The organism is Nocardia sp. bgisy134 (assembly GCF_965341865.1).
Lineage (GTDB): Bacteria > Actinomycetota > Actinomycetes > Mycobacteriales > Mycobacteriaceae > Nocardia.
Window position 1 is genome coordinate 111612 of the sequence record NZ_CBDQZP010000003.1, and the last position, 422177, is coordinate 533788.

Genomic DNA, 422177 nt, shown 5'->3' on the forward strand with positions numbered 1-422177 from the left:
GCCGCGCTCATTGGCTGCTGCCTGCGCCTCGCTGATTCCGTACTTGCGGGCGATCTTCGCGACGACGGGACCGGACTCGTCCGCGGGCAGCGTCGGATCCAATTCGAACGAGCGGTGCACCACCTCGACCTCCGCACGCTGCGGAAACTCCGCCAACGCCTGCTCGAACCTGGCCTTGCCCAGGTAGCAGAACGGGCAGTTGATATCGGTCCAGATCTCGACCCGCACGGTCGTCCTCGCTTTCGTCTTCGCCCCGGTTGGTGGCAACGTCGCGGCAATCGAGGGTGTTCCCCGGCGGCCGAGTGCCGATGATCACGACACGGCTCGCCCGCCGCTACGCCTCGATTCGACATCGGTACCGACCTCGGTAGTGGCGGACTCGAAGCTGCGTCGACCCGACAGCGACAGCGACAGCACCTACCGCCGCCCGGGCGTAGGCGTCGAGCATCCCACGACAAAGCAACCCACCGGCCAGTCCGCGAACGGCGGCGGCAACGGCTTGCCGAGGCAGGTGATCGGATCGCAGCCCGGATAGGCGAAGGGCCCGAGTCCGAGCGCGGCGAGAGTGGCGTCGGGGTTGGTCATCATCGGGTCGGTGATGCTGACGTCGGGCAGCGGGACGAACGGCCCCGGGTCCGGCAGCGCCGGTTCGCGGAACGCGCCGACGAGGGGGCGCAGCACCTGGTACGCGAAGCCGACATCACCGGGCACGGTGAACCCGGTCCAGCTGACCAGCAGGTTCAGGCTCGGGACGATGTAGTTGTCCTGGCGCATCATGCCGCTCATCTTCAGCGCGTCGGCGGGTAGACCGTGAAATTCCGGACCGCAACCGGGACCGTTGACCACGAACAGGAAGCCGTAGCACTCGTTTCCGGGCGAGGATTCGGCGGCGTGCGTCAGGTACTCCGCGGAAATGACCTGAGCCTCTCCCCAGAGTCCTCGATTGGCCACCAGCAGACCGAGCTTCGCGAAATCGTCCGGCGCCATCACCAGATGCGCGTAGCCATAGGTGTTTCCGCTGCGATCACGCGCCCAGTAGTAGTGGTCGGCCCGGATACCCAACGGATCGAACAACTTTCGCTGCGCATAATCCTGAAAATCCTCGCCGACCGCCTGCTGCACCACATAGGCGATGAGATCCACGGCGCGCTGGCTGTACCGAAACGTCGTGCCTTGCGGATACTCGATCGGCATCGCCAAAGCCTGGGCGACCACATTGGGATCGAGCTGCCCCAACCCGGTCACCCCTTCGGACACCACCGCGACCTCGATACCGGAGGACTCGGTGAGCAGATTGCGCACGCGAATCGCCCGGTGCTCCGCGTCGCCGAGGCCGGTCGGCAGATAGTCGCCGATCGGATCGTCGAGCCCGAGCAACCCTTCGTCGACCGCGATACCGGCCACCAGCGAGACCACGCTCTTGGTCGCGCTCCACAGATTCCACGGCAATCCGCCGGTCCGCTCGTTCTGCGGCCCCGCGGCGATCAGGCAATTGTTGCGAAACACCTTGAAGTTCAGCCGGGTCGGCGACGCAGCCGCCGCGATCGCGTCGCGCAGCGCCGCCGAATCCACCCCGACCTCCTCGGGAGTCGCCGTCGGAAACTGCCGCCCCTGCCGCACTTCACAGTGCTTCAGCCCGCCGGGTTCCGCCACCGCAGTGCCACCCAAACCACCGGCTATCGTCCACAAACCAAATGTGATAACCAGCGCCACAACACTTTTCAGGGAAATCCGCATGGCCCGCCTTCCGTTTCCCGAGATTCGGTTGTGAAATCGGCGGACGCGACCCCCTGTTACGAAAAAACGCCCGTGACCAGCGCCCCGAATTCCTTGGGCGCAAATTTCACGGGCGGTCCTCGCCGCTTCGACGGCAGCCTGCTGGTATCGGATAGGTCGGGCCTTACTCGGGAAGCCCGAGCCCTTCGGCCAACATAGGCCACGAGCGATGAAAAGCGTCCTGCCAGTAACCCCACGAGTGGGTACCGGTGGGCTCGAAGTCGAACGTGGCGGGGATCTGCAGATGACTCAGCCGATCCTGCAGATTATGGGTGCACCAGTTCGTCGCGGCCTCGATGACGCCGCCGATGAGGAGTTGATTGGCCAAACCGTAGGGCGTCTTGTTCAGCGTGAACTGGCTGTCCATCGTGTCGTGCGGTCCCGGCAGGCCGCTGCCGGTCGAAATGAACAGTTGCGTTCCACGCAGACGTTCGGCGTTGACCACAGGGTCGTTTTCGACCCATGCCGGATCGTCGTCGGGGCCATACATGTTCACCGTGTCGCCCCCGCCGTAGGTCTCGACGACCAGCTTGACGAACCGCTGACCCGTCGGATCGGAGATCTGAGCGCAACCGCTGTAGCTGGCCACGGTCGTGAAGAGTCCCGGCTTCATCTCCACCATCTGCAATGCCGCGGTGGCGGTCATGGAGTTCGCGGCGATTGCGTTGACACCGTTCGGTGTTCTTCTTCATCGCGACCGAGAACACCTGCAGAGTGATATTGCGGCCCTCGATCGTTCCGGAGACGATCTTCGAGCCGTCCGACGAAACCAGTTCGGCGAGCAGTGTTTTGGAGTCGATGACCGGTTCGGCCGGAACGTCTTCCGCAACCGCGTTACCGGCACCGGGCGGAGTGGAAAAACGACAGAGATCACACGCTGCCGAAGCAGCAGGGTATGCTGGCATACCATGAAGCGTACTACCGTGAAGCTACCCGACGAACTCGACGAGCGCCTACGCCACGAGGCGCAGCGGCGAGGCATCACTGTCGCCGAGGTGACTCGCGAAGCGATCACGCAGTACCTGTCCATGCCGAGCGGCGGGCGGCGACAGTTCGGCGCCGCAAGCGCGGGGCACAGCGGGCATTCGGACGTGTCCAGCCGGATCGATGAGATCCTGAGCCAGGAGTGGGACCGATAAGCGCCCTCGTCATCGACGCCGGGCCGCTGTACGCCTACGTCGACGCAGACGATGCCCACCACCAAGCCTGCCTGGAACTCCTGCAGACTCACCGCGGACCACTCGTCATACCGACCCTGGTCATCACCGAGGCCGTCTACCTCATCGGCACCCGCCTCGGCACCGATGCCGAAGTGCGCTTCCTCGGCGACCTGGCCGAGGGCCTGTTCAGTATCGAGCCCGTGCATGCAGCAGACTGGCTTCGCATCGCCGAGCTTGTCGCCAAGTATCGCGACCTACCATTGGGGACCGCCGATGCTTCGGTGATCGCCACAGCCGAGCGGCGAAATCTGACGCAGATCGCCACCACGGATCGACGTCACTTCTCCATAGTTCGCCCTCTGCATACGAGCAATTTCACGCTGCTGCCGTAGGTCGCCGACATCACCGAGCTGTGTGGAACAGGCCTCGCAAATCGCGCTTATGGCAAGAAGTCATGTGCCTCCTCGGCAGAGAAGAGTCCGACGAACGGCATCTGTGGTACGACTTCGGACTCCAGCAGGAGGAAACCGTTGCGGCGGTTCGCATTCCCACGCGCTGTCGGTTCGAGCCCGGAGCCGCCGCAACTCAACCGCCGACATCGAGACATAGAGCCCGCAGTACATCACTCCGGCGCGCAATCGTTGGCGCGCCTGCTCCTCGCCGTTCGTCTCGTGCCCCCAGTCGGACTCGAACCGACACTGAATGGATTTTAAGTCCACTGCCTCTGCCAATTGGGCTATAGGGGCCGTTCGGTCAGCCTACCGACTCGTACGGCTGTACCGGAATTGTGGCGCGGCCGGTCTCGGGTTGTGGGATGGACGGGTTGTTCAGGATACGCCGTGCCCCGCTCGTGGGCAGGGCACGGCGAGCAGCGGCTATTCGGCGAGCGCCTTGCCGAGCAGCGAGTTCCTGCGGCTGTAGGCGAAGTAGACCACCATGCCGATGAGCATCCAGACGAGGAATCGCAACCAGGTCTCGACCGAGAGGTTGAGCATCAACCACAGGCAGGACAGGACGCCCAGGATCGGGATGAGCGGGACCAGCGGGACGCGGAAGCCGCGCGGCAGGTCGGGCCGGGTGCGGCGCAGCACGAGCACGCCGAGCGAGACCAGCACGAAGGCGAACAGGGTGCCGATGTTGACCATTTCCTCCAGGGTGCCGAAGTCGACGAAACCGGCGAGCAACGCGCAGCCCACGCCGACGATGACGGTGAGACGGACGGGCGTTCCTTTGGCGCCGGTGTGCGCGAGACGCTTGGGCAGCAGTCCGTCGCGCGCCATGGCGAACAGCACGCGGGTCTGCCCCAGGTACATCACCATGACCACGGTGGTGAGACCTGCTAGCGCGCCGATGGAGATGATGTTCTTTGCCCAGTCCGCGCCGTGCAGCGCGAAAGCCGTTGCGAGCGTGGCGTCGTCGCCGGACAGCTCGGTGTAGGAGACCATGCCGGTGAGCACGAGGGAGACGGCGACGTAGAGCACCGTGACGATCAGCAGCGAGCCGAGGATGCCGCGCGGCACGTTGCGCTGCGGGTCCTTGGTCTCCTCCGCGGTGGTGGCCACGACGTCGAATCCGATGAACGCGAAGAACACCAGGCTGGCCGCGGCGAGCAGGCCGTACCAGCCGAAGTTGCTGTTCCCGGCGCCGGTGAGGAAGGAGAACAGCGACTGGTGGATGCCCTGACCGCCCTCGCCCGCCTCGGAAGGCGGGATGTAGGGCGAGAGGTTCGACTTGTCGAAGTACGTCGCGCCGACGACGAGCACCACCGCGATCACGGCGAGCTTGATCGCGACCGCGATCGCCGACACCCGGGACGAGAGCTTGGTGCCGACGGCGAGCAGCACACCGAGCACCGTGATGAGCGTGACCGCGCCCCAGTCGAAGGTGACCGGCCCGAGGTCGACGACTGCGGCCCCGGTGCCCATCACCTGCCCGAGGTACTGCGACCAGCCCTTGGCCACCACCGACACGGCGAGCGCGAATTCGAGGATCAGGTCCCAGCCGATGATCCACGCGGCCAGCTCACCGAAGGTGGCGTAGGAGTAGGTGTAGGCGCTGCCCGCCACCGGCACGGTGGAGGCGAACTCCGCGTAGCACAGCGCGGTCAGGCCACAGGCGACGGCGGCGAACACGAAGGCCAGCGAAACCGACGGTCCGGCAACGTTTCCCGCGGTGCGGGCGGTGAGTGTGAAGATACCGGCGCCGACCACGACGGCGACGCCGAAGACGGTCAGATCCCAGGCGGTCAGATCTTTGCGTAGTTTCGAGTCGGGCTCGTCGGTATCGCGAATCGATTGCTCGACGGATTTGGTGCGGAACAAGCCATTTCGCCGAGAGGAGCTCGAAATCGCCACGTGTTCTCCTTAAACATGCTCAGGCAGGACGCCGGGATTGCCGGGTGCCGCCGGTTTGCTAGTGGACGCCGGCCATGTAGCGACTGATCCACGGTCCCAGTGCCGCGACGATCAGTCCCACCGCGATCGCCACGGCACCGGTGATGCCAAAGTAGGCGACTTCATGCCCAGGGGCGTAAAAACGAGCAAGAACGCCCGACATCGACGTACCAATACCGACGGAAAAGAAGTACAACGCCATCATTTGCGCTCGAAACGCTTCCGGGGCGAGCTGGGTGGTCACCGCCAGCCCGATCGGGGAGAGCAGCAGTTCCGAGACCGCGAACCCGGCCATGATCATCAGCACCGCCAGCGCGGGCACGGACTTGTCGTCGAATCCGGCGAGCGGCACGAACAGCAGGAACGCCGCGCCCATGCCGATGACGCCGAGCGCGAACTTGTGCGGCGTGCTCGGCGCGCGGTTGCCGAGCTTGGTCCACAGCAGCGCAAACAGCGGCGAGAGCGTGATGATCCAGACGGGCTCCACCGAGCCGATCCAGCTGGCGGGCGCGGTCCAACCGAAGATGCTCCAGTTCATCCGCTCGTCGGAGTACACGGCCAGCACGGTGAAGATCTGCTGGAACAGCGACCAGAACACCGCGTTGGCGAGGAACAACGGGATGAACGCCCGCACCCTGCTGCGTTCGATCGGCGCGACCTTCGCGCTGGTGAGCATGACCGCGAAATACCCGAGCGAGGCCAGGGCAATCACGACCGTCGTCGCCTCGGGCAGATTGTCCAGCGTGACCAACCGGGTCGCGAAAGCCACCGCGACCGCCGCCGCGGCGCCGAGCGCCACACCGGCCATCCGCCCGATCGCGCTGCGCGGCAACGGGTTCGGCACCTCGCGACCGGCGGTGCCGAGGTTGCGCCGGAAGATCACGTACTGGGTGAGGCCGAGCGCCATGCCGATGGCGGCGGCGCCGAAGCCGTAGTGGAAGCCCAGGCGAGTCTGGAGCAGGCCGGTGAGCAGCGGGCCCGTGAACGCGCCGATGTTGATGCCCAGGTAGAAGAGCGTGAAACCACCGTCGATGCGCGCGTCGTCCTTCGGATAGAGCGTGCCGAGCAGCGAGGAGGCGTTCGCCTTCAGCGCCCCGCTGCCGAGCGCCACCAAGACCAAGCCTGCCGCGACGCCTGCCAGTCCCGGCACCACGGCGAGGGCGATGTGCCCGGCCATGACCACCACGCCGCCGTAGAAAACGGTCCGCTCCATCCCGAGCAGCCGGTCGGCGATCCAACCGCCCAGCACGGTGGACAGGTACACCAAACCGCCGTAGGCCCCGACGATGCCGACCGCGGTGCTCTGCGGCAGACCGAGACCCCCGTCCGCCACCGAGTAGTACAGGTAGTACCCGAGGATCGTGACCATGCCGTAGAAGGAGAACCGCTCCCACAGCTCCACGCCGAACAGGTTGGCCAATCCGATCGGATGGCCGAACAGAGTCCGAGCCGGGATCGGCAGCTCGGATTCCACTACTTGGGACATGCCCAGCACCTTGTCACAAACCGCAACTGTGCAGCAACTCACCTCACCTTCGGCGTTGGGGCCGCGTTTACGCACGGCAGGGATAGCACGCACGCATTGTCGGGCGGCCCGAGCGGTTCGCACCTACGCTAAAGAGGCGGACGAGCGAGAACCCAGCAACGTGACAATCGGAGCCGGAAGGAAGTGAGGCGCATATGTTGGATGCCGAACTGACCGTGCCGGTCGACCCCGAACAGGCATTCGCGACCCTGGCCGACGGCTGGTTGTATTCCAGCTGGGTGGTCGGAGCATCGCACATCCGGCAAGTCGATCCCGGCTGGCCCGATGTGGGCACCCGAATCCACCACAGCGTCGGCCTGTGGCCGCTGAACGCGCGGGACGTGACCACCGTCCGCGATGTCGATCCGCCGCGGATGATCGAGCTGGAGGCCCGGCTGTGGCCGTTCGGCTCGGCCCGAATCATGCTGGAGCTCACCGAGATCCAGCCCCACACCACACACATCAGGATGACCGAGTACGCCAGGAGCGGGCCCGCGACGCTGCTGCCGAGTCAATTGCAGCGGGTGGCGCTGAAACCGCGCAACCACGAATCGCTGTCCCGTTTGGCCGCCCTCATCATGGGGCGCGCCGACGAGCGCTATCGACCCAAGGGCCCGACGTAGGGCAGCACCACCGCGCAGTCGGCGGGCCCGGCGTTGGCCGGGTCGAGGGCGTTCAGGACTTCGCGCACGGTCACCGGGTCGGCCGTGAGTTCGTAGTGTTCGGTGTAGTCCGTCGGGCACAGGTCCTGGAGGACGATGTTGCGCACGTTGGGGCCGTCGAGCAGGCCGGTGGTGTAGGGCGTCGCGATCTGGTCGTATCTGCTGACGATGGTCGTGAAGTCGATCTCGGGCGCGATCGCGGGGTCCGGGTTGATGATGCCGAGCATCGGCGATCCCGGCGACACCTGACAGGGGCCGCACCGCTCGGCGACCGCGTCGCGCACCCCGAGCGCGTCCAGCACCGAGGAGAACAGCGCGTCGGTGCCGCTGAGCGTCGATCCGTGCAGCGGCGCGGCCAGCGCGATGTAGTCGTCGACATTCGGCACGCCGCCGAGGTGGTTGAGGTAGTAGAACGGGATCGCGCCGCCCATCGAATGGCCGACGAGATCGACCTTCGCGACGCCGGTCGCGGCGCGTACCCGATCGATGAAGTCCGCGATCTGCCGCGCGCTCTCCGGTACGGGCGCGATGGCGCCGATCGGGCCGAGCGGGCCGGTGCCGTAGGTCGTGGAGAACACACAGTAGCCCGCGGCGGAGAGCACGGGCGAGAGAGTGTTCCAGGTGATGGTGTCGTTACTAAGGCCGTGCAGCAGCACCACCGGATTCGGGTGCGCCTCGGTCGGACGGCAGGACCAGTCGTTGGCGCCCGGCGGCGGTTGACTCGGACCGGTGAGCTGGGCGGCGAGCCCGGACAGATAGCTGTAGGTCGGCGATTCCTCGGCCGTGGCAGAACCGGCGGGCCAGCAGGCCGCCATGGCCACGGCGGTCGCCAGTGCCGCGATCCACCGTCGGGATATTCGCATGGTCGATCTCCTCGTGGGGTACCGTCGATCCGTCGTGACCGACCGGTCGGTCACACCGTAGCGGGTCGGTAGGATCTGCGAAAGAGGCAACAGGAAGGATCCCCCATGCCACGTCCGGCCGAGCCAGGTCGCACCGCCCTGCTGACCGCGGGGGCGCGCGTCGCCGAGGACAAGGGACTGCGGGGGCTATCGATCAACGCGGTGGTCGAGCTCGCCGGAATGGCGAAAGGCACCTTCTACCACCATTTTTCGGATCGGCGCAGTTACGTCGTCGCACTGCACCGCCGCTACCACGACGAGCTGGCGCAGACCGTCGCCGCCGCGATCGCCGACCTGCCGCCCGGGCCGGAGCGGCTGCGCGCGGGCGTTGCCGCCTATCTGGACGCGTGCCTTGCCACCCGGGGCACGAAAGCCTTTCTCGCCCAGTCGCGCACCGACACCGACCTGCTCGACGAGGTGCACGCCCGCAACCAGCTCGCCGCGGCGGCGATCGAGCCCGACCTCGGCGCCCTCGGCTGGCCGGACCCCGCGGCGATCGCCCACCTGCTGGTCGCGATGATCGCCGAGATCGCCCTCACCGAGTTGTACGGCGAAGGGCCGCGCGCCGACCTGCGGGCGGCCGCGCTGCTGATGATCGAGTCACCGCCCGCCTGATCGAGCGGCATCGCACGTCACCGATATCGCTTCCGCCGAACACCTTTCGCGCCGTGCGCGGGCGCTCAGGCGATGGACAGTGCGATGCCGTCCAGGATGTCGTGCTCGCTGACGATCAGTTCGGTGATGTTCGCGCGACGGGCGAGTTCGTAGGCGAGCACCTCGGTGATGACGGCGCCGCCGCCGATCACGTCGACCCGGCCGGGGTGCATCGGGCCGAGCGCGGCGCGTTCGTCGTGGTTCATTCCGATCAGCCGGTCGCAGACCTCGCGGACCTGGTCCAGCGTGAGCGCGGTCAGATGTACCCGGTCCGAGTCGTATTCGGGCAGGTCGAGGGCGACCGCGGCCAGCGTGGTCATGGTGCCCGCGACGCCGACCCAGGTGTGCGCGTTCTCGACGGGCACCTTGGCGAAGGCCTCGTCGAGTCGCTCGGCGGCGAATTCGCGGGCCGCGGCGACCTGATCGGCGGTGGGCGGGTCGCCGGGCAGGCAGCGCTCGGTGATGCGCACGCAGCCGATGTCGGCGGAGAACGCGGCGTGCACGCCGTCGCTGTCGCCGAAGACCAGCTCGGTGGAGCCGCCGCCGAGATCGACGACGACGAACGGACCTGCCGCGCTGGACAATTCGCCGATAGCGCCGGTGAACGAGAGGCGTGCCTCTTCGTCGCCGGTGATCACCTCGGCCTCCGCGCCCGGCACCACGGTGCCGAGTTCGGCGCGGGCCATGGCGAAGAAGTCCTCGCGGTTGGACGCGTCACGGGTCGCCGAGGTGGCGACCATCCGCACCCGCGAGACGCCGGCCTCGCGCATGAGCCCGGTGTACTCGGCGAGCGCGACCCTGGTGCGCTCGATCGCCTCGGGCGCCAGCGAGCCCGTGGCGTCGACGCCCTGGCCGAGCCGCACGATCCGCATCTCGCGGTGCACGTCGGCGAGGCGACCGTCCTCGAGCACGTCGGCGACCAATAGTCGGATGGAGTTCGTTCCGCAATCGACTGCGGCGACCCGGTCACTCATGCTGTGCTCCGTCCTTCGGCGGGTACTTCGGCCAATCGGCCGGGATGGCGGTGCCGCGCAGTCCGTGCTCGGCGGCCAGCGCCACGGCTTCGTCGCCGAACGGGTTGACGCCCGGCCCCTTGGCCAGACTGTGCGCGATGAGCACGTGCAGGCACTTCACCCGCTCGGGCATCCCGCCGCCGGTGAAATCGGTGCCGAGGGATTCGATGGCGTTCCGCTCGGCCAGGTAGCTCTCGTGCGCGGCGCGGTAGGCCGCGGCCAGTTCCGGATCGGCGGCGAGGCGCTCGGTCATCTCGCGCATCACGCCCGCCGACTCCTGCCTGCTCGCCTCGGCGGTCAGCCGGGGGTCGGTCAGGTAGTACAAGGTCGGGAAAGGGGTGCCGTCCGGCAGCCGCGGCGCGGTCTTGACCACCGCGGGCAGCCCGTCCGGGGTGCGGTAGGCGACGGCGAGCACGCCGCGCGGCGCACGGCCGAGCTGTTCGGCGATGATCTCGAGATCGCGGTCTGTCGGTGCGGTCACCTGGGTCCTTCCTGGTGCGGGACGGCGGGCGGCAAGCCCGCGGCCGGCGGCTCGAGGCCGGGCGTCGGCTGCGGTTCGGAGAGAGTGCGCCACAGATCCGTGTACCACGGGTCGGGCGCCTTGGATCGCGGCGGCGCGGCGGGGCGCGGCGGGGCTTCGATGCCCGGCACCTGCACGATGTAGGGCGTCTCCCCCGGCATCACCAGCCGCAACCGATCCCTGGCCTCCGACCGAATGTAGGCCGGATCCTGTTGCTGCGCACGGCGATCCCGCAACCTGGCCACATCGGCCTCCAGCTGCCTGCGCTCCTGCGCCAGCTGCGCGGCCTCGGCGCGCTGGCTGAAGTAGGTGCGCATCGGCACGGACAGCGTCAGCGCCAACGCGCACACCACGCCGGCCAGAATCACGGCCTTGCCGGTGGACAGGCCGAGAATGGTGCGCTCGTGCTTGTCCACGCCGCCCGCGCGCGGGGCTATCTTGCGCGGTTGCGCCTTCTCGGCGGTCTCGCTGCGTCTGCGCGTGCGTTTGGCCGCGGCGGGACGGGCAGCGGTCTCGGTGTCCGCGCCCGCCCTCGGGCGCGATCGAGCGGCACGCGACGTGCGGCGGTCCCCGCGTCCGGCCGGACTGGTCCCGCGCGCACGTCGCTCCGTCATCTCGTCCCCTGTATCTAATTTGCGGTGCTCTCGGGGCCCTTCGTGGTTACGCCGGCTGCCGCCTCCGGGCCCGTCGTTCGCACCGCGGCTATCAGCCCTCGAACGCGAAGCGCGGGAACGCCACGTCACCCGCGTAGCGGGCGGAGTCGCCCAGCGCGTCCTCGATGCGCAGCAGCTGGTTGTACTTGGCGACCCGCTCGCTGCGCGCGGGGGCGCCGGTCTTGATCTGGCCGCTGCCGACCGCGACGGCGAGGTCGGCGATGGTGGTGTCCTCGGTCTCGCCGGACCGGTGCGACATCATCGTCTTGTAGCCGTTGCGGTGCGCCAGCTCGACCGCGTCCAGGGTCTCGGTCAGGGTGCCGATCTGGTTGACCTTCACCAGCAGCGCGTTGGCCGCGCCCTTGGCGATGCCCTCTTCCAGACGCTCCGGGTTGGTGACGAACAGGTCGTCGCCGACCAGCTGGATCTTGTCGCCGATCTGGTCGGTCAGCGCGACCCAGCCGTCCCAGTCGTCCTCCGACAGCGGGTCCTCGATGGAGACCAGCGGGTAGGCGGTGAGCAGCTCGGCGTAGAACTGCGCCATCTCGGCGGCGGTGCGGTCGGAGCCCTCGAACTTGTAACCGGTACCCGCGGTGTAGAACTCGGTGGCCGCGACGTCCAGCGCCAGCGCCACGTCGGTGCCGAGCTTCAGGCCGGTCTTCGCGATCGCGACGCTGATCAGGTCGAGCGCCTCACGGGTGCCCGCCACGTCGGGGGCGAAGCCGCCCTCGTCACCGAGGCCGGTGGACAGGCCCTTGGACTTCAGCACCGACTTCAGCGCGTGGTAGACCTCCGCGCCCCAGCGCAGCGACTCCTTGAAGGTCGGCGCGCCGATCGGGGCGACCATGAACTCCTGGACGTCGACGCCGGTGTCGGCGTGCGCGCCACCGTTGAGGATGTTCATCATCGGCACGGGAAGCACATGCGCGTTCGGCCCGCCCAGGTAGCGGAACAGCTCCAGGCCCGAGGACTCGGCGGCGGCGCGGGCCACCGCGAGCGAGACGCCGAGCAGCGCGTTCGCGCCGAGGCGGGACTTGTCCGGGGTGCCGTCCAGATCCAGCAGCGTCTGGTCGACGGTGCGCTGCTCGACCGCGTCCAAGCCGATGACGGCCGGCGCGATCTCGTCGAGGACGCCCTCGACGGCCTTCTGCACGCCCTTGCCGAGGTAGCGGTCGCCGCCGTCACGCAGCTCGACGGCTTCGTGCTCACCGGTGGAGGCGCCGGAGGGCACCGCGGCGCGGGTCAGCGTGCCGTCGTCGAGGGCGATCTCGACCTCGACGGTGGGGTTTCCGCGCGAATCCAGGATCTCGCGAGCTCCGACCTGTTCGATGATGGCCACGAAAACGACACTCCTTCGGCTGCGGGCACGGTAGGTCTCACGGATGGGCCCGTGCGCTGCCGAGCCTAGCGTCCTCACCGCCTCCGAGGTAACCGGCACTCCGAGCGATGGCTCGCGCGACGCTCAGACGCGGCGGCCGACGCTGTAGGCGGCGGCGCGATCGCGGACGGTGAGCAGGTAGCGGGTGGACTGGTTGTAGGTCATCAGCGCCTGTTGCCAGCCGCGTTCGGAGGTGAGGTCGCCGCCGCTGGCGCACAGGTAGCGCGCCGCGGTGAGGGCGGCGTCGTCGATGTTCTGCGGGTCGATCACGCCGTCGCCGTTGGCGTCCACGCCCCAGCGCTTCCAGGTTTCCGGAATGAACTGCAACGGGCCGACGGCACGGTCGTATACCGAGTCGCCGTCGAGTCTTCCGCCGTCGGTGTCGCGGATCAGCGCGACGCCGGGCGCGCCGTCCAGCGGGATGCCGATGATCGGCGGAACGACGGTGCCGTGGTCGTCGACGCCGGAACCGCGGTGGGTGCCGTGCTTGCTCTCGACGCTGGCGATGCCTGCGAGCGTGGTCCATGCGATGCCGCAACCGGGCCGCGAACTGGCCATCACCGCGGCGGCGTAGCCGTACGCCTCCAGCGCGACCGGCGGGATGCCGAGCGTGCCTGCCTGCTCACCGGCCCAGCCGCGCAGTTGCAGCGCGGTGCGTCCCGGTCCGTCGACATCGATCAGCGGCAGCGGGGCGCCGGGGCCTGGCGGGATGCCTTCCGGGATGGGCGGCAGGTCGGGGCCGATGCCGCAACCGGCGAGCGCCAGGACCACCAAGGCGACGGCCATGATGCCGGTCTTCTTCGGGAGCACCATTCCATCATCCAGATCCGGCGGAGTCCTCCCCGGCGGTTGCGCGCCGCCGCGTGTCGGACGTCACTGTCGTCTAGACCAGCAGATCGTGGGTGGCCTGTTCGGCGGGATTCGCAAGAACCTCGGCGGTGCGACCGGATTCGACGATCCGGCCGTGATCCAGCACGACGAGTTCGGCGCAGTGCCCGGCGACCAGCGCCATGTCGTGCGTGATCACCAGCACTGCGGTGCCGCGTTCGGCGCGAATCCGGTCCAGCAGGGCCATGATCGAGGCCGCTGTCGCGTGATCGAGGGCCGAGGTGATCTCGTCGCAGATCAGGACCGAGGGCTCGGCTGCCAGGGCGCGGGCCAGCGCCACCCGCTGGCGTTGGCCGCCGGACAGTTCGTGCGGGTACCTGGCCGCCAGCGCTGTCGGCAGTTCCACGGCGTCGAGTAGCTCGGTGATCCGCTGCGGTGCCGCGCTTTTCGAGACCCGCGCGATACGGCGCAGTGGTCTGTCGAGAGCCTGAGCGACCGTTCGGCGCGGGTTGAGCGCCGACATCGGGTTCTGCGGAACGAGCTGAATCCCGTCGCCGCCGCGCCCGATCCGGCGTTTCCCGCCGAGTTCGATCGATGTGCCTGCGAGCGCCAGCGCGCCGCCCTCGGCCGCGCGGAGACCGGCGATCACCCTGGCGAGGGTGGTCTTGCCTGCCCCGGAGGCGCCGACGACGGCGAGCGCGGAGCCCGCGGTGAGCGCGAGGTCGATGTCGGTGAGGGCGCGATGCCTGCCGATGGTCGCGCTGATGCCGCTGGCGCGCAGGGCGATCTGGGGTTGTGGATTGTCGATGGCGGGGCTGACAGGGCGCTCGGATACCCGATGTTCGCCGTCCGCGGCGGCGCGGACGGCGTACCCGAAAGCGCCCCCACCGTGGTCGTCGCGGTCCGCAGCAGCGCCAACGTCGCGAGCCGAGGAGTCGGCGTGGTTCCCTTTCTCGGCAACATCCTCGCGCGGCGCACCGTCGGGTGACTGCGGTGTGCCCGTGGCCGACCCTCCGTCTGTGGGGCCCACGACGGCGCGTGCGGACCGCCCACCGTCGCCGGTGTCGTGGCCAGGAGCCTCGGGCGTGCGTTCGCCCGCCGACGGGAACACGGCAGCCGCGTTCGGGCCTGGTGCGGTGGAGGCCAGCGACGAGCGAGACGCTGCCGGATGCGTGCCGACCTCGATCACCTGATCGGCGATGGCGTGGATGGCGGCGGTGTCATGGCCGGACAGCAGGATGGTGGTCCCGCGGTTCGCGAGATCGACCAGCAGACTGCCGATTTCGGTGCGCAGCGCGCCGTGCAGACCGGCCAGCGGCTCGTCGAGCACCAGGACGTCGGTGCCACGGACCAAGGCTCTGGCCAAGGCGACCCGGCGTTGCTGACCACCCGAGAGTTCGCCGGGGCGGCGGCGCAGGTGCTCGACGGAGAGACCGACCGCGTGCACGGCTTCGAGGAGAGCGGGCTCGGAGCGGTCGCGTGCGACTTCGGCGAGCAGGGTCCGCACCCGCATGAGCGGGTTCAGTGCGGAGCCGGGGTCCTGGCCGACGTAGGTGATGTCCGTCCGCCGAAAACGCCGCAGCGCACCGGAATCCAGTGTGAACACCTCGTGTCCTGCCACCGTGACCGTGCCCGCCGCGCGAATCGCCCCGGACGGCAACTGTCCGAGCAGCGCTCGCATCACGGTCGTCTTCCCCGAACCCGACGGGCCGGTGAGCGCCGTGATCGTGCCCGGCGGCATCCGAAACGAGAGGGCCCCGACCAACTCTTGTCCGGTCGGTCCCCGGACGAGCAGTCCGTCCACGACCACGATGGGGTGCGGCTCTCGGATACCGGCACCCCGCGCCGGCCGCGCACCGTTGCTCGAGGCAGGGATGACAGGCGGTTCGACTCCACCGCGGGGTGTCATGGACAGCCGAGCCGCTACCGCAGCCGACGAATTCGCGTCAGTGCCGACGCCGCCCAGCACCGACGATTCGGCCGCCGACAGCGACGCCGCGGAACCCGCCTCGCAACCAACATCACCGGGATGGGCTGCGACCGCCGCGGATTCGGAGCTCGAACTCGTATCCCATGCCGGATGTGCGCCGTTGCCGTCGCCTCCATCGCCGGGTGCCGCGGTCAGCCGAGCCGACGCCGTGGTCAACCGAGCCGATGCTTCGGACGACGAATTCGCCACAGCACCAACGCTGCCCGGCATCGAGCTCGGTGCCGGGCCGGAGCCTGTATCAGGGCCGCCCTCGAGATCCGTGCCCGATCGAACGCTCACCGCGTACACCGGCGCCGATCCCCGTGTGCCCCGGCCGAATTCGGTGACCGCCAGGTTCACGCTGACCGCCACGATGGCGATGGCGAGGCTGGGAGCCAACACCGACCACGGGTTGAGTAACATGCCAGAGGCGTTGTCGCGGACCATGACCGCCCAGTTGCTTGCGCCGAGGGTGGTGGGCAGGTGCAGGAAGGACGCGGTGCTGACCAGGTAGACGGCGGCGACGAAACGCAGTCCGAGTTGGGCGGCGAGCACCTCGCGCAGGTTCGGCAGGACCTCGCGGAATACCAGGTGGGCCAGGGTTTCTCCGCTCGCTCGCGCAGCCTCGACGTAGCCGCTCGCCGCGACGCCCGCCGCGCCTGCGGCGAAAACCCGTGCGCAGTAGGGCACTCCGAACAGGACGGCCACCACGATCAGCCCGTACATGCCCGCGTCCGGCCAGGTCGTGAGAACGAGCAGGATGCCGAGCACCGCGGGAACAAGCATCGCGAAATCGGTCGCGGTTTCTATCATCGCGCCGACCCGGGGCCGCAGCGCCGCGATCGCGCCGAGCACGCTCGACACCGCGGTCACCAGCACCGCGATCACGGCGGCGAGCAGCAGCAGACCCCAACCGCCGTACAGCAGATGACTCAGCACGTCACGACCGAGCCGATCGGTGCCGAGCCAGGCGTCGGCGCTCGGGTCGGCGAACGGTATGCCCACCGCTTGCTCGGCGGGCCGCGGCGCGAGGGCCGGCCCCAGTGCCGCGGACACGATCACGGACAGCGCGGGCAGCAGAGTCAGCAGCCGTAATTGCCTCATCGCGACCCCTCTCTCCACGCAGAATCGCCGATCGCGAACGTCGCGCCGTCGGCGATCCGATCACTCGGCGGAAGCGGCGACTTCATCGTCGCCCCTGCAGCGACCATGCCCGAATGCCGTCCGCCACGGCGAGCATCAGCATGATGACCACCCCGGACAGCGCCACCACCGCCGCGACCACCGACGTGTCACGGTCGGCCACCGATCCGGCCAGCACCGCGCCGAGGCCCGGGTAGTTGAAGATGGTCTCGACCACCAGCGCACCCCCGAGCAGCATGCCGACGGTGGTGGCGAGGCTGGCCACGATGGTTGGCGCGGCGAACGGCACCAGATAGCGGGTCAGCACGTGCGGCGTCGAAAGTCCATCCAGCAGCGCGCTGTCCACATGCGGCGCGCGAGCCGCGTCGGCCAGCGCCGCCCGCACGACCCGGGTGTTCCAGCCGATCTGCGGAATGGCCAGCGCGAGGACGGGCAGCACGAGCATGTCCGCGCGCACCGGGAAACCGGAGCGACCGGTGATGGTGACCGCGGGCAACCAGCCCGTCGCCAGCGAGAACACCATGATCAGCAGCGTCGCCAGTACGAACTCGGGAATGGCCGCGGCGACGGTGCTGCCCGGTTGCAACACCCGCGCCGCCGCGCCGCGCGGACGCGTCGCCCACCAAGCGCCGAGCAGCACCGAGACCAGCACCGTCAGCGCGAGCGCGAGACCGCCGAGTAGCAACGTCGGCGGAAACTTGTCCGCGAGTAGCTCGTTGATCGACCTGCCGCGCGCGGTGCGGCCGAAATCGCCGGTCGCCACGCCCGAGATCCAGTCCACGAACCGCACGACGAGCGGGCGATCGAGTCCGAGCTCGCGTTCCTTCGCCGCCACCTGCTCCGGCGTGGCCTCGCGGCCGAGCACCGCACGGGCGGTGTTGCCCGGCAACAGATCCACGGCCACGAAGACCGCCGCCAGCAGCGCGATCAGCAGGGCGACGCGCCGGAGCAGGAGCCGGGCGAAGGTCGTCACGCCAACCAGGCCCGCTCGAGCTGCACCCGTCCGAAACCGCCGAGGGCCGGCAGGTCACGCACCGAGGCGGTGGCGATGTCGACGCCGTCTGCCATGCCCCACACCAGGTAACCGCCGCGCTCGTGCTGAATCGATTGCACACGGCGGCTTGCCTTTTCGACTTCAGCCGGATCGGAGGCGGCCAGAGCCGCGGCCGTTGCGGAATCGAATTCGGCGTCGTGGAAGGCGGTTTCGTTGCGGTTTGAGCCGCTCGCCATGAGTCTGCTCGCGTAGAACATCGTCGAATCGTTGGTGCCCCAGGAGACGGTGTAGAGCGGGGCCTGCAACCAGGTCCGGTCGTAGAAGGCGTTCGATTCCTGCTCGACGACGTCGAGCCGGATGCCGATGTCCGCGAGCTGAGTGGCGATCACCTTCGCCGACTCCACCTCACCGGGCGCCTCCGGCTTCGTCACCAGCGGGTAGCTGCGCCCCGTATCGAAACCCGCGTCGCGCAGCAGGGTTTTCGCGCGTTCGACATCACGGGTGCGCTGCGGAATGCTCGCGTCGTAGCGCGGGTCGGCGGTGCCGAGGATGTCGTTGGCGACGGTGCCGTAGCCCGAATGCACCTGATCCACAAGCGACTTGCGGTCAACGCCGAGCCGCACCGCGGCGCGCACCCTGGGATCGGCGAACGGCCCGTCGGCGGTGCGCATCGCCACGCCGAGCATCGTGTCGTTCGCGCGCCGCACCACCCGCAGGTCGCCGCGCCCCTCCGCGGTGCGCCCCGCGATCGCGCCGACATTGGACGCCAGATCGATCTGCCCGCTCAGCACCGCATTGCCCAGTGCCGTCACGCTTTCGAACATCGTGACCTCGATGGCGTCGAGCAACGGCAGTCGCGGATCCGATCCCGCGCCGTACCAGTTGTCGTTGCGCACCAGCCTGGCATTGCCGCCCTGATAGGACTCGAGCCGAAACGGTCCGGTGCCGATGGCCGAGGCGAAGTCCGTAGTGTCTTTTCTCACAGTGAACGTCATCAGCCGAACCAGCAGCGGCAGTTGGGTATTCGGCTCCGGGACGGTGAGCACGACGCGGTTCGCACCGTCGGCGGCGATGTCCTCGGCCGCGGCGGGCATCTTCGACGCGCCGCCCACCGAGCGCAGTCTGCGCAGCGACCACACCACATCGTCGGCGGTCACCGGGGCGCCGTCGTGGAAGGTGGCGCCCTCGGCGATCGTGAACGTCCAGCGCCGCTGCGTCGGATCCGACTCCCACGAACTCGCAATGCGCGCAGCGGTATTCGGCTCCACGCCCGGTACCGTCAGCGCGTCGTAGACCAGCGACGTGACGAGGAAATCGCTCTCGTTGGTCAGGTTCGCGTGCGGGTCGCGCTCGATGCGCGCCGCGGTGCCGAGCGCGCCGACCCGCAGGGTGCCGCCGCGTCGCGCGGGGCCGCCGGGATCGGCGCCGTCGGTACACGCGGCCGCGACCAGAATCGCGCCGACTCCGACGCTCGAACGCAGAAGCTGCCGTCGGTTGAACCCCATCGGTGCCGCCTTCCCTCATCGTTCGCTGCGGGCCCGAGACCCGACACTACAAGGCTAGGACAGGCTAGCCTAAATATGCTGTCTACCTGTGCGAATCCGCCGAACGGCGAATCCACGCGGCCCCACCGGGAGTCGTTGCCGACGAATGCACACCGCCCGGTCCGAACGAGACTTAGGCTTTTGATGCGTCTCAGCTCTTTTTCGCGACTCGCTTAGGTAAGCCTTGCTTAACCGCGCCCGAGGCACTAGCTTCGCAGATCGAATCGTCCCCACCCGCTTTTCGACCCGATGCGAAGAAGGGAATCTCCGGTGAAAAGCGTTCTCCCCGAACGTAAGACGCTTCACCCGCAGGACATCGAACGACGCGAGCTGCCCCCGGACGCCGGGCGAGCGGTGCGTGAGCTCGCGCGCGAGATTTGTACCACAGTCCATCGCAGCCCCCGTGGCGCCGCTCCCGTGACGATGACGCTGACCGACCCGGCGCTCATCGCGTCGATCGAGGAACGCGCTCGCGAACTCCCCGAGGAGGTGCGGCTGGCCATGCGCCCGCCCGCGGGACCCACGGGCGCGACCATCGTGAGCAGGCTGCCGTTGACCGACGACGAGTTCGGGCCGACGCCGCCGAGCTGGCGCGAAGCCGCCCGCTGGAGCGGCGATCCCCAGCGCGGCAACTCTTTTCAGCTCGATGTCGTCATGCTGCTGCTTGCGCGCTGCGCGGGTGAGCCGTTCGGCTGGTACGGCCAACAGGATGGGCGCTTGGTGAACAACATCGTGCCGACGCCGGGCCACGAACACGAGCAGTCGGGAGCGAGCAGCAAGACGTTGCTCAGCCCGCACACCGAAGACGCCTTCCACCCGGACCGCGCGAACCTGCTGATGCTGGCCTGCCTGCGCAATCCGGATCTGGTGGGCACCACGGTGTCCTCGGTCCGGCAGGTCGAGCTGACCGAGGACGAGCACCGGCTGCTGAGCACGCCGACATTGCCGATCCTGCCCGACGTCTCCTACGGCGACGGCCACGAGCGCTTCACCCCGCCCCCGCTGCCGACGATCTGGGACGCGGCCGAATCACCCTCCGGCGCAATGAATCCGACCCTGCGCTACGACCCCGCCTACACGCCCCTCGAGCTAGCCGACGACGAGTTTCGACGCGCCTACGCCCGGCTCGCCACGGAACTGGAGCGGGTGTGCCACACCGCCGCGCTGGCGCCCGGCGAGTTGTTGCTGGTCGACAATGACGTCGCCGTGCACGGTCGGGTACCGTTCACCGCGCGTTACGACGGCACCGATCGCTGGCTCAAGCGGGTCAACATCCGCCTGCCCGAACGTCGGCGCCGAACCGCTGAGGCCGACGAGAATGGTTACGGGCAGCGAACAGTCGCCCCGTTCCGAATGGGAACTGGCCGAGCGGATGCAGAGCGGGACACAACACCAGATGAACGAGGAACCGTTGAACACTCGTGATCGGAGCACGCCGCTGCGCGTGCTGAGCCGTAGCGACCTCGCCGACGTCCCCATCACGCCGGGCGACGTGGTGCGTGCGGTCGAAGACGCGTATCTGGCGTTCGCGGCGGGAGATTCGGACAATCCGCGCAAGCTGAGCGTCGCCAATCCGGACGGCTGGTCGGTGGCCTACGCCATGCTCGGCCGCGACGGCAGACGTCGCGTCGTCGCCATGAAGACCTCGTACAAGTTCGATCCGGGGCACGATCGCAGCACCAAGCGCTACTACACGACCATCACGCTCTACGACGACGCCACGGGCGCGCCCATCGCCATGATGGATTGCGCACGGGTCGGCGCGCTGCGCACGCCGGCCGTGTCCGCGCTGCTCGTGCGCGAGACGATGCGCCGCGGCGCGGAGAGCGTGCTGCTGATCGGCACCGGCACCCAGGGCCGTCACGCGCTGCCGCACTTGCTCGCCGCGAATCCGCAGTTGCGCAAGCTGATGGTGTACGGCACCCACCCCGACGGCCTCGCCGCGGTGCACCAGCACCTGGCCGAGCACCATCCGCAGGCCCTGCTGGAGACCGTCGCCGACCCGCGCGCCGCCGCGGCCGCCGCCGACGTGGTGCTGGCGACCGCGGGCCCGGGCACCGAAGTCGCCTTGGAGGCAGAGGATCTCGCGCCCGGCTCGACCGCGGTGCTGGTCGGCTACGGCCTCGCGCCGTCGACGCTGGTACAGGCCGACCGGGTGGTGGCGACGAGCGCCGAACAGATGCAGCTCACCGGCACCGACATGGTCGGCCCGGACGGCACGCTGCGCACCGTCGACGCCGAACTGCCGCAGATCCTCAACCGCAGGGCCGTGGCACGTCGCTCGGACGACGAGAAGATCTTCGTCTACAACAGCGGCCTGGTGCTCACCGACGTCGCCGTCGCGCACGCGCTCGCCGAACGCGCCATCGCCGAGGGCCGCGGCACGGAGGTGCCCCTGTGGGATTAGAGGCCGCCGTCGAGCCCGAACCGGAGCTCGTCGATCCGGAAGCCATGGTGCTGTTCGACATCGCCGCGCCCCGGAAGTCGAGAGCCGGTGCACGCGCGAGCCGAACAGGGCGCGAACGTCCCGCATCCGAACCCGCGGCCGCCGCCTCGTCGGCGCGCGAGACCGGGACACCGCTCGACACCGGCGCGGAGACGTTCGAGCCGAGCACGTCGTCGTTCGATACCGAACCGATGGCGTTCGCTGCGAATACAGTTGCCCACCAGACGAACCGGATACAGCTCGACGCCGAACTGCCGACGCTCGACCCAGCGTCGCTCGAGCCCGGCGCGACGCCATCGGCTCCCGCCGCATCGTCGCACCCAGCGGCGATGCCCTCATCCGAAGATGTTGGCGCGCTGGCGACTTCCGACGCCGTCGAACCGGCCGCGGAAGGCAGCCCATGGGTGGACCTCCCCGAGGACTCCGAGCCGGCGGCGTTCGAGGCCGACCACGCCGTTCTACAGCGCGTCGCCCTGGCGACGGAGGGCAGACCGTGGGCGGAGCTCCCAGGGGAAACCGAGGCGGAGGCGCCCGAGGCCGTCCACGTGCTTCTTCAGGACGTCGAACCGGTCCCTGCCTCGGAGCCGGACATCGACGCGACCGATGGGTACGTCACGAACCAGAACGACGTGGACGACTACTCCGAATCCGGCTGGGACGAGATCGATTCCGACGAGGTCCTCCTCGAGATGCTCGTCGAGGAAGTCGCCGAACTGCTCGTCGAAGAAATCGCCGACGACCCGGCGGGCCTGACCGCCGGGATCACCGCCCCCGCCATGCCCGCGCACACCGACGAGTGGGAGCGGAGGGTGCTGGCCGACCCGCAGCTGCTCGCCGATATCGCGTTCGCGATCGGCGGGCCGTTCCACCTGATGTATCCCGCTCGGGTGGCGCAGAACATCCGCGGATTCCGCGACGTGTTCCTGCGGGCAGGGGTCGACGGGGTCGTCTACTACGGCAAGAAGGCGAACAAGGCGGCGTGTGTGGCGCGGGCCTGCGCGGAGAACGGTGCGGGCATCGACGTCTCCAGCGTCGGCGAGCTGACGGCCGCGCTCGCCGCCGGGGTGCGCGGCGGTGAACTGATGGTCACCGGTCCGGCGAAATCCGACGACCTGCTGTGGCTCGCCGTGCGCCACAGTGCGTTGATCGCGGTGGACAGCCTCGACGAGCTCGACCGCCTCGGCACGATCGCCTCCGCGGCCACCCCGGCCAGGGCGCTGCTGCGGGTGTTGCCCGCGGGCTCGGCCAGCCGGTTCGGGATGACCGACGACGAGCTCGACCGGGCGCTGTCGGTGATCGCCGCGTCCGGACCGCGCGGACTGGAGCCGGTTCAGTTGGAGGGCTTCAGCTTTCACCTCCCCGGCTACGACGCGATCGCCCGCGCCGAGCAAGCCGCCGACCTGATCGCCCGCTGCACGGCGGCGCGCGAGCTCGGGCATCCGGCCTGCACCATCTCGATCGGCGGCGGATTCGGCGTCGACTACGTCCCCGAAGGCGCGTGGCGCGAGTTCACCGAGGGCGTCGACCGTTCCTGGTTCCACGCCGGGAAATCGTTCGACTCCTACTACCCGTACCACTTCCCGGTTCCTGGACCGGCCATGCTGTCGGAGATCCTCGCCCACCGCGAACTGGCAAGGCGCCTGCGCGACAACGACATCCGCTTGGCCGTCGAACCGGGCCGCGCCCTGCTCGATCGCGCGGGCAGCACCGTCTTCCGCGTACAGGGCAGCAAGAGCAGGTACGCGGACGGACAGCCGTACCGACTGCTCACCGTCGACGGCACCAGCCTCAGCCTGTCCGAGCAGTGGTTCGACAGCGAGTACCTGCCCGACCCGGTGCTGTGGCCCGTGCGCGAATCGACGCAGCCTTTGCCGGAACCGACGCCGACCAGCGTCGGCGCGGCCAGTTGTCTGGAATCCGACATGCTCAGCTGGCGGCGCGTCCCGCTGCCGAGGCGGGCCGAGCCGGGTGATCTGCTCGTCTACCCGAACACCGCCGGATACCAGATGGATTCGAACGAATCGGCCTTCCACGAATTGCCGATACCACCGAAGGTCGTGCTCTTCGGCGGGCACGGAGATCGACTGCGCTGGACGCTCGACGCCGGGTAATCAACCACGACGACCACAACTCAGCATCGCCCCCGCTTGCGACCAGCAGCGCGGGGCAGGCGACACCCCGAGCCGGGATCGCCCATGGATAGGAGACTCGTATGCCTGTCGTCACACGCGTGACGGACCTGATCGGTCGCACCCCGCTCTTCGAACTGGCCACCACCGCGACCGGAACCCGGCTGCTGCTGAAGCTCGAGCAGTTCAATCCGACGGGCGCGGCCAAGATCCGGATGGCGCGCGAGATGGTGCTCGACGCCGAGCGGCGCGGTTTGCTGCCGAGTGGCGGGCATATCATCGAATCCACGTCCGGTAACACCGGGCTCGGCCTCGCGGTGGTTGCCGCCGAACGCGGGTACCGCTTCACCGCCGTGGTCGACCACCACGCATGTAAGGACAAGCTGCGCGCGATGCGAGCGATGGGTGCGGAGTTGGTGTACGTGGCCGACGAGGGCGACGACAACCTGGCCACCTCGGCGCGAGAAGACCTCGCCGAGGCGATGGCCGCGGCGCAGGACGACGCCTACTTCACCGAACAGCACAACAACGACGCCAACGCGGTCGGCTACTACGCGGTGGCCGAGGAATTGCTGGAGGACGTCGATCGGGTCGACATCCTGCTCTCGTCGGTCGGCACCGGCGGTTCGCTGTTCGGCACGGCGACCCGGCTGCGTCAGCTGGGCTGCCCGCCCTACGTGATCGGTGTGGAGCCGGTCGGTTCCATCGCCTTCGGCGGGCCCGGCGGTCCGTACTGGCAATCCGGCACCGGCACACCGCCGGGCGCCACCATCGGCACCGCCGTCGACTACTCGCTGCTCGACGAGGGAGTGAAGGTGTCCGACGTGGCGGCCTTCGCCACCGCCCGCGCCGTCGCGGCGAAGCTCGGCTTGATGCTCGGGGGCTCGGCGGGCGGCTCGGTGTACGCGGGGCTGACCCGGCTCGAGGAGTTCCCCGCGGGTTCGACCGTGGTCACCATCGTCTGCGACGGCGGCGAGAAGTACCTGGACACCGTCTTCGACGACGACTGGATGAACGACCGCGACCTGCTCGACGGCGACACGGAGCGCGAGGTGCTCGGTCTGCTCGACCGCTACTCGCCCGCCCGCCGAAAGCAGCTGGTGGAGGCGCGGTGAACCTGGGCGAGTTCCGCGCCGACGGACGTCGGCTCGCCGCATTGGCGACGCCGATCGCGCTGACCCAGCTGGCTCAGATCGCGGTGTCCACGACCAATATCGCGCTGATGGGCACGCTCGGCGTGCGACAGGTCGCGGCGGGCGGCCTGGCCATCGTGCTGTTCAACCAGATCCGCACCATGTGCGTCGGGTTGATCACCGGCACCGGCAACCAGATCGCCTCGGCGGTCAGCGCCGCGGGCAAGCGGGGTGATTCCGCCGACCGCGAGGTGCGCGAGGTGGTGCGGTCGAGTTTCCTCATCGCGACGATCTCCGGCCTGCTCGGTGGCGCGGTGCTGATCGGACTCGGCTGGTCGTTGCAGTGGCTCGGCCAGGACGCCGGCGTGCTCGCCGACGCGCGCCCGCTCATGGTCGCGCTGGCTCCCGGGCTGCTGCCCTGCCTGTGGTTCCAAGTGCTGCGGCAGTACACCGTCGGCATGCAGCGTCCACAGGCTTTGCTGCTGGTGACGCTCGGCTCGGTCGCGCTGAATCTCGCGCTGGCCCTGGCGTTCATCCACGGCTGGGCCGGGCTCCCAGCGCTCGGCCTCACCGGCATCGGCGTGGCCACCTCGCTGGTCTTCTTGATCACCTTCGGCGTGTTCTGGGCGATGGTGCGACACGATCCGCGACTGGGTCCCCACCTGTCGATCCGGCCGTGGCCGGTGCACCGGTCGATGGTCGTCTCCGAACTGAAGCTCGGCACCCCGATCGCGCTCACCTACGGGTCGGAAGCGGGCATGTTCTCGGTGCTGGCGCTCGTCATGGGCAGCTTCGGTCCCGCCGCGCTGGCCGCGCACAACGTCGTCTACCAGATCATCTACATCGTGTTCCAGGTGGCGATCGGGCTGTCGCACGGCGCGTCCATCCTGGTCAGTCACGCGACCGCTCGCGATGAATACCAGCACGCCAAGGCCCTTGCCTGGCTGGCGCTGCGCTACGCGGCGATCGTCGCCGCGATCACCGGCGCGGTGTACGTGCTCGCGCCGAACGCGGTGCTGCGGCCGTTCCTGGAGCCCGGCGACACCGCGACCATCGAGATCGCACGCACCCTGCTGCTGATCGGCATCGTGCTGCAATTCTTCGATGCCGCGCAGAACATCGGCACTGGGCTGCTGCGCGGGCTGAAGGAGACCAACGCGGGCTTCCGGCTGTCGTTGATCGGCTATTGGCTCGTCGGCCTGCCCACCGCCCTGCTGCTGGCTTATCCGCTCCACCTCGGCGCCGCGGGCGTCTGGTGGGGACTGACGGCAGGGCTGGCCACCACCGCGGTCCTGATGGTGCGGCGCTACTTCGGTTTGCTCGACGGCATGGCGCACGCGTACCCGCGGCGCCTGCCCGAGACGTTGTCGAGCCCCGGCTGATCGCCGGGGCCGACCGATTCAGATGTTGACGCCGTAATCGCGGGCGATGCCCGCGAGACCGGACGCGTAGCCCTGCCCGATGGCGCGGAACTTCCACTCGCCGCTGTGCCGGTACAGCTCACCGAACACCATGGCGGTCTCGGTGGACGCGTCCTCGGTGAGGTCGTAACGGGCCAGTTCGGCGCCGGTGTTGGCGTCGACGACGCGGATGAACGCGTTGCGGATCTGGCCGAACGACTGCCCGCGGGCGTCGGCGTCGTGAATGGACACGGGGAAGAAGATGTTGGTGATCGTCGGCGGCGTCGCCGCGAGATCGACGTTGATCACCTCGTCGTCGCCCTCGCCCTCACCGGTGAGGTTGTCACCGGTGTGCTCGATGGTGCCCTCCGGCGAACGCAGATTGTTGTAGAACACGAAGTGCTGATCGGAGAGCACCTTCAGGTTCGGGCCGGTGGCCAGTGCGCTCGCGTCGAGGTCGTAATCCGCACCGGTGGTGGTGCGCACGTCCCAGCCGAGTCCCACCGCGACCTTGGTCAGGTTCGGCGCCTGCTTGGACAGCGAAACGTTTCCGCCCTTGGCGAGTGTGACGCTCATGATCCCTTCCCGTACGGCGCGCGGGCGCCGCCTTTCTCGTTGTACCGGTTCAGTTCTGGTCGTCGGACCAGCCGCGCAGGGTCGCCACGCGGCCCTGCAACGCGTGCAATTCGCTCGCATCGAGCACGTCGCGCTGAATGCCCTTGTCCACCGCGAACGCGGACTGGCGGTGGTCGTCGATCACCGCGACGTCGATCTGCACCGCGGCGTAATCCTCGGCGTCGGGCATCTGTTCGGCGATCACTTTGGCGGTGCCACGCGCGCACAGCGCGACGTTGCCGCCGCCGAGAATCAGCAGCGCGATCTCGGGACGTTCCCGCAGCCGGGCCAGCGAACCTCGGTCGAACTTCAGGCTGATCAGGATGCGCCGATCACCGGCGCGCACCGGCCAGGACACCGGAATCGCATGCGGCGCTGGGTCTGTGGTCACCAGCACGGCGATCGTGTCCTGCGGCCATTCCGGTAGCACGTCCAGTTCGGGATGATCGGTCGAGTGGTCGCGATGTTGCGCGGGGCTCGCTCCGGCTGCCATCTTCGTCACCTCATGCATCGTCGCGCGCGACGGGCTGTGCCGCGCTGATAGCAGTCTAAGGTGCTGGGACACTTGCGCGCTGGCGCTGTGCCACTTGTCTGCTGGCACTGTGGAACTTGTCCGTTACGTCCGCACGGCTCGTCGACCACCGAGCTCGGCGGGTTGCCAGGCCGGAGGGTTCGTTCAGGCCGAAGCGAATTCGGGAATCGGCAGCGACCGCGCCCATTCGCGCGCCATGTCGCGCACCCGGACCTCGGCGGACGCATCGTGGCGCGCGTGCTCGCCGACCTGGACCGCACCGCGCGCGGTCAGCTTCTCGGCCGCGATCTCGCCGCCGCGGTTGAACGTGTCGCCGTAGACGGAATCGCCGAGCCCGAACACCGCGAATCGCAGTCCGGTGAGATCGGGCGCGCGGGCGTCGAGTGCGTCGAAGAAGAACTCGGCGCCGGTCGGCAGGTCGCCGTCGCCGTAGGTCGAGCAGACGACGACGTGAAAGTCCGCGACGTCCAGATCATCGACATCGAAGTCGGTCATGTCGTAGACCGAGACATCGTGCACGCCGGCCAGGGAGTCCGCGACGCAGTCGGCCGCGATTTCCGAAGTACCCATCTCCGACCCGAACAGAATGACTACGCGCACCGCGCCCGCTCCTTCCCGTCGCCGCTTCGGCATGCACCGAAGTTTTCCCTTTACTTTGGCGAGGCTACCCTAATTTTTCGAGCGAAGGTTGTGACGTTCCCCGTGTCCGGGACACTTGCGCGGCTTCCGATTGACGGACGGTCGCCGCGGATGCATCATTCAGTAACGACCCTGTTCAACAGGGGTTCTCCGATCAGCCGGCCGATGTCTGTCCGGCCGTGCGTGCTGCTCCCGGCCACGCCCGGTTCACCTTCGCCGTGGGTCCGGTCAGCACTTCCCCAATGACGCTTCTCGCGTCCGTGCCGTGAGTGAGGTGAGAACGATGGTGTACCGATCGTCAGGACTTCCGCGGATCACCGCGTTCCTGCACTACGGCAGCACACCCCATTTCTGAATCCGCACCGCATCGGGCGGGTCCCGCGGCGGCGCCTCCGGCGTCTCCGGGACCGGCTGATTCCCGGTGCGGTGCACGCGCGGGCGATAGCCGGAACGACGAAATGGGAGGCGAACATGGACATGGGGGCAGTGAATCCTGGGGGCTGGGAGACGGGCACGGCCCGGATGGGATACGACACCGCCGCGATCGCGGCGGGCAATCTGGCGGTCTCGGCGGCGATGATCGACGACCTCGGCTACCTGCGCGGCCAGCTCGCCGCGGCGGAGGTGCCGTTTCTCCTGGTCAGAGACAGCGGGCACCGCTTGATCCTGGCCGCCGACGCCGCGCACCGCGCGATGGTGCGACGCGTGACGGACGGCGCGCTCGCCGCGGGCTTCGCCGTCGCGGAAGCCGGGGATCACATCCTCCGGTTGGGCCGCGACGCCGATCCCGCGCACCACGTCGAGCTGGAGCTGTGGGAGTACCACGGCGACACCGTCGAATGTCCGCGCCCGAACGCGCTGACCCGCGCGGTCTTCGATCTGGCCGACGTGGAATTCACCCAGGTCGGACTGTTCGACCGCAGCTGGCCGACCCTGACCGACATGTTCGCGCCGCACGTCACCGATGTCGATTTCGACATCGACATCGTCTTCTCCTGGGTGGACGGCACGGATCCGGAATTCCGCGCGCGGCGCGCGGGCCTGATGGCGCAGGTCGTCGTCGGAGAGGGCGACGACGCGGACGCGAGAATCCGCCAGATCGACGAACTCAGGTACGCCCTGCGCTCGGTGCACAAGAACGCGCCGTGGATCCGCCGCATCTTCGTCGCCACCGATTCCGCGGTCCCCGAGTGGCTCGACGAGCACCCGAAGGTCACGGTGGTGCGGGCGGGCGACCACTTCAGCGACCCGGCGGCGCTGCCCACCTTCAACTCGCACGCGGTGGAATCGCAGTTGCAGCACATCGAGGGGCTCAGCGAGCACTTCCTGTATTCCAACGACGACATGTTCTTCGCCAGGCCGGTGCGTCCCTCGATGTTCTTCACCCCCGGCGGCATCAGCCGGTTCATCGAGGCGGACACACGCATCGGGCCGGGCCGGAACAACGAGCGCCGCAGCGGATTCGAGAACGCGGCGCGGGTCAACCGGGCGCTGCTCGCCGATCACTTCGGGCACGTCATCACCCGGCACTTGGAGCACACGCCCACGCCGCTGCGGCGCAGCGTGCTGCTGGAGATGGAGGCGGAGTTCGGCGGCGACTTCGCCCGCACCATGGCGAGCCGATTCCGTTCGGCCACCGACATTTCCGTCACCAACTCGCTGTACCACTACTACGCGCTGCTCACCGGGTGCGCGGTGCCGCAGGAGACCGGGCGAATGCGCTACGTCGACACCACGAGTCGCGCCGGGCTCACGCTGCTCGACGAGCTGTCCGCGCGGCGGGACGTCGACTTCTTCTGCCTGAACGACGGCAGCTTCCCGGAGGTGCCGGAATCCGAACGGGTGCAGCGAGTTTCGGATTTCCTCACGGACTGGTTCCCGGACCCGGCGCCGTGGGAGCGGTTCAGCGAACCGCCTCGTCGTCCGCTTCCGGAGTCGGCTCCCGGCGCTGCATGACGTGCGGGATACGACCGGCGGGCGGGATGACGATGCCCGCCTCGGCAAGCTTCGCCGCCGCCTCCTCCGGGGTGGCCGGCTCGCCGACGGTCGCGCCCGCATCGATGGGTACCACCGAATGCACCACCGTGTCCGGGTAGATGTGCACGAAGTTGAAGGCCTGCGCACCGTCGCGGCCGCGCAGGCCGCCCGTCGCGGTGGCCAGATCCTGGGTGTAGCAGGTGGACGAGGCGACCGAGACCGGGATGCCTGCGAACGTCGCGTAGGTGGAGAAGTGCACGTGGCCAGCGAGGATCGCGCGCACGTCGGTGCCGTCCAGCACGTCGGCGAGTTTGCGCTGGTCACGCAGCTCGACGGTGACGGCCAGATCCACCACGCACGGCACCGGCGGGTGGTGCATGGCCAGGATGGTGCCGAACGGCGCGGGCTCGGCCAGCACGCCGCGCAGCCAGGCCAGCTGCTCATCGGAGATCTCGCCGTGGTGATGGCCGGGCACCGAGGTGTCGAGGGCGATGATGCGCAGTCCGTCGATCATGTGCACGCGGTCGAACGGCTTGGTCGACGGCGGCTCGTCGAGCAGGGTGTCACGCAGGACACCGCGATCGTCGTGGTTGCCCATCACCCACACCACCGGCGCTCCGATGTGCCGCGCGAACGGCTCGACCAGCGCGCGCAGCTTCTCGTACGCCTCGGACTCGCCGCGGTCGGCGAGGTCGCCGGTGAACACCAGCGCCGTCGGGCGGATGCGACTGGCCGCGGCGTGCCCGAGCAGCTTGCGTAACCGCTGCTCGGCGTCGACATCCCCGTACAACTCGCCGTCACCGGCGATGAGGTGGGTGTCACTGAAATGGAACAACACGTGATCCGGTCGCGGATGCTCCGCGACTCTGCTGATGCGCACCGGACCGAACGTCCCTCCCGGCGGGTGGCCCGCCCTAGGCTTCGGGTTCCAGCCAGAATAGCGAACCCCTACTGACAGTTTTCCCGCCGTGCTGTGACGACAAGCTTGCGGGAAGATGAGGGTTCGGTGTACGCGAAGGCTGTTCGAGCGGCTGCCGGAGGAGCTGCGGACCAGTGGTGTGCACCGGTATTCCAGCTGGATTTCGACTGGTTTCGACCCGTGCTCGGGTGGGTGCGATCGGTGCCCGAGGTGGTGCGTCCGACGTGGGACGATGCGACCCGCGCCGAGCGGTACGTCCACCGCGAAGGCGATTCATCCGACGCCGAGCGATGCTGCACCGAACGGCGCATTCCGCGCGATGCGACCCGCACCGCGCGACACGTCCGACACGACGCGATGCGTCCCAACGGGCAGAGTACGTCCCGCGCGGAGCGATGCATCCGACGCGGGGCGATCCGTCCAGCACGGCGCGCAGTACGTTCCGCATCTAGCGATGCGACCCCCACCGAGCGGTGCCCACGCTCGTCGGCCTGCCTCCGCTTCTGCGGGCGCACTGGGTGAGCACTGCCGAGGGCGCGAGCACGGCATCGACCGGAGGCTCTCAGCTTCGAGGGCGTTGAAGGCGGCGGGCGGTCCGAGACTTATTCGGGACTCGGCGACCCGCACGCCGGAGCCCCGAGCACTCGCCGGGATCGGCGGTCGGACCGCTGGAAGGTCGCGGGGTTCGGGGCGCTCACGGTGGAGTGCGCGGACCGCCGCCGCCCAGGTCAGCGGCCGCCGAGTGAGTCGGCGGCGAGCAAAGCGTCGTGGAGCAGCGCGGCGTCCACCGCGAACGGTTCGTTGTGGATCGTCTCGCCGGGGGCGGTGGCGCGAGTCGCTATGGCGGACAACGTTTCCTGGTCCGCGTCGGCGAGTCCGAGGTCGGCCAGCGAGGTCGGCAGGCCGACGCGGTCGCAGAAGTCGAGAACGGTGCCGATCTCGTCGTCGGACGCGCCTTCGAGCACCAGTTGGGTGAGCACGCCGAAGGCGACCTTCTCGCCGTGCAGGTACGGGCGGGTCTGCGGCACCGCGGTGAGGCCGTTGTGCACCGCGTGCGCGGCCGCTAGGCCGGAGGATTCGAATCCGAGCCCGGACAGCAGGGTGTTGGCCTCGACGATGCGTTCGAGCGCGGGGGTGACGGTCTGGGTGTGGACCGCCGCCAGCGCCTGCGGACCGTCGGACAGCAAAGTGCGGTAACACAATTCGGCGAGTGCTCCGGCGCTGCGGGTGGACGCGCCGCCGCGCATGTTGCGCACGTGCCCGGCGAGGCAGGTGCGCGCCTCGAACCAGGTGGCGAGCGCGTCGCCCATGCCCGACGTGAGCAGCCGCGCGGGGGCTTGCGCGATGGCCGAGGTGTCCACCAGCACCAGCGCGGGATTGCGGCGCACCAGCTGGTACGCCTCGAATTCGCCTTCCTCCGTGTAGATCACCGAGAGCGCACTGCACGGCGCATCGCTGGACGCGGTGGTCGGACAGCTGATCATCGGCAGCCCGAGATCGTCGGCCACCGCGCGCGCCGAGTCGATCACCTTCCCGCCGCCCGCGCCGAGCACCGCGGCGCTCCCGCTCGCCCGCACGGCCTCGGTGATCCGCGCGAGTTCGGCCCTGCTGCACTCCCCGCCCGACGGATGCACCGAATAGTCGATACTCGACGCCCCGAACGACCGCTCCCACATCTTGGCGAGCAGCCGCCGCGCACTCTTCCCCGCCACGATCAACACCGGCCCGGCGATCCCCAGCCGGCGCAGTTCCTGCCCCAACGCCGCCGTAGCATCGCGCCCCTGCACATAGTGCCCCGGCGAGGAGAACACACTCAGCATCATCCGGCACCTCCCGACTCGAGGGGCGCCGATTCCCCAGCGCACCCGCTGTCCGCCATCGACTCGCCATCAACGCTACGCGCCTGCCCCCGCGCCGCACCGTGGATTCACACCCCTGCCTGGAGATGCCAGGCATAGAAGGAACCTGATGGCCCTTGGACCGGATGCGGGCTCAGAACCCGGTGGTGTCCAGACTCAGATCGAACGGCGCGGGCAACGCGATGGCGGTGCCGAACGAGTAGGGGCCGTGCACGTCGCCGTAGCCGAGATCGTGCGGGTCGGAGAAGAGCGTGCACTCCTTGCGCTGTCGGTCGACCAGCAGATACAGCGGTGCGCCGTACTGGGCGTAGCGCTTGCGCTTGATGATCCGATCGGTGTCCGCGTTCGAATCCGATGTCACCTCGACCACCAGCAGCGTCTGCTTGGGCAAGAGAGCGCCTGCCCCTTCGGCTAGCGCCGTCGGAATAACGGCCAGGTCCGGCATATACCAGTTCACCGAGCCGGGCAGATCCAGATTTCCAGAGCCCATGAGGCAGTCGAGTTCATCTACACGGGCATCGAGCTGCCGACGAATCTGGGCGACGACCTTCTCGTGATCCCACATCGGTGACACCAGTACGATCCGCCCCTCGATGACCTGAGCCCACCGGTGGTCGATGAGCTGCACCGCGTACTTCAGGGCCGCCTCGTGGTTCACTTCGCCATACGCGATCGGCTGCGCCATGGCACTCCACCACCCTTCGCCTCGGCCCGGTCACAACTGCCTGCCAAGCTAAGAATAACCACTGCATCGGACAGGCTCGGCGACGACGCTACCCATCGGATTCGCGCGACCCGCCGGGTTCCAGCGATTCGCGCGTTCGTCAGCGTGGCCAGTAGTGGCGCCAATCCGCAGGGTCGAGTGGGTCGCGGGAGCCGCGGGCGGACTCGGCGGCGTCTTCGGCCGCGCGGATGGCGGCGGCGAAGGACAGGGTGGCCTTGCGGAGGCGTTCTTCGGCGCTGTCGGGGCCGCCGAGGTGGACGACGCGCAGGTCGGGCGGGATCAGGTCGTCGGGGAGGCCTGCTTTGGTGCTGCGGGCGATGATCTTCTCGGCGAGGGCGAGGGCGGGCTGAGCCATGGCGATGCCATCGAGGCAGGAGCGCCGGGACTTCTCGGCGGACTTGCGTTCTTCCCAGGCCCGCTCCTGTGCGGCGATCTTCTCCTCGACGGTGGCGTCGGGGGCGATACCGGAGTCGATCAGGTGCGGGCTGCGGTTGACGAGCTTGGCGACCAGCGCGGCGGCGACGTCGTCGACGGTGAATTCGCCTGCGGCTTCCGCGATTCGGGAGTGGAAGAGCACCTGGAGCAGCAGATCGCCGAGTTCTTCCTTGATGGTCTCGGCATCCGCGTGCTGAATGGCGTCGAGGAGTTCGTAGGTCTCCTCGAGCAGGTAGGGGCGCAGGGAGTCGTGGGTCTGGGTGACCTCCCAGCCACCGAAGTTCCAGAGCCGGTCCATGACCTCGACGGCCCCCGCCAACCCCGCGGCCACCAGTGCTACGTCGCCCGCGGACCGCGACGAATCTCGGCTCTCCGCTGCGCCGTTGCCCGACGCGGAGGGCCCGGGGCCCACCCCGGCGGCGCCGTCCGGAGTACTCATCGAGCCGCCGTCGCCTCGGTGTCCACCGTGAGATCCACTGCCCCCTGCGCCTTTCCGTCCAGCGCGAGCAGCAGGTCGGCGACGAACTGCAACAGCTGCACATCGCGGACCCGATCGGCGCCGACGCTGTCCTCGACCCTGGGCAGCGGCAGTTGCACGACGCCGCTGGCCGCCTTGTAGCCCGCGCTGGGGTAGAGCCGCTTCAACCGCAACTGCTTGGAGTCGGGCAGATTCAGCAGCGGCGAGACCTTCAAAGTCGTTCCGGTGACGGCGATCTCGGTGACGCCGTACTCCCGCGCCACCAGCCGCAGCTTCGCCACCGACACCAGGCGACCCACCTCGACAGGCAGCGGACCGTAGCGGTCGACCAGTTCCTCTATCACCGCGGCGAGGGCCGGATCATCCTGGGCGGCGGCGAGTTTGCGGTACGCCTCCAGGCGGAGCCGATCGCTGGCGATGTAATCGGGCGGGATGTGCGCGTCGACCGGGAGGTCTATGCGGACCTCCTTGACCTCTTCGGTGGTGATCGGCTTGCCGTCCGCCGCGGCGCGATACGCCTCGACGGCCTCGCCGACCAGGCGCACGTACAGGTCGAAGCCGACGCCGGCGACGTGACCGGACTGCTCGGCGCCGAGCACGTTGCCCGCGCCGCGGATCTCCAAGTCCTTCATGGCCACCGCCATGCCCGCACCGAGGTCGGAGTTCTGCGCGATGGTGGCGAGCCGGTCGTAGGCGGTCTCGGTGAGCGGCTTCTCCGGCGGATACAGGAAGTAGGCGTAGCCGCGCTCCCGGCTGCGCCCGACCCGGCCGCGCAGCTGGTGCAGCTGCGAAAGGCCGAGCGCGTCGGCGCGTTCCACGAGCAGGGTGTTGGCATTCGAGATGTCCAGGCCGGTCTCGATGATGGTGGTGCACACCAGCACATCGAACTCGCGCTGCCAGAAGCCCTGCACGGTCTGCTCGAGCATGTCCTCGTTCATCTGGCCGTGCGCGACCACCACCCGCGCCTCCGGCACCAGATCGCGAATCCGCTTGGCCGCCTTGTCGATCGAAGACACCCGGTTGTGCACGTAGAACACCTGGCCGTCGCGCAGCAGCTCGCGGCGGATGGCGGCGGTGACCTGCTTGTCGTTGTACCCGCCGACGTAGGTGAGCACCGGGTGCCGTTCCTCCGGCGGAGTGAGGATGGTCGACATCTCGCGGATGCCCGCCAGGCTCATCTCCAGGGTGCGCGGGATCGGGGTCGCCGACATCGTCAGCACGTCGACGTGCGTGCGCAGCGCCTTGATGTGCTCCTTGTGCTCGACACCGAAGCGCTGCTCCTCGTCGACGATCACCAGGCCGAGGTCCTTCCACCGCACGCCCGTCTGGAGCAGGCGGTGGGTGCCGACCACGATGTCGACCGCGCCGTCGGCCATGCCCTCCAGCACCGCCCGCGATTCGGCGGGATCGGTGAACCGGGACAGACCCTTCACGGTGACCGGGAACCCGGCGACGCGCTCGGTGAACGTCTGCAAATGCTGCTGGGCCAGCAGCGTCGTCGGCACCAGCACGACCACCTGCTTGCCGTCCTGCACCGCCTTGAACGCCGCGCGCACCGCGATCTCGGTCTTGCCGTAGCCGACGTCGCCGCAGACCACGCGGTCCATCGGGACCGGCTTCTCCATATCCGACTTGACCTCGGCGATGGCGGTCATCTGATCGACCGTCTCGGTGAACGCGAACGCGTCCTCCATCTCCTGCTGCCACGGCGTGTCCGCGCCGAACGCGTGCCCCGGTGCCGCCTGCCTGGCTGCGTAGAGCTGCACCAGCTCGCCCGCGATCTCGCGAACGGCCTTGCGCGCCTTGCGTTTCGTGTTCGCCCAGTCGGAGCCGCCCAGCTTGGACAGGCTCGGCATCTCGCCGCCGACATAGCGCGAGAGCTGGTCGAGCGACTCCATCGGCACGAACAACCGGTCGCCGGGCTGGCCACGCTTGCTCGGCGCGTACTCGATGACCAGGTATTCGCGCCGCGCGCCGCCCACGGTGCGCTCGATCATCTCCACGAACCGGCCGATGCCGTGCTGGTCGTGCACCACCATGTCGCCCGCGTTGAGGGCGAGCGGGTCCACCTGATTGCGCCGCTTGGCGGGTAGCCGCTTGCCCTCGGCGGGCGCGGTGACCCGGTTACCGGTCAGATCGGACTCGGCGACCACGACCAGCCCGGCGTCCTCGAACACCAAGCCGTCGTGCAGGGAACCGCACAGCACGCCGACGACGCCCGCGGTCGGCTCCGCGCCCGCGTCCAATGCCGCCGCCGCCACGTCCGCGTCGGCCAACCGCTCCAGCACGCGCTGCGCGGTACCGTGACCGGCCACGACCACCACCGCGCGCCCGCCGGTGGCCACATGCGCGCGTAGCGAGGCGAAGATCGTCGCCACCAATTCGTCGGAGCCACGGGCCGCGGGACCCGCCAGTACCGGAAGCACGACCTCCGCGGGATCGCCCGACTCCAGCGGGCTCAGGCTCCACCACGGCAGGCCGTTCCGGTCGGCACTCTCGTGGATCTCCGGAAGCGCGCGGTAGGAGGAAGCCGCCAGATCGAGCCCGTTCCCGCCGAGCGGCGCGGCGCCGCCGAACGAGGCCGCGGTCCAGGACGCCTCCAGGAACTCCTCCCCGGTGCGCACCAGGTCGGCGGCGCGGGTGCGGATCTTCTCCGGATCGCACAGCAGCACGTGCGTGCCCTCGGCCAGCTGCTCGGTCAGCAACCGCAGCTCACCGGGCTGCAGCACCGGAAGCAGCGCCTCCATGCCGTCCACCGGGATGCCCTCGGCCAGCTTCTCCAGCATCTCGACCAGCGCCGCGTCGGCGGCGTTCGCCTCGGCCACCTCCGCCGCCCGCGCCCGCACCTCGGGGGTGAGCAGCAGCTCCCGGCACGGCGGCGCGACCACCACGTCGACCGGGAGATCGCCGAGCGAGCGCTGGTCGGCGACCGCGAAGGGCCGCAGCTCGGTCACCTCGTCGCCCCAGAACTCGACGCGCACCGGATGGTCGGCCGTCGGCGGGAACAGGTCGAGGATGCCACCGCGCACCGCGAACTCGCCGCGCTTACCCACCATGTCCACCCGGGTGTAAGCGAATTCGACCAGGCGAAGGAGCAATTCGTCGAAATCGAACTCCGCGCCGACCCGCAGCACGATCGGCTCGATGTCGCCGAGCCCGGCCGCCATCGGTTGCATCAGCGAACGCACCGTGGTCACCACCACGCGCAACGGCTCGGGGAACACCGGGTCCGCCCGCCCGTCGCCCGACCACCGCCCCTCATCGAATCGCTCCGCGATGCCGTAGTCCAGGGCGAGCCTGCGCAACACCTCCAGCCTGCGCCCGACCGTGTCCGCGCCCGGCGACAGCCGCTCGTGCGGCAGGGTCTCCCACGACGGGAACTGCGCGACCGTCTCGCCGAGAATCTCCTGCAACTCGACCGTCAGATCGTCGGCCTCCCGGCCCGTCGCCGTCACCACCACCAGCGGCCGCTTGGCCGCCACCGTCGCGGCCACGAACGGGCGCACCGCCGAAGGCGCCACCAACTCGACCGACGACTTCCCGATCAGCTCGGCGACCGTCCGCAGCGCGGCATCCGCTCCGGCCGCCGCGACCAGTCCTTCGAGTGGTGGACGGTGGGTGGACATCGACAACTCCTGAGCTCAAGCGGGTGTTTCGAGCGAACTGAGTCTATTGGCGCGCTGGCGCGCGCGTGTTCGCGGGGCTGTGTTTTCGGCGCGCTGGCGCGCGCGGGGTTCGCGGCCCTTCTTGTCTCGCATCCGAGCGGTCGAGACTCGCGACTACGTCGCATGCGCTTCGACCGCTCGGAAGCGAGACGGCCGCGAACGGGCTCGTAAGACTCGCCCTCGGGGTGGTTGAGAGGGAGAGGAGCGCGCGTTCCGGTCGAAGCGGAAGCTGCGCTCGAGCAGACTTCGGTGTGAACGACCACCGCTGGAGTCGGTGGTTGTGAACCGACTCGGAGCGGGCATCGAGACCGGCGATCGCGGCTTGTCGAGCGCGACGAGCTTCGCGCCGGTAGGGACCCGCTGGTCTGCGCGCGGCGCGGTGGACGGTTCTCCTCATCACACCCGTTGGCACACGCGATCATTGAATTCCCGGCGCGCCTAACGCATTGCGCACCTGCGCTTCCGGCGTTACGGCACGTAGCGGCGCAGGCGGCGGGCGGCGAATTCGCGGAAGTACGAAAGCTTTTCCGGCGGCACGATGGACGGGAGCAGGAAGTACCAAGCCCGCTCCATGCGGGTGGCCATCTGGTCCATCGACTCGGTGCCGACCGCGACGATGTGCACGCCCGCGGTGACCTCTTGCAGTAGCAGGCCGACGACCTCGGGATCGAGGTCGGATTCCAGATCGCCTTGGGCGATGGCACGTTCGGCCAGAAGGCGATACGTGTCACCCCAGGTCTTGGCGATGTTGTCGCCCTGGGCGCCGCGGTAGTCGCCGATCTGGTGGGTGAGCTTGAGCATCGCGCCGACCATCGGATCGTTCATCGACAGGTCGGCCACCACGTACGTGATGCCGATACACGCTTCCAGCGCAGGCACTCTGGGATCGAAGAAGCCCTGGCACGAACTGATCAGTCGCTCGTTGCCCTGATCGACGACGGCGCGCGCCAGTTCTTCCTTCGAACCGAAGTGAAAGTACAAGGCGCCCTTGGTCACGTTGGACTGCGCGATGATCTCGCTCAGGCTCGCATTCGCATATCCCAAGCGCAGAAAGACATCGGCAGCGCCCGCAAGGACGGAATCGCGGGTGATCTCCGCGCGCGCTTGCCTAGCCATCAGATCCGCCTGTCATCCCTAAAACCAGCCATCCTGAAGTAGACCGACATCCCGAAGTAAGACCGACATACCGCCCGAACAGCACCCAGAGGATGGGTGAACCGTACCACCAGGTGGGCGCACGACAGTCAATTCGAGCATTCGGCCGAGCCTCCATCGCAATTCGCTGGTTAACAATCGGTCAGTCCGGCGCGCCCGCGGGCCATTCCGAGCTCAGCTGCGGATCGGCCTCCAGGTGGCTCAGACCGTTCCAACAGAGATTCACCAAATGCGCTGCCACAACCTCTTTGGATGGCTCGCGCACGTCCAGCCACCACGTCGCGGCCGTGGAGACCATACCCACCAAACCCTGTGCGTACAGCGTAGCCAGGCTGGTGTCGAGCTGCCGCCGCTCGAAATCGCCCGCCAAGATGTGCGCGACCTGGTTCACGGCCTCGTTGAGCAGGCTGGAGAAGCGGCCGTCGTCGGTGGTCGCGACCTGGTCGCGCACCAGAATCCGGAAGCCGTCGGTGCGTTCCTCGATATAGGTGAGCAGCGCGAGCGCGACCTGCTCCAGCCGCACCCGCGAACGATTCTGGGTGAGCGAGGAGGTGATCATGTCCAACAGCATCGACATCTCGCGATCGACGACCACCGCGTAGAGGCCCTCTTTGCCGCCGAAGTGTTCGTACACCACGGGTTTGGAGACCTGGGCGCGCTGCGCGATCTCCTCGATCGAGGTCGCGTCGTAACCGCGTTCGGCGAACAGCGCCCTGCCGATCTCGATCAACTGCTGGCGCCGTTGAGTTCCCGTCATCCGCGGACGAGACACGCTGTTCCGCCTCTCCGTGTCAGGTCGCCGGTCGTGAGCGGCTCGCCGGTTCCGCGCCTGGCCACCGAGCTGGCCGTGCCGGGTTCCTGGCGTTCCGGGCGAATTGTCCATATGTTTGCGAAATCAGTCGTTTGCCTGGGGCGTCTGCGGGGTACCACGCCCTCGCGCAAAACCTTACCGCGCGACGCCAACTGTTCCAGACAGCGAGTGCCCCCGAAGTCGTCGGCCGCCCGGCGACCCGCGCCACGCGCGCAGAGGGTGGGTATCGGTTCGACGTGAGCCGGGTCTTCGTGCGAGGATTCAACCCGTGCCGAGGCACAGCGGCGGTTCATCTGGTCCGCCGGTGTGGCGATCCGCCGTAGTGTAATGGCAGCACCTCTGATTTTGGTTCAGATAGTTCAGGTTCGAGTCCTGGCGGCGGAGCACACCGGCACGGTGACTATCGTTGGCCCCGCACATCGCTGACCAAGCAGGTTACAGCCAGCACGATGACAGGCAGCCGAGGGAGATCCATGCCACAGCAGACCGCCGTCGTCGTTCTCGCCGCCGGAGCCGGGACGCGAATGCGGTCGAAGACCCCCAAAGTTCTGCATTCGCTGGCCGGCCGAAGCATGCTCGCGCACGCGCTGCATGCGGCGAACGAGATCGACCCCGCGCACCTCATCACGGTGGTGGGCCACGACAGAGAACAAGTCGGCGCCGCGGTCGCCGCGGTGGCCGCCGAACTCGGCCGCGACATCACCTCCGCCCTGCAGGAGGAGCAGCTCGGCACCGGCCACGCCGTCCAGTGCGCGCTGCGCTCGCTGCCCGACGACTTCACCGGTGACCTGCTCGTCACCTCCGCTGACGTGCCGCTGCTGGACGGGCACACGCTGTCCGCGCTGCTCGACGAGCACCGCAGCTACCCGGAACGTCCCGGCGTCACCGTGCTGACGTTCGTGCCCGAGGACCCGAACGGCTACGGCCGGATCATCCGCGACGCGGACGGTCAGGTCGTCGAGATCGTCGAGCACGCCGACGCCACCCCCGAGCAGGCCGCGATCCACGAGGTCAACTCCGGCGTGTACGCGTTCGACGCCGCGGTGCTGCGCACCATGATCGGCAGGCTGTCCACCGCCAACGCCCAGCACGAGCTGTACCTCACCGACGTGCTGCGGCTGGCCCGCGAGGCCGGGCACCCGGTGCACGGCGCCCGCCTGGTGGACGCGGCCAAGGTCACCGGAGTCAACGACCGGGTGCAGCTCTCGATGGCCGCGCGCACGCTGAACCGCTACATCCTGGAACGCCACATGCGGGCGGGCGTCACCATTCTGGATCCGGCTACCACCTGGGTGGACGCGAGCGTGCGGATCGGCAGGGACGCCGTGCTCCGCCCCGGCGTCCAATTGCTCGGCGCGACGGTGATCGGCGAGGACGCCGAGATCGGACCCGACAGCACGCTCACCGACGTGGTGGTCGGCGACGGCGCGACAGTGGTGCGCACGCACGGCGAGCAGTCCACCGTCGGGCCGGGCGCGGCCATCGGACCGTTCAGCTACCTGCGGCCGGGCACCGTGGTCGGCGACTCCGGCAAGCTCGGCGCCTTCGTGGAGACCAAGAACGCCACCATCGGCGCGCACTCCAAGGTGCCGCACCTCACCTACGTCGGGGACGCGACGATCGGCGAGCACAGCAACATCGGCGCTTCCAGCGTCTTCGTCAACTACGACGGCGTGCGCAAGCATCACACCGTGGTCGGTTCGCACGTGCGCACCGGCAGCGACACCATGTTCGTCGCGCCGGTGACCGTGGGTGACGGCGCTTATACGGCGGCGGGTACTGTACTGCGCAGAAACGTTCCACCGGGTGCGCTCGCGGTATCGGGTGGAGCACAGCGCAATATTGAGAACTGGGTGCAGCGGTACCGGCCGGGGACCGCGGCGGCGATCGCGGCGGCGGCAGCCATCGCGGCCGACGAGATGTCGGGTCAGGCAATCGAGCAAAAGGATGGCAAACAGCAGTGACCGCGTCATGGATCGATAACCAGAAGAACCTGATGCTCTTCGCGGGACGCTCCCATCCTGAGCTGGCCGAGCAGGTCGCCAAGGAACTCGACGTCCACGTCACGCCCCAGATCGCCCGCGATTTCGCCAACGGCGAGACCTTCGTTCGCTTCGAGGAATCCGTCCGCGGTTCGGACGCCTTCGTGCTGCAGAGCTTCCCGGCGCCGGTGAACCAGTGGCTGATGGAACAGCTCATCATGATCGACGCGCTCAAGCGCGGTTCGGCCAAGCGGATCACCGCGGTGCTGCCGTTCTACCCGTACGCGCGCCAGGACAAGAAGCACCGCGGCCGCGAGCCGATCTCGGCCCGCCTGGTCGCCGACATGCTGAAGACCGCGGGCGCGGACCGCATCATCACCGTCGACCTGCACACCGACCAGATCCAGGGCTTCTTCGACGGCCCGGTCGACCACATGCACGCGCTGTTCCAGCTCTCCGAGCACGTGCGCGCCAACTACAGCCTGGACAACATCACCGTGGTCTCGCCCGACGCGGGCCGCGTGAAGGTCGCCGAGAAGTGGGCCGACGCCCTCGGCGGCGCGCCGGTGGCGTTCATCCACAAGACCCGCGACCCGCTGGTCCCCAACCAGGTGAAGTCGCACCGTCCGGTCGGTGACGTGGACGGCCGCACCTGCATCCTGATCGACGACATGATCGACACCGGTGGCACCATCGCCGAGGCCGTGCGCGTGCTGCGCGAGGCGGGCGCGGGCGACGTCGTCATCGCGGCGACGCACGGCGTGCTCTCCTCCCCCGCCGCCGAGCGCCTCACCGCGTGCGGTGCGCGCGAGGTCGTGGTGACCAACACCCTGCCGATCACCGAAGACAAGAAGTTCCCGCAGCTGACGGTGCTGTCCATTGCGCCGCTGCTGGCCCGCACCATCCGCGAGGTCTTCGAGAACGGTTCGGTCACCGGCCTGTTCAACGGCAACGCGTGACGATCTTCTAGCCAACCGACGACGGCCCGGGCTTTGCGCCCGGGCCGTCGTCGTCTCGTCGGCAGGGTGAACGCGCTGGAGATGGTCGGCCGAACGTGATACCCATGTGGGGCAATCGAATACCTAGAGGGGGGCACCGTGACCACGCCGCAGGAACCGCGACCCGGCATCGACTTCGGTAAGGCAGGGGCGCAGGACGACGCCCGTTCGGCGGAGACCCAGGTGTATCAGCCGGGCACGGCGCCGGAGACCCAGGTCTACCAGCCGGGGCAGGGATACGGTGCGGGCACCGCCCCGGAAACGCAGGTGTACCAGCCGGGGCAGGGATACGGTTCCAGCACCGCGCCGGAAACCCAGGTGTACCAACCCGGTTCGGCGAGCGCACCTGAGGTGCCGGCCTATCAGCCGCCGGAACCGCCCGCCTATCAGCCGCCCGCGCCTCCGCAGTATCCGGCCGGTGGCGTCTACGGTTATCCCCCCGTCGACGGCCTTCCCACGGGCACCCCGCCCACGGGCTATCCGCAGCAGCCGAGCCCGTACGACGCACCACCCGCCTACCCCGCCGCTCCCGCGTATCCCCCGGCGCCCGCTTACCCTGCCCCGCCCGCCTATCCGGCCGCACCGGGTTATCCGGCGGCTCCGGCGTACCCGGCCGCTCCGCAGTCCGGCGGCTACGCGCCATATGGGCCTTACGCGCCGACTCAGACGCAGACGCTGTCGATCATCAGCTTCGTCTGCCTCGGCCTGAGTCTGATCGGAACCGCGCTCTGCTTCTTCCCCATCCTGCTCACCGGACCCGCGGGCATCATTCTCGGCTTCGTCGGTCACTCGAAGGGTGAATCGCTCGGCAAATGGGCGGCCATCGCGAACGCCGTCGTGCTGGTGCTGGCGATCCTGCTGGTCGTGTTCGTGATCGGAATCGCGAGCGTCTCGTCCTGACGCGCGCTCGCCGCTCCGCGAATTCCTGGCGTCGAGTTGGCCCCGCCCCGGGACCGGCGGGACGATACTGGGACCCATGAACCGCGACCCGCTGGACATGGGAGACGACGAACAGGAAGACGAGATCCGCGCATACGAGCGCTATATCGAGAACCCGCCCGAGAACCTCACCATCCGCGACCGGGAGAGCGAGGACGACGGCAGGCTCGGCATCGGTGAGGACCTCGACCAGCGCTGGACCAGCCGCCGTCAGCGCGCCGAAGACGCGGCCGAATCCACGCTGCCCGCCGAGGAGGCGGCGATGGGGATCATCGAGGATTCCGATTTGGAGAATTCCGATCTGGAGGATTCCGATTCCTGAGTCACTGCTCGGCCGTGCGCGCGGGGCAGAGGACGGACTACACCCGCCCGTCAGGCGTACCTGCGCCTTTCGGTGATAGAACTCGATCACGTGGTACCCGGGGGTTGGCGAGGCGAACACGACCAGGAGGCCGCTGATGACCACACCGAAGAATCCCGACGAGTCGTCCGAGACACCGCCGACCGGCAGCGCACCGCAGTCGGGGCAGGAATCCGCGACCCCGCCCTCGCTGTCGAAGAAGGCGGAGGAACCCCAGCCGACGGGCACCGAATGGGCGACGCCCGCATCGTCCGAGCAGTTCCCCGGCGAGACGACCCAGCCGTCGAAGCGGTCCCCGGGCGGCGGGGAGTCCTCGTCGTCCGGTAGCGCGGCGGAACCGCCCGTGACGGGCGCGGCACCGCAGTCGACCGGGCCGGAGGGCTGGAATCAGCCGGGAGCGGGTCAGCCCGAGTACCCGTCCGGCGGACAGCCCGGCTATCCCTCAGGCGAACAGCCTCCCTATCCCGGTTCCGGCCAGTACCCCGGCGCCGGTCAGTCCGGCTATCCACCCGGCGGCCAAGCCGATTACCCCGCGGCGCAGCCCCAGCCCCCGTACGGGCAGCAGCCCCCGTACGGCGGCGGCTACCCGCAGGGCGGCTACCCTTCCTACCCGCAGCAGGGCCAGCCCTACGACACCGGGCAGCCGCGCAAACCCGGCACCCAGACCATGTCGATCATCGGCTTCGTCTGCGCCGCGCTGGCGCTGTTCCTGTGCCCGATCCTGTTCGGCCCGGCCGGGATCGTGTTCGGCATCCTCGGCCACAACAAGGGCGAGCCGCTGGGCCGCTGGGCCGCCATCGCCTCCGGTGTCGCGCTGGTCGCCGGACTCATCCTGAGCTTCGTCGTGCTGAACACCGAGATGGTCCCCGACCAGAATTGAGTCGGTGTCCCGTCGTAAGTTCTCGGCTATGAGTGGTTTCGGTGGGTTTCCGTTGGTCGGGCTGGATTTCTACGAGGACCTGGAGGCCGACAACTCCAAGACGTTCTGGAACGCGCACAAGGCCGTGTACGAGGAGTCGGTGCGCGCGCCGATGGTCGCGCTCACCGCGGAGCTGGAAGCCGATTTCGGATCCGCGAAGATCTTCCGCCCCTACCGCGACGTGCGCTTCGCCAAGGACAAGTCCCCGTACAAGACCGCGCAGGGCGCGGTGGTCGGCACCGCGCCGGGCGTCGGCTGGTACGTGCAGATCAGCGCCGCCGGGCTCTTCGTCGGCGGCGGTTTCTACTCCGGGTCGCCCGCGCAGGTCGCGCAGTTGCGCACGTCGATCGACGACGACGTGCGCGGCCCCGAGCTCGAGAAGATCCTCGCCAAGCTGACCAAGGCGGGCTTCACCATCGGTGGGGAGAAGCTCAAGACCAAGCCCAAGGGCTACGACGCGGACCACCCGCGCCTCGATCTGCTGCGCCACAAGTCCCTGACCAGCAGCCGCCAGTTCGGCGCCCCCGAATGGCTGGAGACGCCACGCGCGGCGACGGAAGTGCGCAAGGCCTGGGAGACGATGCGGCCGTTCATCGATCGGCTGACCGCGATCGTCGGCCCGGCGAACGCGTAGGGGTCAGATCCGCGCCGCGAGCACCAAGGCGAAGCGGTCGTCGGGATCGGTCCACACCCGCTCGGTGCGGAAACCCGCGGCCGCGAGTTCGGCGTCGAGTCCGTCGACCCGGAACTTCGCGGAGATCTCCGTGCGCAGCTGCTCGCCGCGCGCGAAGTGCACCGTGAGGTCGAGGTCGGCGACGGTGACGGTCATGTCCTCGGTCGCCGCCAGCCGCATCTCGATCCACTCGCGCTCGGCGTCCCACAGCGCGACGTGCGTGAACTTCTCGGGCTCGAAGTCCGCGCGCAGCCGCTGGTTGAGCACGTGCAGGACGTTCCGATTGAACTCGGCGGTGACCCCGGCGGCATCGTCGTAGGCGGGTACGAGCACCTCGGGTTCGATGACCAGCCCGGCGCCGAGCAGCAGCTGCTCACCCGGCTCGAGCACCTCCCGTATGCCCGCGAGGAATTCGGCGCGCTCGTCGGGGACCAGATTGCCGATGGTGCCGCCGAGGAAGGCGATCATGCGGCGACCGCCGCCAGGCAGGTTGTGCAGCGTGTCGGTGAAATCGCTGACCACGCCGTGTACGGCCAGCCTGGGGAACTCCGCGGCGACCTGTTCGGCCGCCGCCCGCAGCGCCGCTGACGAGACATCCTGCGGCACATAGGTCTTCAACGGTCCCTCGGCGCTCAACGCGGAGAGCAACAGGCGGGTCTTGGCCGCCGAGCCCGCGCCCAGTTCGACGAGGACCTCGGCTTGCGCTGTCCGCGCGATGTCGTCGACGACCCGTTCCAGCAGCGCGCGTTCGGTGCGCGTCGGATAGTACTCGGGCAGCTCGGTGATGCGTTCGAACAGTTCGCTGCCGCGGGCGTCGTAGAACCATTTGGGCGGCAGCCACTTCGGATCGGCGGTCAGTCCGCTTCTGGCGTCGGATCGCAGTGCTGCGGTCAGATCGTCGTCGGATAGGTAGACATCCAGCGTCGGTGCGGTCATTGTGTAGGCCTTTCGGTATCGCTGGTTCGGGGGTCGGAAGGCGCGGGCCGGATGGGAAGGGCTTTCGCGGCTTCGCGATCGGTCAGACGGAGTCGTCGGGCGGGGTCAGTTCTTCGATCGAGAGCACGCCGGGCCTGGCGTACACCAGTTTCCGGTCGGGGATCGGCTGCCAGCGCGGGTCGTCGTCGTACGGTTCGGAGGAAAGGATCGCCACGTCGTCGGTGACCAGCGCGGACAGCGCGTGGTGCACCGTGGTGGCCCACACCTGCTCGCCGTCGCCGATCAGCAGGTTGAGCCGGGCCGTCGGCATATGCCGCAGCACGGCGGCGACCAGCAGGCGCAGCGCGGTCGCCGGAGAACTCGCGTAGCCGCCGGATTCCGCGGAGCGCAACAGGTCTCGCAGCAGCACCCACAGCGCCGCGGCATCGGTGATCGATTCGACCTCGAGCAGCCGCGCCGTTTCGAACAGGCGGGTCGCACCGGCGCGGGTCGCGGCCACGTCCAGATCCGACATGACCGCGGTCAGCACCCGCCGCCATTCCGGGACCGCGCCGTTGTGGCTGAACGCCCAGCGTCCGTCGGTGAATGGCGCGCACGCGGCCCGTTCGATGGGCATACCCACCGTGGCCGATCTGATCGAACCGAGCACCGCGCCCGACACCAATTGGGGCAGTACCTCTTCCACGGCCGGATCGGTCCAGATGGGGTCGGCGTTGCGGTAGCGGCTCGCCTCCGGCGCGCCCCCCGCGCCGTCGCGCCACCACGCGACACCGAAGCCGTCGGCGTTGATGGCGCCGCCTTCGCGCATGTCCTTCGGCGCCCACGCCTGGGTGCGCAGGGAATGCGTACCGCGAGTGAGCAATTCGCCCACGGACGTCGGCGGGCCGACATAGCCCAGGTGACGGCACATCAGATCTCGTCCCGGCCCAGGTCGCGCGCGAGGCGGAAGCCGGAGAAGATCTGGCGGCGGATCGGGTGATCCCAGTTGCGGAAGGTGCCGCGGCAGGCCACCGGGTCGGTGCCGAACGAACCGCCGCGCAGCACGCGGTAGTCACCGCCGAAGAACACCTCGGAATACTCCCGGTACGGGAACGCGCGGAAGCCGGGGTAGGGCTCGAAGCCCGAAGAGGTCCACTCCCAGACATCGCCGATCAGCTGGTGCACGCCCGCGGGCGAGGCGCCCGCCGGGTACGCGCCGACCTCGGCCGGTTCGAGATGGCGTTGTCCGAGATTGGCTGTGGCGGAGTCGGGTTCGGCGTCGCCCCAGGGGTAGCGGCGGGTGGCGCCGGTGTCCGGGTCGTACCGCGCGGCCTTCTCCCACTCGGCCTCGGTGGGCAGCCGCTTGCCCGCCCACTGGGCGTATGCCTCGGCCTCGAACCAGCAGACGTGCAGCACCGGCTGGTGCGGCCGCAGCGGGGCCATCACGCCGAAAACCCTTCGCCACCAGTGCCCGGCCGGATCGCGATCCCAGAACTGGGGCGCGACCAGTCCGGCCTCGACGCGGTGCGCCCAGCCGCGCTCGGACCACAGCTCGGGGCGCTCGTAGCCGCCGTCCTCGACGAAAGCCAGGTACTGCTCGTTGGTGACCGGCGCGGCGTCGATCGCGAAGGCGGGCAGCCGCACCGGGTGCGCGGGGCGTTCGTTGTCCAGCGCCCACGGATCGGTGGAGGTGCCCATGGTGAACTCGCCCGCCGGAATGATCACCTCGCCCGAGACCCGGACGGCCGCCGCCGGAGCGCTCGGCGCGGTGAGCACCGCGGGCCCCGTCCGCAGCTGATGGGTGGCCAGCATGGTCTCGTCGTGCTGCTGCTCGTGCTGGGCGATCATGCCGAACGCGAAACCGCCGTCCACCAACTGGTTTCCACGCAACGCGCTGGTGTCGAGCACGTCGAGCACCTTGTCGCGGACGGTGCCGACGTAGCCGCGGGCCTCGGTCGGATTCAGCAGCGGCAGTTCGGGGCGATTGACCCGCTTGTGTTTGAAGGCGTCGTAGAGCTCGTCGATATCGGCGCGGACGGGGTCGCGCCCGCCCACGTCGCGCACCAGCCACAGCTCTTCCTGGTTGCCGATGTGCGCGAGATCCCAGACCAGCGGACTCATCAGCCGGGAATGCTGGGCGACGAGTTCGGCCTCGTCGACGACGTCGGTCAGGCCGAGGGTCCTGGCGCGTGCGGTGGTGAGCACCTCGGCGATCCGGTCGCGGAGTCGCTCGGTGCCCGAATGGTCGGTGGGGGCAGAAGAAGTGGTCACGGTAACGCTCTCCGGGCGGTAGTGCGGCAGGACGGACCGGACACGCCGCGGCCTCGTCGAATGATGCTGTGCGCGTGGTCGTTACACGCTGCTGGTTGATTCACGACGCGGCCTCCACCCGAGCATCGGTCGGAGTGCGGCCGCGACGACATCGTTGCGAGGCGTCGTCGAGTTCACGAGCCGCCGACCGCGTGCGGGCGTGCGCGGCGGCGAGGGCGAGCAGGTCGACGGCCACCTTCCCGATCTCGGCGTCGGCCAGACCGTAGCGGGCCGCCTGCAACCACCGGCCCGCAACGGGCGCGGCCAGCGCCGTCGCCTCGGCGACCACCGCGGGTGCGGACAGCAGCGCGTCGATGGCGTGAACCGGCACCGTCCAGGTGTCGCCCGGCTGCGCGTCCAGGTAGCGGACCTCCAGGTGCCCCGAGGCGCGGACCGGCGGGAACAAGGTGGTCAGGTGGTAGTCGAGGTCGGCGATGTCGGGGCGGCGGCCGATCTCGTCGTCCAGCGCGCCGGACAGCCAGTCGCCGAAGGTCGCGCCCGGTGGGGCCGCCCATCCGAGACCGTCGCCGTTCGCGGCCGCGTCGGGTCTGCGCACGCACAACAGCGGCACGTCGAGCGCCCAGCGGCCGTAGGCGGCCACGGGGTCGGACCACTCCTGCACCGGCGGGCGGGTCCTGGCGTTGTCGAGGCGGAGCCAGGCGCGCATCCGCTGCGAGGCCCAGGCACCGTCGGGTGCGCCGTGGAGCGAAGGGGAACAGGCGAAGGCGGCGACAAGGGCCGGGCCCATGGCATACAGCGCGGTCCACCGGGCGGTGACCTCGGCGCGGTCGGCGCCCGCGTCGACGCTGACCTGGGCGGCCGCGGTGTTGCACATCATCAGCTTGCCGAAGGGGCCGATGCCGCCGAATGACTGCTCCATGGCGCGGTAGCGGGGCAATTGCAACACCCGCTTCGGGCGGCGGTCCGCGTCGGCGGCGAGCGAAAGGATTCGGATGCACTGGGTTTCGAGCAACTCGCGCAGGTAGCGGGCATCGTCGACAAGGCGCTCGCACAGTTCGGCGGCGGCGGCATACGGTGCGCTGGAGAGTTCGATCTGACCGCCGGGTTCGAGAGTGACCCGGCTTCCCCCCGGCAGCGGTAGCGCGGGCGAATCGGGGGTGATGGACCGCGGAGCGTACGGTCCGAGGGCGGCTGCGAAGGCAGACAGCTGCGGGCGTGGCCCTGCCGCGGGCCCGGACGCCGAACACTCACCCTGCACGGTGAGCCATTCGAGCTCGGCGCCGATCAGCGTCGGTGGCCCCAACTTGAAGCAGACGCCGCCCACATAGGCCTCGGCGGCCGCACGCGTGGACAGATCGCCGGGCTCGATGGCTTGCCTGGCTGATTCCGGATGTTCGAGCATGGCCGCCATGCCAACCTCCACCTGAGTTCGTGCGCGGGCCGGACATCCGTCCGAGCGCCATGATCGTGGTTCGTGTCGCTGTCGTCCGCGCTCGAACACTCATCCGAACGCGCTCTCATCGTGGTTCCGTTCCAACCAGGGTAGCCACGGATACCGACAAAAATCCGTCCAGCAACCGAACAGATGGTCCTACCTGGGGCACTGCGCGAGCGCCTGCGCCGGGACTTCCGTACCGATAAGGTCGTCGACATGCTGGACGAGACACGGGTACGCGAGGACACGCCGGGCTGCCGGTCCGATTCCGGGCTGGTTTTCCTCGACAGCGCGGGCTCCTCGCTCCCGCCCAGGATCGTCCTGGACACCGTCGTCGACCACCTGCGCAGGGAGGCCGAGATCGGTGGCTACCGCGCCGCCAACGAACGCCTCGACGACCTCGCCGCGGTCAAGACCGCGATCGGCGGACTGATCAACGCCGATCCCGGCGCCATCGCCCTCAGTGACAGCGCGACGCGGTCCTGGGCCGACTTCTTCTACTCCGTCCCGCTCGGGCCCGGTGACCGCGTGCTGATCTCCGGATCGGACTACGCCAGCAACGCCATCGCGGCCATTCAGCGGGCCCGCGCGACCGGCGCGACGGTCGAGCGGATCCCGGACGACGGCAGTGGGCAGCTCGACCTGGACGCCATGGCCGAGCTGGTCGACGAACGCGTCAGACTGGTGTCGCTGCTGCACGCGCCGACCAACGGCGGACTGGTGAACCCGGCCGCCGAGGCGACCAGAATCGCCCACTCGGTGGGCGCGCTCGTGCTGCTCGACGCCTGCCAGTCGGCGGGACAGATCCCGATCGACGTGGTCGAACTCGGCGTCGACGCGCTCTCGGTCACCGGGCGCAAGTGGCTCCGCGGGCCGCGCGGCACCGGATTCCTCTATGTGCGACCGGAATTGGCCGCTTCGATGGAGCCGCAGCGGCTCGACTTGCACAGCGCGGAGTGGACCGGTCTCGACGAGTACCGGCTCGCGCCGGACGCCAGTCGCTTCGAATTCTGGGAATGCGATGTGGCGGCCCGGCTCGGGCTCGGCGCGGCCGTTCGATACCTGCTCGACCTCGGGCCGGAGGACGTCTACGCCGCGATCGGCGCGCGGGCGGAGTACCTGCGCAAGGCGCTGCCCGAGATCGGCGGAGTCACCGTGCGCGACAACGGCGTCCGGCACAGCGGCATCGTCTCGTTCACGGTGGACGGGCGCGCCGCCACCGAGGTGCGCGACCGGCTCGCCGCCCAGAACATCACGGTCACGGTCAGTTTCGCCAGTTCCACACTGCTGGACATGACGGCGCGGGGTCTGGACTCGGTGGTCCGCGCGTCCCCGCACTGCTTCGTCTCCTTCGAGGAACTGGACCGATTCGTGGCCGCCGTCGCCGCGCTCTGATGTCGCAGCGCGAACTCGTCGTGCTCGGCACCGCAAGCCAGGTGCCGACCAAGCAGCGCAACCACAACGGCTATCTGCTGCGTTGGGGCGCCGAGGGTGTGCTGTTCGATCCCGGCGAGGGCACCCAGCGTCAGATGGCGTTCGCGGGGCTGGCGGCGGGCGACATCACGCGGATCGCGGTGACGCACTTCCACGGTGACCACTGCCTCGGATTGCCCGGCATCGTGCAGCGGATCAACTTGGATCGGGTCGCCCATCCGGTGGACGTGTACTACCCGGCTTCCGGCGAGGCGTATTTCGAGCGGCTGTGCAATGCCACGGCGTTCTACCGGACGGTCGAGCTGCGGGCGCGGCCGATCGCCGGGCCCGGTGCGTTGCCCGCGCCGGACGCGCCTTTCGGTATCGAGGCAGTGCCGCTGTCGCATCCGGTCGAGGCGTTCGGCTATCGACTGACCGAGCCCGCCGGGCATCGGATGCTGCCGGACCTGCTGCGCGCCCGCGGTGTTCGCGGACCCGACATCGGCCGCCTGCAACGCGAAGGCGTTCTCGAAATCGACGGCGGCGCCGTCACTCTGGCCGAGGTCAGCGAGCCGAGACCGGGGCAGAGTTTCGCCTTCGTCATGGACACCCGCCTGTGCCAAGGCGTGTACGAATTGTCTTCCGGCGTAGACGTTCTGGTCATCGAAGCGACCTTCCTCGACGCCGACGCCCACCTCGCCGAGGAATACGGCCACCTCACCGCAGGCCAAGCGGCGCGCGTCGCCGCCGAAGCAGGCGCCCACACCCTCGTCCTCACCCACTTCTCCCAGCGCTACCGCACCCTCGACGGCCACCGCGCCGAAGCGGAGAAGTACTTCACCGGCGACCTGGTCATCGCCGAAGACCTGACGCGAATCCCGTTCCCCCCGCGCCGCTAATCGCGGAACAGATCGTCCGCGTCCTCGACCACCGCCGCGCGCCGCAGCCATGCCGACAGCTGTTCGGTCTCGGCACAAGCCGAGATGCGATCGCGGACATCGTCCGGCACCGGGATCGCCCGCACGTTCAGCACGACGAACACCGAGTCTCTGATCGCATCCCGCTTGCCCTGTCGTATGCCCGCCTTCTCGCCGTCGGCGAAGTATCGCCGAGCGAACTCGCTCTCATATACGTATGGGCGCCCGCCGATACGCATCATCAGCGTCTCCCCACACCGTCGTCACACATGGAAGAGCAATGACCTTGTAAACCAGCGGAGCCAAAGTGCACCGGCGCCCGCTCCAATGGCTCGGCGCTACTCCGCGAACAGCTCCTCAGCCGTCGCAACCGTTACCGCACTGCGCACCCACTGGGTCAGCCGCTCGATGTCGGTACACGCCGTGATGCGATCGCGGGCCTCGTCGGATACCGGAATGCCACGCGCCTCCAGCACCGTGAGCAGGGCACGGACTTCGCCCTCCGCTTCCCCCTTCTGCTGCCCATCCGCGAAATACCGGCGGGCGAAGTCACTCTGATATTCGTAATTGCGGAGCGTGGAGGTCATCAGCGTCTCCCAAACGGATCGGGCGGCTCTGGGCAGCCTCTCGAGGATGAAGTCATAGTACAGCTTGGACCGGTCTGCCTCGAAAGTCGCGAGTGCCGCCACGGCGGCCGCGAACACCTTCGCGTTGTCCGGGTGCGTGTGGTGCGACGCAGCCGACAGCACCGCGAGTTCCGGCAGCGTATTGGCGGTTTCCAGGTCGGTGACCACCGGGACGGCGGACGGATCGAGTACCAGCGGCACCAGCCGGGCATACGGGTGGCCATACCCGAAATCGATCGGCTTCGCCGCCCAACGCGCGGTCCGCTTGTCAGGGCACAGCACCAGCAGCACCGTCGGGCACTTCCACCGCGCTCGCAGTGCGGCGACGTAAACCGGCCACGACCACCGCTTGTCCGGATCAGGACGTAGCTGGACCTCGACCACCACCGCCAGCACCGGCCCTGCCGCGGCATGCAGCACCGCCACCGAATCCGCGTGGTACTCGGTCGGCGCCAGAATCGGCAGGTCACCGGACAGGTTCTCGATTTTGTCGAACTCGGGCAGCTGCCAGCCGAGCGCTGCCAGCAACGGCGGGATCAAGTCCGGTCGGCTCCGGAACATGTCGATGATCAGCTCATGCTGGTGCGATGGCATGCGCGGCACAGTACCGGCGCGCACCGACGGAACCGATCGCCGTCGGCGTGCCGCTCCGCGACGCGCCGTACCAGCGGAAAGTTGTTCAGCTGAGGTGTAATTCGAGGATTTCGTCGACCAGTGTCGAGTCGTCTGCGCTGGGCGCGACGAGGGTGAGGCTGCGGTTCGCGCGGAGGGTGGCCAGGCCGTGTAGTGCGGTCCAGAGGAGGAGGGCGCGGTCGGGGGTGGCGGGGCAGGTCCGGCGGACGAGATCGGCGAAGCGGTCGAAGAGCGGGAGGGTGGTGGCGCGCAGGTTCGCGCCGGAACCTTCGAGGAGGTCGTGCCGGAACATGAGGGTGAACATCTGCGGGCGGGCGGCCGCGAAGCCGACGTAGTCGACGGCCATGCGGCGCAACCGCTCTCGCGCCGGAGCGTCCACGGCGTCGGACGTGGTGAAGCGCTCGGCGAGGTCGGCGAAGCCCCGCGCCGCGATGGCCGCCAGCAGCGCCTTGTGGGTCGGGAAGTGGCGGCGGGGCGCGCCGTGCGAGACGCCCGCCGCGCGGGTGATGGCGCGCAGCCCGAGCCGGTCCGCACCTTCCTGTTCCAGCAGATCGACGCCGACGGCGATCAGTCGTTCGCTCAGCGGTTCGTTCCCTGCCACGCGAAACATTGTGCCCCTTCGGTGAGGCGCCCGCGCCCAGTGGGGTAGACAATGTCTACGCGCGCCGTGTAGACATTGTCTACGTTTTCGCCGATGGAGAGGTTCCCGTGTGGTATCACCTGTTCAAGCACGTCCTGCTCGGTCCGCTGCTGCGGATCCTCGGCCGGCCGGAGGTGGTCGGCCTCGAGCACGTGCCGCGTAGCGGGCCGGTGATCATCGCCGCCAACCATCTGGCGGTGATCGACTCGCTGTACCTGGCGCTGGTGCTGCCCCGCCGGGTCACCTTCCTGGCCAAGCAGGAGTACTTCACGGGCACGGGGTGGAAGGGCCGGTTCAATCGCTGGTTCTACACCGTCTCCGGCCAGGTGCCCGTCGACCGGACCGGCGGCACCGCCGCGGCGGACGCGCTCGCGGCCGCGACCAGGATCCTGGAAGAGGACGGCATCTGGGCCATTCATCCGGAGGGCACCCGCTCACCGGACGGACGCGTCTACCGCGGCCGGACCGGGGCGCTGCGGGTGGCCATCGCGACCGGCGCACCGGTGGTGCCGGTCGTGCTGTCCGGCACCGACCGGGTCAATCCGCCCGGCAGCCGCATGTGGCGATTCGCCAAGGTGCGCATTCACTTCGGCGCGCCACGCCATTACCCGCCCGCCGGGGCGCGCACGGACGCGCGGACCAAAACCGACGCGCTGATGCGCGAGCTGGCACGGCGATCGGGCCGCCAATACGTAGACACCTACGCCGCCACCTTCTCGTCCCGCGGCACGAGCACGCAGAGGCATAGGCGTCGCCCGTATGGGCACAACTGAGGGAGAACCGCAGCTACAGCCCGCGCAGGAACCGCGCACATATCGGATGCGGTGAGGGGTTAACGTCGCGGCTTTCCCGCGGGATAGTGGGAAGAGGCCGGGTGCTCGGTCCATCGTGTGACGAGGAGTCCGACAGTGAGCAGGTTCACCGACGAGATGTACGCGACGGCGCGGTCGACCAGCCGTGGGCTGGTGACCGGGGAGCCGGACGCGCCGCTGCGACAGTCCTGGGGCGAGATCCACCGGACGGCGCGCCGCATGGCGGGCGGACTCGCGGCCGCGGGGATCGACCACGGCCACGCGGTCGGCGTGCTCGCCGGCATGCCGGTCGACATCGCGCCCGCCTGCCAAGCGATCTGGATGCGCGGCGCGTCCATCACGATGCTGCACCAACCGACCCCGCGCACCGACCTTGCGGTGTGGGCCCGCGACACCGAAACCGTGCTCGGCATGATCGAGGCGCACGCGGTGGTCCTCGGCGCGCCGTTCGAGGCGGCGGAACCGCTGCTGCGCGAACGCGGCATCACCGTGGTGCGGATCGACCAGCTGGCGGAGGGCCCCGACACCGATCCCGTGCCGACCACCGAATCCGATGTCGCCCTGCTGCAATTGACCTCCGGCTCCACCGGATCGCCGAAGGCGGTGCAGATCACGCACGGCAACTTCTACGTCAACGCCTACGCGATGTTCGACCGGGTGAAATTCCAGCTCGACCACGACGTGATGATCAGCTGGCTCCCGCTCTTCCACGACATGGGCATGGTCGGATTCCTCAGCGTCCCGATGCAATTCGGCGCCACGGTGGTGTGCGTGACGCCACTGGACTTCCTGACACGGCCGGTGCTGTGGGCCCAGCTGATCGACAAGTACCGCGGAACCGTCACGGCGGCCCCGAATTTCGCCTACTCCCTGCTGGCCCGCAGGCTGAAGCAGGCCGAGGACGGCACGCTCGACCTGAGCAGCGTCCGCTACATGTGGAACGGCGCCGAACCGGTGGACCCCGACACCATGGAGGCACTCGCCGAGGCCGGAAAACGCTTCGGGCTCAATCCGATGGCGCTCACCCCGGTGTACGGGATGGCCGAGACGACGCTGGCCGTGTCCGTCCCCGACGCGGGCCACGGACAGGTGCTCGACATCATCGACGCCGATCTGCTGGAGGCGCTCGGCAAGGCGGTGCCGGTGCCGGATCAGCACATCGGCCACGCCAACGTGCGCCGCCTGCCGACGCTCGGCTACCTGGTCGACCAGTTGGAGGGCCGCGTCGTCGACTCCGAACGCCAACCACTGCCGACCCGTTCCGTCGGCGTCATCGAATTGCGCGGGCCCGCAGTGACTTCCGGCTATGTGACGGTCGACGGATTCCGCCCGGCCCAGGACGAGGACGGCTGGCTCGACACCGGCGACATCGGCTACTTCACCGACGAGGGCCTGGTGGTGGTCTGCGGCCGCATCAAGGACGTGATCATCATGGGCGGGCGCAACATCTTCCCGACCGATATCGAGCGGGCCGCCATGCGCGTGTCCGGCGTGCGGCCCGGCAACGCGGTCGCGGTCCGGCTGGACGCGGGACAGAAGCGCGAAAGCTTCGCCGTGGTGGTGGAATCGAACGACCATCAGAACCACGACGAGGTCAAGCGCATCGAGCGCGAGATCGTGCACGCCGTCTTCTCCGAGGTCGGCGTCCGTCCCCGCACGGTGGCCGTGCTCGGCCCCGGCGCACTGCCGAAGACCTCGTCGGGCAAGCTGCGCCGCTCCGCCACCGCCGTCCACCTGCACTGACGCGCACCGATGAATTCCGCGGGGTCGCGTCGTCCAGACAGGTGAGCGCGCGGGGTAGCCACCCGCGCACCGGACGACCCCCGACCCCGAGGAGACATCGTGTCCGAGCCCACCATCGAACTCGATCAGCGCTTCAGCAGCCCGGAGGCCACGCCCCGGCCGTGGGCGGAGGTGGACGGCGTGCTGGCCGCCGCGCGGATGTTCTGGATCGCCACCGTGCGCCGCACCGGCGCGCCGCACGTCACCCCGCTGCATGCGGTGTGGCACGACGGTGGCCTGTACTTCTGCACGGGCGCGACGGAGCAGAAAGCGAAAAACCTTGCGGCCGAACCGCGCTGCACGCTGACCACCGGCACCGACGACGCGGACAGCGGCCTGGACGTGGTGCTGGAGGGCAGGGCGGCGCGGGTCACCGACGAGTCGACGCTGCTGCGGCTCGCACAGCTCTGGAAGGAGCGACTGGACTGGGATTTCGGCGTCCGCGACGGTGGTTTCGACAACGGCGAGGGCACTACCGCGCTGGTCTTCGGAGTCGCCCCGGACAAGGTCCTGGCGTTCGGGAAGGGCGAGTCGTTCAGCCAGACCCGCTACCGGTTCCCGGCCTGAGCACCGATTCTCGCCCGCGTCCAGTGCCGTCGACGGCTCGGTGCGTTCGATCGGTCAGTGCAGTTGATTCTGCGCGGTTTCCAGCCCGACGCGCAGCAGCAGTTCCACGGCGTCGGCGGCCTGCTCGACGATCACCGGAACTTCCTTGCGCTCCGGCGTCGAGAACGGCTTGAGCACGAAATCGGCCGGGTCCTGCCTGCCGGGCGGACGACCGATGCCGATCCGAGTGCGCACGTACTCCTTGGTGGTCAGCGCGCTGGAGATGGACCGGAGCCCGTTGTGGCCGCCTTCCCCGCCGCCGCGCTTGAGCTTGACCGCGCCGAAGGGCAGATCGAGTTCGTCGTGCACGACGATCACCTCGGTGGGCGGCACGGAGAAGAACCTGGCGAGCGCGGCCACCGACCTGCCGGAGAGATTCATGTAGGACCGCGGCTTGGCGATCAGGACCTGGCGGCCGTCGAGGCGGGCCTGCAACAGGTCGGCGCCGGACTTCTTGTGCACGGCAAAACGGCCGCCGACGCGCTCGGCGAGCACGTCGGCGACCAGAAAACCGACATTGTGCCGGGTGCGCTCGTACTCCGGACCTGGGTTACCAAGTCCGACGACGAGCGCGGGCCCGGTCGTTGATTCGGTCATCGACGAACCGGTTCCGGCGTCCTTATTCGGCGCTCTCGGCCTCAGCCTCGGCGGCCTCCGGCTCGGCGGCCGGCGCGGCGATGACGTTGACGACCAGGGTCTCGGCATCGGCGGCCAGGGCGACGCCGGACGGCAGCTGCAGCTCGCCCGCGGTGATCTGGGTGCCCGCCTCGACGCCCTCGACGGAGACCTCGATGGCCTCGGGGAGGTTCAGCGCCTCGGCCTCGATGGAGATGGTGGTGGCTTCCTGGGTGACCAGGGTGCCCCCGGCGGCGTCACCGGTGACGGTGACGGGGACATCGGCAGTGACCTTCTCGCCACGCTTCACGATGAGCAGGTCGGCGTGCTCGATGTAGCGGCGAATCGGGTGCACCACAACGGATTTGGTCAGCGCCAGCTGCTGCTTGCCGTCGATGACGAGGTTCAGCACCGCGTTGGTGCCGTGCTCGCGCAGGATGGCGGCGAAGGCCTGGGCGTTGAGAGCGAGGTGCTGCGGGTCGGCCTGGTGGCCGTACAGCACGGCGGGGACGTTGCCGTCGCGACGGGTGCGACGCGCGGCTCCCTTGCCGAACTCGGTGCGTACGGCGGCTTCGAGAAGGTTGACGTCGGACATGACTGGATCTACTCCTACGGCTCTTCCGGGCTTGTCTAAGGTGCCCGCCAGGGAGGGTGGCGCCCTGGGCTGGGTTCTGGTCTACTCGTCGGGGCGAAGACCGAACGAGGACGGCCGGAAGCCGAGCCGCGTCGATCACGGTGTCGCAAAAACGTCTGCGGACACCCTCGCCGAGACAACCCGAACACCATACCCCAGCCCTTACGCGGCATATGAATCGGGTGGTCAGACGCGGTTCGGCGGTGCGCAACCCCGGTCGCGTAATCTGGACAGGTTGTTCGTTCGCTCGCCTGTGAAAGGTTGCTCACGTTGACCGCCCCTGAGGACGTCGTCGCGCCGACCCCGCGCGGACTGCCCGCCGAGGTCGCCCGGCGCCGCACCTTCGCAGTGATCTCGCACCCGGACGCAGGCAAGTCGACGCTCACCGAGGCGCTGGCGCTGCACGCCAGGATGATCTCCGAGGCGGGCGCGATCCACGGCAAGGCGGGCCGCAAGTCGACAGTCTCCGACTGGATGGAGATGGAGAAGGCCCGCGGCATCTCGGTCAGCTCCACCGCACTGCAGTTCAACTACCGCGCCGCGGGCTCCGAGGTCGACAACGTCATCAACCTGGTCGACACCCCCGGTCACTCCGATTTCTCCGAGGACACCTACCGGGTGCTCACCGCGGTGGACGCGGCCGTGATGCTCATCGACGCCGCGAAGGGCTTGGAGCCGCAGACGCTGAAGCTTTTCCAAGTCTGCCGCCACCGCGGCATCCCCGTGATCACCGTGATCAACAAGTGGGACCGCCCTGGCCGCGCGCCGCTGGAGCTGCTCGACGAGATCGAGGAGCGAATCGGCCTCACCCCGACGCCGCTGTTCCTTCCGGTCGGCATCGCGGGCGACTTCCGCGGTCTGCTGCGCCGAGGCACGGACGGCGAGGCGCTCGAATACATCCACTTCACCCGCACCGCGGGCGGCGCGACGATCGCGCCGGAGGAATCGATCACCCCCCAGTCCGCCGAGGTGCGCGAGGGCGAGGCGTGGATCACCGCCGTCGAGGAGAGCGAACTGCTCTCGGCCACCGGGCAGGACCACGACCAGGAGCTGTTTCTCGCGGGACAGACCTCGCCGGTCATCTATGCCTCCGCGATGCTGAACTTCGGTGTGCGCCAGCTGCTGGAGACGCTGGTGGCGCTGGCTCCCGCGCCCGGCGCGCGCAAGGCCGTCGACGGCACGCCGCGCAACACCACCGATCCGTTCAGCGCGGTGGTGTTCAAGGTGCAGGCGGGCATGGACACCGCGCATCGCGACCGGCTGGCCTTCATGCGGATCGTGTCCGGCGAGTTCGAGCGCGGCATGGTGGTGACGCACGCGCAGACCGGGCGACCGTTCGCGACCAAGTACGCGCTGACCGTGTTCGGCCGGGAACGCGCCACCGTCGACACCGCCTACCCGGGCGATGTGGTCGGCCTGGTGAACGCGACCGCGCTGGCGCCCGGCCACACGCTGTTCGTGGACAAGAAGGTGGAGTACCCGCCGATCCCGTCCTTCGCGCCGGAGCACTTCGCGGTGCTGCGCGCGCGGACCGCGGGCAAGTACAAGCAGTTCCGCAAGGCCATCGACCAGCTCGATTCCGAGGGCGTGGTGCAGGTGCTGCGCAACGACGTCCGCGGCGACGCCTCCCCCGTGCTCGCGGCCGTCGGCCCGATGCAGTTCGAGGTGGTCACCGCGCGCATGATGGCCGAGTTCAACGTCGAGACCACCATGGAACACCTCGGCTACTCGCTGGCCAGGCGCACCGACGCCGCGTCGGCGGAGGAACTCGGCCGCCAGCGCGGCGTCGAGGTGTTCACCCGCAGCGACGGCGCGCTGCTCGCGCTGTTCAGCGACAAGTGGCGGTTGCAGTACATCGAGAAGGAACACCCGAAGCTGACGCTCGAACCGCTGGTCGCCGCCGCCGACAACTGACGGCGACGGCGTCACGGCCTGAAGTCGAACCGCCCGGGCCCGGCTTCCTCATCAGGGCGTCGTATCAATCCTGGTGTAGCGCAGGGAGTTCCGCCTCGGCTGCGGCCGGATCGGCGGTCGGTAGCGGGAACGAGTGGTGTTCGTGAACGACCACCCAGCGGCCGTCGTCCTTGCGCAGCCCGATGGTCAGCCGCAATCGGTTGTCCGGATCGGCCAGGAACTCCTCGGGCGTCCCGCAGCGCAGCAGCGCGTGCGCGAACGCGACGTCTTCGCCCGCGGTGACATCGAGCGCGACGATCTCGAACACCGCGCCCGCGGCCAGCCAGGCGAAGAACGGCGGCCAGGTCTCCCGGTAGGCGTCGATGCCGCGGACGCCGTCGTTTGGCGGCGGCACGTCGTACATCACGATGCCAGCCGCGTGGTCAGCGAGTACCGCGTCGAGATCTGCCGCGCGCACGGCGGCGGCCCATCGTTCGATCAGCTCGCGGATCTGCGCTTCGTCGGTCATGGTGGCATTCCCTTCGGTGCGGCCGCCGGTCGCGGCGGCGTGCGGGTCCGTCCCGTCGGCCGTATAACCCGCGCCGCGCGCCGAACTCATCGGTGCTGCGGATATTTTCGGGCGGGTAGCTGTCAGGCGGGCAGTTCCGCGGGCAGGCCGAAGGCCGGGAAGAGTCCGGGATCCAGGAACGAGACCACCTCGGCGATGCGCCCGTCGCGCATCGCGACCACGTCCAACGCCATCGCGGCGAAGACTTCGCGCTCCTCGTCCCAGAGGTAGGTGCCGAAGGCGGGCTGACCGTTGGCCGAGGCGAGCAGGAAGCGCCAGCGATAGCGCAGCGGACCGTCGAGCAGGAACTCGCGGATGGCGGACCGACCGGCGTACCACTCGGGCAGCGGCGGCATCGAGTACTTCGCGTCCGCGCTGAGCAAGGCGACGATCGCCGACACGTCGCCCGCCTCCCACGCGTCCGCGTACTGCCTCGCCAGATCGCGGATCTCGGCGTCGGCCATGCTGCGCGACGCGCGCTGGGATCGCGCGGGCAGCCGCGACTCGACCCCGGCGCGCCCGCGCTGCAACGCGCTGTTGGCCGAGGCCACGCTGATCTCCAGCAGTTCCGCGGTCTCGCGGGCCGAGAAACCGAGCACGTCACGCAGCACCAACGCGGCGCGCTGCAATCCGGGCAGATATTGCAGCGCGGCGACGAACGCCAGCTCCACCGCCTCGCGCGCCTCGTATCCGGCCTCCGGAGCCGTGCCGCGCACCTCGGCGTCGGGATAGGGCTCCAGCCAGGCAATATCGGTCAGCGGCGCGCCGGGGCTCAGGTCCACCGGCAGTTCGCGGCGGCGGCGGGTCTCGAGCAGGGTCAGGCAGCGGTTGGTCGCGATCCGGTAGAGCCAGGGCCGCAGTCCGGCGCGATCGGTCAGTTTGTCGAGGTTGCGCCAGGCTCGCACCAGCGATTCCTGCACCGCGTCGTCGGCATCGTGCACCGAACCCAGCATCCGATAGCAGTGCACATGCAGTTCCGCGCGCAGCGGGGCGACCATGCGTTCGAACTCCGGTTCGGTCACCCGCGCCGGCTCCACGGTCATTCGGCCTCGGGCTCCTGGTGCACCGGCGCGGCTCCCGGTTCGCGCTCGACCGGCGCGATGCCGTCCTCCCTGGCGATCAGACCCCAGCGGCTGGAGGTCAAGCGCAGGCTCGGCAGGTCGCTGAGCGAGAGCACCACCTCGTAGGTGCGCTCGTATCCGGTGTGTGCGATCCGCCACTGGCCGTCCTCGCAGCGCGCGTAGCGGTCGGTGTAGAAGGCCGCGCCGCGCAGCAGCATGTTGTGCGCCGGGATGAGCACGGTGTCGGCAAGATACCAAGTGCCCGTTGCCGTGTCGCCTTCCACGTCGATCTCGGGGTGATCGCAGCGGTGCTCGGTGATGACGTGCGGACCGAGCGTGTTGCGCATGAAGGCGAGGAAGGCGTCACGCGATTCGAACTGCAGGTACTCGCTGTAGGTCGCGGTGGCCTCGGGAATCATAGTGTCGGCGAATTCTTCCCAGGACTTGGTGTCCAGTGCGCGCAGGTAGCGGAACTTGAGGCGGCTGATGGCCGCGACGTCGTCCATACCCGGCCGGTCGGCGGGCGGCTGGACGACAGCTCGGGGATCCCGGATGTCGGCTTCCTCCGACTGGGCAGCGGCCTCCGGCTGAGCAGCTTCCTCCGGCGCAGCGCCGTTGCGCGGTTCGGAGCCCGCGCGTTCGGCGGTCTCTTCCGCACGCTCGGCGGTATCCTCGGCCGCTTCCACGGTCGAGTCGCCGCGCCCCTGCTCGCCGCTTCCCTGATCCATACCTCAACAATCCCATCCGAAGCCGCCGAGCTTCACGGTTTGGGAGATCTGTATCAGATTGCTATCAACGCCGGACCGGAGCCCGGGAAGATCAACTACCGATGGTAAAGCAGGTGCGGCAGAAATCCTCGCCGAATTCGGTCAGCCGCAGACTCTTGCGCACGATCTTCGGCGCGCGCCCCGCCTTCTTCAGCGCGGCCTCCACCACCGGCTGCACCTCGAGCACCATGTAGCGGCTGAGGACCACCGGATCCTCGGAGGTCAGCGTGAGGCCGAGCCGGTTGAGGTTGATCAGGTAGGACCGGGCGCGGTCCGGGTACCGCACGCCCGCCTGCTCCGGCACCGAGGTCAGGTCGCCCTGGACGAGTTCGGATCCGATGCCGAGCGGACGGTTGGTCCGCACGTCCACCGCGGGCTGCGGACCGTTCAGCGACATGAAGCGCAGGATGCGCGCCTCGTCGGGGGCGATCTCGTCGAGGATGCGGTCGTAGGCCGGGTGCACGTCCTCGGTGAAGTAGACGTCGGCCGACCGCGCCAGCAGCGCGTCGCCGCGTCGGCGCAGCTCCTCGGTGGTGGCCGAGCGCAGGTACGAGCCCATCGCGATGGCCTGCTGGGCCGCGCCGGTGGGAGTCGGTACGTAACTGACGATTTCGCGCACCGAGCCCTCGGTCACGCCGAGCGCACTGCGCGCGATCGAGCGCAGCGCGTTGCCGGTCCGCTCGGCGATCTCCGCCGAGGATTCGCCGTCCAGCGCGGCCTGAGCGATCTCCTTGGTCACCTCGTACGAGGTGTTCACCGCCCACTGCCCGCCGCGCACGGCTGTACCCGCGGCCAGCCCCGCGGCCCGGAACACCCCGCGGATCAGCCTCGCCTCGTTGCTGATCTGCCGTTGTTCGACATCCGAGCTGCGCTCTACCGCGCGGGAACCGGCCCGGGTCACGTCCTGTCCGGTCCTGTCGTCTGCCACGTGCTACTCCGAAGTGTCGCCAAGTGAACGAATCCGCCCACAGATTATTGCCCGACCGTCTTCCAGGCACAGCGAACCCCAACTGTTCGCGCGTCCCGGCCGACCCACCCGTCGGACCCGATCGCCAGCACCCCAGCATGTTTCATTCGCGAATAAGGATGTGGCGGACGTCATTCTCTCGTCCCGACCGAGACAATGCGGCATTCGAGACAGATACTGTGACTGATGTCTCAGACACTACTCTCTGGTCTGTCTCTGCGGGTTGTGGACGAAGCGCCGCAACTCACAATAGGGTCCAGCTGCCGACAGGGTGCTAGTTTGGGGTGCCGGTGAGGCGGCGATCACCGGTTTTTCGGCAGGAGGGTGTCGTTGTTAGAGAGTGTTTTCGGAGTTCACCCCACGATCCTCCTCGAGCTTTTGACCATTCCGCTTTTCACAGGAGTGATCGGCTACATCACCAACTGGACCGGCGTGCTCATGCTGTTCCAGCCCATCGCCTTTCACGGCGTCCGGGTGCCCGGCCTGCGGGCGCTCTATCCTTTCCTGCCCAAGCGAATCCAGGTGCTGCCGCTGCTCAGTTACGACGGCAGAATGGGCTGGCAGGGCATCGTTCCCTCACGTGCCGACAAAATGGCCAGCATCGCCGTCGACAAAGGACTCGCCAAGCTCGGTAGCGTCTCCGACTTCTATCGCGAACTGGAACCCGACAAGCTGGCCGAGCATCTGGCCAGCATCGCCGACGCGCAGATCACCGACATCGTCGAAGAAATCCTGCGCCGTGAGCACCCGCAGCTCTGGTACAACCTGCCCGGTCAGGTGCGCGAGATGGTGCACGCGCGGGTGCGCCAGCAGCTGCCCGAGATCCTGCGCGAGCTGACCGAGGAACTCGGCGCCAACATCGATCAGCTGATCGACGTCAAGCAAATGGTGATCCGCTACTTCCAGGCGCGACCGCAGCTGCTCAACACGCTGTTCCAGGTGCTCGGCGCCAAAGAGCTGCGGTTCATGCAGAACTTCGGTTTCTACTTCGGCGCGCCGATGGGTGCGCTGCTCGTGCTCATCCTGCACGTCACCGGATGGTCGACGTGGGTGGTGCTGCCGATCGGCGGTGTGATCATCGGGTGGGTGGTCAACTGGATCGGCATCAACATGATCTTCGCCCCGGCCTACCCGAAGTGGTGGTGCCCGTGGCGGCAGGGTCTGCTGATCAAGCGCCAGTCCGAGATCACCGACGGCTACGCCGAACTGGTGTCGAGTCAGGTGATGACGGTCGCCAACATCGGCGACGAACTGCTCAACGGTCCGCGCTCGGATCGCACCATGCAGATGCTGGAGGACACCCTCCGCCCGGCCGCCGACCGCGCGCTCGGTCCGGCGCGGCCCGCGGTGAAATTCATGCTCGGCAGCCGCGAATACGACTCGCTGCAGGCGACGCTGACCACCGAGGCGATGTCCATCGCGCCGATCGCGTTCGCCGATCCGGACTTCAATGTCCAGCAGGGCAAGCAGATCAACGATTACATCGCCAAACAGATGTCCGCCCTACAGCCGCCCGACTTCGTGGAAATGCTGCGCTCGGCCATCAAACAGGATGAATGGTTGCTTTTCGTCCATGGCGGCGCGCTGGGCCTCTTCGCCGGATACGCTCACATTCTGATCTTCGGAATGGGAGTGGCGACGACATGGCTATGACGGGCTCGGGCGAGAACAACGCGGGATCGGACGCCGACGCGGTCGGCGACGATATCCAGGCCGCCGAGCATTCCGCACCCGTCGCGCCGTCGACGGAGCTCGCCCGGTGGCCGCTCTCCGATATCGAACCGGCGGCGAAGCCGCCCGCCAAACGCCGCGTGCCGTCGCCGCGCGAGACTGTACGCGCCGCGAGCGGGGTGGCCAAGGTCGCCTTCACGGCCGCCTCCGAAGTCACCGCGTGGACCGTCGACACCGCGCTCGGCGTCACCGGGACCGTGGTGAAGGGCAGCATCGCGGGCGTGCCGCCGCGCGAAGTGCTCGCCGAGGCCGAAGCCGAGGTCCGCGACGCCGTGCGCCGGGCGCTCGGTCTGCCCGCCGCGACGCCCGAGCGCACCGATCCGGCCGTGCCCACCCTGCGCGAACAGGGCGCCGCGCTGCTGCGCCTCTCGGCGAGCACACACGCCGAGGCGTCCGAAATCCACCCCGCCTTCGCCGGAATGCTCGCGGAGCTGACACCCGACGAGGCGCGCATCCTGCGCTTCCTGCACGTGGACGGCCCACAGCCCTCGATCGACATCCGCGTCGGACGGCCGAGGGCGCTCGGCGCGGAGCGCTACCTGTCCGGGCTCACGCTGATCGGCGAACAGGCCGGGCTGCGCTTCCCGAACCGGGTGCCCCAGTACCTCACCAACCTGCGCAGACTCGGGCTGATCGAGTTCGCCAAGGAACCGGTCGACAATCCGAACCGCTACCAGCTGCTGGAAGCGCAGTCGCCGGTGCGAGAGCTGTTGAAGCGCTCCGGATTCGGCACCAAGGTGCACTACCGCAGCATCGTGCTCACGACCTTCGGCGCGGACTTCGTGCAGACGTGCCTACCGGTGGTGACCGAAGGCCGCGCCGAGTCCAGCTGAGCGGACCCCGCCGTGCCTTCGCGCGCGAGCTGGGTTGCCACACACCACACGCACGCTTCACGCAGGCGTGGCTTGTGTGAAGCGTGCGGACGGTATGCGGGACCACGTCGACGGGCTGCGAACGGGTGGCCCGCCACGGGTCCTCAGACGCCGTCGGCGAGTTCGAGCCAGCGTTCTTCGGCGGTTTCCTTCTCGGCGAGTACCTGTTTGAGTTCGGCGCCGAGGGTGACGAGCTTGTCCGGTTCGGTGGCGGCGTCGGCGAGGGCGGCGTGCAGGCGCTCTTCGCGTTCGGACAGCTTGTCGATGGCGCGCTCCAGCCGGGTGAGTTCCTTGCGGGCCGCCCGGTAGGCCGCGGAATCGGTGGCCGTCGCGGCGGGCTTGTCGGCAGAGGCGCGGGCGGGCGCGGGTGCGCCCTGCGCGGCCCGCTTGTTCAGGTATTCCTCGATGCCGCCGGGCAGGTTGGTGAGTTTCCCGTCGCCGAACAGCGCCCAATTGGAGTCGCAGATGCGCTCGATCAGGTAGCGATCGTGGCTGATGACCACCAGGGTGCCCGCCCAGTTGTCGAGCAGATCCTCCAGCTGCTGCAGGGTGTCGATGTCCAGGTCGTTGGTCGGCTCGTCGAGCAGCAGCACGTTGGGCTCGGCCATCAGGATGCGAGTGAGCTGCAGCCTGCGCCGCTCACCGCCGGACAGATCGCCGACCGGCGTGCGCTGGCGGGCCGGGGTGAAACCGAGCCGCTCGGCCAGCTGACCTGCCGAGATCTCCTTGTCTCCCAGCATTATTCGCTGCGCGACCTGCTGCACCGCCTCGAGCACGCGCATATCGGTCGGCAGATCGTCGAGTTCCTGTCGCAGCCAGCCGATCTGCACGGTCTGGCCCTGGATGCGCTTGCCCGCGGCGGGCGCGGCGTCACCGGCCAGCGCGCGCAGCAGGGTGGTCTTGCCCGAGCCGTTGACGCCGACCAGGCCGACTCGCTCTCCCGGCGCGAGCCGCCAGGTCAGGTCGCGCACGAGCTCGCGGCCGTCCGGCGTGGCGAGTGTGGTGTCCTCGAGCTCGATGACGACCCGCCCCAGGCGCTTTCGGGCGAACGCGGCCAGCGAGACGCTGTCGCGCGGCGGCGGCACGTCGGCGATCAGCGCCTCGGCGGCCTCCACCCGGTAGCGCGGTTTGGAGGTGCGCGCCTGCGGACCGCGCCGCAGCCAGGCCAGCTCCTTGCGGGCCAGATTGCGCCGCCGCGCCTCGCTCGCGTCGGCCTGCCTCGCTCGTTCGGCGCGCGCGAAGATCCAGTCGCCGTAACCGCCTTCGTAGCTTTCGACCTTGCCGCCGACGACCTCCCAGGTGTTGGTGGCGACGGTGTCGAGGAACCAGCGGTCGTGGGTGACGACCACCAGGGCGGAGCGGCGGCTCAGCAGGTGCGCGGCCAGCCACTGCACGCCCTCGACATCGAGGTGGTTGGTCGGCTCGTCCAGCACGAGCAGGTCGAGCTCGCGCACCAGCGCGGCGGCCAGCGCGACGCGGCGGCGCTCACCGCCGGACAGGTTGGCGACCGGGGTTTCCATGCCGAGGCCCTGGATGCCGATGCCGTCGAGGACGGTCCGGATCCGCGGGTTCGCGGCCCATTCGTGTTCGGCGACGCCGTCGGTCATCTGATCGTCCGCGAGGCCGGCCAGCACCACCTCACCGACGGTGGCGCCCTCGGGCAGCGTGCCGCGCTGCGTGACCACGGCAATCCGCAGCCCGCCTAGCCTGCTCACCCGGCCGCTGTCCGGTTCCTCGATGCCGGTGAGCACCTCGAGCAGTGTGGTCTTGCCGCCGCCGTTGAGGCCGACCACGCCGATGCGTTCCCCCGCGTGCACGCCGAGCGAGACGTTGTCCAGGAGGGGCTTGATCCCGAAGCTCTTGGAGACCTGCTCCAGGTTGATCAGGTTGGACATGAACGCTGCTAGCCCGCCTCTCCGGGTGATTTGCCGACCGTACGAGCCTACTCACCCGGCCACGGGCGCCCGCGCGCGGTCGATGCGCGGCGGGATCAGCGCTTGGCCGACGTGTCCGTGTCGATGATCCGCGCGCCCGGCACCGGCCCGCTCGCGGTGCGGATGCTGCGGGCGACGCCCGCGCCCGCGAGTTCCGCGGCCACCGCGACGGCGGCGTCCTCGCTCTCGCAGAGGAAGGCGCAGGTGGGCCCGGAGCCGGAGACCAGGCCCGCGAGCGCGCCCGCGCCGACGCCGGCGCGCAGCGTGCGCCGCAGCTCCGGCTTCAGCGAGACCGCGGCCGCCTGGAGGTCGTTGCCGAGCAGCGGAGCGAGCTGGTCCGGATCGCCGGAGGCCAGCGCCTGCATCAGCTGCTGGGGTTCGCCGAGCCGCGGTGGTTCGCCCAGTTCGCGCAGCCGGTCCAGCTCGGCGAAGACCGACGGCGTCGACAGCCCGCCCTTGGCCAGCGCGAGCACCCAGTGAAAGGTGTTGCGGGACAAGACGGGAAGCAGGCGTTCGCCGCGGCCGGTGCCGAGCGCGGTACCGCCGTGCAGCGCGAACGGGACGTCGCTGCCGAGTTCGGCGGCGACCGAGGCCAATTCGTCGCGGGAAAGGCCGATGTCCCAGAGCTCGTTCAGGCCGACCAGCGCGGCGGCCGCGTCGGCGCTGCCGCCCGCCATGCCGCCCGCGACCGGAATGCCTTTGCTGATGGTGATTTCCACCAGCGGGGCCCTGCCCGCGAGGTGCGCGAGGCGCACAGCGGCCTTCCACACCAGATTGTTGCGGTCGGTGGGCACCTCGGCCGCGCCCTCGCCGGTCACCCGGACGGTCAGCGCCGACGAGGGCGCGAGTTCGAGATCGTCGCTGAGCGAGAGCGCCTGGAACACCGTGGTCAGGTCGTGGTACCCGTCCGCGCGCAGGTCGCCGACGCCGAGGTGGAGATTCACCTTCGACGGCGCGCGCACGGTGACGGGGCTGGGCACTACTGACAGCACGGTGTTCAAGCCTAGTGGGTGGGTCCGACAACTGCCGGGCTCGATATCCGTCATTCACCCGCCGTGATCCGTTTGGTCACAACAGCGCACCGCCGGTCGCGTCGATCCACTGACCGGTCACCCAGCGGGCGTCCGCGGAAGCGAGGAAGCCGACGATATCGGCGACCTCGGCGGGCTGCGCCACCCGGCGCAGCGGCGAGAACGCCGCGACCGCCGCCTCGGCCTCGGGATTGCGCAGCCACCCCGCGTTCATGTCGGTGTCGATCACGCCGGGGGCGACCGCGTTCACCGTGATGCCGCGGGCCCCGACCTCTTTGGCAAGCACCGCGGTGAACGAGTCGATAGCCGCCTTCGTCATCGTGTACGCGATCAGCTCGGGCATGCCGAGCCCGTGGGTCAGTCCGGTGGAGACGTTGACGACGCGCCCGCCGTCGCGGAGCCGGTCCAGCCCGAGTTTGGTCACGAAGAACGGCGCCTTGGTGTTGATCGCGAAGACCCGGTCGAAGGCCGCCTCGTCGGTGCCGCCGATCGGCTCGCGGATGCCGTCGGTGCCCGCGTTGTTCACCAGGATGTCCAGGCCGTCGGCGTGTGCGTCGAAGGCCGCCCACAGCGCGGCCGCGTCGCCTGGCACGCCGAGTTCGGCGCGGAGCGCGAAGGCGGCGCCGCCCGCCGCTTCGATCGCGGCGACGGTGTCCTTCGCGGCCTGCTCGTTTCCGTTGTAGTGCACGGCGACTCGCGCGCCGTCGCGTCCCAGTCGTTCCGCGACGGCGCGCCCGATGCCGCGGCTGCCGCCGGTCACCAGTGCCGTCTTACCCGTCAGTGCGCCCATGACCGGGCTCCTTTCTCTAGCGATCACTACAGAAGGGGACAGTAGCAGATTATCTAGTGATCGCTATAAAATCGGGGTCATGAGCACAGCGACCAGGGGCCGACCTCGTTCCTTCGACCGAGAAGCGGCGCTGGACAAGGCGCTGCGCCTGTTCTGGGAACGCGGCTACGAGGCCACCTCGATCGGAGACCTGACCAAGGAACTCGGCATCGGCCCACCGAGCCTGTACGCGGCGTTCGGCGACAAAGCGAAGCTCTTCGCCGAGGCCGTGGCGAACTACGGCGACAACTACGGCGGCTTCACCGCCCGCGCCATCGCCGAGGAGCCGACGGCGACCGCGATGACCCGCCGGATCCTGCGCGAGGCGGCCGCCGAATACACCGCACCCGGCAGGCCCGCGGGATGCCTGGTGATCAGCGCGGCCGTCAACACCACGAACGCGGAGGTCGCCGAATTCCTTCGCGGACTACGCAATCGCAACGTCGCCACGTTCGCCGCGCGCATTCAGGCCGACATCGACACGGGCGAGCTGCCCGCCGACACCGACGCCGCGACCCTGGCGCGCTTCGTGGCGACGGTCCTGCAAGGGATGTCGCAGGCGGCGCGGGACGGAGCGAGCCGGGACGAGCTGGAGCGGGTGGCCGAGCTGGCGATGCTGGCGTGGCCTGCCGACTGAACGAGCCGGGCCGAATCACTTGCGGACACATACCCACAGGGGGTATGTTCTCCTTCGTCGGAGATACCCCGGCACCGTATGATTGCAGCGAGCGAAGGAGTTGGAGATGGCCACCACCACTTACACCGTCAAGGGAATGACCTGCGGGCACTGCGCCGGCTCGGTCAAGACGGAGATCGGCAAGATCGATGGCGTCACCAGCGTCGACGTCGACCTCGCGACCGGGGCCGTGCGCGTGGCCAGCGCCGCGCCGCTGGCCGATGCCGACGTGGCCGCCGCGGTCGACGAGGCGGGGTACGAGGTCGCCGTCTGATGCGGGATCGGCTGCGGTTCGCCGCGTTCGGTGGCGGGCTCGTCGTGTTGCTCGGCGCCGCGCTCGGAATCGGCGTCCTGGTGGGCGATCCGTCCGACCGGGGCGTCGAGCACAGCGGCGTCGTCCTCGACGGGTCGTACCGGTCGACCGGGTTGTCGGACTCCGAATCCGGCTACACCCTCGCCGACCTGAGCGCCCCCGCGTCGCCGAACCGCGCCGGTCCCCTGCACTTCCGCATCACCGGTCCCGACGGCGCGCCGGTCACCCGGTTCGCCGTCCGGCACGAGAAGCCACTGCATCTCGTGGTCGCCCGGTCGGACGGCGCCGAGTTTCGGCACGCGCATCCGACGATGGCGGCCGACGGCACCTGGTCGGTCGAATGGACTTGGGCCACACCGGGGACGTACCGGGTGTTCGCCGACTTCGCGCCGGAGCTGGGCGACGGGGCCGGGCTTGTGCTGAGCCGCACCGTCACGGTCACCGGGGACGCGGCCGCGCGGCCGCTGCCGCCCGCCGCCGAGACCGCTTCGGTGGACGGCTACCAGGTCCGGTTGCAGCGCGACTCGGGCGACCTGCGGTTCACCGTGACCCGCGACGGCAGGCCCGTCACCGATCTCGAGCCGTACCTCGGCGCCTACGCGCACCTGGTCGGCCTGCACGCGCCGTCCCTCGCCTACCTGCACGCGCATCCGCAGGGCGAGGTCGGCCGGACGAGCCCCGGCCCGGAGGCGGCGTTCCACGTCGAGCCGCCCGTGCCTGGCCCCTATCGGCTGTATTTCGAATTCGCGCACGGTGGTTCGGTGCACACCGCCGAATTCACCCTCGAATTCGCGCCGCTCTCCACAGCGCCATCCACATCCGGCGCCGGACATCATCCGGGTGGCGAACACCGATGACCGCGACCGCGGGCCATGCCGCTCTCGAACTCGAGATCGGCGGCATGACCTGCGCGTCCTGCGCCGCGCGCATCGAAAAGAAACTGAGCAGGCTCGACGGCGTCACAGCCACCGTGAATTTCGCGACAGCGAAGGCAAAAATTCGCTATCCACAGTCTGTTTCAGCGGAACAGCTGATCACCACGATCGAAAACGCGGGCTACACCGCGCACCTGCCCGAGCCGCCCTCGACCGAAGCCGACGAGTCCCACGACGCGGCACTCGCCACACTGCGCCACCGCCTGCTCGTCAGCCTGGCGCTGGCCGTTCCGGTGATCGCCATGGCGATGATCCCCGCGCTGCAATTCGAGAACTGGCAATGGCTTTCGCTGACCCTGGCCGCGCCCGTGGTGTGCTGGGGCGGGTACGAATTCCATCGCGCCGCCCTGATCAACGCCAGGCACGGCACCGCGACGATGGACACGCTGATCTCGGTCGGCACCCTCGCCGCGTTCGGCTGGTCGGTGTACGCGCTGTTCTTCGGGCACGCCGGGATGGCCGGTATGAAGCACTCGTTCAGCCTCGGCATCGCCCGCGCCGACGCCGCGTCCAATGTGTACTTCGAGGTGGCCGCAGGCGTGATCGTGTTCATCCTGGCCGGTCGCTACGCCGAGACGCGGGCCAAGGACCGCGCCGGTTCCGCGTTGCGCGCCCTGATCGAACTCGGCGCCAAGGAGGTCTCGGTGCTGCGCGGCGACACCGAGGTGCTCGTGCCCATCGATGCACTGCGCGTCGGCGACCGGTTCCTGGTACGGCCCGGCGCGAAGATCGCCACCGATGGCGTTGTGGTGGAGGGCGATTCGGCCGTCGATCAGAGCCTGCTGACCGGAGAGTCGCTGCCGGTGGACGTCGGCCCCGGCGACACGGTGATCGGCGCGACCGTGAACACCGGCGGCCTGCTCACCGTGCGCGCCACCCGGGTGGGCTCCGATACCCAGCTGGCCCAGATGGCGGCGCTGGTCGAGGAGGCGCAGAACGGAAAGGCGCCGGTGCAGCGGCTCGCCGACCGCGTGGCGGGGGTGTTCGTACCGATCGTCTTCGTGATCGCGGGCCTGACGCTGGTCTATTGGCTGATCACCGGCGCGCCGACGGCGGTGGCGTGCGGCGCCGCGGTCGCGGTGCTGATCATCGCGTGCCCGTGTGCGCTCGGCCTGGCAACGCCCACCGCGCTGCTCGTCGGCACCGGGCGCGGGGCGCAACTGGGAATCCTGATCAAGGGCCCGCAGGTGCTGGAGTCGACGCGGCGCATCGACACGGTGGTGCTGGACAAGACCGGGACGGTCACGACCGGGCGGATGGCGTTGGTCGAGGTGATCACGGACGAGCGCGCCGACGAACCGCACGCGCCCGTCAGTGAAGTGCGAACATCCGCCGACGAATTGCTCGCTACGGCGGCGGCAGTGGAGCACGGCTCCGAGCATCCCGTTGCCCGCGCGGTGGTCGCGGGCGCGCGTGAACGCGGGTTACGGCTGGCACCGGTGCAGCGGTTCACGAGTCATGGCGGTATGGGCGTGTGCGGGGTGGTCGACGGGTGGGACGTGGTGATCGGCCGCACGGAACTGCTGGCCGAACGCGGCATCGTCCTCCCCGAGCGCCTTGCCGCGGCGAAGGAGAACGCCGAACGCGAGGGCGCGACCGCGATCGCCGTCGCGTGGGACGGCATGGCGCGCGGTGTCCTGGTGCTGGCCGACGCGATGAAACCGACGAGCGCCGAGGCGGTCGCCGACCTGCGCGCCCTCGGGCTGACGCCGGTGCTGCTCACCGGTGACAATGCGACGACTGCCCGTTCGGTCGCCGCCCGGGTCGACATCGACGAGGTCATCGCCGAGGTGCTGCCCGACGACAAACTGCGCGTGGTCCGCGAATTCCAGGACCGAGGCCGAGTGGTCGCCATGGTCGGCGACGGCGTGAACGACGCCCCCGCACTGGCCGCCGCCGACCTGGGCTTGGCCATGGGCGGCGGCACGGACGTCGCGGCGGAAGCGGGCGATATCGTGCTGGTGCGCGACGATCTACGCGCCGTCGCCACCGCGATCCGCCTGTCCCGCGCCACCTTGCGCACCATCCAGGGCAACCTGTTCTGGGCCTTCGGCTACAACGTCGCGGCCATCCCGCTGGCCGCCGCGGGCCTGCTGAACCCGATGCTCGCCGGGGCGGCGATGGCCCTGTCCAGCGTCTTCGTCGTCACGAACAGCCTGCGGCTGCGCCGTTTCCGCTGACCGCCTCGGGACGCGCTCCGCCTATCGCCCGAAGCAGCGCATTCCACGACCCGCCGGTCGTGTGCGGCTGCGAAGGCGATCGCTCCTTCTGCGCGGCGAGCCGGACGATGGCCGCGGTAACCAGCGTTTCCCGCGCCCCTCTAAGCCACACCCCGCCGTAGTGCCGCGGGAAGCGGTCGCTACTTTTGCGCGGCCAGCCTGACGAAGGCGGCAGTATCCAGGGTTTCTCCGCGCGCGGTCGGATCGATTCCGGCGGCGACCAATCGACGTTCGGCCTCGGCGGGCGATCCGGCCCAACCGGACAGCGCCGCGCGCAAGGTCTTCCTGCGTTGCGCGAACGCCGCGTCGACCACCTCGAAGACGCGGCGGCGGTGCTCGTCGTCCATCGGCCAGGGCGGCTCGGCGAAGCGCTGCACGCGCACCAGGCCCGATTCCACTCGCGGCACGGGCCAGAACACCTGGGTGCCGACCGCGCCCGCGCGGCTCACCTTGCCGAAGAACCCGGCCTTCACGCTGGGCACCCCGTAGATCCGGCTGCCCGGTTCGGCCGCGAGGCGGTCGGCCACCTCGGCCTGCACCATCACCAGAGAGGTTGTGATGCTGGGCAATTCGGCGAGCAGGTGCAGCAGCACCGGCACCGCGACGTTGTACGGCAGGTTCGCCACCAGTGCGGTCGGGGCGGCGGGCAGGTCGGCGGCGGCGACCCGCAGCGCGTCGGCGTGCACCACCCGCAGCCGGTCGGCCAGTTCGGGAGCCCGGTCGGCGACCGTGACCGGCAGATGCTCGGCAAGCACCGGATCGATCTCGACCGCGATCACCGAATCCACCACGTCCAGCAGCGCGAGCGTCAGCGAGCCGAGTCCGGGCCCCACCTCGAGCACGGTGTCGGCGCGCCCGACTCCCGCCGCCGCGACGATCCGCCGCACGGTATTCGCGTCGTGCACGAAGTTCTGCCCCAGCTGTTTGGTCGGCCGCACCCCGAACTGCTCGGCGAGCACCCGCACCTCGGCGGGCCCCAGCAGCGCAGCACTCCCCCTCGCGGAAACATCGGCATCGGACACCCGAAGAACCTACCAACCCGACGCCCTACCCCCGCCCACCCGGCAGCACTACGCAGGTCCACCACCTGCCTCGCCGCGACCACAGGGTCTGTGGAGACCAACAGCGCGAGGGGCGGAAGCGCGGGTTGGCGTGGGCTGGGTGTACGCGGCCGGAACCGAATCGCCCCGTGCGAACCGGCAGCGCCAGGCTCAGCGCTCGGCGGGCGTCTCGCGGATGCGGGCGAGGAAGGCTTCGACGGCGGTCCACATGGCGGGATTCAGCTGGGTGTGTTGACCCGTACCGAAGACGGTCTCGGAGTCGACGTCGTTGGCGGCGAACTGAGCGATCAGGGCCGCGTGCAGCGGGGAGGGCACCACGGTGTCGGTCGCGTTGACCAGCAACAGGATCGGGGCGTCGTAGCCGCGCACCGGAACGGTCAGGTAGTCGGTGTACGCGGCGCGGATCGGCTCGGAGGACAGCGGCCTGGCCAGCAGCTGGCCGATGCCGAGACCCGCGACGCGCTCGATGATCCGGTCCAGGCACAGGCCACCGACCTCGTCGAGCACGGTTCGGCCCAGCGGCGTCAGGTACTGGTCGACGTGCACCTCGGGCCGCGCCGCCCGCACGCCGGCCAGGATGCTGACGAAGAAGCTCATCGGCGCCGCGGTGTCCGACATCGTCGGGATCACCGGGCCCGCCAGCGGAAGCACCTTCTCCACGTCGGACTCCGGGTCGACCGCGATGGTGCCGCGGAAATCGAGGTCCGGCGCGTAGGTCGCCTGAAGCTGCGCGGTACCGAGCGCGGCCTGCCCGCCCTGCGAGGCGCCGAACACCGCCCAGGTGCGCGACAACTCCGGGTGCGCTGCGCGGGCGGCCTGCACCAGATCGATGGTGGCGGTCGCCTCGGTGCGCAGTTCGAGGTACGGGTGCGGCCCGGTGTCGAAGCGCCCGAGACCGAGGTAATCGGGCGCTACGACAGCGAAGCCCTGCGAAACCAGACGTCGAAGCAGCTGGTCCTGCCTGCCCTGCATGGCGGGGAACGGCGCGCGCTCGGGTTGCGACATACCGCCGCAGCCGGGTCCGAGCCCGCTACTGCCGTGGTCGTAGGCGAGGATCGGCCAGCCGTCGGGCGGCGGTGTGCCCTCGGGCAGGAACAGCGCGCCGCTCGCGCGGTGCGGGGCGCCGTCGGATCCGGTCATCCAGTAGTCGACCACCGAGCCGCCGGACATGCCGTGCCAGCCGTCGGGTTGCGCGGTCACCGAGATCACCGAGCCCGGCGTCGCCGCCGCGGCGGGCGCGCTCGTTCCGGACAGCACGGCTCCGACGGCGAGCGCGGCGGCGAGCGCCGAACGCCGCGCGGTGTGTAGCAATCCCATCGCGGATTTCCCTCTCGCCCTGACCGCACCGTCACGAATCCGGCCGAGTGTACAACCGAGTCGGGGGATGGCGAGGCGGGATCGACCGCGAAAACGACTGCGGCGCCGCCCCACCCGGGGACGGCGCCCCGCGACGACGCGTGGGTCAGCTCAGGCCGAGCCTGCTGGTGCAGGCGGGCCAGGCGCCCCAGCCCTGGCGAGCCCTGGTCACCTCGGCGATGGCGATCTGCTCCTCGCGGGTCGCCATGTCGGCGCGCGGGGCGTAGCGCAGGCCGCCCTGCCGTTCCCAGGTGCTCTGGTCGAACTGGATGCCGCCGAAGTAGCCGTTGCCGGTGTTGATGGCCCAGTTGCCGTTGGACTCGCAGCGGGCCAGCGCGTCCCAGATCTGGCCGTCGCGCACCGCGGGCACCTCGGTGCCCGGCTTGGTGCCCTTGCGCACGGTCTTGGGCTGGGCGGGAACGGAGACCTTCGACTCGACCGCCTTGCGATCGACTTCCTGACCGTTGACCATCGTCACCGCGAAAGTCACGTCGTGCACGCCGGGCACGCCGGGGTTCTCCACGATGGTGCGGCTCATGTTCATGGTCTCGTCTTCGATGACGGTCTCCGCGGGATCGAGCGGCAACGTCTCGGTGTGGCGCTCGATGCGCTTGCGGGTCACCACGATTCGCAGGCCGTCGGCCAGCGGGGTGCTCGGCGCGGGCTCGACGGTGTCCTGCTCGATGAGCGGAATGCCCGCGACGGCGAGGAATTCACCCACGGTCGGCGCCGCGAGCCGCACGTCGACCGGCGCGCCGATGCCGTCGAGCAGCGACACCGAGCGCGGGCTCGCGATCCGCAGCGTCGCGCCGTCCAGCGGCAGCCGCTCGTCGCGTGCGGGCCAGACGTAGCTGTCGCCGGGGAGCTTCAGCTGAGCGAGCGCCTCGCCCGCGGTGAGGCCGGTGGTCCACACCGTCTCGGACTTGCCGTCCACGGTCAGCGCCACCGCGCGCGCCCGGTTCAGCACGATCGTCGCGCCGTCCGTCACGGCGGAGCCGCGGCCGGGACGGACCTGGTCGCGATCGGTCAGGTCGAATCCGGCCGCCCGCAGCACGCCGTCGACGTTGCGGGACATGGTCGTCAGGATCGACTGCTGGCCGTCCACGACGATCGTCACCGTCTTGCGGTTCACGATCGCCATCGAGGCGCCGACGATGAGCGTCAGCAACAGCGCCGCGACGGCCGCGTACAGCAGCGGCGAGCGGGACTGGTTGATCCTCGTCAAAGGCGACATGGTCACAGTACGATAACGAAGAGACTGGCCCCAAACAACCGTTTCTTCGCCGCCTGGGCCGTCGCAGATCACGAAACGATATCGACACCGCAGGTAGATAACAGCCTTCGTGACCCGGAGTGACGTGGGCCACAGGCAGGGTTTCCAGTCCCCTTACCCGGGTACGCGCAGGCCCGCGTCCTCAGATGCCGTAGACGCGCCGGGCGTTCGCCGTGGTGATCTCGGCCAGTTCGCGCGGATCCTGCTCGCGCAGTTCGGCGAGCGCGCGCACCGTGTACGGCAGGCAGTACGACTCGTTCGGCGCGCCGCGGAACGGGTGCGGCGTCAGATACGGCGCGTCGGTCTCCACCAGAATCTGCTCGTCCGGCACCACCTTGGCGGCCTCGCGCAACTCGTGGGCGTTCTTGAAGCTGACCGTGCCGGAGAAGCTCAGCACGTATCCCTCCGCGACGCAGGACAGCGCCATGTTGGCGTCCGAGGAGAAGCAGTGGAAGATCACCGTCGACGGCGCGCCCTCGTCCAGCAGGACGGTCAGCAGATCGTGGTCGGCCTCGCGGTTGTGGATCATCAGCGGCTTGCGCACCCGCTTGGCCAACTCGATGTGCCAGCGGAAACCCTCGACCTGGGTCTCGATATCGGCGCAGCCGTCGAGCTTGCCCGGCCAGTAGTAGTCGAGGCCGGTCTCGCCGATCGCGACGACCCTCGGGTCCACCGCCAGCCGCTCCAGCTCCGCCTTCGCGGCGTCGTCCAATGCGTTGGCCCTGGTGGGGTGCAACGCGACAGCGGCGTAGACGCGCGCATCCCAGTGCGCGGCCCGCACGGCCCACTGCGCGGCGGCCAGATCGTCGGCGACCGTGACCACCTTGCCGACGCCGACCGACGCGGCGCGGTCCACGATGGCGGCGGTCGACTCGGGGTCGGTGGCGCCGCAGGCGTCCAGATGGGTGTGCGCGTCCACCAGCGGCGCAAGCGGCTCGGGCAGATCCGGCGCGGGGCGACGTCCTCCGTTCACGACTCCGCCTCGCCTGCGCTCGACCGACCCGGGCGGCCGCCGGGTCCTGCGGGGATATTCACGTGAGCGACGGAAAGCACGCGCATTACAGTAGACACACCATGAGCGCAGCTGAACGCCCCGCCTTCTACATCACAACGGCCATCGCCTACCCGAACGGTGCGCCGCACATCGGGCATGCCTACGAGTACATCTCGGCGGACGCCATCGCCCGGTTCAAGCGACTCGACGGCTACGACGTGTTCTTCATGACCGGCACCGACGAGCACGGTCAGAAGATGCAGCAGGCCGCCACCGCCGAGGGCATCCCGGTGGAAGAGCTCGCCGCGCGCAACTCCGATGTCTTCGAGCAACTCGACAAGACGCTCGACGTCTCCTACGACCGGTTCATCCGGACCACCGACGCCGACCACCAGGTGGCCAGCATCGCGATCTGGGAGCGGATGCTCGCCAACGGCGACATCTACCTGGACAACTACTCGGGCTGGTACTCGGTGCGTGACGAGGCGTTCTACACCGAGGCGGAGACCACGCTGCTCGACGACGGCAGCCGCGTCTCCACCGACACCAACACGCCGGTGGAGTGGACCGAGGAGTCCAACTTCTTCTTCCGGCTGTCGAAGTACCAGGACCGGCTGCTCGCGCTCTACGAGGAGCACCCCGAATTCATCGCGCCCGCAACGCGTCGCAACGAGATCGTCAGCTACGTGAAAGAGGGCCTGAAGGACCTGTCCATCTCGCGCACCACCTTCGACTGGGGTGTGCCGGTGCCCGAGCACCCCGACCACGTGATGTACGTCTGGGTGGACGCGCTCACCAACTACATCACCGGCGTCGGCTTCCCGGACACGGAATCGGCTGCGTTCCAGAAGTTCTGGCCCGCCGACGTGCACATCATCGGCAAGGACATCACCCGCTTCCACACGGTGTACTGGCCCGCCTTCCTGATGTCGGCAGGCGTGGAGTTGCCGAAACGCGTTTTCGTGCACGGCTTCCTGTACAACAAGGGCGAGAAGATGTCGAAGTCGGTCGGCAACGTTGTCGACCCGCTCGAGCTCGTCGACGAATACGGCGTCGACGCGGTGCGCTTCTTCCTGCTGCGCGAGATCTCCTACGGGCAGGACGGCAGCTACAGCCACGACGCCATCGTCGGCCGGATCAACAGCGACCTGGCCAACGAGTTCGGCAACCTGGTGCAGCGCAGCCTGACGATGGTGAACAAGAACTGCGACGCCGCCGTGCCGGCGCCGGGCGAGTTCACCGCGGAGGATCGCGCGCTGCTCGACCGCGCGAACGGTCTGCTGGAACGCTGCCGCGCCGAATACGACGCCCAGCAGATGCATCTCGCGCTCGAGGCGATCTGGCTGACCCTCGGCGAGACCAACAAGTACTTCTCGGCCCAGGCGCCGTGGGCGCTGCGCAAGTCGGGCACCGAGGAAGATCTCGCCCGCATGGCGACGGTGCTGTACGTGACGCTCGAGGTGGTCCGCATCGTCGCGATCCTGGTGCAGCCGGTGCTGCCAGGGTCCGCCGCCAAGATCCTCGACCTGCTCGCCCAGCAGGGCCGCACCTTCGCCGACCTCGCGACGCCGCTCACACCGGGCGTCCCGCTGCCCGCTCCGGAGCCGGTGTACCCGCGCTACTTGGAGAAGAAGGACTGACCTACCAGCGTCGGCACGGCGCTCGGTGACCGACCTGCGTCGACACGGCGCTGGCTGACCGACCTGCGTCGACACGGTGCCAGCTGACCGACCTGCGCCGACACGGTGCCAGCTGACCGACCTGCGTCGGTACGGTGCTAGCTGACGTCCCGCGTCGGCACGGTGATCCGCGAATGAATCACCGTGCCACGCATGGATTTCCGCGTCACTTCCAGCGTTCGAGCAGCCGGTTGGCCTCGGCCGCGAGCGCGAACTGGAGGTAGGGACCGAAGCTGATCCGCGCCACGCCCTGCGCGGCGAGTTCCGCGCGGTCCGACTTGTCCGGCAGACCGATCGCGTTGACCGGCAGCGGCAGTTCCGAGGTCAGCCTGCGCATGTCCGCGTCGGAATGCCGCCCGACCGGATACAGCACGTCGGCGCCCGCGGAGGCGGCCAGCGTCAGCCGGGCGATGGCCCGGTCCATGCGGTCGGCTTCGTCGCCGACCTGCCGGAGGAACAGATCGGTGCGGGCGTTGACCACGACGTGCACCCCTGCCGCGTTGGCGAACTCGCGCAGACCGTGCACGAAGTCGGCGTGCTCTTGATCGCCGCGCAGCCGCCCGCCCTCGCTGTGCACGGTGTCCTCGATGTTCAGGCCGACCGCGCCCGCGTCGAGCAGGCCCTCGATCAGCTGAGCGGGCTCGTGGCCGTATCCGGCTTCGATGTCGACGGAGATCGGCACGTCCACCGCCTCGGTGATCTGGCGGACCCGAGTCAGCAGTTCGGCGAAGGTCATGCCCTCGTTGTCGCTGCGCCCGATCGAGTCGGCGACCGGGTGACTACCCAGGGTGAGCGCCGAAAAGCCTGCGGCGACAGCTAGATTCGCCGACCATGCGTCCCACACGGTGGGCAGCACGACCGGATTGCCCGGACGGTGCAGCGCGAGCAGTTCCTTGGCCTTGCTTTCCAAAGTGGTCATACACCGATCATGGACCCCGCCCCGGCCCGCCGCAGCGTGACACACCCCATTCCAGCGGCGGCCCGGTCACGCGGCACACGGAGAATCGGCAAGCTGCCGCTGCGTCCGGCGCGGGCGCAGTACCCTGCTTGGGCCGAGTCGGGCTAGCGAGATGGGATCCGAAGTGCGAGGAGTGGGGCGAGGAAGCGTCGGCCGCAAGACGGTGCGCGGCGCGAAGGTCTTGGTGACGGGCGCGGCCAGCGGCATCGGCAAGGCGACCGCGATCGCCGCGGCGGGGCAGGGCGGCGAACTGGTGCTCACCGACATCAACACCGAGGGCTTGGCGGCGACCGTCGAGGAGATCCGCGGCACGGGCGGGACGGTGCTGGACTCGCAGGCCTTCGACATCACCGACTACGACGCCGTGGCCGCCTTCGCCGCGGACGTGCACGATCGGCACGGCCCCATGGACGTGGTCATGAACGTCGCGGGCACCTCCGCGTGGGGCACCGTGGAGAACCTCGAGCACCGGCACTGGCGGCGCATGGTCGACATCAACCTGATGGGGCCGATCCACGTCATCGAGAGCTTCGTGCCGACCATGGTGCGCGCGGGCCGCGGCGGCGCCTTGGTGAACGTGTCCTCGGCGGCGGGGCTGCTCGCGCTGCCGTGGCACGCCGCCTACAGCGCGGGCAAGTACGGCCTGCGCGGCGTCTCCGAGGTGCTGCGCTTCGACCTGGAACGCCACGGCATCTCGGTGCACCTGGTGGCGCCGGGCGCGGTGAACACCCCGCTCGTGCACAGCTTCGAGCTGGTCGGGGTGGACAAGGACGATCCCAAGGTGCGCAGGCTGACCAAGGCGTTCACCAAGCACGCGGTGCCGCCCGAGCGGGTGGCCGCCGCGATCCTGCGCGGCGTCGAACGCAACCGGTTCCTGATCTACAGCTCGTTCGACATCCGCTTCGGCTACTGGTGGGCGCGCAAATTCGCCCTCCCGTACGAGTTCGTCATCCGCCGGGCCAGCGCCCAGTTCAGCACGCTGCCGGTTTCGACGGGCAGTTGAGATGCGTGTCGAGCACCCTGGCGCCGGGACCGTCGTCGCCGAGCCGGTCGCGCTCGTTGACGAGCTTGCAGCTGCCGAGTGAGAGGCAGCCGCAGCCGATACAGCCGGTGAGGTTGTCGCGCAGGCGGATCAGCTGACTGATGCGATCGTCGAGATCCTCCCGCCACGCCGTGGAGAGGGTCTCCCAGTCGCGCCGGGTCGGAGTGCGGCTCTCGGGCAGTTTGTCCAGCGCCTCCCGTATTTCGCTGAGCGGTATGCCGACCCGCTGCGAGATGCGAATGAACGCGACCCGGCGCAACGTCTCGCGGGTGTATCTGCGCTGATTCCCGGACGTGCGGCGGCTGGTGATCAGCCCCTCGCGCTCGTAGAAATGCAACGCGGAGACGGCTACTCCGCTACGCTCGGACAGCTGCCCGGGGGTCAGTTCCTTTGCTCGCCAATCGGCTGTCGACATCACACTCCTCCATTCACCTGAACAATACTTCAGGTTAGGATGTCCTGGGGACGAATTCGGACACCTCACGGCATTGGGGTGCCGATTTCCGTACCGCTGCGCCGATCGCGAACTACGGTCGGAGGATGGGAGCAGACGCTGTGCCCGTCGACCACGAAAAGGACAGGCGCGGGGGCGGGCCCGACCGCGCCGGCGAACCGCGTTACGGAGTGACTTCCGAGGTAGGAGCCCTACGTACGGTCTTGTTGCATCGGCCCGGCGCCGAACTGCGCAGGCTCACCCCGCGCAACAACGATCAATTGCTGTTCGACGGCATCCCCTGGGTGGAGCGAGCCCAGCAGGAGCACGACACCTTCGCGGACGTGTTGCTCAGCCGTGGCGTCGAGGTGCTGTTGCTCTCGGATCTGCTCGCCGAAACCATCGCGGCCAGCGGCGCGGCGCGGATCCAGGGCATCTCCGCCGCGGTCGACGCCCGCAGGCTCGGCCACGCCTTGGCCGACGAGCTGGCCGCCTATCTGCGCGGTGTGCCCGCCGCGGAACTGGCCGAGATCCTGATGGCGGGCATGACCTTCGACGAGCTGCCGTTCGGCCCCGACGCCGCTTCCCTGGTGCGGCGGATGCACCACGGCGCCGACTTCGTCATCGACCCGCTGCCCAACCTGTTGTTCACCAGGGACTCCTCGTTCTGGGTCGGCCCGCGCGTCGCGATCACCTCGCTCGCCCTGCCCGCCAGGATGCGGGAGACCTCGCTGACCGATCTCATCTACGCCTTCCACCCGCGCTTCCTCGGGGTGCGGCGGGCCTACGAATCGCACACCGCGCCGATCGAAGGCGGCGACGTGCTGCTGCTCGCGCCGGGCGTCGTCGCCGTCGGCGTCGGCGAGCGGACCTCGCCCGCCGGTGCGGAAGCATTGGCGCGCAGCCTGTTCGACGACGGTCTCGCGCACACGGTGCTGGTCCTCCCGATCGCGCAGACGCGCGCGACCATGCACCTGGACACGGTGTGCACCATGGTCGACACCGACGCCGTGGTGATGTACCCGGCGGTCCGAGACGAACTGCGCGCGTTCACGATTCACCGCGAGGACGACTACGCCGTCCGCGAGGGCGGCGGCGGGGTGACGATGCGCGGACCCGATCCGTTCCTGCCCGCCGCGGCCGAGGCGATGGGCATCGGCAAGCTCCGGGTGATCGACACCGGACTCGACGGCGTGACCGCCGAGCGCGAGCAGTGGGACGACGGCAACAACACCCTCGCCGTGGCCCCCGGCGTCGTGATCGCCTACGAACGCAACGAGATGACCAACGCGCGGCTGCTGGACGCGGGCATCGAGGTGTTGCCGATCCCCGGCTCGGAACTGGGCTCGGGACGCGGCGGCCCGCGATGCCTGTCGTGCCCGCTGGCCCGAGACGACGTGTGAGCCGCCTATGTTCACCGTCACGATCAGCCACGATTCGCCCGTCCCGCCGTACGAGCAGCTGCGGCTGGCGGTCATCGCGCAGGTGCGTTCCGGCGAGCTGACCGCGGGTACGAAGATTCCCACCGTGCGCGCCCTGGCCGCCCAGCTCGGCCTGGCGCCCAATACGGTCGCGCGCGCCTATCGCGAACTGGAGGCCGACGGCGTGCTGGAGACCAGGGGTAGGCAGGGGTCGTTCATCGCGTCCTCCGGCGACCCCACCCGCGACGCGGCCGGACGCGCCGCGACCGCGTACGTGTCGGCCATCAGGCGGCTCGGCCTGGACGACGAAACCGCCCTGCGCTACGTGAAATCCGCGCTGGAGACCCGATACTGATCGACGCCGGACGGGGTCCGCCGCGCGGGCGGGCCTCCGTCTAGCGCCAGCTCGGCAACCAGAGGTGGTCGTGCCAGTTGCCCGGCGTGATCGGCAGCGCGGTCAGGATCGGCCACAGCCAGATGAAGTTCGCGATCACCAGACCGAGATAGAGGCAGACGGCGAGCAGGCCGAGACCGTGCCGCTCGCTGGGGACGGCGGGCAGGAAGGTGCCCGACGGACTACGCGGTATCGGCACCAGGCGAGCCGGGCCCATGACGTCACCCAGCGCCAGCGCCAAGCCGATCATCAGGAACGGGGCGAGCGGCACGGCGTAGAAGTAGTACATCTGCCGGTCCAGGGTCAGGAACCAGGGCAGCAGCGCCGCGCCGTAGCCGGTGAGCACCGCGGCGTAGCGCCAGTCGCGCCGGACCACGCTGCGCCACAGCATCCAGGCGAGCGCCGGGAAGGCGACCCACCAGATCGCCGGGGTGCCGATCAGCATCACCGCCTTGACGCACTGCGCCTGCGCACAGCCGGTGACATTGGTGTCTGCGTAGTAGTACAGCATCGGCCGCAGACCCATCGGCCAGGTCCACGGCTTGGACTCCCACGGATGGTGGTTGCCCGCGGAATTGGTCAGGCCCTCGTGGAAGTGCAGCGACTCGCCGCTGTAGAACCACAGCGAGCGCAGCGCGTCGGGCAGGAACGACCACGGACCTCCCGACCCCACCTGATTGCCGACCGAGTACCGGTACACGCCGGTCTCGCTGGCGAACCAGGCCCAGTAGGTGGCCAGATACACCCCGAGCGGGATCAGCACGAGCGCGTAGAGCGCGGGGCCGGCATCGCGCAGCGCCGTGCCGAGCCAGGGCTTGCGCACCCCGTACGCGCGCCGCGCGGCGACGTCGAAGCAGACGCTCAGGATGCCGAACGCCACGATGAAATAGATGCCGGACCACTTGGTGCCGCACGCCAGCCCGAGCAGCACGCCTGCGCCGAAACGCCACCAGCGCACGCCGAGCCGCGGACCCCACGGTGTCGCACCGATACGTCCTTCGACGTCGACGCGCGCCATTCTGGCCCGCATCTCGTCGCGGTCCACCACCAGGCAGCCGAAGGCCGCTGTGACGAACAGCGCCATGAAGATGTCGAGCATGCCGATGCGGGAGGAGACGAAAAGGAGCCCGTCCGCGATCGCCAGGATGCCCGCGATCGCGCCGATCAGGGTCGACCTGGCCAGCCTGCGCGCGATCCTGACCACCAGCAGCACCAGCACGGTGCCCGCGAGCGCCGCGGTGAACCGCCAGCCCCAGCCGTTGTAGCCGAACAGGAACTCGCCGATGGCGATCATCTGCTTGCCGACCGGCGGATGCACCACCAGGCCGTAGCCGGGGTTGTCCTCCACCCCGCCGCCGGTGAGCATCTGCCAGGCCTGCGGAGCGTAGTGCTTCTCGTCGAAGACCGGCGTTCCCGCGTCGGTCGGATAGTTCAGCATGGTGAACCGAGTCACCGCCGCGAACGCGGTCAGGACAGCCGTGACCAGCCACCCCCGCAGCGTGTCGAGGGGGCCGAAATCGGGCGACGGCCGGAGCGGCGCTGGACTCGACCAGGTGGGCACTGCCCCGGGTACGGTCGCGCGGGAGGTCACCTGGGTCACGCCCCGATCGTATTAGGACCGGGGTACCCCGAAACTGATCGGTACGTACAACTCACACCCGCGCGTCGGGCTCCGGCCACGCGCAAACCGACGACGGATCACGTCCGACCGGCGTGCACCGGCGGTACCTGCGCCTCCGCCTCAGCCACGGACGGGTCAGCGACGAACTCCGCCCGGCAAGCACCCACCGGGCGAACGTCCACTTCGGCGGGTTGTCGACGAACTGCGTCCAGCAGCGCACCAGGCGTACCTCCGCCTTCGCTACCGCCGTGCGTGTGTCAGCGACGAACTCCGGCCAACTGCGCCCACTCGGTGTGCCTCCGTGCGCTCCAACCGCGCCCACCGGGCGTACCTCGGCCTCGCTCCGACGCGGGTCATCGATGAACTGTGTCCAGCTGCGCCCACTACTCGTACCGCCGCCTTCGCTTCGACCATCGCGGGTCAGCGACGAACTGGGTCCTGATGCGCCCACTAGGCTTCTGGTGTCCGGTGGTTGCCGGGTGTCGAGCGAGACGGGAGTGCGGTGGCAGACCAGTCGACAGCGGGGGACGGCGCGGCCCGGGGATCGGTGGGCGGGCGGCTGGTGCTGGCGGCGACGCCGATGGGCGATATCGGCGACGCGTCCCAGCGTCTGCGCGACGCCCTCGGGTCCGCCGACGTGGTCGCCGCCGAGGACACCCGGCGCACCCGCGCGCTGGCCAAGGCGCTGGGCGTCGAGATCACCGGCCGCGTGGTGAGCTTCTACGACCACGTCGAAACCGCCCGCGTTCCCGCGCTGCTCGGCGAGATCGAGGCAGGGCGCACGGTGCTGCTGGTCACCGACGCGGGCATGCCCTCGGTGAGCGACCCCGGCTATCGGATGGTCGCGGCCTGCGTCGAACGCGACCTGCCCGTCACCTGCCTGCCGGGCCCGTCGGCCGTCACCACCGCGCTCGCCCTGTCCGCGCTGCCCGTGGAGCGCTTCTGTTTCGACGGCTTCCCGCCGCGCAAGTCGGGCCCGCGCAAGGAATGGCTGCGCACGTTGCGCGAGGAACCGCGCGCCTGCGTCTTCTTCGAGGCGCCGCACCGGCTCGCCGAATGCCTCACCGACGCCGTCGAGGTGCTCGGACCCGACCGCCGCGCCGCCGTCTGCCGCGAACTCACCAAGACCTACGAGCAGGTCGTGCGCGGCACCCTGGCCGAACTCGCCGACTGGGCCGCCGACAGCGCCCGTGGCGAGATCACCGTCGTCCTGGAGGGCGCCCAGCCCAAGGCCACCGACCCCGCCGACCTCGTCGCCGAGGTCGAGACCCTCACCGCCCAAGGCCTGCGTCTGAAGGACGCCTGCGCCCACATCGCCACCGCCAACAACGTCTCCCGCCGCGCCCTCTACGACGCCGTCCTCGCCGCCCGTGACTAGCTCGCAGAGCCTCCGCACCCCTCGCAGCGGCTGCACCGCCTGCGAGGCGCACCCACCCTCTGCGACGGACCCGTGGCCCGGTACACGTGGCTGACGCACAGCCTGCGTAGGGCGCCACATAGCCACGGGCTGCACGCCCTGCGAGACATACCCACCCTCTGCGAGGGCCTCTTGATGCCAGTGCATCTGGCCTGCCACACAGCATTCGTACGTCCCGCATAGGAACCGGGCGTGTGCAGAGTGCCGAACCCGTGTGGGAGGCCCTGGTTCGGCGCGGCGGTCAGCGGGCGAGGACGGCGAGCATGCCTTCGACGGCGCGGGGCCAGGTGAATTGTTCGGCGCGGGTCCGGGCGGCGCGGCGGCGGGCGACGGCGGGAAGGGCGAGGACGTCGGTGACCGCCTCGGCGAACGCGATGGGGTGGTCGGCGGCGATGGCGCCGCAGTCGGCGGTGACGATGTCGGCCAGCGCCGAGGAGCGGCTCGCGACCACCGGCGTGCCCGCGGCCAGCGCCTCCAACGCGGCGAGGCCGAAGGTCTCGTGCGGGCCCGGCGCCAGCGAGACATCCGCGGTGGCAAGCAGTTTGGCGACCATCGCGCGGTCGGTGATGAAACCGGTGAAGTGCACCGCGGGCTGGCCGTTCGAGAGCGGCGGCAGCGCGCGGGCGCGCCGTTCCAGCGCGTCGCGGCGGGGGCCGTCGCCCGCGACGACGAGACGCGCCTCGGTCCCCGCCTTGCGCAGCTGCGCCACCGCCTCGATGCTGCGGTCGACGCGCTTCTCGACCGAGAGCCGCCCGCAGTGCACCAGCAGCGGATGCCCGGCCGCGAGATCGGCGCGCAGCCTGCGGTCGCGCCTGCGCGGGCTGAACAGGTCCAGATCCACTCCGAGCGGGACGAGCTCGACGTTCGGCGCGCCGATGCGCAGGAACTCGGCGCGCGCGAATTCCGTTGTGCAGACCACGATGTCGTATTCGGCCGCGGTGCGGCGGTTGGCGATGTCGGCGCAGCGGCGGGCCAGTCTGCCCGGCAGGACCTGACCGAGCAGCCGGTCGAGCCGTTCGTGCGAGATCATCACGCCTGCCATGTCGCGCTTGCGCGCCCAGCGGCCGAAACCGCGCAACGTCAGCCGGTCCGACACCTCGAGCACGTCGGGCCGCAGGCCGGTGAGCACGTCGGCGACCCGGCGCGGATCGGCGGCGCGGTAGCCGCCCGTCCAGGGAATGGCCAAGGCGGGCAAGGTGATCCGCAGCGCGCCACCGGGCAGCACCTCCTCGGCGCGGCGCGGTCCCGGCACGATCAGCACCACCTCGTGCCCCGCGGCCACATAGCCCGCGCCCAGATGGTGCAGTGCGGTGCGCAGCCCACCCGACCGCGGACCGTAGAAGTTCGCCAGCTGCACGATGCGCACCCGCCGATCGTCGCAGCGCAACCGGATACGGTAGGCATCGTCACGCTCGAGGAGCGGTGAACATCTAGAAAAGAGAACCCGTCAATGCTTGGCGACGCCGCGGGCGGCCCGGGGCAGGTCCAGATCCAGCGGAATCCGGCCGAGCGCCAGGTGCGACTCGACCTGGTCCGACGGCATCGGCCTCGCGATCAGAAAACCCTGTGCCCGGTAGCAACCGAGGCCGACCAGGGTTCGCGCGGCCACCGCCGTCTCCACACCCTCGCCCACCACGCCGAGTCCGAACGAACCGGCGAGGCCGATAATGGATTTCACGATGGCCAGGTCGTCGGTGCTCGCGCCGAGCCGCTGCACGAAGCCTCGGTCTATCTTCACCGCGTCGACCGGCAGCGCCTTCAGGTGCGAGAGCGAGCTGTAGCCCGTGCCGAAATCGTCGATGGCGATCTGCACGCCCATCCGCTTGAGCCCGCGCAACGTCACCTGGGTGCGCGCCAGATCCTGGACGACCACGTGTTCGGTGATCTCCAGGCAGACCGAACTGCCGTCGATGCCGAACAGCCGCAGGATGTCCTCGATGCGCTCCACGAAATCCAGGCTCACCAGCTGCACCGGCGAGACGTTGATGCGCATCACCACGTTGGCGGCCAACCCCCTGCGGCGCCATTCGGCGAACTGCGCGCAGGCCGAGCGGATCACCCACCGGCCGAGCTCGCCCGCCAGATTCGTCGCCTCGGCGACGGTGACGAACGCGCCGGGCGGCAGCAGTCCCCTGGTCGGATGCATCCAGCGCACCAGCGCCTCGAGCGCGACGATCCGTCCGGTGCGCAGATCCACCTCGGGCTGATAGTGCAACAGCAGCGAGCCGTCGGAGACCGCGCCGCGCAGGTTCAGCTCCACGTCGTCCTGTAGCTCGAACTGGGCGCGCATGGCGTCGGTGAACACCGCGACGCCGTTGCCGCCGCCCGATTTGGCGGACAGCAGCGCGTGGTCGGCGCGGCGCAGCACGTCGGCCACCGTGGTCTCGCCGGGAATGCCCACCGCCACACCGACGCTCGCGCCGCGGCTTACCGATTCGCCGCCGACGGTGACGCGGCGGCCGATGAGCTGCTGGATCCTGGTCGCCTCCAGCTCAGCGGTGACGGCGTCCATGGGCTTGGCGGGCACGATGACGAATTCGTCGCCGCCGAGGCGGGCGATCATGTCGTTGGCGTCCAGATTCTCGCGCAGCCGCGAGGAGAGCGTGCGGATGAAGTTGTCGCCCGCGGTGTGTCCGAGAAAGTCGTTGAGCGCCTTCAACCGGTCGAGGTCGAGGAAGAACGCGGCGACCGGGCCCGGGTTGCCGGGGCGTAATCGGTCCTCCATGTGCTCGAGCAACGCGCGCCGGTTCGCCAGACCCGTCAGATCGTCGTGCAGCGCGATGTAGCGCAGCCGCTCCTCGGCCACCACGCGCGCCTGCACCTGGGCGAACAACGCGGCGATCGCCTTGAGCACGTTGAGTTCCCTGGTGCTCCAATCCCGGTCGCCCTGTTTGATGAAGCCGAGCACGCCGGTGGATTCGCCGCGCGAGATGAGCGGCACGCAGGCCATCGCCACCTGCGGAATTCCGGAGGAGCGCCGAATCGTCTCCTGGTAGTCGGCGGACTTGACGTCGGGGCGCACGATGATCGGCTCGGTGGCGAACTCGAGCTCGCGGAACACCGAGTCGGCGTTCTCGAACTGCACCACCTTCAGCGGATCGGGGTCGGGAATGTCGCCGCGGTGCGGCCACTCCGCGACGAGCACGGTGGCGCGCCGTTCCCGGTCGGTATGGCGCAGGTAGCTGAAGTCGACGTCGAAATGCTCGACCAGTCTGGCCAGCACGCGTTCGCTCGCCGCCACCATGGTCGTGGCGTCGACGCCCATCAACTCGGCGGCGACTTGCGTCACCAGTGAGTCGAGCGTTCGCCGAGGCACCTTGTCTCCGATCGTGCTAGCTGCGGTCGCCCGCACCCGGCACTGGAAGCCGCCTGCTGCGGACCGTGGCTGCTGCCGCGTAGCTCAGGCGAAGCACCAATGCCATGATCTCATGTCCAGGCACTCCCAGCAGGTCCAGGAAACGGCCCTGAAGTGACGTTAGTGTATCCGCGAAATCCGGGGAAATCGCGATCAGCTCGTCGGGGTGCCGCGCGTAAAGGAACACCGGGGACACCGGTTGCACGGCCAGACCGCGTCGTCCGGCCTCCAGCCAGACCCGCTGCAAAGCCCCGCCCGCCGTGGCGTAATCGGCCAGACTCGCACCGTACGGCCCCGGTCGGCACGGCAGCGTCACCGCGACGAGGGCCGAGCTCGACAGCACCCGATCGCGGCTGTACTCGCCGAGCGCGGCGCCGCCGGACCACTCGTGCAATCTGGCCATCACATCGGCGCGTCCGCCGATCCGCAGCTTGGCCTGTTCGTCCGGCGCGAGTTCCATGCCGCGCACGTCGATGCCAGTGCGTAGATCCTCGCCGGGCCAGCGCAGTTCGCCGTACATCTCCTGATGCAGGCGCGGTGTGAGGTGGCGGATGCGATCGGATTCGCCGATCAGCACCGCCGCTTCGGACAGCTCGGGACGACTGATGATCGCGCGCACCGCGCCGCCCTCCGCCGCGGCGGCCGCAGCGAGACCGGCCAGCACGGCGTCGCCGAGCGGCGCGCCGGTGCCGAGCTTGCGATTGGTGTCGCGCGCCAGCGCCGCCGGGTAATCGCGGGCCAGCAGCGGGTCGGAGCCCGCACCGAATTCCAGCAGCGCGGTCAGCGCCGTGCTGTCGTCCTCGATCAGGTGGTGGTCGCCGAGGATGCCGTGCGCCGCGGCCGCCGCGCGGGCGTTGTGCAGTGCGGCGCCGATCGCGACCGCGCTGCCGCGATAGCCGATGTCCAGCGCCGAGGACCGGTTGCGCGCCAGATCGATGCGCATCGCGTGGTGGTCGAGCCGCAGCTGCCAGGGCTGGGTGTTGCCGCCCGACGGCGCGCGCTGCGCGCATTCGAGCACGTTCACCCGCGCAGGCCCGGACGGCTCCGCTGTCGGGTCGGGCTCCCGCTCGCAGACCACGTCCTCGGGCTCCGGCTCGGCGAGTCCGTCGAGGCCGCGTTCCAGATCGATCCTGGTGCGCCCGGAGGAGAGCTTGTAGCCGAGGCCGATGCGGCGCACCGCTGTGGCGACGATCGCCGCGCCCAGTTGCACGTCGCCTGCCAGCTGCGGCCAGGTGGTGACGGTCTCGTCGATCTCGACCAGGCTCGCGGCCATCCGCGCCGACAGTTCCCTCGGATCCAGGATCCGCATCACGTGCGGCGCCTTCTCCTTGGTGGACAACCCGCGGAGGTCGGCGGCGGTGGTCGGGCCGAGCAGGCCGTGGAAGGGCGGGCGCTCCGGTTCCAGGTCGTAGCGCTCGACGTCGAAGAGACCGCGGTCGCTGGTGTCCATCAGCAGTGGCAGCCGGTGCCTGCGCGCGCCCTGGCGGACGGCGAACTTCACGTCCAGCGAGTCGCATTCCTCGACGACGATCGACAGCCCGTACAGGAACTCGTCCACCGTGTGCTCGTCGACTCCCGCGGTGTACACCTCGACCGGCAGATACGGATCGAGCTCGGCGATCCGGCGGGCCGTCACGATCGACTTGTTCACGCCGATGTCGAAGACGTTGCCCGGCACCCGATTCAGGTTCGACAGCTCGATGTCGTCGAAGTCGGCCAGCCGCAGCAGCCCGCAGGAGCCCTCCATGGCGAGGGTGTGCGCGATGGCGTGACCGACGCTCTGCCCGACCACCCCGACGGCCAGCCCCGCGAGCCGCCGCTGTTCGGCGCGGGTCACCTTGTTGCGGTTGCGGTCGAGCCGGATCGCACGGTAGGTCCGCTCGCCGGGCAACCCGGTCAGCGTGCGCCGCCACGGGTAGTAGACCCAACGGTCTGTCTCCGGTCCGCCCAGGTCGCCGGGCGGATTGTTCAGCTTGCCGAGCTCGGCGCGCAGCACGTCGCGCAGGTCGACGATGCGGATCATCGGTGACTTTCGCAGTTGTGCGAGGACGGACGCTTCGTCCGGCACGGTCTCGTCGAGGATCAGCGGCCGATAGTCCGCACCGGGACCAGGGTCACCGTTCATGCTTGCGCCAGTCCCCCTATCCGGGCGTCGCCCGCGGTGGCCAGGCGACGCGCCCGGGTGAACCAGGCGCCGAGCGCCGCCCGTTCGAGGGCGAGCAGCGAGCCCTGCAATTTGGTGGCGCTGGTCCGGCACGCGTGGCTGTCCCACCAGAGCGGGACGGTGCGATACCGATCGTCCGGATACGGCACGGCGGGCACACCGACGGCGATCCGGCCGCCGCTGGATTCGTACAGGCGGGCGGTGTGCGCCGCGGCGGTGACGAAACCGAACCGCGCGCCGAGCAGCCAGGCCGCGTGCACCACGCAGCGGGAGAGCGCGGCGCCGAGTTGAGCGCGGTGCGCGACGCCCTCGCGAGTCACCCAGACCGCCTTGACCTCGACTATGCCCTGGTGAATCCGCTCGGCGATCATCGCGCGAAGGTCGGCCTCGCCGGGGCGTCCGGCCCATGCGCCGAGCCCGTGCACTTCGTCCTCGAGGAGATACGGACCCTGGGCGCGCAGACCGGCGACAACCTCGCCCGCTGGATCGACTGCCGCGAAGAACAGCGAGGTCGAGCGCCCGTCGGAGACTTTCTCGTATTCCAATGCAGGTTCGACTTCATAGTGCCGGTAAACCCGCAGCGCACCGCGCAGATAGCGCCGCCACAGATCCGGATGCGCGCCCGGTGGAGCCACGTGGATGACATAACCGGAATGCATGTCGCGAAACCGCAACACCTCGGCATCGCGCGCTCCGAAAGCGCCGACTGCGACTGTTTCGACAGCCATGGTGTTCCTACTCCGTTGCTACCGCGCCCGCGCGCGATCTTCGAGCCGGGGTGACAGACTCCCCCGCCGCCGAGCGCTCCGGGAGAGTTTGCCTAGGGCAGTATCCGTCATCCGGCAGGAATTGACCAGGCGTCTGGTTAATATCCCGAAAACTGATCGTGGTCCCCGAAATACTCGCAGGTCAAAGGCTGCAAGGTATTCCTAAGTTAGAAGATAGAGACCAGTCGGTTCACGCGTAGTTAACCTGCAGCTATCAGACAAGGATAGAGATGAACAACTCGACCGCCTCGGGCCCGCGCCACACCTCGATCTCCTCCCGATAGGCGCGGGTGATTTCGGCGGACGCGGTCGCGTCGTCCACTTGGGCCCATACGTCCTCTACCGGATCGTGATAGTCCCCGTTCGGTTCGAAACGAGCGTAGACGCCCTTCGGTACCCGTACGAGTAAATCGCCGACCGGCACCTCGGCGGGATCCGGATACTCGAAGCAGACCATCGCGTTGTAGTTTCCGGCCGGATCCGGCACATACACGGTGTACATGGGCTGGTCCGCGGCGCCGCGATCGCGTAATCGGTCCTTCAGGAACTCGATCAGATCGCTGTTGCTGACCTTGAAACTGGGTCGCACCCGCGGCACCACCAGTCCGCCGTAGAGCGCCTCGTTGCGGACGAGGATCGCATACGTCATCGGGGATCGACCGCCAGGTAGAGATCGATCTTGTACGCGTGCGGGTAACACTCGAAATCGCCGGTATAGGTCCGCTTGATCTGATTGTGTTCCTCGGCGTAAGCGATCTGCGTCCAGAGATCGGTCATCACCTGCGGAAAATTACCGACCGAAGAGAACTTCGCGTAACTGCCGCGCGGCAGACGGGCAACGAGATGGCCACGAGTCACCTCGGCGAAGGATCCGCACTGATATCCGACGATCTGGGTGTTGTACGTGCCCAGCTCCCCGGTGTAATCGGTGTAGGCGCTGGCCAGCGGCCCGCCGAGCTCCTGATGCAGCACGGCCGCCCACGCGGCCTCCAAGTCGTGGTCACGCAGTTTTCCGAGGGCACGCTTCGGGCTGCGCACCGGCAATCCGGCAACCCACGTCTCATCCCGCTCGATGATTTCAAACTGCATGGAAAGACTCTTTCGAGGTGCATCCGGGGGTCCGCCCGCATCCGGTCGGCTAGAAACGCCATGCTATCAACATGATCCGGGTGGGACCGATCACATGTCCTACCGGCGGCCCGGCCGGATGGGGCCGCTGAACTGGACAGATGTCCTGCAAGACGGGGGTTCACCGGGCGCGATACGACGACGTCATCCACCTCGACAACGCCTTGGAACACCCGCGGGCCCGCCACGACGACAACCCGGCAGCGAACCGATAGCAACGATCGAGCGACCCCGAGAGACGCGCGGCAATGCCGTGCCGCGCGCCTCGCCGACGCCCGACCGAACCGCACCCGGTTTCCCTACTCGGGCACGGGATCCGAGGCGACCGGCCGGATCAGGCAGATCAGGAATCGCGGCAGGCCGCGCGGCAGCCTTGCGGCGTACAGCTCGACAGGTTGCCAGTCCCGGCGCAACGTCAGCAGCCGCACCGCCACCCTGGTTCGCTCGCTGCGCCGCTCGGCCAGCTCGCGCAGTGCGCCGAGGTAGCCGTCCACGTCGTCGGGATGCACGAGATGGGTGGTGGCCAAGGTGAATTCGCGCCCGTCGTCCGGATCGAGGCCGCGCGAGGCCGGGTGGTGCCGCCAGGCGATGTCGCCGAGTGGCGGGGTCAGCCACTCGATGATCTGCATGGTGTCGGCGTCGATCAGCGCGGTGGTGCCGCCGAGCAGCGCGATGGCCGCGTCGTCGCGATAGGTCGCGGGCACCAGTCCGGGCGCGCGGTCGGCCGCCACTTCGAGCAACAGGCCGCGCAGCGCGCCCTCGGCGTGATAGCGCAGGAAACCGAACACCCTGGCGGTGCGATCGTCCGGGGTGCGCACCTGCATGGGCCCGCGCCAGGCGACGCCGGGCCGGGGATCCAGCGCCGCGGTCATCAGCCGATCCCGGTCCTCACATTCGATGACCCGCGACAGGAACCACGCGCCGTGCAGCAGCGGATGCCCCTCGGGCAGCACCGGCCCGCCGCCCCCGCCGTGATTGCGCAACATCCACTGGCGGCTGTCCCACACGAAGGCGTCGACCGCGGGCGGGTCGGGCGGATCGATGCGCGACGCGCCGGCCCACAGCCGCACGGCGAGCGGCACGCCGTCCGGTCCCGGCACCGGAATCGCCAGTACCCGATGCGCTTCGCCGCGCAGCAGCACCGCGCGTTCGGACCGCTGCGCACTCTCGATTGCCTGTGCGATGACCGTTCCGGCCGCCGTCGCCAGTCCCGCGGGCCGTATCGCTCGATGCAGCGAGCGCTCCCGCGCCATCCCCTCCTTCGGCACGTGCCGAATCACCTTGTCCGGCTCCGCCGTATCCACGAGAAACCACATACGTCCTCCCCCTCACGTACTTCGGTGGCGTGTACTCCTAGCTGTTTCGCTCTCACCAACGGGCCGGATCCCCACGGCCCATCGCCCGGACACCGACTCTAACTGTCACCCGCGCGACCGCAGGCATCCCGCGGCGCGCCGCGCCGAGCACGCCGCGCGGCTCAGCCCCACTCGGCGAATCGGCCGATGGCGACGAAGAGCGCGAGGAGCAGCAGCACCAGGTTGATCGGCAGGTTCTTGGTCTCGCCGCGGTGCGAGTGCACCACCATCGCACAGCCCTGGAGAACGGCGAGCCCGAGCGCGGCCAGCGGCGTCAGCACCTCGGCGATGCCGGTGGCGCGGGGCAGAATCAGGCCGGCGGCACCGAGCACCTCGACGGTCCCGATCAGGCGCACCATGCCGGGCGAAAAGTCCTTGGCCCAGCTCATATTCGGATTCGCGGTGAGCTTCTCGTACGGCTGCGCGAGCTTGGCCACTCCCGCGGCGAGATACACCACCGCCAGCAGCCCGGCGACTATCCACAGTGCGATATTCATGGCCCGTCCCTCGTTTGGAATGAAAATCCGTCACGTGGAGCCAAGTGCTTCCCAGAGCGTACTCGCCGAAGCGATTGTGTCGCGGAACACTCCTGCGCTACAGTCGCGATCTGAGACCGGCCAGTTCCACAGCTTGCTCGGTCGGTTGACTCGAGCACGCTAGGGGGACCTCGATGACGAGGACGAACGGCCCGCGCCGCGCGGCCGCCGCGCTGCTGATCGCCGCCGCGACGCTGGTGGCTTCGCAGGCCACCGGCCGGGCCGGGGACGCACCCACCGTGCAGGAGATCTACAACAAGCCGGGCCCGCATCCCGTAGCCACCGCCGTACGGACCGATCCGTGCCAGGAGTCGATCGCGGGCATGGTCGCCCACATCGCCGTGCACCTGTTCGGCAACGCCGCGGATCCCACCTGCACCCAAGCCTTTCCGTACGGATTGCAGTCGCCGATCGGCGTGAACACCTACTACCCCGCCGACATCGCCGAGCTCCCGAGCGCGCCGCTGCTGGTGTTCACACCGGGCATCAACGCCAACCCCGGCATGTACGACGCGCTCGCCAAGCGCTTCGCCGAACAGGGCTTCGTGGTGGTGATCCCGTACGACTTCTTCAACTCGCTGGCCTACGTACCCGCCCTCGGCGTCGCGGTGGCCGTGCTCGCGAACCGCGATCCGAACTCGCCGCTCTTCGGCCGGATCGATCTGGGCCGCACCGTATTCGGTGGCCACTCGGCGGGCGGCCAAGCCGCACTGCAAGCAGCCACCGTCTTCCCCGCCGCCGCGCCGTCGATCGATCCCGCGCTGCGCGTGGCCGGGGTGCTCGCCATCGAACCGGGGCCGCTCGCGCTCGGCGCGGCGATCACCGTGCCGACGCTGTTCCTCACCGGCTACAACGATTTCGTCGTTCCGGACTTCGCGTGGGTGCGCTGGTGGCAGTACGACCTGATGGCCGCGGCTCCCGCCTGGATCGCGAATGCCCGTGGCGTCACCCACTTCTCACCCGTGGACGGCATCGAGCACTACCGCTCGGCGGGCGCGGCCATCGCCTGGCTGCGGCATCTGGCACTCGGCGACGCCGAGGCGGCGAGCTGGTTCACCGGACCGAACTGGCGCCTGCCCGCCGACCAGACCTACTTCAGCGTCCACCGCAACGCCCGTGCCCACGCTCTGAACTGACACCCGAACATCGCACCACAGAGGGACATTCACCATGCTCTTCCGTCGCAACGCCTTGGTGGCTGGACTCGGCGCCACCGTGCTCGTCACGGCGGCGCTGCTCTCGCCCGCCGCCACGGCCGCGCCCCAGGCGGTCTGCGCCGAGCCCACGGCGGGTCAGGCTCCGGAACGACAGGACGCCGCCGACGTCGGGATGGACCCAGCCGCGGTGGCCGACGCGGTGGAACTGGGCGCGCGGACCGGGTCATACGCGGTGCAGATCTACCGGCACGGCTGCCTGGTCGCCGACCACACTCCGACGGGCAACATCCCGATGCCGCTGGCCAGCGGCAGCAAGGGCGTCGCGTCGGTGGCCGTCGGGCGCGCCGTGACCATGGGCTACTTCGGTCTCGACGACCCGCTCGGCACGTTCTTCCCACAGGCCGACGCCGCGCACGCGGACATCACGGTGCGCCAGGTGCTCAACCAGACCACCGGCATCCACTTCAGCTGGCCCGCCGACATCGCCGGTCTGTCCACCGACTCGGTGCGGCAAACACTCGCCGCTCCGGTCGATTACGAGCCGGGCAGCACCTTCCAGTACGCCCAGAACGGTCTCGCCCTGCTGCCGAAGATCATCGAGATCACCACGGGGGCCGATTTCCAGGACTTCGTGCAGCGAGAAGTCATGGGCCCGCTCGGCATCGACCGCGACAACTGGATCTGGCTGCGCGACCGCAGCGGAAACACCGCCGTCAACGGTGGCCTCGCGATGCGGCCCGCCGACCTGGCCCGGATCGGCAGGCTGCTGCTGCAAGAAGGCCGCTGGGAAGACCGGTCGCTCATCGATCCGGACTACATCCGCCAAGCCGCGACGCCGACGGAAGCCAACGGCGGCTACGGATTCCTGTGGTGGCTCAATGCCGGTGACACCTATCGCGGCGTGAACGTGCCTGTCGCCCAGCTGTATTCGCATCCGGTGTTCGTCGGCTCGCCGCGCGACACCTACGCCTTCTCCGGGGCGCTCGGCCAGTTCCTCACCGTGGTGCCGAGCCGCGACCTGGTGATCGTCCGCCTCGGCGTGCCCTCCCGGTTCGAGCCGGGCAACCCGACCGGCGTGCTCACCGGAACCAGCAACCCCGACAACAAGGAACTGTTCCGCAGGGTGAGCGCCGCGGTCGTCGATGGGCCCGACCTGGCCTACGAAGATCCCTACGCCGTCCAGGACCCGAACCAGCCGCTGGTGCGCACCCCCGAGGATCTCGGCAAACTCGTGGACCCGCTCACCGTCGCCGCCGTCCTGCTCGGCGTCGGGCCGTACGCGTCGACGGAATGCAATGTGCTGTGGTGCAACGGAAAACCGGTACCCGAGGACGTGTTCCGGCTGATTCTCGACATCGCCGGGCAGATCTCCGGCGCGGTCGCCGCCCTCGGGAACGCGCCACGCTGAGCACGGCGGTCCCATGTCGGCTCGCGACATCGAAGGACAGGGCCGCTCGACGATCGCCCGCGAATAATCGGTGGCCCCCGCCGCGAGCGCGGCGCTACAGTTCCCTCCGCGCCGAACCGGACTCGGCCGAACAGGTAGCCGCGAAGGAGGACGATGTATGACCCGGCTCGCGCCGAGGGCGCCTCGAGGCGTGGCTCGGAAGCCCGACCACGCCGATAAAGCCGACAGCAACTGACCTTTCGAGGCGCACTCGGCCTGCTCCCGCTGCTCTTCACACAGCCAAGGAGTAAGGAGAATCCGGGTGTCCGACCCCAACACCTCGACCCATCGCGGTCCGAGCCCCGCGCTACGGACCGGCACCTTCACCTGCGTGCGCTGCGGCCTCGTGGTGGCCACGCTCGCGCCGGACGACAGCCGACGCAACCATTGCCCGAGCTGTCTCGCGTCGCAGCACACCGTCGATCACGTCGACGGCGGCGCGTCCGACTGCCTGGGCCGGATGGCCCCGCTCTCGATCGCGGTGCAACGCAACGGTTCCTGGGCGGTGGTGCACCGCTGCACACGCTGCCAGGAGCTGTCGCTGTACCCGGTGTCCGGCGACGACAATCAGCTGATCCTGATGCGGCTGGCCGTGCGTCCGCTCGCCGAACCGCCCTTCCCGCTCGAAGTCTTCGGCGATATGTAGGCGGCTGCGAGATGCCGCGAAGAAAGTCGAAAACCACTCGCGCGCAACGCCGCAAGGACGTGCTGCACGGGCCGGGCGGCGAATCCGGCGACGTCTTCCGCTGCGTCGGCTGCCGCATGGCGGTGTCCGTCGTCGCACCGGGCACGGCGCATCGCAATCACTGCCCGCACTGCCTGTCCAGCCGCCACGTCGACGGCCGGATCCCCGGCGACCGGGCGTCGTCGTGCGGCGGGCGGATGACCGCGGTCAGCCTCACGGTGCGTGACGACGGCGAATGGCTGCTCGTGCACCAGTGCGCGGCCTGCGGCGCGTTGAAGGCGAACCGCATCGCGGGCGACGACAACGCGCTGGCCCTGATGCGCATCGCGGTGCGGCCGTTGGCCGATCCGCGATGGGGCAAGCGCGCGCTGCTGGCGCTGTGACAGCCGGGGCCGGACGGACCGGCCCCGGCTCACCACCAGCCGAGAATCGGCGCCAGCTGGCGACCCAGCTCGGGAGCCAGCGATCGCGAGTAGCTGGCGGTGAGGTGGTGCTCGTCGTGATAGACGAGGATGTTGCCCTCGATGACCGGACAGACCTCCGGCGTGCACACGGCGTCGGTCAGGTCCAGCGGGAACACATTCGGGAACGACGCGGCGGGCTCGGCGGCGGGATTCACCTCGTCGAGCGCCTCGACCCTGGGCATGCCGCAGGCCACGCCGTCGGCGTTCTGGGCCAGGCAGTCGATGGCCCGGTAGCGGATGCCGTCGCGGCGCAGCCACGGCGTGTCGCGGACGGCGAGCACGTTGAGTCCGTGTTCGGCCAGCCGGGACCAGACCTCGAGGTAATCCGTCGGGGTCTCGTCACCGGTGCGGTCGCGCGGGCGGGTCCCGGTGGTGAACACCCACTGCGGCCGGTCGACGCCGAGACGGTCGATCACCTCGGCCGACCAGTCGCGGCAGTCGGGAATCGCCTCGCCCTTGTACATCGGCTCGGCCGCCACCGTCAGCGGGCAGCCCATCTTCAGGTAGACCGTGATGCGAAAGCCGTGTTCGCGGGCGAGCACGTCCAGCGCGGGCACCCAGTGCTCGGCGTGCGAGCTGCCGACCACCGCGATGGTGTGTTCGGCGTCGGCATCGCCATAGGTGCAAGTGATCACGTCGCGGGTGTCCCAGTCCGCGATGCACTTTTCTCTCGAGGGGTAGGCGGCGTCGGCGGGCGCCTCGAAGACCGTCGGCCGCATCTTGGCCCGCGGAACCGCCGCGCCCGCCGCCAGCGCCTCGGCGCCGGGGTAGCGCACCGGATCCAGGTACGCGACCGGCTGCGGCGGCAGGATTCTGCTCACCACCTGTGCCCCGACCGCCACCGCGAGCACGGTCGCGCCGACGGCCGCGACGATCCGGCCCGCGCGGCGGCGATAGCCGGATCGGCTCGCGCCCGCGCCTGCCCGCAGCGGCTCCTCGACGAACCGGTGGGTCAGGTACGCCAGCGCGAACGAGATCGCGAGCACCGCGAGCCCGGCCTCGATGCCCGCCGTCGGGGTGCCGCGCTCGGCGAGCACGAAGATCAGGATCGGCCAGTGCCACAGGTACAGCGCGTAGGCGAGTTCGCCGAGCCGGACCATCGGCGCCGCCGCGAGCAGCCGATTGGGCAGCGGCTGTGCACCGGTCGGCAGGCCCGCGCCCGACAGGATCAGCGCCACGGCCGCGCCCACCGGAATCAAGGCCGCTGGACCGGGAAACTCGTTGGCGCCGTCGGTCAGCCAGCCGCAGCTCAGCACGACGATCGCGCCGATCACCGCGAACAGCACGCGAAACAGCCGCGGCACCATCAGTTTCGGCGCAAGCACCGCGAGCAGCGCGCCTGCCAGCAGCTCCCACCCCCGCGCCAGGCTGTCGTAGTAGTTCCAGCCCTGGTGCAGTTGCACGCCCCGCGCGGCGTACAGGAACGAGACCACCGCGAGCGCGCCGAGCACGACCGCCACGGTCGGCCGCAGCGCGGACGCGCGGCCGAACCGGCGAACTACGGCCACCAGCAACGCGATTCCGACCAGCGCGACCAGATAGAACTGCCCCTGCACCGACATCGACCACAGGTGTTGCAACGGGCTCACCGACGGGTCGGCGGCCAGGTAGTCCGACCAGGACAGCGCCAGATACCAGTTCTGGTAGTACAGCAGTGAAGCCAGCGTCTGCGCGGCCGCCTCCGTCCACTGCGTGTACGGGCGGATCAGCACCGTCGCGACCGCGACGACGGCCAGCACGAACACCAGCGCGGGCAACAGCCGCCTGCCGAGCCGTCGGGCCGTGGCGGCGAGCGCGACCGTGCCGGTCGACTCCGCGCGCCGCAACAGCGAGCCGGTGAAGAAGAAGCCCGACAGGACCAGGAACACGTCCACGCCCCCGGAAACCCGGCCGAGCCAGATATGGAACACCACGACCAGCGCGATCGCGATGCCGCGTAGGCCGTCGAGGTCGTGCCGGTAGCGCTCGGGCCGTGCGCTGGACTGCGGACGGACTTCGTCCGACTGCGCCCGCTCTCCGTACCTCCGGCCCGGCTCCGGCCATACGCCCGGCTGCTGACGGACTTCGTCCACCTGCGCCCCCTCTGCGTACCCCCGGCCCGGCTCCGGCCATACGCCCGGCTGCTGACGGACTTCGTCCACCTGCGCCCCCTCTGCGTACCCCCGGCCCGGCTCCGGCCATACGCCCGGCTGCTGACGGACGTTGTCCGGCTGCTCCGCTCGCGTGTACCACCGCTTCGGCTTCGCGGGGGCGGTGACCACACCGGCGCTCCGGCTTTCGGCGACGCCGGACTCTGGTGACTCCTCCTCCGGCGTCCTCATCGCACCATCGACCGACGCGGGACCCGCGCGCACCGACCCTTGGTGTCCGCGCGGTGGACAGACGGTGAACATGACATGACACCCCTCCTATCACGTGCGGAGAAGCAAAATCCAACCGGACATGACCGCCGAAGAAACGGACAAAAGTCACCAATCGGTTCTTGCTTCGTTCATCCGGTGCTAATACGCTCCGCCCCTTGTGAGCACAATCGCGGCGGCCGTATCGCGCCGGGCAGGACTGAAATGGGGGGCGGTTACCTCGCTCGGAGTGATCGCCGGATATCTGGCGGTGCTGCTGGCCGATCCGCGTCACTACTACACGGACGATACCGAGGCGCAGTACGCCCCGATGTGGGTGGCGCTCGGAAACCAGTTACGAGAGGGTCGACTACCGGTCCTCATCCCGCACGAATGGATGGCGGGCAACTACACGCTGGAGGAGGCCGGGCTCTACAACCCGCCCCAGCTGCTGGTCTTCTTGATCGCGCCCTCGATGGACGACCTCGCCCTCTACGCGACCCTGGTGAAGCTCGTCTTCTCGATCATCGCCGGCCTCGGCGTGTTCCGGATCTGCCTCGCCTACGGCGCCCGCGGACCGTGGGCCGCGGTCGCGGGCGTGGCGTTCCCGCTCAGCGGCTGGTTCCTGTTCTTCGACGAGGCGAGCTGGTTCACCCCGCACGTCGCGACCGCGTGGATGGTGCACGCCTGGGCCTCCGGTGTGAACTACGCGCGCGGGCGCAGCGGCCCGATCCCGGTGTTCGTCTTCCTCTACCTCACGCTCACTGTCCAATACGCCTTCCCCGCAGTGGAATCCGCGCTGGTGATCGCCGCGGTAGCAGCGGGCGAGATCGTCTACCAGCAGCGCTGGGCCCCGGCCCTGCGGCTGACGCTCGCCGCGGGCTTCGCGGCGCTGACCGCGGCGATCGCGAACCTGTCGGGAATCCTTTCCTCGCAGGTCACCTGGCGCGGCAGCGCGGAGATCCACAACGATCCCTTCCTGACCGTGCCCTGGTCGGAATCGCTCAACGCCAGCCTGCCGAGCACCACACCGGCGTTCACCGCGTGGTGGGGTCACGTGCAGCCGCTGCCGATGGTCTACATCGCGTGGTTCCTCATCCCCGCGCTCGCCTTCATCGACTGGAAGGCGGCGCGCCGCTCCGCGCGGGAGTTCAGCGGCATCGCGTTCTTCGCGACCGCCGTGCTGATGTGGACCGCGGGCCCCGGCGCGATCGGCCCGCTGCGCTGGCCCGCGCGCGTGCTGCCGATGGTGGCCATCGCGCTGCTGGTGCTGGTCTGCGTATTGCTCAGCCATTACGGCACTTTCGCGTCGTCGAAGCGGCGCGCGGTGGCCGCCGGAGTGCTGATCGGATTGCTGTTCATCCGATCGTTCTCGGCCGCACCCCAGCTGGTGCTGCGCCATCTGCTCGCGGTCGTCGTGGTGGCCGGTCTCGGCGCCGCGGTGGTGTGGCTGGCGCGCACGCGCGGCATCGTCCCGGCCTGCGCGCTGACCATCGCCGCCATGTTCCCGATCGCGTTCGCGCAGGTGGCGAGCGCACCGATGACGCCGCTGTCCTACAACTTCCCGGAACGGCGCTCCGAGATGCGGGCCGCCTTCCCCGATTTCGGCGGTCTCACACTGCAACTCGCCGACCGGGCGATTATCGCCCCCGAGGACCGCGACATCGCGCGGGCATACGGATCGCTGGCCATCGGCAACTACGCCAAGGCGCTCGAACTCGACTACGTGAACGCCTATACACCCATCGGCCACACCGGAATCGCCGGACTGCTCTGCATGGCCTGGGACGGCAGCACCTGCCCGGACGCGTTCCGCCGCGTCTTCGCCGACGAGCCGTCCACCGGCATACCGGTCGTCGATCTGATGAAGGTGGACCGGGTGGTGCTGCACCGCGCCCAGTACCCCGACGCGCGCGACCACCCGGCCCCGCCCGGTTGGCAGTGGGCGGATTACCGCGGACACGAACGCTTCATCTGGGTGCTGGAACGCCAAGGCGGTCCGGCCTCGACGCGCGACGGTGCCATCGCGCACACCTCCGGCGTCACCGCCACTTCGACCGGTTCCTACGACGACATCACCACCCGCGCGAAGGTCAGCTCCGCCACCGGCGGACGCGTGGTGTTCTCGCGCCTCACCTGGCCCGGACACCGCGTCACCCTGAACGGCCACGAACTTCCCACGCTCGCCGTAGCCGGCACGTTCCTCGCGGTCGACATCCCGCCCGGCACCCACAGCGCCGAACTGGTCGTCGACTGGCGTCCGCCGGGCTGGCAGATCGGGATCGGGACGACCATCGCCGGACTGGTGGGAATCGGCGTGCTCCAGTGGGCCTACCTGCGCGAGCGTCGTCGGCCGGAGGTCACACCGCCCGACGTCGAGGCGGCGCTCGCCGACGTGAAGGAGTGATCGATCGGGCGGCCTTTCCCGCAAAACCGACCGAGCGGAACGCACAGTGTGAAATTGGTTTCATCCGACTGAGAAGCGGCTCCGAATCAGATTCGTAGGAATCTCCGCCCTTCCAGATGAGGACGAACGCATGGCCACACACAAGTCGGTAGTCCCGTTCCACTCCTTCTCGCTGCGCACGGCGACACTGGTCGTCGGCGCACTCTCCGCGGCCGTGGTCACGGCCACACCCGCGGTGGCCGAGGCGCCCCCGCCGGGTGTGTCGGCGCCCGCCGGTGCCGTCACCGACCCGCTCCCGCTCGGGGCGAACGTCTTCGGCGCGCCGATCCAGCTCCCGATCCCTCTGCCGGTCGTCCCCGCGGTCGCTCCGGCGCCCGTCGCGGATCCGGCCGAACCCGCACCGGAGGCGGCTGCCGAAGGCGCACCCGACGCGGTCGTGCCCGCCGCCAACGTCGTGCCGACGCCGACGAACGTGCTCCGCGTCGGCAACGTCGAAGTCGGCAGGCCCGACTTCATCCCCCCCGAGATCGCCGCCATGATCAACGACGCCACGATGGGTGCGCAGAACAACCTGTCCGGCGCGATCCAAGGTTCCGGCGTCGATCGCGCGCGGTCCGACCTGATCGCGGCCGACGTCCTCGGCACCGCGGCACAGGGCGCGGTCGTCGGCGCTGTCGCCGCCGCCCCGATCGCGGCCATCGCCGCAGTGATGGGCGGAGCCGTCGGCCTCGTCGTCGCGCTCCCCTTCGCGCCCGCCGGGTTCATCTTCATGCCCATCATCGCCTCGACCCTGGCGATCAGCATGGTGACGCTCCCGTTCGCGGCCGCCGGAGCGGGCATCGGCGCGATCGTCGGCGCGGTGGAAGGCTCGATGGCTCCGCTGCCCGTTGCGCCGCCCCAGGGCGAGGTTCCCGCCTTGTAGCGTCGATTTCGTTAGCACACAACTCATTACGCACGGGGCGGGCCCGACGCACGTCGGACCCGCCCCGCGAGAACGCGTCGGCCTGGACGAGATCCGAAGCACCAGAATGCAGTCGAGAACCGCCTCCGGTCCCCGGCCGCACAGCCACGGCCCGAGTCAGGCCCGGCGATCCACCGTCGCCCACGCGGCCGCCGCGACCACGCCCGACACCACCGCCACCGACGGCCACGCGCCGATCTTCTTGGCCAGCGGGTGCGAGGCTCCCAGCGCGCCCACCGACAGCCCCGTCAACGCCGCGGCCCCACCCGTGCCGACCGCCTTGCGCCACCGAGGCAGCGCGGCCGCGGTCGCCGCCGCGAACACCACGCCGCCGAGTTCCCGCTTCTTCGTCGCCTGCGCCAGCGCGAAACCTCCGCCGAGTCCACCGGCCGCCAGCAGCGCCGTGGGAATCCGAGCCATCTCCAATTACCTCCTCGTAGTGATCACTTCCCCAAGCCATAGTGCCAACGCGCGCCGAGGAGGGTTTCCGCGCGCGACCGCGGCGGATGATCTCCGCAGGTCACAAGGGCTCGGGAGGCGGGTTCAGGCAGAGCCGGGCCGGACGATCATCAGCACGACGACCACCGTCCAGAGCAGGTTGTAGACGCCCGAGAGCATCCCGAGGGCACGCAGCCGCCCGCCGTCGTCGGGTTCGGCGAGCGCGTCGCGCTGCATGGGATGGATCTGAACCGCGAGCAACCCGCCCGCGACAGCGGTGAGCACCATGGCCAGCGTGATCCAGATTTCGCCCATCCTGCCCTGCACCGCGGCGAGCACGATGCCCGCGACCGGCACGACGATCCCGAGTGCCGCGTAGGTACCGGTGACGCGGTGCAGCACCCGCGCCACCGCGACGCTGCGTTCGGCTCGATTCCGCGTTGTCGCACCCGCCGTGACCGGCGCGTACCGAGGGAACAGACTCGCCGCCACGGCCGAGCCGCCGACGAACACGATGGCCGCCACCACATGCACCGATAGCAGGAAATGCTTCAACGATCGACTCCTTCGTCCTTCAGTTGGACTGAAGCCTAATCGGAGAGCTTCAGGCAGACTGAAGGACGTGCGCCGAATCACCCCCGCGGAACGCGAGAAGTCATCGCGAGGGGATTCCGTTCGCGAAGGCGGCGAGGATGGCCGCGCCGATCTGGTGTCGAATCGGATCGGCTTCTGCGCCGAACAGTCGCTCGTCGACCTCGGCGAGGACCCCCTCGGCCTTGCGCAGCAGACGAGAACCCTTGGGCGTCAATTCGATCGTCGACGCGGACCCGGCCCGCGCCGTGCGGTCGCGCACCAGCCCGGCGGCGACGAGCGTCTTCACCGCGGTGTGCACGCTCTGGACGCTGATGCCCGACATACGCGCCAGATCGCTGAACGACGCACCCGGCACACCGGAGATGTGACCGAGCAGCCCGAGCCTGCCGATGGTGAGATCCAGCGGGGCGAGGGCGGCGCCGAGTTCGGTTTCCACCGTGCGCGCGAGCGTCAGCACAATGACGGAGGCGCTGATCGCGGGCGGTCCGGGCCGGGCGTTCTCGGAGGTCACGACTTCAGTCTCGCGCACAGCAACCCCGGAGCGCGGCACGGGTGGAGAACCAGCAAAGCTTCAGCCATGTTGAAGGAAGGCGAGCGCGCCGCTACGCTGTCGCCTCATGAGCGAAAGTACTACAGCGAGTAGTAATTCCGAGTCACCGACCGGCCGCGTCACCCGCCGCGCCCTGTTCGGCGCGAGCCTCGCCACCGCAGGAGCGGCCACAGTCGGCGCCGTCGCGGGCCGCGCGACAGCGCCGGACCCCGCACCTCCCTCCGCAATCGAACCCTTCCACGGACCGAGGCAAGCCGGTATCGCCACTCCCGCCCAGTCGCACGCGCTGTTCCTTTCGGTCGACGTCGCGCGACCGGATCGCGCCACGCTCCGCGACCTGCTCTCCGGATGGACCGCGACGGCCGCGGCCTTGACCGCCGGTGAGCCGGTCCCGGAACGCCCCGGCACCGCACCGGGTTTCAGCGCGCACACCGATTTCGCCACCGACCTCGACCCCGCCCGCCTGACGCTCACCTTCGGGCTCGGCCCTTCGCTCTTCGACGAACGCTTCGGCCTCGCCGCCCAACGCCCTCGCCACCTGCACACACTGCCCGAATTCCCCGGCGACGCACTGAATCCCGCGTGGAGCGGCGGCGACGTGCTGGTGCAGATCTGCGCCGACGACGCCCAGATCGTCAGCCACGCCTTCCGCGCACTCCGGGCGCGCATGCCCGGCCTCGGCCGCCTGCGCTGGACCCAACACGGCTTCCTCACCCGCCCCGCCGACGGCGGAACGCCGCGAAACATGTTCGGCCACAAAGATGGAACGGCCAACCCGCGATCCGGAACGGAGACGTTCGAGCGTGCCGTGTGGATCGACTCCCCCGACGAACCCGCATGGCTGCGCGGCGGCACATACCTGGTCTTCCGCAAGATCCGCATGAAAACGGCCGACTGGGACCAACTTCCGTTGGCCGAACAGGACGCCATCATCGGCCGCCGTCGCAGCGACGGAGCGCCCCTGCACGGAAGCCGCGAATTCGACCCCGTCGACCTCGAAGCACGCACCGCCACCGGCGAACTCGCCATCCCGGCCGCCGCGCACGTCCGTCTCGTCCACGACATCCCCATGCTCCGCCGCGGCTACAACTACGACTACGGCACCCTCGTCGCCAACGCGGGCGGCGCCACCGAGGAACCACACCCCCACGCACCCGGCACCCCGGAACACACCCACGGCGGCCACAACCAGCTCGACGCGGGCCTGCTCTTCGCGGCCTACATGAACAACCCTCCCGCGCAGTTCATCGCGGCCCAGCGGGCCCTCGCCGCGAGCGACCGCCTGAACCCGCTCATCCAGCACACCGGCAGCGCCTTCTTCGCAATCCCTCCGGGCATCCCGCACGGCGGGTCTATCGCAGACGATTTGTTGAGATGAGAGCCTCGGAGTACGGGTGAGTCGCCCCTGGTCGGAGCGCGGCAGCTTCAGCTCGGCAAATGTGACGTGTATCGTTAGCAACCTGACAACGCGATTGTGATGGGAGTCACGCTCCCCAGTGCCTGCCCTCAGCCGGTGCGCGCCGCATCGCGTCGGGGGACATCGGAGCCGCAACAACGGAGCCATCATGAGTTCACCGAATCGGTTCGACCAGCTCCAACACCGGGTCGCGGACATCGCGCCGGTCTTCCGCAAGCCACTCGACTCACCGTACGACATATCGAACGAGCTGTTCGAGGCCCTGCGCCACGTGCTGCACGACGTGGGCGGCCAACCGGACGTCCCGATCGAGTACAAGGAAAAAGTCGAAGAACCGTGGGAGATGAGCACCTACGTCACCTGCGAATGCCTCGGCTGGCGTGGAGTGTGGAACTCCGAGGAACGCAGGCGGGCCGAGAACGACCTCGGCGCGACCCTCTACTTCGGGCTGCCCTACTACGCGCGCTGGGCGACGGTCGCCGCGAAGGTCCTCATCAACAAGGGCTTGATCACCCCCGACGAACTGTCGGCCAAGTTGGACGAGGTGCGCGCCCGGCTGAAGGAGCGAGCATGACCCGCAAGTACCGCATCGGCGACCGCGTGACGGTCCGCGACGCCACCTCGATGTTCCACACCCGCACCCAGAGCTACACCCGCGGCCGCACCGGCGTCGTCGTCGAATACCGGCCGGAATGGATCATCCCGGAAGACGAGGCGTGGGGGCGCGACGACGGCCGCGTCGAGCCGTTCTACGTGGTGCGGTTCCGCCAGAAAGATCTGTGGCCCAAATACACCGGCTTCGACGCCGACACCCTGGAGACGGAGGTCTCCGAGCGCTGGCTCGAGCCCGCAGAGGAGGAAGGTTCGCAGTGAGTCATACCCACGACCACGGGGCGCACGCGCCGATCCAGGCGAGCGAGGAGATCAGCGAGTTCGAGGTGCTGGAAACGGCGATTCGCGAACTCGCCATCGAGAAGGGCCTCTTCTCGCAGGAAGACCATCGGCGATTCTCCGAATGGGCCGAGGCGGTCGGACCGCACGGCGGATCGAAACTGGTCGCGAAGGCGTGGCTGGACCCGGACTTCAAGGCGCGACTGCTCGCCGACGGCACCGAGACCTGCAAAGAGATCGGCATCGACTGGCGCGACCCCACCGGTTCCGGCACGCCGAGCGACTACACCTACTTCTACGTCCTGGAGAACACCCCCGAAGTGCACAACGTCATCGTGTGCACCCTGTGCTCGTGCTACCCGCGCCCCGTGCTCGGCATGTCTCCCGACTGGTACCGAACCCCCAATTACCGTCGCCGCCTTGTCCGTTGGCCGCGCGAGGTACTCGCCGAATTCGGCCTGCACTTCCCGCCCGAGGTCGAGGTCCGAGTCCACGACTCGAACCAGAAATCCCGCTTCATGGTCATGCCGATGCGTCCCGAGGGCACCGAGGGCTGGACCGAGGAACAGCTCGCGGCCATCGTCACCCGCGACACGATGATCGGCGTCGCGCTGCCCCAGGTCGACTGGACCGCCCAGAAACCACCGAACCACGTCGAGGACGCCATGCGAGGGGAGGCGCACCCATGACGAGCGCACCCTACAACGTCCTGCTGGACACCCTCTCCCCCGGATCCTCTCGCGAGTCCAGCCTCCCCGAACTCGACCGCAAGCCCGACCCGTGGGAGTCGAGCATGCAGGCGACCTGCGAATGCCTCTCCTGGCGTGGAGCTTTCGACAACCTCGAACGCAGGCACGCCGAAGACGCGCTCGGCGAAACGATCTACCACGATTTCCCCGTGCGCGCCCGGTCTGCCGTGATCACGGCCCACACGTTGATGGACCGCGGAGTCATCAGCCCCGAAGAACTCAGGGCCCGAATGGATGTCATCCGCGAGCGATTCCACCAGGAGTAGCGCGAGGTTTGTCCACAAGGAAACGGCTCATGCTCTCCTGAGCGTGAGCCGCCTACGGATTGCGGTAGGGCTACCAGACTTCAGCGGTGCCGGAACAGGTGACCGTTTGGGGGACGAATCCGCTGTTGACGACCGTGAAGTCGGTGCGGATCGTGCCTGCGCCCGTGTACGGACTGAAGTACAGGGTGCTGCCATTGCCGATCACGAACCCGACAGAGCCGCCTTGCGTTTCCGAACCCGAAGCGCCGGTCGACAGGTTGGTCCAGTTGAGCGTGACCTGCGTTCCGTACCCACCCCAGACGCTCCCACCCGCGTGGATCGTGAAGTAGGCACGCCCCGGCGAGTTGTACTGCCCCACAACGACCTGACCGGAGTACGGGAAGTCGACGATGTTGGGACTGATGCCCCTGCACGTGGTGACGATCCCGCCTTCGGCGGCGGACGCCGTTCCAGCCCCCGACAACGCGGCCGCCGTCAACGCGGCAGCAGCCACCGCCACCCGCGCGAGCTTCCCCAACTTTCCAGACCTCTTTTGCGACAACATATCCCGGTCATCGGTTGATGGGACGACCGACGTTACAGACATGCGCCGCCGCGGGATTCAGGTGGAGGAGGAACTCTGGTCATCGATACCGGCTGACCTCGGCGGGTGATCTCGGCTACGACGCCGTAAGACCTTCGGACTGCATGTTGTGGAGCGGATCACCGGAACCCTTTCCGAGTGGTAGCTCGCCGTACCCCTTGGTAGGTTTCGGCTTGTTCGCGCAGCGTGGCGCGTCACGCTCAGTCTTCGACTCGCGGAACCTTCCACCGATCCACAGTTTGTGCGCCTCTTCCCTCGTGGAAGTAGGCGGGAATCGTCATACCCACCTGCAGCCGGTTTCGCGGTCGTTCTCGACGACGAAACCGGCGGCGGCACTGATGGAGCTTTCATGACACGCACCATCGCGCCGGCTTTGGAACGTGCGCGAGATATACCCGACGCCGTAGTGCGGAGTCGTGGTTTGTTGACGGGATACTTCGCCGGACTCGGCGTTGTGATGGCCATCTGGGGAACCAGGATTCCGGCCATCCAGGAGTCCGCCGGGCTGGACACCGCGGGGCTGGCCGCGGTCCTGCTCGCCGCCGCGGTCGGCATGGTCGCCGGCCTTCAGATAGGTGGTCGGCTCGCCGAACCCGCCCGACTTTCCCAGCTGTTGACCTGCGGCGCACTAGGTCTCGGGGTAAGCCTCGCATTGCTCGGCGCCTGCCGAAATCCGATCGCGCTCGCCGCTGCGGCGCTGCTTTTCGGCGCCACGCACGGCGTGCTGGACGTCGCGGCGAACGGCGCGGCGGTTCGGTGCCAGCAGGCATACGGTCGCCCGATCATGTCGGGCCTCCATGCGGCCTACAGTCTCGGCGCGCTGGGTGGAGCAGTGCTCGCCGCTGTCACCGCACATGATTCGCACACGTACGTCTTCGGCGTCACCGCGGGGGTGGCGATCGTGGCCACGGTCGCGGTGGCACCGGCTACCCGCTGCATCGGATCGCCTGCCGCGGACCTCGATTCGGTGGAGACCGTGGCGCGGGAACGTTTGCCCGCGCTGTCCCGATCCCGGCTCTGGCTGTTGGGCTTGCTGGCCGCCGCGTGCCTGCTGGGCGAAGGCGCTGCGGCCGATTGGTCGGCAGTCCATCTCAGCGGGTTGAACGCGTCCCCCGCGATCAGTGCCGCGGCGTACGCCGGATACAGCGCGGCCATGGCAGGCGGCCGTCTCGTCGGTGACCGACTCATCGCATCCTTCGGCGCGCCGAAAGTAGTTCGGACGGGCGCGATTCTGGCCTCCATCGGACTCATCGCGGGCCTGTCGGTGACCGACGTGCCGTTCGCGTTGGCAGGCTGGGCCGCTTTCGGTCTCGGCCTGTCCGTCACGATTCCCTCCCTGTTCACCGCGGCCGGAGCAGGTGGTCCTCGCGCGGTCGCCGCCGTGGCCGTGACCGGCTACCTCGGTCTCCTCGCGGGCCCGGCGCTCATCGGCGCCCTGGCCACCGCGACCACCTTGCCCGCCGCCCTCATGCTGCCCGCCCTGCTCGCCGCAGGCGTGGCTGTCCTGTCCTCTCGAGCCCTGGAGAACCGGTGGTAACCGCACTATCTCACCAGCCCGCGGAACTCGACGCGGTCATCTTCGACTACAACGGCGTCATCGGCCTGCAGCCCACCATTCCCATGTGGAGCAGGCTCGCCGAGCTCGCCGGATGGCACGCAGACCAGCTCGGACTCTTCCAGAACGCTTTCTGGAGCGCCCGCGAACCCTACGATTCCGGCGATTTCGACGACACGGACTTCTGGACCGCAGTGCTCGGCCATCGCCCGGACCCGGAATTCCTCACCCAGTTGCGTGCCGTCGACACCGCGATGTGGACTCAGACCGACGACCGCGTCATCGCGCTCCTCCACCAAGCCCGGCGGGCGGATATCCCGATGGTGTTGCTCTCCAACGCACCCCATCCGGTCGGTGACGCTCTCGACGCCTCCGAATGGCGCACCCTGATGACCGACGCCCTCTACTCGGCCCGGCTGGGCATGAACAAACCCCACCCCGACACCTACCGAAACGCACTCGCCGCGACCGGAGTTCGCGATCCCGGCCGCGTCCTGTTCATCGACGACCGTGCCGACAACTGCCGAGCCGCCGCGAGCCTGGGCCTGCGCACTCTCCACTACACCGGCTCCCCCGGCGATATCGAAACTCACCTCCGCCTCGCCACCGTCGCCGCGTAGGTCCTCCGGGGTCGGCGCAACACCGCCGCCGACCGGTGGTGAACACGAGGCCGACCAGACGCTCGGCTGGGATATCCCAGCCGAGCGTTTTGCATGGGCGACCGTCGATGCCCTGGATGTGATGAGCCCGATGGGCGCGGCATGGGTGTGTGGGCCCACAAGCGAAGTTCCGGCGCGCGTCACCGAGGACGGCGTGGATATAGAGATCCGGGGACCGCGACGCTGAAGAGATGAGCCCATGAGCGGAGTTCCGGCGCACAATGCCGAAGAGGGCGGGGGTTGCGAGTCCCCGGGCGGGAACGCGCTCGGGGAGGGTGCACCTGGGAGGGGGTCCGGGGGCGAAGCCCGCCGGGTGGGGCGTGGGGGCTTCGCCCCCACAAAACACGCGGAACCAACCAAAAAGGCGAGCGCTCTCCGCGAGCACTCGCCTCTATTGGTGGAGCTAAGGGGAATCGAACCCCTGACCTTCTCGATGCGAGAACTCATGACTACGGCTGACAACTGTTAGCTACCGACCAAACGGCGGTAGCACGCCCTACCAGGCAATTCAGCGACTTTCGACTACTTATCACGACCGAACACACATTCGAACCACGGGCACGCTAGTTGGATTTGTTGGGACTTAGTTGGATGCGTTTGCAGCTTCTCATCGGCGTGTCGAATGTGCGACACACCGCGAATGTTCAGCGTGAGCTATCGATCGGCAACAGTCCGAGTGGCAAGCCCCGAAGGGGCGCGGCAGCATTCCAAAGCTCACACGGCTCGGAACAGAACAACAATTCCGAGTTGACCGAGGCCGGTGAGTCGCCGAGCGCTGGGCCAGGTCCGCGCCCCTGGGGCCGCCCGCGCCCGGGCGCCAGCCCACAGTGGGGCCAAGGCCGAAACCCCAGGCGGACAAACAAGATGGAGAGAGCAGGCAGCAAGGCGTGAAGAATTCCCGCACACCTGTCGGGGGGTCGTGGAACACTCGTCCGGGTGACCACACCTCACACGACAGAGCAAGACCTGAATGTGCCGGATCGCTTCGAGGGGCTGCGAGAGGCGGGGACTGAAGCTCTTAAGATCATCATTGTTCCGGTCCAGTCAGCGCCTCGCAGCGGCGAGGATAGGCGAGTTCACACGGGCGCGGAGATCCGGCCCGCAGCTGAGACTCCGGTTACGTAGGTGCTTCAGAACCTTGAGAACTCAACATTTAAGAGTCGAATTACCGTAGGTCAGAACACCTTTCGCTATCCGGGAGGATCGCAAGGCGCTAGCATGATTGGTCGAGGTCAACGGCGGTCATATATTGTCCGTTGAGTCGCTATCCACGATAGGGGGTTCGTCCATGTCCACGACGGCCGGTGACGGCGGTTCAGAGCTCTGGGTAGTCCCGACCGAGGTTTCCGACGCGGGGAAGTTCGTTCAAGCAGTGTCAGAGACGTTGGTGAGCGGTTTGCATTCGGTGGATGCGGACGTGGATCGGCTATTGGAGTCATGGCAGGGCGGGCGGGCGCAGTCGTATCGCGAGGGGTGGGATGAGACTAAGCAGGGGGCACTGAAAGTGCTTGCGTCACTGGCGACGATGGCGAAAACGTTGGGTGTGACCAGCGCTGCCTATGTCGAAACTGATTCGAATAACGCGCTGCGGACCAGTTCGTTGGATCTTCCCTGATCGCCGGAACATGGTGACGCTACGCGTGATTCGTGAATTATCGAGAGGGCAAGCCGATGGACGGCTATAGGGTTAATCTTGATGAGCTGGAACAGATTACGGCCCGGATGCAGGGATTCTCGGGATTCCTCACCGAATCGTTACAGGGTCTGCAGCAGCGCATGGCCGCGCTGCATCAGACATGGTCGGGGGAAGCCGCTACCGCGCAGAGCGAAGCGTTTACCCAGTGGATGACCGCTGCCGGTGAGGTCGCTGAGGGGATTGCGGCAATGCGTGATGCCTCCGCGGATGCGCGTACAAGCTATATCGATGCGGTGGAAACGAACTTGCGGACGTTGGGGTTACGGTAAAAATTCGTGGCACCGAGCGATAAAGAAGTTGTAGTTACTCCGAAAACGTTCTACGACGCTGGCACTGATTGCATTAATGCCGCAGGCGCGTTTGATGCTTTTTTCACCCTTGCGATGGGAGGCCTGATCGAATGCGAGACGATGGGTGGCAGCTTCGCTGCGGCCAAAGATTGGTCTCGATCATACGATGACCGGGCCAGTGAATTAACCAACCTCGCTGCTGATTTAGTTACCGCGTTGGCGAATTACAGTGACATTGTCACCAACCTGGGTTATGTTCACGCCCTGGCCGACAACAACCCAAATAACGATGACCCTCCGAAAGCGCTCCCGTTACTCAAAGGTGTCGCGAAGACTTCACCCCCTTCAGCGGGTGGTCCTGGGCAAGGATTGGTCGACAAACTTGCAATCGGGTTGATTGAACAGCTCGGGGTTTCGGTCCCAGATGGCAATACCGATCGGCTCGACCTGGCACGCAGAATATGGGAAACGATGGCCACCGACGAGGTGATCGTTACCAATATCGCCAAGCTGCAAAAGTTACCCGGCACGTTCGACGGCCAGAAGTCCGACGATATCACCGCAGTTCTGGAGGACTTGAAGCAACTCCACAACGCTGCCGTTGATTTGCAACATGCGTGCGGTGAACTCGCCAGTTCGTGCGGTGACCACCGTGCCGCATTGATAGACCTTCGGGATAGGATCACCAAGGCGCTAGAAGATGCCGCGAAGGATGCCGGCGTAACGATCGTATGTGAAGTGGGAGCCGTCGGGCTGACTTTGCTAGGCAGACCGGACGCTGCTGCAGCATTGACCGGTGACAGGGCCAAGAAGCTGGCTGAAGGTATCGGCGGGATCGTCATCGAATGGACCAATACGAAGGGTATTGCGTCGGGCGTCAAGAAGACCCGAGACCTCGGACCTGCACGTACCAATCTTCAACGTATCAAAGAGCTCAAGAGGAAGACCAGCGCAGCGAACCCGACCAACGGCCTTGGCTCCCAATGGAGTAAGGTTACGGGGCCTGTTCCGAGCAGTATCTCTATCACCGAGCTCAGGAAGATTCATATCCTCGACGGAGACGGGAGCGACGACGTTAACAGCGGAGGGCATGCGCCTGGGACAGGCATACCAGGTAAGACCGAATTCCCGGACAATAAGACTTGGACGGACGACCACATTATCAATAGCATTCAAGATGTTGCTAAGAATCCCGATCAGGTTCCTGTTCTTCAGAAGCACGGAACTTGGTTGGTCACTGGTACGCGGGATGGTGTTGTCATAGAGGTCGTCGTCGACACGTCGGGCAACATCATCACGGGCTATCCGGTCAGTGGTCCGGGCGTGTATAAGAACGACGCAAATGGCAACCCGATCAAATAGAACTTAGGTGACACTGATGGATTCTGATGATAGGCCCAGCACTCGGCGCAAAAGGCGACAGTTCACTCCGGAGCAGAAGGCTAAATTAGCCAAGCTGAACAACGATTCCCGGGAACTTCTAGAACGGTTCTCGGACCGCCTTCGGCCCGAAGCGCTAGCTCAGTACCGGACTTTCAGTGAGGTCGGCGAGTGGACGTTGTTGATCGATAACCTTTGCGCCACTCTGGTGAAAGATCAAATTTTGGTCAGCGCGGCCGAGCGTGATGCCTTAGCTGATCTCCTGCCATTGTTTGGAAACCCTAAAGAAAATTCCTCCATGTTTTATATAGAGAGTTATGAGCGGGTGCTTGCGGAGTTGAATGTGGGCCACGAATAGAGCTGGATGGCGAAAGCCGCTGATTCGAGGGTGAGCAGGTGGGCGCGACCGGGCAGGATGAGGTCATGGACGCGGACAAGGCCAAGCAACTGCACGAGACCTGGGAAGCGATGAAGCGCAAGCTCGACGAGACAATGGACACCCACGGCCAGGAGCTCACCGAGGCGCTGCACCGGCTTGACGGCGACGACAAGCTGGTCAATGACCTTCGGATGAGATGGGCCGAGTCCACGGTGCGGATGCACAGCCTCGCCGACCACGTGGTCTTCGCCGGCCTGCCCCCGCTCCATTTTGGGTCCAGCGCCTCGAATCCATGCGCGTTGAAGTCGTGAATCACTTGCCGCACATAAGCTTCCGAGACCTGCATCAACTTCGCGATCGCCCCGACCGGTTGATGCTGGGCCGAGGCCATCACCACCACCGCCCGCCGCATCCGCACCGGCACCTTGCTACGCCGGGCGATCTGGGCCAGCTTGCGACCCTCCTCCGGAGTCACCGCTCTGCCGAACACATCCGGCTTGCGAGCCACCGGCATCACCTCCACCGGCAGCATCGCCGGTCAAGGCCTCCGGTTCAACCCGCCACCCCGGCGACTACCGCATCAACCTTCCCGGACAAGGCACTAGTGTGTCGCGCCTGAAATGCGTTGAAGATATTTAGCGAGTGATTCGAGGATCTCCTCCGCGGTCTTGCGCCAGACGAATGGTTTCGGGTCGGCGTTCCACTGCTCGATCCAGGCTGTGATGTCTTTGTCCAGTGCCGCCACGCTTTTGTGGACTCCGCGCCGCAGGAGTTGGTCGGTGAGGAACCCGAACCAGCGCTCGACCTGGTTGAGCCAGGACGAGCCGGTCGGGGTGAAATGCATGTGGAATCGAGGATGGCGGGCCAGCCAGGCGTTGATCGTCGGTGTCTTGTGGGTAGACAAGTTGTCGCAGACCAGGTGCACGTCCAGTTCCGCGGGCACGGCCTTGTCGATCGCGATGAGGAATTTCTTGAACTCGGTCGCGCGGCGGCGGGAGTACAGCTTGGAGATCACGGCTCCGTCGGCGATGTCGAACGCCGCGAACAGGCTGGTCACGCCGTGGCGGACGTAGTCGTGGGAGTATCGCTCGGGCATGCCGGGCATCATCGGCAGCACCGGTTGGGAGCGGTCCAGTGCCTGGATCCCCGACTTCTCGTCCACGCACAACATGACCGCCTTCTCCGGCGGATTGTGATACAGCCCGACCACATCGACGACCTTGTCCACGAACAACGGATCGGTCGAGAGTTTGAAGCCGTCGGCCACATGCGGTTTCAGCTCGAACTTGCCCCAGATCCGTCCAATCATCGATGGCGACAAGCCACTTCGTTTGGCCATCGAGGTCCGCGACCAATGCGTCGCGCCCACCGGCTTCTGTTCCAGGGTCATCGTGAGGACTTCTTCGACCTTGTCCAGCAGGATCGACGGGGGTCGTCCCGGACGCGGCTCGTCGGACAACCCCTCGAGACGTTTCTGCGCGAAACGCCTCCGCCACTTACCCACCGTCTGGGCCGTGATACCCAACTCGGCTGCCACATCCTGATTGGATTTCCCTGCCGCGCAACCCAAGACGATCCGGCAGCGCTCCGTGAGCGCCTGCGACGACTTGGATCGACGCGCTGCGGTTCCCCTGAAGTAGTGGACATCTGAGATAGCGGGACCGATGGTCCCTGGAAGGATGTTCGCTATGCCTCGTCCGCGTCGATCGTATTCGCCTGAATATCGGGTGGAAGCGGCGCATCGAGTGATCGATTCCGGCCGACCGGTGCGGGAGATCGCCCGTGAGCTGGACGTGCACGAGAACCTGCTGCACAAGTGGGTGCGCGAAGAACGCCGCCGTATGGCCGCGGCTGGCCTGAGCGGTGGTCGGGCTCCGGATGGCGGTGGTGGCCAGCCACTTTCGGCCGATGAGCGTGCGGAATTGGTGCGGCTGCGGGCCAAGGTCGCCGAGCAGGCCAAGGACATCGTGTTCCTGGAAAAAGGTGTGCCACGAACACGGGAGGCCGCATGAGGTAGGTCAGGTGGTCGATCGTGGTGCTGTGCGAATGATGAAGGGGTAGTGGCCCTTCGGAGCCGCCCGTCGGGTGGGAGGCTTCAAACCGCCTCATGCTGCGTTGGCTGAAGACCGTCGTGGTGAACGATGAGGAAAAGGCGCTCCGTCGAGGGCGTCAGGTGGGGATCAGGAAGACGAACGCGAGTGAATCGCTGACGACGTGTCGAAATGGAAACAGGTGGCATCGAAACCGGGGCGTATTTTTGGCGCCGGGATGAGTCTGGCGGGTGTCCCGATTTCTGGCCAGGCGGTGTCCGGCATGGAGGCGACGTGAGCCTGGTCTGCGGCTTTCGCATGGAACGTGGGAAGGCATGTCCCGATACGGATGTCGCTTCGGCGGGGTCGGGAGGGAGCGCGCCGGGCAGCGGAAACTGTGAGGCGTTGAGTACCGATGCGGGAGATGCCGGCGGACCGGCTCGTAGTAGTGGTGAAGCGCCTGTAATGGGTGTGGAGCGAAGGGGCCGGACCATTCGGGTTGGTGAAGCAGTCGACCGGCGCAGGCCGGGAGGAGCTGGATGAGTCAATCAAGGTCGTCGATGAAGCCGTTCGAGATTTCGAAATGGGCTGTGCAAGAAGCGTTTGACAGAGTGCGGGCCAACAAGGGAGCTGCCGGGGTCGACGGGCAGTCGGTCGAGGAGTTCGAGGCCGACCTGAGGAACAACCTCTATAAGGTGTGGAATCGGATGTCGTCGGGGACGTATTTTCCTCCGCCCGTGCGGGCGGTGGAGATCCCGAAAACCGGTGGCGGAGTTCGTGTTCTGGGCGTGCCGACGGTCGCGGACAGGGTCGCGCAAACGGTGGTGGCCATGGAGTTGGAAAAGCGGGTGGAGCCGATGTTCCATCCGGACTCCTATGGGTATAGACCGAATCGTTCGGCGCTGGACGCGGTCGGAGTATGCCGAGGGCGGTGCTGGGGGTCCGGTGGCTGGGTCTTGGACCTGGACATCCGGAAGTTCTTCGACACCGTGGATCACGAATTGATGGTCAAGGCGGTCCGGGCCAACACCGACCAGGACTGGGTGGTGTTGTATGTGCGGCGGTGGCTTTCGGCCCCGCTGCAACGCCCGGACGGGGCACTGGAAACACGAGATCGTGGGACCCCGCAGGGTTCGGCGGTGTCGCCGGTTCTGGCGAACCTGTTCCTGCATTACGCGTTCGACGCGTGGATGGCCCGGAGGTTTCCGGGCATCATGTTCGAACGGTATGTGGACGACGTCGTCGTGCACTGTGCCAGCGAGAAGCAGGCGCTGATGTTGAAGGCCGCGATCGGGGAACGTCTCACCGAGGTCGGGCTGGAGCTGCATCCGGAGAAGACGAAAGTCGTGTACTGCAAGGACTATGAGCGCAGCGGCTCGTATGAGCACACATCGTTCACGTTCCTGGGGTATGAATTCCGGGCGCGGACGGCGCGGGACAGGCACGGACGGTTGTTCAACGCGTTCCTGCCCGCAATCAGCCGCGACGCGGAGAAACGGATCAACCGCGAGGTCCGCAGTTGGCACGTGCATCGGCATACGGATTGGACGCTGGGCCGGTTGGCCCGATGGATCAATCCGATCGTGCGGGGCTGGTTGCAGTATTACGGCCGGTTCTACCGGTCGAAACTGTATGCGCTGTGCAAACGCATCAACACCTACCTGGTGCGGTGGGCTCGCAAGAAGTATCGGCGGTTGCACGGGTTCAAGAAGGTCAACGCCTGGTGGAAAGCATTGGGGGACAGGTATCCCCGGTTGTTCGCCCACTGGGCGTATACCCGTGGGTTCATGGCGACTGGATGGTAAGAGCCGTGTAACGGGAGACTGTCAAGCACGGTTCTGTGAGGGCCTGGGGGTGAGATTCCCCCGGGCTACTCGACCCTCGGCGTACTTTGCGGCACGGCATCCAAAGTGAGCAGGTTCGAGCTCATGGCGGCAGAGTGCGCCGGTCTCGACGTGACTCGGATGGCCGAACTGCTCGGCGTCTCGACCTCAGGCTACTACCGGTTCCTGCAGGTCCGTGCCAGCGCGGAGCCGTCGGCACGGCTGCAGCGCCGCCGGGATCTGGAGGTGAAAATCCTTGCCCACCACCGTGCCTCCGACGGCACCTACGGATCGCCCCGGATCACCACCGACCTGCTCGCCGAAGGCGAACGGGTATCGAAGAACACCGTGGCCGCGATCATGGCCGAACTCGGGATCGAGGGCATCAGCCCACGCTCGTTCAAGACCACCACCATCGCCGATCCAGCAGCATCGTTCCCGCCGGATCTGGTCGGGCGTCGCTTCGACCGTGGCCGCCCCGACCTGGTCTGGTCCTCGGATATCACCTACCTGAGCTGCGGTGAGGGCGAGATGTTCCTATGCGCGATCCGCGACGAACATTCCCGGCGCGTACTGGGTTGGGCAGTCGCCGACCATATGCGCGCCGAGTTGGTCGTGCACGCCGTGGACCGGGCCGTGTTCGTCCGTGGTGGCCGCTGCCGCGGCACGATTCTGCACTCGGACAGGGGCAGCCAATACACCGCTGCCGTCACCGCCGAAGCCTGCGCCCGCCACGGCTTGCTCCGCTCGGCAGGAGCCACCGGGATTTGCTGGGACAACGCTGGCGCGGAATCGCTGTGGTCGACATTCAAGCACGAATGCTACTACCGGCACGCCTACGCCACCAAGGCGGAACTGGTTGCTGCAGTTGACAATTGGATGCACTTCTACAATCATCGGCGGCGACACTCGGCGATCGGAATGCGCTCACCAATCGACTACGAGCAGTCCCTCAAAACTACCCCCGAAGCAAGCTAACCCTGTCCACTTTTTCGGGGGAACCCCACGCCCACCGCTGCAACGTCTCACGCTCATCGCCGGTCAACACGATCTCGGCCACCGGACGCCCACCGCGATCACGATCACCCAGCCCCGCCAGACCCTCAGCAGCGAACTGCCCACGCCATCTCGCCGCCGACCCCGTCGAGACACCGACAAGCCGCGCGGCACCCGCATCCGACATACCCTCAGCACAGGCCAGCACGATCCGAGCCCGTTGCGCCTCACGCCGATCCGGCGATTCCGCCATGCGCGCAAGCTCAACACGCTCAGGATCGGACACAACGATCTCAACAGCGGAAGGCCCACGATGCGACACACAAACAGGCTAACAACTTAGAGTGTGCATTTCAGGCGCGACACACTAGACGGCCTAACTGCATCCCGTTGGATAGGCGCATGACCCTCCTCCTGGTGCTGGGCCAGGGTGCGCCGACCGAAGCGGAGCGGAGGGAGGGGCGACCCTGGGCGGCGCGCGTAGCGCGCCGCTCTTGACTCTGTAGAGAGAAATTCGGCAAGTTCTGATCTGTTGGGTTACCGGTTATCTCTTCCTTCTTTTTCCTACTGATTCCCGGGGGTTCCCAACTTCTCTCACTCGCTCCCAACAGAGCCTTCAAGCTTGCGGCACAACACATTCCGCGAATCAGACCATTGGTTGCCATGCCTGTCGCGACGCGCCGGAACGGCCCAGCCCTGGGACCCAGGGAACCAGTGAGGTGGTGGCCGAATCCGGCGCGGTTGGTCGTCGCTCAGTCGCTTGGCCTAGAGGTCAGGTGCGCCGGGGTTGCGGCCGTGTATGCGTTCGTGGCGTGCGCGTTCGTCGCGTTCGCGGGCTTCGCGTTCGTTGCGCTCGCGTCGAGCGCGGTCGGCAGGTGTGATGGTTGGTGCGGTCGCGGTCGGGCATTGGTTGGGGGGCCGCTGAGGTTGAGCACGTGGGTGACTTCCGGAGTCAGCCCGAGGGCGCCAGGGCCTGCTATGCGCTTCCCTCTGGTTCCCGTCCCAGCCCTCGTTGGCGTTGGCGTTCCTGTTCGCGCTGCCGCTCCTTGGCGATGTCGTAGTGCAACCGCGCCTGACTCACCTCGTGCCCCGGCACAGGCCGTGGCGTCTCCCCCGGCTGCGGCCTCCCCAGCTCCAGGATCTGCGCCACCTCGCGCGGCAGGGGGCTACGTTCGACGCGATCGCGGACCTGCTCACGCTGACGCTCGATCTCTTCACGCCGCTGCTGAGCCTTCGCCGCATCTTGCGCAGCAGCGCCAAGCGCGTCGATATCGCGCACCATGTCCAGCCGCGGAGTCTCACGCCCCTGCTTGAGAATGGGCTCCATCGCCTCTATCTGCTTCGCGCCAAGTCCAGCCTTCTCCAGCGCCTCGCGCGCTTGGGCAGCCTCCATAGCCCGCACGGCTTCGAGCTGCTGAGTAATGCCCTCGTGCGACTTCTTCAGATCCTGCGCGGGAACGAGCTGCCCCTGCTCCCGCGCTTCGGCCAATCGCCGGTTCTGATCGGCAACGGCACGTGAGAGCCGTTCCTTGGCTGCCTGGAGCCGCGTTGCGCGCTCCCGCTCTTTCCGCTGCCGCGCCTCCTCGCTGCGCCGGGAACGGTCCCGCTGCTGTTCCTCGGTGCGAACCAGGGATACGGTGGGCGACTCACGCTGCTTGACCAGCGACACGGCGGGTGCTTGCCGCTGTCGGGCCGCGTGCTCGCGCGCCTTGTCACGGACCCCGTCCAATTCGAGCTGCTTACCAGGCTCCCTTTGCAGTCCCAAGGCCCAGATTTGGCGAGCGACCGACCGGGGGATGACTTGGTGTTCGAAACGGTTCGGGAAGTCCCGAGCCATTTCGTTTATCAACTGCTGCGCCTCTCGCGCTATAGGCTCGCCTTCGACTGTGCGTATCGTGTGGTGATCTATGATGCCGTTTTCGAGGAGTATTCGGTCATTGCGTAGTTCTTTGAGGTCGTTGGGGGCCTCGCACTCCGCCTGATTTGTCTTCGACGCTTCGGATTCGCCCATCTTTTACTTGCGCTTTGTCGAAACGACGTTTCTCTTCTCGCCCTGGAACGGGTACCGAAACCTGCTTCGTGTAGCCATTTTCGCGATCGCGGAAAAATACCTCGGCGCCATTCTCGAATATTCTTCCACGGTCGTTCGGGCCGAATCCGATTCGGTCATTATCGTAGTCGTCTGGCATGAGTGACCCAGCCCCCGAACATGTGCGATCACATCAGTTACGGCAAGCCGCGGGTCAGCTGCCACGCTTCCTCGGGAGGAAACGGCATTCCTCCTGGTATTCACCCATCATGTCGACCATCACAGTGAACATGCGCCCGTCCCGTTCCAGCCGATTTTCGAACATCAAGTCGAACAATTGCCACACTGTGTGATCCGTCGACCCCTCGAAACCGTAAATAAGTGCAGGATTCACGTCGTCGTACAGAGAGCGCTCCCGGCCGACGGGGCTGTCGTACCATTCGGCTCCGGCGTACTTGGCGAAACACTCGCCGAGGAAACACGCAAACGCATCGGCCATATCCGGGTTCGCTTTCACCGCGTCCCAGTCGGGGAACAACTCCGCCACAGCATCGTCCGCCGATTGCTGCTCCGTGATGATCTGCGGCGAGTCGCTATAGCTCCACAGCTCGTCCGGGATGCTCCGAATGCCTGCGTAGGACATGAACTTTCGTGCTTGAGCTTCCCGGCGAGATGGATCGACCCATTTCGCCCACGCAGATTCTTCGATGTTCACACCGAGATCCATGCTCAGCTGCTCGTCGCCCATGCCCATGCTCTCCTTTGGTCGGTCGCCGTTCTCGGGTGGAACCCATCCGGCTTGGTCCCACTGTGTACGTCGGGGGCTTCCGGCCTCGATCCACGCTATTTGTATCTTGTCGGCGCGCACCCACACCGACAGCCACTCGGTCCCGCTGCGTTCCTCGGCGGCGGCTTCGAGGAAGGTCCGGACGTGGATGTCGAGGTTGGTGAACGGGAATCGCACCACCGGGCAGAAGCCCATCCCGGTCTCGTCGTGATGGGGGCAGTTGATCCAGGTTCCATCGAAGCTGCGTCGGAACACCTCACCGAGGAAAACCTCGAAGCGTTCGGCCACCGCACGATTCTCCGGCGCGCGTACCGCCGCGCGGTCCGGGAACTGCTCTAACGCAGCCTCTTCGGCGAGAACCAACGCCGCTGCCGAATGCATGTAGCCGGAAAGGTCGCCGGAAAAGAAGCGAAGTGTTCGGCTCAGGAAGCGATCCAACTGGTCATCGACGCTGTCCAGCCACGCCACCCAACGCGGGTCCCGCTGATCCTTGACGAACTGCTGGAAGTCCTCCTCGTCGAACTCGCCGGACACCGCGGCCATGACCACCCCTCTCCGTCCGAACATGCCAGCGCCGCAAACTCCAGGCTCCACGAAGCGCCGTACACAGGGTAGGGGCGGCAACCCTGCGACGGGGCGCAACACGAGCCGACCACCCCGGCCCTTGGCACTGTCGTAGGCGAGTTTCATGGTGTGTGGGCTTCCAGCCGGGGGAATGGTCCGTGCGGGTGTCACCAGGGCACAGGCCAGAGCGACCGCGTTTTGGATGCTGGTACTGGGGAAGTGCTCGACGCTGGGAGCGACGATGACGGTTGCGGCGTGCTGGTGTGCAGTCCACACGATCAACGTGGTCGGCATGTAGGTGTCGGCGTCGATGATCACCGTGTGCGCCAGCCGGTACCCGCGCGCGTGGCTCAGGTCGATGATCACTCGTTCGTCTCGTAACCAGGAGTCGCTGACGCTGCGGTTGAGCAGGCCGATGGCATTGATGGGCACGCGAGTCACGTCCTCGATTTCGGGGCTTCCAGCGGCCGGGCTGGCGGTGTGTGGATGGTGAGGCGCTGATAGGCGGCGCGACCGTCGTCGGTCAGCTCATAGACCGGTTCGGAGCGGCCCTCGCCTGTTGGACGGTGGACCTCGGTGCGGACGTGGCCCTTGGTGACCAGCCATTGCAGAGTCAGTGTGATCGGGCCGATGCGGGGCCCGCCCGCCAGCTCTCGAGCCGAACACGCCCGACCTGCTTGGGCCAGTGCGGTCAGTGCGGTGGCTTGGGCGCGGCTGAAGTCTTCCCGGCTCCGTTGCAGATATGTTGTTTCACTGCGCATTTCGTGTTCGTTGGATGCCTGTTGGCTGGCGCGGTTGGTCCCAGGCGTTACCTCTCCAGGTACAGGCGCTCGTTCGGAAGGCGCGGGAACTCGCGCTTGTCCAGGTCAACGGTCACCGCGTCGACGTAGTGGCGGGCCTGGTGCTCCTGAACGAAGATCAACGCAGCCGTCAGGCAGGCAACGAAGTCCATCCGCTGCCCGTGCAGGAACACACTCAGGTGCACATCGGGTTCGGTGGGCGATGGCGACCCGTCCGGGGTCGGCGCGGTGGTGCTCATAGCGCGGGCTGTCGGATCGGGGCCAGGCAGGCGTGCACCGCGTACAGCACCGCACGCCCGGAGGGACGGAACACCGAATGCGCGGCGGTGATCCACACCCGATGCTCCGAACCTTGATCAGCCGGTGACGGTAGCGCGACGTGATCGCCGTTGCCCAAGACCGTGATTCGGCGAAGACGGAACAACGCTGCCTCGGCAGCGATCATCGTGGCCGGAATGTCCGAGCGCACGAGGAAAGTCCATGTGTGGGAGCGCGGATGGGTCACGATCGGCCCACCACCTTGTTTGTGACGCTCGAGGTGGACCTTGACCATCTGCCCCAACTCCGCAGGCATCGCTACCGCCCACACCATGCCCGCGGTGAAACCGATACGGCCGGTGTCCGGTTGGAGCACAGCGGGCAGATGGCACACGCTGCGGTAGTAGCCCACCCGCGAACGCGGCGTATCGGCCACCGGGGCAGGCGAGTCGGTACGCGGCGCAGTCGGCGGGGCAACCGACTCATCCCAACCCAACTCCTCGGACAAACCCATTGATGCAACCCCTCCCTGCTGGGCCAACGCGTGCTGAGTAGCACCCGCCGCCGGGGATGAAGGAGAACCCCCATCCACCCGACGGCGGGGCTGAAAAAGACGCTAGATGTGCACGTTTTGGGTTTGGAGCCGTTCGGCGTCTACAAGCGTCTACAGCGGATCAATGCCCGTTAGGCTGGTCTTGTGGACGAGAGCGGGGAATCGGACGCCATCACCGGTATCCGGCTTCGCGCTGCACGAGAGGCGGCGGGGCTCAGCCTGTCCGCACTGGCGGCGCGCACGCACTACAGCAAGGCGCTGCTCGGGTTGCTGGAGACCGGGCAGCGTCAGGTCAGGCCGGAGCACGTGACCGCCTACGCCGATGCCCTGGGTATCGGCTCGGCGCTGTTCGTTGAATCGGCTGACGGTGAGCGGGCAGCAACGGAATGGATTCAGCGGGTCGCGGCATCGGACCTGGGCGGGGACACCTTGGACCGCTTGGAGTTGGCGGTGGACGACCTAGCGGCGGGATACCCGACAACTCCGCCGGACGAACTGCTCATGCGCATCCGTCAACATCTCGGCTACGCCGGACGCCTGATGGACAGCCGGAAAACGCTGGCGCAGCACCGCCGGTTGCTGGTCTCGGTCGGCTGGCTGTCGCTATTGGCCAGCACGTGCCATATCGACCTGGGCGAAACCTCCGCCGCAGCGGCGCGGGGACACCTGGCGTGGAAGCTGGCGGACGAAGCGGGACACCGCGAGATCGCGGCATGGTGCCTGGAAACGCGGGCGTGGCAGCAATTGACCGACGGCAAGTTCGCAGCGGCGGCAGAACTGTCGCGTGCCGCGTATTCCCTTGCCCCGGAGGACAGTTCGGCATTCATCCAAGCCACCGCCCAGGAGGGTCGCGCGCTGGCACGGCTCGGGGACAGCAAGGGCACGTACGGGGCGCTGCGTCGTGTGGCCCGGCTGGTGGCCGGACTGAGCACGCCCAACCGGCCGGAGCACCATTTCCGATACGACCCAGCGAAATCGGACGCCTATGTGGCCACCACGCTGGCCTGGCTCGGTGATCCGGCAGCCGAGTCCTACGCCCGGCACGTTCTCGCTGATCTGGCAGGCGCTGAGTCGGTGCGCCCGCGCCGGATCGCTACGGCGAACCTGGACCTGGGCCTGGCTCTGGTCGCAGCCGACAAGCCGGACGAAGCGGCACATGTCGCGCTGGCAGCCGTGGAGTCCGGGCGCCTGGTGCCGTCGAACTACTGGCGCGTGTCCGAAGTGGTCTCGGAGATAGAGGGCCGAGGCGCACCGGACGCGGCCATCGTGCGCGAAGCTTTCCGCGACACCTACCCCGTGCAGCCCTAGAAGAAAGCCCTCGTTTTAGTAAATTGAGAGCTTTCCTTTCTCGCATGTCAAGCGTGAGACCCATTTTAGGCGAGCTATTGCAATCCGCTATCAAAAAATGTGTCGTAGGTCCAGCGGATATTTCGTGGTTTTTCTTGACCGTGTGGCACCTGGCGGGATGATGGAGACAGCGAGAAGTACTCGACGGGCCGGGTAGGAGAGAAAGGATGTGCGCGCCTGTGTCTGTCTCTCGGGTGTGGGTTGGTCGATGCAGCCGTATGGCGCTCCCGGCCCGCACTGGTGTAGGTGGTTCCGTATCGCTGAGTGAGTCGCGGTACGTGGTCGCGGGTAAGGCCGCAAACTCCCTGGTCAAGCGTGGCCCAGGTCTGCCGCCATGGATGGTTCCACAGCTGGTGGGTGGAACGGTCTGGCTGACCCCCACAAATTGTGTGGGTTGGGTGGCGGCACGCTGGACGTTTTCCGTGTCAAGATGGAGAAAATTGGAAGGAGATTGATTCATCGAATGATAACTACGGCTGCTAGCCGTCACTGATTCGCGGCTGTCCCCCCGCGCTAACGAGGGGACAGCCTGAACGAAACCAACTCCGATAGGCATGCGGGCTGCAACCCTGCCGTTCGGAGTCCCTCTTTCATTCGTGTGCAGAAACGAGGTCTCTGCCATGTCCAGAGTAGTCCATGCACCCAATTGGGGTGACTTCTCGGAGCGTGAAATTCACCGGGTCCCGTTGCGCGTGGCTGGTGTCGGAGTTGGCGTGGTGCGGGCGTGGCGGGGTGTGGTCGGGGGGCGTGATCCGCCTGTTCGCGCTGGTGGTGTCCGTGGGTCCGGTGCGTGGTGCCGTGCCCGAACTCCCCCGCCCTGGTGCGGGATTCATCTAACAACAACCAGATACGTCACAGATTGGATGGTGGCCGCCATGGCCGAGGACAACCTAATCGACACTCGCAAGAACCTTCGATTCGCTGTGGAGTTCGCGGACTTCTTCCGGGACGGGCTGTACCAGATGGGGCCTGTGAATCCTGATCTGGTGTACACCGGTGATCCGAACAGGCCCGGTCCGCAGAAGCGCGACGAGCTGACCGGGGCTCTGGTGTGGAAAGCCACCGTGAGCGATCCGGCCGTGCGCAAGGCGCGGCGTGCGAGCTATGAGGTTCTGCTGCTGTCGGAGACCGAACCGGTACCCACAACCGCGGAGATCGGCCCGAACCTGCGGCCGATCGAACTGGTGGGCGTCACCGTCCAACCGCGCATCGCTGGCCAGGGCGAATACAAGTACCTGGACTACACGGTGCGCGCGACGGGCTACGCGACTGCGCCGGGTGGCGGTAACCGGTCGGCGAGTGGAGCGGGCGCGGGTAAGACCCCGGCCTGATTCTGACTCGCGGTCCTGAATTCGGCGGGTCGGCTCGGACGCAACCGGGCCGACCCGCCCCCGCGCGGCCGTCATATCGGACTGTGCGGCAACAACATTCGCAACAAGATAGTTGGAGTTGATAGACGTGGTTCGTTCCGCGGAGTACGAAAAGCCACAACCCCGCCCGCCCACGATCATGGATGATCTGGGGCAAGGGCTGATGCTGCTGCTGGAAGCGATGGTGATGGGGTTGGCCCACCTGTTGTGGTGGGCGCTGCTGTTCCCGATGATCTCGCTACCGATCGCAGCCGCAGGCGTGGGGTGGTGGTTGCTGGGCTGGCCGATCGGTGCCAGCGCGGCGGCGCTGTCACTGGCTGGGTGGGGGATGTGGTGGGCGTGGTGGCCGGGCTCGTGGCGGCGCTGGGTGTGGAGGCGGATGCGCACGCGGTATCTGTCGTGGAAGCGCTATAAGCGGCGGTGGAAGACGCTGACCGCGATACACGGGCTGACCAAGATCCTCGACAACGGTGTTCAAACCCCGGTCCTGGTCAAGGTCGGTATCGGTGACACCGCTGATGAGTTGTTGGTCAAGCTGGTGGGTGGTCAGACGGTGCAGATGTGGGCCAAGCAGTCCGATGCGTTGCGCCACGCCTTCGGCGCGGTCGGGGTGCGGGTCCGTCACGCGGAATCGGGGTTCGTGCGGCTACAGGTGATCCACACCGACCGGCTTACCGAACCGATTCCACTGCCTCGGATGGAGGCGAAAACCGTTGACCTGGAAGCACTCACCATCGGCATGACCGAACTCGGGGAACCCTGGAAGATACGGCTACTCGGTAACCAACTGCTCGTCGCGGGAAAGATGGGCTCGGGCAAGGGATCGGTGATCTGGTCGCTGATCGCGGCCCTGGGTCCCGCGATCCGGGACGGGCGGGTAGTGCTGTGGGTCATCGACCCCAAGGGGGGAATGGAGATGGGCGCAGCCCGAGAGTGGTTCGCGCGCTTCGCCTACGACAACGGCCCGCAGGCGCTCGCGCTGTTGCGTGATGCGGCGGCACTGGTGCAACAGCGGGGCCAGATCTACATGACCAAAGCCGAACGCAAGATCACACCCACCGTGGCCGAACCACTCGTTGTGGTGATCATCGATGAGGCCGCGAGCCTGACCGCCTACTACTCCGATCGCAAGATCAGAGACGAGATTCTGCGGCACATGGGTACCGTGCTCACCCAATCACGCGCGGTGGCGGTGCCGATGGTCGGCAGTCTCCAGGACCCGTCGAAGGACGTGCTCGAGCTTCGCCAGCTCTACCCGTACCGGGTGGGTTTGCGCATGAGTGAGCCGACACAGCCGAACATGCTGTTCGGACCGAGTGGGCGCGATCGGGGGGCGCTGTGCGATGAAATCCCCGAAAGCACTCCCGGTGTGGCCTACGTCGAGCACGAAACCTCGGTGGAGATCACCAGGGTTCGCGCCTACTGGGTCACCGATGACGACATCGAATGGATCATGCGCACCTACCCGCCCTTACCGCGCCACCCTGACGGCACACCACGGCTCGACACCGACACCGACCACTCGTAGCTCCGTAACCAGGGAAACGATCACCGCGAAGAACGCACGATAGCCTAGTATTGCCGCGCCAGGTGACCAGCAACATCACTGCGAGCGGCACATATGCAGCGCGGATAGCGCATTCACAGTCTTTCCGATTCAGCGCGGGTAGCGCTCGTGACCGTCGTACCGGCGGCGGCACCTCATCTTTGAAACCTGCTCCGGTAGTTCGCATTTCACGTTTCACGCGGCACCGGTCCGACCGCGCTTGCTCGGCGTTGTCGGCCTGGTGCCGCGTGTGGGACTACGAGACAGGTGATCTCATGACAACCACTGTCTTCGACGACGCGCCACGAGTAACGGATGAGGATGGGAATCCATCCGGGCGCGGTCCGTCGTTCCTCGACATCGCGATAGCAGCGGCCGACCGGCACGGGGTGTGTGTGCGGCCGATCGTGCTCGAACAAACCGACGCCGTGACCGGACGGGTTACCTACGTTCCGGTGCCGTGTGGGGCCACGCGGGAATCCCAGTGCGGGCCGTGCGCGCGTAAGGCCAAAGCACTTCGGCAAGCTCAATGCCGGGAAGGCTGGCACCTGACAAGCGAGCCCACCAAGCCGCGCCCGCGGCCCACCTTCGACCAAGAGGGCCTGATCGGTTACCGCGCCGATCTGCTCGCCCTGCTGGGCGAAGCACGCGAACAGCAGCACGCCGCCGACATCGCCGAGCTGGAGGCCGAAATCGTCTGGGCCGATAGGCAACTGACCGCGCTGGGGATGCGGGGGAATCCGCCGGCATCGGCCGGTGAGGATGTAGCCGGCCGAGATAGCGAGGAGAGTTCGGCAACCGAGAAACGGCGTCGCTCGACACGTCGACGGCAGGACGCGCCGGACCTGCCCCGCAATCCGGTCTCCGATCGCACCATCGGACGCGAGTTCGGCGGTCACTACTCCTCGATGTTCGTCACCCTCACCATGCCCAGCTACGGCAAGGTTCACAGCGACGGCAGCGCCCGCAACCCGCAGAGCTACGACTACCAGCGCGCGGCATGGGATGCGATCACCTGCGCCCGGTTGTTCTCCCGCTGGATTCAGAACCTTCGGCGCGTGGTCGGCTGGAACGTCCAGTACTTCGCCGTGGTTGAACCCCAGAAGCGCGGCGCACCGCACATCCACATGGCATTGCGCGGGGCCATCTCCCGCGCGGTGATCCGCCAAGTCAACGAAGCCACCTACCACCAAGTGTGGTGGCCGCAACTGGGCGAGATGCACTATCCCAGTGCGGTCGTGCCGGTGTGGGACCCGCGCCGCGAAACCTTCATCGACCCCAATAGCAAAGCGGCACTGACCACCTGGGAAGACGCCCTAGACGGAATCGAACCGACCGACGAACCCGCGCACAAAGCGGCGTTCGGGCCACGCATCGACATCCAAGGCATCGCCGCAGGCACCAAAGCCGCCAGCGAGGCAATCGGCTACCTGTGCAAGTACCTCACCAAATCGGTCACCGAGGTCCTCCACGCCCGCACCGCACGCCAGCACGACCACTACGACCGACTACACGCCGCACTGTGCCGCACCCCCTGTAGTCCGCGGTGCGCTATCTGGCTGCTCTACGGCATCACCCCCAAGGGCGCCACCGCCAAAACCGTGCCAGGAGTATGCAAGGCACGCGCACATCGGCGCGAAACCCTCGCCCTGCCAGGCAACCGGGTGCTGACCTCCGAGCAATGGACAGGCAAGACCCTCGGAGACCACAAAGCCGACCGGATGGAATTCGTCCGAAACCGCCTGGCCGCCGTCGGCATCGAGAAACCCGCCACCGATCCGCGCCGCTACACCTGGGCCACCATCGCCCCCGGCGCACGCATCCCGTCACGGGCGAAGCTGCTCATGACCGCCATCGCCGAACGCATCACCTGGCGAGCCGAATACGACCGGGCCATGCTCGCTGCCGATCCACCACCACCGGACGAGGACGGTTGTTCGGCAACACCGACGTGTGCCACACCCCCAGTTCAGCAAATATATAGCAACGATAATGGTGTTGACCGGACAGGAGCTCCCGATGTCTGCTGAGCACGAGCACACCGTGCCGTTTCGCCGGTGGGCAACCACCAAAGATGCTGCCGCACACATCTGCGTGAACCCGGAAGTGCTTCGGCGCTGGAACCGCAATCGCGACAAGTACCCGTGGCTACCGAGACCCAAGCGGGTCGGGAAGGATTTCCGTTGGGATCTGAACGCGCTGGACGCGGCCCTGGAGGGTCGCGAGGAACCGTGAGCCAGCCAGCAAGGGGGCGGGCGTGAAACGAGGCAGACCCGCCCGTCCCATCGGTGTCCCTGGCGCCCCGATGCTGACCGAATTGTCTCCAGGCCGCTGGGAGGCAAGGATTTTGGTTCGCGATGCCTCCGGCAAGAGGCGAGATCTGAAACGGGTCTCGCCTATCAAGCTCGACGCACGCGGCCGAAAGATCCCCGATCGCAATGGATCACGCGCACTGGATGCGGTCATGGCTGCGGCCACGAGTATCCGTGTGGACTTGGGCGGGGAGTTGTCGGAGTCCACGAGTGTTCGGCAACTGTGGGGGCTGTATCGGGCACATCTGGTCGAACAGGGCCGCGCGGGTAACACGATGGACCGCTACGACGTGGTCGCGGAGTTGTTCAACACCGCGTTCGGTGAGCGGCGGCTTCTCGAGGTCACCACGTCAGCTGTGGAGGCGTTCCTCAAACAGGTAGGCGAAGCCAAGGGACCGTCCTCGATGCGCACGGCCCGAAACGTGCTGTCGGGGATGTTCCGTTACGCCGTGCGCAAAGATGCCCTGACCGTGAACCCGGTCCGGGAATCGCAGATGGCCAAGAACATCGAGGCCAAGGGCCGCACCGGTGGCGCCCGCGATCTCACCATCGATGAGTTGCGCTTCATCCTCACCGCTGTACGAACCTCGCAGGTGCCGTGCCCGCGCAAGCTGTCCAGGGCCGAGCGCAACCGGGGCACACCGGTCAAGGCGTACACCCCGCCAACGGTCGCCGACTACTGCGACACCGCCGACCTGGCCGACCTGGTGACCCTGCTCGCGGCAACCGGACTGCGGCGCAGTCAGATACTCGGCCTGTTGTGGTCGGACATCGACCTCGAGGCACGCACCCTGCGCACCACCGGCAAGGTCGTCCGCGTGAAAGGCGACGGCTTGGTCCGCCTCGAGGTGGAGGACGACCCGAAGAACCGGCGCAACACCATCGCCCTACCCGACTTCGCCGTTCAGATGTTGAAGCGGCGTCGAGCGGCACTCGCGGCCCGGAAACTGGCATCACCTCCCGACTCGGACGCACCAACGCTCGATCTGGTGTTCCCCTCGGCGGTGTGGACGCTGCGCGATCCGCAGAACGTCGGCCACGAATGGCAGCGCGTTCGTGACGCCCTCGGCATGGCCGACGACATCACCGCACACAGCTTCCGTCATGCGGTGGCGACGATCCTCGATGACGCCGGACTGTCGGCGCGAGTCACCGCTGACGTGCTCGGCCACGCCGACCCGGCGATGACACAACGGCACTACATGGCACGCGGGCGAACCCACCATGCCGCCGCCGAAGCACTCGAACGCGCGGTCACCGGGGCAGGGACATAGTTGGGACTTAGTTGGAAGATGCGAAAGGGCGGGTTCCCGAGTCTGACTCGAAACCCGCCCTTACCTGCGAGAACTGTGGAGCTAAGGGGAATCGAACCCCTGACCTTCTCGATGCGAACGAGACGCGCTACCAACTGCGCTATAGCCCCGTGCGATCCCCGGGGGAACCGCGCTGTGCAACTGTAGCAGGCGATGCGGCGGGATACCGAATCGCCTGCCTGAGCTGCGGTTATTCGCCGACGGCGCGGCGCATGTCGGTGCCGGTGCGGCCGCGCAGGGCGCGGGCGGTGGCGGGATCGAAGGTTTCGAGATGTTCGAACATGGGGTCTTCGTCGTCGGCGTCCAGCAGGACGGAGCGGCGGCGCAGGGCGCGGGCGGTGTCGCGATCCATGCCGCGGCGGGCCGCGGTGTCGTCGGCGTGCCGCGGGTCGTCGTGGGCGTCCTCGTGATCGCGGGTGAGGCGGGCGGCGCGGCGGCGGCGGATCTCCTCTTCCATCCGGACCTGCTTGCGTAGGTACGCCAGGTAGGTGCCGAGGCCGAGGACGGACGCCGCGCAGGCCCACCACACCAGCGGGCTCACGACGATCGCGAGCGCCCCGCAGAGGATGCTCGACAGCAGCAGGCCGAGCACGGCGCGCTGCCGGAAGGTGTAGCGGGCGGCGCGCGCTATCGCGTCGGCTTCCGGGTCGAAACCACCGCGGCCGCGCCGGGTGGGAACGAATTCCGGTTCGGCCGAATCGGTTTCGAAGTCGAGGTCCGGGACGCGCGCGGGTGCGGCGGAACGGGCGGGCGGAATACGTGCCGTGGTCGGTTCGTGGTGCGCCGCGGCCTCTTCATCGTCTTCGGCCACGTCGTCATCATCGGCCGCCGCGTCCGTGTCCGCAGGCGATCGGGCCGTCTCGGTGTCGTTCTCGTCCGAATCGAGATCCGAATCGGGATCCGCCGCACGGTCGGCCTCGCTCGTCACGTCGTCGTCCGGCTCGGCCGAATCCGCTTCGGCGGGTTCGTCATCGGCGGCGCCGGAGTGTTCGGCGGACGCGTCCTGCCCCGCCTCGAGCGCCGGGAAGTCGTCCCGCGCGTCGGTGTCCTCGTCGACCTCGGTGACTTGCTCGTCGGCCGGTGCGCTCATCCGGTCCTCCGCATCATCGCTATAGAAACGCTTTCTCTGCACTCGGGTCGGCCGATAGTCCGGGTCGCTGTCGTGCCCGGCCGCCGGCCCCTTCTTCATGCGTCGCTTGGAGCCGCCGCGGTGCAACACGCGGGTCGCCAGTGCCGCATCGGTGGTCTGCCGGATCCTGGGGTGCCGGTCGGCCAGGATCGGGAACAGGACGAAGACCCAGAGCACGACGAGCCCGATCCACAGAATCGAGTTCGGCATCAGGTCATCACCTCCGTCCCCACCTGTTCGTCCGTTCGGCCCGCGCCTGGATGACGCACCGCGCCGTGCGTTCGCTACCGCTCCCGCTCTCGGACGCGATCCATCGTCCGGAGACGCCTCTCAGGCTCCCTGCCGGTACCGCAAGACGCGGCATCGACGTCCGTAGGTTAATTCGGCGCGCCGCGCGAATACGGCAGGCGCGCCGTGCACATCCGCCACACCTGTCACAAGCTCCCCCGTCGGTCCGCGTTTCGCGCGGGAGTTGACGTGTCACGACGGTATCGTTCCGTCCGTCTATCGATTGCAGGATTTCTTTCCGGGTATTCCGAGAAGCAAATGTCTTGCAAACGAATTGCGGCCTTCAGGGCAGTATGACCCGCCCGTCACGCACCAGCCGATCGAGCACGGTCCCGTTGATTTCCTCGACCGTGAGGCCGACGAGCAGATGGTCCCGCCACGCGCCGTCCACGTCCAGATAGCGGCGAAGCAGGCCTTCCTCTCGGAACCCGACATTGCGCAGCACGGCCTGGCTGGCCAGGTTTTCCGGGCGCACGGTCGCTTCGACGCGGTGCAGCCCGACCGGCCCGAAGCAGTGGTCGAGTCCGAGCGCGAGCGCTGCGGTGGCCACGCCTTGCCCGCTGAGATCCTTGGCCACCCAGTAGCCGATCCACGCCGAGCGCAGCGCTCCGCGCACGATGTTGCCGACGGTCAACTGGCCGCTGAAGGTGCCGTCGACCTCGATGACGAGCGGAATCATCGCGCCGCGCCGGGCCTCGGCCTTCAGGCTCGACCACAGCGAGGGCCAGTTCGACGCGTGATTGCGTGCGTCCCAGGCCCCGCGGCCGGTCGGCTCCCACGGCTCCAGGTGCTCGCGGTCGCGCAGCCGGATGCGGCTCCATGCCGCCGCGTCACGCAACCGCACCGGCCGCAGCGTGACCTGTCCCGCCGCGACGCGCACCGGACCGAGATGCGCGGGCCACCCCGGATGCTGGGTGACCCGGAAGACGTTCATCGACTCCACGCTTCAGCCGCGCTGGGAGAGAAAAGCGACCTGCACCTCGTCGCCGGTCCTGACCTCGGTGTCCTCCGGATCGATGATGATCAGGCTGTTCGCCTCGGCCATGGTGGCCAGCAGATGCGAGGAGCCCGCGCCGCCGCCGAGCGGCTGCACGAGATAGTCCCCGGTGGATTCGTCGCGCATGAGCTGCGCTCGCAAGAAGCCTTTACGGCCGATCATCGAATTGATCGGGGTGATGGTCCTGGCCCGGATGATCCGTCGCATCGGATGCCTGCGGCCGAGCGCGATCCGGATCAGCGGACGCACCATCACCTCGAACACCACCAGTGCGCCAACGGGATTGGACGGCAGCAGGAAGGTCGGCACCTCGTCGCGCCCGAGCCTGCCGAAACCCTGCACCGAGCCGGGATGCATGGCCACCCTGGCGATCTCGAGTTCGCCGAGCCCCTCCAGCGCCTCGCGCACCTGCTCGGAGGCCCAGCCGCCGACCGCGCCCGCGATCACGACGACTTCCGAACGCACCAGCTGGCCTTCGATCACGTCGCGCAGCCGCCGCGGATCGGCGCTGATGATGCCGACGCGGTTCACGTCGGCGCCCGCATCGCGCGCGGCGGCGGCCAGCGCGTAGGAGTTGACGTCGTAGACCTGGCCCGGCCCCGGCGTGCGATCGATGTCGATGAGCTCGCCGCCGACCGAGATCACCGAGAGCCGGGGACGCGGATGCACGAGGACCTTGTCCTGGCCGACCGCGGCGAGCAGGCCCACCTGCGCGGGGCCGATGATGGTGCCCGCGCGCACCGCGACATCGCCTGGCTGCACGTCGTCGCCGATGCGCCGCACGTAATCGCCCGAGCGAACCGATTCGTAGACCTTGATCCTGGCCCGGCCGCCGTCGGTGAAATCCAGCGGAAGCACGGCATCGGCGAGCGTCGGCAGCGGAGCGCCGGTGTCGACCCGCACCGTCTGGCGCGGCTGCAACCGGATCGGCTGCCGGGAACCCGCGACCACCTCGCCGACCACCGGCAGCGTCAGGTCGACGAGTTCGCCGTCCTCGTCGCGGATATCGGACCCGGCGGCGGACACGTCGACGCTGCGCACCGCGTAACCGTCGATGGCCGCCTGATCGAATCCGGGCAGCGGCCGCTCGGTGATCACGTCCTCGGCGCACAGCAGGCCCTGGGCCTCGGAGATCGCGACACGGACCGGCCGGGGCGCGACCGCCGCCGCGGTCACCTTGATCTGCTGATCCTCAACCGAGCGCATCCAGCCCTTCCTGATCTTCTCCGCACCTCGAACCGATTCCGCCGCACGCGCTTCGGACGCAACCGCGTTCGGTGAACCATCATTCGTACCCGACGGTCCACTGTCGACGAAAGCCGAACATTCGCTCAGTCGTCCGTCGTCAGCTGCGGATCCCAGTCCGGACCGAGCCGGTGCTGCAGCCACTCGCGCAGGGCGGGGCCGTATTCCTCTCGTTCCAAAGCGAAATCGACCGCAGCACGAAGATAACCGCCCGGGTTGCCCAAATCGTGGCGCGACCCACGGTGCACGACGACGTGTACGGGGTGTCCCTCCTCGATCAGCAGCGCGATGGCGTCGGTGAGTTGAAGCTCACCTCCGGCGCCCGGCTCGATCCGCCGCAGGGCGTCGAAGATGGCCCGGTCCAACAGGTATCGGCCCGCGGCCGCGAAGGTGGACGGCGCGTCGGCCAGCGCGGGCTTCTCCACCATTCCGTTGACCCGCAGCACGTTCGGGTTGGTCGCGTCGGGCACCGGCGCGACGTCGAAGACGCCGTACGCGCTGACCTCTTCCTTCGGCACGTCGATGGCGCACAGCACGGTGCCGCCGCGCTTGCGCCGCACCCGGCTCATCACGTCGAGCACGCCGCACGGCAGCACCAGGTCGTCGGGAAGCAGGACCGCGATCGCGTCCTCGTCGTCGTCCAGCACCTGCTCGGCCTGCGCGACCGCGTGACCGAGACCGAGCGGCTCCTCCTGCACCACCGAGGTGACATCCAGCAGGGCAGGAGCCTTGCGCACCTTCTCGAGCAAGTGGAATTTGCCACGCTCGGCGAGGGTGCTCTCCAGCACCAGGTCCTCGACGAAGTGCGCGACGACGCCGTCCTTGCCCGGTGAGGTCACGATCACGAGCCGGTCCGCGCCGGACTCCGCCGCCTCGCTCGCCACCAGTTCGATGCCAGGAGTGTCCACCACCGGCAGCAACTCTTTGGGCACCGTCTTGGTCGCGGGCAGGAAACGGGTCCCGAGCCCGGCCGCTGGCACGACTGCCGTGCGGAAACACGACATCAGTGCACCATCCGCGGACTGTCCTGCCATTGCTGTCATACGCATACCCTATCCATCCATCACACCGCCGACCGTCGTCGCGGCGGCCCGGCACTCGGTGAGCTTATGGTGATCCCCATGGAGATGCCCGGCGAGCGGGACAAACATGCATGGCGTGGCGAAATTCTCGCCCGACGGGCCGCGGTGTCCGCCGACGAACGCGCGAGCGAGGCGCTGGCCCTGGCCGAGGAAGTCGGCAAACTCGAGGTTTCCGGATGGGTGTGCGCCTACGTCCCGGTGCGCGGCGAACCCGGTTCGACCGCCCAGCTGGAGGCCCTTCGGGAGGCGGGTGCGCGCGTGCTGCTGCCGCTCACCGGCGGCGCGGAACCGCTGAACTGGGCCGAGTACACCGGCCGGGACGACCTGCGTAAGGCCCGGTACGGGCTGCTGGAGCCGAGCGGCCCCGCGCTGGGCGCCGACGCCGTCGCGCTGGCCGAGCTGATCCTGATTCCGGCGCTCGCGGTGGACCGGCGCGGCGTCCGGCTCGGGCGCGGGGCCGGGCACTACGACCGCACCCTCGGCGCGGCCCGGCCGGACGCCCGGCTGGTCGCGGTGGTGCGCGACGACGAATTCGTGGAACGGCTGCCCGAAGAACCGCACGACCTGCGGATGGGCTGGGTCCTCACGCCGCGCGGCGGATTACGGCAACTCGGCGGCGATCCGGTCGCGGAATGATCGACCGATTGGCGGCGTTGGCACTGTCAACTGTAGAGTGCCAGTTGACGAACCCTGCGGAGGATCCTGTGCCAACTTATTCATACGCGTGCACCGAGTGCGACAACCGGTTCGACATCGTGCAGTCCTTCACCGACGACGCACTGACGGTCTGCGAGAACTGCTCGGGGAAGCTGCGCAAGCTGTTCAACTCGGTCGGCATCGTGTTCAAGGGCAGTGGTTTCTACCGCACCGACAGCCGCGGCGGCGCGTCCACCGCGAGCGAGCCCGCGAAGTCCGACAGCAGCTCCAGCTCGGCAGGCTCCGACTCCAGCTCTTCCAGCAGCACGAGCTCGACCGCCAGCACGGCCGTCGCCAGCTGATTCCGCGGTAGTCCGAATCCCGGGTTGTCCACAGCCTCCGGTTGATCCACAACCCACCCTTTTCGCGCGCCGCGCGGTGTGATTCTGGCCATAGGATCCGGCCATGACTCGCGCACTCGCCGATCTCGGTCGCGGTAGCCCACTGCGCTTCGCGCTGTCGAACCGCCCGCCCTGGGCCGACGGCCTGCTCGCCCGCCGGGTGCTCGCCGCGGCGCTGACACTGCTGGCGGTCGTCCTGTTCGCACGCGGGAATCCCGGCGCGGTGCGGGCGGAGGTCGTCGTCGCCGGGCGTGATCTGCCGCCGGGCGCGGTGCTCGAGCCCGGTGATCTGAAGACCGTTCCGCGCGAAACGGGCACCCTGCCGGTCGGCGTGGTGCGCGATCCCGCGACGCTGCACGGCGCGACGACGACCGGCGCGATGCGAGCAGGCGAGTTGTTCACCGACCTGCGGGTGATCGGGCCCCGGCTGGCCGAGGTGGCCGTCGGCGCGCGCGATGCGCGCATAGTCCCGGTCCGGCTGGCCGACAGCGCCGTCGCGGAGATCCTGCGCGCCGGCGACCGCGTCGACGTGATCGGCGGCGAGGAGCAACAAGGGCCCGGCGCGCACCCGGCCCGCACCCTGGCGAGCGACGCCGCCGTCGTCCTGGTTTCCCAGCCTGGCGAGCGGCGCGACGCGACCGACAGGGTGGTGCTGGTCGCGATGGATTCCGAGCGCGCCGCGGTGGTGGCCGCGGCCTCCCTGCACACCGCGCTCACGGTGGTCTTCCATTGACAGACCGCCCCCCGCGCGGATTTATTCGCGACGCGAATATGTTCGCCGAACATTAACCGAATGGGTCGACTAGCATCCCCGATACCCGGCACGCAGATTCCGCCGAGTGTGACCGTAGCTGCCTTCCGAAGAGGAGAGATCGGCAATGCTCAAGGGATTCAAGGATTTCATGCTCCGTGGAAACGTCGTCGACCTGGCAGTTGCGGTGATAATCGGCACCGCGTTCGTCGCGATCGTCACCGCGTTCACCAACGGAATCATCAATCCGCTGCTCGCCGTTTTCGGCGGAAGCGACGAAATCGGCCTCGGTTTCTACCTGGTTGCCGACAAACCGGCGACATTCGTTCAGGTCGGCCCGATCATCACCGCGATCATCAATTTCGCCATCATCGCCGCTGTGTTGTATTTCGTGCTGGTGCTGCCCGCGGCGCAGATGAAGAAGCGATTCGGCGGCGACGTGGAAGAACCGCTGAGCGATACCGAGATTCTGGTTCAGATCCGCGATCTGCTGGCCGAGGGACGCGAGAGCGCCGGTGGACGGCACGAATACTGAACCGGGCGGAAGCGAGCCCTCGAGCAGCCGCCCCGGATACCCGCTCCCGTCGGGTCGTCCGGGTTGTCCCCTCCGAACGACACATCCAGCCTAGTCGCGCCCTAATGGACGCATGTCCAGTATCGGCATCGAATCGCCGCTACGGACGACAACGGGCCCGTCGCCGAAGCGACGGGCCCGTTCGTTCGGGTCATCGGGCGCACGACCCGACAGTCGGCGCGGCCCGATGGAGTCCGCCCGCACACCGACGATGATCGGAGCGCGGGCGGAGAGGCACATCAGCCGAGGCTGAACGGCTGGCCCCACAGCGTCACCCAGGTGACGACGTTGTCGGTCTCGACCTCGACGCTGACGAAGGCGCGGGCCTGCGCGTAACCACCGCAGCCCGACAGGCCGATGGTGGAGTCCGCCCAGGTGACCGAGCCGTTGCTGCCCTTGAACTTGTTGCGCTTCTTGTGCGCCTCGTTGCCGAAGTCGTCGGCCTCCTCGATGTCGAGGATGTAGAACGAGGTCGCCTGGCCCGGGCCGAGCGACAGGTTGCCGCCGCTGGTCGCGCCGATGCTCGGGCTCTCACCCTGCCAGTCGCTGCCGGCCTCGACGCCGCCCTCGGCGCCGCCGCCCGCGATGTTCACCTGGCAGCCGACGGTGTAGCCCGGGAAGATCTTGCCGCCGGCTTCCGAGCCGGTGCCGGACACCTCGACCTGAGCCGAACCGGAGACCCACGCGTTGCGGTGCACCGGGGTGGAGCCGAGGGACGGGCTGATGGTGGCGGACTCGCCGACCAAGCGGACCGTCACGACGGTGCCGTCGGACAGGTGCTTGACGATCTGGCCGCCCGGCAGCGGAACGAAGGTGTCGGCGTTGGCAGCGCCGGTGGAGAACAGGCCCATGGCGATGGTGGCGGCGGCACCGACACCGGCCACACGCGCCACGTTCTTACGGTTGATCATTTCGTTGTACCCCTCGAGGGTTGAATTCGCTTCAGCGAGAAGATTGTTCGTTGTTCGATCGGCGGCCTCGAACCGGCGACGATCGCTCGTGCGATCGATCGCGGTCCGCGCTCGCCGCGGTGGACTCGACAGACGTCAGCCGATGCTGAACGGCATCCCGTAGAGGGTGGTCTTCGAGTAGTGGTCACCGATGATCTCGACCACGGTGTAGGCGCGCGCCTGGGCGTAGCCCGCGCAGCCCTGGATCTCGATCTCGGCATCCTGGTACTCGACCGAGTACACGCCCGGCTTCAGGATGTCCTTGTAGTCGATCTGAACGAACTTCACTTCGCCAGGGCCGAGGTTCAGGCCGATGGAGCCGCCCAGGCTGAAGCCGTCGAGGTTGACGCCGCCCGACACGCCCGCGGAGATGGCGTCGTCGGCGATACTGACCTGGCAGCCGACGATGTAGCCGGTGCTCAGCTGGGAAGCGCCGTGGGTCGAGGAGTTGTTGGTGCCGGCGCCACCCGCGGGGCCGTTGTTCGGGCCGACCGTACCCTCGGGGGTCACGGTGACATCGGCGGTGGCGTTGCCCGAGACCCAGACGACGCGACCGGCGCCGTTGGCGGCAAGGGACGGCGAAATCAGGGCGTGCTCACCCGTGCGGGTCAGGGTCACGCCAGGACCCACCTTCTGACCGTCCGGCAACGGCACGAAGGTGTCGGCATTGGCAGCACCGGTCGACAGCAGGCCCATGGCAACGGCCGCGGCGGCGCCGACGCCCGCGACGCGGGCACCGCGACGCAGACCGTTGGTGCGGTTCTCGCTCATACTTCCCCTCATCAGGTTCAAACAGTCAACCTCGACCATCGAGGCTGGACAGTGGTCCATACTCAGGCCCAGCTCAGTTTGTCGCCCCTTTGTTGCCGATATGTAACCGGCTGTTATTTCGGCGCAACGCCCTCACTGGCAAATGGAACCGAGCCGGGTTCCGCCGGATCGACAACATACGTGCCGTATCCGGGCCTGCGGGGGACCTACGTTTGGGTGGCTCGAGGCGAAGATTAAACGGTCGGTAACTGCCTGGCAACGTAAAGAATTGTAAAGAACAATGTGATGTAGATCACTGGTGCTGACATGCCAATATCGCTTGACGTGCATAAATGCAGGCGGGAATGTCGCGCATTCGCCTGAACTGATCGACACGAGTCGCAACGACGCCAACCGCTACTTACGGGACAGGGCCGTATGAATAGCGCAGATCACAGTCCGTAATAGAAAACGGTGAGGAGATAACGCAGGAATATAGTCCTGAAGTACGGACTAAAATAGTAGAAAAGGCGCTCAGCCGTGATGCGGCGGAACCTGGGAGCGCAACCAGTCGTCGGCAGTACCACGGTCGGCCGGATCGTCACCGCGTTCGTCGCGGGTGGTGTCCGGGAGGGTGTCGCCGAAGATCCGCGCCAGACGCGCGGCGTCCCTCGCCCGGCGCGCGGCGGAGCGAGGGACGTCGGAGGAGTCGGCGGCCGGAATTATTCGGCCAATCCGGACAGTTCGCCGATCACTTTGCTGGCGAGCGGCGAGAGGGTTGCCATGCCGTCGCGGATGGCGGCGCGGGTGCCAGGCAGGTTGACCACCAGGGTGCTGCCCGACACGCCCGCCAGCCCGCGCGAGAGCCCGGCGTCCAGCGAGCCGGCGACCCGGCCGGAAGAGCGCAGCGCCTCGCTGATTCCGGGCAGTTCCCGGTCCAGCACCTGGGAGGTCGCCTCCGGCGTCACGTCGCGCGGCGACATCCCGGTACCGCCCACCGAGATGACCAGGTCGACGCCGCCGATCACGGCCGTGTTCAGCGCGTTGCGGATCTCCACCTCATCGGCCGACACCGACACCGACGCGTCGACGAGGAAACCCGCCTCGGTGAGCAGCTCGGTGACCAGCGGGCCGAGCGAGTCCACACCTCCATGCGCCGTTCGATCGTCGACGACCACCACCAGTGCACGCCCCGCCACAGGAGCATCGATTTCCATGGTGCTCACCGTAGCGCCTGTACCGAGCAACCCGGCGGCGGCGCTGGACAATTCCGCGTCACTCAGCCGCCTCATCGGCCACCGTCCGCGGGCACGCCGGTGAGAGTGACCTCGACCGTCTTGGGATTGTTGCCCTGTTCGTCGGTGTAGGTGACCTTCACCTTGTCTCCCGGTTGGTGCGAACGAACGGCGGCGATGAGGGCTTCGCCGGAGTCGATGGACCGGTCGTCCAGCTTGGTGATGACGACGCCCGCCGGGATGCCCGCCTTGGCGGCCGGGCCGTCCGGTGTCGCTTCCAGCACCAGTGCGGCGCTGTCCTGCGGCCGCAGCTTGATGCCGATCTGGGCGTAGGTGGCGTGGCCGCTCTTGATCAGCTGGTCGGCCACGCGGCGGGCCTGGTCCACCGGGATGGCGAAGCCGAGGCCGATCGAACCGCTCTGCTGGCCGCCCATCTCGCCGACGCCGAGGCTGGCGATCGCGGTGTTGATGCCGATCAGCTTGCCGCTGCCGTCCACCAGCGCGCCGCCCGAATTGCCGGGGTTGATGGCGGCGTCGGTCTGGATCGCGTCGATCACCGGCTGCGGGGCGTTGGGGTTCTGGCCGCCCTCGCCGCTGGTCGACACCGGCCGGTTCAGCGCCGAGACGATGCCGGTGGTGACGGTGCCCGCCAGGCCGAGCGGCGAGCCGATGGCGACCACCGGCTGGCCGACCTGGAGATTCGACGAGGTGCCCAGTTCGATCGGGGTCAGGTCGTTCTTGCCCTGCACCTTGATCACCGCGAGATCCGACACCGGGTCGGCGCCGACCAGCGTGGCGGGCGCGCTGCTCCCGTCGGAGAACATGACCTCCATCTTGGCGCCCGCGCCACCGCCGGAGGCCACGTGATTATTGGTCAGGATCAGGCCGTCGGAGGAGAGCACGACGCCGGAGCCCTCGCCCTGGGCGCGGTTGCTCGCCACCTTGATCATGACGACGCTCGGCAGCACCTTCTGCGCCACCGCCTGGGTCGAGCCCGCCGGCGCGTTGGACGCGTTGCTGACATTGGGCTTCGGCGCGTCCAGCGCATTGGTCACCGATGCCCTGCCGTCGTCGGATCGGGTGACCAGTGCGCCGACCGCACCGCCGACGCCGCCGCTGACCAGTGCGAGCGCCACCGCGCCTGCGACGAGACCGGTGCGGAACGGACGTCGCGGCGGCTGCGGCGGCTGCGCGCCGAAGGCCGCGCCTGGCACGGCGTGCGGGGGCGGCGGCGGGCCGCCGGGAGCCCCGAATCCGTGACCCGATTCGGGGCCGGGGAACGGCTGCGTCCGATGGTGATCACCGGGATGCTGCTGCGACTGATAGTGGGGCGTCTGGTGCGCCGCGCCGGGTGCGGCCCATGCCGCGTGCTCGGCCGCGCCCGCGGCAGGGAACTGCTCGGTCGGCCGGGGTCCGGAGGCATCCGCCTTCCCCAGCTCCACGTTGCGGTCCTGGAAATCCTCCGTCATGGTTTCTCGTTTCTCCTCACGTCTGCCGACCAGCGTGCCGACGACGGCTTAGAGCCGACTGAGACCGTGCTTTCAGTTCTCCGAGATCTCCTGAGCGGTCGCGGGGCCATCGCCCTCGCCATCGCCCTCGCCCGGTAACACGATACGGATCTGCGCGCCCCCGCGGTCGGACGTGTCGATCGTGATGGTGCCGCCGTGCTTGGTCACCACCTGCTTGACGATGGCCAGGCCGAGCCCCGATCCCGGCATCGATCGGGACGCGGTGGTCCGGTAGAACCGCTCGAACACCAGCTCCCGTTCGTCCGACGGGATGCCGGGGCCCGCGTCGTCCACCGCGAGTTCCAGCAGACCCCGTCCGGTCTCGCGCATGGTGACCAGCACCTGGGCGCCTGCGGGGCTCCACTTGGCGGCGTTGTCGAGCACGTTCAGCACCGCCCGCTCCAGTCCGGCCTCGTGGCCGTAGACGAACCACGGCCGCAGCTCGGCGACGAACTCGATGGACCCGCGCCTGCGCCGGGCGCGCTCCAATGCCCGCTCGGTCACCTCGCCGAGATCGATCCGCTCGTAGACCGTCTCGGGGGCGTCCTCGCGCGCCAGGTCGACCAGATCACCGACGAGGGTGGACAGTTCCTCGATCTGAGCCATCACGTCCTCGCGCAGCTCCGCCATGTCCTCCTCGGGAATCCGTGGCGCGCCCGGCCTGCTGGAGGCGATGAGCAACTCCATGTTGGTGCGCAACGAGGTCAGCGGCGTGCGCAGCTCGTGCCCGGCGTCTGCGACCAGACGCCGCTGGCGGTCGCGTGATTCGGCCAGCGCCCGCAGCATGGTGTTGAAACTGTCGGTGAGCCGAGCCAATTCGTCGTCACCGGTGACCGGGATGGGCGTGAGGTCGTCGGTGCGTGCGACGCGTTCGGTCGCGGCCGTCAGCCTGGCGATGGGTCTGAGCCCGGTGCGGCCCACCGCCGTGCCCGCCGCCGCGGCGAGCACCACGCCGCAGCCGCCGACCACGAACAGCAGCCAGGCGAGCCGGTCGAGCACCTCGCGGGTCGGCTCGAGTCGCTGCGAGATGACCAGCGTCGCACCGGAGTTCGTGCGCACCGCGAGCACGCGTTGATTGCTCACCGTGCGCAGCGAGGAGGTCAGCGTGCCGTCGGCGACGGCGAACTCCTGCTCCCCCACCGGCGGAATCGTCTGCTGCGGCGGCATATATGGCTTGTGGTCGGCGAAGATCAACGCGACGCCGACATCGTTGGAGAACAGGCCGGCCAGGATGATCGACTGGAAGCCCATGCTCTCGAAGTTGTTGTCGATCATCGTCGAGGCACGCGCCCGCAATTGCGCGTCGACGTCCGCGTAGAGCGCGCGCGCCACCATCGCGTAGGCGGCGATGGACGTGAACGCGACCGCGATGGCCACCACCGAGGCGGCCAGCAGGGTGACACGCCAGCGCAGCGACACCGAGCGGGTCAGCGGCATCGGCGGCCGCATCTCGTTCGGGTCGGGCGGGCGGTGGCCCAGGGTGGCGATGACGGGTCGCCGGGGAACGCTTCGAGCCATTGTCGCGCGACCTACGGCGGAGTTTCGCGCAGCACGTAACCGACGCCGCGCACGGTGTGGATGAGCCGCGGCTCGCCCTCGGCCTCGGTCTTGCGGCGCAGGTAGCCGATGTAGACCTCGAGCGCGTTGCCCGAGGTCGGGAAGTCGTAGCCCCACACCTCTTCGAGGATGCGGCTGCGGGTGAGCACGCGGCGCGGGTTGGCCATCAGCATTTCCAGCAGCGAGAACTCGGTGCGGGTCAGGCTGATCGAGCGGGCGCCGCGGGCGACCTCGCGGGTCACCGGATCCAGGGACAGGTCCGCGAAGAGCATCGCTTCGGAGGTGTCGCCTTGTTCGGGCGCGCGGCGCCGCAGCAGCGCGCGCAACCGGGCGAGCAATTCCTCGAGAGCGAATGGCTTCGGCAGATAATCGTCGGCTCCGGCATCGAGTCCGGCAACCCTTTCGGAAACCGAATCGCGGGCCGTCAAAACCAGAATCGGAAGATCATCACCGGTGCTGCGCAGCCGTCGGCAAACTTCGAGCCCGTCCAATCTCGGCATCATCACGTCCAGCACGAGTGCGTCCGGACGTTGGACGGTGGCTTTCTCCAGGGCGTCCACACCATCCACCGCGAGATCGACCGAGTAGCCGTTGAAGGTCAGCGACCGACGCAGCGATTCCCGGACGGCGCGATCGTCGTCGACTACCAGAATGCGCATGCCACCAGTTTGACCGCATCGACTGAGAGCCAACTGAGAGGGGATGCCCGACACGCCGCGAACAGCGCTGGAGGGACGACACGCCAGAGCACCACCGATGACCTGGGGCTTTCATCGGCGCGCGCGGATTCCGGTCGTCGCGAGTCTCACTTCAGTACCGAAACTTGTTCTGCTCAGCCATATTAGAGGAATATCAAGTCGAGTGCCCCAGATTGCCGTTACACAGCCAGCACGGTATGTTCCCAGCGGTAAAAACAAGACCTCGAGTTGGTTCATCAGCGGGTTGGTCCCATACTTATGTGAAACAGCCACTAGCCATCCGGGGAAACCGCGCGGAGTGGAGGCGACGGAAGCGGATGGATGCAGCACCGCGTTCCCGGCAATTCAGGCTGTCGAACTGGTCCGTCACCCGCAAGGTCGGGATCGTGCTACTGCTGCCGGTGGTGCTCGCCTCGACGTTCGCGGTTTTGCGAATCAACGACGAGTTGAACACGATCGGCGACCTCGACGCGGCGACCGACCAGGCCAGGATCATCCGGCCGATGCTCGGTTTCGCCTCGGCCACCGAACAACTCGCCGTCACCACGGCGACCACGTGGGAGGACCACACCACCGACGCCGACCTGGACCGCATCGCGGGCCGGTTCGACCAGGCGGCCGCGGATCTCCAGACCTCGCTACGTTCGACGGGCGCGCCGGCCGACGTCGTCAACGAGCTCGACGCGGCGCTCACCGCGGGCCGCGCGATGCGCAACGGCCTGCGCAACAGCTCGCCGGTGGCGATCGGCCAGCAGGCCGACGAGGTCGCAGCCCGCATCGGCAACGCGATCGCGCGTTCGACGTCGCTGGAAGAGATCACCATTCAGCGGTACTTCCTGCAGCTCGGTGTGACCACCAACGCGCGCAGGCTGCACACCCAGCAGTACCTGCTGATCGGTTCGCCCGGCGCGGACCGCAACCCGGCCGTACGCCCCACCGTCTTGATCACCGCGGGTGGTGAGCTGGTGTTGCTGAGCCAGTTCGCCCAGCTGCAGCCGTCTTCGGCGCTCAACGCCAGCGTGCTGATCGACGCGGTGAACGTCCGGCTCGGCGCCTTCAGCCAGAACCTGGGCGACCCAGCGGGCAGCCAGCCGGTCATCGATTCGCTGCGCACCAGTGCCACCGCCTACGACCAGACCACCCTGAACCTGGTCGACACCATCGACGCGCGACTGGCCGACCGGACCGCCGAAGTCCGCGGCATCGTGTTGCGCGATATCGCGATCGTGGTCGCGACACTGCTGGCCGGTCTCGCCCTCGCGCTCGCGGTCGCCCGCTCGCTCGTCGTCCCGATTCGCCGCCTGCGGCACGGCGCACTCCAGGTCGCGCACGTCGACCTGCCCAACGAGCTCGAGGTCGTGCGTTCCGGCAACGCCACGCCGGAGCCGACCCGCGTCGACGTGCACACCACCGAGGAGATCGGCCAGCTGGCCCGCGCCGTCGACGACATCCACAACGCCGCGCTCCATCTCGCCGCCGAGCAGGCGCGTCTGCGCCTCCAGATCGGCAGCATGTTCGAGACCCTCTCGCGCCGCAGCCAGTCGCTCGTCGAGCAGCAGCTGACGCTGATCGAGGAGCTCGAGCACGACGAGGACGACTCCGAGCGCCTGCAGAGCCTGTTCCGCCTCGACCACCTCGCCACCCGCATGCGCCGCAACGGCGACAACCTGCTGGTGCTCGCGGGCACCGCGCTGCGCCGCGGCCACCTGCCGCCGGTGCCGCTGTCGGACATGCTGTGGAGCGCGGTCTCCCAGGTCGAGGACTACCAGCGCGTCGAGATCGGCAGCGCGCCCGACGGCATCGTGCCCGGTGAGCCCGCCGTCGACGTCGAGCACCTGCTGGCCGAGCTCATCGACAACGCGCTGCGCTACTCGCCGCCCACCACCCCGGTGGCGGTCTCGGTTGCGCGCGCGGTGGACGGCGGCTACCTGATCGAGATCATCGACCGCGGTCTCGGCATGTCGGCCGAGGACCTGCAGACGGTCAACGAGCACCTCGCCTCCGGTGGTGAGGTCACCGTCGAAACCGCACGCCGCATGGGTCTTTTCGTGGTCGGCCGACTCGCCAAGCGGCACAACATCACGGTCAACCTGCGCCGCACCTCGGCGATGGCACAGCAGCCCGGTATCACGGCGAGCGTGCACCTGCCGGGCACCCTGGTCTCGCCGGTGCCGATCAGCGACAAGGCTCCGCAGCTCACCGCGCCGATGCCGCAGGAGAGTTCGCCCGAACCCACCGTGGCGCCGCCGCGGATGCTGGTGCCGGTGCCGAGCCTGGCGCTGCCCGAGCACACCTCGTCGTTCGAGATGAGCGGCACCGGCCTGCCGCAGCGCCGCCCGGCGATCCGGGTGGCCACTCCGGCCGATCGCGCGACGCCGGTGATCGATGCCGAGACCACCGATCCGGGTCGCGGCGGCCCGCTGCCGATGCGGATGCGCAACGAGAACGGCGCGCCCCGCTCCGTGGAGCCGCTCGCGCTGCCCGCGCCCGCACCGGTGCCCGCGCCCGCGCCCGAGGAACCCGTGCACGTCGATGTGTGGGCCGAGACGGCCACCTACGAGGTGCCCGAGCCCGCGGCGCTCGCGAACGCCGCGCAGGCCACGGTCACCGGGCTGCGACCGGTGAACCCGGAGTCCCCGACGCCCATCTACCAGCGCATGGTCTCGGAGTGGTTGGTCGAACCCGCTTCGGCCAATGCCGAGGACGACGGCAACAGTTGGACTTCCCCCGCCGACGTCGGCTGGGCCGCCGCCGCGGAGGCGAGCAACCCGACCAACTCCGGCCGCACCTCCGGCGGCCTGCCCATCCGGCAGCCGGGAGCGCAGCTGGTCCCGGGCGGTCTGGCGCCGGCCAACGAATCCAACACGCGGAATCCTGACGAGATCCGCAATAGCTTGACCAGGCATCTCAGCGGGGTCCGCAGCGGGCGGGCCGACGCCCAGTACAACGACGGAGGGCTTGCATGACCGACAAACCAGGCAACACCACAGACGAGAATCTGAACTGGCTGGTCACCCGCTTCACGCGGGACGTGCCGGGTGTCACCCACGCGGTGCTGGTGTCGGCCGACGGCCTGCTGCAGGCGACCAGCCCGCACCTGCCCTCGGACCGCGCCGAGCAGCTGGCGGCGGTCACCGCGGGTCTGGCGAGCCTGTCCGCAGGCGCCGCGCAGTTGTTCAACGGCGGCAAGGTGATGCAGTCGATCGTCGACATGCAGCGCGGCTACCTGCTTGTGATGACCGTCGGCAACGGATCGCACTTGGCTGTGCTCGCCAACAAGACGCACGACATCGGCCGGATCGGTTATGAGATGGCGCTGCTCGTCGATCGTGTCGGTTCGGTGGTCCAGGCCACCGCCCGGACGGCCGTATAGAGCGTGCGATGTCTACCCCATCCGGCGGGGGGCCGGGCACACCACCCACCCGCGTTCGTCCCTATGCCCTGACCTCGGGGCGTACCGAACCCGCGGTCGACCTTCCCCTGGAGGCGGTCATCGAGACCATCTCCTACACTGCCCATTTCGAATGGCCGGTCGGCGATATCCGCACCGATATCGTGCGGCTCGGCACCGCACGCCTCTCGGTGGCCGAGATATCGGCCCAGCTACAACGGCCGCTCGGACTGGTCCGGGTCGTGATCGGCGATCTCGTCGTCGCCGGGACGCTACGCGTGCATTGGACCCTGAGCGACCAGGCGAGCTACGACGAGCGCCGGTCTTTGATGGAGAGGACTTTGCGTGGACTCCGCGCCCTATAACTCCCAGCCGTACGGTTCGGCACCCATGGACAATCGCACCGCGTCGACGAAAATCGTTGTCGCAGGGGGTTTCGGCGCTGGCAAGACCACCTTCGTCGGCGCGGTGTCGGAGATCGTCCCGCTGCGCACCGAGGCGATGGTGACCGGCTTCTCCGACGGCATCGACGACCTTGCCGCCACGCCGGGCAAGGAGACCACCACGGTCGCCATGGATTTCGGCCGCATCGTGCTGCCGGGGAACCTGACGCTGTACCTGTTCGGCACGCCGGGCCAGCGCCGGTTCTGGTTCATGTGGGACGACTTGATTCGCGGCGCGATCGGCGCGGTGGTGCTCGTCGACACCCGCCGCATCGAGGACAGCTTCGCGGCCGTCGACTTCTTCGAGGCGCGCGGCCTGCCATTCCTGGTGGCGGTCAACCGTTTTCCGGATGCCCCGCGGTTCCCGGTGGGCGAGCTGCGCGAGGCGCTCTCGGTGCGGTCCGGGGTTCCGATCGTCGACATCGACGCGCGCAACGCCATGGAAGTGCGCCAATCCCTCGCCGCGGTCACCGAATACGCGATCCAGCGGCTCGCCGCACAGCAGCACGAGCAGCCCGTCGGACAGGTGTAAGGGTCGCTGTTTTGTCCTACTTCTCCATGGGTTATTGGGTGCTGGGCCTGTCGATCCTGGTGGCCATGGCGGGCGCGCTGATCGGAATGATCTGCATCCGTCAGTCGACCAAATCGGTGACGTCCAAGTTCCGCATGGTCTGGCTGGCCTCGGCCGCGGTCTCGATCGGCGGAATCGGTACCTGGCTGGCGATTTTCGTGACGATGCTCGGTGTCACGCCCTCGGGCGACACCATGATCCGCTACGACGTCGCCCGGCTCACGGGAGCGGCGGTGCTCGCCGTGCTCGCGGTCTTCGGCGGGCTGGTGCTCGCCGGGCGGACGCTGCAGCTGCCCCGCCTGCTCGGCGGCGGTCTGCTGATGGGCCTCGGCACGAGCCTGATGCTGGCCCTGGGGATGAGCGCCGTGCAGGTGCGCGGCGAGCTCGAGTTCGGGCTGTGGCAGGTGCTCGCGGCGGGCGCGCTCGGCATCGTGATCTCGCTCGCCACACTGTGGTTCGTGCTCCGCTCGTGGCCGACGTCCGCGGTGATCGGCGCCTCCGCGCTGTTCGGGTGCGCTGTCGTCGGGATGCACTATCTGCGGATGGCCGGCCTGGAGGTGCGGATCGACCCGCGCGCCGCCCTTCCGGCCGGTGAGGACTTGTTCTCCTTCCTGGTTCCGATGTTCGTCATCGGCATGCTGTCGCTGGCCGTGCCGATCACCGCTGTGCTGGTCGCTCCGGACCGGCGGACGCCTGCCGCGCTGCCGTCTCGGCAGCCCGAGCTGATGCACTGAACCCCGGCCAACCGCGCCGCCGACGTCTTACAGTGGGACACATGCGGTTCGGCCTGGACTATTCCGGTGGACGTCCGGGGGGCGCCGCCATCCGGGCGGCCGGTTTCGACTTCGTGGTGCGCTATCTGACGCCGGGCGGCCCGAGCCTGCCCGGCAAGCTGCTGACGCCCGCCGAGGCCGATGATCTTCGGGCGCACGGTATTTCCATCGTCTCCAACTGGGAGACCACCGCGGCGCGCATGCTGGACGGCTACAACGCGGGCCTCGTGGACGCGCGGGCGGGCCTCGCGCAAGTGCTGCGCTGTGGCGGCCGTTCCGACCGGCCCATCTACTTCTCGGCGGATTTCGACGCCACCCCGCAGGACCAGGTGTCGATCAACGCGTATCTGGACGGGGCGGCGACAGTGCTCGGCGGCGCGAATGTCGGGATCTACGGCGGGTATTGGTCGGTGAGCCGGGCGCTGGACGCCGGCAGCGCGATGTGGGTCTGGCAGACGGACGCGTGGTCGGGCGGCAACGTGGAGACCCGGCGCAACATTCACCAGACACTGCGTCAGGTCCGGGTCAACGACGTGCTCTGCGATGTGAACGTGGCCGAGACAGTGGATTTCGGCCAATGGGATTTCGTACAGGAGGAACCGGACATGACGCCGGAGCAGGATGCGGTGCTGCGCGACATCCAGACCCAGTTGCGCGGCCCCGGCCTCGCCGGGTGGCCGCAGCTGGGCACCGACGCCGACGGCAAGCACCTGACGCTGGTCGACGGGCTCGCCGCGGCGCTGAGCCGCATCGAGGAGATGCAACGCCGTATCGACGAGCTGCAGGGCGACAACGCGGCGCTGCACACCCAGGTCGGCGAATTGCGCACGGAGATCAGTGAACTGGAGGCCACGACCGCCGATCTGGTGGAGGAGGTGCGGCGGCTGGACGAGCATCGCTGGCCGTGGCCGTTCTCCTTGATCGAGGGCCCGGCGGAATTGATCGGCGCGCAGCTGGCGCGACTGGAGTCGCTGCTGCCGGATTTGCCTGGATTGCCGGGACATTCGGACGCGGAGCCGGTCGCACGAAACGGCAAACTCTAGCTCGCCGAACATCCTCGGCGAGAACGGTTTACGAGAGGGAATGGCCGAAATTGGCGATGAGCGGGTTCTTCCAAGAACCGGAAGAACCCGCCCTCTCGGATGAGGGTACCGGTGTGTGAGCACGAAATCATCACTGCACGGAGACTTTTAATACCCCGAAAAACCAACTCCAAGTATGTATTCCACGGCTCAGTTACCTTGTCGCACGCGATAATTCGGAAATAACGCCATGTGATGCACGCCACATTGGTAGCCAGACGGTTGCCGCCGCATAACGATCGCGACACCACCGGGTTCTGCCGCGACTCCGGCGAACGGGCGGCGCGTTCCGCACCCGCCGGAGCGTGGTGCTGGCTATGGTCGCCAGGCACGACGCGGTCGGGCCTGCGTTCGATCGCGGCACATCAGGTTCGACTCGAAGGAGTTCGCATGACCGTCAATGTGGTGCTCGACAAGTCGCTCGACAAGGCCTACGAGAACAAGTCGCTCGCGGAGATCATGTCCGCTCCGCCCTCGGCCCTGGCCGGCCTCACCCCGGAGCACGACAAGGTGCTCGAGGCGCTGAAGATCAAGACCATCGCCGACCTCGGCACCAACAAGTACTTCCGGTTGGCCGCGGCGCTCGCCGACCTGGCGGGCAAGGAAGGCTGAGTTCGCCTCGGCGGCAACACGACAACGCGTCGGGCCCGGCGGATCACACCGCAGGGCCCGACGCGTTTGTCTCGCTCGCCGTCGGCGACGGCGCACGTTCAGAGCCGATCCAGGTCGACCAGTCCGCGGCGCACGGCCTGCACCAGCCTGCGCGGCACCTGATGGACCACGCCGCCGACGGTCACCGGCACCAGAGCCGGTGGTGTCGCCTTCCACTGGGCGCGACGGCTGCGGGTGTTGGACCGCGACATCCTCCGCTTGGGCACCGCCATCTCAGGCCTCCCGTCCGGCGCGCACGCGCCTGCCGTACTTGCGCTCGAACTTCTCGACCCGGCCCTGGGTGTCCAGCACGCGGTGCGCGCCGGTCCAGAACGGGTGCGAGTCGGCGGTCACGTCGACCACAAGCAGCGGGTACGCCTTGCCGTCCGCCCACTCGACGGTCCGCGCGCTGGTGGCGGTGGACCTGGTGAGGAACCGCTTGCCGGTGCTCGAGTCCTCGAACACCACCGGGTGATAGTCCGGGTGAATACCTGTCTTCACTTTCCTTCTCCTCTCCGACTCTCGGTCTGCGCGATCTCGTCGACCAGCCCGTCCTCGCACGGGTCGGCATGCCAGTCGCCGAAGGGGTCGTCCCACAGCGCGACCCGCTCGGGCGCCCGCTCGACCAGCCGCAGCTCGTCGTCCTCGACCAGCGCCCAGTGCAGCGCTTGGCGGATCTCGGCGGGATCGGCGTCGTGCGCGAGGATCACCAGCGAGACGTCCCGGTCACCGAAGCGGTCGTCCCAGCGCAACGCCGCGAGCGCCCGCCGGTCCGGATCCGCCCGCGCCACGTCGTCCTCGCCCATCGCGGCCAGCCAGCGGCCCGCGCCGCCGACGCGCAGCCCGCCGCCCGCGGACTCCAGCCACACCACCTCGTCGGGCTGGGTGGCCAGCCAGATCCTGCCGCGCGCCGTCACCACGCCCTCGAAAAGCACGTCGAGGGCGTCGTGCAACCTGCCGGGGTGAAAGGGCCTGCTCGCCGCGAACTCGATGAGGGTGACGCCGTGCTCGGCCACCAGCGGCGGCTGCCCGCGCAGCAGCGGCGCGTGCGCGTCCAAGGTCCGCCCACGGCGCGCCCCTGCCGGGATTCGCCCGAGCAAGGCGGCGACGTCCGCGGCGGCGAGGACGTCCAGGTCGTCGATCCAGGCGACGGGCGCGTCCGGAACCAGGCGGGTCAGCACGGCGGCGAGCCTGGCCTGTTCCATGGCGTCGAGCGCGGGGCCGATGGCCACCACCGCGTCGGCGAAGTCGACCTGGCCGACGGCAAGCTGCGCGACGGTGCGGTCGTCGTCCGCGGCGGCGAGGCCACGCTCGGCGAGGGTCTCGTCACCGGTGGCGTCGGCCAGCCACTGCGTGCTGTCCAGGCAGGCCAGCACCGCCTCGACGCGCACGTCCCGCCCGGCGGGTCCGTCCACCCGGCCGACGACCCCGGTCACCACGACATCGTCGATGGCGCGGCACACCGCCTCGGCCTCGAAGGCCGGATCGAGCGCGAGCACGATGCGCCGCACCGATTCTCGCGCGGCCAGCGTGCACAGCAGCGGAAGCAGATCGGCGCGCAGCGTGCAGGAGACGCAGCCGTGCGCCAGTTCGAGCACGGTGGTCCTGGTGTCCGTCGCGGTGCCGACCGTGCGGCGCACGATGCCCTCGCGCAGCTCGCTCAGCTCGTGGCGCACGACCACGACGCCGTCCCCGCCGAGCAGCGCGGCGGCGACACGGTCCACGCCCGCCGCGGCGCGTCCCGGCAGGCCGGCGACCAGCACCACCGGCGTCCGGCCGTCTGGCCCGGGTGGGAGCAGGGCGGGATCAGGCACTACCACCGAAACCCCTTTCGATAACGATTTTCATTTGCCGTTGCCCAACGCTACAGTGTCGAGCAGCCGTTGTCGAAAATGATTGTCAACTTCCCCGATCTGCCCCGCCGGCTCCGCCGGCCGCCATCCCCGAATGGAGGAAGCCCCATGTCGGCCCACTGCCAGATCACCGGGCGCAAGCCCGGATTCGGCAAGTCCGTGTCGCACTCACACAAGCGGACCAGCCGCCGCTGGAACCCCAACATCCAGCGCAAGACCTACTACCTGCCCAGCGAGGACCGCCGCATCACGCTGAACGTCTCGACCAAGGGCATCAAGACCATCGACCGGGACGGGATCGAGGCGGTCGTCGCTCGCATCCGGGCGCGCGGCGAGAAGATCTGAGGAGCTGCCATGGCCTCGAAATCCACCGACATCCGGCCGATCGTCAAGCTGAAGTCCACGGCGGGCACCGGCTACACCTACGTCACCCGCAAGAACCGGCGCAACGATCCGGACCGCATGGTGCTGAAGAAGTACGACCCGGTGGTGCGCAAGCACGTCGACTTCCGCGAGGAGCGCTGACGTGGCGAAGAAGTCGAAGATCGCCCGCAACGAGCAGCGCAAAGCCGTCGTCGCCCGGTACGCCGCCCGCCGCGCCGAGCTGAAGGAACTCGTCCGCGGACCGGCCACATCGGAGGCCGACCGGGCCGCCGCGCAGGCGGCACTGCAGCGACTGCCCCGCGATGCCAGTCCGGTACGATTACGCAACCGGGACGCTGCGGACGGACGTCCGCGCGGCCACCTCCGGAAGTTCGGTCTCTCCCGTGTGCGTGTGCGCGAGATGGCCCACCGGGGAGAGCTTCCCGGTGTGCACAAATCGAGCTGGTAAGAACCACCGATCCCGTAGAAGGAATCCCTGATATGGCAGTCAAGCGAGCACCGTCGAAGAAGGTCCGCGCGGAACAGGCCCGCCGCCCCAAGAAGAACCCGCTGATCGCCGCGGGGATCGAAACGGTGGACTACAAGGACGTGAACCTGCTGCGCACGTTCATCTCCGATCGCGGCAAGATCCGCAGCAGGCGTGTCACCGGGCTCACCCCGCAGCAGCAGCGCCAGGTCGCCGTCGCGGTGAAGAACGCCCGCGAGATGGCCCTGCTGCCGTTCACCAGCCGGTAGCGCGAGCCCTTCCAGCCTCGACGGCGGGGGCTCGGGTGTGTGACGCACCCGGGCCCCCGCCGTTGTCGTATCCGCCGGTCGTGGTCCGACGAGCCCCCCGAGGCCACACGACGGACAATCCACAGTTATCGATCGAGCGAACCGGCATCAACGGGCCTCAACTCGCACGCCGATCACTTCATCGAGGGTAAATCACTCGATTACCAATAAGTAGTTAATTAATGGCAAGCGCTCGGCAACGGGCCGGGCGATGGCCGGTAATCGAGCCATGTCAATAGTCTATGAAAAAACGTGACCTTCGTCACAGGTGCCTGTTATACAGGCGTTATAGCAATGTGATCTCACTCGCGAAATCTGGCCGAGTGATACATTCATTCATACAGAATTGACGCGTTCACCTCTCGGGGGTGGGAAGTATGACGGCATTACCTGCCGGAGTTTTAATGATCGGATCATACCGGCCCGATCGAATTGTTTCCAATTCCGACCTGGCCCCAGAATTGGGTGTCGACGAAGAGTGGATATCTTCGCGGACCGGAATTACCGAACGTAGATTCGCGGGGGATCACGAAACAGTAATTTCGATGGCCGCATCGGCCGCTCAAAAAGCGCTCGACGCCGCCGCAATGTCCGCTAGCCAGATCGACGTCGTGATGCTCGCGACCTCGACCCATCTCAACCAGACTCCGGCCGCCGCGGCCATCGTCGCCGCCGAACTCGGCTGTGCCGGACCCGCCGCCTTCGACATTTCGGCGGGCTGCTCCGGCTACGCGCACGGCATCGGCCAGGCCGCCGCGCTCGTCAATGCGGGCCAGGCCGACAACATTTTGGTCATCGGCTCCGAAAAGCTCAGCCACGTCATCGATCCCAGCAATCGGTCGGTGGCTCCCATCTTCGGCGACGGCGCGGGCGCCGCGATCGTCGGCCGCACCGAATCCGGGCACATCAGGCGCACCGTGTGGGGCAGCGACGGCACCCAGTCCCGCCTGATCAGGCAGGAACCGAGCTGGGAGGAGTTGCGCGCCGCACCGACCACGACGGCCACGCCCTTCCTGCACATGGAAGGCACCGAAGTATTCCGCTGGGCGACCGGCGCGGTGCCCAAGATAGTTTCCGACATCGCACACGCCGGTGGCATCACGCTCGCCGACGTCGAGGTATTCATCCCGCATCAGGCGAATTTGCGAATCATCGACGGGGTTGTTCGCAAACTCGGCTGGCAGGACGAATCGGTAGTGATCGCAGACGACATCCGACGGGCCGGAAACACTTCCGCCGCCGCTCTTCCGTTGGCGATCGATGACCTGGTGTCTTCGGGCCGGGCAAAGCCGGGACAACTTGCTCTGCAGGTTTCTTTCGGCGCCGGCCTGTCGTATGCGGGACAGGTTTTCGACCTGCCCCAGGTTGCCTGAAACCGAATTTCGCGATCGCTCTTCGAAAGTTGCTCTGCCATGACCGTTTCTTTTTCCAGCTACGACGAGCCCCTCGGACCCCGGTCCGATCGATACTTCGGTGAGGGTTACAAAAAGGTCAGCCCGGAACTGACCGATCTCCAGATCCGCCGATCCACCCAGCTCGGCGCCAAGCACTCCGGTACCGCGCGGCTGAGCTACCCGGCCGCATGGTCGACCAAGAAGCACCGCGAGCTCGTGCCGCACGTCAGCAGCGTCGACACGGTCATGCTAGCCGCATCCCTATGCGACGCCGCGATCACCCACGCTCGCGATCTCAGCCCCGCCGAATCCTCACGGATGTGGGTGCGCCAGGCCGCCGTGCGCGCGGGCGCAGCACCGCACGAGGACCTCGAGCGCATCCCGGTCGAAGCGGAGGTCACCACCACCACCGCCGCGGACGACGCCGACGAGATCGAGACCGCCTTCAAATTCCGGGTCGGCAATCTGACCGGCACGCTGACCATGGTGCATCCGGCCGGTTCCGGCACGCTCGACGTGCCGGGCGTCGACCACATCGCGCAGCTCAGCGACATCTACGGACCGGCGCCGCACTTCTACCTGAACGGCGTGAAGGACCATACCCTGACCGCGACGGACCTGACCGTCGACGAGTCCGCCTCCCGTATCACCGGCAGGCAGCGGGTGAACACCGGCGTCGAGGGCGGTTACGTCGGCGCCGAATCGGTCTACTGGAACTCGGTCTCGCCGATCGACGCCATCGTCGGCGCGGCGCAGCTCTCCCAGATCCTGCTCTACGAGATGGACGGACTGGACCGGAGCAGCAGCAACACCCTGTGGATGCGCAAGCTCGAGTTCGTCACCGAGGGGCCGCGCCGCTCCGCCGCCGAACCCTTCGACGGCACCGTGGAGATCCGCCGCACCTCGACCATCGACCGCGGCGGCCAGCGCTGGCGCAGCGCGGATCTACTGATCAAGGAGTTCCAGGGCGTCACCGGGTTCTGCCTGCTGGCCCACCAGCTGCCCGACTAGGCATGCCCTGGTCACGGAACGTCGTCGAGCCCGCAGTCCTGGCCGAGCGCGCATTGCGCGAGCGCGGCCAGCGCGGGGTCGTCGGCGTGTTCGGTGGCGTTCATCGCCAGCAGCGCGTTGAGCAGCATGCCGTTGGCGATGAATTCCCGTGCCCGCTCGGGACCGCAACCCGTGCGCTCGACCAGCAGGGTGTACAACGCGGAGACGAAACGCCGTGCGGCGGCGGCGATCTGCGGATGACCGGCGGCCGCGCTGAACCCCTGCAACAGAACCACCAGCACGTCCCGATCCTCGACCAGCCGGGTATACACCCCGCCCAGCCGATCCCAGACCTCGGGCGAGGCGGCCACCTCCGGATCCTCCAGTTCGGCGGTGAACGCGGTGAGCAGGGCGGTGACGGCCCGGTCGAAGACCTCCTGGAACAGGTCGGCCTTGGTGCCGAACATGCGCACCACGTACGGCTGCGACACCCCGGCCTCCAGCGCGACGACGTCGGTGCTCGTGCCCGCGTAGCCACCCCGCGAGAACGCCCGCCCCGCGGCCTCGAGAATCATCTCGCGGCGCTCGGCCGCGCTCAGTCTGGGCCTCATGTTGACAAGTTATCACTTGATTACTAGATTTTCGATGAACCCGGTGAAACCGCATTCCGCGTTCGCGTATTCCGCTTGCCCACAAGGGGATACGCGAGAGTGCGGGCACCCGCAATACAAGGACGCCCGATGAAGGATGCACCCGCGCTACGACTGGCCGTGACCGGCGCACCGCGAACGGGTAAGACCACCGTTTGTACCGCACTCGCGCTGGCCACCGGCCTGGACTACGCGGCCATCTCCACCCACCTGGCCACCCCGGGGGCCGACCGCAGGCTGGCGCCGACGGTCGACGCCGCGGTGCGCGGCTTCGAACAGCGCGTGGATTCCGAAGCTCGGCTCACCTCGGGTTTCGTCTCCGACGGTTCGGTGCTCCAGGAATGGGTGGCGGCCGAGGCGCTGCGGCGGACCCGCAGGCTCCGGCATTGGCTGTGGAACCCGCGCGACCTGCCCTATCGCATCTTCGAGAAGCGGTACCTGCTGGCGCACGGCGGGATCGTGACGCGGCGGGCCAACGTCACCTACGACGGGTTCGTCCATCTCAAGATGGACCGCAAATCGGCCACCGAAGGCGATGACCGATACCGCACCACCATCGATCGACTCCTGCTCGACACCCTGTATGAAGGGACCGTCCCGTATCTGGTGATCGGGGGGTCCATCGAAGAAATCGTCACCCGGGTGGCCGGCATGTATCAGCTACCGCAGCTGATGCCGGTGCCCGACGCGGTCTCCGCAGCGTTGCAAGCCGCGTAAACAACAGCCGTCGCCGCATACCACCTGGAGGGGAATACCCATGGCATCCGCAGGCGCCTTGACCAAGACACCACAGCGATCGGACAGTGCGATCTGGACCCTGGTCGTCGTCGCACTGGCCACGTTCATGCTGATGCTCGACCTCACCGTCGTCAACGTCGCGCTACCCGACATCAGGGCGGCCTTCGATTCCAGCTTCTCCGCGCTGCAGTGGATCCTCGACGCCTACGCCCTCGGCCTCGCCGCGGTGCTGCTCGCGGCGGGCTCGCTGGCCGACCGCATCGGCCGCAAGAAGGTCTTCGACGCGGGCCTGGTGATCTTCGTGCTGTCGTCGCTGGCGTGCGGACTCGCGCCGAACGATTTCGTGCTGATCGTCGCCCGCCTCGTGCAGGGTCTCGGCGGTGCGATCCTCTTCGCGGTCGGCCCGGCGCTGCTCGGCCACGAGTTCCGCGGTAAGGACCGCGGCATGGCCTTCGGCGTGTTCGGCGGCGTCGCGGGTCTGGCGATCGCGTTCGGCCCGCTGATCGGCGGCGGGCTCACCGAAACCGCGGGCTGGCGCTGGATCTTCCTGATCAACGTGCCGGTGACCATCGCCGCACTCGCCGTCGGCTACCTGAAGATGCGCGAATCCCGCAGCGACACCCCGCCGCCCGTGGACTGGCCGGGCATGGTGACCTTCTCCGCCGGCCTGTTCTTCCTGGTGCTCGGCTTCATGCGTGGCGAGCAGGACGGCTGGACCAGCGCCCGGATCATCGGCTGCTTCGTGCTCGCGCTGGTGCTGCTCGTCGTCTTCACCTGGCTGCAGATCTCCCGGCCGACCCACGCGATGTTCGACCTCACCCTGTTCCGCAACCGCACCTTCAACGGTCTGTCCGTGGTGACCGCGCTGTGCGCGCTCTCGGTGATGCCCGGTCTGTTCCTGCTCATCTCTTACGTGCAGAACCTGCTCGGCTACTCGGCCTTCGCCAGCGGCGTCCGCTTCCTGCCGCTGACGCTGCTGCTGTTCGTCGCCGCCGCGATCGCGGGCAGCATGGTCGCCAAGCTGCCGCCCGCGATCCTGGTCGGCGCCTCGCAGCTGCTCATCGCCGCAGGTCTGTTCGCGGTGCTGCTCGTCGAGCCCGGCTCCTCGTGGACCGCGCTGATCCCCGGCATGGTGCTGATCGGCCTCGGCATGGGCGTGTTCAACCCGCCGCGCGCCGCGTTCTCCATCGCGGTGACGACCCCGGACAAGGCGGGCATGGCCTCGGGTGTGAACGAGACCTTCCAGCAGGCCGGTCTGGCGATCGGCATCGCCGCGGTCGGCGCGTTCTTCCAGAACCGGGTCGGTAGCGCCTTCACCGAGTCCGAGACCGCGCGCACGGTCTTCGCCGACAAGGCCGCCGAGGCGGGCGACGCGGTGGCGGCGGGCGGCCCCGCCCTCGTCGCGGCCCAAGTGCCCGAGTCGGTCGCCGAATCGGTCCGCGCCGCAGCGGAATCCGCGTTCGTCAGCGGCTTGGAGAACGCCATGGTGCTCGCCGCCGTACTCGCGGCGATCTCCGGCGCGATCGCCTTCTTCACGCTGCGCAGCCGCGATCTGGACGAGGCCGCGCTGGCCACCCCCGGCGTGCCCACCGAAGGCGCCACCGAGCCCGCGCCGGTGGCCTGACCGTGCTGGCGACCAGGCCGCGCTTCGCGTTCACCGATGTAGACCACACCTTGCTGCGCATCAGCACGCTGCAGCACTTCGCGCTGTACTTCTTCGAAGGCACGGGGCGTGCGGAGGTGCTGGCCATGCATCAGACGCGGATGCAACGCCTGGCCGCGACCGGAGCGGACCGGGAAACGCTGAACCGGAGCTACTACCTGCTCTGGGCCGACGTCCCGGTCCGCGAGGTCGAGGATGCCGCGCGCGCCTGGCACGAGCGGGTGCGGGCCGACGGGCTCTACCGCGAGCCCGTGGTGCGCCGCCTGCGCGAACTGCGCAAGCAAGGCGTGGAGACGGTGCTGGTGTCCGGCTCCTTCCACGCCTGTCTGCGACCCATCGAGCGGGAACTGGACTGCGCGGGCGTGCTGTGCACCGAGCTGGAAGAACGCTACGGCGTGTACACCGGGGCGGTGCGCAAGTCCCTCATCGGCGCGGCCAAGCGCGCCGAGGTCGAGGCGTTCGCGGCCAGATATCCCGAGCACGATCTGGCGGGCGATTTCGGCTTCGGCGACCATCTCAGCGACGTTCCCGTGCTGGAAACGGTCGGCCACCCGGCCGTCGTCCCGGTCGACCCCGCGCTGGAGCGGGTCGCCGCCGCACGGGGCTGGGAAGTGCTGCGTGACGACCACTGAGCGTGTCGTCCACCGATCGATCGGAGAAGGACCGTGTACCTAGTAGGCGGACAGCGCCGCGACAGCCTGAAGTTGGCCATCTCCGGCACCTACGGCGTCGGCAAGAGCACGACGACCGAGACGCTCTCGATCGCCACCGGCATTCCGCGCACGCACGCGCTCACCTCCCGTGAGCTCCTGATCGATCTGGCTCCCGGCAAGACGGTGATGGAGCTGAACTCCATCGAGCTGCTGCAACTCGGGCTGCGCCGTTTCGAGGAACGGGTGCACAACGAATCCGGCGAGGGCTCCTTCATTTCCGACGGTTCCGTGGTGCACGAATGGGTGTACGGCACCGCTCGGATGGCGGTCGGCATCAATCCCGGCGCCGGGCTGCTGCTGCGCACCGTGAAGGCCGCCGCCGGCATCGGGCGCAAGGCGCCGCTGCGGGAGTACACCGACATCATCGGCGACGTCGTCAAGGAAAGGGCCGCCCGGCTCTACGACGCCTATGTGCATCTGCCGGTAGAGTTTCCGATGAAGACCGACGGCCACCGCCCGGTGTCCGAACCGTTCCGCAAGCTCTCCGACGACACCCTGCTGCAGGTGGTCAAGGACGTCGGGCTGCCCTACGAAGTGGTGGGCGGGACCGTGCACGAGCGGGTCTCCCGGATCATCGAGCTGTTCGACCTGGAGACCGTGATGCCGGTCGACGAGGCGATCGCCGAGGCCCAACGCCGGGTGACGAACGCGACCGCGGTGCTGGAGGAGGACGACCGCTTCAAGGAAGCCCAGCGCAAGAAGTCGCTGTGGCGCAAGGTCTCCTACGCCATGCGGTACTGACCGCGAGCGAAAGACAAAGGCGCGCAAGCGCCCTCAGACCATTCACGCGAAAGACGTGGGCCCCCGAGAGCTAGTCCCGGGGGCCCACGTCGTTTTCGACCGTGTACGCGGTGTGCCGCTTACGGGATGGTCAGCACCTGGCCGGGGTTGATCGCATCCGGGTTCGGGATGCCGCTGGCGTCGGCGATCTCCTGGTAGCGGTTGCCGTCGCCGTAGAAGCGCTCGGCGATGGCCCACAGCGTGTCGCCCGGCTCCACGGTGTAGGTGCGCAGCTCCGGCGCGGGCGGCGGGGGCACCTCCTCGGCGACCGCGGCCACCGCGGGTTGTTCCTGCTCCTGCTCCGGCTCCGGTGCGGGCAGCGGGGTGTCGGTGTCGGTGCCCGACGCCCACAGCGCGCTGCCGTCGGCGCCGTACAGCACCACGTTGCGATCGGCCTGCACGACCAGCCGGTCCGCGTCCTGGTCGTTGGTCTCGGTCGACCAGGCGGCGCCCTCGCCCTTGTAGAGCACGAAGTTGCCGTCGTGCTGTAGAACCGCTCGCTCCACGCCCTGGTCGTGAGTCTGGGTGGCCCACACGACATTTCCATCCGGTTCGGACAGCACCAGATTGCCGTCCGATTGCAGGGTCAGGGTGTACGCACCGCCGGTCAGGGACTGGCCGAGTCCCAGTTCTTCGCCTACGCGCAGCGTGTCGCCCACGTTGTTCCTTTCGAAGATCACTGTGCAGAGCTTTCGACAGCGGTGCGCGCCGAAAGCCACTGGCGCGCACCGACGCCGAATCTACAGTCCGCCCGATGCGGGCACACGGATTACGCGCAGGGTTGGCGGAATGTTCACTGTGTGACCTCCGGGACATCGTCCCCTAGGGTGGTCGGCATGAATCGCCGACGCATCTCCCTCGCCGCCGCACTGCTGCTCGGTCTCGCCGTCGCGGGCTGCGGCGGCTCGGATGACGATGGCGCACAACAGAACACCTCCCCCGGCGCGACCACGTCCGCGCCCAGCACGCCGAGCGAGGTCGCGCAGGCGCAAGGCCAGCCGTTCACGCCCGATCCGACGATCGTCGGCGCGCACCCGATCCCGTTCCTGTCGTGGGCCCGCGTCGCCGACGACAGGATCGCCGTCAACTTCCAGACCGGTGCGCCGGAGTGTTACGGCGTGGACGCGGTGACCACCGAGACCGACACGACGGTCACGGTGGAATTGCGCGGCGGCACCCGCCCCGACGCGGTCGGGAAGATGTGCGTGATGATCGCGGTGTTCGGCACGATGGAGATCCCGCTGACGGCGCCGCTGGGCGACCGGGCGGTGCTCAGCGCCGCCTGACGCGGGCTCAGCGCGTGGCGAAGGTGTACTTCATGGCCTGGTCCAGGGTGCCGTGCGTGAACTCGAAACCGTTGCCCACCAGCACCTTCGGCACCATCCTGTGCCCATGCAGCATCTCGGCGCCGCCCTCGCCGCCGATCAGCTTCAGCACCGCGCCCGGCAGCGTCAGCCGGGACCGCCGGTTCAGCGCCGTGGCGAAAGCGGTGGTGAACTCGGCATTGGTGACGGTCTCCGGTGCGGAGAGGTTGACCGGGCCCGAGACCGAGAAGGTCAGCAGCCAGTCCACCGCGGCGAGCCAGTCGTGCAGGGTGATCCACGGCAGGTACTGGCGGCCGGTGCCGAACTTGCCGCCCAGCCCGAGGCGGAACAGCGGGCGCAGCCGCTCGACCAGCATGGAGTCCGTGGAGAGCACGTTCGCGGTGCGCAGCTTCACCACCCGGACGCCCGCGGTGGAGGCGGCTTCGGTGGCGGCCTCCCAATCCCGGCACATGGTGCCGAGGAAGTCGGGTCCGTTCGGCGCGAACTCGTCGACGTCCCGATCACCGCTGTCGCCGTACCAACCCGCGGCCGAGGCGTTGAGCAGGACGGGGACGCCGGTCTCGGCCACCGCGCGCGAGAGCACCTCGGTCGGCACGATGCGACTGTCGCGGATCTCCTCCTTGTAGGCGGGCGACCAGCGCTTGCCCGCGACGGTGGCCCCGCACAGGTTGATCACCGCGCCCGCGCCCGCGACGATGCCGCTGTCGAAGTTCGAACCGTAAGGGTCCCAGCGGATTTCGTCCGGTTTCAGAGCTTCCCTGCGCACCAGGCGGACCACCTCGTGGCCGTCGTCGTTCAGCTTGGAGACCAGATACTTGCCGAGGAACCCCGATGTCCCGGCGACCACGATACGCATGCGTACATTCTGCACCATGGAAATACTATTCCGGGGATTCCATACCGGATAATGAGATCCAGACGTCCAGTTTGTTACCGAAAAGCCTTGTGGCTCCGGCACATCGATTGCTTCACAGTCCGTCTGAACACGAAAAACGCGGAGAGCGGTACCCCTTTCGGGATCGTTCTCCGCGTTCGTCCGGCTCAGTGCGCGAAGTGGCGAGAACCGGTGAGGTACAACGTCACTCCGGCTTCGCGGGCCAGATCGATGGTCTCCTGGTCGCGGACCGAACCGCCCGGCTGCACGATGGCGCGGATACCGGCCTGGATCAGCTGCTGCGGACCGTCCGGGAACGGGAAGAACGCGTCGGAGGCGGCCACCGAGCCCTTGGCCCGGTCCCCCGCCCGCTGCACCGCGAGCTGCACCGCGTCCACCCGGTTGACCTGCCCCATGCCCACGCCGACCGACGCGCCCTCGTGCGCGAGCAGGATGGCGTTGGACTTCACCGCGCGGCAAGCGCGCCAAGCGAATTCGAGATCGGCCAGGGTCTGCTCGTCCGCGGCCTCGCCGGCGGCGAGGGTCCAATTGGCCGAGTCGTCGCCCTCGGCGTCGAGGATGTCGCGCTGCTGCAACAGCGCGCCGCCGCTGATCGGGCGCAGCTCGACGCCCGCGCGCTGCGGCGGCTCGGCGACCAGGATGCGCACGTTCTTCTTGCGCTGCAACACCTCCACCGCGCCGTCGGCGTAGGACGGGGCCACGATGACCTCGGTGAAGATGTCGGCGACCTGCTCGGCCATCTCCACGGTGACCTCGCGGTTGGCCGCGATCACGCCGCCGAACGCGCTCACCGGATCGCAGGCGTGCGCCTTGCGGTGCGCCTCGGCGATGTCGGCGCCGACCGCGATGCCGCACGGGTTGGCGTGCTTGATGATCGCGACCGCGGGCGCCGCGTGGTCGTAGGCGGCGCGCCAGGCCGCGTCGGCGTCGGTGTAGTTGTTGTACGACATCTCCTTGCCGTGCAACTGCTCCGCCTGCGCGAGACCGACCGAACCGTCGTTGTTGGTGTACAACGCCGCGGCCTGATGCGGGTTCTCGCCGTAGCGAAGCACCGCGGCGCGCTCCCAGGAGCCGCCGATCCAGCCGGGGAACGGCGAGCTCGCCTGCTCCTCGGCCACGCCGGGAGCCAGCACACCGGTCATCCAGCTGGCCACCGCGACGTCATAGCTCGCGGTGTGCTGGAAGGCCTTGGCGGCCAACGCGGTCCGCTCGGCGAGGGTGAAGCCGCCGGACTTCACCGCGGCGAGCACGTCGTCGTAGTCGCCGCTGTCGACGACCACCGCGACCGAGGGGTGGTTCTTCGCGGCCGCGCGCACCATGGACGGACCGCCGATATCGATCTGCTCGACGCACTCGTCCGGGCTCGCGCCGCTGGCCACGGTCTGGGTGAACGGGTAGAGGTTCACCACGACCAGCTGGAACGCCTCGACGCCGAGTTCCACCAGCTGGTCGACGTGCTCCTGCTTGCGCGAATCGGCGAGGATGCCCGCGTGCACCCGGGGGTGCAGGGTCTTGACCCGGCCGTCCAGCGTCTCCGGGAACCCGGTCAGGTCCTCGACCTTGGTCACCGGGATGCCCGCGTCGGCGATCTTGCCCGCGGTCGATCCGGTGGAGACGAGCTCGATGCCCGCCGCGTGCAGACCGGTCGCGAGCTCGATGAGACCCGTCTTGTCGTAGACGCTCACCAGCGCCCTGCTGATCGCCTTGCGCTCGGCCGGAACCACGGTCGTTTCGCTACGCTCACTCACTGGCGCACCCGCTCATCTGGAATTACTGCCTTTCGTCCGTCGGAGACAATGCCTCGCGTCGCGACGGCGGCGACGACCTCCGCCAGCAACCGTCGCTCGACAATCTTGATCCGCTCGTGCAGGGTGTCCTCGTCGTCGTCGGGCAGCACCAGCACCGGCTCCTGCGCGAGGATCGGTCCGGTGTCGACGCCCGAGTCGACCAGGTGCACCGTCGAGCCGGTGACCCGCACCCCGTACGCGAGCGCGTCGCGCACGCCGTGCGCGCCCGGGAAGGACGGCAGCAGCGCGGGGTGGGTGTTGATGATCCGCCCGCCGAAGCGGTTCATGAACGCGGGGCCCAGGATCTTCATGAAACCGGCCGAGACCACCAGGTCCGGCGCGTAGGCGGCCACCGCGTCGGTCAGCGCGGCGTCCCAGGCCAGGCGATCCCGAAAGTCCTTCAGCGCCACCCGGAAGTGCGGGACGCCCGCGGTGTCGGCGTGATCGGTGGCGGCGCAGACACGGTCGACGCCCACCGCGACGATCTTGGCCGGATAGTCGGCGGCTCCCGCCGCGTCGAGGAGCGCACGCAGCAGCGACCCGGTGCCCGAGGCGAGCACGACTACGGTGGCGGGCGCCGCGGCGGGCACCCACTGGGCGTGCGGAGACGTCAGCGCTCTACTCCTGCGTATCGGTCGGACGGCGGCCGGATCGGGGCGCCGCCGGAGTAAAGCCTAGTCGGTGGCCTGCGCGCGACTTTCCACCGGTGGCGGGCGCGCCGGGGCGGCCGGGATGCTAATACGCGCCTTCCACCGACGGGATCTCGCGGCAGCGCCCGCTAACGCCTGCCGTCGGCGCGGGGGTCGAAGTCCGAATCGGTCTCGACGACTTCCGCGTCGACGATGTCGGGAACCGCCTGGCGCGGGGCGGTGGCGCGGGTGGGCGGTTCATCGATGAGTTCGGCGTCGAGCGCGTCCGGGTCGTCGTCGTAGTACGAGTCGTGGTCGTAGTACCCGTCGTCGTAGGACCCGTCGTCGCGATAGTCGTCGTCGTAGTCGTCGTCTTCGCGGTAGTCGTCATCCGCGTAGTCGCGGTAGCCGTCGGACTCGTAGTCGTCGTCGTAGTAGTCCGCGTCGGGGTCGTAGTCCCCGTCGTCATCGTCGTAGTAGTCCGAAACGGGAAGCGTCGCGCCGACCGGAGCGATGAAGTACCGGGCGCAGACCAGGCCGACATAGCCCGCCCCGGCCAGCCACGCGAAGCTCACCAGGGCGAAGATGGGCAGTTCCAGGCCGACCCGCCCGAAGGTGCCCAATTCCCCGCCCGCGAGCGCGCCGAACAGGACGAGCAGCAGGGTCGCCGCACCGGCGGAGGTCAGCGTCGCCCACGGGGCGGTGAGGCGGTCGCCCGAGGTGCGTCCGGCGTCGACGCCGCCGAGCACGCCGACCGCGGCGGGGATCACCAGCAGCGCCGCCCACCAGACCGACGCGGGACCGGTCGGCACCGCCGCCATCACCGGCACCGCCGGGACCGGCCCGCCGACCACGCCGAACAGACCGATCGACGCCACGCCGAAATTCGCGCCCGCGCCCATCAGCACGCCCACCGCGCCGAGCGCCACGTTGGGCAGGTAGGCCAGCGAGAGCAGCGTCAGACCGATGAATCCCCAGGCATTCCCGGCGGTGCGGTAGGTGTCGCCGATATCGGACCAATGGGCGAGGAACGACACCAGCGTGACCGCGGCGGCGCAGCCGAGCAGCCGCAGCACGGTACGGCCCGCGCCGTAGACTCCCGCGATCACCCATTCCGGCGCCCGAAGCAGGTCGAACATCCGGCGTCGCATCCGCAGCGCGATACCCGCGCCCGCCGCGCCGAGATGCAGGAAGACGACCCAGCCGAAGGCGGCGAGGGTGTCCGGCGGTTGCAGCGCGACAACAGCGGAGGCGTCTTCGGCCACCGCCAGACAGACGGCGGTGAGCAGCAGCGGTCCGCCCAGCGCCGCGCCGACGACCCAGCCGATCTCGGTGCGCGAACTGTTCGGCGTCACCGCCCGATAGCACTCCCGGCCCGCCGCGCCGAGCAGCAGCGCGGTCGGCAGCAGCGGGAACAGGCCGAGCGTGGTCTTTCCGATCACCAACGGAACCTGGTGCAGCGCAAGCCAGCTCGCCGCGACGGCGCCCGTGGCGCCCGCCATCGCGCTGCGCGCGGCGAACAAGGTGACCAGCACGAGCACCACGATCGCGCTCAGCGCGAAGGCAGCGGGGCGGGCCGCGACCAGCAGCAGCACCCTGGCACGTTCCGGGGTCAGGGACAGGAACCCGGACTCGTCGGCCTCGGGCGGATGACCGCTACGCATCGGGGATTCCGATGTGTCGGAGCCCCAGCCGGTCCAGCGGGCGAGCGAGTTCCTCGGTGAGTTCATGCCTTCGCCTCGCTGACACTCGGCTCCGGCAAGCGCGAAACGCGCCGGCACATGATTCGCTCACTGCGTTCCCTCATGGCACTTCAGCGTGACACCTCTCCCGAGGTGAGCGGGTCAGGCGCGCCGCGAGCACCCACCCGGACGGGTAGGTGCTCGCGAAACCTGCGTCGATTACTTGTTGTTGTCGTCCGACGGACGGAAGGCCTGGGTGGCGTCGCTGGCCGGGTCGGAGGTCTTCTCGCCGCCGAACGGCTGGCCCTGCTGGCTCTGGCCGTAGCCGGGAGCCCCGTACTGCTGCTGGCCGGGCTGAGCGCCGCCGAAGTGCTGCGTCGCGCCCTCGTCCGGACGCGGCTGCTGCTGCGCGGGCGCGGCGCCGTACGGCGAACCCTGCTGCGGCGCACCGTAACCCGGCTGCTGGCCGTAGGACGGCTGGCCGTAGGTCTGCCCCGGCTGCTGACCGTAGGCAGGCTGGCTCGGCTGGCTCTGGCCATACGGCTGCTGCTGCTGGTACTGCGGGCCGGTGCCGTAGCCCGCTTGCCCGTAGGACTGGCCAGGCTGCTGACCGTACACGGGCTGGCTCGGCTGGCTCTGCTGACCGTACTGACCGCCCTGGCCGAACTGCTGCTGGCCGTAGCCGCCCTGGGCCTGACCGCCGAAACCGCCCTGCGCGGGCGCGGGCTTCGGGGCCGGGGGCTTGATGACGCCCGCCTCGAACAGCACCGCGGCGATCGCGACACCGGTCTGCACCAGCGCGAGGAAGATCAGCACCCACGCGCCGAACTCGGTCGCCAGCGGATCCGGCAGCGAGATGGTCTGGAACAGCAGGGTGAGGAACCCCGCGGCCGACGCGGCGGCGGCCGCGCCCTTCCAATTCTGCTTCGGCAGCACCGAGACTCCCGCGAGCAGACCGCCGAGTAGCAACAGCCCCAGCGCGGCGGTCGCGCCGAACGGCGTGAAGGCGTTGTAGCTGTCGCCGGTGATGGTGGCACCGGAGCGCTCGACCTCCTCCACCGAGAACGGCAGGAATCCGAGCAAGAAGTTGATCACGCCGAGCGCGGCGACACCGACCACCAGGAAGAACGGCAGGCCCTTGGCATCGGAACCGGAAGCGCTCGCACCTGTGCTGGCACCACTGCCCGTCTGGCCGAGGCTGGGTGCGGAGGGCGTCGCGGGTGTGTTGTACCCAGAGCCCCCGGTCGGGTATGACATGTCGTCGTCTCCTACGTCGAGTCGTTGTTCGCCTGGATCACTCTTGACGCTACTGCACCAGACCGTTCGGGTCACCCTCGAGCAGCAGGCCGAACGGCCTTGCCACCGCACGACGAAGGCCGCCCTCCCTGCGAAAAGGCGGCCCTCGTAACGATTTCGGACTGGATCAGGCGCTGATGCTCGCCTGCTCCAGGATCTCGCGAGCCAGCGCGGCGGTCTCGGACGGCGTCTTGCCGACCTTCACGCCCGCAGCCTCCAGCGCGTCCTTCTTCGCCTGGGCGGTGCCCGCCGAACCGGAGACGATGGCGCCCGCGTGACCCATGGTCTTGCCCTCGGGGGCGGTGAAGCCCGCGACGTAGCCGACCACCGGCTTGGTGACGTTGGCCTTGATGTAGGCCGCGGCCCGCTCCTCGGCGTCGCCGCCGATCTCGCCGATCATGACGATGAGCTTGGTCTCCGGGTCCTTCTCGAACGCCTCGATGGCGTCGATGTGGGTGGTGCCGATGACCGGGTCGCCGCCGATGCCGATGGCGGTGGAGAAGCCGAAATCACGCAGCTCGTACATCATCTGGTAGGTCAGCGTGCCGGACTTGGAGACCAGGCCGACCGGGCCCTTGCCGGTGATGTTGGCCGGGGTGATGCCGACCAGCGACTCGCCGGGGGTGATGATGCCGGGGCAGTTCGGGCCGATGATCCGGGTCTTGTTGCCCTTCTCCACGTTGTAGGCCCACGCGTAGGCGGTGTCCTGCACCGGGATGCCCTCGGTGATGACCACCAGCAGCGGGATCTCCGCGTCGATGGCCTCGATGATGGCGTCCTTCGAGAACTTCGGCGGCACGAACGCGATGGACACGTCGGCGCCGGTCGCCTTCATGGCTTCTTCGACGGTGCCGAAGACCGGCAGCTCGATCGCGTTGCCGTCCTTGTCGGTGTGCGCGACGGTGGTGCCCGCCTTGCGCGCGTTGACACCGCCGACGACCTGGGTGCCCGCCTTGAGCATCAGTGCGGTGTGCTTGGTGCCCTCGCCGCCGGTGATGCCCTGGACGATGACCTTCGAGTCCTTGTTCAGGAAGATAGACATTTCCGGTTTCCTTACTTGGCCGCTGCCAGTTCGGCGGCCTTGTCGGCGCCTTCGTCCATTGTCTGCGCAAGCGTGATCAGCGGGTGCGCGGCGTCGACCAGGATCTTGCGACCCTCGTCGACCTTGTTTCCGTCGAGACGGACGACGAGCGGCTTGTTCGCCTCGGGGCCGAGGATCTCCAGCGCCTTCACAATGCCGTTGGCGACCGCGTCACAGGCGGTGATGCCGCCGAAGACGTTGACGAACACGCTCTTGACCTGCTGGTCGCCCAGGATGACGTCGAGCCCGGCCGCCATCACCTCGGCCGAGGCGCCGCCACCGATGTCGAGGAAGTTGGCCGGCTTGACGCCGCCGTGGTTCTCGCCCGCGTAGGCGACGACATCGAGGGTCGACATGACCAGACCGGCGCCGTTGCCGATGATGCCGACCTCGCCGTCCAGCTTGACGTAGTTGAGGTCGTTCTCCTTGGCCTTCAGCTCCAGCGGGTCGGTCGCGTCCTTGTCCGCGAACGCCTCGTGTCCGGGCTGGCGGAACTCGGCGTTCTCGTCCAGGGTGACCTTGCCGTCCAGGGCGAGGATCTCGTCCTGCGGGGTGCGCACCAGCGGGTTGACCTCGACCAGGGTGGCGTCCTCGTTGACGAACACCTCCCACAGCTTCTGAATGGTCACCGCCGCGGCGTCCAGCACGTCGGCGGGCAGGTGGCCCTGCTCGGCGATCGAACGCGCGAACGCGAGGTCGACACCCTTCACGGCGTCGACGGGGACCTTGGCGAGGCGCTCGGGCTTGGTCGCGGCGACCTCTTCGATCTCCATGCCGCCTTCCACCGAGCACATGGCCAGGTAGGTGCGGTTGGAACGATCCAGCAGGAAGGAGATGTAGTACTCCTCCGCGATGTCCTTGGCCTCGGCGACAAGGATCTTCTTGGTGATGTGGCCCTTGATGTCCAGGCCGATGATGTTCTGCGCGTGCGTGAACGCGTCCTCCGGGGTACCGGCGTACTTGACGCCGCCCGCCTTACCGCGGCCACCGGCCTTGACCTGGGCCTTGATCATCACCGGCTTGCCGATTTCCTCCGCGATGGCGCGGGCGTCCTCGGCCGTGTCCGTGACGCGGCCCTCGGACGAAGGCACTCCGTGCTTAACGAAGAGCTCCTTCGCCTGATATTCGAAGAGATCCATGTACTCACCGTCTCGTCTGCGTTGTGATGACAACGTCTTTGTTGGCGGCCCGACGTCGGAAGCGGGTCGGGTCGGACTCTAACCAGTCACATGGAGTGCCAATCGGCCACGTTCATCCTAAGTGGCGCAGGTCACGGGCGGCGCCGCGGGCCGGAAAAACCCCTGGCCAACGCTACTGGCGAGTAGTTTGTTGTCGGTTTGCCAGGTAGAGCCACCCAAGCCGGGATCCGACGGCGATCTACTACGAATCGTCGTCGCTCAACCTCACTCGAGTGCCCCGAAAACAGTGAGTTATTCCGTGCTGTTACGGTGATCAATCTCACATGCTTGGACAGATCGTCCGCAACGCTTGCGGACCCCGCAATCGTTTCGTTACCGTAAATGCGGTCGATGTCACAACTATGTCACGACTCCGTTGTTCCAAAGATTCAGGAGGACGGCAAGCCTTGATGCAGCACAACGCTCCGCGGACGGTGAGTCAGCCTGCGGACGAGCTTTCGACGTCGACCCTCTGCCGATCTCTCGGCACCGTCATCATCTCCCGCTCCACGATGTGGCACCGCCGATGAACCATCGCTCCACCCTCGTTCCCGATCATCGCGCTCGCTCGGGACATCGTTATCGCGACGACGAATTCGCCCACGACGATCACGACAGACGCGCCTTCCCGTCGTCCAACAACCATTACGCCGCCGCCGCGGGTAGTGCCGCGACCGGATACGCCGCGAGCGACGCGTACAGCGACGAGAGCGCCTACGGTTCCGAGAACGCCTACGGCGCCGAGAACACGTCCGCCTGGTCCGCGAACACCGAATGGACCGAGCAGGATTCGTGGTCCGACGGCGGCGCGTGGTCCGGGAACGACTCCTGGTCGCCGGACGCGGACGAGGCGTGGACGCCGCCCGCCGACAACGCGTGGACGCCCGACAACGGGTGGACCCAGCAGCCCGGCGCGGAATGGGCGCAGGAAACGGACGACTCCTGGGGAGCCGAGTCGAACAACGGCTGGTCGGCGGAGACCGACGGCACCTGGACGTCCGACGAGGACGACTGGGGCTCGGACAACTGGTTCGCCGAAGCCACCGAAGACAAGGTCGCGCCGACCGTCATCCCGGCGAGAGGCGCGAACAGACGTGGCGGTGGCGCACACCGGATGCCCGCGCCGCCCGCCGCGCTGAAGGGCCGCGCCGCGGTCGTCGCCGTCGCCGCGGGCGCGGTCGTCGCCGCGGGACAGGCCGCGATGGCCTCGCCCGAGCAGCCTTCGCAGAGCATCGACTACGAGGCCGCCGGACAGATCCACGAGATCGCCGCCCAATCGGTCAGCCTGGCCGACCCGAATTCCGCGCCCGGCTCGCCGCAGGTGCTGAACGTCTCCACCCCGGCGAACCTCGGTCAGTTCAACGACATCCTGGAGAAGGGCCGCAAGTACGCGGAGGATCTCGCCGCCGCGGAGGCCGCGAAGCTGCGCCCGCTGTTCGCGCGGTTCGCCGCGGGCAACTTCACCTCCGGCTTCGGCGCCCGCTGGGGCGTCCAGCACCTCGGCATCGACGTCGCGGGCCCGATCGGCACCCCCATCTACGCGGTCGCCGACGGCACCGTCATCGAGGCCGGTCCGGCCGCCGGATTCGGCATGTGGGTGCGCGTGCGGCACGACGACGGCACCGTCACCATCTACGGCCACGTCGATACCACAACGGTCTCGCAGGGCGAACGGGTGCTGGCGGGCGACCAGATCGCCACCATGGGCAACCGCGGTTTCTCCACCGGTCCGCACGTGCACTTCGAGGTCTGGCTCAACGGCGTCGACAAGGTCGACCCGCTGCCCTGGCTCGCGACCCGCGGTATCGGCCTCGGCCCCCAGCGGGACTGACCCGGCGCGACCGGCACGCGTGAGCAACGGCACGCTTCCCGCGCCGTCGTCCGCGTTCTAGCGTCAGGGTATGGCTCGTACAACGAGGTACACCCAATTCATCGCGCTGCCACCGGAACTCGTGTGGCAGGTAGTGAGCGATCCCGCTCGGTGGCCCGAGTGGAACCCGGCTGTCGTCTCGGTCCGGCTGCACGGCCCCGTCGAGGTCGGCTCGACCGGCGACTATCTACCGCGCGGACGTTTCGTGGGCGCGATGCACGGCCGTACGGCGCCGCCGTTCGCGATCACCGTCCTGCGCCCGCAGCGCGAACTGACCATCGAGCAGCCGGAACCGGCGGGGCGGATGCGGCTGACCTGGCGCCTCACTCCCGTCGCAGGCGGCACGAACCTCACCCAGGAACTGACCTTCTCCGGACCTTCGGCCACGGCGGCGCGCACCGTGGTCGCCCGTCTGCTGGAACAGGATTCGCGCGTCTGCTTCGCGCGACTGGCCCGACTGGCCGGTCTCGCTCCGGAACCAGACGCACTGACGGTCGTGATCGCGGGCGGCACCGGCGCGCTCGGCAGGCAGCTCGCCGCCGACCTCGTCTGCCGCGGACAGCGAGTCACCATCCTGACCCGTCGCCGCGATCCCGCGCTACCGTTCGAGCAAGTCGAATGGGACGGTATGTCCGTGGGTAAATGGGTTGCGGCACTTGATAATCCAGGACACACTGCGATCGTCAACCTGGCGGGCAAGCTGGTGGATTGCCGCCCGACCGAACGTAATGTCGCCGAATTGCGCAGCAGCCGAGTCGATCCCACGAGCGCCTTGGTCGCCGCCGCGGCCGCCCTGCCCGCACCGGTCGATTACTGGGTGCAGGCCAGCACCACGGCGATCTGGTCCGACGCGGGCGAGATCCGTTGCACCGAAACGACTCCGCTGCCCGTCGGTCTGCCGCAGATGACCGGCGTGGCCGAACCATGGGAACGCGCCTTCGAAGGCGCGAACACCAAGCGCCACACCATCCTGCGCACATCCATCGTGCTCGACCCGCACGCACCCGCGCTGCGGCGGCTCTGCCAGCTGACCAGCGCCGGCCTCGGCGGGCGAGTCGGGCACGGAGACCAGTGGTTCAGCTGGATCCACATCGAAGACTGGTTGGGCATCGTCCGCGCGGCACTCGGGCTGGACCCCGAAGTCATCCTGCCGGATGGAATCCTGGTGGCCGCCACCGACTTCCCGGTGCGCAACCGCGACCTGATGGCCTCGCTCCGCCACCACCTCCACCGCCCGCCCGCACCCCCGACTCCGGCACCGGTACTGAAGCTCGGCGCGGTCTTTCTGCGGACGGATGCGGCGCTGGGGTTGACCGGGCGGCACGCTACGTCGGCGGTGCTCGATGAGGCGGGGTTCCGGTTTCGGTATCCGCGATTGGATGACGCGTTGAGGGATCTACTGCCGCATCGAGGTACCGCCGACCTGGAATCCGGCAACACCTAAGGCGCGGCGGCGATCGCCAACCCCACGAGCGCCACCACCTTCGCGACTTCCAGCCCGATGTACCAGTAGTGCGCGTGCGAGCGGGGCAGTTCCTCGCCCGCGAGCACTCGGTCGGAGCGGCGGGTGAGGGGTGGGCGGACGACGAGGATCTGGGCGGCCAGGATCGCCACGGCGATGCCGAGCCACACCCAGGTCGCCGTCTTCGGCCCGAGCACCACGCAGGAAAGCACCAGCGCCACCGCCAGTGCCGTTTCCGCGATGTTCAACGCGCGGAACACGATTCGCCCGATTCCGAGCCCTAAGGCCAGCGTCACCCCTGGCGCGCGGAATTTCAGCGGCGCTTCGAGGAACGAGATGGCCAGCACCATGCCGAGCCACAGCATGGGCAGGAACCACACCAGATGTTGCGCGACGATCTCCACCCGCCGGACGCTACCGGGTTCCCGCGGCGTCCTGCAGGGCCGAACGGCACCTGGCGATAGGCCGACCCGCAGGTGTCAGAGCTTCACCAAGGTCCGGCTGTACTGCGGGATGAGACGGATCTTGCCCGCGGTGCCGAAGTCGATCGTCACCGTCGCCAGCGGGCCGAAGCCTTCGGCGGCGATCACGCGGCCGAGGCCGTACTTGTCGTCGCTGACTCGGTCGCCCACCGCCAGCACGAGATTGGTGTTGTTGCGTGCGGCGCCGCCGGGAGCGGGGCGGCGCGGACCCCGATCGGGGCGCACGCCGGGACGCTCGGACCAGCCGTCGCCGCGCGTCCAGTCCCGTTCCAGCCCGTCGTCGTCGCCGCGCCGCCGGATACCTCTGGACGCCGAGGAACTCGCGGGTTCCAGTCGCCGCCAGTCCATCAGATGGCCTGGGATCTCCTGGAGGAAGCGCGACTCCGGGTTGGACACCGGCTGCCCCCAGCCGGAACGAACCACCGCGCGAGTCACGTAGAGCCGACGCCGGGCCCTGGTGATGCCGACGTACGCGAGGCGGCGTTCCTCGGCCAGCTCGGTGGGATCGCCGAGCGCGCGCATGTGCGGGAACTGGCCGTCCTCCCAGCCGGTCACGAAGACCACCGGGAACTCCAGGCCCTTGGCGGTGTGCAGCGTCATCATGGTGACCACGCCGGAGCCCTCGTCCGGAATCTGGTCGGTGTCGGCGACCAGCGAGACGCGTTCCAGGAACGCCGCGAGCGAGCCCGGGTCCGGTTCGCCGTCGCCGAGCTCGGGCACCAGGCCCTCCTCGCGCGCCGCGACGGCGTTGTTGTACGCCTCGGAGCTGAACTCGCGCGCCACGCTGACCAGTTCGTTCAGGTTGTCCAGCCGGGCGCCGTCCTGCGGGTCGTCGGACGCCTCCAGTTCGGCGCGGTACCCGGTGCGATCGAGCACGGCCTCCACCACATTGCCCACGTCGGGGAAGTCGGCGTCGGCCTGCACGCCCGCCGCCCTGATCTCCTCGAGCAGCTCGAGGAATCCGGAGATCGCCCGCTGCGCACGGGTGTTCAGCAGCGCGACCTTGCCGTCGGCGGCATCGCGCAGCGCCGCGGCGAAACCGATCTCGCGCTGTTCGGCGTGCACGGCCACGCACGCCTCGGCGCGGTCGCCGATGCCGCGGCGCGGGGTGTTGAGGATACGGCGCAGGCTCACCGCGTCGTCGGGGTTCTCCAGCACGCGCAGGTAGGCGACAATATCGCGCACTTCTTTGCGCTCGTAGAACCGGACGCCGCCGACCACCTTGTACGGCAGGCCCATCCGGATGAAGATCTCTTCCAGCGCACGGGAGTTGTTGTTGGTGCGATAGAACACCGCGACATCGCCGTAGTTGGCCTCGCCCTGATCGACGAGCCGGTCGATCTCGCGGGCCACGAACGAGGCCTCGTCGTGCTCGTTGTCGGCCACATAACCGACAATCAGATCGCCCTCGCCGGAATCGGTCCACAGCCGCTTCTCGCGCCTGCCCTCGTTGCGCGAGATGACCGCGTTCGCCGCCGACAGGATGTGCTGAGTGGAACGGTAGTTCTGCTCGAGCAGAATGGTCTCCGCGTCGGGGAAATCGCGCTCGAATTCCTCGATGTTGCGAATGGTCGCGCCGCGAAACGCGTAGATGGACTGGTCGGCGTCGCCGACGACGCACAGTTCGCTGGGCGGCGCTCCCGCGTCGTCCTCGTCGCCCTGTTCCGCCTGTGCGGTGTGATGGCCGACGAGTTCCCGCACCAGCACGTACTGCGCGTGGTTGGTGTCCTGGTACTCGTCGACGAGTACGTGCCGGAACCGACGGCGGTAGTACTCCGCGACCTGCGGATGGTTCTGCAGCAGCGCGACCGTCTCGCCGATCAGGTCGTCGAAGTCCAGCGCGTTGGCCGCGCGCAGCCGCCGCTGGTATTCGGTGTACACCCGGGCCACCAAGCCGGGCAGTTCGGTGTCGTCCGATTCGGCGTCCGCGGTGGCCCGCTCCGGCCCGATCAACTCGTTCTTCAGATTCGAGATCGCGGTCGCCAGAAGTCGCGCGGAGTATTTCTTCGTATCGATGTCGAAGTCGCGGCTGATCATCGTCAGCAATCGCCGCGAATCATCGGCGTCGTAGATCGAGAAATTGGAATTCAAGCCGGGCAGCAGGGCCGCCTGCATACGCAGGATCCGCACACAACTGGAGTGGAAAGTGGAAACCCACATGTTGTTCGCGCGCGGTCCGACCAGCCCGATCACCCGCTCCCGCATCTCGGCGGCAGCCTTGTTGGTGAACGTGATCGCCAGGATCTGGCCCGGCGTGACGCCGCGCGCGGCGAGCAGATAGGCGATGCGGCGGGTCAGCACGGCGGTCTTTCCCGAGCCCGCGCCCGCGACGATGAGCAGGGGTGAACCGCTGTGCACGACCGCGGCCCGCTGCTGCGGATTGAGCCCGTCGAGCAGTCGCTCGGTCTCCTCCGCGCGCTGGCGATCCCGCTCGGCCCGACGCTCGGCTTGCTCGTCGGCGCGACGCTGCGCTTGCTCGGCCAGCGACACTGGAGCCTGTTCGCCGAGAGAACGTGCGCCTTGTTCGGCCGACGACCGTGGGGCTCGTTCCGCCGAAGAGGGCGGCGGCTCTTGTCCGGCCGAAGATCGCGGCGCGTCGGACTGCTCCGCTGCCGCGGCCGCATCGGCCGCTAGCTGCGGAGTTGGGTTCACGTCCTGATGCCGATTCCGACCGGCCTGCGTCTGGGGAGCCACCGTGATGTCCATTGCCCATCCACGCTACCGGCGGCCACCGACACAAGCGAAGCCCCCGGGTGCGCTCCCGGCCGCGCAACGGCCACCGGCTAACATTCAGTGAACACCTCCCGGCGCGAGACCACGCAAAACTGCCCGACTCGTTCTCAGCAGATTCACAAAATCAGACGTTTTGCATTGGTTCGGCCGCGTGGCAGACTGGCCCCATGGTCAGCGTTACCGCGATGTGTCCGATTCGGTTATCCTCCGGAAATCGGTCTCGCGGAGCCTTGTAGCCGACCACACGCTTCTGGGGGGACTATAGAAGCCCACCAGGTCTGTTTCACGGTGAAAGAACGGGAAGGTAACGCGCCGCGCGCACCCGCCGATCCACGTTCTGACACGAGGAGATGAATGATGAGCACCCCTGCCACGACCACCGGGTCCGACGCGGCGCTGCCGCAGACCGAGGCGGAGATCGACAAGCTCCGCAAGGAGATCGACCAGCTCGATGCCGAGATCCTCGCCGCCATCAAGCGACGCAGCGAGATCTCCCGGTTGATCGGACGGACTCGGATGGCCTCCGGTGGCCCGCGACTGGTGCACAGCCGCGAAATGAAGGTGCTGGAGCGCTTCAGCGAACTCGGCCAGGAGGGCCATACCCTCGCCATGCTGCTGCTGCGTCTCGGACGTGGCCGCCTCGGCCACTGACCCCTCGTTCTCCTGCCGCCTCGAGCGGCACGCGAGCCTTGCGGTGATCGCAAGACCACCGCCTCCACAGGCCGCCCCGGGTGTCCGAACCCCGGGGCGGTCCTTGCGTTTTCAGGTCACCTCGGCGCGCCGGTCAGGTCAGCGCGATGTACTTCGTCGACAGATACTCCTCGATGCCCTCGATGCCGCCTTCGCGGCCGAACCCGGAGGCCTTCACGCCGCCGAACGGCGCGGCCGGATCGGAGATGACGCCGCGGTTGACGCCCACCATGCCCGACTCCAAGCCCTCGGCCACCCGCAGCGCGCGGTCCAGCGTCCGCGTGTACACGTAGGCGACCAAGCCGAACTCGGTGTCGTTGGCGGCGGCGAGGCCCTCCTCCTCGGTCTCGAAACCGACGATCGGCGCGACCGGGCCGAACACCTCCTCGCGCAGGATCCTGGCCTGCGGCGGCACGTCGCTGAGAACGGTGGCCGGGTAGAACCAGCCGGGACCGCCGGGCGCCTTGCCGCCGAGGCGAACCCGCGCGCCCGCCGCGACCGCGTCGTCGACGAGTTCGCTGACGGTGGTGAGCTGGTCCTCGTTGATCAGCGGGCCGAGAGTCGTCTCGGGGTCGGTGCCGGGGCCCATGGTGACCGAGTTCGTCATCGCCTCGGCGAATTTGGCGGTGAACTCGTCGAGCACTCCGTTCTGCACGTGGAACCGGTTGGCCGCGGTGCACGCCTCGCCGCCGTTGCGCAGTTTGGCCAGCATCGCGCCCTGCACCGCCGCGTCGATATCGGCGTCGTCGAACACCACGAACGGCGCGTTGCCGCCGAGTTCCATCGAGGTGCGCAGCAGACCGTGCGCGGACTGCTGCACGAGTTTCTTGCCGACCTCGGTGGACCCGGTGAAGGTGAGTTTGCGCAGTCGCGGGTCTTCCAGCAGCGGCCCGGTCACCGCGCTGGAACGGCTGGTCGTGATGACCGAGAGCACCCCGTCGGGCAGTCCGGCCTCGCGACACAGCTGGGCGAGCAGCAGCATCGTCAGAGGCGTCTCCGAGGCGGGCTTGACGATCATGGTGCAGCCGGCGGCCAGCGCGGGACCGATCTTGCGGGTGCCCATGGCCAGCGGGAAGTTCCACGGCGTGATGGCAAGGCACGGACCCACCGGCTGCTTGTGCACCATGATCCGGCCGGTGCCGGAGGGCGCGTGCAGGTAGCGCCCGTGCACGCGCACCGCCTCCTCGCTGAACCAGCGGAAGAACTCGGCGCCGTAGCGCACCTCGTTGCGGCTCTCCGGCAATGCCTTGCCCATTTCCAGAGTCATCAGCAGCGCGAATTCCTCGGCTCGCGCGGTGATCTGCTCGAACACCGCGCGCAGGATCTCGCCCCGCTCTCTGGCCGAGGTCGCGGCCCATTCGGCCTGCACGGCGGCCGCGGCGTCGAGCGCGCGCACCGCGTCCTGCGGGCTCGCGTCGGCGACCTCGATCAGCACCTCCCCGGTCGCGGGATTGTGCACCGGAAAGGTGGCGCCGCCCTCGGCGTCGACGGGCCCACCGATCCACAGCTGCGTCGGTACGGATTGGAGTAGTTCGCGTTCGGACACCATGTCGCCAGCCTAGGCCGCGGCCCGGCCCGCCATGCCGGACTCGAACCGGAAATCGACGCGACCCGAGATTGCCCGCCTCAGCCGTGCGTCGGTGCCGCACGGTGAGTACGCTCGGCGGACGTGAGCAGCGACATCACCGCATCGGCGGCATGGCGGAAACTGCACGATCACTACAGCGCCGTGGCCGAGCGACACCTACGAGAGATCTTCGCGGACGACCCCGACCGCGGTCGTGAGCTGACCGTCCAGGTGGGCGACCTGCACATCGATTACAGCAAGCACCGGGTCACCCGGGAAACCGTGCAGCTACTCGTCGAATTGGCGTTCGAGGCGGGGGTGGCCGAGCGGCGCGACGCCATGTTCGCCGGCGCGCACATCAACACCTCCGAGGACCGCGCGGTCGGCCACGTGGCCCTGCGCCTGCCCGCGGGCGAGTCGATGATCATCGACGGCGCCGACGCGGGCGCCGAGGTGCACGAAGTGCTGCGCCGAATGGGTGAGTTCACCGACGAGCTGCGCTCGGGCCGGTGGCGCGGCGCCACCGGCGAGCGGATCGCCACCGTGGTGAACATCGGCATCGGCGGCTCGGACCTGGGCCCGGTGATGGTGCACCAGGCGCTGCGCCACTACGCCGACGCGGGCATCGGCGCCCGCTTCGTCTCGAACGTCGACCCCGCCGATCTGGTCGCCGAGCTCACCGGCCTCGATCCGGCGACCACGCTGTTCATCGTTGCGTCCAAGACGTTCTCGACGCTCGAGACCCTGACCAACGCCACCGCCGCGCGCCGCTGGCTGGTGGCCGCGCTCGGCGAGGACGCGGTCGCCAAACATTTCGTCGCGGTCTCCACCAACGCCGAGCGGGTCGCCGAATTCGGCATCGACACCGCGAACATGTTCGGCTTCTGGGACTGGGTCGGCGGCCGCTATTCGGTGGACTCGGCCATCGGGCTTTCGGTGATGGCCACCATCGGCAAGGAGCGCTTCGCGGAATTCCTGGCCGGAATGCACGCCGTGGACGTGCATTTCGCGTCCGCGCCGCTGGAGGCGAACGCGCCGGTGCTGCTCGGCCTGCTCGGCGTGTGGTACTCGAATTTCTTCGGCGCGGAATCGCGCGCGGTGCTGCCGTATTCGAACGACCTGGCGCGTTTCCCCGCCTATTTGCAGCAGCTCACGATGGAGTCGAACGGGAAGTCGGTGCACGCCGACGGTACCCCGGTCACCACCTCCACGGGCGAGATCTTCTGGGGCGAGCCGGGCACCAACGGCCAGCACGCCTTCTATCAACTGCTGCACCAGGGCACCCGGCTGATTCCCGCCGACTTCATCGGATTCGCCCGTCCCACCAGCGATCTGGCGACCCGCGACGGCACCGGCAGCATGCACGACATCCTGATGAGCAACCTGTTCGCCCAGACCAAGGTGCTCGCCTTCGGCAAGACGGCCGAGGAGATCGCAGCCGAGGGCGCCGACCCGAAGGTGGTGCCGCACAAGGTGATGCCGGGCAACCGCCCGAGCACGACCATCCTCGCGCCGCAGCTGACGCCCTCGGTGGTCGGCCAGCTCATCGCGCTCTACGAGCACCAGGTTTTCGTGGAGGGCAGCATCTGGGGGATCGATAGCTTCGACCAGTGGGGCGTCGAGCTCGGCAAACAACAGGCGCTGGCGCTCGCTCCGCTGCTCACCGCCGCTGAAGACCCCGCACCGCAGGACGATTCGTCCACCGACGCGCTCATCCGCTGGTATCGCGCCAACCGCTGACCGGAGACGTTCAGCGCCCGTCCGGCAGGGGATCTTCGCCCTCACCGGAGGCCGGGCGGCCACCGGGTTCGGCCTCCGTGCCATCCGAGGCCGTGGCATCCGGAGTGCGCATCGCGGCCGCCTCCAGCCGCCGAGAGATACCGGTGGAGACGATGGCCAGCAAGCTGCCGATGACGACCAAGTCGAAGACGATTTGCACCATGGTGGCGATGCGCGCGGCCTGTCCGACGGCATGGACGTCGCCGTAGCCGACAGTGCCCAGCGTGACGACGGTGTAGTACAGCGCGTCCGTGCGGGTCGACAATCCCTCGAACTGCCCGGGGTAGTGCACCCCGAGCCGGTAGTAGAACAGCGCGAAGAACATCGCCACCACGCAGAGCAGCAGCAGAATGCCGTCCACTCGGCCGCCCGTCATGTTCGGCGCGCGCAGGTAGCGTTCGATGCGACGCACCGTCAGCCAGATGAGCCCGCCGACGCCCGCGAGGAACGCCGCGAAGCCGAGGATTCTGCCCGGCATGTCGACGTCCATGTCCCAGTCGATCGGGACACCGTAGTAGAACAGGAGCGCGCACAGCAGCGCGGCGGCGTTCCGCAGTACGTGCACGCTCCCCGAAACCCGCTGCGACTCCGTCATGGGTCAATGATCGGCGCGGGCCTGTGGTTGCGGCGTCACACGCGCCGGGTGATGCGAGATTCGCGGTGGAGCCGCGATCAGCCGACGACGAAGTACCGTCCGTCGAGCTCGCGCAGCACGAGGTCGGCGCGCTCTCGCGTCGCGCCGACGAGGTCCGCGTTGCGCAGGTCGCTCTCGTGCACCTTCGTCCTGGCGGCCTCGGCGCTGCGTCCGCCCCGCAGGTGCCGGTCGAGCAGCCGGTCCGCCAGCACGCCGCGGTCGGCGTCGAGATACCAGCATTCGTCGAGTTCCGCGCGGACGGCCGACCAGCCGTGCCCGGCGGAGTCGTCGAGCAGCAGGTAGTTGCCCTCGGCGACGGCGATCGACTGGTCGGTGAAGACGACGCCCGCCGGTGTCGGCTCGTCCGTGACGCGATCGAACGTCGGCCACGGCACCGGCGTGCCGCGCGGGGTGTCGCGCAGGCGGCGCAGGTTCGCGACGAACCCCGCGACGTCGAAGGTGTCCGGTTCGCCCTTGCGCGCCTGGCTACGCGCCGCGCGGAGCCGTTCGTTGGACAGGTGATAACCGTCCATCGGCGCGATCTCGGCCGCCGCGGCCGGGAACGCGTCGCGAAGCAGTACCGAGAGCGTGGATTTCCCCGCTCCGGGTGGTCCCGCGATGCCGAGCAGATACCGCCGCTCCGGACGTTCGGCCGCGCGACCCAGCACCCTGCGCACCAACCGGTGCAGCGGAATCTCGACCTCGCTCACCGCGGAGACACTACCGAGCGCCGATCATGCGACGAAGGCGCGTTCGATGATGGCGCCGGTGTCGACGCCGGTCGGCAAAGTCCCGAAGGCGATGCCCCAGTCGTCGCCGAGCCGGGTGTCGCAGAAGGCGTCGGCCACCGCGGGGTGACCGTGCCGAACCAGCTGCGCGCCCTGGAGGACCAGCGCCATCAGCTCCACGACGCGCCGGGCGCGGTACTCGATGTCGCTGAGATCGGCCAGTTCCTTGCCGACCTTGGCGATGGCGTCGTCCAGGCGCGGGTTCGCGCCCTTGGCCAGCGTCACCTCGTTGAAGAAAGCCTCGACGGTCTCCGGCTGACGGCCCATGGCGCGCAGCGCGTCCAGCGCGGCCACATTGCCCGAACCCTCCCAGATCGACATCAGCGGCGCCTCGCGGTAGAGCCGCGGCATTCCCGACTCCTCGGCGTATCCGTTGCCGCCCAAGCACTCCAGCGCCTCGGCGGCGTGCGACGGAGCCCGCTTGCACACCCAGTACTTGGTGACCGCGAGCGCGATCCGGCGCAGCGCGGCCTCGGCGGGATCACCGCTCGCCCGGTCCGTGGCGCCCGCGAGCCGCATCATCACGGTGGTCGCCGCGTCGGATTCGATCACCAGGTCGGCGAGCACGTTGCGCATGGCGGGCTGGTCGATCAGCTCGGCGCCGAACGCCGCTCGATGCCTGGCGTGGTGCACGGCGTAGACGGTGCTCGCCCGCATGTTGGTGGCGGAGCCGATCACGCAGTCCAGCCGGGTCATGTTCACCATCTCGATGATGGTCTTGACGCCAGCGCCTTCCGCCCCGACCAGCCAGCCGGTGGCGTTCTCGTACTCGATCTCCGAGGAGGCGTTGGACTTGTTGCCCAGCTTGTCCTTGAGCCGTTGGATGCGAATGGGATTGCGGGCGCCGTCCGGCAGCACCCGCGGCAACAGGAAGCAGGACAGGCCTCCCGGCGCCTGGGCCAGCGTCAGGAACATGTCCGACATCGGCGCGGAGGTGAACCACTTGTGCCCGACGACGCGGTAGCTGCCGTCCGGCTGCGGGGTCGCGGTGGTGGTGTTGGCCCGCACGTCGGAGCCGCCCTGCTTCTCCGTCATCGACATGCCCGCGATCAGCCCGGCCTTGGTGGACGGTTCGCGGAGCCCGAAATCGTAGGTGCGCGAGGCGAGCAGCGGCTCGTATCGGGCGGCCAGCTCGGGGTTGTGGCGCAGCGCGGGCACGACCGCGTAGGTCATGGAGATGGGACACATGTGGCCCGCCTCGGCCACGCCCCAGGTGTAGAACTTGGCGGCGCGGGCGGTGTGCGCGCCGGGCCGGTCGTCGGTCCACGCCGAGCCGTGCAGACCGTGCTCGACCGCCACCCGCATCAGATCGTGCCAGTGCGGGTGGAACTCGACCTCGTCGACGCGGTTGCCGTAGCGGTCGTGGGTGCGCAGCACCGGCGGGTACTCGTTGGCCAGCCTGCCCCACTCCTGCGCCGCGAAACCGCCCGCGAGCCTGCCGAGTTCGTGGACCTCGTCCTCGGCCCAGCCCGCGCCCTCGCGGTGCAGGCCCTCCAGCAGCGCCGGGTTACGCCCGGCGTCGAAGGGCACGATGTTCGGGACCTGGTTGAAGACCTCATGAGTCTGCATCGGACACTCCTGTTTTCTCGGCGCTCGCCCCCGGCCGCACGCCGAGCGCGCGGATCGCGAAGGCGACGAGTTGGGGGACGACGGATTCGGCGTGCGGCGCGGCGGCGAGCGGGCCGACCAGCACTTCACCGATGGCGCCGACCAGTGCGGCGGCGCTGGTGCGCGGGTCCTGCGCGGGCAGTTCGCCGTGCGCGACGCCGTCGGCCACCGCGGATTCGAACGCCTCGGCGAAGGCGCGGCGGAAGTGCAAGCGCTCGGCGTCGACCACGGTGTCCACCGGCTCGACGAGCAGCACGTAGGCGAGCTTGGGGTTCTTCATGGCGCGTCCGGCGAAGGTCTCCACGGCCGCGGTCACCCGTTCCACCGCGGTGCCCTTCTCGGCCGCCGCGGTGACGGCGGCGACCTCCCTGGCGACGACGGTGCGGAAAACCGCGGTCACCAGATTCGCCTTGCCGTCGAAGTGCTTGTACACGGTTCCGGTGGCCACTCCGGCACGGTTCGCGACCGCGGCCATCGACAGGCCGGCGAACCCGGCCTCGGAGAGGACCTTGGTCGCGGCCTGCACGATCAGCTGCTCCTGGGCGTCCAGGCGGGCCTGGACGGCAGGGGTCCTGCGGTACGCCACGGAAGAAGTGAATCACGAATTCACTTCTTCACACAAGGGCCGGGCCGTCGTATGGTCGAGAGCGTGAGCCAGCTAGGCAGCACCCCTCTCCGCGCGGGGAGGGACGGCGATACGGAGGGGCGACAGTGAGCGTTCGCGTCGAGAAGAACGGGCCCGTGACGACGGTGATCCTGCACCGGCCGCAGGCGCGCAACGCGGTCGACGGGCCGACCGCACAGGCGCTTGCCGACGCCTTCCGCGAGTTCGACGCCGACCCTACGGCGGCGGTCGCGGTGCTCTGGGGCGAGGGCGGGACCTTCTGCGCGGGCGCCGACCTGAAGGCGCTCGGGACGGAGCGGTCCAACCGCGCCGAGGAGGACGGCGACGGCCCGATGGGCCCGACCAGGATGACGCTGTCCAAGCCGGTGATCGCCGCGATCTCCGGTTACGCGGTGGCGGGCGGACTCGAGCTGGCGCTCTGGTGCGATCTGCGAGTCGCCGAGCAGGACAGCACCTTCGGCGTCTTCTGCCGGCGCTGGGGCGTGCCGCTGATCGACGGCGGCACGATACGGCTGCCGCGGATCATCGGCATGGGCCGCGCCATGGATCTGTCGCTGACCGGCCGAGCTGTCAGCGCGCCCGAGGCGTTGCAGATCGGGTTGGTGAACCGGGTCGTGCCCACCGGACAGGCGCGCGCCGCCGCCGAGGACCTGGCGGCCGAACTCGCCAGGCTGCCGCAGACCTGTCTGCGCTCGGACCGGATGTCGATGCTCGAGCAGGACGGCATGGACGAGGCCACGGCCCTGCGCAACGAATTCCGGCACGGACTCACCGCCCTGGCCGACGGCGCGCTCGCGGGCGCCCAACGGTTCGCCGCGGGCGCGGGGCGGCACGGAGCGTCCGGCTGAGGATGGACCGCCTCGGCGTCGTCGACGAGATCTTCCTGCGCACCCACCGCGGGCTCGGCACACCCATCGCCCTCCAAGGGCTGTGGCGCACCGTCGACCGTGTCGAACCCGCACTGCTGCATCGCATCCACGGCGCGCTGCGGCCAGGCCCCTTGGGCCGCAGGGTGATCCGTTCCCGCGTGCCCGGCGCGCGTCGCGCCTGGCAGCCGAACGTCCGGGCTCACCCTCTCGACTTCATGGAAAGCACGCTCCCCCTCGACGAATTACTGCCGTGGGCGGACACCCTGGGCGCGGGCCTCGACCCGGAATTCGGCCCGGCGTGGCGGCTCGCCGCCCGCTGGCTCGCCGACGGCGGATCGGTTGTGGCGCTGACCTGTTCGCATGCGCTGGCCGATGCGCGCGGACTGGTGCACGCGGTGGATGCCGCGCTGCGCGAGGTGGTCGACGGAGCGGCTGCCGCTCATGCCGTGTCGGCCGATGCGGGGCGTCCCGAGGCCGAAGTCGAAGCGGGTGACGCACGGTCGCGCTGCGCTCGGGAGTCCGAGTGGGCGGACGCGTTTCGTCAATGGTCGACCGTGGTGGGTGGCACGATCCGTGCTCTGCGCCATGGCATTCCGGAACGGCCCGCACCCGAGGAACCCGTGCGCGCGGGCGCGGACGAACTGCGCGTGCACGGTGCGGTCGTACAGTTCCGCGCCGACGAATGGGACCGGGTGGCCGGAGAACAGGGCGGCACCGCGAACAGTCTGTTCATCCACCTGGTCGCGACACTGTTGTGGGACATCGGCTTTCCCCTTCCTGCCATCGCGGCGAGCCTCCCCGTCGACACCCGCGACGAGCCGCGCGTGGACAACGACCTCGCGATGACCGAGATCGTCGTCGATCGCGCCGACACCCCCGCGACGCTGCGCAAGAAGGCCCGCGCCGCGTACGAGCACCGGATGTCCAGCCCCGGCGGCATGCCCGAGCAACTGCTCCAGGTGATCCCCGACCGCTGGGCCCACGCCCTCGCCAAGGGCGCGGGCGAGCGAGACATCTTGTGCTCCAACATCGGAACTCTCCCCGACTCGCTGCGCACCATCGGCGGCCACCCCTGCGTCGGCGTTGCCGCCCGCGCCATCCACCCCGGCCTCACCGCCGCCCGTCTTCCGCGCACCCGCTTGTCCGGCTACCTGTGCCGCAGCGGTGACGGCTACATCCTGTCCCTGATCGGACTCGACCCCGGCATCGAATCCGGCTCGGCCCTGGCCGAACTCGCCGTCCATGCCGCCTCCCGCCTCGGGCTCGACGGCCACCCGTGGTGATCTGCCCGAGGCCGCGCATCACCCCACGGGCAGCCCGTCCAACAACGCACGCAGACTCCAGGCGAACTGCTCGGAACCTATCCATTGCGCCATGAGGTCGCGACTCTCGTGGGTGTGCGGCCAGCGCTCGGCGGGAATCTCCGCCAGAGCGGCGCGGCGTTGCGCGATGCGCTCGGATTCGGGCGGCAGCGGCGGGCGGCCGTCGGTCTCGGCGACCTCCATCGCGATCGCACCGATCACCTGGACCATGACGGCGTAGGCGGCGCGCGCTCGGTGGTCCGGGGACAGGCCGCCCCTGGCGAGGCAGGCCAGCAGGGCTTCGCCTACGTCGCGGGCGGCGGGGCCGTCCATGGGCGCGGTCATCATCAGCGCCGCGACCGCCGGGTGTTCCAGCACGCGACGGCGCAGCTCGACGGCGAATTCGACAATGGCCGAACGCCATTCGACGTCGGCATCGGCGAGCACCGTCAACGGCACCGAGCCGAGCACCCGCTCGATCACCGCGCGCTCGAGGTCGGCGCGGCTGGCGACGTAGGTGTAGACGGCGTTCGGGTTCACCCCGAGCCGCCCCGCGACCGCCCGGATCGAGACCGCCGCCGCGCCTCCCTCGTCGAGCAGCAGCAATGCGGTGTCCACCACCTGCGCCTCGGTGAAGGAGCGGCGCTCGGGACGGATTCTGCGTTCCCCCTGGGGCATTGACTTCGCTGCGGACACGCGCTTGACTGTACCGCGTACAGCTAGCTGTACTCCGTACAGCCAGAATGGAGTGAAACCGTGTCCACCAGGCCCTGGCCGACCATTGCCCTGCTCGTCGCCGCCCCCGTCGCCCTGAATGTCGCTTTCCTCGGACTGGGCGCCGTCTTCGACTACCCCGATGTGTTGCAACAGCCCGCCCCCGACGTGCTCGAACTGTTCCGGGCGAACCGATTCGCGGTGATCACCTGGTTCGCCGTCCTCGCCGCGGCGGCACTCGCGCTCGCCCCGCTCGCGATCCGAATCGGCCGACTCGACAACTCGCCGATCATGCGCCGCGCCGTCCACCTCGGGGTCGCGGCCGCCGCAGTCCAGGCGATCGGGCTCTTGCGCTGGCCCCTGCTCGTCCCGGTATTGGCCGACCGCGCCGCCGCGGAAGGGCCCGGCTCCTCCGCGGTGCGCACCTTCGAACTGCTCGGCTCGATCCTGGGCACCGCGCTCGGCGAAACCCTCGGCTATCTGCTGACCGCCGCGTGGATCACCCTGGTCTGCCTCGCTTTACGGCAGACCTTCCCGCTCTGGTTCACGACGCTCGGCTACGCCTGCGCCGCCTCGATCGCGCTGGGCGTCCTCATCCCGCTCGACCTGCCCTACGTGGACACCGCCAACTTCCTCGGCTACATCCTGTGGAGCGCGTGGCTACTCCTCTTCGCGGCGCTGCTCACCGCCCGCCCGCAACCCGCCGAAGCCCCCGCCTGAATCCAGGCCCCGCGCACAGCTCGAATTCCTCACCGCGCCAATGAAACCCCCAACGCACTCCGCTCCAGCACATCGGCGGGAACCCCGATCCCGTCCGCCAGGTCCGGCGAATCGATCGGCGCGTCCCACACCTGACGCAGCGGCAGCACGCCCGCCCAGGTCGGGCTGTCGGCATCGGTCGGATCGTCCAGCGGCCCGCCCGCGCGGACCTTGACCGACGCCTCGGTCAGGTCGAGCGCCAGCACCATGGTGGCGGCGAGTTCCTTCTTGTTCGGCGGGCGCACGCGGTGCCACGCACCGGGGGCGGCGTGCTCGACGATCACCCGCAGGGCCAGCGTGCGCGCGTCGGGGTCGGTCAGTTCGACCGCCCGGCCGTGCACGACCGCCGAGCGGTAGTTCATCGAGAAGTGCATGGCGGAGCGGGCGTAGACGACGCCGTCGACGTGCGTGACCGCGACGGAGATGTCACCGGCCAGAGCCGCGCGCATGCTGCCCGAACCGGTCGATCCGTGCAGGTAGAGGGTGTCGCCGTCGCGACCGTACGCGGTCGGCAGCACCACGGGGCTGCCGCCGAGGACGACGCCGACGTGACAGATCAGACCGGCGTCGAGCACGGCGTCCAGTTCGGCGCGGTCGCTGCGGCCGCGTTCTTTCGACCGCGTCAGCGTGCTGCGCGGGGTCGGGGACAAGGGCGGGCGGGCGCTGGTCGAGTGCGTCATGAGACAAGCGTCCGGCACGAAGTGGCATTCTTGAATAGCCAATTCATTCCGATTCTCGCAGTCCAATCCGAGGTGCCCGGTGCTCGACGACCTACCTCTCGCGCTCGATCGAGACGCGCCCGAACCGCTGTCGGTGCAGGTGGCCGATGGCCTGCGCGCCGCGGCCACCTCGGGCCTGCTGCGCACCGCGGACCGGCTGCCGTCCTCGCGGGCGCTGGCGCGGCGACTCGGCGTCAGCCGGACCGTGATCGCCGCGGCCTACGACCAGCTGCACGCCGAAGGCTGGCTCGAGGGCAAACGAGGATCGGGCACCTACCTCACCACCGCGCCCGCCGCCGCCCCCGTGCCACACCACGTCGCCGTCGACCCGGATCTCGCAGGCCTCGGCTACGACCTCGTCCCCGGCGCGCCCTGCATCGAGGCCATGGACCGACCGGCGTGGCGTCGCGCCTGGCGGGCCGCCTCCGACCAACCACCGGTCATCCGCAAGGACCGCGCGGGCGAACCGGAATATCGCGTGGCCGTCGCCGAACACCTGCTACGCCACCGGGGTCTGAGCGCGGGCAGCGACACCGTCGTGCTCGTCACGGCCGGAACCAGTTCCGCGGTGGGCGAACTCGCCGCCGCCCTGCTGCGGCCCGGCGATACCGTCGCCATAGAGGATCCCGGCTACCAGAGGGCGGCGGGAGCCTTTCTGGCTGCGGGCATCCGAGTACTTCCGGTGCCCGTCGATGCCGAGGGGCTGCGCGTCGACGACCTGCCTCCGAACGTCGAGGCGGTGTATTGCACACCGGCGCATCAGTTTCCGCTCGGCGCGCGAATGCCCGCAGCTCGTCGCGTGCAGCTCGTCGAATTCGCCCGGCGCAGAGGCATATTCGTGATCGAAGACGACTACGACGGCGAATTGCGCTACGACACCGCCCCGCTGCCGCTGCTCGCCGCGATGGCGCCCGATGTGATCGTGCACCTCGGCACGACAAGCAAGATCCTCTCGCCGGTGCTCGGCGTCGGGTGGCTGGTCGCGGCGCCGTGGATCGCCGCGGCGGTGCTCGCGCATCGCGATCGCACCGGCACCTCGCCGAGCCCGGCGGGCCAGCGCGTCCTCGCCGAACTCGCCGCGCACGGCGACCTGGCCAGGCACCTGCGCAGGCTGCGGCGCGCGCTCCCGCCCCGCCGGGAACTGGTCGTCACGGAGTTGCGCCGCCGCGGGTTGACTGTGGTCGGCGACGACGCGGGCTCGCACGTCGTGGTGCCGCTGCCGACGGCGGAGGCCGAACAGCGCGCGGTCGACGCGGCCGCCGCGCGCGGCGTCGTCCTGGACGGGCTGGCCCGGCATCACCTCTTCTCCCAGCACGACACGGGATCGCCGCCGCCGAGCAGCTTCGGCATCGCGCTCGGTTACGCGGCACCGAGCTCGCGCGACCTGCACGCGGCCGTCCCGATCGCCGCCGAGTGCCTCGCGGAAGTGGCCGCCGGGCAACCGTCACGACCCTCGACTTCGCCGACCCGGTCGTAGCATGGTCGGTGACCGCACCCGGTCGCTGCACGCCCTGCCGTATACCTCCGAGTATCGAAGTGGTGACTCATGACCGAACAGGACATCCTGGAACGCATCAAGCAACTGGTCGACGACGAGCACAGGCTGCGCTCGAAGGCGACCTCCGGCGAGGTGGACCCGGTGACCGAACGGCAGCGGCTGGCCGAGCTGGAAGTGATGCTCGACCAGTGCTGGGATCTGCTTCGGCAGCGCAGGGCCAGGATCTACGCGGGCGCCTCCCCCGACGACGCGCAGGTCAGCCCGCCGCGCCAGGTCGAGGGCTACCTGCAGTGAGCTCCGATCCGGCCGCCGAGTACGACGTCATCGTGATCGGCGGCGGACCCGCAGGGGAGAACGCCGCCGCCTACGCCATCGCGGGCAGCGACCGCACCGCCGCGATCGTCGAGCGCGAATTGCTCGGCGGCGAATGCTCGTACTGGGCCTGTATGCCGAGCAAAGCGCTGCTGCGCCCCGGACATCTGCTCGCCGCCGCCCGCGCCCTCCCCGGCATCGACGCGAAGGGCTTGGACGTCGAGGCCGTGCTCGCCCGCCGCGACCGGATCGTGCACGACCACGACGACAGCGGCCAAGCCGAGTGGGCCGAGCAGAGCGGCATCGAAGTGATCCGCGGTTCAGGGCGACTCGCCGGAGAACGTCTGGTCGAGGTCGACGGCCGTACGCTGCGGGCCAGGCACGCGGTGGTGCTCGCGACCGGAACCCGGGCTCGTGTCCCCGACGTACCCGGCCTGCGCGACGCTCTCCCGTGGACCTCCCGCGACGCGACCAACCTGCACGAGGTCCCGCAGCGCGCGGTCGTCGTCGGCGGCGGTGTGGTGGCCTGCGAATCGGCGACCTGGCTCGCCACGCTCGGCGCCGAGGTGACCATGCTGGTGCGCGGCAAGGCGCTGCTCGGCAACGCCGAGCCGTTCGCGCGAGAGCGGGTCGCGAGCGCGCTCGCCGATTCGGGCGTGCGGGTGCTGTTCGAGACCGAACCGGAGAGCGTCACGCGCGCGGAGCCGAAGGACACCGGCGAGGGCCGGATCCACGGCGGCGCCGTCACCGTGCGGACGCGCGGCGGGCACACCGAATCGATCGAGGCCGACGAGATCGTCGTCGCGGCCGGGCGCGGACCCGCGACCGCCGAACTCGGGCTCGCCGCCGTCGGATTGGCGGACGACTACGTGGAGGTCGACGATCACCTGTCCGCGCGCGAAGTCCCCGGCGACTGGCTGTACGCGGTGGGCGACGTGAATCACGGTCCCGCACTGACGCATATGGGCAAGTACCAGGCCAGGATCTGCGGCGACGTGATCGCCGCGCGCGCCGAGGGCCGCCCGCTCACCGGAGCGCGCTATGCCGCGACCGCCGACCACGAGCAGGTCCCGCAGGTGGTCTTCACCAGCCCCGAGGTGGCCTCGGTCGGCCTCACCGAGGCGGCGGCCCGCCGCGCGGGCTACGACGTCGACACCGTGGAGATCGATATCGCGGTCGCCGGTTCGTCGCTCGCCCGCGAGAACTATTCCGGCCGAGCCAAGATCGTCATCGACACCGCCGCCGACACCCTGCTCGGGGCGACCTTCGTCGCACCGGAGATCGGCGAGCTGCTGCACGCCGCCACCATCGCGGTGGTCGGCAAGGTCCCGCTCGACACCCTGTGGCACGCCGTGCCCGCCTATCCGACGGTCAGCGAGATCTGGTTACGCCTGTTGGAGGCCCGCCGCGCATAGCTACCATCGATCAATGGTGGCAACGATCGACATCGAGACCGCGGACGGCGTTGTCCGCGGTCACCGCGGTCGCCGTGTTGTGCGCTGGCGCTCACTGCCGTACGCCGCGCCGCCGGTGGGAGACCTGCGATTTCGCGCTCCACAGCCGGTGCGGCCGTGGACCGGGGTGCGCACCGCCACCGAGTTCGGCTTCGCGTCCATGCAACACAGGGCGGGCGCCCGCATCGGCCCGAGGGCCTATCAGCCGACCAGCGAAGACTCGCTGACACTGAATGTCACCGCGCCCGCCACGCCGTCCGTCGGCCTTCGACCGGTGCTGGTGTTCATCCACGGCGGCGGCTACCTGATCGGCACCTCGGCGCTGGCGCTGTATTCGGGTGCGCGGCTCGCGCTGCGCGGCGACGCGGTGGTGGTGTCGCTGAACTATCGGCTCGGCGCCTTCGGTTACGTCGACTTCAGCGCCTTCGGCACGCCGCAGCGACCCTTCGACGCCAACCTCGGCCTGCGCGATCAGGTCGCCGCGCTGGAATGGGTGCGGCGCAATATCGCCGAGTTCGGCGGTGACCCGGACAACGTCACGATCTTCGGCGAATCCGCGGGCGCACACGCCGTGCTCGCCCTGCTCGCCACCCCCGCCGCCAGCGGACTGTTCCACCGCGGCATCGCTCAGAGTCCGCCCGCCGATTGGGCATTGAGCGCCGAGGACGCCGCGGCCTTCGCCCGACGCTGCCTCGATACCCTCGGCGCCGATCCCGCCGACGCGGCCCGCGCGCTGATCGAGGCGCCCGCCAACGACATTCGCCGGGCCGTCGACCGCACGAGCAACGTGGTGCTGAGCGAGCGTCCTGGCCTGTTCCCCATCTGCCCGGTGGTGGACGGCGACTACCTGCCGCGATCCCCGGTCGACGCGATCTCCGCGGGCGCGGCGCACCGAGTGCCGCTCGTCATCGGCACCAATCGCGACGAGGGCGCGCTGTTCGCGCGGTTCGCCGACAAACTGCCCACCAATCCGAGGCGCTTGCACGCCATGTTCGCCCGCGCCGGTGGGGAGTTCGAGGCCAGGGTCACGGCGGCCTATCCGGGTTACCCGCAGCCTCGGGCCGCGGTGCGCATGGGGGGTGACTACGTCTTCTGGCGTCCGTCCGTCACGGTGATGGAAGGGCACAGCCGTCACGCGCCGACCTATGCCTACCGCTACGACTTCGCCCCGCGCGCATTGCGACTCGCTGGTGTCGGCGCGACCCACGCCAGCGAGCTGATCCCGGTCTTCGGCGCCGCCGACAGCCCGATCGGGCGTGCCTTCACCGCGGCGGGCGGCCGCCGCGGCCTGCTCGCGGTGACCGAGCAGTTCCAGGACAACTGGCTGTCCTTCGCCCGCACCGGCGCGCCGCTGCCGTCCTGGCCCGCCTATACCGAGGACGCCAGAACCACGCTGGTCATCGACGACCCGACCCGGCTCGAGCACGACCCGGACCGCGCGAAACGACTGGCCTGGCACGGTATTCGCGTGCCGACCCTGACCTGACGGCCGGGCTCACTTCAACAGTCGCGACATCCGGCGGTCGGCGAGCACCTTGCCGCCGGTCTGGCAGGTCGGGCAGTACTGGAAGGACCGTTCGGCGTAGGAGACCTCGCGGACGGTGTCGCCGCAGACCGGGCAGGGCAGCCCGGTGCGCGCGTGAACCCGCATGCCCGAACGCTTCTCGCCCTTGAGCCGCGCCGCGTCCTGGCCGACCGAGCGCTGGACCGCGTCGGTGAGCACGGTGCGCATCGCCTCGTACAGCTGCGCGATCTTCTCCGCGGGGAGCGTCTTCGTGTTCGCGAACGGCGAGACCTTGGCCGTGTGCAGGATCTCGTCGGAGTAGGCGTTGCCGACGCCCGCCAGCAGCGACTGGTCGACGATCGCCGTCTTGATCCGCTGCGAGGCGCCGTGCAGGATCTCGGCGAACTGCGGCTCGGTGACGTCGAGCGCGTCCAGTCCGAGCCGTGCGATGCCGGGCACCATCTTCGGATCCTCGACGATGTACACCGCGAGCCGCTTCTTGGTGCCCGCCTCGGTCAAGTCGAACGCGGGTGTGGCGCCCTCGGGCGTGAAGAAATGCACCCGCAGCGCGAGCGGGCTCTTGCCGCCCGGTTTCGGCGGTGTGGGGCTCGGCTCGTCGATCCAGCGCAGCCAGCCGCCGCGGGACAGATGGGTGATCAGCCAGAGTCCCGAGCAGTCCATGCCGAGGAACTTGCCCCAGCGGTCGGCGCCGGTGACGTCCCGCCCGGACAGCGCCGTCACCGGCGGATCGAACGTCTTGACCGCGCTGAGCGCGGCGACGTCGACACGCCCCACCACCGCGCCGACCGCGTGTTCCCGGAGGAACTGCGCCAACGCCTCCACTTCCGGTAGCTCGGGCACGCGTCCCAGGCTACCCGGGGCCACCGACAGTCGCGGCGGACGAAAAGATCAGTCGCGGCGCAACAGATAGATGTCCATGATCCAGCCCTTCGCGGCCCGCAGCTGGTCCCGCCGCCGCAGGATCTCGTCCTGCACCTCGCGCAGCGGACCCTCGACGAGCGTCTCGTCGGGCATGCCGAGATAGGCGCCCCACCAGATGTGCACGTCGTCACCCGGCACCTCGGTGAAGGAGCACTCGCCGTCCAGCATGACCAGCGTCGAGCCGGGGCCGAGCCCGTCCTCGCGCAGCCGCCGGCCGGTGGTGACGTGCACCGGCTCGCCGATCCGGTGCAGCACCACGCGATGCCGCGCGGCCAGCGCCTGCGCGCTGGTCACCCCGGGGATCACCTCGTAATCGAAGGTGGTCCGCCCGCTGTCGAGCACCAGCTCCACCATGCGCAGGGTGCTGTCGTAGAGCGAAGGATCGCCCCACACCAGGATCCCGCCGACGCCTTCCTCGGCCGCGAAAGCCTCCGCGAGCAGCGTGGCCCTGCGCTCGTGCCAGTCCGCGACGACACCGCGATAGTCGGCGGGATCGCGGTCGCGCGGCGGGTCGGCGATCTCGACGACCCGGTAGGGCCGCTCGACGTGCTCCGCCAGGATCGTGGTCCGCACGTCGAACAGCTCCTGCTTCTCGACGCCTTTGGCGATCACGAAGAACGTGTCGACCTGCCGCATGGCTTTGATCGCCTGCACCGTCACCTGGTCGGGGTCGCCCGCACCGATGCCGATCACGAAGAGCTTGCGCATGTGCCTGAGCTTGCCAGCATCCCGCCGCCGCGCGGCAATCACACCGCCCGCGCGGCGGCAATCCGGGCGCAGGTCCGCGCACGCACGGACAGTAAGCTTGCGACTCGTGGCGACGGATACGCAGTACGAGGATTTGCTCCGGCTGGTGCTCGAGGCCGGGACGGCGAAGGCGGATCGCACCGGCACGGGTACCCGCAGCGTGTTCGGCCACCAGCTGCGCTACGACCTCGCGGCGGGCTTCCCGCTGATCACCACCAAGAAGGTGCACCTCAAGTCGATCGTGTACGAACTGCTGTGGTTCCTGCGCGGCGAGTCCAACGTCGGCTGGCTGCGCGAGCACGGCGTCACGATCTGGGACGAGTGGGCGGACCAGCAGGGCGAACTAGGCCCCGTCTACGGCGTGCAGTGGCGTTCCTGGCCGACCCCCGACGGCGCGCACATCGACCAGATCACCCAGGTGCTCGACACCTTGCGCACCGATCCCGATTCGCGGCGCATCATCGTCTCCGCGTGGAACGTCGCCGAGCTGAACAAGATGGCGCTGGCCCCGTGCCACGCGTTCTTCCAGTTCTACGTGGCCGACGGCAAACTGTCCTGCCAGCTGTACCAGCGCAGCGCGGACCTGTTCCTCGGCGTGCCGTTCAACATCGCCAGCTACGCGCTGCTCACCCACATGGTGGCGCAGCAGGCCGGGCTGGGGCTCGGCGACTTCATCTGGACCGGCGGCGACTGCCACATCTACGACAACCACGTCGAGCAGGTCACCGAGCAACTCGGCCGCGCGCCCTACCCGTTCCCCGAGCTGCGCCTTCGCCGGGCGCCGAGCCTGTTCGACTACACCTACGAGGACGTTGAAGTGGTTGGCTACCAGCACCATCCGGCGATCAAGGCGCCGGTGGCGGTATGATCGCGGCCGTGCGCACTCGCACCATCGGCCTGATCTGGGCCCAGACCCCCGACGGCGTGATCGGCTTCGAGAACACCATCCCCTGGCGCGTTCCCGAGGACATGGCCAACTTCCGCACCGTGACCTGGGGCCATCCGGTGATCATGGGCAGGCGCACCTGGGATTCGCTGCCGCCCAAGTTCCGCCCGCTGGCCGGGCGCCGCAACATCGTGGTCACCAGGCAGGCGAACTGGTCGGCGGCGGGCGCCGAACGCGCCGGTTCGCTGTCCGAGGCGCTGCAACTGAGCGCACCGGATCCGGTGTGGATCGCGGGCGGCGGCGAAATCTACCGCGCCGCCATGGATTTCGCGACCGAGCTGGTGGTGACCGAGGTGGAGATCAGCGTCCAGGGCGACGCGCACGCCCCCACCATCGGTCCGGAGTGGCACGCCGACGAACCCGAGGAATGGCGCACGTCCGCCACCGGGCTGCGCTTCCGCATCCGCCGGTATCTGCGCCGCGCCGACGTCTGAGGGCGCTCGCGGGCAACACGCCGCTGACGGGGCAGGCCCGGCAAACCCGGCACGCGGGCGGCCCCGTTCGGGCATACTCCTGGATATGCGGCGGTGCGGACCATCGTCCGTCCGAGCGCACCGAGCCGGTGACACCAGCCCTGCACCGGCGGATGTGACGCGAAAGGCAGTCCATGGACAAGAAATCCCTGACCGCGGTCGCTCGCCAGCAATTGAAATTGGCCGCAACTGCCACCAGCGGGCGAAGCTCACAGACCATCTACGGCGGCCACGCCCACACGCTGCGCCAGACCGTCGTCGGCCTCACGGCGGGCCAGAGCCTGGCCGAACACGACAACACGGGCGATGCCACCCTGCTGGTGCTCACCGGCACCCTGACCTTGATCAGCGGCGCGAACGAATGGAAGGGCTCGGCGGGTGACCTGCTCGTCATCCCCAAGGCGCGGCACAGCGTGAAAGCGGTCGACGACGTGGCGTTTCTGCTGACCGTCGCGAAGTAGACCGGAGCCGTTCAGCCCGGGTTTCGCCGGGCGTGGCCGGGTGCGCCGACCGACCGGCTGTGGCCGCACCATTACTCTGTTGATCATGGGTGAGCCGCAGCCGATCCTCGAACCGCTCACACCGGCCGCGATCTTCCTCGTCGCCACCATCGACGAGGGCGGAGAAGCGGCGGTGCGCGATCTGCTCGCCGACCTGCCCGGTTTGCGCCGTTCGGTCGGCTTCCGCCTGCCGGGGGCCGGGTTGAGCTGTGTCGCGTCGATCGGCTCGGACGCGTGGGACCGCTTGTTCGCGGGGCCGCGGCCCGCCGAGCTGCATCCGCTGCGCGAGTTCGTCGGCGCGCACCATCGGGCGCCGTCCACGCCGGGCGATCTGCTGTTCCACATCAGGTCCGAGGTGCACGACGCCTGTTTCGAGCTGGCGATGGTGATCGGCGACCGGCTCGCGGGCGCCGCGACCATCGTCGACGAGACCGTCGGCTTCCGTTATTTCGAGCAGCGCGACCTGCTCGGTTTCGTGGACGGCACCGAGAATCCCGAGGGCTCGTCCGCGGTGAGCGCCGCCCTGATCGGCGACGAGGACCCCGAATTCGCCGGTGGCAGTTACGTCATCGTGCAGAAGTACCTGCATCCGCTCGACGAGTGGCGCGCGCTCACGGTCGAGGAGCAGGAGAAGATCATCGGCCGCACCAAGCTGGACGATTTCGAGCTCTCCGACGAGGACAAGCCCGCCGATTCGCACGTCGCGGTGAACACCCTGGTCGACGCGGACGGCAACGAACGCCAGATCGTGCGCGCCAACATGCCGTTCGGCAGCGTGCGCGAGGGCCAGTTCGGCACCTACTACATCGCTTACGCGGCCACCCCGAGCGTCACCGAGACCATGCTCTCGCGGATGTTCGAGGGCACCGAAGAGGCTGCCTACGACCGCATCCTGGACTTCTCGGTCGCGGTCACCGGCACGCTGTTCTGCACGCCGCCACTGGATTTCTTCGACGACCTGCCGCCCGCGCCGGACGCGGCGGCCGCCGAAGAGACGGGCGGGGAATCTCTGCCGCGCAATGACGTTGATATGCCCGACGTCGATATGTCCGCCGTGGCGGGCGACGGCTCACTCGGTATCGGCACGTTGAAAAGGAGCACGCTGTGAACAACCTCCATCGCGAACTCGCGCCGATCACCTCCGAGGCATGGACGGCGATCGAAGAAGAAGCCACCCGCACCTTCAAGCGGCACATCGCGGGCCGCAGGGTGGTCGACGTGTCCGGCCCGCACGGCGCCTCCTACTCCGCCGTCGGGCTCGGCCGCACCACCCCGATCGACGCGCCGGACGAGGGCGTGCAGGCGCGCCAGCGCGTGGTCGCGCCGCTGGTCGAGTTGCGCGTGCCGTTCACGCTCTCGCGCGAAGAACTCGACAACGTCGAGCGCGGCGCCAAGGACACCGATCTGGATCCGGTGAAGGAGGCCGCGCGGCGCATCGCGTTCGCCGAGGACCGCGCCATCTTCGAGGGCTATCGGGGCGCGAACATCACCGGTATCCGGGCGAGCTCGTCGAACGAGCCGATCCAGGTGCCCACCGATCCGCGCCTGGTCCCGGAGGCCGTCGCGCAATCGCTGAGCGCGCTGCGCCTGGCCGGCGTCGACGGACCGTACTCGGTGCTGCTCAGCGCCGACCTCTACACCGCGGTGAGCGAGACCTCCGACCACGGTCATCCGATCCGCACTCACATCGAGCGCCTCATCCCGGAGGGCGAGATCATCTGGGCGCCCGCCATCGACGGCGCGTTCGTGCTGACCACCCGCGGCGGCGATTTCGATCTGAGCCTCGGCCAGGACCTCTCGATCGGTTACCTCTCGCACGACGCCGACTCGGTGCGGCTCTACTTCCAGCAGAGCTTGCAGTTCCTGGTCTACACCGCGGAGGCGGCGGTCGCACTACACGCCTGATGGCTGCGCGCCTCCCGCTCCGGCCGCCGAACGAGCAGGTACGGTGAGCCCGTAAGTCCCCGGGAGGCGAGACAGAATGACGATGGTGCGCGCGGGCGTGGTCCCGACTCGACGAGCCATGCTGTACGGCGTGCTCGGCATCGCGGTGACCGTTCTGGTGTGCGCCGCGATCGTCACCGGTTTCGGGCTGAATCGGGTGTTCACCGGCCTGCTCGCGGGCGGCGTCGGCGGCATCGCGTTGCTGGTGGCGCTCTTCGGGCGGGACGCGATCGTGCTCACCGAGGGCGCCATCTATCGCCGCACGCCGTGGGCGGAGTCCAGCATCGCATGGGACAGGGTGATCGCGGGCCGATTCGCGCTCGACGACCGGGCGCGCTGGTCGCTGGCGCTCGATCTGGCGGGCGGCGACGAGCAGCACGGCGAACTGGTGCTGCTGTCCATCCCGCCGGTGATCCGTCCCGTGTCGGGCGCGTACGACCTGCGCAAACGCGATCAGGTGAATCAGATACGGGAGATGCTGCGCCACAAGCAGGTTCCGGTGACGGTCTTGCCGGAGATCGCCGGTGCGCTGAGTACGCACTGGAACGTCGCACCGCCGACGCGCTGAACCCACCGGCGAACGAACCGGTCGCGCCGTTCTTCCGCCATGGCGGCGAACACGGATGACGAGCACCACCCGCGTCGTATACGTTGACTGCTGTGTCGATGATGAAGGGCGCCAACGTTGCGGTGCCGATGTCCGCGGTCCGCATCGAGCTGGGGTGGCAATCGGGCCCGGGAATTCCGGACGCGGACGCTTCGGCTTTGCTGCTGGTCGGCGGAAAGGTCCGCTCCGACAACGACTTCGTTTTCTACAACCAGCCGCAGCACCCGTCGGGCGCCGTCCGGTACGAGGGTAAGCAGCAGGGGCCGACGGTGCTCGACGTGCTGTCGGTGCAGCTGGCGCAGGTCGAACCGCAGATCGACACCATCGTCGTCGCGGCCTCCGCCGACGGTGGCACCTTCGGCCAGTTCCGCGGCCTGTACGTGCGGGTGCTCGACGCCACGAACGGCGCCGAGGTGGCCCGCTTCGACAGCACCGACGCCACCACCGAGACCGCGTTCGTGCTCGGCGAGCTGTACCGCCGCCAAGGCGCGTGGAAGTTCCGCGCGGTCGGCCAGGGTTACGCCTCCGGATTGGCCGGGCTGGCGACCGATTTCGGCATCAGCGTCGATGACGCTCCGGCGCCCGCGGCGCAGCAGCCGACGCCGCCGCCCGCGCCGACCCAGCAGTTCACGCCGCCGCCGACCCAGCAGTACGCGCCGCCTCCCCCGCCGCAGCAGCAGCCGTACGCGCCGCCTCAACAGCAATACGCACCGCCGCCTCAGCAGCAGCAATACGCACCGCCGCCATCGCAATTCGCACAGCAGCAGTACGCTCCCCCGCCTCCGCAGCAGCAGTATGCGCCGACCCCTCCGCAGCAGCAGCAATACGCTCCTCCGCCGCCTCCGCAAGGCGGCGGCGCGCCGGTGAACATGAGCAAGATCTCGCTCACCAAGGAAGCACCCTCGGTCTCGCTCACCAAGCAGGGCGCCACTCGCGGCACCATGCGGATCAACCTGAACTGGACCAGCCAATCCCACCGCGGCGGCGGCCTCTTCGGCAGGCGTCGCGGCGGAGGCGGCTTGGATCTGGATCTCAGCTGCTTCTTCGAGCTGGCCGACGGCCGGATCGGTTCGGTGCGCGCGCTGGACCGCTCGTTCGGCGCCCTCGATCGCCCGCCGTTCATTCAGCTGGACCAGGACGACCGCACCGGCAGCAGCGCCACCGGTGAGAACTTGGACATCAACCTGGATTTCACCGCCCAGTTCCGCCGCATCCTGGTCTTCACCTCGATCTACGAGGGCGCCAACGATTTCCGCGGCGTCCACGCCACCGCGACGCTCTACCCGCTGAACTGCCCGCCGATCGAGATGATGCTCGACGGCTGCGCGGACGACTCGCGCGACGCGGTGCTCGCGCACATCGAGAACATCAACGGCGAGCTGGTCGTCCGCCGCGAGGGCACCTTCGTCCGCCCGCCCGCGGGCAGGCCCGGCGCGGGCGTCATGGAGATCGCGCGGATGTACAACTGGGACTTCGGTTTCAAGGCCGGTCGCGGCAAGGGCTGACCCACCGCGGCCTAGTCCGCGGCGAGCCGCTCCAGCAGCAGAGCCGCGTCGGAGCGCGCCTCCTCCAGATCACCGGCCCAGCCGAGCATGCGCAGCGCGGCGTCGGGGATGGTCTGTTCGGCGTAGGCGGGCGCGCGGCCCTCGTCGGACCGGATGCTGATCACCGTCTCGACGAGCCGGAACGGCAGCACCTCCGCGCCGGGAATCCCCGCCGCGCCCGCGCCTTCGATGACGGACTCGGCCAATGTCTCATAGTGCCCGCGCAATTCGTCGCGGCGAAGGCGGAACGCCGCGAAGCGCTCGGTGCGCAGCTCGGGAAGCAGGTACAGCGCACCGAGATTCCAGCGCGCCGCGCAGAGCTGCCGCACGTCGAACCAGGCCAGCGCGTACAGGCGGGTGGGCGCGGGGTCCGCGTCGGCGCGCAGGCGTTCGGCGAGTTCGAGTGGGGCGGCGATGGTTTCGGTGAGCAGCGCGTCGAGGATGTCGTCCTTGGCGGCGAAATGGTGGTACAGGGAGGCCTGGCGGATGCCGACGGCGTCGGCCACCGCCCTGGTCGAGGTGTTGGCGTAGCCGTTGGTGGTGAACAGTTCGCCCGCCGCGTCCAGGATTTCCGCGCGCGGCGTGTGACCGCGGCGAGGTCGCTGTTCCACACGGGGACGGCCGGGACCGAGGTTTGCCACCTGCCCATTCTGGCACCGCGACCGACGGCGACGGTCGGCGCCATCGGCAGCCGTCATCCGACGGAGAGGTTTCTGTCACTTGATAGAAACTCAGGCAACGCAGAAGTTACCGGCGTTGCCGCAAGCGATACACGGCGGACATCGAAACCGCGATCGCGAGCGCAAAACTGTCATGCGATAGGTATTGGCCGCACGCCGAAGGACACCGCCCATGGCCACAACAGTCGCTCCGACTCCGCCCTCCGACGCCAACGTCGACAGCGCCGACCTCGCCAGTTTCGGCTATCGGCCCGTTCTCCACCGCAAGCTGGGCCGCTACGCCTCGTTCGCGGCAGGCTTCTCGTTCGTCTCGATCCTCACCACGATCTTCCAGTTCTTCGGCTTCGGCTACTCGTTCGGCGGCGCCGCCTTCTTCTGGACCTGGCCGATCGTCTTCGCCGGGCAGTTCCTCGTCGCGCTGAATTTCGCCGAACTGGCCGCCCGCTACCCACTTTCCGGCTGTATCTACCAGTGGTCGCGGCGGCTCGGCGGCGAGCTCGTGGGCTGGTTCGCCGGCTGGATGATGGTCGTCGCGCAGATCGTCACCGCGGCCGCGGCCGCCATCGCGCTCCAGGTGGTGCTGCCGACGATCTGGAGCGGATTCCAGATCGTCGGCGAGGACACCGCGCTCACCTCCGCATCCGGCGCGACCAACGCGGTGCTGCTCGGCAGCATCCTGCTCGTCGTCACCACCACGATCAACGTCATCGGCATCGACCTGATGGCGAAGATCAACTCCATCGGCGTCACCATCGAGATCGTCGGCGTCGCGGCGATCATCGGCCTGTTCTTCGTGAACAGCGAACGCGGCCCGGGCGTCGTGCTGCACACCGACCAGGCCGCGCCAGGACCGTACTGGGCCGCGTTCCTCGTCTCCGGGCTGATGGCCGCCTACGTGATGGTCGGATTCGATTCCGCCGGTGAGCTTTCCGAGGAGACCAAGAACCCGCGCCGGGTCGCGCCGCGCACCATTCTCACCGCGCTGTCGGTCTCCGCGCTGGGCGGCGGGCTCCTGCTGCTCGGCGCGCTGATGGCGGCGCCGAGCCTGGACGACGGCGCGCTGGCCACCGAGGGCCTCGCCTACGTCCTGACCTCGAAGCTGGACAGCCCGGCGGGCAAGGTGCTGCTCGGCTGTGTCGCCGTCGCGATCATGGTGTGCACACTGGCGATTCAGACCGCGGGCTCACGGCTCATGTTCTCGATGGCCCGCGACGGCAAGCTGCCCTTCGCCAGGCAGCTCGCCGCGGTGCACCCCCGCTACGGCACACCGGTGCCGCCCGCGGTGGTGATAGGCCTGCTCGGAATCATGCTGCTGGTGGTCAATCTCGGCAACGCCGCGATCTTCGCCACCCTCGCCAGCGTCTGCATCGTCTCGCTGTACCTGGCCTACTTGCTGGTCACCGTGCCGCTGCTGATCCGGCGGCTGCGGGGCTGGGGTCACACGGACGAGGTCGCCGACGAATCGCTGTTCACGCTGGGCCGCTTCGGGATTCCGGTCAACGCGCTGGCGGTCGTGTGGGGCGTCGTCATGGTGATCAACCTGGCCTGGCCGCGCGCCGAGGTGTACACGCCCAACGGCGGAGGCTGGTGGATGCTTTGGGCCGCACCGCTTTTCGTGCTCGCCGTGGCCACCGTCGGCGCGATCGTGCACCGGGTCGTCGTCGCCGCACCGCGCACCGCGTCGACCGGAGAGCCCGCCGGGCAACCGGCCTGACCACGTTCGTTCCGTGCGCGGCGGTCCGGCGACCGACCGCCGCGCACGGGTTCCCTTCGAAAGGACTCCGATGACCGAGCCAAGCAACCCCGAGCACGCGGGCACCGCCTCCACCGGGGGCGCCCGCTCACACGCTCGCGCCCAGGCCGCGGCCGCGACCCTCGCCCGGCCTGACCTGCCCTCCGAGGTGCCTGCCGGGAAGATCACCTGGTCGCAGCGCATTCCGGCGGGCGGCTACGCCAATGTCGTCCTCGGCCGCGGCACCCGCGTCCGGCTGACCGACCCCGCCGGGTCCGCGTGCGCCCACGTGCTGCTGCTGCGCGCCGACGCACCGTGGGAGCGGCTGAACGTCGCCGACACCGTGAAAGTGCCGTGGCAGGCGTACCTTTCGACAGGGCATCCGCTGCTCACCGATCAGGGCCGGGTGCTGGGCACCGTGCTGGCCGACAGCTCGGGTCACCACGACACCCTGTGCGGGCCCACGCCCGAGGCCCGCGACCTGCTGCGCCTCGCGGGCGCCAAACAGGGTCTCGCGCCGCGCGATATCGCCCCGAGCCTCTCGTTCTTCCGCGGCGTGCGTGTAGCGCCCGACGGCGCGCTGAGCGCGACGGGCAGCGCGCCCGCGGGCTCCTCGGTGGACCTGCTCGTCCACCTCCCCGCGGTGCTGCTGGTTGCCAACGCGGCGCACCCGCTCGACGAGCGCGCGACCACCGACCTCGACATCGTCGCCTGGTCCGCACCCAAAGACCTGACCGCGAACCACAACGGCGACCCGGAATACCTACGGGCCGTGCAGAACACCGAAGCGGCCTGGACGGCCATGACCCTGGAGATGACGGCATGACCCCGACCCTGTCCCGGACCGTCGTGCTCGACGAGACCGTGCGCGCCCGCGCGCCGTGGTCGGCGATCGTCCGCGCGGGCGAGCGACTGGAGATCATCGACCTGCACGGCAACCAGGCGGTGGACTGCCTGCTCTACTCCGCCGCCGACACCGCCGACCGCTACAGCGCCCAGGCCACCGTCGCCGCCCAGCGCAACATCTTCCTGACCACGGGCAGTGTGCTGCTGACCGAGGCGGGCACCGCGCTGATGACGGTGGTCGCCGACGAGGTGGGCAACCACGACACCATCGCGGGCGCCTGCTCGCAGGAGTCCAACACCCTTCGCTACGGACACCACACCCGTCACCAGCACGCCTGCGTGGAGAACTTCCTCGTCGAGGCGATGAAATGGGGCCTCGGCAAACGGGATCTGGTGTCGAACATCAACTGGTTCATGAACGTCCCGGTGGAACCCGACGGCACCCTCGGCATCGTGGACGGGTTGTCCGCGCCGGGCAAGAAGGTCACGCTGCGCGCCGAGATCGACACCTTGGTGCTGGTGTCCAACTGCCCGCAGATCAACAACCCGTGCAACGGTTTCGACCCCACACCCGTGCGCATGGTGATCACGCGATGACGGTCGTCGAGATTCCCGCCCCCGCGCCGGAACCCGAGATCGCCGAGGCGCCGGCCGCGTCCGTCGAAGTGGTGCGGCCCGGAATGCTCGTCACCGTGCAGGATTGGCCGGGCCGCGTCGGCTACTGGCACGTCGGTGTTCCGCCGTCCGGACCGATGGACGACCTGTCCTTCCGGCTCGGCAACCGGGTGCTCGGCAACGCCGAGGGCGCGGCGGGACTGGAATGCACGCTCGGCGGGCCCGCGCTCCGGTTCGCCACCGCGACATGGGTGTGCGTGACCGGCGCACCGGCGGATGTGACAGTGGACGGCGTGCCCGTCGAGCAGTGGCGGACGGTCCTGGTGCCCGCGGGCGCCGTACTGGAGATCGGCGCGATTCGCGGACCTGGCATGCGCACCTACGTGCTGTTGGCCGGCGGTATCGAGCTACCCGAATATCTCGGCAGCACCGCCACTTTCACTCTCGGCCGGTTCGGCGGCAGCGCGGGCGGGGCGCTGCGCGCCGGGGAGATCCTGCCGTTGGGCGCAGCGCGCGCACCCCTCGCGACCGCCGTGCCCGCCGACGACCGCCCGGTGCTGTCGCAACGCTGGGAACTGGCCGTCACCGAGGGACCGCACGGCGCACCGGAGTTCTTCACCCGCGCCGACTTCGACACCGTCATCGGCACCGATTACGAGGTGCACTTCAACTCCGACCGCACCGGTGTGCGGTTGATCGGTCCCAAGCCGGAGTGGGCGCGCACCGACGGCGGGGAAGCGGGCCTGCACCCGTCCAACATCCACGACACTCCGTATTCCGTTGGTGCGCTTGACTTCACCGGTGACACCCCGATCCTGCTCGGTCCCGACGGTCCGAGCCTCGGCGGCTTCGTCTGCCCGGTCACGGTGGTCGCGGCCGAGCGGTGGAAGCTGGGCCAGCTCAGCCCCGGCGACAAGGTGCGCTTCGTGCCGGTGCGCCGTGAGCACGCCGCCTCGCTGCGCGATCTCGGTCCTGGCCGTCGCGCCTCGTGGCCTTCGGTGCTTTCGCCGGGCGGCGACGGCGACGACGGTGTGCTGCGCCGCGCCGAGGTGGACGCGGAGACCGCGGTGACGTATCGCCGGGCCGGTGACGACGGCGTGCTCGTCGAATACGGTGCGATGACCTTGGATCTCGGCTTGCGTGCCCGCGTGCACGCGTTGCACCAGCACCTGCTGGCGGCGAACCCGCGCGGAGTGCTGGAGCTGACGCCGGGTGTGCGGTCCCTGCAGATCCGCGTCGATCCGCACGTCCTGTCCGTGCCCACGCTGCTGGGGCTGCTCGCCGAGGCCGAGCGGGAGCTGCCCGCGGGCACTGATCTCGTGGTGCCGAGCCGCACCGTGCACCTGCCGCTCTCCTGGGACGACCCCGCCACCAGGGAGGCGATCACCCGCTACATGCACGGCGTGCGCGCCGACGCGCCCTGGTGCCCGTGGAACATCGAGTTCATCCGCCGCATGAACGGTCTTGCCACGGTGCAGGACGTCTACGACACCGTCTTCGATGCGCAGTACCTGGTGCTCGGACTCGGCGACGTCTATCTCGGCGCCCCGGTGGCCACCCCGATCGATCCGCGCCACCGCCTGGTGACCACCAAATACAACCCCGCCCGCACCTGGACGCCGGAGAACGCGGTCGGCATCGGCGGCGCGTATCTGTGCATCTACGGCATGGAAGGGCCGGGCGGTTACCAGTTCGTCGGACGCACCACCCAGGTGTGGAACCACGCCGCCACCGAAATGCCTTGGCTGCTGCGCTATTTCGACCGCATCAGCTGGTATCCAGTGAGCGCGGAGGAATTGCTCGACATGCGAGCCGATTTCGCCGCGGGCAAGGTGGAGGTGCGCGCCGAGGAGGGCGAGTTCCGGCTCGCCGACTACCGTGCGTTCCTCGCCGACAATGCCGCCGACATCGACCGCTTCCGCGCGACGCAGGCGAAAGCCTTTGCCGCCGAGCGTGACTCGTGGCGGCGTGCGGGCGAGCTCGGCGTGGACTGAGCGGCGCGCCTCACCAGCCGAGCAGTTCGGCCAGGTCGATCCACTCGTCGCCCCAGCACTGTTCGATCGCGCGGCGCTGCGATTCGGGCTGCTCGGGTGACCAGCCGCAGCGCCGCCAGAAGGCCTCTCGATGTTCCTGCGTCATCCGCAACGGCTCAGTCATGGCGATCGCTCCTGCTCACCGCGGTCCTGCCCATCGATTGTGCGCCACAGTGGACACCGCCGGACGCGGTTCGCCGATAGCCGCGCACGGCCGCGGTGAAGGCGGGTATACGCCTGTTCCGGCGGCGACATGCCGGAACCGGGGTAGCGGAAACATTTTTCGGCGAGTTCAGCGCAGGTCGCGGAAGAACGCCCGCACGTCGTCGGTGAGCAGCTCCGGCTCCTCCAGCGCGGCGAAATGTCCACCGCGATCCACGTCGGTCCAGCGGGTGATGGTGTTCTCCCGCTCGTCGTAGCGATGGATGGCGACGTCGTGGGCGAACACCAGAACACCCGTCGGCACACCGGAGTTCACCTTGGTCGCGCCCCACGGCGCGTCCTGCGCGTAACCGACGTAGGCCGCGGAGCCCGCCGTTCCGGTGAGCCAGTACAGCATCGCGTTGGTCAGCAGGCGGTCCCGGTCGATGATCTTGTCCGGTTCCACCGCGCGCGGATGCGTCCACTCGCGGAATTTGTCCATGATCCAAGCCAATTGGCCGACCGGCGAATCCGTGAGCCCGTACGCGAGGGTCTGGGGGCGGGTGGACTGGATCGCGATGTAGCCGAACTCCTCGTTCATGAACGCCTCGATCCGGCGGATACGGTCCCGCTCCACGTCGGAAAGCTCGGCGAGCTCCTGCTCCGAGAGCGGGAGCGCGGGGAACGCGCCCGTGCCGCCGTTGGTGTGCACGCCGACCACCCGGTCCGGCGCCACCCGCGCGACCTCGGGACTGACCGCCGCGCCGATATCGCCGCCCTGCACGCCGTAGCGGTCGTAGCCGAGCCTGCGCATCAACTCCGCCCAAGCCCGCCCGACGCGCTCGACGGTCCAGCCGGATTCGCGCACCGGGCCGGAGAATCCGAACCCGGGCAGCGCGGGGATGACCACGTGGAACGCGTCGGCGGGATCGCCGCCGTACGCCTTCGGATCGGTCAACGGGCCGATCAGATCGAGGAATTCGACCACCGATCCGGGCCAGCCGTGCGTGAGCAGCAGCGGGAGCGCGTCCTGCTCGGGCGAGCGGACGTGCAGGAAGTGGATCGTCTGTCCGTCGATCTCGGTGCGGAATTGCGGATGCGCGTTGAGTTCGCGCTCGGCGGCGCGCCAGTCGTAGCCGGTGCGCCAGTGCTCGACCAGCGAGCGCAGCCACGCGGTGGGCACGCCGGTGTCCCAGTCGTCGCCCGGCAGCGGCTCGGGCCAGCGCACCGCGTCGAGCCGTCGGTGCAGGTCGTCGAGCTGCTGCTGCGGGATGTCGATGCGGAATTCGGTGATCTCGAAGGTCATGAGAACGACGATAGGAGCCACCTAGGACAGCTTCGGCCCTAGGTTTCGGGCAGACTTGCTCGCATGTTGGAAACCTCCGCCCGGCTGCTGCGCCTGCTGTCGCTGCTGCAAACCCCGCGCGACTGGACCGGGGCAGACCTGGCCGCCCGCCTCGAGGTCGACGTGCGCACCGTCCGCCGCGACATCGACAAGCTGCGGGCTCTCGGCTATCCGGTGCAGGCGACCGCGGGCGTGGCGGGATACCGGCTCGGCGCGGGCGCGAAGCTGCCGCCACTGCTGCTCGACGACGACGAGGCGGTGGCCGTCGCGGTCGGCCTGCGCACCGCCGCGGGCGGCACCATCGCCGGTATCGAGGACAGTTCGCTGCGCGCGCTCACCAAGCTCGAGCAGGTGCTCCCCTCCCGGTTGCGACATCGCGTGCAGCTACTGCACTCGGTGACGGTCACCGTCCCCGCCGCGGGCGCGACGGTCGATCCCGACGTGCTCACCGCCGTCGCCGCCGCCATCCGCGACCAGCACCGGCTGCGCTTCGACTACCGAAACCATGAGGGCGCGAGCTCTTTACGCACCGCCGAACCGCACCGGCTGGCGCACACCGGCCGCCGCTGGTACCTCATCGGCTGGGACGTCGATCGCGACGACTGGCGCACCTACCGGGTCGACCGGATGCACCCGCGCATCCCCACCGGGCCGCGGTTCACGCCGCGCGAGGCGCCCGAAATCGATCTGTCGGGCTACATCTCGCGAGGCGTGACGACCGCGCCCTACCGCTACGCCGCCCGCATCACCCTGGGCGTGCCTGCGGCGGTGGCTGCGGACCGCATCGCGCCGACGGTCGGCGTCATCGAGCCGATCGATGCCGAAAGCTGCCTGCTGCGAACGGGTTCCAACTCGCTCGATGAACTCGCCGTGTACGTGGCGCTGTTCGACTTCCCCTTTCGGGTGCACGAGCCGCCCGAGCTCGTCGAGCGCGTCCGCACGCTGGCCGAGCGCTTCGCGGACGCGGTCTCCTGATCCGCCGCACCGGGTTCAGGGGTGAACCGGGACGCCGACCTGCGCCGCGCCTACCGCACGCGCGACGCTGTCGATGCTCGCGCGCGACGTCATCGAGCTGTTCAACGGGCCGCTCGCATCCGAGCGTGCACGGCCGACGATTGCGGCCTGCTCTTCATCGACACCTCCCGCCCCGGCCACCGCCGCTGGTACTCGATGGAGCGCTGCGAACCTCACGAAGCTTCGCCGGCACCGGGCCTGCTGACGACGAGCACCGTCTTGCCCTGAGCATGCCCCTCGGCGACATGGGAGATCGCGGCCACGGCGTCGCGCAACGGATATTCGCGCTCGATCACCGGGCGTAGCTTGCCGCTCTCGACGAGTTCGGTGAGGAATTCCAGATCGGCTCGCCGCGGCTTCATCAGCAGCGGGCGCATGGTCTGCCGGATGAAAAGGTCGGCTACGACCACCCGGCCGATCCAGAGCACCGGACCGATCCAGTCGCCGCCCGGCGAGCCCGCCGAGGACACGAAGACGCCTTCGGGCGCGAGCACCTTGCGGCAGTCGGCGAGGCCGCGGTTGCCGACCAGGTCGAGCAGCACGTCGTAGCGTTCGCCCGACTGCACAAAATCCGTAGTCGTGTAGTCGATCACACGATCAGCGCCGAGGCCGCGCACGAACTCGACGTGACGCGTGCTGCACACCGCTGTCACCCGCGCGCCGAGCGCCTTGGCGATTTGCACGGCGAAGCCACCGACCCCGCCGGAGGCGCCGTTGATCAACACCGACTGTCCGGCGCGCACACCGCCGACATCGCGCAGACCCTGGAGCGCTGTCATGCCCGAATCCGGCACGGCGGCAGCCTGTTCGAAGGAGAGACCGGCGGGTATCGGCGCGAGGGTGGCGGCGTCGACACAAACGTATTCGGCGAACGCTCCGAAATCCGTTGCACCGTATACCCGATCCCCGATCCGGAACGAGGTGACCGCCGATCCGACGGTCACCACCTCACCCGCGAGATCGTGGCCGATCACCGGATGCTTGGGCTTGCGCACCCCGAAGCCCATCAGCCGGATGAGATACGGCTTGCCGGTGAGCAGGTGCACGTCGCCCGAGGCTACGGCGGCCGCCCTGACCCGGACCGAAACCTCGTGCGGGGCGGGCTCCGGGCGCGGTACCTCCTCGACGCGCAAGACGTCACTCGACCCGTAGCGCGGCGCGACAATCGCGGTCATCACGTCCCGACCGGTCACTGTGCGCGGGCTCGACGATTCCGACATGGCGGTTACCACCTCTACTTACACCGTAAGTGCTACAGCTCGAACGCTACGCTTACGGTGTAAGTCCGTCAAGGGAGAGCGATCGATGACCAAGCCCGCCGAGCGCGCCCGGCTCACCCGCGAGCGTGTCCTGCGCGCCGCCGTCCGCCTCGCCGACGAGCAGGGACTCCACGCGCTGTCCATGCGCAAGCTGGCCCAGACCCTCGGCGTGGAGGCGATGTCGCTGTACAACCACGTCGCGAACAAGGACGACCTGCTCGACGGGATCGCGGATCTGGTGGTCGCCGAGATGGCGGCGCCCGAGATCGGCGGGGACTGGAAGGCGGCGCTGCGCACCCGCGCCGTGTCCGCGCACGAGGCGCTGCGCCGCCACCCCTGGGCGACCGGACTGATCGGCTCGCGGGTGAACGTCGGCCCGGCGATGCTGCGCTACATCGACGCCACGCTCGGCTGCCTGCGCGCCGCCGGTTTCACCTACCAACAGGCGGACCGGGCCTGGAACGCGATGGACGCGCACATCTACGGGTTCACCCTGCGGGAGTCGACCTTTCCGCTGGAGCCTTCCGAATACGTCGCGGCGGCAACCTATTTCCTGCCGCGCATTCCGGAATCGACGCACCCGCACATGAACGCGCTCACCAGGCTGGTCATCGACGGCGTGCACGACGGCATCGCGGAGTTCGAATTCGGCCTCGAGCTCGTCCTCGACGGACTCGAGCGCCTACGGGAGGCGGCCGAGTAAGCCGTCAATCGGTGCGCGCGGTGGCGTCCGGGTTCGTGGCATCGCGGACGATCCGCAGCGCGGTGGTCAGCGCTTCGAGTTGTTCCGGCGCGAGCAGACCGGTGAACCAGCGCTGAATCGCGTCGAGATAGTCCGGCAGCACCTGTTCGAGGCGGCGCACACCGGCGTCGGTCAGCACCGCGCGAGCGCTGCGACGGTCGGCCGGGTCCAGCACGCGCTCGACCAGTCCCGCCGCGGACAGCCGGTCGACCAGCCGGGTGACGCCGCTGGTCGACAGCGAGGTCTGCGTCGCGAGGTCGGTCATGCGTAGTCGCCGTTCGGGGGAACGGCTCAGGCGAAGCAAAGCGTTGAGGTCCAAGCCGGAGAGGCCACTCGACTTCCAGGTCGGCTCCAGCTTGGCGAGCAGGCCGTCGTGCGCCTCGTAGAGCAGGCCCATCGCGGTCAGGCGCGGATCGTCGAAGAGGTCGGGCTCGTCCATGACCCGGACTCTACCGGATGTATTTGACGCGCGGATAGTTGACGGGAGGAATACATTGGAGTAGATATATGACAACGCAATATTCCTCGCGTCAACAACTTGGGAGTTCTCATGTCATCGCAAGCCACCGGATGGGTCGCAGGCTTCCGCTCGGCCGTGATCAGCCCGTACGAGCGGATCAAGCTCACCGATTCGCACGAATTCACCGATCAGACCCTGCGCCAGGTGCTGCATATGGCGGGCGGCGGCGAGCAGATCCGCGTTCGCCTGACCAACCGCTACGGACGGACCCCTCTCGTCATCGGGGCCGCCCGGATCGCGCTGCGCAAGACCGCCGACGAGATCGTCCAAGAGACCGACCGCGAAGTGCGGTTCGCCGGAGCGGCGCGGGTGACCGTGCCCGCGGGCGGCGAAGTGCTCAGCGATCCGATCGACCTCGCGGTGGACGCGGGCGACGATCTGCTGTTCAGCCTCTACCTGCCGGAGCCGACCGGGCCCGCGACGTTCTCGCACATGCCCACCGAAATCGCCTACGCCGCGAGTGGCGATCACACCGGCGCGACCGGCATGCCCGACGCGCAAGAGATTCCCTGCCGCTTCTTCGTGAGCGGCGTCGACGTCCTCGCGCCCGCCGGGACCGACATCGCGGTCGCCTTCGGGGATTCGTGGTTCGAGGGCGTCGGCAGCACGCTCGGCGCCAACCGCCGCTCGGTCGACGTGCTCAACGAGCGCACGCGACGCGGCTGGGTGGTGAACCAGGGCATCGGCGGAAACCGGCTGCTCACCGAGGAGATCGGCGAACGCGGCCTGGACCGGTTCGCCCGCGACGCCCGCGACGTCCCCGGCGTGCGCCACGTGCTGATCCATTTCGGCATCAACGACCTGATCCTCGGCGGCATGGGCGGCCAAGCGCCCGCCACCGCAACGGAACTCATCGAGGGATTCACCGAACTGGCTCGCCGCGCGCACGCCGCCGGGCTGACCATCCACGCGGCCACCATCGGTCCTTACGCGGGCTGCATCTACCCTGGCCTCCCTGTCGCCGAGACCCTGGCCACTCGGCACGCCGTGAACGAATGGATCCGGGGCACGGACGTTTTCGACTCGGTCTTCGACGTGGACCGCGCCGTCGCCGATCCGCAGCGGCCGGACTACATCCGGCCCGAGTTCGACAGCGGTGACGGCATGCACCTCAACGACGCGGGCGCGCGAGCGATGGGCGAGTCCGTCGACCTGGCGAAGATCTTCGGGTAGCCGGATCGCGCACGGCCGCAGCCGGTTTCAGCTCGGCGATAGTCCGCGTAGCACGATCTCGACGCCGCCGCGGAATTCGTCGTCGACCGACATCGTCCGCGCCCGGCTCGCCGTCTGCACCAGCAGCGGGAAGTCGTCGGTGGCCAGCGCCGCGATGGTCGCGGTGCCCGGCCCCGCGATCGAGGCGTAGTGCTCGTTCTGCAGGAAGCCGAGCAGGAAGCCGACCACCGTGCGCTGCGCGATCACCCGCTCCCGGCCTGCGAAGCCCGCGTCGGTGAGCACGGTCAGCATGGCCTCCATCCAGTGCAGCGACGCGGCGGAGGACTGGCGGTGCCGCAAGATCAGCGGCACCACGGCGGGATGGGCCGCGACGGCGGCCCGCATCCGCGTCAGCAGGACCACGGCCCTGGCTCGCCAGTCCTCCCCCTCCGGGGGCACGGTCTCCATGGCTCCGAGCACCCGATCGACCACCAGCACCTCGAGCTGATCCCGGTCTGCGACATAGCGATACAGGCCCATGGTGGCGACGCGCAGTTCCTTCGCGACGGCCCGCATGGTCAGTCCTTCGAGCCCGTCGCGGTCGATGACGGCGAGGGCGGCGTTCCCGAGATCGTCGGTGGTCAGCGAACGAGGACGTGGCATGGGTTGACAGCGTACAAGGTACGCGCATACTGGTCGTAGGCGTACGTCGTACACTTACGAAGGAGAGACCATGTCACTGCCGACTTCCGTCGCCGCGCGCACCTTGCGGACCATCACCGGCGTCGAGGTACCGATCCCGGACCCCGATTGCCTCGTTCACCTGCAATTCCGTCGTTTCGCGGGCTGCCCGGTATGCAACCTGCACCTGCGTTCGATCGTCACTCGCCGCGCCGAGATCGCCGCGGCGAACATCCGCGAGGTGATCGTCTTCCACTCGCACGCGGAGGAACTGCGCAAGTACACCGACGATCTGCCGCTCGACGTCATCGCCGACCCGGACCGCATCCTCTACCGCGAGTTCGGCGTCGAGACCTCACCGCGCGCCCTGCTCGACCCGCGCGGCTGGCCCGCCATCGCCCGCGCTGTCGCGCACGACCTGCGCGCCATGCTGCGCCGCGACCGTCCCGCTCCCCCGAGCCGGCCCGACGGCGGCCCGCTCGGCCTGCCCGCGGATTTCCTCATCGCCCCCGACGGCCGAGTGCTGGCCGCCAAGCACGGGACGCACGTCTACGACCAGTGGTCGGTCGACGAACTGCTGGCGCTCGTGCCCGCCGAGCAGCTCCGGTGACGGCGATCGCCGAGCCGCAGGCTGCCTCGCGCACGGCCGGAGCCGCGCAGCCACGTGTCGTCAGGGCGGGCGCGCTGCTGAGCGCCGGACGGCTCGCAAGCGCGTTCGGTTACGGCGCCATCGACTACGCATTCGAGAAGGGGACACACTCGTGATGACCATCGAGCTGTTCGTGACCGCGGGCGTCCTCGACGCCGAGCGCAAACACGCACTCGCCGAACGCATCCTGTACGCACTGACCACCGAGGACGACGCGCCGGACACGGTGCTCGACAAGGCGCGCGAACTGACCCACGTGCTCGTCCGGGAGCCGGACGTGTGGGCGACGGGCGGACCCGCCGCACCGCGCTACCTCGTACGTCTCACCGTCCCCGGTTCGTGGAGCAACAACCCGCGATTCGCCGACCACGTCGTGCCGATGATCACCGAGGCGATCGCGGCGACCGAGCCCGATCCGGAACGCCTCACCCGCGAACCGCACTGCGTGATCCAGATCGTCGGCCTCCGCGAACGCGGTCTCGCCGCTCTCGGCCGCCCCCTCACCGGCACCGAGATCACCGAGCTGATGACCGAGGACTACCGCAACTCCGGCGAAACCCGGGAAGCCCCCGAGGGTTTCGCCATCGACCCGATCTGCGGCATGACCGTCGAATTGGCCACCGCGGAGCTGACTCTCACCCACAACGGCACCTACTACGCCTTCTGCGCCCCCACCTGCCGCAAACTCTTCACCGAGGAACACGCGATCCCCGCCTGACCAGACCGGTGGCCCCGAAATTCTTTGGCGCGCGCCACTTTTCGTAACGCCGGAGCTAGTCCGACCGATTGGTCAAATATGGATGACGGCGAGCCGTCATCCATAACCATAGAATTGGACAAAGGATTCATCATGTCGTTCACCAAGCTGCTCGGCGCAGGCGTCGCGGCACTGGCCTTCGGAGCAGTCCTCACAGCGGGTCCTGCTGCGGCCGAACCGATTACCGCCACACCGGTGATCGCGCCCGGCGAGCCCGCACCGTCGTCGGGTAGTGCACTGATCAGCGGCTTCGATGGGCTGCTTCGCCTCCTGCGGTGCGGCTCCGCCTACAGCTGCAACTAGGAGTCCTGTCGACGGCACGGGCGGGGTTGGCTTCCGCCCGTGCCACGGGGAACTCATAACTCGGCGCCCCAGCCGGTCCCGCTCGATCCAGGAGGTGCGCTGAGCGCACCACCCCATCCCTGCTGCCCCCAACACCCCGAAAAGGCCGCCGCCGATCCACGGCAGCGGCCTTCGTGAGGTGTCAAGGCAGTAACGAGACCGGATCGAGGGTGAACTCGAAAGGAGCTCGCAAAGTAACCTTCTCCCCGGCTGCGACCCGATACGTCGGCTCGTAACTGCGGTCGCCGCCGAGGGAATGGACGAACGCCACCGGCAACGACTCGCCCGGCAGTTGTCCCTTGAAGGCATTGAGCTCGAAGCGCCAGTAGTTCGGAATCCCCGCCTCGGCGTAGAGAACCGGCTTCACCATGCGGTCCTGCAATGTGGTCGAGTTGGAGACCACTTCGACGGCAAGCTGAACCTGCCCGACAGGAATCCCGCGACCGTCCCAGTCGATCGGGCCGGTGACCACGATCAGATCTGGAATGGGCTCGTCGTCTCCGGTCAGGACACCGACGCCCCGCATCACCTCGTACTCATGGGGCCGGACGGCCTCCAGCGCGCTCTCCAGCCGCTCGAGCACCCGCTGATGCCGCGGTGTCGGAACGGCGTTCACGACGAGCTGACCGTTGAGCACCTCGTAGCGCAATCCGTCATCGGGCATGCGATCGAGGTCGGCAGCCGTCCAATGGTCCGAGCTGGGAACCGGCATCGTCATCGAATCGCCTCCAACCCCACCGGCATTCGCCAACCGCGCCGGTTGGACTCAGCACGAGCGTAGCTCAGTCGGCACGGTCGATCTGGGGTCTTCCGTGCCGACTGAGCGAGCACATCACTCCGCGACGATGATTCGGATCTCTTCGTCGGCGGCGTCGGTCGGTTCGCCGGGGGCGACGAACCAGTGGGTGACTTCGCCGTCGGCCAGGTCGTCGGCGATGTCGTCGGCCGCGGGGAGCACGGAGAGTGCGCCCGCGGTGGACGTCGCCACGAACTCCCAGAGGGCGGCGCGGCCCGCGGCGGCGGTGGTGAACGTGGTCGACTCGTAGTCGATCGCATTCTCGTCGCGGATCCGCTCGGCCAGATCGAGCGCCTCGGTCTGGTTCAGCGCGACCGGCGCGCCGTCGACCAGCTCCACGAAGGCCGGGTGCTCTTCGCCGAGCGAGCGCACCCGGTCCGCGTAGGACACCGGGTGTCCGGCGGCGGCGGCCAGTTCGGTCTGCACCTGCGGATCGCTCGGCACCAGCCAGCGCACCGCGCCCTCCGCCGCAGGCTCCGCGCCGATCCCGAAACCCGCTCCGGCCGCGGCGATCTCGTCCGCGCTCAGGCCCGAGGCGAACAAGCAGGCGGCGCCCGCCTTCTGCACGGCCCAGGCCGCGACCACGGCGTCGACACCGCGCGGCAGCGCCATCGCGACGACGTCGCCGGGACCGGCGCCCCGCGCGATCAGCACCCGAGCCAGCTGCGAGGAACGCCGATCCAGCACGTGGTAGGCGATCTCGTCGCCGTCCACGAGCAGTGCGGGCGCCTGCGGATCCGCCTCGACCACATCGGCGAGCACGGTGGCCACGGTCCGCGTGCCGACCCGGTTCGCCGACTCCGGCACCGCGGCCGCCGTCGCCACACCGGATTCGGCGAGCAGCTGGGCGCGTTCGGCGCTGTCCAGGATGTCGATGTCGCCGACGAGCCCGGACGGGTCGCCGAGCAGCGAGTCGAGCACCCGCACCAACCGGGTGGACAGCGTCTGCACCTCCTCGGCCGTGAACCGGCTGAGCAGGTACTCGAGGCTGATCTCCAGGATCGACTCGGCCGCCACCTTCAGCGTCAGCGGGTAGTGCGTCGTGTTGCTGACGTCCACCCCGGTCACCGACATGCCGTCGATCGAGCTCGCCGCCTCGATCGCCTCGCGATCGATCGGGTAGGACTCGAACACGAACAGCGTGTCGAACTGCGACCCGGCCCCTGCGGCCCGCTGGATGTCGGCCAGGCCGACGTAGTGGTGATCCAGCAGATCGGCCTGCTCGCGCTGCAACTGCCGCAGCTGATCCTCGATGGTGGCGCGATCATCGATGCGCACCCGGACGGGCAGCGTATTGATGAACAGGCCGACCATCGATTCGACGCCGGGCAGCTCAGCGGGCCTGCCCGACACCGTCGCGCCGAAGGATACGTCCGAGCGTCCGGTGAGCCTGCCGAGCAGGATGCCCCAGGCGGCCGACACCAGGGTGTTCACCGTGATGCCGAGTTCCGCGCAGTGCTTGGTGAGCCTGCGGGTGTGGTCGGCGTCGAGGTGGGTGACCAGCTTGCCGGTCTGGTACTCCTCGGCCGAACGCGGTTGCGGGGCAAGCTCGGTCGGCTCGTCGAGTCCCTCGAACGCGCCGGCCCAGGTGCGCAGCGAGGCGTTCAGGTCGCGGCCCGCGAGCCACTCCAGGAACGTCCGGTAGGACGCGACCTCCGGCAGCGCGGAGGCGTCGCCGCGCACCGCGTAGAGCACCAGCAGGTCCTGCATCAGCAGCGGCATCGACCAGCCGTCCAGCAGCACGTGGTGGGTGCTGATGACCAGGTGCCAGTGGTCGGCGGCGGTGCGGTACAGGCCGTAGCGCACCAGCGGCGGCACGGCCATGTCGAACCGCTGCGCCAGATCCTCGGCCAGCCGCCTGCGCAGCTCGGCCTCCCGCTCGGCCTCGGGCAGATCGGTGAGATCCACCTCGCGCCACGGCACCTCGACCCCGTCCATCGCGATCTGCACGGACTGCCCCTGGGCGTCGGTGACGAACGCGGTGCGCAGGTTCGGGTAACGATCGAGCAGCGCCTGCGCCGAGGCGTGCAGCCGCTCGGCGTCCACCTCGCCGGTCAGCTCCACCACGGCCTGCATGTTGTAGACGTCCACGGTGGCCGTGGTCATCAGCGCGTGGAAGAGCAGACCGGACTGCAGCGGCGTGAGCGGCCAGACCTCGGTGAGGCCCGGGTAGGTCCGCTCCCACAGCTCGATGTCGGTCTGGCCGACTCGTACCAGCGGCATATCGGACGGCGTGTGGCCGCCCGCCTCGGGCCTGCGGACGCGGGTGGCCAGCGCGGTCAGCGCGGACACCCAGATCTCGGCCAGTTCGCCGACGCGCTCGGCCGTGAGCAGGCCGCTCGGGAAGGCGAACGACGCCACCAGCTCCGGTCCGCTCGCACCGTCGAGCACCACCGCGTCGATGTCGAGCGCCGCGGCCGCGGGCCGGGCGGGATCGGCGACGGTGACGATCTCGGCGGGCAACGCGCCCAGGTAGCGGAAGCCGACCTGCGCGGTGTCGGCGAGCCCGAGCAGACCGTGACCACGCCCGTGGTCGGGCACGGCGAGCAGCTGCTCCTTGACCGTCTTCACGATGCGGTCCACCGCGACTCCGCCCGCGAAGGCGTCGCCGAGGTCGGCGCCGTCCAGGTCGATCCGCACCGGGTGGGTGAGGTCGAACCAGCCGAGCGTGCGGTCCAGGTGCGCGGTGCCCGCGGCGTACGCGGCGCGCCCGTCACCCGCGAGACGGACCAGCGCGGCGGTGCCTTGCTGATCGCCACGCCAGCGCACCAGCGCCATGGCCAATGCCGCGAGCAGGCCGTCGGCGGCCGCGCCGTGGAAGCGGGCGGGCGCGGTATTCAGCACCGCGTCGGTCACCTCGGCGGGCACGGCGATCCGCACCCGGTCCACGGTGGCCGCGGTGTCGATGGCGGGATCGAACGCCCGCGCGCCGAGCAGCGGCTCGTCCGTCGCCGAGATCTCCTGCCAGAACGGCAGTTCCGCCTCGTGCGCGGCGGCCTCGCCTGCGGCCATGCTGTGCGCCCAGCGCCGCAGGGTGGTGCCGGTGGCGGGCAGCTCGAGCGGCGCGTCGACGCCGAGCTGCTCGGCCGCCGTGATCAGCTCCGTGAGGAGGACCCGCCAGGACGGCGCGTCCACCGCGAAACGGTGTGTCACGACCAGCAATTCGTCGGGACGGTTGTCCGCGAAGGTGAACAGCACGAATTGCGCCATCACGCCTTCGGCGGGGTCGAGCCGGTCGACCGCCGCGGCACGCTCGGCCGCGAGCAGATCGGCGAACTCGGCACTCTTCTCGACCCGTACCTCGCTCAGCAGCGGCTCCACCTCGACCCGCTGCACGGCCTCGAACACCCAGCCTTCGCCCTCCGCGCGCAGTGTCGTGCGCAGCGCGTCGTGCCGGTCGAACAGGGCCTCGAGCGCGTCGATCAGTGTGTACCAGTCGAGCGCGGAGGGCAGCGGAAGCAGCGCGGACTGCGCGAACCGCCGGAACGGCGCACCGCCTGCGAGGGCGGCGGCCACCGCGGGCGGCAGCGGCATCTCGCCGACACCGCCGCCGGGCAGTTCGGCGGGCTGTTCCCGCTCGGCCTGCGTGGCGGTCGCGATGGCCGCCAGCGCGGCCACGCTGCGCTGGTCGAACACGTCGCGGACGCTGAACTCGACGCCGAGCGCCTTGGCACGCGACACCAGCTGGATCGACAGGATGCTGTTGCCGCCGAGCGCGAAGAAGTCGTCGTCGGCGCCGATGTGCTCGACGTCGAGGACGTCGCTGAACACGCCCGCCACGAGCTGCTCGGCCGGGGTCACCGGCGCGCGGAACGCCGCCTTCTCGAACGTCGGCTGCGGCAGCGCGTTGCGGTCCAGCTTGCCGTTCGCGTTGAGCGGCAAGGCTTCCAGCGCCATGAAGGCGCTGGGCACCATGTAGGACGGCAGCTCCGCGGCCAGCGCGGATTGCAGCTTGCGCTTGTCCAGTTCGCCGGTCTCGGGGTCGATTCCGGCCGCCGACGGCACGACGTAGGCGACGAGCCGATCGCCGAGGCCGGGATCGTTGTGCGCGAGCACCGCCGCCGCCGCGATCGCGTCCTGCCGCAGGAGTGCGGCCTCGATCTCGCCGAGCTCGATGCGGAAGCCGCGGATCTTCACCTGGAAGTCGGTGCGGCCCCGGTACTCGAGCTCACCGCCCGCGCGCCCACCCGTCGCCCGGCCACCGCCCCCCATCGAATCGCTTCGCGATGCAGGAGCCCATGCGACCAGGTCACCGGTGCGGTACATCCGCGCGCCGTGCTCGCCGAAGGGGTTGGCGACGAACCGTTCCGCGGACAGGTCGGGGCGGGCGAAGTAGCCGCGCGCCAACTGCGCACCGGCCAGGTACAACTCGCCGGAGACACCGACCGGCACCGGGCGCAGGCGCGAATCCAGCACGTAGACCTGGCTGTTCCACTCCGGCGCGCCGATCGAGACCGAGAACTCGTCGGCCGCGGTGACGGCGTGGTTGGTGATCGACACCGCCGCCTCGGTCGGGCCGTACAGGTTGAACAGACCGGCCGCGTTGGCGCGCCGGAACTTCTGCGCGGTCGCCGCGGGCAGCGCCTCGCCGATGGCGAGGATGCGTCGCAGCGAATTCGGCATGCGCCCTTCGGATTCGGTGAGCAGCGCGTCCAGCATCGACGGAACCACGTGCAACGTCGTCACACCCGTCGAACGCATGAGCTCGTTCAGGTACGCCGGATCGCGGTGCCCGTCGGCGGTGGCGATCACCAGGCGACCGCCACTGACCGCGGCCGACCAGAACTCCCACACCGACAGGTCGAACGTCGCCGCCGTCTTCAACAGCACCACGTTCTCACTGTCGAGACCGAACTCGTCCGACTTCCACAACAACTGGTTCACGATCGCACCGTGCGGCACCGCCACACCCTTGGGCTGACCCGTCGAACCCGACGTGAAGATCACATACGCCGTATTCGCCGCAGCCAGCACACCATTGCGCTCGTCGTCCGCGACGGGGGCATCCGAGTGAGCGGACAGATCCAGCTCGTCGATCGCGACAGTTTCCGCCGCGGCGGTCTCGAACGCGTCCCTGGCCGTGGTCAGCACGCACACCGGCGCGGCCGTGCCGAGGATGTAGTCGACGCGATCCACCGGCTGATCCGGATCGATCGGCACGTACGCCGCACCGGCCTTGGCCACCGCGTACATCGCGATCACCAGATCCGCCGAACGACGAATCGCCAACGCCACCCGATCCTCCGGACGCACACCACACCCGATCAGGTACCGCGCCAACCGGTTCACCCGAGCATCCAGCTCGGCGTAGGTCAGCTGCGTCCGCTCGCCGGAAGCCGCGTCGGCGACCAGCGCGACGGTGCCGGGCGCGGCCTCGGCCACGGCGGCGTCGAGCAGCGACACCAGCGTGGCGTCGGTGTCCACCGCGTGCGCGGTGTCGTTCCAGGTGCGGAGGATCCGTTCGCTCTCCGCGTCGGCCAGCAGGTCGATCTCGCCCACCGGCACCGTCACGTCGGCGATCACCGCGTCCAGCACCCGAACGAACCGGTCCGCGAAGCCCTGCACCGTGGCCTCGTCGAACAGGTCGGTGGCGTAACCGAATTCGGTGATGATCTCGGCCGGGGTGCCGTCGTCGGCGTACCGGTCGTAGAGCGTCACGTGCAGGTCGGTCTTGGCCAGCTGCGAGTTGAAGTTGACCGCGCTCACCTGGAGCCCGGGCAGCGTCAACGTGGTCTCGGCCAGGTTCTGGAAGGACAGGCCGATCTGGAACAGCGGGTTGCGCGCGGTGGAGCGCTCCGGGTTGAGCACCTCGACGAGGCGCTCGAACGGAACGTCCGCGTTGGCGAACGCCTCCAGGTCGCGTTCGCGCACGTCGGCGAGCAGGTCGGCGAAACGGTCGCCAGGCTGCACCGTGGTGCGGAACACCAGCGTGTTGACGAACATGCCGATCAGATCGTCGAGTTCGCGCTCGCCGCGACCCGCGATCGGCGTGCCGACCGCGATGTCGTCGGTGCCGGACAGCCGCGCGAGCAGCACCGCGAGCGCCGCGTGCACGACCATGAACAGCGAGGCGTTGTTGGCGCGCGCCAGCTCCGCCAGCTCGGTGTGCCGCTGCGGCGAGAGCTCGAAGCGCAGCGCCTTGCCGTGGAACGACTGCGCGGGCGGGCGCGGCCGGTCCGCGGGCAGCTCCAGCTGATCGGGCAGCCCGGCGAGCGCGGACTTCCAGTAGGCGACCTGGCGTGCGGCCACCGACTCCGGATCGTCCTCGGAGCCGAGCACCGCGCGCTGCCACAGCGCGTAGTCGGCGTACTGCACCGGCAGCGGCGTCCACTGCGGTGCGTCGCCGCCGACCCTGGCCACGTAGGCGGCCATCAGGTCGCGGGCCAGCGGACCCATCGACGCGCCGTCCGCCGACACGTGGTGCACGACGAACGCGATCACGTGCTCCTGCTCGGAGATGCGGAACAGCGCGACGGCCAGCGGCACCTCGGTGGTGACGTCGAAGGTGGTCATGGCGAACGCGATGACCCGCTCGATCAGCTCCGACTCGTCGATCTGGACCGGATCCAGCTGCGGCAGGTTCACCGGCAGGATCACCTGGTGCGGACCGTCCGCCGAGCTCGGGTAGACGGTGCGCAGCACCTCGTGGCGGGCGAACACGTCGCCGATCGCCTGTTCCAGCGTGCGCACGTCGAGCGCGCCGGAGAGCCGGACGGCCAGCGGGATGTTGTCCACCGCAGAGGTGGCCGTGTCGAACTGGTTGAGGAACCAGTACCGCGCCTGCGCGGGCGAGAGCGGAATACGCTCCGGCCGCTCCGCCGCGGTGAGTTCCGGACGCGACCGGCCGGACCCGGCGATGCGCTCGACCCTGGCCGCCAGCGCGGCCACGGTGGACGCCTCGAACAGGTCACGCACCGTGAGCTGGGTGTCCAGCGCCGCGCCGAGGCGCGCGGTCACCTGGGTGGCGACCAGCGAGTTGCCGCCCAGCTCGAAGAAGTCGTCGTCCAGGCCGACGCGGGCAACGCCGAGCACGTCGCCGAAGGTGCCCGCCACGATCTCCTCGATCGGCGTCGAGGGCGCGCGGAACGCCTTGACCTCGAACACCGGCGCGGGCAGCGCCTTGCGATCCAGCTTGCCGGAGGCGTTGAGCGGGAACTCGTCGAGCAGCACGAATGCCGAAGGCACCATGTACCCGGGCAGCTCGCCGCCCAGTTCGGTCCGCACGGACTCGACGTCGATGACCTGACCGGCGGTCGCGATCACGTAGCCGACCAGCTGGTCGCCGAGGCGCTCGTCCGAGCGCACGACGACGACGGCCTGGGCGATCGAATCCAGCGCGGTGAGCGCGGCCTCGATCTCGCCGAGCTCGATGCGCAGACCGCGCAGCTTCACCTGGAAGTCGGTGCGGCCCAGGTACTCCAGCTCGCCCTTCTTGGTCCAGGTGACCAGGTCGCCGGTGCGGTACATGCGCTCGCCCGCGGCGAACGGGTTGGCCACGAACCGATCCGAGGTCAGATCCGGCCGAGCGACGTAGCCGCGCGCCAGCTGGATACCCGCCAGGTACAGCTCACCCGCGACGCCGACCGGCACCGGGTGCAGGCGCGAATCCAGCACGTACACGCGGGTGTTGAACACCGGGGCGCCGATCGGCACCGACACCGTGTCGTCCTCGGTGACCTCGTGATAGGTCACGTCGACCGCGGCCTCGGTCGGGCCGTACAGGTTGTGCAGACGGGCGCCGGTCAGCTCCTGCAAGCGCTGGGCCGTCACCGCGGGCAGTGCCTCACCGGAGGCGAAGACGTTGCGCAGGCTGGTGCATTCGTCCGCGCGTTCCTCGGCGACGAACACCGACATCATCGACGGCACGAAGTGCGCCGTGGTGACCCACTCGCGCTTGATCACCTCGACCAGGTAGCCGGGGTCGCGGTGGCCGTCCGGCTTGGCGACCACCAGGCGCGCGCCGATCTGCAAGGGCCAGAAGAACTCCCACACCGACACGTCGAACGTCGCCGGGGTCTTCTGCAACACCACGTCGGTGCCGTCCAACCGGTACTCGGACTGCATCCACACCAGGCGGTTGACGATCGCCTCGTGCGAGACCGCCACACCCTTCGGGCGACCGGTCGAACCCGACGTGAAGATCACGTACGCGGTGTTCGACGGCCGCAGCGGGGCGCGGCGCTCCGCGTCCTGCACCGGGGCGTCGTCGTAGGCCGACAGGTCGAGCGTGTCGATCTCGAGCGCGGTGACCGCGCCCGCGTCGAAGCCGTCCCGCGAGGTGGTGAGCACGCACACCGGGTCGGCAAGGTCCAGCACGTAGCGGGTGCGGTCGGCCGGGTGATCCGGATCCAGCGGCACATACGCGCCGCCCGCGATGCTCACCGCGTACATGCCGATCACCAGCTCCAGCGAGCGGCGCATGCCGAGCGCGACGAGCGAGTCGGGCCCGACGCCCGAGGCGATCAGGAGCCGCGCCAAACGGTGTGCGCGCGAGGCGAACTCGGCGTAGGACAGACTCGTCCCCTCGAAGGTCAGCGCCGTCGCGTCCGGCGTCAGCGCCGCCTGCGCCTCGAACATCGACACCAGGGTCGCATTCAGGTCGACCCGGCGCGCCGTGGCGTTCCAGGTCTGCACCACGGTGGTGCGCTCGCCCGCGTCGAGCAGGTCGACGTCGCCGATCTGCACCGCGGGATCGGTGACCACCGCGTCCAGCATGCGGACCAGGCGCTGGGCGAAGGAGGCCACGGTGGCGCCGTCGAACATGTCGGTGGCGTAAGCGATCTCGGCCTTCATGCCCTCGGCGGCGGTGCCGGTGAAGTTCAGGTGCAGATCGAACTTCGCGGTCACCACGTCCAGCGGCACGCCCGAGACCTCGAGGCCGGGCAGCTCGAAGGTGGTCTCGCCGGTGTTCTGGAACGAGAGCATCACCTGGAACAGCGGGTGCCGCGCCTGCGAACGCGCCGGGTTCAGCAGCTCGACGAGCCGCTCGAAGGGCAGGTCGGCGTGCCCGAACGCGGCGAGGTCGGCTTCCCTCGTCCTGGTGAGCAGTTCGGCGAACGGCTGGGCCGGGTCGACGGCGCTGCGCAGCACCAGGGTGTTGACGAACATGCCGATGGCGTCGTCCAGCACGGCCTCACCGCGGCCTGCGACCACGGTGCCGATGGCGATGTCGTCGCTGCCGGACAGGCGCGAGAGCAGCGCGGCGAACGCCGCGTGCACGACCATGAACAGGCTCGCGCCGTGTTCGCGCGCCAGTGCCTCGCCCGCCTGCGCGAGCTCGGCAGAGATCTCGAACTCGTAGACCCCGCCGTGGTTCGACGCGACGGCGGGACGCTTGCGATCCGACGGCAGGTCGAGCTGGTCGGGCAGGCCCGCGAGGTTCTGCGACCAGTACGCGACCTGCGCCGCGATCAGCGAGTCCGCGTCGTCCTCGGAGCCGAGCGTCTCGCGCTGCCACAGCGCGTAGTCGGCGTACTGCACCGGCAGCGGCGCCCAGCCTGGCGCCTCGCCGCGCGAGCGCGCCGCGTAGGCGATCATCACGTCCCGGGCCAGCGGGCCGATCGACCAGCCGTCACCGGAGACGTGGTGCACCACGAATACCAGCACGTGGGCGTCCGGCTGGGAGCCGTCCATCGAACCGGCGATGCGGAACAGCGCGGCGCGCACCGGCACCGCGGCGGTGACGTCGAATGCGGTGAGCGCCAGCTCGCCGATGCGCTCCTGAATCTCGGTCTCCGACACCACGATCGGGGTCAGGTCCAGGTTCTCCTGGCCCGCGGGCAGCACGACCTGCACGCCCTGGCCGTCGGCGGTCTCCGGGTACACGGTGCGCAGCACCTCGTGCCGGTCGACCACGTCGGCGACTGCCCTGCGCAGCGCGTCGGTGTCGAGCGCGCCGGTGAGCCGTACCGCGAGCGGGATGTTGTTGACCGCGGTCTGGTTGTCGAAGCGGTTGAGGAACCACATCCGCTGCTGCGCCAGCGACAGCGGAATCCGTTCCGGCCGCGGCCCGGCGACCAGTTCGCGGCGCCGTCCGCTGCCCGCCTTGGCCGCGGTGCGCGCGGCGAGCGCGGCCACCGTCGGCGCCTCGAACAGCTCGCGCACCGCGAGGTCGGCGTCGACCGCCTCGTTGATGCGCGCGACCACCCGGGTAGCCAGCAGCGAGTTGCCGCCGAGCGCGAAGAAGTCGTCGTCGAGACCGACCTCGTCGACGCCGAGCAGATCGGCGAAGACCGTGGCGACGGCCTGCTCGATCGGGGTGCTCGGCGCGCGGAAGGCCGCGGTGCTGACGAACTCCGGCTCCGGCAGCGCGCGCCGGTCCAGCTTGCCGTTCGGGGTGAGCGGCAGCGTGTCCAGCACCACGAGGGCGTCCGGAACCATGTACGCGGTCAGGAATTCGGCGACCGCGTCGCGCAGCACGGCCGGATCGATCGCGACGCCGGTCTCCGGCACCACGTAGCCGACCAGGCGATCGCCCGCGTGCCCGTCGGCGCGGACCAGCACCACGGCCTGGCGCACGCCGTCGCAGCGCACCAGCGCCGACTCGATCTCGCCGAGCTCGATGCGGAAGCCGCGCAGCTGCACCTGCTGGTCGCTGCGGCCCGCGTACTCCAGGTTGGCCGCGTCGCCGTCGCCGAACCAGCGGCCGACATCGCCGGAGCGGTACATCCGGGAACCGGGCTCCCCGAAGGGGTTCGCGACGAAGCGGCTCGCGGCGAGGCCTGGCCTGCCGAGGTAGCCGCGCGCCAGCTGCGCACCGGTCACGTAGATCTCGCCCGCGACGCCGACCGGCGCGGGCGCCAGCCGGTTGTCGAGCACGAAGGCGCTCAGCCCCGGCAACGCGCGGCCGATGACGCTGGCCGGGTTGTCGATGTCCTGCGCGTCCAGGGCCAGGAACGACACGTGCACCGTGGTCTCGGTGATGCCGTACATGTTGACCAGGCGCGGCGCGTCCGCGGGATGGCGCTCGTACCAGCGGCGCAGCTGGCGCAGATCGAGCGCTTCACCGCCGAAGATCACGTGGCGCAGCGCGAATTCGCCGTCGTCGTCGGCGGCGCTCGCCGCCCGATCGGCCTCCACCAGCTGGTAGAACGCCGACGGCGTCTGGTTCAGCACGGTGACCCTGTCGCGAACGAGCAACTCGCGGAACAGTTCCGGCGAACGCGAGGTGAGGTAGTCGACCACGACCACCGAACCGCCGTAGGCCAGCGCGCACCACAGTTCCCAGACCGAGAAGTCGAAGGCGAACGAGTGGAACAGCGTCCACACGTCGGACTCGTCGAAGCCGAACAGCGGCTGGGTGTTCGCGAACAGCTCCACCGCGTTGCGGTGCGAGACGCCGACGCCCTTGGGCACACCGGTGGAACCGGAGGTGTAGATGACGTAGGCGAGGTTGTCCTGGCGCAGCGGCCGGACGCGGTCGGCATCGGTCACCGGCGCGTCGGACTGCTCCGCGGTCTGCTCCAGCAGCAGCAGCGGAATCTCGCCCGCCGGAACGGCGTCCGCGTCCGCCGCGGTGGTCAGCACGCACACCGGAGCGGCGTCGGCGAGGGTGAACTCGAGCCGCTGGACCGGATAGGTGGTGTCGATCGGCACGTAGGCCGCGCCGGTCAGCAGCACCGCGTACAGCGCGATCGGCAGTTCCTCGGTACGCGAAACCGCGACCGCCACCTTCGATTCCGCTCCGACGCCGAGCTCGATGAGCGCACGCGCGATCCGGTTGGCCGCGCGCTGGAACTCGCCGAAGGAGACCGTGGTCTCACCGAAACGCACCGCGGGGGCGTCCGGTCGACGCTGCGCCTGCGCGCCGATGAGGTCGACCAGCGTGACCGCGGGCGCGTCGACGCCCTCGGTGTTCCATTCGCGCAGTACCAGTTCGCGCTCGCCGGGGGCGAGCAGGTCGATGTCGCCGACCACCACGCTCGCGTCGGCCGAGACCGCGCCGAGGACGCGCAGCAGGCGATCCGCGAACGCGCGCACCGTGCCTGCCTCGAAAAGGTCCGTGGCGAAGCTGAATTCGGCGGACATGCCCTGCGGGCCGCTGTCCGCGCCGAGCTTCTCCTCCAGCGTCAGCTGCAGGTCGAACTTGGCCAGCGGCACCGTCATGTCCACGCCGGACACCGTCAGACCGGGCAGCTCCAGCACGGTCGGCGCGGTGTTCTGGAAGGTCAGGCCGACCTGGAACAGCGGGTGCCTGCCCGGCGAACGCACCGGGTCGAGCACCTCCACGAGGCGCTCGAACGGCACGTCGGCGTGGCCGAAGGCGTCTACGTCCACCCGCCGCACGGTGCGCAGCAGTTCCTCGAACGCGACACCGGGCTCGATCTCGGTGCGCAGCACGAGCGTGTTGACGAACATGCCGATCAGGTCATCGAGCGCGCGCTCGCCACGGCCCGCGATCGGCGTGCCGATGGCGATGTCCGAGGTGCCGGACAGGCGCGAGAGCAGCACCGCGAGCGCGGCGTGCACGACCATGAACAGCGTCGAATTGTGCTGCTGCGCCAGCGCGCGCAGCGCCGCGTGCACCTCGGGGTCCACGGTGAAGGCCACCGTGTCGCCGCGGTTGGACGCGGTCGCGGGCCGCGGGCGATCGGCGGGCAGGTCCAGTTGCTCGACCAGCCCGGCCAATTCGTTCTGCCAGAACTCGACCTGACCGGCGACCAGCGAGTCCGGATCGTCCTCGGCGCCGAGCACCGCGCGCTGCCACAGCGCGTAGTCGGCGTACTGCACCTCGAGCGGACGCCACGCGGGCTCCTCGCCGTCCACGCGGGCGCTGTAGGCGATCATCACGTCCCTGGTCAGCGGCCCCATGGAGAAGCCGTCGGCCGAGATGTGGTGCACCACCAGCGCGAGCACGTGCTCGGTGGGGCTGATCTCGAACAGGCTCGCCCGGAACGGCACCTCGGCGGTGACGTCGAACGCCGTCAGCACGACCTCGGAAAGCCGCTGCGGCAGTTCGTCTTCGGTGATATCGATGGGCGAGAGATCCGGGATCACCTGCCCGGTCGGGACGATCTGCTGGTAGCCGACGCCGCCGATCTCCGGGTAGTAGGTGCGCAGCGACTCGTGCCGTGCCAGCACGTCGGCCACCGCGACCTGCAGCGCCTGCCGGTCGAGCAGACCCGAGAGCCGCACCGCGGCCGGGATGTTGTCGGCCGCGGCCGCCGCGCTGTGCTCGGCCGCGTTGCCGCCCATGTTGAAGCGGTTGAGGAACCACATGCGCTGCTGCGCCAGCGAGAGCGGCACCCGCTCGGGCCGCCGCTGCGGGACGAGCGCCGACCTGGCGCCCGCGCCCGCCTTCGACTCGGTGCGCGCCGCGAGGGCCGCCACGGTGGAGGCCTCGAACAGCTCGCGGACGCCGAGATCGGTCTCCAGCGCCGCGGACAGCCGCGCCGCCACCTGGGTGGCGGTGAGCGAGTTGCCGCCGAGCGCGAAGAAGTCGTCGTCCAGGCCGACCCGGTCCAGGCCGAGCACGTCGGCGAAGGTACGGGCGACGATCTCCTCGACCGGCGTGGTGGGCGCGCGGAACACCGCGGCCTCGAACACCGGCGCGGGCAGCGCCTTGCGATCCAGCTTGCCGGAGGCGTTGAGCGGGAACTCGTCGAGCACCACGACCAGCGCGGGCACCATGTAGGCGGGCAGCTGCCTGCCGAGGTCCTCGCGCACCACGTCGCCGTCGACGCGCGCGTTCGGCGCGGCGACGACGTAGGCCACCAGCTGATCACCGGTGCGCTGATCGCCGCGCACCACGACCACCGACTGCGCGATCTCGTCCAGCGCGGTGAGCGCCGACTCGATCTCGCCCAGTTCGATGCGCAGGCCGCGCAGCTTCACCTGGAAGTCGGTGCGGCCCAGGTACTCCAGCTCGCCGTCGGCGGTCCACGCCACCAAGTCGCCGGCGCGGTACATGCGCTGTCCATCGGCGAACGGGTTGGCCACGAAGCGATCGGCGGTCAGATCCGGCCGCGCCACGTAGCCGCGCGCCAGCTGAGTGCCCGCCAGGTACAGCTCACCCGCGACGCCCACCGGAGCGGGCCGCAGCCGCGAATCGAGCACGTACACCTGGGTGTTGAACACCGGGGCGCCGATCGGCACGGTGTCGGTGTCGGCCTCGGTCACCCGGTGATAGGTGACGTCGACCGCGGCCTCGGTCGGGCCGTACAGGTTGTGCAGTTCCGCGCCGGTCAGCTCGCGCAGGCGGTGCGCGGGCTTGGGCGGCAGCGCCTCGCCGGAGGCGAACACCATGCGCAGCGCGTCGCAGCGGGCCGCGGCCGCGGCGGCCGCGGCGGGAGCGACGGGCCCGGAGGAGGCAGCCTGCGTAACCACGGAGGGACCCGCGTACGACGCCATCGAACTCACGAACACCGCGAGCATGGACGGCACGAAGTGGGTGACCGTGATCCGTTCGGTCGCGATGACCTCGGCCAGGTACGCGGGATCGCGGTGGCCGTCCGGCTTGGCGACGACCAGACGCGCGCCGATCTGCAAGGGCCAGAAGAACTCCCACACCGACACGTCGAACGTGGCGGGCGTCTTCTGCAACACCGCGTCGGACTCGGTGAGGCCGTACTCGGACTGCATCCACACCAGGCGGTTCACGATCGCCGCGTGCGAGACCGCCACGCCCTTCGGGCGACCGGTCGAACCCGACGTGAAGATCACGTACGCGGTGTTCGACGGACGCAGCGGGGCGCGCCGCTCGGCGTCGGTCACCGGCGCCTCGGACACACCGGACAGGTCGAGCAGATCGATGCGCACCTGCGCGGTGTCGATCTCCAGGTCGCTGCCCGAGGTCAGCACACACACCGGATCGGCCGTGGCGAGAATGTATTCCGTGCGCTCGGCCGGGTGATCCGGATCCAGCGGCACGTACGCACCGCCCGCGACGGTGACGGCGTACATGCCGACCACCAGGTCGATCGAGCGCCGCATGCCGAGGGCCACCGAGGACTCCGGGCCGACGCCGCGTTCGATGAGCCAGCGCGCCAGGCGATACACCCGTCCCGCGAACTCGTCGTAGGACAGAGTTGTCCCCTCGAAGGTCAGCGCGGTCGCCGCGGCCGTCTTCGCCAGCTGCGCCTCGAACTTCGACACCAGCGTCGCCGTCGCGTCGACCTCGTGCGCGGTCTCGTTCCAGCCGGACACCACGAGCTCACGCTCCGCGGTGTCGAGCAGCTCGATGTCGCCGACGGCCACACCGGGATCGGCGGTGACGGCGGCGAGCACCCGGACCAGGCGGTCGGCGATGCGGCGCACGGTCGGCTCGTCGAACAGGTCGCGCAGGTAGCCGGCGCGGATGCGCAGACGCGAATCCAGCTGGGCGATCAGCGTCAGCGGGTAGTGCGTGGCGTCGGCGGCCTCCAGGTCGGCCACCGCCATGCCGTCGATGTCGGCGGCTTGGGCACGGATGCCCTCGGCGTCCACCGGGTACGACTCGAACACCACGAGGGTGTCGAACAGCGCGCCGACGCCCGCGGCGGACTGGATGTCGGCCAGCCCGATGTAGTGGTGGTCGAGCAGGTCGGCCTGCTCACCCTGGGTGCGGACCAGCAGGTCGCGAGCGGACTCCGCGGGATCGAAGCGCACCCGCACCGGCACGGTGTTGATGAACAGACCCACCATGGATTCCACGCCGGACAGCTGCGCCGGACGGCCGGAGACGGTGGTGCCGAACAGCACGTCCTCGGCGCCGGTCACGCGGCCGACCAGGATGCCCCAGGCCACCTGGAGCACCGTGTTCGGGGTGACGCCGAGCGAGCTCGCCAGCGCGGTGAGCCGCGCGGTCGCCGCCTCGTCGAGGTCGAACAGGTACTCGCCGGAGAGCGCGGTGATCTCGCGACCCGCGTCGGGGCGCGCGAGCAGCGTCGGCTCGCTCACCCCGCGCAGCGCCGTCGACCACGCGGCCAGCGAGGCCGAATGATCCTGGCGCGCGGTCCAATCCAGGAAGTGGCGGTAGGAGCGCACGGCAGGCAGCGCGGTGGTGTCGGCGTGCACCGCGTAGAGCACGATCAGGTCGCGCATGAGCAGCGGCATCGACCAGCCGTCGAGCAGGATGTGGTGGTTGGACACCACGAACTGCCAGCGGTGGTCCTCCACCTGGATCAGCGTGAAGCGGATCAGCGGCGGCGCGTCCAGGTCGAACCGGCGCATGCGGTCGGCCTCGATCAGGTCGGCGGCCGAACCGGTCGCCGTCCGATCGTGCTCGGCCCACGCGACCCGCACGCTGTCGAGCACCACCTGGACGGGGTTGCCGTCGTTGTCGCTGACGAACGCGGTGCGCAGGTTCTCGTAGCGGTCCACCAGCGCCTGCGCGGCGGCCCGCAGCCGGGCCGCGTCGACCCGGCCGGTGAGGGTGAGCACCGCCTGCGCGGTGTAGACGTCCACCGAGCTCGCGGCGAGGCGAGCGTGGAAGAGCAGACCCGCCTGCAGCGCGGACAGCGGCCACACGTCGGCCAGCGCGGGGAAGCGCCGCTCCCAGACCTCGATGTCGCGCTGGCTCGCGCGCACCAGGGCGAAGTCGGACGGCGTGTGCCCGCCCGCTCCGGTCGAATTCGCGTGCCTGGCGACCGCTTCCAGCGCGGAGGTCCACAGCTCGGCGAACTCGCGCACCTCGGCGGCGGCGAGCAGGGTGGCGGGGAAGCCGATGTTCGCGGTCAGCTTGTCGCCCACCACGATCGCGTTGACGTCGAGCGGGGCCATGGCCGGCATGTCGGCGTCATAGGCGCCGCCGAGCGCGCCGAGTTCCGGCGCCGGGGTCCAGCCGAAGCCGCGCAGCGCCTCGGGCACATCGGTGTCGGAGACGCGGCCCAGGTAGTTGAAGCTCACCTGGCCCGGCAGCTGCGCGGGCAGCTCGGCGGCGGTGCGCGGGTTGAGGTAGCGCAGCAGGCCGTAGCCGATGCCCTTGTCCGGCACCGCGAGCAGCTGCTCCTTGACCGCCTTCACGGCCTTGGACAGCTCGGGGCCGCCTGCGAGGGCGCCGTCCACGTCTACGCCGGTGAGGTCGAGCCGCACCGGGAAGATGGCGGTGAACCAGCCGACCGTCCGGGAGAGGTCGGCGCCGGGGACGACGTCTTCCTCGCGGCCGTGGCCTTCCAGGCGGATCAGCAGCGCGTCGTCGGTGCGCGCGCCTGCCCGGATCGACCGCCACTTCGCGGTCGCCAGCGCGAGCGCGGTGAGCAGGCCGTCGTTCACGCCGCCGTGGAACAGCGCGGGCACCGTGGTGAGCAGCGCCCTGGTGACCTCGGCGGAGATTTCGACCTGAACCTTCTCGATCGCGCCGGAGACGTCCACCGCGGGGTCCATCGGACGCTCGGTCAGCAGCGGATCGGGCGTGTCGGTCACCGCGCGCCAGTAGTCGAGTTCGGCCACCCGGGCCGGGCTCTCGGCCTCGCGCTCCAGCGCGTTCGCCCAGGCCCGCATCGAGGTCGCCGGAGCCACCAGCGCGGGCTGCTGCCCGGCGGTCAGCTGGCCCCATGCCGCGACGAAGTCGGGCACCAGGATGCGCCAGGAGACGCCGTCCACCACCAGGTGGTGGGCGACCACGATCAGACGGCCCATCCGGCCGCCGCCGGCGGGGTCCAGCCACACGAACCGCACCACCACACCGGCCGCGGGGTCAAGCCGGTCCAGCGCGGAATCCAGTGCGGCGGAGGCGATGTCGAGCAGCTCGTCGTCGGTGGCCGCAGCCGGGAACTCGACCCGCTCGATCAACGCGTCCACATCGACGGCGCCGGGCTCGGCGGTACGCACCACCCAGTCGTCGCCGTCGCGGTAGAGCCGCGAACGCAACATGTCGTGCCGGTCGATCACCGCGCCGACGGTCGTCGCGATGCCGGCGCGGTCGATGCCGAGCGGCAGCTCCAGCGCCAGGGTCTGGTTGAACCGGCCGAAGGAGCCGTCACGCTCGGCCATGAATCGCACCACCGGGGTGAGCGGCATGGAACCGACACCGCCGCCGGGCAATTCGGCCAGCGCGGCGACGGCGGGGGCCGCCGCGTCGGCGGTCTCGGCCACCGCGGCCAGGCCCGCGACGGTCTTCTGCTCGAACACGTGCCGCGGCGTGAACACCACGCCGCGCGCCCTGGCGCGCGAGACGAGCTGAATCGAGACTATGCTGTCGCCGCCGAGCGCGAAGAAGGAGTCGTCGACGCCGACCCGCTGCACGCCGAGCACCTCGGCGAACACCTCGGCGATGATCTGCTCGACCGGCGTGCGGGCGGCGCGGAACACGACCTCGGTCGCGAACACCGGCTCCGGCAGCGCCTTACGGTCCAGCTTGCCGTTCGGGTTGAGCGGCATGGCGTCGAGCTCCACGATGGCCGACGGCACCATGTACGACGGAAGGTGCGCGGCCAAACGGGTGCGCAGATCGCCGAGATCGACGGCGGTGCCGTTGGCGGGCACCACATAGCCGACGAGCTGATCGCCGGTGCGCGCGTCCGAGCGGACCAGCACGACCGCCTGGAAAACCGAATCGAATGCGGTCAGGGCGGTTTCGATCTCACCGAGCTCGATACGCAGGCCGCGCAACTTCACCTGGAAGTCGGTGCGGCCGATGTAGACGATCGCACCATCGGCATCCCGGGCCACCAGGTCACCCGTGCGGTACATGCGCTCCCCTGTACCGAATGGGTTGGCCACAAAGCGGTCCGCGGTCAAATCCGTACGACCGAAGTAACCACGCGCCAGCTGAGCGCCCGCAAGATAGAGCTCACCCGCAACACCCGGTGCGACCGGATGCAGGCGCGAATCAAGTACGTACGCCTGGGCATTCCACACCGGCAGACCGATCGGCACCGCGCCCACGACCGCGGACGCGACCGGGCCGTGGGTGGCGTGCACAGTGAATTCAGTGGGGCCGTACAGGTTATACAGCTCCGCCTCGGACACCTTGCGGATCGCTCGAACCGCATCCGAGGTGAACGCCTCACCGGCGATGAACAGCAGGCGCAACGAACCCAGTTCGGCGCTGAGACCCGCGGTATCGACGTAACCCGCGAACACGGTCAGCATGGACGGCACGAACGAGGTCATGGTGACCCGCTCCGCCGCGATCACATCCGCCAGATACTGCGGATCACGATGGCCATCCGGGCTGGCGACCACCATGCGGCCACCGGTGGACAGCGGACCGAACAACTCCCACACCGACACATCGAATGTCGCGGGGGTCTTGAACAGCACCACATCTTCGGCATCGATGCCATATTCACCGGTGATCCAGCGAATCTGATTCACCACCGCCGAATGCGGCACCGCCACCCCCTTAGGGCGACCGGTGGAACCAGAGGTGAAGATGACATACGCCGGGTTCGACGGACGCAACGGCGCGATCCGCTCAGCAGCCGAGACCGGCTCGGCGGAGTAGCCGGACAAATCCAGCTCGTCGATCGACAGCGTTGGCAGCTCCACACCATCGAAGCCATCGCGCGCGGTCGTCAGCACACAGACCGGTGCCGCCGACTCGAGGACATAGTTTACCCGCTCGGCAGGCTGATCCAGATCCAGCGGCACATAACCACCACCGGCCTCATGCACCGCGTACGCGGCGATAACGAAGTCGACCGAACGCCGCAAACCAAGCGCGACAAGGCTTTCTGGACCGACACCGGCCTCGATCAGCCTGCGCGCCAACCGATGCACGCGAGCACCGAACTCCGCATAGGTCAGCGAACTACCGTCGGCCGAATCGACAATCGCCACCGAATCAGGCGTAGCCTGCGATTGCGCCGCGAACAGCTCGACCAGCGTTGCCGCCGAACCGATCCCCCGCGCGGTGTCATTCCAGCCGCGCAGTGCCCGCTCGACCTCGACCTCGTCCAGCAGCGCGATATCACCGACAGCGCGATCGGGCGTCGCGACAACGGCCGCGAGCAGCCGCTCGAAACGCTGCGCGAGCAGCGCCACCGACTCGGCGTCGAACAACTCGGTGGCGTAGGTGAGCGCCAGCGTCATGCCGGTGGAACCGGTTTCCGACAGCGTGAACTGCAGGTCGAAACGAGCGACGTTCTCCTCGAGGTCCAGTGCGGACACCGAGAGGCCCGGCAGTTCCAGCGCAGTGCGATCCAGGTTCTGGAATGCGAGCATCACCTGGAACAGCGGGTTGCGCGCCTGCGACCGCTCCGGCGCGAGCAGTTCCACCAGGCGCTCGAACGGCACATCGGCATTGCCGAAGGCGTCCAGATCGGTCGCCCGCACCCGGTCCAGCAGGTCGGTGAAGGACTCGCCGTTGTCGATGCCGGTGCGCAGCACCAGGGTGTTGACGAACATGCCGACTAGGTCGTCGAGCGCCTGCTCGCCACGGCCAGCTATCGGCGTGCCGACCGCGATGTCGTCGCCGCCGGACAGTCGCGCCAGCAGCACGGCCAGCGCGCTGTGCATGACCATGAACAGCGAAGCGCCGCTGCCGCGGGCGATCTCGTCGAGCGCGGCGATCAGCTCGCCGGGCAGCTGGTGGTGCAGCGTCGCGCCGCGGTGCGAGGCGATCGCGGGGCGCGGGTGGTCGGTCGGCAGCGCCAGTTCGTCCGGCACGCCGTCCAGTGCGCGCCGCCAGTAGGCCACCTGACGCGCGAGCAGCGAGTCGGCGTCGTCTTCGGCACCGAGGACCTCGCGCTGCCAGACCGCGAAGTCGGCGTACTGCACCGCGAGCGGCGACCAGCCGGGCGCGCTGTCCTGGGTGCGCGCCGTGTAGGCCAGCATGACGTCGCGGGTCAGCGGACCCATGGAGAAGCCGTCGGCGGCGATGTGGTGCACGACCACGACGAGCACGTGCTCGTCCGGTCCCGCGGCGTACAGCCTGGTGCGCAGCGGAACCTGTTCGGCCACATCGAATCCCGCGGTGACGAACTCGGTCACCGCGGCGATCAGCTCGGCGGGCGGCACCGCGACCGGATGCAGATCGAGCGCGATCTCCTCGGCGGGAACGATGACCTGCACCGGCGTGCCGCCGTGCTCGGGGTAGCGGGTGCGCAGCGATTCGTGCCTGCGCACCACGTCGGCCACCGCGAGCCGCAGCGCCTCGATGTCGAGCGCGCCGGACATCCGGATCGCGATCGGCAGGTTGTAGGCGGCCGAGGAGGTGTCGTACTTGTTCAGGAACCACATGCGCTGCTGCGCGTAGGACAGCGGCACCAGTTCGCTCGCGGCACGCTTGCGCGCCACCAGCGGGGAGCGGCCGTCGCCGCCGGTGTGCGATTCCACCCGCGCGGCAAGGGCTTCCACGGTGGACGCCTCGAACAGCGTGCGCACCGGCACCGAGGTACCGAGCGCCGCGCCGATCCTGGACACCACCCTGGTGGCGATCAGCGAGTTTCCGCCGAGGTCGAAGAAGTCGTCGTCGACGCCGACGCGGGGCAGGTCGAGCACCTCGGCGAACACCGCGGCCACCGTCTCCTGCACCGGCGTCACCGGGGCGCGGAACGCCCTGGCCTGGGCGGCAGGCGCGGGCAGCGCGCGACGGTCCAGCTTGCCGTTGACGGTCAGCGGGATCCATTCCAGGCGCACCAACGCCGAGGGCACCATGTAGGAGGGCAGCCGCTCGGCCGCACCGGAACGCACCACGTCCAGGTCGGGAACCACCTCGGGTTCGGCGACGACGTAGGCCACGATCCGCTGATCGCCCGGCTGGTCCTCGCGCACGATGACCGCGGCCTGGGCGATGCCCGGCTGAGCGAGCACCGCGGCTTCGATCTCGCCGAGCTCGATACGGAAACCACGCACCTTGACCTGATCGTCGGCGCGGCCCAGGTACTCCAGCTCACCGAAGCGGTTCCAGCGCGCCAGGTCGCCGGAGCGGTACAGGCGCGAGCCCGAACCATCCGGGGTCGCCAGCGGGTTGGCCACGAAACGCGCGGCCGTCAGGTCGGGACGGCCGAGGTAGCCACGCGCCAACTGCGGTCCCGCGACATACATTTCGCCCGCGACACCGACCGGCACGGGGCGCAGCCGGTTGTCGAGCACGTATACGTTCAGGCCCGCGATCGCGCGACCCACGATGCTGCCGGAGGCCGCCTCGATCGTCGCCGCGTCCAGGGCACGGAAGGACACGTGCACCGTGGTCTCGGTGATGCCGTACATGTTCACCAGCACCGGAGCGCCAGCCGAGGAGCTTGCGGAGCGGCCATCCAACGGAGCGCCGTGGCGGGCAACCCAATCCGAGAGGCGACGCAGCTCGAGTGCCTCACCACCGAATACGACGTACCGCAGCGACAGCGGCGCGGCGTCCGCGGCAGCATTGCGGTCGGCTTCGGCCAGTTGGTAGAACGCCGACGGGGTCTGGTTCAGCACCGTCACGCGCTCGTCGCGCAGCAGTTCCAGGAACTGCTCCGGGGAACGCGAGGTGAAGTAGTCCACCACCACGACCGTCCCGCCGAACAGCAGCGGACCCCACAACTCCCACACCGAGAAGTCGAACGCATACGAGTGGAACAACGTCCACACATCATCGGGACCGAAACCGAAATCACGATCGGTATTCGCGAACAACCGCACCACATTCCGATGCGCGACCGCCACACCCTTCGGACGACCCGTCGAACCCGACGTGTAGATCACGTAGGCGACATGGTCCGGGGTCAGCGCGGCGCGGCGATCGGCGTCGGTGATGGGCGCGTCGTCGGCGTCGACCACATTGCCGGTCTCCACCGCGAACCCGTCGAGCACCACCGAGGGCAGGCCCGCCGGGATCTCGACCTCGACCGTGGAGTCCAGGACCACGCTGGTCGGACGCGAATCCGACAGCACATACGCGATCCGGTCCGCCGGATAGGTCGGATCCACCGGCACATAACCCGCGCCGGTCTTCACCACCGCCAGCAGCGCCACCACCAGATCCAACGAGCGCGGCAGGATCACCGCGACCAGCGACTCCGGCCCAGCGCCATCGGCGATCAACCTGCGCGCCAACACATTCGCGCGCCGATCCAGCTCCGCGTAACTCAGCGAGTCCGCACCGAAACGCGCCGCGATCCGATGCGGATGCGCGGTGACCATCTCATCGAACAGCTCGACCAGCGTCACCCCGACCTCGGCGAACCGGCCCACACCGGCGTCCGCGCCCGCCGACACCCAGCGCTGCGAGACATCCAGCCGCTCGGCCTCACCCAGCAGATCGATATCGCCGACGACCGCCGCCGGATCCTCGGCCACCGCGCGCAGAATCCGCACCAACCGATCGGCGAACGAGGACACCGTCTCCGGGTCGAACAGCTCGCTCGCGTAGTTCCACGACAACGCCAGCCCACCGTCACGGGCCTCGCCCACGGTCAGCTGCACATCGAACTTCGACGTCCCCGCGTCGAACTCGACGACATCCAGATCCAACCCGGGCAACGCGACAGTGCCCATGTCGGCGGCCGAGGCCGCCTCGAAGGTCAATCCCACCTGGAACAGCGGATGATGCGCCTGCGAACGCGCCGGACTCAGTACATCCACCAAACGCTCGAACGGCACATCCGCGTTCGCGAACGCCGCCAGGTCCGTGCGCCGGACCTGCTCGAGCAGATCGCTGAACTTACCGCCCAGATCGACCTCGTTGCGCAACACCAGCGTGTTGACGAACATGCCCACCAGATCGTCGAGCGCACGCTCGCCACGACCCGCGATCGGCGTGCCGATCGCGATATCGGTGCTGTTGGACAACCGCGCCGCCCACGTCGCCAACGCCGCGTGCACGACCATGAACACCGTCACGCCGTGCGCGCGCGCCACCTCCCCGAGCGCGCGATGCAGCTGCGAGTCCACCGAGAACGCGTGCAGCCCACCAACGTTCGACGCGACCTCCGGACGCGGCCGATCCGCGGGCAACTCGATCTGATCCGGCAGATCCCGCAACTGCTCGGACCAGTAGCCGATCTGCTTGGCCGCCACCGACTCCGCATCGTCCTCGGAGCCGAGCACCGCACGCTGCCACAGCGCGTAGTCGGCGTACTGCACGTCGAGCGGCGCCCAGCCGGGGGCTTCCCCGCCGGCGCGCTCGGTGTAGGCCACCACCACGTCGCGCAGCAGCGGACGCAGCGAGAAGCCGTCGGCACTGATGTGGTGCATGACGAGCACCACGACGTGACTGCGTTCGTCGACCGTCAGCAGGTCGGCCCGGAACGGGATCTCGCTGGTCACGTCGAAGTGCACGCTCGCCAGTTCGACGATGCGCGAAGGCAGTTCGGTGCTCGGCACCCACTCCGTCGTCAGATCGAAGCGCACCTCGTCGGCGGACAGGACGCGCTGGTAGCCCTCGCCCTCCACCTCCGGGTAGACGGTGCGCAGCGCCTCGTGGCGCGCGATCACGTCGCGGATCGCGGCCTGCAACGCGACCGCGTCGAGCGTGCCGGTCAACCGGATGGCGACCGGGATGTTGTTCACCGCGGTGCGGTTGTCGAAGCGGTTGAGGAACCACATCCGCTGCTGCGCAAGCGAGAGCGGCACCAGCTCGGGTCGCGGCTGCGCGACCAGCGGCGCCTTGCCGCCCGAGCCCGTGGCCGACTCCACCTTGGCGGCCAGCGCGGCGACCGTGGAGGCCTCGAACAGGGTGCGCAGCGGGATCTGGGTGTCCAGCGCCTCGCCGAGCCTGGCCGCCACCTGGGTGGCGACCAGCGAGTTGCCGCCGAGAGCGAAGAAGTCGTCGTCCAGGCCGACCCGCTCGATGCCGAGCACGTCGGCGAACGCGCTGGCCACGATCTGCTGCACCGGGGTGACCGGCGCCTGGAAGACCTTCGCCTCGAACGTCGGCTCCGGCAGCGCCTTGCGGTCCAGCTTGCCCGAGGTGTTCAGCGGGAACGCGTCGAGCACCACGAAGGCCGCGGGCACCATGTAGGCGGGCAGCTGCGTGGCGAGCGCGGACTTGACCCGCTCGATATCGATGGCCGTGCCCGGCCGCGCGATGAGGTAGGCCACCAGCTGATCGCCGGTGCGCTCGTCGGTGCGCACCACGACCACCGACTGCGAGACCTCGTCCAGCCCGGTCAGCGCACCCTCGATCTCGCCGAGCTCGATGCGCAGACCACGCAGCTTCACCTGGAAGTCGGTGCGGCCCAGGTACTCCAGCTCACCGGCGGGCGTCCAGGCCACCAGGTCGCCGGTGCGGTACATGCGCACGCCGTGGCCGAACGGGTCGGCGATGAAGCGTTCGGTGGTCAGATCCGGACGGGTGACGTAGCCGTAGGCCAGCTGCGCGCCCGCCAGGTACAACTCGCCCGGAACGCCGACGGGCACCGGCCGCAGACGCGAATCCAGCACGTACACCTGGGTGTTGAACACCGGCGCGCCGATCGGCACGGTGACAGTGTCGGCGTCGGTGACCTCGTGGAAGGTCACCTCGACGCCCGCTTCGGTGGGGCCGTACAGGTTGTGCAGGCGCGCGCCGGTCAGCTCGCGCAGGCGCTGCGCGGTGACCGCGGGCAGGCCTTCACCGGAGGCGAAAACGTTGCGCAGGCCGGTGCATTCGGCCGCGCGCGGCTCCACGACGAACAGCGACATCATCGACGGCACGAAGTGCGCCGTGGTGATCTGCTCGTCGATGATGAGCTGAGCCAGGTAGGCCGGGTCGCGGTGGCCGTCCGGCTTGGCGATCACCAGGCGGGCGCCGACCTGCAAGGGCCAGAAGAACTCCCACACCGACACGTCGAACGTCGCGGGGGTCTTCTGCAAGACCACGTCGTCGGCGGCGAGGCCGTACTGCGCGTGGCCCCACACCAGGCGGTTGATGATCGCGGCGTGCGAGACCGCCACGCCCTTCGGGCGGCCGGTGGAACCCGACGTGAAGATCACGTACGCGGTGTTACCGGTGCGCAGCGGCCGGTGCCGGTCCGCGTCGGTGAGCGGCTCGTCGGAGTACCCGGACAGGTCGAGCTCGTCGATGCGCACCTGGCGTGCCAGCGCTACGTCGAGATCCGCGCCGGAGGTCAGCACGCAGACTGGGCCCGCGGTGTCGAGGATGTGCTCGATGCGCTCGGCCGGGTTGTCCGGGTCGAGCGGCACGTACGCGCCACCAGCGGCGGAGACCGCGTACATGCCGACCAGCAGGTCCAGCGAGCGGCGCATGCCGAGGGCCACATACGATTCCGGGCCGACGCCGTTCTGCTTGAGCCAGCGCGCCAGGCGGTGCACCCGGCTCGCGAACTCGGCGTAGGACAGACTCGTCCCCTCGAAGGTGAGCGCGATCGCGTCCGGGGTGCGCGCGACCTGCGCCTCGAACAGCGCGACCAGCGTCGCGGCGTCGTCGTCGCCGACGGGCGAGGCGAGGGCCGCGTCCACCGCGAATTCGGTGTCGTTCCACTGCTTCAGCACCAGCGCGCGCTCGGCGGCGTCGAGCAGCTCGATGTCACCGATCACGGTCGACGGCGCCGCGGCGATCCCGCGCAGCACGCGCAGGAACCTGGCGCCGAAAGCGCCCGCGAAGGCGGCGTCGAAAAGGTCGGTGGCGTAGACGAGTTCGGCGTCCATCTCGGACGCGCCGTCCGGCACCTCGCTCAGCGTGAGCTGCATGTCGAACTTGGCCGTCGGCTGATCGATGCCGAGTTCGGACACCGTCAGACCGGGCAGCTCCAGCGACGTGCGGCCCATGTTCTGGAACGAGAGCATCACCTGGAACAGCGGGTGCCGCGCCTGCGAGCGGGCCGGGTTGAGCACCTCGACCAGCCGCTCGAACGGCACGTCCGCGTGCGCGAAGGCTTGCAGGTCGCGTTCCCGGACCTGGGCGAGCAGATCGGTGAACGACGCGGCGGTGTCGATCTGGGTGCGCAGCACCAGGGTGTTGACGAACATGCCGACGAGGTCGTCGAGCGCCTGCTCGCCACGGCCCGCCACCGGGATGCCGATGGCGATGTCGTCGGCGCCGGACAGGCGCGACAGCAGCGTCGCGAAGGCGCTGTGCACCACCATGAACAGCGTGGTGCCGTTCGCGTGCGCGACGCGGTTCAGCTCGTCGATCAGCTCGCCCGGCACCCGGAAGCGGTGTGTGCCCGCCTGGTAGGAGGCCACGGTCGGGCGCGGCTTGCCGGGCAGGCGCAGCTCGTCGGGCAGATCGGCCAGCGCCTCGCGCCAGTAGTCGAGCTGCTCGGAGATGAGCGAGGTGGGATCGTCCTCGTCGCCGAGGGTTTCGCGCTGCCAGAGCGCGAAATCGATGTACTGGACGGCCAGCGGCGGCCAGCCGGGCTCGGAGTTCGAAGTACGCGCCACGTAGGCGGTCATCAGGTCGCGCACCAGCGGCCGCATGGAGAAGCCGTCGGCGGCGATGTGGTGCACCACCACCGCGAGCACGTAGTCGCGCTCGCCCACTTCGTAGATGCGCAGTCGCACCGGCGGTTCGGCGGTGACATCGAAGCCGCGGTTCACGAATTCGTAGAGCGCGCCGTACGTTTCGGTCTCGTCGACCTCGACGACGTCCAGTTCCGGAATGGCGTGAATGGACGGCAGCACCCGCTGGTACGGGACGCCTTCCTGCGACGGGTACACGGTGCGCAGCGACTCGTGCCGCGCGATCACGTCGCTGAGCGCACCGCGCAGCGCGCTCAGATCCAGCAGACCCCGCAGCCGGACGGCGGCCGGGATGTTGTAGGTGCCCGCCGCCGCGCCCGGCTCGGTGCCGAGGTCGAAGCGGTTGAGGAACCACATGCGCTGCTGAGCGAGCGACAGCGGCGGATACTCCGGCCGGGTGCGGGCGCTCAGCGCCTGGCGCACACCGGTACCCGCGTGCGATTCGACGCGGGCGGCCAGCGCGCCGACGGTGGGCGCCTCGAAGAGCGTGCGCACGCCGACCTCGGCGTCCAGCGCCTTGCTCAGCCGCGCCGCGACCTGAGTGGCGACCAGCGAGTTGCCGCCGAGCTCGAAGAAGTCGTCGTCGACGCCGACACGGGTGACGCCGAGCAGATCGGCGAAGATGTCCGCGACGATCTCCTCGATCGGCGTGGACGGCGCGCGGAAGCTCTTGGCCTCGAAGACCGGCGAGGGCAGCGCCTTGCGGTCCAGCTTGCCGGAGGCGTTGACCGGGAAGGCGTCCAGCACGACCAGCGCCGCGGGCACCATGTACCCGGGCAGGGACGCGGCGAGGCCCGCCTTCACCATCGTCGGATCGACTAGGGAATCCGCTTCGGCGACAACGTAACCCACCAGCTGATCGCCCGCGTGCGCGTCCGAGCGCACCACGACCACCGACTGTGCGACACCGGGCTGCGCGAGCAGCGCCGCCTCGATCTCGCCCAGCTCGATGCGCAGACCACGCAACTTCACCTGGAAGTCGGTGCGGCCCAAGTACTCCAGCTCACCGTGCTTGGTCCAGGTGACCAAGTCACCGGTCCGGTACATCCGCGAACCGGCCACACCGTAGGGGTTGGCGACGAAACGATCCGAGGTCAGATCGCTGCGACCCAGGTAGCCCAGCGCCAGCTGATCGCCCGCCAGGTACAGCTCGCCCGCGACACCCGGCGCGACCGGGTGCAGGCGCGCGTCCAGCACGAACACCCTGGTGTTCCACACCGGACGGCCGATCGGCACCGATACCTCGTCGGTGTCGACGACCTCGTGGTAGGTGACGTCGACCGCGGCCTCGGTCGGGCCGTAGAGGTTGTGCAGACGCGCACCGGTCAGCTCACGCAACCGCTGCGCGGTCGGCGCGGGCAATGCCTCGCCCGAGGCGAACACCTGGCGCAGGCGCGAGTCGGGCAGGGCGGCGGTGTCGCCGTTCTCCTCGCCCGGTGTCGCGTTGCCCAGCGTCGAGACGAACACCGACAGCATCGACGGCACGAAATGCGCCGTGGTGATGCCTTGTTCGGCGATGATCTGCGCGAGGTACACCGGATCGCGGTGGCCGTCCGGCTTCGCGACGACCAGCCGGGCGCCGGTCTGCAAGGGCCAGAAGAACTCCCACACCGACACGTCGAACGTGGCGGGCGTCTTCTGCAACACGGCGTCGTCGGCGCCGATCGGGTACTCGTGCTGCATCCACAGCAGGCGGTTCACGATCGCGGCATGGCTGACCGCCACACCCTTCGGCCGACCGGTCGAACCGGAGGTGAAGATGACGTAGGCGGTGTTCCCCGGCCGCAGCGGGCGCGACCGTTCGGCGTCGGCGATCGGCGCGCCGCTGGTCTGCGCGGAGCTCGGCAGGTCCTCGACGTACAGCACGGTGACCGCGTCGTCGGTGACGAACCCGTCGCGGCGGGTGGTCAGCAGCAGACTGGGCCGCGCGGTGTCGAGGATGTGGCCGATGCGGTCGGCGGGCTGATCGGGATCGAGCGGCACGTAGGCGGCGCCCGTCTGGAGCACCGCGTACATCGCGACGACCAGCTCCGTCGAACGCCGCATGGCAAGCGCCACCAGCGATTCCGGGCCGACGCCGGAGGCGATCAGCTCCCTGGCGATGCGGTTGGCGCGCTCGTGGAGCTCGCGGTAGGTGAGCTGTTCGTCCTCGTAGGCCAGCGCCATGGCGTCCGGGCTCGCCGCCGCCTGCGTGTCGAACAGCGAGATCAGCGTCTCCGCGGGCACCGCGTGGGCGGTGTCGTTCCAGTCGACCAGGACCTGCGCGTGCTCTTCGGGCGCGAGCAGATCGATGTCGCCGATCGGCACGTTCGGATCGGCGATGACGGCCGCGAGGACGCGATCGAGGCGGCGCGCGAAACCGGCCACCGTCGACTCGTCGAAAAGGTCGAGAGCATAGGAGAACTCGGCCGCCATGCCCGCGGCCTCGCCCTGCTCGTCCTGGGTCTCCTGCAGGGTCAGCTGCAGGTCGAACTTGGCCAGGCGGGCGTCGTAGTCCACGCCGTGCACCGAAAGGCCGGGCAGCTGCAGGGTGGCCTGCTTGGTGTTCTGGAAGGCCAGCATCACCTGGAACAGCGGGTGGCGCGCCTGCGAGCGGGCCGGGTTGAGCACCTCGACGAGCCGCTCGAACGGCACGTCGGAGTGGGCGAACGCCTGCAGGTCGGTGTCCCTGGCGTGGTCGAGCAGCTCGGCGAAGGTGCCCGCGCCGTCCACCTCGGTGCGCAGCACCAGGGTGTTGACGAACATGCCGATCAGGTCGTCCAGCGCGGCCTCACCGCGGCCTGCGACCGGCGTGCCGATGGCGATGTCGGAGGTGCCGCTGGCCCGCGCCAGCAGCACGGCGAGGGCGCTGTGCATGACCATGAACAGCGAGGCGTTGTAGCGGCGGCCCAATTCGACCAGGGCGCGCTGGGTTTCGCCGGAGATCACGAACGCGTAGGTGCCGCCCTGGTAGGAGGCGACCGCGGGACGCGGGTAATCGGACGGCAGCACCAGCTCGTCGGGCAGGTCGGCGAGCTCGCGAGTCCAGTAGCTGATCTGGCTGGAGATCAGCGAGCGCGGGTCGTCCTCCGAGCCGAGGATCTCACGCTGCCAGAGCGCGTAATCGGCGTACTGGACCGGCAATTCGGCCCAGGTCGGCGCCTCCCAGGTGGTGCGCGCCGCGTACGCGACGATGACGTCGCGCGAGAGCGGACCCATCGACCAGCCGTCGGCGGAGATGTGGTGCACCACCATGCCGAGTACGTACTCGGTCTCGCTGATCTCGAAAAGCCGTGCGTGCAGCGGCACTTCGTTGGTCACGTCGAAGGCCATGGTGGCCAGATCGATGAGGTGGTCGAGCAGGGTCTCCTCGGTCACCCGGTACGGCGTGAGGTCGGGCACGATCTGGGCCGCGTCGAGAACCACCTGCACCGGGCCGCCGTCGGTCTCCGGGAAGACGGTGCGCAGCGACTCGTGCCTGTCGATGACGTCGATGACCGCGACCTGGAGGGCGGCGACGTCGAGTTCGCCGGAGAGCCGGATCGCGACCGGGATGTTGTTGACCGCCGAGGAGGTGTCGAAGCGGTTGAGGAACCACATGCGCTGCTGCGCCAGCGACAGCGGCACCTCGTCGGGGCGCTCGCGCGCGACCAGCGCCTTGCGCGCGCCGTCACCCGCCTGCGATTCCACGCGGGCGGCGAGCGCGGCGACGGTCGGCGCCTCGAAGAGCATGCGCACCGGAACGCGGGTGTCGAGCGCGATGCCGACGCGCGAGGCGACCTGGGTGGCGATGAGGGAGTTGCCGCCGAGGTCGAAGAAGTCGTCGTCGACGCCGACCCTGGGCAGGTCGAGCACGTCGGCGAAGACCTGGGCGACGATCTCCTCGATCGGGGTGGTCGGAGCGCGGAATTCGCGCACCTCGAAGACCGGTGCGGGCAGGGCGCGGCGGTCCAGCTTGCCGTTGACGGTCAGCGGGATCGCGTCCAGCGCCATGAAAGCCGAGGGCACCATGTAGGCGGGGAGCCGGTCGGAGGCGGCGTGGCGGACCTCGTCGAGGTCGAGCTCGGCGCCGGGTTCGGCGACGACGTAGGCGACGATCCGCTGGCCGCCCGGCTGGTCCTCGCGCACGATGACCGCGGCCTGGGCGATGCCGGGCTGTTCGAGGACGGCGGCTTCGATCTCGCCGAGCTCGATGCGGAAACCGCGCACCTTGACCTGATCGTCGGCGCGGCCGAGATATTCGAGTTCGCCGAAGCGGTTCCAGCGCGCGAGGTCGCCGGAGCGGTACAGGCGCGAGCCCGCGGTGGCGGCGTCGGCGAGCGGGTTGGCCACGAAGCGGGTCGTGGTGAGGTCGGGGCGGCCGAGGTAGCCGCGCGCCAACTGCGGTCCGGCGACGTACATTTCGCCGACGACGCCGACCGGGACCGGCTGGAGCCGGTTGTCCAGGACGTAGACGCCGAGCCCGGAGATGGCGCGACCGACAATGCTGCCGGAGGCCGCCTCGATGGTTTCCGCGTCCAGCGCACGGAAGGACACGTGCACCGTGGTCTCGGTGATGCCGTACATGTTCACCAGCACCGGCGAAGAATCACCGTGGCGGGCAACCCAATCCGAGAGGCGACGCAGCTCGAGCGCCTCACCACCGAACACCACGTACCGCAGCGACAGCGGCGGGCCGACCGGTCCCGCGGCGCGGTCGGCCTCGGCGAGCTGATAGAACGCCGACGGAGTCTGGTTGAGGACGGTCACCCGCTCCTCGCGCAGCAGCTCGAGGAACTGCTCGGGCGAGCGGGAAGTGAAGTAGTCGACGACCACCACGGTCCCGCCGAACAGCAGCGGACCCCACAACTCCCACACCGAGAAGTCGAACGCATACGAGTGGAACAACGTCCACACATCATCGGGACCGAAACCGAAATCACGATCGGTATTCGCGAACAGGCGCACCACATTCCGATGCGCGACCGCCACACCCTTCGGACGACCCGTCGAACCCGACGTGTAGATCACGTAGGCGACGTTGCCGGGGTTCAGCGGCGCGGAGCGGTCCGCGTCGGCGATCGGGGTGTCCGCGAAATCGGTGACGCCGGAGGCGAATTCGTCCAGCACCACGGTGGGCAATTCGTCCGGAACGGCCACGTCGACGGAGGAATCGATGACGACGCTGGTCGGACGCGAATCCGACAGCACGTACGCGATCCGGTCCGCCGGGTAGGTCGGGTCCACCGGCACGTAGCCCGCGCCGGTCTTCACCACCGCGAGCAGCGCGACGACCAGCTCGATCGAGCGCGGCAGGATCACCGCGACCAGCGACTCGGGCCCAGCGCCATCGGCGATCAGCCTGCGCGCCAGCACATTCGCGCGCCGATCGAGCTCGGCGTAGGTCAGCGACTCCGCGCCGAAGCGCGCGGCGACGTGATCCGGGTAGGCGGCGACAGCCTGATCGAACAGCGCGACCAGGGTGACGTCGGGATCGGCGAAGCGGCCCGTGCCGCCGTCGGCGCCGGAGAACACCCAGTCGCGCGAGACGGCGAGCCGCTCGTCCTCGGCGAGCACGTCGATCTCGCCGACCACGACCGCGGGATCGTCGACCACGCTGCGCAGGATGCGCACGAAGCGTTCGGCGAACGAGGTCACCGTCTCGGCGTCGAACATGTCGGTGGCGAACTGCACCGCCGCGGTCATGCCGCCGGGCTCGCCGTTGCCGCCGCGTTCCTCGGTGATGGTCCACTGCAGGTCGAACTTGGCGATGTCGACTTCGAGCTCGGTGGCGGTCACCGACAGACCGGGTAGCTCGAGCGCGCCGTGCGCCATCTCCTGGAAGGAGAGCATCACCTGGAACAGCGGGTGCCTGGCCTGCGAACGGGTCGGGTTGAGCACCTCGACGAGTCGCTCGAAAGGCACGTCGGCGTAGGCGAACGCCGCGAGGTCGGTTTCCCTTGTGCGCGTGAGGAAGTCGGTGAACTGGCTGCCGCTGTCCACGTCGGAGCGCAGCACAAGGGTGTTGACGAACATGCCGATCAGGTCGTCGAGCGCCTGCTCGCCACGGCCCGCGATCGGGGTGCCGATCGCGATGTCGCTGGTACCCGACAGGCGACCGAGCAGCACCGCGAGCGAGGCGTGCACGACCATGAAGAGGCTGACGCCCTGCGCGCGGGCCAAACTCGTGAGGGCGGTGTGCAATTCGGCGTCGATGTCGAAACGCACCGTGCTGCCGCGGAAGCTCTGCACCGGCGGACGCGGCCGATCGGTGGGCAGGTCCAGCTGGTCGGGCAGCCCGCCGAGCTGGCGTCGCCAGTAGGCGATCTGGCGGGCGGCCATCGAGCCGGGATCGGACTCGGAGCCGAGCAGTTCGCGCTGCCAGATGCTGTAGTCCTGGTACTGCACCGGCAGTGGCGCCCACGCGGGGGCCTCGCCGGCGGCACGCGCCAGATACGCGCTGGCCACATCGCGCGAGAGCGGACCGAAGGAGAAACCGTCGGCCGCGATGTGATGGACCACGAACGCGACAGCGTGATCGGGCGTTCCGTTGGTCGACCCGCCGGTCACCTGATAGATCCGCACCCGGATCGGCAACTCACGCGCCACATCGAAGCCCAGGCTGGCGAACTCGGTGAGCACACGCGCCAACTCGGACTCGTCGATCGCCTGCACCGAGATCGCCAAATTGATCTCGTCGTCCGGAACGACCTGCTGGTACCCGCCGTCACCGGATTCCGGGAACACCGTGCGCAGCGACTCCTGGCGCGCCATCACATCGTTGAGCGCGGCCTTCAGCGCCGACACGTCGACATGCCCACGCAACCGCACCACGAACGGCAGGTTGTAGGTCGGCGCGGCAGGATCGAACTGGTTGATGAACCACATCCGCTGCTGCGCCAACGACAACGGCACCCGCGCGGGCAGCTGCTGAGCCACCAACGGCGGACGCGATACCTCACCCGGACCCGCGGCCTCCGCGCGCGCGGCGATACCCGCCACCGTCGGAGTCTCGAACAGCGCCCGCACACCGATCTGCGTACCGAACGCCGCACCGATCCGCGACACCACCTGCGTCGCGACCAGCGAGTTACCGCCCAGATCGAAGAAGTTGTCGTCGATACCGATCTGCTGCCTGCTCAGCACATCGGCGAAGATCCCCGCCACGATCTGCTCGGCCTGCGTCCGCGGCGCCCGATACCCGGCATCCGCGGCGAACACCGGCTCAGGCAACGCCTTACGATCCAACTTGCCGGAAGTATTGAGCGGGAACGCGTCCAACACCATCACCGACGCGGGCACCATGTAGCTCGGCAGCTGCTCGGCCGCGAAACGCGTCAACTCCACCGGATCGATCGATAGACCCGGCCCCGGCACCACATACGCCACCAACTGCTGACCGGTCGCGGTGTCGACCACCAACACCGCCGACTGACTCACCGCCGGATGAGCCAGCGTCACCGTCTCGATCTCACCCAGCTCGATCCGCTGACCACGGAACTTCACCTGGAAGTCGGTACGACCGATGTACTCCAACGTCCCCGCGGGACTCCACCGCACCAGGTCACCGGTGCGGTACATGCGCTCGCCGTTCGTACCGAACGGGTTGGCGACGAACCGATCCGAGGTCAGGTCGGGGCGGCCGCGGTAACCGCGGGCCAGCTGGCGTCCGCCCAGGTACAGCTCGCCTGGTGCGCCGATCGCGGCCGGACGCAGCCGCGAATCCAGCACGTAGACCTCGACGTTCCACTCCGGGATGCCGATCGGCACCGTCACCGTGTCGGCGGCGGTGGCCTCCCAGTAGGTCACCGAGACCGCGGCCTCGGTGGGGCCGTACAGGTTGTGCAGACCGGCGGAGGTGATCGCGCGGAAGCCCGCGGCCGTCTCCGGCGGCAGCGCCTCACCGATCACGAACACCGCGCGCAGCGTCGCGCACTGCTCCGCGGTGGCGTGCGCGACGAACACCGTCAGCATCGAGGGCACGAAGTCGGTGACCGTCACGCCGTGCCGCTCGATCATCTGCGCCACGTACAGCGGATCGCGATGCCCGTCGGGCGCGGCGACGACCAGCTTCGCGCCGACCATCAACGGCAGGAAGTAGCCCCACAGCGACACGTCGAACGTGGTCGCGGTCTTCTGCAGATACACGTCGTCCGCGGTCAGCCGGTACTCGTCGAGCATCCACAGCTGCTGGTTGACGATCGCGTGATGGGTGACCGCCACACCCTTGGGCCGACCCGTCGAACCCGAGGTGTAGATGACGTAAGCGGTGTTGGCCGGACGCAGCGGCGCCAGCCGATCCACATCGGTCACCGGCGCGTCGGAGAACTCCGACACATCGAGGGTGTCGATCTCCACCCGCCGCACCGACTCCGGCAACTCCAGCTCGTCGTGCGACACCGTCAGCACGCACACCGGATCGGCCGACTCCAGAATGTAGGCCGTGCGATCGGCCGGATGATCCGGATCGATCGGCACATACGCGCCACCGGCCTTGAGCACCGCATGCATGCCGACGACCAGCTCCAGCGAACGCCGCATACCCAGCGCCACCAGCGACTCCGGGCCGACACCGTCGGCGATCAGGAACCGCGCCAAACGGTTCACCCGCGCACCGAACTCGGCGTAGGTCAGCGTCTGGCCCTCGAAATCGAGGGCGACGGCGTCCGGCGTCAGCGGAATCTGCGCATCCAGCAACGCCGCCAACGTCGTGTCGGGAACGTCCTGCTCGGCGTCGTTCCACTCCACCAGCGTGGTCTCGCGCTCCGCGGCGGTGGTCACCGGCAGATCCCAGACCCGCGTCTCGGCGCCTGCGGCCAGGAACCGATCGAAGAACTCCAGGAACCGGCCGTGATGGGCGCGCGCCTCGTCGGCGGTGTAGAGGTTCGGGTTGGTCTCGAAGTCGATGTGCGACCGGGTGCCCGCGGCGAACTGGTAGAAGTTGACGCCCAGGTCCTCGATGCTGCCGGTGGACAGCACGTTCAGCTGGCCCGCCATCGGGCCGAGGTTCATCTCGCTGGCGAACAGCATGATGTTCACCCACGGGCCGAAGAACTCCGTGGTCACCATGCCGTCGCCCGCCGCGTCGCGGCGGATGTCCTCGTGCCGGTAGCGCTGGTGGCGCAGCGCGCCGGACACCTCGACCTGCACCGACTTCAGCAGCTCGGTGACGGTCGTGTCGTGCCCGACCCGCAACCGCAACGGCACGATGTTGGAGACCACGCCACCGGAGCGGCGCATGGTCGCGGTGGTGCGCGCGGTCACCGGGAGGCTGAGGATCACGTCCTCGGTGCCGGTGAGCTGCGCGAGGTAGGTCGCGAAACCGGCGATGAGCAGGCCGGCGGGCGAGTTGTCGTGCCGGGCGACGGCCTCGGCGAGCAGCGCGTCCTGCTCGGCCGACAGCGCGGCGCTGGAGATCCCGTTGACCGGGGCGGGCGGCGCGGAGCGACCGGCCAGGCTGGAGCCTTCCTCCAGACCCGCGACCCGCTCGGCCCAGTGCTCCTTGTCCGACTGGAAGCGGGCGCTGTCGCGGTAGGCGAACTCCGACTCGAGCAGCGACTTCAGATCGGCGGCCTTCGCCGGGCCCGGCTCGACGCCGTTCACCGCGGCCGTGTAGCGCTCCGCGATCCTGGTGAGGAAGGTCATCGCGCCGAAGCCGTCCAGCGCGATGTGGTGCGCCCGCGAGTACCAGAACCAGCGGGAATCCTCGAGCCGCAGGGCCGCGGCACGGATCAGGCGATCACCGACGATGTTCAGCGGACGGCTGTACTCGGCGCGCATCCACTCGGCGGCGGCGGCCTCCGGGTCCACGGCGTCGCGCAGGTCGATGTACTCCAGGGTGGAGTCCTGCGCGGGGTCGACGGTCTGGAACGGCTGACCATCGCGCTCGACGATCTTCAGGAAGCCCGAGCCGAGCTCCAGCGCGGCCTCGCGGCTGGCACGTTCCAGCGCGGCGACGTCGAGGTCACCGCGCAGGTCGACGTACTGCGCGATATTGATCGGCACCTGCGGATCGACGTGCTGGGCATACCAGATGCCCAGCTGAGCGGGCGACAGCGGGAAGAATTCGCCACCAGCTTCGCCGTTCCCGCCGAAATCCAGCCGGTCCAACCGTAACCTCGCTTCCGGAACACCACGCAAGCGCTCCCCGACGACACCCGGACAGGACGCTCACCTTTCACAGCGTGGCGCCTGCGTTCCCGGGTTCAGTTCTCATATCAATCAGGCAAAAATGTTCACTGGCACTATCTGTCCAGATGGCCGATCTTGTTACATGGGCCCGACCGCGCCCACTACCCACCGACCGGCAGAGCCGGGATGTTTCTCGCTGATCACCGGAACAATCTACCCGCGCCTACCCCGAGCGACCAACCAAGATCCATAGCACCGGAACATCACCCCTGGCAGGGCCTTCGGGCCGGGTTTGCTGGATCCGCTGTAGCGGTTCTCACAGCGACGCTGCTCACGGTGCGAACCTCGGACGGATTCGTCCAGGGCCCTTCCCAGCACGAGACCCGATCGGCGGGAGGCTCGTTCCGCGCCGCGGCCTGGACACGCCGTGGCGCACAGTCCGCTTCGCCTTCTCTACCAGCATCGTCGAGGCCCGCGCCGGGTTTTCGCCATTTCAGAGGGAACCGTTGACGATCGGGGAGCGTCTGGTGGGTTGTCGGTATGTTCTTGGGCCAAGACGGTTCGGGTGGAGTAGCGGAGGGGTCGATCGTGGGTATCGAGATTCCGGAGCCGTTGCAGTGGGCTGCGAAATATTTTGTGGGGGCTGGGGATTGGCCTGAGGGTGATGAGACGGCGATGCGTCGGGTGGAGGCGGCGTGGACGGGTTCGGCAGAGACGTTGCGCGGGTTGGACTCCGAGGCGACGTATGTGGTAAAGGCCGCGATCTCGGCGTTGGATGGTGAGACGGGCAGGCGTCGACCCAGCATTGGGAGAAGCTGGGTGGGGGTGCGGGGGCTTTCGATGGGCTGGTCAAGCATGGGGAGACGTTGGCTGATCAGATCGGGGATGGTGCGGCTGATATCGAGCACACCAAGTTGGTGATCATCGCGTCGTTGGTGATCTTCGCGGTGGAGATGGCGGCGGCGTTGGCGTCGATGGCGACGGGGGTGGGTGCGCCTGCGGGGGCGGCGACGCAGGTGGCGACGCAGGTGGCGATCAGAATCAGCGGAACCAGGATCAAGGGCATCCGGGGCGGACACAGCCGTCGGGGCGCACAACGAGAATGGGCAGCAGACCCAGCCTGCGGGGAGTCAGCAGTCGCAACCGTCGGGTCAGGCTGGTCAGCCGTCGGGGCAACAGTCGCAGTCGTCGGAGCAGCCCACTCAGCCGTCTGGCCAGCAGAACCAGTCGCCGGATCAGCCCACCCAGCCGTCCGGTCAGCAGCACCAGCCGCCAGGGCAGCAGACGCAACCTTCTGACCAACCCACCGGCCAGCAGTCGCAGCCCTCCAATCCCCCGGGTGAGAACTCGCAATCCCCGACGGGCGGCCAGTCCACGCAGCCCGGCCAGGGCGCGCAGCAAGACCCGCCTTTGAACACCGAGCCAACGCCTGCCCAGCGCAACGACTCGCAGCCGACCACCCCGAACCCGACTAGTTCGACGGCCGATAACTCGAGCACCCCGACCGGCAACCGGCCAGGGCAACACACCGGACCCGACGAGCAGCGAACTACCAACCGCCGACCGAGGTGCCGGACAGCGACGAGTTCGACGCCGAAGTGCTGTCCTACTTCTGACCGCTGTCCTTCCGCGCAGAGGTTTCACACGCTTCACAAGGGCGACAGCGCTGTGACGCGTACGGCAGATGTGTGTCCACCCCGCGCCACCCTGGATGCCTCTTCCGACTTCGCTGATCAGCGACGCCCCGGTTCGTCCGCCTGCACCGAGTGACGGTCGCGGCCCGGGTCGTAGAGGTGGGAGCCGGCGCACGACAGGGCGGGGGTCAGGGCGCGGCCGACGAGGATGACGGCAGCTTGCCGCAAATCGGCGGCTTCGACCTGGTCGGCGATGTCGGTGAGGGTGCCGCGCAGGATCAGCTGGTCGGGTTGGCTGGCCCGGTAGACGACCGCGACGGGGCAGTCGGCTCCGTAATCGGCGACGAGTTCGGCGGCCAGGGTCCGGATGCGGGTGATGGCCAGGTGCAGGACGAGGGTCGCGCCGGTGTGGGCGAAGTTGGCCAGCGCCTCGGATTCCGGCATGGCGGTAGAGCGGGCCTGGGTGCGGGTGAGCACGACCGACTGCACGAGTTCGGGGACGGTGAGTTCCGTGCCGAGGAGCGCGGCCGCGGCGGCGTAGGCGGGGACGCCGGGGGTGACGTCCCAGGGGATGCCGTGGGCGTCGAGGCGGCGGGTCTGTTCGGTGAGGGCCGAGTAGAGGGATGGGTCGCCGGAGCAGAGGCGGGCCACGTCGCGGCCGGATTCGTGGGCGCGGACGAGGTGGGCGGTGATCTGGTCGATGTCGAGCCGCTGCGTGTCGATCAGTTCGGTGTCGGGCGCGCAGTGGGACAGCACCTCGAGGTCGAGATAGGTGCCCGCGTAGAGGCACACCAGGGAGGTGCGCAGGAGGGTGACCGCTCGCACGGTCAGCAGGTCCGCGGCGCCCGGCCCGGCCCCGATGAAGTGCACGGTCATGCGGGTGAGTCTAGGGCGCGCCGCCACGTCCACCGCAGCCGTGCGCGGGCTGCGGTCGATCAGGCCGTGGCGTCGAACTGGGCGATCACTTTCGTGGGACGCAGCCGCACCACGAGTTCGCCGGGAACGCCGTTGCGCTTGCCGAACTCCTCGGCTCGGTCTTCACCCATGTAGCGGCCGCCGAGGGCCGTGGCGGTGCGCAACAGTTCGTCCGGATCCTCCGACATCGTCACGACACCTTGGATCTGGACCGAGGCATACGGCGGCCCCTCCAGATCGACGCACAGGGCGACCCGGCCGTCACGAACGAACGCCTTGCCCTTGGCGGTCTCCCTACCGGTGTTGAACACGATCTCGTCGCCTTCGACGAGGAACCACACCGGCGTGACGACCGGACGCCCATCGGACGCCACGAAGGCGACCTTGCCCGTCCGCGTGCCATGGCTGAGAAATTCGCGCACCGTGGGATCCGACAATGAGGCCATGCCCACACCCTAGGCGCTGACCCCGACAGGTTCGCCGAAGGAAACGCGTGTTCACCGGACGCGCCCAGCGGCCACCCAACGAGGTGAGACATCTGTGTGAATTGTCGATGCTTCACCCCACCCTCGCGCTCTTCGCGAAATGCTCTCCGGCGCAACGAGAGTCCCACGGATAGTGCGGACCGAAACCTGTCGGTGGGCGGCTATAGCCTCTGCGCATGCCCACCGTCCTGCACGAAGCTTGGACAGCCTCATGACGACCGGCACATACGAGTACAAGAGCGAGTTCGCCCGGCGGTACTACGCGCGCGGTGAGGAACGCGGAGAGGCCAGAGGAGAGGCTCGGGCGCTGCTGACAATGCTGCGTGCGCGGCACATACGGGTGCCGGACGAGGCCGAAGCCCGGATCCGCGAGTGCACCGACGCCGACTTGCTGAACAGCTGGGTCGAGCGCGCCGCGACGGCGAAAAGCTTGGGCGAGGTTCTGGACCGATAACGCGGCGCCGGGTAGATCGTCACCCGAAGCCGCGGTGCTGTCATGGCGGCTCGACAATTCATGGAGAACCCCTCCCTACCCGTCCTCCCCCAACAACATCCCCTTCTGCTCGCGAACCCGCTCCTGAATCGCGTCCACCACCGCCGCCACCTCCGGCCTGCGCAGCGTCTCCGTTCGTGTCACGAGCCAGTACGCCAGCTGCACCGAAACCTCCTCCCGCAGAACTCGCACCAGGTCGTCGTGCCGGTCGGCCATGAAGCACGGCAGCAGGCCGAGGCCCGCGGCGGCTCGCGTCGCTTCGACGTGCACGAAAACGTTGGTGGAGGAGACGGATTCGCGCATCGCGGGGGCGAAGCTGGAGGCCAGGTCGAGGTCGTCGACCTGGAGCATGGAGTCGATGAAGTAGACGAGCGGGTATCGGGCGAGTTCCTCGATGCCGCCGGGTATCCCGTTCTCGCGCAAGTACTGTCGTGATGCATACAGACCCAGCCGATAGTCGGCGAGTCGAATCGCCTTGGCCCGGTGCACTTGTGGCTCGCCGACGACGACTTCGATGTCCAATCCCGAGCGCTGCTGCGACGCGCGGCGGGTGGCGGTCACGATCTCGACGGCGATCTTCGGATGCCTGCGCTGCACCTGCGCCACGGCGGGCGCGGCGAGATAGGCGCTGAAACCGTCGGTGGCCGAGATCCGCACGACGCCCTCGAGCGTGCGATTGCCCGCCGGGTCCGCGGTGAGCGACTTGACCGCCGATTCGACGGCTTCGGCCGCCGCCAGCGCGTCGCGTCCGAGATCGGTGAGTTCCCACCCGCCGGTCACCCGGGTCAGCACGCGCCCGCCGAGCGTTTCCTCCAGCGCGGCGATGCGGCGCGAGATGGTGGTGTGGTTGATGCCGAGCTCGTCGGCGGCGGACACGAAACGACCGGACCGGCCCACCGCGAGCAGCACCAGGAGGTCATCGGCGCTGGGACGGCGGCCGAATCCGGGAGAAACCGGACTCATATCTGCATCTTCGCAGATTGGTCCTGCACATCTGGCCATTGCGGCCGATACAGATCTGCACGAATACTCGTTCTCGGCACAATATGTGGGCCGCATCACAGATGAGGGGTGATGCGGTCCCGGTCATGAAGGAGAGTGCGATGAGCGTGCGCGATACCCTGCGGGCGACCGACAGCGATCCCGGCCCGACACCGGCCGGACTACGGCGGGTGGTCGCCGCGTCGATGGCGGGCACGGTCGTCGAGTGGTACGAGTTCTTCCTCTACGGCACCGCCGCCACGCTGGTCTTCAGCAAGGTGTTCTTCGCCAAGGGCACCAGCGATCTGGACGCGATTCTCGCCGCCTTCATCACCTACGCGGTCGGTTTCGCCGCGCGACCGCTCGGCGGCATCGTCTTCGGCCACTTCGGCGATCGCTACGGCCGCAAGACGCTGTTGCAGTTCAGCCTGCTGCTGGTCGGCAGCGCGACGTTCCTGATGGGCTGCCTGCCGACCTACGGGCAGATCGGCTACTGGGCGCCCGCGCTGCTGGTCACGTTGCGCTTCGTCCAGGGCTTCGCGGTGGGCGGCGAATGGGGCGGCGCGGTGCTGCTCGTCGCCGAACACAGCCCCGACCGCAGCCGCGGCTTCTGGGCGAGCTGGCCGCAGGCGGGTGTGCCCGCGGGCAATCTGCTCGCCACCGTCGTGCTGCTCGCGCTGACCTCGACGCTGTCGGACGCGGCGTTCCTGTCCTGGGGCTGGCGGGTCGCGTTCTGGTTGTCGGCGGTGGTGGTGCTGGTCGGCTATTACATTCGCACCAAGGTCACCGACGCGCCGATCTTCTTGGCGGCCCAGCGTGAAGCCGAGCAGATCAAAGCGACCTCGTTCAGCGTGGTGGAAGTGCTGAAGCGTTATCCCCGAGGCGTTTTCACCGCGATGGGTCTGCGCTTCGGCGAGAACATCATGTACTACCTGGTGGTCACGTTCTCCATCACCTACCTGAAGGTGCACGTCGGCGCGGACACGAAAACCATCCTGTGGTGGTTGCTCGCGGCGCACGCGGTGCACTTCGTGGCCATCCCGCTGGCCGGGAACCTGTCCGACCGATTCGGCAGGCGGCCGGTGTATTTCGCGGGCGCACTCACCGCGGGCAGCTGGGGTTTCTTCGCTTTCCCGATGATGGACAGCGGAAACCACGCGGTCATCATGTCGGCCATCATCATCGGACTGGTCTTCCACGCGCTGATGTACGCGGCACAGCCCGCGATCATGGCGGAGATGTTCCCCACCCGGATGCGGTATTCCGGTGTATCGCTGGGTTATCAGGTCACCTCCATCGTGGCCGGTTCGCTCGCGCCGATCATCGCCGTCCGGCTGCTGGACAGCTTCGGCTCCTCGGTCCCGATCGCCTGGTACCTGGCGGGGGCCGCGGCGGTCACCGCGGTGGCCGTGCTCTTCGCGAGGGAGACAAAAGGTCTCGACCTGCAGGCCGTCGACCGGGCCGACGCCGAGGTGAACGCTCGATGACCGACCTGTTCGGACGGCGCGCCCTGGTTACCGGCGGCGCGAGCGGCATCGGCGCAGCCTGCGCGCGGGAGCTCGCGGCGCGCGGCGCCGAGGTCACCGTGGCCGACATCGATGGCGACGGCGCGCTGAAACTGGCGAACGAGATCGGCGGGGAGGCCTGGGCCGTAGACCTTCTCGACGTCACAGCCTTGGAAGGCCTGCGGCTGGAGGTGGATGTGCTGGTGAACAACGCGGGCGTGCAGCGCATTCACCCGATCGAGGACTTCCCGCCCGCGCAGTTCCGCGACATCCTCGCCCTGATGGTCGAGGCGCCGTTCCTGCTCATCCGCGCGGTGCTGCCGCACATGTACCGCAACGGGTTCGGGCGCGTCGTCAACATCTCGTCGGTGCACGGGCTGCGCGCCTCGCCGTACAAGGCCGCGTACGTGACGGCCAAGCACGCGCTGGAAGGGCTGTCCAAGGTGACCGCGCTGGAGGGCGGCGCGCACGGCGTGACCAGCAACTGCGTCGACCCCGGCTATGTCCGGACCCCGCTGGTGGACAGGCAGATCGCCGATCAGGCCAGGACGCACGGCATCCCGGAACAGCAGGTGATCGAGAAGATCATGCTCACCGAGAGCGCCGTCAAGCGTCTCGTCGAACCCGACGAGGTCGCCGCCCTGGTCGGCTGGCTGACCGGCCCGCACGCGGGCATGGTCACCGGCGCCTCCTACACGATGGACGGGGGCTGGAGCGCTCGATGAGCGTGCGGCGGCCGATCAGCGCGCGATCAGGTGGTCCGGGCCAGCGCGGCCAGCGCCATCTCGCGCAGGATCGGCCTCGCCTTGTTCGCGGTCGCGGGGGGCGCGCTGTGCGGGGTCGAGTTGAGCAGGCCGAACGCGGCGTGCGCCTGCACCCGCGCCCCCTCCTCGGGCAGCCGGGGATGCAGTTTGCGCAGCACCTCCACCCAGACCTCGACGTACTGGCGCTGGGTGCGCCGCAGCTCGCGCCGCGGTCCGGCGGGCACGTTGTCCAGGTCCCGGTCCTGGATGCGGATGAGCTCGGGCTCGCCGAACGCGAAGTCCAGGTGGAAGTCGACCAGCCCTTCCAGCGCCGCCTCGGCGGAGTTCGCGCCGACCACGACGGCCCGGCCGCCCGCGAGCAGCCGCTGACTGACCCCGACCAACAGCTCGACGAGCAGCGCCTCCTTGTTGGGAAAGTGCCGGTAGACCGCGGGCCCGCTGATGCCGACGGCCGCGCCGAGGTCGTCGAGCCGCACGCCGAGGAAGCCCCGATCCGCGATGAGCCGGGCTCCTGCCTCCAGCAATTGCTTGCGCCGCTCCGCCTTCAGCTGCTCGCGGCGGGTGAGTGTCACAGCTTCCGCGCCGGTCACACCCGCTCCTTTCACCCGATCTGGACAACTCGGTTAATCGATATTAACCTGAATCTCAGTTATCGGCGACTAACTGGACGGCGGACGTGATGACGGTTACCCAAGAGGTCGGCAACCGCGCGGCGCACGAGGCGCTCACCAGCGACCTGCGCGCACGATTGGCGGCGGCCGCGCTCGGCGGGCCCGCCAAGGCGCGGGAGCGGCATATCGCGCGAGGCAAACTGCTACCCCGGGAGCGGGTGGACCAGCTGCTCGATCCCGGCAGCCCGTTCCTCGAGCTCTCCCCGCTCGCGGCGAACGGGATGTACGGCGACGAGTGCCCGGGCGCGGGCGTGATCGGCGGGATCGGGCGGGTGTCGGGACGCGAGTGCGTGATCGTGGCCAACGACGCCACGGTCAAGGGCGGCACCTACTACCCCCTCTCGGTGAAGAAGCATCTGCGCGCGCAGGAGGTGGCGCTGCAGAACCGGCTGCCCTGCCTGTACCTGGTCGATTCGGGCGGCGCGTTCCTGCCGCGCCAGGACGAGGTGTTCCCCGACCGAGAGCACTTCGGCCGCATCTTCTACAACCAGGCCACCATGAGCGCCAAGGGCATCCCGCAGATCGCGGCCGTGCTCGGCTCGTGCACCGCGGGCGGCGCGTACGTGCCCGCGATGAGCGACGAGGCGGTGATCGTGCGAAACCAGGGCACGATCTTCCTCGGCGGCCCGCCGCTGGTGAAGGCCGCCACCGGCGAGGTGGTCACGGCCGAGGAACTCGGCGGCGGTGAGCTGCACTCGCGCACGTCGGGCGTCACCGACCACCTGGCCGAGGACGACCAGGACGCGCTGCGCATCGTGCGCCGCATCGTGTCCACCTTCGGCCCGCGGCAGGAAAGCCCATGGGAGGTAACGGCTTCCAGGCCGCCCGCGCTAGCGGAGTCCGAGCTGTACGACGTGGTGCCCGTCGACCTGCGCACGCCCTACGACGTGCGCGAGGTCATCCACCGCATCGTGGACGGCGGCGAGCACGGCGAGAGCGGATTCCACGAGTTCAAGGCCGAGTACGGCAAGACGCTGGTCACCGGCTTCGCGCGGATCCACGGCCATCCGGTGGGCATCGTCGCCAACAACGGCGTGCTGTTCGCCGAATCCGCCATGAAGGGCGCGCATTTCATCGAGCTGTGCGACAAGCGCAAGATCCCGCTGCTGTTCCTGCAGAACATCACCGGCTTCATGGTCGGGCGCGACTACGAGGCGGGCGGCATCGCCAAGCACGGCGCGAAGATGGTGACCGCGGTGGCGTGTGCGCGGGTACCGAAGCTCACCGTCGTCATCGGCGGCTCCTACGGCGCGGGCAATTACTCGATGTGCGGGCGCGCGTATTCTCCTCGCTTCCTGTGGATGTGGCCGAACGCACGTATCTCGGTGATGGGCGGCGAACAGGCCGCCTCGGTGCTGGCCACCGTCCGCGGCGATCAGCTGGACAGCAGCGGGCAGCCCTGGTCGGAGGACGACCAGGAGGCGTTCAAGGCGCCGATCCGCGAGCAGTACGAGCACCAGGGCAACCCGTACTACTCGACGGCCCGCCTCTGGGACGACGGCGTCATCGATCCCCTCGACACCAGAACTGTCCTCGGCCTTGCCCTTTCGGTATGCGCCCAGGCGCCGCTCGAACCCGTCTCCTACGGCGTCTTCCGGATGTGATCGCGATGCTGAACAAGTCCCACCCCGTCGATTTCGACACCGTACTCGTCGCCAACCGCGGCGAGATCGCGGTGCGTGTCATCCGTACCTTGCGCGCCATGGGCATTCGCTCCGTCGCTGTCTACAGCGACGCCGACGCCGGGGCCAGGCACGTCATCGAGGCGGACACCGCCGTGCGCCTCGGCCCCGCGCCCGCCCGCGAAAGTTACCTGGACATAGGCAAAGTCGTGGCGGCCGCCGTGCGCACCGGCGCGCAGGCCGTGCACCCCGGTTACGGATTCCTCTCCGAGAACGCCGCTTTCGCCGCGGCACTGGCCGACGCGGGCATCGTCTTCCTCGGCCCGCCCGCCCGCGCCATCGAGATCATGGGCGACAAGATCGCCGCCAAGAACACCGTCGCGGCCTTCGACGTGCCGGTGGTGCCCGGCATCGCCAAGCCGGGCCTGACCGACGACGAGCTGATCGCCGCGGCCGCCGAGATCGGCTACCCGGTGCTGGTCAAGCCGTCGGCGGGCGGCGGAGGCAAGGGCATGCGCATGGTCGAGGACCCGGCGCTGCTGCCCGATGCGCTGGTCAGCGCGCGGCGCGAAGCGGGCGCCGCGTTCGGCGACGACACCCTGTTCCTGGAGCGGTTCGTCACCCGGCCCCGCCATATCGAGGTGCAGATCCTCGCCGACCAGTACGGCAACGTGCTGCACCTGGGCGAGCGCGAATGCAGCTTGCAGCGCAGGCACCAGAAGGTCATCGAGGAGGCACCCTCGCCGCTGCTGGACGCGGCCACCAGGGAGCGCATCGGGGCCGCGGCGTGCAATACCGCGCGCAGCGTGAACTACGTCGGCGCGGGCACGGTCGAATTCATCGTCTCCGCCGACCGGCCGGACGAGTTCTTCTTCATGGAGATGAACACCCGCCTCCAGGTGGAGCATCCGGTCACCGAACTGGTGACCGGTGTGGATCTGGTGGAATGCCAGGTCCGGGTCGCGGCGGGCCAGAAGATCGGCGCCCGCCAGGAGGAGATCCGGCTCACCGGGCACGCCGTCGAGGCGCGCGTCTACGCCGAGGACCCCGGCCGCGGGTTCCTGCCCACCGGCGGCGCGGTGCTGGACCTGGTGGAACCGGAAAGGCCTGGTGTGCGGGTGGATTCGGGACTGCGCGTGGGCACCGTGGTCGGCAGCGACTACGACCCGATGCTGTCCAAGGTCATCGCGCACGGCCCCGACCGCGCCGCGGCGCTCGCCGCGCTCGACCGGGCGCTGGCCGACACCGTGCTGCTCGGGGTGACCAGCAATATCGAATTCCTGCGCTTCCTGCTTGCCGACCCGGACGTGGCCGCGGGACGACTCGACACCGGTCTGCTCGACCGCAGGGTCGGCGACTTCCATCCCCAACCGGTACGCGACGAGGAATTCGTGGTCGCGGCGGCCTACCACTGGCTGCGCCGCTGGCCCGCCGAGCCGTCCGACCCGTGGGACATCCCGTCGGGCTGGCGAATCGGCGTTCCCGCGCCGACCCCGATCCGGCTGGCCGGCGGCGACCGCACCGAGCACGTCTACCTCGGCGGCCGCCCCGACGCGGCGCAGGTCCGCGTCGGCGAGGGCGAATCCCTCACGCTGAAAGCGACTTTCGCCGCGCGTACCGCGGAAAGCGGTGTGCTCACGCTGACCGTCGACGACGTGCGTCGCGACTACCGGGTGGCCGAACACGACGGACAGCTCTGGGTGGCAGGGCCCGTGGGCGTCGCGGTGCTCCGCGAGGTCGCCGAGGTGAACGTGCGCGGCGGCGGCGAACACGTCGGCGACGCCGAGATACGCAGCCCCATGCCGGGTTCGGTGATCGCCGTCCCGGTGGCATCCGGCGCGACGGTGGCGGCGGGCGCGCCCGTCGTCGTGGTGGAGGCCATGAAGATGGAGCACACGCTCACCGCGCCGGTGGCGGGCACCGTCGAAGTGCTGGTCGCACCGGGCGCCCAGGTACGCCTCGACCAGCCCCTCGCCCGCATCGTGGCCGCGGACGAAACGAATACCTCCGAACGAGAAGGAACCCTCGTATGACCGACTTTCTGTCCACCGGCACGCTGCCAGAGGACTACCGCGACCTGGCGCTGACGGTCCGCGATTTCGCCAAGCAGGTGGTGGCCCCGGTGGCCGCCGAGCACGACGCGAACCACACTTTCCCGTACGAGGTCGTCGCGGGCATGGCCGATATGGGCCTGTTCGGCCTGCCCTTCCCCGAGGAGTACGGCGGCATGGGCGGCGACTACTTCGCGCTGTGCCTCGCGCTCGAGGAACTCGGCAAGGTCGACCAGAGCGTGGCCATCACCCTGGAGGCGGGCGTCTCGCTCGGCGCCATGCCGGTCTACCGCTTCGGCGACGACAAGCAGAAGCAGGAGTGGCTGCCGCAGCTGACCAGCGGCCGCGCGCTGGCCGCCTTCGGCCTCACCGAACCGGACGCGGGCAGCGACGCGGGCGGCACCACCACCAAGGCCGTGCTGGACGACGGCACGTGGATCATCAACGGCCGCAAGCAGTTCATCACCAACTCCGGCACCGACATCACCAAGCTGGTCACGGTGACCGCGGTGACCGGAACGACCGGCGGCACGAAGGAGATCTCCACCATCCTGGTGCCGACCGACACCCCCGGCTTCGTCGCGGAGCCCGCCTACAACAAGGTCGGCTGGAACGCCTCGGACACCCACCCGCTGAGCCTCACCGACGTGCGCGTCCCGGCGGAGAACCTGCTCGGCGAGCGCGGCCGCGGCTACGCCAACTTCCTGCGCATCCTGGACGAGGGACGCATCGCGATCGCCGCGCTGTCGGTGGGCGCGGCCCAGGGCTGCGTCGACGAGAGCGTGCGCTACGCCAAGGAGCGGCTCGCCTTCGGCCAGCCCATCGGCCGCAACCAGGCCATCACCTTCAAGATCGCCCGCATGGAAGCGCGTGCGCACGCCGCGCGCACCGCCTACTACGACGCCGCCGCGCTGATGCTCGCTGGCAAGTCCTTCAAGAAGCAGGCGTCCATCGCCAAGCTGGTGGCCAGCGAGGCCGCGATGGACAACGCCCGCGACGCCACCCAGATCTTCGGCGGCAACGGCTTCATGAACGAATACGCTGTGGCCAGGCATTACCGCGACAGCAAGATCCTGGAAATCGGCGAGGGCACGACGGAGGTGCAGCTGATGCTGATCGGACGGGAGCTGGGCCTGTGAACGAGCGCAGCGAGCGAACCATCGACAAACGTCGAATCGTCCAGCGCGGCTTGTGGTTCGAGGAGTTCGAGACCGACGTCGTCTACGAGCACCGGCCCGGTCGCACCATCACCGAGGCCGACAACGTCCTGTTCACCACGCTGACCATGAACACCCAGGCGCTGCACCTGGACGCGGCCTTCAGCGACGCGCTGCCGCCGTTCAACAAGCGGCTGGTGAACTCGATGTTCACGCTGTCCACGCTGGTCGGGCTCTCGGTGGCGCAGCTGACGCAGGGCACCATCGTCGCGAACCTCGGCTTCTCCGAGATCGCCTTCCCGAAGCCGCTGTTCCACGGCGACACCATGTATGCCGAGACCGTGATCGTCGACAAGCGCGAGTCCAAGTCGCGGCCGGGCGAGGGCATCGTGACCTTCGCCCACACCGCCCGCAACCAGCACGGCGAGGTGGTGGCGACGGCCACTCGCAAGACGCTGGTCCGCAAGGCGCCGGAGCAGGCATGACGTGGCAGATGGCGGGGCCGGGCTGGTTGTTCTGCCCCGCCGACCGACCAGAGCGCTACGAGAAGGCGGCCGCGGCCGCCGATGTGGTGATCCTCGACCTGGAGGACGCTGTGGCGGCGGCGGACAAGGCCGCGGCCCGGACAGCCCTGCTGGCCACCCCGCTCGATCCCGAGACCACCGTGGTGCGGGTCAACGCGGCGGACACCGAGGAGCACGCGCTCGATCTCGCCGCACTGGCCGAGACCGGATACCGCCGCGTCATGCTGCCGAAAACCGAATCCGCCGAACAGATCACGGCGCTGGCGGACTACGAGGTGATCGCGCTGGTGGAATCGCCGCTCGGCGCGCTGGCGATCGAGCGAGCGGTCTCGGCGCGCAACGCGATCGGCGTCATGTGGGGCGCGGAGGACCTGATCGCGGGTCTGGGCGGCACCGCGAGCAGGCACGCCGACGGCAGCTATCGCGATGTGGCGCGGCACGTCCGCTCCAGCGCGTTGCTGGCCGCCAAGGCGTACGGCAAATTCGCCCTCGACTCGGTGTATCTGAACTTCCGCGATCTCGACGGCCTGCGCGGCGAGACCGACGACGCGGTGGCTGTCGGCTTCGACGCGAAGGTCGCGATCCACCCGAGTCAGGTGCCGGTGATCCGCGCGGCCTACGCACCCGCAGACGACGAAATCGCTTGGGCAAGGCGGGTACTCGACGAGGTGCCGAAGCACCGCGGTGTCTTCGCCTTCGAAGGCCGGATGGTCGACGCCCCCGTGCTCCGGCACGCCGAACAGATCGTGCGACGCGCGCACGCCTGACAACTGATCCATGAGCCAGGAGGTATTGCGGTGCAACCACAGTGGGTGCCCACCGAGCGGGACATCGCCGACGCCAAGGTGACCGATTTCGCACGGTTCGTCGCCGCGCGCACCGGCGTCGCGACGTCGGACTATCACTCGCTGTGGCAGTGGTCGGTGGACGACCTGGCCGGTTTCTGGCGGGCGGTGTGGGAGTACTTCGAGCTCGGCGACATCGACGGCGAGGTGCTGGCGAGCACGGAGATGCCCGGAGCCCGATGGTTTCCGGGCACTCGGCTCAACTATGTCGATCAGATCGTGCGCCAGGCCCGCACCGACCGGCCCGCCATCCTGGCCGTCGGCGAGGACACGCCTACCCGCGAAGTGTCCTGGGTCGAGTTGATCGACGCCACCGCCGCGTTCGCGCGTACCCTGCGCGAACTGGGCGTGCGGCCCGGTGATCGGGTGGTCGGCTACCTGCCGAACATCCCCGAGGCGGTGATCGCGTTCCTGGCGACCGCGAGCCTGGGTGCGGTCTGGAGCGCGTGCGGGCAGGACTACTCGCCGAAGGCCGCCCTCGACCGCCTCGGCCAGCTCGAACCGACCGTGCTCGTGACCGCCGACGGCTACCGATTCGGCGGCAAGGCGCACGACAAGCGCGCCGACATCGCCGCGCTACAAGAGGGTTTCGGCACCCTGCGCGCGACGGTCGCCGTCTCCCGGCTCGGCCTCGAGGTCCCCGGCGCCGTGCCGTGGGCCGAGGCGGTCGACACCGACAATGTCGCGGCGATCATCGAGACCGAGACGGTCGACTTCGATCACCCGCTGTGGATCGTCTTCTCCTCCGGCACCACCGGCCTGCCGAAAGGCATCGTGCACGGCCACGGCGGCGTGCTGCTGGAGCACCTGAAAGCGATTGCGCTGCAATCCGATATCGGGGAAGACGACACATTCTTCTGGTACACCAGCCCGAGCTGGATGATGTGGAACTTCCAGATCGCGGGCCTGCTGATCGGCGCCACGATCGTCTGCTACGACGGCAGCCCGACCTATCCCGCGCCGGACGCGCTGTGGCGGATCGCCGCCGAGACGCGGGCGACCGTGCTCGGCACCAGTCCCGGTTACGTGCTGGCGTGCATCAAGGCGGGCGTCGTCCCGCGCGACGAGCACGATCTCGCGGCGCTGCGCACGGTCGGCATCACCGGATCGGCGCTGCCGCCCTCCTCCGCACTGTGGTTGCGCGACAACGTCGGCGAGCACGTACCGGTCAATTCGATCAGCGGCGGCACCGACGTGGTCTCGGCCTTCATCGGCGGCGTTCGCACGGTGCCGGTCTGGCCCGGCGAGCTGTCGGCGCCCTACCTCGGCGTAGCGCTCGACTCGTTCGACACGGAGGGCAAGCCGGTGCGCGGCAAGGTCGGCGAACTCGTGATCACCGCGCCCATGCCGTCCATGCCGGTGAGTTTCTGGCGCGACCCGGACGGAACGCGTTACCACGACGCCTATTTCGACATGTTCCCCGGCGTCTGGCGGCACGGCGACTGGATCACCGTCACCGACCACGGCAGCATCGTCGTGCACGGCCGTTCGGATTCCACCTTGAACCGGCACGGCATCCGGATGGGCAGCGCCGACATCTACCAGTCCGTCGAGCGGCTGACGGAGATCACCGAGGCGCTGGTGATCGGCGCGGAACAGCCCGACGGCGGCTACTGGATGCCGCTGTTCGTGGTCCTCGCGCCGGGCGCGGAGCTGACCGACGAACTGCGCGAACGCATCAATTCGACCATTCGCACCGAGGTCTCGCCGCGGCACGTGCCTGACGAAATCCTGGTCGCGCCGGGCATCCCGCACACCCGCACCGGCAAGAAGCTCGAGGTGCCGATCAAGAAGCTGTTCCAGGGCGCCGAGGCCGCACGCGTGGTGGAGCGCAGCGCCGTCGACGACCCCGACCTGCTGGACTGGTACGCGAAGATCCGGCCTGCCGAGCGCTGAGGGATACCGCCGGTTCGCTCCGGCCAGGCGCGGGCTCCGATGTGCGGGCGACCGCGGCCGTCAGGCTCGGATCCGTCGAATGGCGCTGCGCCACAACGCCTCCTGCGCACCGGTGAGGGTGCGCAGCAGAGTTCCGCTGTGGCGCAACTGCCCGAGCAGCCGCACCTGGCCGGCCAGCGCCGTACGACGCACCTTGGCATCGACCTTGTCGGGGTGGCCCGCGTCGAAGGGCGGCCGCGGATCGTATTCGATGCCGAGCTGAATGACCTCGGCGCGTTCCCTGCCGAAGATCTCACCGACCAGCCACAGCGCGAGGTCGATGCCCGCCGAGACGCCCGCGGCCGTGGCGATGCGGTCGCCGATCACGAACCGCTCGCCGGGCTTCGGCACCGCTCCGAGCAGACCGAGGGGGCGCTGTGCCGCCCAATGCGTCGTGGCGGGTCTACCGTCCAGCAGACCCGCCGCGGCGAGCACTAGCGCACCCGTGCACACCGAGGTGGTCCATTCGCTGGTCCGGTGCACGGCGCGTACCCAGTCCAGTACCTTCTTGTCCGCCGCGACGGCGGTCGCGGCCGGGCCGCCGGGCACGACGACCAGCCGAGGAGCGGGCGTCTCGTCGAAGGTGTGGGTCACGCCGAGCGCGAGCGCACCGCTGTCCGTGACGACCGGACCGACCTCGTGACCGACGAAGCGGATCTCCGCGCCCGGTGCGAAGCGCAGCACCTCGTACGGGCCGATGGCGTCGAGCGCCGTCATGCCCGGGTACAACACCACCGCGATTTGAAATGCCGACACGGCAACCCCCACTTCTCTCGATGATCCGTCTGCGCGACGGCCCCGGCGCAACGGTAACACCACCGCCTCGAGTCGCGCACATTTAGTGACTATCGATTCTTGACTCAATTTTGACGCTTACCTGGCCTACTGCTCCTGTATGTTTATATCTGTTCGGTGAGCGATTCACGCCGACTGCTGGTGCCCTCGGTGCGGATGATTCGGTCGCCGAGCTCCGAACGGCACGGCGCGGCGCATCCCGCCTCGTCGTCACGCCGAGCCGAACGGCGGACCGTGTGGTCCCGGAGCGGACCAAGCCTCGGGACCACACGGAAACGACCGCCACGACGAGCCCTCGGCGCGGACCCGGCCCGTTCGACGTACCGCGACCTGGGCAAATCACAGTGCGAGCGGAGTCGTTACGATGTCCGGCATGAGTGTCGACAATCGCCGTACGGCGCGAAAGGCAGTCAGCGGCGACTCGGCACCACGGGAGATCAAGCGCAGGCCCAAGAATCGGCGAGCCCAGATCGCCGCGGCGTCCGCCGCCGCCTTCGGCGCGCTCGGCTACCACGGCGTGAGCATGGAGGACATCGCCTCCGGACTCGGGATCAGCTCGGCCGCGCTGTACCGGCACTATCCGAGCAAGTACGCGCTGTTCCGGGAGGAGTTGCTGCGGGTGGGCCGCGCGATGACGGAGTCGGTCGAGCTGCCCGACGACACCGCCGAGCTCACCCCAGAGCAGCGGCTGCACCGGGTGCTCGACGCACTGATCGGCGCGACCATCGAGAACCGTCCGAGCGTCACGCTGGTGCGCTGGGAGGGCCGCTACCTGGAGCCGGAGGATCAGCGGATCCTGGCCGAGCAGCAGGCCACCGTGCTCGACGCACTCGGCACCGAATTGCGCGGACTGCGCCCCGAACTGGACGACAACGACGTCCGGGTGCTGCGCGCCGCGCTGCTCAGCGCCATCACCAGCATCGCCGACCACCACGCCGCGCTGCCCGCGAAATCCCTTGCCCGGCTGCTCGACTCGGCTTGCTCGGCGTTGGCGCGCGCGGAGCTGCCGCCCGCGGCTGCGACCGCGGAACCCGCGACGCCGATCGAGATCCCGGAGTCGTTCAAGCACGAGCTGTTGCTGCACAAGGCGGTCGAGCTCTTCCACGAGCGTGGCTATCCCAACGTGAGCGTCGAGGAGATCGCCAGCGCCGCAGGGCTTTCCGCCGCGTCGGCGGTCTACCGCTTCTATCGCGGCAAGAGCGATCTGCTGGCCGCAGCGTTCCGCAGGGCCGCCGACCGCGTCTCGGCGGCGATCGGTCCGGCCGTCGCCACCTCCGACGGACCGGAAGCCGCGCTCACCGCGCTGATCGAAAACTACGTCGCCGGCTCGTTCGCCGAGCGCGCCCTCACGTTCGTGTATTTCACCGAGTTCCAGCATGTTCCGGCCGAGGAGCGCTCGGTACTGCGCAATATCCAAAGACTGAGCGTCGAGGAATGGGCCAAGCTGCTGCGCGAGGTGCGACCCGAGCTCTCGCCCGCCGAGGCGCGCTTCCTCATCCACGCGGCCTTCGCGCTCGTCATCGATCTCGGCCGCTCGTTCGGCAGCGAACCGCTCGCGGCGCAGGATCGGGTCCGGCTGCTGATGCGGATCGTGTTGTTCGGCCGCCCCGCTCAGGTCTAGGAGCACTCCCCCGGGATGCCGCGTGGGTCTCGCTCGCACCGTTGATGTTACCGAATATTCTGATCCCCATCGTTATGATCGTCCGGCATAACACATGTGTTACCACTAGTTTGTGATCTTTCATTCAGTTTGATTCCGGCATCAGAAAGGCGGCTTTACCGAGCATCCGTTTGGGTTAGCATCGCCGCATGGATGCGCACAAAGGCCGCGCCCCGCGTGAGAGCGCGAGCGGTGAGAACGCCGCGCCAAAGGTGATCCGACGACGGCCGCGAAACCGGCGAGCGCAGATCGCGGCGACCTCCGCCGAAGCCTTCGGCGCACTGGGGTACCACGGCGTCAGCATGGAGGAGATCGCATCCCGGCTCGACATCAGCTCCACCGCGCTGTACCGCCACTACCCGAGCAAATACGCGTTGTTCCGCGAGGAGGCATTGCGACTGAGCGCGCTCTGCGCCGAAGCCGTGCAGCTGCCCGACGACCTGGCCGACGCCCCGGCGAGCCTGCGGCTCGAGCACATTCTCGACACGCTCATCGAGAAGTCCATCGCCAACCGCCGCGGCGCGGCTCTGCTGCGGTGGCAGAGCCGCTACCTCGAGCAGGAGGACTACCGGGTCCTGATCGAGCAGCTGATCGAGGCGTACCGGGTGGTCGGCGGGTTGCTCGCGGAGGCGCGGCCCGAGCAGGTGGGCGCGGACAGCATCGTCCTGGCCACTGCCGCGCTCAGCGTCATCGGCAGCATCTCCGATCACCACGTGTCGATTCCGGTGCGTTCGCTGACCAGGCTGCTGCGCACGGCGTGCCTGGATGTCGTGCGTTCCGACCTGCCGCCGGTCGGCGAGGCGCCGGTCGCCGACGGCGCCACCGAGGTGCCGCTGCGCTTCAAGCACGAGCTGTTGCTGCGGCGCGCCATCGAACTGTTCCACGAACGCGGCTATCCCAACGTGAGCGTCGAGGACATCGCCAATGCCGCGGAACTGCCCGCGTCCTCGGCCGTCTACCGCTTCTACCGGAGCAAGGGCGACATCCTGGCCGCCGCGTTCCGCCGTGCGGCGGACCGGGTTTCGGCCGCCATCGGCCCCGCGATCGCCGCCTCCGCGGGTGACCCCGAGCGCGCCCTGACCCGGCTGATCGAGCTGTACGTCGCCGGTTCCTTCGCCGAGCGGGAACTGACCTTCGTCTACTACGCCGAGATCAGCAACGTGCCGCAGGAGGACCGCACCGTGCTGCGGAACATCCAGCGGCTCAACGTCGAAGAGTGGGCCAAGCTCGTCGTCGGGGTGCGCCCGGAACTGTCCGCCGCCGAGTCGCGGGTGCTGGTGCACGCCGCCTTCGCACTCGTCGTCGACCTCGGCCAGTGGCTGGGCCCCGACAACCCGATCTGCTCGCAGGCGCGGGTGATCCACCTGATGCAGGTCATCCTGTTCGGGCGGCCCGCCGCGACGACTCGGTGATCAGAGACGAAAGACGAAGCGCTACTGCTGCGGCGAGGGGACCAGCGGTGAATTCACCTTGTTCACCAGCCACTTGCCGTCCACCTTCGCCATCCGCATCACCATGGACAGCTGACCCGGCGCGGGCTTGCCCTGGGTGCCGACACTGGTGATGGTCTGGCCGATCACCACGATCGCCTCCGCGGAGGTCTCGTCACCGCTCTTCACCGCGCACTGCACGTCGTTGGTCTTGGAAACCACCTCACCCTGGGTCAGCACCTCTTTCAGCTCGCGGCTGGTGTCGTCGAACTGCTTCTTCCAGTCGCCCGTCGCGCCGTCGAGCACCGCGGCGAAATAGGCGTCGAGGTTCTTGGCGTCGTAGTTCGCGAGCACCGGCGCGTACGCGCAGGCGGCCGCCTTGGCCTCCTCATGGGCTTCCAGCAGCGCCTCGTTGTTCCGGTTCTGTACGAAGAACCAGCCGGTCGAAGCGACCGCGGCGCCCAGCAGCACGGCCACCGCGGCACGTGCCGCAACGACGCCATTGGCGCCGCCTGGAATGCGCAGACGATCGCGCCAACTTGTCTCCGCCGCAGCTGGTTTCGCGTCCACCGTGGCGCCTGCGGCGGTGGAATCCGCCGCTTTCACCTCGCCGTCCGCCACAGCTGGTTTCGCATCGGTGGACACCACTGCCTTCACCTCGCCCTCCGACGCAGCCGGTTTCGCGGCGGCGACGGCGGACACATCCGAGGACGCAGCCGGTTTCGCATCGCTCTGCGCCGCAGCAGCTTTCACATCCGCAGCCGTCTCATCGGCTGCCTTCGCCGTGTTGTCCCCCGCGACGGACGCGGCGCCGCTATCGACATCGTTGTCACTCATGGCATTTCCTTCCTATCGCCCGGGAACGGGACGGGACAATTCGTTGCCGGTCACGCCAGGCGGCGGGCCGGACCCGTTGTCGGGCACATTGGGCCGCGGCGCGTTCGCCGAACCGCGCACCTGGAGTGCCGGGTTGTTCGTGACGCAGTAGTTGTAGAGCCGCACCCTGGTGTCGGTGGTGGCCAGCGTCGGGACGACGGGGATGGTCTCGTAGTCGCAGGTCGGCCGCGGCCACGGGTCTACGAGGGTGTGGAAGGCGCCGTCGTGCGCGGGGATGCCGATCGCCTCGGTGCCTTCGCGCAGCGCGGGGAACAGCGCCGCGATGGCGGGCTGGCGCAGCTTCGCTGATTTGGTGATGGCCACGAAGTTCGTCACCAGATTGGTCACGGGGTCCTCGGTCTCGGTGACGAAGCCGCCCAGCGTCGCCAGCTGACCCGGTGCGAGGTCGAGGAAGCGCCTGACCTCCTGATCGGCGGCGGTCAGCTGCTCGAACAGCGCGCCCGCGCCGGTGGTCAGTGTCGTCAGATCGGGCTGGGCGTGCGAGGTGGTCTCCGCGATGATCTCGAGGTTCTCGATCAACTGCCTGGTCTGCGGCAGCAGATCGGTGAGGCCCGCCATGGCCCTGCTGATGCCGGAGATCATGTTGCGCAACCGATCCGGGCCGCCCGCGAGCGCCTTGTCCAGCTCGTCGATGATGACGGTGAGCCGCTGCGGGTTCATGCCGCCGATCATGCCGCTCACGTTCGCGAGCACGGACTGCACCGAGACCGGGGCCTTGGTCTGGGACATCGCCACCACATCGCCATCGGCGAGGTACGGGCCGGTGTCGGAGTCGGGCCGGAAATCCAAGTATTGCTCCCCCGCCGCGGACAGGCGACCGACGGCGACGGTACCGCCCACGGGAATGCGTGCTGCGGAATGGATTTCGGCGACGGCCGCGATCCCGATGTCGGCGACCCTCACCTCGCGCACCCGCCCGACCCTGGTGCCGCGGAAGGTGACGTCGTTGTTGGCCAGCAATCCGCCCGAGGTCTGCAATTCCACGGTGACGAGGTAGGTGTTCGGCAGCGGGTTGAAGCGCAGCACCTGCGCGCCCAGATACGCCGAGCCGAGGATCAGCACGAGCACGAGGCCGATGTTGGCGACCGCGATCCGCTTGCGGACCAGGTAATTCCAGAGTGGGATGTTCATCGGCCGCCCTCCGTGCGCGGCGGGCTGGTCAGCCTGCCGATCACCTTCTCGATGACCTGCGCGAGGCTGCCGATGAAGGCGGGCACGTCACCGACCTCCGGCCAACGGCTGCCCCGCGGATCGGTCAGCGCGCCCACGCTCAGGTAGGAAACCGTCGCCGCGACCGACAGATTCGGACCGTCGAAGGAGGCCATGATCGACGGGTACAGCTGATCGAAGCGCTCCAACGCTTGGCCGAGTTCGTCGCCCATCTGGGTGAATCCGGACATCAGGCGCTGGATGCTGTCGAACAGGCTCACGAACTCGGGGCCGGTGGTCTCGGTGAAATCGCCGAGCGCGGACATGGTCACCGACACCTTGCCGATCAATGCCGAGATGTCCCTGTTGTTCTCGGCGAACAGGCCGAGCAGCGCGGGGAAGGTGTCGGCGGCCTCGCCGAGTTCGGCTTTGCGCGCGGCCAATTCGCCGGTGAGCACGTTGACGCCGGACAGCACGCTGTCGATGTCCGCGGTCCTGCGGTTGAGCGCCTCGATGGCGCTGCTCAATTCGGTCAGCAGATGCGCGAGCTGCGGTGCTCGCCCGGCGAACATCGCATTCATCTCGGAGGTGATCTTGGCGGCCTGATTGAGGCCGCCGCCGTTGAGCAGCATGGAGATCGAGACCATCAACTGCTCCACCGAGGCGCCCGCCGAGGTGTGCTCGGCGCCGATGGTGTCACCTGGCCGCAGCATCTGCGCGCCGTCCTGCGCGGCGGGCAGCGTCATGGCGACGAAGATGTCGCCGAGCGGGGTGGCCTGCCGCAGCTCCGCGGTGGTACCGCGCGGCAGCCGGATGTCCTCGCGGATCTCCATTTCCACGTCGGCGATGAAGTTCGTTGTGCTGATGCCGGTGACAACGCCGATGTCGGTGCCGCCGATCTTCACGTGCGCGCGATCGGGCAGATTGAGCGCGTCGCGGAACGCGGCGTGGATCTTGTAGCCGGGTGCGCCGATGCCCGGCTGGGGCAGCGGGACGTTGTCCACGGTCACCGCGCATCCGGTCGCCGTGCCGATGCTCGCGGCCACCAGCCCGGCCGCGAGGGTGCGTCGCAGCACCGCCTTCGTCCTCATTTCGCGATCCCCAGCAGTGCGGCGGTGAGACCGAAATCCGGTCCCATGTCCTGAATCTTCCCGGTCCGGCAACCGTCGAGCCGCAGCTGAATCCGCTCGCAGAACAGCGCGAGCGCCTCGCCGTCCAGCACGATCTTGTCCAGCAGGCCGTGCAGTCGTACGGCGCCGTGCTCGCGGCTCATCGAGTTGGTGATGTTCTGGAAGAACAGCGGTGTGACGTCGACGATTTCGGTCAGCTGACGCGCGTTGGCGCGCATCTGCTCGGTGATCGCCACGAAGCGGGTCAGCGCGCCCGCCAGCTGATCCCGATTCTGTCCGACCACCGTCGCGGTGTTGTTCACGAAATCGTTGAGCTGGGTGAGCACCGCGTGCAGGCCGGGCGACTGCTCGCCCATCAGCTGCACCAATTCGGTGAGCCTGCCGCTGAAGTCGCGCACCGTCTGGTCGTTGGACGCGATCACCTGGGTGATCTCGTTCAGCTTGATGATGGTGTTGGCGATCTGGTCCCCGTTGGCGAAGGTCACCTCGAAGGCCGAGGAGAGCGCGTCCAGCGTCTCCCGCAGCCGGTCGCCGTTGCCGTCGAGCAGCGGGAACAGTACCCGGCTTGCCATCGGCCCGTTCTCGCTGTCGCCCTTCAACGCCGCGCCCAGCTGGTCGAAATTCTCCAGGATCCGGTCCAATTCGACCGGCGTCCTGGTGCGGGCGAGCGGGATGTGCGCACCGTCGGCGAGCGTCGGTCCGTCACCGGTGTAGGCGGGGGCCAGCTCCACGTGCCGATTCGTGATCAGCTGCGGCGAGACCAGCGCCGCGATGGCGTCGGCGGGCACCTTCACGCTCTTGTCGATGGACATGGTGACCTCGACGTAGCTGCCGCGCGCGGTGACCGTGTCGACCCGGCCGACCGGAACGCCGAGGACGGCCACCTCGTTGCCCGCGTAGAGCCCGGCGACGTTCTCGAAATCGGCGCTGATCCGCAGATGTTCGCCGAGATACTGGTCGGGCAGCGAACTCACGCTCTCGGGCAGCAGCGAACAGCCGCTGCCCACGGCCGCGGCGACGCACACCGAGACCAGTTTCAAGACCGCACGAATCCTCATCAGTTGCACCCCGGTACCGCTTGTGCGAAACAAAGCCAGTTGTCCGGGAAGATCCACGGCGCCCAGACCTCGCCGTACGGCCCGTTGCCGAGCGCGTTGTTGAACTGCCGCATGGCGACCGGCATGATCTCGTACAGCCGGTCCAGGTTCTCCCGGTTCTTCTCCAGACCCTCGGTCATGGTGTTCAGGTTCTGGATGAGCGGGCCGAGCTGGTCGTTGTTCTCGACGCCCATCTCCTGCAACAGGGCCGACAGCGCCGCGACGTTGTCGAGCAGTTGCCGCAGCAGGTCCTGCCGCAACGCCACCGCGTTGCCGATCGCCTCGCCGCGGGTGAGCAGCAGCAGCACGCTGTTCTGGTTGTCCGCGACCAGCTGCGACACCTGATCCATGCTCTTCAGCAGCGTGTCGACCTCGTCGCGACGATCGTTGATCACCTTGGCCAGCGCGCCGATGCTGTCCAGCGCGGCGACGGTCAGCTGCGGCGAGTCGCCCATCTGCTGGTCGAGCACGTCCAGCGCCTGGCGCAGCTTGCCTGGGTCGATGCGCTCGATCCGTTCGAAGGACGACTTGTACTGCGGGTCCTGGATCACCTTGCCGAGGTTGTACGGCACCGAAGTGTTCGACAGCCGGATGACATTGTCCGGCAGGCCCTTTCCATCCCCGGGTGTGAGCTCGACGTGCAGCCTGCCCAGGATCGTCGACATCTTGATGGCTGCCCGCGCGTTCGGCCCGAGCCGCAGGTCGCGGCGCACCCGCAGATCCACCACCACCTTGTCGCCCGCCAGCCGGACCGCGCGGACCTGGCCGACCTCGATGCCGGAGACGTCGACAGTCGCCCCCGGCCGCAGCCCCGCCGCCTGGGCGAACTCGGCCTTGATCGTCTTGTCCGCCAGCCGCGCCTCGGACACCACGCTCGAACCGACCAGCAGCAACGCCACGAAGCCCGCCGCGATCACGCCGAGCCAGAGGTAGCGGTTCTTCGAATACCTCGGCAACCGAATCCGCGTCATCACCGGCACACCTCCGACTGAGAATTACCGCCGACCTGCGAGAACAGCCCCGGCGGGAGCAGCACGCCCCACAGCGAGACGTCCAACCGGCAGATGTAGGCGTTGCCGTACGTGCCGTAGCTGGTGAAGCGAGCCAGCGCGTTGAGCAAGTTGGGGAACTGCACTGCGGCCTTGTCCAGCGCGGCGCCGTTGAGCAGCAGCATGGCGATGCCGGTGGTCGCGTCGTCCTGCGCCCTGGCCAGGTCGGGCTGCACCTGAGCGATCAGCGAGACCAGCGAATCGGTGGACTCGGCCACCAGATCGACGGACTGCTTCAGCGACTCGCCTTCCGCGTAGAGCGCCTCGACCAGGGCCCTCGACTGGACGATGAGGGTCTCCAATTCGCTCGAGCGGTGCGCCAATCCGCTGATCACGCTGCTCAGGTTGGTGATCACGTCGCCGAGGATGCGGTCGCGCTGGCCGAAGGTGCCTGCCAGATCGGCGGCCTGGGTGATCAGCGTGCTCAGCGAGACGCCGTCGCCCTGCAACGCCTGAATCAGCGTCTCCGACAGCGAGTTCACCTGATCGGGCTGCAACACGCTGAACAGCGGCTCGAAACCGGAGAGCAGCGCCGAGACGTCGAAGGACGGCTCGGTGTTCGCCAACGAGATGTGACCGCCCGGACGCAGCGGGTCGCCCTCCTCCTTGCCCGGTACGAGCGCGATATAGCGCTGGCCGATGAGATTCTGATATCGCACAAGGGCTTTGGTCGTTGTGGTCAGCCGCTGCCTGTCCTGGATGCGGAAATCGATGACGGCCTTGTAGTCGTCGTCGAAATCGATCCGATCGACCCGGCCGACCCGCACGCCCGCCATGCGGACGTCGTCGCCGACCCGCACGCCCATCACGTCGGAGAAAGTCGCGGAGTAGGTGTGCGTGTCGCCGGGCACCGAGCGCTGCAAGGTCGACCAGATCGTGTAGGTCAGCGCGATGGCAAGCACCGCGAAAAGACTGAAGCCCGCGAGGGCCTTTCCGGATTTCATCTCAGTTGCCCCCTTCCGCCGGTGCGGTGTCGTACACGGTCACCGTCCCGCCTGCCAGCAGCGGCGTCAGCAGCAGGAGCTGCGCGGCGGTCGGTTGCCCACCGACGATCGCGGCGACACCGGCGTGCCCGCGTCCGCCTGCGATCGGACGCGCCGCCGGGGTGGCCACACCGGGGGCGGTGATTCCTGGAATGGCGGGCAGGCCCGGGATCGCGGGCAAACCCGGAATGCCCGGGATGGCGGGCGCCGCTTGGAGTCCCGGCAGCGTGAGCGTCGGCTGGGGACCGGCGGCATCCAACCAGCGCGGTTGCAGCCGATCCGGAAACTCCTGGTCCGGTGCGACTTCCGGCACCGTCGGGCCACCGCAGCGAGGACCGGTGAGCGAACCGTAGGCCGGGCAGTCCTCGGCCGTGTACTGCTGGAAGGGCGTGAAGGTGACGTCCATCTTCCACACCATCTGGCGGCTCGGCCCGAAGTGGAACACCGTGGCCAGCCTCTCCAGCGACGCGTTGAGGTTGCGCGCGGTGTCCGGGATGGCCTGCGTGTCCTGCGCCAGGCTGCCGAACAGCTGGTCTAGTCCGGGGACGAGGTCCTTTGCCGCATCGGGGTTTCGAGCGAACAGCGAGTTGACGGAGTCGATGGTGTTGCTCGCGTTGGCGAGCAGCGCGACGAGGTTGTCGCGGCGCTCGGTGAAGGTGCGGGCCGCCGTCACCGACTCGGCCAGCACGCCGACCAGATCCGGTGCCGACTTGCTCAGTTCCGTGGTCGCCCGGCCGAGATCACCGAGCAGTTCACCGACACCGGGGACGGTGCGCATCTGGGTGACCCAGAGGTCGAGCCGCTCGATCGTCGAACCCGGCACGCGCGCACTGGGATCGAGCGCCGCCGCAAGCGTCGCCAGCACCCGGCCGAGCTTTTCGGGCTGGATGTTGTCGAGCACGTCGCGCAGCACGGTCAGAGTGGTCTGCAACTGCATGGTCGAGGTGCTGGTGTCCTCCGGAATCACCGCTCCGGCGACGAGTTTCGCGCCCGCCGAGCCGTTGTCCACCAGCTCGATCGCGGTGACGCCGAACAGATTGTTCGGCACCACCCTCGCCGTGACGGCCGCCGGAATCGTCGGCGCGACGGCGGGCTTCAGGTGAATCTCGGCGCGCTGCCGTTCTCCCTTGGCGACCACCTCGACACCCGCGACGGTGCCGACCACCATGCCGCGGAACTTCACGTCGGCACGTTCGGGCAGACCGTCGCCGGTGCTGGTCAGCTCGGCGGTCACCCGGACCTTGTCTTCGAAATAGCCGTTGTAGCGCAGCATCAGCAGGCCGAGCAGCAGCGCGGTGGCCGTCACCATCGCCAGGCCGGCCAGGGAGAGCTGACGCGCGGTCGGCCCGCGGCCACTGGGATCGAGAAGCATGCCCGCCCCTATCCCGAGATCCGGAAACCGGGGTCGATGCCCCAGATAGCCAGCGTCAGAACCAGATTCGCGAAGACCATCACGACGATCACCATCTTGATGGCCTGTCCGGCAGCGACGCCGACACCCTCCGGCCCGCCCGAGGCGACATAGCCGTAGTAGCACTGGATGAACGTCGCGAGCAGCACGAAGACCACGACCTTGAGCAGCGAGAAGAAGACATCGGTTCCGATGAGGAATTGGAAGAAGTAGTGGTCGTAGGTGCCCGCGGAGGTGCCGCCGAGGAAGAGCACCGAGAGCTTGGTGGCCAGGTACGCCGTGGCCAGACCCACCGTGTACAGCGGGATGATGGTCAGCGTCGCGGCGATCATCCTGGTGCTCACCAGGTACGGAAGAGGGCGGATGGCAATGGATTCCAGCGCGTCGATCTCCTCGGAGATCCGCATGGAACCCAATTGCGCGGTGAACCGGCACCCGGCCTGGATGGCGAACGCCAGCGTCGCCAGGATCGGCGCCAGCTCGCGCGTGGTGGCGAAGCCGGAGATCGCACCGGTCAGCGGGCCCATGGTGAGCAGGTTCAGCGCGGTGAACGACTCCATGCCGACGGTGATGCCGCCGAACGCGCAGAGGATGATCACCACGCCGACGGTGCCGCCGCCGACGACCAGCGAGCCGTTGCCCCATCCGACGTCCGCCGTCAGTCGCAGCACTTCCTTGCGATAGTGCTTGAGCACGAAGGGAATCGCGGCCAGCGCCTCGAAGAACGTGATGGCCTGGTGGCCGAGCCGCTGATTCGCCCGATAGGGCACGGCGGCGACGGTACCGACCGCCCGGAATGGTCTCAGGGCGGGCGGGGTGTACTTCGTGCCCACCTCAGATCACCTTCGTCGGGAACAGCGTGTTGTACAGCTGGGTGAGAATGATGTTGGTGGCGAAGAGCATCAGCGCCGAGGTGACGACCGCCGAGTTCACCGCGTTCGCCACGCCGCCGGGGCCGCCCTTGGCGTGCAGCCCGATGTCACAGGCGATGATCGCGGTGAGCGCGCCGAAGATGGCCGCCTTCACCAGCGCGACGATGAGGTCGTTGGCCACCGCGAAGGACGCGAACGAGCCGATGAACGAACCCGGAGTCCCGGACTGGGCGTAGACGTTGAACATGTAGGCCGTCGCGAAGCCGACGAACACGATGAACCCGCACAGCAGCATGCTCACCAGGACCGCGGCCACCAGGCGTGGCGCGACAAGGCGGCGCACCGGATTCACGCCCATCACCATCATGGCGTCGATCTCCTCGCGGATGGTGCGCGAGCCCAGGTCTGCGCAGATCGCCGAGCCGACCGCGCCCGCGATCATCAGCGAGGTGACCAGCGGCGCACCCTGGCGGATGATGCCGAGTCCGGCGACCGCGCCGATGAACGTCGTCGCGCCGACCTGGTTGACCAGCGCGCCCACCTGAAGGGAGACCACGACGGCGATCGGAATCGCGACCAGCACGGTCGGCGCCGCGGAGACGCTCGACATGAACGCGCACTGCCTGATGAATTCGTGATACGGGAAACGCCGGGCGGCGATCGCCCGGAACAGTTCGATCACCGCGTCGCGGCCCAGCATCACTTGCCTGCCAAGGGTTTCCAGCGATCGCTGCGGATGACGCCGCCACAGACCCTTCAGATCGTCGACGGCTCGCTCCAGGTCGGTGCGCTCCGGAGGCTGCTCCGGCTCGATCCGACCCGGAGGTCGTTCGATGGTTGTCACGCTGCCCGAGTCCTTTCTCGGCCTTCTTCTCGCTCACTTCGCCGACCGGTAACGGTGACCCCCTCGAGGGCGCGGAGCGTGTGAAGTGTCGCACAGCCCGGGCGCGCGACACAAGTCACATGTGAATAGGAATTCTCGACACAACTGGATCGATGTGTCTCATAGTGAAGGCTGGCCCGAATCATTGAACGAGCAGTCGACCTGCAAATATATCGAGCTAATCAGCGCATCATCGCGCCTATATCAGACACTTACAACTCGAACAAGTTTCCACGAAGTCACATATTTCCCGGGCACCTGTCCGCGCACCGACCGGTCAGGCCGGTTCGCTGAGGAAGTGCTGCAACGCCACCAATCCGTAGCCGAGCGCTGCGACGCCGGCCACGACGGCGCTCAGCACGGCGAGCCACAGCCCGTAACGCAGGATCGGATTGACTTTCATTCGCCCACCGAGGATCTTGACGCCGATCACCACGATGTCGATGAGCCACACCAGGATCATCATCAGGTCATGCACACATTCGAGAAGGTGAGCACCGGCCAGCACACGATCGACCCGAGGAACGAGATGACCACGTCGATGCCGTGCATATCGCGTAGATGACTCGTATGGGTCAGCGTCCAGACGACTCCCACGAGCCCGTAGGGGATTCCGAGAATGATCAGAGTTCCGAGGAACTCGGAGACCTTCATCTCGTAGCTGAATAGTCGATCCAGCTTCTTGAGCATGTACGTCGCATCCTTTCCTGCACCGGCCGAACCCGCTGACGGCACCCGCGCAGAGCGAAGGAGATCGCGACGTCGCGGGGGCGCCCAACCGTGTACATCCGGTCCGGCATGACCCGTATGTTACGCACGATTCACAGGATTGCGGAAGCATTTTGGACAGATTCCCAGGAACTTGCTCTGGGAGTAGTCCCATGAAGCACCGATTGACGGACCGGTGCTGCGCGAATAAGTTATCGAGCGTTCTCATGAGCGACGGCGATGGCCTCGCCCGGCAGACAGGGGAGGCGCAGGTGCTCGACACAAGCAACGTACTGCGGCGCCACCTCGGCGATCGACGCTTCGCCCTGACGCTGCCGCGCGCCGTCGCACTCCAGGTGCTGCACCCGGCGATCGCCGCCGCGCTCCGCGACCACGCGCCGAACCGGCTCTGGGAGCACAAGCGGCGCACCGTGGGCGGGATGATCAACATCGCCTACAGCGACCGAGATCTGCGCTCGGTCATCCGCTTCGGACACGAGCACGTCAAGGGCGCCGATGCCCTCGGCCGTCGCTATCACGCCCTCCATCCCGAGCTCTTCTTCTTCCAGCACGCCACCTACGTCGACACCCTCATAACGAGCATCGACACCTTCTCCGGCGGGCTGACGCCCGCGCGGCGCGAGCAGCTCTACGCGGAGTGCCACGCATGGTATGGCCGCTACGGCATCTCGGACCGGCACGCGCCGGCCACCTGGACCGAGTTCACCCGGTATTTCGCCGACGCGTGCGCGGCCCTGCCGCCGCCGGGAGCCGACACGCTGGCGCTGCGCGATCAGGTGCTGCGCCCCGACGCGTGGACGCCGCGCAGGCTGCCCGGCTTCGCCGTTCGCGCGCTGCTGCACGAGCGCGCCAGAGAACTACTCGACGCGCCGCTTCGCCCCGGCGACGCGGCCGCCTTCGCGGTCTACGCCCGCGCGGTCCGGATCGGCTCCGCGCTGCGCCCGCCGCGGCTGCGGTATGCCCGTCAGGCTCGCAATCCCCTCTAGAACACCGCCACACTTTTCTAGATGGATACCGAAGGAAACAGGGGAAAACCAGGACATCAGCTGCACTTGCCATGCAGAATTATCGGTAACATAATCGACGGAGGGGCGATCTCGCCCCGGAGCAGGAGACGTTCGATGACGAGCAACCCGGTCGCGGTGACGACTCTCGGTTCCTCGTTTCCCCCTGCCCGGCCGCCCGCGCACAGCGCGCCACGGTGGCAGCGGATCTCGCCGCAGGCGAGCGCGGGCGCACCGGCTCCGCATCGACCTCCGGGAGGTCGAACGATGAAAGCACTCAACAGGATTCTCAGCGTGGAGATGACAGTTTTCGAGTTCCTCGGCTGGCTGTTCCTCGCCGGATTCCTGTTCGGCGCCGGGCAATTCACGGTGGCGCTGCTCGCGCGCCTGGCCCGGCCCCTCAGGAAGACAACGGAAGGACTCCCATGACCGCGGTCGCCCAGCCCTCCTACGAGAACGAACCGGCGCCACTGACCAAGGAGCAGACGCGCATCCCCATCAGCTCCGCGCACCGCCCGATCACCAAGCGGCCGATCAAACTGTCCGACGCCCTGGACTTCTGGTCCTTCGCGGGCGCCGCGGCCAACGTCGCGATGCAAATGGCCAGGCCCGGTGTCGGTTACGGCGTCGCGGAGAGCAAGGTGGAAAGCGGCGCGCTCATGAAGCACCCGTGGAAGCGGGCCCGCACCACCACCCAGTATCTGGCGGTGGCCATCCTCGGCACCGACGAGGAGCGCATGGCCTACCGCGAGGCGGTGAACGCGGTGCACCGCCACGTGCGGTCCGAGCCGGGCGCCGCGGTGAAGTACAACGCCTTCGACCGCAATCTCCAATTGTGGGTCGCCGCATGCCTGTACATCGGTTTCGAGGACACCTACCAGCTGCTGCAAGGCAGGATGAACGACGAGCAGGCCGAGGCCTTCTACGCCTCGTCCTCGACGCTCGGCACCACGTTGCAGGTCACCGAGGACATGTGGCCCAAGACGCGCGCCGAGTTCGACGTCTACTGGAACGAGGCGTGCCACCAAGCCGTCCTCGACGACTACGTGCGCTCCTACATCGACGATCTACTGAACCTGCGCATGATCCACTGGTATCTGCGGCTGCCGTTCCGGAACTTGTTGAAGTTCTTGACGATCGGCTTCCTCGCGCCGTATTTCCGCGACCAGATGCGGCTGGAGTGGACCGCGGCCGATCAGCGCCGCTTCGAGCACCTGTTCGTATTCGTCGGGTTCGTCAACCGGTTCATTCCCCGGTTCCTGCGGCACGGCGGCAGCCTCGCGCTGATGGCCGACCTGCGCCGCAGGATCCGCACAGAGAAGAACCTCGTCTGAGGTGCCGGTTGCGCACCGTCGACATCGAGCGGACCATTCCGGCGCCGGTCGCCGACGTCTTCGAATGGCTCACCGACGCAACGAATTACCGCCGGATCTCGCTGGTCCGGCGGGTCACCCTGGTGCGCCCCGGCGATGTGCACTGCCACGGCCGCGGCGCTGTCCGGGTGGTCGTCACGCCGCTGCTGCGATTGACCGAGGAGATCGTCGAGTACCGCCCGCCGACGCTGATGCGGTACCGGATCACCAGGTCCACGCCTCCGCTGCGGCACGACGAGGGGTTCATGGCATTCCGTTCGGTGCCCGAAGGCACCCGGGTGCGGTGGTTTTCGCGGTTCGAGGTGGCTTCGCCGATCCTGGCCGGGCTGTGCACGCTCGCCATGGTTCCTGTGGTGGCCGGTGGGTTCCAGAAGACGCTGAACTGCGCGGAGCGCGAGCTGCTCGGACTCCGTTGAGCCAGTGTCACGGGCACAGCGCGTGTTCCAGCATGCCGATCAGGTCGGGTTCGGTCTCGGGCGCCTTCGTCATCGCGACGGTGACCGCGCGGCCGTCGACGGTCGCGCCGGACAGCGTGTAATAGCCGTGAATTGCGCCGTTGTGCCCGACGTACTCCGCGCCGCACGACAGTCGCATCGAGCCGAGCCCTAGGCCGTAGACCATTCCGGACTCCGGATCGATGGGCACCCCGGCGCGAATCTGCTCGAGCTCGGCGGCGGCCAGCACCCGACCCGCCAGCAGCGCGCCGTAGAAGTGATTCAGATCCGCGCCCGAGGACACCAGTGCGCCCGCCGCCCACGGGATGGACGGTTCGATGCGCGAGACGTCCGTGACGACACCGTCCGAAGTGGCGTAGCCCGCCGGGTGCGGCCCGCGGATATCGCGTTCGCCGGGGGCGGGCAGGTAGGTGTCGGCGATCGGCTCGTCGAGACGGACCTTCCCCTCCGCGACCAGTTGCAGCACCAGCGCGCTGGTGAACGACTTGGTGACACTGCCGACACGGGTGCGCTGCGGAGGTTGCGCGGGAATCGGCGCGGAGGTTCGGAGGTCGGCCACTCCAGCGGTGCGGACCTCGGTCGCACCGTTCTCGGTGACCGTGGCGATCGCCCCCGTGACGCCCGCCCCGACCGCCCTATCGATGTCCTCCTGCACGGCATGCAGCCGAGCATCCGAGACACCCTGCGACCCGGTCTCGGTGTCGTTCGCGCAGCCCGCGGCGAGCAGGGCCACCGCGGAAACGGCCGCGAGGATCGGTGTCAGGCGCATACCTCGACGGTAGGCAGGGAGGGGTTCCCGCACATCCGGGACGACCCCGATATTCCCCCGAGCCGGGGGCGGTTTTCGTGCCCGACTGCCGACTCCGCGGGTGTATGAAGTGACCCATCGCCCGGTGGGCCTTCCGCATGTGCGACGGCGGAGGCTCCCCGACCAACCCCGGCTATCGCACTCGCTGGAGAGCGAACGGACCCAACGACACTGTTACGTGCCTTCATCCCAGCGGAGGGCCGAGGGGTTCCAGGTCCCGATCGCCATGGTGCCGTCCAGGATTGGGTTCATGCACTGCCCGAGGAAGTCCAGCGCGGCATCCAGGTGGTGCAGTTCCGCCGGGAGTCGGCTGATCTTCACCGCGATGTCGCGGTAGGAAGCCTTCCAACGCGGGCCGGGCGAATGGATCGCGGTGGGCAGTTCCAGCGCGGGCCGGTGCTGTCGTTGGTGTTGCAGGGCGAGCTGGATCGAAGTGGCGTCGAAGCTGGAGGTGCCGATGATCAGCAGCAGGTCGGCCAGATCGCGCCATCTCGTCGAGGGCTGACGCTCTTCGCCGTGGTACTCGTACATGGCGGCGAGTTTGTCGGCGATCTGGTCGACCAGCGGGTAGCAGGCGAATTCCGGCGGCGGCAGGACGTCGGGGATCTCGATGGTCGGCGTCGGAGCGATCCGGTCGATCCGACCGATGAGCTGCTTGCCCGCGGTCAGATCGATGGGGAAGTGCTGGAGCTCTGTCGTGCCGAGGCGAGGCGTTGCCTGGAGTTGCCACACCGAGGTGCCGCCCTCGTTCACGTTCTGCTTCTTGACCTTCAGGTCGAAGGTCAGCCGGTCCAGCGGACTGGGTGCGACTACGAGGTCGCGGAGTTCGCCGAATGCCTGGTCCAGATCGGCTTTCAGGTGCAATAAGTCGACGTCCTGACTGTGACGGGCGCCTGGAATACGAACCAGCAGCGATGTTCCGCCTTTGAGGATCCAGGGCGCGGCGGGATCGGCGAACACTCTGGCCAGCATCCGCTGCATGTAGAACTCGCGCCGCAACTCCTCGGTGGGACGCTTGATACTGCGTGCCCGCTCACTGATCCGCTGATTGATCGCGGCTTGAAACCCCCGGTCGCTCGGGTACTTCCGTGTCACCGTCATCCCCGCCCCCGCCCTCGTCGTTGTTGCGCTCGGCTCGAACCGACCGAGCAATCGTCTCCAGTAGCGCACGGACGACGGACTCGTTGTCCGCTGTCCACCTGTTGTGCGCGACGACATTACCGAGGGCGGCCGACATACGGCTCGCGTCGACCGCAGAGCCGCGTAGGGCGGTGAGCAACGCCTCGGCGAGGGCGGGATCATCGAGCCGACGCTCGAGCTCATTCAGAGCGAACTTGAACGGTCGACGCTCGAAGAACTTGGATTGCATGGCAATTGGCCGATTTGTCTCGGGGTTGACAAGCACCCAGTCCACGCCGCGGTCGCTTCGCGTCAGGGCCTTGGCTGATTCGGGGACGCCCGCTTGACCGATGAAGTTGTGGACGAGCTCGTCCCCAGCGCCGATCGGCATGCCGTAGTAGTGGGCGTACGGGCGCAGCGCGGCGGCGAGTTCGTCACGGGTGGTGTCTTCGGTGAGGATGGCGTCGCGGACGATCGAGGCCAGATGCCCGCCGTCGGTTCGTGCTGCGGCGAGATCCACGGTGGTGCGCAATGGTCGGGTCACCGGTAGGCCGGCCACCAAGTGCCAGTCTTCGTACCCCAGTTCCCGGACATGGAACTTCACATCCGGGCTGCGGGTACTCCGCCGCTTCGGCACGGTGAATTCGTGAAAGTCGGCGTCGATGTCGCCGAGGTCCTGCAAGCGTGCCGCCGAACGGTGGGACACCACCCCTACAGGCACCGCATCGGCCAAGCGGTCGGCGGCCAGCCGCTTGGGTTCCAGTGCCAGCCACTCAGCCCGAATGGGGTCCTGCGGAGCCTCTGGCGCGCCGGTCAGCCGATACACCCCTTGCCGGAGCCGGGTGATCAGTTCCGCATCAGCGAGACGCTTGAGCTGCTGAGCACTGAAGCCCAGGTCACCAGCCTGCATGGAGGTGAACAGACCCCACTGCGACCCAGCTAGGTCAGCCAGATCTAGGAGTCGTTCCTCCCTGCTCATACATCGAAAATAGCATACGACTCGGCGCTTCTATACATCTGTGACTATAAATGACAACTGCTATGATATTTTTGACGATAGTGGCAATAGTATCGACAGATCCGCTATGCTCCGCTCGCCAGGTCGATCGCGGTGTCGATGCGACACCGCGCCGCGCAGCAGCCCGGCAAATAGGTGTCGATCGGCTAGTCGCGACGGACCAACGACCGCGGTTGGAGTTGAACCATCACCCACTGGTCGATCAGCACTCGCAGCTCGGCGCGGCGCGCATCGATGTGAACGCACACGGATAGGTCGATGATTCGCGTGCGATGAGGTTCTGCCAGCGCATGCGCCCAGTGCAAGACAAGATGATCACCCGGTCGATGTCCGGTCGCACCGCGAAACGCCGTGGACAGTTCCCGCCACAGTGGAAGCGTTGGCCGGTCGCCCTACCCGGCAGCTCGAACGCAGTTCCCCGACACGGTCATTCGCCGAGGACCGTCGAGACGCGTGCCAGCGCAGCCAGATACTGCTTGCAGCGCGGCCCGTGGTCCGCGTGTCTGGCCAGCAGTGCCGTCCAGTCATTGTCGCGAATAGCGTCGGCTGGCGATGTCGACGCCGGGCGCAGCAGCGGGAACGGGCGTCTGAACGTGGCGCTCTTGTGACTGCCGTGCTCCCTCGATCCTCCGGGCATCGCACCGCGAGTGTACGGGCGAGGCTCGAAGCTCGGAGTGCGGTAGCGTTTCGGGCGGTCGGATGGCTGTGAGGGGAGTGGAGCAGATTGGTCTCGTGGCGGGATACCGCGTCGGAGGCGGCTCAGGGCGATCTCGACGGGCTGCTGGATACGGCGTTGACCATGGCGGAGCAGCGGCTGTCGGAGCGGGGCGAGTTCTATCCGTTTGCCCTGGTGGTGAACCGTTCGGGTGGGACCGAGATCGTCGCGGCAGGGACCGGGTCTGCTCAGCACGCACAGGAGCTCAACGTGAGGGCGGTGGTTGGGATGCGTGCGGAGATCCGTGCGGCGGCACTGGTTGTGGACGTGCGATTGCCCGAGTCCGGCGGAGACGGGATCGACGTGCACCTCGAACACGCTGAAGGAACCGCATTGAGCGTGTTGGAGCCCTATCGGGTCGAGCACGGTGAGGTGATTGCTGGAGGATTGGAAGCGTTCTCGGCTCAGCGGCGCATCTGGCAGTAGGGGTTGGACGCAGGGCCCGTCAGCTCTCGTCGTAGCGCACGATGCGTTCAGCAGAACGCTTGTGCCACTTGTTCTTCGAGTTCAGGAATGGCTCTACACGGTCGCGGACTCCTTGGGCGCGTAGCTTCGACAGTACTTCCAGGGCGTGACCCTGCACCGCCTCGTCGTCGAGTTGGGACAGCGCGACCGCCACCGCGTCGGGGTGGCGGGACTTGGCCAGCCAGGAGACGACCATCTGGCGGTCGTCGCCGAACTCTCGATTCGTCGCAATGGCTGCGAGTTGGTCGAAGTAGTCCACGCCAGCGGGAATGTCGTACAGCGCGTGACCCGCTGCCCATCGCTCCCGCGAGCCGATCGACTTGGCAGTATCGAACTGCGAGATCAATGCCGGAACCGCGGCGGTCTTGCGCGCGTACTTGTGTCCCAGTGCTCTCGCCAAGCTCAACCGCGCAAGCGCCCGTCCCTCGGTTTCTGGTCCGGGCCAGCGTTTTTCCAGCTCGATAAGCCACTGTGAAAGCAGAGCAATGACCTTCGGCGACGCATTGGGCATATCTGCGATCTCGGAGATTGTTCTCCCGTATCCGCCAGCAAGCTGGTATTCCTCGAGCAGCTTGGTCGCGGCAGCGTCGTCGGTGGCGGTCACTCGAAGTCCATCTTCACGTGTTTGATCTTGCCCTGTTTGATCAAGTCCTCGATCTCCGGCGCTAGTTGAGTGTTGATGTCGGTGACCAGCACGAACTCGTAGCCGTTGGCTTGAGTGTAGGCGACGAAGTCCTTGATCTGATCGGTGTATTCCTGGCGTTGGACGTTCTTGACCTCGGTCAACCGCTTGTTCGCGTCATCGAGGTCGTCAGGGATGCGGTGTTTCGCAGTCTTGGTTGCGGACGGGACCGACTTCTTGGTTTTGGTGGGATCGATGCCAGCGCGGGCCTCGGCTTTCGCCCCTTTGAGCCTGTTCTCCCGTGCTCTGTCAGAGTGAGTCGGTTCGGGTGGTCGCTTCAATTGACGGTCGAGAACCGGTTTGAACTTGGTGTTCACGCTGCTGACCACTGTGGCCGACACCGAGGCGAACACGGTTTGGGACAGCTTGCGCGATTCGGTCAGCCCATCGAGGATCTGCTGGATTCTGGTGCGGCTGTAGTCGAGCTCGATCTCGGCGGCCTTCCGGATCGCTGGTTCGATCGGCTTGCCGATGGTGGCGGCGTTGATGGTGTTGATCGCTTGCGTGACCGTCTGCAACGCCATCTCGCGCTCGATACCTCCCTGCGCCGCAGCAAGCAGATCGGCGTAGCCACTGGTGGCGCCACTCTGCTGCCGCAACGCATCAGCGAGTAGATCGATCGCGTCCAGAACGGTCTTGTTCGTCTGATCGATATCGGGAATCTCCGGCGCCGTCGAGCCGAGCAGCTTCTTCATCTTCGCGCGGATCTCGGCATCCAGCGCACTGTAGACGCTGGCGGTGTTCAGCCAGCTCGCGGCCACCTGCTGCAGTTTGACGGTGTCGCCGTTGATCCACACGACCGAACCCATGACCAGCGGCCAGCCGAACGGCTCTTCGCGGTTACCGCCTGCGGGGTTCTTCAAAGGCTTGGCTGTGAACGATTGCCCGCCCGGGTCGGCGTCCGGCAGCGCGCCGCCGGGTTTGTTGTACTCCTCAGCGTTCTCGGACTGATCGTGGTTCACCCCGCTCTGCCGAATCAGCGCGGCCATCCGCACCAGCACATCGGTGGCCATGCTCGCGGTGACCACCGCTTCGATGCCGGACCTGAAATAGTCTGCGCCCCATTCTTTGCCGCCGGGATCTCCCCCACTCATGTTCTCGACACGTATCTCGGCGTCCATCTTGCGCAGCGCCGCGGAGGCTGCGGTGCTGGCCCGGCTGTACTCGCCGGCCAGCTCGTAGAACAGTTCAGGATCGACATCCAGTTCCGACACGCCGGCTCAGCCCCGCCACATCTCCAGGTTCGCGGCGATCGCAGCACTGTAACGGCCGTGTGCGGCCTGTGCCGCCCGGCGCATGTCCTGAATGCCATCGTGGATGTCCTTGGCGGCGTCCATCATCCGCTGGTGGGCTTCTTGCTGCGCGGTGGCCGCCTCACCCTCCCACACGCCCTGTAGCTGGGCGACGGCGCTGTCGAAGGCGGTGATCTGCTCGTCGAAAAACCCTTCGAAGCCCTTCATCCGGGCGATCACCGAGTCGAGCAGCTCCAGATTCACGCTATGACGCATTGGGCAGATCCAGCGATGAGGCCACCGATTCGATGGCGGTCACATTTGCCTGCTGCTGGGCCAGATACGCCTCGGCGCTGGCGTTCAACGCCACGGTTGTGTCGCCTATGGCATCGAGCAGGTCGGCCAACCCTTGACGGACTTCGTCGTAGCCTTCCGCAAACAGGTCACGTTGGCGACCTTTCCACGTAGCGGTCAGCGATTCCACGTCGGCATCGAGGGATCTGAATCCGGACGTCAGACTGTCCAACAGATTCTTCACGGCCTTCGCGGCTTGCACTAGTTCCGGCGGCGTTACGGTGAATAGCTCACCGCCCGAGGGCGATTCGCTCACGGTTCCTCCCCTGCCACTCACGATCGCAACACGTGTCGAGCACGATGTTGTCATGCTCCCACGGGTCGATCGTGGTGTCGATGTGCCAGAGCATCAAAGGCTTCGACGCCGACGGCCCAAGCGCAGGCTCGGTGATGTCGGCCCTGTATTCGGCGGCGAGCCTTCGGAGCACGCGGGCGCGGACCGGAATTCTGTGGATACTTCGCAGAAATCGCCGGAAACTATGTCGAATAACCGTCGGCGCGCGTGTCGGGAACGATACGCCCCTCCGCGACCAGGGTGCGGAAGGCGGCTCCTTTGCGGGCGCAAGCATCTGCGCGGCAACCGCGGTGTTGCTGCATTGCGCGGTGGGCTTCGGCGACCGTGAAAGGGGCTGGGGGAGCGCGGTGTCCGTCGGTGGCTCGGGTGTCTCCGACGTAGGTTCCGATGATGCCGATGAGGGAGAGAACCAGACCGCATCCGGTCAGCATGGACAGTGTGGAGTACATCGGATCATGTGTCCGCGGTGCGCCGGAAGCAGTAGGCGGAGGCGGCTAGGTATTGGCGGCATCCGCTGCCGTGCCCGGCGTGCACCGACAGGATGAATCGGGCGCGATCGTAGTCCAGGACCTGCGGTTCCTGTGTGCAGTCACGGCTTTGGACCAGCCACAGCTCACGCTGGTCGAAGTGCGGGACGTTCATCGTTCACCTCCGCGAAGTTCAGTGCACCCGGCGCCGGGAGCGCCGGCGGAACCGAGCTCGAGGCGGCTGGATCGAGGCCGCGTCGGGACCGTGCGCCGGGTTCCGGAGAGCGGACGCTCCCAAAGGTCTGGGCACAACCTTGGCGCCGGGTGCGAAATACAGAGTGCGCGTTGCGATTGGGTACATAACAGCCCGGAATGCAGTAAATGCGAGTAATTTCCGAGTGAATCGGCCTGATGCGAGGAAGCGGGTCATATGGTTGAGGTCGACTGGACGGGCGAAGACGTACTTGCCCTTCGCTCGGCGATGAAGCGGAGTCGTTACGAGTTCGCACGTTTGGTGGGCGTCACCCCGCGCACCGTGGTCTTGTGGGAGAACGGCCGGACAACCCGGATGCACGCCGCAAGCCGTCGGCTACTCGATCGAGTGCTGTCCGAGGCCGATTCAGTCGTCGTCACGCGATTCGAGCGGGCGATCACGGCGGGCCGCGACGCGGGCCGCGCAACCGACGATGCGAGCGCGGCGCTCGATCGGACAATCAAGCTCGGTAGGGAAACAGCGCGGGGCGGAACCGAGGTTCGGTCCGCGCCGATCGGGCTCGACAAGGAAGTCGAGGATGACGACGTGAGAAGGCGGGAACTGCTGGCCTGCATCGGCGCAGGTCTGGCGGGCCATGCGGTCGACCTTTTGGCAAGTGAACCGGAGAAGATGCTCGCGGCCCTGGACGCCGGGTCGATCAGCGAGCGCAGGCTGGGCGTCCTGGAGCAATCCACCTCCGTACTCGGCAAGCAGGTCGTCCGGGTGCCGCCGCACGAGCTGCTGCAGAGCACTCTCGACCAGTTCCGCACGGTCCGTGCGTGTCTCGGCGAGCGCCAGGCCACCCACCATCAGATCAGGCTGGTGCGCACCGCAGGCCGGCTGGCCAATGTGGTCGGCGAGATCTTGTTCAACGAAGGTCATTTCGGCCAGGCCCGCCTCTGGTACACCACCGCGATCCACGCGGCACAGGACATCGGCGATCGCTACTCGGAGGACATCGCCCTCGCCGGTCTGGCCTACCTGCCCACCTACAGCGACAAGCCGAGGGAAGTGCTGCGCCTGCTCGACCCGCGTCTCGCGGAAGATCCGGCGACCGGCGCGGCCGCCGCCTGGCTCTGGGGCATGGCGGCACGGGCGCACGCCGATCTCGGCGACGAAAGCCAATTCGCCCACTGCATAGACAAATCCGCGCGTGCGCTGGGCAGCGTCGGTACCGAAGAGCTGCCGATCGGCATCTTCTCGTTCCGGCCGGAGAAGCTCGCCTTCTACCGCGCCATCGGATACGCCAGGCTCGGCAAGCCCGACGAGACGGCCGCCGCGGCGGCGCAGGCCATCGCACTGTACGACCCGAACGAGACCATGGAACCCGCGCTGGTGCGTTTCGAACACGCGACCGCGCTGCTGGCTTCCGGCGAGGTGGACGAGGCCTGCGCGGTCGCCACCGCCGCCATCACCGACGCGCACACCTATGTCGGCCTGACGGTCACCAAGCGCGCCAGACGATTCGACTCGACGCTGCGACACGGGAGCGGCCGCGCGGTGTCCGAGTGGCGGCAGCAGGCCAGGACGGTGATCGACTCGCAACGCGTGGACGTCTAGTCACGGGGCGGTTGTTGTCGGTCCCCTCTGTTCGCCACAGCCCATCCACACCTGATCAACGCCCACGACGAATACGTCTGGCGCTTCGCGATCGCCCTCGCACCGGTGGTCGACGACGCCGACACACTGTATCCACGGCTCCTCGACCATTGCGTTCACGAGCTGGCGGCCGCGCGGGACGCGCTGGCAAAGGGCGGCATGCACGCCGCCGAACGCGCGCTGGCCGATTCCGGTTGGTCCGTCATCGTCCAGCTTGTCGTGATCCGCGAGCTGTTGGGCTGTTCACTGCGAGATGCGGCGGCACATCTTGCCGCCGGCAACGGCACAACGAATCTCGCTGATCTCCAGCGAATCGCCACCGCCCTGGCGCCGTACGCACCCTGATTCGGCCAAGGGGGCGCGCCGGTCGGCAGGGATGTGGACCGGCGCGCCCCGGCATTCAGTTGGTCTTCGGCATCATGGCGGCGATCAGCGACTTGGGGCGCATATCGGTCCAGTGGGTCTCGACGTATTCCAGGCACGTGCTGCGCGCAGCCGCGCCGTAGGCGATGGTCCAGCCGGTCGGCACGGCGGCGAAGACGGGCCACAGCGAGTGCTCGCCCTCGGCGTTGACGAGGACATAGAACTGGGCGTCATCGTCGTCGAACGGGTTTGTCATGGTTCACCTTTCGTCAGGCGGGTCGGTTCATGCGCGGTCGGTGTCCGCCCAGCCCGCGGCCAGCACGTGGCCGATGCGGGCGAGGGCCGATTCGGAGGTCATCCGCCAGTGGGTGGCCACGACGGCGTGGTTGTGCACGGTGCCGTCCACGGCCTCGGACCAGCTCGCGGCCCCGGTGGCGCCGGTCGGATCGTCCAGGGCGGCGGTGAAATACACCAGGTTGCCCTTGTAGCGGCGGGGCCGGTAGCGACGGAGCAGGTCGAGGGAGCGAGTTCCCGCGTCCAACAGCCGTGCGAGCCGTTCGGCGCCGAAGGAGGAGAACGGTTCCGGCAGTTCGGCGATGCGAGCGGCGAGTTCGGCGAGGCCGAGTCCGGTGTCCGCGTCGGCGGCTTGTTCACCGAGCAGCCCGCCGAGCAGGTCGGCCAGCGGCACGGTGGTGTCGGTCGCCGCGACCGTGCGCGGGCTGTCCATCATGGCCAGCGTCGCGACGTGCTGTCCCTGGTCCTGCAACTGGATCGCGACGGCGTGCGCGAGCACGCCGCCGAGCGACCAGCCGAGCAGGTGGTAGGGACCCTCCGGCTGCACGACGCGGATCTCCGCGACGTAGCGCCGCGCCGAGTCTTCGATCGAATCCGGCAGCGGCTCCGTCGAATTCAGCACCGGAGATTGCAGGCCGTAGAGCGCGCGCTCCGGGTCGACGTGCGCGGCGAGACCGGCGAACGACCAGGCCACGCCGCCGACCGGGTGCAGGCAGAACAGCGGCTCCTTGCCGCCGCCCGGCCGGAGCGGGAGCAGCACGTCGAAGGCCGCCGCCGCGTCCACCCGCCCGCGTCCCGACCTGGTCAGCTCGAGCTGGGCGACCAGCCCGGCCGGCGTCGGCGCGGAGAACAACCACACGACCGGGACCGGTTCGCCGAGTTCCGCGCTCAGCCGGGTGGCCAAGCGGGTGGCGAGCAGCGAGTTGCCGCCGCGTTCGAAGAAGTTGTCGTCCAAGCCGACCCGCTGCGCGTCCAGCACCTCGGCGAAGACGGCGCACACCACGCGGTCCAGTTCGGTCGCCGGAGCGCGAAACTCGCGCACGGACAGTGCGGGTCGCGGCAGCGAGACGCGATCCACCTTGCCGTTGGCGTTGAGCGGCAGCGCGTCCAGCCGAACCAGCGCGGCGGGCACCATGTAGCTCGGCAGCGCCTCGCCCAGCGCGGCGCGCAGCGCATCGATGTCGAGCGGCGTCGATCCCGTGAAATAGCCGACCAGCATGGCGTTCTCGTCATCCGCGCGGTACGCGACGACGATGGCGTCCGCCACACCGGGCCTGGCGCGCAGCGCGTGTTCGATCTCGGCCAGTTCGATGCGATAGCCGCGCACCTTCACTTGGAAGTCGCGCCGTTCCACGTAGTGGAGGTTGCCGTCGGAGCCCCAACGGACCATGTCACCGGTGCGGTAGAGCCTGCCGCCCGGCGCGCCGAACGGATTGGCCACGAAGCGTTCCGCGCTCGACTCCGGCCTGCCGTGGTATCCGCGGGCCAGCTGCGCGCCGCCCAGGTACAGCTCGCCGGTGACGCCCGCGGGCACCGGGTGCATCCGGTCGTCGAGGACGTACACCTGGGTGCCCGCCTCCGGAGTGCCGATCGGCACCGTGCCGGTCGGCATCGCCCTCACGGTGCCGGTTGCCACCGTCGCCGCAGCGTTGAGTGGCACCGGGACCGCCGTGCCGGTCGGCAAAGTCGTCCCGGCGTCTGTCGACTCGAGCACCGCAGCGCCGGTCGGCTCGAACGTCGCTGTGCCGATCGGCACCGTCCCCGCACCGGCCGCCCCTGCGCCGATCGGCACCCCTGACGGCGCACCGACGGTCGCCCGGTACCGGGTCACCGAGACGGCCGCCTCCGTCGGCCCGTACAGATTGTCGACGCGCGCGTCGGTGAGCGCGCCGACCCGCGCGACGGTCGCGGCGGGCAGCGCCTCACCGATCACCAGCAGCCTGCGCAGTGAACGAGGCAGCCTGCGCCTGCCCGACACCTCGGCCAGCATGGCTAGCAGCGAGGGCACGAGTGTGACCGTGGTGACCGACGCCCGCCGGACCAGGTCGAGCACGCCTTCCGGGTCGCGCTGCGCGCCGATGGGTGCGAGCACGACCCGCGCACCGGTGCGCAGCGCCCACCAGAATTCCCACACCGACAGGTCGAACGCGGCCGAGGTCATCAGCAGCGTTGCGTCGTCGGCGCCGAGCCCGTATTCCGACTGCATCCAGTCCAGCTGGTGCGCGACCGCGCGATGCGGGACGGCAACGCCCTTGGGGACGCCGGTCGAGCCCGAGGTGAAGATGACGTACGCGGTGTTGTCCGGCGACAGCGCCCGCACCCGTTCGGCGTCCCGTACCGGCGCGGCATCGACGTTCGCCGGGACCGTCGTGATGTCGAACAGCACCTCGTGATCGGAGACCTCGGCGGGCAGCATCGGCCTGTTTCCCGAGGTGAGCACAAGTTCCGGGTTCGCCGCCGCCAGCACGCCGGTGGTCCGGTCGAGCGGGTGCGCCGGGTCGAGCGGCACGTACGCGCCGCCCGCCGTCACCACCGCGTACATCGCGACCAGCAGGTCGACGCTGCGCGGAATGGCCAGCGCCACCGGCGATTCCGGTGCGATGCCGCGTCCGATCAGCACCCGGGCCAGCCGGTTCACTCGCGCGGCGAATTCGGCGTAGGTCACGGTGCGTGCGTCATCCACGACGGCGACCGCGTCGGGCGTGCGCACCACCTGCGACTCGAACGCGGTGACCAGCGTGTCCGGCGCGAATTCCCGATCGGCGGCGTTCCAGGCGACGAGCATGCGTTCGGCCTCGGCGCCGTCCAGCAGCGGCAGGTCACCGACGGGCAGCCGCGGCGTGGTGCACACGGCCGCGAGCAGCCGTTGCAGCCGCCGCGCGAAACCCGCGACGGTCGCCTCGTCGAACAGCACCGTGGCGTAGGTGATCGTCGCCGCGAGACCCGCGGGCGCGCCGTGCGCGTCGTAGCGGTCGGTGACCACCAGGTGCAGGTCGAACTGGGAGACCTCGGAGTCGAAGTCGACGGCGGTGGCGGTCAGGCCGTCGAGTGTGAAATCGGCCTCGATCTGGTTGTGGAAAGAGAAGCCGACCTGGAACAGCGGGTGCCGCGCGGTGGATCGTTCGGGGTTGAGCACCTCGACCAACCGCTCGAAGGGGACGTCGGCGTGCGCGAACGCCGCGAGGTCGGCGGCCCGCACCCGGTCCAGCAGTGCGGTGAACTCCTCGCTCGCGTCCACCCGGGTGCGCAGCACGAGGGTGTTGACGAACATGCCGACCACGTCGTCCAGTTCGGCCGTGCCCCGGCCTGCCACGGGCGTGCCGACGGCGATGTCGCCGGTGCCGGACAGCCGCGCGAGCAGCGCCGCGAAGGCGGCGTGGACCACCATGAACAGCGTCGCCCCGCCGGCGCGCCCCACTTCGACCAGCGCCGCATGGGATTCGGCGTCGACCGTGAAATCGACATGCCTGCCCCTGGTGGACACGACCGCGGGCCGCGGCCGGTCCGTGGGCAACGGCAGTTGCGCGGGCAGCTCGTCGAGCGTTTCGGTCCAGAACCGGAGTTGGCGCGCCACCACGGATTCTGGATCGTCCTCGGAGCCGAGCAGTGCGCGCTGCCAGAGGCTGTAGTCGGCGTACTGCACCGGCAGCGGCGCCCAACCGGGCGCGCGACCGTGTTTGCGTGCGGCGTAGGCCAGCATCACGTCCCTGGCCAAGGGCGCCAGGGAGGAGCCGTCGGCGGCGATATGGTGTACCACCACCACGAGCACGTGTTCCGTTGCCGCGGAATCGGTCTCGCCGCCGTCCTCGGCGACGGGGCGGAAGAGCCTGGCGCGCAGCGGAACCGCGTCCATCACGTCGAACCCCGCGCCGACGAAATCCGCGACGGCGACGGGTAGGTCGTCGATCGGGACATCGATCGGGGTGAGCACCGGCGTGCCCGCCGCGTCGACCGGCAACACCACCTGCACCGGCCCGGTCGTCCGCTGCGGGTAGACGGTACGAAGCACCTCGTGCCTGGCCACCACGTCGGCGACGGCGGCATCGAGCGCGCCGACATCGAGCGTTCCACTCAGCCGCACCGCGAGCGGAATGTTGTAGGCGGTGGACTGGCGGTCGAGGCGGTTCAGGAACCACATGCGCTGCTGCGCCAGCGACAGCGGCACCGGCTCGTCGCCTGTGCGCGCGATCAGCGCGGGCCGTGCCTCCGACGCGTCGGCGCCGCCCAACTCGTCCGCCAGCGCGGCCACGGTCGAGTGCTCGAACACGGTGCGCACGCCCACGGTGACGCCGAACGCGGCGCCGAGTCGGGCGGCGAGCTGGGTTGCGGTGAGCGAGTTTCCGCCGAGGACGAAGAAGTCGTCGTCCAAGCCGACGCGGCCGTTGTCATCGAGACCGAGGACCCCGGCGACGGTCTCGGCCACCGCCCGTTCCGCCGCCGTACGCGGTGCGCGGAACGTGGCGGCCCGGAATTCGGGCTCCGGCAGCGCCTTTCGATCCAGCTTCCCGACCGGCGTCAACGGAAGCTCGTCGAGCGCCATGATGGCGGCGGGCACCATGTAAGCGGCCAGCGACCGTCCCGCGAAGGCGGTGAGTTCCGTCGCGTCGACGGTGCGGCCCGGCGCGGCCACCACATAGGAGACCAGCGCGACCACGCCGTTGGCATCGGTATGCCCCACGGTCACCACGTACGCCACGGATTCGTGCGCGGCGAGCACGGCGTCGATCTCGCCGAGTTCGATGCGCAGGCCGCGCACCTTCACCTGGTGGTCGGTGCGGCCGAGGTGCTGGAGCGCACCGGACGCTGTCCAGCGCGCCAGGTCACCGGTGCGGTAGATCCGTCCGCCCGCGGGACCGTAGGGGTCCGCGACGAACCGATCCGCCGAAAGTCCCGGCCGCGCATGGTATCCGCGGGCCAGGCCGGGACCGCGCAGGTACAGTTCGCCCGCGACGCCGACCGGGACCGGGCGCAGGCGGTCGTCGAGCACCAGCGCGGACATGCCGTGGATCGGCGTGCCCATGTCGAACGATTCGCCGGGGTGCATCCGCGCGCTGATGGTGGTGATGATCGTGGTCTCGGTCGGCCCGTAGGTGTTGTACATCTCGCGTCCGACGCTCCAGCGCCGCACCACATCCGGCCCGTACGACTCACCGCCGACGGTCAGCCGCTCCAGCTCGGGCAGCTGTGCCGGATCGAGGGTTTGCAGGACCGCGGGCGTGAGGAACGCGTGGGTCACCCGATGATCGCGGATGAACGCGGTCAGCTCGGCCCCGCCGTAGACCCCCGCCGGCGCCACGACCAAGGTCGCGCCCGCCGCGAGCGCGAACAACAGCTCCAGCATCGAGGCGTCGAAGCTCGGCGAGGACACGTGCAGCACCCGCGACTCGGCCGTCACCGAATACCGATCCCGTTGCGCGCGCGCCACTCCCGCGATGCCCGCGTGCGTGGCGAGCACGCCCTTCGGCACGCCGGTCGAGCCCGAGGTGTAGATCATCCATGCCGCGTGGTCGGTGCGCACCGGACGCACCAGCTCGTCCGGGCCGAGCGGGGCCGCGCTGGTGTGCCGCATCCGCGCCACTGTGGCCGGCGCGTCGAGCACCAGCCACTCGACGGCGCCGGGCTGCGCGGTGTGCGCGTCGCCGATCGTGAGGCCGATGACCGCGCCCGAGTCGGTGAGCATGTGGGCGATCCGGTCGGCCGGATAGGTCGGGTCCACCGGGACGAAGGCCGCGCCGGTCTTGGCCACCGACCACACCGCGAGCAGCGATTCGGCCGAGCGCGGAACGGCGATCGCGACGATGTCCTCCGCGCCGATGCCGTGCCCGGCGAGCATCCTGGCCAGGCGAGAGGACTGCTCGTCCAGCGCGCGGTAGGTCAGCTCCCGATCACCGCAGCGCACGGCGATGCCGTCCGGGTTCATGGCGACCGCCGCCGCCATCGTCTCGGCCAAGGTCCGCGGCGGTACGGCCGCGCCGCCGCGCCGGGCGAGCAGTTCGGCGCGCTCGGCGGGTGCGAGCAGATCCACCGCGCCGATCGGGCGTCCCGGCTCGGCGGTCAGCGCGCCGAGGACGCGGCCGAAGCGGCGCAGCAGCCCGGCGGCGGTGCCGTGGTCGAACAGATCGGTCGCGTAGTTGAGCTCGACGGCGAGATATCCGTCGGCGTCCCGGTCCGCGGCGACGGTGAACTGGAGGTCGAAACGCGCTACGGGCTCGTCGAATTCGACGCCGGAGAGCTCTAGTCCCGGCACCGCGAAGGCGTCGTCGCCGGTGTTCAGGTAGCTCATGGCGACGGTGAACAGCGGATGCCGCGCCTGCGTGGTGGCCGCGCCGAGCTCGTCGACGACCCGCTCGAACGGCACGGTGGCGTGCGCGAACGCCGCCAAGTCGGCGGACCGCGTCGCGGCGAGCAGATCGGTGAACGACTGCTCGGCGCGCGGGCGGGTGCGCAGCACCAGCGTGTTCACGAACATGCCGACCAGGTCGTCCAGCGCCGCCGCGCCGCGACCGGCAACGGGCGTGCCGATCGCGATGTCGTCGGAACCGGAGAGCCTGGCGAGCAGCACGGAGAGCGCCGTGTGCACCACCATGAACGGCGTCGCGTGGTGCTCGCGGGCGAGGTCGCGCACCCGCGCGCCCACGCCCCCGCCGATCCGGGCGCGCACATTCCCGCCGCGCTTGCTGGCTACCGGCGGACGCGGGCGGTCGGTGGGCAGCGCCAGGTCTTCCGGCAGGTCGCGCAGCGTCTCGCGCCAGAACGAAAGCTCCTCGGCGGCCGCGTTTTCCACTGCGGCGGCCTGCCACAGTGCGTAGTCCGCGTACTGCGCGGCCAGCTCCGGCCACGTCGGCGCTGTGCCGAGCACCCGAGACAGATAGGCGGAGAGCAGATCTCGCAACATCGGTCGCATCGAGTACCCGTCGGCGGCGATGTGGTGCAACACCGCGACGAGCACCCGGCTGGCCGGGCTCTCGCGCAGCAGCACCGCCCGCACGGGGACCTCGGTGGTGACATCGAAACCCGCGGTGAGGAATTCGGCGATCCGGTCCTCGATAGGAGCGGCATCGAGGGGTTCGACGGCCAGCCGCACAGGCGCGGCGGCCGCGGGCAGGATCACCTGGTGCGCCGTGCCGTCGGCGGCCGCCGGGTAGACCGTGCGCAGCGCCTCGTGCCGCGCCACCACATCGGCGAACGCCGCCGCGAGCGCCACTTCGTCCAGTTCGCCGCGGATCCGCAGCGCGACCGGGATGTTGTGCGCGGCGGACGACGGGTCGAGGCGGTTGAGGAACCACATGCCGCGCTGCACGGGCGCCAGCGGAACCGACTCCGGCCGCGGACCGGCGACCAGCGGAACGACGGAATCACCAGCGGCCGAGACGATCCCGTCCGCCAGCGCGCGAACAGTCGGCGCCGCGAACAGCAGGCGTACCGGCACCCGTCTGCCGAGCCGTTCACCGAGCCGGGCCAGCACCCTGGTAGCGCTGAGCGAGTTGCCGCCGAGATCGAAGAAGCTGTCGTCGGCACCCACCGGCCCGCGGTCGAGCACGGCCTCGAAAGCGGCGGCCACCAGGCGCTCGGCCGGGCTGACCGGGGCCGTGTAGGCCACCCGGTCGAACACCGGCTCCGGCAGCGCGGTGCGCTCGAGCTTGCCCGAGGCGTTGAGCGGGAACGCGTCGAGCACCACGAAGGCCGAAGGCAGCATGTAGGACGGCAGCGCCGCCCGTGCCGCCGCGCGCAGCGCGCCTTGGAGTTCGCGCGCGGCCGATGCGCTCTCCGGCGTTGGCACCACATAGCCGACCAAGTGATCGCCGACCACCAGCGCCGCGGCCTGGGACACGCCCGCGACCGCGGCGAGCACCGCCTCGATCTCCCCGAGCTCGATGCGCTGGCCGCGGAACTTCACTTGGAAATCGGTGCGCCCCAGGTACACCAGCTCGGCGGTGTCGCCGGTCTCCCAGCGCACCAGATCGCCGGTGCGGTACATGCGGTCGCCGGGAGCGCCGAACGGGTTGGCCACGAACCGATCCGAGGTCAGGTCCGGTCGGCCGTGATAGCCGCGGGCGAGTTGTGTGCCCGCCAGGTACAACTCCCCCGCCACTCCCGGCAGCGTCGGCCGCAGCCGCGAATCCAGCACGTACACCCTGCTGTTCCACTCCGGGTTGCCGATCGGCATCACGGTGCGCTCGGTCTCGCCCGTCACGTCGCGGTAGGTGATACTCACCGCGGCTTCGGTGGGGCCGTACAGGTTGTGCAGCCGGGCGGCGCTCACCGTGCCGAACGCGCGGACGGTCTCGGCGGGCAGCGCCTCCCCGATCACGAAGACCGTGCGCAGCGCGTCGAGGGCGGCGCGCTGCCCGGCGCCGTGCACGTGTCCGGCGAAAACGCTGAGCATCGAGGGCACGAAGTCGGTGACGGTGACGCCGTAACGGCCCATCACCTCGGTGAGGTAACCGGGATCGCGGTGTCCGTCCGGGCTCGCGAGCACGAGCGTCGCGCCGACGCGCAGCGGCAGGAAGTAGCCCCACAGCGAGACGTCGAAGGTGGTCGCGGTCTTCTGCAGGTACACGTCGTCGGCGCGCACTCGGTATTCCGACTGCATCCAGGTCATCTGGTTGACGATCGCCGCGTGGGACACGCTGACGCCCTTGGGCTTTCCGGTCGAGCCCGACGTGAAGATCACATACGCCGGGTTCGCCGGGTGGATGGGCGCGCCGCGCTCCTCGGTCGCGATCGGGTCGTCGGCATAGCCGTCGAGCACGACGGTGTCCACGCACACCGTGTGTCCGGTGTAGCCGAGTTCGGCGCGGTCGCGCTCGGTGGTGAGCAGAGCGGCGGGGCGCGCGGTGTCGAGGATATGGACGATGCGCTGGGCGGGGTGATCGGGATCGATCGGCACGTAGGCGCCACCCGCCTTGAGCACCGCGTACATGGCGATCACGAGGTCGATGGAGCGTCGGATGGCCAGGGCCACCAGCGATTCCGGTCCCACGCCCGCCTCGATCAGGTGGCGCGCCAGCTGGTTGGCGCGCTGATCGAGTTCGCCATAGGTGAGCACCGAGGCGGGCGCGCCGTCGTCGGGGACGTACACCAGCGCCGGATCGTTCGGGGTGGCCGCGGCCTGCGCCTCGAACTCGTCGAGCAGCATCTCCGCCACGAACGCGGTGTGCGCGGAGTCGTTCCACTCGGTGACCACCCGGTGCAGTTCGCCCGCGCCGAACAGGTCGATGTCGCCCACCGGCAGGCTCGGGTCCGCGATCACCGCGGCCAGCAGCCGCCGGAAGCGCTCGCCCAAGGTGCGGATGGTCGCCGCGTCGAACAGGTCGGTGGCGTAACTGAACCGCACCGCGTCGTCGGAGACCGTCAGTTGCAGATCGAAACGTGTTGTCTCGTAGTCGAACTCGTATTCGGCCACGGTGACCCCCGGCAGCCGCACCGCGACGGGGGCCAGGTTCTGGAAGAACAGCGCGACCTGGAACAGCGGGTGGCGCGCCTGCGAGCGCGGCGGGTCGAGCACCTCGACCAGCCGCTCGAAGGGCACCTCGGCGTGGGCGAACGCGTCCAGATCGCCCTCGCGCACCCGCCGCAGCACGGCGGCGAAGGGGTCCGCGCCCGGCACCGCGGTGCGCAGCACCAGGGTGTTGACGAACATGCCGACCAGGTCGTCGAGCCTGCGTTCGCCGCGCCCGGCGATCGGCGCGCCGATGGCGATGTCCGCGGTGCCGGAGAGCCGGGCGAGCAGCACCGCGAGCGCGGCGTGCACCACCATGAACGGCGTCGCGTCGTGCCGCGCGGCCAAGGTCGCGATGCCCGAGCGCAGCGCCGGGTCGAGCAGCAGAGTGACGCTCGCGGCGGCGTGCGAGGCGACGGCGGGGCGCGGCCGGTCGGCGGGCAGGTCGAGCTGCGCGGGCAGACCGCGCAGCGCCTGCCGCCAGTACGCCAGCTGACGGGCGGCGATCGCGTCCGGATCGTCCTCTGCGCCGAGGATTTCGTGCTTCCACAGCGCGTAGTCGGCGTACTGCGCGGGCAGCGGCGCCCAGTCCGGCGCGGCGCCGGTGACGCGCGCGGCGTACGCGGCGGCGAGATCGCGGGCCAGCGGTCCCATCGAGAAGCCGTCGGCGGCGATGTGGTGCACGACGAGGGCGAGCAGATGCTCGTGCTCCGCGAGCCTGGCCAGCCCGATGCGCAGCGGAACCTCGGCGGTCACGTCGAACGGGGTGGCGACGAATTCGGCGAGCGCGGCGGCCGGGTCGGTCGCGTCCAACTCGGTGATCGCGGGCACCGCGGCGTCCAGGATCAGCTGGTGGCCGGTGCCGTCGCGGTCCGGGTAGACGGTGCGGAGAGTTTCGTGCCTGTCGACGACGTCGGCGATCGCGGCGGTCAGCGCCGCGGTGTCCAGCTCGCCCGCGAAGCGGAGGGCGACCGGGATGTTGTTGACGGTCTCGTCGGGATCGAACCGGTTCAGGAACCACATCCGCTGCTGCGCGGGCGAGAGCGGAATCATCTCCGGGCGCGGGCCGACGGTGAGGATGGGACGGCGGGCGGCGCCCGCACTCTCCGCGCGCTCGGCCAGGGCCGCGACCGTCGGCGCGTCGAACAGCATCCGCACCGGGATGTCGGCGCCGAGCTCGGCGCCGAGCCGCGCGGCCACCTGGGTGGCGATCAGCGAATTGCCGCCCAGTGCGAAGAAGTCGTCGTCGGCGCCGACCTGTTCGACGCCCAGCAGCTCACCGAACAGGGCCGCGACAGTGCGCTCCGCGTCGGTCTCCGGCACGCGGAAGACCGCCGCCGCGACCACGGGTGCGGGCAGTGCCGCGCGGTCCAGCTTGCCCGAGGAGTTGAGCGGGAATTCATCGAGCACCACGAAGGCCGACGGCACCATGTAGCCGGGAAGTTCGGCGGCCAGCCGCGCGCGCACGGCGTCGATGTCGATCGGTCCGCCCGCGGCGGTCAGGTAGGCCACCAGCTGATCGCCGTGGCCTGCGCCGCGCACGACGACGACGGCCTGGCCGACCGCGTCCAAGCCCGTGAGCGCGGCCTCGATCTCGCCGAGCTCGATCCGCAGACCGCGCAGCTTCACCTGGAAATCGGTGCGGCCCAAATACTCCAGTTCACCGTTGGCGTTCCACACCACCAGATCGCCGGTGCGGTACATGCGGTCGCCGGGAGCGCCGAACGGGTCGGCCACGAACCGATCCGAGGTCAGGTCAGGTCGCGCCAGGTAGCCGAGCGCCAGCTGCCCGCCCGCCAGGTACAGCTCACCCGGCACGCCGACCGGCACCGGCCGCAGCCGGGCGTCGAGCACGAGCAGCCGGGTGTTGAACACCGGCCTGCCGATCGGCACCGAGCCGGTGTCCGCGTCGGTGACCTCGTGATAGGTCACGTCCACCGCGGCCTCGGTCGGGCCGTAGAGATTGTGCACCCGCGCGCCCAGGACGCGTCGCGCCCGCTGCGCGACGGGCGCGGGCAGCGCCTCGCCGGACGCGAAGACCCGGCGCAGCGCGGCGCAGTCGCGGGCCAGCGGCTCGTTGAGGAACACCGCGAGCAGCGAAGGCACGAAATGCACCGTGGTGATGCGTTCCGCCGCGATGAGCCTGGCCAGGTAGGCCGGATCGCGATGCCCGTCGTGCCGCGCGACGACCAAGCGCGCACCGATCTGCAAGGGCCAGAAGAACTCCCACACCGACACGTCGAAGGTGGCCGGCGTCTTCTGGAGCACCGCGTCGTCGGCGCGCAGCCCGTAGCGGTCCTGCATCCACACCAGCCGGTTGACGATGGCGGCGTGCGAGACGGCGACGCCTTTGGGGCGACCGGTGGAGCCGGAGGTGAAGATGACGTACGCGGGGTGGCCGGGGACGAGCGCGCCGAGCCGGTCGGCGTCGGTCAGCGGTCCGTCTGCGAAGCCGGACAGCTCGAGGCGATCGATCCGAACCTGCGGCGCCGCGGCGACTTCCAGATCCATCCCCGAGGTCAGCACGCATACCGGACGCGCCGTGGTCAGCACGTATTCGGTGCGATCGACCGGATGATCGGGATCGAGCGGCACGTACGCGCCGCCCGCCGCCGCCACCGCGTACATCGCCGTGACCAGATCGAGCGAGCGCCGCATACCCAGCGCCACACAGGAACCCGGACCGACACCCTGCGTCACCAACCAGCGCGCCAAACGGTGCACGTGAGTGGCGAACTCGCCGTACGAGTGGGCCGGACCCGTCCCCTCGAAGGCGACCGCTATCGCCTCGGGTGTGCGCGCGACCTGCGCTTCGAACAGCGAGACCAGGGTGTGCGGGCTCGTGGCGACCGGGTGCGCGGTGTCGTTCCATCGCTGAAGCACGAGCGCCCGTTCGGCGGGGTCGAGCAGTTCGATATCGCCGACCCGGATCGCCGGGTCGGCCACCACGGTCTCCAGGATCCGGGTGAATCGCGCCCCGAAGGATTGCACCGTGGCGCGGTCGAACAGGTCGGTCGCGTAGCGCAGCAGCGCGCGCAGCGCCGTGCCCGCCCCCTGCCGGTGTTCGACCAGTTCGAGCGCCAGGTCGAACTGAGCGACGCGGTTGTCCAGCGGGTAGGCCGACACCTCCAGCCCGGGCAGCTCGAGCACCGTGTCGTCGCGGTGCTCGAGGGTGAGCAGGGTCTGCACGATCGGCGAATGCGACTGCGAGCGCACCGGGTTCAGCTCGTCGACGAGACGCTCGAACGGCAGATCGGCGTGCGCGAAGGCGCGCACGTCGGCCTCACGGACCGCGCGGAGCAGATCGGCGAAGGTCGCGCCCGCGCGCACCGGGGTGCGCAGCACGAGGGTGTTGACGAACATGCCGACGAGCTCGTCGAGCGCCTGTTCGGCGCGTCCGGCGACGGGTGTGCCGATCGCCAGGTCTTCGGTCCTGGCGAGGCGGCCGAGCAAGGTGGCGTAGGCGGCGTGCAGCACCATGAACGACGAAACACCGTGTCGCCTTGCCAGTTCCGCAATGGCCGCGGTCAGTTCCGCGGACACCGTGAACTCCACGGCCGCACCGCGCCCGCTGGCGAGCGGCGGGCGCGGGCGATCGGCGGGCAGCTCCAGCACCGGCGCGAGGCCGGCCAGTTCGGCACGCCAGTGTGCGATCTGCCTGGCCAGCACCGATTCCGGGTCCGAGGCCGCCCCGAGCGTCTCGCGCTGCCAGAGCGTGAAGTCGGCGTATTGCACCGGCAGCGGACGCCACAGCGGTGATTCGCCCGCCGCGCGGGCGGTGTAGGCCACCATCAGATCGCGGGCCAGCGGTGCGGTGGACACGCCGTCGGCGGCGATGTGGTGCACCACCACGGCGAGCACATGGTCTTCGGAGGCGGTACGGAACAGCCTGGCGCGCACCGGGATCTGGTTGCGCAAGTCGAACGGCTCGGCCGCGAACGCGGCGACGGACTCCGGCAGTTCGACCTCGGTGACCACGCTCGGGTCCAGGTCCAGCGCGGGCACTTCCGCGAGGGAGCGCACCGACTGGAACGGGCCGTCGCCGTCGGAGGGGAACACCGTACGCAACGACTCGTGCCGCGCGACCACGTCGTTCAGCGCGGCGGCCAGCGCGGCGGTGTCCAACGCGCCGGTCAGCCGGATGGTGATCGGGATGTGGTAGACCGCCGATTCCGGATCGAGGCGATGCAACAGCCACATCCGGGTCTGCGCCAGCGACAGCGGAATTCGCTCCGGGCGCGGACCGGCGGCCAGCGCGGGCCGCGCGATCACGTCGTCCAGTTCGGCCGAAAGGCGCACGCGCACGGCGAGTTCGGCCACCGTCGGCGCTTCGAAGACCTCGCGCACCGTGAGCGCGCAGCCGAGCGCCGCGTTGGCTCGCGCCACCAGGCGCATGGCCAGCAGCGAATTCCCGCCGCGCGTGAAGAAGTCGTCGTCCGCGCCGATCCGCGCCGATCCGCCGAGCAGGTCGGTGACCAGCGCCGCGAGCACCGATTCCGCACCCTCCCTCGGCGCGCGGTATGCCGCTGCGCCGCCGCTGAATTCGACCTTCGGCAGGGCCGAGCGATCCAGCTTGCCGACCGTGGTCAGCGGCATATCGTCCAGCGCCACCAGGTGTGCGGGCACCATGTAGCCGGGCAGCCGGTCGCGCACCACGTCCAGGACCGCTTCGGCATCGATCTCCCCGCTGACGTAGCCGACCAGGCATTCGTACCCGGTGCTGTCCTCGGCCACCACGACCGCCGCGTTGGTCACGCCCGGCACCCCGGCCAGCGCCGACTCGATCTCGCCGAGCTCGATCCGCTGGCCGCGCAGTTTGATCTGGAAATCGTTGCGGCCCAGATAGATCAGGTCGCCCGCGCGGTTCCAGCGGACCAGATCGCCGGTGCGGTACATCACCGCGCCCGGCACGCCGAACGGGTCGGCGACGAACCGTTCCGCGGTCAGCCCGGAGCGGCCCTGGTAGCCGCGGGCCAGCTGATCGCCCGCGAGGTAGAGCTCGCCGGGCACGCCGACGGGCACCGGGCGCAGCCGCGCGTCGAGCACATAGACGCGGGTGTTCCAGCAGGGTCGCCCGATCGCCACCTCGCGGCCGGAAGTCACTTCGGCGTCGGTGAATTCGTGATACACCGCTGAGATCGCGGCCTCGGTCGGGCCGTAGGCGTTGTGCACCGCGCCGTCGAAGCTGCCGCGAATCGCGGCGAGCAGATCGGGCGTGAGCGCCTCGCCGCCGCAGTGCAGATGCCGGAACGAGCGCAGCGCGTCGCCCATGCCCTCGCCGATGAGCGCGGCGAGCACCGAGGGCACGTATTCGGCGATGGTGATCCCGTGTTCGCGCAGCAGCCCGGCGAAGTAGGCCAGATCGAGGTGTCCGCCGGGCCGGGCGATCACCAGCGGCGCGCCGACCGCGACGGGCAGGAAGCATTCCCACACCGAGACGTCGAAGGTCAGCGGCGCGCGCTGCAGGATGCGGTCGGCCGCCGTGACCTCGTACCGGTGCTCGAGCCAGCGCAGCTGGTTCATGATGGCGCGGTGGGTGACCGCGACGCCCTTGGGCCGTCCGGTCGAGCCCGACGTGAACAGCACGTACGCGAGGTTGTCCCGGCGCAGCGCGGCGCGGCGCTCGGCATCGGCGACCGGCTCGGCGGAGTACCCGGAGAGGTCCAGGTCGGCGGGGCGAAGCACGCGCACATGCGGCATCGCAGGCAGTTCGGCGCCGCCGACGACCAAGACAAGTGCGGGGTGGGCGCTTTCGATCACCTGGGCGAGCCGGTCGGCCGGATGTGTGGGGTCGAGCGGAAGGTACGCGCCCCCGGCGCGCACGATCGCGAACATCGCCACGAGCATGTCCAGCGAACGCAGCGCGGCGAGCCCGACGACGATGTCCGGGCCGACGCCCTCGGCGATCAGGAGCCGCGCCAGCCGGTTCACCCGGTCGGCCAGCGCAGCGTAGGTAAGCGACTCGTTCTCGTAGGTCACCGCGCGACCGTCCGGATCGGCGGCGGCGCGGGCGGTCAGCAGGTCGTCGAGTGTCTCGGCGGGCAGCGAACGCGCGGTCGCGTTCCGGTCGGCCAGCAGCATGCCGCGCTCGGCGACCGACATCAGCTCGACGTCGCCGACCGCGGTCCTGGTGTCGCGTGCCATGGCGCGCAGCACCCGCTCGAATCCGGCGAGTAAATCGGTGACCGTGTGCTCGTCGAACAGGTCGAGCGCGTAGTGCAGGTGCACGTCGATGCCGTCGGGCTCGCCGTCCGCGTCGTAGCGGTCGGTCAGGGTCCAGTCCAGGTCGAGCTGGATCGGGGCGGGCCCGATGTCGAGCGCGCCGATGGCGAGCCGCTGGAGACGGAAGTCGGGCTTCGTCTGGTTCTGGAGCGTCAACGCCACCTGGTAGAGCGGCGAATGCGCCTGCGAGCGTACTGGATTCAGTGCATCGACGAGCTGCTCGAACGGCACCGCGGCGTGCTCGAACGCGGCCAGGTCGGCGGTCCTGACCACCGTGAGCAAGTCGGCGAGGGTGGCGTCGGCGCGCACCTCGGTGCGCAGCACGAGGGTGTTGACGAACATGCCGACGAGCTCGTCCAGCGCCTCGTCGCCACGCCCGGCCACCGGTGCGCCGACGACGACGTCGCCGGAGGCGGCCAGCCTGCTCAGCAGCGCGGCCAGCGCGGCGTGCAGCACCATGAACGGGGTGACCCGGTGTGCCGCGGCGAGCTCCTGGATATCGCGGTGCATGGCGGCGTCGAGTCGTCCGGTGACGGCGCCGCCGCGGTTCGAGGCGACCGCAGGGCGCGGACGATCCGAAGGCAGCGCCAGCACCTCGGGCAGGCCCGCCAGGCGGTGCGTCCAGTAGCGCAACTGGCCGGCCAGCACCGAGTCCGGGTCGTCCGCGCGGCCCAGCGCCGCGCGCTGCCAGAGCGCGAAATCGGCGTACTGAACGGGCAGCGGACGCCAAGCGGGCGCGGACCCCGCGCAGCGCGCGACGTAGGCGGCGGCCAGATCGCGGGTCAGCGGCGCGAAGGACCAGCCGTCGGCCGCGATGTGGTGCACCACGAACAGCAGCACGTGCACCGGCTGGGCGCCGCCGTCCTCGACGTGCAGCAGCCGAACCCGCAGCGGCACTTCGGACGTCACGTCGAAGCCGGTTTCGGCCGCCGCCGCGATCAGCGGGGGCAGTTCGGCGGCGCGCACCGGGCGCGGTGTCACATCGACCAGCCGGGTGCCAGGGGGCAACACCACCTGGGTCGCCGCGCCGTCGTGTTCCGGATAGATGGTGCGCAGCGTCTCGTGCCTGGCGATCACGTCGGCGACGGCCGCGGCGAGGGCGGCCACGTTCAGCGCGCCCGTCAGCCGCAGCGCGAACGGGATGTTGTAACCGCCGCTCGCGCTGTCGAATCGGTTCAGGAACCACATGCGCTGCTGCGCGATCGAGAGTGGAATGGTCTCGCCGCGCTCCCCTGCGCGCAGCGGCGGCAGCGTCACGGGCGCGGCCGGGCCGTCGAACCGCACGTGCCTGGCCAGCTCGCGCACGGTGGGCGCGTCGAACACGGCGCGCACGGGCACCTGCGTTCCGGTGGCCCTGGACAACCGCGCGGCGAGCTGCGTCGCGACGAGCGAGTTGCCGCCGAACGCGAAGAAGTCGTCGTCCGCGCCGACCCGATCGGCGCCGAGCAGCGCGCGAAAGGTATCGGCGACAAGGGTTTCCGCGGTGCCTTCGGCCGCGCGGAATGCCACGGTGCGCCGCGCGGGTGCGGGCAGGGCCCCGCGGTCCAGCTTGCCGGAAGCGTTCACCGGGAAGGCGTCGAGCACCACGAACTCGGCGGGCACCATGTACGCCGGTAGTCGGCGGGCGGCCTCCGCGCGCACCAGGTCGAGGTCGAGCGCGGTCTCCGACCTCAGGTAGGCGACCAGCTGGTCGCCGGTGCCGTGATCATCGCGGACCAGCACCGCGGCCTGCGCCACCCCGGGCGCCGCGAGCAGCGCCGTCTCGATCTCGCCGAGTTCGATGCGCAGGCCGCGCACCTTCACCTGGAAGTCGGTGCGGCCGAGGAACCGCACCTCCCCCGCCGCCGTCCACCGCACCAGGTCGCCGGTGCGGTACATCCGTGCGCCCGGCGCGCCGAAGGGGTCGGCCAGGAAGCGATCTCCGGTCAGGTCGGCCCGGCCCAGATAGCCGCGGGCCAGCTGCGCACCGGCCAGATACAACTCGCCCGGCACGCCGACCGGGACCGGACGCAGACGCGCGTCGAGGACGTACATCCGCGTGTTCCACACGGGTCCGCCCATCGGCAGCGCACCGGTGTCCGCGTCGGTCACCTCGTGCGCCGACACCTCGACCGCCGTCTCGGTGGGCCCGTACATGTTGTGCACCCGCGCCGAGGTGAGCGCGCGCATCCGCTGCGCGGTGGCGGCGGGCAGTGCCTCGCCGGAGCAGAAGACGTGCCGCAGGGTGGGGACGTCCGGCTCCTCGGCGACGAACGCCGCCAGCATGGACGGCACGAAATGCGCCGCGGTGACGCCCTCGCGGCGGATCAGCTCGGCGAGGTAGGCCGGGTCGCGGTGTCCGTCGGGGCGGGCGAGCACGAGCCGCGCGCCGACCTGGAGCGGCCAGAAGAACTCCGGCACCGACACGTCGAAGGCGACGGGCGTCTTCTGGAGCAGCACGTCGTCCGGGTCCAGCGCGACGTACGCCGACTGCATCCAGCGCAACCGGTTCACGATCGCGCCGTGACCGACCGCGACGCCCTTGGGCCTGCCCGTCGAGCCGGAGGTGAAGATGACGTACGCGGTGTTCGCGGCGCGCAGCGTGCCGCGGCGTTCGGCGTCGGTGATCGGTGCGTCGGAGTATCCGGACAGGTCGAGCCGGTCGATGCGGATCTGCGCCGCGGCGAGGTCCAGATCGGCGCCGGAGGTCAGCACCGCCACCGGAATCGCCGTGGCGAGAATGTGTTCCGTGCGTTCGGCGGGATGGTCGGGGTCCAGCGGCACGTAGCCGCCGCCCGCGGCCGTGATCGCGTACATGCCGACAACCAGATCGATGGAGCGCCGCATGCCGAGCGCCACCAGCGAATCCGGGCCGACGCCCTGCGCGATCAACCAGCGCGCCAGCCGGTTGACCCGCGCGGCGAGTTCGGCGTAGGTGAGCGTCGCGCCGTCGAAGGTGAGCGCGGGGCGATCCGGGGTGCGCGCCGCCTGCACGGCGAACAATGAAGCGAGCGTGGCGGATTCGTCCACAGGGTGCACGGTGTCGTTGAAGCGATCCAACACGAGCGCCCGTTCGTCGGCGTCGAGCAGGTCGATCTCGCCGACGCGCGCCGCCGGGTCGGCGGCCACCGCGCCGAGCATCCGCCGCAGTCCGGTGACGAACGCGTCCACCGTCGCGGCGTCGAACAGATCGGTGGCGTAGCGCAGGCTGCCGGACAGCCCGGCGTCCGCGGCGAGTTCGCCGAGCACCAGGTGCAGGTCGAATTTCGCGCCGTCGTCGGGGATGTCGATCGGCTCGACGGTCAGCCAGGGGACCTCGACGGCCGACGGCGTCTGCCCGGCCGCGCCGAAGCTCAGCAGCACCTGGAACAGCGGGTGCGCGCCGGTGCCGCGATCGACCTCCATGGCGTCGACCAGCTGCTCGAACGGCAGCTCCGCGTTGGCGAACGCGGCCAGGTCGGTATCGCGCACCTCGGCGAGGAAGACCTCGAACGGTACGTCCCAGCCGACCCGGGTGCGCAGCGCGAGGGTGTTGACGAACATGCCGATCATGGCGTCGAGATCGCGCTCGCCGCGCCCGCCGATCGGCGTGCCGACGACGATGTCGTCCGCGCCGCCCCACCGCGCCAGCGTGGCGGCGAAGGCGGCGTGCAGCGCCATGAACAGCGTGGCACCGGAGCGGGCGGCCAGTGCCCGCAGCCCGGCGGCGACCTCGCCGTCGATCGCGAAATCGACGGCCGCGCCACGCCGGCTGGGCCGCGCCGGACGCGGCCGGTCGGTCGGCAGCGGCAGCTCGGCGGGCAGTCCGCCGAGGGCGTCGCGCCAGAACCGCAGCTGCTGGTGCGCCAGATCGCCGGGCCGTTCCGCCGCCCCGAGTAGCTCACGCTGCCACAGACTGTAATCGGCGTACTGGACGGGCAATTCGGGCCAATCGGGCTGTTTGCCGATCAGCCTGGCCCGGTAGGCGCGGATCAGGTCGGTGACGAGCGGCGTCATCGAGAGCGCGTCGGCGGCGATGTGGTGGACGACGAACACCAGCGCGTATTCGTCGGCGGGCACGCCGCGCCCGTCGTCGACGTGGTCGACGGCAAGCAGCGCGACCCGCGCGGGCAGCTCGGCGGTGACGTCGAAACCGCCGCCCGCGATCGCCGCGATGGTGTCGGCGAGCTCGGCGCGCTCGACCTCGACGGGGTGCAAGCTCAGACCGATGTCGTCCGCGTCCAGGATCGACTGGTAGGGACTGTCCTCGGTCTCCGGATAGATGGTCCGCAGCGATTCGTGCCTGGCGAGCACGTCGAGCACGGCCCGCTCCACCGCGCGCACGTCGAGCCTGCCGGTCAGGCGAAGCACGACGGGCAGGTTGTAGACGCCGGGTGCATCGTCCTGGCTTTCCAGGCGATTGAGGAACCACAACCGCTGCTGCGCGGGCGAGAGCGGAATGCGCTCCGGCCGGTCCCGGCGAGTCAAGGGCAGCCGCGTGCGGCCCTCGGTCGCCAGCTCGGCCACCGCGGCGGCGAAGCCCTCGACCGTGGATGCCTCGAAGAGGGCGCGCACCGGGATGCGCGCGCCGACCGCCTCGCCCGCGCGGGCGGTGACCTGGGTGGCGTCCAGCGAGCTGCCGCCGAGCGCGAAGAAGTCGTCGTCCAGCCCGGCCCGCTCGACCCTGAGCACCTCGGCGAAGACGGCGCCGACCAGCCGCTGCGCCGCGTCGACCGGAGCGCGAAAACCCTTGGCCTGCAACACCGGAATCGGCAGGGCCGCACGGTCGAGCTTGCCGCTGGTGTTACGCGGGAATTCGGTCAGCTGCACGAGCGCGGTCGGCACCATGTACGCGGGCAGCACCCGGCCGAGACCGGCCTTCAGCGCGTCCAGGTCCAGTTCCGCGCCGGAGTCTTGCCGCGCCGGGGCCGCGATGACATAGCCCGCCAGATAGTCGCCGGTCTCGGCGGTGATCAGCCGCACAGCCGCCTGGCCGACCTCGGGCGCGGCGAGCAGCGCGGTCTCGATCTCGGCGAGTTCGATGCGCTGACCGCGGAACTTCACCTGGAAATCGACGCGGCCGAGGTAGACCAGTTCGCCGTCCTGACTCCAGCGCACCAGGTCGCCGGTGCGGTACAGGCGCGCGCCGGGCGCGCCGAAGGGGTTGGCCACGAAGCGATCCGAGGTCAGGTCGACCCGGCCGTGGTAGCCGCGGGCCAGCTGGTCCCCGGCCAGGTACAGCTCGCCCGGCACGCCGATCGGCACTGGACGCAGCCGCGAATCCAGCACGTAGACCTGCGAATTCCATTCCGGCTCACCGATCGGCACCTGCGGGGTGTCGTCGACGGTGACCTCGCGGTAGGTGATGGACACGGCCGCCTCGGTGGGGCCGTACAGGTTGTGCAGCCCGGCGTCGGAGACCGCGTGAAAGGCCGCGACGGTCTCCGGCGGCAGCGCCTCGCCGATGACGAACACATCGCGCAGCGAGGCCAGCTCGTCGGCCTCGGCGTGCGCGGCGAAGACCGCCAGCATGGACGGCACGAAGTCGGTGAGCGTGACGCCGTGGCGGGCAATGGTTTCCGCGATGTAGCGCGGATCGCGGTGGCCGTCCGGGGCGGCGAGCACCAGCGTCGCGCCCGCGCGCAGCGGCAGGAAGTAGCCCCACAGCGAGACGTCGAAGGTGGTCGCGGTCTTCTGGAGGTACGCATCGCCCGCGCGCACACGGTATTCGTCGTGCATCCAGGCCAGCTGATTGGCGATGGCGCGGTGGCTGATCGAGACGCCCTTGGGCCGACCGGTGGAACCGGAGGTGAAGAGGACGTACGCGGGATGCTCGGGGTGCAGCGCGGCGGTCCGCTGGCCGTCGGCGATCTTGGCCGCCGAGTAGCCGGCGAGGTCCAGCTCGTCGAGATGGTGCACGCGCACGGACGACGGCACCGTGCCGGGCGGCGTGAATCCGGCAGCGCGGGTGGTCAGGATGGTGTGCGGCGCGGCCGTGTCGATGATGTGACCGATGCGCTCGGCGGGGTGCGCCGGGTCCACCGGCACGTACGCGCCGCCCGCGCGCAGTACGGCGTACATCGCGACACCCAGCTCGACCGAACGCGGCATAGCCAGCACCACAAGCGATTCCGGCCCGACGCCGGTGTCGATCAGCATCCGCGCCAGCCGGTTGGCCCGTTCGGAGAGCTCGGTGTAGGTGAGCGCTGTGTCGTCGTCGGCGACGAGGGCGACCGCGCCGGGGGTGCGCCGGACCTGGTTGTCGAAACCCTCGTGCAGGAAGCGGTCGGCGACCCGGTGGCCGCTGGCGTTCCAGCTCGCGGTCACGTAGTCGAACTCACCCGCGTCGAGCAGTTCGATATCGCCGACGGGCGCGTCCGGCGTGCCGACGGCGGCGCGCAGCAGTCGAACGAACTTCGCGGCGAACTCCCGGACCGTCGCGGCGTCGAACAGGTCGGTGGCGTAGGTGAATTCGGCCCGGTATCCGCCCACCGCGGCGGCAGGCTCGGAAAGCGTCAGCTGGAGATCGAACTTGGCGAACCCGGATTCGAAGTCGACAAGCTGCGTGTCGAGTTCGGGCATGGCGAGCGGGACGGGCGCCATGTTCTGCATGAACAGCGCCACCTGGAACAGCGGGTGCCTGCCCTGCGAACGCGGCGGGTTCACCGCCTCGACCAACTGCTCGAACGGAATGTCGCCGTGGGCGAACGCACGCAGGTCGCGTTCGCGCGCGTGCCCGACGAGCTGCGCGAAGGTCGCGGCGGGCGCGACCTCGGTGCGCAACACAAGGGTGTTGACGAACATGCCGACCAGGTCGTCCAGCGCGGGCTCGCCGCGGCCCGCGACCGGGGTGCCGACAGCGATGTCGGAGGTGCCGGAGAGCCGGGCCAGCAGCGCGGCCAGCGCGGCGTGCAGCACCATGAACGGCGTCGCGCCGCAGCGCTCGGCGACCCGTCCGACGGCGGCGCGCAGGTCGGCGTCCAGTGCGAATTCGTGGGTGGTGCCGCGGTAGGACGCCACGGCCGGCCGCGGGCGGTCCGACGGAAGATCCAATTGCGCTGGGAGCTCCGCCAATTCGGTCCGCCAGAATCCCAGCTGACTCGCCGCCGCCGATTCCGGATCGTCCTCGTCGCCGAGCACGGCGCGCTGCCACAGCGCGTAGTCGGCGTACTGCACCGCGAGCGGCTGCCAGCCCGGCGCCGCGCCGGCCCGGCGCGCGGCGTGGGCGGTGACCAGGTCGCGCATCAGCGGTCCCATCGAGACGCCGTCGGCGGCGATGTGGTGCACCACGAGCACCAAGGTGTGGTCCCGCGCGCCGCTGCGCAGCAGGCGCACCCGCACCGGGATCTCCTCGGCGACGTCGAAGCCCTGGCTCGCGACGGCGCGCACCGCCTCGGCCAGCCGCTCCCCAGGAATCTCGGAGGGCGTCAGATCGAAGACGGCGTGCATCGGCCGCACCACCTGCACCGGGCCCGCCTCGGTCTGCGGGTAGACGGTACGCAGGATCTCGTGGCGCGCGACGAGATCGGTGATCGCGGCCGACAGCGCGGGCACGTCGAGCGCGCCGCGCAGGCGCAGCGCCACCGGAATGTTGTCCACCGCGGCATTCGCGCCCAGCCGGTTGAGGAACCACATGCGCCGCTGCGCGGGCGAGAGCGGAACGTGCTCCGGGCGCGGCCCCGCCACCAGCGCAGTTCGCGGGGCCCCCGCGCCGGACAGCGCGGCCACCGCAGCCACCGTCGGCCGGTCGAAGAAGTCCCTGACGTCGATCGCGACGCCGAGCGCCGCCGCGACCCTGGCGATCGCGCGCGCCGCCAGCAGCGAGTTGCCGCCGAGGGCGAAGAAGTCGTCGTCCGCGCCGACCCGCGGCGCGTCGAGCAGGTCGGCGAAGATCTCGGCGACGCGACGCTCGGCGCCGGTCGCGGGTTCGCGGTATTCGACCGCGGCGGCGCCGAAGTCGGGTTCGGGCAACGCCCGACGGTCCAGCTTGCCGTTCGCGTTGACCGGCATCTCGTCCAGCACCTGCACCAGCGAGGGCACCATGTACTCCGGCAGGTGCGCCCGCGCGGTGACGAGCACAGCTGCGGTGTCGACCGCGCCGCCACCGGCCGCCACCACGTAGCCGACGAGGTGATCGCCGCCCGCGTGCCGGTGCAGCGTGACCGCGGCTTGCGCCACCTGCTCGTCGCGCAGCAGCCCGGCCTCGACCTCGCCCAGTTCGATGCGCAACCCGCGCACCTTCACCTGGAAGTCGGTGCGGCCCAGGTATTCCAGTTCGGCAGGACCGCCGTCCACGCCGGACACCCAGCGGACCAGATCGCCGGTGCGGTACATCCGATCGCCCGGCGCGCCCTCGGGGTTCGCCACGAACCGATCCGCGGTGAGACCCGGACGGGCCACGTAGCCGCGGGCCAGCTGTACGCCGGACAGGTACAGCTCGCCGACCACACCCGCCGGAGCCGGACGCAGGTTCGCGTCGAGCACCAGCAGTTCGGTGTCGTCGGCGGCCGTGCCGATCGGCACGCTCGTGGTGTCGGCGGCGGTCACCTCGTGCGCGGTCACGTCGACCGCCGCCTCGGTCGGACCGTACAGGTTGTGCAGGGTCGCGCCGCTGACGTCGCGGAAGGCGGCCGCGGTGGCCGCGGGCAGCGCCTCGCCGGAGGCGAAGACCAGGCGCAGGGTGTCCGCGGCCGCTTCGATCTCCGGCTCGGCGACGAACACCGCGAGCATCGACGGCACGAAATGTGCCACGGTGACGCCGTAGTCGGCGATCGTGCGGGCCAGGTAGGCCGGATCGCGATGGCCGTCGGGCTCGGCGATCACCAGCCGCGCGCCGATCTGCAAGGGCCAGAAGAACTCCCACACCGACACGTCGAAGGTGAACGGCGTCTTCTGCAACACCACGTCGGCCTCCGACAGCCGGTACAGCCGCTGCCGCCAGCGCAGGTTGGCCAGGATCGAACGGTGCTCGACGGCAACGCCTTTCGGCCGACCCGTCGAGCCCGACGTGAAGATGACGTAGGCGGTGTTGTCCGCCGCGGGCAACAACGGCAGCTCCGTGTCCAGCGGTTGTCCCGCGGCGCCGGTGAGCTGTCCGGCGCTGCGGAGGGCGGCCTCGAATTCGTCGATGCGCAGCACCCGGCTGTCGGCGATCGACTCCGGCTGATCGGCGGTGGTGGTGAGCACCAGCGTCGGCGCCGCGGTCTGGAGCACGTAGGCGATGCGCTCGGCGGGATGCTCCGGATCGATCGGCACGTACCCGCCGCCCGCCTCGAGGATCGCGTACATGCCGACGAGCAGTTCGAACGAGCGCCGCACGGCCAGCCCCACCAGCGCGTCCGGCCCGACGCCCAGCTCCCGCAGGCGCCGAGCCAGGGCGGTGACGCGCGCGTCGAACTCGGCATAGGTGAGTGTGGCGTCGCCGAATACCAGTGCGACAGCCTCCGGGGTGCGCTTGACCTGCTCCTTGAATTCGCTGACCAGCGTCTCGACCGGGGTGAACGCGGTCGGCAGCACGTCGGCGGCGATCAGCAGCACGTCGTCGAGCAACCGGTCGAGCACCTCGCCGAGCGCGCCGTCACCGGATTCGAGCAACTCCGGAAGCCTGCCCGAGATCACCACCGAAACCAGGGCATCCGGGCTCAGTCCGCCGCCCATGGCCGCGCCGAGCGCCGCGGCCTCGGTGGCCAGCGCCGCGTAGCCGACCGCGGTGTCGCCGTGCCGCAGCGCGATGCGCTCGGGCGCCAGCTCGGCCACGATGTCGAGCAGGCCGGGTAGGTCCTCCACACCGTAGGCGCGGCGCAGCAGCGCATGCCGGGGTGGGTAGGTGCGGTTGCCGAGTCCGCTGGATGCGACCGATTCTGCGTGAGACATCAGCTAATTCCTTTCGGAGACCACGGCCTGAGCCTCGGTGAGGAGGCGGTGCAGCGCGGCGGCGAGACCGCCGCCGCCGAGCGCCGCGAGCACGCCGGGCACCAGCCCGGCGAGGGAGACGTTGATGAGGACTTCCGGTGTCGCGGCTCCGCCCATGGCCTTGGCCACGGTCGTCAGCTTCGCGGCGAGATCGGCATAGGACACCCGGTGCGCACCGTGACTGAACGCGAGTTCGTCCGGCGCGAGAGCGGCTGCGGCGGAAATCAATTCGGGCAGTTCGGCGATCGTGACCGCGGGTGCGGCAGCGGGCCGCTGCTCACCTTCGGTGCGGATGTCGATGGCGCGAATCGCGATCGCCGGGTCCGCCGCGATCGCCGCGAGCACCAGCAGCAGCCGGTCGGCGTAGCGCTGGACCGTCGCGGCGTCGAAAATGTCGGTCGCGTAGCCGAATCGAAGCGCGAGCCCGTCCCGTTCACCCGCGGCGTCGAAGCGTTCGATGCCGGTGAGTTGCAGGTCGAACTTCGCCTCGTCCGGCGCGGGATCGAGCACTTCGACAGCGAGGCCGGGCAGTTCGACGCGGCCCGCGGGCATGTTCTGGAAGGTGAACATCACCTGGAACAGCGGAGAGTACGCGCCGGACCTGGCGCGGCCCATGGCCTCCACCACTTGCTCGAAGGGCAGGTCGGCGTGCGAGAGCGCGGCGAGGTCGCGATCCCTGGCCTGGCGAAGCAGATCGGCGAAGCCGGAGCGCGGTTCGATCTCGGTGCGCAGCACCACCGTGTTGACGAACATGCCGATCAGGTCGTCGAGTTCGGCCGCGCCGCGCCCGGCCACCGGGGCCCCGATGGTGATGTCGGCCGCGCCGGACAGCTTGGCCAGCAGCACAGCGAGTGCGCTGTGCATCAGGGTGAACAGCGTGGTCCCGTGGTCGCGCGCGATCCGCTCCAGCGTGCGGGTCAGCTCGGCGTCGACCGCGCAATCGATCGCGGCGCCGCGCATATCGCGGTGCGCCGGACGCGGGCGGTCGGTGGGCAACGCGAGCACTTCCGGCGCGCCCGCCAATTCCGTTGTCCAGTAGTCGAGTTGTCGTGCGTGCCAGCTCGCGGGATCGGCGGCGGAGCCGAGCAGCGCGCGCTGCCATTCGCTGTAGTCGCCGTACTGGACGGGCAGCGGCGCCCAGCCCGGTTCGCGGCCCGCCGCACGGTCGGCGTAGGCGCGGACCAGGTCCCTGGTCAGCGGCGCGATCGAGTAGCCGTCCGCGCAGATGTGGTGCAGCACGACGACCAGCACGTGCTCGTCGGCGGCGAGTTCGAACAGCGCGGCGCGGACAGGCGGCGCGACGGTGACGTCGAAACCGGCGGCAACGAATTTCGCAATTCGACCGTCGATCTCGCTGGGCTGCACTGGAATCGGCGTCGGATCGAACGGCACCGCGGCGGCGTCGAGCACATCCTGCACCGGGCCTTCTCCGGTGTCCGGATAGCGGGTGCGCAGCGCCTCGTGCCGTTCCAGGACGTCCCGCGCGGCCGCCGCCAGCGCCGCTCGGTCCGTTGCGCCGGTGAGCCGGATGGCGGCCGGGATGTTGTAGGCGGCCGAGTCCTGCGCGAGACGGTTCACCACCCACATGCGCTGCTGCGCGGGCGAGAGGCGGGCCGGGCGGGCGGTGTCGCGCCGTACCAGAGCCGGTCGTGCCTCGGCGTCGTCCTGGTCGGTCAGGCGCTGGGCCAGACGCGCGACGGTCGGCTCCTCGAACACCATGGCGACCGGAACCCGCACACCGAGTTCGGCGCCGAGACGGGCCGCGAGCTTGGTCGCGAGCAGCGAATTGCCGCCGAGCGCGAAGAAGTCGGTGTCGGCGCCGATCCGGCGGTCGGCCGTTGCCCCGTCGATCACCGCGGCGAAGGTGGCGGCGACCAGGCGCTCCAGGTCGGTGGCCGGGGCGCGGAAGGCGGCCTCCTCGAACACCGGCTCGGGCAGTTTCGCGCGGTCGACCTTCCCGTTGGCGTTGAGCGGCAGGGCGTCCAGCGCGACGAGGGCGGCGGGCACCATGTAGGTCGGCAGCCGCTTCGCCAGGCTCGCGCGCAGGTCCGCGGCGGACTCGGCGCAGCCGTCGGCCAGGACGACGTACGCGACCAGGCGCGCGCCTGCCCGCTCGTCCGCCTTGGCGACGGCCACCGCGGCCCGCACCTCCGGCAGCTTCAGCAGCGCGGTCTCCACCTCGCCGAGCTCTATGCGGAACCCGCCGATCTTGACCTGGAAATCGGCCCGCTCCAGGTACTCGAGATTGCCGTCGGCGCGCCACCGGACGATGTCGCCGGTGCGGTACATCCGCGCGGACGACTCGGCCGCGAACGGATCGGCCACGAACCGGTCCGCCGTGAGGCCGGGCCTGTGCTGGTAGCCGCGCGCCAATTGTGCACCCGCCAGGTACAGTTCGCCCGCGACGCCGACCGGGACCGGCTGTAGCCGGTCGTCCACCACGTACACCCGGCTGTTCCAGGCGGGCGTGCCGATCGGCACCGCCTGGCTCGGCCGCTCGGCCACCTCGTGCGCGGTGATCGACACCGCGGCCTCGGTCGGTCCGTAAAGGTTGTAGAGCCGCGCGCCACCGGCCGCCCGACCGAGGAACTCGGCGGCGGTCGCGGGCGGCAGCGCCTCACCGATGGCAAGTACCCGCCGCAGCCCGGCGGGCAGCGGTGCGTCCGGCGACGCCGCCAGCAGCATGCCGATCTGGGACGGCACCGCGTACAGCACGGTGACGCCGTGCCGTGCCATCAGCGCGCGCAGTCGATCCGGGTCGCGCTCGTCGCCGGGCCGGGTCACCACCAGCGCGCCGCCGGTGACCAGCGGGGACCAGAACTCCCACACCGAGAGATCGAAGGTGGCGGGCGTTTTCAGCAGCGTCCGGTCGGTCACGCCGAGCGTGAATCGCTCGCGCAGCCAGGCCAGCTGGTTGACGATCGCCGCGTGCGGCACGGTGACGCCCTTCGGCCGCCCGGTCGAACCGGACGTGAAGATGACGTACGCCGGATGCTCCGTGCGCAGCGGGCGGATCCGCTCGCTGTCCGCGACCGGGGCCGCCGAGAGGTGCGCCGCCACGAGCCGGTCCACCTCGAGGACGCGCACCGAGGTCTCGATCGGCATGCCGTCGGCCACGGTGGTGAGAGCGCAGACCGGTGCGGCGGTGTCGACGATGTAGGCGATGCGGTCGGCCGGGTGGTCCGGATCGACCGGCACGTAGGCGCCGCCCGCGCGGACCACCGCGTACATGGCGATCACCAGCTCGACCGACCGGCGCATGGCCAGCACGACGGTGCGCTCCGGGCCGACGCCCTGCCCGATCAACGCGCGCGCCAGCCGGTTCACCCGAGCGTCGAATTCGGCGTAGTTCAGAGACTTTCCGGTGTCGGCGTCGACGAGCGCCGGAGCGGCCGGGGTGTGCGCCGCCTGCCGGTCGACAAGATCGGCGAGGGTCAGCCGCTCGACCGAATGGGCGGTGGCGTTCCATTCGCCCAGCACACGCGCACGCTCGTCGCCGAGCAGGTCGAGGTCGCCGACCAGTGCGTCAGGCTGTGCGACAACGGATTCCAGCACGCTCTCGAGCAGGTCGATGATCCGCTCGGCGGTCGACGGCTCGAACAAGTCGGTGGCGTAGCCGAGGGTCAGCTGGATGCCCTCGGGCGTGCCGTCGGCGGCGTACCGGTCGACGGCGAACAGGTGCAGGTCGAATTGCGCTACGCCGTTGTCGAATTCGAGCTCGCGAACGGTTAGTCCCGGCAACCGCAGTTCGCCGCGCTCGTGATTCTGGAACGAGTAACCCACCTGGAAAAGCGGGTGTCGGGCGGTGGAGCGCTCCGGATTCAGCACCTCCACCAGTCGCTCGAACGGCACGTCGGCGTGTGAGAAGGCGGCGATGTCGGCGCCGCGAGCCTCGGTGAGCAGTTCGGCGAAGGACTGACCGCCCTCGACGCGGGTGCGCAGCACCAGGGTGTTGACGAACATGCCGATCACGTCGTCGAGTTCGGCCTCCCCACGCCCGGCCGTGGGCGTCCCGACGGCGATGTCGGCGACGCCGGACAGCCTGGCCAGCAACGCGGCGAAGGCGGCGTGCACGACCATGAACAGCGTCGCCCCGTGCGCGCGGCCGAGACCGACAAGCTGCTCGTGCAGCCGCGCCGGCACCAGCCGAGCCGTCTTCGCGCCGCGCAGGCTCTGCCGGACCGGGCGGGGACGATCGGTGGGCAGCGCGAGCTGATCAGGCAGACCGGCCAGCGCCTCGGTCCAATAGGCGATCTGCTCGGACGCGCGGGAGTCCGGATCGTCCTCGGCACCGAGCAGCCCCCGCTGCCACAGCGCGTAATCGGCGTACTGCACGGCCAGCGGTGACCAGCACGGCGCGCGGTCGTCCAGGCGCGCGGTGTATGCCGTCATCAGATCGCGCACGAACGGCGCGACCGATGACCCGTCGGCGGCGATGTGATGCAGCACGCCCGCGAGCACGACATCGTCGGAGCCGATGCGGAACAACCGCATTCGCAGCGGGATCTCGGTGGTGACGTCGAATGCGGTGCCCGCGAGATCCCGAACGCGCTGCGGCAGACGGTCTTCGGTGACATCCACCGGGTACAGTGCCGGAACGGCCTGCGCCGCAGGCAGAATTCGCTGCGTCGGCGCTCCGTCCAGCTCGGGGTAGGTGGTGCGCAGCGATTCGTGCCTGCCGATCACGTCGGCCAGCGCGGACTGGAGCGCGGGTACGTCCACGTCGCCGGTCAGCCGCAGCGCCAGCGGGATGTTGTAGGCGACGGACGCGCCGTCGAACCGGTTCAGGAACCACATCCGCCGCTGGGCGGGCGAGAGCGGCAGCGTCTGCGGTCGTGCGCCCGCCACCAGCGGCGGCCGCGCGGCTCCGGCCTCCCCCGCGCTCACGGTCGCCGCCAGCTCCGCGACTCGCGGCGACTCGAACAGCGCCCGCACGCCGACCGGCTTGCCGAGCGCCGCGCCGATCCGGGCGGCGGCCTTGGCGGCGAGCAGGGAGCTGCCGCCCAGCGCGAAGAAGTCGTCGTCGGCCCCGACCTGGCCCGCGGCCGAAAGACCGAGCACCTCGGCGTACACACCGGCGACGATCTCCTCGACGACCGTGCCGGGCTTGCGGTAGGTCGTCGCCGCGAAGACCGGGGCGGGCAGCGCGGCGCGATCGAGTTTGCCGTTGACCGTCAACGGGATTCGATCCAGCGCGACGACAGCGGCGGGCACCATGTGCTCGGGCAGCGTGCGCGCCAGCTCCCTGCGCAACGCGGCCGCGTCGAGCGAGCCGTCCGCGACGACGTAGGCGACGATCCGCGCCTCGTCCACCAGATCGGTCCGCACCACCACCGCGGCCTCGGTGACCGCACCGGTGTCGAGCACGGCCGCCTCGATCTCGCCGAGCTCGATGCGGAACCCGCGCAGGTTCACCTGCTGGTCGGCGCGGCCGAGGTACTCCAGCTCGCCGTCGGCGGTCCAGCGCGCCAGATCGCCGGAGCGGTAGGCGCGCGAACCGTCGGCCGCGTAGGGATCGGCGACGAAACGGCTCGCGGTGAGCGCCGCCCGGCCCAGGTAGCCGCGAGCCAGCTGACCGCCGGAGACATAGATCTCGCCCGGCACCCCGACCGGCACCGGCCGCAGCCGCGCGTCGAGCACCCGCACCGTGAGCCCGGGAATCGCGCCGCCGATCACGCTCGCCGACCCCGTGCCCGGCTCGATCGGGCGGTACGACACATGCACCGTGGTCTCGGTGATGCCGTACATGTTCACCAGGCGCGGGCCGTCGGGATAGCGCGCGAACCACCCGGCCAGCCGCTGCGGTTCCAGCGCCTCACCGCCGAAAATCACGTGGCGCAGGGCAAATTCGGCGGGATCGACCGCGGCGTCGGCCGCCATGAGCTGATAGAACGCCGACGGCGTCTGGTTCAGCACCGTCACCGCCCGCTCGACGAGCAGACGGCGGAACTGCTCCGGCGATCGCGACGTGAAGTAGTCCACCACCACGAGTTCGCCGCCGAACAGCAGCGCGCCCCACAGCTCCCACACCGAGAAGTCGAAGGCGTAGGAGTGGAACATGGTCCACACGTCCGAGGGCCCGAACTCGAACCGGCGCCGGGTGTTGTCGAGCAGCCTGAGCACGTTGCGGTGCGGTACGGCAACGCCTTTCGGCCTGCCGGTGGAACCGGAGGTGTAGATGACGTACGCGGTGTGCGCCGGATGCAGCGGGGCCCGCCGGTCGGCGTCGGTGAGCGGCTCGGCGCTCACCGACGCGAGGTCGGCCGCCACATCGAGTACCGGGCCGCCGAACCAGTCGCGCGGCAGGCCCGTCGCGGCGGAGCTGACGGCGCAGACCGGCCGGGCGTCGTCGATCATGTACTCGATGCGATCGGCCGGGTAGTCGGGGTCGATCGGCAGGTAGCCACCGCCCGCCTCGAGCACGGCGAGCAGCGCGACGATCAGCTCGACCGATCGCGGCAGCGCCACCGCCACCAGGGTTTCCGGCCCGACGCCCGCGGCGATCAGCCGCCGGGCCAGTCGGTTGGCCCTGGCCGTCAGCTCGCGGTAGGTCACGACCTCTTCGCCCGCGCGCACCGCGACGGCGGTCGGATCGAGCGCTGCGGCGCAACGGAAGCGGTCTATCAGCGTCTCGTCGGCGGCGGCCAGGTCCGGGCCGGTGCTCGCCCATTCGACCAGCGCGCGGCGCTGTTCCTCCGCGGAGAGCAGCTGGATGTCGCCGACCGCGACCGTCGCGTCCGCGGCGACCGCCGCCAGCACCTGGGTGAACCGGCGGGCCAGCACCGCCACCGTTTCGCAGTCGAAAAGATCTGTGGCGTAGGTGATCTCGATGTCGATGCCGTCGGCGCGGCCGTCCGAATCGTCGGCAGCCACCACGGTGAACTGTAGATCGAATTCGGCGCCGACCGCGTCCAGCTCGACCGGCCGCACCCGAAGCCCGGCCAGCTCGAGCACGGGCACGGTGAAATTCTGCATGGTGAGTGCGACCTGGAAGAGCGGGTGGCGGTTGCGCGCGCGGTGCGGCGCGAGCAGCTCGACCAGCCGCTCGAAGGGCAGGTCGGCGTGCGCGAGCGCCTCCAGGTCGCGGGAACGCACGTCGTCGAGGACGGTCTCGAACCGCGCCCGCGGGTCGATCCGGCTGCGCAGCACCAAGGTGTTGACGAACATGCCTACCAAGCCGTCGAGTTCGGCCTCGCCGCGTCCGGCCACCGGGGTGCCGATGGCGATGTCCGCACTCCCCGACAACCGCGCGAGCAGTACGGCCAGCGCGGCGTGCACGGTGCTGAACAGCGTGGTCTCCCGCTTGCGCGCGAGTTCGCGCAGCTCGCTGTGCAGGTCGGAATCGATGCGCAGCCGGTGGGTCGCGCCGCGATGGGTGGACACGGCCGGGCGCGGCCGGTCGGCGGGCAGCTCCAGCTGTTCGGGCAGGCCGTCGAGCGTGCGACGCCAGAACTCCAGCTGACGGTGCGCGCGCGACTCGGGATCGTCGGCGGCGCCGAGGATTTCGGCCTGCCACAGGGTGTAGTCGGCGTACTGGATGGGCAGCGGAGTCCAGTCCGGCGCGCCGCCGTCGCGACGGGCGGCGTAGGCGGTCATGAGGTCGGCGGCCAGCGGACCGAGCGAGAATCCGTCGGCCGAGATGTGGTGCAACACGAGCAGGAGCACGTGCTCCACCGATTCGGCGCCGGTGAGCGCGAACAGGTGGGCGCGCAGCGGGGTCTCTTCGGTGAGATCGAAAGTGACCGCGGCGCAGGCGGCGAGGCGTTCGGTCAGCGCCGATTCCGCGACCCGCTCCTGGCGCAGCACCGGAGCCCGGCGCGGCAGGACCACTTGCTCGGCGCCGTCGGGTCCGGCCGGGTACACGGTGCGCAGCGACTCGTGCCTGGCGATGACGTCGCCGAGCGCGGCCTCCAGCGCCGGGACGTCGAGGTCACCGCCGAGCCGCAGCGCGACCGGGATGTTGTCGACCGCGTCGCCCGGCCCATCGGCGTCGGCGAGGAAACGGTTCAGGAACCAGATGCGCTGTTGCGCGGGCGAGAGCGGCAATCGCTCGGGCCGCGGGCGGTGGGTCGGCGCCGGCCTGCCGCCACGGCCGCGCAACGCTTCGGCCCGCGTCGCCATAGCGTGCACCCTGGGCGCGTCGAAGAGCAGCCGCACCGGCAGCTGGGTGTCCAGCGCCGCGCCGAGCCGGGCCGCCACCCTGGTGGCGGTGAGCGAATTGCCGCCGAGCGCGAAGAAGTCGTCGTCGAGCCCGACGCGCGGCACGCCAAGCACATCGGCGAATACGCGCGCGACGAGCTGCTGTGCGGGTGTCACCGGCGCGCGGAACGCCGCCGCCTCGAGCACCGGCGCGGGCAGGGCCTTACGATCGAGCTTGCCGGAGGCGTTGAGCGGGAACTCCTCCAGCGAGACGAACGCCGAGGGCACCATATACGCCGGTATGCGCTGTGACAGAGCTGCTTTCACCGAATCTATGTCGATGGCCGACTCCGGCGCGGCGATCAGGTACGCGACGAGCTGCGTACCGTCTCGCACCACGACGACGGCCTGGTCGATCTCCGGCAGCGCGATCAGGGCGGCCTCGATCTCGCCGAGCTCGATGCGCAGACCGCGCAGCTTCACCTGGAAATCGGTGCGGCCCAGGTACTCCAGCTCACCCGTCGCCCAGCCACCCATCGAATCGCTTCGCGATGCGGGAAGCCATCGGACGAGATCGCCGGTGCGGTACATGCGCTCGGCGCTGGCGAACGGATTGGCCACGAAGCGATCCGCGGTGAGATCCGGCCGCCGCGCATACCCGCGCGCCAGCTGCGCGCCCGCGAGGTACAGCTCGCCCGGCACGCCGACCGGCACCGGCCGCAGCCGCGAATCCAGTACGTACACCCGGGTGTTGGCCACCGGGACGCCGATCGGCACGCTGTCGGTGTCCGCGTCGACCACCTCGTGGTAGGTGACGTCGACGGCCGCCTCGGTCGGGCCGTACAGGTTGTGCAGCCGCGCTCCGGTCAGCGCGCGCAGCCGCTGCGCGGGTCCCGGCACCAGCGCCTCGCCGGAGGCGAACACCATGCGCAGCGAATCGCACTGCGCCACCGCGTGTTCCGCGACAAACACCGCCAGCATCGAGGGCACGAAATGCGCCACCGACACCCGTTCCCGGATGATCAGCTCGGCGAGATAGCGCGGATCGCGGTGCCCGTCCGGGCGCGCCACCGCCAGACGGGCGCCGATCTGCAACGGCCAGAAGAACTCCCACACCGACACGTCGAACGTCGCGGGCGTCTTCTGCAACACGACGTCCTCGGCGGTGAGCCCGTATTCGGACTGCATCCACAGCAGCCGGTTCACGATCGCCGCGTGCGACACCGCGACACCCTTGGGCATACCGGTGGACCCGGAGGTGAACAGGACGTAGGCCGCGTTGCCCGGGCCGAGCGCACCGAGCCGATCCGCGTCGGTGAGCGGGGCGTCGGAGTAGTCGGAGGTGTCGAACTGGTCGACATCCAGCACCGCCCACACCCGCGCACCGCCCTCGGACGACGCGAGATCCAGGCCGTCGCCGGTGCGGCTGAGCACACACACCGGCCGCGCACCGCGCAACACGTGCTCGATGCGCTCGGCGGGATGGTCGGGATCCACCGGGACGTACGCGCCGCCCGCCGTGATCACCGCGTACATCGCGACGACCAGATCCAGCGAGCGCCGCATGCCGATCGCCACGGTGCGCTCCGGCCGCACGCCGATGGACACCAGCAGCCGCGCCAACCGGTTGACCCGGCCCGCGAACTCGCCATAGGTGAGCGTCGCGTAGCGACTCGATGTGGGGTGGTGGTCGGGCGACGGGTGGGCCGCCGACTCGTCCTCGAAGGTCACCGCGATGGCGCCGGGGGTCCGCCGTGCCTGCGCCTCGAACAGCGACACCAAGGTCGCCACGGGGCCGAGGGCGCGTGCGGTGGCGTTCCACGTGCCGAGCAACTGGGTGCGTTCGGCGGCAGACAGCGTATCGATGTCGCCGACGAGCACGGCGGGATCGGCGCAGACCTCGTCGAGCACCCGCTCGAGCCGGGCCGCGAACGAGGCGACGGTGTCGGCGTCGAACAGGTCGGTCGCGTACTCGAAGACGGCGTCGATGCCGTCCGCCGTCTCGGCGAGCGTGAGCTGGAGATCGAATTTCGCGGTGTGCGTGTCGATGTCGAGTTCGCCGACGTGCAGGTCGGCCAGCTCGACGGTCGCGCTCGCGGTGTTCTGGAAGTCCAGCATCACCTGGAACAGCGGGTGCCTTGCCGCCGATCGCTCGGGGTCGAGCACTTCGACGAGCCGCTCGAACGGCACGTCGCCGTGGGCGAACGCGCGCAGGTCGCCGTCGCGCACGGCCGCGACCAGCTCGGCGAAGGTGCGTTCGGGTCGCACGTCGGCGCGCAGCACCAGGGTGTTGACGAACATGCCGACGAGGTCGTCGAGCGCCTGCTCGCCGCGGCCCGCGACCGGGGTGCCGATCGCGATGTCCCGCTGACCGGAGAGCTTCGCCAGCATCGCCGCGACGGCCGCGTGCAGCACCATGAACAGCGACGTATTGGCTGACTCGGCGATCTCGCGCAGCCGTCGGTGGGTCGCGGCGGGAATTCGGAAGGCGTGCCGTGCTCCGCGTCCCGAGGCGGCGGCGGGGCGGGGCCGGTCGGCGGGCAGGGCGAGCAGGTCCGGCAGGTCGGCCAATTCGGCGGACCAGAACCGCAGCTGCTCGGCCATCAGCGAGTCGGGATCGTCCTCGGAGCCGAGGATTCGGCGCTGCCACAGCGTGTAGTCGGCGTACTGCACCGGAAGGGGCGACCAGTCCGGCGCGTTTCCTGCGCGCCGAGAAGAGTAGGCGCGCAGCAGGTCCCGCGTGAACGGCGCGATGGACCAGCCGTCCGCGGCGATGTGGTGCAGCGACACGACGAGCACGTGCTCGACATCGGAGCGGCGCAGCAGCGTCAGGCGCACCGGCGGAGCCTGCGTCACGGCGAAAGGCATTGCGGCGAGCGCGCGTACCCGGTCGAGCACCTCGTCGGTCTCGTCGACGATCTCCAGGACCGGGCCGCGGTCCGCGGGAAGGACCTCTTGGCGCGCCGATCCGTCGACGGCGGGGTACCGGGTGCGCAGCGCCTCGTGCCTGACGACGACGTCGGTGACGGCGGCGGCCAGCGCCGTCCGGTCCAGCGGACCGGTGAGCCGGACCGCGGCAGTCAGATTGTTCGCCGTGGATGTCGCGTCGAACTGGTTCAGGAACCACATCCGCTGCTGCGCGTAGGAGAGCGGCACGATCGCCGGGCGCTCCGTGGCGACCAGCGGCTGACGGATGCGCGCGGTCGGCGCGCCCGCCAACTCCGCGGCGAGCGCGACCACGGTCGGGTGTTCGAAGAGCAGCCGCACCGGCACGTCGGCCCGCAGCCGGGCGGCCAGCCGCGCGGCGATTCGGGTGGCCACCAACGAGTTTCCGCCGACGGCGAAGAAGTCGTCGTCGAGACCGACCCGGTCGAGTCCGAGCACCTCGGCGAACACCTCGGCCACCGCGCGCTCGGCCTCGGTGACCGGGGCGCGGAATTCCTTGGCCGCCAACACCGGATCGGGCAGCGCCTTGCGGTCCAGCTTGCCCGAGCTGGTCAGCGGCATGGCCGCCAGCGCGACATAGGCGGAGGGCACCATGTAGGAAGGCAGTGTGGCGCGCAGCCTGCCTGCCAACACCGCGGCCACCTCGGTCTCGGGGAGGTCGGTCACCACGTACGCCACCAGCAGCTCACCGGCCGGATGGGCGAAGACGCGCACCGCGGCGGCGCGCACATCGGGGGCGAGCAGCGCCGCCTCGATCTCGCCGAGCTCGATGCGCTGACCGCGCAGTTTCACCTGGAAGTCGCTGCGTCCCAGGTATTCCAGTTGTCCGTCCCGGTTCCGCCGAACCAGATCGCCGGTGCGGTACATGCGCGCGCCCGCAGGACCGTAGGGATCGGCGACGAATCGTTCGGCGCTGAGCTCAGGGCGGCCGTGATAGCCGCGCGCGAGCTGCACCCCGGACAGGTACAGCTCGCCCACCACCGTTTCCGGCACCGGGCGCAGCCGGCTGTCCAGCACCAGCACGCGGCTGGCGCGCACCGGTCGCCCGATCGGCGTCGGACCCGGGGTCGCGGTCACCGGCGCGTGCGTGGCGTGCACCGTGAATTCGGTCGGACCGTAGAGATTGTGCAGTTCGGCGCCGCTCACGGCGGCGAATTCCGCGGCCGCTTCGCCGGTCATCGCCTCGCCCGCGACGAAGACGGCGCGCAGGGTGGCGATCGACGCGGCGGGCGCGGCGGCGGCGAACACCGTGAGCATCGAGGGCACGAAGGACGTCATCGTGACGCCGTGCGCCGCGATGGTCGCGGCGAGATAGGCGCTGTCGCGGTGTCCCTCGTGCGCGGCGACCACCAGGCGCGCGCCGCTCGTCAACGGCGCGAACAGTTCCCAGACCGAGACGTCGAAGGTCGCGGGAGTCTTGAACAGCACGACGTCGGCGGGGCCGACGCCGTATTCGCCGACGATCCAGCGCACCTGGTTCGCCACCGAGTCATGCTGCACCGCAACGCCTTTCGGGCGGCCGGTCGACCCGGAGGTGAAGATCACGTACGCGGTGTTGGCGGCGCGCAGCGGGCGCAGGCGTTCCTCGTCGAGCACTGCGGCGTCCGCGTAGCCCGACAGATCGAGCGCGTCCACCTCGAGGACCGGCGGCGCGCCCTCCGACGTCACCGCCCATCCGTCGGAGGACCGGGTGAGCACGCACACCGCACGGGCGGAGGACAGCACGTGGGCGAGCCGCGACGCGGGCTGATCCGGATCGACGGGAACGTATCCGCCGCCTGCTGTCAGCGCCGCGTAGGCGGCGAGCACGAAGTCGGCGCTGCGCCGCATCCCGAGCACCACCAGCGTCTCCGGGCCGACACCGGCATCGATGAGACGCCGAGCCAGCCGATGCACCCCCGCCGCGAATGCCGCGTAGGTCAGCGTGTGGTCGCCGTCGATCACCGCGACGGCATCGGGGGTGCGGCGGACCTGCGCTTCGAACGCCGCGAGCACGGTGCCCGCCGCGACCGGCTCCCCCGCTGCGGCCGACTCTCCCGCCGAGCCCGGCTCGATCGCCCGGCCCAGCTCCACCGCCCAACCCAGTTCGGCGGTGTCCAGCAGCGGCAGATCGCCGACCGCCGTGTCCGTGTCGCTCGTCAGCGCCTCGAGCACGCGCAGATACCAGCGCGCGAAGTCGGCGACGGTGGCCTCGTCGAAGAGATCTGTGGTGTAGGTGAATTCGGCCGGGACCCCCGCCGGTGCCGAACCTTCCCCGAGTCCGGCACCGGCGAAGCCTGCGGTGACCGTGAGCTGGAGATCGAACTTGGTCACCCCGGTGTCCAGGGTACCGGTGCGAACCGACATACCGGGGAGTTCGAATCGGATGTCGGCGGCGTTGTCGACCGAGAGCAACACCTGGAAGAGCGGATGCCTGGCCTGCGAGCGCGGCGGGTTCAGCGCGTCGACCACCTGCTCGAACGGAACCTGCGCGTGCCCGAAGGCGGCGAGGTCCGTCGCGCGCACCGCGGCGAGCAGTTCCGCGCCGGTCGCCGCGGCGTCGATCCGGGTGCGCAGCACCAGGGTGTTGACGAACATGCCGATCATGTCGTCGAGTTCGCGTTCGCCGCGCCCGGCGACCGGCGTGCCGACCACGATGTCGTCGCCGCCGGTCAGTCGTGCGAGCAGCAGCGCGAGCGCGGCGTGCAGGACCATGAACTCGGAGAGCCCGGTGGCCCGCGCGGTCGCGGTGACGCGCGCGACCACCGCGGTGGGCACCTCGAAGCGGTACGCCGCGCCGCGTCCGGTAGCGATCGCGGGGCGCGGCCGATCGGCGGGCAGCTCCAGCAGATCCGGTGCGCCTGCCAGCGTCTCGGTCCAATAGGCCAGTTGACGGGCCAGCGGCGCGTCCGGGTCGGATGCCGCGCCGAGCGCCTCCCGCTGCCACAGGCCGTAGTCGGCGTACTGCACCGCGAGCGGAGACCAGTCCGGCGTCCCGCCCGCCCGGCGAGCGGCATAGGCCGTCATCACGTCGCGGGCCAACACGCGCAGCGAAAGCCCGTCCGCCGCGATGTGATGCAGCACGAGGGCCAGGGCGTAGCCGTCGGAGTCGACGGCGAACAGCCGCGCGCGCAACGGGATCTCGCACTCCAGGTCGAAGCCGGTGGCGGCGAATCCGGCCAGCGCCGCGTCCAGCTCGGCCGCGCCGATCGGCTCGGTTGCGCCGAGCACCGCGACCTCGTCGGCGGACAACACGATCTGCTGCGCAGGGACATCGTGGTCCGGCTCGTCGAGCACGGCGGGGAACACGGTGCGCAGCACCTCGTGCCGCGCCACCACGTCGCCGATCGCCCGCCGCAGCGCGGTCACGTCCACCTCGCCGCGCAGCCGCGCCACGAACGGCATGTTGTAGTCGGCGGAGCGTTCGAAGCGGTTCAGGAACCAGATCCGCTGCTGCGCGGGAGAAAGCGGAACCAGCGGCGGCCGCGGTACCACCCGCAGCCTGCGGGGCGCGGACGCGCCGCCGGTTCCGCCCGCCCGCTCGATCAGTTCCGCGAGATCGGACACCGTGGTGGCGGTGAACAATTCGCGGACTCCGAGCGGGCAGCCCAGGTCGGCGGCCAGCCGGGCGGTCACCTGCGTGGCCACCAGGCTGTTGCCGCCGAGTGCGAAGAAGTCGTCGTCGCGGCCGACCGACGCGCGGCCGAGCACCTCGCCGAACACGCGGGCGACCGCCTGCTCGACTTCGGTGACCGGCGCGTGGTATTCGGCGCTGCGCCGCGGCGGCGCGGGCAGGGCCGCGCGGTCCAATTTGCCCGACGCGTTGACCGGGAGGGCGTCGAGAACCACGTAGGCCGCGGGCACCATGTAGCCGGGCAGCGATCCCGCCGCCGCGGCCCGCAGCTGTTCGGGCCGCACGGTGCCGGGCTCGGACTCCACCGCGTACGCCACCAGCTGTTCGCCGGCGCCCGCGGCGTCGCGCACCACGACGACGGCGCGCACCACCGAGTCGACCGTGCCTAGCACCGCCTCGATCTCGCCGAGCTCGATGCGCAGGCCGCGCAGCTTCACCTGGAAATCGGTGCGACCCAGGTATTCCAGTTCGCCGTTGGTGGTCCAGCGCACCAGGTCACCGGTGCGATACATCCGGTCGCCCGGCGCCGCGGGCCCGTCCTGGCCCGCGAACGGGTCGGCGAGGAAACGCGCGGCCGTCAGGCCGGGCCTGGCGACATAACCCCGGGCGAGCTGTACCCCCGACAGATACAGCTCACCCGGAGCCCCGACCGGCACCGGCCGCAGCCGGGAATCGAGCACATAGAGCCGAGTGTTGAACACCGGCGCTCCGATCGGCACCGAGAGGGTATCGGTATCGGTCACCTCGTGAAAGGTGACGTCCACCGCAGCCTCGGTGGGACCGTACAGGTTGTGCAGCCGGGCGCCGGTCAGCACCCGCATCCGCTGGGCCAGCGCGGCGGGCAGCGCCTCACCGGAAGCGAAGACCGAGCGAAGCGTGGAATCGCGCGCGATGTCCTGATGCGCCAGAAAGGCTTCCAGCATCGACGGCACGAAATGCGCGGTGGTGACGCCATATTCGGCGATGACTTCGCGCAGGTAGGCCGGGTCGCGATGGCCGTCGGGCTGCGCGAGCACCAATGTGGCACCGATCTGCAAGGGCCAGAAGAACTCCCACACCGACACGTCGAACGTCGCGGGGGTCTTTTGCAGCACCACGTCGGCCGCGGTCAGCCGATAGGTCTCCTGCATCCACACCAATCGGTTCACGATGGCCTCGTGGGTCACCACCACGCCCTTGGGCTTGCCGGTGGAACCGGAGGTGAAGATCACATACGCGGGGTGGTCCTGCCGCAGCGCGGCGGTGCGCTCGCGCTCCCAGACCGGACCGTCCGGATATCCGCGCTGCTCCAGGCGATCCAGCCGCACCACCGGCACGTCGACCGCGAGGTCCTCGGCGGTGAGGACACAGGCGGGCCGGGCGGTGGCCAGGATGTGCGCGGTGCGATCGGCCGGGTGGTCCGGGTCCAGCGGCACGTAGGCCGCGCCCGCCGTGAGTACCGCGTACATGGCGACGACCAGCTCGGGCGACCTGCGCAGGTGCAGGGCGACCAGGGTCTCCGGTCCGACACCGCGCTCGATCAGACACCTGGCCAGCCGGTTCACCTCGGCGGCCAGTTGGCGGTAGGTCAGCGTGGCGTCCGGTGCGTCGGCCCCGCGCAGCGCAACGTCCCCGCGCAGCGCAACGTCCCCGCGCAGCGCAACGTCCCAGCGCAGCGCGACCGCGTCCGGGGTTCGGGCCGTCTGCGCCTCGAACATCGCCACCAGCGTCGCGGCGGAGTGCGCGCCCGGCGCACGGGTGGCGACAAGCGCCTCGACATCGCAGCCGGTGGCGTTCCATATTCGGGTGCTGACCTCGATCTCCAGCTCGGTCGCCACATCGATCGCGGCCATCGGCGCGTCCAGGTCCGCGGCGACCAGCCGCTCCAGGTACTGCACGAAACGGGCGTGATGGCGGGCCAGGTCGTCGGCCGCGTAGAGGTTCGGGTTCGCCTCGAAATCGACGTGCACGCGGTCGCGTTCGCCGTAGTAGACGTTCAGGCTCAGGTCCTCCACCGGTCCGGTGGACAGCACGTGGTACCGGCCCGTCGTGGTGCCGAGCGTCAGGTCGCTGCGGAACAGCATGATGTTGGCCAGCGGGCCGAACAACGCGCGCCGGGCCGGGCGGCCGTCGTGGTCGGCGTCGCGGCGAATGTCCTCGTGCCGGTACCGCTGGTGCCGCAGCGCCCCGGCGACCTCGACGCGGGTGGCGCGCAACAGGTCACCCCAGGTAGCCGCGCCCAGCGACATCCGCAGCGGCACGATGTTGGAGAGCATGCCCGCCGAGCGCCGCATCACGGCGGTGGTGCGCGCGGTGACCGGCAGACTCAGCACCACGTCGTCGCGGTCGGTCAGGCGGCCGAGGTATCCGGCGAAGGCCGCGAGAAGCACCACCGCGATCGTCGAATCCTGGCTCTCGGCAACGGTGTTCATTCGATCGACCAGCTCGTCGGGCAGGCCGCGTCCGACGATCAGGTTGCTCGCCGCGCGCGGGGCGGTGCGCGGGTCCAGGCTGGTCACGCCGTCGAGCCCGGCCACCCGCTCGGCCCAGTGGGCGCGGTCGGTCGCGTAGCGCCCGCTCTCGCGGTAGGCGATCTCGCCCTCGACGAGCGTCTCCAGGCTGCCCGGCCGGATGGCTTCCGGCTCCGCGCCGAGCACCCGCGCGGTGTACCGCTCGGCCACCCGTATGGTGTTGGTCAGCGCGCCGTAGCCGTCGAGCACGATGTGGTGGGCGCGCAGGTACCAGAAGTAGCGTCGATCGGCGATGCGCAGCACCGCGCCCGCGAACAGCCTGTCGCGCACCAGATCCACCGGGGCGCAGGCATCGGCGCGCATCCACTCCGTGGCGGCGGCCACCGGGTCGGCGTGCGAGCGAAAGTCGATCAGTGGGATGTCGATGGACAGTTCGGTGTCGACGCACTGATACGGCGTGCCGCCCTCCTCGCCGAGCCGCACCAGCGTGGACCCGTAGTCGAGCGCCGCCGCGCGCGAAACCTCCTGCAGCAGTGCCGCATCCAGCTCGCCCTGCACGTCGACGTACTGCGCGACATTGATCGGGACCTGGGGCTCGAGCAGCTGCGCGTACCAGAGGCCGAGCTGCGCGGGAGCGAGCGGAAACGATGTGAGGGACGGTGTATGGCTCGCCGCGTTCCCGTTCGGCCGCGCGCTGAACCCACCCAACTCCGTACCGTGCACCAGAGCCTCCTCGTTAAGCGAAAGAACAGCTGGCCGAAGGCTTTTGGGCAGCACGAAGAAACCCCCGGCGGGTGGGTCCTCCGACCCGACGCCTGGCATCGGCGCCACTACAGGCGATTCGGCGAGAGCGCGACGGTGACGACGTCACCCGCGCGAGATCCAACAAATTGGTGAGACGAGATCGGCGGCCGGAGCCGCCGTGCCTAACTCTTGATCGTTCCTCCAACTCCACTGCCGGGGGACTCGGTCCACGCCCCCGGTGGTGTTTCCTACGTCACACGGATGTCACCGCGCATTGCGAACATTAGGCGGTCGGGAAATAAAAAGGAACAAGTTCCGATAAAAAACCTGGACGGTTGTCCATCTCGCTCGCGGACGACAGCTAACTCCGAGCAGAATTGTGCGCGCGACCACAATCCGTGTCGCTTTGTGAGCTACCGCACTTTCAGATGTGCAGACTATGAGCCGGAACGTTGCATCCGCGTTGCATCGGCGCCGAGGCGGCGATCGAGTACCCGAATCTTGGCCTCGATCTGCGCATACAGCGGAGAATCGCGATCTACGGCCGCGCGGTATACGGCCCATGCCGCGGCGTCGTCGCGACCTTCCGCGCCGGCGGTCCAGCGCCGCAACACCGCGGCATCACGCGAACCGAGCACCGCGGTACGCAACCGCACGCGCAGTTCGTCTCGAATATCGATAATTCCCGGTGCGGTGGAACGCGGCAGCACCGGACCGGCATAGAGACGTAATGCGGAATCGACATCACCGGAGTCGAGTGCCGCCCGCAGCGCCTCCACATCGGTTGCGACATGGACGCGCAACTTGTATGGGCGCGAACCGAACACGGTCGGACCGACCACCGACCGCAGCCGGGACATGGCGGCGCGGATCGTGCCGTTGTCCAGATCGGTGTCGTCGAGCAGCAGTGCGAGGTGGTCGGCGCCGAGCCCCTCGGGATGCTCGGCCAGCAGCAGCAGGATCTCGGCGTGCCGCTGCGACAACGGAACCCGATCGCCCGCGATGGTCAGTTGCGGCTGCCCGAGACCGAGCACGTCGAGGCCGAGACCGCGCGACTCGGCGGCCGCCACGGGTTCCGGCCGTTCCCGCCCATGCAGGCCGTGCCGACCCGAGCGCATCGCACTGAGCACCAGATCCATCTCCGCGGCGGTGGCCGTCGCCTTCACCAGCGCGAGGATCTCGGGCTTCGCCACCCGCACACCCCCAGCTATCACCAGGACACCCACCAGCCTGCCGTCCGGGTCGTGCACCGGCGCTGCGGCGCCGGTGATCTGGTGCATGCGGTGCAAAAAGTGCTCTGGCCCATGGATCCAGGCGGCGCGGCCGGTGCGGACGACCAAACCCACCGCATTGGTGCCGACCCGGCGCTCGCTCAGATCATCGCCCGCGCGCAGTCCGATCTCCGCTGCGGCCGCGACTTGTTCGGGTTTGCCGTGCACCGAAAGTACTCGCCCGAATTGATCGGCGATCGCGACTATCAGACCCGTACGAGCCGCGTCTTCGACGAGCAATTTATCGATCAGCGGCATCAGGCCCGCCATCGGATGAGCATCCCGATAACGTTGCAAATCGGCTCCGCGCAAGCCGCGTTCGCTCAGCACGTCCATCGGATCGACGCCGGTACGCAGGCTGCGCAACCAGGATTCCAACACGAGCGGACGCAGCAAACCGGCTAGCTGCGCGAGCTGCTCGCCACCCGCGCTAAGATATCCATGTGCTTGTGCGGCATAGGCTTCCAGTGCGCCGAGTTGCGTGCCAGGTTCGACGCCGTGCCGTGGGGACCGCCCACCTGCAAGATTGCTGACCATTTGCCTTTCTTTCCGCCCCAAACTGTACCGGCGCGTATTCACAAGGAAGGGCGGATGTTCTGGTTTGTCCGCCAGGTCACATCCGGGACGAACCTCCTCATTTTGTGACCCATCCGTCTTTCACTTCACGATGTGAGCCAGCCCGCAGCATGTTCGGCGAGCATCACCGTCGTGGCCTGCGGTCCCCGGCTCAGCGGCACCGGAACGACGGACAGATCCACCACGGACAATCCGCTCACCCCGTGCACCGCGCACCGCGTGTCGACCACCGCATGCTCGGCAGCGCCCATCCGGCAGGTGCCCGAGAGATGTTGCGAGGTGGAAAGATTCGCGCGCAGCCAGGCATCGTGACCGGACGCGGGCGGCGAGTGACACGGGTAGGCGCCCGGTATCCGGTGCAGCACCTCGACCGCCAGCGCGACGGCGTCCCGCAGCCGCGCTCGATCGGCGGCGCCCGCCAGATAGCGGTGCTCGATCCGGGGCGCGGCGAGCGGATCGGCGCCGCGCAGCCGCAGCAAGCCCGCGGACTCGGGACGCATCAGCGCGACGCCGAGCCGGTGCCGATCCAAGGCGAACGGCACTGTGTACGGCCGGATTTCGATGTCGTCCAGGGTCAGCACGTACTCCAGCGGCACCGCCGCGGGAGTCGGCACGTCGAGCAGATATTCGAGGCCGATCTCGGGGTGGTCGTCGAACCCGGCGCCCACGGGCGCGGGACGCACCACCGGTATGCCGAGCGCCGCCAGCTCGTCCGGCGGCCCGATCCCCGAGCGCAGCAGCAGCGCCGCCGACTCCACCGCGCCCGCGCACAGCACGATCCGATCGGCCCGGATCGTGCCGCTCGTCTCGCCGCGCCGGTAGTCGACGCCGATCGCGCGATCACCGTGGAAACGGATGCGCGACACCAGGACTCCGCCTTGCACGGATAAGTTCGGGCGCGCCAGGGCGGGCAGCAGATAGGCCGACGCCGTGCCCACGCGCGCACCGCCGTCGACGTTGCACGGCACCGGTCCCACGCCCTCCGCGGGGCCCGCGTCCGGCAGCGCGTTGAGATCGGGCAGCGTGTTGAGATCTGGCACCTCGGCGAAACCCGCGTCGCGCGCGGCCGTGGCGAACGCGCGGCTCACCGGTGTCGGATCGGTCGTGCGGCGCACCGGGATCGGGCCGCCTCGGCCGTGTCCGGGCCGGTCGCCGTAGTCGCGGTCGTCCTCGAGCCTGCGGTAGGCGGGCAGCACCGACTCGAAGGACCAGTCGCGCGCGCCGCCGAGCGCCGCGCTCCAGGCCGCGAAGTCGGCGGCGGGTGCGCGCACGAAATAGCTGCCGTTGACCGTGCTGGAGCCGCCGATCACCCTGCCGCGTACCAAGTTCCCCTCGACCGCGCGGTCGTCGTCCGAACTCGCCGCGAGCGTCGCGGGATACCGCCACAACCATCGCGCTTCCGGCCCGATCGGCAGCCGCGTGGCATCGCGCAGCGCCGCGGGCATTTCGGCCGCGGTGGACCACACCGTGCCCGCCTCCAGCAGGCGTACGGTGTGATCGGGCGCTTCGCTCAACCTCGCCGCGAGCACGCACCCCGCGGTGCCGCCACCGACGATCAGGGTGTCGACCATAGGAACCAGCTCATCCGACGGGCGGGCCGTCGGCCCGGCAAACAACGATCAGCGCGGTGGCGCGGTGGATTTCACCGCGCTGGCGCCGTGGGTTTGAGCGCCTCGACGCTGCGCGCCCGAAAGGCGCCGAGCCAGAGCCCGGTGCCGTAGGCGATGTCGTCGAGACGCTTGTAGGCCAGGTAGCGGAACGGGTCGAGCCCGCCCGCGTCGCGGTGGGTGAACCAGTCGGCGAGGCCGTCGGCCACCGCCATGGTCACCGCGATCCGCCGGATGCGCCGCGAGGCCAGCATCGCGAGCAGCGTCACCGGCCAGTAGTGCCTGCACATCGCCGACGCCAACCGCCACAGCCCGGAGAAGAAACCGCGGGCGAGGTAGATGGACGCGATGCGCGTGGGGTTGTCCAGTGCGGTGAACACTCGCCGCAGCCGGGCCAGCGCCGTGACGAGGGTGACGATGCCGCCGAGCAGTCCCCACTTCGACATCGTCGCGAACAGCACCGCTGCCACCACCGTCCAGGACGGCACCGACAGCGGCGAGACCATGCCCTTGCCGTGCCGCTCGCCGAGCGGCGCGGCGCCCGTGCCGTAGAACAGCTTTCGCCCGAACCAGGACGGGAACGAGACACGGTGATCGTGCGCCACGTGCGCGGCGGGCTCGTAGCGCAGCCGCCAGCCCGCCTGCTCCAGCCGCCAGCACAGGTCGACGTCCTCGGCGACCCGCATGGATTCGTCGAAGCCGCCCTCGGCGAGCAGCGCCTGCCGCCGCACCAGCAGCGCGGCGCTCGGCACGTACGAGACCAGGCCGCGCGATTGCACGGCCGCCTCCCTCCTACCCAGGTCGAGCGAGGAGCGGGTGTGCTCGTAGCGGGCCAGCGCGTTGGTCTCCGGATCCAGCGCGACGATGCGGGGCGCAACGAGCGCGACCTTCGGATCGCTGAAATGCCCGAGCATGACCTCGAGCCAGCCGCTGCGCGGCACCACGTCGGAATCCAGAAACGCGACGAATTCACTTGTCGCCGCCCGCAGGCCGGCATTGCGGGCAGCCGACGGGCCCTGCCGCTCGTCGTGGCGCAACACGGTGACCCGGCAGCGAGTGCCACGGGACTCCGGGATCCGCACCGGTTGGTCGGAACCGTCGTCGACGACGATCACCGTGTGCCCGCGCAGCGCCGCCAACAGCCGGGCGAGGCCGTCGGCGTTGTTGTGCAGCGGCACGATGACGGTCACGTCGTCGGGCGAGGGCAGCAGTTGCGGCCGCGGATTGGCGACTCCGGAATCGAGCAGCCGTCTGGCAACAACCGCCGACTTGGGGTCGGTGACCTCGAGGTACCCGTCGCCGATCATCTCGGCGGCCTCCGGGGCAAGTCGTAGCAACCTGGCGGGTGAGCCCCCGATCAGGATGCGTCCGCCGGAGTATGCGCGTACCCGTGGATCGATACGTACCCCGAAGCCGTCGGGCAATCGATCATGGCGCATTCCTGGCATGCTAGGCGGATATTCGTGCGCGGGCATCATCGGTCCCGAAAAAAGAACGGAATTCCGCACGAATAGGCCCGTGACCGTGTGCGACTCGAACCACGGCGTGTTGCGGAGGGGTTGCGGACAATTCGATAGCGAGTTCCGGCAACGCAGTAGCTATTCATCGCTGCCCCATCGATAACCTGCGCTCGCCGGCTGGCAGCGCACGGCTGGCAACCGGCGGGTGGTCATGCCAGCGGACTCTCGTCGCAGGCGCGCGATGGCCGTCGCGCCGATAACGTCAGCGGGATCGGCCCGGACTTGCGCGCCGCGCCACTCCGCGGTGCGGCGCGGCGCGAGTGGTCCACCGAAGAGCGCGGTATGGTCCGTCCCGCGTCGGCCAGCGCGGCCTCGCCGTAACCCTGCACGCACTCCGGGTCGGGCCCGTCGGCGGGCAGTCCGGTGAAGAACTTCGCCGCCATGCAACCGCCCCGGCAGGCATCGTAATGCGCGCATCCCGAGCAGGCGCCACCGCCGCTGGGTTCGCGCAGCTCGGAGAACAGCTGCGATGTCTGCCAGACATTGCGAAAACCGTCGTCGGACAACACGTTTCCGGCCAGGAAGCGATCGTGGATGGCGAACGGGCAGGCGTATACATCGCCCACCGGGTCGACCAGGCAGACCACGCGACCCGCGCCGCACATGTTCAGGCCGGGCAGCGCCTGCCCGAAGGCCGAGAGGTGGAAGAACGAGTCGCCGGTCAGCACGCCCTCGCCGTTGCGCAGCAGCCAGTCGTAGAGCACCCGCTGCTGATCAGGGGTGGGATGCAGCTCGTCCCACACGTCCGCACCGCGGCCGGAGGGCCGCAGCCGGGTGAGTCGCAATGTCGCGCCGTACCTTTCGGCGATGGCGCGGAACTCGTCGAGCTGCGCGATGTTGTGCCTGGTCGCCACCACCGAGAGCTTCGCGTCGCGAAAACCGGCGGCCGCCAGGTTCTCCAGCGCGCGGATCGCCATGTCGTAGGAGCCGGGTCCGCGCACCGCGTCGTTGACCGCCGCGTCCGCGCCGTCCAGCGAAACCTGTACGTCCACATAGTCGCTCGCGGCCAGCCGCGCGGCGACGTCCGGGGTGATGCGAACGCCGTTGGTGGAGAACTTGACTCCCACATGGTGCGCGGTCGCGTAATCGACCAGCTCCCAGAAGTCCGGGCGCACAGTGGGTTCGCCGCCGCCGATGTTCACGTAGAACACCTGCATGCGCTCGAACTCGTCGATCAGCGCCTTGCACTGCTCGGTGCTGAGCTCGCGCGGATCGCGGCGGCCCGACGACGAAAGACAGTGCACGCAGGACAGATTGCAGGCGTAGGTGAGTTCCCAGGTGAGACAGATCGGCGCGGCGAGGCCGGACTCGAAACGGTCGACCAGGCGCACCGCGCGATCGGCCTGTGGCGCACCGGATTCCGATACGCCGGCGACGGTGGTGGACGCAGCGGTAGTGACCGCAGCGCCGCCCGACCGCGGGACCACCCCCGCATCCGGCCGGACGGCCTGCGCCAGCGCGGGCTTGGCTCCCGCGGCGCCGGATGCGATATCCGGCGCGCCGATGATCATGTCACCTTCGGCCAGTTGCGCGAGCGCCCGCACGTACGGCGCGGCGCCTTCGTCGGCGACACCGGCCGCGCGCAGCGCCGAGCGCACCGACGCGTGTTCCGGCAGCGATCGCACGATCTCGACGATGCGCCTGCTCTTCAGGAACGAGAGCTTGCGCGTGCCGAAGTGGTAGAGCAACGCGCCGAAGGGCTCGGGGCGCAGCGCCACCCTCGGATGCAGTTGCCATCGGGTATCGAGATCGAGCATGCCGTTCTCGCCCGTCAGTAGACGCCGCACATGCCGTCGATGGACACCTCTTCGATGAGGGTCTCCTCGACGAGCTCGGCTTCGTCGGTGTCGCTCGGCGCGATGAACTTGTGCGGCATGAGAACCTCCGAGTTTGACGACGGGACGCGACCACCTGTGTAGTCCCTGTCACACCTTAGCGACAACCCCCGCAAAAGTGAAACACGTTCCAATCGACGGGACCCCTCCTTCCCTCGCCGCCGGGCTCCACCGCATCACCACGCCGCACCGCCGCGGTACGCGACCACCGCCCGCGCCGCCACCCGCCCCTACCGTGGCGCTCTAGACTTCGGGTGTAGCACAGCTGAACAGAACGTGACGGGCGGCACATGCCCGCGGCAGTAGAGGTGGCATGGGAGTCGGACGAATGCAGGCGAACGGGGGCGGAAACACTCTGTCGGAGTCCGAGATCGTGGAGGCCGCGCTGCGGGTGGTTCGCGCGGATGGCGTGGAAAAGCTGTCCATGCGGCGACTTTCCCGCGAACTCGGCGTCTCCCCCATGGCGCCGTACTACTACGTGGCCGACAAACGCGAGCTGCTCGACCTCGTCGCCAGCGCCGCGCTCGCCGGCGTGCGCAAGCCACCGCCGGAATCCGGGCCGTGGCAGCAGCGCCTGCGCGATCTCATCGATCAGATCGATGAGAAACTGCGCAAGCACCCCGGGCTCGGCGATGTGCTCATCGAGCAGATGCTGGGCAAACAGCTCGACCTGATCGCCGCCATCATGGAGATCCTGTTCGAGGCCGGGTTCTCCGACCGCAATGTGCTCGCCGCCTACGCGACGATCCACACCTACCTGTTCGGCCGCAGCCGGGTGAACCCGCGCGACCGGGCTCCGCTGTCGGAGGTCACGCTGCCCGAGTCGGTGGAGCGGGCCACCAAGTACATCGCAGACCTGCGCGGCAAGTACGCCTACGACTTCGGCATGGAGGTGCTGATCGCCGGTCTCGAGGCCCAGCTTGTCCACCAGCCGGACCGCGACGTACGATGAAACTGAAACACGTTCTAGTTTTGTCGCCGGCCGCTGTTCGCACGGTCGCCGACGATGCCGGATTCGAGAGGACGTCATGACAACCGTCGAAGTTCCCCACGGCTCGCGCTCGGTCGTGCTGCGGGTTGCCGCCGTCATCACCGAGACGGCCGACACCAGCTCGCTGGTCTTCGACGTCCCGGAAGAGCTGCGGGAGAAGTTCGAGTACAAGCCGGGCCAGTTCCTCACGCTGCGTATCCCCAGCGACCGCACCGGCTCGGTGGCTCGCTGCTATTCGCTGGCGAGCTCGCCGCACACCGACGACCAGCCCAAGGTCACCGTGAAGCGCACCGAGGGCGGCTACGGCTCGAACTGGGTGTGCGACAACGTGAAAGCGGGCGATCAGCTCGAGGTGCTGCCGCCCTCCGGCGTCTTCACCCCGAAGAACCTCGACGAGAACCTGCTGCTGTTCGGCGCGGGCAGCGGCATCACACCGGTGATGTCCATCCTCAAATCCGCGCTGGCCCGTGGCAACGGCAAGATCGTGCTCGTCTACGCCAACCGCGACGCGGAGAACGTGATCTTCGCGAGCGAGCTGCGCGAACTCGTGGACAAGCACCAGCAGCGGCTCGTCGTGATCCACTGGCTGGAACCGCTGCTCGGCCTGCCGACCGCCGACACGCTGGCCACTCTGGTCGCGCCCTACACCGGCTACGAGGCATTCATGTGCGGCCCGAAGCCGTTCATGGACCGGGTGCACGACGCGCTCGGCCAGCTCGGCGTCTCGCGTTCGCGCACGCACGCCGAGGTGTTCAATTCCCTTGCCGGCGACCCGTTCGCCGACCAGGCGCCGGTCGAGGTCAGCGACGAGGAGGCCGCCGACGCGGCGACCGTCGAGGTGGAACTCGACGGCGAGGTGCACGAGCTGAGCTGGCCGCGCAAGCAGACGCTGGTCGACATCATGCTCGCCAAGGGACTCGACGTGCCCTACTCCTGCCAGGAGGGCGAGTGCGGCTCCTGCGCCTGCACGGTGCTGGAGGGCAAGGTCGAGATGGAGAACTCCGAGATCCTCGATCCGGAGGACATCGAGAACGGGTACATCCTGGGCTGCCAGGCCCGGCCGGTCACCGATCGGTTGCGCATCCAGTTCTGAGTCGGGCTCAGCACGCGGGCCTGGTCGACGCTCCGAGCGCTGACCGTGCGCGGCCTTTGGCCCGGTCTCAGCGCCGACCGTGCATACCGGGTCCGGCCTGGGCTCAGCGCGCCGATCGCGCATACGGTGTTCGATCTGCGCTCCGCAGCGCTGACCACGGCGGCGTCCGGGTCTGCGGCCTGCGCGCTGATCCGGGTGTGCGCTCAGCACGCCGATCGTCTGTGCGGTGTTCGGCCTGGGCTCAGCGCGCCGATCGTGCGTGCGGTGTCCGATCTGCGCTCCGAGCGCCGACCGTGGCGGCGTCCGGGTCCGCGGCCTGCGCGCTGATCCGGGTGTGCGCTCAGCACGCCGATCGTCTGTGCGGTGTTCGGCCTGGGCTCAGCGCGCCGACCGTGCGTGCGGTGTCCGATCTGCGCTCCGAGCGCCGACCGTGACGGCGTCCGGGTCTTCGGCCTGCGCGCTGAGTGTGCGCTCAGCGCGCCGAACGGTAGGCGCTGCGCTCGGCGGCGTCGAGGTGTTCGGTGGCGTAGCTGAGCGCGGTGCGGCCCATCCGTGCCGCGTGTTCGTCCAGGAAGCCGGTCAGCAGGGCGCGGTCGATTCGCTTGCCGACTTCGCGCAGCATCCAGCCGACCGCCTTCTGGATGAGGTCGCGGCGGTCGGCCAGGAGTTGTTCGCAGAGCTGGAACGTTGTGCTCGCATCACCCGCCTTGATGAACGCGAAGGTGGTCAGCAGGGCGACGCGGCGCTCCCACAGCGAGTCCGCGGCGGCCAGCTCGAAGAGCAGATCACGCGGCCGGTCGAGTAGCCACGGGCCGAGGACGTTCTCGGCGGAGGCGTCGACCAGGTCCCAGTTGTTCACCCGGCCGCGGTGCACGGCGTCCAAGTACAGACGCACCATCTTCTCTTGCTCCGCCACGTCGAGCGTGCGCGGCTTGGCCGCCTTCGCGAAGCGGGCGTTCAGGATGACCAGACCGGCAAGGCGCTCCTCGTGCACGGCGCTGTCGAGCAGGTCGTCGATCTCGGTGAGGTCGAGAGCGGCAAAGCGTTTGGCGATCGTGCGCGTCGTCGGGACACGCACCCCGATGAACACGTCGCCCTCGCCGTACTCCCCGGGCCCGGTCTTGAAGAAGCGCTGAAGATGGATCGCATCCGCGGGGTCGGCCGCCTCCGCGAGTGCCTGCCGGACATCAGCCGCGGTCGGCGCCGTTGCGATCATCGACTGCTCCCATCCCTCGGCACAGCGCCGTCGACCGACGCACGCCCATTCAACACGAGCGACCTACGACCGGACATCTGCCGAGGCCGAGGCTTCGCCACCGCGCTCGCCTCACCATCGGAGCGCTCGCCGTCGCGGGCGCGTGCTCCAGTCCGGCCGGATGCCGCTTCCGGCTCGTGCACGGGCAACCCGATCGGAAGATCACCACAGCCCGTTCAACGAGCGGGCGCTTGCGGCCGGGGAGACGCCGGCGACGATCAGACCTGTGCGCCGAGAATGCGTCCCGACTCGAAAGCCGCGGCGCTGGCGGGCAGTGCACCGGGCCGTCCGCTGTTCAACACCCGCACCACGCCGTTGCCGGTGGTCGGCCTGCCGAGCGCGTCCATCCGCCGAATGGTCTGCGCGGCAACGGCTTGCGCGCTGTCGAAGAGGCGAACACCGATCGGCAGCGCCGCCACGATGGCATCGATGACCAGCGGATAGTGCGTACAGCCGAGCACCACGCCTTCAACGTCGTCGGGCGTCTGCTCGGCGGCGCGGGCGATGGAGTCGCGGGCGGCGACCAGGTCGCCGCGGTCGATCGCGTCGGCGAGTCCGTGGCAGGCCACGCCGACCACCTTCGCGTCGCCCCCGAACGCCGCGATGAGGTCGGCCTGGTACTTGCTCGCGGTCGTCGCCGCCGTGGCCCACACCGCGACCGAGCGGCAGGCCGCGGCCGCGGGCTTGATGGCGGGCACGGTGCCGATCACCGGCACGGTGGGGCCGACGTCCGCGCGCACCTGTTCGAGCGCGGTCACGCTGGCCGTGTTGCAGGGCAGCACGATCACCTCGGCGCCCGACTCGATGGACGTGCGGGCCGCGCCGACCACCCGATCGACGGTCCAGCGCTCGGGTTTGGGGCCCCACGGAGCGCCGTCCGGATCGAGCTGCAGCAGCAGGTCCACGTCCGGCCGCAGCTTGCGCAGCCATGCGGCCGTTGGCAGCAATCCCAGCCCCGAGTCGATGAGCGCGACGATCACATCGACCACCGTATTACAGGAGTACCTCCCGGCCCGAACGGCTCCGCACGGTCTCAGGTGGCGGCGAGCAGGTCGGCGACCGGCGCCGCCGCGGCGATCTTCGCACGGGCCTTCATGACCTGCGCCGTCATTCCCGCGCCGACGACGCCGGTCAGGACGCCGTCCTTGGCGTAGTAGGCGAGGAATTTGCGGCCGTCGTCGGCGACGACGGTGACCTCGTCGGCGGCGCTCGGGGTGCCGAGTGCCTGGATCTTCACGTCGTACTGGTCGCTCCAGAAGTACGGGACCCGCGCCGCGGTCGGCGGTTCCGCGCCGAGCAGCGCGCAGGCCAGCAACTTGGCCTGCTCGCCCGCGTTGGTCCAGTGTTCGACCCGCTTGCGCTCGCCGGTCTCGTGCCGCCACGCGGCCACGTCGCCGACCGCCCACACCCGGTCGGCGGAGGTCCGGCCCACCTCGTCGGCGAGCACGCCGCCGCCATCGGCGGGTTCGGCGAGCGCGATGCCGGAGTCGGTCAGCCATTCGGTGACCGGGCGCGAGCCGATGCCGACCACCACGAGATCGGCGAGCACCTCCGCGCCGTCGGACAGCAGGGCGCCGCGCACCCGGCCCGCCTCGTCACCGAGGAAGGTGTCCAGCCCAGTGTGGCAGCGCAGGTCGACGCCCTCGGCGCGGTGCATGCGGGCGACCAGCGCGCCGACCTGCTCGCCGAGCACCGAGGCCAGCGGAGTCGGCTGCGGTTCGACCAGCACCACCTCGACGCCGCACGCGCGGAAACTGGCCGCGAGCTCACAGCCGATGAAACCCGCGCCGACCACGAGCGCCCTGGTGGCGCCGCGCAATTCGGCGCGCAGCGCGGCGGCGTCCGCGTGCCCGCGCAACACGTGCACGCCCTTCAGTTCGGGTAGGCCGGGCAGCAGGCGCGGACGCAGACCCGTCGCGATGACGAGGTGGTCGTAGTCGAGGGCGCCGCCGTCGGCCAGGGTGATGCGGCGGGCGGCGGTGTCCACCGCTGTCGCCGTGGTGGACAGGCGCAGATCGATCTGCTTCTCGTCGAAGAATTCCGCGGGGCGCAGCGTGGTGTCGTCGGTCTCGCCGCGGACGAATTGCTTGGACAGCGGCGGGCGATCGTACGGCAGGCGCGACTCGTCGCCGATCAGCACCAGACCGCCGGTGTATCCGGCGCGACGCAGTTCCTCGGCGGTGCGCAGCCCGGCGAGTCCGGCCCCGACGATCACGATCGGCGCGGTCATGCGACAACCCCTTCCTCCGTTGACACGACCCTCACCCTAGCGTCTGCTTGGTCAAGTTTTGCTGTGGCGGCAGTCACTTTCGCCAGGTCGATGATTGCCGCGCAATCGTGTCCGTTCAGCTATTGATCGGGCGGTCAATCAGGACTATACCGAGGTCAGGGCATATTTCGAGCCGAGGAGGCACACCATGTTCACCGAGAGTCGCGCGCAGGACCTGCTCGCCGTCATACTCGGAATCTTCACCGCACTGTCCCCCTTGTGGGTGGACACGAACGACAGGGCCATGTGGACGCTGATCGTCCTCGGCGTCCTGATCGCGCTCACCGGCCTGGCCCAGATGGCCCGGCCCGCCATGGCGATGGCCGACTACGCGATGGGCCTGTTCGGTGCGCTGCTGTTCATCTCGCCGTGGGCGATGGACTTCACCGAGTACAGCGGTGCATCCTGGACCGCATGGATCGTCGGCGTGGTCACGGTGGTCGTCGCGGTCGCGGCGCTGCCCGTGGTCACGGCGCGCATGCACCGGACCACCGGAGGAATGGCTCCGCACCACTGATGCATGACGGGCGAATCCCGCACCGCGATCCCGCCCGCGGCCGGACGGCAACGAGGACGCACCCCTGATGCAGATGCCGACACCCGGTCGTCGCGCGGCTCGACGACCGGGCTCGACCAAGACCGGGCGCCGCCGCAGCGCCAAGATCGACGGCGACGCCCGGCAACTCATCCTGGACGCCGCCGAAAGTCTCTTCGCGGCACAAGGATTCGACGCCACTGCGACGGCGGCCATCGCCGCGGACGCGGGCGTGCCGAAAGGTCTGGTCTTCTACTACTTCCCCACCAAGGACTCGATCCTCTCCGCGCTCATGACCGAGCGCATGCCCGCGCATCCGATCGCTGACATCGGCGCCGTGGTCGCCCCCGGCGATCCGGCCGCCAGCCTGGTCAACCTCGACGCCGCGCTGAATCTGCGCGACCACCATTCCTCGGTGCTGCGCGTGATCATGTGGCGCGAGGCCGACACCCATCCCGACGTGCGCCGCCAGCTCCGCCACCTGCGTAGCCAACTCCTCGACGTGACCGTCCGCGTCCTCCAGGCCAGCGCGCCGACTCCGGTCCGCCCCGGCACCCTCCGCGCCTGCGCCGCCGCCTGGGTCTCGGCCATGTTCGCCATCGCCAGCACCGACCGCCTGCACGCCCTCGACGGCATCCCCCTCCCCACCGCCGACGAAATCCTCAACGTCGCCCAGGTCGTCGCCGCGGGCATGACCCACCTCGGTTAGTGAGATCCACTTGCACTCCGGCCGTCCGTGCGCCGCAGTCGACAGCACAACGGCCGGTCGAACGCGGCACCTGCCGGAGCATAGAACCGTGACCGCCGCGCGCGACTACTCCGAGCTTCACGCGCTCATCGACCAGCTGAATCCCAGCCAGGCCGACGAGGTGCGCCGCCACGTGCTACGACTGGTCCACCCCCGCCCCGAGCGGTTCTCGGTGCTACGGACATTCGACGGTCCGTGGACAGACCTCGGCGCACGCGCCAAGGATGCGCTGTGGCGATCGCGGCAGGTGATCTGACGCAGATCGACATCACAGACGCCGATCTGCATCGGATGGCCGAATTGATGACGCAGTACCGGGGATTGCCCCTCGGCGTAGCCGATGCCTCGGTCATCGCCGTGGCCGAGCGCCTCGACACGGTCGAGATCGCATCGCTGGATCACCGTCACTTCCATGCTGTGACGCCCCGGCACACGCCAGGCTTCAAGCTCCTCCCCTGATCGGTGTGCTCCACTTCGAGCCGGCCCCGACGGAGCTATTCGGTCGGGGCCGAGAGGAATTCGAGGAGGTCGGGGGCGAAGCGGGGGTGTTTGACAGTGCCCATGTGGGAGGCGCCGGGGTAGATGATCAGGCGGGAATCGGGGATGCCGTCGGCGGTGCGCCGGAAGGTTGCCGTGGAGTAGAACTCGTCGTGTTCGCCGCCGACGACGAGTGTCGGGGCGGTGATTTCGCTGAGGCGGGCCGAGAGGTCGAAGGCGTCCTCGGCGCGGACGAAGGCGAGGGTGTCGGACGGGTTCTTCGGGCGCGCGAGCGGATCGAACAGCCACATGACGCCTTTGGTGAGGTGAGCGGTGATGGAGGTCGGCGCGGGAATCATGTAGTGCAACGCCCTGCGGCCCTCGGCGGCGGCCTCGGCGTAGTTCAGCTGCGCGACGCGCGCCTTCTCCTCCAGACGAAAGCCCGAGGCCCCCACGACCAGCTTCCGGACGACATCGGGATGGTCGGCGGCCAATTGCAATGCCAGCGATCCGCCGGAGGAAATACCGAGAATGTCCACGGGCGTATCGAATTCGGCGCGCAGTGCGTCGGCGTGCTGGGCCGCGATATCGGCCATCGTGGTGCCTTCGCTCATGCCGGGCGCCCTGTTCACCGCGTACACCCGCGCCTGCCTCGCCAGCGGCATGAGCGTCTTGATCTCGGACTCGCGCATCCACCCCGTCGGATTGGCATGGTCGGGGGTGAACCAGCGCAGGAACACCAGCGGACGGCCGGAACCCAAAGCGATATAGGGCATTCCGTGCTCCAACGCACCCTCGACGATATCGAGATCGATGTGTGCGGACTTGCTCATGCTTCCCTCCATTGGGCTGCGACGGCTCGATGCGGCGACGGCTCGACATGTCGACCGTATCGGTCCGCTCCGACAGAAGCGCGAACATCCAGCTCGCGTCGGCAGGGCCAGGCGTATCCGACGGGCGGTCGTCTCTCCGTTCAGGACGACCGCGGCATATCTCGGCGCGGTCGTCCGAAAAGCAGATACAGCTCGCGCAGCGCCCCTTCCGGATCGATCCACACGTGCGCACAGGACCGGCAGACCCAGTTCGGATCGTCGTCGGTGACGACGCAACCGCCGAGCCGGAGCAGCCCCACGGCCGCCAGGACGCGGGCATGGGGCGAGGGTAGGCCGTAGAGGATAGGGATTCCGTGACGTCCACACTCGGTGCATCGGTCGTTGCTCATCGGTAACCGCATCCTCTCCTCGGCGACTCCGGGTCGATAGTCGATGCATCGCGCGAACCGAATCCATCGTTGCGACACACCCTTACGACACGTGAACGGCGCCGTTCCTCGGAACGGCGCCGTTCACCAGTTACCGGCCTCGGCCCGCGATGACCCCGTTCGCGACCGAAGCGGGCGCCTCGGCGTAGGAATCCAGGACCATGGCGTAGTTCGCCCGGCCCTGCGTCCTCGACCGCAGATCACCGATGTAGCCGAACATCTCCGTCAACGGAGCCAGCGCCCGCACCACCCGCGCGCCGCCGCGCTGCGCCACGTCCTGGATCCGCCCGCGTCGCGCGTTCAGATCACCGATGACCTCGCCGAGGTATTCGTCCGGGGTGACGACCTCGACCGCCATGACCGGCTCGAGCAACGCGGGCCTCGCTCGCACCAGCGCCTCCCGCACCGCCTGTGCGGCGGCGACGCGGAACGCGTGCTCGGACGAATCCTGCACGTGCGCCGCACCATCGAGCAGCACCACGCGCACGCCGAACACCGGGTACCCGGCCAGCACGCCGTTGCGCAGCGCGTCCTGCGCACCGGCGTCCACCGCGGGCAGGTACTCCTTCGGCACCCGCCCGCCGCTCACCCGGCTCTCGAATTCGTAGCTCGCGCCGTCGTCGGCCGTGAACGGCTCCAACGCCAGCACCACCTTGGCGAACTGGCCGCGTCCGCCCACCTGTTTGCGGTGGGTGCACTCGAGCCGGTCCACCGCGGCGGTGACGGTTTCGCGGTAGGCGACTTGTGGCGCACCGATATTCGCCGCGACCCCGAACTCGCGCCGCATCCGGTCGAGCAGAATCTCCAGGTGCAGCTCGCCCATGCCGCCGATGACGGTCTGCCCGGTCTCGGCATCGACCCGCACCGCGAACGTCGGATCCTCCTCCGCCAAACGCTGAATCGCCTCGCTCAGCTTGTCCTGGTCAGCCCTGGTTCGCGGCTCGATCGAGACCTGAAGCACCGGATCGGGAAACGTCATCGACTCCAGCACGATCTGGTCGTGCGGGTCGCACAGGGTGTCGCCGGTCGCGGTGTCCTTCAGTCCGATCACCGCGCAGATGTGACCGGCCGACGCCGCCGCGATCGGGCGCTCGATGTTCGAGTGCATCTGGAAGAGCTTGCCGAGCCGCTCCTTTCCTCCGTTCGTCGAATTCAGCACGACGGCACCGGTTTCGGCGCGTCCCGAGTACACCCGCAGATAGGTGAGCTTGCCGAAGTACGGGTGCGCCGCGACCTTGAACGCCAGCGCCGCGAAGGGCGCGTCTTCGCTTGCCTCGCGGTGCACGACGGCAGCCTCGTCGCCGGGCAGGTGACCGTCGACGCCGCCGCCGTCCAGGGGCGAGGGCAGATAGTCGACGATCGCGTCCAGCATCGGCTGCACGCCCTTGTTCTTGAAGGCCGAACCGCACAGCACCGGATAGAGTTTCGAGCCGACCGTCGACCGCCGGATGGCGGCCTTGATCTCCGCGGCCGTCGGTGAACCGGCGAGATACCGCTCGAGCAGTTCCTCGTCGGTGTCGGCGAGGGCTTCGAGCATTGTCTCGCGGGCGCTTTCGGCTCGCTCGCGCAGCTCGGCCGGGATGTCGGTGACGGTGTAGCGCGCACCGAGATCCGTATCGTCCTGCCACACGATCGCTTGCCACTCGACCAGGTCGACGACGCCCGCGAAGGCGTCCTCCGCGCCGATAGGCAGCTGAACGACGAGCGGCCGCGCACCGAGACGCTCCGCGATGGTCCGCACGGTGAATGCGAAATCCGCACCGAGCTTGTCCATCTTGTTGACGAAGCAGATCCGCGGCACGTCGTACTTGTCGGCCTGACGCCACACCTGCTCGGACTGCGGCTCGACGCCCTCGTTGGCATCGAACACCGCAACGGCGCCGTCGAGCACGCGCAGCGAACGCTCCACCTCGACCGTGAAGTCGACGTGGCCGGGCGTGTCGATGATGTTGATCTGGTGCTGTCGCCAGAAACAGGTCGTCGCCGCCGCGGCGATCGTGATGCCGTGCTCGCGCTCCTGCACCATGCGGTCCATCGCCGCGTTGCCGTCGTGCACCTCGCCGATCTTGCGAGTCACGCCGGTGTAGAACAGGATTCGCTCGGTGGTCGTCGTCTTGCCCGCATCGATGTGCGCCATGATGCCGATATTGCGTACCCGGCCGAGATCGGTCTGTATCCCACGCGTCATGGGAATCCCCCAGTCCATCAACTAGTTTCGTCGAAAGTTCGACGCTCGCCTAGTTGTTGCGCTCCGGTGACGGCACGAGCATCGTGTCGCGCGGCGCCGCCCGGCGCCCAAGACACGCCGCCGACCTACCCCCGCGCTCGCGGACCCGAAGTAACCATGCCCCTTGTCTACCGCCCCACCCACCCCACCGTCCATCGAATTACCCCCGAAACGCCGAACGGCGCCGCTCCTTGCGGAGCGGCGCCGTTGGGAGATCGGTGATTCAGGGAATCACTTGATGATCTTGGTGACGCGGCCGGCGCCGACGGTGCGGCCACCCTCGCGGATCGCGAAGCGCAGGCCCTCTTCCATGGCGACCGGCTGGATGAGCTTGACGCTCATCTCGGTGTTGTCGCCCGGCATGACCATCTCGGTGCCCTCGGGGAGGGTCACGACGCCGGTCACGTCGGTGGTACGGAAGTAGAACTGCGGGCGGTAGTTGTTGAAGAACGGGGTGTGGCGGCCACCCTCGTCCTTCGACAGGATGTACGCCTGGCCCTCGAAATCGGTGTGCGGGGTGGTGGTGCCCGGCTTCACGATGACCTGGCCGCGCTCGACATCCTCGCGCTTGATACCACGAACCAGCAGACCGACGTTGTCGCCCGCCTGGCCCTGGTCGAGCAGCTTGCGGAACATCTCGATACCGGTGACCGTGGTCTTGGTCTTCTCCGGACGGATGCCGACGATCTCGACTTCCTCGTTCACGTTGATCACGCCACGCTCGACGCGACCGGTGACGACGGTGCCACGACCGGTGATGGTGAACACGTCCTCGACCGGCATCAGGAACGGCTTGTCGGTCTCACGGACCGGCTCCGGGATCGACTCGTCGACCGCGTCCATAAGATCCTCGACGGCCTTGACCCACTTCGGGTCACCCTCGAGCGCCTTCAGGCCGGAGACACGCACGACCGGCGCGTCCTCGTCGAACTCCTGGGCGGCCAGCAGCTCGCGGACCTCCATCTCGACGAGCTCGAGGATCTCCTCGTCGTCGACCATGTCCGACTTGTTCAGCGCGACCAGGATGTAGGGCACGCCGACCTGACGGGCGAGCAGCACGTGCTCACGGGTCTGCGGCATCGGGCCGTCGGTGGCGGCGACCACCAGGATGGCGCCGTCCATCTGCGCCGCACCGGTGATCATGTTCTTGATGTAGTCGGCGTGACCCGGGGCGTCGACGTGCGCGTAGTGGCGCTTGTCCGTCTGGTACTCGACGTGGGAGATGTTGATCGTGATACCACGAGCCTTCTCCTCCGGCGCCTTGTCGATCTGGTCGAACGCGAACGCCGCGTTCAGATCCGGGAACTTGTCAGCCAGCACCTTGGTGATCGCCGCGGTCAGCGTGGTCTTGCCGTGGTCGACGTGACCGATGGTGCCGATGTTGACGTGCGGCTTCGTCCGCTCGAACTTCGCCTTCGCCACTGTGGTGTCCTCCTGGACTTGTTGGTGCGTGCAGTTGCAGCAGTGCGGGTTTTTACTTACAGGGTCGTGCTGACGCCCGGTTGACCGGGGCGCGGCTCACACCACGCCCCGATTCGATTACTCGCCGGTCGCCTTGGCGATGATCTCCTTCGACACGTTGGCCGGAACCTCCGCGTACGAATCGAACACCATGGAGTAGTTCGCCCGGCCCTGGGTCTTCGACCGCAGGTCACCGATGTAACCGAACATCTCCGAGAGCGGAACCAGCGCCTTGACGACACGGGCACCACTGCGTTCCTCCATGGCCTGGATCTGGCCACGGCGGGAGTTCAGGTCGCCGATCACGTCGCCCATGTAATCCTCGGGCGTGGTGACCTCGACAGCCATCATCGGCTCGAGGATCACCGGACCGGCCTTACGGGCCGCTTCCTTCAGAGCCTGCGCGCCGGCGATCTTGAATGCCATTTCCGACGAGTCGACGTCGTGGTAGGCACCGTCGAGCAGGGTGACCTTCAGGTTGACCAGCGGGTAGCCAGCGAGCACACCGTACTGCATGGCGTCCTGGGCACCGGCGTCGACCGAAGGGATGTATTCCCTCGGCACGCGGCCACCGGTGACCTTGTTCTCGAACTCGTAGTGCGCACCGTCCTCGCCCACGAACGGCTCGAGGCCGATGATCACCTTCGCGAACTGGCCGGAACCACCGGTCTGCTTCTTGTGCGTGAACTCGAGCTTCTCGACCTTCTTGGTGATGGTCTCGCGGTAGGCCACCTGCGGCTTGCCGACGTTCGCCTCGACCTTGAACTCGCGCTTCATGCGGTCAACGAGGATGTCGAGGTGGAGCTCGCCCATGCCGCCGATGACGGTCTGGCCGGTCTCCTGGTCCAGCTTGACCGAGAAGGTCGGGTCCTCTTCCGAGAGACGCTGGATCGCGGTGCCCAGCTTCTCCTGGTCGGACTTGGTCTTCGGCTCGATGGAGACCTCGATGACCGGGTCCGGGAAGGTCATGGACTCCAGCACGATCTGGTTCTGCGGATCGCACAGGGTGTCACCGGTGGTGGTGTCCTTGAGGCCGATGACCGCGTAGATGTGGCCGGCGGAGGCCGCACCGACCGGGTTCTCCTTGTTGGAGTGCATCTGGAACAGCTTGCCCAGACGCTCCTTCTTGCCCTTGGTCGAGTTGATGACCTGGGCGCCGGAGTCGACCTTGCCGGAGTACACGCGGACGTAGGTCAGCTTGCCGAAGAAGGGGTGCACCGCGATCTTGAACGCCAGCGCCGCGAACGGCTCGTCGGCGCTCGGCTTGCGGGTCAGCAGCTCCTCTTCCTTGCCGGGCACGTGGCCGGTGGTGGCCTCCACGTCCAGCGGCGAGGGCAGGTAGTCGATGACCGCATCGAGCATGGGCTGCACGCCCTTGTTCTTGAACGCGGAACCACAGAGCACCGGGTAGAGCTCGGAGTTCACCGTCATCTTGCGGATGGCGCCCTTGATCTCCTCGATCGTGAGCTCCTCGCCGCCGAAGAACTTCTCCAGCAGCGCCTCGTCCGACTCGGCGACGGTCTCGAGCAGCTCCTGGCGGTACTGCTCGGCCTGCTCCTTCAGGTCGTCCGGGATCTCGGTGACCTCGTACTGCTCGCCGAGCTTGGTCTCACCGCGCCACACTTTGGCGTTGTTCTCGACCAGGTCGACGATGCCCTCGAAGGTGTCCTCCGCGCCGATCGGCAGCTGGATGACCAGGGGCTTGGCGCCGAGGCGCTCCTTGATGGTGCGCACGGTGAAGTAGAAGTCCGCACCGAGCTTGTCCATCTTGTTGACGAAGCAGATCCGCGGCACGTCGTACTTGTCGGCCTGACGCCACACCTGCTCGGACTGCGGCTCGACGCCCTCTTTACCGTCGAACACCGCGACGGCGCCGTCGAGCACGCGCAGCGAACGCTCCACCTCGACGGTGAAGTCGACGTGCCCGGGGGTGTCGATGATGTTGATCTGGTTGTCGTTCCAGAAGCACGTGGTAGCCGCGGAGGTGATGGTGATACCACGCTCCTGCTCCTGCTCCATCCAGTCCATGGTGGCCGCGCCGTCGTGGACCTCACCGATCTTGTAGGTGATACCGGTGTAGAAGAGGATGCGTTCGGTAGTGGTGGTCTTACCGGCATCGATGTGGGCCATGATGCCGATGTTTCGGACCTTGTTCAGGTCGGTGAGCACGTCCTGTGCCACGGAAATCTTCCCCGCTCGTAGCTAGTTGGGATCTTCGGGTTCCAGACCCTGTCGGGTCTCACTATGTCAACGCCGGAAGGGGCACCGAAGTGCCACCCTCGCGACTGTGAGCCTTCCGGCGCCGACACGAGCGACGGGCCGGCCGACAATCACCAGCGGTAGTGCGCGAACGCCCGGTTCGACTCGGCCATCTTGTGGGTGTCCTCGCGACGCTTCACCGAAGCGCCCAGACCATTGCTGGCGTCCAGCAGCTCGTTGGCCAGACGCTCGACCATGGTCTTCTCACGACGCGCGCGGGCGAAGTTGACCAGCCAGCGCAGCGCAAGGGTGTTGGCACGGCCGGGACGAACCTCGACCGGAACCTGGTAGGTGGCGCCACCGACGCGGCGGGGCTTCACCTCGAGCGACGGCTTGACGTTGTCGAGGGCGCGCTTGAGGGTGACGACCGGGTCGGTGCCGGTCTTGTCGCGCGCCTGCTCGAGCGCGCCGTACACGATGCGCTCTGCGGTCGACTTCTTGCCGTCCAGCAGGATCTTGTTGACCAGCTGGGTGACCAGCGGCGACCCGTAGACCGGGTCGTTGATCAACGGACGCTTGGGAGCGGGGCCCTTGCGCGGCATATCAGCTCTTCTCCTTCTTGGCGCCGTAGCGGCTGCGGGCCTGCTTGCGGTTCTTCACACCCTGGGTGTCCAGCGAGCCACGGATGATCTTGTAGCGGACACCGGGGAGGTCCTTCACACGACCGCCACGGACGAGCACCATCGAGTGCTCCTGGAGGTTGTGGCCCTCGCCGGGGATGTAAGCCGTGACCTCGACCGCGCTGGTCAGGCGAACACGCGCGACCTTACGCAGCGCGGAGTTCGGCTTCTTCGGGGTCGTGGTGTACACGCGGGTGCACACGCCACGACGCTGCGGGCTCCCCTTGAGGGCCGCGGTCTTGGTCTTGGCGACCTTGTCACGGCGACCCTTGCGGACCAGCTGGTTGATGGTTGGCATAGACCGGCTTTCCTTGTTGTCTAACGCGGTTGTCTGGACTTCGTGTCTGTGTTCAATTGGCGGGGCGTGCACGTCGGCCCCTACGCGGTCACGCAGGCCTTCGGCCTCCGGTTCCGACGCTCGCACCGCCGTTCATCGAGCATTCACTCGCACGTCCAACCACGTTTCTCGCGTCCCGAGGTCGGGCGTGTCGCGCGCGGGAAAGAACCCATATTCCGGGCATGCCGGGAAGGTCGGCCGCTCTCGCTGGCCTACGTCCTACGCACGAACTTGCCCGCATGCTTCCGGGCACAGCGATCCACGATACTCGTGAGATTCGTGCAGGGTCAAAGTGGGGTCGGTATGGATACCGTTTTACCTGGCCAGATTCAAAGTCAGCTCCAGCAAAGCCTTGGCCGCCGCGCACGGATCCGGATGTGCGGAACCGGGTCGGTAGTTGATCCACCAACCCACCACGCCGCTGTCGGCCGCGCTCGCGCTGACACCGCACGAGTGCGGGTCGTTGGGCCGCCTCGTCTGCAACGCGCGACTGCTCTGCACCATCACGCTCTCCGAGAGATACCCCAGCTTGTCGTTGGTGATCTTCTCGTTGTTCAGCGTGCCGAGCTCGTACCAGTTGAGCGTCACCATGGCCATTCCGCCCGGTGCGTCGTGAATGTCCCACATGCACACTGCGCCGAGGAAGGAGCCTTCGACGATCTGAGCCTTGCCGACGATCTCACCGATCTTGGCGGCGTCGACGACCTCGCACTCGCGCAGCAGTTTGTCGAAATTGGTGTTCGCGGGCTCGCTCGCGCCGACCGGCTCGGGCACGCCGGGGATCGTCTGCCCGCAGCCCGCCGCGGCGACGACCGTCATGGCCAGCGCCGCGGTCACGCCCGCGACGCGGCGGCGCCACCCGGCCATCATCCCAACCTCTGCAGGGTCAGGCCGGCCAGTTGCCGCATCCGGTCGCAGGGGTTGCCGCTCACCTCGGAGAAACTTCCGACGAATGTCGACCACTCGAAGAAATCGTCGTCCAGTTGCACGGCGAGGTCACACACGCGCCCGCTCGGATCCAACGCCTGGAAGCCACGCCTGCCGCCCACTTCGATCACCTCCGGTCCACGCCCCTGCAGCGAAACCCACGCCCGCTCGCGGTCGATGGGACTGCCGCGGTACGACGCGAACGTCACGCTCGGCGAACTGGCCCCGGCGGACTGCCAATTGCAGCCGACCGAGTTACGGAACACTTGCGAGATCCGGCCGAGCCCCCCGAGGTCACGCACCTCGTCGTCGGTGACGTGACCGCACTCGCCGACGAACGGGCCGAGGGCCGCGACCTTGGGCGGCGGGCGCAGCGGCGCGTTGTCCGAATCCCCTCCGTCACCGGCCCCGCACGCGGACAGAAGCATCGAAGCGATCGCCACCGCCGAAACGCGAACCTTCCAGGAAGGGATCACGACACCTCTTTCGACAGCGAAACCCGGAAAACCACCGGCGCCCGGGTGCCCGCGCGATGGCGATCCAGCCGGACCACGCTTCGTGAACACACCATGCTGACGACTCTACCGAGGGGCCGTCGCGAAGGCATGGCCCCGAGGGACCGGCGGCGCATCGTTGCCGCCGACCGCCGTACCCGGGTATGCTCGCGGTCGTCGAAATGCGTCGAATCAGAACGCTTTTCGGCACTACTGATCATGCCGGGGGGCATCCGACGAAGACAGGCCGGTCGCGTGGCCGTCCACTGCCACAGCCGAAAGGCGTCTTCTGCCGAATGAAATCCGCCCGGGAGGGTCGGAGAGACAAGCCGGGTCACGCAGCCGCGAGACCCGGTGCGAACACACATCAACGGGGGGTTCTCACATGAAGTTCATTGCGTACTCGGCGCTCGCACTGCTGACGACGGGCGCTGTCGTCGCCGGGTCGACCGGAACGGCGGCGGCGGTCGGTGGAATTCGTGGCATCTACGACGACGCGAGCACCTGCGTGCGGGAGGGACGGCAGAAGGGATACACCGATTCCCACGGTGATCGCTTCTTCTGCAAGCAGCTTCCGGACGGCAGGTGGGCGCTTCTGTTCCCTGCCGAGCCCTGATCCTCTCGGCTCGCAGGGGCCCTCGGTGCGACTGAGCTCCTCGTGAGCACAGCCCACCAGAGCTCGGCGTGAACACAGCGTGGCCGCGTCCGGCACCAACAGTGCCGACGCGGCCACGAAGTTCGAACGAATTCACCGGCCGTTCGCCGGTCTCGACCGCGCCGTTCGTGTCGCTAGACCTAGAGATTCCCCCGCGCCGCCTGTTCGCGCTCGATCGCCTGGAACAGCGCCTTGAAGTTGCCCTTGCCGAAGCCGAGGGAGCCGTGCCGTTCGATGATTTCGAAGAAGACGGTGGGGCGGTCGGTCAGCGGCCTGGTGAAGATCTGGAGCAAGTAGCCGTCCTCGTCGCGGTCGACGAGGATGCCCCGGCGCTGCAGCTCGGCCACCGGCACCCGCACCCGGCCGATGCGCGCGCGCAACTCCGGGTCCTCGTAGTAGGTGTCGGGGGTTTCCAGGAATTCCACGCCCTCACGGCGCAGGTTGTCGACGCAGGTGAGGATGTCGCTGGTGGCCAGCGCGATGTGCTGGACGCCCGGCCCGCGATAGAAGTCCAGGTACTCGTCGATCTGGGAGCGCTTCTTGCCGACGGCCGGCTCGTTCAGCGGGAACTTCACCCGGTGGTTGCCGTTGGCCACCACCTTGCTCATCAACGCCGAGTACTCGGTGGCGATGTCGTCGCCGACGAATTCGGCCATGTTCGTGAAACCCATGACGCGGCGGTAGAACTCGACCCAGTGGTCCATCATGCCGAGCTCCACGTTGCCGACCACGTGGTCGATGGCCTGGAACAGCCGGGTCGGCGCGCCCGGGCGCGGCTGGTAGCCGGAGCGGCGAGCCACATAACCCGGCCGATACGGACCGTAATAGTTGGAACGGTCGATGAGGGTGTGCCTGGTCTCGCCGTAGGCGGCCAGCGCCGCGGTGCGGATCGTGCCGCAGTCGTCGGTCTCGTCGTGCGGCTCGACCAGGACGGTGGCGCCGTGGGTGCGCGCCCACTCGATGCAGCGGTCCACGTCGGGCACCTCGAGCGCGATGTCGACCACGCCGTCGCCGTGCCGATCGTGGTGGCCGATCAACGGGCTGTCCGGATGCACCGCGCCGGTGACGACGAAGCGGGCGGCGCCACTGCGCAGCACATACGCCTTGTGGTCGCGGTTGCCGGTCTCCGGGCCGCAGTACGCCTCCAGCCGCATCCCGAACGCGGATTGCAGGAAGTGCGCGGTCTGCGTCGCGTTGCCGACTACCCAGACCAGGGCGTCCCAGCCGATCACAGGAAAGGGGTCGATGCTGTCGTCGTGGTCGACCAGTCCGACGAGCCCGCGCAGCTCGCCGTCGGTCGGCAGGTGCTCGATGGTCATGAATCAAGCAAATATCCGCCGCCGACCGGTAGGCAACTGCCCTGATTTTCGGTAGACACAGTGGCGGATTCGGCTAGCGCATCCCGCGGAATGCTGGACAATTTGAATAGTACGAATCGAACGGTCATGCTGCCACGTTCGCGCCCCCACAGGAGGTCGCCATGTCACGCACCCCGGCGAAGCTGGACGAACTCGACCTCGCCATCCTGACCGCGATGCACGAGCACCAGAAGGCGGGAATCCTCGAGCTCTCCCGGCGCACCCGGGTGGCGCGAGCCACCGTGCAGTCGCGCATCGGGCGCATGGAGGAAGCCGGTGTGATCGCCTCCTACGATCCGCAGATCGACGTCACCGCAGCGGGTTTCGACGTCCAGGCCTTCGTCACACTGGAGATCGCGCAAGGCGCGCTGGACACGGTGGCCGCCGAGCTGGCGGCCATCCCCGGCGTGCTGGAGGCGTACGCGACGACCGGTTCGGGCGACGTGCTGTGCCGTATCGGCGCCGACTCGCACGCCGGGCTGCAATCGGTACTGCTCAGCATCGACCGGACCGGTTCGGTAGATCGTTCGCACAGCGTCATCGTGCTGTCCACGGTGGTGCCGCGGCGCACGCTGCCGCTGCTGCGCACGCTGACGCCGACCGGAAGCAGCAAGGCCCCCGCGTACCGGGAATCCCACGAACGCTGAAGCGCCCGTTTCACGGCCGCAGATCTGCGCCTACCTCAAGAATCTCCACGCTCGGCCGCTTGTCGCCCTCCAGGAAGGCAAGCAGCGCAAGGGCTTCGGCCTCCACCTCGGCTCGCTCGGCGGCCGACCACGCGCGGCTCGGGCTGACCCGCAGCCGCGCGACGCCGGACTGCGGAAAGATCTTGTACAACCCCGCGACGAAGCCGTCGAGCAGCACCGGAGACACCGCCGTCGCGAAAGCGCGCAGCGTCGGGGTCGCACCATCCGGGACGATCCGGCTTCGATCCTGGTGCGAGAGAACGGCGTTGTCGTACCAGCCGAGCAGCCGGACCGGTGCGGGCAGCTCCGGGTCGGCCAATTCGGCGTCGGCGAGGTCGTAGAGGGTGCGGCCACGCTCGTCGGTGTGGGTGCGCAGCCGCTCGCCCAGCGCGTCGACGGCCTTCTTCAGCCCGGTCAGCTTGGACCATGCCTGCATGTCCATGGTCGTCGCGGGGCCGAACGCGCGCAGATACCGGACGAGCAACTCCGCGAGCGGGTAGCTCGGATCGAGCGGCGCACCCAGCCACGGCTGGACCCGCGACCACACCGGACGGCTGTTGTCCTTCCACTTCCCGCGCGGCGGCGTCTGCAGGACCGGCAGCTGATACAGCCAGGTCTGCACCACCGCGCCGGGATCCCGGTCCGGCCACAGCGCCGCGGCGCGGGCGCGCAGTTCCGCGGCGGGCATCGGCTCGTCACCGAGCGTCTCCTCACCGCGGGCCCGCACCTCGTCCGGGTCGAGGCCGATCATCGCGCCGTAGTTGAAGCCCTTGCGGAACGGGACCTTCTCCAGCTCCGGCTGGATGTGCGGCGCGATGCCCAGCGCGTCCGGCGGGGTGACCAGGTGAATGGTGCCGCGCATCAACGTGATCCGGACCAGCGAGCGGTCCTCCAGTCCCGCCGACACCACCTCCGGGTCGAAATCCGCCAGGCGGCTCCACAATCCGATGAACGGCGGCGGCACGTCCTGCGCCTGCAGGCCGACCAGGTGATCGCACATCTGCGGCACGGTCAGCGACGAACGCGCCAGCAGGTGCTGGCGCTGCAACAAGGTCCGGTTCAACACCCGGTGAGAAAGCGTCATGGGATGACAGCGACCGCCGCGCTCAGCGCAGGGTGACGACGACCTTTCCGGTTGCGGTGCGGTTGTCCAGCGAGGCGACGGCCTCGGCGGCCCGGTCCAGCGGGTAGAGCACCGGATGCGGCGGCGCGATCTCGCCGGAGGCCAGCAGCGGCTCCACCTCGGCCCACTGTTCGGCCAGGTAGCCCGGGTGGGTCATGACCCACTCGCCCCACGCCGCGCCCGCCACCTCGACGTTCTTGAGCAGCAGGCGGTTCACCTTCACCGTCGGGATCTCACCGGCGGTGAAGCCGACCACCAGCAGCCTGCCTGCCGAGGCCAGCGAGCGAATGCTGTCGGTGAAGCGGTCGCCGCCCACCGGGTCCAGCACGATGTCGACGCCGCGTCCGCCGGTCAGCTCCTTCACCGCGGCCAGCCAGCCGTCGGCGAGCACCACGTCGGTGGCGCCGTTGGCCTTGGCCACCTCGGCCTTCTCCGGCGTGCTCACCACGGCGATCACCCGGCCCGCGCCCAGCGCCGCCGCCATGCGCAGCGTCGAGGTGCCGATGCCGCCCGCGGCGCCGTGCACGAGCACCGTCTCGCCCTTGGCCAGCCTGCCGCGGTTGCGCAGGCAGAAGTGCACCGTCAGGTCGTTGAACAGGATGCCGGCGCCCGCCTCCAGCGAAATGTTGTCCGGCAGCTTGAACACCATCTGCGCGGGGGCCACCGCGACCTCGGCCATGGCGTTGCCGAGCAGCGTCAGCGCGACCACCCGGTCACCGGGCCGCACGTGCGCGTCGGCGGGCGCCTCGCGCACCACGCCCGCGACCTCGCCGCCCACCACGAACGGCAGCTCCGGTTTCATCTGGTACAGCCCGCGGGTCATCAGCACGTCGGGGAAGGCGACGCCCGCCGCGTGCACGTCGATGACCACGCCGCCCGGATACGACGCGGGCTCCGGAATCTCGACGATCTCGACCGCTTCCGGTCCCTCCAGCTTGCTGACCTGGGCTGCGCGCATGTGCCGACCTCTCTGTCCGTTCGACGACATCGGTCGTCATCGATGACACCGTGACCAACATAACGATTTTGCTATGCTGGCCGCGACTTTCAGGTCGGGGAGAAGGGGGTTTTCCATGGTCGACGGACCGCAGTCCGCGCCGCAGCTACAGGTGAATCCGCAAGCGCTGCAAACGTTCGCGAACAACCTCGGCGGCGAGGCAGGCCTGATTCGCGGGCTCAACATCGGCAACGGGTTCAATCCCGCCGTCTCGGCGCTGCAGGGCACGAGCTTCGGCAACTCGGCGGGCCGCGCCACCGACCTGACCAATCAGTGCCTGCACCGCATCGCCGACCGCCTCGACAAGGTCGCGCAGAGCACCCGCACCGCGGCGGGCGCCTACGAGGTCGCCGAGGAGGATTTCGCGACCCGCCTCCGCACGATCGCGCTGCCATGACACTCACGATCGGGAACGTCGCCGCCTGGGAGCCCGCCCAGGTCGGTACCGCGGGCGCGAACGCGCGCACACTCTCCGAAAAGCTCGACGCGGCGGTGCGCAAGGGCTCCGACGACACCGCCCGGCTCGGCACCGACAAGGTGTGGTCCGGCGCCGCCGCCGACGCCGCCAACGAGCGGATGGACACCGAGAAGATCCGCTCGGGTGCGGTGAGCGCGGCGCTGCTCGAGCTCGCCACCGCCTTCGAAGCCGAGGTCGGCAACCTGACCGAAGCCAAATCCAACGTCCTGCGCCTGCGCGATCAGGCCGCCAGCGCCGGTCCCGTCCCCGCCGAGGGCATGGGCCTCATCGCGGGCTTCACGGTGAACGACAACGGCACCGTCGACGCCACCGCGCGCACCGACGAACTGCTCCGCGACCTCACCGGCCAAGCCGCCGACGATCTGCGCCTTCGCATCCGCGCCGACGCCGCGACCTGGGAAACCCAGATCACCACGGCCCTGCAGACCGCCGAGTCCGTGGCCACCGAGGCGCAACGCAAGGTCGACACCGCCGTCACCAAGCTCCGATCGGCCCTCGACGGCCTCGCCGACACCGAACTCGTCCCCGCGCCTGCACCGACCACCCCGGCCGCCACCACCCCGCCCACCACGCAACGCCCGAGCAAGCCGCAGTATGTGATGTCGTCGGGTTCCGGCGGGAACGGCACACCGTCGGGCAGCACGAGTTCAGGCGGCCCGGTCGGGCCCATGCCGACCGGCGACAAAGCCCAGTGGATCCAGGAAGCGCTGAAGATTCTGCGTGAAATGGGCTACGACACCAGCGATCCCAATCTGGTCGCCGATATCTCGGAAATCATTCGACGGGAGTCGGGCGACAATCCACACGCATTCAACGGCTGGGATTCGAATGCGGCGGCGGGAATTCCGTCCAAGGGCGTGATGCAAACAATCGACCCGACTTTCAACTCCTACAAAGCTCCTGGTCACGACGATATCTGGAACCCGGTCGACAATATCGTGGCAGGAGTCCGATATGCGGTCGACCGCTACGGATCCGTGCACAACGTGCCAGGCCTGGTATCACTGCGCGCGGGTGGCGCATACCAGGGTTATTGAGTTCATCGGTTTATCGGCCGCCGGAATTCGCCAGCAAGGCGAACTGCGCGGCGGCCCGTTGCTTGGTTTCCCACAGTCGAGTGCCGAGAAGCAGCGCACCGTAGCGTCCGTAGGCGACAAAACACCGGAATCGTTGCGGGGCAATGGTGAATAGGTCCTCGACGCACGACGCGCCCGGCACATCCTCCGGTGGATCGACGACGCGACGCTCGGCGGGATCGCCCAGTTCGGCGGATTCTCGCACCCACCGCTTCGCCGCGTCGACGTCTCGGGTCCGGAACAAGAAAGTCATGGGAGCGACGGCGACCCGGTCCACTCCGGCATCGCGCAACGCCCTCGACCTGCCCACCTGATCGAGGACGAAATTGAGGTAGCCCCGCGTCGTGTACACCACTTCGCTGTTGCCGTCCGGCCGCCCGACCACGCCACCATCATGCAGTGAGCGTGCAAGCATGCCGTCAGGATCCTGACGCAGTCTGCGCAATTCCGTGATCGGAGTCGGTTCGAAGGTGTCCAGCATCGCGATCTCGGCCTCGAGGTATTTCTCGGTCATCCCGATCAACAAGTTCAGATCCGTGTTGCGGGTCACCGCGTAAACGCTGATCACGAAAGGGCCGTGGGGCGTCGTACTGCCGAGCGTCGGAAAGGTGGGCCGCCAGTGGGCCGCCGCTCGCGGGTACTTCGGGAGTCTCACCGGGACGTTGTTCGGATCGGCCACCGAGTCGACCGCGTCGAGTTCGACCGCCGCCGCCGTGGCCGACCCCTCGTCCGGGAACCGGGTCACGGTCACGGTCAGTCCCTCACGCCGTTGACCGGCTGTATCGTGCAACGCCTTCTCCGGCGGCACTTGGGTATCCGCCGAAGCAGTCGAGAACCCGAGGACCATCCCGTGTTTCCGCAATACCGGAACGGTGGAATCGAACAAGTACCGGACCACCGAATCAGGACGCGTGTGCGCACTCGCGGTGGCGCCGAGCGCGTATTTCGGGTCGACTTCGAAAGGACTGAGCACCGCGTCGGCCATTCGCGCCGCCTCGATTCCGAGGTAATCGGGCTGGACAAGAGCGGCGGAGAGGGTCGGCGTCGTGGTCGGGAAGCGGCCGGTGTCCAAGGTTCGTACGTCGATCTCACCCGGCACTCCCGCGCCCGGCACGGTCGAGGAGCACCCGGTCAGCAGGACGAGCGCCGCTAGCGCGACAAACCAGATCGATCGATGCGCAGATCGGGTCATCGGCTCACCTTCGGGGGCAGGTTGGCGTAGACATGGTCCACAATGTCTACCGCGGCAAGGCATTTACCCTCAGGACGGACATCGGACGGATTGATCATCCGGACCCGAACCACCTCGGCGGTGTCGGCATCCACCACCCGGTATATGGCCCGCCTGGTGCATTCCGTACCGCTCAGCTCGTTCTCGTCGACATAGACGACCCGGCCGCCGCCCGCCTCGACCGCTATCGGTTTCGTGGGGTCCACGAACGGTTCGGTGCGTTCGAGGGTCAACGTCAGCGAATTGACGCCGAACCAGGTGCAGGAATGGGCAGTATCCGGAGTGCCGGGCACCTTTGGGCCGACCGATAGCTTGATCTCGCTCGGTCGCACCAGGGAGCACGGATCGAGTCGAGCAAGGGAGTTTCGGATGTCCGGCAGCAGGGGTAGCCCGTTCTCGGCGCGATCCGCAACCGCCGCGGCTGCCTTCTCCGCGACATCGCAGGGCTTGTCGCCAGGCTGTTCGCCCTGCACCCGCACGGTGATTCCGAATTGCGGCTCCATGGGCGCGGGAACCAAGGCCCTCGCACAACCTTCCTTCTCCGCGGCCACATCCTCGAGAAGTGGAACACCCGAGACTCGGTCACCGTTGTCCCGGTAGCCCTCCAGGCGCGCCACGCGCAGCTCGAATCGTTGTCTACCGGCCGTGCCGGTGCACGAGCCCCACTCCGCCGACTCGGGTTTCGTCGTCCACTCGCCGAGCGACGGGACGAGGGGCTCCTTCATCACCGCGCACCAGTCGGTGGAGCGGAGCTTGGTGAGATCGACCTTCGCGAGTGGATTCACCATGTCCGCCGCCGCGCCATCGCTTTTCGTCAGTACGACACCGACCGCGACGGCGGCGACCAGAGTCGCGCTACCGGCCAGCGCGGCGATCATTGGCCTCCGGCGCCCCCGAGGCGTTGATTCACTGTCCGCCAACCTCCGCAACCGCTCGTCGAAACTGGTCGCCGGGTCGAGGAACGTCGATTCGTCCGCGCCGATGATCCGAGTGCCCTCCGGGTCGGCGAGCAGGGCGGAGAGCTCGGCGGATTGGCGGATGACCTCGTGGACGGCGGTCGGCCAGGGGTAGGGCTGGGATGTGAGGGGGCCTAGGTAGTCGAGAATTTGGGCGGAAGTGGGGCGGGACTGCGGGTCCTTGCGCAGGCAGGGTTCGATGAGCTGGCGGAGTTCGGGTGGCAGGGCGGCCAGGTCGGCATCGGTACCCCAGCGGTTTCAACCGTGCCCCTCCCCTCGGCCCTGCACCGGATAGTACCGATACCCGCGCTGGGCGGCACCGTACTCGGCGATCGACGGCGGCCGCCGCTCTCCGCCTGGGACAATGGCTGGGGCAGGCATGGTTGCGGGGTGTTGCCAGGTATTCGCCTACCAATGAGTACAGGCGGCTCGACGCGAGGGTGTGACGTACGCCCCGTAAAGTCGTCTCACAACAGCACCGCAAGAAGACGCGGCACAACGTGCAGCGCGAGGAGCACCAGTGTCACTCGATCAGCCACTCGCCCCGCTGAGCCAGGAGGGCATGGGCTATGCCTCGGCGTGGCCGGTACGGGCTGGCGATGTGGATCCGTACGACCGATTGAGGTTCGACGCCGTCGCCAGATACCTGCAGGATATCGCTTGGGAACAGCTACATCACACGTTCCTGCACCGGTCTGATCCGAGCTGGATCGTGCGCCGCACCGTCATCGACGTCATCCGGCCGATCGTGTGGCCGGACACGGTGCATCTGCTGCGCTGGTGTTCGAGCATGTCGACCCGGTGGTCGAACATGCGAGTGCGAATCACCAGCGACAACGGCGGGCTCATCGAGACAGAGGGCTTCTGGATCAACATCAACGAATCGACCAACCGGCCGACCCGGATCAGCGACGACGGCCTGTCCTACCTGGCGAAGACCGCGAGCGAGCACCGGCTGCGGTGGCGGCCCTATCTGCTCGACCCGACTCCCCCCGAGTCGGACACCGATCTGCCTTTTCCGGTGCGGGCCACCGATATCGACCAGTACAACCACGTGAACAACGCCTGTTACTGGCAGGCGGTGGAGCAATTCCTGGTGGACTATCCGAAGCTGGTCGCGGGGCCGCACCGCGCGGTGATCGAGTACGTCGCCCCGGTGCTCGCGCGCCAGCACATCAGCGTGCGCAGCCGCTACGAACCCGGTGACCGCACCGGACATCCGGTGCTGCGGCTGTGGTTCGTGGTCGGCGGGACGACCACGACTGTCGTCCGCATCATGCCGCTGCCCGCTTGACCGGCCGGCCGGGACCGCATGGGCCCCGACCGGCTCCGTGACTCAGCCGCGGGCGGCCTTGAGCAGATCCTCCCGGGTGGTGAACTTGACCCGCGGACGTCCGGCGGACTTGCCCGCCGACTTCTCCGCCTGATCGATGGACTTCCAGCCCGAGCGATCGACGAGGTCGGCCTGCCGCTGCGCGACGAGCGCCTTCAGCGCGTCCCGATCGCCCTGCGGCACAGCGAGTTTGCCCGCGATGAAATCGTTGACGAGCTGCTCGACGGTCTCCTCGGAGTCGATGCGGTTCGTGCCGATGACCCCGCGCGGTCCGCGCTTGATCCAGCCGCTGACGTACACGCCGGGCAGCGGGACGCCGTCCTCGCCGAGCACCCGGCCGTGCTCGTTGGGCACCACGGCGCGGCGCTCGTCGAACGGTAGGCCCGCGACCGGCTGGCCGCGGTAACCGATGGAGCGCAGCACCAGCGACGCGTCCAGCCGGTCGGTCCGGTCGGTCGCGCGCGCCACCAGCTGGCCGCCCTCCTCGACCAGTTCGTTGGCCACGAATTCGATGCCCTCGACACGCTCGTCGCCGGTGAGCGCGGTCGGCGAGGCCAGGTAGCGGAAGACGATCCGCTTGTTGGCCGGGTCGCGGCGGCCCGCGGCGTATTCCTCGGCGAGGGTGTACTTCAGCTGCAGCGAGGGCTCCACGTCCGGATCGTCCAGCAGCGCGCGGCTGGCCGGGTCGAGCTCGAGCTCGGCCTGGTCGACGACCACGTCCACGCCCTTCAGGTGGGTGAGCGCGAGGAACTCCGGCGAGGTGTAGGCCGCTTGCAGCGGGCCGCGCCTGCCGAGCACGACGACCTCGCGGATGTTGCTGCGGCGCAAGGCATCCAGCGCGTGGTCGGCGATATCGGTCTTGGCGAGTTCGTCCGGGTCGACGGTGAGCACCCGCGCCACGTCCAGCGCGACGTTGCCGTTGCCGACGATCACCGCGCGCTCACCGGACAGGTCGAAGTGCCGGTCGGCGTAATCGGGGTGGCCGTTGTACCAGGCGACGAACTCGGTGGCCGAGTGGCTGCCCGGCAGATCCTCGCCGGGGATGTTCATGTGACGGTCGCTGGCCGCGCCGACCGCGTAGATCACCGCGTGGTGGTGCTGGAGCAGCTCTTCGTGCGAGATGTGCGTGCCCACCTCGACGTTCAGGTAGTACTGCAGCGCCTCGCGGCGGAACGCGGACTCGAACATGCCCGAGACCGTCTTGGTGACGGGATGGTCGGGGGCGACGCCGGCGCGCACCAGACCCCACGGCGTCGGCAGCCGGTCGAACATCTCGACCTCGACGTCGCAGCGGCGCATGAGCTCGTCGGCGGCGTAGCAGGCCGCGGGCCCGGCGCCGACGATCGCCACGCGCAATCTGCCGAGTTCCTTCGGCGGACGCTGCGGCGCCACGATCGGGTCGAAGTTGGATTCGAGCGGGTGCCGTTCGAAATAGTCGGCATTGATGTCGCGGAACCGTGCGAGCGAGGCCGTCAGGTCGTCCTCGGGGTAGATGGCCTCGACCGGGCACGCGTCCACACAGGCGCCGCAGTCGATGCAGGTGTCCGGGTCGATGTAGAGCATTTCGGTCGTCGCGAACTCCGGCTGGTCCGGCGTGGGACGAATGCAGTCGACCGGGCACTCGGAGACGCAGCTGGCGTCGTTGCAACAACGCTGCGTGATTACGTAGGCCATATTGTGCAGATCCTCGAAGATGTACGTGGGCTGGTGCCACCAACGGGTTGAGGTGGTCCGCGGTGTCACAGGGCGGATAGCGAGATGTGACGCCGCTTTCAGTGTGCCTCGAGAGTGGCGTACGCCTCTCTTCGGACCACCTACGTGCCTATCACACCGAGGTAACGGGCGGAGGCTTACGGTATTGCCATGGTGCGGACCCTGATCCTGATGCGGCACGGCAAGTCCAGCTATCCGGACGGCGTCGGCGATCACGAGCGCCCGCTCGCACCGCGCGGGCAGCGGGAGGCCGGGCTGGCGGGCGAATGGCTGCGCGAAACCCAGCCACCGATCGACGCGGTGCGCTGTTCGACGGCGGTGCGGACCCGCGAAACCCTGGCCGCGACGGGCATCACCGCGCCGGTCGTCTACGAGCGCGGCATCTACGAGGCCTCGCCGCGGACCCTGATCGAACTGATCCAGCTCAGCGACGACGACGTCGAGACCCTGCTGCTGATCGGTCACGCGCCCGGGATGCCGTGGACCGCATGGGAACTGGCAGCCAATCGCACGTCCAACCAGGCCGTCGAGCTGAGCAGGAAGTTCCCCACCTCGGCCATGGCGGTGCTCGAATTCGATCGCCCCTGGTCCGATATCGACCCGGGCACCGGCGAACTCGTGCGCTTCCACATTCCCCGCTGAGGCGAGCTCGCGCTCACCGCAGCAGTTTGCCGCCGACGACGAGGCCGACGCCGAGCAGGATCAGTAGCAGGAACGCGACGAATCCGTTTGTCAGCCACCAGACAACACCGAGCACGACGACGAACGGCGCCACCGCGATCGCGGTGATCACAGGACTCTCTTTGACCGTGGCCCAGGCCGAGCGGGCCCGGATCCGGTCGATTTCCTTTCCAGGCATGCCACCAGGGTAGGCGCGTTTGCGCCCGGCGACCCGTGACCCGCGATATCGGTCCCCGTGTCGGTGAGCGGTGGGATGCTGACGCGATGGATTGGAAAATCGAACTCGTCGCCATCCCGGTCACCGACATCGATCGGGCCAAGGACTTCTACACCAGCATCGGTTTCCACGCCGATCACGACCATTCGCCCAGCGAGGACATTCGCTTCGTGCAGCTGACGCCGCCGGGATCGGGCTGTTCGATCTGTATCGGGCGTGGCATCACCGAGGCGGCGCCCGGCAGCGTCGAGGGCATGCAGATGGTGGTCTCCAGCGCCGAGAAGGCCTACCAGCAGTTGGTCGAGGCGGGTGTGGACGCCACGCCGGTCCAGGACATGGGCTGGGGCCTGTTCACCTTCTTCAGCGACCCCGACGGCAACAAGTGGGCCGTCCAGGAGTTGCCGAAGTACAACTGAGCCCTTCGTAAGCCTGTCGCCACGTGCGGTCGGCGGCGGCTCCGATGCCGACCACTCGCGCGGTTGGCAGAATCGGTCTTGCTTGGAGTGCACTCCAGGTGACTAGCGTCGTCCGTGTTCGACGAGAGGGGCGAGACCGGTGGCCATGACGGCACGTCACGAGGGTGACAACGAACGGGAACGGCCGAAGTACTCGATCGGCGAGGCCGCCGAGCGATCGGGCCTGAGCCGCGACACGCTGCGCTGGTACGAGCGGATCGGGTTGATGGATTACATCGGCCGCGACCACACCGGTAAGCGCCGGTTCAGCGACCGGGATCTGGAATGGCTCGAGCTGATCGGGCGGCTCCGCACCACCGGCATGTCGGTCGCCGACATGCTCCGCTACGCGGAGCTGGTGCGCGCCGGTGACTCCACCTTCCCGGAGCGGCTCGCGATGTTCCGCGATACCCGCGCCGAGGCGCTCGCCAAGATCGCCGAACTGCAGAACACCGTGGCCGTGCTGGATTACAAGATCGCCATCTACGAAGGCAGATCCGCCGCGATCCGGCCGGCCGCGCTCACCACGCACGACAGCGAAGGGATCAAGGCATGACCACGACCGACACGCTCCCCACCGCCGCGCTGGGCGCCGACGGCATCCAAGTCGGGACGCAGGGCCTGGGCTGCATGGGCATGAGCGAGTTCTACGGTCCGTCCGATCTCACCGAGTCGCGAGCGACGTTGGATCGGGCGCTGGAACTCGGCGTCACCCTGTTCGACACGGCCGATGTCTACGGCTCGGGCCACAACGAGGAGTTCCTCGCCGATTTCGTGCGGGCCAACCGCGATCGCGTGGTGCTGGCCACCAAATTCGGCATCGTCCGCAAGGCGGACGACCCCACCTATCGCGGCCTCGACAACTCCCCCGAGTACATCCGCGCCTCGGTGGACGCCAGCCTGCGCAGGCTGGGCATCGACGTCATCGACCTGTACTACATGCACCGTCGCGATGTGCGGGTGCCGATCGAGGACACCGTCGGCGTCATGGCCGAACTCGTCGCGGCGGGCAAGGTGCGTGCGCTCGGGCTCTCCGAGGTGACCGGCGCGGAGCTGCGCGCGGCGCATGCCGTGCATCCGATCGTCGCGGTGCAGTCGGAGTGGTCGCTGTTCTCCAGGGACGTGGAGAACACCGCGGTGCCGGCCGCCGCCGAACTCGGCGTCGCCTTCGTGCCGTATTCGCCGCTCGGCCGCGGCTTCCTGACCGGATCCTTCGCGGCGGCGGGCGAATTGGCCGACGCGAACGACTTCCGCAGGGCGATGCCGCGCTTCACCGGCGACAACGCGCCACGCAACGCCGAACTGCTCGCCCCGGTGCGCGCCATCGCCGAGGCTCGCGGCGTGACGCCCGCGCAGGTCGCGCTGGCCTGGGTGCACAGCAGGGCGGTCGCGCACGGCCTGCCGGTGATCCCGATCCCCGGCACCCGCAGCCGCACGCGGCTGGCAGAGAACGTGGCCGCCGCGACGCTGACGCTGTCCGCCGACGAGCTCGCGACGCTCGAGCCGATCGCGGCGCAGGTGGCCGGAAACCGGTACGCGGACATGACTTTCACGTCCGCGGGCCGGGAGTAGTCCCACCCGCCGCGTCGTTCGAGCCGGGCGGCAGCCTCGGCCGCCCGGCTCGGACGAACAGGTGGGTGGTGCCACCGTCGACCAAGGGTGACACGTCAACCAATCGCGACTATCATCCGTCGTCATGAACCCCGAGAATCGGGTGTGGGTCGACAAACAGACGCCTCGCGCCTACCGCGCCCTGCTCGCCACGGCGAAAGAGGTCAGGGCCGCCGCCGAGGCGGCCGGGCTCGACCGTAGGCTCGTCGAGCTGGTCAATCTCCGGGTTTCCCAGCTCAACGGCTGTTCGCACTGCTTGGACGTCCACTACCGCGCCGCGCTGCGGGCGGGCGCCACCGAGCAGGAGATCGCGGTCCTGCCCGGCTGGCGCCGCGGCGGCCCGTACTCCCCGCGAGATCGGGCCGCGCTCGCCCTCGCCGAGGTCACCGCCCTTTTGCCCGATGAGGCGGCGGTCGAGCGTGAGTACGCTTCAGCACGAGAGCACTTGTCCGATGACCAGATGTCGGCAGTCGTCTGGGTCGCCACCACGATCGGCGCCTTCAACCGTGTGTCGATCATGAGCAAGCACCCGGTCCGGGCGCACAAGGAGGAGGCAACCATGACCGATCTCGCGGAGACCAAGGTCGCGCGCAACGCCGAGCAGAACCGCTACGAGATCTACTACGGCGGCGAACTGGCCGGCTTCACCGAGTACATCGAACGCGACAACGACACCGACTTCGTCCACACCGAGATCGACAAGGCCTTCGGCGGCAAGGGCCTCGGCAGCACGCTCGCCAAGGAAGCCCTCGACGATGTGGTCGCGCGCGGGCGCACCATCACCGCGCACTGCCCGTTCATCAAGGGCTTCGTCGACAAGCACCCGGAGTACGACCCGCACGTGGTCGGCAAGGGCATCCAGCGATGAACGCGCGAGTCGCCGTCCTCTCGAACGCGGGAGAGGCGCAGGCATGAGCGAACGGAGTGAGCGAATCATGTGCCAGCGCGCATCGCGCATGCCGGAGCCGAGCGTCAGCGAGGTGCAGGCATGAGCGAACGTAGTGAGCGAATCGTGTGCCAGCGCGCATCGCGCATGCCGGAGCCGAGCGTCAGCGAGGCGCAGACATGAGCGATCTCGATCCGCATCCCGCGGAATCGGTGTGCCAGCCGACGCCGGGTCCCGGCCCGGTCGCCGAGCTCTACCCGGCGCGCGAGGTGCCGCTGGGCGGCGTGCGCGGGGTGTTCGTGGAACGGGTGCTGCCGCAACGGGATCTGCCGACCGTCGGAGCGTGGTGCTTCCTCGATCATTTCGGCTCCCCCACGGTCACCAAGACCGGCGCGCCGCCGGATATCGATCCGCACCCGCACATCGGTTTGCAGACGGTGACCTGGCCGTTCGAGGGTCGCATCCGGCATCGGGACTCGGTGGGTTCCGATGTGGAGATCAACCCCGGCCAGCTGAACCTGATGACCTCCGGTCGCGGCATCGCGCATTCCGAGTACGGCGATCCCGACGCGCCCGCGGGCCACGGCCTGCAACTGTGGATCGCACTGCCCGGCCACCGCGCCGCGGTCGATCCGCATTTCGAGCAGCATCGCGACCTGCCGGTCTACGAGGCCGACGGCGTGCGCGCCATCGTGCTGATCGGCTCCTTCGCCGGGCTGACCTCGCCCGCCATGGCCTACACCCCGATCGTGGGCGCCGATGTGCGGGTCGATCCCGGCGCCGAGATCATCATTCCGCTCGACCCGGCCTTCGAGCACGCGCTGCTGGTGATCGAGGGCGAGGTGACCGCCGCCGATACCGAGGTGAAGCCGGGCCCGCTGCTCTACCTCGGTTCCGATCGGGCCGAGCTGCGGCTGGCGAGCGGCACCGGGGCGCATCTCGCGCTGATCGGCGGCGAGCCGTTCGGCGAGGAACTCGTGATGTGGTGGAACTTCGTGGGGCGCAGCCACGAAGAGATCGTCGCGGCCCGGGAGGATTGGGAGAACCGCCGGGTCGAGCGCTTCGCCCCGATCGCGGGACATCCGCCCGACCAACGCATTCCGGCCCCGCCGATGCCAGCTCTGCACCTGAAGCCGCGCAAGCGGCGCATCGGCGCGGAGCGCGCCTGAGGGCTCTCGAAATGCGCACCGCGCCGGGGATTTCGTTCTCCGGCCGCCCGGCCCCCGCCCGATCGCGGGGGCCGCAGACGCCTCGGCTCAGGCAGACTCGGCGAGCAGTTCGTCCAGCGCCCGGTAGCTGGCATTGAGCCCTTCGGACATCCCGGACTGCAGCATGCCGTCGCGCTCCTGCGGCGTGTGGAACTGGCTCACGGTGACGACCTTGGTGCGGCCGTCGCCGAGGTCGACGAAGGTGGTGGCGTCGATGGCGACGTGGGCGGGCATGCCGTCCCATTCGAAGGACTGCACGATCCGCTCCTTCGGGGTGATCTCACGGAAGCGCCCCTCGAAGCCGTGCGGGCCGCCCTCGGAGTGGTCGACGAAGCGGTAGTGGCCGCCCTTGCGGAACTCCCAGCGCTCCACGTCGAATCGCTTGCCCTGCGCCCACCACTGGACCAGCTGCTCGATCCGGCTGTAGGCGTCCCACACCCGGTCCAGCGGGGCGTCGAAGATCCGCTCGATGTGGATCTCCCGGTCGACGGGGGTGGTGATGTCGGCATCGCGGGTTGTCGTGCTCATGTGTCTGGCTCCGTTCGTTCGAGGAATTCACCGAGACGGTCCATCCGGGCTTCCACCATCCGCCGATAACCCTGCAGCCACGCCACTTCGCGGTCGAAGACGTTGTCGCCGAGTCGGCAATACCTGACCCGGCCCCGCTTCTCCGTGACGACCATACCCGCGTCCTCCAGCAGCCGGATGTGCTTCTTGATGCCGGTGAGGGTCATCTCGAAACGCTCGGCCAGTTCGCTGACGGTCGCGGGCCCGCTGCCGAGGCGCTCGAGAATCCCACGCCGGGTGGGGTCCGCCAGCGCCCCGAACGAGGCGTCCAGGAAGTCATACTGAACCATCAGGTTCAGTATTGCGAGTGCGCGCCGCCCGAGTCAAGACCCGCGTGGAAATTGTGGACAAGCCGGGTTCGAGGCGATAAAAATAGAACGCGTTTCAGTGACGACGTCTCGGCGGGAGTTCGGATGGACAGCGCGACCATGGGGGATCTGGTGATGGCCGGATTCCAGAAGCTGGGGTTCATTCAGTACGCCGGAATCGAAGGCGTGGAGTTCGATGCCGGACGCAATGTCGTGTCCATCGATCCGCGCCCGGAACACCTCAACCACAACGGCGATCTGCACGCGGCCGTGCTCTTCGGCCTGGCCGAGACCGCCGCGATGGGCGCCGCCGTCTCGGGCATCGTCGATCTGATGGGCGAGACGTTCATCGTCGCCCGCGACGGACGCATCGAATACCTGGCGCGGGCCAAGGGCGTGGCGGGACCCTTCCGCGCGACATCGGAATTCACCGCGGGCACCGTCGAGCGCCTGCGCGCGGATATCGCGGGACGTGTCGCGGTGGAGCTGGAGGTGCCCGTCCAGATCGCGGACGACTCGGGAAAGCCCGTTGCGGCGGCGACGTTCACCGCCGTCATCCGCCCGAGAAGGACTTAGGGCGGCGGGCTACCCTCTTGGCCCACACCGGTCTTCACCGTTCGCTGTCCAGCATCTCCATTTGCGCGGCCGCGTACCTCTCCCCGGCGACCTGGTCCTGGGGCACGGCTGCCTCGATGCTCGCCAATTCGTCGGCGTCGAGCCGGATGTCGAGCGCACCGAGCGCTTCCGCCCAGCGCTGCCTGCGCCGCGCGCCGATGATCGGCACGATGTCCGAGCCCCTGGCGAGGACCCAGGCGATCGCCAGCTGCGCGACCGCGACCTCCTTGGCGGCGGCGATCTTCGCCAACGCGTCGACCAATCGCAGGTTGCGCGTGAGGTTCTCGCCCTGGAAGCGCGGGCTGTGTGCGCGGAAGTCGTCCGCGCCGAAGCTCTCGCGCGTGCGCACGGTATCGCTGAGCAGGCCGCGCGACAGCACACCGTAGGCGGTGATGCCGATGCCGAGTTCCCGTGCGACGGGCAGGGTCTCGGCTTCGATGCCGCGCGAGACGAGCGAGTACTCGATCTGTAGGTCGGCGATCGGATGCACGGCGGCGGCGCGGCGCAGCGTCTCCGCGCCGACCTCGGACAGGCCGATGTGCCGGACGTAGCCCGCCTCTACCAGCTCGGCGAGAGCGCCGACCGTGTCCTCGATCGGGACGGCGGGATCGAGCCGCGCGGGCCGATAAATGTCGACGTAGTCGACCCCGAGGCGCTGCAACGTGTAGGTGAGGTAGTTGCGGAGCGCGACCGGACGGTTGTCGAGGCCGCCCCAAGTTCCACCCGGCCCGCGCAGCACGCCGAACTTCACACTGAGCCGAATGTCCTCGCGGCGGCGGTCCGCGATGGCTTTGCCGATCAGCATCTCGTTGTGGCCCGCGCCGTAGAAGTCGCCGGTGTCGATGAGGTCGGCGCCCGAATCGAGGGCGGCGTGGATGGTGGCGATGGACTCGGCGTCGTCGGCCGCGCCGTACATGCCCGACATACCCATGGCGCCGAGCCCGAGGCGGCCGACCGTGGGTCCGGTGGCGCCGAGCGTGGTCTTCTCGATCGTGGATTTCGTCATGTATCCACTCTGACCTGCGCGTCCGGTATCCGGCAGAGATCGCTTATCGGGGGATCGGCGATCCCTGGCCCGTCCGGCCGAAATCCGCGACAGTGGAGTGATGGACCGTTCCGAACTGGCCGACTTCCTGCGCCGCCGCCGCGAACAGCTCACGCCCGCGGAGGTCGGCCTGCCACCCGGCGTGCGCCGTCGCACTCCCGGGCTGCGCCGCGACGAGGTGGCGTTGCTGGCCGGTATGTCCACCGACTACTACACGCGGCTGGAGCAGGCGCGCGGCCCGCGGCCGTCCACCCAGGTGCTGGCGTCGCTGGCGCGGACGCTGCGATTCAGCAACGACGAGCGCGACCACCTCTACCACCTGTGCGGACACCAGCCGCCTGGCCCCGCGCTCGGCGACAAGCACGTCGGCCCCGGACTGCTGCACATGCTGGCCAAGCTCGACGACACCCCGGCGGCCGTGGTCACCGATCTGGGCGAGGTGCTCGTGCAGAACCGGATGCACACGCTGCTCGTCGGCGATCGCGCGGGCAGCCGGGGTCTGGACCGCTACTACGCCTGGGGCTGGTTCGCCGACTCCGCCTCGCGCGGGCGCTTCCCGGAGGAGGACTGGGATCGCCTGAGTCGACAGCACGTCGCGGATCTGCGCGCCACCGCCGCCCGCCGCGCCGGGGACGCAGACGTCACCGAGTTCATCGGGGCGCTGCGCGCGGCGAGCGCCGAATTCGAGCGGCTGTGGACCGAACACGAGGTCGCGGTCCGGCTCTCGGACACCAAGCGCATCGTGCACCCGGTGGTCGGGTTGATCGACACCGTGTGCGAAACGCTGCTCACCCCGAACGCGGCCCAGCGCCTGCTGGTCTACCTGCCGCGACCGGGGACCGACGCCGCCGAGAAGCTGGAACTGTTGCGGGTGGTCGGGACGCAAGATTTCAGGCCCACGCCCTCGACCGAGCGTCGCTGAATCAGGGCTGACCGGTGAGGTACGCCTGGGCCGCGTCGATCGCGGGCTGGCCGCCTGCCTGGTAGAGCCCGGCGAACGCGCCGATCACGCCGCCGACGACCGTCGTGATCGGGACGGTGATGAAGTCGAGCACGAACAGACCCAGCGGGAATCCGACCAGGAAGCCGATGCCCGCGCCGATCGCCGCGCCCGCCAAGATCTGCGGCATGGCCTTCTCGGCTTCGGCGAAGAAGCGCTCCTGCGAGCTGATCTCACGCACCGGAGCGTCCGACGTCGCGGCGGGCGCGAGGGTCAGCTCGGTGCCCGCTTCGTTCACGAGCGGGGTGAGGTCGATGCGGTGACCCTCGATGTGCAGGGTCATCGGCAGGGCGGCGACGACCTGGCCGGTGCGGTCGGCGATGGTGACGATCCGGTTGTCGCCGACCAGGCCGAAGCGGCCTTCCTCGAGCGTGGTCACGGTGGAGCGCCGATCCTCGGAGACGGCGACGCGGTAGCCGATCTCGTGGAAGACGCCGCCGAGATTCAGCGCCGCCGCGGCCGGTGCGGTCTGCGCGGGCCGGTCCGCGGGTTCGGCGTGCACGACGCCCGCGCTGATTCCGGTGGCCGCCAGTGCCAGCAACGCCGTCGCGGTGATTCTGCCGATCCTCATCCTGTGCTTCCTGTCGCGCCGTCCGGTTCGCAATGTCCGGTTTGTCCGCCGACAACTTACCGGTCGCCGGGCGGCTTCTGAAGGGCGTCAAGGTAATTGGGTGTGATCTAACAGAGTCGGTCAGTCGTGGATGTCGGCGCTCGAGCGCTGAAGACAGACCCTGAAGCGGCGGTCCTCGGTCGGCCGACCGGCGGTGAGCTCGGCGAAGACGGCGCGCTGCCCGTCGCGAGCGTCGCCGAGCAGGCGTGCGATGCGGCGAGGTACGGCGGCGGTCGATCTCGGATTCGGACCGGACGAGAGAGCCCGCCGCGGTGGCCTCGCGGACCGCGCTTCGAGGTCGTTCACCCAGCGGCGCGCAGGCGGACCTCGTTGATCAGGTGGAGCAGGCTGTCCAGGGTCGCGGGTGGGCCGGTCAATCTGGCGAAGGCGAGGGTGTCGACGGGGCCGGCGGTGTCGGCAGCGAAGGCATAGGTCATCGCGACACGCAGCCTGGGCTCGCCGTCGATGTCGGCTGCGGATTCCGTGAAGGCGGTCGTGGGATCGGTTGCGCGCCAGCGTGATTCCGCGCCTATCAGTTCGGCTCGGAAACCGGCCTGCTCGATATCACCACAGGGTGCGAGACAGGAGTGCACGCCGATCCAGCCGCCCGCGCGACTGCCACCGCGCTCGTCGGCGCACGTCCACACCACATCGGCCCGCAGCCGCTTGCTGCCGCCGATGCATCCCCAGGTTTCCGGAACGTCGAAATCGAACGGCATACCGCGCAGACCGCGCATCGGCGTGAGGCGCGTATCCGGGCCGTATGTCCGACCGGCCACCGGCCCCGGCGCGCCATCGCGTACCAACCGCACCGTGGGCCGCCGCGGCACCTCCCTCGGCAACGCGACCGGAATCCCTTGCGGCGGCGGCCCGATCACCGACGTCACCGGCCCCGCGCCAGGCGTGTCCTGTTGCAGCTCCGCCTCCCACAGCGCGGCCGTCCCCAAGCAGAACGCCACCGACACAACCAAACTCACCACCGCCCCCGCCGCCGTCCTCCCGCGCACGGCCCCCCGCCGTCCCCAATTCCATTTCAACGCACTGCCGCCCACGAACGCGCCCCCTTCGCACACTCAGCCGTCCGGGCCGCCCCGACACCGAACCAGCGCCAAGCCGTGCCACATCCTAACTGCGCCAACTTATTTCAGGAGCGACATCAAAAATCTGGGCTGTCCTCGGGTCGCCGGGAAACGCGAACGGCCCCCGCTCCGGAAAGGAGCGGGGGCCGAAGGCTATCGGCGGCTACCGATTACCGGTAGTCGCTGAAACCGTAGTCGTCCAGCGGGACCGCGGCACCGGTGGTGGCGCCGAAGCTGTCCGGGCTGTAGTAGGTGTCGTCGTAGGACGGCACCGCGTACGCCGCGGCACGAGCCTCTTCGGTCGGCTGCACCTGGATGTTCCGGTAGCGGTTGATACCGGTTCCGGCCGGGATCAGCTTGCCGATGATCACGTTCTCCTTGAGACCGATGAGCTTGTCGGAGCGGCAGTTGATCGCCGCGTCCGTCAGGACTCGAGTGGTCTCCTGGAAGGACGCCGCCGACAGCCACGAATCGGTGGCCAGCGACGCCTTGGTGATACCCATCAGCACCGGGCGGCCCGAAGCGGGCTCGCGGCCCTCGGAGACCACGCGGCGGTTGGAGGACTCGAACTCGGAACGCTCGGTGAGCGAGCCGGGCAGGAACTCCGTGGCGCCCGAATCGATGATCGTCACGCGACGCAGCATCTGGCGCACGATGACCTCGATGTGCTTGTCGTGGATCGACACACCCTGCGAGCGGTAGACCTCCTGGACCTCGTGGACCAGGTGGATCTGCACCTGACGGGGGCCCATCACGCGCAGCACCTCGTGCGGATCCGCCGCGCCTTCCAGCAGCTGCTGGCCGACCTCGACGTGGTCACCGTCGGAGAGCAGACGCTCGGTGCCGTCGTCGTGCTTGAACACACGCAGACGCTGACGCTTCGAGAGCTTGTCGTAGACAACCTCTTCACCACCGTCGTCCGGGATGATGGTGATCTTGTAGAAGCGGTCGTCGTCCTCGAGCCGCACGCGACCCGAGACCTCGGCGATCGGCGCCTTGCCCTTGGGCACGCGAGCCTCGAAGAGCTCCTGAACACGCGGCAGACCACCGGTGATGTCGTCACCCGCGACACCACCCTGGTGGAAGGTACGCATGGTCAGCTGGGTACCGGGCTCACCGATGGACTGCGCGGCGACGATACCGACGGCCTCACCGATGTCGACCAGCTTGCCGGTCGCCATGGAGCGGCCGTAGCAGGTCGCGCACACGCCGGTGCCGGTGGTGCAGGTCAGCACGGAGCGGACCTTCACCTCGGTGATACCCGCGTCGAGCAGCGCCTCGATGGCCGGGTCGCCGAGGTCGGCGCCCTTCGTGACCACGACGTTGCCGGACACGTCCAGCGCGTCGGCGGCCAGGGTGCGGGCGTACGCGGAGGTCTCCACGTGCGCGTCGCGGATGATGACGCCGTCGAGCTGCTTCTCGGCGATCGGCACGACGATGCCGCGCTCGGTGCCACAGTCGTGCTCGCGCACGATGACGTCCTGCGAGACGTCCACCAGACGACGGGTCAGGTAACCCGAGTCGGCGGTACGAAGCGCGGTGTCGGCCAGACCCTTACGAGCACCGTGGGTGTTGATGAAGTACTCCAGAACCGTCAGGCCCTCACGGAAGGAGGACTTGATCGGCCGCGGGATGAACTCACCCTTCGGGTTCGTCACCAGGCCCTTCATACCCGCGAGGGTACGAGTCTGGGTGAAGTTACCCGTGGCGCCCGAGTCGACGATCGTGATGATCGGGTTGTCGGCCGGGTAGTGCGCGCGCAGCGCCTTACCGACCTCTTCGGTCGCCTCCTGCCAGATCTTGACCAGGGCGTTGTTGCGCTCCTGGTGATCGAGCGCACCACGCTGGTACTTCTTCTCGATCTGATCCGACTGCGCCTCGTAGCGCTCCATGATCTCGGCCTTCTCCGGCGGAACGAGAACGTCCGACATGGAGACGGTGACACCCGAACGCGTGGCCCAGTAGAAGCCGGCGTCCTTGAGCTTGTCGACGGTCTGCGCAACCACGATCATCGGGTAGCGCTCGGCGAGATCGTTGATGATCGTCGCCTGCCGCTTCTTCGGCATCTGCTCGTTGATGAACGCGTAGTCCGCGGGCAGCAGCTCGTTGAACAGCACCCGGCCCAGCGTGGTCTCGGTGGTCCACGCGTCGCCGCGCTGCCAGCCCTCCGGGAACAGCTCCGCCTCGACTTCCTTCGGCGGACGCTGGGTGGTGAGCCGCACCTTGATCTGGGAGCGCACGGTCAGCTCGCCGCGGTCGACAGCCATCTGCGCCTCGGCGGGCGAGGAGTACACGCCGAACTCAGGCTCGTCCTTCGTCGCGGGCTTGTACTCGCCCTTGGCGCCGTCGACCTGACGGGTCAGGTAGTACAGGCCGGTCACCATGTCGAGACGCGGCATGGCGAGCGGACGACCCGACGCGGGCGACAGGATGTTGTTCGAGGACAGCATCAGGATGCGGGCCTCGGCCTGCGCCTCCGCCGACAGCGGCAGGTGCACGGCCATCTGGTCACCGTCGAAGTCGGCGTTGAACGCCTCACAGACCAGCGGGTGCAGCTGGATGGCCTTGCCTTCGACCAGCTGCGGCTCGAAGGCCTGGATGCCGAGGCGGTGCAGGGTGGGCGCACGGTTCAGCAGCACGGGGTGTTCGGCGATGACCTCTTCGAGGACGTCCCACACCTGCGGCCGCTGCCGCTCGACCATCCGCTTGGCGGACTTGATGTTCTGCGCGTGGTTCAGGTCGACCAGGCGCTTCATCACGAACGGCTTGAACAGCTCCAGCGCCATCAGCTTGGGCAGACCGCACTGGTGCAGCTTCAGCTGCGGACCGACGACGATGACCGAACGGCCCGAGTAGTCGACGCGCTTACCGAGCAGGTTCTGACGGAAGCGGCCCTGCTTGCCCTTGAGCAGGTCGGACAGCGACTTGAGCGGACGGTTGCCCGGCCCGGTGACCGGACGGCCGCGGCGGCCGTTGTCGAACAGGGCGTCGACGGACTCCTGCAGCATCCGCTTCTCGTTGTTGACGATGATCTCGGGCGCGCCGAGGTCGATCAGTCGCTTGAGGCGGTTGTTGCGGTTGATCACGCGACGGTACAGGTCGTTCAGGTCGGAGGTAGCGAAGCGGCCACCGTCGAGCTGAACCATCGGGCGCAGTTCCGGCGGGATCACCGGAACGGCGTCGAGCACCATGCCCATCGGCGAGTTGCCGTTGGTCTGGAAGGCCGCGACGACCTTGAGCCGCTTGAGCGCGCGCAGCTTCTTCTGGCCCTTACCGGTGCGAATGGTCTCGCGCAGGTTCTCGGCCTCGGCCTCGATGTCGAAGTTCTCCATCAGCTTCTGGATGGACTCCGCACCCATGGCGCCGGTGAAGTACTCGCCGTAGCGGTCGGTCAGCTCGCGGTAGAGCACCTCGTCCACGATGAGCTGCTTCGGGGCCAGCTTGGTGAAGGTGTTCCAGATCTCCTCGAGCCGGTCCAGCTCGCGCTGGGACCGATCACGGAGCTGGCGCATCTCGCGCTCGCCGCCGTCCTTGACCTTGCGGCGCACGTCGGACTTGGCGCCCTCCGCCTCCAGCTCGGCCAGGTCGGCTTCCAGCTTCTGCGCGCGGGCCTCGAGGTCGGCGTCACGCTGATCGGCGACGGCCTTCTTCTCGACCTCCATCTCGGCTTCGAGCGTGGAGAGCTCGTTGTGGCGCAGCTCGTCGTCGACGCCGACGATGACGTAGGCGGCGAAGTAGATGATCTTTTCCAGATCCTTCGGCGCCAGGTCGAGCAGGTAGCCCAGGCGCGACGGCACGCCCTTGAAGTACCAGATGTGCGTGACCGGCGCGGCCAGCTCGATGTGGCCCATCCGCTCACGGCGCACCTTGGCGCGGGTGACCTCGACGCCACAGCGCTCACAGATGATGCCCTTGAAGCGGACACGCTTGTACTTACCGCAGTAGCACTCCCAGTCCCGGGTGGGACCGAAGATCTTCTCGCAGAAGAGGCCGTCCTTCTCCGGCTTCAGCGTGCGGTAGTTGATGGTCTCCGGCTTCTTCACCTCGCCATAGGACCACTGGCGGATGTCTTCGGCGGTGGCAAGGCCGATCCGGAGTTCATCGAAGAAGTTGACGTCTAGCACGTAACTTCCTTTCCCCTGTGCGGGTCGAATTCGAGCAAAAGTTCACTAGTTGGTTGTTCGCGATGGGCGCGGATGTCGTCGGTGACCGAGTTCCTCCGCGCCCGACCGCCTAGTTCGCCAAATCGTCGACGGTGGCCGCTTCGTTCCTGGACAGGTTGATGCCCAGGTTCGCCGCGGCGCGCTCCAGGTCCTCGTCCTCGCCTTCGCGCAACTCGATCGCGGCGCCGTCGGAAGACAGCACCTCGACGTTGAGGCACAGCGACTGGAGTTCCTTGAGGAGCACCTTGAACGACTCCGGAATGCCCGGCTCCGGAATGTTCTCGCCCTTCACGATCGCCTCGTAGACCTTCACGCGGCCCACGACGTCGTCGGACTTGATGGTGAGCAGTTCCTGCAGGGTGTAGGCAGCGCCGTAGGCCTGCATCGCCCAGCACTCCATCTCACCGAAGCGCTGACCACCGAACTGCGCCTTACCACCGAGCGGCTGCTGGGTGATCATCGAGTACGGGCCGGTCGAACGCGCGTGGATCTTGTCGTCGACCAGGTGGTGCAGCTTCAGGATGTACATGTAGCCCACGGCCACCGGGTACGGGAACGGCTCGCCGGAGCGGCCGTCGAACAGGGTGGCCTTGCCGTTGTCGTCGACCATGCGTTCGCCGTCGCGGTTCGGCAGGGTCGAGGCGAGCAGACCGGTCAGCTCCTCCTCGCGAGCGCCGTCGAACACCGGGGTGGCGATGTTCGAGTCGGCGGGCGCGCCGAACATCTCCTCCGGCAGGTTCGCCGCCCAGTCCGGGTTGCCGTCGACCTGCCAGCCCGCCTTGCCGATCCAGCCCAGGTGGGTCTCCAGGATCTGGCCGATGTTCATACGACGGGGCACACCGTGGGTGTTCAGGATGATGTCCACCGGGGTGCCGTCCGGCAGGAACGGCATGTCCTCGGTCGGCAGGATCTTGCCGATGACGCCCTTGTTGCCGTGGCGACCGGCGAGCTTGTCGCCGTCCTGGATCTTGCGCTTCTGCGCGACGTACACGCGGACCAGCTCGTTGACGCCCGGAGGCAGATCGTCGTCGTCCTCGCGCGAGAACACGCGGATGCCGATGACCTTGCCGGACTCGCCGTGCGGCACCTTCAGCGAGGTGTCGCGGACCTCGCGCGCCTTCTCACCGAAGATCGCGCGGAGCAGCCGCTCCTCGGGGGTCAGCTCGGTCTCGCCCTTCGGGGTGACCTTGCCGACCAGGATGTCGCCGTCGCGAACCTCGGCGCCGATGCGCACGATGCCGCGCTCGTCCAGGTCGGCGAGCACCTCGTCGGAGACGTTCGGGATGTCCCGGGTGATCTCCTCGGCGCCCAGCTTGGTGTCGCGGGCGTCGATCTCGTGCTCTTCGATGTGGATCGAGGTGAGGACGTCCTCTTCCACGAGGCGCTGCGACAGGATGATCGCGTCCTCGTAGTTGTGGCCTTCCCACGGCATGATCGCCACGAGCAGGTTCTTGCCGAGGGCCATCTCACCGTTCTCGGTGCACGGACCGTCGGCCAGGACCTGGCCCCGCTCCACCCGCTGACCCTCGTCCACGATCGGCCGCTGGTTGGAGCAGGTGCCCTGGTTGGAGCGCGCGAACTTGCGCATCCGGTAGGACTTGCGGGTGCCGTCGTCGGCCATGACGGTGACGTAGTCGGCGGAGACCTCCTCGACCACGCCGGCCTTCTCGTTCACCACGACATCGCCTGCGTCGGTCGCGGCGCGCAGCTCCATGCCGGTACCCACGATCGGGGCCTCGGAACGGATCAGCGGCACGGCCTGACGCTGCATGTTCGCGCCCATGAGGGCACGGTTGGCGTCGTCGTGCTCGAGGAACGGGATCATGGCGGTCGCGACCGACACCATCTGGCGCGGCGATACGTCCATGTAGGTCACCTCGGTCGGGGCGACGAACTCCATCTCCTCGTTGCCGCGGCGCGCGAGCACCCGCTCCTCGAGGAAGTTGCCGTCGGCGTCCACCGGCGAGTTCGCCTGGGCGCGGACCTCGCGGTCCTCCTCGTCGGCGGTGAGGTACTTGACCTCGTCGGTGACCCGGCCCTCGACGACCTTGCGGTACGGCGTCTCGATGAAGCCGAACGGGTTGACCCGCGCGTACACCGACAGCGAGCCGATCAGGCCGATGTTCGGGCCTTCCGGGGTCTCGATCGGGCACATGCGGCCGTAGTGCGACGGGTGGACGTCTCGGACTTCCAGGCCGGCGCGCTCACGGGACAGACCACCCGGGCCCAGCGCCGAGAGGCGGCGCTTGTGGGTCAGACCCGACAGCGGGTTGTTCTGGTCCATGAACTGCGACAGCTGGGAGGTTCCGAAGAACTCCTTGATCGCGGCGACGACCGGGCGGATGTTGATCAGGGTCTGCGGCGTGATGGCCTCGACGTCCTGGGTGGTCATGCGCTCGCGGACGACGCGCTCCATGCGGGAGAGGCCGACCCGGATCTGGTTCTGGATCAGCTCGCCGACGGTGCGCAGGCGACGGTTGCCGAAGTGGTCGATGTCGTCGACCTCGACCGGCACCTCTTCGCCGCCCGGGGCGGTCATGACCTTGTCGCCGGAGTGCAGGCGCACCAGGTACTCGATGGTGCTGACGATGTCTTCCTTCGTCAGCACCGAACCGATGACCGGCTCGTTGAGGTGGATGCCCAGCTTCTTGTTGATCTTGTAGCGACCGACGCGAGCCAGGTCGTAGCGCTTCTCCTTGAAGAACAGGTTCTCCAGCAGGGTCTGCGCGGACTCCTTGGTCGGCGGCTCGCCCGGTCGCAGCTTGCGGTAGATGTCCAACAGCGCCTCGTCCTGACCGGCGGTGTTGTCCTTCTCCAGGGTGGACATCATGATCTCGGAGAAGCCGAAGCGCTCGACGATCTCCTCGGTGGTCCAGCCCAGCGCCTTCAGCAGCACGGTGACCGGCTGACGCCGCTTGCGGTCGATGCGCACACCGACGGTGTCGCGCTTGTCGACATCGAACTCCAGCCACGCGCCGCGCGACGGGATGACGCGCACGCTGTGCAGGTCCTTCTCGGTGCCCTTGTCGATCGTGTGATCGAAGTAGACGCCCGGCGAGCGGACCAGCTGCGAGACGACGACACGCTCGGTGCCGTTGATGATGAACGTGCCCTTGTCGGTCATCATCGGGAAATCACCCATGAAGACCGTCTGGCTCTTGATCTCACCGGTGTTGTTGTTGATGAACTCCGCGGTGACGAACAACGGCGCCGCGTAGGTCATGTCCTTTTCTTTGCACTCGTCGATCGAGGCCTTGACCTCTTCGAAGCGCGGGTCCGAGAAGGACAGGGACATGGAGCCGGAGAAGTCCTCGATCGGCGAAAGCTCCTCGAGCACCTCCTCGAGTCCACCGACTAGGCCGACGTCGCCGCGAGCGGCCGCGCGCTCACGCCATTCCGACGAACCGACCAACCAGGAGAACGATTCCGTTTGTAGATCGAGAAGACCCGGCACTTCCAAGGGTTCACGGATCTTCGCGAAGGAGACCCGCTTAGGGGCTCCAGGGATACCGGCAACTGCCTTGGTCTGGGTGGAGACTGCCAAGATGCGTCCTTCCAGCACCTCACGCGCGTCGCGTGGTGGTCCGCGACCGTCGCTTGCTTCTGCTACGAATTCCGCTGGTCACAACCCGAACGAAACCCGAACAGGCAACAACGGAAGTAACACCGGAAGGCGAAACTTACGTGTGCGAATCGAGGTATGGACAGGAGGCAGCCAGCGCAAAGTCCAAACCTACACTCCTAGACACGGAGGTGTCAAAGTACCACCCGTGTGATCCTCCACGCCGCTGGCGCGCCGTGGGGTCAGCGCACCGGGGCGCCGTGGGCAAGCGGCCCGCTCGCCGACCCCGCTCGGGCGATGCCCGGCACCCGAATCGCTGGCTGCGTCGAGAGCTACGGGGCGGCTGAAACCACTTGTGACAGCTGCCGCTGTTGTGAATAGCGTGACGGGTCGGGCGAAGCTCGTCAAGTGCCAGGACCGACCCGCCCCTGCCGGAATACAGCGGCGCCGACCAAGATCACTGGTCGACGATGCCGCTGGCCAGCCAGCGACCGTCCACCTTCTGCATGCGCAGCACCACCGGACCCGCCACGCTCTGCTGCGCGACGCCGTCCTTGGTGGCGCTCACCACGAGGTTCACCAGCAGCTCCGCCCGATCCTCGGTGAGCATCGTCACCCCGATCGGGTCGGCCTTGGCATCGGCGCTGGTCTGCGCCTGTCGAATGGCGTCGACAGTGGTGCCGGCGAACTTGTCGAGGTCGGTCAGCATGCTGCCGGTGACCACCTGGCGTACCGCGGCCTCGTAGCCATCGATGGTCGCGATGTCGTACCCGTAGATGGTCCGCAGGGCATGGTCGGCGGCGGCGCGCACTTCCTCGGTCGCGCTCGTGTCGACGAAGGCCCGGTTGTCGTCGGGCACGCCGGGCCGCAGCGCGGCGAGGACGGCGAATCCGGCGAGCAGCGCGACCGCGACGAGCGCGGCGGCGACCGGAGCCCAGGAACCGGTGGACGGAACGCGGGGCCGCGACACACGACGCTGGCGGCTCGCGGCGGCGCTCGCCTTTTCGTCGCGGGCCGGGACGTCGCGCGGACGCGCGGAGGCGACCTTGGGCTTGCGAACGGGGCGCGCGGCGGGCTGCGCGGTGCGCCGCTTGGGGGTGACGCGGTTGACGGGGCGGCGGTCGGTCATCGCGGTCCCTCCTGCGCGGGCGCCCCCTGAGTCGGTGCGGGAGCGGCGGGCGACTGCGCACCCGGCTGCCCGAGCCCGGTCGGGCCGGGGCCTTCCAGCAGCACCGGCTGGGTCAGCGAGGCGACCTGCTCGGCCTTCCAGACGTCGCCGTCCTTGGTCATGTCCAGGCTCCACGTGTACCGGTAATCGGAGACCGACTTGTCCGGCTTCGACTCGGACACCTGGAGCACCACCAGCGCCGACGCCTTGTCCCGCTCGCTGTTCAGCGCGGTCAGCGAGGCACCGAGCACCTTGGACTTCATCCCGACGCCCGCCTGCGCGGCCATCTGCTCGGACTGCTGCTGGTTCTTCGTGGCCGACTCCAGGATCGGGCCGGTCATCGACGACCTGGCCAGCGCGAGCGAGCCCGGCACGTCGTCGAGGTTCATCGAGGTCATGTTGATCGCGGCCTGGCGCGCGGCGTCCAGCGCGGAATCGCGGGCGTCGGCGCGCGGACCGTCGGTGAAGAACGCCGCGCGGACCCAGCCGCCGCCGAGCCACAGCGCGGCCACCAGGGCGACGACGAGCGCTCCGAACACGACCGCGGTCACCGCGACCGGCGGACGGCCCGCAGCGGTCTCGGCCGAGGGCTCGGCAGCCGGGGTTTCCGCGGACCCGGTCTCGGCGGACACCGATTCCTTGGACTGATCAGAAGTCACGACTCAGCCTCGCTGGCGCTCGGCTGAGCCGTGCCTAGCACGCTGTGTTGATGGTTCACTCGCTGGCGCTCGCTCACGACTGCCAACCATAACGTCATCCTTCCTGGTCACCGCTTCGGCGTGACCCCCATCAGGGTGGCGAGCTGCACGGCGATCGGGTTCAGGTTCAGCTTCTCCGGGTCGACCTTGGGGTTGTCGTCCCACGGTTGCGAGATACTCGGATCGGCCAGATCGGCCCGCTCGCCGCCCCGGACTGCGGTCGGATTGCCGAACGGCACAAGGCATTTCGCGTCCTTGTTGAACGGGAACTCGTCGCGGGTGTCGTCGAAGTCGGGGTTCTGCGCCTTCATCTGGTCGAGGATGCGCTGGGTGCCCTCGTAGCCGACGGTGCAGGCGGGCGGGTTGTTGGTCTCGAGCACCAGACCGAAGTGGCTGGTGCCGTCGCCGGGCGCGGTCGCCGACGCGCCGAGCGACAACTGCGGCAGCATCTGCAGCAGCGGCCGCAGCGCGTAGAACTTGGGCGAGATGCTCTGCAGCAGCACACGCAGGTTGGCCAGGTCCTCGGTGAGCGCGCCGCCGCTCTCGTCGAGCAGGGCGCCGACCTGTTCGCCCGCGTCGGTGCCGGTGCCGATCAGCCTGCGTATCGCGGGGTCGCTGGCGCGCAGCTGCACGGAGAGCCGGTCCAGGCCGTCGCTGAACCGCCGGATCGCGTCCCCCTGCTCGGCCTGGGTGGCGAACACCACCCTGCCGTCGCGAATCAGCTGGATGGTCTGCGGCAACGTCTCGTGGAACGTGGTGGTGAACTCGTTCAGCGACTGCAAGAAGACCTGCAGGTCGTCGCCCTTGCCGTCGAATGCCTTGCCCAGTTCGGTGACGGTGGTGTTCAACGCCTCCAGATCCACCGTGCTGGTGAAGTGGTCGACGCTGGAGACCAGCTGCTCCACCGAGATCGGCGTCTGCGCCCCTGCGATGACCGAGCCGTCCTTCAGATACGGGCCGATGTCGCTGTCGGGCTGCAGGTCGACGTACTGCTCGCCGATGGCCGACCGGTTGGCCACCACGGCCTTCGCCGAGGCCGGGATGCGCGGCGAGTCGGAGTCGATGACCAGCGTCATGCTCACGCCCTCGTCGGTGAGCTCCACCCCGCCGACCCGGCCGACCGGAACGCCGCGATAGGTCACCTCGGCGCCCTTGTAGATGCCGCCGGTCTGCTTCGCGTCGACCCGCACGTCGTACTCACCGAAGCCGAGCATGTGGTCGAGCCGGATGTACTTGGCGCCGACGAAGATCACGCCGATCACTGCGATCACCAGGAAGACGATCAGCTGGTTGCGAACGAGCCGGGTCATCGCGGCTCACCCCCTCCTTCGGCGCCGCCGGGAGGCGTCACGCCGAACTGGTCCAGCAGCGGCCCGAGCGGGTTCGGCACGGGTGCGCCCGGCACGGGCAGCACCGCCATGGTCGGCGGCAGCGGAATCAACGACACCGTGGGCCAGCCGGGGCGCGGGCCGTTGCCGTTGTAGTACGGGTTGGACGGATCCACGTTCACCGGCGGGCCGTACGGCGGCGGGATGTACACCGGATCCGGTTTGCCGACACCGAGATTGCTCAGCGTGACGCCGATCTGCTGGTCCACCGACAGCCAGGTGTTGACCTGGCCGCCGAAGGTGCCCTCCAGCGAGGAGTCGGGGAACGGGTAGGTCGGGATCAGCGGGAACGCGGTCACCAGGTCCGGCGCGGCGCGGCCGAGCTCTTGCAGCGTCGGCCGCAGCGAGTTCAGGTCGCGGATCAGGTCGTCCTTGGCGGTGTCGATCACGTCGAAACCGGCCTGGCCCACCCGGTCCAGCTGGGTGAGCAGACCGATCAGTTCGGGCCGTTGCTCTTCCAGGATCCTGATGCCCTCGGGGAGCTCGTCGAGAATCCTGGCGATCTGCTCGGTCTGGCTGCTCACCCGGCTGCTGAGCACGGCGAGCCCGTCGATGGCCCGGGTGATGTCGTCGACCTGCTCGTCGAGCCCGCCGATCAGGGTGTTGGCCTGCTCGATCAGCGAGCGCACCCGGTCCTCGCGACCGCCGAGCGTCTTGTTCAGCTCGGTGACGATGGGTTGCAGCTGTGCGACACCGCCGCCGTTGAGCAGCAGCGACATGGCGCCGAGCACCTGCTCGATCTCGGTGGCGTGGCGGGTGTGCTCGACCGGGATCACCGCGCCGTCGGCCAGCTTCGCCGGATCCGGGTCCGCGGCGGGCGCGGAGAGCTCGATGAACTTCTCGCCGAGCAGATTCGATTGCCGCACCTCGGCCCTGGCATTGGCGGGCAGGTCGACGGAGGAGTTGATCAGCGTGCGGACGCTGGCGGTCCAGCCGTTCTGCGCCAGCTCGATGTCCTCGACCCGTCCCACCGGCACGCCCTCGACCTTCACCGCGGACTGCGGCACCAGGTCGAGCACATCGTCGAAGTGGATGTCGACGTGGATCGGATGCGGGCCGACGTCGGCGCCGCCGGGCAGCGGCACGCTGTAGATGCCGTCGGCGGCGCACGAACTGATCAGCGCGGCCGAGACGGCGAGCGCCGCCGCCGACAGCCCGCGGACGAACGGCTTGGTCGTCTTCATCGCTCACCTCCCTGCTCGGACGGCGGCAACTGGTTGGACGGGGTACCGGGCACGGTGCCCGGCACGGGATCGCGCTGCAGGTTCTCGCCGGAGAGGATGCCGAACGGCAGGATCAGCGTCGGGGTCTTCACCCCGGCGGTGATCTGGTCGGTGATCTCCTTGCAGTGGTCCAGGACCGGGCGCATCTGACGGCCGAGCGCCTCGAAGCGAGGATCGCCCGGCATCAGCTTCGACAGGTCGAGCATCTTGCACACCACGCCGAACGGGTCCTGCAGGTCGGTGAAATTGGCCCGCATGTCGAGGGTTCCCGATTCCGCGTTGTGGATGTTGATCAGGTTGCTCAGCGCGAGCGGGATCACCGGCAGCGCGGCGGCGAGATCGTCGCGCTGGTCGGCCAACGTCTTGGTGAGGGTGGTCAGCGCCTCGGCGTTCTCCGCGACCAGCGCGCGGTTGTCGTCGATGAACCGCGCGACGTCGCCGAGCGCCACCGAGAGCAGTTGCAGCGCGTCGCCGAGATTCTGCCGCTCGTCGGCCAGGAATCCGGCCAGATCGGCCAGCTGGCTGTTGAATTCGCGCACCTGCTGATCGTTTCTCGCCAGCATGCTCACGAAGTTCTGCAGGTTCTTGACGGTCTCGAAGATGTCGCCGCGCGCCTCGGACAGGTACCTCGCCGCGGCCGAGAGCTGAGTGATGCTGTTGGCCAGCGCCTCACCGTTGCCGGAAAGGTTGGCCGCCGAGGTGCGCACGAGTTCGTTCACCGCGCCGTCTTTGTTGGCGCCGTCCGGACCGAGCGCGTCGCTGAGCTCGGCGATGCTCTTGTAGAGCTGGTCCACCTCGACCGGGGTGACGGTGCGTTGCCGCGGAATCGTCGCGTTGCGTTCCATTTTCGGGCCACCGCGGTAGACCGGCGTCAGCTGGATGAAGCGATCGGAGACGACCGAAGGGGTGATCTGTGCGGCTTGCGCGTTGGCGGGCACGTCGTATCCGCGGTCGACGCTCATCACGATCTTCACCTGGTCGCCCATCGGCTCCACTGACTCGACCCTGCCCACCGGCACGCCGAGGATGCGCACGTCGGAGCCCTCGTAGATGCCCACCGAGCGATCGAAATAGGCGGTGATCCTGGTGGTGGTCAGCCGATCGAAGCCCCACCACAGCACCCACCCGGCGACCAGCACCAGGACGACGCCGAGCGCGATGCCGATCTTGGTGCCCCGGCCCGACTCGCGGAACGCGGTGAGCGGATCGCTGCGCCAGCTCGCGGCCACGTCAGTTACCTCCCATGTTCCGTACCGGATCCCGGTAGCCGGGGATCTCCGGCAGCGCGGGCGGCAGCAGATTGACGATCACCGCGTCGAACCACCGGCCGGTGCCGAGCACGTTCGCGTACAGGCCGTAGAAGGGGCCCGCCAGCTCCAGCGTCTTGGAGATGTTCTGCTGGTTGTCGTTCAGCAGGTCGATCGCGGCGGCCAGGTTGGTCAGCGCGGGACCGATCTGCTCGGAGTTGTCGGCGACCAGCGCGCTCAGCTCGGCGGACACCGTCTTGGCTCCGGTGAGCAGCTGGCGGATGGCCTGCTGGCGGATGTTCAGCTCGGCGAGCAGCTGACCGCCGGAGGCGAGCAGCCGCTCGAACTCGGCGTTACGGTCGGCGAGCACCTCGGTGGTCTGCCGCGTCGCCTTGAACAGCCGCTTGAGTTCCTCGTCGCGCTTGGCCAGCGTCTCCGAGAGCCGCGCGACGCCGTCGATGGAGCCGCGGATCTCCGGCGGAGTGGTCGCGAACGCCTCGGCGAGCACCCGCATGCTGGTGGCCAGCTGGGCGGTGTCGATGTCCTCGATGTTCGCCGCCGCGTCCGAGAAGGCGTCGATCACGTCGTAGGGAGACACGGTGCGCGACAACGGAATCGGCGTGGCCGGATCGGCGGGGCGGGAGCCGCGCGGGTCGAGGGCCAGGTACTTCTGGCCGAGCAGCGTCTTGATCTGGATGGAGGCGGTGGTCTCGTTGCCGATCCAGGCGTCCTTGGTGCGGAAGTCGACGATCACTCGATCGCCGTCCAGGCGGACGTCGGAGACCGAACCCACCTTCACGCCCGCGATGCGGACCTCGTTGCCCTTCTTCAGGCCCGCGGCCTCGGAGAACTCGGCGCTGTACTTGGTGCCCGCCCCGATGATCGGCAGCCGGTCCAGGGAGAACGCCGACATCGTCACCAGCACCACCATGGCCAAGCCGAGCACGCCGAGGAAGACCGGGCTGCGCTTGCCTAGGAGGATCCGATCGTCCATCAGCGGGCCTTCCCGTGGCAGCGCGGCGCGGCGTTCGTGTACAGCGGCTGGTTGATCGTCGGCAGGCCCGCGGGCAGGTTGAGCTGCGGCGCGTCCACCGCGCCCGGGCCGACCACGATGTCGATGCCGCACAGGTAGAACTGGAACCAGGAGCCGTAACTGCCCACCCGCCCGAGCTTTTCCATCTTCACCGGCAGCGTGGCCAGCGCCAGGTTCACCTCGTCGGAGCGTTCGTTCAGTGTCCCGGTGAGCTGGTTCAGGCCCGCGATCGTGCCCTGCAGCGAGGGCCGGGTGGGGACGAGCAGATCCGAGGTCGCCGTGGCCAGGTTGCCCAGCGAGCTGATCGAGCGGCCGACGGTCTCGCGTTCGGCGGCCAGCCCGGATACCAGCGCCTCGGTGTTGATGATGAGCTGGTCGAACTGGTCGTCGCGCTCGTTGATCGTCTCCAGCACGGCGGTCAGGTTCTTCACCAGCTCGCCGATCACCGCGTCCTTGTCGGCGATCTTGTTGGTCAGGCTCGCGGTGCTGACCACCAGGTCGTGGATGGTGCCCTGCTCGCCCTGGAAGACCTGGATGATCTCGTAGGACAGCTTGTTCACGTCCTCGGCGGTCAGCGTGCGGAACAGCGGACGGAAGCCGTTGAACAGCGTGGTCAGGTTCAGCGCGGGCCGGGTCCGGTCCAGCGGGATGGTGCCGCCCTCGTTGAGCTTGCGCCCCTGCTCACCGGTGCCCTGCTCCAGCGCGATGTAGCGCTGGCCGACCAGGTTGCGGTACCGGATCGTGGCCGTGGTCGAGGCGGGCAGCCAATCGCGGTCGGTGAGTTCGAATTTCACCTCGGCCATCCGCTTGTCGACGATCGAGATGCCGGTGACCTTGCCGACCCGCACACCCGCGATCCGCACCTCGTCACCCGGGTTCAGCGAGGTGACGTCGGTGAACCGCGCCTTGAACAGCGTGCCGCCGCCGGTGTAGTTGGCGATCGACAGACCGAGCAGCGTGGTCACGAACAGCGTCACGACCACGAAGACGATCAGTTTGGTCAGCGGCCCGCCGAGGCCGCGCAGCTTTTCCTTCATCGCACGCTCACCTCGCTGCCTCGGAAGGCGGGCGCCCCGATCCTGGTCACCCAGCTCGGCACCTCTTCGGGCGCAACACCCTGCGCCGCACCGTAGATCGCGCCGAGCGACTGCTGCTCGCGCGGCGAGCCTGCCAGCGTCGGCACCTGCGCGGCCGGGTACACGCCGAACTGCGGCACCGGCAGCTTGCCGCTGTCCTGATCACCGGGGTAGCGGCTCGGCACCGCGTAGGAGCCGTCGTTGTTCGGGCCGCCGGTGTACTGGCCAGGGTCCACGTTCACCGGGTATTCGGGGAGGCACCACGGGCCGCGGGTGTCCAGCCAGCGCGGCTCGTCCTGGTTGGGCAGGTACTTGCCGCGGGTGTTGGTCAGCTCGATCGTCACCCGGGAGCCCGGCCGGTCGGTGCCCATACCGAAGAGCTGGTCGATGCGCGGCTTCATCTGCGCGAAGTTGGCCAGCGCACAGGGATAGCTCGGCGAGTACACGGCCAGTTGCTCCAGCGCGGGCCGCGAATCGGCGGCCACGTCGATGATGTTGTCGCGGTTGGCCAGCAGGAAGTCGGCCAAACTCGACGACGTCGGGGTGAGCGTGGCGTACAGGGTGTCGATGTCCGAACGCCGCTGCACGATGGTGGCATTGGTGGTGCGCAGGTTGTTCAGCGCGTCGATGAGCTGCGGCGCCGCGTCGGAGTACACCGCGGCGGTCTCGGCGAAGCCGCGCAGACCCTCCTGCAGTTCCGGCAGCACGCCGTTGACGTCGCGGAAGATCGTGTCCAGCTTGTCCACGGTCTCGCCGAGTGCGAGGCCCTGACCCGACAGCGCCTGGGAGAGCGCGCCGAGGGTCGCGGCCAAGTCCTGTGGCGGAATGGACTGCAGCAGCGGAAGCAGGTCGTCGAGCAGCTTGCTGATCTCGATGGCGTTGCCGCTGGCGTCCTGGTACAGGGTGACGCCGTCGGTCAGATGCTGCGGACTCCGCTCCTCGGGGATCACCAAGTCCACGTAGCGCTCGCCGAACAGAGTCTTCGGCAGCAGCCGCGCGGTCGCGTTCACCGGGATCTGCTCGGCCTTACCGGGATCGATGGCCAGGTCGAGGGTCACCTTGCCGCCCTCGGTCCGGCTCGACCGCACCTCGCCGACCATCACCCCGCGCACCTTCACGTCCGCGTTCTTGGTCAGCGCGTTGCCGACGGTGTCGGTCACCAGATGCACGTCGACCGTCCGGACGAACTGCTTGTTGTAGATCGCGACGGTCGTCCACAGGAACAGCCCGACGATCACGAAGAACGCGATGCCCAGCAGCCGCACCCGAGTCTTCTCGGTGGACCGCCACGCCTGAGTTCCGCTACTCATGCCTCAGCCCCCGCGGGTCGGCTTGCGTGTTGTCATCGGCGGGACCAGCGCCTGATCCGCACGGCGAAAGCCGAGCGCCGGCGAGGTGTCGCCGTGCGGATCGCTTCATCCGGCGACCCGCACCGTCGTGGTCGTTCCCCAGATCGCGAGGCTGAGGAAGAAGTCGAGCACGTTCACCAGCACGATCGCGGCGCGCACCGCGCGACCCACCGCGACGCCGACGCCCGCGGGCCCGCCGGTGGCGGTGAAGCCGTAGTAGCAGTGCACCAGGATGATCACGAACGCGAATATCAGCACCTTGAGGAACGAATAGAGCACGTCCTCGGGTGGCAGGAACAGGCTGAAGTAGTGGTCGTAGGAACCACTCGACTGGCCGTTGAACCAGATGCTGATCGAGCGCGACGCGAAGTAGGCGCCGAGCAGGCCGACGATGTAGAGCGGGATGACCGCGACGAATCCGGCGATCACCCGGGTGGTCACCAGGAACGGTACGCCGGGCACCGCCATCACCTCGAGCGCGTCGATCTCCTCGGAGATACGCATGGCGCCGAGCTGCGCGGTGAAGCCACAGCCCACCGTCGCGGAGAGCGCCAATGCCGCCACCAACGGGGCGATTTCGCGAGTGTTGATGTAGGCGGTGAGGAAGCCGGTGAGCACGGAACTGCCCAGCGCGTCGAGCGCCTTGAAGCCCTGCAGGCCGACGACGACGCCGACCGAACCGGACATGAAGACGATGACGCCGATGGTCCCGCCGATCACCGCGAGCGCTCCGGAGCCGAAGGTCACCTCGGCGAGCAGCCGCATGACCTCCTTGCGGTAGTGCACTGCGGTGCGCGGAATCCACGCGATGGCGCGCGAGTAGAACGACATCTGCTCGCCCGCGCGGTCGATCACGTTCAGCGGTCCGCGCACGATCTGATTCGCCCGGCGGGCCGATTTGGCGAAGGCCGGGTTGCGGTAGGAGGTGGCCATCGGTCAGGCGCCCTTGGCCGGGACGACTTGCAGATAGACCAGTGTCAGAACGAGGTTGACGAAGAAGAGGACCAGGAATGTGATCACCACGGACTGGTTCACCGCGTCACCGACTCCTTTCGGCCCCCCTTTGGGATGCAGCCCCTTGTACGCGGCGATCACGCCGGCGAGCAGCCCGAAGATCGCCGCCTTGATCTCGCCGATCCACAGGTCGGGCAGCTGCGCCAGCGCCGAGAACGACGAGAGGTACGCGCCGGGCGTTCCACCCTGCAGCAGCACGTTGAAGAAATAGCCGCCCGCGATGCCCACGACCGACACCAACCCGTTGAGCAGCACGGCGACCAGCGTCATGCCGAGCACCCTCGGCACCACCAGCCGCGCCACCGGGTCGACGCCGAGCACCTCCATCGCGTCGATCTCCTCGCGAATGGTGCGGGCGCCGAGGTCGGCGGCCACCGCGGACCCGGCCGCGCCCGCGATGATCAACGCGGTCACCACCGGTGCCGCCTGCTGCACGGTGGCGAGCACGCTGGTGGCGCCCGTGAACGACTCGGCGCCGAGCTGTTTGATCAGCGAACCGGTCTGCAGCGCGACGACCGCGCCGAACGGGATGGCCACCAGCGCGCTCGGCAAGATCGAAACGCTGGCGATGAACCACGATTGCTCGATGAACTCGCGCCACTGGAAGGGTCGGCGAAACATCTTGCGCATCACATCGACGAACAACGCAAAGACGTTGCCCGCCTGGGCAAACGCCGACTCGACTGGGGTACGCACACGCGCCATGGTCGAGTTCACGGGGCGTATGTTACCCGTTAGTTGTGTTGTGGCGCACGGTTGTGTCGAAAGCGCCGCCCTCGTAGGTGCCGACGTTTTGAGCGTTGTACGACATCACTTGTGTGTCGTCGTTCTCGGCCATGGATTCGCGGATCGCGACCTGGGCCGCGTGCGGCAGGGTGTGCATGATCTCGCGCACCCGCGCCCTGCGACGCGCGACCGCCTGACGCACCGGCATGCCCGGCTGCGCCTTCATCTGCGGGATGATGCCCTCGACCTCTTCGGCGCCGCCGTGGTGATGACCCGCGTCGACCATCGCCTGCTCGCGCGCCATCTGCGCCTCGTCCTTCTCCTCGGACATGCCGATCGGACCGATCATGCGACCGTTGAGGAACTGCTTGACCACCGGCTCCTCGGAGGTCAGCAGCACCTCACGCGGACCGAACATCACCAACTGGCGGCGGAACAGCATGCCGATGTTGTCGGGCACGGTGCGCGCCAGGTTGATGTTGTGCGTGACGATCAGGATCGTCGCATCGATCTGGGCGTTGATATCGATCAGCAACTGCGACAGGTAGGACGTACGCACCGGGTCCAGACCCGAGTCGGGCTCGTCGACCAGGATGATCTGCGGATCCAGCACCAGGGCGCGAGCCAGACCGGCGCGCTTGCGCATACCGCCGGAGATCTCGCCGGGCAGCTTGCCCTCCGCACCGAGCAGACCGGTCAGCTCGAGCTTCTCCATGACGATCTTGCGGATCTCGGACTCGCTCTTCTTCGTGTGCTCACGAAGCGGGAACGCGACGTTGTCGAAGAGGTTCATCGACCCGAACAACGCGCCGTCCTGGAACAACACACCGAACAGCTTGCGGATCTCGTAGAGCTCCTTGTTGGAGCAGGTGGTGATATCGGTGCCGTCGATGTAGATCGAACCGCGCTCCGGACGCAGCAGGCCGATCAGCGACTTCAGGAACACCGACTTACCGGTACCCGACGGACCGAGTAGCGCGCTCACCTCGCCGGACGGCAAGGTCAGACTGACATCCTGCCAAATTCGCTGCGAACCGAAGGATTTGGTTACACCCTCGGTCCTGACCTCGACGCCCACGCCAACCTCCACAATTTCTCAGCGAGCAGCCCACCGGCGACCGCGCTCGGTCATCGCGGTGCGTCACGTCACAGTGGGTTCGGTCACTGTAACCCATGAGGGAGACGGGGCACACCCCAACCTGACTCCAGAGTAAGCCGAATGCGCTCGCACTTTTCCACAAATCCGCTCGCATGTCCCCGAAAAATGCGAAAACGGGCGGCCCCCCGAATTTGGGGGCCGCCCGTTCGAGTAATTCGTGGAATTACTTGACCGAAACCTTGGCGCCGGCCTCTTCCAGCTTCGCCTTGGCGGCCTCGGCGGCGTCCTTGGCGACCTTCTCCAGGATCGGCTTCGGGGCACCCTCGACCAGGTCCTTGGCTTCCTTCAGGCCCAGGCCGGAGACGATCTCGCGGACCACCTTGATGACCTGGATCTTCTTGTCGCCCGCACCCTCGAGGATGACGTCGAACTCGTCCTGCTCCTCGGCGGCCTCGGCCGGAGCGGCAGCGCCGACGGCAGCGACGGCGACCGGAGCAGCGGCGGTGACCTCGAACTTCTCCTCGAACTTCTTGACGAAGTCCGACAGCTCGAGCAGGGTCATGTTGCCGAAGGTCTCGAGCAGTTCGTCAACGTTGGCCATTGTTGTTTTCCTTTCGGTAGATGGTGTCCATGGGGGCGTGACTCACGCCGCGCACGGGGTGTTACTCGGCGGCTCCGCCTTCGGCGCGCTTCTTCTCCTCCAGCGCGGCGGCCAGGCGGGCCACCTGCGAAGCGGGAGCGTTGAAGAGGCCGGCAGCCTTGGCCAGGTTGCCCTTGAGGGCGCCGGCCAGCTTGGCCAGCAGGACCTCGCGGGTCTCCAGGTCGGCGATCTGCTCGACCTCGGCGACGGACAGCGCAGCGCCGTCCATGTAGCCGCCCTTGATGATCAGCGCCTTGTTGTCCTTGGCGAAGGTCTTGAGCGCCTTGGCCGCGTTGACCGGCTCACCCTGGATGAAGGTGATGGCGGTCGGTCCGACGAACAGGTCGTCAAGGCCCTCCACGCCCGCCTCGGCGGCGGCGCGCTTGACCAGGGTGTTCTTGGCGACGGAGTACGTGGCCTCGGCGCCGAGCGCGCGCCGCAGTTCGGTGAGCTTGCCGACCGACAGGCCACGGTATTCCGTGACGACGGTGGCGGTCGAGTTCCTGAACTGCTCCGCGATCTCCTCGACCGCGGTGACCTTCTCAGCCTTTGCCATACTTCGCCTCCTCTCTGGATGGTCGGTTCGTGTACGCGAACTACCGATCCGAGGGCCCGGCGACAAAACGAACGCCCCGGACGCAAGGCGTTCCGGGGCGCAATAGGAAAGATCAACACGAGCCGCGTGGCTCGAATCGACTCCCAGCCTCGGTTCTTCCCTGCGTGGGCCGCCGGCAATGTCGCCGGACCTTCGACCGAACCCATGCGGGATCGGCGACCAACGGTCTTCGGTAGAACGGATTGGGTAGCGATCGAACTCGTCGATAACTGACGTCCACAGTAACCGACGCGCCCCTCATCTGCCAAAACGACCCACGCTCCGTGGCGGATCGGAACCCTTCGGCAATCGAATTGTTGTGTCGCACGTCACTTTTCACCCTCGGATGTGGCGGATGTCGCGGCCAACAAGTGTTACCAAGAGTGACAGATATCTGCTTGGCTGCTGAACTATGGCAACTTCCATAGTCGATCCACCGGTGTTGCTGGAACGACGTAACCAGCGCTTCCTCGCCTTGGCCGTGATATGCCTGGCCGAACTGCTGGTCGTCCTCGACAACACCATCGTCAACGTGGCCCTCCCCTCGATCGGTGTCGAGCTGGCCACCGGGGTCAGCGGCCTGCAATGGGTCGTCGACGCGTACACCCTGACCTTCGCCGGTCTGTTGCTGGCCTTCGGCAATCTCGGCGACCGCTACGGCCGACGAAAAGTGATGGCCATCGGCCTGATCGGCGTCGCGGTCATGTCCGTCGGTGGCGCACTGTCGGATTCGATGGGCGCCGTCATCACCGCCCGCGCAGCCATGGGCGTGTTCGCCGCGGCCGTCTTCCCCGCCACCCTCGCCCTGATCATCAACATCTTCACCGACCGAAGGGAGCGGGCGCTGGCCATCGCCGCGTGGACGGCCATGGCGGGCTTCGCGATCGCCATCGGCCCGATCTCCGGCGGCTGGCTGCTCGAACACTTCAGCTGGCATTCGGTGTTCTGGATCAACGTGCCCGTGGCGCTGGCCGCGCTGATCGCCACCATGCTGTGGGTACCGGAATCGCGATCCGCCGAGGTCGGCAGGCTGGATCTGCCCGGTATCGCGTTGTCCATCGCGGGCATCACGCTGCTGGTCTGGTCGATCATCGAGGCGCCGCGCTACGGCTGGCTCTCGGTCACCACCCTGACCGTCGGCGCACTCGGCGTCGCGCTGCTCGCCGGATTCATCGCCTGGGAATTGCGCACCGTCGCACCGATTCTGGATATGCGATTGTTTCGTAATCGGCGATTTTCGATGCCCGCGCTGTCGATAGCGATCGGATATTTCTCGATGTTCGGCTTCCTGTTCCTGATCACCCAGTATTTCCAGGGCGTGCGCGAGTACACGCCGCTCGAATTCGGTATCGCCTCATTGCCGTTCGCGTTCTCGGTGGCGATCGGCGCGCCCGTCGCGACATTGCTCGCGCAACGGTGGGGTACCACGCCGGTGATCGTGTTCGGCCTGCTGCTCACCGGGCTCGGGCTCTACCTGGGCGGGCAGGTGACGGTGAACAGCGGCTACGTCACCGACGTGCTGCCCTCGATGGTGTCGATGGCGCTCGGCCTTGCCATCGTGCAGGGACCCGCCACCGAATCCATCATGTCCTCCTTGCCTTTGAACGAGGCCGGCGCGGGTTCCGCGGTCAACGACACCACCCGCGAGATCGGCGGCACCCTCGGCGTCGCCGTCCTCGGTTCGATCGTGGCCTCCTACTACACGACTCGCGTCGAGCCGCTACTCGATCGCGTGCCGAGCGCCCTGATGAACGAGGACCAGAAGAGCCTGGTCAAGGCCAGCCCGCTCAGCGTGCTGGAAATCCGCAAACGCGAACTCCCCGCGTTCCTCGAATCGCAGCGCGAAAACCTCATCACCGCAATGAAATCCGCCGCCCTCCAAGGCTCCCACGCCGCATCCCTCGTCGCCGCGGGCGCGGTCGTGGTCTGCGCACTCATCGTCGCCCTCGTCCTCCCCTGGGGCGCCCAGAGCGGCGAGTCGATCCTCCTTGGCTGGCGCAAATCCGCCGAATCAACCGACGACCAGCCGGAATAAGCGCGCTCACCGGTCCAGAACGACGGCCGGTTGCAGCCGACACTGCAGCCGGCCGTTACACCGATCCAGCAGGAACAACCCAGGATGTCGGCTGACCCGTATGAGAGGCGATGGTGTCGAAATCGTTGTCGTAGTGCAGCACCGTCAGCCGATGCGTCTCCGCGGTCACCGCCACGACGAGGCCGGCGATCGAGGCGGACCGATGCTGAGCTTTGTCCGTCAGCAGGGACTGCAACTCCGACGCCTGCATCCAGAGATCCTCGGGGGTGTCCACCCATTCGAGTGATTCGTGCAGGACGCCTCGGATGCGGGCTCGGTCATCGGCATTGCGCGCCGAGTACAGCATCTCCAACTCGGTGACGCCGCAGATATGAACCAGGGCGCGATCCATCAACGGAACCAACACATCTCGGACTGGGGCCAGGTGCAATCGCGCCAGCGCGCTCTTGTCTGCAAGGTACCGCGTCACCCCCACAGGCGATCCTCGACGTCTGGCTCCAGCAGCGCCGCGAAAGCACCATCCTCGGCGAGACTCACCAACTTGCGGACCGAGTCGATCCGAATTACCTCACGAAATGCGGCATCAATGGTGTCGCGGAGCGTCTCGGTACCGAGGATCTCCTTCGCACGATCCAACTTCGCCATATCTACGTCTACGCTGGTCTTCGCCACGGCTGACCCTCCTTATATCTGATACAAGGGTAGCTCGATATCCATCCGATGACCAGGAAGATGTCCGCGCGACGCTATCGGTATCGCGAGTAGCCAGGGTGTCAGCGGGCAACGTGGGTATGGCGGGCGAGCGCATCGAGGGCCGTTAGGGCGCCGTCTCGAAAGGCTTGGCCGGTGACGAGGCCGTCGGAGTCGATGTCCGCCGACAAGACCGGGTGCCGGACGCAGGCAGCGGTGACTACGTCGGCGCCGACGTAGCCGAGGACGCTCGACAACGTTGCGGTGGCGCCGTCGCCGCGGCCCGGTGCCGCGACGGTGAGCCAGGCGGTGGGCTTTTCGTGGAGGTCGGCGGTGCCGACGGTCCAGTCGAGCAGGTTCTTCAGGCTGCCGGGGAGGGTGCCCGCGTATTCGGGGGTCGAGATCAAGACCGCGTCGGCCCAGGCCAGGTCGTTTCGCAGGTCGACGACCTGTGGATAAGCTGCGGGGTCCGCGCCTGGCACGAAGGCTGGCAGTTCCAGTAAGCCTGTGTAGCAGCGAGTTTCGACGCTGTCCGGTGCAAGGGCGTGGACGGTACGCAGCGCCGCGGTGTTGGTGGAGCCGTCGCGGGTGCTTCCGGAGATCAACAGAATCCTGGTCACGTCGGATGCAACCAGCAAAGCCGGTGGCTTACTCCGCGCGGGTTCGCTCGACTTGCTCACCGCGACGGGTTCCGCCGCTACTCGCGAACAGGCCGGAAATGCGCCGAGGGCGGGAACGCGGATGCGTTCCCGCCCTCGGCGGTGACGAGGCGTGAGACCTCGGTGCTGCTTACGCGTCCTCTTCGAGGAGGTTGCGGGTGCGGTTCGGGTCCACCGGGATGCCCGGTCCGGTGTTCGTCGAGACCGTCACCTTCTTGACGTAGCGGCCCTTGGCGGTCGACGGCTTGGCACGCAGGATCTCGTCCAGCGCGGCGCCGTAGTTCTCCACCAGCTTGGCCTCTTCGAAGGAGGCCTTGCCGATCACGAAGTGCAGGTTGGCCTGCTTGTCGACGCGGAAGTTGATCTTGCCGCCCTTGATGTCGTTGACGGCCTTGGTCACATCGGGGGTGACCGTGCCCGTCTTCGGGTTCGGCATCAGACCGCGCGGGCCGAGGACACGCGCGATGCGGCCGACCTTGGCCATCTGGTCCGGGGTGGCGATCGCGGCGTCGAAGTCCAGCCAGCCGCCCTGGATCCGCTCGATCAGGTCCTCGGCGCCGACGGCGTCCGCACCGGCGGCCTCGGCCTCGGCGGCCTTGTCGCCCACCGCGAACACGATGACGCGGGCGGTCTTACCGGTGCCGTGCGGCAGGTTGACGGTGCCACGGACCATCTGGTCGGCCTTGCGGGGGTCCACACCGAGACGAACGGCGACCTCGACGGTCGCGTCGGTCTTGGTGGTGGCGGTCTCCTTCGCCAGGCGCGCGGCGGCCAGCGGCGAGTACAGCTTGGTGCGATCGACCTTCTCGGCCGCGGCGAGATACGCCTTGCTTCGCTTTGCCATGTTTCTCTGTCCTTAAAGTTTCTTGGTTCAGAAGTGGTTTCCGGGTCTGGCCGACCCTCCCACCGAGTTCAGCGGCCCTGCGTCCGACTGAGGTTCGCTTCGCTCAGGCCTCGACGGTGATACCCATCGAGCGCGCGGTGCCCGCGATGATCTTCGCCGCCGCGTCCAGGTCGTTGGCGTTGAGATCTTCCATCTTGGTCTTGGCGATCTCGCGAACCTGGTCCATGGTCACCTTGGCGACCTTGGTGCGGTGCGGCTCGGCCGAGCCCTTCTGCACACCGGCGGCCTTGAGCAGCAGCCTGGCGGCGGGCGGGGTCTTCAGCTTGAAGTCGAAGGTGCGGTCTTCGTATACGGAGATCTCGACCGGGATGACGTTGCCACGCTGCGACTCGGTCGCCGCGTTGTACGCCTTGCAGAACTCCATGATGTTGACGCCGTGCTGACCGAGGGCGGGACCAACGGGCGGAGCCGGGTTCGCCGCGCCGGCCTGGATCTGCAGCTTGATGATCCCGGCGAGCTTCTTCTTCTTGGGGGGCATCTTTCTTCCTTGGTTTCGGGTCCTTACGGTTGCCGTAAGCCTGTCGCGGGCTTGGCCCGCAGCCGGGCACGCGGCCCGGCGCTCGCGAACGAATCCGGCTGACGCTGTTCGGATCCGCACACGAACCCATACACCTTACCGGGGGGCGTGCCCTCGTCCTTCGAGTGGGGCCGGTTGCCCGCGCCGAACCGGTCGGACGCGCTCCGCCCTCGGTCCCCGGAGGCCGGGGCGAGGGCGGAGATGGAACTAAATCTTGGCGACCTGGGTGAACGCCAGCTCGACTGGCGTCTCGCGACCGAAGATCGAGACGAGCACCTTGAGCTTCTGCTGCTCGGCGTTGACCTCGGAGATGCTGGCGGGCAGCGTCGCGAACGGGCCGTCCATGACGGTGACCGACTCGCCGACCTCGAAGTCGACCTCGATGACCGGCTTCGGAGCCACCTCGGCGGCGCTCTCGGCGGTCGCGGCGGCAGCGGCGGCCGGGGCCTTCTTCTGCTGAGACGCCGGGACCAGGAACTTCACTACATCGTCGATGGACAGCGGCGACGGCCGCGAGGTGGCACCGACGAACCCGGTGACACCGGGGGTGTTGCGCACCGCACCCCACGACTCGTCGTTCAGCTCCATGCGGACCAGGATGTAGCCGGGCAGCACCTTGCGGTTGACGTGCTTGCGCTGGCCGTTCTTGATCTCGGTGACCTCTTCGGTCGGCACCTCGACCTGGAAGATGTACTCCTCGAGGTCCAGGTTCTGAACGCGGGTCTCGAGGTTGGCCTTCACCTTGTTCTCGTAACCGGCGTAGGAGTGGATGACGTACCAGTCACCGGGGGCACGCCGCAGCGCGGCCTTCATCTCGGCGACCGGATCGGCCGGTTCGGCATCGATCGGGGTAGCGGGTGCGGATTCCTCGACCACAGACTCTTCGACGGCCGCGGCGTCTTCCGCCTCGTTCTCGGCGGGCTCCACCACCGCGTCGTCGACCGGGAACTCGTCGTTAATGTCGTTCTCCGGGGTGCTCACTGGGGCACTCGCTTCCTGTGTCGTCACGTACATCCTCTGCGTGCCGGGCCGGGCGCGGCGGAATACTCCCGCCGGTCCGCCCCCGGGATCGGCAACCGGCGTCGGCGTCGTAATAACTAGCCGAACAGCCAGTCGACACCCTTGACGAACGCCAGATCCATCCCGCTGATGAACGCGACCATGAAGACCACGAACACCAGAACAACGCTCGTATAGGTGACCATCTGCTTCCGGTTGGGCCAGATCACCTTGCGCAGTTCCGCGATGACCTCTCGCAGGAACTTGATCAAACGCTTGAGCGGATTGCCCGCTCCTTCGCGCTTGGCCTTTCCGGCAGTCTTGTCCTTCTTCGGCGACGTCCGGTCGATCGTGGCGATCGAGCCGGTGTCGACCGACGACGAGCCCGAGCGGGTACGCCGCGCGGACCGCTTACCGCTCGGCCTGCTCACCGCGGCGGTGTCGTCGCCGTCGTCGGCCGCATGCGCGCCGCCGTGGCGAGTATCCCGCTCGTCGCTCACGCCATCTCCTCGCTTCGCTCGGATCCGGCGTGCACGATGCGCGCTGTGCAAATAACTCGCTCGCTACGCTCGCTCACGTCGATCCTCTCTCGTCGCTGGCTTCAAGGGCAGGGGCGACAGGACTTGAACCTGCAACCTGCGGTTTTGGAGACCGCTGCTCTGCCAATTGAGCTACGCCCCTTCGGTTGGACGGTGGAACTCGTTGTCCAACCACTGTGCTTTATTCAGTTGTCGCGCTGGTTTCACACAACACGCGCGCTGCTTCGGCGGTTGCCGGCTCCCTGGGCAGTCCTTCGGAGATCATCCTCCGGACCGCCTGGAACCAGCCCCACAGAGCAGCGCGCAGCGGCTGGTGAACCCCAGAGACCTGAGTGTACGTTACCGCCTAGGCCAATAGCCAATCAGGGTCGATCGACCAGGTCAGGCCAGCTGCACGGTGGCCGTCGCGCGGCCGAAGATCTTCTTGCCCGCCGACTTCGCCACGATGGCGACGACCGCGGTCCGAGTCTCCGGATCCATGGACTTCACCTTACCCGTGTACTCGATTTCGGCCGCCTCGTCGGAACCGACGTAGACCGGGCTGGTGAAGCGGACGTTGTACTCCTTGACCGCGCCGGGATCGCCCAGCCACGAGGTGACGAAACCGCCGCCGAGGCCCATCGTGAGCATGCCGTGCGCGACCACGTTGTCCAGGCCGACGAGCTTGACGACGTCGTCGCTCCAGTGGATGGGGTTGGCGTCGCCCGAGACGCCCGCGTAGTTGACCAGGTCGCCGCGGGTGAGGCGGACGATGCGCGTGGGCAGTTCGTCGCCGACGGCGACGTCTTCGAAATCGACCGCGTGCTTGCTCGGCGCGATCTCCGGGATGACGGTGATCGGGGCAGGCGGCTCGGTCTGCGCCGCGGTGCGCGGGTGGTGGTCCGGCACCTCCTCGCCGATGCCGTGCATGAGGACGTTGCGGACGGCGTCGGTGAGGTTGGGATCGATGTCGGCGCCGCTGCGGCCGACGAGCGTGGTGTAGGTGGTGAGCACCAGCTCGTCGTCCTGCGCGGTGACGATGTTCTTGGTGACGATGATGTCGCCGCCGAAGGCCTGCCGGAAGGAGTGCAGGTAGACGTCGCAGGTCAGCTGGTCGCCGACCCGGATGGGCCGGTGGAATTCCAGGATCTGATCGGTCTGCATGATCTGGCTGAGGTCGTAGCCGGTGACGATCTGCTCGAAGAGCTTGCGCTGGGCGAGAATACCGACCAGGGAGATGAAAGTGAGGGGCGCGAGCAGCCCGTCGTAGCCGTATTCGGCGGCGACGTCCTCGTCCCAGTGCACCGGGTGGTAGTCCTGCACGGCGCGGGCATATTCGCGGACCTTCTCGCGGCCGACTTCGTAGTAGTCGTCGACGCGGTAGTGGTGACCGACCATGGCCGCGGCATGGGCGGCGGGATCGAGATCCGCCTCGCTCGCCTGGACCGCTTCTTCTGTACCGGTGTTGATTGTCACGGGAGGACTGTACCTATCTGACCCCGCAGGGGTCGGCGGAGCGTTCACCACCGCAACCGACCCGTAGAAAGCGCTCAGGGCCGGACATGAGTCCGGCCCTGCACAGCTTCACGGTTCCGAGATCCCGGGATCAATGTCCCGGTTGCCCTTCACGCGGCAGTTTCACGCGTGGGTGAGATCAGCGGGATTCTTTGTGCGCCCGGTGCGTGCCGCAGTTCGGGCAGAACTTCTTCAGCTCCAGCCGGTCCGGGTCGTTGCGCCGGTTCTTCTTGGTGATGTAGTTGCGGTGCTTGCACTGCTCGCAGGCCAAGGTGATCTTTGGCCGGACATCGGTGGACTTCGCGGCCACGACTTTCCTTCTTTCCGGTACCTGATGGGCGTAATCGGTTTTGGTAGCGATGGCCGGACTTGAACCGGCGACACAACGATTATGAGTCGTTTGCTCTACCGACTGAGCTACACCGCCACGGCGTCGCATTGCAGTGGTGTGCGCGCCCAGCCCCACAACCGTGGGTGCAATGCCGAGTCGGTCACCACCGGCAATCCGGCGAGCCCCCTAACGGAATCGAACCGTTGACCTTTTCCTTACCATGGAAACGCTCTGCCGACTGAGCTAAGGGGGCATGACTACTTTCGCACCGTGGTCCAGCTTCTCGACCCCGGAGCGGCGAAGTCTTGAACGAGATTACACACCCAACGCTCACAGTTCCAAACCGTGAGGTCAGAGCGTTTTTTTCGGCGCGCACAACAGCGCGGAAAACACGCTCCGCGACCACGCCTCACGCAGGAGGCCAACATCGAGCAAAAGCCGACTCGCCCCCCCAGTCGTCCCGAGCCCGCGCCAGCACCTTCCCGCCGACGACCAGCGATCAGCGCCTCCGCTGAAATCCGCAACGCACGGCTCCACGTACCTGCCTTCGAGCCGGTTGCCAGTCAAGCCCCCACGACCGCCAGAAGCACGGCACAGATTCGAAAAGCATCGAAGATCACACCCGAACCGCAGGGCCCGACCATCCGAGAGCCGACACCTCGACCGATCTCCACCTGGATCACCCCCGGGCATAGGCCAGATCAGACAGCGCAATTGTCGGTCACCACGACGCGAGCGCACCGGCACCCGAAGGCTGGAGGCTGGCGATCCAAGTCATCGACCCGCGCCGCCCCACCGACCAACCCTGAAGAGATACGTCCCTCCAGATCGAACAGACCTCAAAACAAGACCAAATCCCCAACCGCAACATCCCCACGAAACGCAACCACTGCAAGGGGGGTCCGGGGGGCGAAGCCCCGCCGGGCGGGGCGTGGGGGGGGGGGGGCCCACAAAAAAAAAAAAA

At 68.8% G+C, this 422177-nt stretch carries 338 protein-coding genes, 7 tRNA genes and 4 pseudogenes (1 of these 349 only partly in view); 151 read left to right on the top strand and 198 right to left on the bottom strand.

Annotation, left to right across the window (positions count from 1 at the left end; all coding sequences use genetic code 11):
- The 3 genes and pseudogenes from ACRWNM_RS07170 to ACRWNM_RS07180 all read right to left on the bottom strand — a co-directional run.
- Positions 1-228: the beginning of a DsbA family oxidoreductase gene (locus tag ACRWNM_RS07170; protein WP_431964752.1), read on the bottom strand. Its footprint begins 486 nt before the window's first position; the window shows 228 of its 714 coding nt (coding positions 1-228); the start codon lies at positions 226-228; its stop codon lies off the left edge, out of view.
- Positions 229-417: 189 nt separating this feature from the next.
- Positions 418-1572 carry a serine hydrolase domain-containing protein gene (locus ACRWNM_RS07175; RefSeq protein ID WP_431964754.1) on the bottom strand — a complete coding sequence of 385 codons (1155 nt, stop codon included), beginning with the start codon at positions 1570-1572 and terminating at the stop codon, positions 418-420.
- 328 nt (positions 1573-1900) lie between these two features.
- Positions 1901-2443 (bottom strand): annotated as a pseudogene (locus ACRWNM_RS07180) (alpha/beta hydrolase); the annotation flags it as partial.
- A 241-nt stretch (positions 2444-2684) separates the two neighbouring features.
- On the opposite strand from ACRWNM_RS07180, the gene ACRWNM_RS07185 reads away from it, so the two are divergent.
- Both ACRWNM_RS07185 and ACRWNM_RS07190 read left to right on the top strand, forming a co-directional pair.
- Positions 2685-2915 carry a CopG family transcriptional regulator gene (locus tag ACRWNM_RS07185; protein WP_431964756.1) on the top strand — a complete coding sequence of 77 codons (231 nt, stop codon included), beginning with the start codon at positions 2685-2687 and terminating at the stop codon, positions 2913-2915.
- Entirely contained in the window at positions 2903-3328 is a 426-nt protein-coding gene (locus tag ACRWNM_RS07190; protein WP_431964758.1) for a type II toxin-antitoxin system VapC family toxin, read from the top strand. Before ACRWNM_RS07185 ends, ACRWNM_RS07190 begins: the two co-directional genes overlap by 13 nt.
- A gap of 280 nt (positions 3329-3608) precedes the next feature.
- Here the strand turns inward: ACRWNM_RS07190 and ACRWNM_RS07195 are convergent.
- The 3 genes from ACRWNM_RS07195 to ACRWNM_RS07205 form a co-directional block, all read right to left on the bottom strand.
- Positions 3609-3682 (bottom strand) — tRNA-Leu (locus ACRWNM_RS07195).
- Between the two features lie 129 nt (positions 3683-3811).
- Positions 3812-5290, bottom strand: a complete 1479-nt coding sequence (locus ACRWNM_RS07200; protein WP_431964760.1) for an amino acid permease — start codon at positions 5288-5290, stop codon at positions 3812-3814.
- 58 nt (positions 5291-5348) lie between these two features.
- Positions 5349-6815, bottom strand: coding sequence for a peptide MFS transporter (locus ACRWNM_RS07205; RefSeq protein WP_431964762.1), 1467 nt, complete (start codon positions 6813-6815; stop codon positions 5349-5351).
- Between the two features lie 194 nt (positions 6816-7009).
- Here ACRWNM_RS07205 and ACRWNM_RS07210 point away from each other — a divergent pair, with 194 nt between their 5' ends.
- Positions 7010-7477 carry an SRPBCC family protein gene (locus tag ACRWNM_RS07210; RefSeq protein ID WP_431964764.1) on the top strand — a complete coding sequence of 156 codons (468 nt, stop codon included), beginning with the start codon at positions 7010-7012 and terminating at the stop codon, positions 7475-7477.
- On the opposite strand, the gene ACRWNM_RS07215 is transcribed toward ACRWNM_RS07210, so the two are convergent.
- Entirely contained in the window at positions 7453-8379 is a 927-nt protein-coding gene (locus tag ACRWNM_RS07215; RefSeq protein ID WP_431964766.1) for an esterase/lipase family protein, read from the bottom strand. The genes ACRWNM_RS07210 and ACRWNM_RS07215 overlap by 25 nt on opposite strands.
- 105 nt (positions 8380-8484) lie before the next feature.
- Between ACRWNM_RS07215 and ACRWNM_RS07220 the strand changes: the two genes are divergently transcribed.
- Positions 8485-9033: a TetR/AcrR family transcriptional regulator gene (locus tag ACRWNM_RS07220; protein WP_431964768.1), complete on the top strand. Its 549-nt coding sequence runs from the start codon at positions 8485-8487 to the stop codon at positions 9031-9033.
- A 65-nt stretch (positions 9034-9098) separates the two neighbouring features.
- On the opposite strand, the gene ACRWNM_RS07225 is transcribed toward ACRWNM_RS07220, so the two are convergent.
- From ACRWNM_RS07225 to ACRWNM_RS07260, 8 genes are all read right to left on the bottom strand, one after another.
- Positions 9099-10046: an exopolyphosphatase gene (locus ACRWNM_RS07225; protein WP_431964770.1), complete on the bottom strand. Its 948-nt coding sequence runs from the start codon at positions 10044-10046 to the stop codon at positions 9099-9101.
- Positions 10039-10566 (bottom strand): DUF501 domain-containing protein, encoded by a 528-nt coding sequence (locus tag ACRWNM_RS07230; protein ID WP_431964772.1) that lies wholly within the window; start codon positions 10564-10566, stop codon positions 10039-10041. The genes ACRWNM_RS07225 and ACRWNM_RS07230 overlap by 8 nt, the downstream gene beginning before the upstream one ends.
- Positions 10563-11219, bottom strand: a complete 657-nt coding sequence (locus tag ACRWNM_RS07235) for an FtsB family cell division protein (RefSeq protein WP_431964774.1) — start codon at positions 11217-11219, stop codon at positions 10563-10565. The genes ACRWNM_RS07230 and ACRWNM_RS07235 overlap by 4 nt, the downstream gene beginning before the upstream one ends.
- A 91-nt stretch (positions 11220-11310) precedes the next feature.
- Positions 11311-12597 (bottom strand): phosphopyruvate hydratase, encoded by a 1287-nt coding sequence (eno, locus tag ACRWNM_RS07240; RefSeq protein ID WP_357452379.1) that lies wholly within the window; start codon positions 12595-12597, stop codon positions 11311-11313.
- A 123-nt stretch (positions 12598-12720) separates the two neighbouring features.
- Positions 12721-13449, bottom strand: coding sequence for a lytic transglycosylase domain-containing protein (locus tag ACRWNM_RS07245; protein WP_431964777.1), 729 nt, complete (start codon positions 13447-13449; stop codon positions 12721-12723).
- Between the two features lie 70 nt (positions 13450-13519).
- A complete protein-coding gene (locus ACRWNM_RS07250) occupies positions 13520-16537 on the bottom strand; it encodes an ATP-binding cassette domain-containing protein (protein WP_431964779.1) in 3018 nt (1005 codons plus the stop codon).
- 82 nt (positions 16538-16619) lie between these two features.
- Positions 16620-17549, bottom strand: a complete 930-nt coding sequence (locus ACRWNM_RS07255) for an ABC transporter permease (RefSeq protein ID WP_431964781.1) — start codon at positions 17547-17549, stop codon at positions 16620-16622.
- Positions 17546-19075: an ABC transporter substrate-binding protein gene (locus ACRWNM_RS07260; protein ID WP_431964783.1), complete on the bottom strand. Its 1530-nt coding sequence runs from the start codon at positions 19073-19075 to the stop codon at positions 17546-17548. Before ACRWNM_RS07260 ends, ACRWNM_RS07255 begins: the two co-directional genes overlap by 4 nt.
- Positions 19076-19384: 309 nt before the next feature.
- Between ACRWNM_RS07260 and ACRWNM_RS07265 the strand changes: the two genes are divergently transcribed.
- From ACRWNM_RS07265 to ACRWNM_RS07285, 5 genes are all read left to right on the top strand, one after another.
- Positions 19385-20539 (top strand): TauD/TfdA family dioxygenase, encoded by a 1155-nt coding sequence (locus ACRWNM_RS07265; RefSeq protein WP_431964785.1) that lies wholly within the window; start codon positions 19385-19387, stop codon positions 20537-20539.
- Entirely contained in the window at positions 20511-21521 is a 1011-nt protein-coding gene (locus tag ACRWNM_RS07270) for an ornithine cyclodeaminase family protein (RefSeq protein ID WP_431964787.1), read from the top strand. Before ACRWNM_RS07265 ends, ACRWNM_RS07270 begins: the two co-directional genes overlap by 29 nt.
- Positions 21512-23671 (top strand): Y4yA family PLP-dependent enzyme, encoded by a 2160-nt coding sequence (locus ACRWNM_RS07275; RefSeq protein ID WP_431964789.1) that lies wholly within the window; start codon positions 21512-21514, stop codon positions 23669-23671. Before ACRWNM_RS07270 ends, ACRWNM_RS07275 begins: the two co-directional genes overlap by 10 nt.
- A gap of 101 nt (positions 23672-23772) precedes the next feature.
- A complete protein-coding gene (locus tag ACRWNM_RS07280; protein ID WP_431964791.1) occupies positions 23773-24804 on the top strand; it encodes a PLP-dependent cysteine synthase family protein in 1032 nt (343 codons plus the stop codon).
- Entirely contained in the window at positions 24801-26204 is a 1404-nt protein-coding gene (locus tag ACRWNM_RS07285; protein ID WP_431964793.1) for an MATE family efflux transporter, read from the top strand. Before ACRWNM_RS07280 ends, ACRWNM_RS07285 begins: the two co-directional genes overlap by 4 nt.
- 18 nt (positions 26205-26222) lie before the next feature.
- On the opposite strand, the gene ACRWNM_RS07290 is transcribed toward ACRWNM_RS07285, so the two are convergent.
- From ACRWNM_RS07290 to ACRWNM_RS07300, 3 genes are all read right to left on the bottom strand, one after another.
- A complete protein-coding gene (locus ACRWNM_RS07290) occupies positions 26223-26798 on the bottom strand; it encodes a TerD family protein (protein ID WP_431964795.1) in 576 nt (191 codons plus the stop codon).
- A 49-nt stretch (positions 26799-26847) separates the two neighbouring features.
- Positions 26848-27330 carry a hypothetical protein gene (locus ACRWNM_RS07295; protein WP_431964797.1) on the bottom strand — a complete coding sequence of 161 codons (483 nt, stop codon included), beginning with the start codon at positions 27328-27330 and terminating at the stop codon, positions 26848-26850.
- Between the two features lie 183 nt (positions 27331-27513).
- On the bottom strand, positions 27514-27969 hold the full coding sequence (locus tag ACRWNM_RS07300) for a flavodoxin domain-containing protein (protein WP_431964799.1): 456 nt from the start codon (positions 27967-27969) through the stop codon (positions 27514-27516).
- A gap of 561 nt (positions 27970-28530) precedes the next feature.
- Between ACRWNM_RS07300 and ACRWNM_RS07305 the strand changes: the two genes are divergently transcribed.
- Complete coding sequence (locus ACRWNM_RS07305) at positions 28531-29964, top strand: stealth family protein (RefSeq protein ID WP_431965379.1); 1434 nt, start codon at positions 28531-28533, stop codon at positions 29962-29964.
- On the opposite strand, the gene ACRWNM_RS07310 is transcribed toward ACRWNM_RS07305, so the two are convergent.
- From ACRWNM_RS07310 to ACRWNM_RS07340, 7 genes are all read right to left on the bottom strand, one after another.
- Positions 29912-30865 carry a phosphodiesterase gene (locus ACRWNM_RS07310; protein ID WP_431964801.1) on the bottom strand — a complete coding sequence of 318 codons (954 nt, stop codon included), beginning with the start codon at positions 30863-30865 and terminating at the stop codon, positions 29912-29914. The genes ACRWNM_RS07305 and ACRWNM_RS07310 overlap by 53 nt on opposite strands.
- Positions 30866-31632: 767 nt before the next feature.
- A complete protein-coding gene (locus ACRWNM_RS07315) occupies positions 31633-32724 on the bottom strand; it encodes a glycerol dehydrogenase (protein WP_431964803.1) in 1092 nt (363 codons plus the stop codon).
- 172 nt (positions 32725-32896) lie between these two features.
- Entirely contained in the window at positions 32897-33448 is a 552-nt protein-coding gene (locus ACRWNM_RS07320; protein WP_431964805.1) for a Uma2 family endonuclease, read from the bottom strand.
- Between the two features lie 139 nt (positions 33449-33587).
- On the bottom strand, positions 33588-34361 hold the full coding sequence (locus tag ACRWNM_RS07325) for a MazG family protein (RefSeq protein ID WP_431964807.1): 774 nt from the start codon (positions 34359-34361) through the stop codon (positions 33588-33590).
- Positions 34358-38026 (bottom strand): transcription-repair coupling factor, encoded by a 3669-nt coding sequence (gene mfd / locus ACRWNM_RS07330; RefSeq protein WP_431964809.1) that lies wholly within the window; start codon positions 38024-38026, stop codon positions 34358-34360. Before mfd ends, ACRWNM_RS07325 begins: the two co-directional genes overlap by 4 nt.
- 507 nt (positions 38027-38533) lie before the next feature.
- On the bottom strand, positions 38534-39181 hold the full coding sequence (locus ACRWNM_RS07335) for a TetR family transcriptional regulator (RefSeq protein WP_431964811.1): 648 nt from the start codon (positions 39179-39181) through the stop codon (positions 38534-38536).
- 181 nt (positions 39182-39362) lie between these two features.
- On the bottom strand, positions 39363-39977 hold the full coding sequence (locus ACRWNM_RS07340) for a TetR/AcrR family transcriptional regulator (RefSeq protein ID WP_431964813.1): 615 nt from the start codon (positions 39975-39977) through the stop codon (positions 39363-39365).
- Between the two features lie 367 nt (positions 39978-40344).
- Between ACRWNM_RS07340 and ACRWNM_RS07345 the strand changes: the two genes are divergently transcribed.
- The 7 genes from ACRWNM_RS07345 to ACRWNM_RS07375 all read left to right on the top strand — a co-directional run bounded on the left by ACRWNM_RS07345 (position 40345) and on the right by ACRWNM_RS07375 (position 45864).
- Positions 40345-40415, top strand: a tRNA-Gln gene (locus ACRWNM_RS07345).
- Between the two features lie 89 nt (positions 40416-40504).
- Positions 40505-41995, top strand: a complete 1491-nt coding sequence (gene glmU, locus ACRWNM_RS07350) for a bifunctional UDP-N-acetylglucosamine diphosphorylase/glucosamine-1-phosphate N-acetyltransferase GlmU (protein ID WP_431964815.1) — start codon at positions 40505-40507, stop codon at positions 41993-41995.
- Positions 41992-42972, top strand: coding sequence for a ribose-phosphate diphosphokinase (locus tag ACRWNM_RS07355; protein ID WP_431964817.1), 981 nt, complete (start codon positions 41992-41994; stop codon positions 42970-42972). Before glmU ends, ACRWNM_RS07355 begins: the two co-directional genes overlap by 4 nt.
- Before the next feature lie 138 nt (positions 42973-43110).
- Positions 43111-43911 (top strand): hypothetical protein, encoded by an 801-nt coding sequence (locus ACRWNM_RS07360; RefSeq protein WP_431964819.1) that lies wholly within the window; start codon positions 43111-43113, stop codon positions 43909-43911.
- Between the two features lie 76 nt (positions 43912-43987).
- On the top strand, positions 43988-44272 hold the full coding sequence (locus ACRWNM_RS07365; protein WP_431964821.1) for a hypothetical protein: 285 nt from the start codon (positions 43988-43990) through the stop codon (positions 44270-44272).
- A 136-nt stretch (positions 44273-44408) separates the two neighbouring features.
- Entirely contained in the window at positions 44409-45191 is a 783-nt protein-coding gene (locus tag ACRWNM_RS07370; RefSeq protein WP_431964823.1) for a hypothetical protein, read from the top strand.
- A gap of 28 nt (positions 45192-45219) precedes the next feature.
- Positions 45220-45864 carry a DUF2461 domain-containing protein gene (locus tag ACRWNM_RS07375; RefSeq protein WP_431964825.1) on the top strand — a complete coding sequence of 215 codons (645 nt, stop codon included), beginning with the start codon at positions 45220-45222 and terminating at the stop codon, positions 45862-45864.
- 3 nt (positions 45865-45867) lie between these two features.
- On the opposite strand, the gene egtD is transcribed toward ACRWNM_RS07375, so the two are convergent.
- The 4 genes from egtD to egtA all read right to left on the bottom strand — a co-directional run bounded on the left by egtD (position 45868) and on the right by egtA (position 50500).
- The gene (gene egtD, locus ACRWNM_RS07380) at positions 45868-46839 is read right to left on the bottom strand and encodes an L-histidine N(alpha)-methyltransferase (RefSeq protein ID WP_431964827.1); all 972 of its coding nucleotides are present in this window, start codon (positions 46837-46839) and stop codon (positions 45868-45870) included.
- An 82-nt stretch (positions 46840-46921) separates the two neighbouring features.
- Positions 46922-47749 (bottom strand): ergothioneine biosynthesis protein EgtC, encoded by an 828-nt coding sequence (gene egtC, locus ACRWNM_RS07385; RefSeq protein WP_431964829.1) that lies wholly within the window; start codon positions 47747-47749, stop codon positions 46922-46924.
- Complete coding sequence (egtB, locus tag ACRWNM_RS07390) at positions 47749-49089, bottom strand: ergothioneine biosynthesis protein EgtB (protein WP_431964831.1); 1341 nt, start codon at positions 49087-49089, stop codon at positions 47749-47751. Before egtB ends, egtC begins: the two co-directional genes overlap by 1 nt.
- A 100-nt stretch (positions 49090-49189) precedes the next feature.
- Positions 49190-50500: an ergothioneine biosynthesis glutamate--cysteine ligase EgtA gene (egtA, locus tag ACRWNM_RS07395; protein ID WP_431964833.1), complete on the bottom strand. Its 1311-nt coding sequence runs from the start codon at positions 50498-50500 to the stop codon at positions 49190-49192.
- Between the two features lie 240 nt (positions 50501-50740).
- On the opposite strand from egtA, the gene ACRWNM_RS07400 reads away from it, so the two are divergent.
- Together ACRWNM_RS07400 and ACRWNM_RS07405 are read left to right on the top strand one after the other, a co-directional pair.
- Positions 50741-51919, top strand: coding sequence for an aminotransferase class V-fold PLP-dependent enzyme (locus ACRWNM_RS07400; protein ID WP_431964835.1), 1179 nt, complete (start codon positions 50741-50743; stop codon positions 51917-51919).
- Positions 51919-52836, top strand: a complete 918-nt coding sequence (locus tag ACRWNM_RS07405; RefSeq protein ID WP_431964837.1) for a ribonuclease Z — start codon at positions 51919-51921, stop codon at positions 52834-52836. Before ACRWNM_RS07400 ends, ACRWNM_RS07405 begins: the two co-directional genes overlap by 1 nt.
- On the opposite strand, the gene ACRWNM_RS07410 is transcribed toward ACRWNM_RS07405, so the two are convergent.
- The 3 genes from ACRWNM_RS07410 to ACRWNM_RS07420 all read right to left on the bottom strand — a co-directional run bounded on the left by ACRWNM_RS07410 (position 52833) and on the right by ACRWNM_RS07420 (position 54723).
- Complete coding sequence (locus ACRWNM_RS07410) at positions 52833-53096, bottom strand: hypothetical protein (protein ID WP_431964839.1); 264 nt, start codon at positions 53094-53096, stop codon at positions 52833-52835. The genes ACRWNM_RS07405 and ACRWNM_RS07410 overlap by 4 nt on opposite strands.
- Positions 53097-53192: 96 nt before the next feature.
- Entirely contained in the window at positions 53193-54074 is an 882-nt protein-coding gene (locus ACRWNM_RS07415; protein ID WP_431964841.1) for a hypothetical protein, read from the bottom strand.
- A gap of 85 nt (positions 54075-54159) precedes the next feature.
- Positions 54160-54723 (bottom strand): TetR/AcrR family transcriptional regulator, encoded by a 564-nt coding sequence (locus tag ACRWNM_RS07420; RefSeq protein ID WP_431964843.1) that lies wholly within the window; start codon positions 54721-54723, stop codon positions 54160-54162.
- A gap of 98 nt (positions 54724-54821) precedes the next feature.
- On the opposite strand from ACRWNM_RS07420, the gene ACRWNM_RS07425 reads away from it, so the two are divergent.
- The 3 genes from ACRWNM_RS07425 (at position 54822) to ACRWNM_RS07435 (ending at position 57914) form a co-directional block, all read left to right on the top strand.
- Entirely contained in the window at positions 54822-55526 is a 705-nt protein-coding gene (locus ACRWNM_RS07425; protein WP_431964845.1) for a lysophospholipid acyltransferase family protein, read from the top strand.
- Positions 55527-55661: 135 nt separating this feature from the next.
- On the top strand, positions 55662-57308 hold the full coding sequence (locus ACRWNM_RS07430; RefSeq protein ID WP_431964847.1) for a fatty acyl-AMP ligase: 1647 nt from the start codon (positions 55662-55664) through the stop codon (positions 57306-57308).
- Positions 57309-57407: 99 nt separating this feature from the next.
- A complete protein-coding gene (locus ACRWNM_RS07435; RefSeq protein ID WP_431964849.1) occupies positions 57408-57914 on the top strand; it encodes a pyridoxamine 5'-phosphate oxidase family protein in 507 nt (168 codons plus the stop codon).
- A gap of 54 nt (positions 57915-57968) precedes the next feature.
- Here the strand turns inward: ACRWNM_RS07435 and pth are convergent, their stop codons facing one another.
- Positions 57969-58550: an aminoacyl-tRNA hydrolase gene (gene pth, locus ACRWNM_RS07440; RefSeq protein WP_431964851.1), complete on the bottom strand. Its 582-nt coding sequence runs from the start codon at positions 58548-58550 to the stop codon at positions 57969-57971.
- Between the two features lie 22 nt (positions 58551-58572).
- Positions 58573-59163: a 50S ribosomal protein L25/general stress protein Ctc gene (locus tag ACRWNM_RS07445; protein ID WP_431964853.1), complete on the bottom strand. Its 591-nt coding sequence runs from the start codon at positions 59161-59163 to the stop codon at positions 58573-58575.
- A 309-nt stretch (positions 59164-59472) separates the two neighbouring features.
- On the opposite strand from ACRWNM_RS07445, the gene ACRWNM_RS07450 reads away from it, so the two are divergent.
- Positions 59473-61116: a peptide chain release factor 3 gene (locus ACRWNM_RS07450; protein ID WP_431964855.1), complete on the top strand. Its 1644-nt coding sequence runs from the start codon at positions 59473-59475 to the stop codon at positions 61114-61116.
- 64 nt (positions 61117-61180) lie between these two features.
- Here ACRWNM_RS07450 and ACRWNM_RS07455 read toward each other — a convergent pair whose 3' ends face one another.
- From ACRWNM_RS07455 to ACRWNM_RS07470, 4 genes are all read right to left on the bottom strand, one after another.
- Positions 61181-61624 (bottom strand): YybH family protein, encoded by a 444-nt coding sequence (locus tag ACRWNM_RS07455; RefSeq protein ID WP_431965381.1) that lies wholly within the window; start codon positions 61622-61624, stop codon positions 61181-61183.
- A gap of 122 nt (positions 61625-61746) precedes the next feature.
- Positions 61747-62706 carry a sigma-70 family RNA polymerase sigma factor gene (locus ACRWNM_RS07460; protein ID WP_431964857.1) on the bottom strand — a complete coding sequence of 320 codons (960 nt, stop codon included), beginning with the start codon at positions 62704-62706 and terminating at the stop codon, positions 61747-61749.
- Positions 62703-63230, bottom strand: a complete 528-nt coding sequence (locus tag ACRWNM_RS07465) for a nuclear transport factor 2 family protein (RefSeq protein WP_431965383.1) — start codon at positions 63228-63230, stop codon at positions 62703-62705. Before ACRWNM_RS07465 ends, ACRWNM_RS07460 begins: the two co-directional genes overlap by 4 nt.
- Before the next feature lie 313 nt (positions 63231-63543).
- Positions 63544-64419 (bottom strand): Abi-alpha family protein, encoded by an 876-nt coding sequence (locus ACRWNM_RS07470; protein ID WP_431964859.1) that lies wholly within the window; start codon positions 64417-64419, stop codon positions 63544-63546.
- Positions 64420-64836: 417 nt separating this feature from the next.
- Between ACRWNM_RS07470 and ACRWNM_RS07475 the strand changes: the two genes are divergently transcribed.
- Both ACRWNM_RS07475 and ACRWNM_RS07480 read left to right on the top strand, forming a co-directional pair.
- On the top strand, positions 64837-66111 hold the full coding sequence (locus ACRWNM_RS07475) for a hypothetical protein (protein ID WP_431964861.1): 1275 nt from the start codon (positions 64837-64839) through the stop codon (positions 66109-66111).
- A complete protein-coding gene (locus ACRWNM_RS07480) occupies positions 66102-67022 on the top strand; it encodes an Abi-alpha family protein (RefSeq protein ID WP_431964863.1) in 921 nt (306 codons plus the stop codon). Before ACRWNM_RS07475 ends, ACRWNM_RS07480 begins: the two co-directional genes overlap by 10 nt.
- Positions 67023-67165: 143 nt before the next feature.
- Here ACRWNM_RS07480 and ACRWNM_RS07485 read toward each other — a convergent pair whose 3' ends face one another.
- From ACRWNM_RS07485 to ACRWNM_RS07495, 3 genes are all read right to left on the bottom strand, one after another.
- Positions 67166-68956, bottom strand: coding sequence for an ABC-F family ATP-binding cassette domain-containing protein (locus ACRWNM_RS07485; RefSeq protein ID WP_431964865.1), 1791 nt, complete (start codon positions 68954-68956; stop codon positions 67166-67168).
- A 95-nt stretch (positions 68957-69051) separates the two neighbouring features.
- A complete protein-coding gene (locus ACRWNM_RS07490) occupies positions 69052-69987 on the bottom strand; it encodes a 4-(cytidine 5'-diphospho)-2-C-methyl-D-erythritol kinase (RefSeq protein ID WP_431964867.1) in 936 nt (311 codons plus the stop codon).
- A 76-nt stretch (positions 69988-70063) separates the two neighbouring features.
- Positions 70064-70816, bottom strand: coding sequence for an SDR family oxidoreductase (locus ACRWNM_RS07495; RefSeq protein WP_431964869.1), 753 nt, complete (start codon positions 70814-70816; stop codon positions 70064-70066).
- A gap of 79 nt (positions 70817-70895) precedes the next feature.
- On the opposite strand from ACRWNM_RS07495, the gene ACRWNM_RS07500 reads away from it, so the two are divergent.
- The 4 genes from ACRWNM_RS07500 (at position 70896) to ACRWNM_RS07515 (ending at position 74959) form a co-directional block, all read left to right on the top strand.
- Positions 70896-71492 carry a TetR/AcrR family transcriptional regulator gene (locus ACRWNM_RS07500; protein WP_431964871.1) on the top strand — a complete coding sequence of 199 codons (597 nt, stop codon included), beginning with the start codon at positions 70896-70898 and terminating at the stop codon, positions 71490-71492.
- Between the two features lie 106 nt (positions 71493-71598).
- A complete protein-coding gene (locus tag ACRWNM_RS07505) occupies positions 71599-71805 on the top strand; it encodes a heavy-metal-associated domain-containing protein (protein WP_431964873.1) in 207 nt (68 codons plus the stop codon).
- Entirely contained in the window at positions 71805-72701 is an 897-nt protein-coding gene (locus tag ACRWNM_RS07510) for a hypothetical protein (protein ID WP_431964875.1), read from the top strand. The genes ACRWNM_RS07505 and ACRWNM_RS07510 overlap by 1 nt, the downstream gene beginning before the upstream one ends.
- Positions 72698-74959 carry a heavy metal translocating P-type ATPase gene (locus ACRWNM_RS07515; RefSeq protein ID WP_431964877.1) on the top strand — a complete coding sequence of 754 codons (2262 nt, stop codon included), beginning with the start codon at positions 72698-72700 and terminating at the stop codon, positions 74957-74959. The genes ACRWNM_RS07510 and ACRWNM_RS07515 overlap by 4 nt, the downstream gene beginning before the upstream one ends.
- Positions 74960-75138: 179 nt before the next feature.
- On the opposite strand, the gene rsmA is transcribed toward ACRWNM_RS07515, so the two are convergent.
- The 4 genes from rsmA to ACRWNM_RS07535 form a co-directional block, all read right to left on the bottom strand.
- The gene (gene rsmA, locus ACRWNM_RS07520) at positions 75139-76020 is read right to left on the bottom strand and encodes a 16S rRNA (adenine(1518)-N(6)/adenine(1519)-N(6))-dimethyltransferase RsmA (protein WP_431964879.1); all 882 of its coding nucleotides are present in this window, start codon (positions 76018-76020) and stop codon (positions 75139-75141) included.
- A 189-nt stretch (positions 76021-76209) separates the two neighbouring features.
- On the bottom strand, positions 76210-77376 hold the full coding sequence (locus tag ACRWNM_RS07525; protein ID WP_431964881.1) for an alpha/beta fold hydrolase: 1167 nt from the start codon (positions 77374-77376) through the stop codon (positions 76210-76212).
- Between the two features lie 145 nt (positions 77377-77521).
- Positions 77522-78649, bottom strand: a complete 1128-nt coding sequence (locus ACRWNM_RS07530) for a transglycosylase family protein (protein ID WP_431964883.1) — start codon at positions 78647-78649, stop codon at positions 77522-77524.
- Positions 78650-78830: 181 nt separating this feature from the next.
- Entirely contained in the window at positions 78831-79661 is an 831-nt protein-coding gene (locus ACRWNM_RS07535) for a TatD family hydrolase (RefSeq protein ID WP_431964885.1), read from the bottom strand.
- Positions 79662-79723: 62 nt separating this feature from the next.
- Here ACRWNM_RS07535 and metG point away from each other — a divergent pair, with 62 nt between their 5' ends.
- Entirely contained in the window at positions 79724-81322 is a 1599-nt protein-coding gene (metG, locus tag ACRWNM_RS07540) for a methionine--tRNA ligase (RefSeq protein ID WP_431964887.1), read from the top strand.
- 205 nt (positions 81323-81527) lie between these two features.
- Here the strand turns inward: metG and ACRWNM_RS07545 are convergent, their stop codons facing one another.
- Positions 81528-82280 carry an isocitrate lyase/PEP mutase family protein gene (locus ACRWNM_RS07545; RefSeq protein WP_431964889.1) on the bottom strand — a complete coding sequence of 251 codons (753 nt, stop codon included), beginning with the start codon at positions 82278-82280 and terminating at the stop codon, positions 81528-81530.
- A gap of 151 nt (positions 82281-82431) precedes the next feature.
- Between ACRWNM_RS07545 and ACRWNM_RS07550 the strand changes: the two genes are divergently transcribed.
- Positions 82432-83322 carry an SDR family oxidoreductase gene (locus ACRWNM_RS07550; protein WP_431964891.1) on the top strand — a complete coding sequence of 297 codons (891 nt, stop codon included), beginning with the start codon at positions 82432-82434 and terminating at the stop codon, positions 83320-83322.
- Here the strand turns inward: ACRWNM_RS07550 and soxR are convergent.
- Complete coding sequence (soxR, locus tag ACRWNM_RS07555; protein WP_431964893.1) at positions 83291-83776, bottom strand: redox-sensitive transcriptional activator SoxR; 486 nt, start codon at positions 83774-83776, stop codon at positions 83291-83293. The genes ACRWNM_RS07550 and soxR overlap by 32 nt on opposite strands.
- A 125-nt stretch (positions 83777-83901) precedes the next feature.
- On the opposite strand from soxR, the gene arcA reads away from it, so the two are divergent.
- Both arcA and ACRWNM_RS07565 read left to right on the top strand, forming a co-directional pair.
- Positions 83902-85197 carry an arginine deiminase gene (arcA, locus tag ACRWNM_RS07560; protein WP_431964895.1) on the top strand — a complete coding sequence of 432 codons (1296 nt, stop codon included), beginning with the start codon at positions 83902-83904 and terminating at the stop codon, positions 85195-85197.
- Positions 85198-85204: 7 nt separating this feature from the next.
- Entirely contained in the window at positions 85205-85570 is a 366-nt protein-coding gene (locus ACRWNM_RS07565; protein ID WP_431964897.1) for a GntR family transcriptional regulator, read from the top strand.
- Between the two features lie 40 nt (positions 85571-85610).
- Here the strand turns inward: ACRWNM_RS07565 and ACRWNM_RS07570 are convergent, their stop codons facing one another.
- On the bottom strand, positions 85611-87209 hold the full coding sequence (locus ACRWNM_RS07570; protein ID WP_431964899.1) for a dolichyl-phosphate-mannose--protein mannosyltransferase: 1599 nt from the start codon (positions 87207-87209) through the stop codon (positions 85611-85613).
- A gap of 568 nt (positions 87210-87777) precedes the next feature.
- Here ACRWNM_RS07570 and rsmI point away from each other — a divergent pair.
- A complete protein-coding gene (gene rsmI, locus ACRWNM_RS07575) occupies positions 87778-88608 on the top strand; it encodes a 16S rRNA (cytidine(1402)-2'-O)-methyltransferase (protein WP_431965385.1) in 831 nt (276 codons plus the stop codon).
- 280 nt (positions 88609-88888) lie between these two features.
- On the opposite strand, the gene ACRWNM_RS07580 is transcribed toward rsmI, so the two are convergent.
- The 8 genes from ACRWNM_RS07580 to ACRWNM_RS07615 form a co-directional block, all read right to left on the bottom strand.
- The gene (locus ACRWNM_RS07580) at positions 88889-90013 is read right to left on the bottom strand and encodes a glycosyltransferase (protein ID WP_431964901.1); all 1125 of its coding nucleotides are present in this window, start codon (positions 90011-90013) and stop codon (positions 88889-88891) included.
- Between the two features lie 81 nt (positions 90014-90094).
- Positions 90095-91936: a putative bifunctional diguanylate cyclase/phosphodiesterase gene (locus ACRWNM_RS07585; RefSeq protein ID WP_431964903.1), complete on the bottom strand. Its 1842-nt coding sequence runs from the start codon at positions 91934-91936 to the stop codon at positions 90095-90097.
- Between the two features lie 43 nt (positions 91937-91979).
- Positions 91980-94127, bottom strand: a complete 2148-nt coding sequence (locus ACRWNM_RS07590) for an Rv1355c family protein (RefSeq protein ID WP_431964905.1) — start codon at positions 94125-94127, stop codon at positions 91980-91982.
- Positions 94124-94894 carry a hypothetical protein gene (locus ACRWNM_RS07595; RefSeq protein ID WP_431964907.1) on the bottom strand — a complete coding sequence of 257 codons (771 nt, stop codon included), beginning with the start codon at positions 94892-94894 and terminating at the stop codon, positions 94124-94126. The genes ACRWNM_RS07590 and ACRWNM_RS07595 overlap by 4 nt, the downstream gene beginning before the upstream one ends.
- Before the next feature lie 253 nt (positions 94895-95147).
- Positions 95148-95582 (bottom strand): effector binding domain-containing protein, encoded by a 435-nt coding sequence (locus ACRWNM_RS07600; RefSeq protein ID WP_431964909.1) that lies wholly within the window; start codon positions 95580-95582, stop codon positions 95148-95150.
- Positions 95579-96022: a GyrI-like domain-containing protein gene (locus ACRWNM_RS07605; RefSeq protein ID WP_431964911.1), complete on the bottom strand. Its 444-nt coding sequence runs from the start codon at positions 96020-96022 to the stop codon at positions 95579-95581. The genes ACRWNM_RS07600 and ACRWNM_RS07605 overlap by 4 nt, the downstream gene beginning before the upstream one ends.
- A gap of 338 nt (positions 96023-96360) precedes the next feature.
- Positions 96361-97377 carry a GAF domain-containing protein gene (locus tag ACRWNM_RS07610; RefSeq protein WP_431964913.1) on the bottom strand — a complete coding sequence of 339 codons (1017 nt, stop codon included), beginning with the start codon at positions 97375-97377 and terminating at the stop codon, positions 96361-96363.
- 161 nt (positions 97378-97538) lie between these two features.
- Positions 97539-97913: a DoxX family protein gene (locus tag ACRWNM_RS07615; protein WP_431964915.1), complete on the bottom strand. Its 375-nt coding sequence runs from the start codon at positions 97911-97913 to the stop codon at positions 97539-97541.
- 173 nt (positions 97914-98086) lie between these two features.
- Between ACRWNM_RS07615 and ACRWNM_RS07620 the strand changes: the two genes are divergently transcribed.
- The 4 genes from ACRWNM_RS07620 to ACRWNM_RS07635 all read left to right on the top strand — a co-directional run bounded on the left by ACRWNM_RS07620 (position 98087) and on the right by ACRWNM_RS07635 (position 101624).
- On the top strand, positions 98087-99088 hold the full coding sequence (locus ACRWNM_RS07620) for a hypothetical protein (protein WP_431964917.1): 1002 nt from the start codon (positions 98087-98089) through the stop codon (positions 99086-99088).
- A 34-nt stretch (positions 99089-99122) separates the two neighbouring features.
- The gene (locus ACRWNM_RS07625) at positions 99123-100517 is read left to right on the top strand and encodes a serine hydrolase domain-containing protein (protein ID WP_431964919.1); all 1395 of its coding nucleotides are present in this window, start codon (positions 99123-99125) and stop codon (positions 100515-100517) included.
- Positions 100518-100818: 301 nt separating this feature from the next.
- Positions 100819-101202, top strand: a complete 384-nt coding sequence (locus tag ACRWNM_RS07630) for an RNHCP domain-containing protein (protein ID WP_431964921.1) — start codon at positions 100819-100821, stop codon at positions 101200-101202.
- Positions 101203-101213: 11 nt separating this feature from the next.
- A complete protein-coding gene (locus ACRWNM_RS07635; RefSeq protein ID WP_431964923.1) occupies positions 101214-101624 on the top strand; it encodes an RNHCP domain-containing protein in 411 nt (136 codons plus the stop codon).
- Positions 101625-101653: 29 nt separating this feature from the next.
- Here the strand turns inward: ACRWNM_RS07635 and ACRWNM_RS07640 are convergent, their stop codons facing one another.
- Positions 101654-104026, bottom strand: a complete 2373-nt coding sequence (locus ACRWNM_RS07640; RefSeq protein WP_431964925.1) for an acyltransferase family protein — start codon at positions 104024-104026, stop codon at positions 101654-101656.
- 208 nt (positions 104027-104234) lie between these two features.
- Here ACRWNM_RS07640 and ACRWNM_RS07645 point away from each other — a divergent pair, with 208 nt between their 5' ends.
- Both ACRWNM_RS07645 and ACRWNM_RS07650 read left to right on the top strand, forming a co-directional pair.
- Entirely contained in the window at positions 104235-106451 is a 2217-nt protein-coding gene (locus ACRWNM_RS07645; protein WP_431965387.1) for a hypothetical protein, read from the top strand.
- Between the two features lie 130 nt (positions 106452-106581).
- Positions 106582-107373: a hypothetical protein gene (locus tag ACRWNM_RS07650; RefSeq protein WP_431964927.1), complete on the top strand. Its 792-nt coding sequence runs from the start codon at positions 106582-106584 to the stop codon at positions 107371-107373.
- A gap of 156 nt (positions 107374-107529) precedes the next feature.
- On the opposite strand, the gene ACRWNM_RS07655 is transcribed toward ACRWNM_RS07650, so the two are convergent.
- The 3 genes from ACRWNM_RS07655 to ACRWNM_RS07665 all read right to left on the bottom strand — a co-directional run bounded on the left by ACRWNM_RS07655 (position 107530) and on the right by ACRWNM_RS07665 (position 108955).
- On the bottom strand, positions 107530-107832 hold the full coding sequence (locus ACRWNM_RS07655; protein WP_431964929.1) for a hypothetical protein: 303 nt from the start codon (positions 107830-107832) through the stop codon (positions 107530-107532).
- Between the two features lie 123 nt (positions 107833-107955).
- Positions 107956-108405: a hypothetical protein gene (locus ACRWNM_RS07660; protein WP_431964931.1), complete on the bottom strand. Its 450-nt coding sequence runs from the start codon at positions 108403-108405 to the stop codon at positions 107956-107958.
- Positions 108406-108505: 100 nt separating this feature from the next.
- Positions 108506-108955, bottom strand: a complete 450-nt coding sequence (locus ACRWNM_RS07665) for a MarR family winged helix-turn-helix transcriptional regulator (protein ID WP_431964933.1) — start codon at positions 108953-108955, stop codon at positions 108506-108508.
- A gap of 106 nt (positions 108956-109061) precedes the next feature.
- On the opposite strand from ACRWNM_RS07665, the gene ACRWNM_RS07670 reads away from it, so the two are divergent.
- The 5 genes from ACRWNM_RS07670 to ACRWNM_RS07690 all read left to right on the top strand — a co-directional run bounded on the left by ACRWNM_RS07670 (position 109062) and on the right by ACRWNM_RS07690 (position 112317).
- Positions 109062-110372 carry a Dyp-type peroxidase gene (locus ACRWNM_RS07670; RefSeq protein WP_431964935.1) on the top strand — a complete coding sequence of 437 codons (1311 nt, stop codon included), beginning with the start codon at positions 109062-109064 and terminating at the stop codon, positions 110370-110372.
- A 187-nt stretch (positions 110373-110559) separates the two neighbouring features.
- The gene (locus ACRWNM_RS07675) at positions 110560-110985 is read left to right on the top strand and encodes a hypothetical protein (protein ID WP_431964937.1); all 426 of its coding nucleotides are present in this window, start codon (positions 110560-110562) and stop codon (positions 110983-110985) included.
- A complete protein-coding gene (locus tag ACRWNM_RS07680) occupies positions 110982-111284 on the top strand; it encodes an SH3-like domain-containing protein (RefSeq protein ID WP_357401260.1) in 303 nt (100 codons plus the stop codon). Before ACRWNM_RS07675 ends, ACRWNM_RS07680 begins: the two co-directional genes overlap by 4 nt.
- On the top strand, positions 111281-111991 hold the full coding sequence (scnC, locus tag ACRWNM_RS07685) for a thiocyanate hydrolase subunit gamma (RefSeq protein ID WP_431964940.1): 711 nt from the start codon (positions 111281-111283) through the stop codon (positions 111989-111991). Before ACRWNM_RS07680 ends, scnC begins: the two co-directional genes overlap by 4 nt.
- A complete protein-coding gene (locus ACRWNM_RS07690; RefSeq protein WP_431964942.1) occupies positions 111988-112317 on the top strand; it encodes a ScnB in 330 nt (109 codons plus the stop codon). The genes scnC and ACRWNM_RS07690 overlap by 4 nt, the downstream gene beginning before the upstream one ends.
- 70 nt (positions 112318-112387) lie before the next feature.
- Here ACRWNM_RS07690 and ACRWNM_RS07695 read toward each other — a convergent pair whose 3' ends face one another.
- Positions 112388-112834, bottom strand: a complete 447-nt coding sequence (locus tag ACRWNM_RS07695) for a hypothetical protein (protein ID WP_431964944.1) — start codon at positions 112832-112834, stop codon at positions 112388-112390.
- Between the two features lie 415 nt (positions 112835-113249).
- Between ACRWNM_RS07695 and ACRWNM_RS07700 the strand changes: the two genes are divergently transcribed.
- The gene (locus ACRWNM_RS07700; RefSeq protein ID WP_431964946.1) at positions 113250-114437 is read left to right on the top strand and encodes an MFS transporter; all 1188 of its coding nucleotides are present in this window, start codon (positions 113250-113252) and stop codon (positions 114435-114437) included.
- Positions 114431-115075, top strand: coding sequence for an HAD family hydrolase (locus ACRWNM_RS07705; protein ID WP_431964948.1), 645 nt, complete (start codon positions 114431-114433; stop codon positions 115073-115075). The genes ACRWNM_RS07700 and ACRWNM_RS07705 overlap by 7 nt, the downstream gene beginning before the upstream one ends.
- A 434-nt stretch (positions 115076-115509) precedes the next feature.
- Here the strand turns inward: ACRWNM_RS07705 and ACRWNM_RS07710 are convergent.
- Positions 115510-115587: transfer RNA gene (locus tag ACRWNM_RS07710), tRNA-OTHER, on the bottom strand.
- A gap of 815 nt (positions 115588-116402) precedes the next feature.
- Here ACRWNM_RS07710 and ACRWNM_RS07715 point away from each other — a divergent pair.
- Genes ACRWNM_RS07715 through ACRWNM_RS07730 form a run of 4 tightly spaced genes read left to right on the top strand, consistent with a single transcriptional unit; the run spans position 116403 to position 118838 of the window.
- The gene (locus ACRWNM_RS07715; RefSeq protein ID WP_357789393.1) at positions 116403-116729 is read left to right on the top strand and encodes a WXG100 family type VII secretion target; all 327 of its coding nucleotides are present in this window, start codon (positions 116403-116405) and stop codon (positions 116727-116729) included.
- Between the two features lie 32 nt (positions 116730-116761).
- On the top strand, positions 116762-117079 hold the full coding sequence (locus ACRWNM_RS07720; protein WP_357789395.1) for a WXG100 family type VII secretion target: 318 nt from the start codon (positions 116762-116764) through the stop codon (positions 117077-117079).
- 6 nt (positions 117080-117085) lie between these two features.
- Entirely contained in the window at positions 117086-118462 is a 1377-nt protein-coding gene (locus tag ACRWNM_RS07725) for an EndoU domain-containing protein (protein ID WP_143861409.1), read from the top strand.
- Positions 118463-118478: 16 nt separating this feature from the next.
- Complete coding sequence (locus ACRWNM_RS07730) at positions 118479-118838, top strand: MafI family immunity protein (RefSeq protein WP_143861410.1); 360 nt, start codon at positions 118479-118481, stop codon at positions 118836-118838.
- Here ACRWNM_RS07730 and ACRWNM_RS07735 read toward each other — a convergent pair.
- Both ACRWNM_RS07735 and ACRWNM_RS07740 read right to left on the bottom strand, forming a co-directional pair.
- Positions 118762-119391, bottom strand: coding sequence for a helix-turn-helix domain-containing protein (locus tag ACRWNM_RS07735; protein WP_431964952.1), 630 nt, complete (start codon positions 119389-119391; stop codon positions 118762-118764). The two genes, ACRWNM_RS07730 and ACRWNM_RS07735, sit on opposite strands and share 77 nt — an antisense overlap.
- Positions 119392-119460: 69 nt before the next feature.
- Positions 119461-120525 carry an IS630 family transposase gene (locus ACRWNM_RS07740; protein WP_431965389.1) on the bottom strand — a complete coding sequence of 355 codons (1065 nt, stop codon included), beginning with the start codon at positions 120523-120525 and terminating at the stop codon, positions 119461-119463.
- Between the two features lie 22 nt (positions 120526-120547).
- Between ACRWNM_RS07740 and ACRWNM_RS07745 the strand changes: the two genes are divergently transcribed.
- The 3 genes from ACRWNM_RS07745 to ACRWNM_RS07755 all read left to right on the top strand — a co-directional run bounded on the left by ACRWNM_RS07745 (position 120548) and on the right by ACRWNM_RS07755 (position 123690).
- A complete protein-coding gene (locus tag ACRWNM_RS07745) occupies positions 120548-120871 on the top strand; it encodes a transposase (RefSeq protein WP_431964954.1) in 324 nt (107 codons plus the stop codon).
- A gap of 578 nt (positions 120872-121449) precedes the next feature.
- Positions 121450-122694 carry a group II intron reverse transcriptase/maturase gene (gene ltrA / locus ACRWNM_RS07750; RefSeq protein ID WP_431964956.1) on the top strand — a complete coding sequence of 415 codons (1245 nt, stop codon included), beginning with the start codon at positions 121450-121452 and terminating at the stop codon, positions 122692-122694.
- 105 nt (positions 122695-122799) lie between these two features.
- Positions 122800-123690, top strand: coding sequence for an IS3 family transposase (locus ACRWNM_RS07755; protein ID WP_431964958.1), 891 nt, complete (start codon positions 122800-122802; stop codon positions 123688-123690).
- Here ACRWNM_RS07755 and ACRWNM_RS07760 read toward each other — a convergent pair.
- The 6 genes from ACRWNM_RS07760 to ACRWNM_RS07785 all read right to left on the bottom strand — a co-directional run bounded on the left by ACRWNM_RS07760 (position 123671) and on the right by ACRWNM_RS07785 (position 128582).
- Positions 123671-123961, bottom strand: coding sequence for a helix-turn-helix domain-containing protein (locus ACRWNM_RS07760; RefSeq protein WP_431965391.1), 291 nt, complete (start codon positions 123959-123961; stop codon positions 123671-123673). The genes ACRWNM_RS07755 and ACRWNM_RS07760 overlap by 20 nt on opposite strands.
- A 723-nt stretch (positions 123962-124684) precedes the next feature.
- Positions 124685-125719, bottom strand: coding sequence for a hypothetical protein (locus ACRWNM_RS07765; RefSeq protein WP_431964960.1), 1035 nt, complete (start codon positions 125717-125719; stop codon positions 124685-124687).
- 232 nt (positions 125720-125951) lie between these two features.
- The gene (locus ACRWNM_RS07770) at positions 125952-127520 is read right to left on the bottom strand and encodes a hypothetical protein (protein ID WP_431964962.1); all 1569 of its coding nucleotides are present in this window, start codon (positions 127518-127520) and stop codon (positions 125952-125954) included.
- 5 nt (positions 127521-127525) lie between these two features.
- Positions 127526-127849, bottom strand: coding sequence for a hypothetical protein (locus ACRWNM_RS07775; RefSeq protein ID WP_431964964.1), 324 nt, complete (start codon positions 127847-127849; stop codon positions 127526-127528).
- Between the two features lie 47 nt (positions 127850-127896).
- The gene (locus ACRWNM_RS07780) at positions 127897-128127 is read right to left on the bottom strand and encodes a hypothetical protein (protein WP_253812577.1); all 231 of its coding nucleotides are present in this window, start codon (positions 128125-128127) and stop codon (positions 127897-127899) included.
- A complete protein-coding gene (locus ACRWNM_RS07785; protein ID WP_431964967.1) occupies positions 128124-128582 on the bottom strand; it encodes a DNA-directed RNA polymerase subunit beta in 459 nt (152 codons plus the stop codon). Before ACRWNM_RS07785 ends, ACRWNM_RS07780 begins: the two co-directional genes overlap by 4 nt.
- A 261-nt stretch (positions 128583-128843) precedes the next feature.
- On the opposite strand from ACRWNM_RS07785, the gene ACRWNM_RS07790 reads away from it, so the two are divergent.
- The 6 genes from ACRWNM_RS07790 to ACRWNM_RS07815 all read left to right on the top strand — a co-directional run bounded on the left by ACRWNM_RS07790 (position 128844) and on the right by ACRWNM_RS07815 (position 136548).
- Positions 128844-130007, top strand: coding sequence for a helix-turn-helix domain-containing protein (locus tag ACRWNM_RS07790; protein WP_431964969.1), 1164 nt, complete (start codon positions 128844-128846; stop codon positions 130005-130007).
- Between the two features lie 914 nt (positions 130008-130921).
- Positions 130922-131377 carry a hypothetical protein gene (locus ACRWNM_RS07795; protein ID WP_431964971.1) on the top strand — a complete coding sequence of 152 codons (456 nt, stop codon included), beginning with the start codon at positions 130922-130924 and terminating at the stop codon, positions 131375-131377.
- A gap of 178 nt (positions 131378-131555) precedes the next feature.
- A complete protein-coding gene (locus ACRWNM_RS07800) occupies positions 131556-132944 on the top strand; it encodes an FtsK/SpoIIIE domain-containing protein (RefSeq protein WP_431964973.1) in 1389 nt (462 codons plus the stop codon).
- Positions 132945-133006: 62 nt separating this feature from the next.
- A complete protein-coding gene (locus ACRWNM_RS07805; protein WP_431964975.1) occupies positions 133007-134992 on the top strand; it encodes a replication initiator in 1986 nt (661 codons plus the stop codon).
- Positions 134982-135197 (top strand): hypothetical protein, encoded by a 216-nt coding sequence (locus ACRWNM_RS07810; RefSeq protein WP_253787054.1) that lies wholly within the window; start codon positions 134982-134984, stop codon positions 135195-135197. The genes ACRWNM_RS07805 and ACRWNM_RS07810 overlap by 11 nt, the downstream gene beginning before the upstream one ends.
- 70 nt (positions 135198-135267) lie before the next feature.
- A complete protein-coding gene (locus ACRWNM_RS07815) occupies positions 135268-136548 on the top strand; it encodes a tyrosine-type recombinase/integrase (RefSeq protein ID WP_431965393.1) in 1281 nt (426 codons plus the stop codon).
- A 76-nt stretch (positions 136549-136624) separates the two neighbouring features.
- On the opposite strand, the gene ACRWNM_RS07820 is transcribed toward ACRWNM_RS07815, so the two are convergent.
- From ACRWNM_RS07820 to ACRWNM_RS07840, 5 genes are all read right to left on the bottom strand, one after another.
- Positions 136625-136697 (bottom strand) — tRNA-Ala (locus ACRWNM_RS07820).
- Positions 136698-136777: 80 nt separating this feature from the next.
- Complete coding sequence (gene sepX / locus ACRWNM_RS07825; protein ID WP_431964977.1) at positions 136778-137926, bottom strand: divisome protein SepX/GlpR; 1149 nt, start codon at positions 137924-137926, stop codon at positions 136778-136780.
- A gap of 361 nt (positions 137927-138287) precedes the next feature.
- Positions 138288-138938: a GNAT family N-acetyltransferase gene (locus ACRWNM_RS07830; protein WP_431964979.1), complete on the bottom strand. Its 651-nt coding sequence runs from the start codon at positions 138936-138938 to the stop codon at positions 138288-138290.
- A gap of 12 nt (positions 138939-138950) precedes the next feature.
- Complete coding sequence (glp, locus tag ACRWNM_RS07835) at positions 138951-140207, bottom strand: molybdotransferase-like divisome protein Glp (protein ID WP_431964981.1); 1257 nt, start codon at positions 140205-140207, stop codon at positions 138951-138953.
- A 125-nt stretch (positions 140208-140332) separates the two neighbouring features.
- Positions 140333-141289: a UTP--glucose-1-phosphate uridylyltransferase gene (locus ACRWNM_RS07840; protein ID WP_431964983.1), complete on the bottom strand. Its 957-nt coding sequence runs from the start codon at positions 141287-141289 to the stop codon at positions 140333-140335.
- Between the two features lie 78 nt (positions 141290-141367).
- Here ACRWNM_RS07840 and ACRWNM_RS07845 point away from each other — a divergent pair, with 78 nt between their 5' ends.
- The 4 genes from ACRWNM_RS07845 (at position 141368) to mscL (ending at position 143651) form a co-directional block, all read left to right on the top strand.
- Positions 141368-141964, top strand: a complete 597-nt coding sequence (locus ACRWNM_RS07845; RefSeq protein ID WP_431964985.1) for a 5-formyltetrahydrofolate cyclo-ligase — start codon at positions 141368-141370, stop codon at positions 141962-141964.
- A gap of 68 nt (positions 141965-142032) precedes the next feature.
- Positions 142033-142326 (top strand): FmdB family zinc ribbon protein, encoded by a 294-nt coding sequence (locus ACRWNM_RS07850; RefSeq protein ID WP_431964987.1) that lies wholly within the window; start codon positions 142033-142035, stop codon positions 142324-142326.
- A gap of 103 nt (positions 142327-142429) precedes the next feature.
- The gene (locus ACRWNM_RS07855) at positions 142430-143098 is read left to right on the top strand and encodes an SAF domain-containing protein (protein ID WP_431964989.1); all 669 of its coding nucleotides are present in this window, start codon (positions 142430-142432) and stop codon (positions 143096-143098) included.
- Positions 143099-143243: 145 nt separating this feature from the next.
- The gene (gene mscL, locus ACRWNM_RS07860) at positions 143244-143651 is read left to right on the top strand and encodes a large conductance mechanosensitive channel protein MscL (RefSeq protein WP_431964991.1); all 408 of its coding nucleotides are present in this window, start codon (positions 143244-143246) and stop codon (positions 143649-143651) included.
- A gap of 278 nt (positions 143652-143929) precedes the next feature.
- Here mscL and ACRWNM_RS07865 read toward each other — a convergent pair whose 3' ends face one another.
- From ACRWNM_RS07865 to ACRWNM_RS07890, 6 genes are all read right to left on the bottom strand, one after another.
- Positions 143930-144601: an MspA family porin gene (locus tag ACRWNM_RS07865; protein WP_431964993.1), complete on the bottom strand. Its 672-nt coding sequence runs from the start codon at positions 144599-144601 to the stop codon at positions 143930-143932.
- A 135-nt stretch (positions 144602-144736) separates the two neighbouring features.
- Positions 144737-145411, bottom strand: coding sequence for an MspA family porin (locus ACRWNM_RS07870; protein WP_431964995.1), 675 nt, complete (start codon positions 145409-145411; stop codon positions 144737-144739).
- A 701-nt stretch (positions 145412-146112) separates the two neighbouring features.
- On the bottom strand, positions 146113-146682 hold the full coding sequence (locus tag ACRWNM_RS07875) for a MogA/MoaB family molybdenum cofactor biosynthesis protein (RefSeq protein ID WP_431964997.1): 570 nt from the start codon (positions 146680-146682) through the stop codon (positions 146113-146115).
- Positions 146679-148094, bottom strand: coding sequence for a S1C family serine protease (locus ACRWNM_RS07880; RefSeq protein ID WP_431964999.1), 1416 nt, complete (start codon positions 148092-148094; stop codon positions 146679-146681). The genes ACRWNM_RS07875 and ACRWNM_RS07880 overlap by 4 nt, the downstream gene beginning before the upstream one ends.
- 72 nt (positions 148095-148166) lie before the next feature.
- Positions 148167-149651, bottom strand: a complete 1485-nt coding sequence (locus tag ACRWNM_RS07885; RefSeq protein WP_431965001.1) for an ATP-binding protein — start codon at positions 149649-149651, stop codon at positions 148167-148169.
- 11 nt (positions 149652-149662) lie between these two features.
- Complete coding sequence (locus ACRWNM_RS07890) at positions 149663-150349, bottom strand: response regulator transcription factor (protein ID WP_431965003.1); 687 nt, start codon at positions 150347-150349, stop codon at positions 149663-149665.
- Positions 150350-150705: 356 nt separating this feature from the next.
- Here ACRWNM_RS07890 and ACRWNM_RS07895 point away from each other — a divergent pair, with 356 nt between their 5' ends.
- From ACRWNM_RS07895 to ACRWNM_RS07925, 7 genes are all read left to right on the top strand, one after another.
- Positions 150706-153354 carry a HAMP domain-containing sensor histidine kinase gene (locus ACRWNM_RS07895; RefSeq protein WP_431965005.1) on the top strand — a complete coding sequence of 883 codons (2649 nt, stop codon included), beginning with the start codon at positions 150706-150708 and terminating at the stop codon, positions 153352-153354.
- On the top strand, positions 153351-153761 hold the full coding sequence (locus ACRWNM_RS07900) for a roadblock/LC7 domain-containing protein (protein ID WP_431965007.1): 411 nt from the start codon (positions 153351-153353) through the stop codon (positions 153759-153761). The genes ACRWNM_RS07895 and ACRWNM_RS07900 overlap by 4 nt, the downstream gene beginning before the upstream one ends.
- 8 nt (positions 153762-153769) lie before the next feature.
- Positions 153770-154144, top strand: coding sequence for a DUF742 domain-containing protein (locus ACRWNM_RS07905; protein WP_357452063.1), 375 nt, complete (start codon positions 153770-153772; stop codon positions 154142-154144).
- Between the two features lie 25 nt (positions 154145-154169).
- Positions 154170-154754 carry a GTP-binding protein gene (locus ACRWNM_RS07910; RefSeq protein WP_357452060.1) on the top strand — a complete coding sequence of 195 codons (585 nt, stop codon included), beginning with the start codon at positions 154170-154172 and terminating at the stop codon, positions 154752-154754.
- An 11-nt stretch (positions 154755-154765) separates the two neighbouring features.
- Positions 154766-155527 (top strand): MHYT domain-containing protein, encoded by a 762-nt coding sequence (locus tag ACRWNM_RS07915; RefSeq protein WP_431965010.1) that lies wholly within the window; start codon positions 154766-154768, stop codon positions 155525-155527.
- A 41-nt stretch (positions 155528-155568) separates the two neighbouring features.
- A complete protein-coding gene (locus ACRWNM_RS07920; protein WP_431965012.1) occupies positions 155569-156609 on the top strand; it encodes a glycoside hydrolase domain-containing protein in 1041 nt (346 codons plus the stop codon).
- A gap of 429 nt (positions 156610-157038) precedes the next feature.
- Positions 157039-157260, top strand: a complete 222-nt coding sequence (locus ACRWNM_RS07925; protein ID WP_431965014.1) for a hypothetical protein — start codon at positions 157039-157041, stop codon at positions 157258-157260.
- Positions 157261-157358: 98 nt separating this feature from the next.
- Here the strand turns inward: ACRWNM_RS07925 and rpmF are convergent, their stop codons facing one another.
- Genes rpmF through mrf form a run of 3 tightly spaced genes read right to left on the bottom strand, consistent with a single transcriptional unit; the run spans position 157359 to position 159119 of the window.
- Positions 157359-157532: a 50S ribosomal protein L32 gene (rpmF, locus tag ACRWNM_RS07930; RefSeq protein ID WP_431965016.1), complete on the bottom strand. Its 174-nt coding sequence runs from the start codon at positions 157530-157532 to the stop codon at positions 157359-157361.
- A 1-nt stretch (position 157533) separates the two neighbouring features.
- Entirely contained in the window at positions 157534-157800 is a 267-nt protein-coding gene (locus ACRWNM_RS07935; RefSeq protein ID WP_431965018.1) for a type B 50S ribosomal protein L31, read from the bottom strand.
- Positions 157797-159119: a ribosome hibernation factor-recruiting GTPase MRF gene (mrf, locus tag ACRWNM_RS07940; protein ID WP_431965020.1), complete on the bottom strand. Its 1323-nt coding sequence runs from the start codon at positions 159117-159119 to the stop codon at positions 157797-157799. The genes ACRWNM_RS07935 and mrf overlap by 4 nt, the downstream gene beginning before the upstream one ends.
- Before the next feature lie 141 nt (positions 159120-159260).
- On the opposite strand from mrf, the gene rpmB reads away from it, so the two are divergent.
- The 6 genes from rpmB to ACRWNM_RS07970 all read left to right on the top strand — a co-directional run bounded on the left by rpmB (position 159261) and on the right by ACRWNM_RS07970 (position 162715).
- On the top strand, positions 159261-159497 hold the full coding sequence (gene rpmB, locus ACRWNM_RS07945) for a 50S ribosomal protein L28 (protein WP_431965022.1): 237 nt from the start codon (positions 159261-159263) through the stop codon (positions 159495-159497).
- Between the two features lie 9 nt (positions 159498-159506).
- Positions 159507-159677, top strand: coding sequence for a 50S ribosomal protein L33 (rpmG, locus tag ACRWNM_RS07950; RefSeq protein ID WP_067784286.1), 171 nt, complete (start codon positions 159507-159509; stop codon positions 159675-159677).
- A 1-nt stretch (position 159678) separates the two neighbouring features.
- Complete coding sequence (rpsN, locus tag ACRWNM_RS07955) at positions 159679-159984, top strand: 30S ribosomal protein S14 (protein ID WP_431965025.1); 306 nt, start codon at positions 159679-159681, stop codon at positions 159982-159984.
- A gap of 32 nt (positions 159985-160016) precedes the next feature.
- On the top strand, positions 160017-160271 hold the full coding sequence (gene rpsR, locus ACRWNM_RS07960; protein WP_011211513.1) for a 30S ribosomal protein S18: 255 nt from the start codon (positions 160017-160019) through the stop codon (positions 160269-160271).
- A gap of 443 nt (positions 160272-160714) precedes the next feature.
- Complete coding sequence (locus ACRWNM_RS07965) at positions 160715-161683, top strand: beta-ketoacyl-ACP synthase 3 (protein ID WP_431965395.1); 969 nt, start codon at positions 160715-160717, stop codon at positions 161681-161683.
- A gap of 39 nt (positions 161684-161722) precedes the next feature.
- Entirely contained in the window at positions 161723-162715 is a 993-nt protein-coding gene (locus ACRWNM_RS07970) for an AvrD family protein (RefSeq protein WP_431965027.1), read from the top strand.
- An 11-nt stretch (positions 162716-162726) separates the two neighbouring features.
- On the opposite strand, the gene ACRWNM_RS07975 is transcribed toward ACRWNM_RS07970, so the two are convergent.
- Positions 162727-163305 (bottom strand): TetR/AcrR family transcriptional regulator, encoded by a 579-nt coding sequence (locus tag ACRWNM_RS07975; RefSeq protein WP_431965029.1) that lies wholly within the window; start codon positions 163303-163305, stop codon positions 162727-162729.
- A gap of 129 nt (positions 163306-163434) precedes the next feature.
- On the opposite strand from ACRWNM_RS07975, the gene ACRWNM_RS07980 reads away from it, so the two are divergent.
- Genes ACRWNM_RS07980 through ACRWNM_RS07995 form a run of 4 tightly spaced genes read left to right on the top strand, consistent with a single transcriptional unit; the run spans position 163435 to position 167199 of the window.
- Positions 163435-164061, top strand: coding sequence for a hypothetical protein (locus ACRWNM_RS07980; protein ID WP_431965031.1), 627 nt, complete (start codon positions 163435-163437; stop codon positions 164059-164061).
- Positions 164062-164101: 40 nt separating this feature from the next.
- Positions 164102-165706, top strand: a complete 1605-nt coding sequence (locus tag ACRWNM_RS07985; RefSeq protein ID WP_431965033.1) for an MFS transporter — start codon at positions 164102-164104, stop codon at positions 165704-165706.
- A 2-nt stretch (positions 165707-165708) separates the two neighbouring features.
- Complete coding sequence (locus ACRWNM_RS07990; RefSeq protein WP_431965035.1) at positions 165709-166377, top strand: HAD family hydrolase; 669 nt, start codon at positions 165709-165711, stop codon at positions 166375-166377.
- A gap of 33 nt (positions 166378-166410) precedes the next feature.
- A complete protein-coding gene (locus ACRWNM_RS07995; RefSeq protein ID WP_431965037.1) occupies positions 166411-167199 on the top strand; it encodes an AAA family ATPase in 789 nt (262 codons plus the stop codon).
- Positions 167200-167318: 119 nt separating this feature from the next.
- On the opposite strand, the gene ACRWNM_RS08000 is transcribed toward ACRWNM_RS07995, so the two are convergent.
- Positions 167319-167897, bottom strand: coding sequence for a LysM peptidoglycan-binding domain-containing protein (locus ACRWNM_RS08000; RefSeq protein ID WP_431965397.1), 579 nt, complete (start codon positions 167895-167897; stop codon positions 167319-167321).
- Positions 167898-168074: 177 nt separating this feature from the next.
- Here ACRWNM_RS08000 and ACRWNM_RS08005 point away from each other — a divergent pair, with 177 nt between their 5' ends.
- Positions 168075-168524, top strand: a complete 450-nt coding sequence (locus ACRWNM_RS08005; RefSeq protein ID WP_431965039.1) for a hypothetical protein — start codon at positions 168075-168077, stop codon at positions 168522-168524.
- Positions 168525-168531: 7 nt separating this feature from the next.
- On the opposite strand, the gene ACRWNM_RS08010 is transcribed toward ACRWNM_RS08005, so the two are convergent.
- The 7 genes from ACRWNM_RS08010 to sucC all read right to left on the bottom strand — a co-directional run bounded on the left by ACRWNM_RS08010 (position 168532) and on the right by sucC (position 177072).
- Positions 168532-169419, bottom strand: coding sequence for a TIGR01777 family oxidoreductase (locus tag ACRWNM_RS08010; RefSeq protein ID WP_431965041.1), 888 nt, complete (start codon positions 169417-169419; stop codon positions 168532-168534).
- A gap of 185 nt (positions 169420-169604) precedes the next feature.
- Complete coding sequence (gene purH, locus ACRWNM_RS08015; RefSeq protein WP_431965043.1) at positions 169605-171206, bottom strand: bifunctional phosphoribosylaminoimidazolecarboxamide formyltransferase/IMP cyclohydrolase; 1602 nt, start codon at positions 171204-171206, stop codon at positions 169605-169607.
- Positions 171203-171877 (bottom strand): phosphoribosylglycinamide formyltransferase, encoded by a 675-nt coding sequence (gene purN / locus ACRWNM_RS08020; protein WP_431965399.1) that lies wholly within the window; start codon positions 171875-171877, stop codon positions 171203-171205. Before purN ends, purH begins: the two co-directional genes overlap by 4 nt.
- A 146-nt stretch (positions 171878-172023) precedes the next feature.
- Positions 172024-173604: a cell division protein PerM gene (locus ACRWNM_RS08025; RefSeq protein ID WP_431965045.1), complete on the bottom strand. Its 1581-nt coding sequence runs from the start codon at positions 173602-173604 to the stop codon at positions 172024-172026.
- Between the two features lie 171 nt (positions 173605-173775).
- Positions 173776-174813 carry a DUF5336 domain-containing protein gene (locus tag ACRWNM_RS08030; RefSeq protein WP_431965047.1) on the bottom strand — a complete coding sequence of 346 codons (1038 nt, stop codon included), beginning with the start codon at positions 174811-174813 and terminating at the stop codon, positions 173776-173778.
- A 166-nt stretch (positions 174814-174979) separates the two neighbouring features.
- Positions 174980-175894: a succinate--CoA ligase subunit alpha gene (sucD, locus tag ACRWNM_RS08035; RefSeq protein WP_431965049.1), complete on the bottom strand. Its 915-nt coding sequence runs from the start codon at positions 175892-175894 to the stop codon at positions 174980-174982.
- Positions 175895-175905: 11 nt separating this feature from the next.
- On the bottom strand, positions 175906-177072 hold the full coding sequence (gene sucC / locus ACRWNM_RS08040) for an ADP-forming succinate--CoA ligase subunit beta (protein WP_431965051.1): 1167 nt from the start codon (positions 177070-177072) through the stop codon (positions 175906-175908).
- Between the two features lie 565 nt (positions 177073-177637).
- Here sucC and ACRWNM_RS08045 point away from each other — a divergent pair.
- Together ACRWNM_RS08045 and ACRWNM_RS08050 are read left to right on the top strand one after the other, a co-directional pair.
- Positions 177638-178942 (top strand): M23 family metallopeptidase, encoded by a 1305-nt coding sequence (locus tag ACRWNM_RS08045; RefSeq protein WP_431965053.1) that lies wholly within the window; start codon positions 177638-177640, stop codon positions 178940-178942.
- A gap of 70 nt (positions 178943-179012) precedes the next feature.
- Positions 179013-180425, top strand: coding sequence for a DUF1731 domain-containing protein (locus ACRWNM_RS08050; protein WP_431965055.1), 1413 nt, complete (start codon positions 179013-179015; stop codon positions 180423-180425).
- Here ACRWNM_RS08050 and ACRWNM_RS08055 read toward each other — a convergent pair.
- Positions 180422-180847, bottom strand: coding sequence for a hypothetical protein (locus ACRWNM_RS08055; RefSeq protein WP_431965057.1), 426 nt, complete (start codon positions 180845-180847; stop codon positions 180422-180424). The genes ACRWNM_RS08050 and ACRWNM_RS08055 overlap by 4 nt on opposite strands.
- A gap of 75 nt (positions 180848-180922) precedes the next feature.
- Positions 180923-183631, bottom strand: a complete 2709-nt coding sequence (gene pcrA, locus ACRWNM_RS08060) for a DNA helicase PcrA (RefSeq protein ID WP_431965059.1) — start codon at positions 183629-183631, stop codon at positions 180923-180925.
- Positions 183632-184015: 384 nt separating this feature from the next.
- On the opposite strand from pcrA, the gene ACRWNM_RS08065 reads away from it, so the two are divergent.
- A complete protein-coding gene (locus tag ACRWNM_RS08065) occupies positions 184016-184309 on the top strand; it encodes a chorismate mutase (protein ID WP_357451981.1) in 294 nt (97 codons plus the stop codon).
- A 133-nt stretch (positions 184310-184442) separates the two neighbouring features.
- Here ACRWNM_RS08065 and ACRWNM_RS08070 read toward each other — a convergent pair whose 3' ends face one another.
- Complete coding sequence (locus ACRWNM_RS08070) at positions 184443-185897, bottom strand: NAD-dependent succinate-semialdehyde dehydrogenase (protein WP_431965062.1); 1455 nt, start codon at positions 185895-185897, stop codon at positions 184443-184445.
- Between the two features lie 120 nt (positions 185898-186017).
- Between ACRWNM_RS08070 and pgi the strand changes: the two genes are divergently transcribed.
- The gene (gene pgi, locus ACRWNM_RS08075; RefSeq protein WP_431965064.1) at positions 186018-187655 is read left to right on the top strand and encodes a glucose-6-phosphate isomerase; all 1638 of its coding nucleotides are present in this window, start codon (positions 186018-186020) and stop codon (positions 187653-187655) included.
- Positions 187656-187665: 10 nt separating this feature from the next.
- Here the strand turns inward: pgi and ACRWNM_RS08080 are convergent, their stop codons facing one another.
- The 4 genes from ACRWNM_RS08080 to ACRWNM_RS08095 form a co-directional block, all read right to left on the bottom strand.
- Complete coding sequence (locus ACRWNM_RS08080) at positions 187666-188289, bottom strand: potassium channel family protein (RefSeq protein WP_431965066.1); 624 nt, start codon at positions 188287-188289, stop codon at positions 187666-187668.
- A 77-nt stretch (positions 188290-188366) separates the two neighbouring features.
- Complete coding sequence (locus ACRWNM_RS08085; RefSeq protein ID WP_431965068.1) at positions 188367-189038, bottom strand: nucleoside/nucleotide kinase family protein; 672 nt, start codon at positions 189036-189038, stop codon at positions 188367-188369.
- Positions 189039-189062: 24 nt separating this feature from the next.
- Positions 189063-190685 (bottom strand): acyl-CoA dehydrogenase family protein, encoded by a 1623-nt coding sequence (locus ACRWNM_RS08090; RefSeq protein ID WP_431965070.1) that lies wholly within the window; start codon positions 190683-190685, stop codon positions 189063-189065.
- A complete protein-coding gene (locus ACRWNM_RS08095) occupies positions 190672-191310 on the bottom strand; it encodes a TetR/AcrR family transcriptional regulator (RefSeq protein ID WP_431965072.1) in 639 nt (212 codons plus the stop codon). The genes ACRWNM_RS08090 and ACRWNM_RS08095 overlap by 14 nt, the downstream gene beginning before the upstream one ends.
- Positions 191311-191435: 125 nt before the next feature.
- Here ACRWNM_RS08095 and ACRWNM_RS08100 point away from each other — a divergent pair, with 125 nt between their 5' ends.
- On the top strand, positions 191436-192197 hold the full coding sequence (locus tag ACRWNM_RS08100) for a crotonase/enoyl-CoA hydratase family protein (RefSeq protein ID WP_431965074.1): 762 nt from the start codon (positions 191436-191438) through the stop codon (positions 192195-192197).
- A 2-nt stretch (positions 192198-192199) separates the two neighbouring features.
- Complete coding sequence (locus tag ACRWNM_RS08105) at positions 192200-193501, top strand: hypothetical protein (protein WP_431965076.1); 1302 nt, start codon at positions 192200-192202, stop codon at positions 193499-193501.
- Positions 193502-193519: 18 nt separating this feature from the next.
- Here ACRWNM_RS08105 and ACRWNM_RS08110 read toward each other — a convergent pair whose 3' ends face one another.
- A complete protein-coding gene (locus tag ACRWNM_RS08110; protein ID WP_431965078.1) occupies positions 193520-194215 on the bottom strand; it encodes a TetR/AcrR family transcriptional regulator in 696 nt (231 codons plus the stop codon).
- Between the two features lie 60 nt (positions 194216-194275).
- Here ACRWNM_RS08110 and ACRWNM_RS08115 point away from each other — a divergent pair, with 60 nt between their 5' ends.
- Positions 194276-194953 (top strand): DUF4386 family protein, encoded by a 678-nt coding sequence (locus ACRWNM_RS08115; RefSeq protein WP_431965080.1) that lies wholly within the window; start codon positions 194276-194278, stop codon positions 194951-194953.
- Positions 194954-194982: 29 nt separating this feature from the next.
- Here the strand turns inward: ACRWNM_RS08115 and ACRWNM_RS08120 are convergent, their stop codons facing one another.
- The gene (locus tag ACRWNM_RS08120; RefSeq protein WP_431965082.1) at positions 194983-195672 is read right to left on the bottom strand and encodes a pyridoxamine 5'-phosphate oxidase family protein; all 690 of its coding nucleotides are present in this window, start codon (positions 195670-195672) and stop codon (positions 194983-194985) included.
- Positions 195673-195751: 79 nt separating this feature from the next.
- Between ACRWNM_RS08120 and ACRWNM_RS08125 the strand changes: the two genes are divergently transcribed.
- The 4 genes from ACRWNM_RS08125 to ACRWNM_RS08140 all read left to right on the top strand — a co-directional run bounded on the left by ACRWNM_RS08125 (position 195752) and on the right by ACRWNM_RS08140 (position 200461).
- Complete coding sequence (locus tag ACRWNM_RS08125) at positions 195752-197188, top strand: PLP-dependent aminotransferase family protein (RefSeq protein WP_431965084.1); 1437 nt, start codon at positions 195752-195754, stop codon at positions 197186-197188.
- A gap of 69 nt (positions 197189-197257) precedes the next feature.
- Positions 197258-197503, top strand: a complete 246-nt coding sequence (locus tag ACRWNM_RS08130) for a DUF2630 family protein (RefSeq protein ID WP_431965086.1) — start codon at positions 197258-197260, stop codon at positions 197501-197503.
- Complete coding sequence (locus ACRWNM_RS08135) at positions 197500-198936, top strand: dihydrolipoyl dehydrogenase family protein (protein WP_431965088.1); 1437 nt, start codon at positions 197500-197502, stop codon at positions 198934-198936. Before ACRWNM_RS08130 ends, ACRWNM_RS08135 begins: the two co-directional genes overlap by 4 nt.
- A 13-nt stretch (positions 198937-198949) precedes the next feature.
- Positions 198950-200461 (top strand): carboxylesterase/lipase family protein, encoded by a 1512-nt coding sequence (locus ACRWNM_RS08140; protein WP_431965090.1) that lies wholly within the window; start codon positions 198950-198952, stop codon positions 200459-200461.
- 9 nt (positions 200462-200470) lie between these two features.
- Here ACRWNM_RS08140 and ACRWNM_RS08145 read toward each other — a convergent pair whose 3' ends face one another.
- On the bottom strand, positions 200471-201340 hold the full coding sequence (locus ACRWNM_RS08145) for an Fpg/Nei family DNA glycosylase (RefSeq protein ID WP_431965092.1): 870 nt from the start codon (positions 201338-201340) through the stop codon (positions 200471-200473).
- A 48-nt stretch (positions 201341-201388) separates the two neighbouring features.
- Complete coding sequence (gene cobF, locus ACRWNM_RS08150; protein WP_431965095.1) at positions 201389-202129, bottom strand: precorrin-6A synthase (deacetylating); 741 nt, start codon at positions 202127-202129, stop codon at positions 201389-201391.
- Positions 202130-202235: 106 nt separating this feature from the next.
- Here cobF and ACRWNM_RS08155 point away from each other — a divergent pair, with 106 nt between their 5' ends.
- The 7 genes from ACRWNM_RS08155 to ACRWNM_RS08185 all read left to right on the top strand — a co-directional run bounded on the left by ACRWNM_RS08155 (position 202236) and on the right by ACRWNM_RS08185 (position 208143).
- Complete coding sequence (locus tag ACRWNM_RS08155) at positions 202236-203036, top strand: thymidylate synthase (RefSeq protein ID WP_431965097.1); 801 nt, start codon at positions 202236-202238, stop codon at positions 203034-203036.
- Positions 203033-203548 carry a dihydrofolate reductase gene (locus tag ACRWNM_RS08160; protein WP_431965099.1) on the top strand — a complete coding sequence of 172 codons (516 nt, stop codon included), beginning with the start codon at positions 203033-203035 and terminating at the stop codon, positions 203546-203548. The genes ACRWNM_RS08155 and ACRWNM_RS08160 overlap by 4 nt, the downstream gene beginning before the upstream one ends.
- Positions 203549-203721: 173 nt before the next feature.
- Positions 203722-204048, top strand: a complete 327-nt coding sequence (locus tag ACRWNM_RS08165; RefSeq protein WP_431965101.1) for a LuxR family transcriptional regulator — start codon at positions 203722-203724, stop codon at positions 204046-204048.
- A gap of 85 nt (positions 204049-204133) precedes the next feature.
- A complete protein-coding gene (locus tag ACRWNM_RS08170; RefSeq protein WP_431965103.1) occupies positions 204134-205195 on the top strand; it encodes a Dyp-type peroxidase in 1062 nt (353 codons plus the stop codon).
- Positions 205192-205992 (top strand): family 1 encapsulin nanocompartment shell protein, encoded by an 801-nt coding sequence (locus tag ACRWNM_RS08175; protein WP_431965105.1) that lies wholly within the window; start codon positions 205192-205194, stop codon positions 205990-205992. Before ACRWNM_RS08170 ends, ACRWNM_RS08175 begins: the two co-directional genes overlap by 4 nt.
- A 76-nt stretch (positions 205993-206068) precedes the next feature.
- Positions 206069-206599: a hypothetical protein gene (locus ACRWNM_RS08180; protein WP_431965107.1), complete on the top strand. Its 531-nt coding sequence runs from the start codon at positions 206069-206071 to the stop codon at positions 206597-206599.
- 98 nt (positions 206600-206697) lie between these two features.
- Positions 206698-208143 carry a TerD family protein gene (locus ACRWNM_RS08185; protein ID WP_431965401.1) on the top strand — a complete coding sequence of 482 codons (1446 nt, stop codon included), beginning with the start codon at positions 206698-206700 and terminating at the stop codon, positions 208141-208143.
- An 11-nt stretch (positions 208144-208154) separates the two neighbouring features.
- Here the strand turns inward: ACRWNM_RS08185 and ACRWNM_RS08190 are convergent, their stop codons facing one another.
- Positions 208155-208823: a TetR/AcrR family transcriptional regulator gene (locus ACRWNM_RS08190; RefSeq protein ID WP_431965109.1), complete on the bottom strand. Its 669-nt coding sequence runs from the start codon at positions 208821-208823 to the stop codon at positions 208155-208157.
- A 211-nt stretch (positions 208824-209034) separates the two neighbouring features.
- Between ACRWNM_RS08190 and ACRWNM_RS08195 the strand changes: the two genes are divergently transcribed.
- From ACRWNM_RS08195 to ACRWNM_RS08210, 4 genes are all read left to right on the top strand, one after another.
- Positions 209035-210576 carry an amino acid permease gene (locus ACRWNM_RS08195; protein WP_431965111.1) on the top strand — a complete coding sequence of 514 codons (1542 nt, stop codon included), beginning with the start codon at positions 209035-209037 and terminating at the stop codon, positions 210574-210576.
- A 70-nt stretch (positions 210577-210646) separates the two neighbouring features.
- Positions 210647-211420, top strand: coding sequence for a DUF1989 domain-containing protein (locus ACRWNM_RS08200; protein WP_431965113.1), 774 nt, complete (start codon positions 210647-210649; stop codon positions 211418-211420).
- Positions 211417-212037 (top strand): urea amidolyase associated protein UAAP2, encoded by a 621-nt coding sequence (locus ACRWNM_RS08205; protein WP_431965115.1) that lies wholly within the window; start codon positions 211417-211419, stop codon positions 212035-212037. The genes ACRWNM_RS08200 and ACRWNM_RS08205 overlap by 4 nt, the downstream gene beginning before the upstream one ends.
- Positions 212034-214049: a 5-oxoprolinase/urea amidolyase family protein gene (locus ACRWNM_RS08210; protein ID WP_431965117.1), complete on the top strand. Its 2016-nt coding sequence runs from the start codon at positions 212034-212036 to the stop codon at positions 214047-214049. Before ACRWNM_RS08205 ends, ACRWNM_RS08210 begins: the two co-directional genes overlap by 4 nt.
- 10 nt (positions 214050-214059) lie before the next feature.
- Here the strand turns inward: ACRWNM_RS08210 and ACRWNM_RS08215 are convergent, their stop codons facing one another.
- Complete coding sequence (locus tag ACRWNM_RS08215) at positions 214060-214212, bottom strand: hypothetical protein (RefSeq protein WP_431965119.1); 153 nt, start codon at positions 214210-214212, stop codon at positions 214060-214062.
- Between the two features lie 168 nt (positions 214213-214380).
- Complete coding sequence (locus ACRWNM_RS08220; protein WP_431965121.1) at positions 214381-215535, bottom strand: epoxide hydrolase family protein; 1155 nt, start codon at positions 215533-215535, stop codon at positions 214381-214383.
- Between the two features lie 63 nt (positions 215536-215598).
- Here ACRWNM_RS08220 and ACRWNM_RS08225 point away from each other — a divergent pair, with 63 nt between their 5' ends.
- Together ACRWNM_RS08225 and ACRWNM_RS08230 are read left to right on the top strand one after the other, a co-directional pair.
- A complete protein-coding gene (locus ACRWNM_RS08225) occupies positions 215599-216549 on the top strand; it encodes a helix-turn-helix transcriptional regulator (RefSeq protein WP_431965123.1) in 951 nt (316 codons plus the stop codon).
- 21 nt (positions 216550-216570) lie between these two features.
- A complete protein-coding gene (locus tag ACRWNM_RS08230; RefSeq protein WP_431965125.1) occupies positions 216571-216816 on the top strand; it encodes a CGNR zinc finger domain-containing protein in 246 nt (81 codons plus the stop codon).
- Here the strand turns inward: ACRWNM_RS08230 and ACRWNM_RS08235 are convergent.
- The gene (locus tag ACRWNM_RS08235; protein WP_431965127.1) at positions 216762-217808 is read right to left on the bottom strand and encodes an NAD(P)-dependent alcohol dehydrogenase; all 1047 of its coding nucleotides are present in this window, start codon (positions 217806-217808) and stop codon (positions 216762-216764) included. The two genes, ACRWNM_RS08230 and ACRWNM_RS08235, sit on opposite strands and share 55 nt — an antisense overlap.
- Before the next feature lie 85 nt (positions 217809-217893).
- Here ACRWNM_RS08235 and ACRWNM_RS08240 point away from each other — a divergent pair, with 85 nt between their 5' ends.
- Positions 217894-218550, top strand: a complete 657-nt coding sequence (locus tag ACRWNM_RS08240) for a TetR/AcrR family transcriptional regulator C-terminal domain-containing protein (protein ID WP_431965129.1) — start codon at positions 217894-217896, stop codon at positions 218548-218550.
- Positions 218551-218554: 4 nt separating this feature from the next.
- On the opposite strand, the gene ACRWNM_RS08245 is transcribed toward ACRWNM_RS08240, so the two are convergent.
- Positions 218555-219028 (bottom strand): MarR family winged helix-turn-helix transcriptional regulator, encoded by a 474-nt coding sequence (locus tag ACRWNM_RS08245; RefSeq protein WP_431965131.1) that lies wholly within the window; start codon positions 219026-219028, stop codon positions 218555-218557.
- A 111-nt stretch (positions 219029-219139) separates the two neighbouring features.
- On the opposite strand from ACRWNM_RS08245, the gene ACRWNM_RS08250 reads away from it, so the two are divergent.
- The gene (locus ACRWNM_RS08250; protein WP_431965133.1) at positions 219140-220282 is read left to right on the top strand and encodes a GDSL-type esterase/lipase family protein; all 1143 of its coding nucleotides are present in this window, start codon (positions 219140-219142) and stop codon (positions 220280-220282) included.
- Between the two features lie 27 nt (positions 220283-220309).
- Here the strand turns inward: ACRWNM_RS08250 and ACRWNM_RS08255 are convergent, their stop codons facing one another.
- Positions 220310-220924 carry a TetR/AcrR family transcriptional regulator gene (locus ACRWNM_RS08255; protein WP_431965135.1) on the bottom strand — a complete coding sequence of 205 codons (615 nt, stop codon included), beginning with the start codon at positions 220922-220924 and terminating at the stop codon, positions 220310-220312.
- A gap of 70 nt (positions 220925-220994) precedes the next feature.
- On the opposite strand from ACRWNM_RS08255, the gene ACRWNM_RS08260 reads away from it, so the two are divergent.
- From ACRWNM_RS08260 to ACRWNM_RS08275, 4 genes are all read left to right on the top strand, one after another.
- The gene (locus tag ACRWNM_RS08260; RefSeq protein ID WP_431965137.1) at positions 220995-221552 is read left to right on the top strand and encodes a peroxiredoxin-like family protein; all 558 of its coding nucleotides are present in this window, start codon (positions 220995-220997) and stop codon (positions 221550-221552) included.
- Entirely contained in the window at positions 221549-221707 is a 159-nt protein-coding gene (locus tag ACRWNM_RS08265; RefSeq protein WP_431965139.1) for a hypothetical protein, read from the top strand. Before ACRWNM_RS08260 ends, ACRWNM_RS08265 begins: the two co-directional genes overlap by 4 nt.
- A complete protein-coding gene (locus ACRWNM_RS08270) occupies positions 221707-222309 on the top strand; it encodes an ATPase (protein WP_431965141.1) in 603 nt (200 codons plus the stop codon). Before ACRWNM_RS08265 ends, ACRWNM_RS08270 begins: the two co-directional genes overlap by 1 nt.
- 132 nt (positions 222310-222441) lie before the next feature.
- Positions 222442-222651 (top strand): hypothetical protein, encoded by a 210-nt coding sequence (locus tag ACRWNM_RS08275; RefSeq protein ID WP_431965143.1) that lies wholly within the window; start codon positions 222442-222444, stop codon positions 222649-222651.
- Positions 222652-222832: 181 nt separating this feature from the next.
- On the opposite strand, the gene ACRWNM_RS08280 is transcribed toward ACRWNM_RS08275, so the two are convergent.
- The 6 genes from ACRWNM_RS08280 to ACRWNM_RS08305 form a co-directional block, all read right to left on the bottom strand.
- The gene (locus ACRWNM_RS08280; RefSeq protein ID WP_431965145.1) at positions 222833-223408 is read right to left on the bottom strand and encodes a Uma2 family endonuclease; all 576 of its coding nucleotides are present in this window, start codon (positions 223406-223408) and stop codon (positions 222833-222835) included.
- A 114-nt stretch (positions 223409-223522) separates the two neighbouring features.
- Positions 223523-260803 (bottom strand): non-ribosomal peptide synthase/polyketide synthase, encoded by a 37281-nt coding sequence (locus ACRWNM_RS08285; protein WP_431965147.1) that lies wholly within the window; start codon positions 260801-260803, stop codon positions 223523-223525.
- A gap of 895 nt (positions 260804-261698) precedes the next feature.
- Positions 261699-261890 (bottom strand): hypothetical protein, encoded by a 192-nt coding sequence (locus ACRWNM_RS08290; RefSeq protein WP_431965149.1) that lies wholly within the window; start codon positions 261888-261890, stop codon positions 261699-261701.
- Positions 261881-262225: a hypothetical protein gene (locus tag ACRWNM_RS08295; RefSeq protein WP_431965151.1), complete on the bottom strand. Its 345-nt coding sequence runs from the start codon at positions 262223-262225 to the stop codon at positions 261881-261883. The genes ACRWNM_RS08290 and ACRWNM_RS08295 overlap by 10 nt, the downstream gene beginning before the upstream one ends.
- A gap of 332 nt (positions 262226-262557) precedes the next feature.
- Complete coding sequence (gene cobM / locus ACRWNM_RS08300) at positions 262558-263334, bottom strand: precorrin-4 C(11)-methyltransferase (protein ID WP_431965153.1); 777 nt, start codon at positions 263332-263334, stop codon at positions 262558-262560.
- A 59-nt stretch (positions 263335-263393) separates the two neighbouring features.
- Complete coding sequence (locus ACRWNM_RS08305) at positions 263394-263819, bottom strand: PPOX class F420-dependent oxidoreductase (RefSeq protein WP_431965155.1); 426 nt, start codon at positions 263817-263819, stop codon at positions 263394-263396.
- A 250-nt stretch (positions 263820-264069) separates the two neighbouring features.
- Here ACRWNM_RS08305 and ACRWNM_RS08310 point away from each other — a divergent pair, with 250 nt between their 5' ends.
- Complete coding sequence (locus ACRWNM_RS08310; protein WP_431965157.1) at positions 264070-264312, top strand: hypothetical protein; 243 nt, start codon at positions 264070-264072, stop codon at positions 264310-264312.
- A 75-nt stretch (positions 264313-264387) separates the two neighbouring features.
- Here the strand turns inward: ACRWNM_RS08310 and ACRWNM_RS08315 are convergent, their stop codons facing one another.
- A complete protein-coding gene (locus tag ACRWNM_RS08315; RefSeq protein WP_431965159.1) occupies positions 264388-265314 on the bottom strand; it encodes a LysR family transcriptional regulator in 927 nt (308 codons plus the stop codon).
- A gap of 140 nt (positions 265315-265454) precedes the next feature.
- Between ACRWNM_RS08315 and ACRWNM_RS08320 the strand changes: the two genes are divergently transcribed.
- Together ACRWNM_RS08320 and ACRWNM_RS08325 are read left to right on the top strand one after the other, a co-directional pair.
- Complete coding sequence (locus ACRWNM_RS08320; protein WP_431965161.1) at positions 265455-266819, top strand: MFS transporter; 1365 nt, start codon at positions 265455-265457, stop codon at positions 266817-266819.
- A complete protein-coding gene (locus tag ACRWNM_RS08325) occupies positions 266816-267562 on the top strand; it encodes a 3-hydroxybutyrate dehydrogenase (protein ID WP_431965163.1) in 747 nt (248 codons plus the stop codon). Before ACRWNM_RS08320 ends, ACRWNM_RS08325 begins: the two co-directional genes overlap by 4 nt.
- 26 nt (positions 267563-267588) lie before the next feature.
- Here the strand turns inward: ACRWNM_RS08325 and ACRWNM_RS08330 are convergent, their stop codons facing one another.
- On the bottom strand, positions 267589-268191 hold the full coding sequence (locus ACRWNM_RS08330; protein ID WP_431965165.1) for an SACE_7040 family transcriptional regulator: 603 nt from the start codon (positions 268189-268191) through the stop codon (positions 267589-267591).
- 89 nt (positions 268192-268280) lie between these two features.
- Here ACRWNM_RS08330 and ACRWNM_RS08335 point away from each other — a divergent pair, with 89 nt between their 5' ends.
- The 6 genes from ACRWNM_RS08335 to ACRWNM_RS08360 are packed head-to-tail and all read left to right on the top strand — an operon-like array spanning position 268281 to position 276367.
- Positions 268281-269876 (top strand): carboxyl transferase domain-containing protein, encoded by a 1596-nt coding sequence (locus tag ACRWNM_RS08335; RefSeq protein WP_431965167.1) that lies wholly within the window; start codon positions 268281-268283, stop codon positions 269874-269876.
- A gap of 5 nt (positions 269877-269881) precedes the next feature.
- Positions 269882-271927, top strand: a complete 2046-nt coding sequence (locus ACRWNM_RS08340; protein WP_431965169.1) for an acetyl/propionyl/methylcrotonyl-CoA carboxylase subunit alpha — start codon at positions 269882-269884, stop codon at positions 271925-271927.
- Positions 271924-273084: an acyl-CoA dehydrogenase family protein gene (locus ACRWNM_RS08345; RefSeq protein ID WP_431965171.1), complete on the top strand. Its 1161-nt coding sequence runs from the start codon at positions 271924-271926 to the stop codon at positions 273082-273084. The genes ACRWNM_RS08340 and ACRWNM_RS08345 overlap by 4 nt, the downstream gene beginning before the upstream one ends.
- Positions 273081-273587 (top strand): MaoC family dehydratase, encoded by a 507-nt coding sequence (locus tag ACRWNM_RS08350; protein ID WP_431965173.1) that lies wholly within the window; start codon positions 273081-273083, stop codon positions 273585-273587. Before ACRWNM_RS08345 ends, ACRWNM_RS08350 begins: the two co-directional genes overlap by 4 nt.
- The gene (locus ACRWNM_RS08355; protein WP_431965175.1) at positions 273584-274393 is read left to right on the top strand and encodes an HpcH/HpaI aldolase/citrate lyase family protein; all 810 of its coding nucleotides are present in this window, start codon (positions 273584-273586) and stop codon (positions 274391-274393) included. Before ACRWNM_RS08350 ends, ACRWNM_RS08355 begins: the two co-directional genes overlap by 4 nt.
- 30 nt (positions 274394-274423) lie before the next feature.
- Positions 274424-276367, top strand: coding sequence for an acetoacetate--CoA ligase (locus tag ACRWNM_RS08360; RefSeq protein WP_431965177.1), 1944 nt, complete (start codon positions 274424-274426; stop codon positions 276365-276367).
- Between the two features lie 60 nt (positions 276368-276427).
- Here the strand turns inward: ACRWNM_RS08360 and ACRWNM_RS08365 are convergent, their stop codons facing one another.
- Entirely contained in the window at positions 276428-277162 is a 735-nt protein-coding gene (locus tag ACRWNM_RS08365; protein WP_431965179.1) for a DJ-1/PfpI family protein, read from the bottom strand.
- Between the two features lie 412 nt (positions 277163-277574).
- Here ACRWNM_RS08365 and ACRWNM_RS08370 point away from each other — a divergent pair, with 412 nt between their 5' ends.
- Positions 277575-278822, top strand: coding sequence for a TetR/AcrR family transcriptional regulator (locus tag ACRWNM_RS08370; protein ID WP_431965181.1), 1248 nt, complete (start codon positions 277575-277577; stop codon positions 278820-278822).
- Between the two features lie 188 nt (positions 278823-279010).
- Entirely contained in the window at positions 279011-280273 is a 1263-nt protein-coding gene (locus tag ACRWNM_RS08375) for a TetR/AcrR family transcriptional regulator (protein ID WP_431965183.1), read from the top strand.
- A 21-nt stretch (positions 280274-280294) separates the two neighbouring features.
- Here the strand turns inward: ACRWNM_RS08375 and ACRWNM_RS08380 are convergent, their stop codons facing one another.
- The 11 genes from ACRWNM_RS08380 to ACRWNM_RS08430 form a co-directional block, all read right to left on the bottom strand.
- The gene (locus ACRWNM_RS08380; protein ID WP_431965185.1) at positions 280295-281128 is read right to left on the bottom strand and encodes a hypothetical protein; all 834 of its coding nucleotides are present in this window, start codon (positions 281126-281128) and stop codon (positions 280295-280297) included.
- 12 nt (positions 281129-281140) lie between these two features.
- Positions 281141-282319, bottom strand: coding sequence for an MCE family protein (locus tag ACRWNM_RS08385; RefSeq protein ID WP_431965187.1), 1179 nt, complete (start codon positions 282317-282319; stop codon positions 281141-281143).
- Positions 282316-283428, bottom strand: a complete 1113-nt coding sequence (locus tag ACRWNM_RS08390; RefSeq protein ID WP_431965189.1) for an MCE family protein — start codon at positions 283426-283428, stop codon at positions 282316-282318. The genes ACRWNM_RS08385 and ACRWNM_RS08390 overlap by 4 nt, the downstream gene beginning before the upstream one ends.
- Positions 283425-284525 (bottom strand): MCE family protein, encoded by a 1101-nt coding sequence (locus ACRWNM_RS08395; protein WP_431965191.1) that lies wholly within the window; start codon positions 284523-284525, stop codon positions 283425-283427. Before ACRWNM_RS08395 ends, ACRWNM_RS08390 begins: the two co-directional genes overlap by 4 nt.
- Entirely contained in the window at positions 284525-285535 is a 1011-nt protein-coding gene (locus tag ACRWNM_RS08400; RefSeq protein ID WP_431965193.1) for an MCE family protein, read from the bottom strand. The genes ACRWNM_RS08395 and ACRWNM_RS08400 overlap by 1 nt, the downstream gene beginning before the upstream one ends.
- Positions 285535-286557 (bottom strand): MlaD family protein, encoded by a 1023-nt coding sequence (locus ACRWNM_RS08405; protein ID WP_431965195.1) that lies wholly within the window; start codon positions 286555-286557, stop codon positions 285535-285537. The genes ACRWNM_RS08400 and ACRWNM_RS08405 overlap by 1 nt, the downstream gene beginning before the upstream one ends.
- Before the next feature lies 1 nt (position 286558).
- Complete coding sequence (locus ACRWNM_RS08410) at positions 286559-287968, bottom strand: MCE family protein (protein WP_431965197.1); 1410 nt, start codon at positions 287966-287968, stop codon at positions 286559-286561.
- 8 nt (positions 287969-287976) lie between these two features.
- On the bottom strand, positions 287977-288840 hold the full coding sequence (locus ACRWNM_RS08415) for an ABC transporter permease (protein ID WP_431965199.1): 864 nt from the start codon (positions 288838-288840) through the stop codon (positions 287977-287979).
- Position 288841: 1 nt separating this feature from the next.
- Positions 288842-289714: an MlaE family ABC transporter permease gene (locus ACRWNM_RS08420; protein ID WP_431965403.1), complete on the bottom strand. Its 873-nt coding sequence runs from the start codon at positions 289712-289714 to the stop codon at positions 288842-288844.
- A gap of 325 nt (positions 289715-290039) precedes the next feature.
- Complete coding sequence (locus tag ACRWNM_RS08425; protein WP_431965405.1) at positions 290040-290228, bottom strand: hypothetical protein; 189 nt, start codon at positions 290226-290228, stop codon at positions 290040-290042.
- Positions 290228-290452 carry a hypothetical protein gene (locus tag ACRWNM_RS08430; RefSeq protein ID WP_431965201.1) on the bottom strand — a complete coding sequence of 75 codons (225 nt, stop codon included), beginning with the start codon at positions 290450-290452 and terminating at the stop codon, positions 290228-290230. The genes ACRWNM_RS08425 and ACRWNM_RS08430 overlap by 1 nt, the downstream gene beginning before the upstream one ends.
- Before the next feature lie 245 nt (positions 290453-290697).
- On the opposite strand from ACRWNM_RS08430, the gene ACRWNM_RS08435 reads away from it, so the two are divergent.
- From ACRWNM_RS08435 to ACRWNM_RS08450, 4 genes are all read left to right on the top strand, one after another.
- Positions 290698-291477, top strand: a complete 780-nt coding sequence (locus tag ACRWNM_RS08435) for an oxygenase MpaB family protein (protein ID WP_431965203.1) — start codon at positions 290698-290700, stop codon at positions 291475-291477.
- A gap of 285 nt (positions 291478-291762) precedes the next feature.
- Complete coding sequence (locus ACRWNM_RS08440) at positions 291763-291924, top strand: hypothetical protein (protein WP_431965205.1); 162 nt, start codon at positions 291763-291765, stop codon at positions 291922-291924.
- Entirely contained in the window at positions 291921-292829 is a 909-nt protein-coding gene (locus ACRWNM_RS08445) for an oxygenase MpaB family protein (RefSeq protein ID WP_431965207.1), read from the top strand. Before ACRWNM_RS08440 ends, ACRWNM_RS08445 begins: the two co-directional genes overlap by 4 nt.
- Positions 292830-292837: 8 nt before the next feature.
- Positions 292838-293284 (top strand): SRPBCC family protein, encoded by a 447-nt coding sequence (locus ACRWNM_RS08450; RefSeq protein WP_431965209.1) that lies wholly within the window; start codon positions 292838-292840, stop codon positions 293282-293284.
- Between the two features lie 7 nt (positions 293285-293291).
- Here the strand turns inward: ACRWNM_RS08450 and ACRWNM_RS08455 are convergent, their stop codons facing one another.
- The 3 genes from ACRWNM_RS08455 to ACRWNM_RS08465 form a co-directional block, all read right to left on the bottom strand.
- Positions 293292-294092, bottom strand: coding sequence for a serine hydrolase domain-containing protein (locus ACRWNM_RS08455; RefSeq protein ID WP_431965211.1), 801 nt, complete (start codon positions 294090-294092; stop codon positions 293292-293294).
- Between the two features lie 213 nt (positions 294093-294305).
- Positions 294306-295232: a nucleotidyl transferase AbiEii/AbiGii toxin family protein gene (locus tag ACRWNM_RS08460; protein WP_431965213.1), complete on the bottom strand. Its 927-nt coding sequence runs from the start codon at positions 295230-295232 to the stop codon at positions 294306-294308.
- Positions 295165-296229: a type IV toxin-antitoxin system AbiEi family antitoxin domain-containing protein gene (locus tag ACRWNM_RS08465; RefSeq protein WP_431965215.1), complete on the bottom strand. Its 1065-nt coding sequence runs from the start codon at positions 296227-296229 to the stop codon at positions 295165-295167. The genes ACRWNM_RS08460 and ACRWNM_RS08465 overlap by 68 nt, the downstream gene beginning before the upstream one ends.
- Positions 296230-296992: 763 nt before the next feature.
- Between ACRWNM_RS08465 and ACRWNM_RS08470 the strand changes: the two genes are divergently transcribed.
- Complete coding sequence (locus ACRWNM_RS08470; protein WP_431965217.1) at positions 296993-297409, top strand: hypothetical protein; 417 nt, start codon at positions 296993-296995, stop codon at positions 297407-297409.
- A gap of 19 nt (positions 297410-297428) precedes the next feature.
- Here ACRWNM_RS08470 and ACRWNM_RS08475 read toward each other — a convergent pair whose 3' ends face one another.
- The 5 genes from ACRWNM_RS08475 to ACRWNM_RS08495 all read right to left on the bottom strand — a co-directional run bounded on the left by ACRWNM_RS08475 (position 297429) and on the right by ACRWNM_RS08495 (position 300653).
- Positions 297429-298052, bottom strand: coding sequence for a HEAT repeat domain-containing protein (locus ACRWNM_RS08475; RefSeq protein WP_431965219.1), 624 nt, complete (start codon positions 298050-298052; stop codon positions 297429-297431).
- On the bottom strand, positions 298049-299344 hold the full coding sequence (locus ACRWNM_RS08480; RefSeq protein WP_431965221.1) for a putative toxin: 1296 nt from the start codon (positions 299342-299344) through the stop codon (positions 298049-298051). Before ACRWNM_RS08480 ends, ACRWNM_RS08475 begins: the two co-directional genes overlap by 4 nt.
- A 6-nt stretch (positions 299345-299350) precedes the next feature.
- Entirely contained in the window at positions 299351-299626 is a 276-nt protein-coding gene (locus ACRWNM_RS08485) for a WXG100 family type VII secretion target (protein ID WP_431965223.1), read from the bottom strand.
- Between the two features lies 1 nt (position 299627).
- Positions 299628-299972: a WXG100 family type VII secretion target gene (locus ACRWNM_RS08490; RefSeq protein WP_431965225.1), complete on the bottom strand. Its 345-nt coding sequence runs from the start codon at positions 299970-299972 to the stop codon at positions 299628-299630.
- A 492-nt stretch (positions 299973-300464) separates the two neighbouring features.
- Positions 300465-300653, bottom strand: a complete 189-nt coding sequence (locus ACRWNM_RS08495) for a hypothetical protein (protein WP_431965227.1) — start codon at positions 300651-300653, stop codon at positions 300465-300467.
- 255 nt (positions 300654-300908) lie between these two features.
- On the opposite strand from ACRWNM_RS08495, the gene ACRWNM_RS08500 reads away from it, so the two are divergent.
- Together ACRWNM_RS08500 and ACRWNM_RS08505 are read left to right on the top strand one after the other, a co-directional pair.
- The gene (locus ACRWNM_RS08500) at positions 300909-302291 is read left to right on the top strand and encodes a helix-turn-helix domain-containing protein (RefSeq protein ID WP_431965229.1); all 1383 of its coding nucleotides are present in this window, start codon (positions 300909-300911) and stop codon (positions 302289-302291) included.
- A 105-nt stretch (positions 302292-302396) separates the two neighbouring features.
- Positions 302397-302675, top strand: a complete 279-nt coding sequence (locus ACRWNM_RS08505; RefSeq protein ID WP_431965231.1) for a hypothetical protein — start codon at positions 302397-302399, stop codon at positions 302673-302675.
- Positions 302676-302730: 55 nt separating this feature from the next.
- Here the strand turns inward: ACRWNM_RS08505 and ACRWNM_RS08510 are convergent, their stop codons facing one another.
- The 9 genes and pseudogenes from ACRWNM_RS08510 to mftA all read right to left on the bottom strand — a co-directional run bounded on the left by ACRWNM_RS08510 (position 302731) and on the right by mftA (position 353263).
- Positions 302731-302949 (bottom strand): MbtH family protein, encoded by a 219-nt coding sequence (locus tag ACRWNM_RS08510; RefSeq protein ID WP_431965233.1) that lies wholly within the window; start codon positions 302947-302949, stop codon positions 302731-302733.
- 27 nt (positions 302950-302976) lie between these two features.
- Positions 302977-328482, bottom strand: coding sequence for a non-ribosomal peptide synthase/polyketide synthase (locus ACRWNM_RS08515; RefSeq protein WP_431965235.1), 25506 nt, complete (start codon positions 328480-328482; stop codon positions 302977-302979).
- Positions 328483-328485: 3 nt separating this feature from the next.
- Positions 328486-346392, bottom strand: a complete 17907-nt coding sequence (locus tag ACRWNM_RS08520) for a non-ribosomal peptide synthase/polyketide synthase (RefSeq protein ID WP_431965237.1) — start codon at positions 346390-346392, stop codon at positions 328486-328488.
- A gap of 458 nt (positions 346393-346850) precedes the next feature.
- A complete protein-coding gene (locus ACRWNM_RS08525) occupies positions 346851-348221 on the bottom strand; it encodes a GAF domain-containing protein (protein ID WP_431965239.1) in 1371 nt (456 codons plus the stop codon).
- A gap of 125 nt (positions 348222-348346) precedes the next feature.
- Positions 348347-349831 (bottom strand): mycofactocin dehydrogenase MftG, encoded by a 1485-nt coding sequence (mftG, locus tag ACRWNM_RS08530; protein ID WP_431965241.1) that lies wholly within the window; start codon positions 349829-349831, stop codon positions 348347-348349.
- A 71-nt stretch (positions 349832-349902) separates the two neighbouring features.
- Positions 349903-351306, bottom strand: a complete 1404-nt coding sequence (mftF, locus tag ACRWNM_RS08535) for a mycofactocin biosynthesis glycosyltransferase MftF (RefSeq protein WP_431965243.1) — start codon at positions 351304-351306, stop codon at positions 349903-349905.
- Positions 351307-351536: 230 nt separating this feature from the next.
- Positions 351537-352718: a mycofactocin radical SAM maturase gene (gene mftC, locus ACRWNM_RS08540; protein ID WP_431965407.1), complete on the bottom strand. Its 1182-nt coding sequence runs from the start codon at positions 352716-352718 to the stop codon at positions 351537-351539.
- Between the two features lie 234 nt (positions 352719-352952).
- Positions 352953-353144, bottom strand: a pseudogene (gene mftB, locus ACRWNM_RS08545) (mycofactocin biosynthesis chaperone MftB); the annotation flags it as partial.
- Positions 353145-353158: 14 nt separating this feature from the next.
- Positions 353159-353263 (bottom strand): mycofactocin precursor MftA, encoded by a 105-nt coding sequence (gene mftA / locus ACRWNM_RS08550; RefSeq protein ID WP_431965245.1) that lies wholly within the window; start codon positions 353261-353263, stop codon positions 353159-353161.
- Between the two features lie 272 nt (positions 353264-353535).
- Here mftA and mftR2 point away from each other — a divergent pair, with 272 nt between their 5' ends.
- Positions 353536-354174 carry a mycofactocin system transcriptional regulator MftR2 gene (gene mftR2, locus ACRWNM_RS08555; protein WP_431965247.1) on the top strand — a complete coding sequence of 213 codons (639 nt, stop codon included), beginning with the start codon at positions 353536-353538 and terminating at the stop codon, positions 354172-354174.
- A 76-nt stretch (positions 354175-354250) separates the two neighbouring features.
- Positions 354251-355306, top strand: coding sequence for a 2Fe-2S iron-sulfur cluster-binding protein (locus ACRWNM_RS08560; RefSeq protein WP_431965249.1), 1056 nt, complete (start codon positions 354251-354253; stop codon positions 355304-355306).
- 472 nt (positions 355307-355778) lie between these two features.
- Here ACRWNM_RS08560 and ACRWNM_RS08565 read toward each other — a convergent pair whose 3' ends face one another.
- The 3 genes from ACRWNM_RS08565 to ACRWNM_RS08575 all read right to left on the bottom strand — a co-directional run bounded on the left by ACRWNM_RS08565 (position 355779) and on the right by ACRWNM_RS08575 (position 358791).
- Positions 355779-356522: a DNA alkylation repair protein gene (locus ACRWNM_RS08565; RefSeq protein WP_431965251.1), complete on the bottom strand. Its 744-nt coding sequence runs from the start codon at positions 356520-356522 to the stop codon at positions 355779-355781.
- 257 nt (positions 356523-356779) lie between these two features.
- On the bottom strand, positions 356780-357541 hold the full coding sequence (locus ACRWNM_RS08570; RefSeq protein WP_431965409.1) for a glutamate racemase: 762 nt from the start codon (positions 357539-357541) through the stop codon (positions 356780-356782).
- A gap of 53 nt (positions 357542-357594) precedes the next feature.
- Positions 357595-358791, bottom strand: a complete 1197-nt coding sequence (locus ACRWNM_RS08575; protein ID WP_431965253.1) for an NAD(P)/FAD-dependent oxidoreductase — start codon at positions 358789-358791, stop codon at positions 357595-357597.
- 187 nt (positions 358792-358978) lie between these two features.
- Here ACRWNM_RS08575 and ACRWNM_RS08580 point away from each other — a divergent pair, with 187 nt between their 5' ends.
- The 4 genes from ACRWNM_RS08580 (at position 358979) to ACRWNM_RS08595 (ending at position 360572) form a co-directional block, all read left to right on the top strand.
- Entirely contained in the window at positions 358979-359347 is a 369-nt protein-coding gene (locus ACRWNM_RS08580; RefSeq protein ID WP_431965255.1) for an SPW repeat domain-containing protein, read from the top strand.
- Between the two features lie 73 nt (positions 359348-359420).
- Entirely contained in the window at positions 359421-360074 is a 654-nt protein-coding gene (locus ACRWNM_RS08585) for a TetR/AcrR family transcriptional regulator (protein ID WP_431965411.1), read from the top strand.
- A gap of 88 nt (positions 360075-360162) precedes the next feature.
- Complete coding sequence (locus ACRWNM_RS08590; protein ID WP_431965257.1) at positions 360163-360369, top strand: hypothetical protein; 207 nt, start codon at positions 360163-360165, stop codon at positions 360367-360369.
- Positions 360345-360572 carry a hypothetical protein gene (locus tag ACRWNM_RS08595; RefSeq protein ID WP_431965259.1) on the top strand — a complete coding sequence of 76 codons (228 nt, stop codon included), beginning with the start codon at positions 360345-360347 and terminating at the stop codon, positions 360570-360572. The genes ACRWNM_RS08590 and ACRWNM_RS08595 overlap by 25 nt, the downstream gene beginning before the upstream one ends.
- A 35-nt stretch (positions 360573-360607) precedes the next feature.
- Here ACRWNM_RS08595 and ACRWNM_RS08600 read toward each other — a convergent pair whose 3' ends face one another.
- The 9 genes from ACRWNM_RS08600 to ACRWNM_RS08640 form a co-directional block, all read right to left on the bottom strand.
- Positions 360608-361423: an alpha/beta fold hydrolase gene (locus tag ACRWNM_RS08600; RefSeq protein ID WP_431965261.1), complete on the bottom strand. Its 816-nt coding sequence runs from the start codon at positions 361421-361423 to the stop codon at positions 360608-360610.
- 140 nt (positions 361424-361563) lie between these two features.
- Positions 361564-361812 (bottom strand): hypothetical protein, encoded by a 249-nt coding sequence (locus ACRWNM_RS08605; RefSeq protein WP_431965262.1) that lies wholly within the window; start codon positions 361810-361812, stop codon positions 361564-361566.
- Positions 361813-361942: 130 nt separating this feature from the next.
- Positions 361943-364039, bottom strand: coding sequence for an elongation factor G (fusA, locus tag ACRWNM_RS08610; protein ID WP_431965264.1), 2097 nt, complete (start codon positions 364037-364039; stop codon positions 361943-361945).
- A gap of 270 nt (positions 364040-364309) precedes the next feature.
- Positions 364310-365500: an elongation factor Tu gene (tuf, locus tag ACRWNM_RS08615; protein WP_431965266.1), complete on the bottom strand. Its 1191-nt coding sequence runs from the start codon at positions 365498-365500 to the stop codon at positions 364310-364312.
- Positions 365501-365617: 117 nt separating this feature from the next.
- A complete protein-coding gene (gene fusA / locus ACRWNM_RS08620; protein WP_431965268.1) occupies positions 365618-367720 on the bottom strand; it encodes an elongation factor G in 2103 nt (700 codons plus the stop codon).
- Positions 367721-367869: 149 nt separating this feature from the next.
- Entirely contained in the window at positions 367870-368340 is a 471-nt protein-coding gene (gene rpsG / locus ACRWNM_RS08625) for a 30S ribosomal protein S7 (RefSeq protein ID WP_067838240.1), read from the bottom strand.
- Between the two features lies 1 nt (position 368341).
- A complete protein-coding gene (gene rpsL / locus ACRWNM_RS08630; RefSeq protein WP_014353064.1) occupies positions 368342-368716 on the bottom strand; it encodes a 30S ribosomal protein S12 in 375 nt (124 codons plus the stop codon).
- 354 nt (positions 368717-369070) lie between these two features.
- Positions 369071-369622 carry a DUF3558 domain-containing protein gene (locus tag ACRWNM_RS08635; RefSeq protein WP_431965270.1) on the bottom strand — a complete coding sequence of 184 codons (552 nt, stop codon included), beginning with the start codon at positions 369620-369622 and terminating at the stop codon, positions 369071-369073.
- On the bottom strand, positions 369622-370110 hold the full coding sequence (locus ACRWNM_RS08640) for a DUF3558 domain-containing protein (RefSeq protein WP_431965272.1): 489 nt from the start codon (positions 370108-370110) through the stop codon (positions 369622-369624). Before ACRWNM_RS08640 ends, ACRWNM_RS08635 begins: the two co-directional genes overlap by 1 nt.
- Before the next feature lie 451 nt (positions 370111-370561).
- Between ACRWNM_RS08640 and ACRWNM_RS08645 the strand changes: the two genes are divergently transcribed.
- Complete coding sequence (locus ACRWNM_RS08645; RefSeq protein ID WP_431965274.1) at positions 370562-370792, top strand: hypothetical protein; 231 nt, start codon at positions 370562-370564, stop codon at positions 370790-370792.
- 179 nt (positions 370793-370971) lie between these two features.
- Here the strand turns inward: ACRWNM_RS08645 and hppD are convergent, their stop codons facing one another.
- The gene (hppD, locus tag ACRWNM_RS08650; RefSeq protein ID WP_431965276.1) at positions 370972-372150 is read right to left on the bottom strand and encodes a 4-hydroxyphenylpyruvate dioxygenase; all 1179 of its coding nucleotides are present in this window, start codon (positions 372148-372150) and stop codon (positions 370972-370974) included.
- A gap of 161 nt (positions 372151-372311) precedes the next feature.
- Here hppD and ACRWNM_RS08655 point away from each other — a divergent pair, with 161 nt between their 5' ends.
- The gene (locus tag ACRWNM_RS08655) at positions 372312-372836 is read left to right on the top strand and encodes an Lrp/AsnC family transcriptional regulator (protein ID WP_431965278.1); all 525 of its coding nucleotides are present in this window, start codon (positions 372312-372314) and stop codon (positions 372834-372836) included.
- 10 nt (positions 372837-372846) lie between these two features.
- Here the strand turns inward: ACRWNM_RS08655 and ACRWNM_RS08660 are convergent, their stop codons facing one another.
- Positions 372847-373959, bottom strand: coding sequence for a winged helix DNA-binding domain-containing protein (locus ACRWNM_RS08660; protein ID WP_431965280.1), 1113 nt, complete (start codon positions 373957-373959; stop codon positions 372847-372849).
- A 22-nt stretch (positions 373960-373981) separates the two neighbouring features.
- Positions 373982-374956 carry an NADPH:quinone oxidoreductase family protein gene (locus tag ACRWNM_RS08665; protein ID WP_431965282.1) on the bottom strand — a complete coding sequence of 325 codons (975 nt, stop codon included), beginning with the start codon at positions 374954-374956 and terminating at the stop codon, positions 373982-373984.
- A gap of 115 nt (positions 374957-375071) precedes the next feature.
- Between ACRWNM_RS08665 and ACRWNM_RS08670 the strand changes: the two genes are divergently transcribed.
- Both ACRWNM_RS08670 and ACRWNM_RS08675 read left to right on the top strand, forming a co-directional pair.
- Positions 375072-375392: a WXG100 family type VII secretion target gene (locus ACRWNM_RS08670; protein WP_431965284.1), complete on the top strand. Its 321-nt coding sequence runs from the start codon at positions 375072-375074 to the stop codon at positions 375390-375392.
- On the top strand, positions 375389-376510 hold the full coding sequence (locus ACRWNM_RS08675; RefSeq protein ID WP_431965286.1) for a transglycosylase SLT domain-containing protein: 1122 nt from the start codon (positions 375389-375391) through the stop codon (positions 376508-376510). The genes ACRWNM_RS08670 and ACRWNM_RS08675 overlap by 4 nt, the downstream gene beginning before the upstream one ends.
- A 10-nt stretch (positions 376511-376520) precedes the next feature.
- Here the strand turns inward: ACRWNM_RS08675 and ACRWNM_RS08680 are convergent, their stop codons facing one another.
- Both ACRWNM_RS08680 and ACRWNM_RS08685 read right to left on the bottom strand, forming a co-directional pair.
- Positions 376521-377741 (bottom strand): DUF7373 family lipoprotein, encoded by a 1221-nt coding sequence (locus tag ACRWNM_RS08680; RefSeq protein ID WP_431965288.1) that lies wholly within the window; start codon positions 377739-377741, stop codon positions 376521-376523.
- Positions 377738-378658, bottom strand: coding sequence for a hypothetical protein (locus ACRWNM_RS08685; RefSeq protein ID WP_431965290.1), 921 nt, complete (start codon positions 378656-378658; stop codon positions 377738-377740). The genes ACRWNM_RS08680 and ACRWNM_RS08685 overlap by 4 nt, the downstream gene beginning before the upstream one ends.
- A gap of 598 nt (positions 378659-379256) precedes the next feature.
- On the opposite strand from ACRWNM_RS08685, the gene ACRWNM_RS08690 reads away from it, so the two are divergent.
- Positions 379257-380030, top strand: a complete 774-nt coding sequence (locus ACRWNM_RS08690) for an acyl-[acyl-carrier-protein] thioesterase (protein WP_431965292.1) — start codon at positions 379257-379259, stop codon at positions 380028-380030.
- A 42-nt stretch (positions 380031-380072) separates the two neighbouring features.
- Here ACRWNM_RS08690 and ACRWNM_RS08695 read toward each other — a convergent pair whose 3' ends face one another.
- Positions 380073-381743, bottom strand: coding sequence for an FAD-dependent oxidoreductase (locus ACRWNM_RS08695; protein ID WP_431965294.1), 1671 nt, complete (start codon positions 381741-381743; stop codon positions 380073-380075).
- 189 nt (positions 381744-381932) lie between these two features.
- On the opposite strand from ACRWNM_RS08695, the gene ACRWNM_RS08700 reads away from it, so the two are divergent.
- On the top strand, positions 381933-382424 hold the full coding sequence (locus ACRWNM_RS08700) for a SixA phosphatase family protein (protein ID WP_431965296.1): 492 nt from the start codon (positions 381933-381935) through the stop codon (positions 382422-382424).
- Positions 382425-382437: 13 nt separating this feature from the next.
- Here the strand turns inward: ACRWNM_RS08700 and ACRWNM_RS08705 are convergent, their stop codons facing one another.
- Positions 382438-382641 carry a hypothetical protein gene (locus tag ACRWNM_RS08705; protein ID WP_431965298.1) on the bottom strand — a complete coding sequence of 68 codons (204 nt, stop codon included), beginning with the start codon at positions 382639-382641 and terminating at the stop codon, positions 382438-382440.
- A gap of 86 nt (positions 382642-382727) precedes the next feature.
- Between ACRWNM_RS08705 and ACRWNM_RS08710 the strand changes: the two genes are divergently transcribed.
- From ACRWNM_RS08710 to ACRWNM_RS08735, 6 genes and pseudogenes are all read left to right on the top strand, one after another.
- Positions 382728-383096: a VOC family protein gene (locus tag ACRWNM_RS08710; RefSeq protein WP_431965300.1), complete on the top strand. Its 369-nt coding sequence runs from the start codon at positions 382728-382730 to the stop codon at positions 383094-383096.
- 145 nt (positions 383097-383241) lie between these two features.
- Positions 383242-383691 (top strand): MerR family transcriptional regulator, encoded by a 450-nt coding sequence (locus ACRWNM_RS08715; RefSeq protein ID WP_431965302.1) that lies wholly within the window; start codon positions 383242-383244, stop codon positions 383689-383691.
- Complete coding sequence (locus tag ACRWNM_RS08720) at positions 383688-384707, top strand: aldo/keto reductase (protein WP_431965304.1); 1020 nt, start codon at positions 383688-383690, stop codon at positions 384705-384707. The genes ACRWNM_RS08715 and ACRWNM_RS08720 overlap by 4 nt, the downstream gene beginning before the upstream one ends.
- Before the next feature lie 124 nt (positions 384708-384831).
- Positions 384832-385284: pseudogene (locus ACRWNM_RS08725) on the top strand (carboxymuconolactone decarboxylase family protein); the annotation flags it as partial.
- A 60-nt stretch (positions 385285-385344) separates the two neighbouring features.
- Positions 385345-385614: pseudogene (locus tag ACRWNM_RS08730) on the top strand (GNAT family N-acetyltransferase); the annotation flags it as partial.
- A gap of 197 nt (positions 385615-385811) precedes the next feature.
- Positions 385812-386801: a pirin family protein gene (locus tag ACRWNM_RS08735; protein ID WP_431965306.1), complete on the top strand. Its 990-nt coding sequence runs from the start codon at positions 385812-385814 to the stop codon at positions 386799-386801.
- An 87-nt stretch (positions 386802-386888) separates the two neighbouring features.
- Here the strand turns inward: ACRWNM_RS08735 and ACRWNM_RS08740 are convergent, their stop codons facing one another.
- The gene (locus ACRWNM_RS08740; protein ID WP_431965308.1) at positions 386889-387368 is read right to left on the bottom strand and encodes an SRPBCC family protein; all 480 of its coding nucleotides are present in this window, start codon (positions 387366-387368) and stop codon (positions 386889-386891) included.
- Complete coding sequence (locus ACRWNM_RS08745) at positions 387365-387697, bottom strand: ArsR/SmtB family transcription factor (RefSeq protein WP_357458616.1); 333 nt, start codon at positions 387695-387697, stop codon at positions 387365-387367. Before ACRWNM_RS08745 ends, ACRWNM_RS08740 begins: the two co-directional genes overlap by 4 nt.
- Before the next feature lie 123 nt (positions 387698-387820).
- Here ACRWNM_RS08745 and ACRWNM_RS08750 point away from each other — a divergent pair, with 123 nt between their 5' ends.
- Positions 387821-388291, top strand: a complete 471-nt coding sequence (locus tag ACRWNM_RS08750) for a PaaI family thioesterase (protein ID WP_431965310.1) — start codon at positions 387821-387823, stop codon at positions 388289-388291.
- A 34-nt stretch (positions 388292-388325) separates the two neighbouring features.
- On the opposite strand, the gene ACRWNM_RS08755 is transcribed toward ACRWNM_RS08750, so the two are convergent.
- Positions 388326-389336, bottom strand: a complete 1011-nt coding sequence (locus ACRWNM_RS08755; RefSeq protein ID WP_431965312.1) for an aldo/keto reductase — start codon at positions 389334-389336, stop codon at positions 388326-388328.
- A 100-nt stretch (positions 389337-389436) separates the two neighbouring features.
- Here ACRWNM_RS08755 and ACRWNM_RS08760 point away from each other — a divergent pair, with 100 nt between their 5' ends.
- Positions 389437-390297 carry a helix-turn-helix transcriptional regulator gene (locus ACRWNM_RS08760; protein ID WP_431965314.1) on the top strand — a complete coding sequence of 287 codons (861 nt, stop codon included), beginning with the start codon at positions 389437-389439 and terminating at the stop codon, positions 390295-390297.
- Position 390298: 1 nt separating this feature from the next.
- Here the strand turns inward: ACRWNM_RS08760 and ACRWNM_RS08765 are convergent, their stop codons facing one another.
- From ACRWNM_RS08765 to rplJ, 17 genes are all read right to left on the bottom strand, one after another.
- Positions 390299-390946: a hypothetical protein gene (locus tag ACRWNM_RS08765; protein ID WP_431965316.1), complete on the bottom strand. Its 648-nt coding sequence runs from the start codon at positions 390944-390946 to the stop codon at positions 390299-390301.
- Positions 390947-391287: 341 nt separating this feature from the next.
- The gene (locus tag ACRWNM_RS08770; protein WP_431965318.1) at positions 391288-391962 is read right to left on the bottom strand and encodes a hypothetical protein; all 675 of its coding nucleotides are present in this window, start codon (positions 391960-391962) and stop codon (positions 391288-391290) included.
- A gap of 272 nt (positions 391963-392234) precedes the next feature.
- The gene (locus tag ACRWNM_RS08775; protein ID WP_431965320.1) at positions 392235-396188 is read right to left on the bottom strand and encodes a DNA-directed RNA polymerase subunit beta'; all 3954 of its coding nucleotides are present in this window, start codon (positions 396186-396188) and stop codon (positions 392235-392237) included.
- A 109-nt stretch (positions 396189-396297) separates the two neighbouring features.
- Positions 396298-399789 carry a DNA-directed RNA polymerase subunit beta gene (locus ACRWNM_RS08780; protein ID WP_431965322.1) on the bottom strand — a complete coding sequence of 1164 codons (3492 nt, stop codon included), beginning with the start codon at positions 399787-399789 and terminating at the stop codon, positions 396298-396300.
- A 457-nt stretch (positions 399790-400246) separates the two neighbouring features.
- A complete protein-coding gene (locus ACRWNM_RS08785; RefSeq protein ID WP_431965324.1) occupies positions 400247-400918 on the bottom strand; it encodes a hypothetical protein in 672 nt (223 codons plus the stop codon).
- Positions 400915-401616, bottom strand: a complete 702-nt coding sequence (locus ACRWNM_RS08790) for a hypothetical protein (RefSeq protein WP_431965326.1) — start codon at positions 401614-401616, stop codon at positions 400915-400917. The genes ACRWNM_RS08785 and ACRWNM_RS08790 overlap by 4 nt, the downstream gene beginning before the upstream one ends.
- Before the next feature lie 107 nt (positions 401617-401723).
- Positions 401724-402965 (bottom strand): MCE family protein, encoded by a 1242-nt coding sequence (locus tag ACRWNM_RS08795; protein WP_431965328.1) that lies wholly within the window; start codon positions 402963-402965, stop codon positions 401724-401726.
- On the bottom strand, positions 402962-404227 hold the full coding sequence (locus ACRWNM_RS08800; RefSeq protein ID WP_431965330.1) for an MCE family protein: 1266 nt from the start codon (positions 404225-404227) through the stop codon (positions 402962-402964). The genes ACRWNM_RS08795 and ACRWNM_RS08800 overlap by 4 nt, the downstream gene beginning before the upstream one ends.
- On the bottom strand, positions 404224-405495 hold the full coding sequence (locus ACRWNM_RS08805) for an MCE family protein (RefSeq protein WP_431965332.1): 1272 nt from the start codon (positions 405493-405495) through the stop codon (positions 404224-404226). Before ACRWNM_RS08805 ends, ACRWNM_RS08800 begins: the two co-directional genes overlap by 4 nt.
- A gap of 1 nt (position 405496) precedes the next feature.
- A complete protein-coding gene (locus ACRWNM_RS08810; protein ID WP_431965334.1) occupies positions 405497-406507 on the bottom strand; it encodes an MCE family protein in 1011 nt (336 codons plus the stop codon).
- Positions 406507-407583 (bottom strand): MCE family protein, encoded by a 1077-nt coding sequence (locus tag ACRWNM_RS08815; protein WP_431965336.1) that lies wholly within the window; start codon positions 407581-407583, stop codon positions 406507-406509. The genes ACRWNM_RS08810 and ACRWNM_RS08815 overlap by 1 nt, the downstream gene beginning before the upstream one ends.
- Positions 407580-408932: an MCE family protein gene (locus ACRWNM_RS08820; protein ID WP_431965338.1), complete on the bottom strand. Its 1353-nt coding sequence runs from the start codon at positions 408930-408932 to the stop codon at positions 407580-407582. The genes ACRWNM_RS08815 and ACRWNM_RS08820 overlap by 4 nt, the downstream gene beginning before the upstream one ends.
- 105 nt (positions 408933-409037) lie before the next feature.
- On the bottom strand, positions 409038-409802 hold the full coding sequence (locus ACRWNM_RS08825) for an MlaE family ABC transporter permease (protein WP_431965413.1): 765 nt from the start codon (positions 409800-409802) through the stop codon (positions 409038-409040).
- A gap of 105 nt (positions 409803-409907) precedes the next feature.
- A complete protein-coding gene (locus tag ACRWNM_RS08830) occupies positions 409908-410690 on the bottom strand; it encodes an MlaE family ABC transporter permease (RefSeq protein WP_431965415.1) in 783 nt (260 codons plus the stop codon).
- Between the two features lie 22 nt (positions 410691-410712).
- Positions 410713-411789 (bottom strand): ABC transporter ATP-binding protein, encoded by a 1077-nt coding sequence (locus ACRWNM_RS08835; protein ID WP_431965340.1) that lies wholly within the window; start codon positions 411787-411789, stop codon positions 410713-410715.
- A 244-nt stretch (positions 411790-412033) separates the two neighbouring features.
- Positions 412034-412411, bottom strand: coding sequence for a 50S ribosomal protein L7/L12 (gene rplL, locus ACRWNM_RS08840; RefSeq protein ID WP_067838329.1), 378 nt, complete (start codon positions 412409-412411; stop codon positions 412034-412036).
- A gap of 61 nt (positions 412412-412472) precedes the next feature.
- Complete coding sequence (rplJ, locus tag ACRWNM_RS08845; RefSeq protein WP_357401080.1) at positions 412473-413006, bottom strand: 50S ribosomal protein L10; 534 nt, start codon at positions 413004-413006, stop codon at positions 412473-412475.
- A gap of 451 nt (positions 413007-413457) precedes the next feature.
- Here rplJ and ACRWNM_RS08850 point away from each other — a divergent pair, with 451 nt between their 5' ends.
- The gene (locus tag ACRWNM_RS08850) at positions 413458-415080 is read left to right on the top strand and encodes an MFS transporter (RefSeq protein ID WP_431965343.1); all 1623 of its coding nucleotides are present in this window, start codon (positions 413458-413460) and stop codon (positions 415078-415080) included.
- Between the two features lie 55 nt (positions 415081-415135).
- Here the strand turns inward: ACRWNM_RS08850 and ACRWNM_RS08855 are convergent, their stop codons facing one another.
- From ACRWNM_RS08855 to ACRWNM_RS08910, 12 genes are all read right to left on the bottom strand, one after another.
- Positions 415136-415555 (bottom strand): PIN domain nuclease, encoded by a 420-nt coding sequence (locus tag ACRWNM_RS08855; RefSeq protein ID WP_431965345.1) that lies wholly within the window; start codon positions 415553-415555, stop codon positions 415136-415138.
- The gene (locus ACRWNM_RS08860; RefSeq protein WP_431965347.1) at positions 415546-415752 is read right to left on the bottom strand and encodes a hypothetical protein; all 207 of its coding nucleotides are present in this window, start codon (positions 415750-415752) and stop codon (positions 415546-415548) included. Before ACRWNM_RS08860 ends, ACRWNM_RS08855 begins: the two co-directional genes overlap by 10 nt.
- A 101-nt stretch (positions 415753-415853) precedes the next feature.
- Positions 415854-416408 carry an NADPH-dependent FMN reductase gene (locus tag ACRWNM_RS08865; RefSeq protein ID WP_431965349.1) on the bottom strand — a complete coding sequence of 185 codons (555 nt, stop codon included), beginning with the start codon at positions 416406-416408 and terminating at the stop codon, positions 415854-415856.
- A 151-nt stretch (positions 416409-416559) separates the two neighbouring features.
- Positions 416560-417273 (bottom strand): 50S ribosomal protein L1, encoded by a 714-nt coding sequence (gene rplA, locus ACRWNM_RS08870; RefSeq protein WP_354998921.1) that lies wholly within the window; start codon positions 417271-417273, stop codon positions 416560-416562.
- A 103-nt stretch (positions 417274-417376) separates the two neighbouring features.
- Positions 417377-417811 (bottom strand): 50S ribosomal protein L11, encoded by a 435-nt coding sequence (gene rplK, locus ACRWNM_RS08875; RefSeq protein ID WP_431965351.1) that lies wholly within the window; start codon positions 417809-417811, stop codon positions 417377-417379.
- Between the two features lie 246 nt (positions 417812-418057).
- Positions 418058-418831, bottom strand: a complete 774-nt coding sequence (gene nusG, locus ACRWNM_RS08880; RefSeq protein WP_431965417.1) for a transcription termination/antitermination protein NusG — start codon at positions 418829-418831, stop codon at positions 418058-418060.
- Positions 418832-418947: 116 nt separating this feature from the next.
- Positions 418948-419349, bottom strand: coding sequence for a preprotein translocase subunit SecE (gene secE / locus ACRWNM_RS08885; RefSeq protein ID WP_431965353.1), 402 nt, complete (start codon positions 419347-419349; stop codon positions 418948-418950).
- A gap of 108 nt (positions 419350-419457) precedes the next feature.
- Positions 419458-419530 (bottom strand) — tRNA-Trp (locus ACRWNM_RS08890).
- 239 nt (positions 419531-419769) lie between these two features.
- Positions 419770-420837 carry a fused (3R)-hydroxyacyl-ACP dehydratase subunits HadA/HadB gene (locus ACRWNM_RS08895; RefSeq protein ID WP_431965419.1) on the bottom strand — a complete coding sequence of 356 codons (1068 nt, stop codon included), beginning with the start codon at positions 420835-420837 and terminating at the stop codon, positions 419770-419772.
- Between the two features lie 184 nt (positions 420838-421021).
- On the bottom strand, positions 421022-421192 hold the full coding sequence (gene rpmG, locus ACRWNM_RS08900; protein WP_378686333.1) for a 50S ribosomal protein L33: 171 nt from the start codon (positions 421190-421192) through the stop codon (positions 421022-421024).
- 41 nt (positions 421193-421233) lie between these two features.
- A tRNA-Met gene (locus ACRWNM_RS08905) sits at positions 421234-421309 on the bottom strand.
- 84 nt (positions 421310-421393) lie between these two features.
- Positions 421394-421466, bottom strand: a tRNA-Thr gene (locus ACRWNM_RS08910).
- Positions 421467-422177: the final 711 nt, after the last annotated feature.

Bases quoted from the DNA above. Each gene is read 5' to 3' on its own strand.
- ACRWNM_RS07185 (WP_431964756.1), top strand. From the start codon at position 2,685: ATGAAGCGTACTACCGTGAAGCTACCCGACGAACTCGACGAGCGCCTA.
- ACRWNM_RS07205 (WP_431964762.1), bottom strand. From the start codon at position 6,815: ATGTCCCAAGTAGTGGAATCCGAGCTGCCGATCCCGGCTCGGACTCTG.
- ACRWNM_RS07210 (WP_431964764.1), top strand. From the start codon at position 7,010: ATGTTGGATGCCGAACTGACCGTGCCGGTCGACCCCGAACAGGCATTC.
- ACRWNM_RS07215 (WP_431964766.1), bottom strand. From the start codon at position 8,379: ATGCGAATATCCCGACGGTGGATCGCGGCACTGGCGACCGCCGTGGCC.
- ACRWNM_RS07220 (WP_431964768.1), top strand. From the start codon at position 8,485: ATGCCACGTCCGGCCGAGCCAGGTCGCACCGCCCTGCTGACCGCGGGG.
- ACRWNM_RS07225 (WP_431964770.1), bottom strand. From the start codon at position 10,046: ATGAGTGACCGGGTCGCCGCAGTCGATTGCGGAACGAACTCCATCCGA.
- ACRWNM_RS07235 (WP_431964774.1), bottom strand. From the start codon at position 11,219: ATGACGGAGCGACGTGCGCGCGGGACCAGTCCGGCCGGACGCGGGGAC.
- ACRWNM_RS07245 (WP_431964777.1), bottom strand. From the start codon at position 13,449: ATGGTGCTCCCGAAGAAGACCGGCATCATGGCCGTCGCCTTGGTGGTC.
- ACRWNM_RS07250 (WP_431964779.1), bottom strand. From the start codon at position 16,537: ATGAGGCAATTACGGCTGCTGACTCTGCTGCCCGCGCTGTCCGTGATC.
- ACRWNM_RS07260 (WP_431964783.1), bottom strand. From the start codon at position 19,075: ATGGGGTTCAACCGACGGCAGCTTCTGCGTTCGAGCGTCGGAGTCGGC.
- ACRWNM_RS07270 (WP_431964787.1), top strand. From the start codon at position 20,511: ATGAACGAGGAACCGTTGAACACTCGTGATCGGAGCACGCCGCTGCGC.
- ACRWNM_RS07280 (WP_431964791.1), top strand. From the start codon at position 23,773: ATGCCTGTCGTCACACGCGTGACGGACCTGATCGGTCGCACCCCGCTC.
- ACRWNM_RS07290 (WP_431964795.1), bottom strand. From the start codon at position 26,798: ATGAGCGTCACACTCGCCAAGGGCGGAAACGTTTCGCTGTCCAAGCAG.
- ACRWNM_RS07295 (WP_431964797.1), bottom strand. From the start codon at position 27,330: ATGGCAGCCGGAGCGAGCCCCGCGCAACATCGCGACCACTCGACCGAT.
- ACRWNM_RS07305 (WP_431965379.1), top strand. From the start codon at position 28,531: ATGGGATACGACACCGCCGCGATCGCGGCGGGCAATCTGGCGGTCTCG.
- ACRWNM_RS07315 (WP_431964803.1), bottom strand. From the start codon at position 32,724: ATGCTGAGTGTGTTCTCCTCGCCGGGGCACTATGTGCAGGGGCGCGAT.
- ACRWNM_RS07320 (WP_431964805.1), bottom strand. From the start codon at position 33,448: ATGGCGCAGCCGATCGCGTATGGCGAAGTGAACCACGAGGCGGCCCTG.
- ACRWNM_RS07325 (WP_431964807.1), bottom strand. From the start codon at position 34,361: ATGAGTACTCCGGACGGCGCCGCCGGGGTGGGCCCCGGGCCCTCCGCG.
- mfd (WP_431964809.1), bottom strand. From the start codon at position 38,026: ATGTCCACCCACCGTCCACCACTCGAAGGACTGGTCGCGGCGGCCGGA.
- ACRWNM_RS07335 (WP_431964811.1), bottom strand. From the start codon at position 39,181: ATGGCTAGGCAAGCGCGCGCGGAGATCACCCGCGATTCCGTCCTTGCG.
- ACRWNM_RS07340 (WP_431964813.1), bottom strand. From the start codon at position 39,977: ATGACGGGAACTCAACGGCGCCAGCAGTTGATCGAGATCGGCAGGGCG.
- glmU (WP_431964815.1), top strand. From the start codon at position 40,505: ATGCCACAGCAGACCGCCGTCGTCGTTCTCGCCGCCGGAGCCGGGACG.
- ACRWNM_RS07365 (WP_431964821.1), top strand. From the start codon at position 43,988: ATGAACCGCGACCCGCTGGACATGGGAGACGACGAACAGGAAGACGAG.
- ACRWNM_RS07370 (WP_431964823.1), top strand. From the start codon at position 44,409: ATGACCACACCGAAGAATCCCGACGAGTCGTCCGAGACACCGCCGACC.
- ACRWNM_RS07375 (WP_431964825.1), top strand. From the start codon at position 45,220: ATGAGTGGTTTCGGTGGGTTTCCGTTGGTCGGGCTGGATTTCTACGAG.
- egtD (WP_431964827.1), bottom strand. From the start codon at position 46,839: ATGACCGCACCGACGCTGGATGTCTACCTATCCGACGACGATCTGACC.
- egtC (WP_431964829.1), bottom strand. From the start codon at position 47,749: ATGTGCCGTCACCTGGGCTATGTCGGCCCGCCGACGTCCGTGGGCGAA.
- egtA (WP_431964833.1), bottom strand. From the start codon at position 50,500: ATGGCGGCCATGCTCGAACATCCGGAATCAGCCAGGCAAGCCATCGAG.
- ACRWNM_RS07400 (WP_431964835.1), top strand. From the start codon at position 50,741: ATGCTGGACGAGACACGGGTACGCGAGGACACGCCGGGCTGCCGGTCC.
- ACRWNM_RS07405 (WP_431964837.1), top strand. From the start codon at position 51,919: ATGTCGCAGCGCGAACTCGTCGTGCTCGGCACCGCAAGCCAGGTGCCG.
- ACRWNM_RS07410 (WP_431964839.1), bottom strand. From the start codon at position 53,096: ATGATGCGTATCGGCGGGCGCCCATACGTATATGAGAGCGAGTTCGCT.
- ACRWNM_RS07415 (WP_431964841.1), bottom strand. From the start codon at position 54,074: ATGCCATCGCACCAGCATGAGCTGATCATCGACATGTTCCGGAGCCGA.
- ACRWNM_RS07420 (WP_431964843.1), bottom strand. From the start codon at position 54,723: ATGTTTCGCGTGGCAGGGAACGAACCGCTGAGCGAACGACTGATCGCC.
- pth (WP_431964851.1), bottom strand. From the start codon at position 58,550: ATGACCGAATCAACGACCGGGCCCGCGCTCGTCGTCGGACTTGGTAAC.
- ACRWNM_RS07445 (WP_431964853.1), bottom strand. From the start codon at position 59,163: ATGTCCGACGTCAACCTTCTCGAAGCCGCCGTACGCACCGAGTTCGGC.
- ACRWNM_RS07455 (WP_431965381.1), bottom strand. From the start codon at position 61,624: ATGACCGACGAAGCGCAGATCCGCGAGCTGATCGAACGATGGGCCGCC.
- ACRWNM_RS07460 (WP_431964857.1), bottom strand. From the start codon at position 62,706: ATGACCGTGGAGCCGGCGCGGGTGACCGAACCGGAGTTCGAACGCATG.
- ACRWNM_RS07465 (WP_431965383.1), bottom strand. From the start codon at position 63,230: ATGGACGACGTCGCGGCCATCAGCCGCCTCAAGTTCCGCTACCTGCGC.
- ACRWNM_RS07480 (WP_431964863.1), top strand. From the start codon at position 66,102: ATGGCTATGACGGGCTCGGGCGAGAACAACGCGGGATCGGACGCCGAC.
- ACRWNM_RS07485 (WP_431964865.1), bottom strand. From the start codon at position 68,956: ATGTCCAACCTGATCAACCTGGAGCAGGTCTCCAAGAGCTTCGGGATC.
- ACRWNM_RS07495 (WP_431964869.1), bottom strand. From the start codon at position 70,816: ATGGGCGCACTGACGGGTAAGACGGCACTGGTGACCGGCGGCAGCCGC.
- ACRWNM_RS07500 (WP_431964871.1), top strand. From the start codon at position 70,896: ATGAGCACAGCGACCAGGGGCCGACCTCGTTCCTTCGACCGAGAAGCG.
- ACRWNM_RS07505 (WP_431964873.1), top strand. From the start codon at position 71,599: ATGGCCACCACCACTTACACCGTCAAGGGAATGACCTGCGGGCACTGC.
- ACRWNM_RS07510 (WP_431964875.1), top strand. From the start codon at position 71,805: ATGCGGGATCGGCTGCGGTTCGCCGCGTTCGGTGGCGGGCTCGTCGTG.
- ACRWNM_RS07515 (WP_431964877.1), top strand. From the start codon at position 72,698: ATGACCGCGACCGCGGGCCATGCCGCTCTCGAACTCGAGATCGGCGGC.
- ACRWNM_RS07525 (WP_431964881.1), bottom strand. From the start codon at position 77,376: ATGGGATTGCTACACACCGCGCGGCGTTCGGCGCTCGCCGCCGCGCTC.
- ACRWNM_RS07530 (WP_431964883.1), bottom strand. From the start codon at position 78,649: ATGTCGCCTTTGACGAGGATCAACCAGTCCCGCTCGCCGCTGCTGTAC.
- ACRWNM_RS07545 (WP_431964889.1), bottom strand. From the start codon at position 82,280: ATGACCACTTTGGAAAGCAAGGCCAAGGAACTGCTCGCGCTGCACCGT.
- ACRWNM_RS07550 (WP_431964891.1), top strand. From the start codon at position 82,432: ATGGGATCCGAAGTGCGAGGAGTGGGGCGAGGAAGCGTCGGCCGCAAG.
- soxR (WP_431964893.1), bottom strand. From the start codon at position 83,776: ATGTCGACAGCCGATTGGCGAGCAAAGGAACTGACCCCCGGGCAGCTG.
- arcA (WP_431964895.1), top strand. From the start codon at position 83,902: ATGGGAGCAGACGCTGTGCCCGTCGACCACGAAAAGGACAGGCGCGGG.
- ACRWNM_RS07565 (WP_431964897.1), top strand. From the start codon at position 85,205: ATGTTCACCGTCACGATCAGCCACGATTCGCCCGTCCCGCCGTACGAG.
- ACRWNM_RS07590 (WP_431964905.1), bottom strand. From the start codon at position 94,127: ATGAACGGTGACCCTGGTCCCGGTGCGGACTATCGGCCGCTGATCCTC.
- ACRWNM_RS07595 (WP_431964907.1), bottom strand. From the start codon at position 94,894: ATGGCTGTCGAAACAGTCGCAGTCGGCGCTTTCGGAGCGCGCGATGCC.
- ACRWNM_RS07600 (WP_431964909.1), bottom strand. From the start codon at position 95,582: ATGACGTATGCGATCCTCGTCCGCAACGAGGCGCTCTACGGCGGACTG.
- ACRWNM_RS07605 (WP_431964911.1), bottom strand. From the start codon at position 96,022: ATGCAGTTTGAAATCATCGAGCGGGATGAGACGTGGGTTGCCGGATTG.
- ACRWNM_RS07610 (WP_431964913.1), bottom strand. From the start codon at position 97,377: ATGTGGTTTCTCGTGGATACGGCGGAGCCGGACAAGGTGATTCGGCAC.
- ACRWNM_RS07615 (WP_431964915.1), bottom strand. From the start codon at position 97,913: ATGAATATCGCACTGTGGATAGTCGCCGGGCTGCTGGCGGTGGTGTAT.
- ACRWNM_RS07620 (WP_431964917.1), top strand. From the start codon at position 98,087: ATGACGAGGACGAACGGCCCGCGCCGCGCGGCCGCCGCGCTGCTGATC.
- ACRWNM_RS07625 (WP_431964919.1), top strand. From the start codon at position 99,123: ATGCTCTTCCGTCGCAACGCCTTGGTGGCTGGACTCGGCGCCACCGTG.
- ACRWNM_RS07635 (WP_431964923.1), top strand. From the start codon at position 101,214: ATGCCGCGAAGAAAGTCGAAAACCACTCGCGCGCAACGCCGCAAGGAC.
- ACRWNM_RS07640 (WP_431964925.1), bottom strand. From the start codon at position 104,026: ATGAGGACGCCGGAGGAGGAGTCACCAGAGTCCGGCGTCGCCGAAAGC.
- ACRWNM_RS07650 (WP_431964927.1), top strand. From the start codon at position 106,582: ATGGCCACACACAAGTCGGTAGTCCCGTTCCACTCCTTCTCGCTGCGC.
- ACRWNM_RS07655 (WP_431964929.1), bottom strand. From the start codon at position 107,832: ATGGCTCGGATTCCCACGGCGCTGCTGGCGGCCGGTGGACTCGGCGGA.
- ACRWNM_RS07670 (WP_431964935.1), top strand. From the start codon at position 109,062: ATGAGCGAAAGTACTACAGCGAGTAGTAATTCCGAGTCACCGACCGGC.
- ACRWNM_RS07675 (WP_431964937.1), top strand. From the start codon at position 110,560: ATGAGTTCACCGAATCGGTTCGACCAGCTCCAACACCGGGTCGCGGAC.
- ACRWNM_RS07680 (WP_357401260.1), top strand. From the start codon at position 110,982: ATGACCCGCAAGTACCGCATCGGCGACCGCGTGACGGTCCGCGACGCC.
- ACRWNM_RS07690 (WP_431964942.1), top strand. From the start codon at position 111,988: ATGACGAGCGCACCCTACAACGTCCTGCTGGACACCCTCTCCCCCGGA.
- ACRWNM_RS07700 (WP_431964946.1), top strand. From the start codon at position 113,250: ATGACACGCACCATCGCGCCGGCTTTGGAACGTGCGCGAGATATACCC.
- ACRWNM_RS07715 (WP_357789393.1), top strand. From the start codon at position 116,403: ATGTCCACGACGGCCGGTGACGGCGGTTCAGAGCTCTGGGTAGTCCCG.
- ACRWNM_RS07730 (WP_143861410.1), top strand. From the start codon at position 118,479: ATGGATTCTGATGATAGGCCCAGCACTCGGCGCAAAAGGCGACAGTTC.
- ACRWNM_RS07735 (WP_431964952.1), bottom strand. From the start codon at position 119,391: ATGCTGCCGGTGGAGGTGATGCCGGTGGCTCGCAAGCCGGATGTGTTC.
- ACRWNM_RS07745 (WP_431964954.1), top strand. From the start codon at position 120,548: ATGCCTCGTCCGCGTCGATCGTATTCGCCTGAATATCGGGTGGAAGCG.
- ltrA (WP_431964956.1), top strand. From the start codon at position 121,450: ATGAAGCCGTTCGAGATTTCGAAATGGGCTGTGCAAGAAGCGTTTGAC.
- ACRWNM_RS07760 (WP_431965391.1), bottom strand. From the start codon at position 123,961: ATGGCGGAATCGCCGGATCGGCGTGAGGCGCAACGGGCTCGGATCGTG.
- ACRWNM_RS07765 (WP_431964960.1), bottom strand. From the start codon at position 125,719: ATGGGCGAATCCGAAGCGTCGAAGACAAATCAGGCGGAGTGCGAGGCC.
- ACRWNM_RS07775 (WP_431964964.1), bottom strand. From the start codon at position 127,849: ATGCGCAGTGAAACAACATATCTGCAACGGAGCCGGGAAGACTTCAGC.
- ACRWNM_RS07780 (WP_253812577.1), bottom strand. From the start codon at position 128,127: ATGAGCACCACCGCGCCGACCCCGGACGGGTCGCCATCGCCCACCGAA.
- ACRWNM_RS07795 (WP_431964971.1), top strand. From the start codon at position 130,922: ATGGCCGAGGACAACCTAATCGACACTCGCAAGAACCTTCGATTCGCT.
- ACRWNM_RS07800 (WP_431964973.1), top strand. From the start codon at position 131,556: ATGGATGATCTGGGGCAAGGGCTGATGCTGCTGCTGGAAGCGATGGTG.
- ACRWNM_RS07810 (WP_253787054.1), top strand. From the start codon at position 134,982: ATGTCTGCTGAGCACGAGCACACCGTGCCGTTTCGCCGGTGGGCAACC.
- ACRWNM_RS07815 (WP_431965393.1), top strand. From the start codon at position 135,268: ATGCTGACCGAATTGTCTCCAGGCCGCTGGGAGGCAAGGATTTTGGTT.
- sepX (WP_431964977.1), bottom strand. From the start codon at position 137,926: ATGCCGAACTCGATTCTGTGGATCGGGCTCGTCGTGCTCTGGGTCTTC.
- ACRWNM_RS07830 (WP_431964979.1), bottom strand. From the start codon at position 138,938: ATGAACGTCTTCCGGGTCACCCAGCATCCGGGGTGGCCCGCGCATCTC.
- glp (WP_431964981.1), bottom strand. From the start codon at position 140,207: ATGCGCTCGGTTGAGGATCAGCAGATCAAGGTGACCGCGGCGGCGGTC.
- ACRWNM_RS07840 (WP_431964983.1), bottom strand. From the start codon at position 141,289: ATGACAGCAATGGCAGGACAGTCCGCGGATGGTGCACTGATGTCGTGT.
- ACRWNM_RS07845 (WP_431964985.1), top strand. From the start codon at position 141,368: ATGGAGATGCCCGGCGAGCGGGACAAACATGCATGGCGTGGCGAAATT.
- ACRWNM_RS07855 (WP_431964989.1), top strand. From the start codon at position 142,430: ATGACTCGCGCACTCGCCGATCTCGGTCGCGGTAGCCCACTGCGCTTC.
- mscL (WP_431964991.1), top strand. From the start codon at position 143,244: ATGCTCAAGGGATTCAAGGATTTCATGCTCCGTGGAAACGTCGTCGAC.
- ACRWNM_RS07865 (WP_431964993.1), bottom strand. From the start codon at position 144,601: ATGATCAACCGTAAGAACGTGGCGCGTGTGGCCGGTGTCGGTGCCGCC.
- ACRWNM_RS07870 (WP_431964995.1), bottom strand. From the start codon at position 145,411: ATGAGCGAGAACCGCACCAACGGTCTGCGTCGCGGTGCCCGCGTCGCG.
- ACRWNM_RS07875 (WP_431964997.1), bottom strand. From the start codon at position 146,682: ATGAGGCGGCTGAGTGACGCGGAATTGTCCAGCGCCGCCGCCGGGTTG.
- ACRWNM_RS07880 (WP_431964999.1), bottom strand. From the start codon at position 148,094: ATGACGGAGGATTTCCAGGACCGCAACGTGGAGCTGGGGAAGGCGGAT.
- ACRWNM_RS07885 (WP_431965001.1), bottom strand. From the start codon at position 149,651: ATGGCTCGAAGCGTTCCCCGGCGACCCGTCATCGCCACCCTGGGCCAC.
- ACRWNM_RS07890 (WP_431965003.1), bottom strand. From the start codon at position 150,349: ATGCGCATTCTGGTAGTCGACGACGATCGCGCCGTCCGGGAATCGCTG.
- ACRWNM_RS07895 (WP_431965005.1), top strand. From the start codon at position 150,706: ATGGATGCAGCACCGCGTTCCCGGCAATTCAGGCTGTCGAACTGGTCC.
- ACRWNM_RS07900 (WP_431965007.1), top strand. From the start codon at position 153,351: ATGACCGACAAACCAGGCAACACCACAGACGAGAATCTGAACTGGCTG.
- ACRWNM_RS07905 (WP_357452063.1), top strand. From the start codon at position 153,770: ATGTCTACCCCATCCGGCGGGGGGCCGGGCACACCACCCACCCGCGTT.
- ACRWNM_RS07910 (WP_357452060.1), top strand. From the start codon at position 154,170: ATGGACAATCGCACCGCGTCGACGAAAATCGTTGTCGCAGGGGGTTTC.
- ACRWNM_RS07920 (WP_431965012.1), top strand. From the start codon at position 155,569: ATGCGGTTCGGCCTGGACTATTCCGGTGGACGTCCGGGGGGCGCCGCC.
- ACRWNM_RS07925 (WP_431965014.1), top strand. From the start codon at position 157,039: ATGACCGTCAATGTGGTGCTCGACAAGTCGCTCGACAAGGCCTACGAG.
- rpmF (WP_431965016.1), bottom strand. From the start codon at position 157,532: ATGGCGGTGCCCAAGCGGAGGATGTCGCGGTCCAACACCCGCAGCCGT.
- rpmB (WP_431965022.1), top strand. From the start codon at position 159,261: ATGTCGGCCCACTGCCAGATCACCGGGCGCAAGCCCGGATTCGGCAAG.
- rpmG (WP_067784286.1), top strand. From the start codon at position 159,507: ATGGCCTCGAAATCCACCGACATCCGGCCGATCGTCAAGCTGAAGTCC.
- rpsR (WP_011211513.1), top strand. From the start codon at position 160,017: ATGGCAGTCAAGCGAGCACCGTCGAAGAAGGTCCGCGCGGAACAGGCC.
- ACRWNM_RS07965 (WP_431965395.1), top strand. From the start codon at position 160,715: ATGATCGGATCATACCGGCCCGATCGAATTGTTTCCAATTCCGACCTG.
- ACRWNM_RS07970 (WP_431965027.1), top strand. From the start codon at position 161,723: ATGACCGTTTCTTTTTCCAGCTACGACGAGCCCCTCGGACCCCGGTCC.
- ACRWNM_RS07975 (WP_431965029.1), bottom strand. From the start codon at position 163,305: ATGAGGCCCAGACTGAGCGCGGCCGAGCGCCGCGAGATGATTCTCGAG.
- ACRWNM_RS07980 (WP_431965031.1), top strand. From the start codon at position 163,435: ATGAAGGATGCACCCGCGCTACGACTGGCCGTGACCGGCGCACCGCGA.
- ACRWNM_RS07985 (WP_431965033.1), top strand. From the start codon at position 164,102: ATGGCATCCGCAGGCGCCTTGACCAAGACACCACAGCGATCGGACAGT.
- ACRWNM_RS08005 (WP_431965039.1), top strand. From the start codon at position 168,075: ATGAATCGCCGACGCATCTCCCTCGCCGCCGCACTGCTGCTCGGTCTC.
- ACRWNM_RS08010 (WP_431965041.1), bottom strand. From the start codon at position 169,419: ATGCGTATCGTGGTCGCCGGGACATCGGGGTTCCTCGGCAAGTATCTG.
- ACRWNM_RS08025 (WP_431965045.1), bottom strand. From the start codon at position 173,604: ATGAACTCACCGAGGAACTCGCTCGCCCGCTGGACCGGCTGGGGCTCC.
- ACRWNM_RS08030 (WP_431965047.1), bottom strand. From the start codon at position 174,813: ATGTCATACCCGACCGGGGGCTCTGGGTACAACACACCCGCGACGCCC.
- sucD (WP_431965049.1), bottom strand. From the start codon at position 175,894: ATGTCTATCTTCCTGAACAAGGACTCGAAGGTCATCGTCCAGGGCATC.
- sucC (WP_431965051.1), bottom strand. From the start codon at position 177,072: ATGGATCTCTTCGAATATCAGGCGAAGGAGCTCTTCGTTAAGCACGGA.
- ACRWNM_RS08045 (WP_431965053.1), top strand. From the start codon at position 177,638: ATGAACCATCGCTCCACCCTCGTTCCCGATCATCGCGCTCGCTCGGGA.
- ACRWNM_RS08050 (WP_431965055.1), top strand. From the start codon at position 179,013: ATGGCTCGTACAACGAGGTACACCCAATTCATCGCGCTGCCACCGGAA.
- pcrA (WP_431965059.1), bottom strand. From the start codon at position 183,631: ATGGACATCACGGTGGCTCCCCAGACGCAGGCCGGTCGGAATCGGCAT.
- ACRWNM_RS08065 (WP_357451981.1), top strand. From the start codon at position 184,016: ATGAGCACCCCTGCCACGACCACCGGGTCCGACGCGGCGCTGCCGCAG.
- ACRWNM_RS08070 (WP_431965062.1), bottom strand. From the start codon at position 185,897: ATGGTGTCCGAACGCGAACTACTCCAATCCGTACCGACGCAGCTGTGG.
- ACRWNM_RS08080 (WP_431965066.1), bottom strand. From the start codon at position 188,289: ATGACGGAGTCGCAGCGGGTTTCGGGGAGCGTGCACGTACTGCGGAAC.
- ACRWNM_RS08090 (WP_431965070.1), bottom strand. From the start codon at position 190,685: ATGCAGACTCATGAGGTCTTCAACCAGGTCCCGAACATCGTGCCCTTC.
- ACRWNM_RS08105 (WP_431965076.1), top strand. From the start codon at position 192,200: ATGGACCGCCTCGGCGTCGTCGACGAGATCTTCCTGCGCACCCACCGC.
- ACRWNM_RS08120 (WP_431965082.1), bottom strand. From the start codon at position 195,672: ATGACGCACTCGACCAGCGCCCGCCCGCCCTTGTCCCCGACCCCGCGC.
- ACRWNM_RS08130 (WP_431965086.1), top strand. From the start codon at position 197,258: ATGACCGAACAGGACATCCTGGAACGCATCAAGCAACTGGTCGACGAC.
- ACRWNM_RS08140 (WP_431965090.1), top strand. From the start codon at position 198,950: ATGGTGGCAACGATCGACATCGAGACCGCGGACGGCGTTGTCCGCGGT.
- cobF (WP_431965095.1), bottom strand. From the start codon at position 202,129: ATGCGCAAGCTCTTCGTGATCGGCATCGGTGCGGGCGACCCCGACCAG.
- ACRWNM_RS08160 (WP_431965099.1), top strand. From the start codon at position 203,033: ATGATCGCGGCCGTGCGCACTCGCACCATCGGCCTGATCTGGGCCCAG.
- ACRWNM_RS08165 (WP_431965101.1), top strand. From the start codon at position 203,722: ATGGACAAGAAATCCCTGACCGCGGTCGCTCGCCAGCAATTGAAATTG.
- ACRWNM_RS08170 (WP_431965103.1), top strand. From the start codon at position 204,134: ATGGGTGAGCCGCAGCCGATCCTCGAACCGCTCACACCGGCCGCGATC.
- ACRWNM_RS08180 (WP_431965107.1), top strand. From the start codon at position 206,069: ATGACGATGGTGCGCGCGGGCGTGGTCCCGACTCGACGAGCCATGCTG.
- ACRWNM_RS08185 (WP_431965401.1), top strand. From the start codon at position 206,698: ATGATGAAGGGCGCCAACGTTGCGGTGCCGATGTCCGCGGTCCGCATC.
- ACRWNM_RS08195 (WP_431965111.1), top strand. From the start codon at position 209,035: ATGGCCACAACAGTCGCTCCGACTCCGCCCTCCGACGCCAACGTCGAC.
- ACRWNM_RS08200 (WP_431965113.1), top strand. From the start codon at position 210,647: ATGACCGAGCCAAGCAACCCCGAGCACGCGGGCACCGCCTCCACCGGG.
- ACRWNM_RS08205 (WP_431965115.1), top strand. From the start codon at position 211,417: ATGACCCCGACCCTGTCCCGGACCGTCGTGCTCGACGAGACCGTGCGC.
- ACRWNM_RS08210 (WP_431965117.1), top strand. From the start codon at position 212,034: ATGACGGTCGTCGAGATTCCCGCCCCCGCGCCGGAACCCGAGATCGCC.
- ACRWNM_RS08215 (WP_431965119.1), bottom strand. From the start codon at position 214,212: ATGACTGAGCCGTTGCGGATGACGCAGGAACATCGAGAGGCCTTCTGG.
- ACRWNM_RS08220 (WP_431965121.1), bottom strand. From the start codon at position 215,535: ATGACCTTCGAGATCACCGAATTCCGCATCGACATCCCGCAGCAGCAG.
- ACRWNM_RS08225 (WP_431965123.1), top strand. From the start codon at position 215,599: ATGTTGGAAACCTCCGCCCGGCTGCTGCGCCTGCTGTCGCTGCTGCAA.
- ACRWNM_RS08235 (WP_431965127.1), bottom strand. From the start codon at position 217,808: ATGTCGGAATCGTCGAGCCCGCGCACAGTGACCGGTCGGGACGTGATG.
- ACRWNM_RS08240 (WP_431965129.1), top strand. From the start codon at position 217,894: ATGACCAAGCCCGCCGAGCGCGCCCGGCTCACCCGCGAGCGTGTCCTG.
- ACRWNM_RS08245 (WP_431965131.1), bottom strand. From the start codon at position 219,028: ATGGACGAGCCCGACCTCTTCGACGATCCGCGCCTGACCGCGATGGGC.
- ACRWNM_RS08250 (WP_431965133.1), top strand. From the start codon at position 219,140: ATGTCATCGCAAGCCACCGGATGGGTCGCAGGCTTCCGCTCGGCCGTG.
- ACRWNM_RS08255 (WP_431965135.1), bottom strand. From the start codon at position 220,924: ATGCCACGTCCTCGTTCGCTGACCACCGACGATCTCGGGAACGCCGCC.
- ACRWNM_RS08260 (WP_431965137.1), top strand. From the start codon at position 220,995: ATGTCACTGCCGACTTCCGTCGCCGCGCGCACCTTGCGGACCATCACC.
- ACRWNM_RS08270 (WP_431965141.1), top strand. From the start codon at position 221,707: ATGACCATCGAGCTGTTCGTGACCGCGGGCGTCCTCGACGCCGAGCGC.
- ACRWNM_RS08275 (WP_431965143.1), top strand. From the start codon at position 222,442: ATGTCGTTCACCAAGCTGCTCGGCGCAGGCGTCGCGGCACTGGCCTTC.
- ACRWNM_RS08280 (WP_431965145.1), bottom strand. From the start codon at position 223,408: ATGACGATGCCGGTTCCCAGCTCGGACCATTGGACGGCTGCCGACCTC.
- ACRWNM_RS08290 (WP_431965149.1), bottom strand. From the start codon at position 261,890: ATGCCCTTGATCCTGGTTCCGCTGATTCTGATCGCCACCTGCGTCGCC.
- cobM (WP_431965153.1), bottom strand. From the start codon at position 263,334: ATGACCGTGCACTTCATCGGGGCCGGGCCGGGCGCCGCGGACCTGCTG.
- ACRWNM_RS08305 (WP_431965155.1), bottom strand. From the start codon at position 263,819: ATGGCCTCATTGTCGGATCCCACGGTGCGCGAATTTCTCAGCCATGGC.
- ACRWNM_RS08310 (WP_431965157.1), top strand. From the start codon at position 264,070: ATGACGACCGGCACATACGAGTACAAGAGCGAGTTCGCCCGGCGGTAC.
- ACRWNM_RS08315 (WP_431965159.1), bottom strand. From the start codon at position 265,314: ATGAGTCCGGTTTCTCCCGGATTCGGCCGCCGTCCCAGCGCCGATGAC.
- ACRWNM_RS08320 (WP_431965161.1), top strand. From the start codon at position 265,455: ATGAGCGTGCGCGATACCCTGCGGGCGACCGACAGCGATCCCGGCCCG.
- ACRWNM_RS08325 (WP_431965163.1), top strand. From the start codon at position 266,816: ATGACCGACCTGTTCGGACGGCGCGCCCTGGTTACCGGCGGCGCGAGC.
- ACRWNM_RS08335 (WP_431965167.1), top strand. From the start codon at position 268,281: ATGACGGTTACCCAAGAGGTCGGCAACCGCGCGGCGCACGAGGCGCTC.
- ACRWNM_RS08340 (WP_431965169.1), top strand. From the start codon at position 269,882: ATGCTGAACAAGTCCCACCCCGTCGATTTCGACACCGTACTCGTCGCC.
- ACRWNM_RS08345 (WP_431965171.1), top strand. From the start codon at position 271,924: ATGACCGACTTTCTGTCCACCGGCACGCTGCCAGAGGACTACCGCGAC.
- ACRWNM_RS08355 (WP_431965175.1), top strand. From the start codon at position 273,584: ATGACGTGGCAGATGGCGGGGCCGGGCTGGTTGTTCTGCCCCGCCGAC.
- ACRWNM_RS08370 (WP_431965181.1), top strand. From the start codon at position 277,575: ATGAGTGTCGACAATCGCCGTACGGCGCGAAAGGCAGTCAGCGGCGAC.
- ACRWNM_RS08375 (WP_431965183.1), top strand. From the start codon at position 279,011: ATGGATGCGCACAAAGGCCGCGCCCCGCGTGAGAGCGCGAGCGGTGAG.
- ACRWNM_RS08380 (WP_431965185.1), bottom strand. From the start codon at position 281,128: ATGAGTGACAACGATGTCGATAGCGGCGCCGCGTCCGTCGCGGGGGAC.
- ACRWNM_RS08385 (WP_431965187.1), bottom strand. From the start codon at position 282,319: ATGAACATCCCACTCTGGAATTACCTGGTCCGCAAGCGGATCGCGGTC.
- ACRWNM_RS08390 (WP_431965189.1), bottom strand. From the start codon at position 283,428: ATGAGGACGAAGGCGGTGCTGCGACGCACCCTCGCGGCCGGGCTGGTG.
- ACRWNM_RS08395 (WP_431965191.1), bottom strand. From the start codon at position 284,525: ATGAGGATTCGTGCGGTCTTGAAACTGGTCTCGGTGTGCGTCGCCGCG.
- ACRWNM_RS08400 (WP_431965193.1), bottom strand. From the start codon at position 285,535: ATGACGCGGATTCGGTTGCCGAGGTATTCGAAGAACCGCTACCTCTGG.
- ACRWNM_RS08405 (WP_431965195.1), bottom strand. From the start codon at position 286,557: ATGAAATCCGGAAAGGCCCTCGCGGGCTTCAGTCTTTTCGCGGTGCTT.
- ACRWNM_RS08410 (WP_431965197.1), bottom strand. From the start codon at position 287,968: ATGCTTCTCGATCCCAGTGGCCGCGGGCCGACCGCGCGTCAGCTCTCC.
- ACRWNM_RS08425 (WP_431965405.1), bottom strand. From the start codon at position 290,228: ATGATGATCCTGGTGTGGCTCATCGACATCGTGGTGATCGGCGTCAAG.
- ACRWNM_RS08430 (WP_431965201.1), bottom strand. From the start codon at position 290,452: ATGCTCAAGAAGCTGGATCGACTATTCAGCTACGAGATGAAGGTCTCC.
- ACRWNM_RS08435 (WP_431965203.1), top strand. From the start codon at position 290,698: ATGAGCGACGGCGATGGCCTCGCCCGGCAGACAGGGGAGGCGCAGGTG.
- ACRWNM_RS08440 (WP_431965205.1), top strand. From the start codon at position 291,763: ATGAAAGCACTCAACAGGATTCTCAGCGTGGAGATGACAGTTTTCGAG.
- ACRWNM_RS08445 (WP_431965207.1), top strand. From the start codon at position 291,921: ATGACCGCGGTCGCCCAGCCCTCCTACGAGAACGAACCGGCGCCACTG.
- ACRWNM_RS08455 (WP_431965211.1), bottom strand. From the start codon at position 294,092: ATGCGCCTGACACCGATCCTCGCGGCCGTTTCCGCGGTGGCCCTGCTC.
- ACRWNM_RS08460 (WP_431965213.1), bottom strand. From the start codon at position 295,232: ATGACGGTGACACGGAAGTACCCGAGCGACCGGGGGTTTCAAGCCGCG.
- ACRWNM_RS08465 (WP_431965215.1), bottom strand. From the start codon at position 296,229: ATGAGCAGGGAGGAACGACTCCTAGATCTGGCTGACCTAGCTGGGTCG.
- ACRWNM_RS08495 (WP_431965227.1), bottom strand. From the start codon at position 300,653: ATGAACGTCCCGCACTTCGACCAGCGTGAGCTGTGGCTGGTCCAAAGC.
- ACRWNM_RS08500 (WP_431965229.1), top strand. From the start codon at position 300,909: ATGGTTGAGGTCGACTGGACGGGCGAAGACGTACTTGCCCTTCGCTCG.
- ACRWNM_RS08510 (WP_431965233.1), bottom strand. From the start codon at position 302,949: ATGACAAACCCGTTCGACGACGATGACGCCCAGTTCTATGTCCTCGTC.
- ACRWNM_RS08515 (WP_431965235.1), bottom strand. From the start codon at position 328,482: ATGTCTCACGCAGAATCGGTCGCATCCAGCGGACTCGGCAACCGCACC.
- ACRWNM_RS08525 (WP_431965239.1), bottom strand. From the start codon at position 348,221: ATGGTCAGCAATCTTGCAGGTGGGCGGTCCCCACGGCACGGCGTCGAA.
- mftG (WP_431965241.1), bottom strand. From the start codon at position 349,831: ATGGTCGACACCCTGATCGTCGGTGGCGGCACCGCGGGGTGCGTGCTC.
- mftF (WP_431965243.1), bottom strand. From the start codon at position 351,306: ATGCGCCATGATCGATTGCCCGACGGCTTCGGGGTACGTATCGATCCA.
- mftA (WP_431965245.1), bottom strand. From the start codon at position 353,263: ATGCCGCACAAGTTCATCGCGCCGAGCGACACCGACGAAGCCGAGCTC.
- mftR2 (WP_431965247.1), top strand. From the start codon at position 353,536: ATGGGAGTCGGACGAATGCAGGCGAACGGGGGCGGAAACACTCTGTCG.
- ACRWNM_RS08560 (WP_431965249.1), top strand. From the start codon at position 354,251: ATGACAACCGTCGAAGTTCCCCACGGCTCGCGCTCGGTCGTGCTGCGG.
- ACRWNM_RS08565 (WP_431965251.1), bottom strand. From the start codon at position 356,522: ATGATCGCAACGGCGCCGACCGCGGCTGATGTCCGGCAGGCACTCGCG.
- ACRWNM_RS08575 (WP_431965253.1), bottom strand. From the start codon at position 358,791: ATGACCGCGCCGATCGTGATCGTCGGGGCCGGACTCGCCGGGCTGCGC.
- ACRWNM_RS08580 (WP_431965255.1), top strand. From the start codon at position 358,979: ATGTTCACCGAGAGTCGCGCGCAGGACCTGCTCGCCGTCATACTCGGA.
- ACRWNM_RS08585 (WP_431965411.1), top strand. From the start codon at position 359,421: ATGCCGACACCCGGTCGTCGCGCGGCTCGACGACCGGGCTCGACCAAG.
- ACRWNM_RS08600 (WP_431965261.1), bottom strand. From the start codon at position 361,423: ATGAGCAAGTCCGCACACATCGATCTCGATATCGTCGAGGGTGCGTTG.
- ACRWNM_RS08605 (WP_431965262.1), bottom strand. From the start codon at position 361,812: ATGAGCAACGACCGATGCACCGAGTGTGGACGTCACGGAATCCCTATC.
- fusA (WP_431965264.1), bottom strand. From the start codon at position 364,039: ATGACGCGTGGGATACAGACCGATCTCGGCCGGGTACGCAATATCGGC.
- rpsG (WP_067838240.1), bottom strand. From the start codon at position 368,340: ATGCCGCGCAAGGGCCCCGCTCCCAAGCGTCCGTTGATCAACGACCCG.
- rpsL (WP_014353064.1), bottom strand. From the start codon at position 368,716: ATGCCAACCATCAACCAGCTGGTCCGCAAGGGTCGCCGTGACAAGGTC.
- ACRWNM_RS08635 (WP_431965270.1), bottom strand. From the start codon at position 369,622: ATGGCCGGGTGGCGCCGCCGCGTCGCGGGCGTGACCGCGGCGCTGGCC.
- ACRWNM_RS08640 (WP_431965272.1), bottom strand. From the start codon at position 370,110: ATGCTTCTGTCCGCGTGCGGGGCCGGTGACGGAGGGGATTCGGACAAC.
- ACRWNM_RS08645 (WP_431965274.1), top strand. From the start codon at position 370,562: ATGAAGTTCATTGCGTACTCGGCGCTCGCACTGCTGACGACGGGCGCT.
- hppD (WP_431965276.1), bottom strand. From the start codon at position 372,150: ATGACCATCGAGCACCTGCCGACCGACGGCGAGCTGCGCGGGCTCGTC.
- ACRWNM_RS08655 (WP_431965278.1), top strand. From the start codon at position 372,312: ATGTCACGCACCCCGGCGAAGCTGGACGAACTCGACCTCGCCATCCTG.
- ACRWNM_RS08660 (WP_431965280.1), bottom strand. From the start codon at position 373,959: ATGACGCTTTCTCACCGGGTGTTGAACCGGACCTTGTTGCAGCGCCAG.
- ACRWNM_RS08665 (WP_431965282.1), bottom strand. From the start codon at position 374,956: ATGCGCGCAGCCCAGGTCAGCAAGCTGGAGGGACCGGAAGCGGTCGAG.
- ACRWNM_RS08670 (WP_431965284.1), top strand. From the start codon at position 375,072: ATGGTCGACGGACCGCAGTCCGCGCCGCAGCTACAGGTGAATCCGCAA.
- ACRWNM_RS08675 (WP_431965286.1), top strand. From the start codon at position 375,389: ATGACACTCACGATCGGGAACGTCGCCGCCTGGGAGCCCGCCCAGGTC.
- ACRWNM_RS08680 (WP_431965288.1), bottom strand. From the start codon at position 377,741: ATGACCCGATCTGCGCATCGATCGATCTGGTTTGTCGCGCTAGCGGCG.
- ACRWNM_RS08685 (WP_431965290.1), bottom strand. From the start codon at position 378,658: ATGATCGCCGCGCTGGCCGGTAGCGCGACTCTGGTCGCCGCCGTCGCG.
- ACRWNM_RS08695 (WP_431965294.1), bottom strand. From the start codon at position 381,743: ATGGCCTACGTAATCACGCAGCGTTGTTGCAACGACGCCAGCTGCGTC.
- ACRWNM_RS08700 (WP_431965296.1), top strand. From the start codon at position 381,933: ATGGTGCGGACCCTGATCCTGATGCGGCACGGCAAGTCCAGCTATCCG.
- ACRWNM_RS08705 (WP_431965298.1), bottom strand. From the start codon at position 382,641: ATGCCTGGAAAGGAAATCGACCGGATCCGGGCCCGCTCGGCCTGGGCC.
- ACRWNM_RS08710 (WP_431965300.1), top strand. From the start codon at position 382,728: ATGGATTGGAAAATCGAACTCGTCGCCATCCCGGTCACCGACATCGAT.
- ACRWNM_RS08715 (WP_431965302.1), top strand. From the start codon at position 383,242: ATGACGGCACGTCACGAGGGTGACAACGAACGGGAACGGCCGAAGTAC.
- ACRWNM_RS08720 (WP_431965304.1), top strand. From the start codon at position 383,688: ATGACCACGACCGACACGCTCCCCACCGCCGCGCTGGGCGCCGACGGC.
- ACRWNM_RS08735 (WP_431965306.1), top strand. From the start codon at position 385,812: ATGAGCGATCTCGATCCGCATCCCGCGGAATCGGTGTGCCAGCCGACG.
- ACRWNM_RS08740 (WP_431965308.1), bottom strand. From the start codon at position 387,368: ATGAGCACGACAACCCGCGATGCCGACATCACCACCCCCGTCGACCGG.
- ACRWNM_RS08745 (WP_357458616.1), bottom strand. From the start codon at position 387,697: ATGGTTCAGTATGACTTCCTGGACGCCTCGTTCGGGGCGCTGGCGGAC.
- ACRWNM_RS08750 (WP_431965310.1), top strand. From the start codon at position 387,821: ATGGACAGCGCGACCATGGGGGATCTGGTGATGGCCGGATTCCAGAAG.
- ACRWNM_RS08755 (WP_431965312.1), bottom strand. From the start codon at position 389,336: ATGACGAAATCCACGATCGAGAAGACCACGCTCGGCGCCACCGGACCC.
- ACRWNM_RS08760 (WP_431965314.1), top strand. From the start codon at position 389,437: ATGGACCGTTCCGAACTGGCCGACTTCCTGCGCCGCCGCCGCGAACAG.
- ACRWNM_RS08765 (WP_431965316.1), bottom strand. From the start codon at position 390,946: ATGAGGATCGGCAGAATCACCGCGACGGCGTTGCTGGCACTGGCGGCC.
- ACRWNM_RS08785 (WP_431965324.1), bottom strand. From the start codon at position 400,918: ATGACCGACCGCCGCCCCGTCAACCGCGTCACCCCCAAGCGGCGCACC.
- ACRWNM_RS08795 (WP_431965328.1), bottom strand. From the start codon at position 402,965: ATGACCCGGCTCGTTCGCAACCAGCTGATCGTCTTCCTGGTGATCGCA.
- ACRWNM_RS08800 (WP_431965330.1), bottom strand. From the start codon at position 404,227: ATGAAGACGACCAAGCCGTTCGTCCGCGGGCTGTCGGCGGCGGCGCTC.
- ACRWNM_RS08810 (WP_431965334.1), bottom strand. From the start codon at position 406,507: ATGGACGATCGGATCCTCCTAGGCAAGCGCAGCCCGGTCTTCCTCGGC.
- ACRWNM_RS08815 (WP_431965336.1), bottom strand. From the start codon at position 407,583: ATGAAGGAAAAGCTGCGCGGCCTCGGCGGGCCGCTGACCAAACTGATC.
- ACRWNM_RS08820 (WP_431965338.1), bottom strand. From the start codon at position 408,932: ATGAGTAGCGGAACTCAGGCGTGGCGGTCCACCGAGAAGACTCGGGTG.
- ACRWNM_RS08825 (WP_431965413.1), bottom strand. From the start codon at position 409,802: ATGTCGTTCTACTCGCGCGCCATCGCGTGGATTCCGCGCACCGCAGTG.
- ACRWNM_RS08830 (WP_431965415.1), bottom strand. From the start codon at position 410,690: ATGGCGCGTGTGCGTACCCCAGTCGAGTCGGCGTTTGCCCAGGCGGGC.
- rplL (WP_067838329.1), bottom strand. From the start codon at position 412,411: ATGGCCAACGTTGACGAACTGCTCGAGACCTTCGGCAACATGACCCTG.
- rplJ (WP_357401080.1), bottom strand. From the start codon at position 413,006: ATGGCAAAGGCTGAGAAGGTCACCGCGGTCGAGGAGATCGCGGAGCAG.
- ACRWNM_RS08850 (WP_431965343.1), top strand. From the start codon at position 413,458: ATGGCAACTTCCATAGTCGATCCACCGGTGTTGCTGGAACGACGTAAC.
- rplA (WP_354998921.1), bottom strand. From the start codon at position 417,273: ATGGCAAAGCGAAGCAAGGCGTATCTCGCCGCGGCCGAGAAGGTCGAT.
- rplK (WP_431965351.1), bottom strand. From the start codon at position 417,811: ATGCCCCCCAAGAAGAAGAAGCTCGCCGGGATCATCAAGCTGCAGATC.